At 63.4% G+C, this 342916-nt stretch carries 349 protein-coding genes, 1 tRNA gene, 3 pseudogenes and 1 riboswitch (1 of these 354 running past the window's edge); of the genes and pseudogenes, 185 read left to right on the plus strand and 168 right to left on the minus strand.

Annotation, left to right across the window (positions count from 1 at the left end):
- A protein-coding gene (locus tag D9R08_RS02780; RefSeq protein WP_121896457.1) for an alpha/beta fold hydrolase crosses the window boundary here: on the plus strand, positions 1-575 show its 3' portion. Its footprint begins 190 nt before the window's first position; only the last 575 of its 765 coding nucleotides appear in the window; its start codon lies beyond the left edge, outside the window; the stop codon is at positions 573-575.
- Here the strand turns inward: D9R08_RS02780 and D9R08_RS02785 are convergent.
- Entirely contained in the window at positions 572-751 is a 180-nt protein-coding gene (locus tag D9R08_RS02785; RefSeq protein ID WP_233557180.1) for a hypothetical protein, read from the minus strand. The genes D9R08_RS02780 and D9R08_RS02785 overlap by 4 nt on opposite strands.
- Positions 752-905: 154 nt before the next feature.
- On the opposite strand from D9R08_RS02785, the gene D9R08_RS02790 reads away from it, so the two are divergent.
- A complete protein-coding gene (locus D9R08_RS02790) occupies positions 906-1181 on the plus strand; it encodes a hypothetical protein (RefSeq protein ID WP_121896459.1) in 276 nt (91 codons plus the stop codon).
- A gap of 67 nt (positions 1182-1248) precedes the next feature.
- Here D9R08_RS02790 and D9R08_RS02795 read toward each other — a convergent pair whose 3' ends face one another.
- Positions 1249-1497, minus strand: a complete 249-nt coding sequence (locus tag D9R08_RS02795; RefSeq protein WP_121896460.1) for a DUF2189 domain-containing protein — start codon at positions 1495-1497, stop codon at positions 1249-1251.
- Positions 1498-1646: 149 nt separating this feature from the next.
- On the opposite strand from D9R08_RS02795, the gene D9R08_RS02800 reads away from it, so the two are divergent.
- Positions 1647-1784, plus strand: coding sequence for an entericidin A/B family lipoprotein (locus D9R08_RS02800; RefSeq protein WP_121896461.1), 138 nt, complete (start codon positions 1647-1649; stop codon positions 1782-1784).
- Between the two features lie 929 nt (positions 1785-2713).
- On the opposite strand, the gene D9R08_RS02810 is transcribed toward D9R08_RS02800, so the two are convergent.
- Entirely contained in the window at positions 2714-3061 is a 348-nt protein-coding gene (locus D9R08_RS02810; protein ID WP_121896463.1) for a hypothetical protein, read from the minus strand.
- Between the two features lie 249 nt (positions 3062-3310).
- On the opposite strand from D9R08_RS02810, the gene D9R08_RS02815 reads away from it, so the two are divergent.
- On the plus strand, positions 3311-4162 hold the full coding sequence (locus D9R08_RS02815) for an FRG domain-containing protein (RefSeq protein ID WP_121896464.1): 852 nt from the start codon (positions 3311-3313) through the stop codon (positions 4160-4162).
- 371 nt (positions 4163-4533) lie between these two features.
- On the opposite strand, the gene lepA is transcribed toward D9R08_RS02815, so the two are convergent.
- A complete protein-coding gene (gene lepA / locus D9R08_RS02820) occupies positions 4534-6333 on the minus strand; it encodes a translation elongation factor 4 (protein ID WP_121896465.1) in 1800 nt (599 codons plus the stop codon).
- Positions 6334-6687: 354 nt separating this feature from the next.
- Between lepA and D9R08_RS02825 the strand changes: the two genes are divergently transcribed.
- On the plus strand, positions 6688-6936 hold the full coding sequence (locus D9R08_RS02825; protein ID WP_121896466.1) for a ParB N-terminal domain-containing protein: 249 nt from the start codon (positions 6688-6690) through the stop codon (positions 6934-6936).
- Here the strand turns inward: D9R08_RS02825 and D9R08_RS02830 are convergent.
- On the minus strand, positions 6933-7388 hold the full coding sequence (locus tag D9R08_RS02830) for an Lrp/AsnC family transcriptional regulator (protein WP_121896467.1): 456 nt from the start codon (positions 7386-7388) through the stop codon (positions 6933-6935). The genes D9R08_RS02825 and D9R08_RS02830 overlap by 4 nt on opposite strands.
- Positions 7389-7516: 128 nt before the next feature.
- Here D9R08_RS02830 and D9R08_RS02835 point away from each other — a divergent pair, with 128 nt between their 5' ends.
- The gene (locus D9R08_RS02835) at positions 7517-8566 is read left to right on the plus strand and encodes a Glu/Leu/Phe/Val family dehydrogenase (protein WP_121896468.1); all 1050 of its coding nucleotides are present in this window, start codon (positions 7517-7519) and stop codon (positions 8564-8566) included.
- A gap of 108 nt (positions 8567-8674) precedes the next feature.
- Positions 8675-8986, plus strand: a complete 312-nt coding sequence (locus D9R08_RS02840; RefSeq protein ID WP_121896813.1) for a hypothetical protein — start codon at positions 8675-8677, stop codon at positions 8984-8986.
- On the opposite strand, the gene D9R08_RS02845 is transcribed toward D9R08_RS02840, so the two are convergent.
- Positions 8944-9411, minus strand: coding sequence for a low molecular weight protein-tyrosine-phosphatase (locus tag D9R08_RS02845; RefSeq protein WP_121896469.1), 468 nt, complete (start codon positions 9409-9411; stop codon positions 8944-8946). The two genes, D9R08_RS02840 and D9R08_RS02845, sit on opposite strands and share 43 nt — an antisense overlap.
- 43 nt (positions 9412-9454) lie before the next feature.
- On the opposite strand from D9R08_RS02845, the gene D9R08_RS02850 reads away from it, so the two are divergent.
- Positions 9455-10156, plus strand: a complete 702-nt coding sequence (locus D9R08_RS02850; protein ID WP_121896814.1) for an NAD-dependent deacylase — start codon at positions 9455-9457, stop codon at positions 10154-10156.
- A 117-nt stretch (positions 10157-10273) separates the two neighbouring features.
- Here the strand turns inward: D9R08_RS02850 and D9R08_RS02855 are convergent, their stop codons facing one another.
- The 3 genes from D9R08_RS02855 to rpmB form a co-directional block, all read right to left on the minus strand.
- Positions 10274-10738 (minus strand): copper chaperone PCu(A)C, encoded by a 465-nt coding sequence (locus D9R08_RS02855; protein ID WP_121896470.1) that lies wholly within the window; start codon positions 10736-10738, stop codon positions 10274-10276.
- A gap of 49 nt (positions 10739-10787) precedes the next feature.
- A complete protein-coding gene (locus tag D9R08_RS02860; RefSeq protein ID WP_121896471.1) occupies positions 10788-11138 on the minus strand; it encodes a hypothetical protein in 351 nt (116 codons plus the stop codon).
- A gap of 104 nt (positions 11139-11242) precedes the next feature.
- Positions 11243-11530, minus strand: a complete 288-nt coding sequence (rpmB, locus tag D9R08_RS02865; RefSeq protein ID WP_121896472.1) for a 50S ribosomal protein L28 — start codon at positions 11528-11530, stop codon at positions 11243-11245.
- Between the two features lie 259 nt (positions 11531-11789).
- Here rpmB and D9R08_RS02870 point away from each other — a divergent pair, with 259 nt between their 5' ends.
- Positions 11790-12455 (plus strand): DUF2161 domain-containing phosphodiesterase, encoded by a 666-nt coding sequence (locus D9R08_RS02870; protein WP_121896473.1) that lies wholly within the window; start codon positions 11790-11792, stop codon positions 12453-12455.
- Positions 12456-12478: 23 nt separating this feature from the next.
- Here the strand turns inward: D9R08_RS02870 and D9R08_RS02875 are convergent, their stop codons facing one another.
- The gene (locus tag D9R08_RS02875) at positions 12479-13153 is read right to left on the minus strand and encodes an SDR family oxidoreductase (protein ID WP_121896474.1); all 675 of its coding nucleotides are present in this window, start codon (positions 13151-13153) and stop codon (positions 12479-12481) included.
- 56 nt (positions 13154-13209) lie between these two features.
- Between D9R08_RS02875 and D9R08_RS02880 the strand changes: the two are divergent.
- Positions 13210-13626 (plus strand): annotated as a pseudogene (locus tag D9R08_RS02880) (secondary thiamine-phosphate synthase enzyme YjbQ).
- On the opposite strand, the gene D9R08_RS02885 reads toward D9R08_RS02880, so the two are convergent.
- A complete protein-coding gene (locus tag D9R08_RS02885; protein WP_121896475.1) occupies positions 13623-13826 on the minus strand; it encodes a dodecin family protein in 204 nt (67 codons plus the stop codon). The pseudogene D9R08_RS02880 and the gene D9R08_RS02885 overlap by 4 nt on opposite strands.
- A gap of 141 nt (positions 13827-13967) precedes the next feature.
- On the minus strand, positions 13968-14702 hold the full coding sequence (locus D9R08_RS02890) for a class I SAM-dependent methyltransferase (protein WP_158598916.1): 735 nt from the start codon (positions 14700-14702) through the stop codon (positions 13968-13970).
- A gap of 450 nt (positions 14703-15152) precedes the next feature.
- Between D9R08_RS02890 and nrdR the strand changes: the two genes are divergently transcribed.
- Positions 15153-15620 (plus strand): transcriptional regulator NrdR, encoded by a 468-nt coding sequence (gene nrdR / locus D9R08_RS02895; protein ID WP_121896477.1) that lies wholly within the window; start codon positions 15153-15155, stop codon positions 15618-15620.
- 3 nt (positions 15621-15623) lie between these two features.
- Positions 15624-16727 (plus strand): bifunctional diaminohydroxyphosphoribosylaminopyrimidine deaminase/5-amino-6-(5-phosphoribosylamino)uracil reductase RibD, encoded by a 1104-nt coding sequence (gene ribD / locus D9R08_RS02900; protein WP_233557182.1) that lies wholly within the window; start codon positions 15624-15626, stop codon positions 16725-16727.
- A gap of 60 nt (positions 16728-16787) precedes the next feature.
- Here ribD and D9R08_RS02905 read toward each other — a convergent pair whose 3' ends face one another.
- The 3 genes from D9R08_RS02905 to D9R08_RS02915 all read right to left on the minus strand — a co-directional run bounded on the left by D9R08_RS02905 (position 16788) and on the right by D9R08_RS02915 (position 21350).
- The gene (locus tag D9R08_RS02905) at positions 16788-18854 is read right to left on the minus strand and encodes a capsular polysaccharide biosynthesis protein (protein WP_407690586.1); all 2067 of its coding nucleotides are present in this window, start codon (positions 18852-18854) and stop codon (positions 16788-16790) included.
- A 4-nt stretch (positions 18855-18858) separates the two neighbouring features.
- The gene (locus D9R08_RS02910) at positions 18859-19989 is read right to left on the minus strand and encodes a polysaccharide biosynthesis/export family protein (RefSeq protein ID WP_233557187.1); all 1131 of its coding nucleotides are present in this window, start codon (positions 19987-19989) and stop codon (positions 18859-18861) included.
- A gap of 86 nt (positions 19990-20075) precedes the next feature.
- Positions 20076-21350 (minus strand): capsule biosynthesis protein, encoded by a 1275-nt coding sequence (locus D9R08_RS02915; protein ID WP_233557189.1) that lies wholly within the window; start codon positions 21348-21350, stop codon positions 20076-20078.
- Positions 21351-21519: 169 nt separating this feature from the next.
- Here D9R08_RS02915 and D9R08_RS02920 point away from each other — a divergent pair, with 169 nt between their 5' ends.
- The 5 genes from D9R08_RS02920 to nusB all read left to right on the plus strand — a co-directional run bounded on the left by D9R08_RS02920 (position 21520) and on the right by nusB (position 25229).
- Positions 21520-22110 carry a riboflavin synthase gene (locus D9R08_RS02920; protein ID WP_121896480.1) on the plus strand — a complete coding sequence of 197 codons (591 nt, stop codon included), beginning with the start codon at positions 21520-21522 and terminating at the stop codon, positions 22108-22110.
- Positions 22111-22330: 220 nt separating this feature from the next.
- Positions 22331-22903, plus strand: a complete 573-nt coding sequence (locus tag D9R08_RS02925) for a hypothetical protein (protein ID WP_121896481.1) — start codon at positions 22331-22333, stop codon at positions 22901-22903.
- 158 nt (positions 22904-23061) lie between these two features.
- Positions 23062-24198 carry a 3,4-dihydroxy-2-butanone-4-phosphate synthase gene (gene ribB / locus D9R08_RS02930; RefSeq protein WP_121896482.1) on the plus strand — a complete coding sequence of 379 codons (1137 nt, stop codon included), beginning with the start codon at positions 23062-23064 and terminating at the stop codon, positions 24196-24198.
- Complete coding sequence (locus D9R08_RS02935) at positions 24199-24747, plus strand: 6,7-dimethyl-8-ribityllumazine synthase (RefSeq protein ID WP_121896483.1); 549 nt, start codon at positions 24199-24201, stop codon at positions 24745-24747.
- Positions 24744-25229 carry a transcription antitermination factor NusB gene (gene nusB / locus D9R08_RS02940; RefSeq protein ID WP_121896484.1) on the plus strand — a complete coding sequence of 162 codons (486 nt, stop codon included), beginning with the start codon at positions 24744-24746 and terminating at the stop codon, positions 25227-25229. Before D9R08_RS02935 ends, nusB begins: the two co-directional genes overlap by 4 nt.
- A 132-nt stretch (positions 25230-25361) precedes the next feature.
- Here the strand turns inward: nusB and D9R08_RS02945 are convergent, their stop codons facing one another.
- Positions 25362-26180: a COG3904 family protein gene (locus tag D9R08_RS02945; protein ID WP_121896485.1), complete on the minus strand. Its 819-nt coding sequence runs from the start codon at positions 26178-26180 to the stop codon at positions 25362-25364.
- Positions 26177-27505: a hypothetical protein gene (locus D9R08_RS02950; RefSeq protein ID WP_121896486.1), complete on the minus strand. Its 1329-nt coding sequence runs from the start codon at positions 27503-27505 to the stop codon at positions 26177-26179. Before D9R08_RS02950 ends, D9R08_RS02945 begins: the two co-directional genes overlap by 4 nt.
- A 211-nt stretch (positions 27506-27716) precedes the next feature.
- Between D9R08_RS02950 and D9R08_RS02955 the strand changes: the two genes are divergently transcribed.
- Positions 27717-28637, plus strand: coding sequence for a calcium/sodium antiporter (locus tag D9R08_RS02955; RefSeq protein WP_121896817.1), 921 nt, complete (start codon positions 27717-27719; stop codon positions 28635-28637).
- Positions 28638-28774: 137 nt separating this feature from the next.
- The gene (locus tag D9R08_RS02960) at positions 28775-29101 is read left to right on the plus strand and encodes a hypothetical protein (RefSeq protein ID WP_121896487.1); all 327 of its coding nucleotides are present in this window, start codon (positions 28775-28777) and stop codon (positions 29099-29101) included.
- A 60-nt stretch (positions 29102-29161) separates the two neighbouring features.
- On the opposite strand, the gene D9R08_RS02965 is transcribed toward D9R08_RS02960, so the two are convergent.
- On the minus strand, positions 29162-29593 hold the full coding sequence (locus D9R08_RS02965) for a DUF1489 family protein (RefSeq protein ID WP_121896488.1): 432 nt from the start codon (positions 29591-29593) through the stop codon (positions 29162-29164).
- A gap of 106 nt (positions 29594-29699) precedes the next feature.
- Between D9R08_RS02965 and D9R08_RS02970 the strand changes: the two genes are divergently transcribed.
- The 4 genes from D9R08_RS02970 (at position 29700) to rpsD (ending at position 34924) form a co-directional block, all read left to right on the plus strand.
- The gene (locus tag D9R08_RS02970; protein WP_121896818.1) at positions 29700-31979 is read left to right on the plus strand and encodes an adenosylcobalamin-dependent ribonucleoside-diphosphate reductase; all 2280 of its coding nucleotides are present in this window, start codon (positions 29700-29702) and stop codon (positions 31977-31979) included.
- Between the two features lie 69 nt (positions 31980-32048).
- The gene (locus D9R08_RS02975) at positions 32049-32981 is read left to right on the plus strand and encodes a lipid A-modifier LpxR family protein (RefSeq protein WP_121896489.1); all 933 of its coding nucleotides are present in this window, start codon (positions 32049-32051) and stop codon (positions 32979-32981) included.
- Positions 32982-33080: 99 nt separating this feature from the next.
- Complete coding sequence (locus D9R08_RS02980) at positions 33081-34142, plus strand: Hint domain-containing protein (RefSeq protein WP_121896490.1); 1062 nt, start codon at positions 33081-33083, stop codon at positions 34140-34142.
- A gap of 161 nt (positions 34143-34303) precedes the next feature.
- Positions 34304-34924, plus strand: a complete 621-nt coding sequence (gene rpsD, locus D9R08_RS02985) for a 30S ribosomal protein S4 (RefSeq protein WP_121896491.1) — start codon at positions 34304-34306, stop codon at positions 34922-34924.
- Between the two features lie 115 nt (positions 34925-35039).
- Here rpsD and D9R08_RS02990 read toward each other — a convergent pair whose 3' ends face one another.
- Genes D9R08_RS02990 through D9R08_RS03000 form a run of 3 tightly spaced genes read right to left on the minus strand, consistent with a single transcriptional unit; the run spans position 35040 to position 37458 of the window.
- Entirely contained in the window at positions 35040-36083 is a 1044-nt protein-coding gene (locus D9R08_RS02990; protein WP_121896492.1) for a succinylglutamate desuccinylase/aspartoacylase family protein, read from the minus strand.
- Entirely contained in the window at positions 36080-36985 is a 906-nt protein-coding gene (gene rimK / locus D9R08_RS02995) for a 30S ribosomal protein S6--L-glutamate ligase (RefSeq protein WP_121896493.1), read from the minus strand. Before rimK ends, D9R08_RS02990 begins: the two co-directional genes overlap by 4 nt.
- 2 nt (positions 36986-36987) lie before the next feature.
- Positions 36988-37458, minus strand: a complete 471-nt coding sequence (locus D9R08_RS03000) for an ATP-dependent zinc protease family protein (RefSeq protein WP_121896494.1) — start codon at positions 37456-37458, stop codon at positions 36988-36990.
- Positions 37459-37658: 200 nt separating this feature from the next.
- Between D9R08_RS03000 and D9R08_RS03005 the strand changes: the two genes are divergently transcribed.
- Positions 37659-39074 (plus strand): homospermidine synthase, encoded by a 1416-nt coding sequence (locus D9R08_RS03005; RefSeq protein WP_121896495.1) that lies wholly within the window; start codon positions 37659-37661, stop codon positions 39072-39074.
- Positions 39075-39164: 90 nt separating this feature from the next.
- Here the strand turns inward: D9R08_RS03005 and D9R08_RS03010 are convergent, their stop codons facing one another.
- A complete protein-coding gene (locus D9R08_RS03010) occupies positions 39165-39800 on the minus strand; it encodes a class I SAM-dependent methyltransferase (RefSeq protein ID WP_233557191.1) in 636 nt (211 codons plus the stop codon).
- A gap of 349 nt (positions 39801-40149) precedes the next feature.
- On the opposite strand from D9R08_RS03010, the gene D9R08_RS03015 reads away from it, so the two are divergent.
- The 3 genes from D9R08_RS03015 (at position 40150) to D9R08_RS03025 (ending at position 42702) form a co-directional block, all read left to right on the plus strand.
- Positions 40150-41397, plus strand: coding sequence for an MFS transporter (locus tag D9R08_RS03015; protein ID WP_121896820.1), 1248 nt, complete (start codon positions 40150-40152; stop codon positions 41395-41397).
- 10 nt (positions 41398-41407) lie between these two features.
- Positions 41408-42268, plus strand: coding sequence for a 50S ribosomal protein L11 methyltransferase (locus tag D9R08_RS03020; protein WP_121896496.1), 861 nt, complete (start codon positions 41408-41410; stop codon positions 42266-42268).
- Between the two features lie 74 nt (positions 42269-42342).
- Positions 42343-42702, plus strand: a complete 360-nt coding sequence (locus tag D9R08_RS03025; RefSeq protein ID WP_121896497.1) for a hypothetical protein — start codon at positions 42343-42345, stop codon at positions 42700-42702.
- A gap of 84 nt (positions 42703-42786) precedes the next feature.
- On the opposite strand, the gene D9R08_RS03030 is transcribed toward D9R08_RS03025, so the two are convergent.
- Positions 42787-42990, minus strand: coding sequence for a DUF1127 domain-containing protein (locus D9R08_RS03030; protein WP_121896498.1), 204 nt, complete (start codon positions 42988-42990; stop codon positions 42787-42789).
- 336 nt (positions 42991-43326) lie between these two features.
- Here D9R08_RS03030 and ruvC point away from each other — a divergent pair, with 336 nt between their 5' ends.
- From ruvC to tolB, 9 genes are all read left to right on the plus strand, one after another.
- The gene (ruvC, locus tag D9R08_RS03035) at positions 43327-43833 is read left to right on the plus strand and encodes a crossover junction endodeoxyribonuclease RuvC (RefSeq protein WP_121896499.1); all 507 of its coding nucleotides are present in this window, start codon (positions 43327-43329) and stop codon (positions 43831-43833) included.
- Positions 43830-44498 (plus strand): Holliday junction branch migration protein RuvA, encoded by a 669-nt coding sequence (gene ruvA / locus D9R08_RS03040; RefSeq protein ID WP_121896500.1) that lies wholly within the window; start codon positions 43830-43832, stop codon positions 44496-44498. The genes ruvC and ruvA overlap by 4 nt, the downstream gene beginning before the upstream one ends.
- Before the next feature lie 60 nt (positions 44499-44558).
- Positions 44559-45593 carry a Holliday junction branch migration DNA helicase RuvB gene (gene ruvB, locus D9R08_RS03045; RefSeq protein WP_121896821.1) on the plus strand — a complete coding sequence of 345 codons (1035 nt, stop codon included), beginning with the start codon at positions 44559-44561 and terminating at the stop codon, positions 45591-45593.
- A 45-nt stretch (positions 45594-45638) separates the two neighbouring features.
- A complete protein-coding gene (locus tag D9R08_RS03050) occupies positions 45639-46289 on the plus strand; it encodes a hypothetical protein (RefSeq protein ID WP_121896501.1) in 651 nt (216 codons plus the stop codon).
- Positions 46286-46699 (plus strand): tol-pal system-associated acyl-CoA thioesterase, encoded by a 414-nt coding sequence (gene ybgC / locus D9R08_RS03055; protein WP_121896502.1) that lies wholly within the window; start codon positions 46286-46288, stop codon positions 46697-46699. Before D9R08_RS03050 ends, ybgC begins: the two co-directional genes overlap by 4 nt.
- A gap of 108 nt (positions 46700-46807) precedes the next feature.
- A complete protein-coding gene (tolQ, locus tag D9R08_RS03060; RefSeq protein WP_121896503.1) occupies positions 46808-47500 on the plus strand; it encodes a protein TolQ in 693 nt (230 codons plus the stop codon).
- Between the two features lie 3 nt (positions 47501-47503).
- Positions 47504-47977 (plus strand): ExbD/TolR family protein, encoded by a 474-nt coding sequence (locus D9R08_RS03065; protein ID WP_121896504.1) that lies wholly within the window; start codon positions 47504-47506, stop codon positions 47975-47977.
- 7 nt (positions 47978-47984) lie between these two features.
- Positions 47985-49112, plus strand: coding sequence for an energy transducer TonB (locus D9R08_RS03070; RefSeq protein WP_121896822.1), 1128 nt, complete (start codon positions 47985-47987; stop codon positions 49110-49112).
- Complete coding sequence (gene tolB, locus D9R08_RS03075) at positions 49109-50440, plus strand: Tol-Pal system beta propeller repeat protein TolB (protein ID WP_121896505.1); 1332 nt, start codon at positions 49109-49111, stop codon at positions 50438-50440. The genes D9R08_RS03070 and tolB overlap by 4 nt, the downstream gene beginning before the upstream one ends.
- Before the next feature lie 82 nt (positions 50441-50522).
- Here the strand turns inward: tolB and D9R08_RS03080 are convergent, their stop codons facing one another.
- A complete protein-coding gene (locus D9R08_RS03080) occupies positions 50523-51806 on the minus strand; it encodes an acetylornithine deacetylase/succinyl-diaminopimelate desuccinylase family protein (protein ID WP_121896506.1) in 1284 nt (427 codons plus the stop codon).
- 103 nt (positions 51807-51909) lie between these two features.
- On the opposite strand from D9R08_RS03080, the gene D9R08_RS03085 reads away from it, so the two are divergent.
- Together D9R08_RS03085 and D9R08_RS03090 are read left to right on the plus strand one after the other, a co-directional pair.
- On the plus strand, positions 51910-52170 hold the full coding sequence (locus D9R08_RS03085; protein WP_121896507.1) for a hypothetical protein: 261 nt from the start codon (positions 51910-51912) through the stop codon (positions 52168-52170).
- Positions 52171-52187: 17 nt separating this feature from the next.
- A complete protein-coding gene (locus tag D9R08_RS03090) occupies positions 52188-52793 on the plus strand; it encodes a DUF1523 family protein (protein WP_121896508.1) in 606 nt (201 codons plus the stop codon).
- A 167-nt stretch (positions 52794-52960) separates the two neighbouring features.
- Here the strand turns inward: D9R08_RS03090 and D9R08_RS03095 are convergent, their stop codons facing one another.
- The 4 genes from D9R08_RS03095 to D9R08_RS03110 form a co-directional block, all read right to left on the minus strand.
- Positions 52961-55315 (minus strand): aldehyde dehydrogenase family protein, encoded by a 2355-nt coding sequence (locus tag D9R08_RS03095; RefSeq protein WP_121896509.1) that lies wholly within the window; start codon positions 55313-55315, stop codon positions 52961-52963.
- Position 55316: 1 nt separating this feature from the next.
- Positions 55317-55598 carry a hypothetical protein gene (locus D9R08_RS03100; protein ID WP_121896510.1) on the minus strand — a complete coding sequence of 94 codons (282 nt, stop codon included), beginning with the start codon at positions 55596-55598 and terminating at the stop codon, positions 55317-55319.
- A 6-nt stretch (positions 55599-55604) separates the two neighbouring features.
- Complete coding sequence (gene deoC / locus D9R08_RS03105; protein WP_121896511.1) at positions 55605-56528, minus strand: deoxyribose-phosphate aldolase; 924 nt, start codon at positions 56526-56528, stop codon at positions 55605-55607.
- A 173-nt stretch (positions 56529-56701) separates the two neighbouring features.
- Positions 56702-57148, minus strand: coding sequence for a DMT family transporter (locus D9R08_RS03110; protein WP_199709217.1), 447 nt, complete (start codon positions 57146-57148; stop codon positions 56702-56704).
- Positions 57149-57274: 126 nt separating this feature from the next.
- Here D9R08_RS03110 and rpe point away from each other — a divergent pair, with 126 nt between their 5' ends.
- Complete coding sequence (gene rpe, locus D9R08_RS03115) at positions 57275-57958, plus strand: ribulose-phosphate 3-epimerase (protein ID WP_121896512.1); 684 nt, start codon at positions 57275-57277, stop codon at positions 57956-57958.
- A 187-nt stretch (positions 57959-58145) separates the two neighbouring features.
- On the opposite strand, the gene D9R08_RS03120 is transcribed toward rpe, so the two are convergent.
- On the minus strand, positions 58146-58481 hold the full coding sequence (locus D9R08_RS03120) for a DMT family transporter (RefSeq protein ID WP_121896513.1): 336 nt from the start codon (positions 58479-58481) through the stop codon (positions 58146-58148).
- A 111-nt stretch (positions 58482-58592) separates the two neighbouring features.
- Here D9R08_RS03120 and D9R08_RS03125 point away from each other — a divergent pair, with 111 nt between their 5' ends.
- Positions 58593-59372, plus strand: a complete 780-nt coding sequence (locus D9R08_RS03125) for a LytTR family DNA-binding domain-containing protein (protein ID WP_121896514.1) — start codon at positions 58593-58595, stop codon at positions 59370-59372.
- Between the two features lie 10 nt (positions 59373-59382).
- Here the strand turns inward: D9R08_RS03125 and ccrA are convergent, their stop codons facing one another.
- Complete coding sequence (gene ccrA / locus D9R08_RS03130; RefSeq protein WP_121896824.1) at positions 59383-60678, minus strand: crotonyl-CoA carboxylase/reductase; 1296 nt, start codon at positions 60676-60678, stop codon at positions 59383-59385.
- 209 nt (positions 60679-60887) lie between these two features.
- On the minus strand, positions 60888-62276 hold the full coding sequence (locus D9R08_RS03135) for a 1-acyl-sn-glycerol-3-phosphate acyltransferase (protein WP_121896515.1): 1389 nt from the start codon (positions 62274-62276) through the stop codon (positions 60888-60890).
- A 142-nt stretch (positions 62277-62418) separates the two neighbouring features.
- On the opposite strand from D9R08_RS03135, the gene D9R08_RS03140 reads away from it, so the two are divergent.
- From D9R08_RS03140 to deoD, 3 genes are all read left to right on the plus strand, one after another.
- A complete protein-coding gene (locus tag D9R08_RS03140; protein ID WP_233557192.1) occupies positions 62419-64383 on the plus strand; it encodes a protein meaA in 1965 nt (654 codons plus the stop codon).
- Between the two features lie 122 nt (positions 64384-64505).
- A complete protein-coding gene (locus D9R08_RS03145; RefSeq protein ID WP_121896517.1) occupies positions 64506-64817 on the plus strand; it encodes an H-NS histone family protein in 312 nt (103 codons plus the stop codon).
- Between the two features lie 9 nt (positions 64818-64826).
- Positions 64827-65531: a purine-nucleoside phosphorylase gene (deoD, locus tag D9R08_RS03150; RefSeq protein ID WP_121896518.1), complete on the plus strand. Its 705-nt coding sequence runs from the start codon at positions 64827-64829 to the stop codon at positions 65529-65531.
- 33 nt (positions 65532-65564) lie between these two features.
- On the opposite strand, the gene D9R08_RS03155 is transcribed toward deoD, so the two are convergent.
- The 3 genes from D9R08_RS03155 to D9R08_RS03165 all read right to left on the minus strand — a co-directional run bounded on the left by D9R08_RS03155 (position 65565) and on the right by D9R08_RS03165 (position 69806).
- Positions 65565-66737: a type III PLP-dependent enzyme gene (locus D9R08_RS03155; RefSeq protein ID WP_121896519.1), complete on the minus strand. Its 1173-nt coding sequence runs from the start codon at positions 66735-66737 to the stop codon at positions 65565-65567.
- Positions 66738-66960: 223 nt separating this feature from the next.
- Positions 66961-67797: an urea carboxylase-associated family protein gene (locus D9R08_RS03160; RefSeq protein ID WP_121896520.1), complete on the minus strand. Its 837-nt coding sequence runs from the start codon at positions 67795-67797 to the stop codon at positions 66961-66963.
- A gap of 374 nt (positions 67798-68171) precedes the next feature.
- Entirely contained in the window at positions 68172-69806 is a 1635-nt protein-coding gene (locus tag D9R08_RS03165; protein WP_121896521.1) for an FAD-binding dehydrogenase, read from the minus strand.
- Between the two features lie 178 nt (positions 69807-69984).
- Here D9R08_RS03165 and D9R08_RS19500 point away from each other — a divergent pair, with 178 nt between their 5' ends.
- Positions 69985-70119 (plus strand): hypothetical protein, encoded by a 135-nt coding sequence (locus tag D9R08_RS19500; RefSeq protein ID WP_267898145.1) that lies wholly within the window; start codon positions 69985-69987, stop codon positions 70117-70119.
- A 287-nt stretch (positions 70120-70406) separates the two neighbouring features.
- Here the strand turns inward: D9R08_RS19500 and D9R08_RS03170 are convergent, their stop codons facing one another.
- From D9R08_RS03170 to sdhC, 7 genes are all read right to left on the minus strand, one after another.
- Positions 70407-71186, minus strand: coding sequence for a succinate dehydrogenase iron-sulfur subunit (locus tag D9R08_RS03170; protein WP_121896522.1), 780 nt, complete (start codon positions 71184-71186; stop codon positions 70407-70409).
- 83 nt (positions 71187-71269) lie between these two features.
- The gene (locus tag D9R08_RS03175) at positions 71270-72067 is read right to left on the minus strand and encodes a sulfotransferase domain-containing protein (RefSeq protein ID WP_121896523.1); all 798 of its coding nucleotides are present in this window, start codon (positions 72065-72067) and stop codon (positions 71270-71272) included.
- 12 nt (positions 72068-72079) lie between these two features.
- Positions 72080-72355: a hypothetical protein gene (locus D9R08_RS03180; protein ID WP_121896524.1), complete on the minus strand. Its 276-nt coding sequence runs from the start codon at positions 72353-72355 to the stop codon at positions 72080-72082.
- Positions 72352-72750, minus strand: coding sequence for a succinate dehydrogenase (locus tag D9R08_RS03185; protein WP_233557193.1), 399 nt, complete (start codon positions 72748-72750; stop codon positions 72352-72354). Before D9R08_RS03185 ends, D9R08_RS03180 begins: the two co-directional genes overlap by 4 nt.
- 38 nt (positions 72751-72788) lie before the next feature.
- A complete protein-coding gene (gene sdhA / locus D9R08_RS03190; protein WP_121896525.1) occupies positions 72789-74597 on the minus strand; it encodes a succinate dehydrogenase flavoprotein subunit in 1809 nt (602 codons plus the stop codon).
- A gap of 22 nt (positions 74598-74619) precedes the next feature.
- The gene (sdhD, locus tag D9R08_RS03195) at positions 74620-74991 is read right to left on the minus strand and encodes a succinate dehydrogenase, hydrophobic membrane anchor protein (protein WP_121896526.1); all 372 of its coding nucleotides are present in this window, start codon (positions 74989-74991) and stop codon (positions 74620-74622) included.
- A gap of 12 nt (positions 74992-75003) precedes the next feature.
- A complete protein-coding gene (sdhC, locus tag D9R08_RS03200) occupies positions 75004-75387 on the minus strand; it encodes a succinate dehydrogenase, cytochrome b556 subunit (RefSeq protein ID WP_121896527.1) in 384 nt (127 codons plus the stop codon).
- Positions 75388-75663: 276 nt separating this feature from the next.
- On the opposite strand from sdhC, the gene D9R08_RS03205 reads away from it, so the two are divergent.
- Positions 75664-76233: a hypothetical protein gene (locus D9R08_RS03205; RefSeq protein WP_147450606.1), complete on the plus strand. Its 570-nt coding sequence runs from the start codon at positions 75664-75666 to the stop codon at positions 76231-76233.
- Positions 76234-76245: 12 nt separating this feature from the next.
- Here D9R08_RS03205 and D9R08_RS03210 read toward each other — a convergent pair whose 3' ends face one another.
- Genes D9R08_RS03210 through D9R08_RS03225 form a run of 4 tightly spaced genes read right to left on the minus strand, consistent with a single transcriptional unit; the run spans position 76246 to position 78910 of the window.
- Positions 76246-77277, minus strand: a complete 1032-nt coding sequence (locus tag D9R08_RS03210) for a MaoC family dehydratase (protein WP_121896529.1) — start codon at positions 77275-77277, stop codon at positions 76246-76248.
- Positions 77278-77481, minus strand: coding sequence for a DUF1737 domain-containing protein (locus D9R08_RS03215; RefSeq protein WP_121896530.1), 204 nt, complete (start codon positions 77479-77481; stop codon positions 77278-77280). It abuts the gene before it with no gap.
- On the minus strand, positions 77481-78035 hold the full coding sequence (locus D9R08_RS03220; protein ID WP_121896531.1) for an NnrU family protein: 555 nt from the start codon (positions 78033-78035) through the stop codon (positions 77481-77483). Before D9R08_RS03220 ends, D9R08_RS03215 begins: the two co-directional genes overlap by 1 nt.
- Complete coding sequence (locus tag D9R08_RS03225) at positions 78035-78910, minus strand: HpcH/HpaI aldolase/citrate lyase family protein (RefSeq protein WP_121896826.1); 876 nt, start codon at positions 78908-78910, stop codon at positions 78035-78037. Before D9R08_RS03225 ends, D9R08_RS03220 begins: the two co-directional genes overlap by 1 nt.
- 17 nt (positions 78911-78927) lie before the next feature.
- Here D9R08_RS03225 and D9R08_RS18855 point away from each other — a divergent pair, with 17 nt between their 5' ends.
- From D9R08_RS18855 to lpdA, 13 genes are all read left to right on the plus strand, one after another.
- Complete coding sequence (locus D9R08_RS18855; RefSeq protein WP_147450607.1) at positions 78928-79116, plus strand: hypothetical protein; 189 nt, start codon at positions 78928-78930, stop codon at positions 79114-79116.
- A 94-nt stretch (positions 79117-79210) separates the two neighbouring features.
- On the plus strand, positions 79211-79525 hold the full coding sequence (locus D9R08_RS03230) for a hypothetical protein (RefSeq protein WP_325048855.1): 315 nt from the start codon (positions 79211-79213) through the stop codon (positions 79523-79525).
- A gap of 294 nt (positions 79526-79819) precedes the next feature.
- Entirely contained in the window at positions 79820-80782 is a 963-nt protein-coding gene (gene mdh / locus D9R08_RS03235; RefSeq protein WP_121896532.1) for a malate dehydrogenase, read from the plus strand.
- A gap of 135 nt (positions 80783-80917) precedes the next feature.
- On the plus strand, positions 80918-81985 hold the full coding sequence (locus tag D9R08_RS03240; protein ID WP_121896533.1) for a glycosyltransferase family 2 protein: 1068 nt from the start codon (positions 80918-80920) through the stop codon (positions 81983-81985).
- 143 nt (positions 81986-82128) lie between these two features.
- A complete protein-coding gene (gene sucC, locus D9R08_RS03245) occupies positions 82129-83322 on the plus strand; it encodes an ADP-forming succinate--CoA ligase subunit beta (RefSeq protein ID WP_121896534.1) in 1194 nt (397 codons plus the stop codon).
- A 12-nt stretch (positions 83323-83334) separates the two neighbouring features.
- Entirely contained in the window at positions 83335-83610 is a 276-nt protein-coding gene (locus D9R08_RS19045) for a hypothetical protein (protein ID WP_121896535.1), read from the plus strand.
- Positions 83607-84098, plus strand: coding sequence for a hypothetical protein (locus tag D9R08_RS03255; protein ID WP_121896536.1), 492 nt, complete (start codon positions 83607-83609; stop codon positions 84096-84098). Before D9R08_RS19045 ends, D9R08_RS03255 begins: the two co-directional genes overlap by 4 nt.
- An 18-nt stretch (positions 84099-84116) precedes the next feature.
- Positions 84117-84998, plus strand: coding sequence for a succinate--CoA ligase subunit alpha (sucD, locus tag D9R08_RS03260; protein WP_121896537.1), 882 nt, complete (start codon positions 84117-84119; stop codon positions 84996-84998).
- Positions 84998-85411 (plus strand): hypothetical protein, encoded by a 414-nt coding sequence (locus D9R08_RS03265; RefSeq protein ID WP_121896538.1) that lies wholly within the window; start codon positions 84998-85000, stop codon positions 85409-85411. Before sucD ends, D9R08_RS03265 begins: the two co-directional genes overlap by 1 nt.
- Before the next feature lie 24 nt (positions 85412-85435).
- A complete protein-coding gene (locus D9R08_RS03270; RefSeq protein ID WP_121896539.1) occupies positions 85436-88399 on the plus strand; it encodes a 2-oxoglutarate dehydrogenase E1 component in 2964 nt (987 codons plus the stop codon).
- Positions 88400-88402: 3 nt separating this feature from the next.
- Complete coding sequence (gene odhB / locus D9R08_RS03275) at positions 88403-89962, plus strand: 2-oxoglutarate dehydrogenase complex dihydrolipoyllysine-residue succinyltransferase (RefSeq protein ID WP_121896540.1); 1560 nt, start codon at positions 88403-88405, stop codon at positions 89960-89962.
- 249 nt (positions 89963-90211) lie between these two features.
- Entirely contained in the window at positions 90212-90634 is a 423-nt protein-coding gene (locus tag D9R08_RS03280) for an MAPEG family protein (RefSeq protein WP_121896541.1), read from the plus strand.
- 84 nt (positions 90635-90718) lie between these two features.
- A complete protein-coding gene (lpdA, locus tag D9R08_RS03285) occupies positions 90719-92107 on the plus strand; it encodes a dihydrolipoyl dehydrogenase (RefSeq protein WP_121896542.1) in 1389 nt (462 codons plus the stop codon).
- Positions 92108-92251: 144 nt separating this feature from the next.
- Here the strand turns inward: lpdA and D9R08_RS03290 are convergent, their stop codons facing one another.
- From D9R08_RS03290 to D9R08_RS03300, 3 genes are all read right to left on the minus strand, one after another.
- A complete protein-coding gene (locus D9R08_RS03290) occupies positions 92252-93325 on the minus strand; it encodes a sterol desaturase family protein (protein WP_158598917.1) in 1074 nt (357 codons plus the stop codon).
- Positions 93326-93810: 485 nt separating this feature from the next.
- Positions 93811-94524 (minus strand): helix-turn-helix transcriptional regulator, encoded by a 714-nt coding sequence (locus D9R08_RS03295; protein ID WP_121896544.1) that lies wholly within the window; start codon positions 94522-94524, stop codon positions 93811-93813.
- Positions 94525-94572: 48 nt separating this feature from the next.
- Positions 94573-94947, minus strand: coding sequence for a VOC family protein (locus D9R08_RS03300; protein ID WP_121896545.1), 375 nt, complete (start codon positions 94945-94947; stop codon positions 94573-94575).
- Positions 94948-95162: 215 nt separating this feature from the next.
- On the opposite strand from D9R08_RS03300, the gene D9R08_RS03305 reads away from it, so the two are divergent.
- The gene (locus D9R08_RS03305) at positions 95163-96005 is read left to right on the plus strand and encodes a cobalamin B12-binding domain-containing protein (RefSeq protein ID WP_147450608.1); all 843 of its coding nucleotides are present in this window, start codon (positions 95163-95165) and stop codon (positions 96003-96005) included.
- 12 nt (positions 96006-96017) lie between these two features.
- On the opposite strand, the gene D9R08_RS03310 is transcribed toward D9R08_RS03305, so the two are convergent.
- Positions 96018-96608 carry a DUF1285 domain-containing protein gene (locus D9R08_RS03310; protein WP_121896828.1) on the minus strand — a complete coding sequence of 197 codons (591 nt, stop codon included), beginning with the start codon at positions 96606-96608 and terminating at the stop codon, positions 96018-96020.
- A 73-nt stretch (positions 96609-96681) separates the two neighbouring features.
- On the opposite strand from D9R08_RS03310, the gene D9R08_RS03315 reads away from it, so the two are divergent.
- The 5 genes from D9R08_RS03315 (at position 96682) to D9R08_RS03335 (ending at position 104397) form a co-directional block, all read left to right on the plus strand.
- Complete coding sequence (locus tag D9R08_RS03315) at positions 96682-97689, plus strand: AAA family ATPase (protein WP_121896547.1); 1008 nt, start codon at positions 96682-96684, stop codon at positions 97687-97689.
- Positions 97686-98576, plus strand: coding sequence for a DUF58 domain-containing protein (locus tag D9R08_RS03320; RefSeq protein WP_121896548.1), 891 nt, complete (start codon positions 97686-97688; stop codon positions 98574-98576). Before D9R08_RS03315 ends, D9R08_RS03320 begins: the two co-directional genes overlap by 4 nt.
- A 90-nt stretch (positions 98577-98666) precedes the next feature.
- A complete protein-coding gene (locus D9R08_RS03325; protein WP_121896549.1) occupies positions 98667-101426 on the plus strand; it encodes a DUF4159 domain-containing protein in 2760 nt (919 codons plus the stop codon).
- A gap of 3 nt (positions 101427-101429) precedes the next feature.
- Positions 101430-103496, plus strand: coding sequence for a hypothetical protein (locus D9R08_RS03330; protein WP_121896550.1), 2067 nt, complete (start codon positions 101430-101432; stop codon positions 103494-103496).
- An 82-nt stretch (positions 103497-103578) separates the two neighbouring features.
- Positions 103579-104397, plus strand: a complete 819-nt coding sequence (locus D9R08_RS03335; protein WP_121896551.1) for a nucleotidyltransferase domain-containing protein — start codon at positions 103579-103581, stop codon at positions 104395-104397.
- Positions 104398-104479: 82 nt separating this feature from the next.
- On the opposite strand, the gene D9R08_RS03340 is transcribed toward D9R08_RS03335, so the two are convergent.
- Both D9R08_RS03340 and D9R08_RS03345 read right to left on the minus strand, forming a co-directional pair.
- Complete coding sequence (locus D9R08_RS03340) at positions 104480-104821, minus strand: hypothetical protein (protein ID WP_121896552.1); 342 nt, start codon at positions 104819-104821, stop codon at positions 104480-104482.
- Positions 104818-105558, minus strand: a complete 741-nt coding sequence (locus D9R08_RS03345) for a DUF599 domain-containing protein (protein ID WP_233557195.1) — start codon at positions 105556-105558, stop codon at positions 104818-104820. The genes D9R08_RS03340 and D9R08_RS03345 overlap by 4 nt, the downstream gene beginning before the upstream one ends.
- 53 nt (positions 105559-105611) lie before the next feature.
- Here D9R08_RS03345 and D9R08_RS03350 point away from each other — a divergent pair, with 53 nt between their 5' ends.
- The 6 genes from D9R08_RS03350 to D9R08_RS03375 all read left to right on the plus strand — a co-directional run bounded on the left by D9R08_RS03350 (position 105612) and on the right by D9R08_RS03375 (position 111684).
- A complete protein-coding gene (locus tag D9R08_RS03350) occupies positions 105612-107051 on the plus strand; it encodes an FAD-linked oxidase C-terminal domain-containing protein (RefSeq protein WP_121896554.1) in 1440 nt (479 codons plus the stop codon).
- 100 nt (positions 107052-107151) lie between these two features.
- The gene (locus D9R08_RS03355) at positions 107152-108312 is read left to right on the plus strand and encodes an FAD-binding protein (protein ID WP_121896829.1); all 1161 of its coding nucleotides are present in this window, start codon (positions 107152-107154) and stop codon (positions 108310-108312) included.
- A gap of 1 nt (position 108313) precedes the next feature.
- Positions 108314-108661, plus strand: a complete 348-nt coding sequence (locus D9R08_RS03360) for a hypothetical protein (RefSeq protein ID WP_121896555.1) — start codon at positions 108314-108316, stop codon at positions 108659-108661.
- 10 nt (positions 108662-108671) lie between these two features.
- Positions 108672-110075, plus strand: coding sequence for a glycolate oxidase subunit GlcF (gene glcF / locus D9R08_RS03365; RefSeq protein ID WP_121896556.1), 1404 nt, complete (start codon positions 108672-108674; stop codon positions 110073-110075).
- A 161-nt stretch (positions 110076-110236) separates the two neighbouring features.
- Positions 110237-111085, plus strand: coding sequence for a trypsin-like serine peptidase (locus tag D9R08_RS03370; protein WP_121896557.1), 849 nt, complete (start codon positions 110237-110239; stop codon positions 111083-111085).
- Between the two features lie 137 nt (positions 111086-111222).
- A complete protein-coding gene (locus D9R08_RS03375) occupies positions 111223-111684 on the plus strand; it encodes an Hsp20 family protein (RefSeq protein ID WP_121896558.1) in 462 nt (153 codons plus the stop codon).
- A gap of 53 nt (positions 111685-111737) precedes the next feature.
- Here D9R08_RS03375 and D9R08_RS03380 read toward each other — a convergent pair whose 3' ends face one another.
- Both D9R08_RS03380 and D9R08_RS03385 read right to left on the minus strand, forming a co-directional pair.
- Positions 111738-112919 carry an MFS transporter gene (locus D9R08_RS03380; RefSeq protein ID WP_121896559.1) on the minus strand — a complete coding sequence of 394 codons (1182 nt, stop codon included), beginning with the start codon at positions 112917-112919 and terminating at the stop codon, positions 111738-111740.
- A 22-nt stretch (positions 112920-112941) separates the two neighbouring features.
- Positions 112942-113814, minus strand: coding sequence for a hypothetical protein (locus D9R08_RS03385; protein ID WP_121896560.1), 873 nt, complete (start codon positions 113812-113814; stop codon positions 112942-112944).
- Between the two features lie 125 nt (positions 113815-113939).
- On the opposite strand from D9R08_RS03385, the gene miaB reads away from it, so the two are divergent.
- The 17 genes and pseudogenes from miaB (at position 113940) to D9R08_RS03460 (ending at position 131046) form a co-directional block, all read left to right on the plus strand.
- On the plus strand, positions 113940-115262 hold the full coding sequence (gene miaB, locus D9R08_RS03390; protein WP_121896561.1) for a tRNA (N6-isopentenyl adenosine(37)-C2)-methylthiotransferase MiaB: 1323 nt from the start codon (positions 113940-113942) through the stop codon (positions 115260-115262).
- A gap of 336 nt (positions 115263-115598) precedes the next feature.
- Entirely contained in the window at positions 115599-116081 is a 483-nt protein-coding gene (locus D9R08_RS03395) for an OmpA family protein (RefSeq protein ID WP_233557198.1), read from the plus strand.
- A gap of 5 nt (positions 116082-116086) precedes the next feature.
- A complete protein-coding gene (locus D9R08_RS03400; protein ID WP_121896563.1) occupies positions 116087-116449 on the plus strand; it encodes a hypothetical protein in 363 nt (120 codons plus the stop codon).
- Between the two features lie 175 nt (positions 116450-116624).
- Positions 116625-117641, plus strand: a complete 1017-nt coding sequence (locus D9R08_RS03405) for a PhoH family protein (RefSeq protein WP_407690587.1) — start codon at positions 116625-116627, stop codon at positions 117639-117641.
- 104 nt (positions 117642-117745) lie between these two features.
- On the plus strand, positions 117746-118240 hold the full coding sequence (gene ybeY, locus D9R08_RS03410; protein WP_121896564.1) for an rRNA maturation RNase YbeY: 495 nt from the start codon (positions 117746-117748) through the stop codon (positions 118238-118240).
- Positions 118241-118284: 44 nt separating this feature from the next.
- A complete protein-coding gene (locus tag D9R08_RS03415; RefSeq protein WP_121896565.1) occupies positions 118285-119175 on the plus strand; it encodes a hemolysin family protein in 891 nt (296 codons plus the stop codon).
- Positions 119176-119195: 20 nt separating this feature from the next.
- Positions 119196-120707 carry an apolipoprotein N-acyltransferase gene (gene lnt, locus D9R08_RS03420; RefSeq protein WP_233557202.1) on the plus strand — a complete coding sequence of 504 codons (1512 nt, stop codon included), beginning with the start codon at positions 119196-119198 and terminating at the stop codon, positions 120705-120707.
- Between the two features lie 34 nt (positions 120708-120741).
- Positions 120742-120792: riboswitch (SAM-SAH riboswitch) on the plus strand.
- A gap of 6 nt (positions 120793-120798) precedes the next feature.
- Positions 120799-121980 (plus strand): methionine adenosyltransferase, encoded by a 1182-nt coding sequence (gene metK / locus D9R08_RS03425; protein ID WP_121896566.1) that lies wholly within the window; start codon positions 120799-120801, stop codon positions 121978-121980.
- Positions 121981-121996: 16 nt separating this feature from the next.
- Positions 121997-122410 (plus strand): annotated as a pseudogene (locus D9R08_RS19340) (N-acetyltransferase family protein); the annotation flags it as partial.
- Between the two features lie 48 nt (positions 122411-122458).
- Entirely contained in the window at positions 122459-123175 is a 717-nt protein-coding gene (gene trmB, locus D9R08_RS19345; RefSeq protein ID WP_233557247.1) for a tRNA (guanine(46)-N(7))-methyltransferase TrmB, read from the plus strand.
- Between the two features lie 152 nt (positions 123176-123327).
- A complete protein-coding gene (aroA, locus tag D9R08_RS03435; RefSeq protein WP_121896568.1) occupies positions 123328-124680 on the plus strand; it encodes a 3-phosphoshikimate 1-carboxyvinyltransferase in 1353 nt (450 codons plus the stop codon).
- Complete coding sequence (locus D9R08_RS03440) at positions 124677-125081, plus strand: GFA family protein (protein WP_121896569.1); 405 nt, start codon at positions 124677-124679, stop codon at positions 125079-125081. The genes aroA and D9R08_RS03440 overlap by 4 nt, the downstream gene beginning before the upstream one ends.
- Positions 125078-125683, plus strand: a complete 606-nt coding sequence (locus D9R08_RS03445; protein ID WP_121896570.1) for a (d)CMP kinase — start codon at positions 125078-125080, stop codon at positions 125681-125683. Before D9R08_RS03440 ends, D9R08_RS03445 begins: the two co-directional genes overlap by 4 nt.
- Positions 125684-125762: 79 nt before the next feature.
- Positions 125763-125906 (plus strand): hypothetical protein, encoded by a 144-nt coding sequence (locus D9R08_RS19050; protein WP_158598918.1) that lies wholly within the window; start codon positions 125763-125765, stop codon positions 125904-125906.
- A 165-nt stretch (positions 125907-126071) separates the two neighbouring features.
- Complete coding sequence (locus D9R08_RS03450) at positions 126072-126593, plus strand: type III secretion system chaperone (RefSeq protein ID WP_121896571.1); 522 nt, start codon at positions 126072-126074, stop codon at positions 126591-126593.
- Positions 126594-126818: 225 nt separating this feature from the next.
- Positions 126819-128504, plus strand: coding sequence for a 30S ribosomal protein S1 (rpsA, locus tag D9R08_RS03455; RefSeq protein ID WP_121896572.1), 1686 nt, complete (start codon positions 126819-126821; stop codon positions 128502-128504).
- Between the two features lie 520 nt (positions 128505-129024).
- Positions 129025-131046, plus strand: a complete 2022-nt coding sequence (locus D9R08_RS03460) for a PhoX family protein (protein WP_121896573.1) — start codon at positions 129025-129027, stop codon at positions 131044-131046.
- Between the two features lie 66 nt (positions 131047-131112).
- On the opposite strand, the gene D9R08_RS03465 is transcribed toward D9R08_RS03460, so the two are convergent.
- The 16 genes from D9R08_RS03465 to D9R08_RS03535 form a co-directional block, all read right to left on the minus strand.
- Positions 131113-131922 (minus strand): division plane positioning ATPase MipZ, encoded by an 810-nt coding sequence (locus D9R08_RS03465; RefSeq protein WP_121896574.1) that lies wholly within the window; start codon positions 131920-131922, stop codon positions 131113-131115.
- 251 nt (positions 131923-132173) lie between these two features.
- Complete coding sequence (gene rpmE / locus D9R08_RS03470) at positions 132174-132395, minus strand: 50S ribosomal protein L31 (protein WP_121896575.1); 222 nt, start codon at positions 132393-132395, stop codon at positions 132174-132176.
- Between the two features lie 11 nt (positions 132396-132406).
- Positions 132407-132790 carry a 50S ribosomal protein L19 gene (gene rplS / locus D9R08_RS03475; protein WP_121896576.1) on the minus strand — a complete coding sequence of 128 codons (384 nt, stop codon included), beginning with the start codon at positions 132788-132790 and terminating at the stop codon, positions 132407-132409.
- A 49-nt stretch (positions 132791-132839) separates the two neighbouring features.
- On the minus strand, positions 132840-133670 hold the full coding sequence (gene trmD, locus D9R08_RS03480; RefSeq protein WP_121896577.1) for a tRNA (guanosine(37)-N1)-methyltransferase TrmD: 831 nt from the start codon (positions 133668-133670) through the stop codon (positions 132840-132842).
- A complete protein-coding gene (locus tag D9R08_RS03485) occupies positions 133663-134178 on the minus strand; it encodes a Rossmann-fold NAD(P)-binding domain-containing protein (RefSeq protein WP_121896578.1) in 516 nt (171 codons plus the stop codon). The genes trmD and D9R08_RS03485 overlap by 8 nt, the downstream gene beginning before the upstream one ends.
- Positions 134175-134699, minus strand: a complete 525-nt coding sequence (gene rimM, locus D9R08_RS03490) for a ribosome maturation factor RimM (RefSeq protein WP_121896579.1) — start codon at positions 134697-134699, stop codon at positions 134175-134177. The genes D9R08_RS03485 and rimM overlap by 4 nt, the downstream gene beginning before the upstream one ends.
- A gap of 3 nt (positions 134700-134702) precedes the next feature.
- Complete coding sequence (locus D9R08_RS19195) at positions 134703-134843, minus strand: hypothetical protein (RefSeq protein WP_199709218.1); 141 nt, start codon at positions 134841-134843, stop codon at positions 134703-134705.
- Between the two features lie 66 nt (positions 134844-134909).
- Positions 134910-135350: a 30S ribosomal protein S16 gene (rpsP, locus tag D9R08_RS03495; RefSeq protein ID WP_121896580.1), complete on the minus strand. Its 441-nt coding sequence runs from the start codon at positions 135348-135350 to the stop codon at positions 134910-134912.
- 40 nt (positions 135351-135390) lie between these two features.
- On the minus strand, positions 135391-135687 hold the full coding sequence (locus D9R08_RS03500) for a chorismate mutase (protein ID WP_121896581.1): 297 nt from the start codon (positions 135685-135687) through the stop codon (positions 135391-135393).
- Entirely contained in the window at positions 135684-136196 is a 513-nt protein-coding gene (locus tag D9R08_RS03505) for a GNAT family N-acetyltransferase (RefSeq protein WP_121896582.1), read from the minus strand. The genes D9R08_RS03500 and D9R08_RS03505 overlap by 4 nt, the downstream gene beginning before the upstream one ends.
- Positions 136193-136708, minus strand: a complete 516-nt coding sequence (locus D9R08_RS03510) for a GNAT family N-acetyltransferase (protein ID WP_121896583.1) — start codon at positions 136706-136708, stop codon at positions 136193-136195. Before D9R08_RS03510 ends, D9R08_RS03505 begins: the two co-directional genes overlap by 4 nt.
- Positions 136705-137247, minus strand: coding sequence for a GNAT family N-acetyltransferase (locus D9R08_RS03515; RefSeq protein WP_121896584.1), 543 nt, complete (start codon positions 137245-137247; stop codon positions 136705-136707). The genes D9R08_RS03510 and D9R08_RS03515 overlap by 4 nt, the downstream gene beginning before the upstream one ends.
- Positions 137244-137789, minus strand: a complete 546-nt coding sequence (locus D9R08_RS03520) for a GNAT family N-acetyltransferase (RefSeq protein ID WP_233557204.1) — start codon at positions 137787-137789, stop codon at positions 137244-137246. The genes D9R08_RS03515 and D9R08_RS03520 overlap by 4 nt, the downstream gene beginning before the upstream one ends.
- On the minus strand, positions 137786-139291 hold the full coding sequence (ffh, locus tag D9R08_RS03525; protein ID WP_121896585.1) for a signal recognition particle protein: 1506 nt from the start codon (positions 139289-139291) through the stop codon (positions 137786-137788). The genes D9R08_RS03520 and ffh overlap by 4 nt, the downstream gene beginning before the upstream one ends.
- A 225-nt stretch (positions 139292-139516) precedes the next feature.
- The gene (locus D9R08_RS03530) at positions 139517-140038 is read right to left on the minus strand and encodes a hypothetical protein (RefSeq protein ID WP_121896586.1); all 522 of its coding nucleotides are present in this window, start codon (positions 140036-140038) and stop codon (positions 139517-139519) included.
- 97 nt (positions 140039-140135) lie between these two features.
- Positions 140136-140726, minus strand: coding sequence for an FMN-dependent NADH-azoreductase (locus tag D9R08_RS03535; protein ID WP_121896833.1), 591 nt, complete (start codon positions 140724-140726; stop codon positions 140136-140138).
- Between the two features lie 111 nt (positions 140727-140837).
- Here D9R08_RS03535 and D9R08_RS03540 point away from each other — a divergent pair, with 111 nt between their 5' ends.
- The 3 genes from D9R08_RS03540 (at position 140838) to D9R08_RS03550 (ending at position 143184) form a co-directional block, all read left to right on the plus strand.
- Positions 140838-141722, plus strand: coding sequence for a LysR family transcriptional regulator (locus tag D9R08_RS03540; RefSeq protein WP_121896587.1), 885 nt, complete (start codon positions 140838-140840; stop codon positions 141720-141722).
- A 6-nt stretch (positions 141723-141728) separates the two neighbouring features.
- Positions 141729-142628: a DMT family transporter gene (locus D9R08_RS03545; RefSeq protein ID WP_121896588.1), complete on the plus strand. Its 900-nt coding sequence runs from the start codon at positions 141729-141731 to the stop codon at positions 142626-142628.
- A 61-nt stretch (positions 142629-142689) separates the two neighbouring features.
- Positions 142690-143184, plus strand: coding sequence for a ClbS/DfsB family four-helix bundle protein (locus D9R08_RS03550; RefSeq protein ID WP_121896589.1), 495 nt, complete (start codon positions 142690-142692; stop codon positions 143182-143184).
- A 4-nt stretch (positions 143185-143188) separates the two neighbouring features.
- On the opposite strand, the gene D9R08_RS03555 is transcribed toward D9R08_RS03550, so the two are convergent.
- Both D9R08_RS03555 and D9R08_RS03565 read right to left on the minus strand, forming a co-directional pair.
- Positions 143189-143827, minus strand: coding sequence for a hypothetical protein (locus D9R08_RS03555; RefSeq protein WP_121896590.1), 639 nt, complete (start codon positions 143825-143827; stop codon positions 143189-143191).
- 392 nt (positions 143828-144219) lie between these two features.
- Positions 144220-144552 carry an ArsR/SmtB family transcription factor gene (locus tag D9R08_RS03565; RefSeq protein WP_121896592.1) on the minus strand — a complete coding sequence of 111 codons (333 nt, stop codon included), beginning with the start codon at positions 144550-144552 and terminating at the stop codon, positions 144220-144222.
- Positions 144553-144759: 207 nt separating this feature from the next.
- Here D9R08_RS03565 and D9R08_RS03570 point away from each other — a divergent pair, with 207 nt between their 5' ends.
- The 5 genes from D9R08_RS03570 to D9R08_RS03590 all read left to right on the plus strand — a co-directional run bounded on the left by D9R08_RS03570 (position 144760) and on the right by D9R08_RS03590 (position 147426).
- The gene (locus tag D9R08_RS03570; protein WP_121896593.1) at positions 144760-145077 is read left to right on the plus strand and encodes an AtpZ/AtpI family protein; all 318 of its coding nucleotides are present in this window, start codon (positions 144760-144762) and stop codon (positions 145075-145077) included.
- Between the two features lie 117 nt (positions 145078-145194).
- Entirely contained in the window at positions 145195-145941 is a 747-nt protein-coding gene (locus tag D9R08_RS03575) for a F0F1 ATP synthase subunit A (RefSeq protein WP_121896834.1), read from the plus strand.
- 54 nt (positions 145942-145995) lie between these two features.
- Positions 145996-146232 (plus strand): F0F1 ATP synthase subunit C, encoded by a 237-nt coding sequence (locus tag D9R08_RS03580; RefSeq protein WP_018302205.1) that lies wholly within the window; start codon positions 145996-145998, stop codon positions 146230-146232.
- 79 nt (positions 146233-146311) lie between these two features.
- The gene (locus D9R08_RS03585) at positions 146312-146857 is read left to right on the plus strand and encodes a F0F1 ATP synthase subunit B' (RefSeq protein ID WP_121896594.1); all 546 of its coding nucleotides are present in this window, start codon (positions 146312-146314) and stop codon (positions 146855-146857) included.
- On the plus strand, positions 146857-147426 hold the full coding sequence (locus tag D9R08_RS03590) for a F0F1 ATP synthase subunit B (protein WP_121896835.1): 570 nt from the start codon (positions 146857-146859) through the stop codon (positions 147424-147426). The genes D9R08_RS03585 and D9R08_RS03590 overlap by 1 nt, the downstream gene beginning before the upstream one ends.
- 119 nt (positions 147427-147545) lie before the next feature.
- On the opposite strand, the gene D9R08_RS03595 is transcribed toward D9R08_RS03590, so the two are convergent.
- The 7 genes from D9R08_RS03595 to D9R08_RS03625 are packed head-to-tail and all read right to left on the minus strand — an operon-like array spanning position 147546 to position 153159.
- Positions 147546-148535 carry a P1 family peptidase gene (locus D9R08_RS03595; protein WP_121896595.1) on the minus strand — a complete coding sequence of 330 codons (990 nt, stop codon included), beginning with the start codon at positions 148533-148535 and terminating at the stop codon, positions 147546-147548.
- 1 nt (position 148536) lies between these two features.
- Complete coding sequence (locus D9R08_RS03600) at positions 148537-148890, minus strand: hypothetical protein (protein WP_121896596.1); 354 nt, start codon at positions 148888-148890, stop codon at positions 148537-148539.
- Positions 148887-149243 carry a cupin domain-containing protein gene (locus tag D9R08_RS03605; protein WP_121896597.1) on the minus strand — a complete coding sequence of 119 codons (357 nt, stop codon included), beginning with the start codon at positions 149241-149243 and terminating at the stop codon, positions 148887-148889. The genes D9R08_RS03600 and D9R08_RS03605 overlap by 4 nt, the downstream gene beginning before the upstream one ends.
- Entirely contained in the window at positions 149240-149797 is a 558-nt protein-coding gene (locus D9R08_RS03610; RefSeq protein ID WP_121896598.1) for a hypothetical protein, read from the minus strand. The genes D9R08_RS03605 and D9R08_RS03610 overlap by 4 nt, the downstream gene beginning before the upstream one ends.
- A gap of 19 nt (positions 149798-149816) precedes the next feature.
- Positions 149817-151400, minus strand: coding sequence for an ABC transporter ATP-binding protein (locus D9R08_RS03615; protein ID WP_121896599.1), 1584 nt, complete (start codon positions 151398-151400; stop codon positions 149817-149819).
- Positions 151397-152221 carry an ABC transporter permease gene (locus tag D9R08_RS03620; protein WP_199709219.1) on the minus strand — a complete coding sequence of 275 codons (825 nt, stop codon included), beginning with the start codon at positions 152219-152221 and terminating at the stop codon, positions 151397-151399. Before D9R08_RS03620 ends, D9R08_RS03615 begins: the two co-directional genes overlap by 4 nt.
- A complete protein-coding gene (locus D9R08_RS03625) occupies positions 152218-153159 on the minus strand; it encodes an ABC transporter permease (RefSeq protein WP_121896600.1) in 942 nt (313 codons plus the stop codon). Before D9R08_RS03625 ends, D9R08_RS03620 begins: the two co-directional genes overlap by 4 nt.
- A gap of 94 nt (positions 153160-153253) precedes the next feature.
- Between D9R08_RS03625 and D9R08_RS03630 the strand changes: the two genes are divergently transcribed.
- The 5 genes from D9R08_RS03630 to D9R08_RS03650 all read left to right on the plus strand — a co-directional run bounded on the left by D9R08_RS03630 (position 153254) and on the right by D9R08_RS03650 (position 158495).
- Complete coding sequence (locus D9R08_RS03630) at positions 153254-153559, plus strand: hypothetical protein (RefSeq protein WP_121896601.1); 306 nt, start codon at positions 153254-153256, stop codon at positions 153557-153559.
- Between the two features lie 116 nt (positions 153560-153675).
- Positions 153676-154878, plus strand: coding sequence for an aminopeptidase P family protein (locus tag D9R08_RS03635; RefSeq protein ID WP_121896602.1), 1203 nt, complete (start codon positions 153676-153678; stop codon positions 154876-154878).
- Positions 154879-154985: 107 nt separating this feature from the next.
- The gene (locus D9R08_RS03640) at positions 154986-157136 is read left to right on the plus strand and encodes an esterase-like activity of phytase family protein (protein ID WP_121896603.1); all 2151 of its coding nucleotides are present in this window, start codon (positions 154986-154988) and stop codon (positions 157134-157136) included.
- Positions 157137-157244: 108 nt separating this feature from the next.
- Complete coding sequence (locus D9R08_RS03645) at positions 157245-157895, plus strand: hypothetical protein (RefSeq protein ID WP_121896604.1); 651 nt, start codon at positions 157245-157247, stop codon at positions 157893-157895.
- 120 nt (positions 157896-158015) lie between these two features.
- A complete protein-coding gene (locus D9R08_RS03650) occupies positions 158016-158495 on the plus strand; it encodes a pyridoxamine 5'-phosphate oxidase family protein (RefSeq protein ID WP_121896605.1) in 480 nt (159 codons plus the stop codon).
- Positions 158496-158614: 119 nt separating this feature from the next.
- Here the strand turns inward: D9R08_RS03650 and D9R08_RS03655 are convergent, their stop codons facing one another.
- Positions 158615-160087, minus strand: coding sequence for an ABC transporter substrate-binding protein (locus D9R08_RS03655; protein ID WP_121896606.1), 1473 nt, complete (start codon positions 160085-160087; stop codon positions 158615-158617).
- A gap of 195 nt (positions 160088-160282) precedes the next feature.
- On the opposite strand from D9R08_RS03655, the gene D9R08_RS03660 reads away from it, so the two are divergent.
- From D9R08_RS03660 to folD, 8 genes are all read left to right on the plus strand, one after another.
- Positions 160283-160480, plus strand: a complete 198-nt coding sequence (locus D9R08_RS03660) for a hypothetical protein (RefSeq protein ID WP_121896607.1) — start codon at positions 160283-160285, stop codon at positions 160478-160480.
- 312 nt (positions 160481-160792) lie between these two features.
- Entirely contained in the window at positions 160793-161293 is a 501-nt protein-coding gene (gene pal / locus D9R08_RS03665; RefSeq protein ID WP_121896608.1) for a peptidoglycan-associated lipoprotein Pal, read from the plus strand.
- Positions 161294-162148 (plus strand): tol-pal system protein YbgF, encoded by an 855-nt coding sequence (gene ybgF, locus D9R08_RS03670; RefSeq protein WP_325048857.1) that lies wholly within the window; start codon positions 161294-161296, stop codon positions 162146-162148.
- Positions 162145-163407 carry a tRNA lysidine(34) synthetase TilS gene (gene tilS, locus D9R08_RS03675; RefSeq protein WP_158598919.1) on the plus strand — a complete coding sequence of 421 codons (1263 nt, stop codon included), beginning with the start codon at positions 162145-162147 and terminating at the stop codon, positions 163405-163407. The genes ybgF and tilS overlap by 4 nt, the downstream gene beginning before the upstream one ends.
- 90 nt (positions 163408-163497) lie before the next feature.
- Positions 163498-165408: an ATP-dependent zinc metalloprotease FtsH gene (ftsH, locus tag D9R08_RS03680; protein ID WP_121896611.1), complete on the plus strand. Its 1911-nt coding sequence runs from the start codon at positions 163498-163500 to the stop codon at positions 165406-165408.
- A gap of 205 nt (positions 165409-165613) precedes the next feature.
- Positions 165614-166222 (plus strand): MOSC domain-containing protein, encoded by a 609-nt coding sequence (locus D9R08_RS03685; protein ID WP_121896837.1) that lies wholly within the window; start codon positions 165614-165616, stop codon positions 166220-166222.
- A gap of 284 nt (positions 166223-166506) precedes the next feature.
- Positions 166507-168183, plus strand: a complete 1677-nt coding sequence (locus tag D9R08_RS03690) for a formate--tetrahydrofolate ligase (protein WP_121896612.1) — start codon at positions 166507-166509, stop codon at positions 168181-168183.
- A gap of 75 nt (positions 168184-168258) precedes the next feature.
- A complete protein-coding gene (gene folD, locus D9R08_RS03695; RefSeq protein WP_121896613.1) occupies positions 168259-169158 on the plus strand; it encodes a bifunctional methylenetetrahydrofolate dehydrogenase/methenyltetrahydrofolate cyclohydrolase FolD in 900 nt (299 codons plus the stop codon).
- 57 nt (positions 169159-169215) lie between these two features.
- Here folD and D9R08_RS03700 read toward each other — a convergent pair whose 3' ends face one another.
- Positions 169216-169578 carry a PaaI family thioesterase gene (locus tag D9R08_RS03700; protein ID WP_233557205.1) on the minus strand — a complete coding sequence of 121 codons (363 nt, stop codon included), beginning with the start codon at positions 169576-169578 and terminating at the stop codon, positions 169216-169218.
- 155 nt (positions 169579-169733) lie between these two features.
- On the opposite strand from D9R08_RS03700, the gene D9R08_RS03705 reads away from it, so the two are divergent.
- Positions 169734-170537 (plus strand): LytTR family transcriptional regulator DNA-binding domain-containing protein, encoded by an 804-nt coding sequence (locus tag D9R08_RS03705; protein ID WP_121896615.1) that lies wholly within the window; start codon positions 169734-169736, stop codon positions 170535-170537.
- On the opposite strand, the gene pdeM is transcribed toward D9R08_RS03705, so the two are convergent.
- The 16 genes from pdeM to D9R08_RS03785 form a co-directional block, all read right to left on the minus strand.
- The gene (pdeM, locus tag D9R08_RS03710; protein WP_121896838.1) at positions 170534-171196 is read right to left on the minus strand and encodes a ligase-associated DNA damage response endonuclease PdeM; all 663 of its coding nucleotides are present in this window, start codon (positions 171194-171196) and stop codon (positions 170534-170536) included. The genes D9R08_RS03705 and pdeM overlap by 4 nt on opposite strands.
- A gap of 148 nt (positions 171197-171344) precedes the next feature.
- Positions 171345-173762 (minus strand): ligase-associated DNA damage response DEXH box helicase, encoded by a 2418-nt coding sequence (locus tag D9R08_RS03715; RefSeq protein WP_121896616.1) that lies wholly within the window; start codon positions 173760-173762, stop codon positions 171345-171347.
- Between the two features lie 75 nt (positions 173763-173837).
- Positions 173838-175160: an ATPase gene (locus tag D9R08_RS03720; protein WP_121896617.1), complete on the minus strand. Its 1323-nt coding sequence runs from the start codon at positions 175158-175160 to the stop codon at positions 173838-173840.
- Positions 175161-175247: 87 nt separating this feature from the next.
- The gene (locus tag D9R08_RS03725; RefSeq protein ID WP_121896618.1) at positions 175248-175745 is read right to left on the minus strand and encodes an A24 family peptidase; all 498 of its coding nucleotides are present in this window, start codon (positions 175743-175745) and stop codon (positions 175248-175250) included.
- A complete protein-coding gene (locus D9R08_RS03730) occupies positions 175745-176602 on the minus strand; it encodes a tetratricopeptide repeat protein (RefSeq protein ID WP_121896619.1) in 858 nt (285 codons plus the stop codon). The genes D9R08_RS03725 and D9R08_RS03730 overlap by 1 nt, the downstream gene beginning before the upstream one ends.
- Positions 176603-176632: 30 nt before the next feature.
- Positions 176633-177205, minus strand: coding sequence for a tetratricopeptide repeat protein (locus D9R08_RS03735; protein WP_121896620.1), 573 nt, complete (start codon positions 177203-177205; stop codon positions 176633-176635).
- 15 nt (positions 177206-177220) lie between these two features.
- Positions 177221-178210 carry a type II secretion system F family protein gene (locus D9R08_RS03740; protein WP_121896621.1) on the minus strand — a complete coding sequence of 330 codons (990 nt, stop codon included), beginning with the start codon at positions 178208-178210 and terminating at the stop codon, positions 177221-177223.
- A gap of 14 nt (positions 178211-178224) precedes the next feature.
- On the minus strand, positions 178225-179193 hold the full coding sequence (locus D9R08_RS03745; RefSeq protein WP_121896622.1) for a type II secretion system F family protein: 969 nt from the start codon (positions 179191-179193) through the stop codon (positions 178225-178227).
- 5 nt (positions 179194-179198) lie between these two features.
- Positions 179199-180662 carry a CpaF family protein gene (locus tag D9R08_RS03750; protein WP_121896623.1) on the minus strand — a complete coding sequence of 488 codons (1464 nt, stop codon included), beginning with the start codon at positions 180660-180662 and terminating at the stop codon, positions 179199-179201.
- 12 nt (positions 180663-180674) lie between these two features.
- Positions 180675-181928, minus strand: a complete 1254-nt coding sequence (locus tag D9R08_RS03755; RefSeq protein WP_121896624.1) for an AAA family ATPase — start codon at positions 181926-181928, stop codon at positions 180675-180677.
- A 228-nt stretch (positions 181929-182156) separates the two neighbouring features.
- Positions 182157-182777 carry an OmpA family protein gene (locus D9R08_RS03760; protein WP_121896625.1) on the minus strand — a complete coding sequence of 207 codons (621 nt, stop codon included), beginning with the start codon at positions 182775-182777 and terminating at the stop codon, positions 182157-182159.
- A 4-nt stretch (positions 182778-182781) separates the two neighbouring features.
- Entirely contained in the window at positions 182782-184164 is a 1383-nt protein-coding gene (locus D9R08_RS03765; RefSeq protein ID WP_121896626.1) for a type II and III secretion system protein family protein, read from the minus strand.
- Positions 184165-184370: 206 nt separating this feature from the next.
- Complete coding sequence (gene cpaB, locus D9R08_RS03770; protein ID WP_121896627.1) at positions 184371-185192, minus strand: Flp pilus assembly protein CpaB; 822 nt, start codon at positions 185190-185192, stop codon at positions 184371-184373.
- 220 nt (positions 185193-185412) lie between these two features.
- Positions 185413-185646: a Flp family type IVb pilin gene (locus D9R08_RS03775; protein WP_121896839.1), complete on the minus strand. Its 234-nt coding sequence runs from the start codon at positions 185644-185646 to the stop codon at positions 185413-185415.
- A gap of 262 nt (positions 185647-185908) precedes the next feature.
- A complete protein-coding gene (locus tag D9R08_RS03780; RefSeq protein WP_121896628.1) occupies positions 185909-186109 on the minus strand; it encodes a Flp family type IVb pilin in 201 nt (66 codons plus the stop codon).
- 249 nt (positions 186110-186358) lie between these two features.
- The gene (locus tag D9R08_RS03785) at positions 186359-186589 is read right to left on the minus strand and encodes a hypothetical protein (protein ID WP_121896629.1); all 231 of its coding nucleotides are present in this window, start codon (positions 186587-186589) and stop codon (positions 186359-186361) included.
- Positions 186590-186900: 311 nt separating this feature from the next.
- On the opposite strand from D9R08_RS03785, the gene D9R08_RS03790 reads away from it, so the two are divergent.
- A complete protein-coding gene (locus D9R08_RS03790) occupies positions 186901-187725 on the plus strand; it encodes a lytic transglycosylase domain-containing protein (protein ID WP_121896630.1) in 825 nt (274 codons plus the stop codon).
- Positions 187726-187728: 3 nt separating this feature from the next.
- On the opposite strand, the gene D9R08_RS03795 is transcribed toward D9R08_RS03790, so the two are convergent.
- The 4 genes from D9R08_RS03795 to D9R08_RS03810 all read right to left on the minus strand — a co-directional run bounded on the left by D9R08_RS03795 (position 187729) and on the right by D9R08_RS03810 (position 190530).
- Positions 187729-188010 (minus strand): GNAT family N-acetyltransferase, encoded by a 282-nt coding sequence (locus tag D9R08_RS03795; protein WP_121896631.1) that lies wholly within the window; start codon positions 188008-188010, stop codon positions 187729-187731.
- On the minus strand, positions 188003-188626 hold the full coding sequence (locus D9R08_RS03800; protein WP_121896632.1) for a 3-oxoacid CoA-transferase subunit B: 624 nt from the start codon (positions 188624-188626) through the stop codon (positions 188003-188005). Before D9R08_RS03800 ends, D9R08_RS03795 begins: the two co-directional genes overlap by 8 nt.
- Positions 188626-189330 carry a CoA transferase subunit A gene (locus D9R08_RS03805; RefSeq protein ID WP_121896633.1) on the minus strand — a complete coding sequence of 235 codons (705 nt, stop codon included), beginning with the start codon at positions 189328-189330 and terminating at the stop codon, positions 188626-188628. The genes D9R08_RS03800 and D9R08_RS03805 overlap by 1 nt, the downstream gene beginning before the upstream one ends.
- 93 nt (positions 189331-189423) lie before the next feature.
- Positions 189424-190530 carry a class II histone deacetylase gene (locus D9R08_RS03810; RefSeq protein WP_121896634.1) on the minus strand — a complete coding sequence of 369 codons (1107 nt, stop codon included), beginning with the start codon at positions 190528-190530 and terminating at the stop codon, positions 189424-189426.
- A gap of 140 nt (positions 190531-190670) precedes the next feature.
- Here D9R08_RS03810 and D9R08_RS03815 point away from each other — a divergent pair, with 140 nt between their 5' ends.
- Positions 190671-191018 carry a TraR/DksA family transcriptional regulator gene (locus tag D9R08_RS03815; protein WP_121896635.1) on the plus strand — a complete coding sequence of 116 codons (348 nt, stop codon included), beginning with the start codon at positions 190671-190673 and terminating at the stop codon, positions 191016-191018.
- Here the strand turns inward: D9R08_RS03815 and D9R08_RS03820 are convergent.
- The gene (locus D9R08_RS03820) at positions 191015-191257 is read right to left on the minus strand and encodes a hypothetical protein (RefSeq protein ID WP_121896636.1); all 243 of its coding nucleotides are present in this window, start codon (positions 191255-191257) and stop codon (positions 191015-191017) included. The two genes, D9R08_RS03815 and D9R08_RS03820, sit on opposite strands and share 4 nt — an antisense overlap.
- Before the next feature lie 134 nt (positions 191258-191391).
- Here D9R08_RS03820 and D9R08_RS03825 point away from each other — a divergent pair, with 134 nt between their 5' ends.
- Together D9R08_RS03825 and D9R08_RS03830 are read left to right on the plus strand one after the other, a co-directional pair.
- Positions 191392-192117 (plus strand): M48 family metallopeptidase, encoded by a 726-nt coding sequence (locus tag D9R08_RS03825; protein WP_121896637.1) that lies wholly within the window; start codon positions 191392-191394, stop codon positions 192115-192117.
- 93 nt (positions 192118-192210) lie between these two features.
- Positions 192211-192465: a DUF6455 family protein gene (locus tag D9R08_RS03830; RefSeq protein WP_147450609.1), complete on the plus strand. Its 255-nt coding sequence runs from the start codon at positions 192211-192213 to the stop codon at positions 192463-192465.
- Between the two features lie 40 nt (positions 192466-192505).
- Here the strand turns inward: D9R08_RS03830 and rimO are convergent, their stop codons facing one another.
- Positions 192506-193888: a 30S ribosomal protein S12 methylthiotransferase RimO gene (gene rimO / locus D9R08_RS03835; RefSeq protein WP_121896639.1), complete on the minus strand. Its 1383-nt coding sequence runs from the start codon at positions 193886-193888 to the stop codon at positions 192506-192508.
- 191 nt (positions 193889-194079) lie between these two features.
- Between rimO and D9R08_RS03840 the strand changes: the two genes are divergently transcribed.
- The 3 genes from D9R08_RS03840 to D9R08_RS03850 all read left to right on the plus strand — a co-directional run bounded on the left by D9R08_RS03840 (position 194080) and on the right by D9R08_RS03850 (position 197972).
- Complete coding sequence (locus D9R08_RS03840; protein WP_121896640.1) at positions 194080-196119, plus strand: AsmA family protein; 2040 nt, start codon at positions 194080-194082, stop codon at positions 196117-196119.
- A gap of 70 nt (positions 196120-196189) precedes the next feature.
- Positions 196190-196672 carry a transglycosylase SLT domain-containing protein gene (locus D9R08_RS03845; protein ID WP_121896641.1) on the plus strand — a complete coding sequence of 161 codons (483 nt, stop codon included), beginning with the start codon at positions 196190-196192 and terminating at the stop codon, positions 196670-196672.
- A gap of 94 nt (positions 196673-196766) precedes the next feature.
- Positions 196767-197972 (plus strand): MFS transporter, encoded by a 1206-nt coding sequence (locus D9R08_RS03850; protein ID WP_121896642.1) that lies wholly within the window; start codon positions 196767-196769, stop codon positions 197970-197972.
- 28 nt (positions 197973-198000) lie between these two features.
- Here D9R08_RS03850 and D9R08_RS03855 read toward each other — a convergent pair whose 3' ends face one another.
- Positions 198001-198588 carry a GcrA family cell cycle regulator gene (locus tag D9R08_RS03855; RefSeq protein WP_121896643.1) on the minus strand — a complete coding sequence of 196 codons (588 nt, stop codon included), beginning with the start codon at positions 198586-198588 and terminating at the stop codon, positions 198001-198003.
- A gap of 140 nt (positions 198589-198728) precedes the next feature.
- Here D9R08_RS03855 and D9R08_RS03860 point away from each other — a divergent pair, with 140 nt between their 5' ends.
- The gene (locus D9R08_RS03860; protein WP_407690588.1) at positions 198729-199550 is read left to right on the plus strand and encodes an ABC transporter permease; all 822 of its coding nucleotides are present in this window, start codon (positions 198729-198731) and stop codon (positions 199548-199550) included.
- A 240-nt stretch (positions 199551-199790) separates the two neighbouring features.
- On the opposite strand, the gene D9R08_RS03865 is transcribed toward D9R08_RS03860, so the two are convergent.
- From D9R08_RS03865 to metF, 6 genes are all read right to left on the minus strand, one after another.
- Positions 199791-200741 (minus strand): DMT family transporter, encoded by a 951-nt coding sequence (locus D9R08_RS03865; RefSeq protein WP_121896644.1) that lies wholly within the window; start codon positions 200739-200741, stop codon positions 199791-199793.
- Positions 200742-200855: 114 nt separating this feature from the next.
- Positions 200856-201782, minus strand: coding sequence for an ornithine carbamoyltransferase (gene argF / locus D9R08_RS03870; RefSeq protein ID WP_121896645.1), 927 nt, complete (start codon positions 201780-201782; stop codon positions 200856-200858).
- Position 201783: 1 nt separating this feature from the next.
- Positions 201784-202362, minus strand: a complete 579-nt coding sequence (locus tag D9R08_RS03875; protein WP_158598920.1) for a GNAT family N-acetyltransferase — start codon at positions 202360-202362, stop codon at positions 201784-201786.
- The gene (locus tag D9R08_RS03880; protein ID WP_121896841.1) at positions 202346-203542 is read right to left on the minus strand and encodes an aspartate aminotransferase family protein; all 1197 of its coding nucleotides are present in this window, start codon (positions 203540-203542) and stop codon (positions 202346-202348) included. Before D9R08_RS03880 ends, D9R08_RS03875 begins: the two co-directional genes overlap by 17 nt.
- A gap of 76 nt (positions 203543-203618) precedes the next feature.
- Complete coding sequence (locus tag D9R08_RS03885; RefSeq protein ID WP_121896647.1) at positions 203619-204116, minus strand: PaaI family thioesterase; 498 nt, start codon at positions 204114-204116, stop codon at positions 203619-203621.
- A 148-nt stretch (positions 204117-204264) separates the two neighbouring features.
- Entirely contained in the window at positions 204265-205134 is an 870-nt protein-coding gene (metF, locus tag D9R08_RS03890) for a methylenetetrahydrofolate reductase [NAD(P)H] (RefSeq protein WP_121896648.1), read from the minus strand.
- 93 nt (positions 205135-205227) lie between these two features.
- Here metF and D9R08_RS03895 point away from each other — a divergent pair, with 93 nt between their 5' ends.
- The 3 genes from D9R08_RS03895 (at position 205228) to D9R08_RS03905 (ending at position 207769) form a co-directional block, all read left to right on the plus strand.
- On the plus strand, positions 205228-206148 hold the full coding sequence (locus D9R08_RS03895; RefSeq protein ID WP_121896649.1) for a LysR family transcriptional regulator: 921 nt from the start codon (positions 205228-205230) through the stop codon (positions 206146-206148).
- A gap of 104 nt (positions 206149-206252) precedes the next feature.
- Positions 206253-206888 (plus strand): alternative oxidase, encoded by a 636-nt coding sequence (locus D9R08_RS03900; RefSeq protein WP_121896842.1) that lies wholly within the window; start codon positions 206253-206255, stop codon positions 206886-206888.
- Between the two features lie 80 nt (positions 206889-206968).
- Positions 206969-207769 (plus strand): inositol monophosphatase family protein, encoded by an 801-nt coding sequence (locus D9R08_RS03905; RefSeq protein WP_121896650.1) that lies wholly within the window; start codon positions 206969-206971, stop codon positions 207767-207769.
- Between the two features lie 2 nt (positions 207770-207771).
- On the opposite strand, the gene D9R08_RS03910 is transcribed toward D9R08_RS03905, so the two are convergent.
- From D9R08_RS03910 to fsa, 4 genes are read right to left on the minus strand one after another with little or no spacing between them, the layout of a single operon-like run.
- A complete protein-coding gene (locus tag D9R08_RS03910; protein ID WP_121896651.1) occupies positions 207772-208470 on the minus strand; it encodes a CDP-alcohol phosphatidyltransferase family protein in 699 nt (232 codons plus the stop codon).
- Between the two features lie 38 nt (positions 208471-208508).
- A complete protein-coding gene (locus D9R08_RS03915) occupies positions 208509-209432 on the minus strand; it encodes a tyrosine recombinase XerC (protein WP_121896652.1) in 924 nt (307 codons plus the stop codon).
- 10 nt (positions 209433-209442) lie between these two features.
- On the minus strand, positions 209443-210156 hold the full coding sequence (locus tag D9R08_RS03920) for a DUF484 family protein (protein WP_121896653.1): 714 nt from the start codon (positions 210154-210156) through the stop codon (positions 209443-209445).
- 53 nt (positions 210157-210209) lie between these two features.
- Positions 210210-210863, minus strand: coding sequence for a fructose-6-phosphate aldolase (fsa, locus tag D9R08_RS03925; protein WP_121896654.1), 654 nt, complete (start codon positions 210861-210863; stop codon positions 210210-210212).
- 75 nt (positions 210864-210938) lie between these two features.
- Here fsa and D9R08_RS03930 point away from each other — a divergent pair, with 75 nt between their 5' ends.
- From D9R08_RS03930 to D9R08_RS03945, 4 genes are all read left to right on the plus strand, one after another.
- Positions 210939-213131: a primosomal protein N' gene (locus tag D9R08_RS03930; RefSeq protein WP_121896655.1), complete on the plus strand. Its 2193-nt coding sequence runs from the start codon at positions 210939-210941 to the stop codon at positions 213129-213131.
- 71 nt (positions 213132-213202) lie between these two features.
- Positions 213203-214288, plus strand: coding sequence for a histidinol-phosphate transaminase (hisC, locus tag D9R08_RS03935; RefSeq protein ID WP_121896656.1), 1086 nt, complete (start codon positions 213203-213205; stop codon positions 214286-214288).
- On the plus strand, positions 214285-215220 hold the full coding sequence (locus D9R08_RS03940; protein ID WP_121896657.1) for a prephenate/arogenate dehydrogenase family protein: 936 nt from the start codon (positions 214285-214287) through the stop codon (positions 215218-215220). Before hisC ends, D9R08_RS03940 begins: the two co-directional genes overlap by 4 nt.
- The gene (locus D9R08_RS03945; RefSeq protein WP_121896658.1) at positions 215217-216239 is read left to right on the plus strand and encodes an extensin-like domain-containing protein; all 1023 of its coding nucleotides are present in this window, start codon (positions 215217-215219) and stop codon (positions 216237-216239) included. Before D9R08_RS03940 ends, D9R08_RS03945 begins: the two co-directional genes overlap by 4 nt.
- 50 nt (positions 216240-216289) lie before the next feature.
- Here the strand turns inward: D9R08_RS03945 and D9R08_RS03950 are convergent, their stop codons facing one another.
- Complete coding sequence (locus D9R08_RS03950; RefSeq protein WP_121896659.1) at positions 216290-217291, minus strand: DUF2125 domain-containing protein; 1002 nt, start codon at positions 217289-217291, stop codon at positions 216290-216292.
- A 72-nt stretch (positions 217292-217363) separates the two neighbouring features.
- Here D9R08_RS03950 and D9R08_RS03955 point away from each other — a divergent pair, with 72 nt between their 5' ends.
- The 3 genes from D9R08_RS03955 (at position 217364) to D9R08_RS03965 (ending at position 221139) form a co-directional block, all read left to right on the plus strand.
- Entirely contained in the window at positions 217364-217906 is a 543-nt protein-coding gene (locus D9R08_RS03955) for a gamma-glutamylcyclotransferase (RefSeq protein WP_121896660.1), read from the plus strand.
- 74 nt (positions 217907-217980) lie between these two features.
- Positions 217981-219195 (plus strand): biopolymer transporter ExbB, encoded by a 1215-nt coding sequence (locus tag D9R08_RS03960; protein WP_121896661.1) that lies wholly within the window; start codon positions 217981-217983, stop codon positions 219193-219195.
- Between the two features lie 6 nt (positions 219196-219201).
- Positions 219202-221139 carry a peptidoglycan -binding protein gene (locus D9R08_RS03965; protein WP_121896662.1) on the plus strand — a complete coding sequence of 646 codons (1938 nt, stop codon included), beginning with the start codon at positions 219202-219204 and terminating at the stop codon, positions 221137-221139.
- On the opposite strand, the gene D9R08_RS03970 is transcribed toward D9R08_RS03965, so the two are convergent.
- The 3 genes from D9R08_RS03970 to gloB all read right to left on the minus strand — a co-directional run bounded on the left by D9R08_RS03970 (position 221136) and on the right by gloB (position 225430).
- The gene (locus tag D9R08_RS03970; RefSeq protein ID WP_233557211.1) at positions 221136-222113 is read right to left on the minus strand and encodes a M23 family metallopeptidase; all 978 of its coding nucleotides are present in this window, start codon (positions 222111-222113) and stop codon (positions 221136-221138) included. The genes D9R08_RS03965 and D9R08_RS03970 overlap by 4 nt on opposite strands.
- Positions 222110-224449 carry an ATP-dependent Clp protease ATP-binding subunit ClpA gene (gene clpA, locus D9R08_RS03975; protein ID WP_121896663.1) on the minus strand — a complete coding sequence of 780 codons (2340 nt, stop codon included), beginning with the start codon at positions 224447-224449 and terminating at the stop codon, positions 222110-222112. The genes D9R08_RS03970 and clpA overlap by 4 nt, the downstream gene beginning before the upstream one ends.
- A gap of 207 nt (positions 224450-224656) precedes the next feature.
- Positions 224657-225430, minus strand: coding sequence for a hydroxyacylglutathione hydrolase (gloB, locus tag D9R08_RS03980; protein WP_121896664.1), 774 nt, complete (start codon positions 225428-225430; stop codon positions 224657-224659).
- A 63-nt stretch (positions 225431-225493) separates the two neighbouring features.
- Between gloB and D9R08_RS03985 the strand changes: the two genes are divergently transcribed.
- From D9R08_RS03985 to D9R08_RS04015, 7 genes are all read left to right on the plus strand, one after another.
- The gene (locus D9R08_RS03985) at positions 225494-226252 is read left to right on the plus strand and encodes a class I SAM-dependent methyltransferase (protein WP_121896665.1); all 759 of its coding nucleotides are present in this window, start codon (positions 225494-225496) and stop codon (positions 226250-226252) included.
- Positions 226253-226519: 267 nt separating this feature from the next.
- The gene (locus tag D9R08_RS03990; RefSeq protein ID WP_121896844.1) at positions 226520-227080 is read left to right on the plus strand and encodes a F0F1 ATP synthase subunit delta; all 561 of its coding nucleotides are present in this window, start codon (positions 226520-226522) and stop codon (positions 227078-227080) included.
- 1 nt (position 227081) lies between these two features.
- Complete coding sequence (atpA, locus tag D9R08_RS03995) at positions 227082-228620, plus strand: F0F1 ATP synthase subunit alpha (RefSeq protein ID WP_121896666.1); 1539 nt, start codon at positions 227082-227084, stop codon at positions 228618-228620.
- Between the two features lie 12 nt (positions 228621-228632).
- Positions 228633-229508: a F0F1 ATP synthase subunit gamma gene (locus D9R08_RS04000; RefSeq protein ID WP_121896667.1), complete on the plus strand. Its 876-nt coding sequence runs from the start codon at positions 228633-228635 to the stop codon at positions 229506-229508.
- Positions 229509-229530: 22 nt separating this feature from the next.
- A complete protein-coding gene (gene atpD, locus D9R08_RS04005; protein WP_121896668.1) occupies positions 229531-230955 on the plus strand; it encodes a F0F1 ATP synthase subunit beta in 1425 nt (474 codons plus the stop codon).
- Positions 230956-230967: 12 nt separating this feature from the next.
- A complete protein-coding gene (locus D9R08_RS04010) occupies positions 230968-231369 on the plus strand; it encodes a F0F1 ATP synthase subunit epsilon (protein ID WP_121896669.1) in 402 nt (133 codons plus the stop codon).
- A gap of 146 nt (positions 231370-231515) precedes the next feature.
- Complete coding sequence (locus D9R08_RS04015; protein WP_121896845.1) at positions 231516-231866, plus strand: H-type lectin domain-containing protein; 351 nt, start codon at positions 231516-231518, stop codon at positions 231864-231866.
- 67 nt (positions 231867-231933) lie between these two features.
- On the opposite strand, the gene D9R08_RS04020 is transcribed toward D9R08_RS04015, so the two are convergent.
- Positions 231934-232962 carry a ribose-phosphate pyrophosphokinase gene (locus D9R08_RS04020; protein WP_121896670.1) on the minus strand — a complete coding sequence of 343 codons (1029 nt, stop codon included), beginning with the start codon at positions 232960-232962 and terminating at the stop codon, positions 231934-231936.
- A gap of 102 nt (positions 232963-233064) precedes the next feature.
- On the opposite strand from D9R08_RS04020, the gene D9R08_RS04025 reads away from it, so the two are divergent.
- Entirely contained in the window at positions 233065-233664 is a 600-nt protein-coding gene (locus D9R08_RS04025) for a 2-hydroxychromene-2-carboxylate isomerase (protein WP_121896671.1), read from the plus strand.
- A complete protein-coding gene (locus D9R08_RS04030) occupies positions 233661-234425 on the plus strand; it encodes an alpha/beta fold hydrolase (RefSeq protein WP_158598921.1) in 765 nt (254 codons plus the stop codon). The genes D9R08_RS04025 and D9R08_RS04030 overlap by 4 nt, the downstream gene beginning before the upstream one ends.
- A 35-nt stretch (positions 234426-234460) precedes the next feature.
- Here D9R08_RS04030 and D9R08_RS04035 read toward each other — a convergent pair whose 3' ends face one another.
- The 6 genes from D9R08_RS04035 to D9R08_RS04060 all read right to left on the minus strand — a co-directional run bounded on the left by D9R08_RS04035 (position 234461) and on the right by D9R08_RS04060 (position 238946).
- The gene (locus D9R08_RS04035) at positions 234461-235504 is read right to left on the minus strand and encodes a threonine aldolase family protein (RefSeq protein WP_121896673.1); all 1044 of its coding nucleotides are present in this window, start codon (positions 235502-235504) and stop codon (positions 234461-234463) included.
- Positions 235501-235947, minus strand: coding sequence for a YcgN family cysteine cluster protein (locus tag D9R08_RS04040; RefSeq protein WP_121896674.1), 447 nt, complete (start codon positions 235945-235947; stop codon positions 235501-235503). Before D9R08_RS04040 ends, D9R08_RS04035 begins: the two co-directional genes overlap by 4 nt.
- Positions 235944-236870 (minus strand): bifunctional riboflavin kinase/FAD synthetase, encoded by a 927-nt coding sequence (locus tag D9R08_RS04045; RefSeq protein ID WP_121896675.1) that lies wholly within the window; start codon positions 236868-236870, stop codon positions 235944-235946. Before D9R08_RS04045 ends, D9R08_RS04040 begins: the two co-directional genes overlap by 4 nt.
- Before the next feature lie 100 nt (positions 236871-236970).
- Positions 236971-237414 (minus strand): MaoC family dehydratase, encoded by a 444-nt coding sequence (locus D9R08_RS04050; protein ID WP_121896846.1) that lies wholly within the window; start codon positions 237412-237414, stop codon positions 236971-236973.
- Between the two features lie 118 nt (positions 237415-237532).
- The gene (locus tag D9R08_RS04055) at positions 237533-238405 is read right to left on the minus strand and encodes a TIGR01459 family HAD-type hydrolase (protein ID WP_121896676.1); all 873 of its coding nucleotides are present in this window, start codon (positions 238403-238405) and stop codon (positions 237533-237535) included.
- 88 nt (positions 238406-238493) lie between these two features.
- Positions 238494-238946, minus strand: a complete 453-nt coding sequence (locus D9R08_RS04060; protein WP_121896677.1) for a hypothetical protein — start codon at positions 238944-238946, stop codon at positions 238494-238496.
- Positions 238947-239024: 78 nt separating this feature from the next.
- On the opposite strand from D9R08_RS04060, the gene D9R08_RS04065 reads away from it, so the two are divergent.
- Positions 239025-239459: a MarR family winged helix-turn-helix transcriptional regulator gene (locus D9R08_RS04065; protein ID WP_121896847.1), complete on the plus strand. Its 435-nt coding sequence runs from the start codon at positions 239025-239027 to the stop codon at positions 239457-239459.
- A gap of 35 nt (positions 239460-239494) precedes the next feature.
- On the opposite strand, the gene D9R08_RS04070 is transcribed toward D9R08_RS04065, so the two are convergent.
- A complete protein-coding gene (locus D9R08_RS04070; protein WP_121896678.1) occupies positions 239495-241453 on the minus strand; it encodes a bifunctional 2',3'-cyclic-nucleotide 2'-phosphodiesterase/3'-nucleotidase in 1959 nt (652 codons plus the stop codon).
- 428 nt (positions 241454-241881) lie between these two features.
- Entirely contained in the window at positions 241882-242805 is a 924-nt protein-coding gene (locus tag D9R08_RS04075; protein ID WP_121896679.1) for a manganese-dependent inorganic pyrophosphatase, read from the minus strand.
- A gap of 369 nt (positions 242806-243174) precedes the next feature.
- On the opposite strand from D9R08_RS04075, the gene groES reads away from it, so the two are divergent.
- Entirely contained in the window at positions 243175-243462 is a 288-nt protein-coding gene (gene groES / locus D9R08_RS04080) for a co-chaperone GroES (RefSeq protein ID WP_121896680.1), read from the plus strand.
- 39 nt (positions 243463-243501) lie between these two features.
- Positions 243502-245145, plus strand: a complete 1644-nt coding sequence (groL, locus tag D9R08_RS04085; protein ID WP_121896681.1) for a chaperonin GroEL — start codon at positions 243502-243504, stop codon at positions 245143-245145.
- A 121-nt stretch (positions 245146-245266) separates the two neighbouring features.
- On the opposite strand, the gene D9R08_RS04090 is transcribed toward groL, so the two are convergent.
- Positions 245267-245587, minus strand: a complete 321-nt coding sequence (locus D9R08_RS04090) for a hypothetical protein (protein WP_121896682.1) — start codon at positions 245585-245587, stop codon at positions 245267-245269.
- A gap of 63 nt (positions 245588-245650) precedes the next feature.
- On the opposite strand from D9R08_RS04090, the gene D9R08_RS04095 reads away from it, so the two are divergent.
- The 3 genes from D9R08_RS04095 to D9R08_RS04105 are packed head-to-tail and all read left to right on the plus strand — an operon-like array spanning position 245651 to position 248586.
- Complete coding sequence (locus D9R08_RS04095) at positions 245651-246526, plus strand: NAD(P)-dependent oxidoreductase (protein WP_121896683.1); 876 nt, start codon at positions 245651-245653, stop codon at positions 246524-246526.
- Positions 246527-246568: 42 nt separating this feature from the next.
- On the plus strand, positions 246569-247714 hold the full coding sequence (locus D9R08_RS04100) for an alpha-D-ribose 1-methylphosphonate 5-triphosphate diphosphatase (protein WP_121896848.1): 1146 nt from the start codon (positions 246569-246571) through the stop codon (positions 247712-247714).
- A complete protein-coding gene (locus D9R08_RS04105; protein ID WP_233557215.1) occupies positions 247711-248586 on the plus strand; it encodes a DMT family transporter in 876 nt (291 codons plus the stop codon). Before D9R08_RS04100 ends, D9R08_RS04105 begins: the two co-directional genes overlap by 4 nt.
- On the opposite strand, the gene D9R08_RS04110 is transcribed toward D9R08_RS04105, so the two are convergent.
- On the minus strand, positions 248556-248999 hold the full coding sequence (locus D9R08_RS04110; RefSeq protein WP_121896684.1) for an NUDIX domain-containing protein: 444 nt from the start codon (positions 248997-248999) through the stop codon (positions 248556-248558). The genes D9R08_RS04105 and D9R08_RS04110 overlap by 31 nt on opposite strands.
- 90 nt (positions 249000-249089) lie before the next feature.
- Here D9R08_RS04110 and D9R08_RS04115 point away from each other — a divergent pair, with 90 nt between their 5' ends.
- Positions 249090-249818: an alpha/beta fold hydrolase gene (locus D9R08_RS04115; protein WP_121896685.1), complete on the plus strand. Its 729-nt coding sequence runs from the start codon at positions 249090-249092 to the stop codon at positions 249816-249818.
- Between the two features lie 24 nt (positions 249819-249842).
- Here D9R08_RS04115 and D9R08_RS04120 read toward each other — a convergent pair whose 3' ends face one another.
- The 3 genes from D9R08_RS04120 to D9R08_RS04130 form a co-directional block, all read right to left on the minus strand.
- Positions 249843-250913 carry a 5-(carboxyamino)imidazole ribonucleotide synthase gene (locus D9R08_RS04120; RefSeq protein ID WP_121896686.1) on the minus strand — a complete coding sequence of 357 codons (1071 nt, stop codon included), beginning with the start codon at positions 250911-250913 and terminating at the stop codon, positions 249843-249845.
- Positions 250906-251394, minus strand: coding sequence for a 5-(carboxyamino)imidazole ribonucleotide mutase (purE, locus tag D9R08_RS04125; protein ID WP_121896687.1), 489 nt, complete (start codon positions 251392-251394; stop codon positions 250906-250908). Before purE ends, D9R08_RS04120 begins: the two co-directional genes overlap by 8 nt.
- A 158-nt stretch (positions 251395-251552) precedes the next feature.
- A complete protein-coding gene (locus D9R08_RS04130) occupies positions 251553-251771 on the minus strand; it encodes a YdcH family protein (protein WP_121896850.1) in 219 nt (72 codons plus the stop codon).
- Between the two features lie 176 nt (positions 251772-251947).
- On the opposite strand from D9R08_RS04130, the gene D9R08_RS04135 reads away from it, so the two are divergent.
- On the plus strand, positions 251948-252376 hold the full coding sequence (locus D9R08_RS04135) for an Hsp20 family protein (protein WP_121896688.1): 429 nt from the start codon (positions 251948-251950) through the stop codon (positions 252374-252376).
- The gene (locus D9R08_RS04140; protein ID WP_121896689.1) at positions 252369-252596 is read left to right on the plus strand and encodes a DUF1150 family protein; all 228 of its coding nucleotides are present in this window, start codon (positions 252369-252371) and stop codon (positions 252594-252596) included. Before D9R08_RS04135 ends, D9R08_RS04140 begins: the two co-directional genes overlap by 8 nt.
- Before the next feature lie 303 nt (positions 252597-252899).
- Here the strand turns inward: D9R08_RS04140 and D9R08_RS04145 are convergent, their stop codons facing one another.
- Entirely contained in the window at positions 252900-253409 is a 510-nt protein-coding gene (locus D9R08_RS04145) for a LysE family transporter (protein ID WP_121896690.1), read from the minus strand.
- Between the two features lie 346 nt (positions 253410-253755).
- A pseudogene (locus D9R08_RS04150) lies at positions 253756-253947 on the minus strand (DDE-type integrase/transposase/recombinase); the annotation flags it as partial.
- 124 nt (positions 253948-254071) lie between these two features.
- Here D9R08_RS04150 and D9R08_RS04155 point away from each other — a divergent pair.
- The 3 genes from D9R08_RS04155 (at position 254072) to D9R08_RS04160 (ending at position 258634) form a co-directional block, all read left to right on the plus strand.
- Positions 254072-254473 carry a hypothetical protein gene (locus D9R08_RS04155; protein ID WP_121896692.1) on the plus strand — a complete coding sequence of 134 codons (402 nt, stop codon included), beginning with the start codon at positions 254072-254074 and terminating at the stop codon, positions 254471-254473.
- A 1162-nt stretch (positions 254474-255635) separates the two neighbouring features.
- Entirely contained in the window at positions 255636-256334 is a 699-nt protein-coding gene (locus D9R08_RS18860) for a hypothetical protein (RefSeq protein ID WP_233557216.1), read from the plus strand.
- On the plus strand, positions 256331-258634 hold the full coding sequence (locus D9R08_RS04160) for a UvrD-helicase domain-containing protein (RefSeq protein ID WP_121896693.1): 2304 nt from the start codon (positions 256331-256333) through the stop codon (positions 258632-258634). The genes D9R08_RS18860 and D9R08_RS04160 overlap by 4 nt, the downstream gene beginning before the upstream one ends.
- Before the next feature lie 143 nt (positions 258635-258777).
- Here the strand turns inward: D9R08_RS04160 and D9R08_RS04165 are convergent, their stop codons facing one another.
- The 6 genes from D9R08_RS04165 to ychF all read right to left on the minus strand — a co-directional run bounded on the left by D9R08_RS04165 (position 258778) and on the right by ychF (position 265675).
- Positions 258778-260862, minus strand: a complete 2085-nt coding sequence (locus tag D9R08_RS04165) for a DUF3363 domain-containing protein (protein ID WP_121896694.1) — start codon at positions 260860-260862, stop codon at positions 258778-258780.
- Between the two features lie 739 nt (positions 260863-261601).
- Positions 261602-262870 (minus strand): DUF6538 domain-containing protein, encoded by a 1269-nt coding sequence (locus tag D9R08_RS04170; RefSeq protein ID WP_121896695.1) that lies wholly within the window; start codon positions 262868-262870, stop codon positions 261602-261604.
- A gap of 142 nt (positions 262871-263012) precedes the next feature.
- A tRNA-Ser gene (locus D9R08_RS04175) sits at positions 263013-263102 on the minus strand.
- 278 nt (positions 263103-263380) lie between these two features.
- Positions 263381-263851: a hypothetical protein gene (locus tag D9R08_RS04180; RefSeq protein ID WP_121896696.1), complete on the minus strand. Its 471-nt coding sequence runs from the start codon at positions 263849-263851 to the stop codon at positions 263381-263383.
- Between the two features lie 99 nt (positions 263852-263950).
- Entirely contained in the window at positions 263951-264376 is a 426-nt protein-coding gene (locus D9R08_RS04185) for a hypothetical protein (protein ID WP_121896697.1), read from the minus strand.
- Between the two features lie 201 nt (positions 264377-264577).
- On the minus strand, positions 264578-265675 hold the full coding sequence (ychF, locus tag D9R08_RS04190) for a redox-regulated ATPase YchF (protein WP_121896851.1): 1098 nt from the start codon (positions 265673-265675) through the stop codon (positions 264578-264580).
- 203 nt (positions 265676-265878) lie between these two features.
- Here ychF and D9R08_RS04195 point away from each other — a divergent pair, with 203 nt between their 5' ends.
- The 3 genes from D9R08_RS04195 (at position 265879) to D9R08_RS04205 (ending at position 269460) form a co-directional block, all read left to right on the plus strand.
- Positions 265879-267237: an MATE family efflux transporter gene (locus D9R08_RS04195; RefSeq protein WP_121896698.1), complete on the plus strand. Its 1359-nt coding sequence runs from the start codon at positions 265879-265881 to the stop codon at positions 267235-267237.
- Positions 267238-267325: 88 nt separating this feature from the next.
- Entirely contained in the window at positions 267326-268117 is a 792-nt protein-coding gene (gene trpA, locus D9R08_RS04200; protein WP_121896699.1) for a tryptophan synthase subunit alpha, read from the plus strand.
- Positions 268118-268296: 179 nt separating this feature from the next.
- The gene (locus D9R08_RS04205; RefSeq protein ID WP_121896700.1) at positions 268297-269460 is read left to right on the plus strand and encodes an alpha-hydroxy acid oxidase; all 1164 of its coding nucleotides are present in this window, start codon (positions 268297-268299) and stop codon (positions 269458-269460) included.
- Here D9R08_RS04205 and D9R08_RS04210 read toward each other — a convergent pair.
- Complete coding sequence (locus D9R08_RS04210; RefSeq protein ID WP_121896701.1) at positions 269442-270596, minus strand: MFS transporter; 1155 nt, start codon at positions 270594-270596, stop codon at positions 269442-269444. The genes D9R08_RS04205 and D9R08_RS04210 overlap by 19 nt on opposite strands.
- Before the next feature lie 145 nt (positions 270597-270741).
- Between D9R08_RS04210 and D9R08_RS04215 the strand changes: the two genes are divergently transcribed.
- The 3 genes from D9R08_RS04215 (at position 270742) to cuyB (ending at position 273452) form a co-directional block, all read left to right on the plus strand.
- Positions 270742-271404: a 50S ribosomal protein L25/general stress protein Ctc gene (locus tag D9R08_RS04215; RefSeq protein ID WP_121896702.1), complete on the plus strand. Its 663-nt coding sequence runs from the start codon at positions 270742-270744 to the stop codon at positions 271402-271404.
- Positions 271405-271652: 248 nt separating this feature from the next.
- Positions 271653-272675: a D-cysteate sulfo-lyase gene (cuyA, locus tag D9R08_RS04220; protein WP_121896703.1), complete on the plus strand. Its 1023-nt coding sequence runs from the start codon at positions 271653-271655 to the stop codon at positions 272673-272675.
- 6 nt (positions 272676-272681) lie between these two features.
- On the plus strand, positions 272682-273452 hold the full coding sequence (gene cuyB, locus D9R08_RS04225) for a cysteate racemase (RefSeq protein ID WP_199709222.1): 771 nt from the start codon (positions 272682-272684) through the stop codon (positions 273450-273452).
- Positions 273453-273541: 89 nt separating this feature from the next.
- On the opposite strand, the gene D9R08_RS04230 is transcribed toward cuyB, so the two are convergent.
- From D9R08_RS04230 to D9R08_RS04240, 3 genes are all read right to left on the minus strand, one after another.
- Positions 273542-274651: a saccharopine dehydrogenase family protein gene (locus D9R08_RS04230; protein WP_121896705.1), complete on the minus strand. Its 1110-nt coding sequence runs from the start codon at positions 274649-274651 to the stop codon at positions 273542-273544.
- 115 nt (positions 274652-274766) lie between these two features.
- A complete protein-coding gene (locus tag D9R08_RS04235) occupies positions 274767-275246 on the minus strand; it encodes an Lrp/AsnC family transcriptional regulator (RefSeq protein WP_121896706.1) in 480 nt (159 codons plus the stop codon).
- 150 nt (positions 275247-275396) lie between these two features.
- The gene (locus tag D9R08_RS04240; RefSeq protein WP_121896707.1) at positions 275397-276542 is read right to left on the minus strand and encodes an alpha-D-ribose 1-methylphosphonate 5-triphosphate diphosphatase; all 1146 of its coding nucleotides are present in this window, start codon (positions 276540-276542) and stop codon (positions 275397-275399) included.
- A gap of 38 nt (positions 276543-276580) precedes the next feature.
- Between D9R08_RS04240 and D9R08_RS04245 the strand changes: the two genes are divergently transcribed.
- Positions 276581-277267, plus strand: coding sequence for a DUF1045 domain-containing protein (locus D9R08_RS04245; RefSeq protein ID WP_121896708.1), 687 nt, complete (start codon positions 276581-276583; stop codon positions 277265-277267).
- Here D9R08_RS04245 and phnN read toward each other — a convergent pair.
- Genes phnN through D9R08_RS04270 form a run of 5 tightly spaced genes read right to left on the minus strand, consistent with a single transcriptional unit; the run spans position 277249 to position 280412 of the window.
- Positions 277249-277794, minus strand: coding sequence for a phosphonate metabolism protein/1,5-bisphosphokinase (PRPP-forming) PhnN (gene phnN, locus D9R08_RS04250; RefSeq protein ID WP_121896709.1), 546 nt, complete (start codon positions 277792-277794; stop codon positions 277249-277251). The genes D9R08_RS04245 and phnN overlap by 19 nt on opposite strands.
- Positions 277791-278474, minus strand: a complete 684-nt coding sequence (gene phnL, locus D9R08_RS04255; RefSeq protein WP_121896710.1) for a phosphonate C-P lyase system protein PhnL — start codon at positions 278472-278474, stop codon at positions 277791-277793. Before phnL ends, phnN begins: the two co-directional genes overlap by 4 nt.
- An 11-nt stretch (positions 278475-278485) precedes the next feature.
- A complete protein-coding gene (gene phnK, locus D9R08_RS04260) occupies positions 278486-279256 on the minus strand; it encodes a phosphonate C-P lyase system protein PhnK (protein ID WP_121896711.1) in 771 nt (256 codons plus the stop codon).
- Positions 279253-279585, minus strand: coding sequence for a hypothetical protein (locus D9R08_RS04265; protein ID WP_121896712.1), 333 nt, complete (start codon positions 279583-279585; stop codon positions 279253-279255). Before D9R08_RS04265 ends, phnK begins: the two co-directional genes overlap by 4 nt.
- Positions 279582-280412, minus strand: a complete 831-nt coding sequence (locus D9R08_RS04270; protein WP_121896713.1) for an alpha-D-ribose 1-methylphosphonate 5-phosphate C-P-lyase PhnJ — start codon at positions 280410-280412, stop codon at positions 279582-279584. Before D9R08_RS04270 ends, D9R08_RS04265 begins: the two co-directional genes overlap by 4 nt.
- Positions 280413-280443: 31 nt before the next feature.
- Between D9R08_RS04270 and D9R08_RS19055 the strand changes: the two genes are divergently transcribed.
- Positions 280444-280593, plus strand: coding sequence for a hypothetical protein (locus D9R08_RS19055; RefSeq protein WP_158598922.1), 150 nt, complete (start codon positions 280444-280446; stop codon positions 280591-280593).
- 393 nt (positions 280594-280986) lie between these two features.
- On the opposite strand, the gene D9R08_RS04280 is transcribed toward D9R08_RS19055, so the two are convergent.
- From D9R08_RS04280 to phnG, 3 genes are read right to left on the minus strand one after another with little or no spacing between them, the layout of a single operon-like run.
- Positions 280987-282075 (minus strand): carbon-phosphorus lyase complex subunit PhnI, encoded by a 1089-nt coding sequence (locus D9R08_RS04280; RefSeq protein WP_121896715.1) that lies wholly within the window; start codon positions 282073-282075, stop codon positions 280987-280989.
- Positions 282075-282659 carry a phosphonate C-P lyase system protein PhnH gene (gene phnH, locus D9R08_RS04285; RefSeq protein WP_121896852.1) on the minus strand — a complete coding sequence of 195 codons (585 nt, stop codon included), beginning with the start codon at positions 282657-282659 and terminating at the stop codon, positions 282075-282077. Before phnH ends, D9R08_RS04280 begins: the two co-directional genes overlap by 1 nt.
- On the minus strand, positions 282659-283111 hold the full coding sequence (phnG, locus tag D9R08_RS04290) for a phosphonate C-P lyase system protein PhnG (RefSeq protein WP_199709225.1): 453 nt from the start codon (positions 283109-283111) through the stop codon (positions 282659-282661). The genes phnH and phnG overlap by 1 nt, the downstream gene beginning before the upstream one ends.
- A gap of 108 nt (positions 283112-283219) precedes the next feature.
- On the opposite strand from phnG, the gene phnF reads away from it, so the two are divergent.
- The 6 genes from phnF to mnmH all read left to right on the plus strand — a co-directional run bounded on the left by phnF (position 283220) and on the right by mnmH (position 288708).
- Positions 283220-283936 carry a phosphonate metabolism transcriptional regulator PhnF gene (gene phnF, locus D9R08_RS04295; RefSeq protein WP_121896716.1) on the plus strand — a complete coding sequence of 239 codons (717 nt, stop codon included), beginning with the start codon at positions 283220-283222 and terminating at the stop codon, positions 283934-283936.
- Between the two features lie 72 nt (positions 283937-284008).
- The gene (locus D9R08_RS04300) at positions 284009-284770 is read left to right on the plus strand and encodes a 5-oxoprolinase subunit B family protein (RefSeq protein ID WP_121896717.1); all 762 of its coding nucleotides are present in this window, start codon (positions 284009-284011) and stop codon (positions 284768-284770) included.
- The gene (locus D9R08_RS04305; RefSeq protein ID WP_121896718.1) at positions 284767-285783 is read left to right on the plus strand and encodes a 5-oxoprolinase subunit C family protein; all 1017 of its coding nucleotides are present in this window, start codon (positions 284767-284769) and stop codon (positions 285781-285783) included. Before D9R08_RS04300 ends, D9R08_RS04305 begins: the two co-directional genes overlap by 4 nt.
- Positions 285780-286553, plus strand: coding sequence for a LamB/YcsF family protein (locus tag D9R08_RS04310; protein ID WP_121896719.1), 774 nt, complete (start codon positions 285780-285782; stop codon positions 286551-286553). The genes D9R08_RS04305 and D9R08_RS04310 overlap by 4 nt, the downstream gene beginning before the upstream one ends.
- A 78-nt stretch (positions 286554-286631) precedes the next feature.
- Positions 286632-287516, plus strand: a complete 885-nt coding sequence (locus D9R08_RS04315; protein ID WP_121896720.1) for an NAD(P)-dependent oxidoreductase — start codon at positions 286632-286634, stop codon at positions 287514-287516.
- A 166-nt stretch (positions 287517-287682) separates the two neighbouring features.
- On the plus strand, positions 287683-288708 hold the full coding sequence (gene mnmH, locus D9R08_RS04320) for a tRNA 2-selenouridine(34) synthase MnmH (RefSeq protein WP_121896854.1): 1026 nt from the start codon (positions 287683-287685) through the stop codon (positions 288706-288708).
- Here mnmH and selD read toward each other — a convergent pair.
- Both selD and truA read right to left on the minus strand, forming a co-directional pair.
- Positions 288705-290882: a selenide, water dikinase SelD gene (gene selD, locus D9R08_RS04325; RefSeq protein WP_121896721.1), complete on the minus strand. Its 2178-nt coding sequence runs from the start codon at positions 290880-290882 to the stop codon at positions 288705-288707. The genes mnmH and selD overlap by 4 nt on opposite strands.
- Entirely contained in the window at positions 290879-291658 is a 780-nt protein-coding gene (gene truA / locus D9R08_RS04330; RefSeq protein ID WP_121896722.1) for a tRNA pseudouridine(38-40) synthase TruA, read from the minus strand. The genes selD and truA overlap by 4 nt, the downstream gene beginning before the upstream one ends.
- Before the next feature lie 102 nt (positions 291659-291760).
- Between truA and D9R08_RS04335 the strand changes: the two genes are divergently transcribed.
- From D9R08_RS04335 to D9R08_RS04355, 5 genes are all read left to right on the plus strand, one after another.
- Positions 291761-293173, plus strand: a complete 1413-nt coding sequence (locus D9R08_RS04335; protein WP_121896723.1) for a YcjX family GTP-binding protein — start codon at positions 291761-291763, stop codon at positions 293171-293173.
- Between the two features lie 90 nt (positions 293174-293263).
- Complete coding sequence (locus tag D9R08_RS04340; RefSeq protein ID WP_121896724.1) at positions 293264-294265, plus strand: YcjF family protein; 1002 nt, start codon at positions 293264-293266, stop codon at positions 294263-294265.
- 7 nt (positions 294266-294272) lie between these two features.
- The gene (locus tag D9R08_RS04345; RefSeq protein WP_121896725.1) at positions 294273-295895 is read left to right on the plus strand and encodes an FAD-dependent oxidoreductase; all 1623 of its coding nucleotides are present in this window, start codon (positions 294273-294275) and stop codon (positions 295893-295895) included.
- 5 nt (positions 295896-295900) lie between these two features.
- Positions 295901-296686, plus strand: a complete 786-nt coding sequence (locus D9R08_RS04350) for a GNAT family N-acetyltransferase (protein WP_121896726.1) — start codon at positions 295901-295903, stop codon at positions 296684-296686.
- Positions 296687-296725: 39 nt separating this feature from the next.
- Positions 296726-297643: a DMT family transporter gene (locus D9R08_RS04355; RefSeq protein ID WP_121896727.1), complete on the plus strand. Its 918-nt coding sequence runs from the start codon at positions 296726-296728 to the stop codon at positions 297641-297643.
- Here the strand turns inward: D9R08_RS04355 and D9R08_RS04360 are convergent.
- Positions 297640-298719, minus strand: coding sequence for a Hint domain-containing protein (locus tag D9R08_RS04360; protein ID WP_158598923.1), 1080 nt, complete (start codon positions 298717-298719; stop codon positions 297640-297642). The two genes, D9R08_RS04355 and D9R08_RS04360, sit on opposite strands and share 4 nt — an antisense overlap.
- A 579-nt stretch (positions 298720-299298) precedes the next feature.
- Between D9R08_RS04360 and ileS the strand changes: the two genes are divergently transcribed.
- The 3 genes from ileS (at position 299299) to D9R08_RS04380 (ending at position 304163) form a co-directional block, all read left to right on the plus strand.
- A complete protein-coding gene (gene ileS, locus D9R08_RS04365; RefSeq protein WP_121896729.1) occupies positions 299299-302259 on the plus strand; it encodes an isoleucine--tRNA ligase in 2961 nt (986 codons plus the stop codon).
- A gap of 573 nt (positions 302260-302832) precedes the next feature.
- Positions 302833-303705 carry a glutathione-dependent disulfide-bond oxidoreductase gene (yghU, locus tag D9R08_RS04375; protein ID WP_121896731.1) on the plus strand — a complete coding sequence of 291 codons (873 nt, stop codon included), beginning with the start codon at positions 302833-302835 and terminating at the stop codon, positions 303703-303705.
- 5 nt (positions 303706-303710) lie between these two features.
- Complete coding sequence (locus tag D9R08_RS04380; RefSeq protein WP_121896732.1) at positions 303711-304163, plus strand: methylated-DNA--[protein]-cysteine S-methyltransferase; 453 nt, start codon at positions 303711-303713, stop codon at positions 304161-304163.
- A gap of 49 nt (positions 304164-304212) precedes the next feature.
- On the opposite strand, the gene ygfZ is transcribed toward D9R08_RS04380, so the two are convergent.
- Positions 304213-304977: a CAF17-like 4Fe-4S cluster assembly/insertion protein YgfZ gene (gene ygfZ, locus D9R08_RS04385; RefSeq protein WP_121896733.1), complete on the minus strand. Its 765-nt coding sequence runs from the start codon at positions 304975-304977 to the stop codon at positions 304213-304215.
- A gap of 127 nt (positions 304978-305104) precedes the next feature.
- Here ygfZ and D9R08_RS04390 point away from each other — a divergent pair, with 127 nt between their 5' ends.
- Positions 305105-306298, plus strand: coding sequence for a pyridoxal-phosphate-dependent aminotransferase family protein (locus D9R08_RS04390; RefSeq protein ID WP_121896734.1), 1194 nt, complete (start codon positions 305105-305107; stop codon positions 306296-306298).
- On the opposite strand, the gene D9R08_RS04395 is transcribed toward D9R08_RS04390, so the two are convergent.
- From D9R08_RS04395 to D9R08_RS04405, 3 genes are all read right to left on the minus strand, one after another.
- Positions 306295-307401 (minus strand): pyridoxal phosphate-dependent aminotransferase, encoded by a 1107-nt coding sequence (locus D9R08_RS04395; RefSeq protein ID WP_121896735.1) that lies wholly within the window; start codon positions 307399-307401, stop codon positions 306295-306297. The genes D9R08_RS04390 and D9R08_RS04395 overlap by 4 nt on opposite strands.
- A gap of 206 nt (positions 307402-307607) precedes the next feature.
- Positions 307608-307961: an SH3 domain-containing protein gene (locus D9R08_RS04400; RefSeq protein WP_121896736.1), complete on the minus strand. Its 354-nt coding sequence runs from the start codon at positions 307959-307961 to the stop codon at positions 307608-307610.
- Between the two features lie 98 nt (positions 307962-308059).
- Positions 308060-311062: a valine--tRNA ligase gene (locus D9R08_RS04405; protein ID WP_121896737.1), complete on the minus strand. Its 3003-nt coding sequence runs from the start codon at positions 311060-311062 to the stop codon at positions 308060-308062.
- A 153-nt stretch (positions 311063-311215) separates the two neighbouring features.
- On the opposite strand from D9R08_RS04405, the gene D9R08_RS04410 reads away from it, so the two are divergent.
- Positions 311216-313516, plus strand: a complete 2301-nt coding sequence (locus tag D9R08_RS04410; RefSeq protein WP_121896738.1) for a xanthine dehydrogenase family protein molybdopterin-binding subunit — start codon at positions 311216-311218, stop codon at positions 313514-313516.
- Positions 313503-314570 carry a DUF2235 domain-containing protein gene (locus D9R08_RS04415; protein WP_233557221.1) on the plus strand — a complete coding sequence of 356 codons (1068 nt, stop codon included), beginning with the start codon at positions 313503-313505 and terminating at the stop codon, positions 314568-314570. Before D9R08_RS04410 ends, D9R08_RS04415 begins: the two co-directional genes overlap by 14 nt.
- Before the next feature lie 77 nt (positions 314571-314647).
- Here the strand turns inward: D9R08_RS04415 and hrpB are convergent, their stop codons facing one another.
- The gene (gene hrpB / locus D9R08_RS04420; protein ID WP_121896740.1) at positions 314648-317059 is read right to left on the minus strand and encodes an ATP-dependent helicase HrpB; all 2412 of its coding nucleotides are present in this window, start codon (positions 317057-317059) and stop codon (positions 314648-314650) included.
- Between the two features lie 202 nt (positions 317060-317261).
- On the opposite strand from hrpB, the gene meaB reads away from it, so the two are divergent.
- Together meaB and radC are read left to right on the plus strand one after the other, a co-directional pair.
- Positions 317262-318254, plus strand: coding sequence for a methylmalonyl Co-A mutase-associated GTPase MeaB (gene meaB, locus D9R08_RS04425; RefSeq protein ID WP_233557223.1), 993 nt, complete (start codon positions 317262-317264; stop codon positions 318252-318254).
- 137 nt (positions 318255-318391) lie between these two features.
- Complete coding sequence (gene radC / locus D9R08_RS04430) at positions 318392-319276, plus strand: RadC family protein (RefSeq protein WP_233557225.1); 885 nt, start codon at positions 318392-318394, stop codon at positions 319274-319276.
- Positions 319277-319291: 15 nt separating this feature from the next.
- Here radC and D9R08_RS04435 read toward each other — a convergent pair whose 3' ends face one another.
- The 4 genes from D9R08_RS04435 to dnaG form a co-directional block, all read right to left on the minus strand.
- Positions 319292-319576, minus strand: coding sequence for an HlyU family transcriptional regulator (locus D9R08_RS04435; RefSeq protein ID WP_121896741.1), 285 nt, complete (start codon positions 319574-319576; stop codon positions 319292-319294).
- A 4-nt stretch (positions 319577-319580) separates the two neighbouring features.
- Positions 319581-319946 carry a YigZ family protein gene (locus tag D9R08_RS04440; RefSeq protein ID WP_121896742.1) on the minus strand — a complete coding sequence of 122 codons (366 nt, stop codon included), beginning with the start codon at positions 319944-319946 and terminating at the stop codon, positions 319581-319583.
- 659 nt (positions 319947-320605) lie between these two features.
- Positions 320606-322597: an RNA polymerase sigma factor RpoD gene (gene rpoD, locus D9R08_RS04445; protein ID WP_121896743.1), complete on the minus strand. Its 1992-nt coding sequence runs from the start codon at positions 322595-322597 to the stop codon at positions 320606-320608.
- An 85-nt stretch (positions 322598-322682) separates the two neighbouring features.
- On the minus strand, positions 322683-324605 hold the full coding sequence (gene dnaG / locus D9R08_RS04450) for a DNA primase (protein WP_121896744.1): 1923 nt from the start codon (positions 324603-324605) through the stop codon (positions 322683-322685).
- Between the two features lie 175 nt (positions 324606-324780).
- On the opposite strand from dnaG, the gene D9R08_RS04455 reads away from it, so the two are divergent.
- Together D9R08_RS04455 and D9R08_RS04460 are read left to right on the plus strand one after the other, a co-directional pair.
- Entirely contained in the window at positions 324781-324978 is a 198-nt protein-coding gene (locus tag D9R08_RS04455) for a pilus assembly protein (RefSeq protein ID WP_121896745.1), read from the plus strand.
- A 548-nt stretch (positions 324979-325526) separates the two neighbouring features.
- Positions 325527-325955, plus strand: coding sequence for an MmcB family DNA repair protein (locus D9R08_RS04460; protein ID WP_233557227.1), 429 nt, complete (start codon positions 325527-325529; stop codon positions 325953-325955).
- A 294-nt stretch (positions 325956-326249) separates the two neighbouring features.
- Here the strand turns inward: D9R08_RS04460 and D9R08_RS04465 are convergent, their stop codons facing one another.
- Complete coding sequence (locus tag D9R08_RS04465; protein WP_121896857.1) at positions 326250-326438, minus strand: DUF6324 family protein; 189 nt, start codon at positions 326436-326438, stop codon at positions 326250-326252.
- A gap of 104 nt (positions 326439-326542) precedes the next feature.
- On the opposite strand from D9R08_RS04465, the gene D9R08_RS19575 reads away from it, so the two are divergent.
- The gene (locus tag D9R08_RS19575; RefSeq protein WP_121896747.1) at positions 326543-327463 is read left to right on the plus strand and encodes a helix-turn-helix domain-containing GNAT family N-acetyltransferase; all 921 of its coding nucleotides are present in this window, start codon (positions 326543-326545) and stop codon (positions 327461-327463) included.
- 73 nt (positions 327464-327536) lie between these two features.
- On the opposite strand, the gene D9R08_RS19060 is transcribed toward D9R08_RS19575, so the two are convergent.
- Positions 327537-327713 (minus strand): hypothetical protein, encoded by a 177-nt coding sequence (locus D9R08_RS19060; RefSeq protein ID WP_158598924.1) that lies wholly within the window; start codon positions 327711-327713, stop codon positions 327537-327539.
- 511 nt (positions 327714-328224) lie between these two features.
- Here D9R08_RS19060 and D9R08_RS18865 point away from each other — a divergent pair.
- The 4 genes from D9R08_RS18865 to D9R08_RS18870 are packed head-to-tail and all read left to right on the plus strand — an operon-like array spanning position 328225 to position 330151.
- Entirely contained in the window at positions 328225-328446 is a 222-nt protein-coding gene (locus D9R08_RS18865) for a hypothetical protein (RefSeq protein WP_147450612.1), read from the plus strand.
- Between the two features lie 17 nt (positions 328447-328463).
- Entirely contained in the window at positions 328464-328814 is a 351-nt protein-coding gene (locus D9R08_RS04475) for a hypothetical protein (RefSeq protein WP_121896748.1), read from the plus strand.
- 1 nt (position 328815) lies between these two features.
- Complete coding sequence (locus D9R08_RS04480; protein ID WP_121896749.1) at positions 328816-329697, plus strand: CsgG/HfaB family protein; 882 nt, start codon at positions 328816-328818, stop codon at positions 329695-329697.
- Between the two features lie 19 nt (positions 329698-329716).
- The gene (locus D9R08_RS18870) at positions 329717-330151 is read left to right on the plus strand and encodes a hypothetical protein (RefSeq protein ID WP_147450613.1); all 435 of its coding nucleotides are present in this window, start codon (positions 329717-329719) and stop codon (positions 330149-330151) included.
- 31 nt (positions 330152-330182) lie between these two features.
- Here the strand turns inward: D9R08_RS18870 and D9R08_RS04485 are convergent, their stop codons facing one another.
- Positions 330183-331346 carry a hypothetical protein gene (locus D9R08_RS04485; protein ID WP_121896750.1) on the minus strand — a complete coding sequence of 388 codons (1164 nt, stop codon included), beginning with the start codon at positions 331344-331346 and terminating at the stop codon, positions 330183-330185.
- Positions 331347-331433: 87 nt separating this feature from the next.
- Complete coding sequence (locus D9R08_RS04490; RefSeq protein WP_121896751.1) at positions 331434-333164, minus strand: hypothetical protein; 1731 nt, start codon at positions 333162-333164, stop codon at positions 331434-331436.
- Between the two features lie 686 nt (positions 333165-333850).
- Between D9R08_RS04490 and D9R08_RS04495 the strand changes: the two genes are divergently transcribed.
- Complete coding sequence (locus D9R08_RS04495; protein WP_158598925.1) at positions 333851-334474, plus strand: LuxR C-terminal-related transcriptional regulator; 624 nt, start codon at positions 333851-333853, stop codon at positions 334472-334474.
- A 211-nt stretch (positions 334475-334685) separates the two neighbouring features.
- Here the strand turns inward: D9R08_RS04495 and D9R08_RS04500 are convergent, their stop codons facing one another.
- Positions 334686-335489, minus strand: coding sequence for an aminoglycoside phosphotransferase family protein (locus D9R08_RS04500; protein WP_158598926.1), 804 nt, complete (start codon positions 335487-335489; stop codon positions 334686-334688).
- A gap of 443 nt (positions 335490-335932) precedes the next feature.
- On the opposite strand from D9R08_RS04500, the gene D9R08_RS04505 reads away from it, so the two are divergent.
- Positions 335933-338068 carry a glycosyltransferase gene (locus D9R08_RS04505; protein WP_121896754.1) on the plus strand — a complete coding sequence of 712 codons (2136 nt, stop codon included), beginning with the start codon at positions 335933-335935 and terminating at the stop codon, positions 338066-338068.
- Entirely contained in the window at positions 338065-342702 is a 4638-nt protein-coding gene (locus tag D9R08_RS19065; RefSeq protein ID WP_158598927.1) for an alginate lyase family protein, read from the plus strand. Before D9R08_RS04505 ends, D9R08_RS19065 begins: the two co-directional genes overlap by 4 nt.
- Positions 342703-342916: the final 214 nt, after the last annotated feature.

The raw sequence follows: 342916 nt of genomic DNA on the forward strand, positions 1-342916 counted from the left end.
TGGCACGAGATCTGGCCGAGGTCGTCGCAGCCCATGGGGGGGTGGCCGATGTGATCGGGCATTCGATGGGTGGCAAGGCGTCCATGGCACTTGCGCTTGCGCATCCCGGACAGGTGCGGCGGCTGGTCGTGGCCGATATCGCGCCGGCGGCCTATGGGCATACGCAGGTGCAGTTCATCCACGCCATGCGCAGGCTGGACCTGTCGGCGCTCGACACGCGTCGGGACGCGGACGAGGCGCTGAAGGCGGAGGTGCCGGAAGACGGCATCCGGGCTTTTTTGCTGCAGTCCCTTGATATCAAGGCAAGACGCTGGCGGCTAAATCTCGATGTGCTGGAGGCGTTCATGCCGGAAATTATCGGCTGGCCCGCGCCCGGGGGCGCGTTCAAGGGGCCAACCCTGTTTCTCTCAGGTGGCGCGTCGGACTATGTGACGCCGGATCACCGTCCGGCGATCCGCGCACAGTTCCCCAACGCCCGGTTCGCGAAGATCCCGGGCGCCGGGCATTGGCTCCATGCCGACAAGCCACGCGAATTCGAGGCAGCGCTCGATGTGTTTCTGAACGCGCCGGATTAGAGGGTTCTGATCTTCTTGGCCGCCATCCAAGCGGCGGGCAGCGCGATCAATCCGCCCGCTGCTGCGGCCGCGACGATTGGTTGCCAGCCATCCATACCCGCGGCCAGGACCGCCGTGATCCCGACCCCGGCCAGCACCGTGGCGGCCAGTGTAAACATCAGCAAAAACAAGCGCATGATTGTCGTCCATCTTCCAAGGCGCGGTTCCCTGCGTTTCGAAGTATCGGCGCGGACAACTGTTGTCTTTGACTTAGATCAGTCGGCGCGCCTGCCGCCCGTGGTAAACTGTAACAGTTTCATGACGCCGTTGGTGAGGGGGGGGGCCAAGCCAATGATAACACTTGACGATATCGAAGACATGACCTGCCTGACGCGGGCGGAAATCGCCGCCGTCGCAGAGCATGAAGGCCTGCCCGAGCTGAATGCCTCGGCGCTGGCGGAGCGGATGATGAATCTCCATCACGGACCGCAAAAGGTGCAGAAGATGATTTGCGACGACATTCGCGCGGCGCTTCACCGCGACGATCTAGACCATGCGCGGGAGCTGTTCGTGGTGCTGAAGCATTTCATCTCCGAGCACCCGGAAGCGGAGCGCGGGGCCGGCTAGGATCTGTCACCGGTCCGTGTCTTGCCCTCTGCGCGCTCCGTGCTCTGCCCGCCTGCGATTGCGGCGGTCAGATTTCCTTTGCGCCGGGCTTGGGCAAGGGGCCTTTTTGCGAGGTCTTCGCTGACCAGTTCGGATCTTCGCGCTTGATCCGGCGAGAAATCAGATAGGCGACGGGCCAGCTGAGCAGGATGCCGATGGCCGCCGATCCGAGCAGGGGCGGCCAACCATACCAGCCGAAAGCCATGGCGGTGACGGCCAGAGCGCCGGTCAGAACGGCGCCGGTCATCAGGGTCAGGATGATGCTGAGACGATCCATGAGAATTCTCCTTTCAGCAGATCAACGCCGCCAGATCGGTTCAGTTCCTGAACGCGGGGCGGTTCAGTTCCTGAACGCGGGGATGGAACCCGTGTGCGTGCAGGCGCGTTTGAGGGGCACGATCTCATTCTCGGAAGAAGGATATCACCATGACTCGTATCGCCCTCGCTTTCGCCGCCCTCCTCGGCCTTGCCGCCTGTGAAACGGTCGACGGATTTGGCCAGGATGTCCAAGCCGCCGGTCAGGGGATTTCCGAGGTGGCAGAGGACGTGCAGGAGGATATCTAGGCTTTCAGCACCCTGACCAACGTCTTGCTTAACCGGGTCAATGTCTTGCGGCCACCTACGGCATCTTGCGGAATTCCGCGTCACCGCAGCGAGATCTTGTTGATTTCTCCGAATCGGCGGTGTAGTGGGTTATCCACAGGTGCATAGACGCGGTATACACTGACGACGGGGCTCGACTGTTCATGGCAGGCGGGCCTCGTTTTTTGTGAGCTGTCATATGTCTGGAACAGGAAAAGACGCCAGGTGCTCAGACGCGGTCTTCGCATTGGGCCGAAACCCACCCTGACGTCTTCCTGTTCCGGTCCGCCCCCGAAGGGAGTTTCCGGCCCAGTTCGCGCGGGATCTTGCGATCCGTTGCGTTGCTCGGGGTCTTGCGACCCGTCGCTGCCACGCCCTTGCCCGAAGGCTTGGCCGTGACGATCACGCGATACCTCCGAAGAGCTGCCTCGTGACCCGCGTAGACCCTTGTTATGCCGCCCCGACCGACCTGCTCCGAAAAGCCTGCCTGCCCGGCTTGCACCCCAAAACCCTTCGCGATCCGATCCAAAGCCCGAAGGCTCGGCCCGTTCCGCTCCGGCTCCGATGGGGCCTTTCGCGTCCCGGTCCGGTTCAAGGAACCTTCCCGGTAACGAAATCTTCACAATACCGTCGCGATTCCTTCAAGCACGGAGCAGTGCAGCATGAAAATTTCTTGTGGATGAAAAGGTGGAGAACCCTGTGTGTGAGGGGTGCATCCGCTCGCCAGCGGGTTGAGCGGTAACGCTTTTCTTCGACTGTGGAGAGAGACTCGCGGAACGGTGCGGTTTCTGCACCTGCAAAGGGATTTCCGGGTTTTTTTGGGGAATCGGGGCGCACAAGATGTAGATTCTCCGGATGTGTGACACCCGTACATACCGCAGTGCATACCGCATTACATACGTGGGTATGGCTCAGTTGGAATGGACCATGGCGATCACGGTGGCGCGTTCGACCCAATCGGCGGCCGGGGCGGCGGAGATCTCGGCCAGGTCGCGGAGGACAGCGGGCTGGCTGGCCGGGGGGATTTGGGCGGTCTGGTAGAGGGCGGCGAGGGCGGGGCCGGGGGTGGAGAGGGCCTCGGTGATTATGGCGGGCTGGTTGGCGGCGAGGAGGTCGGACACGCGGGACCGGCGGGCGTTGTAGGAGGCGTTCTCGGCGGCGGTGGCGAGGCCGGTCACGGGTAGGAGGAGCGGGTTGCCGAGATGGCCCGCGTCGCAGGCGGGGAGGAGGAGGAGCGGGAGGGCGAGGAGGGGGCGCATGGGGGGAGTGGGGGTGTGGTGGTGACGGGGAAAGGGGAAAGGTTGGGGAGAGTAGGCACTGGCACTGCGGAGGGCAGCGACCGGACCGCGGGGTGAGTACATACACTTGTGATCTCCACATTGTCGATCTTTCAAACGTGGAAGGCCGAGCATTGCACGCGATTGCTGGAACTCTTTGCTCGAAGGCGGCTTGAGAGTGTGAATCAAGCATCGTAGGCTCCGAAGTGTTAGGAGTGGAATTCGGGAACTATGCCAAAAGGAATTACTAGCCTCACGGGTTTTGTGCGGAAAATCTCATCAATCACTGAGGCAAAGCCGAACAGCACATTGCTTTTCCGTGGGCACTCAAAGAAGAGCTACAAATTCTTACCATCGGTTCTGCGCTCGGAGAATTGGCGAAAAAGCGAGCACCTTATGCTTCGCCAACTTTTGGCAGATGCGCCCCAAGACTTCGCTGAAGATCGCACCGCTTTTGATGTTCTTGTGCGAGCACAGCATTACGGACTTCCGACACGCCTTCTTGACGTTTCAACAAACCCGTTGGTTGGTCTTTACTTTGCGTGCTGCTCTCACGCCAAAGAACGAGGACAAGTCTTAATCGTCGAGCCACCAATTCATAGGCAAAAATACTTCGATAGCGATACGGTCTCACTGCTTGCAAACTTGGCATATTTGCGTCGTGGCCAAAAGGAGGACATGCTGACTTTCGCGCGCGACAACGTGCACTCGGATACAAAGCCTGAAAGGATTGCTGAATTCTCCGACTGCCCACAGCTCGACCCACTTCTGCAGCAGGTTCGTCAGGAGAAGCCATACTTCTTGGCGAGGGTCGATCCCTTCGATATGGCCTACGTCGTGTCGGTTGTGCCGAGAAAATCGCATGCTCGAATAGCGGCACAATCGGGAGGATTTCTGGTTTTTGGAATCACTGAACATGATGTTGGTGCGCATTTGAGTGAATTGAAAATCGACAAAGTAGACATTGCTGCTGATGCGAAAGCCGATATCCTAGACCAGCTAAACAAGGTTGGGATCTCACGGCGAACACTCTTTCCTGAAATTGAAAACGCAGCGAACCAAATTAGCCAAAGATACTCATAGTGATTGCGCAAATTCTGCTGGTAATCGCCAAGGCGGGTTAACAGCGGGCAGCGCCCGCCCCGCCATCGACGGGCCTGTCCGGGGCCCGGCGATTTGGTTGCCGTGTGCGCTCCGCTCGTTCTGGGCGATGACTTGGCTGGGATAAAGGGCTTTAGAATGGGCGTTGGGTCGCCGTGCCCAGGCCCGTCGATGGCGGGGCTAACTGGCGGGCGTTGGAGTGTCGGGCTTAAGCCCGGTCTACGGGGCGGCGGGACAAGTCCCGCCCTACGGGTGGGGCGGTTGGTGCGCCCGGATTTTGTCTGTGTGGGGCCGCAGACTTTTGCGGTGCAAAAGTCGCTTTCCCCCACCGTTGAGGCGAGGCAAGCCCCGCCTCACCCATCCATCTTGAGCGCTGAAATAAAGGCGCTTTGGGGAATTTCGACTTTCCCAAACTGCCGCATCTTCTTTTTACCCGCCTTCTGCTTGTCCAAAAGCTTCCGCTTCCGCGTCGCATCCCCGCCATAGCATTTCGCCGTTACGTCCTTGCGCAAAGCCGACAGGGTCTCGCGGGCGATCACCCTCCCGCCAATCGCCGCCTGGATCGGGATCTTGAACATGTGGCGGGGGATCAGTTCCTTCAGCTTCTCGCACATCGCGCGCCCGCGCATCTCCGCCCGGTCCCGGTGGACCATCATCGACAGCGCGTCCACAGGCTCCTCGTTCACCAGCACCTGCATTTTCACCAGATAATCCTCGCGGTAGCCGATCATCTGATAGTCGAAACTGGCATAGCCCTTGGTGACGGATTTCAGCCGGTCGTAGAAGTCGAACACCACCTCGTTGAGCGGCAGGTCATAGACCACCATCGCGCGGGACCCGGCATAGGTCAGGTCCAGCTGGATGCCGCGCCGGTCCTGGCAGAGTTTGAGCACATCGCCGAGATAATCGTCGGGCACGAGGATGGTGGCCTTGATCCGCGGCTCCTCGATATGATCCACATGGGTCATGTCGGGCATGTCCGCGGGGTTGTGCAGCTCGGTCATCGTGCCGTCGCGCAGATAGACATGGTAGATGACCGAGGGCGCGGTGGTAATCAGCTCGATATCGTATTCGCGTTCCAGCCGGTCGCGGATGACCTCCAGATGCAGGAGCCCGAGGAAGCCGCAGCGGAAACCGAAGCCAAGGGCCGCGGAGGTTTCCATTTCGAAGGAAAAGGAGGCGTCGTTCAGTGCCAGCTTCTCGATCGCGTCGCGCAGATCCTCGAACTGTGCGCTGTCGACGGGGAAGAGGCCGCAGAAGACCACCGGCTGCGAAGGTTTGAAGCCCGGCAGCGGCTCGGTCGCGCCCTTGCGTTCATGGGTGATGGTGTCGCCCACGCGCGTGTCGCGGACCTGTTTGATCGAGGCGGTGAGAAAGCCCATTTCGCCGGGCCCAAGCTCGGGGATGTCTTTCATCTTCGGGGTGAAGACGCCGAGCCGGTCGATCGGGTAGAGCCCGCCGGTGCGCATCATCCTGATCCTGTCGCCCTTGCGGATCACGCCGTCGATGACGCGGATCAGGACGACGACGCCGAGATACGCGTCATAGTAGCTGTCCACCAGCATGGCCTTGAGCGGCGCGTCGCGGTCGCCCTTGGGTGCGGGCAGGCGGGTGACGATGGCTTCCAGCACTTCGGGGATGCCCACCCCGGTCTTGGCCGAGATCAGGACGGCATCGGACGCGTCGATGCCGATCACATCCTCGATCTGCTCGCGGACCCGCTCGGGCTCGGCGGCGGGCAGGTCGACCTTGTTGAGGACCGGTACGATTTCATGGTCTGCATCGATGGCCTGATAGACATTGGCCAGCGTCTGCGCCTCGACACCCTGTGAGGCGTCCACCACCAGAAGCGAACCTTCTACGGCGCGCATCGAACGGCTGACCTCATAGGCGAAATCCACGTGTCCGGGCGTGTCGATGAGGTTGAGGATATAGGTGTGGCCGTCTTTGGCGGGGTATTCGATGCGGACGGTGTTGGCCTTGATGGTGATGCCGCGCTCCCGCTCGATATCCATGGCGTCGAGCATTTGCTCCTTCATGTCCCGTTCGGCCACGGTGCCGGTCAGCTGGATCAGCCGGTCGGCAAGGGTGGATTTGCCGTGGTCGATATGGGCCACGATGGAGAAGTTGCGGATGCGGGAGAGGTCGGTCATGTCGGCCTGCGTGATAAGGGTCAGCCGGTGAGATAGCCCAAGGTCGTGGGTGAGGGAAGGGGTGGCGCGTTTCTCGATGCGTAGGCATGGCTGGCTGGCCGGGGGGGAAACTGGAAAACCTCCCGGCGCGCGGTCTGATTGCCAAGTGGCCGCGCTTTGCACGTGGCCGGATTGCACCGGAAGACGCAGCGCGGGAGGCTGTGAGACAGGCCCCTTATCCGGCGCACGTCCGGCACGACGCGGCGCGTTGAAATTCAGGATGCAGGCCCTGAAGGAGGCCGCGGGAAATTCAATGTAGGCCGGCGGCAGGTGTGCTAGGCTGGGTTCAAACCCCCGCAGCCAAGGATGCCGCCCATGCTGAGGACCCATACCTTGCCGATCGATGAGGTCTACGTGCCTGTCAAACGCGCCAAGACGCTGGAGGCGGGCAAGGTCGAGGCGCTGGCCAATGACATTCTGGAAAACGGGCAGACCACGCCCATCCGTGTGCGGCAGGGCAAGGGGCGATATGTGCTGATCGAAGGGTATCATCGCCTGGAAGCGCTGCGCGCCCTGGGAGAAGAGACCGTGACCGGGTTCGTCGTGCAGGCGCGGCAGCACTAATCCCGCGGCATGACCTCCCGCTGCACCATGGTGCGGAGCGAAAAGCTGGACCGGGTTGCGCGGATGCCGGGGACGTGCATCAGGTGTTTTTCCAGGAACCGGTCGAAGGCCGCGAGATCCGGCGCCACGACTTTCAGAAGAATGTCGCGGGTGCCTGTCATCAGATGGCATTCCACCACCTCGTCAAACCGGGTCACCGCGCGTTCGAAGGCCGCCACGGTGTCATGGCTCTGGCGCTCCAGCTCCACGAAAATGAACACGGTGAGCGGATAGCCCAGTTTCGTCTGGTCGACGTGGGCTGCATAGCCGGTGATGATGCCGTCACTCTCCAGTCTGGCGACGCGACGGGCACAGGGCGTGGGCGACAGGCCGACCCGGTCAGCCAGTTCGACGATCGGAATCCGTCCATCGCGCTGCAGCGTGGTGATAATCCGGCGGTCGATTTTGTCCATGAGTGGAAAACTCTATCAGATCGGCATTTCTTAGATTTTATCCCCATTTTTTCCTGCCGCAAGGCCAATCTTTGCCGTCTTTCGCTCCGCGCTCCAGGCTAGCCTTTTCAGGTCAGAGGAGGCCCAGAATGATCGTCACACCCATTTCCCGTCCCACCCATGAAGAGGTTCTCCGTGTCGAAGACGGGAGTTGCGGACTGATTGGATTCATCGCCGTTCACTCCACGCAGCTTGGCCCGGCAGCGGGCGGATTGCGGATGCGGCCCTATGACAGCGAGGAGGCGGCGCTGGAGGATGCGCTGAGGCTTTCGCGCGGGATGACATTCAAGAATGCGGCGGCCGATCTGCCCCTGGGCGGTGGCAAGGCGGCGATCATCGGCGATCCCAAAACCAAGACCAGGGCGCAACTTCTGGCATTCGCCCGCGCGATAGACGGTCTGGCGGGCCGTTACTGGACGGCGGAGGATATGGGGATGAGCCCGGCCGATATGGCGACGATGGCCACGGTTACGCCGTTCGTGGCCGGGTTGCCGGACGGGGCGTTTGCAAGCGGCGATCCCTCCCCCATCACGGCGCGGGGCATCTTTCAGGCGATCCGGACGACGGCGAGATTTCGCTTCGGCTCTCCGATTCTGGCGGGACGACATGTGGCGGTGCAGGGGCTGGGCCATGTGGGCTGGCATCTGTGCAAGCTGCTGCGGGCCGGCGGTGCGCGGTTGAGCGTGGCCGATATCGACCCCGAGCGCGCGGCTTGGGCCGGGCAGAGCTTTGGCGCCACAGTTGTCGGCGCGGATCGGATCCTGGAGGTGGAGGCCGATATTCTGGCTCCATGCGCAATCGGCGGCGTACTGAACGCCGACACGATCGCGGCTTTGCAGGTTCGGGCCGTGGCCGGCGGGGCCAACAATCAGCTGGCGCGCGCGGAGGACGGCGCGGCGCTGCATGCGCGCGGCATCCTCTATGCGCCGGATTACGTGGCCAATGCGGGCGGGATCATCAATGTCGCAACCGAGATTCTGCGGATTCGGGACCGGCAGGGGTTTGTCAGCGACAAACTGGCCGCCCTTGACGAAACGCTGGAGGCCATCTTCAAGCGCGCCGCGGAGCGGGGTGTGGGACCAGATCGTGTGGCCGATGAAACGGTCGCCGCCAAGATGCAGCGCCTCAGGGCCGCCTGATCCCTGCGTGACGGGAAACATTGAAAACCCTGGCGTTTTCGGGCATTCTTCGGCGTGATCAGGAAGGCGTCAGATCTTCCGTAAACGTGCATGAATGAGGCCAGTGACATGAAGAAATCCGTTTTGCTTCTGGCGGCGCTGATGATGGCCAGCGCGCCCATTTCCACGCCGGCATCCGCGAATGCGATCGAGCGGGCCTGCAACCAGTCGGACCGCCGGGCCGCCAACCGGCAGCTTTGCGGCTGTATCGGGGTCGTGGCCGATATGACGCTCAGCAGGACCGATCAGCGCCAGGCGGCGCGGTTCTTCAGCGACCCGCAGCGGGCGCAGGATGTGCGGATGTCGGACCGCGCCAGCGACGAGGCGTTCTGGGATCGTTACCGCTCTTTCGGGGAAACCGCCGAAGCGATGTGTGGCTGAGCCGCCCAGGCTTTCGCGCCCGTTTCGATCAGATCCATCGTTGTGTCGAAATCCCTTGTGAAATAGGGGTCGGGCACGTCTTCGGGCGTCCCGTCCGCATGGGCGAGAAACAGTGCAAGTTCTGCCCGTGATCCCCCGGGCCGGATCGCGCGCAGATCGGCAAGGTTCTGGCGATCCATCGCCAGGACAAGATCGAAATCCTCGAAATCGCATGGGCCGACCTGCCGCGCGCGTTGACCGGACAGGTCATAGCCACGTGCCAACGCGGTCGTTTGCATGGGCCCGTAGGGCGCGCGGCCGATATGCCAGTCACCGGTGCCCGCACTGTCGATCCCTGCGCCGGGCAGCAGGACTTCCAGCACCGCCTGACCGGCGGGCGAGCGGCAGATATTGCCCAGGCAGACACATAAGATACGGGTGGTCATGACAGGCTCCTTTCGGGCAGTCTTGCCATGAAAGGGGATGTCGATGGAACGAATTGTCATTCTGACGGGCGCGGGCGTCTCCGCCGAAAGCGGTCTGGGCACGTTCCGCGACACCGACGGGCTTTGGACCAGGTACGATCTGGAAGAGGTGGCAACCCCGGAAGGTTTTGCGCGCAACCCGGGCCTTGTGCATGAGTTCTACAACGCCCGGCGCGCCAATACGCTGGCGGCCACACCCAATGCGGCCCATCAGGCGCTGGCCCGGCTGGAGCGTGACTGGCCGGGGGAGGTGGTTCTGGTCACGCAGAATGTGGATGATCTGCATGAGCGCGCGGGGTCGGTCGCCCTGATCCATATGCATGGGGTTCTGACGGGAGCGCTATGCGCCGCCTGCGGCCACCGTTGGCCTGCGCCCCGGGCGATGGACATGACCGATCTCTGCCCGTCCTGCGACCGGGCCGCAACGCGCCCCGATATCGTATGGTTCGGCGAGATGCCGTATCAGATGGACAGGATTTATGACGCGGTGGCGCGCGCCGATCTGTTCGTGTCCATCGGCACCTCGGGCGAAGTGTATCCCGCCGCCGGGCTGGTGGAGGAGGCGCGGATGGCGGGGGCAGAAACGGTGGAGATCAATCTGGAGCCGACCCGCCGGCCGGGCCTTTTCGACGAGGTGATCGCGGGCCATGCGTCGCGTGCCGTTCCGTCATGGGTCGAGCGGATCATCGCCGGCAAGGGCGGCTGAGAGGATGCGGGTGGCGCGCCCGTCCGCGAAACTACGGAGAGACGCGCCACCGGGGGGTGATCGCCCCGACGCCGGTGCCCGGGCAGGGCGCTCGGTCGGAAGGACCAGCGCCGGACGCTAGCCGCCCATGCTGCCGTGATCCTGACGTTCCAGATCGACGGGGATCCTCACGGTCACCGGGTCCGCATGTTCGAAGCGGATCGTCACCTCGATCTCGTCGCCATGAACGAAGGGCGCTGTCAGCCCCATGAACATGATGTGATCGCCGCCGCGGGCCAGCATATGGGTTTCGCCGGCAGCGACGGGGAAGCCATCCTCGACCTCGACCATGCGCATGACCCCATTGCCGTCCTGCAGATGGGTGTGAAGTTCGACCCGGGCCGCCGCATCCGAACTGACCGAAACCATCCGGTCGTCGATATCGCCGTTATTAGTGATGGCCATGAAGGCCGCGCCGGTCTGGGCGACGGGGCTGGCAGATCGGGCATAGGCATCTTCGATGATCATTTCGGCCTTGGCCGCGCCGGGCAGGATGAAACCAAGTGTGATGGCGACGGCAAGCGCCGCTGCTTTGATGGACATGGAATGCCCCTCCGTTTGTGAGAGAATACTGAGACGTGAAGTGCTGGTGTCAGGCGCGGGCCGCGGGCGGGCCGCGGGCCTGAGGCCGCTGCACCTGCTCGGCATCGGCGGAGAGGTCGTGAAGCGGTGCGCGGACCGTCAAGACAGCCGGTGCGGGGGGTGTCTGGGGCGGTGTGCCGCCAAGCGCCAACGTACCGACAACGCAATCGGGGCAGATATGCTCCTCAATCACCGGGGCGCCATCGGGGCCGATGGCGACCGTGACCTGCATGCCACCCAGGCACAGAATCATTGTGCCGTTCACCGCCATGTCGCCGCGCGCCAAAGCCATACTGACGCTGGTGAGCGACAGGATCAGTGCGAGACACACGGCAGATATGGGGCGGAAGACCCGGGTCATGTCTCTGGTCTATGCCGCCGGGCGCCGGAATGGGAAGCGACAAAATGACATCGGCCCCGCATCGGCGGGATGCGGGGCCGTCTGTGTCATGCGCAAGATCGCGATCAGGCGGTGGCCTGAGCCTTTGCGATGTCTTTCTTGATTTTCAGCGCCTTGGGCGACAGCTCGTCATCCTTGGCCTTGGCAAGGAACGCGTCAAGGCCTCCGCGGTGATCCACGGTGCGCAGGGCCGCGTTCGAAATCCGCAGCTTGAACCGACGATCCAGCGTATCGGAGCCGAGCGTGACTTCGTTCAGGTTCGGCAGGAAGCGGCGCTTGGTTTTGTTGTTGGCATGGCTGACATTGTTGCCGGTCATCGGACCTTTGCCGGTCAATTCGCAGACGCGAGACATGTGGGCACCCTCGGGTTTCAGAAACGGAAGGGGGCGCGTGATCCATATCAGCGCCCCGGAAATCTTGGGCGGGGATACGGCGCGGCTTGGGTCGTGTCAAGCCGAGAATCGGAGGAACGGAGCCCTGAAAGGCCAGGCGTGCCCGGCTCGCGGAAGCGCCTGGATCCGCGCGCTATCGATCCGCCGAACCGGGCGGCGGCTGTGGACCGGCACGTTTTGGCGATTCACCCAGGCCGCGAAACGCGTTAGGTTTGCCCCGATGGTGAAGGAAACCGATCTCTACCCGCCGGTGAAGGCGTTTCTCGAAGCACAAGGCTACGACGTCAAGGCCGAGATCGCAGGGGCCGATGTGGTCGCCCGGCGGGCCGATGAAGACCCCGTGATCGTTGAATTGAAAGCGCGGTTTTCGCTTGCGCTGTTTCATCAGGGCGTGGCCCGGCTTGCGGTCAGCGACGTGGTGTATCTGGCGGTGCCACGCGGCACGGGCCGGGCGTTTCACAAGGCGCTGGCGGAAAATGTGAAGCTGGCAAGGCGTCTGGGGCTTGGTCTGATGACCGTGCGCCTGACAGACGGGCTGGTGGAGGTTCATTGCGATCCGGGCCCGTATGCGCCGCGCATCTCCAAACCGCGCAAGGCGCGGTTGTTGCGCGAATTCGCCCGCCGGTCCGGCGATCCGAACCGGGGCGGGACCAATGGCAGGATCATCACGGCCTACCGGCAGGATGCGCTGCGCTGTGCGGGGCATCTGGCCGCACACGGCCCGTGCAGAGGGGCAGCGGTCAAGGCAGCTACGGGCGTGGACCGCGCCACGACCATCATGCGGGACGATCACTACGGCTGGTTCGAGCGGGTCGAGAAGGGCGTCTATACGCTGACCGGTGCGGGAAGGACGGCGCTGATCTCCTTCGAGACCGGGGCGCCATAACCGGGTGCGCGCGCCGGAGCCTGTCAGTTGGTCGGGAACAGGAACACCTCGCGCACGGTGTTGCGCGGGTTCGCGTTGAGGGCCAGCATGACGGCGTCGGCCACATCCTCCGGCATGAGCTTGTCTGGTTGCGGGCTGTCGAAAAAAGGTGTGTCGACCATTCCGGGTGCGATCACCGTGCAGCGTCCGCCCCATTCGCGCATCTCTTCGGCGAGATTGCCCGCATAGCCATGCACGAACCATTTCGACGCGCCGTAGATCGAGCCCTTGATGTGCTGCCGCCCGGCGACGGAGCCGGTCAGAACCATCTGCCCCCGTGTTTCCTTCAGATAGGGCATTGCGGCCTTTGCGGTGTAGAGCAGGCCAAGGATGTTGAGTTGCACCAGAGCCTCCCATTCCCTGGGGTCGCCGTTTTCCGTGCCCGGCGTGTTCAGGCCCATCCCCGCATTGGCGAAGGCGGCATCGACGGCGCCGAACGCCTCCTGCAAGGCCAGAAGGCCCTGCTCCTGCACGGCCAGTTGCGTGACATCGCCGGGCAGGGCCAGCGCCGCGCCGCCCAGCTCTTCGGCCAGCGCGGTGATCTTGTCGGCGGAGCGCGCCATGAGCCCCACGTTCCAGCCCGCGTCGACGGCCGCCCGGGCGGTGGCGGCGCCGATGCCGGAAGAGGCACCGGTGATGAACAGGGTTTTGCGGGTCATGGGGCGTGGTCTCCTATCAGCTTGCAACAGGTGTCGTCCTGATTTCAGATAGGCGCATGGAGACAGTATTTACAGTGCAGACCCGCGGCCTGGGCCTTTACGAGATCACACCGCAGGTCGCCCGCTGGCTGTCCGGGCAGGGTCGGGGCGTGGTCACACTGATGATCCGCCATACCTCGGCCAGCCTGCTGATACAGGAAAATGCCGATCCGGATGTGCAGACCGATCTGCTGGCCTATTTCGACCGGCTTGTCCCGGCCGCCGACGATCCGGCGATGTCCTATCTGACCCATGTCTAGGAAGGCTCCGACGATATGCCGGCCCATATCAAGGCGGCGATGATGCCGGTTTCGCTATCGATTCCGGTGAGCGACGGGCGGATGATGCTAGGCACGTGGCAGGGGATCTATGTGGTCGAGCACCGCCGCCGGGCCCATTCACGGCAGGTGGCGGCGGTGCTGATCGAGGGTTAGTCGTCCAGCACGAAAGTGACCATCAGATTGACCTGATAATAGTCGATCTTCCCGTCGCTGACCGCCACGCGCTGCTCCTTGACCCAGGCGCTGGTTACATTGCGCAGCGTGGAATTGGCGCGGGCCACGCCGTCCCGCACGGCGGCCTCGAAGCTGTCGGGCGATGTTGCGGAAATCTCCGTCACACGGGCGATACTCATGATCTGTCTCCTGTTGGGTGCTAAAGGGACAGTCTAGCAGGTTGCACCGCGCAGTTCAGGGATTTCGCCGCAAGCGCCTCTGCCCAGCGGGGCACATGACCGCCCCGGCCCGGCCCGCCAGCGAGTCGGCAGCGGCAGAAATCAGCCGATCAGAACTTTATGGCCGTGAAAATCCTGCTCGATATGGTGCCGGCCATGGGTCGCGCGCTGCTTGAAGGCTTCGGCCTCTGCATCCTTGCCGTCCCGGATCATCTCCTCGATGGCGGCGCGATATTCTTCCTCCACCGACCGGTGAACAAGGAACAGCTTGTTCGCGACGAAGGCCACCGGAACGACGGCGCGCGGGCGCGACAGGAATGCATTGATCGCCTGATTGACGCCGAGCGTCAGCGGATTGAGGAAGTCGTCGGCAGAGATGACGCCCTTGTGCGACACGACCTGTTCGGCCAGTTCCATGTCGCGGTAGACGTTTTCGAAATCATGGGCGCCGTCGACGCTGATGAACCGGGGCCGCCCGATCGCATGTGTCAATTCGGTCGCCGATACCGTGTTCGACTGCCGGCGCCATAACTTGAAACGATCGGTGACAGCCTTGCCGAAAACGCCGGTGAGCTCGGTGACGACGCGTTTTTCATTCGCATACTGGAACGTGTCGATCCCGAGAACGGTATCTCCGGTCCGCATCGCGCTGTCGACCATGAGCGAGAAATACTTGCCGCACATGACGCCGATTTCCATCAGGTTTCCGGTGTATCCCTGCGCTTCCTGCCAATGCAGGATATCCACCGTGCGGCGGGAGGTGACCATTTTCAGCCAGCCATGGATGGCGTCGGCCTTCTGGCAGATATCGTAGCGGTCGGTGCTGGGTTGCGGCATATGGCTCTCTTCTTGACGATGCGACGGTTTGGGCCGGCTGCGAAAGCGGGGGCGAATATCGGCTGACATAATGCGATCCGGTGATGATGAGCCCAATTCGGCCTGGGGTTCAACAGTTTGAAATCGTCGCTCCGCCCGGGATCTTCGGCATCGCGCGATATTCGGTTCAGAAGGGTCGATAGCACATGTGATTGCCCGATAGGGTTAATGGCCGCGCGGTACTCCGGACGGCGCAAGAAACGCCCCGCCAATCGTACCCTGCCGGCCCGTGGCGCGGGTGAGAGCCGGGATTCCTGTGGCTGCGACCCCAAAATGCTGTGGCAGAATTTCAATACTACCCAACCATTATGCATCGCCCTATAGTGCCTGTGGATAACCGGGCTTAAGACCCAATCAGCCAGGATACGCGCCCCCGGCCCGGGCGCCCAGGGACAAGAAGAGGGGACGTGGATGCGCTGCCCGTTTTGCGGAAATGTGGACACTCAGGTAAAAGACAGCCGACCGGCGGAGGATCATGTGGCCATCCGCAGACGGCGGTTCTGCCCCGCCTGCGGCGGCCGGTTTACCACCTATGAAAGGGTACAGTTGCGCGACCTGGTGGTGATCAAGACCAATGGCAAACGCGAGGATTTCGACCGCGACAAGCTGGAGCGCTCGATCCGCATCTCGATGCAGAAACGCCCTGTGGAGCCTGACCGGATCGACCAGATGATCAGCGGGATCGTGCGCCGGCTGGAAAGCATGGGCGAGACGGATATACCGTCGAAAACCATCGGGGAGATCGTGATGGAAAGCCTGGCCCGGATCGACACGGTCGCATATGTGCGCTTCGCCAGCGTCTACAAGAACTTCAAGGACGCGGATGATTTCGAGGAGTTCGTGGCCGAATTGCGCCCGCCAAACCCGACCGAAAGCTGACCCGTGACAGGCTCGGATGCCCGCTGGATGCGCCTTGCGCTCAGCCTTGGCGCGCGCGGTCAGGGCCGGACCTGGCCCAACCCGGCTGTGGGCTGCGTGATCGTGAAGGGCGAACGGGTGCTTGGCCGGGGCTGGACAGCGCCGGGCGGGCGCCCTCATGCCGAACCCCGGGCGCTTGATCAGGCAGGCGCAGGGGCACGGGGCGCGACGGCCTATGTCAGCCTTGAGCCATGTGCCCATCATGGCCAGACCCCGCCCTGCGTCGAGGCGTTGATCTCGGCTTCGGTCGCGCGGGTGGTTGTCGCCATGGAGGATCCGGACCCTCGTACCAGAGGACAGGGAGTTGCGCGGCTGCGCGACGCGGGGATCGCGGTTACCGAAGGTGTTCTGCGGGACGAAGCGGCGCGGGCACATTCGGGATTTGTCAGCCGCATCACGCGGGGTCGCCCGGCCCTGACGCTGAAGCTTGCCGGCTCCTTCGACGGGCGGATCGCGACGGCCAGCGGCGAAAGCCGCTGGATCACCGGCGACCTGGCGCGCCGCGCGGTCCACGGGATGCGCGCGCGCCATGATGCGGTGATGGTCGGCGCAGGCACGGTCCGGACCGATGATCCGAACCTGACCGTGCGGGGGCTGGGCGTCGCGCATCAACCGGTTCGTGTCGTGATTTCCCGCAGGCTCGATCTTCCGTCCGACAGCGTCCTGGCCCAAAACGCCCACGAGGTGCCGCTTTGGCTATGTCACGGGGAGGATGCCGCAGGCGGGGTGCAGGCGGCCTGGCGTGACAGGGGCGCGCGGCTGATCCCATGCGCCACCGCCCCATGGGGGCAACTGGACCTCTCCGATGTGATGGAGGCACTGGGGCGCGAAGGGCTGACGCGGGTTTTCTGCGAGGGTGGCGGGGCGTTGGCGGCGTCCTTGCTGACGGCGGATCTGGTGGACGATCTGGTGGGGTTCACCGCCGGGATCGCGCTTGGCGCCGAAGGCCAGCCCGCAATCGGCGCGATGGGGGTTGCGGCGCTTGGCGAGGCGCCGCGGTTCATCTTGCGTGACACCCGTGCCATCGGCCCGGACATCCTGCATCGCTGGACCCGCGGCCCCGTCTAGTCCCGGTATCTTCGCCCCGGTCTCTGCATTTTCTATTGCCGGTTGCGTGCGCAGGTCGCGTCAGTGTCCGTCCCGCCAGATCCAGGCCTGACCCGCGAACCAGCCCTGCAGCTTTGCCAATGCCCGCAAACCCGGTTTCCCCGCCAGACCCTCACCCGTGGCCAGACGCTCCACCGCGATCTCCACGGGGCAGGGCAGGCCCGTCACCGGATCCAGATAGCGCGGATAGGAGATCAGAGTGGCATGGGCGAGCGCGGCGAGCGAGGGCCGCGCCTGCCGCCGGGCGGGCACCGGCCCCAGATCGTTGCTCAGGCCCCATCCTGCATAGAAGGGCGTGCCCAATACGGTGACCGGCACCTGCCTCAACAGCGCCTCGAATCCCAGAAGCGAGGTCATGGTCACCACCCGATCGGCCCGCGCGAGAAGAGCGGCGGGATCCGTGCGATGGGCCACGACATCGGCCAGCCGGGCGAGCGCCTCGGCGGGCACCGCGCCGCTACGCAGGCCGGCCTCCACATCCGGGTGGGGTTTGTAGACCAGCATCGCGTGGGGATGCAGGCGGCGGGCGGTTTCCAACAGGTCAAGATTGCTGCGCACCTCGCCCGCGCCAAGCCGGATCGAGGCATCATCCTCCACCTGGCCCGGTACCAGCACCATCCTGCGTGTGTCCGGTTCGGGCAGATCGGGCACCTCGCCCAGATTGTATTTGCTCAGACCGAGCGCCGTCAGCCGGGCCACCAGCGCCTCGGCCCGGGCCAGACGTTTGGCAGGCCAGCCCGAGACCTCCGTGATCAGCCGTTCAAGGCGGCTTTCGCGGGTCGGATCGTAGTAGATGCCCAGATCGTCCCGGACCAGCGAGAGCGGCGGCACCAGATCGGCGCCAAGCCCGCGGGAGCGCAGAAACCCGTCTTCAACGTGGGAGAGCGGCAGCCCCGCCGAGAGACAGGCCTCGCGCAGGGCCGGGTCTTCGCGACCCGCCCAGACCATCACGGACCTGCCAATGGCCACCGCGGCCGCTGGCGTCGCCGCAAAGCGCAACCGGGTGCCCGATCTGCCGTAGAACGCCTGCAGATGAGTGCGTTTCCAGGCGCGCATGCCGATGGCGACATGCCCGGCCCTGTCGCCTCTCCACGCACGGGCCTGTGCCTCCAGCGCACCCAGAACATCCTCCAGCGGGCACAGCCGGTCGCGATAGGGGTCGTACCAGCGCGGGTAGAGGATCAGCGCGGCAGCGGCCAGTTGCGCGCGGGTCAGCGCGCGCTGGCGGCGCCCGACCGGCTGGCGGTCGTCGCTGAGGCCCCAGCCCGCGTAGAAGGGTTGCCCGAACACCACCGGCCTGTGTCCGGCCAGGATCGCCTCGAACCCCAGTTGGCTGGACACCGTATAGACCGCGCGGGCGTGCGCCATGAGCCGCCAGGGGGAGACGGGCGCGTCGAAGAGCGTCGCCGTCTCGGGGAGGTCCGTCGCGCTGAAATGTCCGGCGCGATGACCGCCAGATGTTTCGGGATGGGTCTTGATGAGGAGAGGCGCGCCGGGGTGATCCTCCGCCGCCCAGTAGAGCATCTCGCGGAACGTGTCGGCATCGCCCCCGCCAAGCCTGATTGAGGCATCCCCGCGCGTCTGGTCGATGACCAGCACATAGCCGGGATCGGGCGGTTCGATGCCGGGATCGACGGCGGAATACTTTGTCAGATGCGCATCGGCCATACGGGCTATGGCATCGCGGGCCCGGTCCAGCAAGGCGGTGTCATCCAGCGGGTGACTGGCCAGCAGATGTTCGAGATCGGAGGGTTGGGTGCTGTCGAAATAGGCGCCGCGCCGGTCGATTGTCAGTCCAAGGGGCGGCTCGCCCGCACGGCCCGGATGAAGCGAGCGCAGAAACGCATCCTCCACGCGCACCAGATGCGCGCCGGTGGCGGCGGCGGCCTTTTCGCCTCGCGGAGCATAGGGCGAATGGCCCCAGACCAGCACGTCATCGTCCGGCCCGGGTTTGCCGATCTTCAGGTCATATCCCGAAAGGGACAGAATGCGCCGCACGCGCGCATTGGTCAGAAAGCCGGCGTTGAAATGAAATCCCCGCCGGTTGGGTGACCCGGCGGGGATGTCGCGACGCCCGTCACCCGGCACCGGCCTACTCGGCCAGGCCGGCGATCGAATTGGCGGTGCCAAGCGTCCCGGTTAGTGCACTCAGGGCCTTGTTCCACTGCGTGAACGGCGCCTCGGTCACGTAAACGGTGTCGCCGTCGCGGATCACGAAATCCCGTGCTTCGAACATGCCGGTCGGCGCCGTCAGATCCAACACATAGATCATCCTCTGTGCGCCGATCAGGTCGCTGCGGCCGAGCACACTTTCGGCGATTTCCTCGGGTTCGTTGCGCAGGACGAAAACGCCCGTCGGGTCGGCGAGGTTGGATTGCAACCCGCCGACGGTTGCAATCGCCTCGATGGCGGAGATCGTCTGGCTGTCGAAGGGCACGCGCGCCTGTGTGCCGGTCGCTCCGAGCGAGGTGAAGCTGCGGCTGTCTTCCTCCACCAGGATCCGGTCGCCGCCGCGCAGCGGTATGTCGAACTGAGGGTTGGCGTAGAGATCCTCGAACCAGATTGTGCCGGAATGTGCGCCGCGCACCACCGTGATCTGGGCGATGTCGGGTTCCACGTTGACGCCACCTGCGGCGGCCAGCATGCCCGACAGGGTGCGAGTCGCCCGCTCCACCGGATAAATGCCCTGTCCGCCGACTGCGCCCGCAATCGATACGGTGGCGCCATCGCCCGCTTCGCGGCGCACGAGAACCTGGGGATCGGGAGTCTGCTCGTCCAGATTGCGGGTGATGATCTCGCGAAGCTGCTCGGGTGTGTTGCCCGCGGCACGGATGCGGCCCGCATAAGGGATAAAGATGAAACCCGCCCCATCCACCGTCACCTCGTTGATGAGGGCGGAGTTGGTGCCCTGACCGGCCAGCAGCCCGTCTTCGACGTTTTCATAGATCGTAAGCCCCAGCACATCGCCCGGGCGGATCACTTCGGTGGAGGTGGGGCCGGCATTCTGGAACGCCTGACTGAAGCCGAGCGCGGGCACAATGGACGTGGCGGCGATCACCCTCTGGTTCACCTCGACCACGAAGGCATCGCCCTCGCGCTGGACCGAACCTGCAAACAATTCATTGCGGTTGGGGCCCGAGCGAGGCAACGCGCAGGATGCGACGATAGATACAACAACCGAAAGCGCGACCATGCGCGCCCCTCGGGAAGCCAGTAATTTCACGGAAGTGGCTCCTTATTGCCTGAAACTGCCTCAGTTTATTTTTTTTCGACTTTAGCTTATCTGCGCAAACCGCGCTAGCCTTTCGGTTATTTGATCACCTGAAGGTGTTGCCGATGGGCCGGTCGACCGGCATCAAGCGCATCATACGGGTCTTCCGGGGACAACATCATGTCGACCACCTGGCGCAAAAGCTGCCGCCGGCCGCTGCCGGAATAGAAACTGCCGGTGATCTGCGATGTTTCAAGAAGATAATGCCTGTAATCGCGATAGGCCCGGCTGTCGGGGCGGGTCGGATTGGTGAAAAACGCCTCCATCGACTGGGTCGAGACGAATTCCGGCTTGAGATAGACGGCAGTGCCGAACGCCTTGAGCGGTAATCCGCGCCAAAGCGCCTGCTGCGCGGCGGTGGAGTTCACCGTCACCGCGCTGCGCGCGTCGTTCAGAAGCCGCGCGAGCTTGCCGCCGCGTACGAAGTGAACCCGGTCGCCGACACCGTGTTTGCGGGCCAGCCGGCGGATATCCCTGCGGATCGGAACGCGTCCGTCCTCCAGCGGGTGGGACTTGAAGACCAGATGGTGATGGGTCGGCGCGCCTTGCGCGAAACCTTCGATCAGAAGTGCCAGAAAATCGGACATGGTGTCGAACGGGCCATGATCGCGAAAGCTGGCGTCATGTTCCAGTTGCAGCAACGCCAGATGATACGGGAACCCGCCCAGGCGTATGCGCCATGTGGCCTGCACCCGGTCGAGCCAGAGAAACGGCATGAAGGCCAGACGCCGCAGGTAGAGCCATAGCTCCCGCGAAACCGGGATATTGCGATGCGGCCGGAAGTTCCGGTAGCGCCTGTTCAGGAACATGACGAACCAGTGATAAAGCGCGCCATAGAACATGTGCTGGCGCATATCGCCCCATTTGGAGGGGGTGTCCGGAAGATCCAGATCCAGATCTTTCAGCGCGCGGCGCATCTGCGCGACGGAGGTGTTCATCAGCCTCGAATGCCCGTTGGCGCCGCCGCGCTCATAGGTCACCCAATAGGGGCGGAGATACCCCTCCTCGAAGACATGCACGGTAATGTTCTGCGATTTCGCAATGGCCACGGCGTCGGCATGGACCGGCCGGGTATCGCCGTAGAGAACCAGATCGCTCACGTCTTTTTCGGCGATTAGCTGGCGCAGCCGATCAGGCCAGTCGGCTATGGTGCCGGTATAGGGAATGTAGCTTTCGCGATGGTGCCAGAACGCGCTGTCACCCTGATTGAACCCCACGCGCCAGACATCGGCACCCGCGGCTCGCAAACTCTTGCCAAGTCCGTGAAAGAATGGCCCGTGCGGACCCTGAAGGAACAGGAATACTTTCTGCAACCGTGTAATCCCCGAAAGGGCTCGCCGTGATGAACCTACTGCTTTGATACAAGTTTTCATAGGGGCTTGGCGGTTTTACGGTTGGTTTTGGCCCTCAATAAGGCGAGGGCGTGACTTGCCCCCTTGCCGGACGACGGCTAGGTGAGAAGGGCAAACGGAGAGAGCGTTCATGTTTACAGGTATCATCACCGATATCGGCACCGTCCAGACGCTGGAGCATCGCGGCGACCTGCGCGCGCGGATCGGTACCGGATATGATACGGGCGGCATCGATATCGGCGCATCGATCTGCTGTGACGGCGTCTGCCTGACGGCGGTGGCCCTGGGGCCCGGCTGGTTCGACGTGGACATCTCCGCCGAGACGGTATCCCGGACCAGTATCGGCGGCTGGACCGAGGGCCGCAGGATCAATCTTGAACGCGCCCTGAAGGTGGGCGACGAACTGGGCGGGCATATCGTCAGCGGCCATGTCGATGGCGTGGCCGAACTGGTGAAGATGGAGGATGAGGGCGACAGCACGCGCCTGAGCTTTCGCGTGCCCGATTCGCTGGCCCGGTTCATCGCGCCCAAGGGGTCGATCGCGCTGAACGGCACCTCGCTCACCGTGAACGAGGTGGACGGGGCCACCTTCGGTGTCAACGTCATCCCGCATACCAAGGAGGTGACGACCTGGGGCGATGTGGCTGTCGGCGACGCGATCAACCTGGAGATCGATACGCTGGCCCGCTATGTCGCGCGACTGCAGGAGTGGGGCGGATGAGGCCGGTTGTGACCCGGTCAATCAATGGCGCGATCGGTCAGCGAAGCGCGGATATCCCAGGCACTGGTGGTGGCGCTTGCCGGGCCGAGCACCGTCGTGACCCCGAGGATGCCCATGGCCGGCGAAGATTGGATGCGCCGCGCGGGCTCTATGCGGACGAAAGGGCGGCGGTTCTTGCCGCGCAAAACGCGGTTGCATGGATGACGACGGAGCGCGAAGTATGAGCGGGATCGGGCATAACGGCGGACCCAGTATGGAACCGGGTTTCGGCTTTCGCAAGCACGCCTGGGGCAAGGCGCGCCACGAGCTTCTGCCAAAGCTCCCGCTGCAGATCGTGCGGATCCGGGTCGCCCGCGCGAAACGTCTGGGTCTGGATTACACGACCTATGCGACGATCCGCGCGACATCCGGGCGCGATATCGTGGGGTTCCTCTTTTCCGGCAACGCGCTGGAGCTGCGCCCGCAACGGATCGCGGTGCCCGATGCCATTCGCAACCGGCTGGCCGCGCTTGAGGGTGGCGCGGGGCGGATCGCGGCCATCTACGGGCCGGCCCATCCGCAGGCGGTTCTGGAGAGCAACCGTGGCCTGATCGATTTTGCCGATGTGGCACCGGGCTTCACCGAAAGCTGGTCGGCGATGCGGGACCGTCTCACAACCACTTTGCGCGATGTCAGGCTGCCCGCCGATGGCGTCGTTCTGGTGGCCGCGACCAGCGTGGAGCGGGACTGGTGCGGTGCCGCGCAGATGGCCGGCGTTCTGTCTGCTGACCGGTTCTTCCGGCCCGAGGGCTGAAAGCGCGTCGCTGATCTCCGGCACGTCTGAGTGAGCAGGGCCACCACGCCCCGAGCACGGGTGACGTCGTGTCCGGCCAGTGTTTTGGCGGATCGGGCACTGGTCAGGTGGCGGTTGGTGCGATATCTGGGCCCCAAGCCCGCCCCGGAGGAACGTGCATGTCTGATCCGATCCCATTCGAAAAACCCGGCCCGGTCGAGCAGGACTGGTCCGATGCCGTCTCTACCATCGAGGAGATCATAGAGGATGCTCGCAACGGGCGGATGTTCATTCTGGTCGATCACGAGGATCGCGAGAACGAGGGCGATCTGGTGATCCCGGCGCAGATGGCCACGCCCGAGGCGATCAACTTCATGGCGACCCACGGGCGCGGTCTGATCTGCCTGTCGCTGCCGGGAGAGAGGATCGACGCGTTGGGCCTGCCGCTGATGTCGTCTTACAACTCTTCGCGGCACGAGACCGCGTTCACCATTTCGATCGAGGCGCGCGAGGGGGTCAGCACCGGGATCTCCGCCCATGACCGCGCGCGGACCGTGGCCGTGGCCATCGACGCGGGCAAGGGCGCGGCGGATATCGCAACCCCCGGCCATGTCTTCCCGCTTCGGGCGCGCGATGGTGGTGTGCTGGTCCGTGCGGGTCATACGGAGGCCGCCGTGGATATCTCCCGGCTGGCCGGGCTCAATCCGTCGGGCGTGATCTGCGAGATCATGAACGAGGACGGTTCCATGGCGCGGCTGCCCGATCTGGTGGCCTTCGCACAGCGCCACAACCTGAAGATCGGCACGATCTCCGATCTGATCGCCTATCGGCGGCGTCACGACAATCTTGTCAAGGTGCGCAACGAACAGAAGATCACCTCCGAATTCGGCGGTGAATGGACTCTGCGGATCTATACCGACGAGACCCAGGGCGCCGAACATATCGTCCTGATCAAGGGCGATATCTCGACCGATGCGCCGGTTCTGGTGCGGATGCATGCAATGGATCCGCTTCTGGATGTGGTGGGTACCGGCGGTGCGGGCCGGGCCGGCGAGTTCGGCGACGCGATGAAGCTGATCGCGGCGGAAGGGCGCGGTGTTCTGGTGCTGCTGCGCGATCTGAACATGAAGCTGAGTGCGGAAAGCGAAGTCTCGCCGCAGACACTTCGCCAATATGGTCTCGGGGCGCAGATCCTGTCCTCGCTCGGGCTGTCGGACATGATCCTGCTAACCAACTCGCCGAAACCCAAGGTGGTGGGGCTGGAGGCCTACGGGCTGAACATCACCGACACCCGCAAGATCTCGGAGATCGGATAGATGGCCGGAACCACCCATCACGAATTGCCGCTGCCGGAGTTTGACGAGCCGGTGAAACTGCTGATCGTCATCGCGCCGTACTACAAGGACATTGCGGATGATCAGCTGGCCGGTGCGACGGCCATGCTGGAGCAGGCCGGCGCCGGCTACGAGGTGATCGAGGTGCCCGGCGCGCTGGAGATCCCGGTGGCCATCGGGATTGCGCATCGGCAGTCCAATTTCGACGGCTACGTGGCGCTTGGCTGTGTCATCCGGGGCGAGACGACCCATTACGAGACAGTGTGCGAGGAATCCAATCGCGGGATCACGATGCTGGGGATGGGCGGAGCCTGTATCGGTAATTGCATCCTGACGGTGGAAAACCATGATCAGGCCGCGCGCCGGGCCGATCCTTCAGGAATGAACAAGGGCGGCGGGGCCGCGGCGGCGGCCCTGCACCTCATCGCGTTGACGCGCCGCTTCGGGAAGCCTAAAGGCGGCATCGGATTCAAGCCGCGCGGTGATAGCATTCAGGTCGCGGGCAAAAGCGAAGGACCGGCCACCGCATGACCTCCCCCCGCCCCCATGGGCCAAGCCGAGACCAGAAACGCCAGATGAAATCGGCGGCCCGGCTTTATGCCGTGCAGGCGCTGTTTCAGATGGAGCATTCGGGCCAGAGCGTGGACGTGGTCCGCCGGGAGTTCGAGAGCTTCCGCTTCGGTGAGACGATCGACGGTGAGGAGATGGCCGAGGGCGACGTGGATCTGTTCCGCAAGCTGCTGGACGACGCGGTGGACCGGCAGGCCAAGATCGACCAGATGACCGACCGGGCGCTTGTCGCGACATGGCCGATCGACCGGATCGACCCGACGCTGAGAGCGCTGTTTCGCGCAGCCGGCGCCGAACTGGTGGAGGCGGACACACCGCCAAAGGTGGTGATCACCGAGTTCGTCGACGTGGCGCGCGCGTTTTTCCCAGAGGGACGCGAACCCAAATTCGTGAATGCGGTGCTTGATCACATGGCGCGCGAGGCCCGGCCGGAGGCGTTCTGAAGCCGGCGCGGGACCCTCCGACCTACCCGCTTACTGCAGGCGAAGGATGTGTTCGGAGGGGGGCGAGGGGCAGAGCGCTTCCGCAATCATCGAGGATCGGCGCCAGGGTGGGCGTGGCGGGGCGAGTGCCGGTCAGCCATCCGCGCCGTCCGCGGCGGGGTCAAAAACCATCCGGTAACCCAGCAAATCCTCGGGCAGCAGGATATAGATCTCGTCGGGCGGGGTGGCCATGGCGTGCAGCATCATGCGTACATCTACATCCATCGCATCCAGATGGGCCATCACCTCGGCCTGTCCGCGCTGGATATCCTCCACCGCCAGAAATGCGGGGAGCGCCGTGTTTTCGCCGAAGTAATGCTGATGGACACCGACCATCGCGGCGTCGTCCACCGTCCGGGAGACCCCGCCTGCAAGGATATAGGGGCAGGCCGACAGGCAGATATCGCCGGCCTCCATCACGGTCGCGATCCCCGCGCCGCGGACGCCCCGCCCGATGGCCAGCGCGTCGGCGACGCTCCCGCCTGTGGAATGCAGGCGGATAATCGACGGGGTGCCATCGGGACCGGACAGGACCTCTTCGAACCGCGCCGCATCGCCGGGTGCAATCGCGCCGGTCAGGAGCAGCACACCATCGCCCCCGGCGGTGAATTGCAGCCGCGAGGGCATCCGCCCCGGATCCGGCAGACGGGTCTGGCGCGCCGGGTCCTGAACCGCTGGGCGGGCGGGCAGATCGCCCGGGCGGAAACGGCGGGTCTGGTCGCCGGGCGCCACGGGTGTATCAAGCGTGGGCTGGCGCGCGGGGGAGATCAGATCGGGCAGGGCCGCCACCAGATCCCGACCGGCCAGCACCACGGCCATCGCGATCTGCAGCGCCAGGATTGCCAGGATCGCGCGGCGCGTCGTCCAGTCCCTGCCGGGGCGCGGATACGGCCGGTCCGCCCGGTCGCTCATCGCGTCGGCCCGGGTTTCAGCGGCTGAACATTGGGTGGCTCGGCCTCTTCCGATGGGGCGGGTGTCTGTGCTCTGGCCGGGGTCGTGCTGGCTGGCTGCGGATGCATGGCCTCTTCCACATCGCGGATCGCGTGCAGGGCCGCGCGCAATTCTGCCAGCGTCAGCGTGTCTTCCGCCGGAACATCGCCGCGCCCGGAACGGATCGCCCCATGGGTGACCATCAGGATCAGGACCAGAACCATCGGCAGCAGATCGATCGCGATAGCCCCGGCCCAGGACGGAACGAAATTGCCGGCATAAAGGATTACCGCATCTGCGGTCGAAATCGGCCGGTAGGTCGTCTCTGCCGGGGCCGGGCGTGCAAGCACCTGCTCGGCGGCCTGTTCCAGCGAGGCCGCGCGCAGTTGCAGAACTTCAAGCACGGACGTGATCGTGCTGGCCTGCGCGGCCTGCCCGTCGGTGGTCCGGCCGTCCAGCTCGGGCAGCACGACTGATGCGGAAAGATCTTCCGCCGCCCGGTCCACGAGGGGAGCCACCGAAAGCTGGCGCATCGTGGTGATGATACCGGCCAGCCGCACGGCCTCTTCGGAAAATGCGACCGATCGGGCCTCCACCGCGCCAGGTGCGACGGTGAGGCTGCGCATGTCGCTCAGGATTGCGTTGCCCTCGTCGAACGCGCCTTCGATCAGCGGGCCCTGTTCGGCGATCTGAAGCTCCAGCGCGGCAAGCTCCGCCGATTTCTGGCGCAGCACGCGAAAAACGGCGCCCCGGCCTGCAAGACCGGACAGATCGCCCGCGGCCTCCTGTTCGCTCAGATCCTCGAAACTCTGGCGGACGCGCGCCACGTCGCGTTCCAGCGCCTGCGCGCTGATTGCGATGTCATGGGCCTCTTCCAGCGCGCCCTGATACTCCTGAACGGTCTGGGCAAGATGCTGCTCCACCGCCGCCGCCCCGGCCAGTGCGGCGGCGTTCAGCCAGGAAGACATGGCGATGATCGCCAGTGACCCGAGCGCCATCGCGCCCATCAGCTTGATCTTGGAGCCTGCCGTGCGCATCGCGGGCAGAAGCCGCAGCAGATAGGACCAGAAGACGAAAATCCCGACCGAAACCGCGATGGAATAGGCCGTGGCGGCAAAGAAACTGAGCGCGCCGGTGTCGTCCAGAAGCGAGGAGACACCGAGATAGGTGTAGATGCCCGAGGCCGTGGCCAGCACCGCCAGCGCCGCCCCCGAAAAACTGTCCAGCCATGTCAGATGACCCTCAAGCTCCCGCGCGTGGCGCAGGCCGTGGCTCTTGGTGCTGCGGTCGTGGTTCGTCTCGCTCATCGGGCTCTCCTGTCCAGGCCTTCGGATATAGGCCGATCCGGCGCGAATCCCAAACACGTCGGGGCCGCTCACGGCCGCGCCGATCCAGCAACCATATCCCAGATTTCTTTTCCCGCACCCCTTGTGGCCGTCCCCGGGCGATCAAATCTCTGCATCGCCGCAGGGCCGGAATGGCGATTGGCGCAGCCGGGCGGTGGAGTATCCCATTTTCATGACCGTGATTATGTGCCTGATTGGCCTGCTTCTGCTGTTGGCCGGTGGTGAAATCCTTGTGCGGGGCGGCGTCGGCCTCGCCCAACGGATGCGAGTAACGCCTGCTGTCGTGGGGGTGGTGGTGCTGGGCTTCGGCACGTCGATGCCCGAGATGGTGACCTCGCTGCAAGCCGCAGGGCAGGGCGCGGCCGGGATCGCGATCGGCAATGTCATCGGCTCCAACATCGCCAATATTCTGCTGATCCTCGCTCTGGCTGTGCTGATCGCACCGGTAACGCCCGCGGGAGCGGTGCCCCGGCTTGATCTTTGGGCCCTGGGGCTGGCGACGGGTCTGGGCGCGGGCCTTGTGCTGTTGGGGGAGGTTTCGCGTCTGGCGGGGTTTGCGCTTCTGGTGCTGTTGGCGGCGTATCTCTGGCGCGCGGTGGGCGATGCGCGGCGGGCCCCTGGCGAGCAGCCCGAGCTTACCCTTTTGCCGCCGCCTCTCTGGCGCGCGGCCGGTCTTGCCCTGGGCGGGATCGCGCTGACGATCTGGGGTGCGCATCTGCTGGTGACGGCCGCGGTCGATCTGGCGCGCGGTCTTGGCGTGTCCGAGGTGGTGATCGGTCTGACGCTGGTGGCGGTCGGCACATCGCTGCCCGAACTGGCGGCTACCGTGATGGCCGCGATCCGAGGGCAGGGGCGCATGGCGCTTGGCAATATCGTCGGCAGCAACGTGTTCAACATCCTTGGCATTCTGGGAGTGACGGCGATGGTGTTTCCCATCGATGTACCCGCCGATATCGCCGCGATGGATCTGGCGCTGTTCCTCGGGGCCGGCCTGTGCCTGCTTTTGCTTCTGGTCCGGCCGCGCATCGGGCGCGGAGCCGGGGCTGCGATGCTGGCGGCCTATCTGGGCTATATCGGCTGGCTGGCCACCTGATCGGCAGGGGCCGCGAATGGGCGAGGCGCCGGGGCGTTCGCGAACCTGCGCCTGTCTGCCGCGTTTTTGCCGGCCTGTTCTTGCAACCTGACCCCGGGCTGCTACGTTAGAAGGTGAATGAAGAAGGATCCGTGCCAATGCCTGACCATATCAAATTCATTCTGCGCCACGCCTTTTACGGCTTTCTGATCGCCTGCACCTTCACCGGCATGGTGCTCTATTTCAACATCGCGAATATCTGGCATCTGGTGACCCACACCACCGAGGGGCCGATCGCACTGGCGGTGTTCGTGATCCTCTGCACGATCACCTTCGGCTCGGTTCAGATCGGCATGCAGATCATGACGATGGGCGAGGAGGATGACGATGCCGATGGCGGCAAACGCGATGACCTTCCCGTGCTGGACGATATGACCGCCCTGAATCAGGTACCGATCCCGATTCATGCGGATGACCGCCGCTAAGGGGTAACCGATCGGGCGGATCGCTGTACGTCTCTGTCTGACAACCGCACCGCCGCGGCGTCAGCGCACCCCTATTTCCGCAAGCGCCGATTGCAGGGCGGGTGGTAGGCTTTCCTCGTTCTGTCGACCCTTGCTCAGGTCGCGCGGTGCGTCCGCATCCGGCAGGTAGCGCCACCCCTGAAAGGCGCGTTTCGGGGTGGCCTCCACGCGCACCAGCGTGGGGTCCAGCACGATGCCACAGCGTCTTATGCCATCGCCGCGATCGACCTCGTCCAGCCGCAGGATCAGCTGGCGGGCCAGAACCACGCCCTTGATAACCCAATAGATCGAGCCGCCGTCAAGCAGCTCCGCCGCCCGTTTGGGCCACATTCGTGTGACATGACGCGGCAAGCCGTCGGGGCCCTGCGCGCGGGGGCTCGCCTGCCACCGGGCCAGACCCTCCACATGGTCCGTCCCGACAGAAAGCTTGATGAGATTGAGATTTGCAGCCATACCTATATATCTAGCCGTCCACCGCCAAAGGCCACAAGGTTTGGTGGACTTATCCACAGATCACTGTTAATTTCGTCACCCCGCCGCGTTAAGGGAGATGCTGCCGATGTCCCGTTTCTCCGCCCCGATCGCCGAGCAGATCTGGGACATGAAGTATCGCCTGAAAGAGGCGGATGGCACGCCGATCGACCAGACGGTCGAAGACACCTGGCGCCGGATCGCCCGGTCCCTGGCCAGTGTGGAGACCGAGCCGGAGCTTTGGGAAGACCGTTTCTATGCCGCGCTTGAGGATTTCAGATACCTGCCTGCGGGTCGCATCATTGCGGGCGCGGGAACCGGCCGCTCGGTGACACTTTTCAACTGTTTCGTGATGGGCACGATCCCCGACAGCATGGGCGGTATCTTCGACAACCTGAAGGAGGCCGCGCTGACGATGCAGCAGGGCGGCGGGATCGGCTATGATTTCTCCACGATCCGGCCCAAGGGCGCGGATGTGAAAGGTGTGGCGGCCGATGCGTCGGGACCGCTGAGCTTCATGGATGTCTGGGACGCGATGTGCCGCACGATCATGTCGGCGGGCTCGCGGCGCGGCGCGATGATGGCCACAATGCGCTGCGACCATCCGGATATCCAAGATTTCATCACCGCCAAATCCGACCCTGCACGGCTCAGGATGTTCAACGTCTCGGTCCTTGTGACGGATCCGTTCATGGATGCGGTGAAGGACGACAGATCCTGGGATCTGGTTTTTGACGGCAAGGTCTACCACACGGTGCAGGCGCGCGATCTGTGGAACAAGATCATGCAGTCGACCTATGACTATGCCGAGCCGGGTGTGATCTTCATCGACCGGATCAATGCCGCCAACAATCTGAACTATGTCGAGGATATCGCGGCGACCAATCCCTGCGGGGAACAACCCCTGCCACCCTATGGCGCGTGTCTGCTTGGCTCGATCAATCTTGCTCGCCTTGTCAGCGACCCGTTCGAGAGCGCCGCCCGTCTGGACGAGACCGCGCTCGACGATCTTGTTCGCGTGGCGATCCGGATGATGGACAATGTGGTCGATGCCTCCCGGTTCCCGCTGGAGGCGCAGGCGCGTGAAGCGCAGGCAAAACGCAGGATCGGTCTGGGCGTTACCGGGCTTGCCGATGCGCTTCTGATGCTGGGGCTCCGCTACGGCTCCGATGCCGCCGCGGCGCAGACAGAGGAGTGGATGCATCAGATCGCGCGCGCGGCCTATCTCGCCTCGGTCGATCTGGCGAAGGAAAAAGGCGCGTTTCCGCTGTTCGATGCCAAGGGCTTTCTCGCCTCCGGCAATATGGAAGGCATGGATGAGGATATCCGCGAGGCCATCGCCGAGCATGGCATCCGCAACGCGTTGCTCACTTCCATCGCGCCCACCGGAACCATTTCGCTCTATGCGGGCAATGTCTCCTCGGGTATCGAGCCCGTCTTTGCCTATAGCTACACGCGCAAGGTGCTCCAGCGGGACGGAAGCCGGACCGAGGAAGAGGTCGAGGATTACGCCGTTCAGCTTTGGCGGGAGAAATTCGGCGATATCGATCTGCCGGATCATTTCGTGAATGCGCAAACCCTGCCGCCTGCCGATCATGTGAAAATGCAGGCCGCCGCACAGCGCTGGATCGACAGCAGCATCTCGAAAACAATCAATTGTCCCGAGGATATCAGCTTCGAGGACTTCAAGGATGTCTACATGCAGGCCTGGGACACGGGCTGCAAGGGCTGCACAACCTATCGGCCCAATGACGTGACGGGCTCCGTTCTCAGCGTGTCGGAGGCGCAGGAAAAGACGGCCGGATCGAAGGTCGGCGAAATCGCACAGGAAGGCGAGGTGGTCTATATCTCCGAGCCGCTCGACCGGCCGCAATCGCTGGAGGGGCAGACCTACAAGCTGCGCTGGCCCGAAAGCAGCCATGCGATCTACATCACCATCAACGATATCGTGCAGAACGGCCACCGCCGGCCCTTCGAAGTGTTCATCAATTCCAAGAACATGGAGCATTTCGCCTGGACCGTGGCACTGACCCGGATGATTTCGGCGGTGTTCCGGCGCGGCGGCGATATCTCCTTCGTGGTGGAGGAACTGAAGGCCGTGTTCGACCCGCGCGGCGGTGCCTGGATGAACGGAAAATACGTACCTTCTATCCTTGCGGCCATCGGTGGCGTGATCGAACGCCATCTTATTTCCATCGGCTTCATCGACGGCGAGGGGATGGGCCTGAAGGCCGATCCGCAGGCCAGGGTGATCGAAATGGGCGGGCGTCCGAGGGGACCTGTCTGCTCCTCCTGCGGCAGTCACGAGATGCGAATGATCGAAGGATGCCTGACATGCGCTGATTGCGGTTATTCCAAATGTGGCTAGTCGTAATGCACAACTCGTGCTAATTTCGGCGAAATTTTGCTTAGGCCGCACAAAACGACGGCGCAGGATATGGGGCAGTTTGATATGGAAAAGGGCATTCGCCTTGCGGCTTTCACGACTTTTGCGATTCTCAGCGGTATGACGCCGGCCCTGGCACAGGGGCGCGAAACGCTTGGTATCGGACGGGTGTTCACCAATGACTGGATCGGCGACGGCAGCGATCGCTGGCGCACCGGCTCCTACTCCTTTTCCATTATCCGCGGCGAGGAATGGCAAGGCCAACTGAGCCCGCGTGTTGGCGATGTGGTCGAGTACCGCTTCCGCGGAGAGATCGTGGCCCCGGGCAATCTGGCCAACCCGAACCCGGCAGACCGGCTTTATGCAGGCATACTCAGCGCCGGGGCGCATCTGCACTTCGACTGGTCCGGCTTCGATGTGAGCGCGGGCGCCGATCTGGTGATGATCGGTGAGCAGACGGGGCTCGATAGCCTGCAATCCAACATCCATGATGTGTTCAGCCTGTCAGAATTGAATGTCGGGAATTTTCAGGTCGATGACGGGTTTTTCCTGCACGGCACATTGGAGGTCGCGCGTGATATCTACTTTGCGGGCGGTGCGATCCGCCCGTTCGTGGAGCTTCAGGCCGGGGTCGAGAACATGGCCCGCACAGGAGTCGATGTGACGCTTGGCAGCTTCGGTGAGGGCGGATTGCGGGTTCGCGATGTGGTTTCCGGGCAACGCGTCGCGGGTGTCAACGGCTTGGACCCAAGCGGTTTTTCCTTCCTCTTCGGGGGCGATGTCGCCTATGTCGACAGCTCGGAATTGCTGCCGTCGGATCGCGGCTACGAGGTGGAGGATGTTCGCTATCGCCTGCGTTTGGGCGCGAATTACGATACCGGAGCCTCAAACATCTTCTACGGGCTGACCTACCTGTCCGAGGAGTTTGTGGGCCAGCCCGAGGGTCAGGTTGTCGGCTCGCTGACGCTCGGCTGGGCCTTTTAGCACAGACGACGCTTCCCCAACTGATTCGATTCTGTTAACCTTTGTTCAGAACAGGCTGAAAAGGCCGGATAAAAACAAGACACGCAAGAGGCGGGACAGATGGGCACGGGCTTTCGGGGCACGTTCATGATTTCATGGGCGCAGACTCTGGTCGAGGGGTTTCCGGCAGAACAGGCGCAAGAACTGGCGGAGGGGATGACCTGGCGCTGGCGCGGTCGTGCCCTGCCGCTTGAGGGCGATGGCGCAGCACTGCTTCTGGGGGCAAGCCGGGATCATGCGGAGTTGCGCGCGCGGGCCGCGCGGGTCGTCCGCAAGATGTTGCATCATCCCGCGCCCACACCCAGGGAAGACGCGGCGGAAGACGCCGATCCGCTTTTTCGCGGAGCCTTCATCCTGTCCGACGGCGCCCGGTTCTACACGGTCGTTCCGGTGGTGCCAGCAGACGGCCGCCTGCCGATCCTGCTGTTTCCCGAAAACATGCCGCCCGCCAATCGCGAAATGACGATCGTGCAGGCCAGCCAGCGTATCGTGCCGCCGGTGGGGGAGAGCCTGCCATCGGTGATCTGCTTCACGCCGGGCACGCGGATCCGCACCGAAAATGGCGATACATCCATCGAGGATCTTGGCCCCGGCGACAGGGTGCTGACCCGTGACGACGGTCCGCAGGAGGTGCTTTGGTCCGGCCATCGGCGCATGTCCGGCGCACGGCTTTTCGCGATGCCGGAGCAGCGGCCGATCCGCATACGCGTAGGCGCACTTGGCGTGGATCGTCCCGATGACGATCTGATCGTCTCCCCCGAACATAGGGTGCTGGTCAAGGGTCGCGCTGCGCAGGACCTGTGGGGCGAGCCCGAGGTTCTGGTGCGCGCCGCCGATCTTGTGGGCGACCGGTTCATCACGGTCGATCATTCGCTGCGTGAAACCCATTACGTGCATCTGATGCTGGACCGGCATCAGGTGATCTGGGCCAACGGGCTGGAGGTCGAGACCTTCCATCCGGGCTTCATGGGATTGGATCATCTGGAACCCCGGCAGCGGGATCTGCTGATCGAGATGCGCCCCGACCTGTTGCGGGATCCCCACAATTACGGCCCCTCTGCCCGGCGTATGGTCAGCCGCGCGGAGGCCGCGATCCTGATGCATGCGACGCAGGGGCATTGACACCGCTCCGACATTGAGTAAAAGCACCCATCCCCGGCGGTCACCTGCCGGGATTTTCATTGGTGTTGGTGGCCCCCGCAAGGGGAGACCTGTCAGGCTTCTGCCAGAGGACAACGCCCTTCATAGCCGCCATCGGGCGGCGCATCGGAAGGAGACCAGCCGTGACCAAACGCACGTCTGCCAAGTACAAAATCGACCGCCGGATGGGCGAAAACATCTGGGGTCGTCCGAAATCCCCGGTCAACCGCCGCGAATACGGCCCCGGCCAGCACGGTCAGCGCCGCAAGGGCAAGCTGTCCGACTTCGGCATCCAGCTTCGCGCCAAGCAGAAGCTGAAGGGCTATTACGGCGATCTGACCGAAAAGCAGTTCCGCCGCATCTATGCCGAGGCCGAGCGGGTCAAGGGTGATACCGGCGAAAACCTGATCGGCCTGCTGGAGCGCCGTCTGGACGCCGTGGTCTACCGCGCGAAATTCGTGCCGACCGTCTTTGCCGCGCGTCAGTTCGTGAACCACGGCCATGTGTTGGTAAACGGCGAGCGCGTCAACATCCCCTCCTACCGCGTGAAAGAGGGTGATGTGATCGAGGTGCGCGAGAAATCCAAGCAGATGGCCGCGATTCTGGAGGCCACTCAATTGGCGGAGCGCGATGTGCCCGACTATATCGACGTCGACCACAACAAGCTGACCGCCAGCTTCGTGCGGACCCCGACCCTCGGAGATGTGCCCTATCCGGTGCATATGGAGCCGAATCTGGTCGTGGAATACTACGCCAAGAACTGAGCGTTTCGACGCTGCACGATCAGGGGCCGCGCCATGCCATGCGCGGCCCTTTTCCTTTGCTCGCGAGGGTGCGCGCGCCGCCCGGTCAGGCGCCTTCGGTGCGACGGGCCTGTGATCAGATGATCTCGTCTTCGTCGAACAGCGGATCTTCTTCCAGTTGGCTGGCCAGATCGTCGATCGCGGCTTCGGCGACATCGACGGATTTCACCGTCGCGATATGGAACAGGGCATCGCCCTCATGCACGATGGGCATGACGGCCCGCCCGACGATGATCCCGCTGTATTCCGCCGCCACCTCCGTTTCGACTTCGCCGAACGGGTCCGCGATGGCGGCGATTATCTCGCCTTCCATGATCACATCGCCTTCGCTTTTGAACATGCGCAGCAGGCCGCCGACGGGCGCGCGCATCCAGTGGCTGTCCGAACACAGAACCGACCGCGCACTGGCCTTTGCAATGCCTTTCGGCGGCAGCATCTCAAGGCCCTTCAGAACCCTCAGGATGCCGGCGACACCGGCGCGGACGGACATTTCATCGAACCGCATCCCCTCGCCGGCCTCGTAAAGCAGCATGTCGACGCCAAGCTTCTGCGCCTCGGCCCGCAAGCTGCCAGGGCGCAGGCTGCTGGTCAGGATCACCGGCGCGCCGAACACCTGCGCCAGATGCAACGCATTGCGATTTCGGGCGGATACACGGATCTGCGGGAGGTTGGTGCGATGGATCGCCGCCGAATGCAGATCGATCCCGAGCGAACAGCGCGAGACGATTTCCTTCAGAAAGATATGGGCCAGCCGTGACGCAAGCGACCCGTGGGGCGATCCCGGGAAACAGCGGTTGAGATCCCGCCGGTCAGGCAGATAACGCGAATGGTTGAGAAAGCCGAAGGTGTTCACGATCGGCACAACGATCAGGGTGCCGCGCAAGGATTTGAGGGTTCGGGCCCGCAGCAGCCGGCGCACGATTTCGACACCGATCACCTCGTCCCCGTGAATGCCCGCGCTGACAAAGACGGTGGGACCTTCACGGCGACCGTGGATGACATGGGCCGAGATGGCCACGGGCGTGTGATCGGACAGCGTACTGACCGGAAGCTGTACCGTCTTTCGGCTTCCGGCGTCGATGATCTCGCCGGCGATCCCGAAGCTTGCGCGTCTGATCATCCCTTGCCTTTGGTCTTCGTGGCGCCGGGTTTCGCATTCTTCTCGATGTATTCGATGATCTTGCCGGCCACGTCCAGCCCGGTCGCCTTCTCCACGCCTTCCAGCCCGGGGGAGGAGTTCACCTCCATCACCACCGGTCCGTGATTGGCGCGCAACATGTCGACGCCGCAGACATTGAGACCCATCGCGCGGGCCGCGCGGACAGCGGTCGAGCGTTCCTCCGGCGACAATTTGATAAGCTCCGCCGAGCCGCCCCGGTGCAGGTTCGAGCGGAAGTCCCCCGCCGCGCCCGTGCGTTTCATCGCGGCGATCACCCTGCCGCCCACCACGATGGCGCGGATATCGGTGCCGCCTGCTTCCTTGATGAATTCCTGTAGCAGAATGTTCACACCGGCACCGCGAAACGCCTCCACCACCGATTTGGCCGATCGTTTGGTGTCGGCCAGAACCACGCCGATGCCCTGGGTACCTTCAAGCAGCTTGATCACCACGGGCGCGCCGCCCGCGAGCTCCAGCACCTCTTCGGTTTGCTTTGGATCATGGGCGAAGGTGGTCACCGGGAGGCCGATCCCGTCCCGCGCCAGAAGCTGCATGGATCGCAGCTTGTCCCGGGAGCGCCCGATGGCGACACTTTCGTTCAGCGGATAGACGCCCTGCATCTCGAACTGGCGCAGGACGGCCATTCCGTAAAAGGTGACTGATGCGCCGATCCGCGGAATTACGGCGTCATACCCCACAAGCTTCTCGCCGTTGTAGTAAACCTCGGGCCTCCGCGACGCGATGTTCATGTAGCACCGAAGGGTGTTGATGATGTCGAGCGAATGGCCCCTTGCTTCCGCTGCTTCCGCCAGACGCCGATGAGAGTAAAGCGTGGGGTTTCTGGCAAGCATGGCGATTTTCATAGCTATTTTCCTTTGAAACGGGGTTTCGAGCTGACGAGGTAGGATCGACCGGGATGAACCGCGATATTGTGCCCGCGAAGCGCGCGCCGCCCGAGAATAAGCGGAAATCGCATGGAGCCGCGATCGGTCAAGGAAATGTCTATATGCCACTTCCGCCGCGCAATCACCATCGGGGTGTGGATCACGATCCGGGTCTCGGGCACGCCGCTGGTATTCGTGATGTCCCGGATCGCATGGATCGGGCACTCGACCTGGGCGGGGGTCAGCCCATTGACCTCCGGCGGCTGAAACCTGACCCAATCGCGGCCATCCCTGCGAAACGTCTCGATATCGGATGCATGGAGCGCTGTTGTCTTGGCCCCGGTATCGACCTTGACGGCGAAGTTTCTCAACCCAAGCTCCGGCAGGCTTATGCATTCATGCCAGCCGATCACCATCAGGGCACGCGATGATTTTGAGGGCGTCTGGGTCATTCAGATCAGATCCGTCGAAGAGTGCAGATGGAGGACCCTATCGTGATCCCCGGGCGGGATACCAGTTGTCTCGGACTCTCGGCGCGGCTTTTCCGCACCGGGTGCGCGGATGACACCGGGTGTTGTCCCTGCCGGTTTGCAACGAAAGGCCTCTGCGCGTATGAGCACCGCAAATCAAGTCAGCCCGGAGCCCGCGCCCCATGTCCCATCCCGTTTATGCCCGCATCGATGGCCCGATCCTGATGATCGGTTTCGGTTCCATAGGTAAAGGCACGCTGCCGCTGATCCAGCGCCATTTCGACTATGACGCCGACAAGCTGACGGTGATCGAGCCGTCCGCCGAAGCCGCGCTGTTTCTCAAACAGCACCGGATCGCGCATCGGCAGGTGGCGTTGACCTGCGATAACTACCGCGAAATCCTGGGTGAGATGCTGGAGCCGGGCAGGGGCTTCGTCGTCAACCTTTCCGTCGACACCTCGTCGCTGGATCTGATGAAGTTCTGTCGCGAACTTCGGGTGCCCTATATCGATACCGTGGTCGAACCCTGGGCGGGGTTCTACTTTGAGACGAGCGACAATGCGCAGCGGACGAATTACGCGCTGAGGCAGGCGGTGCGCGACGAAAAGGCAGCCAATCCAGGCGGCTCGACCGCGGTAAGCTGCTGTGGTGCCAATCCCGGCATGGTCAGCTGGTTCGTGAAAGAGGCGCTTCTGACCCTTGCCCGGGACACCGGCCAGGACGCCACCGTGCCTTCGAACAGTGCCGGATGGGCGCGGCTGATGCAGGGGCTTGGCGTTCAGGGCATTCATATCGCCGAGAGGGATACGCAGGCCCGTCTCAAGCCACGGCCCCGTGACGTTTTCGTCAACACCTGGTCGGTCGAAGGGTTCATTGCCGAGGGGTTCCAGCCCGCTGAACTGGGCTGGGGCACACATGAACCCTGGTTCCCTGAAAACGGGTATCGGCATGAAACCGGCTGCCAGGCGGGCATCTGGCTGGACCGTCCGGGCGCGATTACGCGCGTTCATACATGGTGCCCTACGCCGGGTCCGCAATTCGGCTTCCTCGTCACCCATAACGAGGCGATTTCCATCGCCGACTATTACACGGTCGGCGCGGGGGCATCGCCCGAGTTTCGCCCGACCTGCCATTACGCCTATCACCCCTGCGACGACGCGGTCCTTTCCCTGCATGAGATGTTCGGTGCCGGCCGTCAGCAGAGCAAACATGAAATCCTTGATGTGGACGAGATCGTTGGCGGTATCGACGAGCTGGGCGTGCTGCTTTACGGCCACGCCAGGAACGCGCTCTGGTTCGGCTCTCGGCTGTCGAATGCGGAAACCCGCGATCTTGCGCCGTTTCAGAACGCAACCGGGCTGCAGGTTACCTCCGCCGTTCTGGCGGGCATGGTCTGGGCGTTGGAGAACCCCGATGCGGGGATCGTGGAGACCGACGAGATGGATCACGCCCGCTGCCTTGAGGTGCAGCGCCCGTATCTGGGCCCGGTGGAGGCTCATTACACGGACTGGACCCCGCTTCAGGATCGTTGGGAACATTTCCCCGAGGATATCGATCCGACCATGCCCTGGGCGTTTCGCAACGTATTGGCGACCTGACAGGGGCCACGCGGGGATCGTGCCTGGGTATCGGCCCTGCCCGGGCTACCGCACCGATCCGCCAGCGGGTGCGAAACGCGCGAGACGGCGTCAGACGGCGTAGGCGAGGTATCCCCTGCTGGTGCGCGACGGTGGGCCCGAGGGAAAGTCGTAGATACCGTCCAGCGCCCATCCGGCCCGTTCCAGCATCCGGGCGACTTCCGACGGCTCGAAGGTCCGATGTCGCCATTGCAGCCAGATGATCGCGTTGCACCAATGGGGTTTGGAGGCGACCAGCCAGAGCCGGGCGCTCGTTTGGACAAGCCCGCGCATATTCGCCAGCGCCGCGCCCGGATCGGGGCAATGCTCGATCACATGGGCCGCAAGCAGATGGTCGAACGGAGCGTGCGGCTGGTAGCCTTCCAGTACACCCTGCGCCCGGTCCGCCCGAAGGCCGCGCCGCGCAAGTGCAGCTTCCGCCCGGGTCAGCATCGGGGCGGACGGATCCAGCAAGGTGATATCGACCCCGCTCCCGTGGATCGCCGCCCAGGCCTCGGCAAAGGCCCCGCTGCCGCAGCCGATATCCAGAATGCGCGCCTCCGATCCGGGCCGCGGCAATTGTGAGGACAGAAACCCGAGATAGGCGTCGTAATAGCCGAGGCTTCGCATCTTGTCCCGCCAGACGCCGGCAAGCCGGTCGTAGCGGTCGGTCAGATGGCTGTTATCGCGGGTCCCGGCCTGGCTCATGGCTCAATCTGGCATATCCGGCCCCCCGGGAGAAGTGTCTCGGCGGAAACCCGATGCTGATAGGGCGCTGCCGCCGGGCGGTCAGGAAGCTCCGATCTTCGCTGCGCTCGACCGGGCGGCGGCTTGGGCATCGTCATCGGTATTGTCGCGGCGCTTGCCGATCAGGGGGCGGCTGTGAAGGGGGGAGCGCCGGTGAAGCAACTGAAACAAAACATACTATCCTTCCCGCGATGACGGAAACGGCCACGATCCGTCGGCCCAAATGATGGCGTTCGAAACGGATACCCAGGCGACGGCGCAGGGTCTTTGGCTCTCGCCAAACCGGCCCAACAGGCGTAAAGCCAAGCCCATGGCGCTTGGCGATACCTTCAACACCCTGACGCTTGAACAGGCGAAATCGCTGCCCCGTTGGCGGCGCCCGCAGGCCTTGCTGTTTCTCATGGCCTTCGCGATGCCGATCGCCTTTGCCACATGGTCCGCCCTGCTCAACAATTTCGTGGTCGAAATGGCCGGGTTCGACGGCGCTGACATCGGCTGGCTGCACACGGTGCGCGAGATTCCGGGGTTTCTGGCCATCGGCGTGATCGCGTTGATCATCTTCATACGTGAACAGGTTCTGGGGCTGATTTCGCTTATGCTGCTTGGCGTGGCCACCGCGATGACGGCGCAGTTCCCGTCGCTTGGCGGGCTTCTCTTTGTCACGCTGCTCAGCTCCATCGGGTTTCACTATTATGAAACTGTCAACCAGTCGCTCCAGTTGCAGTGGATCGACAAGAAGAAAGCTCCGCAGACCCTTGGCTGGCTGCTCTCCATGGGCTCGGCCGCGACGCTGGTGGCTTATGTGCTGATCGTGCTCACCTGGCGGGCCTATGATCTCAGCTATGATCTGGTCTACTGGCTGGCCGGTGGCACCACGGCGGCGATCGCGGTTTTTGCGTTCCTTGCCTATCCGCAGTTCGAAAGCCCCAACCCGCAGACCAAGAAGATGGTCCTTCGGAAACGCTACTGGCTCTACTATGCGCTGCAGTTCATGTCCGGCGCGCGGCGGCAGATCTTTGTCGTGTTCGCGGGCTTTATGATGGTGGAGCGTTACGGTTACGAGGTTCACCAGATCACCGCGTTGTTCATGGTGACGCTGCTGACCAACATGATCGTCGCTCCGCTTCTGGGACGGGCGGTATCGTTCTTTGGCGAACGGGCTGCGCTGGTCTTCGAATATGCCGGACTGACGATGGTTTTTATTCTCTATGCCGGGCTCTACCACTTTGACTGGGGCCCCTGGATGGCGGCCAGCCTCTATGTGATCAACCACATCTTCTTTTCGCTCGCGCTCGCCATCAAAACCTATTTCCAGAAAATCGCCGAGCCCGGGGATATCGCGCCGACCGCGGCCGTGGCCTTCACGATCAACCATATCGCGGCGGTGTTCCTGCCCGCGGCACTGGGGTATCTCTGGCTAACCTCCCCGATGGGTGTGTTCGTGCTCGCGGCCTGCATGGCGGTGGTGTCCCTTTTGCTCAGCCTGCTGATCCCCCGCCACCCCGAGGCTGGACAGGAAACGGTTTTTGCCCGCCCCCTGCCGACCGCGGCAGAATAGGACTGCGCCGATGCCCACTTTTACCGCGTTGACCACCTTGCCGGGCAAGGCTGCCGCCGATGCACTGGGCGCGGCGTTGGAGACGCTTGAGCCGATCGGCGTTGGTGTTTTCGAGATGGAGGATGGATCGGGGCTCTGGGAAGTCGGCGCCTATTTCGAGACGCGGCCCGATGCGGTGGCGCTGGCGCTTCTGGCCGCCGCGCATGGGGCACGCGATTTCGCTGTGTCCGAACTGCCCGAAACCGATTGGGTGGCCGAGGTGCGGCGTGAATTGCACCCGGTCGTCGCGGGGCGGTTTTTTGTCTATGGCAGCCATGACGCGGCCAAGCTGCCCGACGATGCCGTGGGCCTTCTGATCGAGGCGGCTATGGCGTTCGGCACGGGCCATCACGGCACCACGCAGGGCTGCCTTGAGGCGTTGGATGCCCTGATCGATGAGGGTTTCGTGGCGAACAACACCGCCGATATTGGCTGCGGCACAGCCGTTCTGGCGCTGGCGGCTGCCAAGACATGGGCGTCACCGGTTTTGGCCAGCGACATCGATGAGGTTGCTGTTGATGTGGCGCGCGCCAACGCCGCGGCTAATGGCCTTGCCGATCGCGTCATCTGTGTGGAGGCGGCGGGGTTCGACCATCCCGATCTGGCCGCAAAATCTCCTTTTGACCTCATTTTCGCCAATATCCTGAAGGGTCCGCTGATCGACCTTGCCCCGGACATGGCCCGGCATTCGGCCCGCGGCGGGCGCCTGATCCTGTCCGGCCTCCTTGTGGATCAGGCCGATGAGGTGATCGCGGCGTATGAAGACGCCGGATTCGCGCTGATCCGCCGTGTCGAGCTTGGTGACTGGGCGACCTTGACGCTAGGTCACTGAAAAATGTGGCGATATGTCACAAATTCTGCTAATTTGAGCGAGGGTGGGGGCAACACGGTTCACGGGTTGCCGATATGGATCATCAAATTCGCCTTTTTAACAATCGGGTTAGCCGGATTGAACAGGCTTATGCGACGCGAATCCCGAATGCATATGCGATTACCTCCGATGGGCTTGTGGTGCCGCGCTCCCGCCGTCGGCTGCGCTTTCGCTTCCCGCTTCGGGCGCTGATTTACGGTTTCGCCTGCGCCGTTCTCCTGAAGGGGTTCCTGATCTATCACCTGGGGCAGGAAAGCTACAGCGCCCGCATCGACACGCTGCTTGCCGGCTCCACCTATGATCAGTTCGCAGCTCGGGTGTTGATGCCCGATCCGGCTTCCCTCTGGCTGGCGGAAAAATATGCCTTGGCGGTGAACTTCATCCGTCAGCCCTGAGATCACCGACAGCGGGTGACACGGATGGAAAAGGCCGCGCCGATCCCTCGGGCGCGGCCTTTGCCGTTGTCTGTGACTGGCCGTTTAGCGGCGGAACGTGCCTGCTGCGATGTCGTCGATGTCACCGCGGACAAGGCCCAGATCGTCCAGTTCGCGATCGCTGAGCCGGGAGAGGCTGGTACGGGTCACACGGGCGTCGTTCCATGCGGTGATCTTTGCCACAAGACCGGCAATAAAGGTGATAGCGCTGAAACCAGCGCCAAGGGGGCGGTTTGCAATGAATGCCATCTGAGTCGTCCTTTCCGATCTCGTAAGATGTTCTCTACGAGCGTCCTGCTCTGAACCGCACCTAGGCTCCCTCCAACGGCCTCGCAAGCATCTTTTTTTGCATGGGTCGCATGCAATCACAGCATGGCTGGATTCCAGGTTAAAGCCCTACAAATTATGGCAAAATTGCGATTTCACGGAGTCGTTTTTGATGCCTGCGGTGGCGCTTTTCGACCACCCGTTTACCCCGGCTTCGAAAACCGACATCGCGGGGATGGTTTTCGACCTCGCGCTGGCCAATGTTCGCGTTTCGTGCTAGTGATGCGCAAAAGACGCAGAAACAGGCGGTAACGGGCGGTGATACGGGTAATCGGAATTGATCCGGGGCTTCGATGTCTTGGATGGGGCGTGATCGGGGTCGATGGCGCGCGACTCAGTCACATCGCAAACGGGCAATGCGTCAGTTCCGGTGACGATCTGGCGGTCCGGCTCCTTTCCCTGCACCAGCAGCTCACCGCGGTTCTCACGGCGCATCGGCCCACTCATGCGGCGGTGGAGCAGACTTTCGTGAACCGCGACGGGGCGGGAACCCTCAAACTGGGTCAGGCCCGTGGCATCGCGATGCTGGTGCCCGCGCAGTTCGGACTGCCGGTTGCCGAATACGCCCCGAATGCCGTGAAGAAGGCGGTCGTCGGCGTGGGCCACGCCGACAAGCGTCAGATCGGGCATATGGTGCGGATGCAATTGCCCGGCGCCGTGCCCGCCGGCGAGGATGCGGCCGATGCTCTGGCCATCGCCATCTGCCACGCTTTTCACGCGCAGACCGCCGGTCGTCTGGCCCGCGCGATCAAGGCCGCGTCATGATCGGGAAGCTGACAGGCCGGGTCGACCACCGTGCGGGCGATCACGTGCTGCTGGATGTGAATGGGGTGGGGTATACCGTTCATTGCTCCGAGCGGACGTTGGCCGCGCTTCCGCCGGCCGGCCAGATGGCGGTACTTTATACCGAATTGCTGGTGCGGGAGGACCTGCTGCAACTGTTCGGCTTTCTCACGCTTTACGAGCGCGAATGGCACCGTCTGCTGATTTCGGTTCAGGGGATCGGCGCCAAGGCCTCGATGGCCATCCTCGGCACGCTTGGGGCCGAAGGCATTGCCCGGGCCATTGCAATTGGGGACTGGGCCGCCGTCAAGGCCGCCCCGGGTGTCGGGCCCAAGATCGCGCAGCGCGTGGTCAACGAACTGAAGGACAAGGCACCTGCCGTCATGGCGCTTGGCGGGACCGTTCATCAAGCGCTTGGCGATGCGCCCGTGGAGGTGATCGACACGACCACACCCGCAGATGCGCCGCGCGCGCCCGTCCACAGCACCGCGTCCGCGCAGGCGGAGGCCCTGTCGGCATTGCAGAACCTGGGCTACGCGCCATCCGAAGCCGCCAGTGCCGTGGCGACCGCTGCGGGCGACGCGGGCGAGACCGATACACCCGCCCTGATCCGCGCGGCCCTGCGGCTTCTGGCCCCGAGGGAATGAGCGGCGATGGGCAAGGCCGCCTCTGGCGGAATATCCGCGCCTCAGCCATAACCGATGCAGATGTCTGAACCCGATCCGACCCTCCGCCCCGACCGCCAACCCGGCGAGGACAGCCCCGACCGGGCGCTGCGCCCAAAGATATTGGCCGAATTCATCGGGCAGCAGGAGGCGCGCGCCAACCTTGCAGTCTTCATCGAAAGCGCGAAGCGCCGGGGGGACGCGATGGACCATGTCCTCTTTCACGGGCCGCCCGGGCTGGGCAAAACCACGCTGGCACAGATCATGGCGCGCGAACTGGGTGTGAATTTCCGCATGACATCCGGCCCGGTTCTGGCGCGCGCCGGGGATCTGGCCGCGATCCTGACAAATCTGGAACCGCGTGACGTGCTGTTCATCGACGAGATCCACCGGCTGAACCCTGCGGTGGAGGAGGTGTTGTATCCCGCGCTTGAGGATTTCGAGCTGGATCTGGTGATCGGCGAGGGCCCTGCCGCACGGACCGTGCGGATCGAGTTGCAGCCCTTCACGCTGGTGGGGGCGACCACGCGGCTTGGCCTGTTGACGACACCGCTGCGCGACCGGTTCGGCATTCCCACCCGGCTGCAATTCTACACCGTGGCTGAGTTGCACGAGATCGTCACCCGGGGCGCGCGCATGCTGGCGATTTCCACCGAAGCTGACGGGGCGCTTGAAATCGCCCGCCGGGCGCGGGGCACACCCCGGATCGCGGGGCGGCTTCTGCGGCGGGTCGTCGATTTTGCGTTGGTCGAAGGGGATGGCACGCTGACGCGGAGCATCGCCGACAGCGCGCTGACCCGGCTGGGGGTCGATCATCTCGGTCTGGACGGGGCCGACCGGCGGTACTTGCGGTTGATGGCGGAGAATTACGCAGGCGGACCCGTGGGGGTCGAAACGCTGTCTGCCGCCCTGTCGGAAAGCCGCGACGCGATCGAGGAGGTGATCGAGCCGTTCCTGCTGCAACAGGGGCTGATTGCCCGGACCCCGCGCGGGCGCATGCTGGCGCATAAAGGCTGGGCGCATCTGGGGCTTGAGGCCCCGAGACGCCCGGATCAGACCGATTTGTTCGAGGGATAGTTCGGATGCATTCGGCGTCGATATCGCGAAAGCAGGGAGACGGACATGTCCGGGGATCCTAGCGCGCCGACCGCCGAAGCGGTCAGGGCGCTTTTCACCCGATCCGACGGGCAATATCTTTTCGCGCGGTGGGGCCGACCTATTGCGCCCGTGGTTTTCGGTGTGGATGACGCGACGGTGGCGGTGTTCAAGGGCGCGATTGAGGCGATCGTGACGCTGGCAAATCATCGGATGGCCGAAACTGACCCGGAGCTGGGCGCCAACCTCATGGTGTTCTTTCTCCGTGAGTGGAGTGAACTGACGGCGACCCCCAATCTGGACCGTCTGATCCCCGATCTGGCCCCGCTGGTCGCGCGGCTTGAGGAGGCCGATGCGAACCAGTACCGCAGTTTTCGCTTCGATGAGGGCGGGGCGATCAAGGCCGCCTTCGTTTTCATCCGGATGGACGACGCGATGCGGGAGGCCGCGGCCGAAACCATTGCCTTGTCGCAGATGGTGCAGACCATCGTTTTGTGGTCGGATACGGCCTTCGTCGGAACGTCGCCTCTTGCGATCCTCCGCCGGGGCGGCCCGGCATTGCTCAAACCCGAGATCGCCGGGGTGATCCGCGCGAGCTATGACCCGGTGATGCCACAGATGTCTACCGATCCCACTCACGCCCTGCGCCTTGCCGCGCGTATCGGAGCCGCCCAATGATCCATCGCTGGCCTATCCGGGTCTATTACGAAGACACCGATCTTGCGGGTTTGGTCTATTACGCCAATTATCTGAAATTCATCGAACGGGCCCGGTCCGAAATGGTGCGCGAGGCGGGGATCGACCAGGCGGAGATGAAGCGTGCGCGCGGCATCGTTTTCGCCGTGCGCCGGGTCGAGGCGGATTACCTTGCCGCCGCGCATTACGACGATGAACTGGTGGTCGAAACCACGCTCGACAGTCTGAGCGGCGCCCGGTTCGACATGCCGCAGACCGTGCGTCGCGGCGATCAACCGATCTTTCAGGCCAAGGTCAGTGTGGTCTGCATCGGACCTGCGGGACGGGCGACGCGTCTCCCGGCGGATATTCGCCAAAAGCTTGAAACAATTTCGATGCTCACGCGGGGGTGACGCACAATCATTGGTGTTCCCCCTTACAAGTTGTTAATGTGAGACCTTAATGAGGCGCAATCGACAACCGCGCCCGAACCGGGCTGGGGCAAGCAGGAAGACCAGGCAATGGAAACCGAGACGCTAAGCATGGCGCAGGAGGCGGATTTTACCCTTCTGGCGCTTTTCTTTCGTGCAACCTTGACCGTCCAACTCGTGATGGTGGCCCTGATGGTGGCCTCTGTCTGGGTGTGGGCGATTACCTTTTCCAAATATGCGCTCTACCGCAAGGCGCGCAGCAACGCCGCGGCCTTTGACGCGGCATTCTGGTCGGGGGAGCCGCTGGACGAGCTTTACGACCAGGTTGCCGACCAGCCGCGCAGCGCGTCTGAACGGGTCTTCGTGGCCGGGATGACGGAATGGCGCCGCTCCCTTCGGGACGATGGTGCGCTGATCCCGGGTGTTCAGCAGCGGGTGGATCGCTCGATGGATGTGGCCATCGCTCGGGAAAATGAACGGCTGACCTCGGGGCTGAACTTTCTGGCCACAACCGGGGCGACGGCACCTTTCGTGGGCCTGTTCGGTACGGTCTGGGGCATCATGCGGTCTTTTCAGGAGATCGCCATTTCGGGCAATACCTCGCTCGCCGTGGTCGCACCGGGCATCGCGGAGGCGCTGCTGGCAACGGGGCTTGGCCTTCTGGCGGCCATCCCGGCGGTCATTTTCTACAACAAGCTTTCGTCCGATGCGGACCGGCTGATCGGCGGCTACGAAGGTTTTGCCGATGAGTTCTCCACGCTTCTTTCACGGCAGTTGGATTGAGCCATGGGCGCGCATGTCGCAACGAAGGGATCGGGCGGGCGCAGGCGGGGCCGCCGGGGTGGCAGTTCGAAGCCGATGTCCGAAATCAACGTCACGCCCTTCGTCGACGTGATGCTGTGCCTGCTGATCATCTTCATGGTCGCGGCCCCCTTGATGACCGTTGGCGTTCCTGTCGAACTGCCCGAAACAGCAGCAGAGGCTCTGCCTGGCGATGAGGAAGAACCGCTGTCGATCACGCTGGCTGCCGATGGGCGTGTGTTGATTCAGACAACCGAGGTGCCACTTGCGGATCTGATTCCGCGCCTGCAGGCGATTGCCGCGGAACGTGACGGCAATCAGGTCTTTCTACGTGCCGACGGGTCGATCCCCTATGAACAGGTGATGCAGGTCATGGGTGCGCTCAATGCCGGAGGTTTCCGCGAGATCGGGCTTGTCACCGATGCCGGTGGCCCCGCACTCGACGGGTCGGGGGGGTGATGTGGCGATGCGCCGGTCCCTCTACGCCTCCGCTGGCATGCATGTCGGCCTTATCGTCTGGGTGGCGATCGGCGGTATCGTGCGGGAAAGCGACCCGGTGGAGTTTCAGGTGACCGGCGTCAGCATCATCAGCACCTCGGAATTCGATGCGATGACACGCCCGCAAACCGCGCCCGCGGCCCCCGTGACTGATACGCCCGCCGCGCCTGAGGTGACGAGCCCGACGCCCGCCCCCCGCCCGCCGGAGGCCGAGGCGCCGGCGCCCGAGGTGGCTCAGCCCGCCGAAACCGCGGCTCCCGAGGCCGAGGCCACCCCGGATGTCGCCGATCTGCAGACGCCCCAGGCGGAAGTGACCGACGACATCGCCGCCCTGCCGAGCCCGCCGCAGGGGGACCCTACCGCCGCGCCCTCCGCCACGCCGACGCCGCAGGAGGCGCCGCGCGTGGCGCCCACGCCCGCGCCCGTGCCGGAGCCGGAGGTCGAAACAGCGCCCGACGTCGTGGAACAGCCGACAACGCCAGAGCCGTCCGAGGCCCCGGTGGAGGAGGTCACGCCAAGCGCGCCCGAGGAGGCGACGACAGAGATCGTGACCGAGGCGGAAGAGCCTTCGGCGGGCAGCATCGCGCCGCAGGCCTCCGTCCGCCCCACGGCGCGGCCCGATCGCCCGGCCCCGGTCGAAACCGCCGCCCCCGCGCCCGCCGAGACGACCCCTCCTGCGTCCGAAGAAGACCCGCTTGCCGCCGCTATCGCCGATGCGGTGGCCGAGGCGGCCAGCGCACCCGCCCCGGCGGGGCCTGCGCAACCCGCCGGCCCGCCGCTGACCGCCGGTCAGCGCGACGGCTTCCGGATCGCGGTGCAGCAATGCTGGAATGTCGGTTCGCTGTCGTCAGACGCGTTGCAGACCACGGTGGTGGTTGGCGTCGACATGGCACGTGATGGTCGCCCGGAGACAGGCTCGATCCGTCTGATCGAGGCGACGGGCGGCACGAACTCGGGCGCCAATCAGGCGTTCGAAGCCGCGCGCCGGGCGATCATCCGCTGCGGGGCGAACGGATTTGATCTGCCGGAGGAAAGCTATGACCACTGGCGGAGCGTAGAAATGGTATTTAATCCTGAAGGAATGAGGTTGCGATGATCCGCTTTCTGATCACCTGTCTGGCCGTAGGTCTGGCACTCGCCACATCCGCCATGGCGCAGAGCAGCCCCGGCCCGCTGCGCATCGAAATCACCGAAGGTGTGATCGAACCGCTGCCCTTCGCGGCCCCGGTGTTCATCGCCGAAAACGCCGCTGCCGCCGACGTGGCACAGGATATCACCCGTGTGATCTCCGCCGATCTGCGGGGCACCGGGCTGTTCCGGGAGATCCCGTCCAGCGCGTATATCTCCACCATCACCAGCTTCGACAGCCCGGTTCAGTATGCGGACTGGAAGGCGATCAATGCGCAGGCGCTGATCACCGGATCGGTCGAACAGACCGCCAATGGGCAACTTGTTGTGCGGTTCCGGCTGTTCGACGTGTTCGCCGACCAGCAACTGGGCGAGGGGCTGCAATTCGTGGGGTCCCCGGACAGCTGGCGGCGGATGGCCCATAACGTTGCCGATCAGGTCTATGAACGGATCACCGGCGAGGGTGGGTATTTCGACACCCGCGTTGCCTTCATTTCCGAAACTGGCCCCAAGAACGCCCGTCTGAAGCGGCTCGCGATCATGGATTACGATGGCGCGAATGTGCAGTATTTGACCGACAGCCGGAACATCGTCTTGGCCCCGCGCTTTTCGCCCAATGGCGACCGGGTGATCTTCACCAGCTACGAAAGCGGCTTTCCGCGCGTCTACCTGCTTGATGTGGCCACGGTGCAGCGCCGCCAGCTGGAAGGGCTGCCGGATACCATGTCTTTTGCCCCGCGCTTTTCGCCGGATGGCAACAGGATCGTCTATTCCGAAGAATCGGGTGGCAACACCGACATCTATCTCTACGATCTCAACTCCGGCCAGCGGACGCGGCTGACCGAGGCGCCGTCGATCGAGACCGCGCCCAGCTTTTCCCCCGATGGCAGCCAGATCGTGTTCGAAAGCGACCGCTCGGGCCGCCAGCAGATCTATGTGATGCCCGCCAGCGGTGGCGAGGCGCGCCGGATCAGCCAGGGCCAGGTCGGGCGCTATGGTACGCCAGTCTGGTCCCCGCGCGGGGATCTGATCGCGTTCACCTTCCAGAACGCGGGCCGGTTTCATATCGGTGTGATGCGCACCGACGGCTCCGAGGAACGGTTGCTGACCGCCTCTTTCCTCGACGAGGGCCCGACCTGGGCCCCGAATGGCCGGGTGATCATGTTCACTCGCGAAACGGCCGGCGCGGATGGGGCGCCCGCGCTTTACTCCGTGGATATCTCGGGGCGCAACCTCCAGAGAGTGGCGACGCCGGGCATGGCCTCCGATCCGGCATGGTCACCTCTTTTGCCCTAGCCGGCATGACCTTCCGCGGCATCTTGCCCAACTTGCTCTGCGGCAGTGACGAGGGGGCATGCATTCCTGTTGAGTGGGCACCCTAACCGTTGCCCAGCAGTTCCAACAGCGTCAGCGCCATGACCTTGGCGCTGTCTGCCATATCGTCGACGCCGACCCATTCATCGGGTTGGTGAGCCAGATCGAGAATACCGGGCCCATATGCGATACAGTTCTTCAGCCGACCGATCCGGTCGATATGTTTCTGGTCATACGTCCCGGGGGAAACCACGAACTCCGCCTGTTTCGACAGCACCTTTTCGATGGCGGCCTGCACGGTTCTGACCACCGGCGCATCTTCGTCCGTCATCGTCGGCTGAACCTCGAACAGGTCACGGATCTCGTAGCTGAATTTCGGGCGTTCCGTCTTTATCTTCTCCAGCATTGCGGTGATTTCGGCTCTCACCTCCGAGATATCCTCTTCTATGAGGAAGCGGCGATCTATGGTGATCCGGCACCGATCCGGCACGCAGGGAGAAGGGAAGCCGGTATAGCCGTCTTCCTGCACCGGTTCGCCGCCATGGATCGCATTGATGTTGAGCGTGGACTGTCGGGCCCCGTCCGGCACTACCGGCATCGCCGTGCGCTTGCTGGCCAGAAGCGGGAACAGATGCCGCTCCATCTCCTCCAGAACCGCGCCCATGTGGCGAACCGCGCAGTCACCCAGAAACGGCATCGAGCCATGGGCAATCCGGCCATGGGTTTCGATCTCCGCCCACCAGACGCCCCGATGGCCGAGACAGATCCGATCCTTGTTGAGCGGCTCGGGTATAATCACATGCTGCACCCGTGAGGGGTCGAAATATCCCTGTTCGGCCAGATAGGCGACACCGCCGAAGCCGCCCGATTCCTCATCCGCCGTCGCGCTGATCTCGATGGCTCCGCGATAGTCCGGACAGGCTGAGATGAAAGCCTCCGCAGCGACGATCGAGGTGGCGAGCCCGCCTTTCATGTCGCACGCGCCGCGGCCGTAGATCCGGCCATTCTTCATCTGGCCGCCAAAGGGTTCCATCGTCCAGCCATGGCCGATCTCGACCACATCATGGTGAGAGTTGAAATGAACGCAGTCACCGGGTGTTCGTCCCTCATGGCGGGCGACGAGATTCCAGCGGGGATGGGTTTCACTATCCGCCGGCGCGCCGACGGCGCGGATCAGTTCGACGGCAAAGCCGGAACGGCTCAACCGCGCGGAGAGATAGTCGCAAATCTCCCGGTAGTTGCGACCGGGCGGGTTCAGCGTGGGAATGCGGATCAGATCCTGGGTCAGCGCGATCAGATCGTCACGGCGGGCGGCGATTTCGTCGAAAAGGCGGGTGCTGTCGGTCATTTTTGCAACTTGCGCTCATGAGACTTGCGCCGCAAGCCCTGCCAAAGCCCTTTCGGGCCCCCATATAAGGGGTTATGAAAACGCGCGAGACCGGGAGTGCCGCATGCTGAATATCGGCCGGATGGCGATCATCCTTATTGTTGTGCTGACATTGGTGTATGTCTGCGTGTTCCTCTACTGGCGTTCGGGTGTGCGGGAACGGCTTGAGGAAGACTGGGTAATGGAAGGCCGGCCGGGAGATCGGGATACATGGGTCGACGAGCGCGTGGCCCCCAAGGCGCGACGGATCAGCAGGTGGCTGATCCTCTTCGTCTACGTGCTGCCGATCACCGCGCTGAGCGTGTTTGTGTACGTTACCAATTGAACAAGGGGCACTGAGCCATGCGCTGGCCGCGAATAATCTTTCTGCTGATTTTGGCGCTGATCATCGGCGGCTTCATGCATTACACGCTACCGGGCCGTGACATCGCGCGGATCACCGACACGGAGATCATCCGGCAGGATTTTTCGGGCTGGAACAGGATTTTCTACGCCCAACCGGACAGCGGCAACGCCGATAGCGGCAATCGCGACCTGAGGCTGATCAATACGATCCGGGAAGACGGGTCGGTCATGGTCTATCGCAACGAGGATACCGGATTTGGCTGGCCGCCATATTTCAAGCTGGACAGTGCCGACCTGCAGGCCGAGGCCAGCAATCTGAGTTCGACGGCGGCCGCCCCGCAATGGGTCGCCATCACCCATTACGGCTGGCGGTCGAGATTTCTGTCCACCTATCCGAATGCCGTCGCGCTGCGACCGGTGGACGGCCCCGATGTCAGCCTGTTCCCGTGGCTCAATGTCATCATCCTGGCGCTGCTGGCGCTGATCCTGTTCTTCATCTGGCGCATGTGGGAACGATTCGAGGACCGGGTGATCGAACCGACGGTGGATCGAACCGCCGTGCGCTGGGCAAAGCTGCGAGACTGGATGGCCGGGCGCCGATGACGCGGGCGGCAGCACGACAGCAAACCGTTCCTTGCCGCCTCTGGCGCTTGTCAGCCGGGTCTGCCCGGAATGGACGGCGGGGGCAGGATTTCCATCGGTCGCTGCGTCACGGATAGCCCGGCCGGAGGTGCCCTTCCCCGGTAGGGCTTTTCCGTCGCTCCGGTATCTTACTCGCCGTAGGGCACCCAGATCGTCTTGATCTCTGTGGCGGCCTGCAGAAAGCGCCTGCCTTCGCCCGATTTGCCCATCCAGTCGATCCCATGCCCGTCATGTACCCAGCTTCTTTTGAGATTGGAGGCGGAGGCTCTTTCGACGGCCTCCGCACTGACATGGGGTGTGAAGGCCCAGATCGCGTCCACATCCATGTGACTGGCAAGCGGTTCGGCGAGATCGGCGGGATCGCCGGTTACGATATTGACCACACCGCCGGGTAGATCCGACGTGTCGAGCACCTGGTAGAGATCGGTGGCGGCAAGCGGCGCCGCATAGCTTGGCACCAGGACGATCCGATTGCCCATGGCGATGGCGGGCGCGATAACGGAAAGCGCTCCCAGAAGCGGCGCATCGTCGGGAGCCAGAGCGCCGATCACACCGACCGGTTCGGTCATCGCAAGCGCGATACCCCGGATCGGGACGGATTTCGCAGTGCCGTCGAACTTGTCGGCCCACGCAGCGTAGGTAAAGAGGCGGTCGATGGCCACATCCACCTCTGCCTCGGCGGTTTTGGCATTAACGCCGGTCAGATCGCGGATGCGGGCCGCGAACTCTGCTGACCGTGCGGACAGGTTCTCGCCGATATAATAGAGGATCTGCGCGCGAAGATGGCCCGTGGTTCGGGCCCATGCCGCCGCGCCGCGGGCGGCCTCCACCGCGTTGCGGATATCCTTGCGATTGCCCAGCCCCATATGACCAAGAAGCCTGCCCTTGGCGGACCAGACCGGTTGCGAGTATCCGCCATCGGGCCGGGCCTGTTTGCCGCCGACATACATCTTGGCGGTGCGGTCGAGACCGGGGGCATCGGGCCTGTCGGGAGCCGGAACGGGATCGGCCGGCTTCAACGGCTTCGTTTTCAGGGCGGGTTCGAGATAGGCCAGCAGCCCCTCCCATCCGCCTTCGCGGCCAAAGCCGCTTTCGCGCACACCGCCGAAAGGCGCCGCCGCGTCGAAGAGGTTGGTGGCATTCACCCAGACCACTCCGGCGGCCAGTTTCGGCGCCACGTCAAGCGCGAGGTTCAGGTTTTCGGTCCAGACCGTGGCGGCCAGCCCGTAACGGGTGTTGTTGGCAATCTCCACGGCTTCCGAAGGCGTGCGGAAGGTGGTGGAGACTAGCACGGGGCCAAAGATTTCCTCCTGCATCAGCGGGGCGGCGGGCGACAGGCCGGTGATCAGCGTCGGCGGGTAGAAACATCCCTGTTCAGGCACCGGTGTGGCCGCGCGGTAGGTCTCGCCCTCGGTGTTGCGGTCGACCAGCCGGGTGATCGTGGCGTGCTGGACCGGGTCCACGACCGCGCCCACATCGATGGATTTGTCCAGCGGATCGCCAAGGCGCAGCTTATCCATTCTTGCCTTGAGCCGTGCATGAAAATCCGCGGCAATGCCTTCTTGCACAAGAAGTCGGGACCCTGCGCAGCAGACCTGGCCTTGGTTGAACCAGATGGCATCCACCAGCCCCTCGATGGCGCTGTCGATATCGGCATCGTCGAAAACAATGTAGGGGGATTTCCCGCCCAGTTCGAGCGTCAGGGATTTTCCGGACCCCGCCGTGGCCTGCCTGATCCGGCGGCCAACCTCGGTGGATCCGGTGAAGGCGACCTTGTTCACATCCGGGTGCGTGGTCAGCGCCTCGCCGGTTCGCCCGTCGCCGGTCACGATGTTGACCACGCCTTTGGGCAGGCCGGCCTCCCGGCAGATATCGGCAAACAGCAACGCGGTGAGAGAGGTGTATTCAGCCGGTTTGAGAACGACCGTATTGCCGGCGGCCAGCGCCGGCGCGATCTTCCAAGAAAGCATCAGCAGCGGGAAGTTCCATGGGATGACCTGCCCGCAGACCCCAAGCGGGGCGTGGCCGGGCATTTCGTCGTCCAGCAGCTGGGCAAGACCCGCGTGGTAGTAGAAATGCCGCTGGGCCAGCGGCACGTCGATGTCGCGTGCCTCGCGGATCGGCTTACCGTTGTCGAGGGACTCGAGCACGGCGAAAAGGCGCGCATGTTTTTGCAGAAGGCGCGCCAGTGCATAGAGGTGGCGGGCGCGCTGGTGGCCGCTGAGTTTCGACCACCCGGGAAAGGCACGCCGTGCGGCGGTAACGGCTTTGTCCACCTGCTCGGCGGAGCTTTGGGTGATCCGGGCCAGTTCGGCGCCCGTGGCCGGGTTTCTGGTTGCGAATGTCTCGCCCGGTTTCGCGAAGGCGCCATCGATGAACGCCCCGAAGGCAGGGCCCTTTGCAGCAATCCAGGCCAAAGCCTCGGCGCTGCTTTCAGGAGCAGGGCCATAGTCCATCGTCTCGAAGATTTCGCGGGTGGTCATGTCAGGGCCCCATGAAGAGGAAGATAAAAAGGACGGCGATCAGGATGACGATTGCGGCTGTTTTTCGGATGCGCGCGCGCTGCGCAAGGACGGCATGGGCGCGGATGTCATCGGCATACTCCTCCGGCGGGCGCCCGAAGGTGTAGGTCTCGTTGAAGCGTTTCAGTTGCGCATCGGTCAGGGACGCGGCGGAGGTTTTTTCCTTGCGATACTCCGAAAACCCCATCCAGATCACGTAGAGTGTCAGCAGGATCAGGATGACCGTGTTGAAGCTGAACATCATGGCGGGTCAGGCCATCGGATGCCGGTAGGACGCGGAATAGGCGCCGGTTGCGTGGTGTTCCAGCTGCCGTTCGATATCGCCCAGAAGGCTGCTTGCGCCGAAGCGGAAGAGGTCGGGCTGAAGCCAGCGGTTGCCCAGTTCCTCTTTCATCAGCGCCATGTAGACAAGCGCGTCCTTGGCCTTGGAAATCCCGCCCGCCGGTTTGTAGCCCACCTTGATGCCGGTCGCGGCCTCATAGGCGCGGATCGCGCGGACCATGGTGAGAGAGACGGGCAGGGTTGCGTTGACGCTTTCCTTGCCGGTGGAGGTCTTGATGAAATCGGCCCCTGCCATCATGCAGACGAGCGAGGCGCGGGCGACATTGCGCAGCGTGCCAAGCTCTCCGGTGGCAAGGATCGCCTTGACATGCGCTTCGCCGCAGGCGGCGCGGAACTCCTTCATCTCGTCATAGAGCGCCTGCCAGTTGCCGGTCAGGACATGGCGGCGGGAGATGACAATGTCGATCTCGGCCGCACCTGCCTTCACGCTTTCCGTGATCTCGGCCACCCGCAGATGGAAGGGCGACAGACCGGCGGGGAAGCCCGTGGATACGGCGGCGACCGGAATGCCCGAGCCCCGCAGCGCTTCGACGGCGGTTTCGACCATGTCGTGATAGACGCAGACGGCCCCGGTGGTGATCGGCGGCAGACCAAGTGTGTCGAGCAGATCGGCCCGGACCGGTTGGCGGGCCTTGGCGCAAAGGCGCCTGACCCGGCCTGGCGTGTCGTCTCCGGCAAGTGTGGTAAGATCGATCAGGGTGATGGCCCGGGCCAGCCACGCGGCCTGATATGTCTTCTTGACCGTCCGGCGGCCCGGCAGGCTGGCCGCCCGGCGTTCAATGGCGGAGGTGTTGGCCTGCACCCGCGCGACCCAATCCAGATCAAGCGGCATGCCGGCGTTGCGCGGCTCATGGACCTGCGGCAGTTGTGGGTCGGTCAAGGTGCTGGCGGTTTGGGTCGGAGCGTGTGTCACGAGAGTAAACTGAGCCAATGTGGACGGTTCGCTCAGCGTCTCATGTCGGCGCGGCAAAGACAAGCTTGACCATTTGGTCAAAAACTTGCGTGTCACAGCCGGGAAAGGATCAGCCCGACCGCCACGAAGGCGACGGCGAGGATGCGGGTCCAGCTGATTTCGCGCACTTGAAGGCCAAAGGCGCCGACGGTATCCAGAATGAGCGCTGCGGTCAGTTGCCCGAAGATCAGGGCCGCCACCATGGTGACGACGCCAAGCGTCGACACGCTCCAGACCGCGGCCCAGACATAGATCGCGCCAAGGGCCCCGCCTGTCCAGGCCCACCAGGGCGTATTGGCCATCGCGTCAAGCCCAGGCATCGTGCCCCGCGCCACAACGATGGAGCCAAGCACCAGAAACCCCACAAGAAACGAGATCGCCGCGGCAGCCACCGGATCGCCCACATGTCCGGCAAGCCGGCTGTTGATCGGGGCCTGAACGGCAATTGCGACGCCGCCCAATGCGATGGCGGCAAGGGCCATCCAAGGTGCCAGATTCATCATGGGTCCCCGCGTGTTGTGCGGTGTCACCGTGGCCGCTGCGCAGCGTTTGGGCAAGGGGCGCGTGACAGCCCCGCCGCGCCACGTTAACAGGAAGGCGCTGCCAGAGATAAGGACTCGCCGCCCATGCCCTTCGACCGTTCGATCAAAATCGCACCGTCCATCCTGTCCGCGGATTTCGCCAATCTGGGTGCAGAGATCCGCGCGGTGGAGGCCGAAGGTGCGGATTGGATCCACGTGGACCCGATGGATGGGCATTTCGTTCCGAATCTGACCATCGGGCCGAATGTCGTAGCCGCGATCCGGCCCCATGTGACGACATTCATGGATGTGCATCTGATGATTGCTCCGGCTGATCCCTATATCGAGGCCTTCGCGAAGGCGGGTTCGGATATGATCACCGTGCATGCGGAGGCCGGGCCGCATCTGCACCGCACACTGCAGAGTATTCGCGGCCACGGGGCAAAGGCCGGCGTGGCGCTGAACATGACCACGCCGCTGAGCCATATCGCCCATATCCTCGATGCCATCGACCTGATCCTGGTGATGACGATCAACCCCGGGTTCGGAGGGCAGAAGTTCACCCGTTCGATGGTGGAAAAGGTCGCCGAGGCGCGTGCCATGGTGGGCGACAGACCGATCCATATCGAAGTGGATGGCGGGATCGATCCCGCCACCGCGCCCCTTGTCGCCGGTGCGGGGGCGGATGTGCTGGTGGCGGGATCTGCCGTGTTCAAGGGCGGTTCGGTCGAGCGGCCGCAGGTCTATGGCGAGAACATCCGCGCGATCCGCGCCGCGGCGGAAGATTGAGGACGGTTGGCAAGCGGGATTTTGACCGGGAAGCCAGGCTCATAAAACCATCCAGACCACTGTTTTGAAGATACTGTTCCTAGATTTTTCGAGGCTGAATATGCCTCCACCCCGGCGCGACGTCTCACCGCTTCAACAATCAGACGCCGGGCAGCCCATTCGAGGGAGGGAGCCGATTTGAGGCAGGTCAGTGCAGGGTCATATCTGACAGAGCATTGATGACCACGATGCCCGCGCCGATAAGGGCCAGACCGACGATGGCCGGCCCATCGAGCTTTTGGCCGAAGACCAGAACGCCAGCCCCGGCCACGAAGATGATACCAAGCCCCGAGGCAAGCGCGTAGGTGATCCCGAGCGGCATGTATTTCAGTGCCAAGGTCAAGAAATAGAAAGAACCGCCCAGACCAGCGATCACGATCAAAGACGGCCAAAGCCGCGTGAACTGCGCACTGGCATTGAGGGCAGAATACCCGATGGCCTCTGCCAGAACGGATGCGATCAAATAGAAATAATGAGTGGGCATGGTTAGCTCCGTTGACGGGAAGGACAGGGCGCGCCCCGGAACTGTTGTGGGCGGCACGGCGTCGGGCTACACCCCTGGTGCCCGGTGAAAAACAGGATTGGCGCGAACGTCATGGGAAATGTCGTCAACGACACCATTCTGACGGAGACGCTGGCCGAAGCGCGGAGTCTTGCAAATTCGGGTGGGCTTTGGGCCGGCTTGTTGGGCACGGGTCTGCTTCTGGGGCTGACCGGACCATTCGGGACATTCGATGATCTTTCGTTACCCCTTCGGGTGGCCTATTGGGTGACGCTTTCCGTCCCGATCTACTGGGTGGGATTTTTTACAACCTTTGTCATCGCCTGTTGGTGTGAAGCATGGAACATCGGTCCGCGAAGTTCTGTTTTCATCGGAAGTCTGGTTGCCAGCTTGCCGATAACGCTGATGATCGCACTTGCGCATGGTTTTACGTTTGGTGCCCAGCCGCTGCCCGAGATGTTGCGCCTTTTGCCTTACGTCTCGGTGATCTCGGTGAGCGTATCCTTTCTGACCGAGGCGCTGGCTATGCCTGGCAATGTGCAGCCCGCGAAGCAGGCTCTGGCCAAGGAGCCGGCGTGGTTGGAGCAACTGCCTGCCGAATTGGGCCGAGAGTTGATCCTTCTTCAGGCTCAGGATCACTATCTGCGGGCCGAAACGCCGAAGGGAGAGGCATTGATACGCGCGCGCCTGCAGGAGGCGACCGAGGCGCTTGGATCCTACGGTGTACGGCTGCACCGATCATGGTGGGCGGCACGCCATGCCATAACCGGGCTGGCGTATCGGAACGGCGTGCCGGTAGTCATTTTGCGCGATGGCCGGGTGCTGCCGGTTGGGCGCACCTATCGCCGCGCCGTCCGCACGGCGCTGCGATAGGTGTCCGACATCAGCTCGGGGTGGGGCCGGCCTCCAGCACGTCCTCCAGCGTCCGAAGACCCGTGCGCGGCGCCTGAACAAGCACCGACATATTGCCGGGTTTGTGCTCATTCCGCAGCATCTTGGTGTGTGCGTCGGGCAGTTCGGCCCAAGGGAAGACTTCGGACATGCAGGGGTCAAGCCGGCGCTCGACCATCAGATTGTTGGCCGATGCGGCCTGTTTCAGATGGGCGAAATGACTGCCCTGGAGGCGCTTTTGATGCATCCACATGTACCGCACATCGAAGGTGCAGTTGAAGCCGGTGGTGCCCGCGCAGATCACCACCATGCCGCCCTTCTTGCAGACCAGCGTGGAGACCGGGAAGGTCGCCTCGCCGGGATGCTCGAACACCATGTCCACGTTCACACCCTTGCCGGTGATGTCCCAGATCGCCTTGCCGAACTTGCGCGCCTCGCTGAACCACTCCTTGTATTCCGGGGTTCCGACGGTGGGCAGTTGGCCCCAGCAATTGAAATCCTTGCGGTTGATGACACCCTTCGCGCCAAGCCCGAGAACGTAATCGCGCTTGTCCTCGTCAGAGATGACGGCGATCGCATTGGCGCCTGCCGTCGTGGCAAGCTGGATCGCATAGACGCCCAGCCCGCCGGAAGCGCCCCAGACCAGGACGTTCTGTCCCGGCTTCAACTCGTGCGGGTGATGGCCGAAAAGCATGCGGTACGCGGTGGCCAGCGTCAGCGTGTAGCAGGCGCTTTCTTCCCAGGTCAGATGCTTGGGCCGCGGCATGAGCTGCTGCGCCTGAACGCGGGTGAATTGCGAGAACGCGCCATCGGGGGTCTCATAGCCCCAGATCCGCTGCGTGGGGGAGAACATCGGGTCGCCGCCGTTGCACTCCTCGTCATTGCCATCGTCCTGGTTGCAATGCACCACGACCTCATCGCCGATCTTCCAGTTCTTCACCTTGTCGCCCACGGCCCAGACGATGCCTGCGGCGTCGGAACCCGCGATATGATAGGGTTGATCATGGCCATCGAAAGGGCTGATCGGCTGGCCAAGCGCGGCCCAGACCCCGTTGTAGTTGACCCCTGCGGCCATCACGAGAACGAGCACCTCGTTCGAATCGATCTGGTGGGTATCCACCACTTCCAGCTCAAACGCCGTATCCGGGTTTCCGTGACGCTCCCGGCGGATCGCCCAGGCATGCATTTTGGCGGGAACATGGCCCATGGGGGGCATTTCGCCCATCTCGTAGAGGTCCGTCACCGGCGCCTCGTAGGGGGCGGCGGGGGATTGGGTGTCCAGGGCCATCGTGCTCTCCGTCATGCTCAGTCCTTTGCGGGCAATGCCGCGCTGCGGAATCAATTGCTGCTCATGCGAGATTTATTTGGCGATGCGCAAGAAAGCAACACGAAAGTATGATATTTCGTAATTTTATGTCGCATGTGTTGAGGCCGCCGGGGCGTGACGTTCCTGAAATTCCGGGCCAATCTGCGCCGGAAAGCCAGTACCGCCGACGCTCACCCCGCGGCATCCTCAAGGGTGGGCTCATCCAGCAAATGCGCCACCGATGCCGCATAATACGCGACCAGTGCGGCACCTTCCGGATTCAGCACAAAGCCCTCCGGACCATCGCTCAGCATACCGCGTTCGATCAGCGCACGCAGCCCGACCTCGACCGTGTAGTCCAGATCGTTTCTCGGGATATGCACCGCCGTGCCTCGGCTTTTGGCCTCTCTGACCTGGCGCGCGACCAGATCGCGAAGCTCGGCGCGGTTTCTGGCACCGTCCCGCAGGCCATGGGCAACCAGAGGCACCGGAACGACGGGCATGACCTGCCCGATCCGCGCCATCAGTTCGACGCCCAGAGCGGCGGGGCGGTCCTCGTGATCCAGCGCCATGAAATCGGTCAGGCTCAGGGGCGAACCAAAGCTGACGGCGGCGTAACCATAGCGATGGAACCGCCCCGTGATGCGGTGCCATGTCTGTCGCCAGACGTAACGCCAGATCGGTTTCAGACTGAACCGGAAGCGGCGGGTGCCGTTGGCATGCGCCTCGATCAGGGTGCGATCCTCCATGACCCGGTCGTAGTTCAGCGCCACGGGGACAAAAACCACGTCGCGGGAACTGCCGGGGACAAACCCGTCGAGGATGTAGGAGATCAGACCGAGCTTGGGTTTGCCCATAGCCCCGGTCTGGGACAGTCCCCCCTCCGGGAAAACGGCCTGGGTCACGCCCGCCTCTGTTGCCATTTGCACGTAGCGTGCCAGCACCTTTCGGTAGAGCGGATTGTTATGCCGCCGCCGGATGAAATAGCCCCCCATCGCGCGCACGAGTTGCCGAAGCGGCCAGACCCGGGCCCATTCGCCCACGGCATAGGCCAATGCGGATCGTTCCGCCGCCAGCCATGTGACCAGCACGTAATCCATGTTCGAGCGGTGATTCATGACGAAAATCACCGTGGCCTCGGGGTCGATTGCCTCCAGCGCGGCATCATTGCCCTGAGCCAGGCGGACACGGTAGAGTGACTGGCTGAGAAACTTGGCGGCACGGATCGCAAAGCCGAAATAAGCGAAAGCCGAAAAGCCCGGAACGATCTCGCGCGCATAACGTTCGGCGGTTTGGGCGGCGACATCCTCGCGGATGCCGTTTGTCTTGGCATGCTCGACAATCGCACGAGCGACTTCCGGGTCGTAGATCAGCCGCAGGACGGTATCGTTGCGGCGGGCGAGCTTGAAAGGCTGGATCGGCCGGGTGAGCCTTGTGTTCAACTGCTCCACCGCGCGCTCAAGGCGGCGGCGCAGGAACCAGCGCACCGATGGTACAAGCACATTGTTCAAGGCCGCGACCGCTGCGAAGGCCAGGATCAGGATCAGGGCCCAGACGGGCAGTTCTACGGTCGCCATCATTGCCGGGAAGCCTGACAGGAAAGCCGCCTGCGCACAATCATTCCGAATGCCGCGACGCAGCGAATTGACATCGACATAAAGTTATCAATATATGCCTTTGAGCGGAAGAAAATTACCGCATCTGATTCAGGAGGCCTGCCCCGTGACCGCCCAGAAAGACCGCCCCTGGCTTATCCGGACCTATGCCGGCCATTCTACCGCCCAAGCCTCGAACGCGCTTTACCGGGGAAATCTGGCCAAGGGGCAGACCGGTCTTTCGGTTGCCTTCGACCTGCCAACCCAGACGGGGTATGACAGCGACCATGAATTGGCCCGGGGCGAGGTCGGCAAGGTCGGTGTTCCAGTGGCGCATCTGGGTGACATGCGCACGCTCTTCGACCAGATCCCGCTGGAGCAGATGAACACGTCGATGACGATCAATGCGACCGCGCCCTGGCTTCTGGCGCTCTATATCGCCGTGGCAGAGGAGCAGGGCGCGGATATCTCCCTGTTGCAGGGCACTGTGCAGAACGATCTGATCAAGGAATATCTTTCCCGCGGAACCTATATCTGCCCGCCGAAGCCGAGCCTGAAGATGATCGCGGATGTGGCCGAGTATTGCTACACGCATGTCCCGAAATGGAACCCGATGAATGTGTGTTCCTATCATTTGCAGGAAGCCGGTGCCACGCCGGAGCAGGAATTGGCCTTTGCGTTGGCCACGGCGACGGCCGTACTTGACGCATTGAAGCCGCGGGTGCCGGCGGAGGATTTTCCCGCCCTTGTCGGGCGGATATCGTTTTTCGTGAATGCCGGTATCCGCTTTGTGACCGAGATGTGCAAAATGCGCGCCTTCGTGGATCTCTGGGATGAAATCTGCGCCGAGCGCTATGGCGTCGAAGACCCGAAGTATCGCCGGTTCCGCTATGGTGTGCAGGTCAACTCCCTTGGCCTGACGGAGCAGCAGCCGGAAAACAATGTCTACCGCATCCTGATCGAAATGCTGGCCGTCACGCTCAGCAAGAATGCCCGCGCCCGCGCCGTGCAGTTGCCCGCCTGGAACGAGGCATTGGGGCTGCCGCGTCCATGGGATCAGCAATGGTCGATGCGGATGCAGCAGATTATGGCGTTCGAAACCGATCTTCTGGAATATGGCGATCTGTTTGACGGCAATCCGGTGGTCGCGGCCAAGGTCGATGCGCTGAAAGACGGAGCGCGGGCGGAATTGGCCAATCTGGAATCGATGGGCGGGACGATCGCGGCAATCGATTACATGAAGGGCCGGCTTGTGGAATCCAATGCAGACCGCGTCAACGGGATCGAAAAAGGCGACACGGTTGTCGTCGGTGTGAACAGGTTTACCATGACGGAGCCATCGCCCCTGATGGATGCCGATGGCGGCATCATGGTGGTGGACGAGGCGGTGGAGGCCGAGCAGATTGCGCGGCTGAACGAATGGCGGAGCCTGCGCGATGCAGATGCCGTTGCATCGAGCCTCGAAGCCCTACGGCTCGCCGCAGAGAAAGGCGAGAACATCATGCCGCCATCGATTGCGGCAGCGAAGGCCGGGGTGACCACGGGCGAATGGGCGGGTGTCATGCGCGCGGTTCATGGCGAATACCGCGGGCCCACGGGCGTTTCGCGCAATCCCTCCAACAAGACGGACGGACTTGACGAGATACGGCAGGCAGTGGACGCCGCCAGCGACCGGCTTGGCCGGCGATTGAAGTTTCTGGTCGGAAAGCCCGGATTGGACGGGCATTCCAACGGGGCTGAGCAGATCGCGTTCCGCGCGCGGGATTGCGGAATGGATATCGCCTATGAGGGCATTCGCCTGACGCCGGAAGAAATCGTTTCAGCTGCAAAAACCGGAGAGGTCCATGTTATTGGCCTGTCGATTCTGTCCGGTAGCCACGTTCCTCTGATCCAGGAGGTCATGACAAGATTGCGGGCCGAAAACTTGGATCACATTCCGGTGGCCGTCGGGGGCATCATTCCGGAGGAAGACGCGGAGAAATTGAGGAGCTTCGGTGTGGCGAAAGTCTACACGCCAAAGGATTTCGAGCTTAATCGAATCATGATGGATATTGTTCACTTGGTCGACCCGAAGCCGGTCGCCGCCGAATAAACCCTAAAAACATGGTCTCATAGGTCGAAAACTGCCTAAAAGGACATGTCCATAAATAGTTCCTATTGCATGCATGGGTGTACAGGCTTAGCACCAATGCACCAAAAATAGGGACACCCGAAATGACGAAGAAATTGAGTAGCATGACGCGGCAGGAACTGCTGGACCTGCAAAAGGAAGTTGACGCTGCGCTGAAAGACTACGCGAAACGCAAAAAGAAGGAAGCTCTGGCTGCTGCGCAAAAGGCGGCACTTGAACACGGGTTTTCGCTGGACGAGGTTCTTGGCGGCAAATCCACCTCCGGCCCGAAATCGCCTCCCAAATATGCCAATCCGAAAGACCCGAGCCAGACATGGACCGGCCGTGGCCGCCAGCCCGGTTGGATCAAGGAGGCGCTTGCGTCCGGAAAATCTCTCGACGATATGGCGATCTGAGCCCAGAAGATGACCGTTCACATTGGGGCTAAGCCCGGAGAGATCGCCGAAACGGTTTTGATGCCGGGCGACCCGCTCCGGGCGAAATGGGCCGCCGAAAGGTTTCTGGAAAACCCCGTCTGCGTCAACGAAGTGCGCGGTATGCTGGGGTTTACCGGAACCTGGAAAGGCAATCGCGTTACGATTCATGGGTCAGGTATGGGGATGCCCAGCCTCTCGATCTATGCCAATGAGTTGATCCGCGACTTTGGTGCGCAAACCCTGATCCGCATCGGATCGGCGGGCGCGATGCAGGAAAGCGTGAAGATCCGGGATGTGGTGTTGGCAATGACGTCGTCCACGATGTCCACGCCATCGCGCGGGATATTCAGAGACCTGAGTTTTGCGCCATGTGCGGATTACGGTTTGTTGCAGGCAGCGTACAAGGCGGCACAATCCAAGGGCAGCGCGATCCATGTGGGCGGCATCTACTCGTCGGACGTGTTTTACGACGAACGTCCGGACCTGACCGAGCAGATGACCCGTCACGGTATTCTTGCGGTCGAAATGGAAGCGGCAGAGCTTTATACCCTCGCGGCACGATATGGCCGCCGGGCGCTGGCGGTTCTGACCATTTCCGATCATCTGATCACCGGCGAAGCACTGCCATCCGAAGACCGGCAATCCAGTTTTGCCGATATGGTGGAGATTGCGCTGGAAGCGGCCTTCACCTGAGCAAAGGGCCCCGGTTTCGGGGCCCTTGCCATCTCAGATCACGATCACGTCCAGAGGCGGAAAGCCGTTGAAGCCCACCGAGCTGTAGCTCGACGTATAGGCACCGCAATTGCGGATGACGATCCTGTCGCCGCTTTTGAGGCCGACAGGCAGGGCGACCGGGCGTTTCTCATAAAGCACGTCGGCGCTGTCGCAGGACGGGCCCGCAAGGATGCAGGGGCCAGTGTCTTCATGGTCGCGATCAGTGGTGAACTGATACCGGATCGCCTCGTCAATGGTTTCGGCCAGACCGGAAAACTTGCCGATATCGAGGAACACCCAACGGCAGAGGTCATCATCGGACTTCCGTGAAACCAGCAGCACCTCGGCGGCGATCACACCGGCCTCGGCCACCAGCCCGCGGCCGGGCTCGGCCATCACGCGGGGTGTGTCGCCGAAACGCGCGCGAACCATCTCCATCACCTTTGCGGCATAATCGGTCGGGTGGGCGATCTCATCGCCGTAGAAGGCGGGAAAGCCGCCGCCGATATTGACAAGGCTCAGGTCATGGCCCGCATCCAGCGCTTCGGCCCAGATGGCAGCTACCTGATCGAGCGTATCGGCCCACATCTCGGGCTTGCGGGTCTGGGAGCCGACATGGAAAGAGACGCCCACGGGCGCGAGGCCCAGATCGCGGGCCATGTTCATCAGACGCACGGCCTTGTCGCGGCTGGTGCCGAACTTGCGGGTCAACGGCCAGTCGGCGCCGGAGGCGTCCACGATCAGGCGGATGTAGACCTGCGCTCCGGGCGCATTTTCCGCAATCTTTTCAAGTTCTTCTTCTGCATCAGCGGCGAAGATGTCGATCCCGGCCTGATGCGCGAAGGCGATATCCGACGCGCGTTTGACCGTGTTGCCGAACGAGATATGCGCCGGGTCCGCACCAAGGGAGAGGCAGAGCTCGATTTCGCCCCGCGATGCAGCGTCGAAATGCGACCCGAGCGCCACCAGACGTTCGATGATCTGGCGTGCCGGGTTGGCCTTTACGGCATAATGGATGTCGGCGGAGGAGAGACCTGCGGCCAGCGCGTGATACTGAGCCTCGACCCGGTCGATATCGAGCACGAGGGTCGGTTTGTCGAAGCGGTTGGCGGCGACGAAGGCATCGAGGCGGGAGGAGGGTACGACGGCAGAAGCCGCCGAAAAATCGGCGTGGGTTACGTGCATTGGTCATCTCCATAAGACCCGGCCATTCCGGTGTCCCGGCGCAGACCGCTCACTTCAAAGGGAGACGTTACCGTCGCTACGTAACCGCGTGGGTGTTGAGCCCACCTCGACAGAGGCGCGTGCGTTGGCGTCTATGGGCGCCAAGTAGGACCGGGACGGATTCGATTCAAGGGAAATCTCGGGGTGGTTTTCGCAATCCGGGCCCGTGGTTTTTGAGACACAGTCAGCACCCATGGGTCTTGTCATATCCGTTGACCGGGGGAGACGTGTAACCGGGCGTCGCCGCGCTGTCGAACACCTCGACGAGCAGCGGGAAACAGGGTGCCGTATCGCTCGAATGGGTCGCGCCGCAATCGCCGCCGGGGCATGCGGAAAGGGCGCCGACAAGATCGACTTCTGCCATAAAATCAATGTGATCACCCGGCCGTACAGGGCTCGCTTTCATGAAGTACTGACCGGTGTCGCGGGTGAAGCCGGTGCACATGAAAACGTTCAGGACATCGTGGATATGCGGCTCGGCTTCGGCGAGAGGGAGACCGGTTTCCTCGGCCAGCGCACGGGTAAGATTGGAGTGGCAGCAATGGTGATAATGACCGCCCGACAGCAGGTTGTGGGTATATGGGTCGCACCGGGTTCCGATCACGTCGTGAACGCCGCCGCCATAGGCATCAAGCCCGTACCAGCCAAGAGTATCCTCGACGATGGTCGCCATCGGGCGAAGATAGGGCAGACTGGACCAGAGCCGATCCCCGGTCGTTACATGGGTGCCGTGAAGCGCACGGGTCTTGCCTGAGAAAAAGCGTTCGGTCAGATCGTCGGCATTCCAGAGATTGAGGTCGCCCACCTGAGGGCCCTCGATGCTGGTGATGCGGAAGGTCTGGCCTGCCTTGACATGGAAGCTGCGCGCATCGCGGGGAGGAACGGTCACCTCGTGCCGCTTCTGCAGCTTTTCGGTTGCCGCGCGCATCAGGGCTGCGTCCGGTTGTGGGAGCGTATCGGTTGGATAACAGATCACAGGAACGATGGCGCGGCGTTGGGCGGCGTCTGCGGGCTCGGACATGGGTAGCTCCGGGGTGAATGAGTTTATGCGCACGTGATGCAGAGGGTTTTACAGCTTCTGGGTCCAGTTCCGCAAACCGCCGCCGGCAGGCTTGCACCCCCAAGCGGAAATCGGCAAAACCGGCGCTTTCCTGGCTCACGAGGGTTCCTGCGAGAGGCCGGGCAATTTCGTCCCGCATCGCTACGTCCCGCAGGTCGGAGTCCGGACGGGGCGTTGCAAGGCCACGTACCCATTGCCAGATAATCCATGATTTCGGCCAGCAGTGAACCGCCCTTCGAACGAGCGCGTGATACTTCCAACCGGCGGCTCATTCCCGGAGGGCGGAGACCGATGACTTCGGGCAACTCTCTCTGCGCCATGCCTCATGACGCGGGTCAGACATACTCCCCGACAACCTTGCCGGAATAGATACACCCGCCCAGAAAAGTGCCTTCAAGCGCGTTATAGCCGTGGTAGCCGCCACCGCCGAAGCCCGCCACCTCGCCGGCCGCGAAGAGCCCGGAAAAGGGCGTTCCATCGGGGCGGAGAACCTGACCGCTGAGATCCGTATGCAGCCCGCCGAGCGATTTCCGCGTGAGAATGTTCAGACGGACGGCGATGAGGGGGCCGTTTTTCGGGTCGAGGATCGCGTGCGGTTTGGCGGTGCGGATCAGTTTGTCACCCAGATAGGCGCGGGCACCGCGAATGGCCGTGATCTGGGCATCCTTGGAGACCGCGTTGCCCAGTTGCGCATCTCGTGCGGCGATCTGGTCGTGGATATGGGCGAGCTTGAGCGGGACTTGCGGAGTGATCCTGTTCATCCCCTCGACCAGCGTCGCCAGATCGGGGGCGACGACAAAATCCTCACCATTCGCCTTGAATGCCTCAACCGCACGGGTCGCTCCCCTGCCAAGGCGTTCCTTCAGAACCGCCGACCATCTGCCGGAGGTCAGATCCGGGTTCTGCTCCGAGCCGGAAAGGGCGAATTCCTTTTCGATGATTTTCTGGGTCAGGATAAACCATGAATGCTCATGGCCGGTGGCCAGAATGCGTTTGAGCGTGGCTAGCGTATCGAAGCCGGGGAAGCAGGGCGCCATCATCCGGTCGCCGTTTGCATCGAACCACATCGAGGACGGGCCGGGCAGGATGCGGATGCCGTGATTGGGCCAGATCGGATTCCAGTTGGCAAGGCCCTCGCAGTAATGCCACATCCGATCCCTGTTGATGACCTGTGCGCCTGCCGCCTCGACCGTCTGCTGCATCTGTCCGTCCACATAGTCGGGAACGCCGGAAACCATTCTGATGGGCGGTGGCCCAAGACGCTCGCGCGGCCAGTAATCGCGGACGAGATCGTGATTGGCACCGATGCCGCCTGTCGTCACGATGACGGTATCGGCGGCATAGTGGAAGGGCACGGCGGCCCGGCGGGTGGTGGGCGCTCCGCGGGGCGCCGGATCGTCCACAAGAATGTCGCCCTCGACGCCTTTCAACAGGCCCCCTTCGAGCGTGAGGCCGGTGACCCGGTGGCGGAAATGCAGCTCGATTTTAGGGTGGGTTCGGACGCGTTCGGCATAGGGTTTCACCACACCGGTGCCGGTGCCCCATGTGACGTGAAACCGAGGGATGGAGTTGCCGTGACCGGGGGCGAGCGATCCGCCGCGTTCGGCCCACCCCACCACCGGAAACCAGCGCATGCCCAGATCATGCAGGTAATCGCGCATGGGGCCGGCCGCGAAATCCAGATAGGCATCGGCCCATCTGCGGGGGTTTTCATCCTCGGGCCGGTCGAAGCCCGCCGCCCCGAACCAGTCGGCCGCCGCCAGATCGCGGCTGTCGCTGAGGCCCATTCGCCGCTGTTCGGGAGTGTTCACCATGAACAGCCCCCCAAGAGACCACCATGCCTGCCCGCCAAGCGATTGCGGGCCTTCCTGATCCAGAATGGCGACCTTGCGGCCGCGTTCGGCCGCGTGAAAGGCGGCCACAAGGCCCGATAAACCCGCACCGATGACGATTGTATCGACCTTGATCATTGTTCCGTCTCCTCCTCCTTGGGAGTGTAAACCGGGTCATCTCCACTTGTCCCGCGCCGACGTTGCGTCGTGTTGCGCGGGCCGCATGGCAGCGTTGTGCAGATACCCGGTGCTCAAATCGCGATCCGCACGTATCTTTGATGCAAGGGAGGACAGAGCTGACCCAGAAGAGGTTGATATGTCCAAACGTGAGACTGAGCAGAAGAGCGACGAGGCCCTGAAATGTCTGGAAGACGCCTGGGCCTATTATACAGAGCCGCCATATCCTGCGGATAAGACCCCGGAATACTACGAATATGTGAAGGCGGCCTGACGAAAGGCGCGCTTGCCCGAGGGGCCTGATAAGGAGGATCGCCTTCATGCAGGAGGCGGTCCCTTTCCCCTTTGTCATCCGCCGTCGCCTGACCGGGGCGGATCCGGCATCTTTGCCCGTGCAGGTAGCCGCGGAGATGGTTGCCCCGGTCCTCACGGTGTTCGGCGCTGTGCGGGAGGTCCACACAGACCGCTGCGGGCCAACGCCCAAAGAAAGCGTCAGTTGCGCCGGGCCCCGGAGAATGACTGCCGCACATGACGGCGGCTCTGCGAGGTGTCGGCCCGGGATCAGTGCGCCCGTTCGACCATCATCTGCTTGATCGAGGCAATCGCCTTGGCCGGGTTCAGACCTTTCGGGCAGGTCTTGGTGCAGTTCATGATCGTGTGGCAGCGGTAGAGTTTGAACGGATCTTCCAGATCGTCCAACCGCTCGCCCGTGGCCTCATCGCGGCTGTCGATGATCCAGCGATAGGCATGCAGCAGCGCGGCGGGCCCCAGATAACGGTCGCCGTTCCACCAATAGGAGGGGCAGGAGGTGGAGCACGACGCGCACATCACGCATTCATAAAGCCCGTCAAGCTTCTTGCGGTCCTCGATCGACTGGCGCCACTCATGTTCCGGGCGCTGGGTCTTGGTCTCCAGCCAGGGCATCACTGCGGCGTGTTGGGCGTAGAAATGGGTGAGATCGGGGATCAGGTCCTTGACCACGGGCATGTGGGGCAGGGGGTAGATCTTCACGTCGCCCTTGATCTCGTCCATGCCGTAGATGCAGGCCAGGGTGTTGATCCCGTCGATGTTCATCGCGCATGAGCCGCAAATGCCCTCGCGGCAGGAGCGGCGGAAGGTCAGCGTGGGGTCGATCTCGTTCTTGATCTTGATCAGCGCGTCCAGAACCATGGGCCCGCAGCTGTCCATATCGACGAAATAGGTGTCGACACGCGGGTTCTCGCCATCATCGGGGTTCCAGCGATAGATGCTGAACTTCCGCACATTCGTGGCGCCCTCGGGCCTGGGCCAGGTTTTGCCCGTGCGGATGCGGGAGTTCTTGGGGAGCGTCAGTTCAACCATGGTTGTCTCCGGTTCCTTGTAAGAAGGATAATATGTCCTGCCAGGCGCGGTTGCCAGCGGTGGTAGCTGAAAGGGTGATGAGGTCAGGCATGATGCATCTCCGCCAGCCAGCGGGTCGGATGGGGTTCATAGCCAAGGCGGACCAGCGCCGCGCCATGGCGTTCTGCATATATCTCGGCCACACGCCGGGGCAGGGCCTGCCGCCATTGGTCAGGGCGCCCTGACATGATATGCGCATCGACCCGTTTGGCGCGTGGCGTGGCCCCAGCAAGCCCGCCGAACAGGCTGTGTTTCCAGAAGATCCGTCTGCCCAGGGCCGTTTCTTCCTCCGAAAACCCGAGAAAGCTGAGGGCTTCGACGAACCGTTGACAGCTGGTGTCACGGATCAGCTCTTCGTAGCGCATTTCGACCGCGTTGGAGCGCGTGTAATCCCATGCCAGCATCTGATCGAGCGTTTCGCGGTGCTTGTGCTCCATTTCGAACAGCAGCCGCTCCTCGTCATCCGGTAGGTCCTGCAGGTGTTCCTGATAACTGCGATTGTTCAGTTCCGGTCGTGCGCGATGCAGAAATTTTTCATCCCGGGTGACAGAGCGAAGATGGTACCGCATCCCCGAGACAAGCACATCGCGGGGGTCGCGGATCAGATGCAGGATCCGTGCATCGGGCCTGTCCATGACCGGCTTGGGCAGTTTCGAGGACCAGTTGTACAGTATGGCGCGGCCCGCGTCGCAATGCTTGCCCTCGTGCCAGTTGGTGAAGCCATAGATGAAGGCCAGCTTCAACCGTCGGGCGATGATCCGAAACACGCGGCGCATCCAGATCGTACCGGTCTTGTGATGGGTGCCGATGCAGATGAAGCGGGGCTCGATAAGCTCTGTCATGCCGGGCCGTGCTCAGAGGATCAGGGGCCGGGTCGGACCGGCGCCTGTAAGCTGACGGAAGCAACGGTCATAGACCAGTTGCGGGTCGCGCCCGGCCAGATAGTCGGACGTGATCCCGATCTCGAGCCGGGCGGTCGGCCCGCCCGATCCCACGCCGACGCCAATGCTGCCCGTGGGCCCCGCCGCGGCACGGGCGCGTTCGCTGCAGGTCTGATAGGCGCGTTCGGGCGACATCGGCCCGCAGGCCGCCAACAGAGCGAGGAGGGCGAGCACAAGGTGCGGTCTCATGCGAACGCCTCCAGGGAGACGAGCGCGTTGCGGCTGATACAAAGGACCGTATCGGGACGCTGCAGAATGCCGGAGACGGTGCGGCTGGTCTGCTCGGTCACGCCGGTGACGGCGGCCCCGGCCACGATGAGGATTTCCTGCGCCGAGGCGTTGTCGATCACGCAATCGGTCACCGGTGTGGCATCTATGCCGGGAAACCGCTCCGCGACGACGTCATTCACGACGCCCCGGGCCTGATCGCGGGCGATGATGTCGGCAGTGCCCTGCGCGATGTTGCAGGCGGCAAGCGTGGTGAGCGTCATCGCGAACCCCACATGGCGGAGAGCCGTGGACAGGCGCACCGGGGCGGCATCCGCTCCGGATGCCGGCGGCGCCTGCTCATCTCTGTCTCCCATGTGCCTGGTCCGGAGTGGCATCAGTTCTGTGTCTCTCCTCAATACACGCGCGCCTTGGGCGCGATTTTCTTCATGTCTATCCCGCCTTCGTTATGGCCGAGAAGCGGATTGAGATGGACCGGGCGATAATCAAGGGTCGTCTTGTTGCCATCGACCACGGCAAGGCTGTGCTTGCGCCAGTTCTCGTCATCCCGGTCGGGATAATCCTCGTGCGCGTGGGCGCCACGGCTTTCCTTTCGCGCCTCGGCGGCAACGATCGTGGCCAGCGCGTTGGGCATCAGGTTGGTCAGCTCCAGCGTTTCCATCAGGTCGGAGTTCCAGATCAGGCTCCGGTCGGTGACATGCAGATCGTCGATCTTGGCCGCGATGGCCTCCATCTTGTTCACACCCTCGGCCAGCGTCTTGTCGGTGCGGAACACTGCGGCATCGGACTGCATGGCCTGCTGCATCTCCAGCCTCAGTTCGGCGGTGGGCGTACCCCCGTCGGCATGGCGGATATCGTCGAAACGGGCGATTGCCTTGTCGAGCGAAGCCTGGTTCAGCGCCGGGTTCGATGCGTCCGGGTCCACCACCTCGCCCGCCTTGATCGCGGCCGCACGGCCGAAGACCACGAGGTCGATCAGGCTGTTGGAGCCAAGCCGGTTCGCCCCATGCACCGAGGCGCAGCCCGCTTCGCCCACGGCCATCAGGCCCGGCACGATCGCATCGGGGTTTTTCTTGGTCGGGTTCAACACCTCGCCCCAGTAATTGGTCGGGATGCCGCCCATGTTGTAATGCACCGTCGGCAGAACCGGGATCGGCTCTTTCGTCAGATCCACACCCGCGAAGATACGGGCGCTTTCGGAGATACCCGGCAGGCGCAGATCCAGTGTCTCCGGCGGCAGGTGGTTAAGGTGCAGGTGGATATGATCCTTGTTCTCGCCCACGCCGCGCCCCTCGCGGATCTCCATGGTCATGCAGCGGCTGACCACGTCGCGGCTGGCAAGGTCCTTGTAGGTCGGCGCGTAGCGTTCCATGAACCGCTCGCCCTCGGAATTGGTGAGGTATCCGCCCTCGCCGCGCGCGCCTTCGGTGATCAGGCAGCCTGCGCCGTAGATGCCGGTCGGGTGGAACTGCACGAACTCCATGTCCTGAAGCGGCAGACCCTGCCGCGCCACCATGCCGCCGCCGTCGCCGGTGCAGGTATGGGCCGATGTGGCCGAGAAATAGGCCCGCCCATAGCCGCCGGTGGCCAGCACCGTGGTCTTGGCGTTGAAGACATGCATCGTGCCGTCTTCCAGCTTCCAGGCGACGACACCCTGGCACTGGCCATCTTCGGACATGATCAGGTCGGTCGCGAAATACTCGATATAGAATTCCGCGTTGTGCTTGAGGCTCTGACCGTAAAGCGTGTGCAGGATGGCGTGACCGGTCCGGTCGGCGGCGGCGCAGGTGCGTTGCACCGGCGGGCCCTCGCCGAACTCCGTCGTGTGGCCACCGAAGGGACGCTGATAGATCTTGCCCTCTTCCGTGCGGGAAAACGGCACACCGTAATGCTCCAGCTCGTAGACCGCCTTGGGCGCCTCGCGGGCGAGGTATTCCATCGCGTCGGTGTCGCCCAGCCAGTCGGACCCTTTCACCGTGTCATACATGTGCCACTGCCAATGGTCCGGGCCCATATTGCCAAGCGATGCCGCGATGCCGCCCTGCGCCGCAACAGTGTGAGAGCGGGTCGGGAACACTTTGGAAATGCAGGCTGTCTTCAGGCCCTGCTCTGCCATGCCGAGGGTGGCCCTGAGGCCGGAGCCGCCAGCGCCCACGACGACAACGTCGTAGGTGTGATGGGTGATGTCGTAGGAAGCCGTCATGTCTGAAATTGCTCCTGTCTGCTCAGAGCGCGATTTTTGCGATGGCGAAAAGGCCCGTTGCGGCAAGGCCATAGCTGATGAGGGTCATGGCGATGATGGCCAACCTGCCTGCCGGACCATGCAGATAATCCTCGATCAGCGTGGTGACGCCCAGTCGGAAATGATGAAAGCCCACGATCAGCATCAAGGCGGTGACGATGGCGGTGAACGGGCGCGAGAGCCCCGCAATGACCTCCGCATGAGGTTCGCCAAGCAACGGGCCGACCGAGAACAGGAAGATCGGCGTCAGGATCAGAAGGGCGATCGAGGTGACCGTCATCGAATAGAAATGCTGGGTGCCGCTTCTGGCGGAGCCGAGCCCCTCGACGCGCTTGCGGTCGGTCAGAAATGCCATGTCCGTTGCCCCCTAGATTGCGATGATGGTGAGAAAGGTGAACGCGACCGACCCGATGATCATGCCCCAGCCCATCTTGTCGGCAGTGTCCACCTCAAGACCGTAGCCTTGATCCCAGATCAGGTGGCGAAGACCGCCAAGCGCATGATACCAGAGCGCCCAGACCGATCCGAGCATCACCAGATCGCCCAGGATTGAGGTGATCAGACCGTCGACTGTGGTGAAGTAGCTTTCGCCGGTCGCCGCGGCCAGAAGCCACCACACGATGAGCAGCGCCCCCACCAGCAAAGCGTTGCCGCTGATCCGCACCAGAATCGAGGTGATCGAATTGAGTTGCGGCCGATAAATCGTCAGGTGCGGGGACAGAGGCCTGTTGCCCCGGTTCACGTCTGCCATGGCGGACACCCTTTCAGGTTGAGCTTGGACTGTTTTCGTCACGACAATGCATAGCGGGTTTTTTGCCGCTGTCACGTGGCGCGACGTTGAAAATGCGCCCAATTCTGGGTCCTAACGCCGCAGCGCCCCTTGTTGTGATCACAGTATTGCGGACTGTGATCACAAAAAATATCTCCCAAAAGTGTCCAACGCCGCTCTCGTTTTTGCCTCAGAACTGCCTTATTGGGTCCCTAGCCACGTCGATGATTTAGTGTGACAGGTTGTGAGGAATAGATGGTGCGACATAAACTGGCTTTTACAGTCGACAGGGACCGGGCCCAGTTGCTGGCCTGGATGGTGGAATGCCCGGATCCGAATCTATGGCACGAGATCGTCGTCGGCCTGGATCTGACCACCGGGCTCGGACTGGACTCGGCGCTTTGGATCGTTCAGCAGCCCGAATGTGACATGGCCACCGCCGCCGCCGCCTTGGTCCGGCTTGAGGCCTGGGAATACATCATCGTGCCGACCGAAAAGAAGCGTTATGCCGACGCGCGTATCTTCGAGATTGCGAGGGCTGTCTGCACACGGTCGCAGGCGGAAGGATATCAGCGCAATCGTATCGGCTGGGATTACAGCCGCCTGCACCATTCCCCCAAGGTCATCTTGCACCATATCTATGCCTTCTGCGAACAGAAGGGGCTGGCGCATGACCAGACCTACCTGCCTATTCCGGTCAGCTTGCTTTCGGGCGATTTCGACAAGTCGCTCCCGCTGCAGGAGTATATCGCCGATGAATCGGGCCTGACCCATGTGTCGGCGCTTGACCCGGTGACGCAGAAGGGGATGGGGTACACGCTCCACTGAGCGTCCCGGTTCCTATTCCGGGACCAGGGCCCAGTAATCCAGATCCAGCAGGATGTCTGGCGGATACCTGCCATCCTCTCCTTTCAAGGTGCCTGCGGCGCCACCCTTCGTCGCGACCAGTCGCAGGCGAAGCGCGCCGACGCCGGGCGCTGCGGTTTCGGCCTTGTCCAGAACTTCGGACCATGCCCGGACCGTATCGCCCGCGAAGGCCGGGTTTGCATGGGCTCCCGCGTTGATGCCGGCGATGATCTGGGCGTTGGCAAGGCCGTTGAAGCTGAGCGCGCGGGCAAGGCTGATGATATGGCCGCCATAGATCAGGCGCTTGCCATCTTCCCGCGCAGTCGCATCGAAATGCACCTTGGCCGTGTTCTGCCAGAGCCGCGTGGCCATCATGTGTTCGGCCTCGCTGAGCGTGACGCCGTCCACATGATCAATCACTTCGCCTACCTGATAGTCCGACCAGCGATGCGGCTCTCCTGCGAGATCGAAATCATAATGGGAGAAATCCAGCCCTTCGGGGATGAACAACGTGTCAGGCGGGACAACCGGGCTTGGTTCCGGCACATGGGTTTCGGGCGCCGGCGCGTCGGCGTCGCGTTTGCGCACCATCACCCAACGGATATAGTCCAGAACGACCGTTCCGTGCTGGTTCACGCCCTCGGTCCGAACGTAGACGACGCCGGATTTGCCGTTTGAGTTCTGTTTCAGGCCGATGATCTCCGATCTGCCGCGCAGCGTATCGCCAGGCCAGACCGGCACGTGAAACCGCCCCTCCGCATATCCCAGATTCGCAATCGCGTTCAGGGAGATGTCGGGCACGCTTTTGCCAAAGACCGTGTGAAACGTGATCAGATCGTCCAGCGGGCTGGCATGAAGACCCGAGGCGCGGGCAAACTCGTCGGATGAATGAAGCGCATGCCGCGCGGGATAAAGGGCGTGATAAAGCGCCCTTTCGGCTCCTTGAAGCGTGCGCGGCGTGGCATGATCTATGACTTGGCCAAGTCTGTAATCCTCGAAGAAATTGCCGGAACCGGTTTTGGGCATTCAGAGATCTCCGAGTTTCAGAGCGGAGGTGTAGGTGCCGTCGACCTCCTTGGTTACGGCCTGCCCGCAGCGCATGACGCCGCGGGCTGCATCGAAGGCATATGTCGGCGGGCCATGCAGAACCCAGCCTTTGCTCAAGGCTTCGCTCACCTTGTGGCAGAAGGCCGATGTGTCGTCTTCGGTGAGGAAGCGATAGATCTGCATCAGGCCGGGAACGGATAGTAGCCAAGCCAGGTGTGGATGAATGCCACCACGACAAAGGCCGCCAGCCCCGCGACAAAGGCGAGGCCGTCGTTTTTGAGCGATGCGTTGGCCGGGCGTTCCCATGTGGGTTCGGCCTTGTTGATCATGATCACGGTGCCCACGGCCCAACCCAGCAGACCGCCGAACAACAGGATCGAGGCGAGATCGCCGTTCACCAGCAAATGCGAGATGGCCCAGGTCTTGGTCGCCGTCAGTTGCTTGTGGCGAATGCGGGCCGAGATCGTCCCCTGGATGACGCTCAGTGCGAAGAGCCAGAATGCGATGACCATCAACAGGTTCGCCACATGGATCAGGAAGAACGGGGGGAACCAGACATTCACATACGCGGCGCTGCGGTACCCGATCACCATCAGGACGATACCGGCAAGGATGCCAAGCGCGACCAGACCTTTGCCGGGATCGCCCATGGCCGCGCGCCGGGCTGGCATCAGCCGTTTGAACCAGTGTGATCCCATGAACAGCGCGAGGCCGAGGATGAGGAGGATGTAACCCATTATGCTTGCTCCAACTTGCTGATGGCCGCCGCCTTGGCCAAGGTGGCCCTAGCGCTCTCCACATGCAAGTTCTCCACGATACGGCCATCCAAGACGGCCACGCCCTGCCCCGCGGCCGTGGCCGCATCGAAGGCTTCGATCTGGCGGCTCGCGAGGTCGATTTCCTTGGCCGACGGGGCGAAAGCCGCATTCGCGGTGGCCACCTGCGCGGGGTGGATCAGGGTTTTGCCGTCGAATCCCATATCGCGGCCTTGCCTGCATTCGCGGCCCAGCCCGTCTTCGTCCTTGAAGGCGTTGTAGACCCCGTCAACGCATACAAGGCCATGGGCGCGGGCGGCCAGCAGGCAAAGCTGAAGCGCGGTCAGAAGCGGTTCGCGGTCAGCGTGCTGCCGGGTGCCCAGATCCTTGGCCAGATCGTTGGTGCCCATCACGAAGCCCGCCATGCGCGGCGCGGCGGCGATCTGGGCGGCGTTCATGATGCCGAGCGGCGTTTCCATCATCGCCCAGATCGTGGTCTGCGCCGTTTCCGCCCGGGCGTCGAGTCGGGTGGCGAGAGCCTCGATATCGGCGGCGGAATTGACTTTGGGAAGCAGGATCGCCTGCGGTGAGATCGTGGCGATCGTGTCGAGATCCTGCGCGCCCCAATCGGTATCGAATCCGTTGATCCGAACGATCTGCGCCCGCGGATCATATCCTCCCGCGGCCAGCGTCTCGGCCAGCAAGGCCCGAGCGGTGGCTTTCTCGTCGATGGCGACCGCGTCTTCAAGGTCGAAGATGATGGCATCGACCGGCAGGGAACGGGCCTTGTCCATCGCGCGCGGCTTGGAGCCGGGGATGTAAAGAACCGAGCGGTAGGGGCGCGCGCGATGATCCATGGGAAGCCTTTCGATCCGTGTCGGACTGGCAAGAATCATGCCTGCAGCGCGAACGCAAGTTCGGTTATGCCGCAGAGTGGCGAAATTATGTTGCGCCGGAAGCCGGTTCAATTCCGGCTCATCTGCCGCTTTTCCCGGGAGTTAACGGAATTTTTGTCATCTTTTCCGATACAGGATCTCTGGAGCCCGACCCTTCGGGCGAATGACCAGACAGCAAAAGGGGGGAGCCAGGCGGTCGCGCGCTCAACCTCTTGCGGACTGCTTTTCTCCGGGCCCCCTCCGCAGAAGAAAGGCAGGACCATGACCGGAATGAACAGGATTATGGGGGCCGTGCTGACGCTCGCCTCTCTGACGTTTCCCGCCGGTGCGCAATCGAATGGACAGCTGATCTGCGGTCAGCGCGATGCGATCATCGGGACATTGAGCAGCCGGTACGGCGAAACCGCGCGGTCCATCGGCATGGGTCCGGGCAACCGTATCGTCGAGGTCTATGCCTCTGACGAGACGGGGACATGGACAATCACGGTGACAAGCGCGGACGGGATGACCTGCCTGATGGCCTCCGGCGCGTCCTATGAGACATTGGTGCAGCCCGCGCCCGGGGAACCGCTCTGAACAGAGGTGTGCCCCGCGGCGTTTTCCGAGACTGCCCGCAGTCAGAATCGCGTGTGGAAAGCGGGCCGGGGAACAGGAATTCGTCGGTCCCGGCGGCCAGTTTGGCGGAATCCGCACGGCGCTTTTCGTGCCGGAAATCCATGCGGCGCGACCGATTTTTCTCATGTTTCAAGCATCTTGGCTGTGCTGCGCTGCCGAATGGGGCTTTCCGCCGCGCGCGCGCAGGCTTGCGCCGAACGGGGCGGGCGGATAGGCCCGTCGCCAATATCAACGAGGTACCTGGAGATCACTCTCATGGCCAGACCCAAGATTGCGCTTATCGGCGCGGGACAGATCGGGGGCACCCTTGCCCATCTTGCAGCGCTGAAAGAACTGGGGGATGTCATCCTGTTCGACATCGCCGAGGGCATTCCACAGGGAAAGGCGCTGGATATCGCCGAATCCGGCCCGTCGGAAAAGTTCGACGCCAAGCTGAAAGGCACGAATGACTACGCGGATATCGCGGGCGCGGATGTGTGCATCGTCACCGCCGGCGTGCCGCGCAAACCGGGGATGAGCCGGGACGACCTTCTGGGGATCAACCTGAAAGTCATGAAATCCGTTGGCGAGGGTATCCGTGATCACGCGCCGAATGCATTCGTGATCTGCATCACCAACCCGCTCGATGCGATGGTCTGGGCCCTGCGCGAGTTTTCGGGCCTGCCGCATGAAAAGGTCTGCGGGATGGCCGGGGTGCTGGACAGCGCACGGTTCCGCCATTTCCTGGCCGAAGAGTTCGAGGTCTCGATGAAGGATGTGACCGCTTTCGTTCTGGGCGGGCATGGTGACACGATGGTGCCGCTGACGCGCTATTCCACCGTGGCGGGTATTCCCTTGCCCGACTTGGTGGCGATGGGTTGGACCACGCAGGAGAAGCTGGAGGCGATTGTGCAGCGCACGCGCGATGGCGGCGCCGAGATTGTGGGCCTGCTGAAGACCGGCAGCGCTTTCTATGCGCCCGCGACATCGGCCATCGAAATGGCGGAAGCCTATTTGAAGGATCAGAAGCGGGTTCTGCCCTGTGCCGCCTATTGCGATGGCCAGTTCGGACTGAAGGGCATGTATGTGGGCGTGCCGACCGTGATCGGCGCGGGGGGTATCGAACGGATCGTCGATGTGAAGCTTTCCAAGGATGAGCAGGCCATGTTCGATAACTCCGTGGCTGCCGTGAAAGGCCTTGTCGACGCCTGCAAGGGGATCGACGACAGCCTGGCGTGAACGGCCGCGCGTGTGCAAGTTGGAATGGCGGCCCGCCCGGCCGCCATTTTCTTTTTCCTGATGGCGACAGGTCCTCGGCAGACAGATAGACGGTAGACAGGTGCGCGGGATACGGAATTTGGATTTGGGCGGATAATGGGCGATGTGAATTGGGGTGTCGTGATGACGGTCCGGGAGCCGCCGGTGCTGGTTCAGGCCAATGTCGCCTGGCATCTGGCGAGCGGCGCATCGGAAGTTCACGTCTATCTGGACGACCCGCACGATCCGACCTTCTACCTGCTGAAACCGATGCCGGGCTGCCGCGTTGTCAGATGCACTCTGGATCACTGGAGAAAACAGGCCAAGCGGCGCGCAAGACCCGCGTCGCAGGTGCGGCGGCAGTCGCTGAATGCAAACCATGCACTGTCGCGGACCGGATGCGATTGGCTTATCCATCTGGATGCGGACGAGTTCCTGCTTCAGGATCGCCCGGTTTCCGGAGAGATGGCCGCCCTGAACGGAACCGCCATGGCGCTGCAACTGCCGGTTTGGGAACGCATTTATCTTCCCGGATCTGCCCCGGAAACCCTTTTCGAAGGCGGCTTCATGCCCGCGTTGACGGCCCCAGGTGACGCCGGGGGCGAAAATCGCGCCGTCGCGCAGCGGGTGTTCGGCGCGGATCGCGGCTATCGGCGGCTTGGGCTGTTGGGCCACGCCGCCGGCAAGGTTGCGGTGCCCGTGGGCCAGGGGTTTTCCCTGTCGATCCATACCGCGTTTCTTGACCGCGACGGAGAACGCGACCGGGCGCGGCTGCATCGCTCCACAACTGCCCGGATCCTGCATTTCGACGGTCTGACGCCACTCCACTGGATTTTGAAGCTCTTGCGGTATGCAGGCTATGACCCCGAAATTCTCGACCGGATCGTGACCCGCCATCGGCGGAGCCAGATTGCGGACGCGGCGGCCTGCGCTGGACATGCGCCGGCGCTGAGGGCGTTTCACGACAGGCTGAGATATCTCACGCCGCGCCAGGTGGGCGATCTTCAGGCGCTCGGCCTTCTCGATTGCCGCGCGTTTGATCCGGCAACCGGGCGCAGCGACCTTGCCCTTGATCTGACGGTCGGGGCTTTTGACGCTGTTTTACAGGAGCGGGAGCGCACGCTCCTTGAAAGTTCGGGCCTTTCGCAATCGCTTTCCGAGTTCGGATCCGGGCCCCGCGCCTGATTTTGTGATCACACTTTTTCTGGCTGTGATCACAAATGTCGCTTTTTAGGCAAAAATCCCCATACTGCGTCAGATTGACGTTTTATTGTGAGCAATTCTTGTGCTTAGTCCCAAGCAGATAACACCAATCATGGGACAGTTTCGTGAATATTCATGAATACCAGGCGAAGGCGTTGCTTCGCGATTATGGCGCGCCGGTCAGCGATGGCCGGGTGGTGATGAGGGCTGAAGAGGCAAAAACCGCCGCGGGCGCGCTGGACGGCCCGCTTTGGGTCGTGAAGGCGCAGATCCACGCAGGCGGGCGTGGCAAGGGCAGCTTCAAGGAAGCGGATGCCGGTGAAAAAGGCGGTGTGCGCCTTGCCAAATCGGTCGAAGAGGCCGCGGACGAGGCAAAGCGGATGCTGGGCCGCACTCTGGTGACCCATCAGACGGGCCCCGCGGGAAAGCAGGTCAACCGGATCTATATCGAGGATGGCTCGGGCATCCAGACGGAGATGTATCTGGCCCTTCTGGTGGATCGCCAGACCAGCCGTATCTCGTTCGTCTGCTCCACCGAGGGTGGTATGGATATCGAGGAGGTCGCGGCGGCGACGCCCGAGAAGATCCTGTCTTTCAGCGTCGACCCGGCGACGGGGTATCAGGGGTTTCATGGCCGCCGGGTTGCCTTTGCCCTCGGTCTCGAAGGCCAGCAGGTCAAGCAATGCGTCCGCCTGATGGGGCTTCTTTACCAGGCCTTCACCGAGAAGGACATGGAAATGCTGGAGATCAACCCGCTGATCGTGACCGATAGCGGCGATCTGAAAGTGCTGGATGCCAAGGTCGGCTTCGACGGCAATGCCGTTTACCGCCACGCCGATATCGCGGCGCTGCGCGATGAGACGGAAGAGGATCCAAAGGAACTCGCCGCCTCGAAATACGATCTGAACTACATCGCGCTTGACGGGGAAATCGGCTGCATGGTCAACGGCGCCGGCCTTGCCATGGCGACGATGGACATCATCAAGCTCTACGGCTCGGAGCCCGCCAACTTCCTCGACGTGGGCGGCGGCGCCACCAAGGAGAAGGTGACCGAGGCCTTCAAGATCATCACCTCCGACCCGCAGGTCAAAGGCATTCTGGTCAACATCTTCGGTGGCATCATGCGCTGCGACATCATTGCCGAAGGCGTGATCGCCGCCGTGCAGGAGGTGGGTCTCGAAGTGCCGCTTGTGGTGCGCCTGGAAGGCACGAATGTTGAAAAGGGTAAGGAGATCATCCGCAATTCCGGCCTGAACGTGATCGCGGCGGATGACCTGAAGGACGGAGCCGAAAAGATCGTGGCGGCGGTGAAGGGCTAGGGCGACGGGGCAATGAAATCCCTTTCCTTGTGGCAGATCATTCATGGCTTGGGCATCGTGCTTCTCATCGGGGTCGGTGCAGGCAGGGCCGTTGCGACGCAGACGCACCCGGCTGCCGATCCTGCCCGGCCCGCTGTCACCGCAACCGGTGTCATGGAGTTCAGCCACGGCCGCGATCTTCCTGCCATGCGTTACGTGAACACAGGCCCACGCCCCGGCGGGCCTGCGGCGTTCGTTTATCTGGAACGCCTGCCGCCTGCAGGTGGACTTCAAGGCGGGGATCAATGACGAAAGGCTGGCCAAGCATGATCGGTTTCGATCACCGTACGTATCTGGCGACGGGGTTGCGCCGGCTCTTTATCGTCGCCTTGTGCGGGGGGCTCGCGGCCTGCGTGTCCACGGCCCCGGCCACCCCCACGGCCCCGACGATGCAGGGGCTCGTCTCAACGCCGGATGCGGAGCCCGGAAACGCGCTGGCCACGCCCGGCATGGCCGCGTCCCTGATGCAGACCGTGTGTTCATCTGCAGATCGGAACAGCACGGCCGCGGCCAACGGGTTTGTCCGCAACAGCCGAACGGGCACGCTTTTCCATCAGCGCTACAACCTGTCGATCCGGGCCGATGGCCCGTGTTCGCTGGTGTTTGTCAGCCGCTCCTCCCAGGCAGAGATCGCGGCGGCGCTGTCTTCGGTGCCGGCCGTGTTGGGCGGCGCGCGTCAAAGCCCGTTTGATCGAAATGAAACCTATTACTCAGCCCTTTATGGCTCAGCGACTTAATCGAGAAGGAACAGGCATATGGCCGTACTCGTAGATGAAAATACCAAGGTGATCTGTCAGGGTTTCACCGGAAGCCAGGGCACGTTCCATTCCGAACAAGCCATTGCCTACGGCACGAAGATGGTGGGCGGCGTGACGCCGGGCAAAGGTGGCATGACGCATCTCGATCTGCCGGTTTTCAACTCGGTTCACGAAGCGAAATCGGTGACCGGGGCGAATGCGAGCGTCATCTATGTGCCACCACCCTTCGCCGCGGATTCGATACTCGAGGCAATCGACGCGGAAATGGAACTGATCTGCTGCATCACCGAGGGCATTCCGGTGCTCGACATGATGAAGGTCAAGCGCGCACTGGAGGGGTCCAAGTCGATCCTGATCGGGCCGAACTGCCCGGGCGTGATCACGCCGGATGCCTGCAAGATCGGCATCATGCCGGGCCATATCCACAAACGCGGGTCCTGCGGTGTGGTCTCCCGTTCGGGCACGCTGACCTATGAGGCCGTGAAACAGACCTCCGATGTGGGTCTGGGACAGTCGACCTGTGTCGGCATCGGCGGTGATCCCATTAAGGGAACCGAACATATTGATGTGCTTGAATGGTTTCTGGCCGATGACGAGACGGAGAGCATCATCATGATTGGCGAGATCGGCGGCAGCGCAGAGGAAGAAGCGGCACAGTTCCTGGCCGATGAAAAGAAGAAGGGCCGCTGGAAGCCCACGGCGGGCTTCATTGCCGGCCGCACCGCTCCTCCGGGCCGCCGCATGGGCCATGCGGGCGCGATTGTCGCCGGTGGCAAAGGCGGCGCGGAAGACAAGATCGAAGCGATGCAAAGCGCAGGCATCGTGGTGGCCGAAAGCCCCGCGGGTCTGGGCGAGGCCGTGCTGAAGGCGATTGGGTGATGCTCGCCGGGCAACGCATAGACGGCGCACCGCAGACGCTCAAGCGTCGGGGGCGTCATAAGACCGGTCATTGGTCCGCGGCGGCCCTGGCTTTGGCTGTCGTCCTCGCCGTGTCAAGCCTTGCAACTCCCGCCAAGGCCTTCATCGGCCAGATCGCCGAGGTTCAGCAGGACATCTATTACTTGCGCACAAATTCGGATCGAGGCGTGTTCATCAATCAACCCGCTGGCGTATTCGATATCGATAACCTGCGGGGCGGCTACAGAATTCGTTTCAACTCTCAACGAATAGCCATCGGCGGTATTCAAGCCCTTGCGGCAGAGATATGCGGCCATTTGGGTCGCCAGAGCTCGGCTCTTCAGATCAGCGGCGCCGGGCCTCGAAACCAACGTGCTGACTTTGCCTGCCAATAGACCTTGCCCCGGGAGGACCATGTAATGACCGACCAATCCCCGAACGACCAGTTCCATGCGTCGAGCTTCATGCAAGGCCACAATGCCGAGTATCTCGAACAGCTTTACGCCCGATATGCCAATGACCCGAACGCGGTCGATGCGGCCTGGCAGGAGTTCTTCCGGGCGCTTGGCGATGCGGAGATGGAGGTGAAAGCCGAAGCCTCCGGCCCGTCCTGGGCGCGGAGCGACTGGCCGCCCGAACCCGCCGATGAAATGACCCATGCGCTGACCGGGGAGTGGCCGGCGGCGGCCGAGGAGATGAAAGGTGCTGGCGACAAGATCAGGGGCAAGGCGCGGGAAAAGGGCGTTTCGCTGAGCGACGATCAGGTGCAGCGCGCGGTGCTCGACTCGATCCGGGCGCTGATGCTGATACGCGCCTACCGTATCCGGGGCCATCTGGTTGCCGATCTCGACCCGCTCGGCATGCGCGACCAGACCCCGCACCCGGAACTGGACCCGAAATCCTACGGCTTCACCGAGTCCGATATGGATCGGCCCATCTTCATCGACAACGTGCTCGGCCTGCAAATGGCCTCGATGCGCCAGATCGTCGAGATCGTGAAGCGGACTTATTGCGGCACCTTCGCGCTGCAATACATGCATATCTCGAACCCGACCGAAGCCGCATGGCTGAAAGAACGGATCGAAGGCTTCGGCAAGGAGGTGGCCTTCACCCGCGAAGGGCGCCGGGCGATCCTGAACAAGATGGTCGAGGCCGAGGGCTTCGAGAAGTTCCTCCATGTCAAATACATGGGCACCAAGCGGTTCGGTCTGGATGGCGGCGAAAGCCTGATCCCCGCGATGGAGCAGATCATCAAGCGCGGCGGCGCCCTGGGTGTGAAAGACATTATCGTCGGCATGCCCCACCGGGGGCGGCTGAGTGTGCTGGCCAATGTCATGGCCAAGCCCTACCGGGCGATTTTCAACGAGTTTCAGGGCGGCTCCTTCAAGCCGGAAGACGTCGATGGCTCGGGCGACGTGAAGTACCATCTGGGCGCGTCGAGCGACCGGGAATTCGACGGGAACTCCGTCCACCTGTCCCTGACGGCCAACCCGTCTCATCTGGAAGCGGTGAACCCGGTCGTTCTGGGCAAGGCCCGCGCGAAACAGGACCAGAACAACGATCCGGAACGCACCAGCGTGCTGCCGATCCTGCTCCATGGTGACGCGGCCTTTGCGGGGCAGGGTGTGGTGGCCGAATGCTTCGGCCTGTCCGGCCTGCGCGGGCATCGCACCGGCGGCACGATGCATATCGTGGTGAACAACCAGATCGGCTTCACGACCGCGCCGCATTTCAGCCGGTCCAGCCCGTACCCCACCGATATCGCGCTGATGGTGGAGGCCCCGATTTTCCACGTGAATGGCGACGATCCGGAAGCCGTGGTGCATGCCGCCAAGGTGGCCACCGAGTTCAGACAGATGTTCCACAAGGACGTCGTGATCGACATCTTCTGCTATCGGCGGTTCGGCCATAACGAGGGTGATGAACCCATGTTCACCAACCCGATCATGTACAAGAAGATCAAGAAGCAGAAGACTACACTTCAGCTCTATACCGAACGTCTCGTGAAGGACGGTCTGATCCCCGAAGGCGAAATCGAGGATATGAAGGCCGCGTTCCAGGCCCATCTGAACGAAGAATTCGAGGCCGGCAAGGATTACAAACCCAACAAGGCCGATTGGCTCGATGGCCGCTGGTCCCATCTGGATCGCGAGGGGGAGGAGTACCAGCGCGGCGAGACGGCGATCAACCCTGAAACCTTTGAACAGGTGGGTGCCGCCCTCGCGCGTGCACCCAATGGGTTCAAGCTGCACAAGACGGTGAGCCGTCTGCTCGAAAGCAAGAAGCAGATGTTCGACAGCGGAACCGGGTTCGACTGGGCGACGGCGGAGGCGCTGGCCTTCGGCTCGCTGCTGACCGAGGGCTATCCGGTGCGTCTGGCCGGTCAGGATTCGACGCGCGGCACGTTCAGCCAGCGCCATTCCGGGCTGATCGATCAGGAAACCGAAGAACGCTACTACCCTCTCAACCACGTCCGTGAAGGGCAGGCGCGGTATGAAGTGATCGACTCGATGTTGTCGGAATACGCGGTCCTGGGTTTCGAGTACGGCTATTCTCTGGCGGAACCCAATGCGCTGGTGATGTGGGAGGCGCAGTTCGGCGATTTCGCCAATGGCGCGCAGATCATGTTCGACCAGTTCATCTCGTCGGGCGAACGCAAATGGCTGCGGATGTCGGGGCTGGTGATGCTGCTGCCGCATGGGTTCGAAGGGCAGGGGCCGGAGCATTCCTCGGCCCGGCTGGAGCGTTTCCTGCAAATGTGTGCGGAAGACAACTGGATCGTCGCCAACTGCACCACGCCTGCGAACTACTTTCACATCCTGCGCCGGCAGATCCATCGCAGTTTCCGCAAGCCGCTGGTCCTGATGACGCCGAAATCCCTGCTCCGCCACAAGCTGGCGGTCAGCGAGACCGAGGATTTCACCACCGGATCCAGCTTTCACCGGGTGCTGTGGGATGATGCGCAGAAAGGCCATTCCGAGACCGAGTTGCAACCCGATGACAAGATCAAACGGGTCGTGCTCTGTTCGGGCAAGGTGTATTACGATCTGCTGGAAGAGCGCGATGCGCGCGGCATCGACGATATCTATCTGCTGCGGCTGGAGCAGTTCTACCCGTTCCCGGCCCTTGCGCTGATGAAGGAGCTTGAACGCTTCAAGGGGGCCGAGATGTACTGGTGCCAGGAAGAACCCAAGAACCAGGGTGGATGGAGTTTCGTCGAACCGAACATTGAATGGATCCTGACGCGCCTGAAAGCCAAGCACAAACGGCCGGTCTATGTCGGGCGGCAGGCCTCCGCGTCGCCGGCGACAGGATTGGCGAGCCAACACAAAGCACAACAAGCCGCGCTCGTGAATGATGCGCTGACGATCGAAGGGAAATAAGCGATGTCCGTTGAAGTGCGCGTACCCACCCTGGGCGAAAGCGTGACAGAAGCCACCGTGGCGACCTGGTTCAAGAAGCCGGGGGAAGCCGTTGCGGTCGATGAAATGCTTTGTGAACTGGAAACCGACAAGGTCACGGTCGAAGTGCCGTCGCCTGCCGCCGGAACCCTGGCCGAGATCGTTGCGGCGGAAGGCGAGACGGTGGGGGTCGATGCCCTGCTCGCAACGCTCAGCGAAGGCGATGCCGGATCGGAGGCGCCCGCCAAGGACAAGGCCGCGCCCGCGGCCACGGCTGACGCCAAGGAGAGTGGCGGCAAAGGCGAAAGCGTGGATGTCATGGTGCCGACGCTTGGTGAAAGCGTGACCGAGGCGACCGTGTCGACCTGGTTCAAAGCGGTTGGCGATAGTGTCACCCAGGATGAGATGCTGTGCGAACTGGAGACTGACAAGGTGTCCGTGGAGGTGCCCGCGCCTGCATCGGGAACCCTCACCGAGATTCTGGCCGCCGAAGGTCAGACGGTCGAGGCCGGCGGCAAGCTGGCGGTGATGAGTGCCGGCGCGGGTGCCGGAGCCGCCGCGGGCAGTGCCAGGCCACCGGCGGAAGGCGGCGCAGAGACCGCTGCACCCAAGGCGCCGGACGCGGCGGATGCAGGCAAGGGCAGCGGCGATGTGGAAGATGCGCCTTCGGCCAAGAAGATGATGGCCGAAAAGGGCTTGAGCCCCGATCAGGTCAAGGGATCCGGCCGGGATGGACGGATCATGAAGGAGGACGTGCAGAAAGCGGTTGCGGCCGCCACGTCGGCGTCTGCTCCCACCGCATCCGCACCGGCGGCTCCCCGCGCCCCGGTGCCCGCCGATGATGCCGCGCGCGAGGAACGGGTGAAGATGACCCGTCTGCGTCAGACCATCGCCAAGCGCCTGAAGGACAGCCAGAACACGGCCGCCATGCTGACCACCTATAACGAGGTGGACATGACCGAGGTCATGGCCCTGCGCAACCAGTACAAGGACCAGTTCGAGAAGAAGCACGGCGTTCGTCTGGGCTTCATGTCCTTCTTCACCAAGGCATGCTGCCATGCCCTGAAAGAAGTCCCCGAAGTGAATGCGGAGATCGACGGAACGGATATCGTCTACAAGAACTTCGTGCACATGGGCGTGGCGGCGGGCACCCCCACGGGTCTCGTGGTGCCCGTCATCCGGGACGCGGATTCGATGTCCTTCGCCGAGATCGAGAAGGCGATCGCCGAGAAGGGCCGCCGAGCGCGGGACGGCAAGCTCAGCATGGCGGAAATGCAGGGCGGCACCTTCACGCTCTCCAATGGCGGTGTCTATGGCTCGCTGATGTCCTCGCCCATTCTGAACCCGCCGCAGTCCGGTATCCTCGGCATGCACAAGATCCAGGATCGGCCGATGGCCATCAACGGTGAGGTTGTGATCCGCCCGATGATGTATCTGGCACTCAGCTATGATCACAGGATTGTGGACGGCAAAGGGGCCGTGACCTTCCTTGTGCGGGTGAAAGAAGCGCTGGAGGATCCGCGTCGATTGTTGATGGATTTGTGATGGATCGGGCCGCGTGACCTGCCCCGCGGGCGTTTGAGATTTCGGGCGGTCCAGCTTTCGGAAGACGGTCAGGATACCGACCTGGCGTTTGAGGAAGCGGACCGGCCAGGCACAGCTTGCGGCCATGACCGTTCGGCAGCCCGAAGATGCCGGCACTCATCAACGGCAAATGTATCGCGAGAAGGAGGATTGAAATGTTCGAAAAAGCCACGGCCATGACTCCGCTCGTTTCGCGGGTGTACCGGTAGGATGACCCCCGAACTCACCGCCCTCGCTCTGGCGCTCCTTCTGCAAGCCGTTCAGTTCTGCCTGATGGCGATCCCCGCCAATCGGGAGCTTGGACCCGCCAAGACCGCGTCGCCACGGGACCGCGACCGGCTGGGCGGGTCTCTGGAGGACCAGCTCTCGACTCGCACCGCGCGTCTCTACCGGGCGCTGAACAATCATTTCGAGGGGTTGATCCTCTTTACTATCGCGGTGGTGGTGGTGGAACTGTCGGACTCCAGTTCAGCCCTCACGGCCGCCTGCGCCTGGACCTATCTGGGCGCCCGCATCCTCTATGTCCCGGCTTATGCCTTCGGCTGGTCGCCCTGGCGGAGTGCGATCTGGTTCCTGGGCTTCGCCGCCACAATCACCATGACCCTCGCCGCCCTTCTGGGAGCCGGGTCATGACCGTAAACAGACATCGCGTGGATATACCGGATATATACGGGATATATACCGGTTCTATCCTGCCCGAAACGACTAGGAGACCCCATGTCCAGCTATGACGTCATCATCATCGGCTCCGGCCCCGGCGGCTATGTCTGCGCCATCCGCTGCGCGCAGCTGGGGCTCAAAACCGCCTGTGTCGAAGGGCGGGAGACACTTGGGGGCACCTGCCTGAACATCGGCTGTATCCCGTCCAAGGCGCTGCTCCATGCGTCTCATCAACTGCATGAGGCGGAGCATAACTTCGCCAAAATGGGCTTGAAGGGAAAATCGCCATCGGTCGACTGGAAGCAGATGCAGGCCTACAAGGATGACGTGATCGCCCAGAACACCCGGGGCGTTGAATTTCTGTTCAAGAAGAACAAGATAGACTGGCTGAAAGGCTGGGGATCCATCCCGGAGGCGGGCAAGGTGAAGGTCGGTGACGAGATACACGAAGCCAAGCATATCGTCATCGCCACCGGGTCCGAGCCTTCCGCGCTGCCCGGGATAGAGATCGACGAGAAGGTGGTTGTGACCTCAGAAGGCGCGCTGAGCCTGACGAAGATTCCCAGGAAGATGGTGGTGATCGGCGCCGGCGTGATCGGACTGGAACTGGGGTCGGTCTATGCACGCCTCGGGGCCGAGGTGCAGGTGATAGAGTTCCTCGACCATATCACCCCGGGAATGGATGCGGAGATCTCCAAACAGTTCCAGCGACTGCTGAAGAAGCAAGGTCTTGAGTTCACCCTCGGCGCGGCTGTTCAGAAGGTCGACGCAACCAAGACCAAGGCCAAGGTCACCTACAAGCTCCGCAAGGATGACAGCGAAGCCACGATGGATGCCGATGTGGTGCTGGTCGCGACGGGGCGCAAACCCTATACCGATGGGCTGGGTCTTGCCGATCTTGGCGTCGAGATGACGGATCGCGGCCAGATCAAGACCGACGATCACTGGGCGACCAATGTGAAGGGCATTTATGCGATCGGCGATGCGATTGCCGGCCCGATGCTGGCCCACAAGGCCGAGGATGAAGGGATGGCGGTGGCCGAGGTTGTCGCGGGCCGACACGGCCATGTGAATTACGGCGTCATTCCGGGCGTGATCTACACCCATCCGGAAGTCGCAAATGTCGGTGAGACGGAAGAGACCCTGAAAGAAGCGGGCCGGCCGTACAAGATCGGCAAGTTCGCGTTCATGGGCAATGGCCGCGCCAAGGCGAATTTCGCGGCTGAAGGGTTCGTGAAAATTCTCGCCGACAAGGAGACGGACCGGATACTTGGCGCCCACATCATCGGCCCTATGGCCGGCGATCTGATCCATGAGATATGCGTCGCGATGGAGTTCGGTGCATCGGCGCAGGATCTGGCGATGACCTGTCACGCCCACCCGACCTATTCCGAGGCGGTGCGCGAGGCGGCGCTCGCCTGCGGAGATGGGCCGATCCACGCATAACATCCGGTCTTGGGCCCGCCCGGGCATGTGATCGCCGGGCGAGAGGCAGGGATGCCGTCAATTTCGGGTGGCCCTGGCCGTTGCGGTCTTCAGGCCGCGCCGGTCATCGGCCGCCGCGCGACCCAGGCGACGGCCTGTTGCGCATTACTCGGCCGGGATGCCGGGTCTCTCTGCCTTGGCGTCAGCGCTCTCTTCATGCGTCATCTCGCCTTTGCCGGGTTTGCGGAACAGGCGGTAGGCATCGCGGAACGGCACCCAATACAGCCGCAGACAGGAGTTCAGATCGCTGGAGTCCTCGACGATTCCGAACTTCACGTTCCGGTTGTCTTCGGGCATGTGGTAGGTACGGAAGATCACATCCCAGATCGGGAACATGAAGGCGAAATTCTTGTCCAGATGTTCCGGATGGCAGCTGTGATGCACATGGTGATGAGCGGGCGACGGGAAGATCATCGACCAGCGACCGGGCCACCGGAGCCAGATATGGGAATGGCGCAGATTATAGGCCGTGAAGTTGAAGAGAAACATCAGCAGCGGCACGCCGAGAAGGGACGGAATATTGGGCGCATACCCCAGAAGCCGAACCGACAGACCCTGAACAAGCCCGTAGCCGAGCCCGATAATCAGCCCATAGCCGAGATTGTCGATGGGATGCTCCCGGAAGTTCGAGATCGGGTGCATGACCTCAGCGCTGTGATGAACTTTGTGGAATTGCCACAACAGCGGAACCTTGTGCTGGACATAATGAATAGCCCAGGCGATGAAATCGATCACCATCATCACGACGATCATGTAGATGACGGAGAAGACCAGCCCGGCTGCGGGTGCGCTGCTGGCGGATGCGACAATATCCGAGAAGGCCACCCCGTTCGAACCGAGGCGGAACCCGGCGGCCAGAGCCCATGTGCCGACACCCAGAAGCAGGAAATAGGATGCCACCCGGTGGAACATCATGTAGCGCAGGTCGAGCCAGGCTGAGGGATGGCTCCAGACCCGCTTTGGAAACAGGAACTGCAGGAAATTGCCCTTCGCAGCATCCGTATCCTGATCGGTGTTGTCCGCACCACGGCTTTTGATCGCCCGATAGACAAACCAGGCGAAGACGATAGATGAGACGATATAGAGGGCATATATGCGGTTGTTCGGATCAAGCGGGTACATCAGGACGTTGACCATCTGATCCAGGATCGCCGCGATGATTTCTTGAATTTTCTGCATCATGCCCTCGAATATCTGCGATTTTCCGCTTTTCGATAGTTCTTTTAATCGAGAATTATTTAGCCAATAGGGCCAAAATATGACTTTTGATGGCCTACGGGCGCAGAGGATTTTCCGGGCAATCCGGGTTTCGTCAGCGTTTCAAATGAGATGCTCCGACCCGACCACGACCCAGACACAGGCGCCGGCTTCGGGAGATGGATAACCATATGGAGCCGCTCGCCATCCGGGCGGCGTTTCCGGGAAAGCCATCATGGATTACCGCGGCAGGCAAAAAACGGCCCCGCCGAAGCGGGGCCGTGGCTGAAAAGCGGTTCTGCTTGAAAGGTCTTGTTGCTCAAAACCGAACGGGACGGCCCGCTATCACGCAGGACGCAGGCCGAACGCGCCCCGTTCATCCGTTGGTCGCGTGAGGCTTGCGGTCGGTTCAAAGATACTTGCGGGATGTTGATGTTGAAGCCGGTCGGGGTGCGGCGGCTGCGGGATCACCGGGCTCCCGTCTGATCCGGGTCGCAGCCGCGCTGCGCCAGTTGCTGGGCGTAGAAGTCCTGCAGGCTTTGGCCGGGTTCGGGCAGAAAGGCCCCGGCGCTCTCGGCGGATCCGATCCGGTCCAGCCGGAACATCCGGAAATCCCGGCGCAGTTCGCACCAGCCGACAAGGGTCCATACCGGGCCCCAGTACCACAGGCCGACGGGCCGGACGGTGCGTGTCGTCTGCTGCCCTGCCTCGTCCGTATAGGCAATCGTGATACGTTCGCGGCTGGTGACTGCGGCCTCGAGCTGATCGATGGTCCGGCGCAGCGCTTCGGTCATGTTCGCGCGCGGCATGGCGTGGATCGCGACGGCTTCGGCCCGTCTGCGTGCCGGCTCGGGCAGAACGCTGGTGATTTTGTCGAGCGCCTGTTCGGCACCCTTGACCATAGCCGTACCGCCCCAGGCCTGGATCATGCGCGCGCCGGCGGTCAGCGCCACAATCTCTTCGGTGGTGAACATCAGCGGCGGCAGGTCATATCCCGCCCGCATCAGGTAACCCAGTCCCGCCTCGCCGTCGATCGGCAGACCGGATCCAACCAAATGGCCGATATCGCGATAAATCGTGCGCTCGGAGACTTCCAGCGCCTCGGCCAGATGGCGGGCGGTCAACAGCTTGCCGGAGCGCAAAAGCTGGACGATCTGAAACAGGCGGTCGGTACGGCGCATGTGAAACAGGCTAGCGCGGCCCCCGGTGCGGGGACCAGCGCGTTTCCGTCAGCCGGCGAACTGAAAGAAGCCGATCGAGTTTCCATCCGGATCGCGGGCATAGAAAAACGTGCCCGCCGGGATCTCGATATCCGGGCTTTCTGCCTTCCCGCCCGCCGCTTCGACGCGCTTTCGGGTCGCGTCCAGGCTGTCAGAAGCCACCAGATGCACGGTCGATCCTGTCTCGGACGGTGTGCCGGGATAAAGATGGCCCGAGATGCCGGTGGCGGGGTCCTCGCAGGGAAAGACGGCCATCGGATTGGGACCGTTTGTGTCAATCTTCAGGCTGGTATCGAGCACGGCATTGTAGAATGCGACGGAGCGGTCGAGGTCGCTGACAGGGATCTCGAACCAGCAGATTGTGTTTTGCGGATGCACGGGCATTTTTTGACTCCATATAGTCGGCATATTCCGGCATGATGGCACAGGGCTCCTGACAGCGTGGTGTCAGGAGCGGCTTGCGCATCCGAAAGTTTTTTCGAGCAGAGATGTGTGTCAACCTTGCCTGACAAGTGGTCCGCGCTACGTGTCAGCATAATGAGAGCCAGAACGGCAATCCGGCCAAGCGTGATCAAGACAGACCAGCTCGGGACGCTGATGTGACGACTGATCCGAACGCCCCCAATTCTGGGCCCAATCCGGCCCTACTGGCGCGCCAGCACACCAAATTGGCACGGGTCGCCCGCCGTTTGCCTCAGCCTACGGTGGAGCTTCTGGCGCGAGAGATCATCACCCGTCTGGGAAATCGCAACGGCCCCCTGCCGCAGGCCGATCCCGGCGCATCCTCCGGCGCGAACCCGGAAATGATCGAACGTCTGGCCGAGGCCCTGATCGGTGACGACGATGCCGAGGCCACAAGAATGGTCTTCGATCTTTTCGATCGGGACATTCCACTGGAGGCGGTCTACCTTGATCATCTGGCGCCGGCTGCGCGGCTGCTTGGCGAATGGTGGTCCGAGGACCGGACGCCGTTCACTGACGTTACCATCGGAACCGGGCGCATCTATGCCATCATGCGCACCTTCCGGACCCATACCGCCCAACACCCCGAGGACCGGGCCCGCGCGGCCATTTTCGCGCCCGTGCCCGGCGAGGCGCACACGCTCGGCGTGACCATGGCGGCCGATCTTTTCCGCGAACGGGGCTGGAACGTCCAGCTTCTGCTGGGTCACAATCACGATGTTCTGGTCGAAAGGCTTGCAGAGGATCGCAGCCCGGTCATCGGCCTGTCCTGCAGCGGCGCCAAGACAATGGAGCCGCTGGCCCGGTTGATCGTCGCATTGCGGATCGCGCGCCCGACGGCCCATATTCTGGTAGGCGGCGCGGCGATGTACGGGTTTGCCTCACGCGTGCGCCTGACGGATCCCGACAGCACGATCACCGACATGCAGTCGGCAAAGCTGCTGCTGGAAAAGCTGGAAGCCAGATTTCCGGCCCGGTAGGGCAGACCCTTCCTAAAGCTCCAGTTCGGCCACCGGAATGATCCGGAAGAAGCTGCCTCCCGACCAGACGCCGAACCAGTCGGTTCCGTCCTCCCGGTGGGCTTCGCCCAGATCGACGAGACGGTAGAAGCTCTTGCGGTCGATCAGCGCCTCCATGCCGGCGCGAACCATAATGTAGGGCGACGGCTCCCCGGTGTCGTCGCGGACGACGCGGATCGGGTTTTCGGGCCCCGCGATCACGGTGTCGCCGACATGGGTGGAGAAGGTGACAACCTGCGCCGCGCCCGTGCCGGCCACTTCGAAATCGACGGCGACGAAGGGTGCGTCTTCGACGCGGATGCCGACCTTTTCCACCGGTGTGACAAGGAAATACTTGCCGTCTTCCAGCTTCAGGATCGAGGAAAAGAGTCGCACAAGCGGGGCGCGCCCGATCGGGGTGCCGTTGTAGAACCACGTGCCGTCGCGGCGGATTTCCATATCCAGATCGCCGCAAAAGGGCGGATCCCACAGATGTACCGGCGGGAGTTTGCCGTCTTTTTGGGCAGCTTTGGCGGAGGCCAACAGGCTTTCCGCATCGGGGGTCACAATGTTTTGTCCAGACATGCCTTTTGCCATTTGTGGTCGGGGCAATTGTTCGATTTACTTAGCCTACATATTCACCTTGCGGAGTATTGCCATGTCTGATCCCGAAAACCTTGTGGCCGAGATCGAACGCCTGGGGGCTCAACTGGCGGAGGCAAAGACCAGCATCGCCACAAAGATCATCGGGCAACAGGCGGTCGTGGATCTGTCGCTGGCGGCCATGCTGTCGGGCGGACATGCGCTTTTGATGGGGTTGCCGGGCCTGGGCAAGACGCTTCTGGTCGACACGTTGTCGACGGTCATGGGGCTCTCCGCGAACCGCATACAGTTTACGCCGGATCTGATGCCTGCCGATATTCTGGGCTCGGAGGTTCTGGAAACCGCCGCCGACGGGGCGCGGTCCTTCCGGTTCATCGAAGGACCGGTTTTCTGCCAGCTTCTGATGGCCGACGAGATCAACCGCGCCAGCCCCCGGACCCAATCGGCCCTGTTACAGGCGATGCAGGAGATGGAGGTGACCATCGCCGGTGTCCACCACACCTTGCCGCGCCCGTTTCACGTGCTGGCGACGCAGAACCCGATCGAACAGGAGGGGACCTATCCGCTCCCCGAAGCGCAGCTTGACCGGTTTCTGGTGAAGATCGACGTGGATTATCCTGATCGCGAGACCGAACGTGGCATCCTTCTGGCAACCACGGGTACTGCGGAGGCGCGAGCTACCCAGGTCTTTACCGCCGAGGCGCTGATGGCCGCGCAGCAGGTCGTGCGCCAGATGCCGGTGGGCGAGGCGGTGGTGGAACTGATCCTAGATCTGGTCCGCGCCTGCCGTCCGGAGGATGCCGGTGCGCCGCAGATCGTGCGGGACACCGTGGCCTGGGGCCCCGGGCCGCGCGCGGCGCAGGCGCTGATGCTGACGGTCCGCGCCCGCGCGCTGCTTGATGGCCGCCTCGCGCCATCGGCGGAGGATGTGGCGGCGCTGGCCAAACCGGTTCTGGGCCATCGCATGGCGCTCAGCTTTGCGGCGCGCGCCGAAGGGGCCGAGCTCGATCAGGTGATCGGCGAGGTCACCGCGCGGGTGACACACGTCGAGGCCGCGGCTTGAGCGATACCGCGCTCCATACACCGGCCACGCTTCGCTCCCGCTCGGAATCCGTCGCCAAGAGCCTGCCGCCGCTTCTGGCGGATGCGCAGCATCTGGCCGCGACGATCCTGCTGGGGGAGCATGGGCGCAAACGCGCGGGTGCGGGCGATGAATTCTGGCAATACCGCCCGGCCGAAGCCGGCGACGCCTATCGCAGCATAGACTGGCGGCGGTCCGCCCGCGCCGACAGCCATTTCGTGCGTCAGACCGAGTGGCAGGCCGCGCAATCGGTGATGATCGGCGTGGATGACGCCGCCTCGATGACGTTTACCGGGCACAGCTTCCGTCCGTCGAAACTGCGCCGGGCGCAAACCCTGGCGATGGCGCTTGGCATTCTGGCAATCCGGGGTGGCGAGCGGGTGGGCCTGACCCATCTGGCGGACCCGCCGAGGGGAGGCGAAGCGCAACTGATCCGCATGGCCGCGGCCCTGATGGACAGCCACGAACCCGGGGATTACGGCGCGCCCAAGCCGCGGATCCTGCCGGTGGGAAGCCGTGCCGTGTTCTTCTCGGATTTTCTGGGCGATCCGGGGACGATCGAAACCGTCCTCGGCCAGGCCGCCGACCGGGACGTGAAGGGCGCGCTGGTGCAGATCCTCGACCCGCATGAGGAGTTGTTTCCCTTCGACGGGCGGACGGTCTTCGAAAGCATGTCGGGGGCGATACGATTTGAAACCCTGAAAGCCAAGGGGCTGAAGGAGGCCTATCTGGAGCGGCTTGCCATGCGCAAGGCGCGGCTGAAGGACATCACCAGACGCACCGGCTGGCGGTATCTGTGCCATCATACGGATCAGCCCGCCGAGCCCGCGCTTCTGTGGCTCTATCAGATGCTGGACCGGACCTCATGAGGACAGGGGCGATCAGACCGCTCGTGCCCGGGGCGTGGGCCACTGCGCCCGGACCTCGTATTCCGCCTGCCGTGACGACCGGGGGCGCCGATGATATCTGACCTGGCCTTCGATACACCGCTTCTGCTGGTCGCACTCATCGCGCTGCCGATCCTCTGGTGGCTGCTGCGCGCGGTTCCGCCCGCCCCGATCCGGCGGCGCTTCCCCGGTGTGGCGCTGCTTCTTGGCCTCAAGGACGATGACAGCCAGTCCGACAAGACACCCTGGTGGCTGCTGCTCCTGCGGATGATTGCGGTGGCGGCGGCGATCATCGGTTTCGCGGGCCCGGTACTCAACCCCACCGCCGAGCGGAGTGGCGAGGGGCCCTTGCTGATCGTGATGGATGCCTCCTGGGCCAGTGCCGGGGACTGGCAGGCGCGGCTGGACCGGGTCGCGCTGCTTCTGGACGAGGCGGGGCGGGCCGGGCGGCCGGTGGCGCTTATGCAACTGGGCAGCCAGGACACTGGTCCGCTGCCGCTTCAGGCCGCCAATGCATGGGCTGCGCGGGTGCCGAACCTCGCCCCGCGCCCCTATGCGCCCGACATGGACGCGGCACGCGCCTGGGCCGAAAGCCTCGAAGGCCCGCTGGAGGTGTTCTGGTTCTCCGACGGTATCGAGCGGCCCGGCCGGGACGATCTGATCGACGCCTTTCAGAATCTGGGCGGGCTGAGCGTGTTTCAGGGCGCGCGGGACGTAACGGCAGTGGCCCCGCCCCGGTTCGAGGATGGTGTGATCCACGTGCCGGCCCTGCGCATCGGCACCACGGCACCCCGCGAGGTCACGATTGTTGCCCATGGGCTGGACCCTGCCGGGATCCCGCGCGAACTGGCGCGGGAGGTTCTGCAATTCGGTCCCGGCGAGATGACGGCCGAACTGGCGCTGAGCCTTCCGCCCGAGTTGCGCAACCGCATCAGCCGGTTCGAGATATCCGGTGAACGCAGCGCCGGTGCGGTATCCCTGACCGATGACAGCCTGCAACGCCGCGAGGTGGCGCTGATCTCTGGCACGCCCGAACGGGAGGGGCAGATCCTCCTGACACCGCTGCATTTCCTGCGTGAGGCATTGGAACCCACCGCGGATGTCCTCGACGGGGCGCTGGGCGATCTGCTGATGGCGAGCCCGGATGTGATCATCATGGCGGATGTGGCGCAGCTGAGTCCCGAGGAACAGGCGGGCGTTATCGAATGGGTTCAGGACGGTGGCCTCTTGGTGCGCTTCGCCGGTCCGCGTCTTGCAGCGTCGGATGTGGCGCGCGCCCAGATGGACCCGCTTCTGCCGGTCCGGCTTCGCGAAGGGGGGCGGTCGGTCGGCGGCGCGATGAGCTGGGGGGAGCCCAAGGCCCTGCGCCCCTTTGCCGAGACCTCGCCGTTTTTCGGCCTGCCGATCCCCGATGATGTGACCGTGACCAGCCAGGTTCTGGCCCAGCCCGACCCGATGCTGGCCGAGCGCACTATTGCCGCGCTGGCCGACGGCACGCCGCTGGTGACCCGCGCCGCGCTTGGTCAGGGTAGCGTGGTGCTGTTCCATGTCACGGCCAATGCGGAATGGTCCAGCCTGCCGCTGTCCGGCCTGTTCGTGCAGATGCTGGAACGCCTCGCGGTTTCCACCCGGCCGGTCAATCCGGCGGCGCAGGATCTCGACGGGGTCACTTGGGTTCCCGAACAGGTGCTGGACGGGTTCGGCACGCTGCGCGATGCCGGGGCGCGGCCGGGTGTTGCGGGTGCGGATCTGGCCGAGGCGCCGCTGTCGGCCGATATCCTGCCTGGCCTTTACGCAGGGGCCGAGCGGCGCGTGGCACGCAACGTGATCGGACCCGAGACCGTATTGGCGGCGGCAAGCTGGCCCGCCGATGTGCCGGTCGAGGGGATGACGGTTCTGGCGCCCACGGATCTGATGGCTGCGTTCCTGACGGCGGCGCTCGCGCTCCTGCTGCTGGACGCGATCGCGGCGCTCTGGTTGTCGGGTCGTCTTGCGGGGCTGACCCGCCGCGCCGCGGGAATCCTTCTGGCGCTCGCCCTGACCCCCATGGCCGAGGCGCAGGGCACCACGGACGAGGATCTGCTGGCCCTTCTGGCGACGACAGAAATCACGCTCGCCTATGTGGAAACCGGCAACGCGCGCATGGACGATGTCAGTCGCGCGGGCCTTCAGGGCCTGTCCAACACCTTGTGGCAGCGCACCTCCGTCGAGCCCGCACCGCCCATCGGTGTCGATCTGGAAACCGACGAACTGGCGTTTTTCCCTATGCTCTACTGGCCAATCTCGCCCGAGCAGCCGCTGCCGTCGGCCGAGGCCTATGCGCGGCTCAACACCTATCTTCGTTCGGGCGGGATGATCGTTTTCGACACGCGGGATGCCGATATCGGCGGCTTCGGCACCGCCACGCCTGCCGGCCGCCGCCTGCGCCAACTGGCCGGGCCGCTGGATATTCCGCCGCTGGAGCCGATCCCGTCGGACCATGTGCTGACCCGCACCTTCTATCTGTTGCAGGATTTCCCCGGACGCCACCTGTCCCGCGATGTCTGGGTGGAGGCGTCGCCGCCGGATGCCGAACAGGTCGAGGGCATGCCGTTCCGAAACCTGAATGACGGTGTGACCCCGGTTGTCATCGGCGGAAATGACTGGGCCGCGGCCTGGGCGGTCGATGCAAGCGGGCGGCCGCTGTTTCCGGTGGGCCGCGGGTTTACCGGCGAGCGCCAGCGCGAGATCGCCCATCGCTTCGGGGTCAATCTGGTGATGCATGTGTTGAGCGGGAACTACAAATCCGACCAGGTGCATGTGCCGGCGCTGCTTGATCGATTGGGGCAATAGGGCATGTCCAGCGATATCCTCTTCGATCCGCTTTTGCCCTGGCCCGTGATCTGGGGCCTGGCCGGCGCCGCCTTGCTGATCACCGCATTGGCGATCTGGCGCGGGTTGTCAGGCTGGCCCTTCCGCGCGCTGGCCTCTGCCGTGCTGCTGCTGGCGCTTGCCAATCCCGCGCTTCAGACCGAGGAACGCGAGCCGCTGAGCGATATCGTGCTTCTGGTCATAGATGACAGCGCCAGCCAGGGGCTGTCTGACCGCCAGGGGCAGGTGGCCGAGGCTGTCACGGCGCTGGAGGCGGAGGTATCCGGGCTTGGCATGGAGTTGCGCCGGATCCAGGTGGGCGATGGCTCGGACAACGCGGGCACATTGTTGATGGAGGCGCTTGGCCGTCTGCTGGCCGACGAGCCGCGCGCGCGGGTCGCCGGTGCCATATTGCTGACCGACGGTCAGTTGCATGACGCGGGGCTGGTTCCCGACATGCCCGCGCCGCTTCACGCCCTGCTGACCGGACGGGAGACCGACTGGGATCGCCGCCTGCTGGTCCAGAACGCCCCGGCCTTCGCGATCCTCGACGAGGAGGTAACCCTGACGATCCGTATCGAGGATCAGGGCGCGGTTCCCGCCGGCGTTGCGGGCCGGGCCGAGCTGCTGATCGCCATTGACGGGGAGGAGGCGCGCCGGTTCCAGGTGCCTGTGGGCGAAGACATAACCCTGCCGCTGACCCTGCCCCATGCCGGCATGAACGTGATCCAGTTCATCGTGCCGGAGGCCGCCGGCGAACTGACCGACAGGAACAACGCGGCGGTTGTTCAGATCAACGGCGTACGCGACCGGTTGCGGGTGCTTCTTGTCTCGGGGCAGCCGCATCCGGGCCAGCGGACCTGGCGTAACCTGCTGAAATCGGACCCTGCGGTCGATCTGGTGCATTTCACCATTCTCAGGCCGCCTGACAAGCAGGACGGCGTGCCTGTGACCGAGCTCAGCCTGATCGCGTTCCCCACGCGGGAGCTGTTCATGGAGGCGATCGACGAGTTCGACCTGATCATCTTCGACCGCTATCAGCGACGCGGCATCCTGCCGATGCTCTATCTGGACAACGTGCGGCGCTATGTCGAAGAGGGCGGTGCATTGCTGATGGCGGCGGGCCCAGATTTTGCCAGCGCGGATTCGCTGTATCGGACGCCGCTGGCCACGATCCTGCCGGGGCAGCCGACCGCGCGCGTGGTGGAGACGCCGTTCCTGCCGCAGATCTCGGATCTGGGGGCGCGCCATCCGGTCACGACCGGGCTGGAACAGACCCATGCTGGGCTGGAAGACAGCGACGCCCCATGGGGACGATGGTTCCGCCAGATCGAGGTGATCGAACGGGCCGGTCAAACCGTCATGACCGGAGCCGACGATGCGCCGCTTCTGCTGCTGAACCGGGTGGGCGAGGGGCGTGTCGCGCTGCTGGCCTCGGATCATGCGTGGTTGTGGGATCGTGGCTACGAGGGCGGGGGCCCGCAATTGGAGATGCTGCGCCGTCTGGCCCACTGGATGATGGGGGAGCCCGATCTGGAGGAGGAGGCGCTGAGGGCCGAGGCCAGTGGCCAGACCGTGCGGATCACGCGTCAGACGCTGGCCGAAGAGGTCGGCCGCGTCACGGTGACCGGCCCGGACGGCGCCGAGATGGAGATCACTCTGGAAGAGACCGCGCCGGGTCAGTTCACGGCCGAATATACCGGAACCGATCAGGGCCTCTACCGCCTGCGGGAGGGAGAGATGGAAACGGTGATCGCCCTGGGCCCCGCCGCGCCGCGCGAGTTCGAGGAGACCATCGCCAGTGCGGCCCGTCTGACACCCGCCATCGATCCGACGCGGGGCGGCATCCTGCGCCTGGAAGACGGGATCCCCGACTTGCGGCGTGTGGCCGAGGGGCGCAATGCCGCCGGTCGTGGCTGGATCGGCCTGACCCCGCGGGCGGCCTACCTGACCACCGATGTGACCGTCATGCCGTTGATCGCGACCTGGCTGTTTTTGCTGATGGCATCGGCCCTGATGCTTGGCGCCTGGCTCCGTGAAGGACGGCGATAGGCCGGATCGGGGGCGGGGTTCAACCGCTATCCTTGGCCCGGTAATCTGCGCTGGAACGCGCAGCAGGAGAGTGGTGGATCGAATGGATCAACAGCAGGCGATAGACACGCTCACCTCCGCCCTGAAAGAGAAACCGGCGATCCGAGCTCTGTTTCTCAGTGGCAGCCACGGCACCGGATTTGCGGATCGTTTCAGCGATGTCGACTTGGTTCTCATCGCACCGGAGGGGGCGACCGACGAGATTGTGGCGCTCTGGCGTGAGGCCGTCGAGCAAACCGGGGAAATCGTGCTCTGGTGGGACCGTAACGTCCGGCCGCTTCTGGTCAACGCGATCACCGCCGACTGGCTGCGGATCGATCTTGTCATCCTGAAGCCGGATCAGATGGGCGGGCAGAGACAGGACGGCCTGAAAGTGCTCTTCGACCATGACGGGCTATACCCGACGCTGCCCGAGGTCACACCGCGCCCGGTGCCCGATCCGAAGCATATGCGGTATCAGATAGAAGAGTTCATCCGTATTCTCGGGCTTCTGCCCCTTGCGGTAGGTCGGCAGGAGTATCTCAACGGAGTCCTGGGTGTCTTTCACCTGCGCAACAAACTGGTCGATCTGATGATCGCGGAAACCGGCATACGCCACAGGGGCGGTCTGCTGCATCTGAACAGGTTGATCACCGAGGAGCAGAAACAGGCGCTGGCCGCTTTGCCGGCCCCTGAGGCCACGCAGGACAGGATGGTTGCCGCCCACCTCGCCTATGCGGCCGCCTATCTGCCCCGGGCCCGCAGGCTCGCCAGGATCTGGGGCGTGGACTGGCCCGAACGCTTCGAAGAGGTCACATGGGCACGGCTGGCTGAAACGCTCAAGATCGACCGGCCCTATGGCGGCCCCAACGACACTGATTGACAGCCGTCCAGCGAGCGTTTCAGTTCCAGGCGGTCGGTCGCTCCGGCCGGTCTGAGGGCGTCATACCCGCCGCGCAAAGGGATCACTCAACCGAAAGAGCAAACCGGTCTTCGCCCCATCCAGTGACGTTGCAGCGGGCGCGGATGAAGACCTGCGTCACGCCTTCGGGGATCGCCACATCGCCAAGGCTGCGCGTGAAAGGCTGCTCCTCCACATGCGGGTGCAGAAGAACCCGTGTTCCCAGAACCGTTCCGTCTTCAAGTTCCACCTGCCAGCCATCTGCATAATGATCCCAGCCCGTATCGGGATGCGCCAACGTGACCGAAACCCGGCCGTCGGAATAGGTCGCGACGACGATCTCCGGCGGTTCCGCCAGAGCCGCGAGCGGAAGCAGGATGCAGATCGCGGCCAAAGCATGCCTCATAGCTGTTCTCCATCGCTCAGCATGACCTCGCGGGAGGCGGAGGCGAAATCCCGGTTCCAGATCACGTAGGAGATCACCAGCACCGCCGCGATCAAAGGCACCGGCCCAAGCAGCCACGCGAGAGAACCAAGCGCGAAATAGATCGCCCGCATGCCACGATTGAAATTGAATGCGGCGCGTATGTTGATCTCGGCGGCCTTCCCGGCGCGGGGCAGGGCGCGCGGGTCGGTCGGGTCGTTCGGCACGGCGGCCATCAGGACGGCGCAGTAGCCGAACAGTCGGTTCGACCAAACAAACCGCAGCACCGCCTGTGTCAGCAAGACCACGGTCAGCAGCAGCTTGATCTGCCAGATCAGGGCGGTTTCCTCCTCCAGCGTCAGGTCGCGGGCCACGACGATCAACTGGTCGGAATTGCCGATCAGCGTCAGCAGCCCGCCGGTGGCCAGCATGGCGCCCGAGGCGAAGAACGCCGTGCCCTGGCGCAGGTTGGTAAGGATGGTCGCATCGAAGACCCGCCCGTCGCGATTGATCAACTCCTCCATCCAGGCGCGCCGGTAATGCGCCATCAACACGGTCACCGAGGGGCGCGCGACGTTTTCCGCCTCGATCCAGGCGCCCAGGCCGCCCCAGGCAAGGAGGATTGCGGCAAGGGCCAGCGCGTCGAGCCAGCTGAGGGTTGTGAGCACCATCATGAAGTTCATGGCTGCGACAGTAGCGGGCAAGGAATCTCTTGCCATCTGCAAAAATTGGTTATATTTATTTACCAATATTGGATGGGAGGAGCGATATCATGGAGATGCCAACCCCGGATCCGGCGATTCTGGCCAAAAAATCGGCTGTGGTGGCTCGACTGACGTCGGTTCTGCCGAAGGACGCGGTGATTCACGAGGAAGCCGGCACCCGCGCTTATGAATGCGACGCGCTCACCGCCTATAAATGCCCCCCGATGGTGGTGGTCCTGCCATCCACGACCCAGGAGGTCGTGGCGGTTCTGAAAATCTGCAACGAAATGGGTGTGCCGGTGGTGCCGCGCGGCTCTGGCACGTCGCTTGCCGGGGGGGCTTTGCCAACCGCCGACAGCGTGATCCTTGGTGTGGCGCGCCTGAACGACGTTCTGGAAACCGATTATCAGAACCGGATCATCCGGGTTCAGTCCGGGCGCACCAACCTGTCGGTCACGGGCGCGGTGGAGGAAGACGGGTTTTTCTACGCACCCGATCCGTCAAGTCAGCTGGCCTGCGCGATCGCGGGCAATATCGCGATGAATTCCGGCGGTGCCCATTGCCTGAAGTACGGTGTGACGACCAACAACCTGCTGGGTGTGACGCTGGTCACCATGGATGGTCAGGTGATGGAGATCGGCGGCGCGCATCTGGATGCTGCGGGCTATGATCTTCTGGGCCTTGTCTGCGGGTCGGAGGGGCAGTTGGGCGTGGTGACCGAAGCGACGCTGCGGATCCTGCCCAAGCCCGAGGGCGCGCGGCCGGTTCTGATCGGTTTCGACGATAACGAGACCGCGGGCGCCTGTGTTGCGGATATCATCAAGGCGGGCGTTCTGCCGGTGGCGATCGAGTTCATGGACAGGCTCTGCATCGAGACGACGGAGAAATTCGCGAATGCCGGGTATCCGGATTGCAACGCGCTGCTGATTGTCGAGGTCGAAGGCTCCGAAGCCGAGATCGACGAACAGCTTGGCGTGATCCTTCAGATCGCCCGCAAATACGACCCGGTGGAGCTGCGCGAGTCCAAATCCGCAGAGGAAAGCGCGAAGATCTGGCTTGGCCGGAAATCGGCTTTCGGAGCGGTCGGGCAGATCAACGATTACATGTGTCTGGACGGCACGATCCCGGTTTCCAGCCTGCCTTACGTGCTGCGCCGCATCGGCGAGATGAGCAAGGAATTCGGGCTGGAGGTCGGCAACGTTTTCCATGCGGGCGATGGCAACATGCACCCGCTGATCCTGTTCGACGCGAACAAGCCCGGCGATCTGGAAATCTGCGAGGCGTTCGGTGCGGAGATATTGAAGCTCTGCGTCGAGGTTGGCGGTTGCCTGACCGGCGAACATGGCGTGGGTATCGAAAAGCGCGATCTGATGACCGCGCAGTTCACCCCGGAGGATCTGGAACTGCAAATGCAGGTGAAGGATGTCTTCGATCCGGCATGGCTGTTGAACCCGGCCAAGGTGTTTCCGCTGGAGGCCTCGGCCAGCCGCCGGACCCTCGCCGCCTGAAGGGTGCTCGTCGTCGGGACAGGGGCCTGTGCAGGCGCGCCCCGCCCATATCCGAAACCCCGTGAAGAACCTGGGCGCAGAGAAGGAGCAGGCCGCCGTGCTGACCCCTGAAACCGAGATTGAGCTTGCCGAGATGCTGTCGGCCGCATCGGCCCCGTTGCGGGTGCAGGGCGGCGGTACCCGGCCGATCGGGCGCCCCGTGGTGGGCGAAGTCCTGTCCATGGCCGACATGCGCGGGATCGAACTTTATGAACCCGGCGCGCTGACCATCGTCGTGAAGGCCGGCACACCGCTTGCGGATGTGGAGGCGGCGCTGGCGGCGGAGAACCAGAGGCTGCCCTTCGAACCCATGGACCACCGGTCCCTGATGGGAACCGAAGGGGTGCCCACCATCGGCGGCGTTGTTGCGGCCAATGTATCGGGCCCACGCCGGATACAGGCGGGCGCATGCCGCGACAGCCTGATCGGTGTACGGTTCGTCGACGGGCGCGGGCGTATCATGAAGAACGGCGGGCGGGTGATGAAGAATGTCACCGGCTATGATCTGGTGAAGCTGATGGCCGGCAGCTACGGCACGCTGGGCGTCCTGTCGGAGTTGAGTTTCAAGGTTCTGCCCGGTGTCGCGGCGACGGCCTGCTTGCGTCTCAGGGGCCTCGATGACGAAACCGCGGTCGCGGCCATGGCTGCGGCGCTCGGCTCTCCCTTCGAGGTTTCCGGCGCGGCGCACACGCCCAATGGTCCGGACGGCGATCCGGTGACCATGCTTCGCGTGGAAGGGTTCGAGGCCTCGGTCGCCTATCGGGCCGGTCGGCTTCAGGCCCTGCTGGACCCTTTCGGACAGGCCGAGATCGAAACCCGTCTTGCGGCCGATCAAGGCGCGTTCGGCGCCGGCGCCGGTGCCATTTGGCGATGGGTACGGGACGTGGACGGGTTCAAGGGCAAGGATGGGGATGTCTGGCGCATCTCCGTGAAGCCGACCGATGCGCCGGGGCTGGTGGCGAAGCTGGACGCACGCGATGTGCTCTATGACTGGGGCGGCGGGCTGGTCTGGGCGCTTGTGCCGGGTGGCACCGATCTGCGGGCGAAGCTGGTGGATTTCGCCGGCCATGCGACATTGATCCGGGCCAGCAAGGACACCCGCGCACGTCTGCCGGTCTTTCACCCCGAAGCCGCGCCGATCGCCGCATTGTCGGCGGGGCTGAGGAAACAGTTCGACCCGAAGGGTATCCTGAACCCGGGCCTGATGGGCGGGGAGGTGTGAGATGATGGGCCTTGATGCCGCCCCGATTGCGATCCTGTCCGCCGCCGTGTTCTGCGGGCTTGTCTTCATCCGCGACCGCCCATTCGGGGCGTTGATTGCCCAGATCGGCTCGGCCGTTGCCGCAGCCTTGGTCTTCGCGTCGCTGATCGTGGATGCGCCGATGCTTGGGCGCGATCCCGCATGGGTCAGCGCGCTTGGCGTCGCGCTTCTGGCGGCGACGGTGGCGGGCATGGGGTATCACCTCTATCTCGGCCGCTTCACATCCGTCTGGGCCGCGCGCGGCGTTTTCGCTGCGCTCTTCCTGGTCTCTGCGGCGGTCCTGGGGCTCGTCATTCTCTCATTTATCTGAAAGGGCGGTCATGCAAACCACCTTCACGCCTGAGCAGTTGAAGGATCCTGCGACCAAACGGTCGAACGAGATCCTGCGATCCTGCGTCCATTGCGGTTTTTGCACGGCCACCTGCCCGACCTATCAGGTGCTGGGCGATGAGTTGGACAGCCCGCGTGGACGGATATATCTTATAAAAGATATGCTGGAAAACGACCGCCCGGCTGATGAAAAGACGGTCAAACATATCGACCGCTGCCTGTCTTGCCTGGCTTGTATGACCACATGCCCGTCGGGTGTGCATTACATGCATCTGGTGGATCACGCGCGCGAATATATCGAACAGACATACAAACGCCCCTTCAGCGACAGGGCGCTGCGCTGGATTCTCGCGCGCATCCTCCCCTACCCGACCAGGTTTCGTCTGGCGCTGCTCGGGGCCAAGATCGGGCGGCCTTTCAAATGGCTGATGCCGGATGCGCGGCTGAAGGCGATGCTGGAAATGGCGCCCAAATCCATCCCCCCGGTCAGCCGCAATGACGATCCGCAAGTGTTTTCCGCAACGGGCGCCCGCAAGATGCGTGTCGCGCTCATGACCGGATGCGCGCAGCGCGCACTGAACACGGATATCAACGACGCGACCATCCGGCTTCTGCGCAGACTGGGTGCCGAGGTGGTGATCGCCGAGGGCGCGGGCTGTTGCGGCGCGCTGACGCATCACATGGGCAAGACCCGCGAAAGCCACGCCACAGCGGCGAGGAACATCCGTGCGTGGTGGGCCGAGATGCAGGGCGCGGGGCTGGACGCCATCGTCATCAACACCAGCGGCTGCGGGACCACCGTGAAGGATTACGGCCACATGTTCCGCAACGAGCCTCTCGCGGAAGAGGCCGCCGCCGTCGCGGGCCTTGCCAGGGACATCTCGGAAGTGCTGATCGACCTTCTGCCAGGTGACGCGCCACAATGGCGCGCCGTCAACCCCGCGCGGGACGCCATCGCGGGGACCGATGCGGCGCATATGCCCGAAACTGCCCCCGCCCCGATCGGACAGGGCCTGAAAGTCGCCTATCACGCCGCGTGCAGCCTGCAGCATGGCCAGCAGATCAAGACCTATCCCAAGGATCTTCTGAAGCGGGCCGGGTTCGAGGTTGTCGAACCGACGGACAGTCATCTGTGCTGCGGCAGCGCCGGCACCTATAATCTGATGCAGCCCGAGATCTCGAAACAACTGAAAGACCGCAAGGTGCGGACATTGGAGGCGAAGGCCCCGGATATCATCGCGGCGGGCAATATCGGCTGCATGATGCAGATCGGCGGCGGAACGGATATTCCGGTTGTCCATACGGTCGAACTGCTGGACTGGGCGACAGGGGGCCCCCAGCCACCCGTGTTGACGGCGGAACGGGCAACGCCCGCCGTGCCGATGCTGCGCTGACCGCCACCGGAGCCCGCGGATAGCCGCGCTTCCGGTTTTTTCCCAGCCCTGCTTGCGCGATTTTGCCTGCGGGCCGGGCCGGGTCCAATCCTGGCGCCCGGCCTCATTTTCGCCGTACTGGATCGGTAGTGAAAAGCGGAACTTCGTGCGGAGACCCGGTGATGAAGGCCATTTTCCCTGTCGTTGCAATCGCTCTGGCGCTTGCGGTCCCGGCAATGGCGCAGACCCTGCAATGGCCCAACGTGGAACCCGATACGCCCCTGCGGCCTCTGGACTCGGCGTATGATCTGCGCGGATGGGAGGCGGTAGGGCGTCTGGATACCGGTTCCGGGTTTTGCACCGCCACGCTGATCGCGCCCGATCTCGTCCTGACCGCGGCCCATTGCCTGTTTGACGGACCCGAAGACAGCGCGACCCGCCGGCCCGACGCGGCCCTGTCCTTCAACGCGGGGCTCAGAAATGGCTACGCCGTTGCACAGCGGGGCATTCGCAGAAGTATCCTGCATCCCGATTACACCTATGGCAGCCCCGATGATCTGCACCGGATCCGCACCGACATCGCCCTTCTTCAACTTGATCACACCATTCCTGAACAGACCGTGCGACCGATCGCGACACGCGGCAGTGTGGGCCCCGGCGATATCGTGCAGGTCGTCTCTTATGGCGCCGAGCGGGAGGAGTATGCCTCCCTTGAGGACGATTGCGAGGTTCTGGCCGAGGATCCCGGTGTTCTGGTCCTGTCCTGTTCGGTGGTTCAGGGCTCTTCCGGCTCGCCGGTCATGGTGGATCGGGACGGGCAGATGAATGTCGTGTCGGTGGTGTCAGCTCTCGCCGATTGGGGGGATGAGCCGGTGGCGCTTTCGGCTGAGTTGCAGGGCGAACTTGTGGTACTTCTGGATCTGCTGGACCGTTCGAATGCGCAATTCGTCCGCTCCTTGCCGCAGGTCCGCACCCTGTCGGGCAGCAATGACGGGCGCGAAAGCTCGGGCGCGCGGTTTCTCCGCCCCTGACCCTCTTGAAACGCCGAAAACCGTATCACACATATAGGACGCCGCGGTGCCCGGATGGGGTCGCGGCATGACCTTGGCGGGTTCGCATATGGACCGCCTGACCAAAGATAGTTGTCGCTCAAACGGAGGATAACGTGATGCGCACTTATGATCTGTCGCCCCTGTACCGGGCAACCGTCGGCTTTGACCGCATGGCCGATTTGCTGGACCGCGTGATGACCCAGGACGTGGGCACCAGCACCTACCCCCCCTATAACATCGAAAAGACGGATGAAGACGCCTATCGCATTTCGATTGCGGTTGCGGGTTTCACCGATGACGATCTCGGCGTGGAACAGCGCGAGACAGAGCTTGTCGTCACAGCGCGCAAGGCGAAGGAGGAGACGGCACGCACCTACCTTCACCGCGGGATCGCCACGCGGGCGTTCGAGAAACGCTTCCAGCTGGCCGATCATGTCCGCGTGACCGGCGCGTCCCATGAAAACGGGCTCTTGCATATCGATCTGGTCCGCGAAGTGCCAGAGGCGCTGAAACCGCGCCAGATCGAGATCAACGGCACTGCGCCCAAGGCGATCGATGCGGAGCCGGTGACGGCCTGATCTTTCGCGCTTTGCGATGACACGGAGCGCAGTCCCCATGGGACTGCGCTTTTTCATGTGCGGTGAAGTGTCTGCAGCAAGGCCGCGCCCGCGACGGGTGCCGCCATGCAAAGCAGCAGGACCGGAGCGTAGCCCGCCAGATCGAACAGCACCGCGCCAAGAAACGGAGCCAGCGCGAACAGAAACAGCGACGGCAGGGAGACCGCGCCCGACACCGCCCCGAAATCCCGCTGACCAAGGATATCGCGGGTCACCACCGGCCGCATGATGCCGACCACGCCGTAGCCCGCGCCTTGCAAGACCCCAAAGGCCAGAACCAGTGCTGCGACCCAACCCGCCGCGGCCATCATCAGCGCGCCAAAGGCCAGCGTAGCCATGGCGATCTGCGCGATCCGCAGCGCGGACATCCGGTTGCCAGCGGCCATCATCGCCATCCGCCCCGCAACCTGCGCAGGGCCGATTGCCGCAGCCGCGAGGATCGCCATATCGTCGCTGACGCCCTGCGCTGCCATGATCGGCAACAGATGGCTGAGCACGATACCGCTGGTCAGTGCCGCCAGAGCGAAGCCGCCGGCAACCGCCCAATAGCCGGGCAAGCGCAGCACGAATGGCCGCGGGGCTGACTGCGCCGTGTCCGGCGACTGCGACTGCGGCAGCGCCCGCGCCTCCGCCTCCAGGTTGCGCGCCGCCAAACGCGCCAGCGGGGCAGCCAGGAGGATGACCAGCGCCGCCATCACGCAGATGGCGGTGCGCCAGCCGCCGATCCCGGCCAACCAGTGGGTCAGCGGATAGGCCAGTGTACTCGCGAACCCGCCCACCAGCGTGATCGCGGTGATTGCCTGCCGCGCATCGGCGCCTCGCGCCCGGGTAACGATGGCAAAACAGGCCTCGTAAAGCGTCAGGCCCATGGTCGCTCCGATAGCCGCCCAGATCAGGTAGAAGGCGGAAAGGGTGTCCACGAATGACAGAGTGGCGAGCAGGCCGGCCCCGATGACCGCGCCCAGGGGCATGCTGAACGGTGCCACGCCGCGATCTATCAAACGTCCGAAAAGCGGGGCGCCAAGCGCGTAGACGGCAATCGAAATCGTGAACGCGCCCATGATCTCCGCGGTTGACCAGCCAAATTCGGCCTGCCAGTGCAGGACAAGCGCAGGGAAGCTGTAGAACAAGCCGGCCCAGACCGTCACCTGCATGCCCATCAGCGCCAGAATGGCCGGGTCGCGGATCAGACGCATTGTCCGGCCCGCGCGGATCGTCTCAGAACCATTGCCCCGGTTCCATCAGCCCAAGCTGCGCCAACTGTTGCGATGACCATTGAAACCGTACTGACTTGTGCCAGCGGAAATCGGGGATGTCGTTGCGCGAGCCGGGATTGGTGCGCAGCGCCTTGGCCACGCGGAACGAACAGATGGCCGCAGACATGGAGTGATGCCACGGGCAGGCATAGGTGTTCATTTCCTCATCGTTCAGCGTGTGGTTTTCACGCAGCCGCAAGCCCGGGCTCGCCCGGAAAAGTCCGACCCGGTCTATTTTGCGTTTCAGTTCAGGTACATGCTCCTCGAACCGCCAGCGCAGCCCGCCATAGAAGTTCAGCTGCCTTTCCAGCACCTCATCGTCGTCATTCCGTCTGGTCGCGGCGTAATATCCGGACCCGTCCACATGGGCCGTGTCGAGCGAGACGGCATCGGGGTAGAGCGACAGATTATCGGCATAGAGATCGATCACATAGGTCAGGATCGAGCTGCGTCTCTCCTCCATAACGAAGGAGACCGCCTCCCCCACTGTTCGGTCTTCGCAGAATGGATAGAACAGGTATTCCCCGTTGAAACAGTAATGCAGCCATTCGCCGGGTATCTTGTCGATCAGCGAGTTCACGGCGTTCACCACAGTCCCCGGCTGCCGGGTGCGGTGGCGGATGATATCCACCTGACTGGCGATCTCGGGTTCGTGTTCGGGCAGGTCGAGGCCCTCGGGTGCCATCATAAACACACGGGCAAAGCCAAGTTGCAGGACATGCATGACCGTGGACACGACCTCGGTTGCATCTTCCGCGATGATCATCGCGAAAGGCCCCTTGCCGAATGCGGACGCAGGCGCCGCACGGAACGCGTCAAGGCTTGGATAAATCATGGGTCACTACCTTGCGTCGCTTTCCGGCCAATCTGACGCGCAAGCGTAAAGATTGCAATTACGCGCCGTTGAAGGCCGCGTCCCCATGAGATACATGGGCGGTCGACCTGACCGGAGCGCATTTCATGTCCGAGCCTAAAAAGCTTTATGTCAAGACCTATGGCTGTCAGATGAATGTCTACGACAGCGAGCGCATGGTCGAGGCACTGGGGTCGAAGGGATATGTTCAGACGGACACTCCCGACGACGCCGATATGATCCTGCTGAATACCTGCCATATCCGCGAAAAGGCGGCGGAAAAGGTGTATTCCGAGCTTGGGCGGTTCCGGCCGTTGCGGGACGCCAACCCCGATCTCAAGATCGGGGTCGCCGGCTGCGTGGCGCAGGCCGAGGGCGAAGAGATCATCCGGCGGCAGCCGATGGTCGACCTGGTTGTGGGTCCGCAGACCTATCATCGCTTGCCGGAGATGGTGGACACACTGGCCGAGGGCGGCCGGGCGCTGGATACCGATTTCCCCGAAGAGGACAAGTTCGCGCATTTGCCGAAGACGCGGAAGGCGCCGAGAGGGCCGACCGCCTTTCTGACCGTGCAGGAAGGGTGCGACAAGTTCTGTGCGTTCTGCGTGGTGCCCTATACGCGCGGCGCGGAAGTGTCCCGGCCCGTCGAGCGCCTGTTGCACGAAGCGCAGGATCTCGTCGAACGCGGGGTGCGCGAGATCACCCTTCTGGGCCAGAATGTGAATGCCTATCACGGCGCCGGGCCGGACGGCACGGAATGGGGCCTGGCCCGGCTGATCCGGCGGATGGCAGAGATCGACGGGCTGGAACGGATCCGCTTCACCACGTCCCACCCCAACGACATGGAAGACGATCTGATTGCGGCCCACGGGGATTGCGCCAAGCTGATGCCCTATCTGCATCTTCCGGTGCAATCGGGCAGCGACCGGATCCTGAAGGCGATGAACCGCAAACATACGGCCGAGCACTATATCCGTCTGATTGCCCGGATCCGCGAAGCAAGGCCCGATCTGTTGCTTTCGGGCGATTTCATCGTCGGGTTCCCTGGCGAAACGGAGGCGGATTTCCAGGCGACGCTCGATCTGGTCACAACAGTGGGCTACGGTCAGGCCTACTCTTTCAAGTATTCCGCGCGCCCCGGTACGCCTGCGGCCGAGAGACCGGGCGTGGATCAGACGGAGGCCGATGACCGGCTGCAACGGCTTCAGGCGCTCCTGTCAGAGCAGCAGCGCGCCGAACAGGACGGGATGGTCGGGCGCGAGGTGCGGGTGCTGTTCGAAAAACCGGGCCGGATGCCGGGCCAGATGGTCGGCAAGTCGGATTATCTGCACGCGGTCCATGTGGATGGCCCGGAAACCTTGCGCGGTCAGATCGCTCCGGTGAGAATCACCGCAAGCGCGTCGAACTCGCTGGCCGGGATGCTGATCTGATATCCTGGCACCGACTGCCCGGCGCGGGATCGCGAAGGGCGGGCTTTCCGACGGATATCAAACAGCTTTTCAAACAATCCCCCATATCTAGGGGCAGTGTTTCCACACTCAAGACTATATTTGGTAAAAACGGCTTCACAAGCCTACGAAACTTGCTATCCTGCTGCGAATAAATGGTGTTTTGCGCTGTGCCGTGCCGACCCAGCGCATAGATATTGAGAACTGGGGGAATGTGCCGTGGTTTCACTCTTTTGGTCGAACTTGGGGCCTGGACTGAGGACAGCGTTTTGCGGGGCGGCGCTCGGCGCGTTTGCCCTGTTGCCTTCGGGCGGTGCTGTGCAGGCGCAGCAGGCCATAACCGGCACCGTGGAGCCGGCGATCTGGATCGACCCCGATGGCTGCCACCACTGGGTCGCCGATGGCGGTGTGGAGGGCTATATGGAGGGCCGGGTCAACCCGCAGAACGGGCGGCCCGTCTGCATGGAATTCAACACCTGCGCCGTGGCCAATTCGGATGTGTTGTTTCACACCGACAGCGCCCGGCTGACAAGTTCGGGCCGGGCCCGGCTGGAGGATTTCTTCCGCAATGGCGGGGCTTTCGCTTACGCGATCTACGGTCATACCGACAGCCGCGCTTCGGATGAATACAATATCCGGCTTTCTCAGCGTCGTGCCTCTTCGGTTGCGGGCGTGGCGCGGTCGGTGGGCGCGCGCGTGGCGCGCGAAATCGGATTTGGCGAACGCCAGCCGCTCGTGCCCAATACCTCTGCGGCGAATATGCAGCAGAACCGCCGCGTCGAAATCGTATGTTACAGGTGACCAGTATGATCAGCCTTCACACCCTCAAGACCCCGGCGATCATGATTGCCTGTTCATTGGCGCTGGCGGGATGCACGGAATCCTTCGAAAGCGTGATGGTGCCGCGCGGGGACGGCCCGCCACTGCGCGCTATCGGCGATGACCTGGGCCGCGATTCCGGATCGTTGACGCAACTCGAGGCCGGGATCTATGTGGACCCGGACGGGTGTCATATCTGGATGATCGACGACGGGCTGGAAGGTTACTGGTCGCGCCGTCGCGATCCGCGCAGCGGCCTGCCTGTGTGCACCCCGATTGCCCCGCCGAACGCGATTGTCGGAGATATCGGTGCCGATAGCGGCATTCGGGATCGCATTCCCCGCCGATAACCGCCTTGTGCCAGACGCATGTTTTTCCTGACGGGCGATTCCAAGGCGGGATCGCCCGTTTTTGCGACGATTACCCCAAGACCCGCCTTTTTCCGTCGCCGTAGCCACAAGATGTTGCTTTGCGTGTCCAAGGTTGCCAAACTGATCGCAAGCCTTCGTGATTTGGGAGTTCTCTTTGGATCTGTCCACGCTGACTGCGAACCCGTCTGACCCTCCTCTGGAACTGCTGCTGGAATTTCCCGACAACCGTTTGCTCATCGAGCTGTGTGGAGAGTTCGACCGCAACCTGGCACAGATCGAGCATTTGATGAGCGTCCAGATCCTGCGCCGCGGCAACATGCTCGCGGTGCTCGGGGAGGCCCGGGCCGAAGCGGGCGAGGTGCTGCAAAAGCTGTATGAGCGTGCGGAAGCGGGCAGAAGTCTGGACCCGGGCGATATCGACGCGGTGGTCCGGCTCGGCAATTCGGCCGAAGGCACCGGGGCCCGGGACGGCGACCAGATCGAGTTGTTCAGGGGCGATGCGGGCGATCATATCGAAATCCGCACCCGGAAGAAAACGATCGAACCGCGGACACAGGCACAGCAGGCCTATGTTCGCGCGCTTTATGCCAATGAATTGGCTTTCGGCATCGGCCCGGCCGGGACGGGCAAAACCTATCTGGCGGTGGCCGTGGCCGTGAACCAGATGATCAACGGCCATGTCGACAAGATCATCCTCAGCCGCCCGGCGGTCGAGGCGGGAGAGCGGTTGGGCTTTCTGCCCGGAGACATGAAGGACAAGGTCGATCCTTACATGCAGCCGCTCTACGATGCGCTGAACGATTTCCTGCCCGGCAAGCAACTGGCCAAACTGATCGAGGAAAAGCAGATCGAGATCGCGCCGCTTGCCTTCATGCGGGGCCGGACCCTGTCCAACGCCTATGTCGTGCTGGATGAGGCGCAGAACGCCACCGCGATGCAGATGAAGATGTTTCTGACCCGTCTGGGGCAGGGCAGCCGGATGGTCATCACCGGCGACCCTTCCCAGGTGGATCTGCCCCGTGGCGTCACAAGCGGGCTGTCCGAGGCGGAACGGATCCTGGGCCATATCGATGGGATCAGCTTCAATTACTTCACCGCCAAGGACGTCGTGCGCCATCCGATGGTAGCCAGGATCATCGAGGCCTACGACGCGGATGACCCTGCAAAATAGCGAAGTGGGTTTCGAACCGGGCGCGCGCCGCGCCGCCGCGTGGCGCAAGCGCGGTGGCATCCGCCGCCGCCTGACAGGTTGGCGGGCTTGTGAAGGGCGCTCCAATGGAGATTGACTGTCTCATTGAAGATCCGGCTTGGGAGACGCTGGATCTGGAAGCCTTGGCGCGCCGGGTCTGCGCCGCGACCCTTGATGAACTGGGGTTGCAGGCCGAAAGCTTCGGGATCAGCCTTCTGGCCTGCAACGACAGCCGCATTGCCGAGCTGAATGCCGAGTTCCGGGGCAAGCCTGCGCCCACGAATGTGCTGAGCTGGCCATCCGAACCGCATCAGCCCGATCCGGGCCGGATGCCGGACCTGCCCGTTCCCGTTCCGGGTGCTCCGCCTCATGAACTGGGCGACATCGCGATCGCCTATGGCGTCTGTCTGGCCGAAGCGGAGGCGCAGAAGAAGAGTTTCGCCGATCACGTGGCCCATCTTCTGGTCCATGGAACGCTGCATCTGTTGGGTTTTGACCACATAAACGATGCAGATGCGACTTTGATGGAGGATCTGGAGACGCGCATCCTTGCAAGATTGGGTATCCCTGACCCATATTGAGACAACGGGTTGCGCGTGACCCGGTGTATTTTTGGAAAGGAGCCATGAGCTCAAGCCCTGACCCGTCGTCTAGCGCAGCGCAGAGCGCGCCACAGACGGATGAGTTGCCTGTACGGAAACCCGGCTTTTTCGCCCGGTTCTTTGGCACTGCCCCCAACCCGGAACCGGAGAGTATGAACGGTGTGCCCGCATTGCCCGCAGTGGACGGCGCCCCGGGGCTCGTGCCCGGCACCGGCATGTCCAACCTGCGCCGGTTGCGGGTGGAGGATGTCTCCATCCCGAGGGTCGAGATCATCTCGGTCTCATGTGATATCGAGCTCGACGATCTGGTTGCCGTGTTCCGCCAGAGCGGTCTGACGCGGTTGCCCGTCTATGACGGCACGCTCGATACGCCCATCGGCATGGTTCACCTGAAGGATGTCGCATTGCGATACGGCTTCAACGGCGGCGGCGGCGGGTTCTCGCTTCGCACGATGCTGCGGCCTTTGCTCTACGCGCCGCCATCCATGCCCATCGGTGTGTTGCTGCAGAAGATGCAGACGGATCGGACCCATATGGCGCTGGTGATCGACGAGTATGGCGGGGTCGACGGGCTGGTAACCATCGAGGACCTGATCGAGCAGGTGATCGGCGAGATCGAGGATGAACACGATGTGGAGGAAGACCGGCCCTGGCTGAAGGAAGATGCCGGCTCCTATCTTGCGCTTGCACGCGCTCCGCTCGATGAGTTCGAGGCGGAGATCGGGATGAAGCTGGTCGAAGAGGCCGATGAGGATGAAATCGACACGCTGGGCGGCGTGGTGTTCGTCCTGACGGGCCGGGTGCCCGCAAGGGGCGAGGTGATCCCTCATCCGTCGGGTGCGGAATTCGAAGTTGTGGACGCCGACCCCCGGCGGATCAAGCGATTGCGCGTGCGACTTCCGAAAGGCTCCTGAATTTGACCACGGCCAACTCCGTGTCCGAGTGGCTGGCGGCCCGCTCCGTCCGCCAGGGTCTGGCTCTGGCCATGACCGCCGGGGCGGTCGGCGGACTGGGGCAGGCGCCTTTCGATCTTTCGCTGCTGGCGGTCATCGGTCTTGCCGGTCTGGTGGTGCTGGTGCTTCGCGCCGATACGGCGCGGCGCGGTTTCTGGCTCGGTTTGAGCGGCGGGGCGGGGTACTTCGCCGTTTCCCTGCATTGGATCGTCGAGCCTTTTCTTGTGGACCCGCTCCGCCACGGCTGGATGGCACCTTTCGCCTTGCTGTTTCTGGCCGTCGGGCTGGCGCTTTTTTGGGCTCTGCCATCGGCGCTGGCGGTGCGGCTGGCGACCGCACCGGGCCAACGAGCCTTGCTTTTGACGGCGCTTCTGACCGCGGCCGAATATGCGCGGGGAACGGTGCTGACCGGGTTTCCATGGGCTCAACCTGGCCATATCTGGATCGATACGAGCCTGTTGCCGCTGGCCGCATTTGTGGGCCCCTACGGCATGACGTTTTACACCGTCGCGGCGGCGGCCCTGATCGCGGTGGGGGTGCTGCGGGCGAGCTGGTGGGTTTTGATCGTGCCGGGCATTCATGCGGGGCTGGTCGGTCTTGCACTGACGGTTTCGCCCGCGCCCGATGCCGCGCCCGATGCTCCGGTCCTGCGTCTGGTGCAGCCGAATGCCGCGCAACATCTGAAATGGCAGCCGGACATGATCCCGGTTTTCTTCGCCCGCGCCGTGGACCTGACCGCCGAGCCGACGCAGCTTGATGGCCGTCCGCCGGCCGTTGTCATATGGCCGGAAACGTCGCTGGCCGCACTTCTCAACCAGTCCGAAGACTGGCGCGCCGTTATCTCGCAGGCGGCGGGCCCGGTTCCGGTGATCCTCGGCGCGCAGCGACTGGAGGGAGTCACGGGGCGCAATTCCCTGGCGCTGCTGGATGAAACCGGTGAGATCGCCGCGATCTACGACAAACACCATCTGGTGCCCTTCGGCGAGTACATGCCCTTCGGCGATCTGCTGTCGCGCCTCGGCGTCGACGGGCTGGCCGCCGCCCTGCAGACCGGCTACCGCCCCGGGCCAGGGCCGGAGGCGTTGGACCTCGGGGGCCTTGGACAGGCCTTCGCGATGATCTGTTACGAGGCGATTTTTCCGGGTTATATCCGCCGGATAGATCGCCCTGACTGGATGGTGCATATCACCAATGACGCCTGGTTCGGACAGTTTTCCGGCCCCTATCAGCATCTTGCGCTGGCCCGGTTGCGCGCGGCGGAGCAGGGGCTGCCGCTGGTCCGCGCGGCCAATACCGGCATCTCTGCGGTGATAGATGCCCGCGGCCGGGTGCTGGACAGCCTGCCCCTGGGCGTGGCGGGGGCGCTGGATGTCGCTTTGCCGCCTGCATTGCCGCCGACGCTCTATGCCCGTACCGGCGACTGGCCCGTGTTTCTGGTTATCCTGGTCGCGCTTTTCGCCGTTGCTGCAAGACGCCGCGTCAACAGGCATTGAACCCCGCCGCACTTGGGCGTAAGGCATGCCGATCAAGTCCCCACAACGGCTTCCTGGCGTGGGGAAAGACATATTCAATGGAGCATTCCCCATGTCGCGACAGAACTTCTCCTTCACCTCTGAATCCGTCTCGGAGGGCCATCCGGACAAGGTGTGTGACCGCATTTCGGACGCGGTTCTGGACGCGCTGATCACCGAGGAGCCTGAAGCGCGGGTCGCCTGCGAGACCTTCGCCACCACCAACCGGGTGGTGATCGGCGGAGAGGTGGGATTGAGCGATCAGGACAAGCTTCACGATTACATGGAGCGGATCGAGGACATCGCGCGCGAGTGCATTCGCGATATCGGTTATGAGCAGGAGAAGTTTCACCACGAGACGGTCGAGGTGACGAACCTGCTGCACGAGCAATCGGCCCATATCGCCCAAGGCGTCGATGCGTCCGGCAACAAGGACGAAGGCGCCGGCGATCAGGGGATCATGTTCGGCCATGCGGTGGCTGAGACGCCCGAGCTGATGCCCGCCCCGATCCACTATGCCCATTGCATCCTGCGCCGTCTGGCCGAGGCTCGGAAATCCGGCGCCGAGCCCGCGCTTGGCCCCGATGCCAAGAGCCAGCTGACCGTGCGCTATGAAGATGGCATGCCGGTGGAGGTGACCTCCGTGGTGCTGTCGACCCAGCATCTGGATGAAACCCTCACCAGCGAAGATGTGCGCGCGATCGTGGAGCCCTATATCCGCGCAGAACTGCCCGACGGCTGGCTGAACGGGAACACCGAATGGTGGGTGAACCCCACGGGCAAATTCGTGATCGGTGGCCCCGATGGCGATGCCGGTCTGACGGGGCGCAAGATCATCGTCGACACCTATGGCGGTGCGGCCCCCCATGGCGGCGGCGCGTTTTCCGGCAAGGACCCGACCAAGGTGGACCGTTCGGCGGCTTACGCGGCCCGCTATCTGGCCAAGAACGTGGTCGCGGCCGGCTTGGCCCATCGCTGCACGATACAGCTCAGCTATGCGATCGGGGTGGCCAAACCGCTGTCGATCTATGCCGACACCCACGGCTCCGGCAAGGTTCATGAAAGCCAGATCGAGGCTGCCGTGGCGCAGATCATGGATTTGACGCCGCGCGGTATCCGGACACATTTGCAACTCAACAGGCCGATCTATCAGCGGACGGCGGCCTATGGCCATTTCGGCCGCGCGCCGGATGCCGATGGCGGGTTCAGCTGGGAACGGACCGATCTGGTCGAGGCGCTGAAAGCGGCCGTTTGAGATAAGGGTCACTCGGATGACGGAGGTGTTGCGCGCAGGTCTTGCCGAAGACGCCCCCGCCCTTGCCGAATTGCATCGCCGGGCGATCGCAGCCGTCCCCGACGATATTCTGGCGCCGGAGCAGCGCGAAAGCTGGGCGGCCGGGATCGCCCCCGACAGCTATCTGCGGGCCTGTGCGGCGGGCGAGGCGTTTGCTCTGGCCGAGATTGACGGGGCCATTGCGGGATTTTGCAGCTACCGCACCGGTTCGCCCGATGCCGAGATTGTGGGCCTTTATGTGGACCCGGCCTTTCAGAACCGTGGCATCGCCCGGCGGCTGACCGAACTGGTCGAGGCGCGGCTTTTCGACGGCGGTGCGACACGGATCGAGTTGAAGGCGGGCCCCGCCGGGCAGGCGGCATGTCGCGCACTTGGCTATCGGGTGATCGGGCGCAGCACCCATGTCAGCCGGGGCGGACTGGCCCTGCCCGTCGCGGTGATGGAGAAGGCGGTGACCGACGCGGCCCGCCGCCCGGCGCGAAACTTCTATGGCCGCCGCAAGGGCCAGCATCTGAAAAGCAGCCAGGCGCGGTATCTGAAGGAGGATCTGGCGGCGCTATCGCCCGGTCCGGTGGATTGGGAGACGAACCCCGAACGCCGGCCGCTCGATCTGGAGGCGCTGTTCGGCGGGCGGGAGGTCTGGCTCGAAGTGGGTTTTGGCGGTGGCGAACACATGGTGCATCAGGCGGCGGCGAACCCGGATGTGGGCATCATCGGCTGCGAACCCTACATCAACGGCGTCGCGATGCTGTTGGGGAAGATCCGCGCCGCGGGTGTGGAAAATCTGAAGGTCCATCCCGGCGATGTGCGCGACCTCTTCGACGTGCTTGAAGACGATGCCGTGTCGAAGGCATTCCTGCTCTATCCCGACCCATGGCCCAAGACCCGCCATCACCGCCGGCGGTTCGTGACGGCGGAGCATCTCGCCCCGCTGGCGCGGGTTCTGAAACGGGGGGCCGAGTTCCGGGTGGCGACGGATATTCCCGATTACGTGCGTCAGACCCTGATGGAAGTGCCCAAGGCCGGGTTTGATTGGCTGGCCGAGGGGCCGCGGGACTGGCGCACCCCGTGGGAGGATTGGATTGCGACCCGGTACGAGCAGAAGGCGTTGCGCGCGGGCCGGGTGCCGCATTACCTGAGTTTCCGGAAAAACTAGAGGCCGCCGCCCTGACCATTGGCCAGAGTTATCCGGGCGCGCGCGCCCTGCCGCGCCGTGTCCGGGTGGCGTTCCTGAACGCACAGAAGGGGTGTGGACCGCACCGATGGGGCGGTTTATCACCGCGGGCGACTGAAGATGAGGTGACCTTGATGTCTGGCCATGGCGATCCGGTTCCGATGACCTCCCGCAGAGCGGAGGCGTTGCGCGGCGTTGCGGAGGTGCCGGGCGACAAGTCGATCTCCCACCGTGCGCTCATTCTGGGGGCGATGGCCGTCGGCGAGACGCGGATCACCGGATTGCTGGAAGGTCAGGACGTGCTGGACACGGCCCGCGCGATGCGGGCCTTCGGTGCCGGGGTTGAGCAGCATGGGCCGGGGGAATGGTCCGTCTTCGGGGTAGGCGTCGGCGGTTTTGCGGAGCCCGAGCAGGTGATCGATTGCGGCAACTCCGGCACCGGTGTGCGGCTGATCATGGGGGCGATGGCGACCTCACCGATTGCGGCCACCTTCACGGGCGACGCCAGCCTGAATGGGCGGCCGATGGCGCGGGTCACGGACCCGCTGGCGCTGTTCGGTACGCAGGTCATGGGGCGTTCCGGCGGCCGCCTGCCGATGACGCTGACAGGCGCGGCGGAGCCGGTTCCGGTTCGCTACACTGTGCCGGTGCCCTCGGCGCAGGTGAAATCAGCGGTGCTTCTGGCCGGGTTGAATGCGCCTGGCCAGACCGTGGTGATCGAGGCGGAGGCGACGCGGGACCATACCGAGCGCATGCTGGCCGGGTTCGGTGCGGACATCGCGACCGAGATGACAGAGGCGGGCAGGGTGATCACTCTTACTGGGCAGCCCGAACTGCGCCCGCAGGCGATCGACGTGCCGCGCGATCCGTCCAGCGCCGCCTTCCCGGTCTGTGCGGCGCTGATCTGCGAAGGCTCCGACGTCCTGGTGCCGGGCATCGGACTGAACCCGACCCGGGCGGGACTTTACGAGACCTTGCGCGACATGGGGGCCGATCTGACCTATGAGAACATGCGCGAGGAGGGCGGGGAGCCGGTGGCCGATCTCAGGGCGCGCTACTCCCCGGATATGAAAGGCATCGAGGTGCCGCCGGAGCGTGCGGCCAGCATGATCGATGAATACCCGATCCTGTCCGTCGTGGCGGCCTTCGCCGAGGGGCGGACGATGATGCGCGGTGTCCGGGAGCTGCGCGTGAAGGAGAGCGACCGGATCGCGGCGATGGCCACCGGACTGCGCGCCAACGGCGTGACGGTGGAGGATGGGCCGGATTGGTGGGCCGTGAGCGGCATGGGGCCGGGCGGGGTGCCTGGCGGCGGGATGACCGCGAGCCATCTGGATCACCGGATTGCCATGTCCTTTCTCTCTCTCGGGATGGCGGCGAAAAAGGCGGTGCGGGTCGATGATGCGGGCCCGATCGCGACCAGCTTTCCGATCTTCGGGACGCTGATGGCGGGGCTTGGCGCGCGCATCGAACGGAGCAACCGATGAGTACCGGATCCTGTCTTTGCGGCGCGGTCCGCTACGTCGTCTCCTCGCCGCTGCGCCCGGTGATCGCCTGCCATTGCGGGCAATGCCGCAAGTCGAGCGGGCATCATGTGGCCGCGACCTCCGCGCCGCGCGAGCATGTGGAGATAGAGGGGCGCGTGACCTGGTACGCCTCCTCTGACACGGCGCGGCGGGGGTTTTGCGGCATCTGCGGATCAAACCTGTTCTGGGACGGGCCGGGCAGCCATCTGTCGATTTTCGCAGGCACGCTGGACGGAGATCCGGGCATCCGGCTGGCGGGACATATCTTCTGCGCCGAGAAGGGCGCCTATTACGAGATCACAGACGGGCTGCCGCAGGCGCCGCAGGACGATCCGTCACTGACGACACAGGTGATACCATGAGTTTCACCGTTGCGATCGACGGCCCGGCGGCCGCGGGCAAGGGCACGATCAGCCGCGCCGTCGCACAGCATTTCGGCTTTGCACATCTCGATACCGGATTGCTGTACCGCGCGGTGGGACGGCGGATGCTGCATGGTGAGGACCCGGTCGGGGCCGCGGGACGCTTGCGCGCCGCGGATCTGGAGGGCGACGACCTGCGCGGCCCGGATGTAGCACGGGCCGCCAGCAAGGTGGCTGTGATCCCCGAAGTGCGTGCGGCGCTTGTGGATTTTCAGCGCGCCTTTGCCACCCGTGCAGGCGGCGCAGTTCTGGACGGGCGGGATGTCGGCACGGTGATCTGCCCGGACGCGCGGGTGAAGCTGTTTGTCACCGCCAGCGCGGAGGTGCGGGCGGAGCGGCGTCTGGCGGAGCTGGTCGGCAGGGGGCTGGACACGGATTTCGAGACGGTGCTCGCCGATGTGCGCGAACGCGATGCGCGTGACAGCGAGCGGGTGGAAGCTCCGTTGGTGGCCGCCTCCGATGCAGTGGTTCTGGATACCTCGGATCTGAGTATCGAGGCGGCGGTCGCCCGGGCGATCGCCACCGTCGAAGAGGCGCGATAAGCGCGGAGGCGCGGCTGATCGTCTCCAGGGGGGGGTTACACGGACGAGTTGCGCGCCCACGAGTATCCTCGTCGATGGCGTGGAGACGGCAAAGATCAGGACCAGTTCCAGCGTCGAGCCTCCGGTCGCCGCGGATCTGAACTGGATGCAGGCGGCAATCGACTGGACCCGGTCGAGCCTGTTTCCGCTCAGCTTGGAGCCGGGCGAGGTGGCGGTGATCTAGGTTTCCAAAACCTATGGTCGATGACGGGCGGCCCGGGCCATCGGGTCGGGCGCCGGAAATTACCTCAGCCTCAGGCGGCTCTGGCCGGTCACCAAAGCGTGGTTTGGGCGTGTGGGCCGGAGGGTCTAGTCTGGGCGCGACCTCGTTCCGGAAGGAGTATGTCCGATGCCGATCCACGCCTTTTTCCTTGCTGCTGTCCTGGCCGCGACGCCGCTTGCCGCGCAGCAGGCCGACCCACCGATGACACCCGAGAGGGTGGCCGCGATTCTGCTGGCGCTGGATCCGGATGCGGCGGCCTCGGGTCAGGGAGTGGAGCTGACCATCGAGGATATTCCGGTTCTGGTGGTTATGGATCAGGCCGCCAACCGGATGCGCGCCATGGTGCCCGTGGCCTCGGCCGACGCGCTGAGCGAAGCCGAACTGACCCGCGTGATGCAGGCCAATTTCGATACCGCACTCGATGCGCGCTATGCCATCGGGCAGGGGCGTCTCTGGGCCGTCTATGTGCACCCTCTGGCCGAGCTGCACGGCGCGCAGCTGATCGAGGGGATTGCTCAGACGGTCAATCTGGCGCGGAGCTATGGCACGCTTTACACCAGCGGCTCGCGGATCTTCGGACGCGGCGACAGCCCCGGGATCTACCGCGATCTGCTGGAGGATCTGATGCAGCGCGGTCAACCGCTCTAGATGCCGGGAAACGCCATCCGCCAATTGTGCCGAAGCCCTTGCCAGCAAGGGCCCGCCGGGGTATAGCAGCCGCGTCAAGTCGGCGGGCAACGCCGCGGATCGAGCAGGGTCGGGTCTCCCCCGGCCCTGATCGTTTTCCGGCAATGCGTGTCAAAGACCAACCCCAAAGACCGGCGGAGACAACCGCGCGGCCAGATAAAACCCTGATAAGGAACGTTAAAACGCATGTGCGCTAAAGCAACTATGGAGGAATTCGAAGCCCTCCTGAACGAAAGCTACGAAATTGACACGCCCGAAGAGGGCAGCGTTGTCAAAGGCAAGGTCATCGCCGTCGAGGCGGGCCAGGCCATCATCGATGTCGGCTACAAGATGGAAGGTCGCGTCGATCTGAAGGAATTCGCAAATCCCGGCGAGGCGCCCGAGATCAGCGTGGGCGACGAGGTGGAGGTTTACCTTCGCAATGTCGAAAACGCCCGGGGCGAGGCCGTGCTGTCCCATGAAATGGCCCGCCGCGAGGCCGCGTGGGACCGCCTGGAAAAAGCCTATGCCGATGAAAACCGCGTCGACGGCGCGATCTTCGGCCGGGTCAAGGGTGGGTTCACCGTGGATCTGGGCGGCGCGGTTGCGTTCCTGCCCGGCTCTCAGGTCGATGTCCGCCCGGTGCGCGACGCGGGTCCGCTGATGGGCCTCAAGCAGCCGTTCCAGATCCTCAAGATGGACCGTCGCCGGGGCAACATCGTCGTCTCCCGCCGTGCGATCCTTGAAGAGAGCCGTGCCGAGCAGCGCGCCGAGGTCATCGGCAAGCTGGCCGAGGGCGACGTGGTCGACGGCGTGGTCAAGAACATCACCGAATACGGGGCCTTCGTGGACCTTGGCGGTGTGGACGGCCTTCTTCATGTCACCGACATGGCGTGGCGCCGCGTGAACGATCCCAAAGAGGTTCTGTCCATCGGCGAAACCGTCAAGGTGCAGGTCATCAAGGTCAACAAGGAAACCCATCGTATCAGCCTCGGCATGAAGCAGCTGCAGGACGATCCGTGGGATTCGGTCGAGAGCAAGTATCCGCTCGACAGCACCCATACCGGTCGCGTGACCAACATCACCGATTACGGTGCCTTCGTGGAACTGGAGCCTGGTGTCGAAGGTCTGGTTCACGTCTCCGAGATGTCCTGGACCAAGAAGAACGTGCATCCCGGCAAGATCGTGTCGACCTCTCAGGAAGTCGAAGTGATGGTGCTGGAAATCGACACCGCGAAACGCCGCGTGTCACTTGGCCTGAAGCAGACCATGCGGAACCCCTGGGAAGTGTTCGAAGAGCAGTACCCCGTGGGCACGCAGGTCGAGGGCGAGGTTAAGAACATCACGGAATTCGGTCTGTTCGTGGGTCTCGACAACGACATCGACGGTATGGTGCACCTGTCGGATCTGACATGGGAAGGTCGTGGCGAGGATGTGATCGGCAACTACCGCAAGGGGGACGTGGTTCAGGCCGTGGTCTCCGAGGTGGATACCGACAAGGAGCGCATCAGCCTTTCGATCAAGGCCGTGGAGGGCGACCCGTTTGCCGAGGTTGTCGATGGGGTCAAGCGCGGGTCCGTCGTGACGGTGACCGTGACCGCGATTGAGGATGGCGGGATCGAGGTGGAGTACGAAGGCATGAAATCCTTCATCCGCCGCAGCGACCTCAGCCGTGACCGGGCCGAGCAGCGCCCCGAACGGTTCCAGATCGGTGACAAGGTCGATGCCCGTGTGACCAACGTGGATGCCAAGACCCGCCGTCTGGGCCTGTCGATCAAGGCGCGCGAGATCGCCGAGGAAAAAGAAGCCGTCGAGCAGTTTGGCTCGTCCGACAGCGGCGCATCGCTTGGAGACATTCTGGGCGCGGCGCTGAAGAAGGGCGACGACAACTGAGCGATCTGAGCTCCGAAAAATCCGAAAGGCCCCGTCGTATGGACGGGGCCTTTTTTTATGGCAACAGCACGTCAGGCCCGAGCGATCCCGCGATGGTGAACCACGGTCCGTCACCCTGTCTGCCTGCGGTCGAGCGATCCCGTTGCGCGCGTTTCTCCGGGCGCGCCGAACGGCAGCAATAGGGCGCGGCTCTCCCCGCGATAGGATGTTTCTTCACCACTCTCCATGCCTGGCTTTTCCGCTGTCCGCCACCGGCGGCACCTCTCCGCCGGGCAGGCGGAAAACCGCTATATTTCCAAGGGTCTCTTCCCGCTTCATTTGCCCCGGCCCGCCGCGTTGAGGCAGACTTCGCCTTGTCGGGGATGTATCTGCCCTGCCGTTTCCTCCCATCGGAGACCGGAACCGGACACCTTGTTACGACCCCGTTACAATCCTGCGGTCTAACAACCGCGCGCGGTCCGGGATGCTCCGGGACCGCTCCCCATGCAGCATTGCGTTCAGCGCCACAGGGAGGCCCTTCATGAAACGTGACGACATCATCAGCAGTGATGACTACGGCAACAAGGCCGAAGCCTTTGAAGCCTTCGACGATATCCCGACAAATCCCAATCTCGGAAACACCATCGGCGATGTGATCAACCGCCGCTATGGCCGCCGCGACGTGATGCGCGGCGCATTGGCGGTCTCCGCCACCACCGCGCTCTTCGGTACCTCGGCCATCGTGGCCCCGGGCCGCGCAGCCGCTGCAACCGCCGCCGACAGCCGGTATGTCTTTGAAGAGCTGCCATGGGGCAATGACGTGAACCATCACATCGCCGATGGCTACAACGCCGATATCCTGATCCGGTGGGGCGATCCGATTTTCCCCGACATGGCCGAATTCGATCCGCAGAGGCAGTCGGCGGAAGATCAGGCGCGCCGCTTTGGCTACAACAACGACTATGTGGGCTTTGTGGAGCTTGAGCCCGGCCGCGGTATCCTGTGCGTGAACCATGAATACACCAATGAAGAGGTGATGTTCCCGGGTCTCGGCCGGCAGGATCGCGACGGGTTCCAGGGTATGACCGAGGAGCTGGTGAACATCGAAATGGCCGCCCATGGCGGGTCGGTCTTCGAGATCGTGAAAGGCGATGACGGCAAATGGTCCGTCGTGCTCGACAGCGAATACAACCGCCGCATCACCGCCGACACGCCGATGACCATTGACGGGCCCGCCGCCGGGCATGCGCGCATGATGACGGGCGCGGACCCGACCGGCCTGGCCGTGAACGGCACCATCAACAACTGCGCTGGCGGGATCACCCCGTGGGGCACCTATCTGATGGCCGAGGAGAACTTCCACGGCTATTTCTGGACCGACACTGTCGATGGCGACGGCGACCCGGATCTCTCCGCGCAGGCCGAGGCCGAGAGCATGGGCCGCTATGGCGTGCCGGGCCGCTGGTATGCCTGGGGCAGGTATCACGACCGGTTCAACATCGATGTCGAGCCCAACGAGTCCAACCGGTTTGGCTGGATCGTGGAGGTCGACCCGATGGACCCGACCTCCACCCCCGTCAAGCACACCGCGCTTGGCCGGTTCCGTCACGAAGGCGCCGAGTCCACCATCGCGCCGTCGGGTCAGGTGGTGATCTATACCGGCGACGACAACCGCTTCGACTATGTCTACAAGTTCGTGTCCGCGGGCACCGTGTCCGGCGACAAGGCGCAGGATATGCAGCTTCTGTCCGAAGGCACGCTCTATGTGGCGCGCTACAATGACGATGGCAGCTATGAGTGGATGCCGCTTGTCCATGGCGAAGGCCCGCTGACTGCGGAAAACGGCTTCGATAGCCAGGCAGACGTGATGATCGACACCCGTCTGGCGGCGGACCTTCTGGGCGCGACGCCGATGGACCGGCCGGAAGATATCGAGCCGCGGGGCGATGGTGCCGTCTTTGTCATGCTGACCAACAACTCGCGCCGCACACCGGAGCAGGTGGATGCCGTCAACCCTCGCCCGGAAAGCAATTTCGGCCATATCCTGCAGATGAACGAAGCGGGCGGCGATCACGCGGCCACCACCGGCACCTGGGACATTCTGGTGCAATGCGGTGACCCGAACATCGCCGAGGTCGGCGCGGTGTGGAACCCCGAGACCTCCGAAAGCGGGTGGTTCGGCTCCCCCGACAACTGCGCGCTGGACGATATCGGCCGTCTGTGGATCTCGACCGACCAGGGGTCGGGTTGGGGCCGCACAGGCAAATCCGACGGTCTCTATGCTTTGGAGACCGAAGGCGAGCTGCGCGGTCACTCGAAGCTCTTCTTCCGCTGCCCCGTGGGCGGGGAGCTTTGCGGGCCGTATTTCGCAGACAATTCCGAAACGCTCTTCCTCGCGGTTCAGCATCCGGGCACGGACGGAACAAACGATTTCGTCGGGTTCGAGCGGGATTCGACCTTCGAAGATCCGGCCACCCGCTGGCCCGATTTCGCCGAAGGCATGCCGCCACGCCCGTCGGTCGTGGTGGTGACCAAACAGGGTGGCGGCCAGATCGGCGTCTGACCCCCATATCCTGAACCGGAAACGGCCCCGCCGCGCGTGGGGCCGTTTTCATGTGCTGCGAGAGGTTCAGAAGCCGATTTCGACGCCGGGCAGGTTCAAACACGCCATCAGATCCCGAACCTCCTGCCGCGCGGCGAGATTGGAGATGTTTAGCCGCTCGACCCCCAGTTCGCGCAGATCCAGAAGGGTCATGCCGGTGGGGAACAATTCACGGAAAATCACGCGCTCCGAAAATCCCGTACCGACGCGAAAGCCGATACGGCTTGCCAGCCGGTCGAGCGCGCCGCCAACCTTGCGTTTGTTGTGCATCTGCTGCGCGCCGAGCCTGTTGCGCACCACGATCCAGTCGATCGGGTTCAACCCGGCCTTGGCGCGAAGCTGGCGGGCATGCCAGACCATTTCGGAATAGACGGAGGGACCGCGAATTTCGTAGGTCTCCGGATCGACCCGGGCCAGCAGATCGAAATCGACGAAACTGTCATTCATCGGCGTGACCAATGTGTCCGCCAGGCTGTGGGCGACCTGGCTCAAACGGGTGTGGGAGCCGGGGCAATCGATCACGATGAAATCGCAGCGTCCCTCAAGATCGGCGACTGCGGCAGACAGGCGGCGATCATAGATGTTTTCGCCTTCGCCAAGCTGCTCCGGGCTGATCTGCGGAAGTTCCATCAGAAGCGGGCAGGCGACGTCCAGATCCCGCGCGGCGATGGTGTTCTGTCGGTTCTCGATATAGCGATGAAAACTGCGCTGGCGCAGGTCCAGATCCAGCGCACCCACCGTATGCCCCATCCGCGCCAGTGCGGTCGCGATATGCATGGCAGTCGTGGACTTGCCCGAACCGCCCTTTTCGTTCCCCAAAACAATGATATGCGCCACGGTGAGCCCCTCGCGTTACCCGTGAAATGCACCCTCATTTGGTGGGGCGCCTGTGAGGCGCGAATATAGGGAAGGGTTGGACGGGTGTTAAGCGGAAAGCCGCGGATGGCGCATATATGATGGTTTGCGGGCCACTTTCGGGCGCCGGCTCGGCATCGATGAGCCAGGATGGGGCTTTTGCGGGCGCGCGGACGTAAAAACGCCACCCCGGTCCGGGATGGCGTTTCTGAACTTCGAAGAGAATCTGGAGATCAGAACCCGAGGCCTTCGTATTTCTTCTTGAACTTCGATACGCGCCCGCCGGTATCCATCAGACGGGAACTGCCGCCGGTCCAGGCCGGATGCACCGAAGGGTCGATGTCGAGCGAGAGCGTGTCGCCTTCCGCGCCCCAGGTGGATTTCATTTGCACGATATCGCCATTCGTCATCTTGACGTCGATGACGTGATAGTCGGGATGGATGTCTTTTTTCATCTCGCCGCTCCTTACGCTTCAGCGCCAGATTTGGGCTTGTAGTGGGAATCCTCGGCGATCCGGGCCGATTTGCCCCGGCGCGAGCGCAGATAGTAGAGCTTCGCACGACGGACCCGTCCGCGGCGCACCACGGTGATCGACTCGATATTGGTCGAATGCAGCGGAAAGACCCGCTCCACGCCTTCGCCGAAGCTGATCTTGCGGACAGTGAAGGAGCCGGAGATGCCGTCGCCGTTCTTGCGGGCAATGCAGACGCCTTCGTAATTCTGAACGCGAGAGCGGGTGCCCTCGGTCACCTTGTAGCCGACGCGAACGGTGTCGCCGGCCTTGAAATCGGGGATATCCGCCCCGAGGGCGGCAACTTGCTCCGCCTCGATCTGTGCGATCAGATTCATCGCAACTCTCCATATATGATCACGGTTTGCCCGCGAATGTGATGTCCCCTCAGAGCTCTTGGTCTCCGTCCGGGTCCCTATCCTGCGCCGCAAGATAAGCCCGCCAGAGGTCAGGGCGACGTTCCTTAGTCAGCCTTTCGGCCATGGCCTTCCGCCAGCGGGCGATTTTCGCGTGATGGCCTGAAAGGAGAATCTCAGGTATCTCGCGGCCTTCCCAGACGGCCGGTTTCGTATAATGCGGGTGTTCCAGCAGACCTTCGGAGAAGGACTCCTCCTCCGTCGATGCCTGATTCCCAAGCACGCGGGGTATAAGCCGGACCGTGGCATCAATCAAGGCTTGTGCCGCGATCTCTCCGCCGGTGAGGACAAAGTCGCCGATGGAGATCTCCTCCAACCGGAAATGCTCGATCACCCGCTGGTCCACGCCTTCGAACCGCCCGCAAAGCAGCGTGATGCCCTCGGTCTTCGAGAACCGCTGCGCCTCCTTCTGGGTGAAGGGTTTGCCGCGCGGAGAAAGATACACACGCGGCCAGCGCTCCGGATCGTCCGGCGCGCCGCGCGCGGCCATGCCGAGCGCGCGGCCAAGCACGTCCGGGCGCATCACCAGACCCGCGCCGCCACCTGCTGGCGTGTCGTCCACATTGCGGTGCTTGCCCGTGCCGAAAGTGCGCAGATCCAGCGTCTCCAGCGCCCAGAGCCCGTCCTGCAAGGCCTTGCCCGTCAGCGATGCCCCGAGGACGCCGGGAAACGTCTCGGGGAAAAGGGTGATCACCCTGGCGGTCCATGCGCCCTTCAGGCGCGGCGTGGGCGTCAGCAGATCTCGGGGCGTTGCGCTGGCCGAAATCGAGAGCCGGCCATGGGATCTGGGCGCATCAGCCACTTGCGCCTCCGATGGTCAGGGCCTCGAAAACGGGCTCGCGGATGGCCGCGACGACACCGGCGCTGATCTCCGCATTGCTGAGCCAGCGCTGGCCATCTCCCGGTTCGGGATGCCAGCCGAGGATCACCACCTGCCGGGTGACATCCGGGCGGGGGTCCGGGTCGCGTGCCGCGCGGGTCCGGGGATCGGCCGACTGGGAGCCATGAACGCGGATCGACCGCCCGCCCGGTTTGAGGCAATTCTCGATGGGTCGGGCCAGAAATGCCGCTGCGTCATGAAGCCAGCTTACCGCAAGGTCGAAATCTTTGGGCAGATCCGCAAGCCGTCCTGTCGCATCCGGCGCCGACCAGTCGATAGGCACCGCCGTCGCGCCAAGCTCCTTGGCAAGCGCCTCGGGCCTGCGGGCAAGCAGGGTCAGGCGGTTGCAATGGACAGCGATCCAACGGCTTGCATCCGCCAGCATGCCGGTTCCGCCGACCACCAGAACCTTGTCGAATGTCGGGGTCATGCGCTGCTCTCCGGATCGTCGAAAAGCCCGTCCGGCGGGTCGATGATGATCCGCCCGGATGTCAGGTCGACCGTTGGCACGATGTCCCGGGTGAAGGGGACGAGAACGCCGCCTTTCTGGCCCTCGGGGCGCAGTTCCAGAAGGTCGCCCGCCCCGTGATTGTGAACCGCATGGACCTTGCCATGATCCGTGCCCCCGGTGTCGAGAACGGTCAGCCCGATCAGGTCGGCATGGTAGAATTCGTCGTCCGGCAGGCCGGGCAGTGCCTCCCGTGGCGCATAAAGCCGTGTGCCGCGCAACCCATCCGCCTGTTCCTTGTTCGTCACACCGGAAAGCCGCACCGCGAAGCCGGTTTTGACCGGGCGGGTTATCTTGAGAGTAAAGCTGCGGCTGCCATCCTCGGTGGAAAGCGGGCCGTAATCTCCGATCGCGGCGGGATCGGCGCAGAAGGACTTGACCCGCGCCTCGCCCTTGACCCCGAAGGATCCCGTGATGGCGCCGACGCAGATCCGATCTTTCATCGCTTAACCTTCCGCGCAGAAACCGGCCCGCATCCATGCGCCGCCGGAGCGTTCGCACAGACCCTGCTGGTGGCTCCGCTCGAACAGGACACCGGCCAGAAAGGCCAGCAGGAGCAGAGCGACGAGACGGATCAGGCGAAACATATACAGGTGTCCCGGTGATTAGGGGCGGCGGCCCGGCCGGCAAGAGCCGGGCCGCGCGCAACCTGATTACTCGGCCTTTTCTTCCTCGGCAGGCGTGTCCTCGGCCGCGGTCTCTTCCACGACCGCCTCTTCAGCGGGGGCCTCCTCTTCCGCCGGCGCTTCCGCGGCGGCGGCGGCTTTCGCGGCCTTCTCCTCGGCGCGTTCGATGGCCTTCTTGCCGGGTTCGGCCTTCTTCATGTTCGCGCGCTCTTTCTTCTCGATCACGCCGGCGGCTTCCAGAAAGCGGGAAACGCGGTCGGTGGGCTGCGCACCCTCGTTCAGCCAGTGCTGCACGCGCTCCATATCCATCTTCACACGTTCTTCGCTGTCCTTCGGCAACAGCGGGTTATAGGTGCCCAGTTTCTCGATATAGCGCCCATCGCGGGGCATGCGGCTGTCAGCGGCCACGATGCGATAGAAGGGACGTTTTTTCGAGCCGCCGCGGGCGAGCCGGATCTTCATAGCCATGGGGTGATCTCCTTTGATGGCGTGGACAGGCAGATGCCTGTTATTCTTGGTGTTTCTTGTGATGCTGAATGACTTCAGCGATGATGAAGTTCAGAAACTTCTTGGCGAATTCCGGGTCCAGATCGGCCCGGCGCGCCAGGTCTTCAAGCCGTTCGATCTGCGCGGCTTCGCGCGCGGGATCGGACGGGGGAAGGTCGTGATCGGCTTTGAGACGGCCCACCGCCTGCGTGCGCTTGAACCGCTCGCCAAGCGTGTAGACGAGGATCGCATCAAGCCGGTCGATGCTCTCGCGGTGCTCTTTGAGAAGCGCGGCGGCGCGGGTGGTCGCGTCAGTCATACGGCGATCTCCGAGGGGGCAGGGTGGCGATAGACCAAGGTGCCGGGTTTGGGCTTGGCGGCCGCCTCGTCCAGCGTACAGCCAAGCCGTTTGGCCAGCACGATGGAGCGTGTGTTTCCTGGGTCGATATAGCTGACTGCGGTGGGCCAGCCGAGTGTGTCATAGCAGTGGATGCGGGCCGCTTCAGCCGCCTCGAATGCATAGCCTTCGCCTTCCGCCCCATCAAACATCAGCCACCCGATCTCGGTTTCTGGCCAGCCGTCAGGAAAATAGGGTCCGACAAGGCCGATGATTGCATCCTCACCGCGTAGTGTGACGGCCCACAATCCGTACCCCCGAACCTCCCAATGGCCGAGCATCGATGCAAAATGCCGCCATGCAGCCGGGCGTGGAACATGACCGCCTGCCATATTCGAACGTTCGGACATATAGAATGCCGTCGTGGCGTTTGCATCTTGAGCCGCAGGCCGACGAAGCGTCAGCCGCTTTGTGACAAGGGTCTGTGTCATGCCAAGGCCTCGCGCGACGGGTGGCGCCAGACGTCCATTTCCCCCAAAACCTCTTGGGTGAACTGGCCATCCGGTTTGCAGCCCAGGCGCTTCGCCAGCGCCAGTGATCGGGTATTCTTGCTATCCACGCAACTGATCACCGTCGACCAGCCAAGCGTTTCATATGCATATGCGCGCACGGCCAGTGCCGCTTCATAGGCGATGCCGCGCCCTTCACCCGCTGCGAAAAGCGACCATGCGATCTCCGGTTCGGGCCAGTCGAAAGGATGGTGGAGCCCGGTCACGCCGAGTGGCTGGTCGGTCTCTTTGTCGGCGATCATCCAGCGGCCATAACCCCTGAACTGCCATTGGCCGGCCAGGGCGCAGAGCTGTTGCCAGGCCTGCGCAGGCGAGTTCGGTCCGCCAACGAAGGCCGCCCGATCCGAGCCACGGAAATCGGCATAGGCTTCGAAATCCGACAGTTGCGGTGCGCGCAGGATAAGGTGCTCTGTGGTCACAGTGGGTATGATCATGTCCGCGCCTCCGGTGTGGGATGGCGATAGACATGAACCGGCTCGTCCGGCTTTGGTCCAGCTGCTGCGGGGTCGAGAACACAGCCAAGTCGTTTGGCCAGCGCGATGGAGCGCGTGTTTTCTGGGTCGATATAGCTGACAGCGGTGGACCAGCCGAGGTCGTTCCAAGCGTGCCGCCGCAACTCAAGCATCGCCTCGTAAGCGTAGCCCTTGCCTTCCGCTTCCGGGGTCCAGACTGTCCAGCTCAGTTCCTTTTCGGGCCAGCCTTCCGGGTACCATGGACCGGCAGAGCCGATCGGCAGGCCGCTGGACTTGTCTTCGAGCACGAATATGCCAAACCCGCGTAGATGCCAGTGGCCCGAGAGGATTGCGAGGATGCGCCAGGCATGGCCAATGTCCTTATCCGCACCGCCGCCGATATATTTCGCCCGGTCCGACATCACGAATGGCGCAAGCACAGGAAAGTCCGACGCCTGCGGGGCGCGCAAGATCAACCTTTCGGTTTCCAGCACCGGGGTGTGGGCAAGAACTGGGGTCATGCGATTGCTACCTTCCGCCGAGTGGCGGTTTTCCCCCAATGCCGGTAGACGACTGTTTCGTCCGCCGTTTCTCCGCGCGGCAGAGCGGCGCGCGGATCAGCCGTGGCGCCGAGGCGACGGGCCACCGAGATGGAGCGGTGATTTGCCAGATCGATGTAACTGACAAGGGAGGTGACGCGGTTCCGCGCCCAGTCCCGCGCCGTCTCCGCCGCCTCGGTGGCGTAGCCATGCCCCTCATGCCCATCATGGAGAATCCACCCGATCTCGGGCTCGGGGAAATGGTCCGGCTGTCCGATGCCGGTAAGGACGATATGCGGGCCGCCCTTGAGGTCGATCGCCCAGATCCCATGGCCGCGAAAAAGCCAGTCGACCGCCTCGCTTGCAAAACTGTTCCACGCCTCGCGCCGCGTGAGGGTTCCCATGAACCTGCTGCGCGGCGACGCGAACGTGGCGGCATAGGCCTCGAAATCACCAAGCCGCAGTGCGCGCAGCGTCAGCCGCGCGGTCTCAAGCGTCGGGATATGGACGGTCACGCCGCTCACTTCTTCTTCCCGAACCCGCCGAGCCCCGGTGGCAGCGGCGCTCCGCCAAGCCCGGGCAGGCCGCCGGGTTGGCCCATCTGTCGGGCTGCGGCTTCCAGCGCCTTGGGGTCCATGCTGCCGGGATCCATGTCCTTCAGGGCCTGGGGCGCGCCACGGCCCATCAGCGCACCCAGACCGCCCTTCATCAGGCCCTTCTTGCCCATCTTGCCAAGCTTCTTCATCGCATCCGACATTTGCCGATGCATCTTCAGAAGTTTGTTCAGGTCGCTCACCTCCTGGCCCGAGCCTGCCGCGATGCGCTTCTTGCGCGAGGCCTGCAGCAGGCCCGGATTGGCGCGTTCGCGCTTGGTCATGGAGTTGATCAGCGCGATCTGGCGGCGGATCACCGTGTCGTCGAAGCCCGCCTCGTCCAGTTGCTTCGACATCTTGGCCATGCCGGGCATCATCGACATCATGCCTTCCATGCCGCCCATCTTGAGCATCTGCTCCATCTGGGATTTCAGGTCGTTCATGTTGAACTGACCCTTCTGGAAACGCTTCATCATACGTTCGGCCTGTTCGGCCTCAAGCGTTTCCTGCGCCTTTTCCACCAGCGCGACGATGTCGCCCATGCCCAGAATGCGGCCCGCGATCCGCTCCGGCTCGAAGGTCTCGATGGCGTCCATCTTTTCGCCCAGACCCACGAAGCGGATCGGCTTGCCGGTGATCGCGCGCATGCTGAGCGCCGCACCGCCGCGCCCGTCGCCATCCATCCGGGTCAGGACAACGCCGGTCACCCCTATCTTGTCGTCGAACTCCTGCGCCACGTTCACCGCGTCCTGACCGGTCAGGCCATCGACGACCAGCAGCGTTTCGCGGGGCTTGGCCACGTCGCGGACGGCGGCGGCCTGGGCGATCAGTTCGGCGTCGATATGAAGCCGCCCGGCGGTGTCGAGCATGTAGACGTCGTAGCCGCCAAGGCTGGCCTGTGTCTTGGCGCGTTTGGCGATCGCGACCGGATCCTCGCCCTTGACGATCGGAAGCGTGTCGACGCCGATCTGGGCGCCCAGAATGGCAAGCTGTTCCATCGCGGCGGGCCGGTTGGTGTCGAGCGATGCCATCAGTACGCGCTTGCCCTCGCGGTCTTTCAGGCGTTTGGCGAGCTTGGCGGTAGTGGTGGTCTTGCCCGAGCCCTGCAGGCCGACCATCAGGATCGGCGCGGGCGGATTGTCGATCTTGAGCGCGCCGGGGTCGCCTTCGCCCCGCAGCGTACCGATCAGCTCGTCATGAACGATCTTGACGACCTGCTGGCCCGGCGTGACTGACTTGGTCACCGCGGCGCCGGTCGCCTTTTTCTCCACCGCCTTGATGAACTCGCGCGCGACGGGCAGGGACACATCCGCCTCCAGCAGCGCCACGCGGACCTCGCGCATCGCGGTCCGCACGTCATCCTCACTGAGCGCGCCCTGCTTGGTCAGGCGGTCAAAGACGCCGGAGAGGCGTTCGGACAGATTTTCAAACATGGGCCACGGCCCCCTTTGCTAACTCTGCTTTGCCCCTGTCAGGTAAGGGACATGGCCGAATGCACCAAGGCCCGGCGTCATTTCCATTGGGGGGACAAAACCAAACGGGTTTTGCCCCCGTGGGCGAAACCTCGCTGACGGGGGGCGATCCTGCATGTGTCACAGGACCGGATGCTGATGCTTCCGGTATTTGAGGGCCCGTTTAGGCCGGAGAGACGGGCGGAGTCAAGCGCCCGAACAGGTCGCGGTGAGTGTCGTCACATCCCCGGCCAGCATATCGCCGCTGTCGGAGTGCAGCTGAAAGCTGCGCCGAAGCGTCAGGCTGTCCCATTCCGCCTGTGTCACGGGCGGGATCGGCTCGGGCCGGGTGCCCGGTGCGCCATAAAGTGTAAGCGCCATCGGCCCCTCGAAGGTTGCGCCGGCAAAGGAAAACCCGGTGACGTGATGGGCGTAGACGCCGACCAGATCGAACATGAAATCCCGGCTGGTGGTGATCAGGGTCCAGACCGGGCCGGTGATGTCGCCCTCAAGCACCATGGTGCCGGTGGCGAAATGCGCGGTGGCACCTCCCTCCTGCCGGAAACTGCCTTCGGTGGTGAAGTCCGCCCGGCCGGAAAGCTCGGAGCCGGGGCGGATGTCGCCGACGCCCTGCGTTATCGAGATGATGAAGTCCAGCCTGCAGGTCTGCGCCTGGGCCTGGATCGGCATCACCAGAATCATGATCGCGCAGAGGATCCGTCTTGACATGAGCGGCAGCCTAGCACGGCAATTTTGTTTGGCAAAAGACGCGATTGCGCAATCCGGCCCGGCCCGCACCCGCCGGGCCAGAGCCGGCCGCCGCCGCTCAGGCCGCGATGGCCAGACCGGCCACCTGGTCATGGGCGGATTTCAATGTGCCTTCCGCATCGATCATCAATTGGTCGGCTGTGACGAAATCGACCTCATGAATGCCGATGAAGCCCAGAACATGGCGGAGGTATCCGGCTGCGAAGTCGATCTCGGAGCCGACGCGCGTGCCGCCCGACGCGATGGCGACGATGGCGCGCTTGCCCGAGAGCAGGCCGACAGGGCCGCTTTCGGTGTAGGTGAAGGTAACGCCGGCGCGGGCGACAAGGTCGACCCAGGCCTTGAGCGCGGCGGGCACACCGAAATTGTAGATCGGCGTGCCGATGACAATAGTGCCCGCGGCCTCGATCTCGGCGATCAGCGTATCCGACAGCTCAAGCGTCGCGCGCTGTGCCTCCGTCCGGTCCGGGGCGGGGGTGAAATTCGCGCCGATCCAGGCTTCGTCGATCAGGGGCAGGCCATCGGCAAGATCGCGGTGGACAACGGATGCGTCCCCCCCGAGGCGGGCGATGATCCGGTCGGACAGATCGCGGGAGACGGAGCCCGTGCGGCGCGCGGAGGCATCGATGCGGAGAACGGAGTTGGTCATGGGATGGATCCTTTTGAACACCTGTTGCGGTCGGTGTTTCTGAAAATGCCCCTTGCGAGAATGAACACAATATGCCCAAATATGCGTAACTATGTGTGGGAGCGCACAGATATGTCATTTGATCACTGGGATGAGATCCGCACAGCCTATCAGGTCGCACGGATGGGCACGGTCAGCGGCGCGGCGGAGGTTCTGGGTGTGCATCATGCCACCGTGATCCGCCATATCGATGCGCTGGAGGGGCGGCTGGGCGCCAAGCTGTTCCAGCGCCATGCCCGCGGCTATACCGCGACCGAAGCGGGGCAGGATTTGCTGAGCGTGGCCAGTGGGGCGGATGACCAGTTCACCCAGCTTGCGGGCCGGATCAAGGGGCGCGGCAACGAGGTGACGGGCGAGTTGATCGTGACGTCGCTGGAATCCCTGTCCCCGCTCTTCATCCCGGCAATTGCCAGATTTCAGGATCAGCATTCGGAACTGCGCGTCCGGCTGGTGACCGACAACCGCCTGTTTCGCCTGGAATACGGCGAGGCGCATGTGGCGATCCGGGCCGGTGCCCTGCCCGAACAGCCCGATAATATCGTGCAGCCGTTCTTCACCCAGACCATCCGCCTTGTCGCGCACAAGGACTACGTGGCGAGATACGGGGCGCTCGACGATACAAATCTGGATCGGCACCGTTTCATCGGCTCCTCGGTGGAGACGCCGCGCGCACCCTTTCTGCGCTGGCTGACCCAGATGGTGCCGGAAACCAGCATCTACTTCCGCACGACCGAGATGCGCGCGGTCAAGGATGCGATCATGGCCGGGATCGGCATCGGGTTTCTCCCCGCATGGGACCGCGACGGGACTGAGGATCTGGTCGATATGCTGCCGAGCCTTGAGGAATGGTCCGCCAAGCTGTGGCTGGTCACCCATATGGACCTGCACCGGACAGCCAAGGTGCAAACCTTTCTGCGGTTCCTGAAGGAAGAGGTGAAAACCTGGCCGGTGGATTGAAACGGCATGGCTGAGGCCCTGTCACCTGCCCGGCAGGGGCATCTTGCGATGCTGGCCTTCTCGGCGTTGATTGCCGGATCGTTTTCGCTTGGCGGGCAGATCGCCAACGAGATCTCGCCCGCCGCGCTGAACGCCGTGCGCTTCGCCATCGCCGCGGCGGTGATCGCCGGCGTGATCGCGGCACGGGGCGGCGGGTTTCGCGCGGTTGCGGTCGCGCCGTGGCGGTATCTCATCCTCGGCGGGCTTTTCGCGGTCTATTTCGTCACCATGTTCGAAGGGCTGAAGACGGCCCCGCCTGTTTCCGCCGCGGCGGTTTTCACGCTGACGCCGGTCATGGCGGCGGGTTTTGGCTGGCTGATGCTGCGGCAGGCGACCACGCCGCGCATGGGGGTGGCGCTTGCTGTCGGGGCGGCCGGTGCGCTCTGGGTAATTTTCCGCGCCGATCTGTCGGCGCTTCTGGCCTTCGAGATCGGGCGCGGAGAGTGGATCTTCTTCTGGGGCTGCATCTGCCACGCGGCCTATACCCCCGCCGTGCGGCTTCTGAACCGGGGGGAGCCGGTCTTGAGCTTCACTTTCGGCACGCTTCTGGCCTGTGCGCTGGTTCTGCTGGTCTGGGGCTGGCGGGATCTCGCGGAAACCGATTGGGCCGGTCTGCGCCCGTTGGTCTGGATCACGCTGGTCTATGTCGCCGTCATCGCCAGCTCGACCACGGTGTTTCTGGTGCAGTTCGCAACCCTGAGGCTGCCCGCGTCGAAAGTGATGGCCTATACCTATCTGACGCCATCCTGGGTGATCCTGTGGGAAATGGCGCTGGGACAGCCCGTGCCCGGCGTGTTGATCCTTGCCGGTGTGGGGCTGACCGTTCTGGCGCTGGCGATGCTGCTGAAGGATGAAGGCGCGGGTTGACCTGGGTCAAGCACGTGCCTTCGCGCGGTGCAAAAATGGCTGCATCTGAAAGGAATGTCTCATGCCCGCCGCCACCAATCGCGAAGACCTGATCGCCGCCACCCGGAAGGACTACGCCAGGCTGGAGGCCCTGATCGCCGATATTCCCGCCGATCTGGCGGAGCGGAAATTCGAAGACGATACCTCGATCAAGGATGTCGTCACCCACCGGGCGCATTGGAGCGGGCTGTTCTTCAAATGGCTGGATCAGGCCGCGGCGGGCGGGCCGGTGCATATCCCCGACGAGGGCGTGAAATGGAACCAGCTCAAGCCCTACAACGCGGAGTTGCGGCGGCGCTATGCCGATATGCCCTGGGACGAGGCTAGGGCGTGGCTGGCCCGCGCGCATGAGCGGCTTCTGGATTTCATGCTGGCCGGGACCGATGCGTCGCTTTACGGGCAGACCATGCCGGGGGCCGCAGGATGGACCATCGGGCGCTATGCGGAGGCGTCGGGCCCCAGCCATTACCGCTCGGCCGCGAAGTTCATCCGGTCCTGCCTGAAACAGGCGGGCTGAGCGCTCAATCCGTCGGCAGATCTTCCACCCGGTCGCGCATCTCCTCGGGAAAGGCGGAAAGCGGCACGCGGGCCAGATCGTAGGTGATCGTGCCCAGAGGCGCGGGCAGGGCTACCATCTGCTGCATGGAGTTGCCCGAACATGTGTAGGTGATCACGGGGTTGAAGCTTTGCGGGCCGGGCGGAGGCGCAAGTGGCATGGTCGCACTGCCATCGGATGTGGTGACCGTCATCTCGCCCGTAAGTCCGCCGGCGCCGCCCGGCAGGTGACAGATATCCAGCATGCCGCCCATCGCGGTGAGGTAACCGGCCGAGGTGATCGTCTGCGCGTTCATCTCCACCCGCGTGACATTGCCGTCATCGTCTTCGAACACGGCATTGCCATTCGCGCCCATCGGGAAGGTCTCGAAGAACCCGTCCTCGTAGATGATCATCGCCACGGGCCGCCCGAAATCGTTGAAATTGGCGCGCACGTTCTCCGGCATGGCGCGCATCGCACGCTCCATCGCTTCGGGGATTGTGCTGGACCCGATCCAGGCGCCGACGACGCAGCTTTCGATCGGGCCGACCGGGCTGTCGCAGGTCTGCGCCCCGGCGGGCGCGGCAAGCACGACCGCGAGGGCAAGGGGCAGGGCATGGCGCATGGGACAGGCTCCTTCGTGATATGCGGACAATCATGCATATGTCGGCGGCCCTGTCATCGGGGTTCAATCGCGCGGGGCCGCGGCGGGCGTCGGCGAAGGGGAATCAAACTCCCCGCGACAGGCCCCGTTTCGGGAAGGCCTGCAGACCCCGCGTGGCCTGATCGGGGCGGATATGGAACCGAAACTCCTTTGGGAGCGTTACCCCGATACAGAACAAAAAACTCGGAGATTTCTCATGCGTGGTATATTGACCCTTATCGGCCTCGTCGTGGTCGTCGTCGCCATCATCAATTTCATCTGAGGTCCTCATGAGAAATATCTTTTACATCATCGGCCTCGTCGTGGTCGTGGTCGTCATCCTACGGCTTGCGGGCATCCTGTGATCCGAAAGGCTACCCGTCACGATCGAGACCGGTTTCGGCCAGATAGGCTTCGAACGCCTCAAGGTTGACCGGATCGAACTGCCCGAAACCCTGCATCCAGACGGAGGCATCCTTCATCGCATCGGGATCCAGTTTGCACCATTTCACCCGCCCGCGTTTCTCCTGCGTGATGAGCCCGGCGCGGGTGAGTATGCCGAGATGCTTGGAAATTGCGGCCAGAGACATCTCGAAGGGCTCGGCCACATCCGTGACCGCCATGTCGTCTTCCAGCAGCATGGACAGGATCTGCCGCCGGGTCGGGTCGGCAAGGGCGGCAAATGTGGTGTCCAGACGGTCGGGCATGGGGATGGTTAAAAGCGTAGCGCATCGCGATCGTCAACCATCTGGTTGAATATGCCCCAATCCCGGGCGCGCGACGGCGACAGTGTCGCACCTGATTTTTCTCTTTTATTCTCAAAGCATTGTCTGGTTTTTTCCGACTCGTTTCGCGCGTTGACTCTGCGCGCCGCTCTGCTAGCTTCCGCCCGAACCTCGAAGGGGTGTCCCGCGATGCCTGATCAACCCGATCCCGACCGCCTCAAGGCATTGGAGGAGCGGCTGGCCAGAGCCAAGAGCGCGCAGGACGATAAACCCCATACGGAGGAGCATTATTCTCAGGCGCAGCATGCCTGGCGAATGGTGATCGAACTGGTGGCCGGTCTCGGGATCGGGTTCGGTATCGGATATGGGCTGGATACCCTTCTGGGCACCCGGCCCTGGCTGATGGTGATATTCACGCTTCTCGGCTTCATCGCTGGGGTGAAGACGATGATCCGCTCGGCGCAGGAAATGCAGCGCCAGGCAGAAGCGAAAGACGAAGGGGAATAAGACGTGGCAACGGACAGCAACACCTCTGGCGACACCCAAACCGCGCAATCCGGCTCCGGTCGCGTCATTGCCTTCGGTCTCATCAGCGTTGCGGTCGTGCTGTTCATCCTTGGCCTGATGGACGATTACGAAAGCGGTCTGTCGATCCACCCGATGGACCAGTTCATCATCGAGCCGTTCTTCGGTGATGGCCCGATCCACTGGTACACGGTGACGAACTCCACGGTCTGGATGGGCCTTGCAGTTCTGGCGATAACAGCACTGATGGTGCTGGGCACCCGCGGGCGCGCGGTCATTCCCAGCCGGGTTCAGTCGGTGGCCGAACTGGCTTACGGTTTTGTCCGGAAGATGGTGGAAGACGTGGCCGGCAAGGATGCGCTGCCCTATTTCCCGTATATCTTCACTCTGTTCCTGTTCATCCTGTTCGCGAATTTCCTTGGGCTGATCCCCGGCAGCTTCACCTCCACCAGCCATATCGCGGTGACCGCGGTGATGGCCGGGGCAGTGTTCCTGACCGTCACGATCCTTGGCTTCATCAAGAACGGAGCGGGCTTTCTGAGCCTCTTCTGGGTGTCGTCCGCGCCCCTCGTGCTGCGGCCCATCCTCGCGGTCATCGAGCTGATTTCCTACTTCGTCCGCCCGGTCAGCCATTCCATTCGTCTGGCCGGCAATGTCATGGCGGGCCATGCCGTTCTGAAGGTGTTCGCGGGCTTCGCCGGCGCACTGGGCGTGGGTGCCGTCGCGCCGATCATCGGCGTCATCGCAATTTACGGTCTCGAGGTGCTGGTGAGCGCCATCCAGGCCTATGTCTTCACCATCCTGACCTGCGTCTATCTGAAAGACGCGCTTCATCCGCATCACTAGAGCGGCGGTCAGGGTTCGAAATCTTAGCCAATTCCAACGTAAGGAGAGACGATCATGGAAGGCGATATCGCAAATATGGGCCAATTCATCGGTGCAGGTCTGGCAGCCATCGGCTCCGGTGCCGCCGCCATCGGTGTGGGCCATGTGGCCGGCAACTTCCTGGCGGGCGCGCTGCGCAATCCGTCCGCGGCCGCCGGTCAGACCGCGACGCTCTTCATCGGTATCGCATTTGCAGAAGCGCTCGGGATCTTCGCGTTCCTCGTCGCTCTGCTGCTGATGTTCGCCGTCTGAGCCACCCGAACCATCCTTACGTCCGGGTCATCCGCCCTGCGCGGGTGGCCCGGTGTAATCCCGGTTCCAGGAGGACAAGATGGCCGATGAAGCCCTTGTAGCTGCAGAAGAAGCCGCCGGTGCGGCGGGCATGCCGCAGCTCGAATTTTCCACGTTCCCGAACCAGATTTTCTGGCTCGTGGTGACGTTGATCGTGATCTACCTGATCCTGTCGCGCATCGCGCTGCCGCGCATCGGGGCGGTTCTGGCCGAACGCCAGGGCACGATCACGAATGACATTGCCGCCGCCGAAGACCTGAAACGTCAGGCTAGCGATGCGGAGGAGGCCTATAACAAGGCGCTTGCCGATGCCCGCGCCGAGGCGCAGGAAATCATTGCCGAAACCCGCGCCGAGATTCAGGCCGAACTGGCCGAGGCCACGGCGCACGCGGATGCCGAGATTGCCGCCAAGGTCGCCGAAAGCGAAGCGCGCATCGGCGAGATCCGGGCCGGTGCGATGCAAAGCGTCGAAGAGGTGGCGCGGGACACCGCGACCGCACTTGTGGCGGCGCTGTCCGAGGGCAAGGCGGATGCGGCCGCGGTGAAGGATGCCGTTGCAGAACGGATGCAGGGAGGAAGCCAATGATGCGCTATGTGATCGCGGTCTCCGTCCTGACGACACCCGCCTTTGCCGCGGGCGAGGACGGCTACAGCAGCTACGACTTCACGTCGCTGTTCAACACCGATTTCGTGGTGCTGATCGGCTTCCTGCTGTTCCTGGCTATCCTGTTCTATTTCAACGTCCCCTCCATGCTGGGCGGGATGCTGGACAACCGCGCACGCCAGATCAGGGCCGATCTGGACGAGGCACGCGCGCTGCGCGAGGAGGCGCAGACGATCCTCGCCAGCTACGAGCGCAAGCAGCGTGAGGTCGCGGCGCAATCCGAACGGATCGTGGCCTCCGCCCGGGAGGATGCCGCGGCGGCGGCGGAGCAGGCCAAGGCAGATCTCAAGGCCTCGATCGCGCGGCGGTTGCAGGCGGCGGAGGACCAGATCGCCAGCGCCGAGCAATCGGCGGTCCGTGACGTGCGCAATCGCGCGGTAGACGTGGCCGTGGCCGCGGCGGCGCAGGTGATCGCGGCGCAGACCACGGCGGCAGAGGCCAACAAGCTGATCGACAACGCCATCACCGAGGTCGAAGCCCGGCTTCACTGAACCGGCCCGGTACCCGACCCTGCAAAAACCCCCGGCAGACCGCCGGGGGTTTTCGTTTTGGGCTGGATGGTGGGCGGGAGGTCTCCGGTGGGAGGTCCTCCTAGAACAGGGAACCGCTGTCAGATCGAAGAAAACCGCGCGGCCCATGTGGGTTGCAAGTCGCCAGTGGCGGAGGTCGCATGATAGACGCCGCGCGCGATGGCGCGCGCAAGACAGACCGCGGCGGCATTGCCAAGGCGGAGCAGATCCGCTTCCGGGGCGTCAAGCGGGGTCGTGCCGGTGGCCGCCGCGAAGACCAGATCGCCATCCATGGGCGTATGGCTGGGATAGATCGCACGCGCCATTCCGTCATGGGCGGCAGTGGCGAGGCGACTGGCCTGGGACTGGGTCAGCCCCGCGTCGGTTGCGACAATCGCGATGGTCGTGGCCTGGCCGCCGCCCTTGACAGGCGCGGGCGCGGCGGGATCGAAACCGGGCGCCGGGCCCAATCCGCCGAACTCGCTCCCGAACTCGAACGGCGCGGCCCAGAAATGCGGGCCGTCGCCCACCGTGACCCGGCCGAGCGCATTGACGGCGACCAGCGCCCCCACCGTGTAGCGCCCGACCTGCAGGGAGGCCGAGCCGAGCCCGCCCTTGAGATCCGCGATCAACGCGCCGGTGCCGGCCCCGGCCGTGCCGAGGGCGAAATCCTCCACCGCGTGGGCCAGCGCGGCGGCCCCAAGCGCCTTGTAGGGGTTTTGCGCCCAGTCCTTCTTTCCGCCGTTGATCAGATCGAACAGGATCGCGGCGGGCACGATGGGCACAGTGACATCGCCGACGGCGAAACCGCGCCCCTCCTTCCGAAGCGCATCCGCCACGCCCGAGGCCGCATCCAGCCCGAAGGCGGAGCCGCCGGACAGAACCAGCGCATCGACCTGCTGCACGGTCTTGTCAGGGGCCAGAAGGTCTGTTTCGCGGGTGCCGGGTGCGCCGCCCATGACATGCACGGCGGCGGTAAAGGGCCTGTCGGCCACCAGCACGGTGCAGCCGGTCTTGATCTCCGCATCGGCGGCGTTGCCGACGCGCAGGCCCTTGATATCGGTGATCAGGTTTCCGGGTCCGGGCTGCATCTCAGGTCTCTCCGCCTGCGGGGATCATGCGCGTGATGGTGCCCCGGAACGTGCCTATGAGCGAAAGCAGGTCCGTAGCCCCGAAGGGGCAGTCCAGGCCCGGATAGGCGGCCGGCAGGATCAACAGAAGGGTGTTTCGCCCGGTTGCCGCCGCACGGATGACCTGCGCGGTATCAGCCCCGAAATAGGGGGTCAGGCGCGCGATGGGCGCGGTGGCGGGGATCACCTCCACATGGTCCAGATCAATCGCGGGCGCCACATCCAGAAGATGGGCGAAGGCCAGCGGCTGGCTTGCGAAATCGCCTGCAAAGGCGGTGATGTCTGCGGGCAGGACATGGCGGGCGAAGCCGGTCATAGGCGCTCCTTCCGAACGGCGGTCTCCGGGTCGCCCGTATTCGGTGTGCCGGCCGGTTCGATCACCAGCAGATGCGCTTCGCTCCGGGCGACCGGGCGATGTTCCACACCACGGGGCACCACGAACAGCTCCCCCTCTCCAAGGGTCACGGTGTGCCCCGGCATCTCGATGTCGATCTCGCCCTTGAGCACCAGAAACAGATCATCGGTCTCCGGGTGGCTGTGCCAGACGAACGGGCCCTCGACCTTCACCACCATGATGTCGTTGCCATTGTAGCCGGCCACGATGCGCGGCGCCCAGTGTTCGGTGAACTTGGACAGCTTGTCCGCAAGATTGACCTTCTGCGATGTCATGTAGCCTGCGCCTTTCCTTCAAGCCTTGCCGTGTCAAGCCGGGCGGCGCGATGGATCGGCCAGAACGCAAGAAGCGCGCCGAGCGCTCCGCCCAGATAGCTTGCCTCATGCATCAGTCCCGCGCGCAGGAAATCCTGCCGCTCCACCCCGTCGGGCGTCTGCAGCGGGTCGAGCCAGCCGGTCGCGGGCAGGGTCAAGCCGGCCAGCAGCCCCAGCATGGCGGCGAAGGCCGCAAGAAACACGACCATTCCGATCGCGCCGATCCCGGCGGCCAGATACGTGCCCGCCCGGGGGATGCGGAAAAGACCGTAAAGAAGTGCCGGTGACCCCACGGCCAGCCCCATCCACCAGCTTGCGCGAAGGCCCACGATGGCCGCGCCAAGACGGTTCCGGGTCGTATCCGGAATGCCCATTTGATCGAATTTCAGGCTGTGGAAGTAATCCGGCCCTACGGTGAAGCTGAGTTGATTGTGAACCGCGCCGAACAGGCCCGCGGCCAGCACCGACAGCGCCAGAAGCACGAAGAAAACCGGGAATTTGCCAAATCGGGTCAACACTGGTCCTCCTGTCGGCTCACATAGCCGCGTTTGTGGTCGCCCGCCCCATGATATCAAGCCTCGGCGCGGCGGCCAGCAGGGTTCGGGTGTAGCTGTGGGCCGGGGCGGTGAAAACCGTCTCGGTCTCTCCTTCCTCCACGATCCGGCCGGCCTGCATCACCAGAACCCGGTCGGTGATCGCGCGGATCACCGTCAGATCGTGGCTGATGAACAGATAGCTGAGATGCAGCCGGCTTTGCAGATCGGCCAGCAGATCGAGGATCTGCGCGCGCACCCGGACATCCAGCGCCGATACCGCCTCGTCCAGAACCAGGATGCGGGGCCGTGTGATCAGCGCGCGGGCAATGGCGATGCGCTGGCGCTGCCCGCCAGAGAATTCATGGGGGTACTTGGCCATGTCCGCAGGCTGAAGACCGACCGATTGCAGCGCCTCGGCCACCCGGTCGCGGCGATCGGGCGGCGGCGCCGCCATCAGATGGAACGGCTCGGCCACCAGCTTTTCGACCTGCCAGCGCGGATTGAAACTGCCATAGGGGTCCTGAAAAACGACCTGAATGCCGGCGCGCAGGTCATTGCGCATGCTGGGCGTGACGGGCTCCCCGAAAAGGCGGATCGCGCCGCCCTGTATCGGGTCAAGGCCAAGGATCGCGCGGGTCAGCGTGGATTTTCCGCAGCCGCTTTCGCCCACAAGGCCCAGACTTTCGCCCTTGTGAAGCTGGAAGCTGACGCCATCCACCGCACGCACGGGATCGCCGCGGGTCAGCCCCCTGCGGGGTCCGGGGTACAGCCGCGAGACGTTTTCCACATCCAGCAGCGGCGCGCGCCCGGCCATTCGCGTCCGGTCCGGCTGATGGGAGGAGGCGGCGAAAAGTGCGCGCGTGTAGGGATGGTTTTGCTGACCGAGAACCTGTGCCGTGGGCCCTTGCTCGACAATCTCCCCATTTTGCATGACGGCCACATGATCGGCCATGTCCGAGACCACCGCCAGATCGTGGGTGATGAGCAACAGGGACATGCCTTCCTCCGCCACCAGATCCTTCAAGAGATCGAGGATCTGCGCCTGGGTGGTCACGTCCAGCGCCGTAGTGGGCTCGTCCGCGATCAACAGCCGCGGATGCAGCGCGATGGCTGCCGCAATGCATACCCGCTGGCGTTGCCCGCCGGAAAGCTCGTGAGGGAAGCGATCCATCCCGATATGGGAAAGACCGACACGGTCCAGCCGGTCGCGCGCGATCCGCCGCGCCTCCGGCCGCGTGGCGGCATCGTGGATCAACAGCGTCTCGGCGACCTGGTCGCCGATGGTTTGCACCGGATTGAGCGCGGTCATCGGTTCCTGAAAGATCATCCCGATCTCGTTGCCGCGCAGGGCGCACATATCGGCCTCGGATTTCGTCAGCAGGTCGATCTCGTCCAGAATGGCCCGCCCGGTGACCTCGGCGCCGTGCGGCAGCAGCTGCATGAGCGCCAGCGCGGTCATGGATTTGCCCGACCCGCTTTCGCCGACAAGCCCGAAAATCTGGCCTTTGCCGATGGCAAGCGACACATCGCGCAGGATCGGCAGGCCGTGGATCGAAAGGGACAGCGCGTCGATGCGGATCATGTCCCCTGCCTCCGCAGTCTCGGGTCCAGCACGTCGCGCAGACCGTCGCCCATCAGGTTGAGCCCCAGCACCATCAGCACGATGGCAAGCCCCGGTAGCACTGCCAGCATCGGGTGGGTGTAGATCATCGTCTGCGCCTCGGCCAGCATCCGGCCCCAGCTTGGCGTGGGTGGCTGCGCGCCCAGTCCGACATAGCTGAGCGCGGCCTCGGCCAAAATACCGAGCGAAAACTGGATCGTGGCCTGCACGATCAGCAGGTTGGCGATGTTGGGCAGGATATGCTCGGCGCTGATCCGCACCTTGCCCTTGCCGGCGGTGCGGGCGGACAGGACATAATCCAGCGTCCACAGGCTGAGCGCGCCACCACGGGCGACGCGGGCAAAGACCGGGATGTTGAAGATACCGATGGCGAGAATGGCGTTGAGCGCGGAAGGGCCGAAAACCGCGGTTATCAGGATCGCGATGACCAGCGAGGGGAAGGCGAAGATCAGGTCGTTGCCGCGCATGATGATCTCGTCGAGAAGCGAGCCCCGCGTCGCGGCGGCGGCAAGGCCCAGGGGCACGCCAAGCGTTATGCCGATGCCCACGGCCACCAGCGCCACCGCGATGGATGTGCGCGCCCCGACCATCAGCATCGACAGAAGATCGCGCCCGAACTGATCGGTGCCAAGCGGGAACTCACCGCCCGCCGGTTGCAGCCGGTTCGCGATGACGAGGTTTTCCACGTCATGCGGCGTCCAGACGAAACTGAGCAGGGCCGCGGCCAGAAACCCCGTCGAGAGCGCCGCGCCAAGCAGCAGGGAGACGGGCAGGCGGATCATTTCCGGCGCAGCCTCGGGTCGGCGGCGGCATAGGCGATATCCACCAGAAAGGTCACCAGAATGACCGCAAAGACCAGCAGCATGGTCACGCTCTCCACTACGACCAGATCCCGCTGTGTGATCCCCTGAAAGATCAGCCTGCCGAGGCCGGGCAGGAAGAAGACGTTTTCGATGATGATCGCCCCGGCCAGCAGAAAGGAGAATTGCAGCCCGATGATGGTAAGCACCGGGATCAGCGCATTGCGCAGCGCATGGCGGATGACGGCCTGCCGCCGGCTCAGACCCTTGGCGCGCGCGGTGCGGATGTAATCCTGCCCGAGTGTGTCCAGAAGAGCCGAGCGCATGACCCGCGCCAGAATCGAGGCCTGCGGCAGCGCCAGCGCGATGGCCGGCAGCGTCAGCGCCTTGATCGCGGCCATCGGATCGGCCCAGCCGGGAAAGCCACCCGCCGAAAACCATTGCAGGTTGACCGCAAAGACCAGCACCAGCAGCATCGCGAACCAGAAATTCGGCACCGCGATGCCAAGCTGGGTGCCGCCCATGATGCCGTAATCGGTGGCCGTCCCGCGCCGCGACGCCGCGATCAGCCCGACCGGAAAGGCGATGGCCGTCGACAGCGCCAGCGCATAGCCCGCAAGCGGCAAGGAGACCCAGAGCCGGTCGAGGATCAGGTCGGCCACCGGCACGCGATAGGTGTAGGAGGTGCCGAAATCGCCGGTCAGCATGCCCGATACCCAGGCCCAGTACCGTTCGGGCAGGGTGCCGCCAAGCCCCAGTTCCTCGCGCAGGGCCGCCACATTCGCCTCGGTCGCGTTCAGGCCCAGCATGAACGCGGCCGGATCTCCGGGGATCACCTCGATCACGAGAAAGATCACCAGACTGGCGGCAACCAGACTGAGGCATAGCGAAATCAGACGGTTGAGAAGATACCGCAGCATATCCCGGAGGTTAGACGGCGGGCGGGGACGGGACCAGAGCAGAGTTGACAGCCCGGGCGGTTCTGCGGCGGAGTGGGCGCAAAGGAGCGGGACAATGACGGGATTGCCTGTATGGGCGCGGTTTGCGCTGATCAACGTGGCGTTGCCATGGTGTATCGCGCTTTTTCTGGCGTGGCTGGATCCCGAGCCCGCGGTCTCCGTCATCTCGGTCTATATCGCGGCGATGCTGATCCTGATCCTGAATGTCGGGCAGATCCGCGCCTCGCCGGAGTGGCGCTGGGTGTTTGGCGTGGTGATGCTGGCCAATCTCGCCTGCACGATGCTGTTCGGCAATGTCGCACTGGCCACCGCGTTCGGGTCGATCCTTCTGGCGCTGCAGGTGCTTTTGGGTCTTGCCTGACCGGGCAGGATTGCGGCAGGCTTGCGCGATGGGACGATGGCGTCGTCCGGTCCGCGCGTTCGGCGGGCCAAGGTTTCGCCCTGAACGCCGGGGCCTTCTGAACAGGAGGGTCCGCCATGGAGCGCCCGGAATTCTACAGCTTTCACAACGGTGAAAAAGCCGCGCTGCCATTTTCGCAGACGGAGTACGATACCCGCCTGATGGGCCTGCGCACGATCATGGATGCCCACGGGGTCGAGGTGGCGGTGCTGACCTCGATGCACAACATTGCCTACTACTCGGGCTTTCTTTATTGCGCCTTCGGGCGGCCCTACGGCCTTGTGGTAACCGCGGATCAGGCGGTGGTGATCGCCGCCGGAATTGACGGCGGCCAGCCGTGGCGGCGCTGCGCCTGCGATGCGCTGACCTATACCGACTGGCAGCGCGGCAATTTCTGGCGCGCGGTGCTGTCCGTAACCGGAACCGCCCGGGTCGCCGGGTATGAGGGCGATCACATGACCCTTGCCGCGCGGCAGGCGTTTTCCGATACGCTGGCGCCCCGCGATACGGTTGATCTCGCGCCGATGACGATGCGCCAACGGATGGTGAAATCGGCAGCCGAACGCGATCTGATCCGCGCCGGCGCCGCGGTGGCGGATATCGGCGGGTGGGCCATGAAGACCGCCATCCGGGAAGGGGTCCGCGAAATCGAGGTGGCGATGGCCGGACGGAACGCGATGGAGCTGGAAATCGCCCATCGGTTCCCCGATGCCGAATACCGCGACACATGGGTCTGGTTCCAATCCGGCCTCAACACCGACGGGGCGCATAACCCGGTGACGGGGCGCAGGTTGCAGCGTGGCGACATCCTGAACCTTAACGCCTTTCCAATGATCTCGGGCTACTATACCGCGCTGGAACGCACGCTGTTCCTGGGTGAGGTGGATGACGCCTCCCGCGCGATATGGGAGGCGAATGTGAAGGCCCATGAGCTTGGCATGTCCCTGATGCGGCCGGGCATCCGCTGTTCTGAGATCACCCGGGAGATCAATGACTTCCTCTCGGCGCGCGGCCTGCTTCAATACCGGAGTTTTGGTTACGGCCACTCCTTCGGCATGTTGTCCCACTACTATGGCCGGGAAGCGGGGCTTGAGCTGCGGGAGGATATCGACACGGGCCTGGAGCCAGGCATGGTGATCTCCATGGAGCCGATGCTGACCATCCCCGAGGGGCAGCCGGGCGCGGGTGGGTATCGTGAGCACGATATCCTGATCATCACGGACGAGGGTGCCGAGAACATCACCGGGTTTCCCTACGGTCCGGCGCATAACGTGGTCTGACGGGCCGCCTGTGCCCGGCATTTCATGAAACCGATACATTTCCGTTACGTCAGGGTCATGCGACCGCGCGAGGAGGATCCGTCACAGCAACTTGGGGAGCCTTCTGCATGACCACGCGTTTTCTGACCCTGACATCGGCGCTTGCGCTTATGGCGGGTCCCGCATTGGCAGACATGAATTTCAACCGTATCGCCTCGTTCGCGATTTCCGAAAACAGCCCTGAGGCCGCGGAAACCTCCGCCGAGATCATTGCGGCAACCGGCGACGGGATGACGCTGGTCTATACCGACAGCCCGCTGGAAGCGCTGGGGTTCATCGACATCACCGACCCCGCCGCGCCGATGCCTGCCGGGATCATCGAACTGGATGGCGAGCCAACCTCCGTCGCGGTGGTGGGCAATTATGCGCTGGCCGGTGTGAACACCTCTGAAAGCTATACCGAGCCGTCGGGCTATCTCGTCGAGATTGACGTCACCGACCGGCGCGAGCTTGGCCGCTGCGACCTGCCGGGGCAGCCCGACTCCGTGGCGATTGCGCCGGATGCGTCCTTCCTTGCCGTAGCGATCGAAAACGAGCGGGACGAGGATCTGGGCGACGGCCGCGTGGGCCAGATGCCGGCCGGATCGGTCGTCATGGTGGATCTCACGCCCGACGGGCTGATCGCCTGCGACACGCTCCGCGTGGCCGATATCACAGGCCTGGCGGAGGTCGCCCCCGAGGATCCGGAGCCGGAGTATGTCTCGATCAACGGCGAGGGCGAGGTGGTCGTCACGCTTCAGGAAAACAACCACATGGTTGTGCTGGACCGTAACGGCGCGGTGCTGAGCCATTTCTCCGCCGGGGCCGTCGATCTGGACGGGATCGACGTGGAAGAGGAAGGCGCTTTCGTCTATGACGGGCGTCAGCCGGGGCGGGTCCGCGAACCCGATGCGGTCGCATGGATCGACGACACCCATTTCGCCACCGCCAACGAGGGCGACATGGATGGCGGATCCCGCGGGTGGACGATCTTCAGCCAGACCGGCGACGTGGTCTACGAAAGCGGCACCTCATTCGAGGAGGCGATCATCCAGATCGGCCACTACCCCGAGCGCCGCTCGGGCAACAAGGGCGTCGAGCCCGAGAGCGTGACCTTTGCCGCATTCGGCGGCACGTCGATGGTTTTCGTGGGCGCCGAACGCGCCTCGATCGTGGGCGTCTACGATGTAAGCGACCCCGCCAGTCCGGTGCTGACGCAGCTTCTGCCCTCGGGCATCGGGCCGGAGGGGTATGTCACCATTCCCGAACGCAACCTGCTTGTGTCCGCGAACGAGGTGGATGGTCTCGAAGACGGGGCCGCGCGCGCCCATGTGATGCTGTTCGAATATCAGGATGCCCCGGCCAGCTATCCGCATCTGAGTTCGGCCAACATGGCGGAGCTGACCGGATGGGGCGCGATTTCCGGGCAGGTCGCGGGCGACGATGGCCTGATCTACGCGGTCAATGACAGCTTTTATGCGATGCAGCCGTCGATCTTCGTGATCGACCCCTCGGAACGTCCGGCGCAGATCGTCGATGCGATCCGGGTGACCCGGGCCGGCCAGCCGGCGCAGTTGCTGGATATGGAAGGCATCGCGCTGGACGGTGAAGGCGGCTTCTGGATCGCATCGGAAGGGCGGACCGACCGGCTTGTGCCCCATGCGCTCTACCATGTCGGGGCCGATGGTGAGATCGCGGATTACGTGCCACTGCCCTCCGAATTGCAGGCGGTGGAACGCCGGTTCGGGTTCGAAGGCATCACCCGGGTCGGCGACATCCTGTGGATGGCGGTGCAGCGGCCCTGGGCCGATGACCCGGAAAATCACACCAAGCTGGTTTCCTACAATCTGGAAACCGAGGAATGGGGTGCGGTTCTCTATCCGTTGACCGAGCCCGCGACCGGTTGGGTCGGTCTCAGCGAGATCGTGGCCCATGGAGAGCATGTCTATGTCATCGAGCGTGACAACCAGATCGGTGCGGCGGCGGTGACCAAGCGGATCACGCGTATTCCGCTGGCCCAGATGCAGCCCGCGGCGCTCGGCGGCGATCTGCCGGTGGTGACGCCGGAGCCGGTGGTCGATCTCATTCCGTATCTGACCTCCACGGGCGGTTTCGTGCTCGACAAGGTCGAGGGGCTGGCGATCATGGCGGACGGAACCATGTGGGTGTCCACTGACAATGATGGGGTCGATGACCATTCCGGTGAAACGATGTTCTTTGCCATCGACGGCGATATGTAGCCATTTCCGATGACGGCCGACCCCTCGCTGCGTTCCGTGGCGGGGGGTCTTTTGTTGCACTGGTGGAAAAGCTACACCTGTTCATGAACAGGGCAGATAGGAAACACCATGCTGATCAGACTGAAAGATTTGAAATCGCTCGATGCGGTCGCGTCGGATGAGAGCCGTCACAACGTCACCGATCTGTTCGTGGGCAAGGACCACAGGGTCACCCATGTGGTCGTTGATATCGGCAGTTGGTTCGAGCGGCAGAAATGCGCGATGCGGATCACGGTTTTCGAGCAACCGGATGTGGCCGAGGGCGTCTGGCCGGTGAAGGTTGCCGCCGCCGATGTGGAGGCCGGCGAGGTCGTGGCGGCCCGTGCGCCCGAAGATGCCGAGGTCGAGCCCGGGATGCTGAGCCAGGCCGAATGCGAACTGGCCGATGCCCGCAGCAGCGCCGATCTGCACCGGGTGGGCAGATTGCTGGATGCCGACGTGATGGGCAGCGACAAGCTGGCCGGCAGCCTGATGGATGTGATCGTCGACACCGACGGCTGGCATATCGCCATGCTGGTGATCCATGCGGGTCCGACGGATATGGAACATCAGCGGGTGATCCCGGTGGGCATGGTCGCCGATATCGACTGGTCGACACCCCGGATCACGCTGAGCTGCCCGGAAAGCACCGTCGACAGCAGCCCGGAACTGCATGAGATGGGCGACCGGATCGAAGGCAAATGGTACAACAAGGTTCTGGGGTATTACGGGCTGGGTTGAGCCGCCCCGGAAACTGCAGCGGCTCCCCCGGTTTTCCGTTCGGCGCAATCGCCGGGCGGGGAACAAATCCGCCCTGTTCTGGTTGAGAGGTGACACACCCCTCAGGACAGGACACAAGCAATGAGCGATCTGAAGCACGAATTCTGGAACCGTATGGAAGATGTCCGGGCCGGGATGTTGGGGGTCAGGGGGCAGGGCCGGCTGGTCGCCATGTCGCCGCAGGTCGACGACGACATGCCCGGGCACATCTGGTTCATCACCGCCAAGGGCACTGATCTCGCCAAATCCGTCGAAGCCGGTGAGCAGCCCGCGCAATTCGTCGTGGCGGACGCGAAAACGGGTCTCTACGCGGATGTGGAGGGCCGGTTGAGCCGCTCCACCGACCGTGAGGCGCTGGATGAGGTCTGGAGCTTCGTCGCCGATGCCTGGTTTGAGGGCGGGCAGCACGATCCGGATGTCTGTCTGCTGCAATTCACGCCGGATAGCGCCGAAATCTCGGTGACACCCACCAGCGGCGTGAAGTTCCTCTACGAGATCGCCAAAGCGAACCTGACCGATCAGAAACCCGATGCCGGGGAACAGGGTTCGGTCACTTTCTAGACGGTGTGGCCCGGCCGCGCTCCGCGCCGGCCCGGCCCCGGGGCGCCGATGTGGCAGGCGTCAAACACGCCCCGGGCTGTGCCGCCCGGGGCGTGTTTTCCGATTGTGTCGCGCGGGGCCTATTGCCTCCAGCGGACGCCGCTCAGATCATTGGCCTGTGTCGGGGAGTTTTCCCACAGACCTTCGATATTGGCGTTTGCCACGCCGGTTTTCGCAAGCTGGAACAGATAGCCATTGACGTAATCGTCGGCGATCATCTCCTGAGCCGAGCGCAGCAGCTCGGAGCGTTCCGCCGGATCGGCGGTCAGTGTCAGCGTGTTCATGAGATCCTGAAACCCCGGGTTGTCATACTGGAAGTAGTAATCAGGCCGGGCATAGATCCCGATATCCATGGGTTCGGTATGGCTGACGATGGTCAGATCGAAATCCTTGCCCCGGAACACCTGTTCCAGCCATTGCGCCCATTCCAGATTGCTGATCTCGGTCTCGATTCCCACCTCGCGAAGCTGGGCCGCGATGATCTCGCCGCCCCGGCGCGCATAGGATGGGGGCGGCAGCGCCAGACGAAGCGTCAGATCGGAGACACCGGCCTCCGCCAGCAGCGCGCGGGCGGTCTCGGGGTCGAAGGCGGATTGCCCGGTCAGATCGACGTAATCCGGGTGATGCGGTGCGAAATGGGTGCCGATGGGCGTACCATAGCCGAACATCGCACCGTCGATGATGTCCTGCCGGTTGATCGCGTGGGATATCGCCTGACGCACGCGGACATCGTCCAGCGGCGCGGACTGGTTGTTCATCGCCAGAATGGTTTCTCCCTCGGTCGACCCGACGATGACGGAGAACCGGGGATCGGCTTCGAACTGGCCAAGCGTTTCGGGCGCGGGAAAGACCGGGAAGGCATCCACATCCCCGGCCATCAGCGCGGCAAAGGCGGCGTTCGGGTCGGAAATGAAGCGGAAGGTCGCGGCCTCTAGCGCCGGAGCCTCGCCCCAGTAATCGGGGTTGCGGGTCAGCTCCACCCGGTCGCCCTGAACCCAGTCGGCAAAGACGAAGGGGCCGGTGCCGACCGGATCGGTGGCATTCGTCCCGGCACTTTCTGGGGCGACGATCACCGCATCGCCCCAGGCCAGGTTGAAGAGCAGCGCCCCGTTCTGCGCGCTCAGGCGCAGCACCACGGTGGTGTCGTCAACCGCCTCGACGCTCTCGATCCCCGCGAACAGCGCGGCCTGCGCATTCGTGGTGTCCTCGGCCCGCGCGCGATCGAGGGAGAAGACGACATCCTCGGCGGTGAAGCTGCTGCCGTCATGGAACATCACCCCGTCACGCAGCGAAAACGTATAGGTCAGCCCGTCCTCGGAAATCTCCCATGTCTCGGCCAGTCCCGGCACCACCGACCCATCGGAGGCAAAGCGCGTCAGCCCCTCGAAGACATTGGCATAAACCACCTCGTCGATGGCGGCGGCGGCGCCGCCCGTCGGGTCCAGGTTGGGCGGTTCCAGCTGCATCCCGATGGTGATGTCGGTCTGCTGCGCCAACGCCCCGCTTGCCGTAAGGGCAAGGATTGCGCCGGTCATCTTGAAACGGTGGAACATGCGTCTCTCCCTTGAGATGTTTCGCGGCGATGGTATTGGGCAATGGGTTTGGCTTGCAAGCGCGGATCGCGCCGCCCGATGCTGCGCTGCGGCGTGGCGTCGCAAAGCTGTTACTTTGGAGTCGCCCGAATCGAAGGTGTGCATTACCCTTTCCGGTGGGGAAACGGCCTTACATGACAACAACGGAGTTGCGCGATGCATGTGCCAAGCACTGAGGACATTCTCAAACTGTCCAGTGATCATGTTGCCGAATTCATCAACGATCACACCAGTTCCAAGACCTTGAGTGTGATCATGCGGCAGTTGAACGAGCAATTGATGTCCGCCGATGAGGCGGTTCGCAATGCCGCTCAGGCTGCGCTTCAGCGGTTGGGCTTTCCCGAATACGCCTAGCTTTCTGGCCGATATCCGCCAAAGCCGGGGCAAAACAGCCATGGCGAAATCATCCGTCTTTCGGACGGTGCTGCCGGTCTGTCGCAGCGGCGCAATTTCGCGCCGCGCCCGTCCAAGTGCGCCATCTCCCTGACCGAACCTGTCCCTGCGTCCCCCGCGGGCGCCTCAGGCCGTCCTGCCCAGATCCGGCGAGCGCCCCGTCAGCAAGGAAATCTTTGCTGATTCCCGATCTGGCCCCCTTGTGATTTGCATGAAGCCGCACCCATGTTACGCTGCGCGGCAAAACACACCCTGAACCGAGGAATGAGCACCATGAATATCCTGATGAAATCCGCCCTTCTGGTTGCGGTCCTTGGCCTCTCGGCCTGTGCCCAGGGCGGGCTTGGCGGTAACACCGCCGGCGCATTGAACGGCGCGGGGCAGGGGGCGTTCGATCCGACATCGCCGGCCTATTTCAACCAGACCGTGGGCGACCGCGTCCTGTTCGCCGTCGATCAATCCACTCTTGCGCCCGACGCCCGGGCAACTCTGGACGGGCAGGCCCAGTGGCTGCTGACAAACACCGAATACACCGTTCTGATCGAAGGCCACGCGGATGAGCAGGGTACCCGCGAATACAACCTTGCCCTCGGCGCCCGCCGGGCCAGCGCGGTGGAGGAATACCTGATCAGCCGCGGCGTTGCGGCCAACCGGCTCCGGACGATCAGCTACGGCAAGGAACGTCCGATCGAAATCTGCTCCGATGAAAGCTGTTATCGTCAGAACCGCCGCGCGGTCAGCGTGATCGCGGCCGGCGGCGGCGCCGGGGTCTGAATGAGTATGCTGCGCCCGTTCGCCCTGTGTGTCGCCCTCGCGGCAACCCTGAGCCTGCCCATGGCCGCCATGGCGCAGGACAGGGATCAGACCCTCGCCGATATCCGGCAGGAGCTTTCCGTTCTCTATGTGGAGCTGCAACGGCTGCGGGGGGAGTTGAACACCACCGGGGCGCCTCTCGGCAGCGGCGCGTCAGGCGATACGCTGCAGCGCGTCGATGGGATCGAGGCGGAGTTGCGCCGCCTGACCAGCCTGACCGAAGAGATGCAGCTCAGGATCGACCGGGTCGTCAGCGATGGCACCAACCGGGTGGGCGATCTGGAGTTCCGTCTGTGCGAGCTTGAGACCGATTGCGACATCGCCGATCTGGGCGATACCCCCAGCCTTGGCGGGGAACCGCTGACCGGGGCAGGCCCGGTCGCGGCCCCTCTCCCGGCACCCGGCGGCGGCACGGGCGGCGGCGCGGCGCTTGCGGTGGGCGAGCAATCGGATTTCGACCGTGCGCAGGCGGCTTATGACGCCGGCAACTATGCCGAAGCGGCACAGCTTTTCGCCGCCTTCACCCAAACCTATCCCGGCGGTCCCCTGAGCGCGGAGGCGCATTTCCTCCGGGGCGAGGCGGAAGCGGCCCAGAGCAACTGGAGCGAGGCCGCTCGGGCCTATCTCGATAGTTTTTCCGGTGCGCCCGATGCCCCCCGCGCGCCCGAAAGCCTTACGAAACTGGGCACCAGCCTCGGCCAGCTCGGCCAGACGGAAGAGGCCTGCCTGACCCTGGCGGAGGTCGAACTTCGCTATCCGACCTCTCAATCGGTGTTCGACGCGCGCTCCGCCATGGCCGGCCTTGGCTGCACTTGAGCATCGAAACCCGGTTCGCCGCCACGCTTGAGCGGCTTCTGGCGGGTCGGCCCGGCCGGTGCATCGGGGTTGCGGTTTCCGGCGGCAGCGACTCGCTGGCGCTCCTGACCCTTGCCGCCGACTGGGCAAGGGCGCAGCCCACCCCCCCGGAGGTGCAGGCGATCACCGTCGATCACGGCCTGCGGGCCGAAAGCGCGGAAGAGGCCGCCTGGGTCGCCGCCCGGGCGCAAGATCTCGGCGCGGCCCATGTCACGCTGTCGTGGCGGGGCTGGGACGGGCAGGGGAACCTTCAGGCCCGCGCCCGCGCCGCCCGCTATCGCCTCATGGCCGATTGGGCGCGCGCCGAAAGGCCGGAGATCTCCGCGATTCTGTTGGGGCATACCCGGGACGATCTGGCCGAAACCTTCCTGATGCGCCTGGCCCGCGGCTCCGGCGTCGATGGTCTGTCCGCCATGGCAGAGACCACGCGGGATCAGGGCATCCCCTTCCTGCGCCCGCTCCTGGCCGAGCGCCGCAAGGCCCTGCGCGACATGCTCAAGGCCCGCGGCCTCGGCTGGCGCGACGATCCCGGCAATGACGACCCGCGATTTGACCGGGTGCGGATGCGTCAGGCGCTCGACCTGCTTGGCCCGCTCGGCCTGACCACCGACCGGTTGGCCGAGACCGCCCGGCAGCTTGCCCGCGCCCGCACGGCGCTGGAGGCCCGCTGCGCGGAAACCGCAGCGCGGATCGCGACCGAACCCCTGCCCGGCGTGATCGCACTGGCGCGCCCGGATTTTGCCGCGACCGAACGCGAAACCCAGCTTCGTCTCATGGCGCACGGACTGTCGCGCCTGTCCTCGGCACCCTATCGTCCGCGCCTGAAAACGCTGGAAACCGCGCTTGACGACGCGCTGGCGGGGCGGGGCGCCACGCTGCATGGCGGGCAGGTCGTGGCCACCGCATCCCATATATTCGTGGTTCGCGAACATGCCGCGGTCGCGGGGCTGGAAACGCCCGCCGACGGTACGGCGCTCTGGGACAATCGCTGGCAGGCGCGGGGCGCGCGGCTTCAGGGCTGCACGATCCGCGCGCTGGGACCCGACGGAGCCAGCAAGATCGACCGTCCGGCCACGCTGCCCCATGCGGCGCTTACCTCCTATCCCGGGATCTGGAGCGGCGAGAGCCTCGTGGCGGCGCCCGAGCTTTGGCACGCACCGCTCTGTCAGGCCAGCTATGCACCGCAGGCGCGCTTTCATCGCACCATATTATCGCATTGAAGTTGGCCCGAGCATGTCTATCTTACGGGGACGTGCCGGGCGCAGTCTGTCCGCCCCCCTGTTTGGCGCGCTGATGTAAGGAGAATTCTGTTGGGCAACGCGAGAAATATCGCTTTCTGGGTCATCCTGTTTCTGTTGATCCTCGCGCTCTTCAATCTGTTCAGCGGCGGCCAGTCCAATGTGAACCAGCGTGGCGTAGCGTATTCCGACTTCATTCAGGAGGTCGAGAACGGGGCCGTCACCTCGGTCACGATCGACGGCGAAAACGTCCAGTTCACCACCGGCGATGGCACTTATTCCACCGTGCGGCCCGATGGCACCGATCTGACCGAAACGCTTCTGGCCAATGACGTCCGGATCGAGGCGCGGCCGCAGGAGCAGTCGGGGTTCCTCAGCGTCCTTTCGCTCTGGTTGCCGGTTCTGGTCCTGATCGGTATCTGGATCTTCTTCATGAACCGGATGCAGGGCGGAGGGCGCGGTGGCGCGATGGGCTTCGGCAAATCGAAGGCCAAGCTGCTGACCGAGAAATCCGGTCGCGTAACCTTCGATGACGTGGCTGGCATCGACGAGGCGAAGGAAGAGCTTGAGGAGATCGTCGAGTTCCTCCGCAACCCGCAGAAGTTCTCCCGCCTCGGCGGCAAGATCCCCAAGGGTGCGCTTCTGGTGGGCCCCCCGGGCACCGGTAAGACGCTTCTGGCCCGCGCCATCGCGGGGGAGGCGGGCGTGCCCTTCTTCACCATCTCTGGCTCCGACTTCGTGGAGATGTTCGTGGGTGTCGGCGCCTCCCGTGTGCGCGACATGTTCGAACAGGCCAAGAAAAACGCGCCCTGCATCGTCTTCATCGACGAGATCGACGCGGTCGGCCGCTCCCGTGGCGTGGGCTATGGCGGCGGCAATGACGAACGCGAACAGACGCTGAACCAGCTTCTGGTCGAGATGGACGGGTTCGAGGCGAATGAGGGTATCATCATCGTGGCCGCCACCAACCGCCCCGACGTGCTCGACCCAGCGCTGCTGCGCCCCGGCCGCTTCGACCGCCAGGTGCAGGTGCCCAACCCCGATATCAAGGGCCGCGAGAAGATCCTCGGCGTCCACGCCCGCAAGGTGCCGCTGGGCCCGGACGTCGATCTGCGCATCATCGCTCGCGGCACGCCCGGTTTCTCGGGTGCGGATCTGGCCAACCTCGTCAACGAATCCGCGCTGATGGCCGCGCGTTTCGGGCGCCGCTTCGTGACGATGGAGGATTTCGAAAGCGCCAAGGACAAGGTCATGATGGGCGCGGAACGCCGATCGATGGTCATGTCCGAGGATGAAAAGAAGCTGACCGCCTATCATGAGGCCGGCCATGCCATCGTCGGACTGAACGTGCCCGATCACGACCCGATCCACAAGGCCACGATCATTCCGCGCGGCCGCGCATTGGGTTTGGTTCTGTCGCTCCCCGAGCGGGATCAGCTTTCCGTCAGCTACCGCAAATACACCTCCAAGATCGCCATGGCGATGGGCGGGCGCGTGGCCGAGGAACTGGTCTTCGGCAAGGACAACGTGACCTCAGGCGCGGCTTCGGACATCCAGCAGGTTTCCAAGATCGCCCGCGCGATGGTGACGCAATTCGGCTATGCCGAGGAACTCGGCTATATCGATTATGCCAATGAACAGCAGTCCTATCTGGGCGCTTATGGCGGCGGCTCAAGCCACTCCGCCGCGACCCAGAAGATCATCGACGACAAGGTCAAGGCGCTGGTGGATGAAGGCTATGAGACCGCCAAGCGTATCCTCACCGAAAAGCGCGACGATCTGGAACGGCTGGCGCAAGGCCTGTTGGAATACGAAACGCTGACCGGGTCGGAAATCACCAGGGTCATCGCCGGTGAGCCGCTCAACCGGGGCGAGGATGACGACGACCACGAGACCGGCGGCACCGCGTCGATCACGGCGATCCCGAAGACCAAGCCGAAACCCAAGCCATCGGGCGATATGGAGCCCGAGCCCACGGCCTGATCCAGACGTTGCCATGCTCTTCGAAACGAAAAAGACCCCGGCATCCGCGCCGGGGTCTTTCTTTGCGCTCTGGCATCTGCTGCGCGCCGATATCCGGCCTTCGCCGCCGCGCGGGCCGCACCGAACCCGCCTTGTCCCATATCCGGTCTTCTGCATATCCTGCCTGCCGGTCCCGCCTGCCATCCAAACCGTCAAGGAGCTGCCCATGCCGGCCCTCGTCCCCACCGATTTCGTCGGCCGGATCGTCTGGCTCGGCCATAACGCCGACCGGGATGCCGCACTTGAGACACGGTCGCTGACTCATATGGACCTGAGTTTTGCAGGTTATGAGGGTGAGAGCCATGCAGGCCTCACCCGGCGGTCGGACAGCCGGGTGGTGGCGCAGTATCCGCGCGGCACCGAGATCAGGAATACGCGCCAGCTGTCCATTCTGTCGGCGGAGGATCTGGCCGCCATCGCGGCGGATATGGGGCTGGACCGGCTTGAGCCGTCATGGCTCGGCGCCTCGGTCCTTGTGGAGGGGATCCCGGATTTCACCCATATCCCGCCATCCTCCCGCCTGCAGGGCGAACGCGGCACGACATTGACGGTGGATATGGAAAACCGCCCCTGCTCTCTCCCCGCGAAGGTGATCGAGGCAGCCCGGCCGGGTTTTGGAAAGGCGTTCAAACGGGCCGCAGCACATCGGCGCGGCATCACGGCCTGGGTGGAGCGGGAGGGGCGGCTCGATCTGGGCGAAGCGTTGCGCCTGCATGTGCCGGACCAGCCGGTCTGGCCGCATCTGGAGGCCGCGCGCGGCGCCCACACCTCCTAGGCCAGAAGTGCCACGGTCAGGCCAAGCATCATGCCGGCTGCGAAACCGGCCTGCAACAGGATCATCGGAGCTGACATCGTATTTCTCCTTCATTCGATACTGTTAGAACGGCTGAGCCGCGAAAAGGTTCAAAGAAATCTCCGACGGCTCCGCGTGTGGGCGCGCCGCCGCCCGCATTCTGACGGCGCGAGGGGCGAAAATGTCGGAAATGCCCCTATGCACCCGAAACTGAGGCGCTATAGGCGAGGGGAGACCACCCTCTATCGCCGCAGGAACCCCATATCATGGCCTTCAAAACCGACATCGAGATTGCCCGCGAAGCCACCAAGCGCCCGATCCAGGAGATCGGCGGCAAACTGGGCATCCCGTCCGAGGATCTGCTCCCCTACGGCCATGACAAGGCCAAGCTGAGCCAGAGCTTCATCGATGGTGTGCAGGGCCGCCGGAACGGCAAACTCATCCTCGTGACGGCGATCAATCCGACGCCGGCAGGCGAGGGCAAGACCACCACCACCGTCGGGCTTGGCGACGGTCTGAACCGGATCGGCAAGAACGCGGCCATCTGCATCCGCGAGGCCTCGCTCGGGCCCTGTTTCGGAATGAAGGGCGGTGCCGCGGGCGGCGGATATGCCCAGGTCGTGCCGATGGAGGAGATGAACCTCCATTTCACGGGCGATTTTCACGCGATCACATCGGCCCACAACCTGCTGTCGGCGATGATCGACAATCATATCTACTGGGGCAATGCGCTGGAGATCGACCAGCGGCGCGTGGTCTGGCGCCGCGTGCTCGACATGAACGACCGCGCGCTGCGCGACATGGTCACCTCCCTCGGCGGGGTGGCCAACGGGTTCCCGCGCCAGACCGGGTTCGACATCACTGTCGCCTCTGAGGTCATGGCGATCCTGTGCCTCGCCACCGGTCTCGACGACCTTCAGAAGCGGCTCGGTGACATCATCGTCGCCTATACGCGGGACCGCAAACCGATCTACGCCCGCGACATCAAGGCCGATGGCGCCATGACCGTCCTTCTCAAGGACGCGATGCAGCCCAATCTGGTCCAGACGCTGGAAAACAACCCCGCCTTCGTTCATGGCGGCCCGTTCGCCAATATCGCCCATGGCTGCAATTCGGTCATCGCCACCACCACCGCGCTGAAGCTGGCCGATTATGTCGTGACGGAGGCCGGTTTCGGCGCCGATCTGGGCGCCGAGAAATTCATGAACATCAAGTGCCGCAAGGCGGGCATTGCGCCCGACGCCGTGGTGATCGTGGCCACCGTGCGGGCGATGAAGATGAATGGCGGTGTCGCCAAGGCCGATCTGGGCGCGGAAAATGTGGCCGCGGTGGAGGCGGGCTGCGCCAATCTGGGCCGCCATATCGGCAACGTCAAATCCTTCGGGGTGCCGGTCGTCGTCGCGATCAACCATTTCGCGGGCGACACGGAGGCCGAGGTGCAGGCGGTGCAGAGCTATGTCGCCACGCAGGGCTCCGAGGCCGTCCTGTGCAAGCACTGGGCCGAGGGCTCCGCCGGAACCGAGGCGCTGGCCCGCAAGGTCGTGGACATCATCGACGAGGGCGGCGCCGATTTCGCGCCGATCTATCCCGACGACATGCCGCTGTTCGAGAAGATCGAGACCATCGCGACCGCCATCTATCACGCGGATGGCGTGGTGGCGGACGCTAGGATCCGCGACCAGCTGACGGCCTGGGAAGAGGCGGGCTATGGCCACCTGCCGGTCTGCATGGCCAAGACGCAGTATTCCTTCACCACCGATCCCGGCGCACGGGGCGCGCCCACGGGCTTCACGATCCCGGTGCGGGAGGTGCGGCTGTCGGCGGGGGCCGGCTTCATCGTGGCGATCTGCGGCGAGATCATGACCATGCCAGGCCTGCCCCGCGTGCCCTCCGCCGAGGCGATCATGCTGAACGAGGCGGGCGATATCGAGGGCCTGTTCTGAGGTCGGGCGCAGTGGCAAATTGATCTACCATTGATATACCTGACCCCGACGACGCAGCAGCAAAGGACACGCCCCATGACGGCCAAAATCATCGACGGAAAAGCCTTCGCCGCGCAGATTCGGGAAAAGGTCGCGGCCCATGTGGCGCGGCTGAAATCCGACCATGACATGGTGCCCGGTCTTGCCGTGGTCCTTGTGGGCGAGGACCCGGCCAGTCAGGTTTATGTGCGCAACAAGGGCAAGCAAACCGTTGAGGCCGGCATGGCCGGTTTCGAACATAAACTGGATGCGGCAACCTCCGAGGAAGATATCCTCCGTCTTGTCGACCGGTTGAACGCCGATCCGAAAGTACATGGCATTCTGGTGCAGTTACCGCTGCCTGATCATGTGGATAGCTCCAAGGTTATCAACAGGATAAACCCCGCCAAGGACGTCGACGGCTTTCATATCTCCAATGTGGGGCTGTTGGGCACGGGACAGAAATCCATGGTGCCCTGCACGCCGCTCGGTTGCCTGATGATGCTGCGCGATCACCACGGATCGCTGTCGGGGCTGAACGCGGTGGTTCTGGGCCGCTCCAACATCGTCGGCAAGCCTATGGCCCAGCTTTTGCTGGCCGATAATTGCACCGTGACCATCGCCCATTCACGGACGAAGGATCTCGCCCGCATATGTCGGGGCGCGGATATTCTGGTGGTTGCGGTCGGGCGCCCGGAAATGGTTCAGGGCGATTGGGTCAAACCCGGCGCGACGGTGATAGATGTGGGGATGAACCGCATCCAACACCCTGATAACCCTGATAAAACCAAGCTCGTCGGGGATGTGGACTTTGCCGCTGCGGCGCAGGTTGCGGGTGCCATCACGCCGGTGCCCGGCGGCGTTGGCCCGATGACCATCGCGTGTCTTCTGGCCAACACGGTCACCGCCTGCTGCCGCGCACATGGCCTGCCGGAGCCGCAGGGGCTGACCGCCTGATCAGGGGGTTGCCGGGGGCCGCGCCGAAGCGACGCCGGCGGCCCCGGCGAAACACGCTCAGACCGGGATCATCGTGCCCTGCAACAGGGCCACGTCCCGGCGGCTGCCATCGGCGCGCTCGACCTCCACGGTGCAGCGTGTGATCACCAGCCGGCGCCCCGGTTTCACAACCTCCCCATGGGCCCAGAGGCGCACCCCGTCGGCGGGCGCGATCAGATTGATCTTCATCTCGACGGTCATCACCTCGCTGCCTTCGGGCATCTGGCTCAATGCCGCATAGCCCGAGGCGCTGTCGCCAAGCGCGAAGGTCAGCCCGGCATGGGCAAACCCGTGCTGCTGCGACGTCGCCGGGACGACGGGCACCGAGAGCGTGACCCGGCCCGCCGTGACGGAGTCGATCCGCGCATCGAGGCTGCGCATAAACCCTTGCTTATGAAAGCTTTTCGCAATTCGGTCTCGCATAAATTATCACGCCTTTGTGTATATCCGATCTACACTTATCGAAATCATGGTTTATCATAACTTTCTCGCGTTGGGATAGGAGCCGCGCCACACGCATACTGAACCGGGGGAAGATGCAAACCGACAATTGCGATCTCCGTCATCTGGCCATTCGGGTTGTCCGCTCGCCGGTCACATCCGGGTGGCTTGCGGCAAGCCTTCTGGCGACGATGGTCGGGCCGTTCGGCACCTATGTTTCCATGTCGGTGACAGAGCGGGCGGTATATTGGGGCGGCCTGATCGGAGCGTCGATCCTGCTTGCGCGCCTGGCCAAGGCATGGGTGGCCAAAAGGCTCACCGGAAGCCGATTTGCCGTGGACATGGCCAGCAGTGCGATCATGGGGCTGTTTCTCGGACCGGCGGTCTGGGCCTATAACCGATATGTCTACGAGATCCCGGCCGACGATCTGCCAGGTATCGGCTGGCACATGTCGGTGGTCCTTGTGGTGTGTATGGTCGTTGTCCTGATCCGGCTTTATCTGCAGGACGATGAAGAGGAGGAAGGGGAAGCCGTGCCGCGCCCCGTTCCGGAGCAGGAAGCCGGGGCGGCAAAGCCCGAGGAGGAAGTGCCGTTTCTGCGCCGCCTGCCCCGGGAACTGGGCAACGAGCTTATGCATATCAAGGCAGACGGCCATTATCTGGAGGTTTTTACCCGTGACGGAAAGGACCGTATCCTGATGCGGTTTTCCGACGCGCTGGCCGAGCTGGACGGCTATGACGGTGTTCGCATCCACCGATCCCACTGGGTGGCGCGGCACGCCGTATCGCGGGTGGAACAGCGCGGCAGGCGGGTCTTCGCGGTGCTGCCCTGCGGCCGCCGCCTGCCGGTCAGCCAGGCCTATCAGCAAGACTTGCCCGGTGGTGACACCCGGTTCTAGCGGGGCATCGGAACGCGGACAGGCGGATCGCTCAGCAGGATCGCGGTGGCCCCGGGGCTCATCAACCCGGCCAGCGCTGCATCATGGCTGTGCAGCCCGCCGGTATAGGTGCCATAGGCGGGCATTATCACCCGCGTCTCGTCAGTCAGAAAACAGGGTCGTGTGACATTCCGTGCCCTGGTCAGTACCTTGGCCTTAGGATGGTAATGGCCTGAAATCTCGTGCTTTTCACCCGGCTCCGCGATATGGCGAAAGCTGAGCGGGCCGGCCCGGAAACTGCTGAGATGGGTGCCGCCCAGACCGACCGGGCCTGCATCGTGATTTCCTTCGATCCAGATCCAGCGGCGCCCGGCCATCAGCGTTGCAAGCCACGCGGTCATCTCGTCGCTCAGCGCATCTGCGGCGGCAAGGTCATCGAAACTGTCGCCCAGGCAAATCACCGTCTGCGGGGCCTTCGCTGTCAGATCGTCCTCAAGCCTGATCAGCGTGTCCCGCACCTCGTAGGGCGGCAGCATGGGGCCGCCGCGGCGGGCCATTCGTTCAGACTTGCCAAGATGCAGATCCGACACGCAGAGCACGCTCTCGGCCTCCCACCAAAGCGCGCCCGAGCGGAGCGCCTCAAGCTGTAATCCGGCAAAGGTGAAGCTGTATCCGTTCATGCTTCGTTCGATGGCATGGCGCAGCGGGTCTTGCAAGACATTGCGACCGGGATTGTCGCCGCATCCGGTGCCCGCGGGTGCATCCGGGGGGATGCGCCGGAGACGGAAAGGGTCGCTTTGGGCTCGAAACCGGCTGTGTTTTCGTCATCTATCCAGCCGCAGGCAGTCCCGCTTCGGCCATCAGGCGGGCGGCCTCTTCCTCCACCAGGCGCTGCTCTGCGCGACCTTTGACGGCGACCCGGCCCACCTCCAGAAACAGCGGCGCCGCCAATGGCGTCAGCCTCGGCAGTTGCACGTGGTCTATCCTGTCGCCGATCCGCGTCAGCAGGGCATCGATGCGGCCGTAATCGACCATGCCGCGCATCGCCTCCGCCCTCGTGATCTCAAGCATCACATGGGTGGGATCGTATTTGCGAAGCGTATCATAAAGGATGTCTGTCGAAAATGTCGCCTGCCGCCCGGTCTTGCGCTTGCCTGCAGGCATGTTCCGGTCAATCAGCCCGGCGATGATGGCCGCCCCTTTGAAGGTGCGTTTCATCACCGCGTTTCCGGACAACCAGGTTTCCATCGTCTCGGTCAGATTTTCCCTCGAAAAGAGCGGTTTGGCATCTTTCAGCGGATCAAGCCCCCAGATCAGCGTCGCATAATCGGTTGAGACGAAGCCAAGTGGATTCAGCCCTTCCTCCTCCATGCGTTGGGTGAGCAGAAGCCCAAGGGTCTGCTGCGCGTTCTTGCCGGCAAATCCGTAAACGCAGACATGTTCGCGGCCGTCATGGGGAAAGCTCTCCACCAGAAGGCGGTCGCGCTCCGGCAGGCGGGACACCTCGCGTTGCAGCGCCAGCCATTCGGCCGTGTGGGCCGGGAGGTTGGGCCACTTCTCCTGCCGGAACATGGCAAGAATTCTGTCGGACAGCTGGGTCGACGTGGCAAATTTGCTGCCCATGAAAGTCGCGACCTTCGGTTTGTCGGACGGGCTGCGCGTGACCTCGATGGTCATCTCACGCAATCCTTCATAGCGCACGATCTGGCCACCGATCAGAAATGTGTCTCCCTTCACCAGCGTGGCCGCAAACTCTTCCTCCACCTCGCCGAGGGGCATGCCGCCACGGGCATGTTTCAGGCGCACCTTCAGCTTGTCGGAGGCCAGGATCGTGCCGATGTTCATACGGATCTGGCGCGCGGCGCGCGGGTCGCGCAACTGCCAGTGCCCGTCGGGTCTCAGGATCAGTTTTTGCCAGCGATCATAGGACTTCAGCGCGTATCCTCCGGTGGCGCAGAAATCCAGGCACCGATCGAACCTGTCGCGGGAGAGCGTGGCATAGGCCCCCGCCGAGATGACCTCGGCATACAGATCATCGGCGCCGAAGGGCCCAGCGGCGGCACGGATCAGGATATGCTGGCACAGCACATCCAGCGGGCCGTCCCCCATCGGCTCGCCGTCCAGATCATGATCGCGCGCGGCCTCCAATGCGGCAACGCATTCGACAACCTCGAACCGGTTCGCCGGCACCAGAAGTGCCTTGGACGGCGCGTTGTAGCGATGGTTGGCCCGGCCGATCCGCTGAACCAGCCGCTTGACGTTTTTCGGCGCGCCCACCTGAATGACGAGATCCACATCGCCCCAGTCAATGCCCAGATCAAGCGAGCCGGTGCAGACAATCGCGCGCAGCTCGCCCGCGACCATCGCCGCCTCCACCTTCTCGCGTTGTTCGCGGGAGAGGGCGCCGTGATGGATGCCGATGGGCAGCCGGTCTTCATTGGCGAGCCAGAGATGATGGAAGAAAATCTCCGCCTGCGCGCGGGTATTGTGGAAGATCAGACTGGTCTTGTGTGCCTTCACCTGTTCCAGAACCGCTGGGATCGCATAGCGGCCTCCGCCGCCGGACCAGGGCGGGCGGTCGCTGGTTTCCAGCATCGAGATATCCGGGTCGGGCCCGGGATCGGCCTCCAGGATCTGGCAGGGGTCGGGATGGCGGGCGAGAATGCGGGCGATGGCCGGCGGGTCCTCGACCGTGGCGGAAAGACCGACCCGGCGCAATCCGGGCGCAAGCGTTGACAGGCGCGACAGCGCCAGCATCAACTGGTCGCCGCGTTTGCTTTCGGAAAGGGCGTGAATCTCGTCGACGATCACCCGTTGCAGACCTTTGAACATATGGCCCGCATCCTCGTAGGAGGTGAGCAGCGCCAGGCTCTCCGGCGTGGTCAGCAGGATATGCGGGGGATCGGCGCGCTGGCGTTTTCTTTGCGTCTGGGTGGTATCGCCAGTCCGATCCTCGATACGGATCGGCAGGCCGATCTCCTCCACCGGGGTCCGCAGATTGCGTTTGATGTCGGCAGCCAGAGCCTTCAGGGGCGAGATATAGAGCGTGTGTAGGCCCTGGTGCCGGCCATCGGCAAGCTCCGCCAGCGTGGGTAAGAAGCCCGCCATGGTCTTGCCGCCCCCGGTGGGCGCGATCAGCAACTGACAGGGTTCCGCTGAAAGCTCCCACATCCGCTGCTGGTGCGGATGTATCGACCAGCCACGGGCACGGAACCAGTTGTCTATTTCCGGGGGCAATGCCGTCATGCGGCAGAGATAATGCCTGCGCGGGCCCGGGTCAGCCCCTTTTCGTGCCGATGCGTTGCGCGGATGAGCCCCGTGTCAGTGTACGATGGCTTCTTCTTTCACATACATGTTTTCCCACGCGCGATCGATCAGATCGGGCCGCATCTGATAGGGAATACCTTCGAATTCGCAGATCGCGATCAACTGGTCGATCAGGAAATTCGCATGGTAGTTGGCGTAGAGGTTGTTGATTTTCGGATAACGGACCTTGAGCATGTGGACGAGGGTTTCCTCATTCAGCGGCACCTTTTTCTTGCGCGCGACCATGGCAAAGACTTTCAGGAATTCCTCCTGCGTGGGCCCGTCGATCTTGACCTTGAAGAAGATCCGGCGAAGCGCCGCCTGGTCGAAGAGTTCATTCGGGTGGAAGTTGGTGGAGAAGATCACCAGCGTATCGAAGGGCACCTCGAATTTCTCACCGGATTGCAGCGCCAGAATATCGTATCCGGCTTCCATCGGAACAATCCAGCGGTTGATCAGCGCCTGTGGCGGCTCTTCCTGGCGGCCAAGGTCGTCGACGATGAACACGCCGCCGGAGGATTTGAGTTGCAGGCTGGCCTGATAGGTGCGGCTGACCGCGTTGTAGTTCAGGTCGAGCATGCTGAGCATCAGTTCGCCCCCGGTCATCACGGTGGGCCGCTTGCACAACAGATAGCGTGTATCGAACCGGGCCGAAGCCTTGCGCAGGCTGCTGCCGCCGGTCACTTCGGGTTCGCTGACCGGCGTGTGCACGATAGGATCGAACAGGGTAATGACCTGACCCGCATAGCTCAGCGCGCGTGGAATGTAGATGGTATCGCCCATCGCCGCGCGGATGCCTTCGGCGATGGAGGATTTGCCGTTGCCCGGCGGGCCGTAAAGCAGGACGGAACGCCCGGATCCCACTGCCGGCCCAAGCTGATCGATCAGGCCCTTTGGCAGGATCAGATGCCCCATGGAGGTTTCCAGCATCTCGCGTGTCAGGTGAATGTCACGGATGGACTGCCGCTTCGTCTGGATCTTGTAGGCCTCGAGCGGAACCGGCATCGCGCCGTAGTACTCCGACTGGCTGAGCGCATCCAGTGCGCGGGCCTTGCCGTTATCGGTGAGCTGGAAGCCCATTTCCGAGCCGGAGGTGGCATGCAGTGTTCCGGTTGCCTGCAGCAGGCTCATGTCGCGGGCCATGTCGATCAGGGCCTGGGTCAGGGTCAGCGGCAGGCAGATCGCCTCGGAGATCTCGGTCGCGGTTTCGACGTTCTTGCGGAAAATGGTTTTCAGCAGGATGTCCCGCATCATCACCATCGGCAGGCCGGTATCGCCCAGCTTGCGCAAGGCGGGCGGGGCAATACTGTCTGTCGCATTGGGAGTTTGAACGTTCATTGCAGGCCCTCTGACTGGTGCGATTCTGCCGGATGAATGCGGCACAAACTAGGCGGGTCGCCTTGAAAAACGGTCAATTCGAGCGGCTCAGGCCCAGAGCCCGAGACCGAGGATCAGATAGATCGACAGGGCGCCGGCCAGCGCCACGCCCATGGGAAAGAGCTTGCCCCGTTCCCACGATACCCAGTCCGGAGTGGCGCGGCGGACCGCCGGAACCCGGGCGGCCCCGCGATGTGTCACCCAGGAGGCGATCAGCACGACCGAGAAGAGCAGCAGGAAGAACAGAGCGTCCCCCGGCACGATGAACGGGGCCATGGCGGCGGCGAATTTGGCATCGCCCGCGCCGACCATTCCGATCGACGCAATGACGAAGCCGATGACCAATACCGCCAGAAGCTGCGCCAGACGCCAAAGATAGGCCTCAAAGGGCAACACGATCAGCCCGATCGCCAGAAATCCGCCCGCCAGCGCCAGAACGGCGATGTTGGGGATCCGCATCTCCCGCAGGTCGGACCAGGCCACCCAAAGACAGATAGGCAGCACGAATGGCAGGAACCAGGCGGCTTCGGCAAATGTCAGTTCCATCAGCCGCGAACCTCGGTATCGAGGGCGCGCAACGCCCGGACCGCGGCATCGAAATGCTGTGGATGGGCGTCGATCGCCTCGGCCAGCAGGCCGCGGCCCACATCGACCTCCCCCTGACGGATCGCGGCCAGCGCGGCGGTGTGCAGCAATTGCGCCCGCTCGATCTGGGTCATCTGGACCAGCGGAAGCCCGTACTGACCGCGCGCCGCGCGGGCCAGAACGAGGTTGTTCTTGGCGGTGAACAGGCTCGGATCGTAGGTGATGGCCTCGGTGAACAGCCGTTCGGCGGCTTCGCTGTCGCCGCGTGTCAGCTTCGAAAAGCCCCAGTTGTTCAGAACGCCCGCCGGCCGCGTCGTCAGGCCAACGGCCGTTTCATAGAAGCTGTCGGCGTTTTCCCATTCCTGATTGCTGTCGGCGATCATCGCTTCCAGACGGTAGCGCTCGAAAGTCTCGAAGGTGGGGGGCACCTGATCGAGCTGCGCTTCGGCTTCTTCCCAATCGCCGTTGCGGATCAGCGCGTCGGCGAAATCCACGCGGTCCTGATCCGTGGCCTCGCCGGTGTCTATAACGGCGCGCCAGACAACCGCCGCCTCGGTGGCGCGCCCGGCGCGGATCAGGCTTTGGCCCAGCCCCCGTCGCAGGTCGACGCGTTCGGGCTCCGCGGCGGAGGCGCGCCGGAAATAGGCGACCGCCTCTTCGGGGTCAGCCACGGTCAGCATGATATCGTTGAGATTTGTCTCGTCGATGACATTCATGGAATCCATCGCGCGATCGACATCCGCACGGTCGGAGTTTCCGCATGCGGCAAGTCCGACGGACAAGCCGACAACCAGAGTGATCCGGGTGGTCAGGCGCATTAGCGACCTCTTACTGCTCGATCGCTATGTTCACGGAGTCTCGTAGAGGACATAAAGGCCTCCGCCGCGACGCTCCAGGTCATAGCGGTTTTCATTATCTTCGGGAATATACCCGGTATTCTCCATTCTTGCGATAGCCAGCCGCAAGTTTTCACGAATGGAGTCCGTTTGGCCACTATCCAGCGCGAAGGCGTGCTGAAAGACCTGCCGCGCCTCGCCGTATTCGCCCTGTTCCATCAGAACGACCCCGAGATTGTTCCAGGCCGGAGGGAAATCGGGGTCTTCCTCGATCGCCGCGCGCAGCAGGGTTTCGGCCTGTCCAAGCCGCCCGAGTTGCAGGTTGGCCGAGCCCATGGCCGACAGATGCGCGGGCGTTGTGCCATCGCTGGCGGCCGAGCGGGTATAGGCCCGCAGCGCCAGCTCGTATTCGCCGGCATCCATCAGCCGGTGGCCGACGATCAGTCCGTCGACTGCATTTCGCAAAACAGGCGTACCTGAGGGGGCAGGCAGGCCCTGCCGCTCGTCACCCAAAGGTCCGGCCGCCTGATTGCCGCAGGCGGCCAGCGCGATAAGCGTGGTGATGATGATGAGCCCCCGCATCATAATCGTTCTCCTTGGTTAGAACCCGCTGCCAGCCCCTCCGAGGTTCTGTGCAATCCCGTAAACCGACGGGCCGATCAGAATGATCAACAATGGCGGGACACAGAACATCATCGTGCCGAGTGTCAGTTTCGTGGGCAGCTTATTGGCTTTTTCCTCGGCGCGCAGCACACGCTTGTCGCGCATCTCGCTGGCATAGACCCGAAGCGCGTCGGCAACAGAGGTGCCGAATGTCGCCGACTGGATCAACACCGTGACAAAGCTGTTCACGTCCTGAATATCGACGCGTTCGCCCATGTCACGTAAAACCTTGGTCTTGTCCTTGCCGGCCTTCATTTCATAGGCGACCATCTCGAACTCCTCGCACAGGGCGGGGTAGGCGGCGCGCATTTCCTTGGCGACGCGAATGATCGCCTGATCCAGCGACTGGCCGGCTTCAACGCAGACCAGCATCAGGTCCAGCGCGTCGGGGAAACCCTGCGTGATTTCCTCGGCCCGTTTCTGGACCCGCTTGGTCACCCAGTACTTCGGGAGGAAGTACCCGATACCGCCCGGCACGATCACCGACAGGATCGACGCCTGCGCGCTGAGACCGGGGGCGATCAGGACATAGATCGACCCAATCGCGAGCAGGCCAAGGCCAAGTGCGAACTGCGCGAAATGAAAGGTCTGGACCGCCCCTTTCGAGCGATATCCTGCACGGATCAGCGTCAGGCGGACCTGGCTGAGTTCGTCCACGTTCTGCGGTTCGAGGAATTGCGCAAACCGGTCAAGTCTCTGGTCCTTGCCGCCGACGCGCAACGCGCGGCCGGTGGTTTTTTCCTTTTCGGTTTTCGTCTGGTTCCGCAGCTTGTCCAGCGGGTCCTGCTTTCGAAACAGAAACGCGGGCAATGCGACGATGACCAGCAGGAACCCGAGGCCGCCGACCAGGATCAGGGGACCCAGATCGCCGAACATGCCGGTCATGACCTCATTGATGCTGGCCAGAAGGTTTTGGATGAAGTCCATGTGCTTACCCGTCCTCAGACCTTGATGTTGACCATGATACGCATGAAAACCATGTTGACGAACAACATGACGCCCACCACCGCGGCGGCGGGAATGAAGACGGGGCTTTCCATCACTTCACTGTAGTAATCGGGCTGCATGACGTTGATGCCGATCAGGCACAGGATCGGAAAGAAGGACAGGAAGCTGCCGGACCATTTCGCCTCGGCGGTGATGGCTCTCACCCGGCGGAAAAGCTTGAAACGCGCCCGGATCACATTGGCCAGCCCCTCAAGGATTTCGGCCAGATTGCCGCCCGAGGTTTGCTGGATGCCCACAGCCACCGCCATGAACCTCAGATCCTGCAAATCAAGGCGATCGGCCATGCTCTGAATGCTTTCGGCGATGTCGCGCCCATAGGCGGCTTCGTCGGCAATGACACCCAGCTCCGAGCCGAGCGGGTCGGCGACCTCCTTGGCGACCGTGTTGATGGCCGACACGAACGGGTGGCCCACGCGCAGCGCGCGCACCATCAACTCCACCGCGTCGGGCAGTTGCTCCTCGATCATGCCGATACGCTTCTTGGCCTTGGAATTGACCCAGTAAAACACGCCGCCCACGCCCATCGCGACCGAGATTAGCAGCCGGATCGGCAGGGAGGCCCCGGTCAGAAGCGTGAGCACGAGAAAGGCCGTCACCGTCAGTACGCCCATGACGATGATCAATTGCTGCGGCGTGAAGGCGATATTGGCCTTCTGGGCCTTGTCCGCGATCAGCGAATAAAGCGGGATGGTCCGCGATTTCATGTGCTGGTCCATCTCCTTGCGGAGCTTTGCCAGAACATCCTCGCGGGAGGATCCCTTCTCAAGCATGGTCAGGCGCCGGTTGACCCGCGCATTCATCGACACGGACTTGCCGAAGACCATCAGGTAAATGCCGTTTACGAGCATCACGATGCCGACAAAAATGCCAATGTAAATAAGAGGTTCGATGCTGAGTTGCATATCCGTTACTCCGCCGCCACGGGGTCGTAAATCGACATTGGCAGGTCATACCCCCATTGCTTGAAGCGCTCGGAGTAATGCGAACGCACGCCGCAGGCGGTGAACCGCCCGATGATCTTTCCGTCGGGTTTCAGGCCAAGGCGCTGATAGCGGAAGACTTCCTGCATCGAGATCACCTCCCCCTCCATGCCCGTCACCTCGGTGATCGAGACCATCCGGCGGGAGCCGTCCTGAAGGCGCGAGGCCTGCACGATGAGATTGACCGCCGAGGAGATCTGCGCGCGAACCGCCTTGATCGGCATCTCGATGCCCGACATGGCGATCATGTTTTCCAGACGCGAGCAGGCATCGCGGGCGGAGTTGGCGTGGATCGTGGTCATCGAGCCGTCATGGCCGGTGTTCATCGCCTGCAGCATGTCGATCACCTCGTCGCCGCGGGTTTCCCCGACAATGATCCGGTCCGGCCGCATCCGCAGCGCGTTCCTCAGGCAATCCCGCTGCGTGACCGCGCCCTTGCCCTCGACATTGGGGGGGCGGCTTTCCATCCGGCCCACATGGACCTGCTGCAGCTGCAGTTCCGCGGTATCCTCGATTGTGAGGATCCGTTCGGAATTGTCGATGAAGCTTGAAAGCGCGTTGAGCGTGGTTGTCTTGCCCGAGCCGGTCCCGCCGGAGACGATCACGTTCAGCCGGGTGGCAACGGCGGCTTGCAGATAGGCGGCCATCTCCTCGGAGAAGGCGCCGAACTTCACCAGGTCGTCGATCCCGAGCTTTTCCTTCTTGAACTTACGGATGGAAACCAGCGAGCCGTCGACGGCCACGGGTGGGACCATCGCATTGAAACGCGAGCCATCCTTGAGGCGTGCGTCCACATGCGGGTTGGATTCGTCGACCCGGCGGCCAACGGCCGACACGATCTTGTCGATGATCCTGAGAAGGTGGCGCTCGTCCTTGAAGCGCACATCGGTCAGGGTCAGGCGGCCATCGCGTTCTACGAACACCCGGTTCGGGCCATTGACCAGAATATCGTTGACCGTGTCGTCCTTCAGAAGCGGTTCCAGCGGGCCAAGACCGGTCACCTCGTCGAAAAGTTCCGTTTGCAGCGTCTGACGGTCTTCGCGGTTCAGAACCACGCCCATCTCGCTCAGCTCTTCGGTGGTGATCGCCATGATCTCCGCCTTCAGCTCGGTATCCTTGGCGCTTTCCAGTGCGGACAGGTTCAGGTTTTCGAGCAGCCGGTGGTGCATCTCGGTCTTGATCTCGTCGAGACGGAGCCGGCGTTTCTTCTCCTTGTCGAGATTTGCAACTTCCGCCGCCGGCCGGGCGGCCGCGCCATCCGACATCTGCTTGCGGTGGACCTTGGGCGCCTCGGTCGCGGCTGCACCGGTCTCGGGCGCATCGGGTTCGGGCACGACGGAAACGGGCGGTACGGCGTTTGTGGCCGAGGGTTTCTTGTACTTCGAGAACATGGCGATCTTTCCCTAGCCGGTGGCGGCTTCTGACAGCATCGCATTGAAGAGTCCGCTGCCCAGTTTCACGATATCTTTGCGCAACGGGTTTTTCTTTGCCATTTCGGCCAGAGGTACGCCGTGGTCGGCACATTGCGTGATCTGCTTGGCACCATCGGACAATTGCGTCGAAATCTTCACGCCAAGGCTGTCCGCCAGACGTTTGACGCGGGATTTCCCGTTCAGATCCAGGCTTTTCGGGGCGCGGTTCAGAACGAAATTCACCTTTTCAAGCGGCAGATCCTCTGACCGCAGCGCCTTGATGAAGCGCATCGCGTTCTGGGCCGAGCGCATGTCCAGTTCCAGCATGGCGAAGAACACATCCGTCCGGTGAAGGATCGTTTCGGTCCACTGCACGATCGTGGTCGGCATGTCGATGATGACGATGTCGAAGCATTCGGTGGCGAGGTTCAGAATCGCCTCCACATCCTCTGGGCCGATCATGTCGAGCGGAATGATCTCCGCCGGCGCAGTGAAGACCGACATTTTGCCGTGGTAATCCACCAGCGCCTGCTTAAACGCGTCCACATCCATGCTCTGGCTGTCCGACAGCACTTCGAGGATCACCTCGCGGCGTGGCAGATCAAGGAATGTGGAGGCCGAGCCGAACTGAAGATCCAGGTCGATCAGGCAGACCGACGGAGATTTCTTCTTGTCGATATTGGCCAGTTCCCACGCAAGATTGACTGCCAGCGTGGTGGCCCCGGTGCCGCCGGCAAGGCTTTGCACCGCGAAGATCGCCGAGCGGCCCTCCAGACGCGGGGACGGGTCGATGGTCGCTCCGCTTTGCGGCGGGGCGGGCAGCCTTACCACGGGTTCGGGTTCGCGGATCCTCTTTATCGCGTCGTGCAACGCACGTTCGGGCAGGGGGTACGGCACGAAATCATCCGCCCCCAGCTTCAGAAGCTGGTGCAGACCCTGCGTGCTGAGATCGTCGGCGATCAGGATGACCTTGATGTCTTTTTCCTTCGCGCCGCGAATGATCTCGCCGATCAGGCCGATATCGCCCTCGTCGCTCTGATCCACGGCGATGGCCACGAACTCCAGCTCGCCGGATTCGGTCTGGTCAAGAAAGGCGCGGGCTTCCTCAAGGTGCAGATCGCCCCAGGATTCACCCAGTTCGGCTTCCATGTCATCGATCAGCAGATCGAATTTCTGAACATCCCGGGATATCGTGGAAGCCACGATCGGCGCGGGGTCTGATTTCAGCGCAAGTCCGCCACTCATTCCTCAATTCCCATATTGCCTGACTTCGCCAGGTTCTGTAGCCACCCGGGCCCTGCATGTTTTTGCCGGGTCAGATGGGCCAGGGTCATTTCCGCGCTGCTCGGATGCGGAATCGCCCCATGCCTTGGAACTGTTTTGGCTGCTAAAATGGGCAACAATACGACCAAATTGCCCAAACTATTGGGAAATCGCCACGCCGGTTAGGCGTGGCGATCAACAGGTGCGAGGCTACTCTTCCGCCGCTCCTGCGCTGCCGCTGGCATAGGCCCTATAGACGATTGCCGCATATCGGCCATCAAGAACCATCGGGTTGTCCTGCACGAACCCGCTGACCTCTGTCACGGTCCGGCGATTGCGGCGTTCCCGGCCCTGGGTTGCAACGATCGGTTGTGTTTCCCCTAGGGAAACAAGGGCATGGAGCCGGCTGCGGCTGATCCCCTGGCTGACCAGATAATTCACCGCGGCCCGCGCTCTGCGCAACCCGAGCTGGTGGTTGTAAGCCTGGCTGCCGACCAGATCGGTGTGGCCGTACACGCTGAACTGAACCTCGGGGAACTGCCGGATCCAGGTCGCCTGTCGGCGGAGCGTGGTACGCGCGGCATCGTCAAGTTGCGCCGAATTGAACGCAAATGTGATGGTTGTGGGCACTTCGGCGGCGAATCGCTCCGCGAGGCTTTCGACGTAGCTGCGCTGACCGGACATCACGAGCACGTTGTTCATGGTCGGGTTGCCGAAGCCTCCCTCGTCCATGCGTCCGCCAGCCTGCCGGTCGAGGGTGGATGCGCAGCCGGCCAGCGCCAGGGCGGCAAGGGCGAAGACAGCGTATTTTGCGGGTGTCAGGATAGCCATCTGCTTACTCCATCACATAGCCGTAGGAGCCACCGAAATCCTGCTGCGCCACATCGGCCGCGGCAGATCCCGCACGGTTCGCGCCGGCGACCCTGCCGTTCAGGAACAGTTCCCTCTCGGTCGGGATCGCAACCCTGTCCGTCGGCAGCGCCAGAGCCTCACCGCGGGTCGGAGACACCAGATGCGCGGTCACGATGACGACCAGTTCGCTTTGCTCACGCTGATAGTTGGTGCTGCGGAAAAGCGCGCCCAGAACCGGGATGTCGCCAAGCCACGGCACCTGACCGATGGAGTCGCGGAAATCGTCCTGCAGAAGGCCCGCGATGGCAAAGCTTTCACCATCCCGCATCTCGACGGTCGTACTGGCGGACCGGGTGCTGAGCGACGGGATCTGGTTGCCTGCAATCGCCGTGGTTTGCCCGATGGAGGAGATTTCCGTTGCAAGCACCAGATTGATCACGCCATCACCCACGACTGTCGGTGTGAAGTTCAGGTCGATCCCGAAGGGCTTGAACTCGATACCGATACCATCGTCGCTTTGCGTGGGGATCGGAAATTCACCACCTGCAAAGAAGCTTGCTTCCTGCCCCGACAAGGCCGAAAGGTTCGGCTCGGCCAGGGTGCGCACCATGCCGTTGGTCTCCAACGCCTCAAGGAGGATGCCGAATTGGGCGCTGCCAGATCCGAAAGTGATCCCGAGTACCCCGTTCGCACCATCGAGAGTTGGGTTGATTACTGCAGCCGGGAAGTTCGCTGCTGCGCTGCCCGATCCGAACCGCACATCGCCTCTGTTGGCGCCGAAGCTGGTGGAGAGGTTTTGACGGACACTCCGCGACATCTCGGCAAAACGCACCTGTAACATCACCTGTTGCGTGCCGCCGACCATCATCAGGTTGGAGACACGTCCGGGCGCGTAGCGCTCGGCCAGTTCCAGGGCCCGTTCGACAGCACGGCCGGAACTGACGATACCGGACAGCACGATGCCGTCATTTGCGGTGCGTACCTCGACGGGTTCACCATGCAGGATGTCGCGCAAACGCTCCCGCAGCTCTGCCACATCCGGGACGACCTGAACCTCGACATTCGCGATCAGGCCGCCATCGACGCCCAGAAGCGTCATCGTGGTCCGGCCCGGGGCGCGGCCCAGAACATAGATCGTGCGCTCCGACAATGTCACCATATCCGCGATTGCGGGGTTCGCGACCGAAATCTCTGCGAAAATGGCTTCGCTTTCCACCACGACGGCCCGGTTCATCGGAACCCTCAGCGAGGTGGAGGTGCTGCCTTCGAGAACGCGCAGCGTCTGTGCCTGAATGCCGACAGGCAATACTACCAACGCAAGGGCGCAGCCGATCAGGCCTGCCCGGATAAGGGTCATAAAGCTCATTGTGATCCTGCCTCTCTGATCACGTTATGGGCCGATTTTTCGTGCCCGATTGGGCGCACCATGCCTCAATTCCGCTTTCCGCGCAAGAATCAGGGAGTTGCGGGTCGTTTCTTATGTGTTCAGGAAACCACGCGACCCAAGGTGTCGCGGCAAACGCAATGCGGCCCCCAAGATGCTGGGGGCCGCGATCGTCTGTTTCGGAAAGCTCAGTTGGTGCAGGGTACAGGTATCACGACCACTTCGCCGCCCCGGCGGTTGCGGACCGTGCAGATCCGCGGGCCGGCTTCCTGCTCCACGGCAACGATACCCAGAAGCTGGTCCTGGTTGATCTCGACCGTCTCGCTGATCGTATCGTCGCCCACACCGACCAGCGCGAGCGTCAGGCGTCCGGTCGATTGCGCATGCGCCAGCGCCGCGATCTCTTCGGGCGGGGCTTCGACGGTGATCGTGCGGGCGATAGTCGGGTTGTTGCGATCCTCATCCGCGATCTGATCGATTGCGATGATCTGCACATTGGACCGGATCAGCCGTGTGACGTTCTCCCCACGCGACGTGCCGGTCCAGTAGACATCAACCCGGTCGCCCGGACGCAGGAAGCCGGACACGCCCGAGGCCACATCGACCGACAGGGCGAAGGCGCGCATCCCGGCGCCAAGCCGAGAAGCCACGCCGGCATCCTCGCCGGGGGCGGTCACCTTGGAAATCAGCACCGGCTCGTCGCGCTCCATGACACGCAGAACGGTGCGCAACTCATCCGTGCCGGCGGGAAAAAGATCCTCCTGGCTGGTGAATGCGCCAAAAGGCACATGGCTTGCAGGCCATTGCACCGCTGTGACATCCTCGGGCCGCAGCACCTGGCCATAGCGCAGCTGCGTATTCACCACGAAGACCTCGGTGGTCTGGATGATGGCATTGCTCTGATTGGCCAGTGCGCGTTGATACTGCGCAAACCGATCCTGCGCGACATAAACCGCAAATCCTGCCAAGGCGACGCCGACGATGAGGACAAGCCCGAAAATCACTCGCATGTCGTAGGTCCTTTTTTATCAGTGCGCGGCACAGGCCCGAAGACATGTGCCGCGCGGTTTTCCGCTGATGATCATGGTTCGTAAATTGGGCAGAAACATGGTCCCGCGGCGGAGACATTGGGTCTGGCCGCCGAGATTTGCTTCCCCTCGGCGGCCATCCGCAATTTCACCTGGCATTCGAACGGTCCGGTACCTGTCGCCACGGTCCGGGCACGGCTTGTCACGGGGTGGTCGTTGTTTCCGTGAAGGTGACGTTGTTGGCGAACGGATCGGTCAGCGGGTCCGTATCGGTCAGTGCCTGGCCGATATCGGTGGACAACTCTTCCATTCCGCCTGACACGACCGAGATCACGGCGAGGCCAAGGCCGACCAAAGCGGCGGTCAGAACGACCCAGTCGACGGTGACAGCACCGGACTCGTCGGCGAAAAAGGTCTTTGCATCGGTAAGTTTCATGATTTGCTCCTGCATGGATGCTTGATTGGATCAGCCCGCGTCTTGCAGGCAGGCGCATTCTGCAGCCGGCACCTCGATGGGTGCGGTCTGTCTCGAATTCGGCCAAGGCAGGAATGTGGCGGAGCGGCGGCTTGGCGTGGCCAATTCGCAAGTCTTTGAATCAAACTATGAGCTTTGCGGGGGCGTGAGGGCGCTCAAACAGCAACGGGCGCCGACCCTGAAGGGTGACGCCCGCATACCTGTCTGTCCTGTCTTGAACGTGTTACTCGTTGAAACCGGTGCGGATATGGTCGGTCATCAATTGCGTACGGATATCCTCCGACAGATCTTCCAAACCAGCACCCACCACATTCGTGACGGCCAGGCCAAGTCCCACCAAAGCGGCAGTTAAAACCACCCAATCGACACTTACGACGCCGCTCTCATCCTTAACAAAGGACGCGGCAAAATCGAGACTCGGCATTCGGGATTCTCCCCAACGATAGTTAAGCGGGTCCGTAGACCCCAGAGCAGACAGGGGCAGAGTCGTGGCGAAATGCGGCGGGAATGTGTCAAAGTTGCGCGGTTCTGATGCATTTTTGACAAATTTGAGAACCAATCTCGGCAAATTGTTACCTGAGCCGACACAACGAAAAAGCCGCGCCCGGTCGGGCGCGGCTATTGTTTCTTTTTTCGAACAAGACCGCCGCTCAGGCGAACCTGCCGCCGGGGATTAGTCCGTGACAGGATCGTCGGAGTCATCTGCCGGCAAGGTGAAGTCATATGTGGTTGCGCCGGCCGTGCCCAGAGCGGTATCGATGCTGTTTGCCACGTCGCCAACGCCACCGGACACAACGGCCATGACGGCCAGGCCGAGGCCCACGATGGCTGCGGTCAGCACGACCCAGTCAACGGTCACGGCACCGGATTCGGATGCGATAAAGGTTTTCATCAGTTTGGTCATAGTCTCTGTCTCCAGTTTTAACTTCGATTTCGAGTTTCCGTCAGTCTACCTGGTTGGCTCCTGCCCCTTAGGATGGTGATGTTTTCCCCCGAAAAGGCGGCGCAAATTGGGCGCTATCTGGCTTTTTATGAGAATTGTTCGCGGTTCTTTTAGGTTTCACTTACCCAAAAATCGGAAATCGCCGGATCCTGAGCCTATTGTTTCCGAACGGGGCGGAATCCGGCGACAATCCGTGCCCGGTGCAGGAGGGATTCCTTTCGGCGGCGCTTTCAGGCATGGTGACAAAAAAGAGCAGCAGGTGTTCCGGACCCATGCGGATGATCGTTTTAGTGGTGGTGTGCATGCTGGCTGCGCCGGGGGCGATGCCGGTGTGGGCGCAATCTGCCGATCCGCCCCCTTTTCCTGAATTCACCTTTCGCAGGGTCACACCGCCCGCTCCGGGCCATACCGGGCCCAGGATTACCATTCAGATCGAACCGCAGGCCACACCCGCCGCGGCCCCCGCGCCGACGCCGCCTGACGGGGCGGCCCTTGCCGTGCCGAATGGTGTGGAGTGGTTCTGGGCCGAGGTGCCTGCCGATATGTCCGCCGGGGCGGGGCGGTTTCAGGCCGCGCTGGAGCATCTTTCGCTGTCGCCCGAAACCGCGGGGCTCGGCATCCCAAGATTGGAACAGCTGCGCGCATTGTCCGGCACCCATGGCGCCGATATCCTGCGGGCTACGGTGGGCACGCCGGTTTCTCCGGCGCTGGTTCTGGCAGTGATGTCGGTCGAATCCTCCGGCGCGACCGACGCGGTCAGTCATGCGGGCGCCCAGGGCCTGATGCAGCTTATCCCCGCCACGGCCGACCGGTTCGGGGTGGAGGATGCGTTCGACAGCACCCAGAATATCGTCGGCGGCGTCGCCTATCTCGCCTGGCTGATGGAGGAGTTCGACCGCGACCCGGTGCTGGTGCTGGCCGCCTATAACGCCGGCGAAGGAGCGGTCAGGGGCGCGGGCGGCGTGCCCGATTATGCCGAGACCCGGCGCTATGTTCCCAAGGTGCTGGCGACATGGGCGGTGACGCGGATGCTCTGTCTGACCCCACCCGATCTGATCTCGGATGGCTGCGTGTTCGAAACGATGACCGGCGGCTAGCGCCTATTGGAACACATCTGCCCAGTCCGGGTGGCGGCGGAATTGCGATTTCACGAACGGGCAGAGCGGAACGATCCTGACGCCCTCCGCCCGTGCATCCGCCACCAGCCGCTCGACCAGCGCCGCGCCGGCCCCCGTCCCGCGCAACGCATCGGGCACACCGGTGTGATCGGCGATGATCAGCGTGGGCGAGGCGATGGAATAGGTCAGCTCCGCCTCGGCCCCGTCTTGTTGCAGGACATACCTGCCCTTGGAGCCCGCGATCTCCCGCGCGATCTCAGACAATGGTCGCTTCGGTCGCGGCGCGGAGCTCGTCCTCGGTCACGCCTTCGGCGGTCTCGACGATCTTCAGTCCGCCCTCGACCACGTCCAGCACACCGAGATTGGTGATGATGCGGTCCACCACCCCCTTGCCCGTCAGCGGCAGGGTGCATTCGCGCAGAACCTTGCTGTCGCCATGCTTGTTGGTGTGGTCCATCACCACCACCACACGGCCCACGCCCGCCACGAGGTCCATCGCACCGCCCATGCCCTTGACCAGTTTGCCCGGGATCATCCAGTTGGCCAGATCGCCGTTTTCGGCCACTTCCATCGCGCCGAGGATCGCCGCGGCGATCTTGCCGCCGCGGATCATGCCGAAACTGGTGGCTGAATCAAAATAGCTTGTGCGGCGCAGTTCGGTAATCGTCTGCTTGCCCGCATTGATCAGGTCCGGGTCTTCCTCCCCCTCGAAGGGGAATGGGCCCATGCCCAGCATCCCGTTTTCCGATTGCAGCGTGATATCCTTGTCGCCGACGTAATTGGCCACAAGCGTCGGGATGCCGATCCCGAGATTCACATACATGCCGTCTTCCAGCTCTTCCGCCGCGCGTGCGGCCATCTGATTGCGATCCCAGGGCATCAGGCTTCCTCCCGCTTGCGCACCGTGCGCTGTTCGATCCGTTTCTCATGTTCGCCCTGGATCAGGCGATGCACATAGATCCCCGGCAGGTGAATCTTGTCGGGGTCGAGGCTGCCAAGCGGGACGATCTCCTCCACCTCCGCCACACAGACCTTGCCGCACATGGCCGCAGGCGGGTTGAAGTTGCGCGCGGTCTTGCGGAAGACCAGATTGCCCGTCTCATCCGCTTTCCACGCCTTGACGATGGAGAGATCCGCGAAAATGCCCTCTTCAAGGATGTAATCCTCGCCCCGGAAGGATTTTACCTCCTTGCCCTCGGCGATCACGGTGCCCACGCCCGTTTTGGTATAGAAGCCGGGGATGCCACACCCGCCCGCGCGCATGCGCTCGGCGAGCGTGCCCTGCGGGTTGAATTCCAGTTCCAGTTCACCGCTCAGATACTGGCGCATGAATTCGGCGTTTTCACCCACGTAGGAGCTCATCATCTTCCGGATCTGCCGCGTATCAAGCAGCTTGCCCAGGCCAAAGCCGTCAACGCCCGCGTTGTTGGAGGCCACCGTCAGGTCTTTCACGCCGCTTTCCACGATTCCGTCGATCAGAAGCTCGGGTATGCCGCAAAGGCCAAAGCCGCCCGCCGCGATCAGCATCCCGTCAAACAAGAGCCCGTCCAGCGCTTCGCTTGCCGAGCCGTATACCTTTTTCATGAGCAGCCGCTCCCCATCCTGGCAATTCTGCCGCAAACTGGCCCGTGCCGTTGGGGAAGTCAACGCAGACCGCGCCGCGCTGCGGCAAGCGGTCTAGAGGTTCAGCGCGTCTTCCATCTCGGCGATCAGTGTGGCGCAATAGGCGTCAAATCTCGGGCCCGGCTGCTGGCCCTCGATCCTTGCGGCCAACGGGTCGGGCGCGGTGATGGCGCTGCCCGACAGGGCCTCCAGTACCGCATGGCCGCAAAACGGCACATGGGCCGCGGAATAGCCGCCTTCATGCACAAGCGTCAGCCGCCCGTCGCAAAGCTCCTCCGCGGCCTCCCGGGTTATTTCGGTCATCTGCCGGAAGGTATGGGAGCCTGCAAGCATCCGGCTGAGCGGGTCCACGCCGGAGGCATCGAACCCGCAGGCCACCACGATCGCATCCGGCTGGAAGCCGTGAAGCTGCGGCACCACCAGCCGCTCCATCGCCTCGATATAGGCCCGGTGCCCGCCGCCGGGCGGCAGCGGAATGTTCAGGTTGAACCCCTCACCGGCGGCGGAGCCGCGATCCTCGAAATCGCCGCTGTCGAGCGGGTAGTTGCGCTCCTGATGGATCGAGATCGTCAGAACGTCGTCCCGATCATAGAAAATGGCTTCCGTCCCGTTGCCGTGATGCACATCCCAGTCGACGATCGCGACGCGGTCCACCATGCCGGCTGCAAAGGCGGCCTCGACCGCGATGCCGATATTGGCCAAAAGGCAGAAGCCGTTGGGGAAATCCGGCAGGCAATGGTGCCCGGGCGGGCGGGAGAGGGCATAGGCATTGTCCACCTCTCCCCTGAGCGTGGCGAAGAGCGCGGCCTTGGCCAGCCCGGCGGAAAGCCGGGCGATCTCGTAGCCGTCCGGGCCGAAGGGCGTGCGCAGACCCAGTTCCCCGCCGCCGGTCTCCGACGTTTTCCGGAAGCTTTCGAGGTAACGGGCGGGATGAACTCTGAGCAGGTCTTCCTCCGGGATCGGAGGCGCGCTGGCTACATCCAGTTCCGCCAGCAATCCGGTCACATCCAGCAGGTTTTTCAACCGCCGCTTGGTTTCCGGATCTTCGGGCAGCCCGCCGGTTGCCATCGGCTGCACCAGCCCGCCCACCGGCGACATGAAGGCGTAGTTACCCCCGGTATGCCAGAAACAGCGCTCGTCCCAGAAAAAACCCGTCGCCATAAGATACGCCCCCCTTCGTTCCGGTGGAGTATGGCAGCGGCCCGCGACCGGGCGCAATGGGCGTTGCCGCGGCGGGAAGGCGCCTGTTCCCGACCCATGGGCACCTTGCGGCCCGGCCAGCGATCTGATGCGATGGCGCCATGAGCGATCCAACCGACGCCAGTCTTGCCGCCCGCTACCAACCGCGCCTTCTGGCCGAGCGGGCAGAGATCCTTGCGGCCTCCGACAAAACGGGCGACAGCCGCAAGCCGGTGGAACTGGATCAGCAATCGGTCGGTCGGCTCAGCCGGATGGATGCCTTGCAGGGTCAGGCCATGGCCAAAGGCCTGGAGGCGCGGCGGCATGGCCGCTTGCGCGCGATCGAGGCGGCTCTGGCCCGGATCGGGGCGGGCGATTTCGGCTGGTGCGAGGACTGCGGCGAGTTCATCGGTGCAGGCAGGCTGGACTTCGACCCCTGCGTGCCCCGTTGCATCGGCTGCGCGTCCTAGTCCGCCGCCTCGCGCCGCAGCCGGTAGACACCTTCGGGCAGGTCGAGTGCGGCGGCCAGATCATGGATCTGTGCCATCGACAGGGTGATTTTCTGCATCTGGTCGGTGCGCGGATCGAACTGCTCCAGTGTCACGCATTCCGAAAATGCGGAAATCGTGAGGTCTTCCTGCAGCGGCGCCTCGCCCTCGTCCACAAGGGTGACCACGGTGGCGTCGAATTCGTGCTCGATGGTAAACATGACGGACAACCTATGGCTGTTTCCATGCCTTTGCAACGGCGGCACGGGCGTGCCCGGATCGGCAAAAATGATGTGATCCGGACTGGACGCGGAGCCGCCCCGTGTTACTCCTTACCCAAACGGAGAGTGTGTGAATGCGGACCTGCCTGCTGATCCTTGTTCTGGCCACCTTGGCCGCCTGCAACATAGCACCCGCGCCGACAGCGCCCCGCGCGCCCTCGGCCCCGGCGGCGACCGAGAATACGCCGCGCCTCTCGCCGGCAGTCGCAGTGGCGAATTTCGAAGAGGTCGTGGCCCGGGTGGAACCCGTGGCCGAACGGGTCTGCCGGGAGCAGACCAGACGGCAGAATTGCGATTACGTGATTGCGGTGGAACGGGATCCCCGCGCCGGTGTGAACGCGTTCCAGACCGTGGATCGGCAGGGCCGCCCCCTGATCATCTTCTCTCTCGGGCTGATTGCGGAGGCGCGCAATATCGACGAACTGGCCTTTGTCATGGGGCACGAGGCCGCGCATCACATCGAGGGGCATATCCCGCAACAACGCGCGTCCGCGCGCGAGGGCGCGATCGTCTTCGGCATTCTGGCGCAGATGGGCGGCGCCAATCAGGCCGGCATTCAGCAGGCCGTGGAAATCGGCGCCGCCGTGGGTGCGCGCCGGTTTTCGCAGGAACACGAGCTGGAGGCCGACGCCATGGGCACGATCATCGCGCTTCGGGCCGGGTTCGATCCGGTGCGGGGCTCGGCTTTCTTCGAGCGTCTGCCGGATCCGGGGGAGCAATTCCTTGGCTCTCACCCGCCCAATGCCGCGCGACAGGCGATCGTGCGGGAAACCGTCGCCCGGTATGGTGGGCGCAGTTGATCTGCATCAAGGTGCATCCACCCGCATAGCCTAATTTCGGATGCAAGGAGCGTGCCGGGCGACCGGGCGCAGGATGCTTGCGAGGAATGGGATATGCCCGGAACCAAGACATTGAAAGAGCATGACGCACTGATGACGCGGATGGCCCGGCTCGTGGGCACCGATCTCGAAGAGGCGGAACTGCGGGGCGATCTGTCGCCCGAGATGCGCCACGACATGCTGTCACGCTGCGTCGGGTGCAGCGCACCGCAAGATTGCGCGCATTTCCTCGACACCACCAACATCGCCGAGAGCACACCGGACTATTGCCGCAACGGCATGGTTCTGATGGCGCTGCGCGATATCTGATCCCGCCGAATACCGACCGATCTGAAGAACCGGGCCGGTTTCAGACCGGCCGTCCCCAAAGGTCGTATTCGCTGGCCTCATCCACCTCGATGGTCACGATCTGGCCGGGCTCCAGCGTCTCGAACCCGGCATCGATGAACAGATTGCCATCGATTTCCGGCGCGTCCGCCCTGGTTCGGCAGGTCGCGCCCTCGTCATCCACCGCATCGACGATGACATCCATCCGCTGGCCGATCTTGGCTTCGAGCTTGGCGGCGGAGATCGCCTGCGCCTTTTCCATGAACCGGGCGAAGCGCTCGTCCTTGACCTCTTCGGCGACGTGATCCGGCAATGCGTTGGAGCGCGCGCCTTCGACATTTTCGTATCTGAAACACCCGACCCGGTCGAGCTGCGCCTCGTCCAGCCAGTCCAGCAGCGTCTGAAACTCCGCCTCCGTTTCGCCGGGATAGCCGACGATGAAGGTACTGCGCAGCGTTATCCCGGGGCATGTGGCGCGCCACGCGGCAATCTCGTCAAGCGTGCGCGCGGCGGCGGCAGGCCGGGCCATGCGGCGCAGCACATCCGGGTGGGCATGCTGAAACGGAATGTCGAGATAGGGCAAAAGCCCGCTTGCCGGATCCGCCATGATCGGGATCAGGTCGCGCACATGGGGATAGGGATAGACGTAATGCAACCGGACCCAGGCCCCGAGCGCGCCCAGATCGCGGGCCAGATCGGTGATATGGGCCCGGTGCCCGCGCTCTTCGCGATGGCGGATATCGACCCCGTAGGCGGATGTGTCCTGAGAGATCACCAGAAGTTCCCGCACACCGGCCTCGACCAGCTTTTCCGCCTCGCGGATCACCGCATGGGCTGGGCGGGAGGCCAGCTTGCCGCGCATGTCCGGGATGATGCAGAACTTGCACTTGTGGTTACAGCCCTCGGAGATCTTCAGATAGCTGTAATGCCGGGGGGTCAGGGACACGCCCGTCGCGGGCAGCAGATCGACGAAAGGATCGGGCGCGGGCGGCACCGCGGTATGCACCGCGTCCAGCACCTGTTCGTATTGGTGCGGGCCGGTGACCGCCAGAACCTTGGGATGCGCGCCGGTGATGTAGTCGGGTTCTGCCCCCAGACACCCCGTCACGATCACCCGCCCGTTTTCGCGAAGGGCCTCGCCGATGGCGTCGAGGCTTTCGGCCTTGGCACTGTCGAGAAATCCGCAGGTGTTCACTATCACTGCTTCCGCGCCCGCGTAATCCGGAGAGATCGCATACCCCTCCGCGCGCAGGCGGGTCAGAATCCGTTCGCTGTCGACCAGCGCCTTGGGGCAGCCAAGGGACACCATCCCGATGGTGGGCTGGCCGGGCCGGGCCGCGTCTGCCGCGCGCGGAACGCGGGCATGGGCGAGATCGGGGCGAAGATCGGGCGGGTTCTGAGTCATGGAACTGGCAGATAACCCCTGCCGCGATCCGGGGAAAGGGCGTGTTTGCAAAACCGCGCACGCGCGCGCCCCGAACGGCACGGGCAGCGGGGTTCGGCCCCGCCGCGGTTTTCCCGGCCAGCCGGGACGCGGGGGGCTGTTTCACGCCCTGTTTGCGCGCTAATGTCGGGCCAACAGGGCGGAGCCTTTTCATGCGGTGGATTATCAGGACAATACTGGCCATTCTTGTCCTTGGCCTGCTTGCCATGGGCGCGCTTCTGTCGATCCCGGCAGAACGGATCGCGGATGTGGCCGCCGACCGGCTGCAACGCGCGACCGAACGGCCCGTGCGGATCACCGGCGGCATCCGCCCGACGCTGGTGCCCTATCTCGGCGTCCGGGTCGAAGGGCTGGAGATCGGCAACCCGGATTGGGTGTCAGACGGGCCGATGTTGCAGGCGGAGGCGCTGAATGTCGGCGTGAACTGGCAGGCGCTGATCGCGGGCCGTATCCAGCTGGATCAGGCGTCGCTTGATGCGCCCCGGCTTGTGCTCGTGCGGGCCGCCGACGGGCGTGAAAGCTGGAGCTTCGGCGGCGCGGATGCCTCCCCGGCGCCCGCGTCCAACGGCTCGGAAGCCGCGCCCGCGGCCCAAAGCAGCGGCGGAGTTCTGGCAACGCTTGGCTTTGACGCGGCGGTACTGCGTGACGCCACGGTCCTCTATCGCGATCTCGGGGCCGGCACGACCACCGTGGTCGAGGCGCTGGATCTGACCCTGCGGCTGCCCGAAGCCGGAGGTGCGGCACGTGCCGAGGCCAGCGCGATCGTGAACGGCAGCGCCCTGACCGTCGACGCCTCCACCGACGGGATCGGCGATCTGCTGGCCAGAGAGGTGCAACCTGTCAGGCTGGCCCTTGAATGGGATGGTGGCACGCTGTCTTTCGATGGGCGTGCCGGTCTTGACCCCGCCGCCGACGGGCGGTTCCAGCTTGAAGCCCGGGACCTGGGCCCGCTGATGGCTGCGCTCGGTCAGGTGGCACCGACGCTTCCGGAAGGCCTTGGTCGCGACCGGATCGACGTGGCCGGAGACGTCACCCTCGCTTCCGAAGGGTCGGTGCATCTGCGCGCCGGCGATATCCGGCTGGACGATCACCGGTTCACTGCCGATCTGGACCTGTTGCCCGGTGCCGAGCGTCCGATGCTCCGGGGCGTGATCCGGGGCGGCGATGTTGATCTCAGCGCCATGACCGCGGCCGGAAATGCACCGGGCGGAGGCCGCAGTGGAGCCACTGGCGGGGCAGACTCCGGATGGCCGCGCGACCGGATCGACGTGAGCGGTCTTTTTGCGGCTGATATGGATCTCGCGGTGACGCTGGATGCGCTGGATCTCGGGCTGGCGAGCCTTGACGGGCTCGACCTGCGCGCGCGCCTTGACCGGGGCCGTCTGGTTCTGGATCTGCGCCGGATCGGCGCCTATGGCGGGGCGCTTTCGGGATCGGTAGTGGTGAACGGGCGCGGCGGGCTTTCCACCCGCGCCGATCTGGCCTTCCGCGGCGTGGCGCTTGGCCCTCTGTTGGCGCAACTGGCCGATTACGATCGGCTGGAGGGCCGGGGGGATATCGCGCTGAACGTTCTGGCCGTGGGCAATGACATGGACGCGCTGATGCGCAGCCTCGATGGCGGCGGGTCGGTCACCCTCGGGCAGGGGGCGATCCTGGGTTTCGACCTTGCGGGGATGATCCGGAATTTCGACCCGTCCTACCGGGGCGAAGGGCAACGGACGGTCTATGACAGTCTGACCGGCAGCTTCACCATCGCCGGTGGGGTGCTCCGCAACGAGGATCTGGTGCTGGCTGCGCCCTGGGGCCGGGTGACCGGCGCCGGGCGCACGGATATCGGGGCGCAGACGGTGGAGTACCGGGTCATCCCGGGCGTGTTGCAGGGCGCGGACGGGACCGGCGGGTTCGCCGTGCCGATCCTGATCACCGGCCCATGGTCGGATCTGAGCTTCCGCCCCGATCTGGCCTTCATCGCCGAGCAGGAACTGGCGGAGGAACGTGCGCGGCTCGAAGCGGCGGCGCGTGAGCGGCTGGCGGCCGAGCGCGAAGAACTGGAACGCCGATTGCGCGATCAGGCCGGCGATGCGCTTGGGGTCGAGATCGAGGAGGGACAGAGCCGCGAAGAGATCGAAGACGCGCTGGAACAGCGTCTGCGCGAGCAGGCGGAGGAGCAATTGCGCCGATTGCTCGAGTGATCGGCAAGCTGTTGCCGGGCCGTCATATTGGCTCTGGCCAGACGGGGCCCGGGCGGGCTAAAGGCGGCGCATGACACGCCTTATCTCCACACTCGTCCTTCTGGGCCTGCTTGCAGCCTGCGGCCGGGGTGCGGGCCCCAGCTCAAGCCCGCAGCCTTTGCTCTATCCCAACGAAACGCCGGAAATCCGCGCTTTGGTCAACGAATATGCCGCGCGCTACGATGTGCCCGCGGCCCTGGTGCATCGGGTGATCCAGCGCGAAAGCGACTATCGCCCGACCGCCAGAAACGGCCCCTATTACGGCATGATGCAGATCCTGCCGCAAACCGCGCGGACCATGGGCCATGACGGTCCACCGTCCGAACTGCTGGATGCGGAAACCAACCTGCGTTACGCGGTGCGTTATCTGCGCGGAGCATGGCTTTTGTCCGACGGGGATTTCGACAGGGCGGTGGGCTGGTATGCGCGCGGCTATTACTATGAGGCCCGCAACCGCTGCATGCTGGTGGAAACCGGGTTGCTGGATCGCGAGATCAGACGGGATTGCCGATAGCTTCGGGCCGGGCCGAAAGACCCTGATGCAAGGCGCGCGCGGCCCGGTGCGCGGCGCTATGGCACTCCGCCCCGGGCGGGCATAGTCTGCGCGCATGTTCACCCTGCCGGCAGCCCTTTCCAACCGCGATTTCCGAACCCTGATGATGGGCCAATTGCCCGCTGATTTCGCGGATTGGCTTGATTTCGTGGCCATAGGAGCGCTGCTTGCCTTTGTCTGGAGCGTCGATCCGTTCGTGTTCGCGCTTCTCGCGGTCAGTATGGGCCTGCCCTATCTGGTGGTCGGCCTCGGGGCGGGCGCCGTGGTGGATCGGGTGAATGTCAAATCCGTCCTGATCCTCAGCAATATCGGGCGCGGGCTGGTCACTGCGGCCCTGTTTTTCGCGCCGGACTGGGGCACCCTGCTGCTTCTGGTCGCGGCCAGAAGCTCGGTCGACACGTTCTTCACCCCGGCCAAGCAGGCGGCGATCCAGACCCTGACCCGCCCGGAGGAACGGATGGGCGCAAACGGGATGAGCCATGCGATCAATCAGGCCTCCAAGATCGTGGCGCCGGCGCTGGGCGGCGCCCTTTTGATCTGGGTCGAACCGCAGGTCATCTTTCTGCTCAATGCCGGCGTTTCATTCATCGCGGCGGCTCTGCTGCTGCGCCTGTCATCCCTCGAACCGGCGCCTGATGACGGCGCCGACGAAACGAACGTGATCGGTGCGATCCGGGGTGGGCTGGCGGAGGTCGCTGGAAGCTCCCTTCTCAGATCGGCGATCTGGCTGATGGCGGCGGGATACTTCGCGATGTTCTTCTATGACACGCTGATCGCGCCCCTGACCCGGGATCTGGGCTATTCACAGACGCATCTGGGTCTCGCGCTGGCGGCGGTGGGGGCCGGCGGCGTGGTCGGGGCGGTCATGCTGGGCGCGATGAAAGACCTGCCCCGGCCCTTCTTGCTGATCGCCGCGGGCTCGGCCATCGCGGCCTGCGCCGTTGCGGTGCTCGGAGGGCTTGATCTGCTTGACAGCCGGTGGCCGGTGGGCGCCTTCGTTGCGCTTTTCGCCATTCTGGGCGTGGCATCCGCCCTGTCGGTCGTGCCGTTCCGAACCGTGCTTCAGAACACCGTCGCCCCCGGCCGCATGGGCCGGGTGACTGCATTGAGCGAGGCGCTCAACACGATGGCCCTCCTCACCGCGCCGTTTATCGGAGCCGCCATCGCATCGCTGACGGCGGTCGGGATGGCGTTCATATGCGGTGGCGTCATCCTTATGGCGATTGCGGTCAAGGCGCTGTGTATGCGCAATCACCGCTGATCGCTATCAGATGGTCGGAAAAGAGGGTCTAGCGCCGACGATCCCGGCGGCTGGACATCGGCTGGAACGCCACGCCCACATGCGCTTCACAATAGGGTTTGCCCTGCTGCACCGGAAGGCCGCAAAAATAGAAATCGTCCGTGGCGGGGTCGCCGATGGGCCATTTGCAGGTCCGCTCGGTCAGTTCCATCAGGCTGATGCGCTTGGCATGCTTTTCGACCTCGTTCACCTTGGCCAGCGCCTCGGGGCTGATCTCGTTGGCCGAGGGTTGCGGGGGCAGAGGCTGCCCCGCTGGCACGATCGGCTTGCGCAACGGCGTCACGTTCGATGGGCGCGGTGCCGCCTCCGTCGCGGTCTCGGCACGGGCGGGTTCGGTCTTGGGGGCAGGTTTCGGGGCCGATGGCGAGGCCTTAGATGTGGCTTTCGCCGGTTCCTTCGCGGGCGCGGGCTTGCCCGTCGCACCGGTGGTGGCCCGGTTCGACAGGCCCAACCGATGGACCTTGCCGATCACTGCATTACGTGTGACACCGCCCAGTTCCTTGGCGATCTGGGAGGCCGACTGGCCTTCGCCCCACATCTTCTTCAGTTTCTCGACACGCTCGTCGGTCCAGGACATCTGCGTCCTCCTGCTCGTTTATGCACATGGCTCGGTGCGCCACGGCCCTTGCATATGGGCCCGGGACCAGCGAATTGGAACCCCTACTCTATCTTGTCTATGGAGATGGATACAAGGCGGCGAGAAGCGAAAGGGCAGGAATGATGGACGGACAGGCGACAGCGGCGCAAACCGGAATGGGCGTGCGCCGTTTCGGGCGGGTCAACTGGCTGGGGTTGTACACCCTGGCCAAGCGCGAAGTGATGCGATTTGTAGTGGTCTGGACGCAGACGCTTCTGGCGCCGCTCGTGACCGCGGGCCTGTTCATCCTGATCTTCTCGCTGGCCATCGGCGGGCAGCGCGGCGAGGTGATGGGTGTCAGTTTCCTGCATTTCATCGCGCCCGGCATCCTGATGATGACGGTCATCCAGAACGCTTTTGCGAACACCTCCTCCTCGATCGTCATCGGCAAGGTGCAGGGCAACATCGTCGATACGCTGATGCCGCCGCTCAGCCCGCTGGAGCTGGTTCTGGGCTATATCATCGGCGGCGTGCTGCGCGGCGTTCTGGTGGCCCTGGCCGTGACGCTGGTGATGTTCCCGGTCATCGGCCTCTCTGTCGCGCATCCGGTCTGGGCGCTGGTCTTCGTCGTGCTGGGCAGCGCGTTTCTGGGAGCCTTGGGGATCGTCGCGGCAATCATCGCCCAGAAGTTCGACCAGATCGCCGCGATCACCAACTTTATCGTCGTGCCACTCAGTTTCCTGTCGGGGACGTTTTATTCGATCGAGGCGCTGCCTGGCTGGCTGAACACGATCACGCACTGGAACCCCGTCTTCTATCTGATCGACGGGGTGCGCTATGGAGTTCTCGGCGTTTCCGACAGTTCGCCCTGGCTTGGGCTGTGCGTGGCCTCGGGCGCGATCCTGGCCGTGATGGCGCTGGCCTGGTGGTGGTTCAAGACAGGCTACCGGCTGAAATCGTGAGGGTCTCTGTTGCAGGGATCCGATGGGCTGATGATGACCGGCGGAGCATCTGCAACGGTGGCCTCCCGGCTGGTGCAGCGCGGCGCGATTGGCTGGAATAGCGGCACGCAGGCTTGGGCCGGGTGGCTGATGGCGGCTCCGGCACCCTCCGGCTCGCACTGGTGGCGCTTGACATCGCGGTGCGGCGGGCCCTGTTCGTGAGGGTGAAGTCTTGGGTCCCAGACCTGATGGACGAAGCCGCTACGGCGGTGGCTTAGGCCCCCTCCGGTCTGCTCCGGGCCGCTGTTTGAACCGTGCCTCACGCCAGGCCAGAAGTGCGGCGCCGGAGATGATGATCGCCGCGCCGCCCAGGCTGACGGCATCCGGGAGTACATCGAAGATGATCAGGTCGTAAAGCCCGGCGAAGACAAGGGTCAGATAGGAAAAGGGCGTGACGAAACTCGCCTCCGCACGGCGCATGGCGTGGATGAAGCAGGCCTGCGCGCAGGCCATGGCAAGGCCAAGGGCAGCCAGCGCGCCCCACTGCGCGGGGGTCGGGGCGGCCCAGACGAACAGCACCGCGACCGACGCGATGAGCAGCCCGAGCGCGTTGTTCACGAACAGGATCTGAAGCGGCCCTTCCCGGTTCGACAGCCGCTTGATGAAAATCAGCTCAAGCCCCATCAATGCCGCCGCCGCAAGCGCCAGAAGAGCGGCGGGCTGAAAGCTCTCCGGCGTGGGGCGCATCAGCACGATCATCCCTGCAAGCGCGATACCCGCCGCCAGCCAGCGCCACGGCCCGACCCGCTCCCCCAGAAGCGGGATGGCGAGCAGCATGCCGAAGACCGGGTTCAGAAAGCTGATCGCGGTGGCATCGGCCAGCGGTATGAAGGCGACGGCGGCAAACATCAGGCTGATCCCGCCCCAGCCACAGAGCGTCCGCCCGACATGGGTTTTCAGATCGGGCCGGATCAGGCGCGGCCGCAGCGCCAGAACCGTGGCCGCGATCGCCAGAAACGCGAACAGGAAACGGCCATGGCTGATCTGTAGCGGATGCAGCGGAGGGCCAAGCGCATCGGTCCCAAGCGCCTTGGCCAGAAGCGTGGTGGCGGCGATGAAAAGCGTCGCCACCAGCATGAAGGCAACGGCGCGGGGACGGTCCTCGACCGTCTGCGGGGTCGCCGGGACCGGAGGGGTGGGCGGGACGGCCATGCGCAATCGATGACCATTCGCCACGGTGGTGTCAACGAGTGCCAGAGCACTTTTGCCCTGACCGGCCGGCAGGGGCCCGACACCGGGCCCCCATGGCGCCCCGTCAGGGCCGGGCTAGACGCCCAGGCACCAGCGCAGGATCGCCTTTTGCGCATGCAGGCGGTTCTCCGCCTCGTCGAAGATGACCGAATTCGGGCCGTCCATGACCGCACTAGTCGCCTCGTCCTCCCGATGGGCGGGCAGGCAATGCATGAACAATGCGTCCGGCTTGGCATGGGACATCAGCTCTTCGTTGACCTGATAGCCCCGCAACTGGTTGTGACGGCGTTCCTTGGTGGATTGGCTGTCATGCATCGACACCCACGTGTCGGTCACCACAAGATCGGCACGGGCGACCGCGCGCACGGGGTCGCGGACGATCTCGACCTTCGCTCCGCGCGCGCGGGCCTCCTCGATGAAGCCGCGTTCGGGGTCCAGCGTTTCGGGGCCGGTGAAGGTCAGGTCGAAACCGAACTGGCCCGCGGCATGAAGAAAGCTGGCGCAGACATTGTTGCCATCTCCGGTCCAGACCACCTTCTTGCCGGCAATGGGCCCGCGATGTTCCTCGAAGGTCATCACGTCGGCCATGATCTGGCAGGGATGGGTGCGGTTCGTCAGCCCGTTGATGACCGGCACCGTGGCGTGTTCGGCCATCTCCAGCAGCACGTCCTCCTCGAAGGTCCGGATCATGATCAGATCCACATAACGGCTCAGCACCCGCGCGGTGTCGGCGATGGTCTCGCCATGGCCCAGTTGCAGATCCGTGCCGGACAGGACCATGGTTTCGCCCCCCATCTGACGGACGCCGACATCGAAGCTGACCCGGGTCCGGGTCGAGGGTTTTTCGAAGATCAGCGCCACCATGTGGCCCGCCAGTGGCAGCTCGTCATCGGGCATGCCCTTGGGGCGCCCCGCGCGGGCGGTCTTCATGGCGCGCGCATCGTTGATCATATGCCGCAGATCGGAGGGATCGGTTTTGTGAATGTCGAGAAAATGTTTCATATCAGCTACTTGTCTTTTTGTCGGGCGCAGGAATGCCGTCGCCAGGCGATGGCGGGGCAGGTTCGGGCGGTTCGGTCGTCTGTCGTCGGAAGACCATGACAAGCACCACGTCGCCATCCTCGCACGCGCGTTCCTCCAATGCGCTGAACCCGGCGGCCCGATAGGTTGCGACGGCCCGGGCATTGGACGGGTCGGGGTCGATCACGACGGTCGATGTACCGGCCTCGATGATCTCCAGCGCGCGCTGTCGCAGATAGGCCTGCGCGTGCCCCTTGGCCAGAAAGGCGGGGTCGCCGAGAAACGTGTCCATCGCGCGCGCATCGGCCGGAAGGTCCGCGAAATGCGGGGCAGGCCAGTGGTGCGCGGGGTAATCCTGCACGAAAGCGAAGGGGTGCCCGTCCAGTTCCACGATCCGCATATCCGTCGGGCCCGCGTCCAGATCTTCCTCCATCAGGGCGATCTCGGCGGCCGCCGTGCCCCACCAGCCGCCGATATGCGGCTGGCTGAGCCAGCTTTCGATCAGCGGATAATGGGCGCGCGTCAGCCGGGGAAAGCTGTAGCGGCTAGTCTGCGGGATCATCATCTTGCGTCTCCAGCGCGGTCGCGGCGCGGTCAAGCCGATCGATCCCGTCGGCGATCTCCTCCTCGGTCACCGTCAGCGCGGGAAGCAGGCGAACCACGTTGTCACCCGCCGGCACGGTCAGCATCTCCTGATCATGGGCCGCGCGTATCACGTCCAGATTGGGTTTCCTGCAGACCAGACCAAGCATGAAGCCCGTGCCGCGCACCGTTTCGAACACCTCAGGGTGGGCCGCCACGAGGCCTTCCGCCTTCTGGCGAAGCAGACCGGCGCGGCGGTTCACATCTTCCAGAAACCCCTCCTCGGTGATCACATCCATGACAGTGCTGGCAACGGCGCAGCCAAGCGGGTTCCCCCCATAGGTGGAGCCATGGGTGCCCGGCGTCATGCCGACCGCCGCGGCTTCGGTGGCCAGAAGCGCGCCGATCGGAAAGCCGCCGCCGATACCCTTGGCGATCATCATGATATCGGGGGTGATGCCTGCCCATTCATGCGCGAAGAGCTTGCCGGTCCGGCCCATGCCGCACTGGATCTCGTCCAGGATCAGAAGCAGCCCGTGTTCATCGCAGAGATCGCGCAGACCTTTCAGGCACTGGTCGGGAACCGGGCGGATGCCGCTTTCGCCCTGAACGGGTTCGATCATGATCGCGCCGACATCCGGGCGCGCGGCGGCCTCCCTCAGGGCATCGTGATCGCCGAAGGGCAGGTGCACGAACCCGGGCAGAAGCGGACCGAACCCCTTGGTCAGCTTCTCCGCCCCCGCCGCGGAAATCATCCCCATGGAGCGACCATGGAACGCGCCCTCGAATGCCAGGATTGTGGTTCGCTCGGGCTGGCCTTTCTCGTACCAGTATTTGCGGGCCATCTTGACCGCCAGTTCGCCCGCCTCCGTGCCGGAATTGCAGAAGAACATGGTGTCGGCAAATGTGTGCTCCACCAGTTTCGCAGCCAGTTCCTCCTGCTGCGGTACTGTGTAGAGGTTGGAGGTATGCCACAGGTTTTCCGCCTGCGATCTCAGTGTATTGACCAGTTTCGGGTGGCTGTGGCCAAGGGCCATGACGGCGACGCCGCTGGCGAAATCCAGAAACCGTCGACCGTCGGCTTCCACCAACCATGCGCCTTCGCCCTTGACGAAGGAGAGCGGCGCGCGGGAATAGCTGGGAAGAACCGGCGATATCATGACCATCTCCAGGATGAGAGTTTTCAGGAAGAACGGGGCTTGCCCGAAACCTGACCTCAAGTCAATTCAAGCGCAGTTATGCGCCATCGCGGATTTTCATGATCATGCAGGTAGTCGACCCGGTTGCGTAAAGTGTGCCGTCCTCCACTCCGCGGATCGTGCCTTCCGCCACGCCGGTGGACCGGCCCGAATGGCTGGTGATGCCTTCGGCCAGAATCTCTGTGCCTACGGACAGCGGGCGGATGATATTTATCTTGTATTCCAATGTCGTATAGACGGAGCCCTTTGGCACCTTCGTCATCACCGCGCAGGCCATGCAGCTGTCTAGCAATGTGCCGTACCAGCCGCCGTGAACCGTTCCCATCGGGTTCATATGGGCGAATTCGGGCGCGCCGCGAAAGACGACCCGGCCGTCTTCTACAGTGTCGAGACGATAGTTGAGAGTTTCGGAAATGGGCGGATGAGGCAGGGCTCCGTCCCGCATCGCCTCCATGAAGGCCCGCCCGGAGAGCGACAGAAGCCGCGCCTGATCCGGCAAGGCGTCGAGCGAATGTGCGAAGACCGGTTCGACCATGTGGTGCGTGTCCCGAAAAAGGCTGTTGTGATCAGCCAATCCCGAGCCGGAACGCGGTGCAAGCTGCCCGCGCGATTTACGCAGCGTCAGGAAGGCAACAGGTTACGAGAAAACCGGGTTTCGCGATTTTTCGTAACCTGTTCGCCGCTCAGGCGACCTCGGCCAGGGACAGTTTGGGGGTCACCCCCAAGGCCGCGCAGACGTCCCGGGTCAGATCCGGCGCGTTCAGCGTGTAGAAATGCAGATCGCCCGCACCGCCCTCGATCAGGTCGGTGCACAGCTCCGAACAAAGCGCTGTGGACAGAAGGTCTTCGCGCCCATCGCGGATGGCGGCGGCATAGGCCTCGTCCAGCCATGCGGGGATGACGGCGCCGCAGGCGCTGGCAAAGCGGCGGACGCGGGTCCAGTTGTTGATCGGAAGGATGCCGGGAATGATCGGCGCCTCGATTCCGGCGGCGACACAGGCATCGCGAAACCGGAAGAAGGTGTCCGCCTCGAAGAAGAACTGGGTGATGGCGGAGGTCGCGCCCGCATCGATCTTGCGCTTCAGAAAATCGACACATGCCGCCATGTCGGGGGCATCGGGATGCGGGTCGGGATAGGCGCCCACGCGCAGGGTGAATTTTCCGGTCCTTGCCAGTGCCTCGATCAGTTCGACCGAACTTGCAAAACCGTCCGGATGCGGCGTGAACGCGCCGGCGCCCTTTGGCGGATCGCCCCGCAAGGCCACGATCTGGGTCACACCCGCCTCGGCGTAACTGTCCGCAATAGCGAGCGTTTCCTCGCGGGTCGCGTCGACGCAGGTCAGATGTGCGGCGACCTTCACCCCGAAATTGCTGTGGATCGTCTTTACCGCCTCATGGGTCAGCGTCCGTGTCGTGCCGCCCGCGCCATAGGTGACCGAGACAAACTCGGGCGCCAGCGGTGCCAGCGTGCCAAGCGTGTCCCACAGACGAAACGACGCCTCAAGGGATTGAGGCGGAAAGAACTCGAAGGAGACGGACGGTGCGGCGGTCATGGCGATTCTGATCCTTGAAAAGTCGCCTTTGGATGTCGCATAGAGGAGTTATCGAGACAAACTCATAAAACTCATCATCTATATGAGGCGTATATGCATCTGGAGTTTCGCCATCTGCGGACCATCCGCGCCATCCATGAGGAGGGCGGGCTGGCCAAGGCGGCGGACACGCTGCACATCACGCAAAGCGCGCTCAGCCATCAGATAAAGGGTCTGGAGGCGCAGGCGGGGGTGGAGCTGTTCGTGCGCCGCTCGAAGCCGATGCGCCTCTCGCCTGCGGGGATGAAGCTGCTGCGGCTGGCCGAGGAGATCCTGCCCCGGATCGCCGCGCTGGAGGAGGAGTTCAGCGGCCTGCGATCGGGCAAATCGGGCCGTTTGCATATCGCGATCGAATGCCATGCCTGTTTCGACTGGCTGTTGCCAGTGCTGGAGGGGTTCCGCACCGCATGGCCCGATGTGGATGTGGATATCCGGCCCGGTTTGCAGTTCGAGGCGCTGCCCGCACTGATGCGGGAGGAGGTGGATCTGGTGATCTCCTCCGATCCCGAAGACCTGCCCGGCATCGATTTCACCCCGCTCTTCGATTACGAGCCGGTTTTCGTCGCCTCCTCCCAGCATCCGCTGGCCGCCAAGAACTTCATCGAGGCGGAGGATTTTCGCGATGAGTTGCTGATCACCTACCCGGTGGAGCGGGCCCGGCTGGATGTGTTCAGCCAGTTGCTGATCCCCGCCGGGGTGGAGCCGAAGGGTATCCGGCAGGTGGAACTGTCGGCGGTGATCCTGTTGCTGGTGGCGTCGAATCGCGGGGTCTCGGTCCTGCCGGACTGGGTGGTGCGGGAACTGCGGAACAATGCCAGTTACGTCACCCGCCCGCTGACCAGCACCGGCCTGACCCGGCGGCTTTACGGGGCAACCCGCGCCGACGACACCACCAAGCCCTTCATGTCCCACGTGCTGAAACTCGCCCGGACCGAGCCGCTGAAACTGCAGCGGAAAACCGCGGCGGCAGAGTGACGCAATCCCCTTGAAAAAAAGGCCAATTGCAACGCGGATCATGGTGTCGCAGATGCTTGCCCTGCGCTGTCTCCGGCGCATCTATGAGCCAGGAGGCGCAACAGATGACCCAGATCGTTCAAGCACATGGCCCGGAGTTGAATGTTCACCGACCGCCGGCCGATATTCATGACAGGATCGCGCTGAAAACCGTAAGGTTCATGCGCATTTTTGCCGACAGGTTCTTTGCCAACCGCTACGGCCACCGGGCCGTGGTGCTGGAAACGGTTGCGGCCGTGCCCGGAATGGTGGGCGGTCTGCTGCAGCATCTCAAGGCGCTGCGCCATATCCGCGACGATCAGGGCTGGATCCGCGAGTTGCTGGAAGAGGCCGATAACGAGCGGATGCATCTGATGACCTTCATCAAGATCGCCGAGCCAAGCCGGTTCGAACGTCTGCTGATCATGCTGGGGCAGGCGGTGTTCTTCAATTTCTACTTCTTCCTGTATCTCTTTGCGCCGCGCACGGCCCATCGCGTGGTGGCCTATCTCGAAGAGGAGGCGGTGATCAGCTACACACAGTATCTGGCGCAACTGGACGCCGGCGCGGTGGAAAACGTGCCCGCGCCGGAACTGGCCATCGACTACTGGAAGCTGCCTGCCGATGCGCGGCTGCGCGAGGTGGTCGTCGCCGTGCGCGCGGACGAGGCCGGGCACCGGGACGCAAATCACCGCTTTGCGGATGAATTGGCCGCCCGCTAGAGCGCGCGCCCGTTTGTACCCTTGGCAGCCCGCGCACACAGGTCTATACGCGCGGGCTGAACCACGAAAAGGGGCCGGTCATGCAGGGCAGCGCAAATCTCAACATCATGATCAAGGCGGCGCGTCTGGCCGGGCGCTCGCTGGCCAAGGATTTCCGCGAGGTGGAGAACCTGCAGGTCAGTGCCAAGGGCCCGGGCGATTTCGTGTCCAAGGCCGATATGGCCGCGGAGAAGATCCTGCGCGAAACCCTGATGGAGGCGCGCCCCAATTACGGGTTTCTGGGCGAGGAAAGCGACGAGGTTCAGGGCACCGACCCGACGCGCCGCTGGATCGTCGACCCGCTGGACGGAACCACGAATTTCCTGCACGGGATGCCCCATTGGGCGGTCTCCATCGCACTGGAACACAAGGGCGAAATCGTCGCCGGCGTCGTGTTCGACCCCGCAAAGGACGAGATGTTCTTTGCCGAAAAGGGGCAGGGCGCCTGGTTGAACGACAATCAGCGGCTGCGCGTATCGGGCCGCGCGAAGATGATCGAAAGCGTCTTTGCCACGGGCGTGCCTTTCGGTGGCGGCAAATATTTGCCTGCAACGCTGCAGGACCTTGGCCGCCTGATGCCCGCATGTGCCGGCGTCCGGCGGTGGGGTGCAGCCTCTCTCGATCTTGCCTATGTCGCCGCGGGCCGGTACGAGGGCTACTGGGAACGCGGCGTGAATATCTGGGATATCGCGGCTGGCGTCATCATCGTGCGGGAGGCCGGCGGCATGGTTGCCCCGCTGCGCGACGGACAGGACATGCTAAAAGACGGACAGCTGATCGCGTCCAACGGCGCGATGTTCGATGCGTTCGCCAAGGTGATCCGGGAGCGCCCCGGGGCCTGAGATCAGGTGTTGTGGCGTCCGTTCAGCGCCTGCTGAGCGATGCCCGCCACAAGCAGATAGACCGAACTGAATGCCACAACCAGCGTCAGAACCGGGTTCGGCGCGAAATTGGTCCATGCGGCCCAGCCAATGGCCAGTGTCCAGATCAGCGCAACCGGCAGCGTCACCAGACGCCAGCGTTTGGTGCGCACGGGGTGGACGAATTTCAGCGGGACGAACATCGCCACGCTTAGAATGATGACCAGCGTCAGCGTCACCCACACCCCGGGCGTCATCACCAGAAGCGCCAGCACCAGCATGTTCCAGCAGCCCGGAAAGCCGCTGAAACTGTCATCGGGCAGTTTCATGCGCGTATCCGAGAAATAGAGCGCGCTTGCGAACGGGATCAGCAAAACCGCCAGCCAGCCGGTCCAGCCGGGCAGAAGACCGGAGGCGTAAAGCGCATAGGCCGGGATGACGACGTAGGTCAGGAAATCTATGATCAGGTCCAGAAGCACCCCGTCGATTTCGGGGGCGTGTTTCTTGACCTCGAAATGCCGGGCCAGCGGGCCGTCTATCCCGTCGACCAGAAGCGCCACGGCCAGCCATAGGGCCATGATGTCCCATTGCTGCTGCATCGCCTCCAGCAGCGCCAGCATGGCCAGAGCGGCTCCGATGGCGGTGAAGCCGTGGACAAGAAAGGCGGAAAGTCTCGCGGTCATCGGAGTCCAATGCCCGGTTGTCGGCCCATGCGCAAGGCTCAGGCTTTCGGATGGGCGTTGCGGTAGACCTCCAGCAGGCGCGCGGTGTCCACTGCGGTATAGGCCTGCGTGGTGGAGAGCGACGCATGGCCAAGCAATTCCTGGATCGCCCGGAGATCGCCGCCCGCATCGAGCAGATGGGTGGCAAAACTGTGCCGCATCGCATGCGGGGTTGCCGTGGCCGGCAGACCAAGCTGCAGCCGGGCCTGTTCCACCGTCTTCTGGATCTGCCGCGGGTTCAGCGCGCCGCCACGCATGCCGCGGAAAAGCGGCCCCGTCGGGTCAAGCCGGTGCGGGCAGAGCCGGGCATAGCGCGCCACGGCCTCCCGCGCGGCGGGGATCACGGGCACCTCGCGCTCCTTGCCGCCCTTGCCGCGGATGCGCAACGTGTCCGACAGGGGCAGTGCCGCCGCCGTCAGGCCAAGCGCCTCCGAGATCCGCAGACCGCAGCCGTAGAGGAGGGTCATGACCGCCAGATCCCGGGCGCTGACCCAGTCGCGCCCGTCCTGCATCTCGACCCTATCCAGAAGGTCGCGGGCCGCGGTTTCCGCCAGCGGCCGGGGCAGGGGACGCTGAAACTTCGGAGCCCGCGCGGCCAGCACCGCGGTGGGTTCGAACCCGTCGCGTTCGGCCCACCACCGGAAGAAGCTTTTCACCGCCGAAAGCCGCCGCGCCAGAGATCGCGCGCCAAGGCCGCGACGCCGCTCTTCGGCCATCCATGCCCGCATGTCCCGGATGCCGAGCGACCGGAGCGGGGCAAGGCCAAGGCGCTCCCCGTGATAGGAGGACTGAAATGCCAGAAACCCGGTGACGTCGCGACCATAGGCGTCGACCGTGGTCGCCGCCGCACCATCCAGCGCCGTCACGTGGGCCAGCCAGCTTTGCAGCAGGTCGCGGGCGGCAGGGCTGAGCGAGAGGGTCATGGTGCCGCCCTCAGGCCAGATACTTCCGCATCAGCCGTTCGAAGACCCCGTTGAAGAAGGTCAGCAGGTCGGTGCCCTGGCTCGGGCGGAACTGATGCGGGTCCTCGGCGCCCATGACAAGCAGTCCCGGCAGGCGGCCCGCGCCGAGATCGAGGCACAGCAGGGCTTCGGATTTGATCCAGTCGGCGGCATGGCCGTAGATCACGCCGGAACTGTCGCCCACCTGACGCAGCGTGACCGAGCGATGCGGCACATCGCGGCCCCCGGTCAGATAGCGCTCGACGAAGCCGGGGGCGACGACGGTCAGCACGTCTTCGAGCTTCTGCACCTTGGGCGCGCTTGTTTCGGTGGCTTCGGCGCTTTCCAGAACCAGCCGGATGCGATCGACCCGCAAAATCCCGGCAACATCCGTACCGAGCGCCCTCAGAAAACCCTCGAAACCCGGTTGGTCCAGCAGGGCAAGGATCGCGCGGTGCACCTGATTGGTGCCCGAAAGGTTCTCATAGGCCGCGGCGATGACGGACCGGTGGGTATCTTCGAGACGGTCCAGCCGGTTTTCCAGCCGTTCCATCGCAATTCCGCGCATGTCGACGATGTTGCCGCCCATCTGCCGGTCATTCGCGGCAATCAAGGCGCGCATCAGATCGCGGTCTTCCAGAATAAGCTCCGGGTCGCTCAGAACCCGTTCGCGCCAATCACCCAACATGTCTGCTCGTTCGCCCATGGTCTTGTCCGTGCCTCTTGGTTTTATTGATTGGCGGGGACCTTACACGATGTTCACAGAATTTTCTGCCCCGTTTTTTCCCAATCCTTCAGGAAGGCCTCAAGGCCCTTGTCCGTCAGCACGTGGCTGGCCATGGATTTGATCACCCCGGGCGGTGCGGTGGCCACATCGGCGCCGATCAGGGCGGCGTCCTTCATATGGTTGACCGACCGGATCGAGGCGGCAAGGATCTCCGTCTCGTATCCGTAGTTGTCATAGATCGTGCGGATATCCGCGATCAGGTCCATCCCGTCGAGGTTCAGATCGTCCAGCCGCCCGATGAACGGGCTGATGAACGTAGCCCCTGCCTTGGCCGCCAGCAACGCCTGATTGGCGGAGAAGCAGAGAGTGACGTTGACCATTCTGCCCTCTCCCGAGAGCACCTTGCAGGCCTTGAGGCCGGCCCATGTGAGCGGAACCTTGACGGTGATGTTCTCGGCGATTTCGGCCAGTTTGCGGCCCTCGGCGATCATCTCGTCCGCCTCCAGCGCAACAACCTCGGCAGAGACCGGGCCATCGACCAGATCGCAGATTTCCTTGGTCACTTCCAGAATGTCGCGGCCCGATTTCAGGATCAGCGAGGGGTTCGTGGTGACCCCATCGACCATGCCGAGATCGTTCAGTTCGGCGATTGCATCGATATCGGCGGTGTCGACAAAGAATTTCATGCGGACGGTTCCTTTCGGGTGGCAGCCGTGGTCATTTGACGATCTCTTATCGCAAGGGCCGCCAGGCGGAAAGACATGACCCGGGACTATTTCGCAGAAGGAGAGCTGGTGGGTGTTCTGACCACCGAGCCGCTGGGTCGGGCGCTTGACTACAAGGCGCCCGAAGGTGGTTGCTGGCTGGGTGCGTTTGTGGAGGTGCCGTTGGGGCCGCGCAAGGTGCTTGGAGTGGTCTGGGGGCCGGGCCGCGGCGACTGGGACAGTGCCAAGGTCCGGGCCGTGGGGCGGGTGCTGGATGTGGCCCCGATGCGCGAAGAGCTGCGCGCGTTCCTGGAAAAGGCGGGCGCCTACACGCTCACGCCGCTGCCCGCGATGCTGCGTCTGGCCACCCGCGCGCCAGGGTTGAGCGATCCGCCCTCGATGCGGAAGGTCTACCGGCTGGGCGCGGGCGCGCCCGACCGGCTGACCGATGCGCGGCGGCGCGTTATGGCCACGCTGGAGGAATATGGCGGGCTGGCCTTCACGCTGAAGGAACTGTCGGAAATGGCCGGTGTGACCTCGTCGGTCGTCAAGGGGCTCGCGGCCCATGGCGCGGTGGAGGAGGCCGACACCCCCCGCGACGCGCCCTATCTGCCGCTTGATCCTGACCGCCCGGGCAAGGAACTGACCGCCGATCAGGCCGTGGCCGCACGTGTCCTGCGGGATGCGGTGCGGTCCGGCAGCTACGGCACGACGCTGCTCAAGGGCGTCACCGGGTCGGGCAAGACCGAGGTATATCTGGAAGCGGTCGCCGACTGCCTGAAGGCGGGGCGGCAGGCGCTGGTTCTGCTGCCCGAGATCGCGCTGACATCCGAGTTTCTGACCCGGGTCGAGCAGCGTTTCGGCGCAAAGCCCGCCGAGTGGCATTCCGGCGTGACCATGACCGAACGTCGCCGTTGCTGGCGGATGCTGGGGCAGGGGGCGGCGCAACTGGTGGTCGGCGCCCGCTCGGCGCTGTTTCTGCCATTCCGCGACCTTGGCCTGATCGTCGTCGATGAGGAACACGACACCTCCTACAAGCAGGAGGACGGGGTTCTCTACAACGCGCGCGACATGGCGGTTCTGCGCGCCTCGATCAATTCGGCTCAGGTCGTGCTGGCCTCCGCCACGCCGTCGCTCGAAAGCTGGGCCAATGCGGAGGCCGGGAAATACGCCCGGCTGAACCTTGGCGCCCGGTTCGGCCAGGCGGTGCTGCCCCGGATGCAGGCGATCGATATGCGGCTGGAGGATCTGCCGGGCAATGCCTGGATCTCCCCGACCTTGCAGGGAGAGGTGAAACAGCGGCTGGACCGGGGCGAGCAGTCGCTTTTGTTCCTGAACAGGCGCGGCTATGCGCCGGTCACGATCTGCCGGGCATGCGGGCATCAGGTGGGTTGCGACAATTGCGATGCGCGGATGGTCGAACACCGGTTCCAGAAACGGCTGATGTGTCATCAGTGCGGGGAGACCAGACCGATGCCACAGAGCTGCCCCGCCTGCAAGGCGGAGGGGAAACTGGCGCCGGTCGGGCCGGGCGTGGAGCGGCTTGCGGAGGAGGCGGCAAAGCTCTTTCCGGAGGCCAGGATCGCTGTTCTGTCCTCCGACCTGTTCGGGTCGGCCCGCGCGCTGAAAGCCCAGATCGAAGAGATCGCGCAGGGCGGGACCGACATCATCATCGGCACGCAACTGGTCGCCAAGGGACATAATTTTCCGCGACTCACGCTGGTGGGCGTTATCGACGCGGATCTGGGACTTCAGGGGTCGGATCTGCGCGCTGCCGAACGGACCTTCCAGCTCATGCGGCAGGTGTCGGGCCGTGCCGGGCGCGCGGACAAGCCCGGCGTCTCGCTGATGCAAACCTTCCAGCCCGAGCATCCGGTGATCCGGGCCATCCTGTCGGGTGACGAGGAAGGGTTCTGGCAGGCCGAGGCCGCCGAGCGCCAGCAGGCCGGCATGCCGCCCTATGGCCGGATGGCGGGGATCATCGTGTCGGGGCCGGATGCGGCGGCGGCCTTCGATCTCGGGACGTATCTGGCGCGCAGCGATGCGCCGCTTCGCGCGCTTGGCGCCACCGTCTACGGGCCCGCGCCGGCCCCCATCGCGCGGATCAGGGGGCGGCACCGGGTCCGGCTGCTGGTCAAGGCGCCGAAGGGCGTGGCTCTGCAACCGGCGCTCTCGGAATGGGTCGGGGGGGTGAAGCTGAAGGGCGGATTGCGGCTGGCGGTGGATATCGACCCGCAAAGCTTCTATTGAAAACCGGTTCCCTTGGCCCGCGCCCACGGCTATGAACCCGAAACCTGTCCATTTTCGGTTGAATGCTGCCAATGTCCGCTCCGATCCGCCCGCAACCCGGCATCCTCGACATCGCGCTTTACAAGGGTGGTGCCAGCACCCTAGCCGGCATCGACGAGCCGCTGAAGCTCAGCTCGAACGAAAACCCGTTCGGCCCGTCCCCCAAGGCGGTGGCGGCGATGCAGGATGCGCTGGCCCAGATGCACCGCTACCCGTCCACCGATCATGCCGCGCTCAGGCAGGCTATTGCCGAGGTTCACGGCCTCGAGGCTGACCGGATCATCATCGGCGTGGGTTCCGACGAGGTTCTGACCCTTCTTTCGCTGGCCTTCGCGGGCCCGGGCGATGAGGTGCTCTATCCCGAACACGGGTTTTCGATGTACCGGATCTTCGCCTTGTCGGCCGGGGCCACGCCCGTGGTCGCGCCGGAAAAGGACCGGACGGTGGATGTGGAGGCGCTTCTGGCCGCGGTAACGCCGGCCACCCGGCTGATCTATCTGGCCAACCCGGCGAACCCCAGCCCGACCTTTCTGGACACCGACGCGCTGACCCGGCTGGCCGATGGCGTTCCGGCCCAGTGCCTGCTGGTTCTCGATGGCGCCTATGCGGAGTTTGCCGACGGCTATGATGGCGGTGCGACACTGGTGGAGGCGCGCGAAAACGTGGTGATGACGCGCACATTCTCCAAGATCTACGGGCTTGGCGGCCTGCGCGTGGGCTGGGGTTATGCCTCGCAGCATGTGATCGACGTGCTGAACCGTATCCGCGGACCGTTCAACATGTCTAAGGTCGCGCTGGCCGGAGCCGAGGCCGCGGTGCGCGACCGGGAATTCGTAGAGACCTGCCGCCGGATGAATGCGGAAGGCCGGGCGCGGTTGCAAGGTGGGCTGGCTCAACTTGGTATCCCGGCCGATGAAAGCCACGCCAATTTCGTGCTGGCCCGGTTCTCCGATGAGGCCGAAGCGCTGGCGGCCGATGCCCATCTGAAATCGGAGGGGATTCTGGTGCGTCTGGTCAAGGGTTACGGCTATCCCGAGGCGTTGCGGATCACAGTGGGCACGCCCGATGACGTGACCCGCGTGCTGGATGCGATGGCCAGGTTCAAGGGGGCCTTATGAGCGTGATCTACGCCCGTGTCGCCCTGATAGGCCTTGGCCTGATTGCGGGATCCATGGCGCATGCGATGCGCCGGGCCGGGCTTGCCGGTGAGATCGTGGGTACCGCGCGCTCCGCCGAAACACGGAAGATCGCGGGCGAAATCGGCCTGTGTGACCGCGTTGTCGACACCACCGCCGAAGCTGTCCGCGACGCAGATCTGGTGGTGCTGGCTGTGCCCGTTGGCATCATGGGTGCGGTCGCGGCCGAGATTGCACCGCATCTGGCACCGGGCGCCACGCTGACCGATGTCGGGTCGGTCAAGCAGGACGTGATCGCGCAGGTCGGCCCGCATCTGACCGATGGCATCCATTTCATCCCCGGCCATCCTCTGGCGGGAACGGAGCATTCCGGCCCCCGGTCCGGCTTCGCGGAGTTGTTCGACAACCGCTATGTGCTGCTGACCCCGCCCGAGGGTACGGATCCGTCCGCCACGGCGAAGCTGCGTGCGCTATGGGAGGGCTGTGGCGCAAATGTGGAGGAGATGGACCCCGATCACCACGATCTGGTGCTTGCCGTCACCTCGCACACTCCGCATCTCATCGCCTATACGATGGTGGGTGTCGCCGACGATCTGCGCCGCGTCACCGATAGCGAAGTGATCAAGTATTCCGCAGCGGGCTTCCGCGATTTCACCCGGATTGCCGCCAGCGATCCGACCATGTGGCGCGACGTGTTCCTGTCCAACAAGGAGGCGACACTGGAGATCCTTGGCCGCTTCACTGAGGAACTGTTCGCCCTGCAGCGGGCGATCCGCACCGGCGACGGCGATCATCTGCATGCGTATTTCACCCGCACCCGCGCCATCCGCCGTGGAAACATCGAAGCCGGGCAGGATACCGATGCCCCCGACTTCGGACGCATCGGACAGCGCAAGGACGGGCCGGCGGAATGAAGCCCGTTGCGGTGTTTCTTCTGACCCTTTCCCTTTGCGCGCCGGCGCTGGCCCAGGCGCCCGACCGGTCCCCGCTTCCATCCCCGCGGCCCGCAACCACAGACCGCGCCGCCATCCCGCCTGGGGCCGCCGATGCGCCCCGCACCGCCCAGGTGGTGATCCGCGCAGGGGCTCATGCGCCCCGTCAGTCGCTGCGCCCGACGCAGCGGCCCGGCGGCGGCCCTGCGCCCGCGCGGACGGCGGCGGCGCAGATGGCCGCGCGCAGTGCCGCAGCCGACGCCCCCGCCGCCACGGGCGAAACCGTGCAGGTGATCGAGCGCAGCGGGCTTTTCGGCCTTGGTCGCAGAACAGTGGAGGTGCGCACCATCGCCGGGGCCACACGGCTGGCGGTGGTGCGGTCGCTCAGGCCGCAGATCCGCCCGGATGGTCTTGAACGACAGGTCCGCGCCGCAGCCGCCAGAACCACGCCGAGCCGGGTCGCGCAGCCGGGGCGGCGCGGCTCGCTCTGCGGCAGGCCCGGTATCGTGGGAGAGACGCTTTCGCCTATCACCGGGCGAATTCAGGGTTGCGGCATCGCTGAGCCGGTGCGTGTGCGCGAGATTGACGGTGTGACGCTGAACCAGCCTGCGACCATCAATTGCGATGCGGCGCGCGCCTTGCAGGAGTGGCTCAACGAGGGTGCGATTCCGGCCGTCGGACGAACGGGCGGTGGCATCGCCTCGCTGCGTGTTGTCGCCTCCTACTCCTGCCGCACCCGCAACAGCCGCCCCGGCGCAAGGCTCAGCGAACATTCCACGGGCAATGCGATCGACATCGCGGCCATCGGGCTGGTCAACGGGCAGGAACTCTCCGTGCTGACGGATTGGCGCCGCGGCAGTACCGGGCGATTGATGCAACGCCTTCATCGCGCGGCCTGCGGCCCGTTCGGCACCGTGCTCGGCCCGAATTCGGACCGTTTCCACCAGGACCACTTCCATTTTGATGTGGCGGGCTATCGCTCGGGGCCCTATTGCCGCTAGGGCGCGGGCCGCGCGTTTCCTACTGAGGATACCGCCGCGCCTCGCGGCGTCTAGCGCAACACAAGCTGCGGCGCGGTTCCGATCGGGATCGGCCCGAAAAACACCCGCTGGTTGCGGAAACTGAGCGGGGCGTCGATATCGCTCTCGCGCCCCGACAAGCCGGCGACCAGCGCCAGAACCCGCTCGATCCCGCCGCGTGTTTCCGCCGGGATCGCGCCTGCATTCACCCCCATCTCGACCATCTCGCGCCAGTTCTGGGCGCGCACGGAAATCTCCCCGGTCGGGTAACCCTCGGCATCCACATCCATCGACCCCGCAAGACGCAGTGACAGATCCCCCCAATTCGCGCTCAGATCGGCAAGATCGATGCGGGTGATGCCCGGCCGCGACTGCTCCAGCGCCGACAGGTCCCAGGGCCGGTCAAACCCCATCACCGCATCGAAGCGCATCTGCTCCATCGCGTCGGGCAGGATGCCCGCGGGGTTCAGGACTGCCTGCAAGGGTGCGGGGGGTGTCAGACTGTTCGCTTCGAACAGGATCTCATAACTGGACTCGGCTCCGTCCTCGCGCATCATCTGGAACGTCGCGTCGGCCAGCGCCATCTGCCAGCCCTCGGTGCTGGACATGACCATCTCCGCCAGCGTGACCCGGGACTGATCGAGAGCCAGATCGCCGCCGGGGCGGACCTGCACCACCGCTTCCATGGCGCCGCTGGTGATATCCAGACGTTCGAAAGGAGAGGCGAGCGTCTGCTCCGCGGGCCAGACCGCCTCGATCCGGTGGGGTTTGTAGCTGGGCTGGGTGATCTCGAAACGGGGCGCGATCCAGGCCCATCCGGTTTCCGGGTCGGCCAGTTCCACCTCCGTCAGGGTTGTCCGGAAGGCCATGGGATAGCCCGCCGTCTCCAGGCTCCGGTAATTCACCAGCCAGCCTTCGTTCGCCCGTGCCTCCAGCCAGGCACCCATCACCCGTTCAGTGCCATAGGCACCGGCAAACCAGATGCCCGACCAGGCCAGCCCGATGATCCCGAGGATCCAAAGCCAGACTTTCATGGCCCGATCTCTCCCCTTCAAATCCGCTCCTGTCCTGCATATAGGCAAGGGGTCAGGAAAGGACCATCTCCGATGTCTGATGAGCTTTGGGTTTTCGGCTATGGCTCGCTGCTCTGGCGGCCCGGGTTCGACGTGGCCGAACGCCGACTTGCGCGGCTCGATGGCTGGCACCGCAGTTTCTGCATGTCCTCGGTCCATTATCGCGGTACCGAGACCGATCCCGGCCTTGTGCTGGCGCTAGACGTTGCGGATGGTGCCTCTTGCGATGGCGTGGCGCTCAGGGTCGTGCCCGGTCAGGAAGACGCCGTACTGGCCTATCTGCGGGAACGCGAGCTGATCTCGGCGGCCTATCTGGAGGCACGCCTGCCCGTCACCTTCCATTGCGAGGGCGGGGTCGAGGCGCTGACCTATGTGATCAACCGCGATCACCGGCAATATGCAGGCGCGCTCGATCTGGAACAGCAGGCCCGGATCATCGCCCGCGCCCATGGAAATCAGGGCGCCAACGCGGAATACCTCTACAATACCGCCGCCCATCTAAGAGAGCTTGATCTGGCCGATGCCGACATGGACTGGCTGGTCGCGCGGGTCCGGGAGCTGATCGACACCGCCTAGGTGCATGGGTGTTGGCACGCCGCCCCAAGCCTAGTAGGCTGCACGCACCCATTCAGGATGGCCAAAGACCAGCCATGACGAGCAGACCAGACGGCGCCCCGGCGCCTCGTTTCACCCGACCGCTTCGGCAGATCGTATTGATGTTGATCATCTGCGGTCTCGTCGGCTTTGGCGGCATGCTGGTTTATCCGCGCGTGGAGCCGGTGTTTCTGGCCAACCCCTATCTGAACGGCACCATTGCCATCGTTTTCGTGGTCGGGGTTCTGGCCTGTTTCTGGCAGGTTCTGCAGCTGTTTTCCTCGGTCGCCTGGATCGAGGGTGTCGCAACTGACCGGGACGATCACGACATGGACCGCGCCCCGCGTCTGCTGGCGCCCCTGTCCGGCGTCTTTCGCGGTCGTGGCGCGCGGATGCAGCTCACGTCCTCCTCTTCCCGCTCGATCCTCGATTCCGTCGGCGCGCGGATGGAGGAAAGCCGTGATATCACGCGCTACATCGCCAACCTTCTGATTTTTCTGGGTCTTCTGGGCACGTTCTTCGGGCTGGCGACCACCGTTCCGGCGGTGGTGGAAACGATCCGCAGCCTGCAACCGACCGAAGGCGAACAGGGAATTGCCGTCTTTGGCCGCCTGATGGACGGGCTGGAGGACCAGTTGGGCGGTATGGGCACCGCCTTCGCCTCCTCCCTTCTGGGGCTTGCAGGCTCGCTGGTGGTGGGCCTGCTTGAGCTGTTCGCGGGCCATGGCCAGAACCGGTTCTACCGGGAGATGGAGGAATGGCTGTCCACCATCACGCGGGTCGGGTTTTCCTCTGCAGACGGGGATGGCGGAGGCGTGGATCGGGGCGCCATCGCGACCGTGCTGGACCATATGGTGGATCAGATCGACACGCTTCAGAGCCTGTTTGCACAATCCGAAAGCCGCCGGGCGGAAACCGAGGCGCGGATGATCGACATGTCGAATTCCGTCGCCGCGCTGACCGACCGGCTTGGTCCCGGCCCTGTGGAGGCGACCGAGCGGCTGGCCGCCGCGCAGGATCGGCTCTCCGAAGTTCTGGCCGCGACACAAGGCGAAAGCGGGATCGACGCGGAAAGCCGGATGCGCCTGCGCTCCATCGACGTGCAGCTGCTGAAGATCTTCGAAGAAATGGGCGCCGGCCGGCAGGAGGAGATCAGCGTCCTGCGCAGCGATCTTCAGGAGCTGACCGAGGCCTTGCGCGCGCTTACCCGTGCCGCCTCGGACCCGGCGCCGCCACGTCGCCCGCGCCCGGCCCGCAGCGGCGGGGAGTGACCGGCGATGGCCTTTCAGCGACGGGCTGGGACACGTCTCACTGCCTCGATCTGGCCCGGTTTCGTGGATGCGATCACCGCCCTGCTGATGGTGATGATCTTTCTGCTGACGATCTTCATGGTTGTGCAATACGTGCTGCGCGAAGAGATCAGCACCCAGGATGACGAACTGAACGCGCTGAATGCGCAACTCAATGAACTGGCTGACGCGCTTGGACTGGCCCAGGGCAGCAATGCGCGGCTGGAGGCGCGCGTGGCAACCCTTGGCAGCAGCCTGTCGGAGGCCGAGGCGGAGGTGGCAACGCAGGCTGCCCTGATCGCCACGCTCGGCGCCGAACGCGCGGCGCAGGCCGCCCGTATCGCCAGTTTCGAGGAGCAGGTGGCCTCTCTGATCGCGGCCAATACGGATTTGACCGCCGACCGGGATGCGGCCCGCGCCGAGATCACCGAGCGGATCAGCGAGGCCGAGGCGCTGGAACTGGCGCTGGCAACGGCGCGCTCCGAGGTCGACGAGGCGGCCGAGGCCGCGCGCCGCGCCGCGGCGGAGCGCGCGGCGCTGGAGGCATTGATGGCCGACTTGCAGGCCGAGGTCGCCCAGACCGAGGTGACGCTTGCCCAGACCCTTGCCGCCTTGCAGGAGGCGGAGGCCCAAACCACCGGGCTGAGCGCCCGGATCGGCGATCTTGAAGCGGATTTGAGCGAGCAGGAGGCCGCACGTCTGGCGGAGCTGGCGGCCGCCGAAGCCCTGCGTCAGCGTCTGGAGGATACCGAAGCGGCCTTGAGCGCCGAGGAGGCCGCCCGGCTGACCGAGGCCGCGGCGGCGGAGGCGTTGCGGTCCCGTCTGGAAAACGCCGATGCCGAACTGACCGCGATGGCGCTGGCGCTGGAAGAACAACGCCGTCAGGCCGAGGAAACCCTGACGCTGCTGGCCGCGGCCAATCAGGCGGAGGACGACCTTGCCGCCCGGCTGGCCGCGGCGCTTGCCGAAGGCGCGAGCGAGGCCGAGACAGCCGCCGCCCTTGAGGTCGCTTTGGCCGAGGCGGAGGCCCGCGCAGCGGCGTTGCAGGGGGACGCGGCGGGGCAGGCGGAACGACTTTCGGCGCTGGAACTTGCGCTGGCGGAGGCGCTTGCGGCGCAGCGCCTTGCCGAGGCGGATCTGGAGAGCAGCCTGACACAAGCGGAAACGCGCGCGGCGCTTCTGGCACAGGCCAATCTGGAATTGCAGGCTGCCGAAGCGCTGTCGGCGGATAGCCAGCGGCAGGTGGCCGCGCTGAACGAACAGGTCGCGGCACTGCGCGCCCAACTGGGCGGGTTGCAGAACCTCTTGGATGCATCCGCCGCGCGCGACGCGGAGGCCGAGGTTCAGATCGAAACCCTCGGCGCGCAATTGAACGCGGCGCTGGCGCAACTGGCGACGGAGCAAAGCGCACGCGCAGATCTGGAGGCTGCCGAGGCGGCACGTCTGGCCGAAGAAGCCGAGGAGCTGGAACGCTACCGGTCGGAGTTTTTCGGCCGCTTGCGGGATCTTCTGGAAGGTCGGGAAGGGGTGCGCATCGAGGGGGACCGCTTCGTCTTCTCTTCCGAGGTTCTCTTTGCCCCGGCTTCGGCCGAGCTGGCCGCCGAGGGGCGCGCGCAGATCGCCAATGTGGCCGGTCTGCTGACCGAGATCGCCGACGAGATCCCCGAGAGTATCGACTGGATCATCCGGGTGGACGGCCATACGGACAACACGCCGCTGTCGGGCTTCGGCGAGTTTGCGAACAACTGGGAACTCAGCCAGGCGCGCGCGCTGTCGGTTGTGCTCTACATGTCCGAGGAGTTGGGCATTCCGCCGCGCCGTCTGGCCGCCACCGGGTTCGGCGAATACAGGCCCATCAATGCCGAGGACACCGATGAGGCCCGGGCTCAGAACCGGCGGATCGAGATGAAGCTGACCGAACGCTAGCGAAGCGTCACGTCCGCTTCGATCCGGTCGATGTCGCGCGCTCCGCGGGTGAGCGTAATCTGCCCGAAATACCGCCCCGCTGGCCAGCCGCCCGCCGGGGCCCGTCTGCCGGCTGCGCGGAAGAGTTGCGCCTGCGTCCGCTCCAGCGTTACGGATTGCTCGTGAAACGGGCGCCCGTCCGGCGAGGTGATGGTCAGCGTCAGCACGTCGCCCGCCCGCCCGCCATAGACATTCGCCCAAAGAACGAGCGCCCCGGACCTGGCCGCCGGAAGGGTGACCGCATCGGCGCGGCCCGCCTTGATCTCATCGAATTCGGGAAGCGCCGCAGAAAACCCGGCAGACAGAAACCCGCCCATTGAAGGCGTGATGGGCTCGGCCCAGAGCTGTGCCTCCCGCGTGCCGCAAAGGGTGATGTCGGAGGGGGAGAAAGGGTCCACGACCTGCCCGTCCCGGCGGAGTGTCAGGTGCAGATGCGGAAACTCCGTATTGCCAGACAGCCCGATCAACCCGAGCGGCGTGCCCGCCGCAACCCTGTCTCCGGTGGTCACGGAGACACTGCCCAAGAGAAGATGGCAATACTGGGTTTCCCAGCCGTCCGCATGGGTGATCGCCACGCCGTTTCCGCATTCTTGGCCGTCCACCATGGCGGCGCGGCCCAGGTCCGCCACCCCGTCGCGCGTACCGCGCACAATGCCGGGCGCCGCCGCGGTGACAGTCACGCCCGCGGCCATGACCTCCAGATCGGGAAGGCGGATATCGGTTCCCTGATGGGTATCGTAGCTGAGCGGCCCGCAGGTGAAATCCCGTGCGCCCGGCCCGGGATCCCGGTCGACGAATTGCTGCAGGAAACAGGTCTCGCCCAGAGTGCAATCTACGGGGAAGTGCAGCGCAGGCGGCTCCGCGCGGGCCGCGGATGTGAAAACGGCGGCCCCGAGCAGGACCGCCGAAACACCGATCATATGCCGCCGGATCATTCCGCCGTCAGCAAGGGCGGCTTTTTCTTCGACGACAGGCGCGGGCTGCCGGGCTCTTCGATCCGCAGGTCGATCTTGCCGTCTTTCAGGCCGACCTTGACGTTGCCGCCCTTGGCCAGCTTGCCGAACAAGAGCTCTTCGGCCAGCGGCTTCTTGATGTGCTCCTGGATCACGCGCCCAAGCGGGCGGGCGCCCATCTTGTCGTCATACCCCTTTTCGGCCAGCCACTCTGCGGCAGCTTTCGTCAACTCGATGGTGACGTTCCGGTCCAGCAACTGCGCTTCGAGTTGCAGAACGAATTTCTCCACCACCTGCAGGATGACCTCCTTCGGCAATGGCGCGAAGGAGATGACCGCGTCCAGACGGTTGCGGAACTCCGGCGTGAATGTCCGCTCGATGGCGGCCGTATCCTCGCCCTCGCGCCGATCGCGGCCGAAGCCGATCGCGGCTTTGGCCTGTTCCGTCGCGCCCGCATTCGAAGTCATGATCAGAACCACATTGCGGAAATCGACCGAGCGGCCGTTATGGTCGGTCAGGGTGCCGTGGTCCATCACCTGCAGCAGGATGTTGAAGACATCCGGATGCGCCTTTTCGATCTCGTCGAGCAGCAGTACGCAATGCGGATGCTGGTCCACGCCATCGGTGAGAAGACCACCCTGATCGAAGCCCACATATCCAGGTGGCGCGCCGATCAGGCGGGAGACCGCGTGCTTCTCCATGTATTCCGACATGTCGAAGCGCAGCAGTTCCACGCCGAGCGTATCGGCCAGTTGCTTGGCCACCTCGGTCTTGCCGACGCCGGTGGGGCCCGCGAAGAGGTAGTTGCCGATCGGCTTTTCCGGTTCCCGCAGCCCGGCGCGGGCCAGTTTGATGGCCGAGGCCAGCGACTCGATCGCATTGTCCTGCCCGAAGACCACGCGCTTCAGCGTCACCTCCAGATCCTTCAGCACTTCTGCATCGTCCTTGGAGACGTTTTTTGGCGGAATACGGGCGATCTTGGCTACGACCGCCTCGATCTCCTTGGCGCCGATGGTCTTGCGGCGTTTCGATTCGACCACCAGATGCTGCGCGGCACCAGCTTCGTCGATCACGTCGATTGCCTTGTCCGGCAGCTTCCGGTCGTTGATGTAGCGCGCGGACAATTCCACCGCTGTCTTGATCGCGTCATTGGTGTATTTGATGTCGTGATGATCCTCGAAGTAGGGCTTGAGGCCCCGCAGAATCTTGACCGCATCCTCCACCGAAGGTTCGTTCACGTCGATTTTCTGGAACCGGCGGCTCAGCGCGCGGTCCTTCTCGAAATGCTGGCGGAACTCCTTGTAAGTGGTCGAGCCCATGCAGCGCAGCTTGCCGCCCTGAAGGGCAGGTTTCAGAAGATTCGAGGCGTCCATCGCCCCGCCGGAAGTGGCTCCGGCCCCGATGACGGTGTGGATCTCGTCGATGAAGAGCACCGCGTCGGGGTGATCTTCCAGTTCGGTCACGACCGCCTTCAGCCGCTCCTCGAAATCGCCGCGATACCGCGTGCCGGCAAGCAGCGCACCCATATCGAGCGAATAGATCGTGGCACCGGACAGCACTTCGGGCGTCTCACCGGAGACGATTTTCCGTGCCAGACCCTCGGCAATCGCGGTTTTGCCGACGCCCGGATCGCCCACCAGAAGGGGGTTGTTCTTGCGTCTGCGGCACAGCACCTGGATGCAGCGCTCGACCTCGTGGTCGCGGCCGATCAGCGGATCGACCTCGCCCTTCTGGGCCTTGGCGTTCAGATCGACACAGTATTTCGCAAGTGCCGATTCCTTCTGATCGCCGTCTCCGCCGCCGTCCTGACCAGTCTGATTGGTCTCTTCTTCCATGTCCGAGGCCCCGGTCACCGGGCGCGCCTCGCCGTAAGACGGATCTTTTGCCACGCCGTGGGCGATGAAATTCACCGCGTCATAACGGGTCATATCCTGCTCCTGCAGGAAATAGGCGGCATTAGATTCCCGTTCGGCAAATATGGCGACCAGAACATTGGCGCCGGTCACTTCGGTCCGGCCCGACGACTGGACATGGATCGCAGCCCGCTGGATCACCCGCTGAAACGCGGCGGTCGGCACCGCTTCGGAACCCTCCACATCCGTTTCGAGTGTCGAAAGATCCTCGTCGATGAAGGTCACGAGGGTTTCGCGCAGCGCCTCGATATCGACGCTGCAGGCTTTCATGACTTTGGTGGCATCGGGTTCATCCAGCAATGCCAGCAAAAGATGTTCGAGGGTCGCCAATTCGTGGCGGCGCGCATTGGCCTGTGCCAGCGCTGCGTGAATGGCCTGCTCAAGGGTGTTCGAAAACGACGGCACGTGAGGTGCTCCTTTTCATGTGCAGCGGATCCATGGACTGGCCCGCCGACTATGGCCTCATAGTGTTAAGCTTCGGTTTTTACCGACGGGTTTCAAGGCATTTCTGTTCAAATAGTACGTTACAGGATCGTAACTTCAGCGAGAGCGCCCTTTTTTACTTGCCGCGAGCCGCGCGTGCCCGGAAATCGGGCAGTCACTGGCTGGGGCCTAGAACCGGTCCTTGCGGGCCCGGATCTCTGCGAAAACCTCGACATCGGGCTGGCCCGACATCCCGATCCCCGATTTCAGGTCGTCCAGATGCGCACGCAGGAAGGGGTTTGTCGCCAGTTCGTCGGCCAGTTTGCTCGGAACGGTGGGCGTGTCTTCCGCCCGCGCCGCCCTGATCTTCTCGATCCGAGAGATAAGCGCGGCGTTCTGCGGTTCAATACTCAGCGCGAACTTCGCGTTCGACATGGTGTATTCATGTCCCGAGCAAACCAGCGTTTCGGGCGGCAGGGCCGCAAGCTTCTGCAGGCTGTCCCACATCTGTTCCGCACTGCCTTCGAACAGCCGTCCGCACCCGAGCGCCATCAGGCTGTCGGCAGTGAATACCGCCCCTGCATCGGGAAAATGAAAGGCGATATGGCCGATTGTATGCCCCGGCACTTCGATCACACGGCCCGACAGCCCGCCGATCCGGACGGTGTCGCCTTCGGCCAGCTCGTGATCGAGCCGGGGAAGGCGCTCCCGATCAGCGCCCGCACCCCAGACCCGTGCCTGGCCGGCCCCGCGCAAGGCCGCGACGGCCTGGATATGATCGTCGTGGTGATGTGTGATCAGGATGTCGCTCAGCGTCCAGCCGCGGGCGTCCAGTTCCGCCTGGATCGGACCGGCCTCGGGGGCGTCCACCAGCGCCGTCCGCCCGCTCTCTGGATCGTGGAGCAGGAATGCGTAATTGTCGCCGAGGCAGGGAATGGTCACAATCTGGGCTCTGTCGGTCATGGTAATCTCCGGCGCTGCAGCTAAGGTGCCGGTGCAGCGTCGCGCACGGCCAAGGGGTTTGCAATGCATCTTGATGTTCTGGACCTGCGCCAGTTCTATTATCGGACACGGCTGGGGCGGATTGCCCAGAAAGCGGTGCGCGATCAGGTTCTGGCGCTGTGGCCCGAGGCGAAGGGACAGACCGTGATCGGTTTCGGCTTCGCCGTGCCGCTGCTGCGCCCCTATCTGGCAGATGCCCGCCGGGTGATCGGCCTGATGCCCGCGGAGCAGGGTGTGATGCCGTGGCCCGCAGGGCTGGAAAACGTCTCGGTCCTGTGCCGCGAAGGCAGATGGCCGGTCCAGACCGGGTTTGCCGACCGCATCGTCTGCCTGCATGGGCTGGAGACATCGGAACATCCCTCCGCCGTGCTGGAGGAATGCGCGCGGGTGCTGGGGCCGGGGGGGCGTGCGCTCTTCATCGTGCCGAACCGCTCCGGCATGTGGGCGCGGCGCGACGTGACCCCCTTCGGCTTCGGCCGCCCCTACAGCCTCAGCCAGCTTGAAGCGCAGCTGAAACGCCATGACTTCGTGCCCGAACGCCACGCCGCAGCCCTTTTCGCACCCCCAAGTCAGCGCCGGGCCTGGCTGAAATCGGCGGAGATGGTCGAGAAGATGGGCCGCAGGCTCTCGTCCTATTACGCGGGCGGGGTGATTTTGGTCGAAGCCTCGAAACAGGTCTATGCGCCCACCCGCCCCGGCCTGGCCGAACGGGTGCGCCGGCCCCTGCGCGTGCTTGACGGTGTGCCGACGCCCGCGGGTCTGACGGGGCGCCACGCGCCTTAGCACCTGCAGAATCGCAGATTTCTCCATAGAAATCGCCTATCGTGTTAAGCTTCAAAGCGTCGCAGTTTTACGCTGCGTGAGCAAAGCCTTGAAAACAAAGGAAATGGCCGTAATTTGCCCGATAACTGTGGCGGTTGCAGCAAGCCAACCCCTCTGCTAGATCAACGGCGATTTTGGGGAAAAGGCGGGCGCTCCACCCGCTTGAACACGCGAACTGCCCGGGCGCGACCCTCGCGCGGCCTGGGCCAAAATACTGAAAGGGTGGACGTGTCCGAACCTGCTTCGATCTCAATGGGCATTGCTGCGCGCTACGCGACCGCGATGTTTGAACTGGCCACCGAAGCAAAAGCGCTGGATGCGTTGCAAGCCGATGTGGCCGCGCTTGAGGGCGCGCTTGCCGAAAGCGACGATCTCACCGATCTGATCACCTCCCCCATCTACAGCCGCGACGAGACCGAGGCGGCCATCGGCGCCGTGGCCAAGGCGATGGGCCTGAATGACATGACCGGAAACACGCTGCGCCTGATGGCGTCGAAGCGGCGGCTGTTCGTGCTGCCTGCCTTGCTGCGCGCCCTGCGTGAAAAGATCGCCGAGCACAAAGGCGAAGTGACCGCCGATGTCGTGTCGGCCAAACCGCTGACCAAGACCCAGTCCGAAAAGCTGTCCAAGGCGCTGAAAGCGTCGGTCGGCAAGGATGTGAACCTGAATGCGACCGTCGATGAAAGCCTCATTGGCGGTCTTGTCGTCAAAGTTGGCTCGAAGATGATCGACAGTTCGATCCGTTCGAAGCTCAACGCCCTGAAAAACACCATGAAAGAGGTCGGATAATATGGCGATCCAAGCAGCAGAGATTTCTGCGATCCTGAAAGAACAGATCAAGAGTTTCGGTCAGGACGCCGAAGTTGCCGAGGTGGGCCGTGTCCTGTCCGTGGGCGACGGAATTGCGCGTGTGTACGGGCTCGACAATGTTCAAGCCGGCGAGATGGTCGAGTTTCCCGGCGGCATCCAGGGTATGGCCCTGAACCTCGAATCCGACAATGTGGGTGTCGTGATCTTCGGTTCCGACCGGGACATCAAGGAAGGCGACACGGTCAAGCGGACCAACTCCATTGTGGACGTGCCCGCAGGCCCGGAATTGCTGGGGCGTGTGGTGGACGGTCTCGGCAACCCGCTGGACGGCAAGGGCCCGATCAAGGCAACCGAGCGCCGGGTGGCGGATGTGAAGGCGCCGGGCATCATCCCGCGCAAATCCGTGCACGAGCCCATGGCCACGGGTCTGAAAGCCATCGACGCAATGATCCCGATCGGCCGTGGCCAGCGGGAGCTTATCATCGGCGACCGCCAGACTGGCAAGACCGCCGTGGCGCTCGACACGATGCTTAACCAGAAATCCTATAACGACGCCGCGGGCGACGACGAGAGCAAGAAGCTCTATTGCGTATACGTGGCCGTGGGCCAGAAACGCTCGACCGTCGCGCAGCTTGTCAAAAAGCTGGAAGAAAGCGGCGCGATCGAGTATTCCATCGTGGTCGCGGCGACCGCGTCCGATCCCGCGCCGATGCAGTTTCTGGCGCCCTACGCCGCCACCGCCATGGCCGAATACTTCCGCGACAACGGCAAGCACGCGCTGATCGTCTATGACGATCTGTCGAAACAGGCTGTCTCCTACCGTCAGATGTCGCTTCTGCTGCGCCGTCCGCCGGGACGTGAAGCCTATCCGGGCGACGTGTTCTACCTGCACTCGCGCCTGCTGGAGCGGTCGGCGAAGCTGAACGAGGATCACGGCGCAGGCTCATTGACCGCGCTTCCGATCATCGAAACGCAGGGCGGCGACGTGTCGGCCTTCATTCCGACCAACGTGATCTCGATCACCGATGGCCAGATCTTCCTTGAAACCGAGTTGTTCTTCCAGGGTATCCGACCCGCCGTGAACACCGGTCTGTCGGTTAGCCGCGTGGGCTCCTCCGCCCAGACCAACGCCATGAAATCCGTTGCCGGCCCGGTGAAGCTGGAACTGGCGCAGTATCGTGAAATGGCCGCGTTCGCGCAGTTTGGCTCCGACCTCGACGCCTCGACGCAGCGTCTTCTGAACCGTGGCGCCCGCCTGACCGAGCTGATGAAACAGCCGCAGTATTCGCCGCTGACCAACGCGGAAATCGTAGTTGTCATCTTCGCGGGCACCGAAGGCTATCTCGACAAGATCGCCGTGAAGGATGTGGGCCGGTTCGAGCAGGGGCTTCTGAAGCATATGCGCGGCAAACACAGCGATGTGCTGGACTGGCTGACCAATGAAGATCCGAAAATCAAGGGTGACGCGTCGGACCGCCTCAAGGCCGTTCTGGATGAATTTGCCGCTGATTTCTCGTAAGGGGACCGGTCCATGCCAAGTCTCAAGGACTTAAAAAACCGGATCGAGTCGGTCAAATCGACCCGCAAGATCACCAAGGCGATGCAGATGGTCGCCGCCGCAAAACTGCGCCGGGCGCAGGAAGCGGCGGAGATGGCGCGCCCCTATGCCGAGAAGATGGAAGACGTGATGAGCGGGCTTGCCGCGTCGGTCGGCAATGCCGAAGGCGCGCCGAGGCTTCTGGCGGGAACCGGGCAGAACCAGACCCATATGGTGGTTGTGATGACCTCCGAGCGTGGGCTCTGCGGCGGGTTCAACTCCTCGATTGTCCGGCTGGCGCGTACCCGCATCATCGAGTTGCTGGGCCAGGGCAAGACGGTGAAGATCCTCACCGTTGGGAAGAAGGGCCGGGATCAGCTCAAGCGCGACTATGCTGATCACATGGTCGGCCATGTCGACCTGACCGAGGTGAAGCGCGTGGGCTATGCGGATGCGGCCAAGATCGCGGCCGATATTCTGGGCCGTTTCGATGGCGGTGAGTTCGATGTGGCCACGATTTACTACGGCCGTTTTGAATCCGTCATCAGCCAGGTTCCGACCGAACGGCAGGTGATCCCGGCAGTGTTCGACGCGTCCGAAGCCGGCGACGACAGCACACTCTACGACTACGAACCTTCCGAACAGGCGGTTCTGGAGGATCTGCTGCCGCGGGGTGTGGCCACGCAGATTTTCACCGCGCTGCTGGAAAATGCCGCCTCGGAGCAGGGCGCGCGGATGTCCGCGATGGATAACGCGACCCGCAACGCGGGCGAGATGATCGACAAGCTGACCATCCAGTTCAACCGGTCGCGTCAGGCGGTCATCACCAATGAACTGATCGAGATTATTTCGGGCGCCGAGGCGCTCTAACGACAACGCTGGAGACAACCACATGGCAAACGCAAAAGGCAAAGTGACCCAGGTCATCGGCGCCGTCGTGGACGTGCATTTCGACGATCACCTGCCGGAGATCCTGAACGCGCTTGAAACAGACAACAACGGCAAGAAGCTCGTCCTCGAAGTGGCGCAGCACCTTGGTGAAAACACCGTTCGCGCGATCGCGATGGATGCCACCGAGGGCCTTGTCCGCGGGCAGGAAGTGACTGACACCGACGGCCCGATCAGCGTGCCGGTCGGCGACGCCACACTGGGCCGGATCATGAACGTGGTCGGCGACCCGGTCGACGAAAAAGGCCCGATCGGCGCCGAGGAAACCCGCTCGATCCATGCCGAAGCACCGGAATTCATTGAACAATCTACCGCTTCCGAGATCCTTGTGACCGGTATCAAGGTGATCGACCTGCTGGCGCCCTACGCGAAGGGTGGCAAGATCGGCCTGTTCGGCGGGGCCGGGGTTGGCAAGACCGTTCTGATCCAGGAACTGATCAACAACATTGCCAAGGTGCACTCGGGCTATTCGGTCTTCGCCGGTGTGGGCGAGCGGACCCGCGAGGGCAACGATCTCTACTATGAATTCATCGAATCCGGGGTCATCAACGCCGATGATCTGACCAAATCCAAGGTGGCGCTGGTCTATGGCCAGATGAATGAGCCGCCGGGTGCGCGGATGCGGGTCGCGCTGTCGGGCCTGACGATGGCGGAATCCTTCCGCGACAGCTCGGGCACCGACGTTCTGTTCTTCGTCGACAACATCTTCCGCTTCACGCAGGCGGGTTCCGAGGTGTCGGCGCTTCTGGGCCGGATCCCTTCGGCCGTGGGGTATCAGCCGACGCTGGCCACTGACATGGGCCAGATGCAGGAGCGGATCACCTCGACCAAGAAGGGCTCGATCACATCGGTGCAGGCGATCTATGTGCCTGCAGACGACCTGACAGACCCCGCGCCGGCCACATCCTTTGCTCACCTTGACGCGACCACCGTTCTGTCGCGGGCAATCTCGGAGCTCGGCATCTATCCGGCTGTGGACCCGCTCGATTCCACCTCGCGCCTAATGGATCCCGCTGTTGTGGGCGAAGAGCATTACAATGTGGCCTTCGAAGTGCAGGGCATCCTTCAACGTTACAAGTCGCTGCAGGACATCATTGCGATCCTCGGGATGGATGAACTCTCCGAAGAGGACAAGCTGACCGTGGCGCGCGCGCGGAAGATCCAGCGCTTCCTGAGCCAACCTTTCGATGTGGCGCAGGTGTTCACCGGCTCCCCCGGGGTTCAGGTGCCGCTGGAGGACACCATTGCGTCTTTCAAGGCTGTCGTTTCCGGTGAATATGATCACCTGCCGGAAGCCGCGTTCTACATGGTCGGCGGTATCGAAGACGTGGTCGCCAAGGCCGAAAAAATGGCCGCAGACGCCGCGTAAGGAGGGGCCGATATGGCCGATATGATGCAGTTCGATCTTGTTTCGCCCGAACGCCGTCTGGCTTCGGTGCAGGCAAGCTCCGTGCAGATCCCCGGTGCTGATGGCGATATGACTGCCATGCCGGATCACGCGCCGACGATCACGACACTGCGGCCTGGTGTGCTGACGGTTGAAAGCGCCGAGGGAAGGCTCCAGTTCGCCGTTACGGGCGGGTTCGCGGATGTGTCCGGTCCGGCCACCACGATCCTTGCCGAGCAGGCGATGCCGCTTTCCGAAGTCACCGACGAGATCATGGCGGAACTGGTTGCCGAGGCCGAGGCCAAACGCGATGCAGCCAGCGATACCAGCGCCGATGCCGCCGCCAAGCTGGTGGCCGACATGACGGCGTTGCGCGATCAGGTCAGCGCCAGTTGAGCCACGCTTGAGCGAACACCCTGGCCTCGTCCGGTCCGCCCGGGCGGGGCCACTACACCCGGGGCTGCACTATTTTTCCTTTTTTTGATCATTATGTCATCGGTATGGTCGTCTAGGCTGTCGGCAGCGTGCAGGAAAGACAGGCGATGAAACGGCTCAGAACTCATCTGATCGGGGTCGATCAAGGCTCCCCACTGCTGTTCTCTGATTTCGAGAATGGTGGCCAGATGTGGACGGGCGAGGGGCCGCGGGAGGCGCGCTTCGCCGCGAAGTTCTCCGAAGCGTTCAGAGCCCTTCCGGTGGTCCATCTTGCGTTCAGCATGTGGGATACCGACGGGAAGACCAACCAGCGCGCCGATCTGAAGGCCGAGAACATCACGCTAGAAGGGTTCGAGATCGTTTTTCGGACCTGGGGTGACAGCCGTATCGCCCGCGTCCGCGCCGACTGGATGGCCATTGGCGAGATCGTCGGCGAGGATGAGTGGACGCTCTATTAGGCTGTAAGGCTTAGAAACTGAGGGGGTTCCTCGGTCTCCTTGCGTCCGTGTCCCGAAAAGGCGCCGTCTAGCGCCCGTACATTCCGTTCGGATACAACCCCTCATAGATCGGGATCAGAGTGTCCGTATCGAAAAGGGATGAAACGCTGGTGCCGTTCCAGATGTTCAGAATCGCCTGTGCGAACATCGGGGCTGTCGGGCAGATGCGGATGTTCTTGCAGGCCGCCACTTCCGGTGTCGCTTCGATCGTATCGGTGATGACCAGAGATTTCAGGACGGAGTTGGTGATCCTGTCCACGGCCGGGCCGCTCAGAACGCCATGGGTGGTATAGGCGTGAACTTCGGTAGCGCCTGCACCCAACAGAACATCGGCGGCCTTGCAGAGTGTGCCAGCGGTGTCACAGATATCATCAACGATCACACATTTCTTCTCCGTGACGTCGCCGATAACGGTCATTTCGGCCACTTCGCCGGCTTTCTCGCGGCGCTTGTCCACGATCGCCAGAGGAGCGCCGATCCGTTGTGCCAGTTCGCGGGCGCGCGCCACGCCGCCCACATCGGGGGATACGACCATCACATCGGACATGTCGCCGCCAAACTGGTGCAGAATATCCAGCGCGAAGATCGGGCTGGCATAGAGATTGTCCACCGGAATGTCGAAGAAGCCCTGGATCTGCGCGGCATGCAGATCCATCGTCAGAACCCGCTCGATGCCGCCTTCGGCAATCAGGTTCGAAACCAGTTTCGCGCTGATCGGGGTGCGTGCCTTGGTCCGCCGGTCCTGCCGGGCGTAACCGAAATAGGGGATGACCGCCGTGATCCGGGACGCCGAGGAACGGCGCAGCGCATCGGCCATGATCAAGAGTTCCATCAGGTTGTCATTCGCGGGCTTGGAAGTCGGCTGGATGATGAACATGTCCTCGCCGCGGACATTCTCGTAGACCTCGACGAAGATCTCCTGATCGTTGAACCGCTCGACCCGGGCGTCGACCAGCCCCACCTGCATTCCCCGGTGCATCGACATCCGCCTTGCAATGGCGTCTGCCAGCTTGCGATTGGCATTGCCGGAAATGAGTTTGGGGTCGGTGGCTGGCATTGGCAGATGTCCCTTGTTTCGGGCAGTTTTCCCGCCCTTTGATGCGTTGACACCCCCTAGCATCCGGCTACCCTCCGCGCAAAGCCAAAACCGGAGGCAGCAATGGCCCATATTGACTTCTATTTCGCGACAATTTCGCCTTTCACTTATCTGTCCTCCGGCACGGTGGAGGAGATCGCCGCCAGGCACGGCGCCACGCTTACCTACAAGCCGCTGGATATCATGGCCCTTTTCGCCCGAACAGGCGGGCTTCCGCCAAAGGATCGCCACCCCTCCCGGCAAGCCTATCGCCTTCAGGACATGGTGCGGAGGGCGAACCGTCTGGGCCGCCCGCTGAACCCGAAGCCGGCGTTCTGGCCCACCAATCCCGCACCGTCTTCCTACGCGCTCATAGCTGCCCAAAAAGCCGGCGGCGGCGATCTGGGTAAGCTTCTGGCTGAACTTACCGAGGCGGTCTGGGCAGGGGAAAAGAACATCGCCGAGGATGATGTGATCCGCGCGGCCCTGTCGGCGGCGGGGTTCGATCCGGCGCTGGCCGATAGCGGTATGTTGCAGGGCGCCGAGGAATATGCCCGCAATCTGGAGGATGCCGTGGCCAACAACGTCTTCGGCGCGCCGTTCTTTGTGGTCGACGGAACCGCGCATTTCTGGGGCCAGGATCGTTTGGACGATCTGGACCGCTACCTATCGGGCAATCTGTGAGTATACGGGTCTGGGGGCAGGGGGCGGAGCACGCCGTTTTGCTGCATTGCTCGCTGGCCCATGCCGGGGCCTGGGATGGCTTGGCGCGGGCGCTGTCCGATCGCCTGACCCTGACCGCTCCCGATCTGGTCGGGCATGGCAAAGCGCCCGACTACGACCCGGCGCAGGATTTTCACAGCCAGACCAAAGCCGACGCGCTGGCGCATTTTCCCGATGCGCCGTGCCATCTCGTCGGTCACAGCTTTGGCGCGACGGTGGCCCTGCGGATCGCCATTGAACACCCCGCGCGGGTCCGGACCCTGACCCTGATCGAACCGGTCCTGTTTGCCGCCGTCGGAGACAGTGCCGCGCGCCGGGCCAATGACGAGACGCTGGCGGGGTTGGACCCGGCCTTTGCGGCGGACGATCTGGAGGCGGCGGCCCGGGTGTTCATGGCGGCCTGGGGCGGTGGGGCGGCGTTCGACGCCCTGCCGGAGGCGCAGCGGCGGTACATCGTGCCAAGAATGCCATTGATCGCGGCGGGGCATAAGGTGTTGCACCAGGATGCCGCGAACCTGTTGCCGCGGCTGGCGCAGGTCGCCTGCCCGGTGCTGCTGATCGAAGGCGGCGCCTCGGCCCCGGTGATCGGTGAGATTCAGGCGCGTCTGGAACGGGACCTGCCGGATGCGCGGCGGGTGATCGTCGACGGGGCCGGGCATATGGTGCCGATCACCCACGCGGCGGACACCGCGCAAGCGATGCGCGGCTTTGTCGGCGGGTGATCCCCGGGCCCAATCCCTTCCAGGAAAGTTGGCCCTCAGCCTGCCCAAAGCGCCAGGGCTTTGTCGATCTGCGCAGGGTCGAACGACCAGTCGCAGACCAGGCGGCAGCGCAACAGCGCCTCCGGCGCGCCGCTGTCGATGTCGCCTGTCACGCCATAGCGCGCCCCGGCTTTGAACGCTCGCTGATGCGCGGCGCGCGGCAGGCTGGCGAAGACGATGTTGGCGGCCACCTCGTGATGGATCACCGCACCCGGCATGTTGCGCAGGCCCGCCGCCAGTTCGGCGCCCCGCGCATTGGCGGCCTCAGCCATCTCAAGCCACAAACCGTCCGCCACATAGGCCCCCATCTGCGCCGAGAGATACCGGGTTTTCGACCACAGATGCCCGGCGCGTTTGCGGCGCAGGGTCAGCTCACGGGCCTTGGCCGGGTCGAAACACACCACCGCCTCAACCCCAAGGCAGCCGTTTTTCGTGCCGCCAAAACTCACCGCATCGACGCCCAGTTTCCAGCTCATCTCGGCCGGGGTGCAGCCAAGCGCGGCGCAGGCATTGGCGAAGCGCGCCCCGTCCAGATGCACCGGCAGCCCGTGGCGCTTGGCCACCGCGATGACATCGGCCATCTGGTCCAGCGAATAGGCCGTGCCCGCCTCGGTGATGTTGGTGAGCGTCACCGGCCCGGGCTGCGCCCCATGCACGCCGCGCCCCAGGCAGGTCTGGATCGCGTCTTCCAGCGCGTCCGGGTCGATCCGCGCCTCATCGCCTTCGACCAGCACCAGCTTGGCGCCGGAATAGAACTCCGGCGCGCCGCATTCATCCTCTTCGACATGGGCGATGCGGTGGCAGAACACGGCATCCCATGGCTTGGCCAAAACCGCGAGGGCCAGCGCATTGGCCGCCGTGCCGGTTGGCACAAACTGCACATCCGCCTCGGGCGCCTCGAACAGATCGCGCACGCCTTTCACCGCCGCCTCGGTCACGTCGTCATTGCCATAGGGCAGCTTGTAGTCCTCATTGGCGGCCATCACGGCCTGCATCACGCGCGGATGCGCCGGGCCGGTATTGTCTGAGGCAAAGATCATGTGCCCGGCTCCTCGATGATGTAGTCTTCCCAGTCTTCTTCTGGCACCTCGAACTCCGGCACCGTGATGCCGCGTATTGAAATGCCCGCCTCATGCACCGTTTCGGGATCGCCAGAGATGAGGTGGTGCCACCAGTAAAGCGGTTTGCCTTCATGGAGCAGCCGGTAGGCGCAGGTTTCCGGCATGAAATAGGCCACATCCCCCATCGACTGCGGCGTCAGGCGGATACAGTCCGGGACCAGCGTCTTGCGGATCTCGTACTGGCCGCAGCGGCAGCTTTGATCGTCCAGCAACCGGCAGGCGACCCGGGTCAGGGCGACCTCGCCCGTGTCTTCGTCTTCCAGCTTGTTCAGGCAGCATTTACCGCAGCCATCGCACAGGGCCTCCCATTCCTCGGGGGTCATCTTGTGCATCGGCACACGGTCCCAGAACCGCTGTCTCACAGGGCAGCCAGAATGCCGCGCGCACGGGCGCTGTCGGCATCCATCTGGGTGATCAGGGTGTCGATTCCGTCGAAGTTTTCCTCCGGGCGCAGAAAGTCGATGAGGCCCACGGACAGATCCGCTCCGTAAATATCCCCTTTGAAATCAAAGAGATGGCTTTCAAGATTGGGTGTCTCTCCGCCAAACATGGGGCGCACGCCAAGCGAGGCGACCCCGTGATATGTGCCCCGATGCGCGCCATCCAGTACGTCGATCAGAACCGCATAAACGCCCAGTTTCGGCACATGCAGGCCCGCGAGGGACATGTTCGCCGTCGGATATCCCAGTTCACGGCCGCGTTTTTCCCCGTGGAGCACGGGGCCCTCGATCCGGTGCCAGTGACCCAGCATCGCGGCTGCATCGCGCGGGCGCCCATCGGTGAGCGCGTTGCGGATATTCGTCGAGGAGACGGCGCCAAGCTCTCCTTTCATGATCTCCGCGATCGTCACGCCAAACCCGTAGCGCGCGCCGAACTCCTGCAATGCCCGGGCATCTCCGGCGCGTCCCTTGCCGAAACAGAAATCTGCGCCAACCACCACATGGGACAGGCCCAACCCCTCCGCCAGAACCTCGCGCGCGAAGGTTTCCGCCTCAAGGGTCGCAAGTGCGCGGTTGAAGGACAGCTCGTAGAGCAGATCCACCCCCAGCTTCTGCAACCGGTTCTCGCGGGCCTCCGCGTTCATCAGCCGAAAGGGCGGGGCTTCGGGGGCGAAGAATTCCCGCGGGTGCGGCTCGAAGGTCAGAACGCCGAGCGGGGCGTCGTGGCCCCGTGCCAGATCGATCACATATTGATGGCCCAGATGCACACCATCGAAATTGCCGATCGCGACGGAGGCGCCCCGGTCATCGGCTGAGACATACTGATAATCGCGCACCGTCCGCATAGGGGGGGATTAGCCCTGCGGCGCGGGAAGGGCAAGATGGGGTCTGAGCAGATGACAGGTTACAAAAACGGGCAGATCCGGAATTTTTCGTAACCTGTTTTCAGTCGAATTTCCGGGACGGGGCCAGAACGACCGCCTCCCCCTTCAGCACAACCCGGCCATCCACAGCGCAATGCGTGTCCATCGTGACCCGGCGCTTGGCGAAATCGATCTGCGTCACCTCGACCTCGGCGCGAACCATGTCGCCCGGGCGAACTGGCGCCATGAATTTCAGGCTTTGTCCTAGATACACGGTGCCATGGCCCGGCAGCTGCTCGCCGATGACCGCGGAAATGAGACCGGCGGTCAGCATGCCATGCGCAATGCGCCCTTCGAAAATCGTGTCCCGCGCATAGTCGTCGTCTAGATGCACCGGGTTGTGATCGGTGGAAACCTCGGCAAACAGTTCGATATCCCGGTCCGTCACCATTTTCGTCAGGTTGCGGGTCATCCCGATCTCGATATCTTCGATGCAGATCGTGCCGCGGGGCATATTGTCGAGCATGTCATCCTGTCCATCGGTCATTGTGATGGCGACATACCGCAGATCGATCCATGCTGCAACGCAGAAGTAACAATATGACCCTTATTGGGTAATATTTTGTAACTTTGTTGCGTTTCCGTTATCTCAGGAAGCCGATCGAATAGCTCGGACCGATTTGCACCTCCGCCAGGAATTGCGCCAGCTTGTCGGGGTCCGGCTGCGTGTCGGTGCCGGTTTCTGCCCGGGCCAGCCCGCCGGTGATGAAAAGCGTGTCGATGTTTTCGCCCATCCCGCCCTGGATGTCGGTGCTGATGCCGTCGCCCACGGCGAGGATACGCTCATCGCCCGCAAGCTTGCCGATCTGTTGCAGGCGCCGCCGCGCCAGATCGTAGATCGGGGGATGCGGTTTGCCGAAGTAAAGGCTTTCGCCCCCCATCTCGGAATAGAGCTTCGCCAGAGCGCCGGCGCACCATTCGCGCGTGTCGCCTCTGTCCACGACGATATCGGGATTGGCGCAGAGCAGCTTCAGCCCCTTCGTCTTGGCATAGAGAAAATCGGAGCGGTAGACGGCCGGGTCGGCCATCGGGTCGAACGGACCGGTGCAGACGATCCCTTCGGCCTCGCGAAGCGGCACTTGCGTGATCTCGACAGCGTCCTCGACCAGTTCCATCGGGGCAAAAAACGTCTGATCCCGGTCTTCGCCGATAAAATAGACCTTCCGGCCGACCACGCCGCGCAGCATCGCCGCGCGGGCGCTGTCCCCGGAGGTTGCGATCACATCCCAGGCGTCGCGGGGAACGCCGAGCTTTTCGATCTGCGCTTCCACGCCCGCCCGCGGTCTGGGCGCATTGGTCAGCAGCACCACGGTGCCGCCCTGGGCGCGATAGGCCTGCAAGGCCGCGACCGCGTCGGGGAAGGCCCGCAGCCCGTCATGGACGCAGCCCCAGAGATCGCAAAACAGCGCATCGTAACGGGCGGAGATTTCGGCGAAACTGGAAATGATACGGGTCATGCGGGCTTTCGATTGGTTGGACGCGGGCAAATCGTCCGCGCCCTTCCATACGCCCGTGAACGCCGGTGCAAAAGGGTCAATTCAGGGGCTAACGCACTGCCCGGCGGCGCCGGAACCGTCCGGTCAGCCGGAAGCCGTCGCGCATGCTGAGCCCCAGAAGCGTGAGATTAACCGCACCGGCCAGCAGTTCCACGCCCTGAATGACGTAGAAGCCCGTGTCGAAAAGCCCCGCATTGGCGCGGGAGGCCAGAAACAGCGCCGCCGGCACCAGAACCAGCAGCCCGTTGGCCGCAATGAAGGGCATGCGCCGTTTCTTGGCATCGATCACGCGCCCGCCACGCCCCTTGGTCCGGATGAAGCCGGTGGCCCCGACCGTCGCCAGCGCCGGGATCAGGATCACAAACAACCAGGGGATCGTGGTCTTTACCGCGACGATGGCGCTTTGCGGCCCGAAAAGTTCGACAGCCAGTGTCGAGACCCAGAAACCGAGGATGATCAGAAACGCCGTGATCCCGGCGAGAGGATGCAGGATTTTGGTCATGGGAGGTCTCCATCAGTCATTTACATAGCAAGCTATGTAATATTGCATAGCGTGCTATGCAAGTGCATGTATGCCGACATGAGGTTCAGAAAAACCCAGTCGGCCGGATACCTCACCAACCATCTGGCGCGGCTTTTCGCACGCGGTCTGACGGCACGGATCGGACCGCTTGGCCTGAGCCCGGGCAACTTCCCCGCGCTGCTGGAGTTGTGGGAGACCGACGGGCTGACCCAGAAGGACCTGATCGCGCGTCTGGATATCGAACAGGCGACCATGGCCAACACGCTCAACCGGATGGAACGCGACGGATTGATCATCCGCCGGAAGGATCAGGCGGATGCGCGGGTACAACGGATCTGGCTGACCGAAAAGGCGCGGGCGCTGCATGGCCCCGCGACCGAAGCGGCAAGTGCCGTGAATGCCGAGATCCTGACCGGATTGTCCGATGAGGAACGCGCGGCGCTTGTGACGCTGACGCGCAAGGCCATCGCCGCCCTTCGGGCGCAGGGGTAGGCCGGGCGGCCAAACACCCGCCCGGCCCGTGGCGCTCAGAGCGAGATGCGATAGCGAGCGAACCCGTCCGGCCCCTCTCCGGCGGGTTCGATCGTCACGCCCGGCACGGTGTCCGCATAGGCGCTGGCCGCGGGGCCGGTGTCGAACAGAACCGTCGTTCCAGGCATCGGTGCGAAGGACCAGTTGGCATCTGCGGCCGGGTTGATCGTGCCCTGCTCGACGATGTAGCGCACGATCACGTCCCGATTGGTGTCGGGCCCTTCGAAGATCGTCGTTTCCGGCGAGGCCCCGGGGAAGTTGCCGCCGCCGCCAGCCCGGTAATTGTTGGTGGCGACGATGAATTCCTGTTCGGGCTCAACGGGCCGGCCGTCATGGGTCAGATTGACGATCCGTTGGGCGCCTTCGTTCACCACATTGCCGTCCCGGTCGTAGCGGGAGGGCTGGGACAGGTCGATCTGATACTCCACGCCGTCGATGACATCGAAATTGTACGACGGGAAATCCGGGTTCAGCAGCACCTGATCCGCCGTGCCCGGCTCAATCTGGTTGAACATGCCGGCGGAGCGCTCAAGCCAGTCCCGCACCTGCGCGCCGGTTATCCGCACCGCGCGGACGGTGTTGGGATAGAGATACAGATCGGCCACGTTTCGGATGGCGATATCGCCTGTTGGCACATCGGTAAAGTATTCCGGGCCGCCGCGCCCGCCGGCCTTGAACGGAGCTGCCGCGGACAGGATCGGCACACCTGCATGCTCGGTTCCCGCCATCATCTGCTCGATATACCAGGTCTGCGCGTTGGAAACGATCTGGACCGATGGATCATCTGCTACAAGCGCGAAATACGAGTGCAGCGGTGCGGTGGTTTCGCCGACGGCCCGGCGGACATATTCAAGCGTGGCGTCATGTTCTGCCTGAGCGGCGGCCAGAACCGAGGGCACGCTCTCCACCAGGGCCGTTATCGAGCGGTCTTCCTCGCGCCGGGAGATCGGGCGGGCTTCTGACATATGGCTAACGATACGCCAGCTGTTGCCGTCCCGCTCCAGCATCAGATCGACCAGCCCCATGTGGCTGCCCCAGAACCCGCCCATCGTGGCCGGTTTGCCCATGATCGTGCCGGCACCCGCATCGACGCCGGGCGTGTCGGCATAATCGGGGCCGGGGAAGACCCGATGGTGATGGCCGGTCAGGATCGCGTCGATCCCGTCGATGGCGGCCAGCGGAACTGAGGCGTTTTCCATGCCGTCCGTATGATCCGCCGCGCCGATGCCGGAATGCGATAGGGCGATGATCAGTTCGGCCCCGTCTTCCTTCATCTGCGGAATATAGGCCCGGGCGGTTTCCACGATGTCGCGCGCCATCACATTGCCTTCCAGATGGCGGCGGTCCCAGGTCATGATCTGCGGCGGGACAAAGCCGATCAGGCCGATCCGGATCGGGTGGGTTTCTCCCGCGCCATCGGTGATCTGGCGATCAAGGATCACGTAGGGTGGGACCAGCGTGGTTTCCGCGGTCGGGCTTGCACCCATTTCGGTTGCCACATTGGCGCAGATCATCGGAAAGCCCGCGCCGGCCAGCGAGTTCATCAGAAAGCTCAGCCCGTAATTGAACTCGTGGTTGCCAAGCGTCGAGCCGTCGAAGCCGAGCGCGTTCATCGCGGCGATAACCGGGTGCATATCGCCCTCGGCCATGCCACGCTCATATGCGATGTAGTCGCCCATAGGATTGCCCTGCAGGAAGTCGCCATTGTCGAGCAGGATGGAATTTGTGGACTCGTCGCGGACCGACTGGATCAGCGCTGCGGTGCGGGCCAGGCCGACCGTGTCGACGGGCCGGTCGCCATAGTAATCGTAAGGAAAGACATGCACATGCAGATCGGTCGTCTCCATGATCCGCAGATGCGCCTGACCCGCCTGCGCATGAGCGGAAAACGGGTGCAGCGCGATGAAACTGGCGGTGGTGCCCAGAAAAGTGCGGCGGTTGAGATAGATGGGCATGGCAGTGTCCTCCAATGGTGTGTGGCGTTCTTGTAGTGGTGCTTCGTGACCGCCCTTCTACACCGCCTCCCGGCTTGGGGTGTGGTCATGGGTTAATGCGATCGGGGTCATCCCGAGGGATGACGGCCGGCCCGGTCTGGAGCGGTGCATCGAGGGAGCGTTTTGGACGGGGATGAGATCGGGCGTCGTCAGGATCGGGCCGTTACCCGGGGATGCCGTTCGCTGCTCCGAACCGGGGCGATCGGTGTCGGCGCGGACATACGGGGACACTGCACAGACAGGCAGAACCGGTATCAGCGGATTCGGAAAGCGGGTCATGCGGTGTGTGGTCATAATGCCTTGGTCCCGCATGGACCGTTGCAGACAAGCTCTCACACGACAAGAGGGCACCGTCGGCAGCCCCTCGCTCAGCCGGTTTTGGCCGATGGTTAGAGTTTGAGGTTCGGGATGATCTGTTTCTTACGGCTGACAACGCCCGGCAGAACGACCGTGTCGGCATCACCGCAGGCGGTGGCAAAGCTCGCCTCGGCCAATTGCTTGGTCAGCGCGTTTGGGATCAGCATGGTGCTTTCCTCGTTCAGGATGTCGACGACGAAAAGCAGCACCTGATCGACGCCATCCTCCTCGGCAACCAGCGGCATGGTCTCCATCAGATCGGCTTTGCGCGACAGCACCGTTTCGGGTGAGGTGGTTTCCAGAACGCTCACGCGGAAGGATTTGCCGCCGACCTCGTATTCCTTGCTGTCCATCCGCAGTAACTCGGCATCCGAGAAGGCGGAGACATCGGATTTCGCGGCGAACATCTCTGCGGCGTAGGCGGGAATGTCGACGCCCAGATCCTCGGCCAGGGCGTGGGCGATGGCGCTGTCTTCCTGCGTGGTGGTCGGGCTGCGGAACTCAAGCGTATCGCTGAGAATGCAGGACAGCATCGCGCCCTTGATCGCCTTCGGCGCCTGAGCCATGTCGTCACCGATCATTTTCCACATGATCGTGGCGGTGCAGGCGACCGGTTCGATGCGGATATCGATGGGCCCCTTGGTTTCCAGCCCGCCGACCAGTTTGTGATGATCGATAATCGCGGTGATATCCGTGTCATTGATGCCTTCCGGCAGCTCGGCAGGGTTGTTGGTGTCGACGATGACGACCGGGGTGCCCGCCTCGACCGTCTCGACGATCTCGGGTTTCTCCAGATCCCAACGGTTCAGCATGAAGGCGGCTTCGGTATTGGGTTCCCCCAGGAGACGCGCTTCGGCGGGCGTCCCTTTCACGCTGGAAAGATACCAGGCCCAGATGATCGGAGAGCCGGTGGAATCGGTGTCGGGGGACTTGTGGCCGAAAACGAGGATGGTCATGGGTGCGGGTCTCGACTGATAGGTCAGGGAAAATCGCCGCCCTTGTAGCGGTGGCGATTTGCGTTGTCACGCAATGAAGGCGGGGCAGGGTGTCACGGGAGGCCATGCCCTTGTACCGATGCATCGCCCGGGCGGCCACCGATATCGGGGTTTCGGAGCCCCGGCCGGGCAGGTGACACAAGCGTCGCCCCGGCTCGCTCCGATGCAGGATATCCAGGGCTGCCGGACCCGCCCGAGCTTGCCCCCAAAATCTCTGGCCAATCCGTGTTGACAGTGCCCGGGTCTTTGCCTATCTCCAGTTCGTTATCACTCGCCATGAGTGAGTGCTAACGCCATGGGAGAAACAACGAACCGAAGGAGTGTTCGCAGATGGCATTCACACCGCTGCATGACCGTGTGTTGGTCGAACGCGTCGAAAGCGACGAAAAAACCGCAGGCGGGCTGATCATCCCCGACAGCGCCAAAGAGAAACCTGCCGAGGGCAAGGTCGTCGCCGTTGGCGCGGGCGCCAAGGACGAAGATGGCGACCGGATCGCCATGGACGTCAAGGAAGGCGACAAGATTCTGTTCGGCAAATGGTCGGGCACCGAAGTCACTGTCGACGGCAAGGAGCTGTTGATCATGAAGGAAAGCGACATCCTCGGCATCATCGCCTGAGATCGCCCTTCCAATTCCAATCAGAGATAGGAGCACATCATGGCTGCTAAAGACGTCAAGTTTGATACCGACGCCCGCAACCGCATGCTCAAGGGCGTGAACACGCTGGCAGATGCGGTAAAAGTCACCCTCGGCCCCAAAGGCCGCAACGTGGTGATCGAAAAGTCCTTCGGGGCGCCCCGCATCACCAAGGACGGCGTCACCGTCGCCAAGGAAATCGAACTTGAGGACAAGTTCGAGAACATGGGCGCGCAGATGGTGAAAGAAGTCGCCAGCCGCACCAATGACGAAGCCGGCGACGGCACCACCACCGCGACCGTGCTGGCCCAGGCCATCATCCGTGAAGGCATGAAATCGGTTGCCGCCGGCATGAACCCGATGGATCTGAAGCGCGGCATCGATCTGGCCGTGGCGAAGGTCATCGAGCAGATCAAGAACTCGGCCCGCGAAGTCGCCGATAGCGACGAGGTTGCGCAGGTCGGCACCATTTCCGCCAATGGCGAGGCCGAAATCGGCCGCCAGATCGCCGACGCGATGCAAAAGGTCGGCAATGACGGCGTGATCACCGTCGAAGAGAACAAGGGCCTCGAGACCGAGACCGAGGTCGTCGAAGGCATGCAGTTCGACCGCGGCTACCTCTCTCCCTACTTCGTCACCAACCCCGACAAGATGATCGCCGAGCTGGAAGACTGCATGGTCCTCCTGCACGAGAAGAAGCTCTCGTCGCTGCAGCCGATGGTTCCGCTGCTGGAAACCGTTATCCAGTCTGGCAAGCCGCTTCTGATCATCGCCGAAGACGTCGAAGGCGAAGCGCTGGCCACTCTCGTGGTTAACAAGCTGCGCGGCGGCCTGAAAATCGCGGCCGTCAAGGCACCGGGCTTCGGCGATCGCCGCAAGGCCATGCTGCAGGATATCGCCATCCTGACCGGCGGTCAGGTGATCTCCGAAGACCTTGGCATGAAGCTGGAAAACGTGACCATGGATATGCTGGGCTCGGCCAAGCGTATCTCGATCACCAAGGACGAGACCACCATTGTCGATGGTCACGGCGAGAAGGCCGAGATCGAGGCGCGGGTATCGCAGATCCGTCAGCAGATCGAGGAAACCACCTCGGACTACGACCGCGAGAAGCTGCAGGAACGTGTGGCCAAACTGGCAGGCGGCGTTGCCGTCATCCGCGTGGGCGGCATGACCGAAGTGGAAGTGAAAGAGCGCAAGGATCGCGTCGATGACGCCCTGAACGCAACCCGTGCGGCCGTTCAGGAAGGCATCGTTGTGGGCGGCGGCGTGGCGCTGGTTCAGGGCGCCAAGTCGCTTGCCGGGCTGGAAGGCGTCAATGCCGACCAGAACGCAGGTATCCAGATCGTCCGCAAGGCGCTGGAAGCCCCGCTGCGCCAGATCGCCGAAAACTCCGGCGTGGACGGCTCGGTCGTGGCAGGCAAGATCCGCGAAAGCGACGACGCGACCTTCGGCTTCAACGCGCAGACCGAAGAATATGGCGACATGTTCAAATTCGGTGTGATCGACCCGGCCAAGGTGGTGCGGACCGCGCTGGAAGATGCGGCCTCGGTCGCGTCGCTGCTGATCACCACGGAAGCCATGGTTGCCGACAAGCCCGCCAAAGAGGGTGCGGGCGCCGGCGGTGGCATGCCTGACATGGGCGGCATGGGCGGCATGATGTAAGATACGAATTTCCCAAGGGAAATTCGACCGCACCCAACAGGGGCTTTTCGAACCGGAAAGCTGCCGAATGGGGAAGACATCGCCGAAAATCGAAGGGGCGCCCGGTCGGGTGCCCCTTTTTTCATGACTTGCGGCGCTCCCCGACGAAATCCATCGCGTCACTCATCAGGCTTTCCCAGTGATCCCTGTCCGCAGCCGGGATTACGACCCATTCGCGCATCACGCGTTTGCCCACCTCTAGGGGGGTGGCCCGCATCTCGTCCACCAAGCCCGCCGCCATCGGTTCGGGCAGCTTCAGCACCAGCCCGGCTTCCGACAGATAGGCGAAGCTTTTGCCATCAATGCGCAGGGCTTCGGACGCGAGCATCTTTCCCTTCGAAACGCGTGGCCTGGCTAGAAAGGCCGTCGCCAAGCGCTCGTAGAGCTCTTCGGGATCGGTCATTTTGTCTTCCTTCCGGGAAAGGCGGTTTCGTGAAAACCGGTTCCATGGCAGGAACGCTGGGAAATGGGAGATCATAACATGGACAAGATCGGTGTCATAGGATTGGGCCGGATGGGCAGCGCGATGGCCGAAGCCTTGTCTGGGGCAGGGCGAGCCGTCACCGGATGGACGCGGAGCGGCATCACGCCCGACCGCGCGGCCGGTTTGGGCATCGCCCTTGCCGAAGACCTGAACGCGCTGGCAGCATCGTCCGACATTCTGGTGCTCAGCCTTTTTGACGATGCCGCCGTGGATGCGGTGATCGGGCAACTGCTGCTGGCCGATCTGAACGGCAAGCTGATCGTCGATACCAGCACGGTCAGCCCGATCGTTCTGCAGTCGCGCGCGGAGGAGATCGCGGCGGCCGGGGGGCGGGCTCTGGATGCGCCGATTTCGGGCGGGCCCGAGATGGTCCGCGCGCGAACGGCCGGCTTTTTCATGGGCGGGGCCGATGAGGATGCAGCCCGGTTCCGTCCCGTAGCCGAGGTGATCGCCGCGCGGGTGTTCCATGTCGGACCGCTTGGCGCAGGCATGGCGATGAAGACCATCAACAACGCGATGCTGCAGGGATACTTCGCCAGCCTTGCAGAAATGACGAAGCTGGCCAAACGGGCCGGGCTGACACTTGAAAGGACGATGGACATTCTGGCGGGCGGTCCCGCGGCCTGCGATATGTTCAAGGCCCGGCTCCCGAAGATCCTGGGTCAGGATTCGGAGGTCGGCTTCTCGATTGCAGGTGTTCGGAAGGACGCGGACGTGTTCCTGAGGGTTGCGCGCGACATGGGCGTGGCGACCCCCGTATTGGAGGTTGCGCGCGATGTGGTGGATCGTGGCATCGACGCCGGGCTTGCCGATGCCGATGTGGCCGCCCTGATCACACGCGCGTATCAGGACGGCTAGGCGGGGTTTTCATTCGGCGTGAAATGGCGCACCACGCGGTTCATGACGCTGACGCCTCTTCGCCTTGTGAATGCCACCGTGCTGCGGCCCGGTGGTCTCGACACCGATCCGATCAGTCTCTGCGGCGGACGGATCGCGACCGATGGCGGGCGCGAGGTGGATCTGTCAGGATATCTGATCCTGCCCGGTATCGTCGATATCCATGGCGATGCGTTCGAGCGGCATCTGGCTCCGCGCCGCGGGGCGGTCACCGATCCGCGCGCGGGCTTGCCTGCGTTGGAGGCGGAACTTTCCGCCAACGGGATCACCACCGCATGGCTGGCTCAGTTCTGGAGCTGGGAGGGCGGCATGCGCAGCCCCGACTTTGCCGCCAGCCTCTGCGCGGCGCTCGAACGCTATCAGGCCATTCTGGACATACGGGTGCAGTTGCGGCTGGAACTCGGCTGTCATGATGCGTTCGAAGCGGCAAGCGACCTGATTGCGCGCTACGGGATCGGCTATGTGGTTCTGAACGATCATCTGCCGCACGAGGCCTTGGCCGCCGGCAAGCGCCCGCCCCGGCTGGAAGGGCAGGCGCTCAAATCCCGCCGGTCTCCCGCCGATCATCTGGCGCTGATGCAGCGTCTGCATGCGGAGATGCCTGTGGCCCGCACCCGGCTCGCCGCTTTGGCCGCGGATCTGAAAGACCGCGATGTGATCCTTGGCAGCCATGATGATCATGATGCGGAAACCCGCGCCTGGTATCGCGGCCTTGGTGTCGATATCTCCGAATTCCCGACCAGCGAGGCCGCCGCTGTGGCGGCACAGGCGGCGGGCGACCCCGTGGTCATGGGTGCCCCGAACGCCCTGCGCGGCGGGAGCCACGCCCGAGGTGTCTCGGCGGCGGCGCTGATCGGGATGGGCGCGGTGAGCGCGCTGGCCTCGGATTATCATTACCCGGCGCTGGCCCAATCGGCCTTCCGGTTGGCGGAAACGGGCCTGCCTCTGGCGGAAGCCTGGGCACTGATCTCTATCAACCCGGCGCGGATGATGGGGTTGAACGACCGCGGCGATCTGGCCGCCGGTCAGCGGGCCGATCTTGTGATCGTCGAAACCGCGACCATGCGCATTGCGGGCACCATCGCGAACGGGCAGATCGCCCACCTGGCCGGTCCGTTGGCCCACCGACTGATCGGCGGTGATGCATGAGCCCGGTTCTGCGTCTGGGCGTTCTGACGACGCTCGTCATGATCGCTTTCGCGGCCAATTCGATCTTGAATCGTCTGGCGGTCGGAGGCGCGTACATCGGTGCGCTGGAATTTTCCCTGATCCGCGTTGTGGCGGGGGCGGCCATGTTGTGCGCGCTGGTTCTGTTCCGGGGCGGGCGCCTGCCGCTGCTGGCGCGCGGCCGGATCGCCGGCGCGCTCTGGCTCAGTCTCTATCTCCTCGGCTTTTCGGTTGCCTACACCAGTCTGGATGCGGGTCTTGGCGCGCTGATCCTGTTCGGTGTCGTCCAGATCACGATGTTTGCGGGCGGCGTGATCGGCGGAGACAAGCCGCCGCTGCGGCGTTGGATCGGCGCTGGTCTGGCGCTTGTCGGGCTGACATGGCTGATCTGGCCGGCAGGCACAGTCATGGTGCCCGGTATCGCCGCTGCGGCGATGGCCGCGGCCGGGCTGGGCTGGGGCCTCTATTCCCTGGCCGGACGCAAGGCGCGGGAGCCGCTACCCGACACGGCCGCGAACTTCCTTCTGGCGGTGCCGATCTGCTGGCTGCCGGTGCTGCTGTGGCCCGCCGAGCCTGATGCCGTGAGCACGACGGCGACCGGTACTTCGCTGGCGATTGTGGCGGGCGCGATCACATCGGGGCTTGGCTACGCGCTCTGGTACGGCGTTCTGCCACGGCTTGGCGCGTCGGTCGGCGGGCTGGTGCAACTGACCGTGCCGGTGATCGCCATCGTCGGGGGCATGCTGCTTCTGGGTGAAGAGATCACCTTGCGGCTCGTGGCGGCAAGCGCACTGGTTCTGGGCGGGATCGCCTATGGGCTGTTTCAGCGCAGGATCGGCTCCAGCGGATCGTAGAGCAGACTTTCCCCCCAGACGGCATCGGCGAGGCTGTCGGGTTTCACGCGCAGACCCGCAAGCTCGTCCCGGGTGACCAGACGGCGCTTGTTCACAACGCCTTCGGGGTCGATCCAGCCATCGGAGAGCTGGCCTGCTTCATAGATGACGTGAAAATAGATATCGACCTGATGAAAATCGCCCGCGGGATCGTGGAATTCATTGACCAGACAGGGCGCGCCGACGCCAACCGTCAGCCCGGTTTCCTCATGAAACTCGCGGACCAGATTTGCCGGAAGCGACGTGCCGGGCTCCACCCCGCCACCCGGCGCGCACCACAGATCCGACCCGTCACGCCACGCATTCACCAGCAAAAGCCGGTTATCCAGAAGAAGAAGGCCGCGAACGGCAAGGCGGGGGCGGCGCGTTGACATCGCGGCGATCGTGCCCCGTGACGCAACGGCGATGCAAGAGGCGCAATTTCCATACTCGCAGTGGCGTCCGTTCATGCCTAGATTGTGCGCATGCGTGTTTTGGTTGCCCTTCTTGTTCTGTTCTTTCTGTCCGCGGTCCCGGCGCGGGCGGAATGCGTGGTGCTGCTGCATGGGCTGGCGCGCGGGGCCGCGTCCCTTGCGGTGATGGAGGAGGCGCTGGAAGCCGCGGGATATCAGGTGGTCAACCAGAGCTACCCGTCGACCCGCGCCTCGATCTCGGAACTCGCACCTGTCACGATCCTGCCGGCCATGGCGCGGTGCGGGGCCGAAAAGGTGCATTTCGTGACCCATTCCATGGGCGGCATTCTGGTGCGCTACTGGCTGTCGCGGCACCGGCCCGTCCGGTTGGGGCGGGTGGTGATGCTGGCGCCGCCCAATAGCGGATCGGAACTGGTGGACGTGTTGGGCGCGCTGGAGCCTTTCGAATGGCTGAACGGCCCGTCCGGGATGCAACTGGGAACCGGCGAGGACGCCCTGCCAAACCGGTTGCCATCGGTGGATTTCGAGCTTGGGGTGATCGCGGGCGACCGGACCCTCAATCCGGTTTACTCCGCCCTGATCGAAGGGGCGGATGACGGAAAGGTCGCCGTGGCCAGTACCCGCGTGGCCGGCATGAATGACCATATCGTACTGCCGGTGACCCATACATTCATGATGAACAACCCCCTTGTGATTGCCGAGGTGATCACATTTCTCGAAACCGGCGCCTTCGATCACGACATGGACATCTTCGACGCGATCGAAGGGTTCGTGGAGTAGCCGCGGAGAGGGGTGTCGGCGGGCTCAGGCCGGGCCTGTCACGCGGTTGACATGGCCCATTTTGCGGCCCGGGCGGGTTTCGGCCTTGCCGTAGAGATGGATCTGGGTGCCGGGCTGCGCCGCAAGTCGGAGGCCCTCGTCGATCTGGTCGCCGATGAGGTTTTCCATCACGACGTTGGCGTGTCGCGCACCGTCGCCAAGTGGCCAGCCGGTGATGGCGCGGATATGCTGCTCGAACTGATCGACGGCGCATCCGGCCTGGGTCCAATGGCCGGAATTGTGCACGCGCGGGGCGATCTCGTTCACCACGAGACCCTGGGGCGTCACAAAAAGCTCCACTCCCAGAACACCGGTATATTCAAGCGCATTCAGGATGCGCGAGGCGATCAGAATCGCATCGGTCTTGAGGCTGGACGGAATCGCCGCCGGAACCGTCGTGGTGGCGAGGATGCCGTCCTGATGCACATTCTCGCCCGGATCATAGGCGGCGATGCTGCCATCGAGCCCGCGCGCGGCGATGACAGAAATTTCGCGGCTGAAGGCGACGAAGCCTTCGACAATCGCGGGCGCGCCGTTGAGGATGGCCACCGCCTCTTCGGCCTGATCGGGAGTAGCGATGCGTGCCTGACCCTTGCCGTCATAGCCGAAGCGCCGGGTCTTCAGAATGGCGGGCGTGCCGGTGACGGCAAGTGCGTCGGGCAGATCGGCGGCGGTCCCGACGGGCGCGAAAGGCGCAGTGCGGAGACCCAGATCGGTCAGAAATGTCTTTTCCGCCAGCCGGTCCTGGCTGACCTCCAGCGCGCGCCGGTCGGGGTACAATGCTGCATCGCGGGCAAGGTGATCGAGCGCGGAGGCAGGAATATTCTCGAATTCGAAGGTGACGACATCGCAGGAGGCCGCAAAAGCGCGGAGCGCGTCGGTATTGTCATAGGCCGCCATGGTCCGGGCGGCGGCCACATCCGCGGCGGGGGCCGCGCCAGGTTCATAGATATGGGCCTTGTATCCCAGACGTGCTGCGGCCATGGCCAGCATCCGGCCCAGTTGGCCGCCACCCAGAATGCCGACGGTGCTGCCCTGCGGGAGCGGTTCAGTCATCTTGCGGTGTCTCGGGAATGGAGGCCGAAAGAGATGCGCGCCAGTCGTCGAGACGCGCGGCAAGTCTCGGGTCCGACAGCGCGAGGATTTCGGCGGCCAACAGCCCGGCATTGGCTGCGCCACCGGCACCGATCGCCATGGTGGCAACGGGATAGCCGCGCGGCATCTGCAGGATCGAATAAAGACTGTCGACGCCCGAGAGCGCCTTGGTCTGCACCGGCACGCCGATCACCGGGAGCCGGGTCTTGGATGCCATCATGCCCGGCAGATGGGCCGCGCCGCCCGCACCCGCAATGATCACCTTCAGTCCCCTGTCCACGGCGGTCGCCCCATACTCCCAAAGCCGCTCGGGCGTGCGATGGGCGGAGACGATGCGGACCTCATGGGCCACGCCGAGCGTGTCGAGAATATCGGCGGCCTCTCGCATGGTGGGCCAGTCCGACTGGCTGCCCATGATGATGCCAATTTGGATGTCATCCATGATCGTAAAGGCCCCTTCGGCGGATCTGAGAGCGCGATGCCGCCCGTGGTGCAGGCCCGGTGCATCGGTTTCCTCGTCTGAGTTCGGTGCGATGCTCTATCTTTTTGATTTTACGTGCAAGATGGTCTGCCCTCGGTTTCACCTTTTTGGCCCGCGCCTCAGGCAATGATGTCGGGGGTGAGTTCATCCTCGATCCGGGCGATCCGGTCTTTGAGCGCCAGCTTCTGCTTTTTCAGCCGCTTCAGCGTCAGCTGGTCGGGCATGGCGCGTTCCGACAGGGCCGCAATCGCGTCATCCAGATCGCGGTGTTGACGGCGCAGCACTTCAAGCTTCACGCGCAACACCTCTTCATGGGTCATCTCGGTGGGGGCGTTCATGAACCGGCCTTGATGGGATTCGTCTCGGTAGCGCTTCAAGATAGCGACAAATCTGCGTGACGCAAAGCGTTGCCGCCCTTGCAGCGGTGGCCAGAGCGCCCCATATTCTTCAATGACAGGGCTGCCGAATGCGGGGCCCGGATACGCAGATCGCTTGAGCTTTGAGGATGTGCCCGATGACGAAACTGACCCTTGGATCGCACCCTTTCCTTCTGGGTTTCGATCAGCTGGAACGCTTGGTGGAACGTACCGCGAAATCCGGCAATGACGGATATCCGCCTTACAATATCGAACAGAAGGGCGAAAATGCCTATCGGATCACCCTCGCCGTAGCCGGGTTTGCGGAAGAGGATCTGTCCATCACGGTCGAGGACCGTCAGCTGATGGTGCGCGGGCGCCAGGCCGAGGAAGACCACGAGAGGATGTTCCTGCATCGCGGCATCGCGGCGCGTCAGTTCCAGCGGTCTTTCGTTCTGGCAGAGGGAGTCGAGGTTGCCGGGGCGGCGATGGAACATGGTCTGCTGCACGTGGATCTGGCCCGCGTGGTGCCTGACAAGGTGGTGCAGAATATCGAGATCAAAACCGGAGGTAAGAGCAATGTTTGAACAGAATGATGCCGCCCGGACCGTGGGTCAGCCTATCGTCTACATCCGGCAGGTCGCCGTGGCCGACCTGCCGAGGGAGCTGCGCAAACAGGCAGCGGGGCTGGACAAGCTCTATGCGATCGGCAGCGAGACCGGAGAGCAGCTTGCCCTTGTGAGAGACCGCAAGATGGCCTTCATCGTCGCGCGCCAGAACGACATGACGCCGGTCAGCGTGCACTGACATCGGCGGCACCAATGTGTGTGGGAAGGGACGCTCTTAACAACTGTATCTGTTAGGCGGCCGGGGCGCCCATTTCTGACGGCTTTTGCATAGTGTGTTTGCGATGGTGACGAGCTTTCTGACAATGGCGGTCATGATCACTTTGTGCGGCTTACCAGCCTTGCGGAGGCGATCTGCGAAGGACTTCAGGCTTGGGTTGTGATGTGCCGCCTGACAGATACAGTTGTTGGGGTTCTATCCAGGCATTGCCAGACATTCACCCCGGTACTTTCCGCAATCTAGCAAAGAGAGACTGTAAAGCGTTCAGCAGAAAACCTGCTGCCGCCGACCCGAAGACGGCAGCGAAAACGCTCTCGAAGGCTCGCCGAAAACGGCAGTACCCTCGGCAACAGGCGGATGCGAGAACATCACCGCCAACCCGACGAAGATGAGAATGCTCTGGAGTACCACCGCCCCGGTAGTCAGGAGTACAGTCCCGGTCGTCGCACCGACCTGTAGACCGAATGCGTAGAGCGCTCCGAAGAACAGGATCGCTTTTGGGTTTGTCAGGTGGATCAGGAGGCCACGCATGTAGCTCCCTGTGGTTCTTGGGTTTGGTTGAGTGCCATTGACTGCGCGGGTGCGAAAGGCCGCCCTAGCGGGTTTGAACGCCAGCCAACCCAGATAGGCAGCGGCCGCAAACCTCAATCCGACTATTGCCCATTCACTGGCTAGAATGATGGCGCTCATCCCGCCCGCTGCGACCGCAGACCAGATGCAGGATCCCGTCGCGACGCCGAGAACCAGTGCAACGCCTGCCTGCCGGCCGGCCATGCAGCATTGCCTCGCGGGAGATGGCCAGAGTGACCGGACCAGGGCTCGCCTGTGCAACGAGGGCAGCGGCAAGGACGGGAGCGAGCAGGAGAAGGATCTCGGTTAACCTTCTCAGAAACCACCTTGTTGTCGACGTCACTCCGCAAGATGCAGTGACTGCATTGTTGGGGGCAAACGAATATGAGGTCGAGATACAAGGGCAGACTTGCGACGCCTATTATCTAGGGTGGTGCAGTGGCTTCAGGCTCGACCCGGACTCGCTCTACGTGTGTTATGCAGAAAATGGTAATATATCTTCAGCCGGGCACATCCAGCATTGAGCTATGCGCCTTCACCGGACGCTTACGCGCAACCGATCCGTCCATGCGAAGGACGTTAACTGCGATCCCTGATCGGTGTTCATGATCTCGGGACTGCCGAACTTGTGGGCTGCTTCGTTCAACGCCTCGACACAGAAGTCGGCTTCCAGCGTGTTCGAGATGCGCCAGACCAGCACCTTGCGGGTAAACCAGTCGATGATCGCGACCAGATAGAGGAAAGTAAGCCTGCTTTATGGTAGCTTGGCACGCGGTAGCGACTTCTAGTGCGCGCGGCCGCACAGAAATTGAACTACTCGGGGCAGATCAATGAAGGAACATCGCTCACTTGTCGCAAGCATAGTCATGGCCACGACAGGCTTTTCTGTTGCTCATGCAAACGCTGAGCTGGTGGCACACTGTGGCGCGTCGGAGGGGCGTGGCTACTTTTTCTTTGATGAGCTCTTCAATCCAAATGGTCCAGCCTGGGAGACTGATGGCATTAGCGGCGGACGCATCATTCTCGTTCGCGAGGGTGACAACTGGGATATTCTTTTCGGTGATGCCGTCGGCAGCTTTGGTTATCGGCAGGATGGCGCAACCGTCGTCCTCTTGAGCAACACCGGCGACTACATCACTGTTGGAGCGTTCACCGAAAATTATGTCGAGACCTACACTTTCAATCTCAGAGACAACGAGGTGGTTTGGACATGCCACAAGACAGGCCCCATACCCAAGGTGGCTATCTACCGCGCGGATTGCGGCTAGAAGGTCCAACGTCACCTCTCAATGCAAAGTCAGACTATCGAACGTTGTCTTTTCAAAGATATAACCCGCCTTTGGGTGACCGAAAACCAAAGGAGGCGCCATGCCCGGACCTGACCCCGACCGCCTCTTGATCGAGGAACATAACCCTCGCTTCGCTCGCGTCTGCTTTCAGGCCTATGACTGGACCGGGAACAACGGGAATCGCCGCAAGCGGGCCATGGCCATCCTGCGCCGCCTTCGCTGGGGAACGTGGCGGTGTCGGGGCTGCGGCGATGAACTGCCCGACTATGTGAGGGCCGACGCGCTCTATTGCGGGAACAAGTGTCGAAAGAAGGCGGCGCGGGAACGGCGGGCAGCGCGCTCTGCGGGGTGCTGCGACGCCTGACCGCACGGGCTTAGGTTCCCGCGAATTACGGGGCAGTCCGCGCCACGCTGGGGGATATTGTGGGGGATAAGATTTGGGGTAATTCGGAATTCCTATTGAAAATCATTTACTTAAAATGATGGTATGGCGGAGACGAAGTCCGAAAGTTATTGTTTATCAGTTACTTAAGTGATTGATTTTGCTGGGCGCGGGATTTCTGAGTGTTGCGGATTGTGCAGCAAAGTGTGTAGCAAAGATGGCGTGTGTGTCGTTTTGAAGGGCGAAGCTTAGCTTGCGTCACCTTCCGGTCTATACCCATTGGCTTGCAACCGTGCGGCGAAGCAGGTCCATTTCAACCACTGCTAACCTAGGCTAGTGTCCCGAAGTCGCTGATCCTCAAAGGGCGTTTCCAGGTTCATAACGGACGGGTAGTGGCCCTCCGCAGATCGCAATCTGAACAGCAACCTCAAAGGCAAACCGCGAACACAACCAGGCGAGTAGCCAACTCAGTGTTGCAGCAGGTCCCAACAATGTGGATGATCTGCGGAAATCAAAACGAAGCGCAACAGCCACTCTTGGCGCGAGGTTTGCTTGCATAACGGGTCATAGAGATTGTCCACAATTCACCGTCCAAACCTTCGCAGGCCAACATACGGTTCCATTACGCAAGGTACTGTTTTCTCGTGCGCCCACGCCGCAAGATACGAGGGATGTGAGGTTTTCGGACTGGCTATAACCGCACGATGTGACGTCGCGCAGCAGAAATACCCTGTATTAAACTACTTGCCAGTAGTTAGTTTGGCGGACTGGTTGCGACGAGATGGCTTGGACATACTTGCCGAAACAGAGGGAAATGAACAAGACGGCCAACTCAGAAAGATGCTCCGCCAAGCTAATGTCTCCGAAACCCTACCGTTATCTGTACCGTTAGAGCGGATCGCAGAATTAAATTTTCCTTTAGACCAAGGAAGCAAAGCTGAGAAGGCAGCAGCAACTCGATTTCACTCTCTGGTTCAAGAAATATCTGAGTTCGACACCCTTCGAGACAAGGGAACTGATGCACAATATAATTGGTTCTGCCAAAACCGGAAACCAAAAGTTGTTGAAATTGTTAAACGCTTGAGCAGGCACGCTGTACTAGGACACTATCTTTTTGAAACACTTTCTTACGAAGGTGAGTTCTCCCAGGGATACGTTTGTCTACTTCGTGAAGTTAACACCCTCCCGAGAACAATCGCGGAGCGATTGGGCGCTGGGCTTGATCGGGCAAGCTACGACAGTCTGTGTGGTGGTGATCGCCACAGCACCATGTCACTACAGATAGGAAACGACGATCTTGCGATGCCGATAGCCGAGATTGCCTCACCCACTATGGAGCATGTTCTACAAGTATTCTCTAACCTGTTTGGGAGGATCGGCATAGCTGATCCAGACGAAGAAGTCATTGGCGGAATTGTCGATGCTTGTGTAGTGGAAAGCTCAGGAGAGCAAGGATGAAGTACATTTGCATAGATGATGGCGCCGTAGCCGAGCTTGTCTCTGGCAGACAATTTCAGTCAATTGATTTTGAAGAAGGTGCTGATCTGATCAAATCACTTTCTGGCATCGGTGCCTTCATGGTCAAGAGTGGTCGAATTACGCATTTTCAGGACTCGGATGGAGTATTCGTTTGCACGGCTGGCGCATGGAAGAAGAAGAAATATTTGCTCATTGACTGTGAGCAATCCCAAATTTTCTCTCAATTGCCGAAGAGCGACTCTCTCGTTTCATTTCAGAAGCTGCTACGATTCTGCACCAAGCTATGGACGAATGGCGTTTATAATCATTCTGAGAAGGTGATCAGCGGAACTTCAAAAGCCGTACTCTTTCCCTTCAATTATTCCGCTAACTCTGGATTTCGCATTGCTATTGAGCGAGAGCCAGCAAAGGAACGTTTAGCCAAAAGGGATATGCATGGCCACTTCTTGCTGGTCTACAAATCTGGAACGTCCGGAGCGGACTCGGCGAAAGAGATCGCAAACGATGGAAATCTAAAAAAGGCGTTTGATAGACTCCCTGACATCTACCGGGAGATTCAGAAGACTGTCTCTGACACCAGTGTGATAGGCGACGGTAACCAGTTGGCGACAACAGACTTGGGTGGATCACCTCCGACATCTCGACCAGCACATTTACCATTTGAGCACTGGGGCCCCCTGCTCACGAACCAACAAAGGAAGTTCATACAGGCTCCTGTTGAAACAGCACATAGGCTGCAGGGACCTGCCGGTACGGGAAAGACACTATCCCTAATTTTGCGCACCATTCATATACTTCGGACAGCGGAAAAAAAGAAGCGGACTTGTCATGCTCTTCTTGTAACCCACAGCGAGGCCACTCGAGAGGCAATTCAGAACACGCTCTCGGTGGTCGACCACGCTCACTTCCAAGATAGAGACAGAAGAACAGAGGCCGTTGCGCTTTCAGTCGAGACCTTAGCATCACTTTGCGCGAACTTCCTAAGTCAGTCGATTAGTGAAACCGAGTTCATTGATCGAGATGCGCAAGACTCGAAGGTCTTACAGGAGCTATATATTGAGCAAGCCATTTCTTCGTCGCGCAAGAGTGATTTTTCCTCGTTCAAGAAACACCTCAGTGGGGAACTTCGAGGTCTATTTGAGGGTACTTCGGACACTGACTTGGCCCCGCTATTTCAGCATGAAATTAGCGTTCTAATCAAAGGCCGAGCCGGGGAGTCGTTCGACATTTACAAGAATTGCCCATCTCTATCTTTTGGATTACCAGTTCGAAATGAAGCTGATAAAGGTTTCATTTTCACGGTTTTTCAGAAGTACCAAGGCCAATTGGCAGCCAATAGCCAGTTCGATACGGACGATGTCGTTATCTCTGCTGTTGGGCAGCTGGATACTCCGATTTGGCGGCGACGGCGAGACCGGGAAGGATATGACTTCATAGCAATCGACGAAACGCATTTGTTCAATATCAATGAGCTACAAGTCTTTCACCATTTTTCGAGAGACGCTGAGCATTTGCCGATATCGTTCACGGTGGATCAGGCGCAGGCGGTTGGAGATCGGGGTTGGGATGATGCAAGTGCATTTTCGGAAGCCCTAGTTGGCGATGAGACAGTGAAAGCCAACGAAACCACCTTTACTGCAGTGTTTAGGAGTTCGCCCGACATTCGTGATTTTTGTCACTCTGTACTTGCATCTGGTGCAACACTTTTCTCGAGTTTTCCTAATACGCTTTCGGGTTCTCAGAGTACTTTTACTAGAGATGATGAAAGGCGGTCACAGGTGATCACCTATGACGAGTACCCGGATGATGAAACAATGTTTGAGGCGGCATTTGTACATGCTGAAGACTTGTTGAAGAAGACTGAATCAACTCGTCCAGAGGTGCTGATAACTAGCTTGTCAGAAGATGTGATCAAAGGTCTACGCTCGATTTCAGAAGCCAAAAACAAGCCTGTGACCATTCTGGATAGGCGAGGCGACTATGTTCGAGTCGAACAAGCGGAGAAGGCTGGGCACATTGTATTGGGGCATGCTGACTTTGTGGGTGGGCTTGAGTTCAATGTGGTCGTGATCGTCGGCGTAGACAAAGGACGCGTTCCATTTGAAGGGGAAGCCGAAGATTCAAACTCACGGAGTTTCTTGTCATATGTCGCACACAACCGGCTGTATGTCGCTGCTTCGCGAGCGAAATACGCCTTAAGTCTTCTTGGAGTAAAATCGCGAGGACCAAGCAAACTGCTTGATGTTGCTCGCTCCCAGCAGTTGATCAAAGCGTCCTGACTTGGTTTCTGGGAGTAACGCCCAAATTGGCCTTGGGGCCGTCGCTCCAAGCGCTTGGTTTCTCAGTACGTCTCAAAAGCAGGATTGGGGTTTGCTACCTGTATCCGGCACCGTCAAGGAGGTCCCGGCACGTCGCAGGCTGATCACAACCCCAAGCCCCGCTTCCTGCCAAGCATCCAGTCCACACCTCCGCCCGGCAGCCCTACGCCGCCGATCTGTTGCCCCATCCTTCGTTCCAGAGCGTCGTTCCAGGGGACGAGGCTGAAGCCCATGCCGTTGTCGATCATGGCGAAGCGTCCGCTGGGGAGTTGGGTGCTGCCGACCAGTTCTCCGCCGAAGCGGCTGCCGGGTTTGACTTGGGTCCAGTCGCGGCCGCGTTCCGCTGCCATGGCGCGGCCGACCCGGTCGATCTCGCGGGCTTCCAGCCTCTGGACGAGGTCGCGCGGTGCGCGGACGCGGCCTTCATCGAGGTCTCGCACGTCGTTGCGTTGGACGAGGACCTGCTTGCGGCGCTCGATGGCTCGCTTCATCTCCAAGCCGAAGCCTGCCTCTCGCAGATCGGGGCTGCCTTGTCGCATCAACTCCTTGTCGAGCCAGGTCGCGCCGTCATGGGTGACCTGTTTGTCCAGCCCGATTGGTGACAGCATCTCCACCTTCGCGCCGGCGCCGTGCCATTTCCGGTCATATGCAAGTCCGCGCTCGGGGAGGTCCTGCGGGACCTTCCAGTGATCCTCGCTCCAGCGTTCGACGATCCCGGCGCGGCGCAGGGCCTCGAGGCGGCGCACATGGGCGGCGACGAAGCGCTCAGGGTCGGGCGTGACCTTCTCGGCCCGGGCGATCTCGATGTGCCGGGACGGGTGATAGGTACCGCCACTGCCCGTTGCGGCGAGGATGTTTCGGTCGGCGGCACGGGTGTCCGTCGGTGGCGGCGCGGCGGCCACAATCACGCCGCGGCCGATGCCGTCGCAGCGATCCGCGCGAAGCTCGATCTGGTGCACACGCCCGTCCGTGCCGTCGATCACCAGCTGTACCCGGTCGCCATTGCCGTCGCCGGCGAGGTCACGCGCCAGCACCCGGCCGGTGATCCGGTCTCGCAGCTTGTCCCGGTGAACCGCCAGTTGGGATATGCCGCGCGCCTCGTTGAGGTCGTTCCCGTCCAGCGCCCTGTGCATTGACTTGATGATGTCCTCGCGCTCGCCCAGTGCACGCAAGGCACCTTCGGCACGGTCGGAGATGTGCCATTCGCCGGGCCGCACTTCCGTCGCCAGCCCCATCTTCTCGAGCCGCCGGGCGCGGGCGATCAGGAGCGCGCGGTTGCGCTTCATCGTCTCCAGCGTGTCGTGATCCGGGCGCAGATCGGCGAACTCGTTGGCGGCCTCCTGCTCGGCAATCAGCATGCGGTCGAGCCGCGTGAAGCGGTCCGTCTCGATCTCCCGGCGCAGCTGATCGGTCACCTCCAACTCGGTCTGGCGACCCAGTTCCAGCGTCACGATCTCGCTTGCTCGTTCGCGGATGCCATGCGCGATGTAGTCGCCCGCGATGTTCAGGATCTTCCCCTGGTCGGTCACGCCGCGGACCAAAATGTGCGTGTGCGGATGCCCGGTATTGTAGTGATCGACGGCGATCCACTCGAGCCGCGTCTGCAAATCGGCCTCCATCTGGACCATCAGGTCGCGGGTGGTCTGGCGCAGGTCGGAGAGATCGACGCCGACCTCGGCGGAGACGATGAAGCGGAACTGGTGCCGGTCCTCGCGGCCACGGTCGAGAAAATCTCGACCGTCGACGGCGTCCTCAGTCGCGGAATAGACCTTGCCGCGTTCGCCGTCACGCGTGACGCCGTCGCGTTCGAGGTAGCGCACATGCGCGTCCACCGCTTTGGCGCTGACGAAGGACCGCCCGCGTGCCGCGCCGCGCTGCGGGTTCAGCTTCACGATCCGCGCCTTCACCGTCACCCGCCGGGCGCGCGTCCGGCTGCCATCCGGGCCGCGCGACCACGGGTTCCGGCCCTTCAACTCAGCCGCCACTTTGGCACCCCGGCCGCGCGCGTTGAACCGTCCGCTCGCACCCCTCTTTCCGGCCAGCCGGTTCGGATCGCCACCCGCGCGGCGCACGGCCTGGTGTACCTCGGCGAGGAAGCCCTGCGGCTTGCGGCGCACGCGCGGCGGCCTCGGCTGATGGTCCCGGGGTTTGCCGGGACGAATTCGGAACTCGGTCTCGTCGCGGGTCATGGCCTGACGATTGGAGGTGCGTGGGGACGGATCAAGGGCCGTCCGAGGGTCATCGCAGCGTGGCGTGCAAAGACAGGCCCTGGCGTAGGTTGCTCCCCGGTTGCGGCGCCGCGTGGCAGGAAAGAGCATTGAATTCATTGAAGAAAGTGTCGAAGCCTGCCGCACGAAATTCGCACGCCGACCCCGACAGAGTCCAAAAAACAATGTGCAGACAACAGCTTAGGGCCAAAGGCCCGGTCAGCGAGGAACTCGCTTTATCTTGCCATCCCTTCTGTTGTCCTTCGCGGCCCTCCCAGGTGAGCATTTCACGCTCTCCCAAAGGCCCAAACATGCAGACCCGGGCGAAGCTCGTCGACGCATGAGTCGTGATCCGGAAGTGACCGCCCAATTCAGGGCATAGACGACCTATTTCGGTCCAAGGCCGCGCGATCATCCCATCCGATTTACACGCTCTGACAGGCCGCTTTGCGCGGCGCGTTCGCTTGCTCTGCACAAGACGCACGCACCGCCTCATGCTGCTCGACATGGCACCGTCACGCCTATCAACAACGCGCACTGAACCGGCTCAGCCGGTCGATGCCGCGCGGCTCGAGGCGGCCCTTCTGAAGGTCGCCGTGCTGGTCGCGGGGGACCCGGCATTCGCACCGATCTTCGAGCGTCTCGAGGCAGAACTGGCCGCGGCCGTGAAGAAAGAGACGCGGCTTTCGGAGGCGCAGCGACGGGCGCGGGAGCTGCTGGCTCAGAAGGCGATTCGGGCGACGAGTTCGGCAACCTGTTCCAGCGACGCGCCCTTGCCATACCGTTCCCGGTCAAGCCGGTGACCGAAGAGGTCGCGGCGAATACGGTCGTCGATCCCGGCGGCGAGCATCCGGTCCTCGAAGGCATGGCGCAGGGAATACATCGAGTGGCGCGGCGTCTCGAGCAGGCCGTTGGCGCGGAGGAACTTGTTCACGACCGCGCTGAGGGTGGCGCGGTTGCGGTAGCGGGGGAAACCATCAGGGAATTGCTTGAAGGCCTTGAGGGAGACCCCGGTCAGCGGAATCACGCGGCGAGCGTAGTGGCTCTTCAATTGCCGTCCTTTGGGTTCGATCGAGATGTGGGGCACATCACCATCAAGCCGGATCGTGTCCGCCGTGAGCGCTGCGCCCTCGGACGGTCGGTAGCCCGTGTTGATCATGCCAAGCAGCAGCGCGCGGGCCTGACCGTTCAACCCGTCCAGCGCACCGGGGGCGAGGAGCCGGGTCCTGATCCAACCCTCGCTGAATGGCGGGCGCGTCAGCTTTTCGCCCTCCTTGAAGGACAACTCGCCGAGCGGCAGGGACAGGCCCAGCCGCTTCATCGTGTTCACGGTCTTCAACACGTCGCCCAGGTGGATCAGGTCCTTGTTGGCCGAGTTCGCGGTGACCTCACCCGCCTCGATCCGGTCAAGCCAGTGCTGGCGGAAATCCAGCATGTCGTCGCGGGTGATGTTGGCGATCTCCTTGTTTCCGACGACAGCCACGAAGTTCTTCACCGCCTTCTTACGCGGCGCTTCCCAGCGGCGGAGCTGGTCCTCGCTCTTGCCGAGGGTCTTCTCCTTGGCGAGGCCCCAGTACAGTTCCAGCGCCTTGGAGACCGTGATGCGGGGTTCCGCGACGGTGCCGAGAAGGGCGGCGGCTTCCAACGCGTCGGGCTGGTTTGCAGGCGCAGGGATCGCCTCGACGCGCTCGACCACATCTTCGACCGGCAGCTTGGCCACGGCCCCTGCATCCAGATACCGAAAACCCCGAGCCCGCGCGAGGTCGCGGGCGGCTTCATAGCGGGCGTCCGCATCGACGCTGTTCCCGGCCAGGCGCGCCTCCCACGCCTCGATCATCTGGCTCCACGCGCGATCCGCCTTGCTCCGCGCGACGGTCTCCGAGTCGGTGTGCAGGCTGATCCAGACGGTTTCGCGCGGCTCGATCCCCCGATACCGGCGCGGGACGCGGCGGCGGAGGTGATAAAGACGGCCTCGTTTCGCGATGCTCATGGCGGAGAATTCCCCGATTTGTGCAGCAAATTGTGTAGCAAAATGTGCAGCAATTCAAGCGGATCAAACGCCGCCATCAGCGCGATAACGCCGAATTTCGCTCTACTATCATACGGTTACGAGATAGCGATTATGAGGAAAATGGCGGAGACGAAGGGATTCGAACCCTCGAGACGGTTTCCCGCCTACTCCCTTAGCAGGGGAGCGCCTTCGACCACTCGGCCACGTCTCCGCCGACCCGTTTAGCGGAGACCGTGTGGAACACACAAGCCGAAAACACCCCTTCTCATGGTATTTACCGGGGAATGTCCGGGCCTGAAGCGTAATGTCCGGGCCAGTGGGGCCCCGGAGCGCCCGGATGCTGTTGATCCACGTCCTTTGCCCTGCCTCGACCTGAGATCGCCGATGCGTCCGGACGCCCGCCGGTGTGGGGCGCAATGCGGAGCCCTGGTGCCAGCTATCCGACGGGCCGCGCGGTCGGCCGGTCTCCTGCCGCGCGGCCCCGGGTGTTCAGACGGTTTCCAGTTCCTTGCCGCGGGCCATGGCGGCGGCCTGCACATCGGCGGGCAGTGGCACGCGCCAACTGGTTTCGGGATCCCGGCCCACGCTTTCATCGACGAAGGCGTTGTCGAAGGTGATGTTCACATTCTGCCAGACATTCTTGTACTCCTCGGGCAGGAACTTCTTGACGACAAACAGGGTGGGCCGCCGGTCGCCGAAGGCGGAGCGCTGGATCAGGAGGCCTTCGGGCGCAACGATCCCCCGGCTGGCCAGAGCCTCGTCATTCAGGAGAACATCGAAAACGAAACGCGGGCGTTCAACGGGGGAAAGTGCACTCATCTCTGTCATGAGCGCCTTGAATTCGGGCGTGGTGACGAAGTCGATGATCTCGTCATAGGTGGCGCGCATCACGTGGGCGAGCTCGTCACGGTCATAGGCAAGGCCATCATAGCCCGTATAGGGCAGGGTCTGAGGTGTCATGGGGTATCTCCCGTGCAAATTTGTGCAAAATCTGGTTGGGCGGCACCCGCCAGAATGCCGGGCGCCGCTGTTGAAATCCGAAAGGGTGGAAAGAACCGCTTAGGTCGAAAACCCGCCGCAGCCGCAGACCGTGGCCGCACCGCCGCCGGCGCAGGCGCCCCAGCCAAGTGGATCGGTATCGGGAATCCGGTCCAGCTTCGGGGTCACTTCGAAGCGGAGGCCATTGACCTTGTCCTCGAACACCCTGCTGGTGAGACGGAAATCCTCGGGAATATCGGCGCCCGCCTTGCGCAACCCCTCGATCGTCAGCATTTCGCCGACCTTCTCCATGCCTGCGCCATCAGCGGCCTCGTCGCGGGCCACGCGCATACGCTCGATGAACTCCGGCGCCGTGATGGTCTCGATCACATTGCTGGTGATCTTGACCAGACGCTCCCGGTCAAGCTGCGCCTTGATCTCGGCGCGTTCCGCGTCGACCTTGGCCATGCGATCTTCCAGTTTCGATTGAATTTTGGCGTTTGCCATTTTGAAGTCTCCTTTGCTGAAAATGGCAACTCAAGGCTGTGATGCAAAAAAAAGGCGAAATACGCCAAGCGCCACGTAACAAAATTGCCCAAGTTGCGACCTGAGGCTCAGAAAATTATCGATTCGATAGGTTAATACCGCAGATTATGTCCGCAATCGGCGAAAACACGCCGAGATCCCAACGCCCTTGCAGGCGGAGAGTCAGGTGTTGAACAAGAAGTGCAGCACATCGCCGTCCTTGACAACATAGCTCTTGCCTTCGGCGCGCATCTTGCCAGCGTCCTTGGCCGGCTGTTCGCCGCCAAGGGCCACGAAATCCTCATACGCGATCGTTTCGGCGCGGATGAAACCCTTCTCGAAATCGCCATGGATCACTCCGGCGGCCTTGGGCGCCGATGTGCCGGCGGTGATCGTCCAGGCGCGGGCTTCTTTCGGGCCGACGGTGAAATAGGTTTCCAGATCCAGCAGTTCGTAGCCCGCTCGGATAAGCCGGTCGAGACCTGCTTCCTCCAACCCCATTTCATCGAGGAACAACTGCGCTTCCTCGGCGTCCAACTGGCTGATCTCTTCCTCGATCCGGGCCGAAATGACCACATGCGCCGCACCCTGTTCGGCGGCCATCTCAGCCACTTCGGCGGAGCGCGCATTGCCGTTTGCCGCGGCCTCCTCCTCCACGTTGCAGACATAGAGGATCGGCTTGGTGGTGAGAAGTTGCAGCCCGGCCCAGGTTTTCGCGTCCTCGGGGTCGACCGCGACCAGACGGGCGGGCTTGCCGTCTTCCAGCATCGCCAGCGCTGCTTTCAGCAACCGCTCCTGCTGGACCGCCTCCTTGTCGCCACCGCGCACTTTCCGCACGATGTTCTGAAGCCGTTTCTCGATCGATTCCATGTCCGCCAGCATCAGCTCGGTCTCGATGGTCTCGGCATCCGCGATCGGGTCGATCCGGCCCTCCACATGGGTCACATCGCCATCCTCGAAGCAGCGCAGCACATGGGCGATGGCGTCGACCTCGCGGATATTGGCCAGGAACTGGTTGCCGAGACCCTCGCCCTTCGATGCGCCCTTCACCAGCCCCGCAATATCCACGAAGGTGATCCGGGTCGGAATGATCTGCTTCGACTTGGCGATCTCCGCCAGCTTTTCAAGCCGGTCATCGGGCACGGCGACATCGCCCACATTCGGCTCGATCGTGCAGAACGGGAAATTCGCCGCCTGCGCCGCGGCGGTGCGTGTCAGCGCGTTGAACAAGGTGGATTTGCCCACATTCGGCAGACCGACGATCCCCATCTTGAAACCCATCTCGCGCCCCTTTTCGGCAAAGCTGCAATCGCGGCGCATCTAGGTCGCGCCCGGGGCGGGCGTCAAGCCGCGTGGTGCGCCTTGACTTGGATTGCGCCCTCCGTAATCTCGCCGGGCAGGCCCGCAGGGCCGCCCTCGCGTGGCTGAGGAGACATCTTTCGCGCCGAACCGGGGGCCCGCCGGACGCGCAGCCAGTCTGGCCCATGTCGGTTGTCGCAAACGGAAAGCCCGGCTCTCCGCCGTCGGGCGGCCGCACCCGCGCAGAGGTGATGCCGCTGCTTCGGCTGTCGATGCCGTTGATCATCGCCTTTGCCGCGGCCACGCTGATCGGTGTGATCGATACCGTCATGATCGCCCCTCTGGGCACAGTGCCGCTGGCAGCGGCCGGGATCACCACCGCCTTTCTGATCATCCTGATCTCGGCGCTCTGGGGCCTTGTCACGGTTGTGGGCGTCAGGATTGCGCAGGCCCATGGCGCCGGCGACGCGGGCGAGGTGGCCAGCAATCTTCGCAACGGGCTGGCGCTTTGTGCAATCGGCGGGGCAGGGGCGGGGCTGCTGATGGTTTTGGCTTTCCCGTTTCTCGATCTTCTCGATCAGCCGCCGGAGGTACTGGCGATCCTCCTGCCTTACTGGCTCAGCATGGCGCTCTGGCTGGTTCCGGTTCTGACGTTCTTCGCCTTCAAGGCCCTGTTCGATACGGTCGGGCGGCCCTGGACCGGGGTCGCAATCTCATATCTCGGTGTGGTGGTGAACCTGCCGCTGAACTACGGGCTGATCCATGTCGCGGGCCTCGGGTTGGTCGGGGCGGGCATCGCCAGCGTGTTGTCGAGCAGCGCGACGCTTCTGGTGGCCTGGCTGTTCTGGCGCCGCTCCCCCGATCTGTTGGCCTATCGCGTGGCCGTCCCGATCCGGTGGCCCCGGATCAGATCGCTTTACCGCGAGGGGCTTCCGATATGCATCGGGTATGCGGGCGAGGGTGCGGCCTATGCGTTTCTGGGCATCATGCTTGGGTGGTTCGGTGCGGTCGAACTGGCGGCAAATCAGGTGGTGAACGCGATCGGGGGCGTCTTCTACGTGATCCCGCTTGGTATGGCGAGCGCGGTCTCGATCCGGATCGGCATGGCGATCGGCGGGAAGGAACGCGCACGGCTTCGCCCCATTCTGGCCGCCGCACTCTGGATCGTGACGCTCTGGATGTTGGCGATCACCGCGCTTTACATCTTCGGCGGCCGGGCAATGTCGGAAGCGCTGACCGACGATGGCGCCGTGGTGGATGTCGCCGTGGGTCTGTTCATTGTCGCCGCATTGGTTCAGGTGGCCGACGGGGTGCAGTCAAGCACTCTGGGTGCGCTTCGCGGCATGTCCGACAACCGCGTGCCCACGGCGATCACGCTGGTAAGCTACTGGCCGCTGGCCCTGCCGGCCGCCTATCTCATCGGGTTCCCGCTCGGCTATGGAGCCATCGGCGTCTGGGCGGGCTACGGCGCCGGCATCGGCCTGGCCGCGATCCTGCTTTCGGTCCGGTTCTGGCGAAAAACCCGATCCGCGCCCGGCAGATGAGCGTTGCGGCCGCGCCGCCCGCCCAAGCCCCATTGATTTCCTCCGGCCTTTGTCCCAAACCGTTCCGGATCAATTCCAAGGGACGCCCATGACACGTATCGACGACACATTCGCCCGCCTCAAGGCCGAGGGAAAGAAGGCCTTCGTGGCCTATGTCATGGCCGGTGATCCGGATTACGAGACGTCGCTGGAGGTCATCAAAGGCCTGCCCGGCGCCGGGGTGGACATCATCGAACTCGGCCTGCCGTTCACCGATCCGATGGCAGACGGGCCGACCATCCAGCTTGCGGGTCAGCGGGCACTTGAAGCGGGCCAGACCCTTGAAAAGACGCTGCAAATGGCGCGCGAACTTCGCAAGACCGACGACAAGACCCCAATCGTGATGATGGGCTATTACAATCCGATCTACAGCCGCGGTGTCGGGCGTTTTCTGACCGATGCGCGCGAAGCCGGCATCGATGGTCTTATCGTCGTGGATCTTCCGCCTGAGGAGGATAAGGAATTGTGCATCCCCGCGCAGGAAGCCGGGCTGAACTTCATCCGCCTCGCCACTCCCACCACCGATGACGCGCGCCTGCCGAAGGTGCTGCAGAACACATCCGGTTTTGTCTATTACGTTTCGATCACCGGGATCACCGGCGCGGCGGAGGCGCAGGCCGGAGATGTCGGCCCCGAGGTGGAGCGGATCAAGGCGCAAACCGATCTGCCCGTGATCGTGGGCTTCGGGATCAAGACACCAGAGGCGTCGGAGGCGATTGCGGGGGTCGCGGATGGGGCTGTCGTTGGCTCCGCCATCGTGGGCGAGATCGCCGCGGGCAAGCCGGTGGCCGAGATCCTTGCCTTCGTCAAATCGCTGGCCGATGGCGCACACCGGGCCTGAAAGGGGTTCACGGTAAAGGCAATCAACCTCGGGCCGCCGCGTTTTGGGCCCTTTCCTGCCGTCTGGGGCAGCCCTGACTTCCCACAGGTCAGACACCTTGCGTGTCCGATCTGCCGCATTGCGCGAAACCTGGCCTATTGGTAAATCAATGTGACCAATACGTGCCGGAAGGGAAGCCGATGCCCGTCATCACCGAGATCGAAGATCTGCGCCGCATGCATAAGCGCCGCACGCCGAAAATGTTCTACGACTATGCGGAATCGGGCAGTTGGACGGAGCAGACCTTCCGCGAGAATTCCTCCGATTTCGACATGATCCGGCTGCGCCAGCGGATCGCCGTGGATATGGCGGGAAGATCCACCAAGAGCCAGATGATCGGCGAGGATGTGGCGATGCCGGTGGCGCTGGCCCCAGTGGGGCTGACCGGCATGCAATGCGCCGATGGCGAGATCAAGGCGGCCCGCGCGGCGGAGAAGTTCGGGGTGCCATTCGCGCTGAGCACGATGTCGATCTGCTCCATCGAGGACGTTGCGGATCACACGACCAGGCCGTTCTGGTTTCAGGTCTATACGCTGAAGGATGACGAGTTCATGCAGCGGCTGTTCGATCGTGCGCGGGCCGCGAACTGTTCGGCAATCGTGATCACGGTGGATTTGCAGATCATGGGCCAACGCCACAAGGATCTGAAGAACGGTCTGTCCGCCCCGCCGAAGTTTACCATCGCCAGCATGGCGAACCTGGCCACGAAAATTCCTTGGGGGCTGGAGATGCTGCGGACCAAGCGGCGCTTCTTCGGCAATATCGTGGGCCATGCGAAAGGTGTGAGCGACCCGTCTTCACTCGCATCCTGGACGGCGGAAGCCTTCGATCCGTCCCTCGACTGGGAGCGGATCAAGCAGTTTCGCAAAATGTGGGGCGGCAAGGTGATCCTGAAGGGAATTCTGGATGCGGAGGACGCCAGGAAAGCGGTGGAGGTCGGCGCGGATGCGATTGTGGTGTCCAACCATGGCGGGCGCCAGCTTGACGGCGCGCTCAGCTCCATCCGCATCCTGCCCGAGGTGATGGATGCGGTGGGCGACAAGGTGGAGGTGCATCTCGACAGCGGCATTCGCTCCGGTCAGGACGTGCTGAAGGCGTTGGCGCTCGGTGCCAAGGGGACCTATATCGGGCGCGCATTCGTCAACGGTCTGGGCGCGATGGGCGAGGCGGGGGTAACCAAGGCGCTGGAAATCATCCACAAGGAGCTGGACGTGACCATGGCGCTTTGCGGTGAGCGGGACGTCACCAATCTGGGCAAGCACAACCTTCTGGTCCCGAAGGAGTTTTACGGCGACTGGGCATAGCTTGCCGACCGCGCGCGCAGCATCAGCGCGAGAACAGGCGCGATCAGCGCCAACGCGCCGACGACCGCAAAGGCCACGCGGAGCCCATACGCGTCCGAGACCTGGCCCATAACCAGCGGGGCCAGCAGGAAGGCCGCGAAGCCCATGACGTTGACCCTCGCCACGGCGGACGTCCGGTGTGCCGGTGGTACGAGCCGACCGACCAGTGCGAGAGCCATCGGGCCCACGACGGAAACGCCAAGCCCCATGATGCCGAAGCCGATATATGCCAGGAACGGCCCGCCCGCGATGGCCGCCAGAAACGCACCGGCACAGGCCATGGCAGCGCCGAGCGTGATGATCGAGACATCCGAAAACCGCCCGGTGATCGCCTGACCGGAAAACCGGCCAAGCGCCATGGTCAGCCCGAGGATCGCCGGGCCGAAGGCACCTTCGGCGGCGCGGCCACCCAATGTGCGTTCGATATGGAGCGCGGACCAGCTTTCCACGACCGCCTCCACGAAAAAGGCCAGAAGCACGATCCCACCGCAGATCAGAACGATCGCCCAGGGCAGGCGCACCGCCCGGCGTTCTTCATCCGAGACGGGCGTCACCTCGCTGCGCATGCCAAGGCTGAGGCAGGCGACGAGCAGCGCCAGCGCGGAGAAGATCTCCGCCGACGATAGCCCGGCCTCGCGGGCAAATCCCGTGGCGACGGCGCTCACCGCGTAGGCCACGGAAAACATGCCGTGATTGGCGTTCATCAATGAGCGGTTGTGCCGCGCCTCCAGTTCCGAGACACGCGCGTTGGAGACGATATCCAGAAGCCCCGAGCCCAGCCCGAGGCCGATCATCGCCGCCAGAAACACCCAAGGTCCGGTGGCCAGCCCCGGCACCAGATAGGCCAGTGCCACGGCCAATGCCGCGATGGGCAGCGACAGCGCGCCAAGCCGCCGGTCGAACAGCGGGACGAGCCACAAGGTCGCCAGAAGCCCAAGCGGGCTGCCGAGAAGCAACAGGCCGAACACGGCATCATCGGCCCCGATCTGTGCCTTCAGCACTGGCACCTGTGCCGCGAAACTGCCCCACAACACCCCCATCGCCACGAAACCGAGCGCGGCGCGGCGGGATAGTCGGAGGGCGGAGAGAACGGCCATCACGCACGATTGCCACGGGGCCCGGGGCCGCACAAGCCGACAAGCCCAGAATCGTCTTTTCAAACCCGCATCTCTGCCCTATACGCACGGCTTCACGCGGCCCGACACCCTTGGAGGCAGCCGCATAACCTATGGAGAAATAGCAATGGCTGGTGAGATTCCTGATCTCGTCGCCGAGGCACGGACGGGGACAGGCAAGGGGGCCGCCCGTCAAGCACGCCGCGAAGGCAAGGTGCCCGGTATCGTTTATGGTGGTGGCGTTGACCCGCTGCCGATCAATATCCCCTTCAACGAGTTGCTGAAGCGCCTGAGAAGCGGCCGCTTCCTTTCGACCCTGTTCAACATGAAGGTCGAGGGGCAGGACGATGTGCGCGTGATCTGCCGGAATGTGCAGCGCGACGTGGTGAAGGACCTGCCGACCCATGTGGATTTCATGCGTCTGCGGCGCACCAGCCGGATCAACCTGTTCATTCCGGTCGAGTTCATCAACGAGGAAGACGCGCCGGGCCTGAAACGCGGTGGCGTTCTGACCGTCGTGCGCCCCGAGGTGGAGCTGATGGTGACGGCCTCGGACATCCCCGAAAAACTGGTGGTGGATCTTACGGGCCTGAATATCGGCGACACGGTGACGATCAGCGCGATCACCCTGCCTGAGGGCACCCGCACGATCATCGACCGCGATTTCGTGATTGCCAACCTCACGGCGCCGTCCAGTCTTGTCTCGCAAGAGGCCGAAGAGGATGCGGCCGCAGCCGAGGACGCCGCCGAAGCAGCCGCGGCAGAGGCCACGGAGACCGAGGAGGGCTGAGCCGCCCCCAACCGGTCAGGTATCAGAAGCGCCGCGCGAGAAATTGCGCGGCGTTTTTCGTTTCTGCCGGCACCCCGGCCGGATGTGGAGGGGTAGCCACCCGCCGGGCGCTGGGTGTCCTGCCCTTGCCTCCCGTCCTTCTCCCGGCGGGCCGGCGATGGTCGCGCGTTTCCGACCATTCGCGTTTGCATCGCGCAATGCCGAATGCGACACTCCGCACCACGCACATCCCGAGAAAGACATTCGCCATGCATTTTGCTCGCTTCCCCCGCGTTTCGCTCGCGCATCTGCCGACCCCGCTCGAACGTCTGGACAGGCTGTCGAAGGAGCTTGGAGGCCCGGAAATCTGGATCAAGCGCGATGATTGCACAGGCCTGTCGAGCGGCGGAAACAAGACCCGCAAGCTGGAATTCCTGATGGCCGAGGCCATGGCGATGGGCGCCGATATGGTCATGACCCAAGGTGCGACGCAATCGAACCACGCGCGCCAGACGGCCGCTGCGGCCGCGAAGCTGGGCATGGCCTGCCATATCCTTCTAGAAGATCGCACCGGCTATCAGGACCACAACTACAACGAAAATGGAAATGTTCTGCTGGACCATCTGCACGGCGCCACGACCGAAAAGTTCCCGGGCGGCCATGACATGCCCGGTGAGATGCAACGCGCGGCCGAGGCCGCAATGGCGGAGGGCCGGAAGGTCTACACGATCCCGGGCGGCGGCTCGAACGCGACCGGTGCGCTTGGCTATGCCAACTGTGCGATGGAACTGCTGAGCCAGGTGAATGAAAGGCGGCTGGTGGTGGATCATCTGGTCCACGCAACGGGTTCGTCGGGCACTCAGGCTGGTCTGATCGTCGGATTGAAGGCGTTGAACGCGGGCATTCCGCTTCTGGGCTTTGGCACGCGCGCGCCGCAGGAACGTCAGGAACAGATGGTCTACGATCTCGCCGTGAAAACCGCCGAGAAGCTGGGCTGCGCCGGTGTGGTCGCGCGCACCGATGTACGGGCCGACACCAGCTATGTGGGCGCCGGCTACGGCCTGCCGCGGGCCGATACGATCGAGGCGATCCGGCTTTTCGCGGAACTGGAGGGGATCTTGCTTGATCCGGTCTATTCCGGCAAGGGCGCCGCGGGTCTCATTGATTATTGCCGGACGGGGAAATTCGCCAAGGGTGAGCGTGTCGTGTTTCTGCACACCGGCGGCTCCGTCGGGTTGTTCGGCTACGACAGCGTGCTGATCGATGCGGGAAAACAGATGGCGGCCGAATAACCGATGATGCGCCGGGTGGGCATATTGGGTGGTATGGGTCCTCAGGCGACCGTTCTTCTGATGCAGAAAGTGCTGGCCGCCGTGCCCGCGCGCGATGATGCCGATCACGTGCCGCTGATCGTCGACCAGAATCCGCAGGTGCCGTCGCGCATCAGGCGGCTGATCGAGGGCACAGGCGAAGACCCCGCACCCGTGCTGGCGGAGATGGGGCAGCGGCTGGAAGCGGCGGGCGCGGAGGCGCTTGCGATGCCCTGCAACACGGCGCACCATTATGCCGAGGCCATTCGCAGGGCCACGTCGGTGCCGTTTCTCGACATGGTGGCGCTGTCCGCGGGCCATGCCGCGACGCTTTCAGGCCGTGGCGCCAGGGTCGGTATTCTTGCCTCGCCTGCGTTGCGCAAGGTGGCGCTGTTCGACCCGGCTTTCGCGCTGGAAGATCTGACGCCGGTCTATCCAGAGGATGATGACGCGATGCTTGAGGCTATCCGCGGGATCAAGGCGGAGGGGGCCAACGTGGCCTCCCGCGCGGTGCTGGCCGCCGCTTCCGCCGAGTTGCTTGCAGAGGGGGCGGTGGTGCAGATCATCGCCTGCACCGAGTTTTCGCTTATCCCCGATGCGGTGGCCCCCGGCGCGACGGTGTTCGACAGTCTCGACAGGCTCGTCGTGGAGCTGGTGGCCTTTGCCACGTCGCCAGCCCATCGCGAGGGGACGACGAGTGAACTATCCCATTCCGGACTCGGATTGGCCGCAGTATCGGATCGGTCAGGGCCCGTCTGACGCGCCGACTGCGCTCAGCCAGAGACTGCGGAAATGACCGTGCTAAAGACCAGCCACTCAAAGGAACGGCGCTTCGCCGCTGCCATGCCTCAGGCTGCGCGATCCAGCGGCGTGACCGCCCCTGCGCCGTAAAGCGCCCCGAACTCGGTTGCCAGAAAGTCGTCCAGCTGCACCTGTTCCTGGCCGATGAAACCCTTGGCGGGCAGCTTGCCCTGCCGCATCAGGTCGACCACGGCCGTGACCCCGGCGGCGGTGGTTACCTGAATGGCGCTCCAGGTTTTGCCGGCAATCTGGCGCGCGGTGGACTTGTTGACATAAGAGCGTTCGGTGAAGACACCATTCTTCATCCCGGTCGCTGTGCAGAACACTAGCACCACGTCCTGTTTCGTTCGCGGTAGCGCGGTTTCGAAAACTTCTTTCAGAAGATCCCTGCGGCGGGCGAGCCCGAGATCATCCAGCAAAAGCTTGATGATATCGCGATGGCCGGGATAGCGGATTGTGCGATAGGACACACGCCGCGCCTTGCCGGACAGGCTTTCGGAAAGCGTGCCCAGCCCGCCGGACGTATTGAAGCACTCGTAGTCCACGCCGTCATGGCTGATGATTTCCAGGTCTTCCAGGGGCGCAACCTTCACCGGCCGCCCGTCGATCAGGGCATCGCAGGGATTGAGATACTCGTTGATCAATCCGTCTGTCGACCATGTCAGATTGTATTTCAGCGCATTGGTCGGATAAAGCGGCAGCGCGCCCACCCGGAGCGACAGGGTGTCCAGTTCATCGAACTGGTCGGCCAGATCCGCGCCGGCGATGCCGACGAAACCGGGGGCCAGCCCGCATTGGGGCATGAAGGCGGTTTCTGCATCCCGGGCCAGCGCGCGCACCGCATCCGTGGCGGCCACATCTTCGGTCAGGTCGAAGTAATGCGCGCCCGCGGCTTTCGCAGCCGTGGCAATCGCCGGGGTCAGGAAAAAGGGCGCGGCGCTGATCACGGCATCGCAACCGCCGAACGCCTCCGTCAGCGCCCGGGCATCCTCAACATCGATCTGCTTGACCTCAACCCCGGTCGTCTCGATCTGCGCCAGACCGTTGGCATCCCGGTCGATCACGCGCACATCGTAATGCACCGAGGTTTTCAGAAGTGCGGCGATCATCTGCCCGATCTTGCCTGCACCGACGATACAGATTTTCCAACGCGCCATGAGGGCCCTCCGCCTGTTTTTTCCCAGTTCAACGGTTATCCTGTCGGATGCGAAGGCGAAAATCTGGCGATAACACCTGCTACTTCGACAATTTGCCGGTCAAGGCTGCAATTTGTCAGGGGTGCGCCGTTGGGGAGTGCATCATCCGGGCGGCGGTCTCGCTGTGGCGCCTGTCGAATTTCCGCCCGAAAACGACGAAGGTCTTGGTGCGGATCACACCGGGGATTTCGGCGATTTCATCCACCAGAATGTCCAGATCCTCGATCCTCGGTGCCTCCGCAGTGAGAAACAGGTCGAACTCTCCGTTGATCGACAGGCAAAGCTTGATCTCTGGCAGATTGTTCAGCCTTTGCAGGATCTTGCGGGTATCCTGCTGGCGGATTTCCAGCAGCATCAGGATCTGGACGACCTCGTCGCCCTGAGGCTGGCCCAGCACAACCGAATAACCGGCGATGGTTCCGTCCCGTTCCATCCGGGCAATCCGTTCATGCACGGTGGAGCGTGCCACGCCCAGTCGCCCGGCGATTTGGGAGGTCGACGCGCGGGCGTTATGTTGCAGTTCGGCCAAGATCCGGCGATCCAGGGCGTCGCGCATGAGGCCTCTCCTGCGGCTGGACATCCGCTGTAGGATTCGGGGATATCCGGTGAAACGTCAAGCCTGGCCATGACTATCCGTTGAATTGCCGGAGTTCCGGCATTCTGTGGCCGATCTGCATGGCACAGCGGAAGAGACGGGCTGCCGCCCTCAGGCGACGCGGATACCGTTCGACCAGACGCCGTGCAGCACCGGCACCTCGCCCACCCGCGCGAAGCGGACGAGATCGGCACGCATGCCGGGCGCGATCACGCCCCGGTCCACCAGCCCAGCGGCCTTTGCCGGAGCCGATGTGACGGTGGCCATCGCGCGGGCCAGATCATCCCAGATCGCGCCCAGTTTCACCGCGGCGTAAAGCAGGGCGGCGGGCACATAATCCGACGACAGAATATCCAGAAGCCCGGTCTCGGCCAGCGTTTCGGCGGCGACATTGCCGGAGTGAGAGCCGCCGCGGATCAGGTTCGGCGCGCCCATCATCACGGCGATCCCGTGCTGATGGCAGGCCTTGGCGGCCTCCAACGTGGTCGGGAACTCCGCAAGCTGAATGCCGTGGCCCGCCGAGACGCGGACATGTTCGGCGGTCGTGTCGTCATGGCTGGCCAGTACCGCGCCAAAGCGTTGTGCGGCCTCCACCGCGGCGATCTCATGGTCCGGGCCGACGCGTGCACCAAGGGCCACACGCGCCTCCACATGGGTATCGAAATCCTCCTGACTCAGCCCGTGTTTGCCGCGCATGTAGGTTTCATACTGGCTGAGATCGGCAAACTGCCTCTGGCCGGGCGTATGATCCATCAGGCTGAGGATGCCGACCCTGTCGTCGGGGCCGAACCCGGCCAGTTCCTCCAGAAGCGTTTCCGAGCAGATTTCGGCTCTGAGATGCAGATGATGGCTGATCTTCAAGGCGCCTTCCGCCCGCATGGCAAGGATTTCATCGGCCATGGTGCGGGCGTAGCGTTGCCAGCCCGTGGCACCTTTGCCCTCGATCGAGCCCACGCGGATCGCGTCGAAGACGGTGGTGATCCCGGTCGAGGCAAGCTCTGCGTCATGGGCGACGATCGCGGCGTTATGGGGCCAGTTCACGCGTGGTCGGGGGCGCAGATGGCGCTCCAGATTATCCGTATGCAACTCGATCAGGCCGGGGGCCAGAATGTCGCCCCCGCAATCCGTCGCCCCTTTGGGCACGGCGGTGCCGGTGTCGATATCGACGATCTCGCCCTTTTCGATATACAGGCTGCCGGTGAGAGTTTCGCTCGGCAGAACCAGTGTCGCATTGGCAAGGGTCAGGTTGTCTGGCATGGCCGGGGCCTCCGGTATTCGGCGCAGGGGCCAAGGTTATGAGCGAATTCACCCGATACGCGATTTACGTGCTGCCGCAAGGCGCTTTTTATCAGGCCGGGGCGGCCTGGCTGGGGTGGGACGCGGAGGCCGGGGTGGCGCGCGCGCATCCCGTGCTGGGCGGCTTGCCCGCCACGCCGGAAGAGATCACGGCGACACCCCGCAAATACGGCTTCCATGGCACGATCAAGCCGCCCTTCCGTCTGGCGGAGGGGACGAGCCGGGCCGAACTGGAAATCGCGACGGAGGCCCTGCTGACCAGCCTTTCGCCGGTGCAGCTTCCCGGTCTTGTCATCCGGCGTCTTGGCGGGTTCGTGGCCGTGGTGCCCGAGGGGCCGTCGACACCGCTGGCAAATCTGGCGGCGGCCGTAGTCCGGGGTCTCGACAGGTTCCGCGCCCCGCCGGGCGAGGCGGAGCTGGCCCGGCGGCGCAAATCGGGCCTCAGCCCGCGGCAGGATGCATTGCTGGAGGCCTGGGGTTATCCCTATGTGATGGAGGAGTTCCGGTTCCACCTGACATTGAGCGGGCATTTTCCCGAGGCGGAGGCCGAAGCGCTGGCAAGCCGCCTGACGGTCCATTTCGCGCCGGTGCTGCCGCGCCCTTTCGGGGTGGATACGCTGGCCCTGATGGGCGAGGCGAAGGATGGCCGGTTTCATCTGATCCACCGCTACACCCTTGCCGGGTAAAGCGCTGCCAGCGCGGCGGAGACGCTCGCCCCCAGCGCGCCGCTATTATCGATCTGTGTGACCCGCACGCCTTGCGGCATGGGCGGCGCGGTGCGGGCGAGCCTTGCGGCGATGTCCTCCGGCGTCTCGCGCCCGCGGGCCGACAGCCGATCTGCCAGAACCTCCGGATCGGCGCTGATGACCAGCACATGAACCCGTGCGAACGCGGCTGCCGCATCTTCCAGCTTGCCGCGCGACAGATTGGCCAGTACGTCGCGACCGGCATCGAGATCGTCGCGGATCTCGGCCGGGATCCCGTAGCTCAGGCCATGGGCCTGCCAATGCAGCACGAAGGCACCCGCCTTTGCGCGGCGGACAAAGGCCTCCGCGCTGACGGCTTCATAGTCTTCGCCGCCGGCTTCCGGTGCACGGGTGATCGCCCGGCGTACCCGGCGCAGGTCGGGCCGCGCGCGGCACAGCGCGTCCATCAAGCTGTCCTTGCCCACGCCGGAGGGGCCGACCACCGCGATGAACCGCCCCTGCGTCATGCGGCCCGTGCCGGGGTGAAGGCGCTGACATCGATTTCGCGGTCGGCCAGCCGCGCGCGCGCCGGGGCGTCGTGGAAGATGCCGACAATCGCGGTACCCTGCGCCTTGGCCTCTTCGACGAGGCTCAGAACCACCTCCCGGTTTTGCGGGTCGAGGCTGGCGGTCGGCTCGTCCAGCAACAGCGCGGGGTAGGCGTGGGCGAAGCCGCGGGCGATGTTCACCCGTTGTTGTTCGCCACCCGAAAACGTGGTGGGCGACAGGGCCCAAAGCCGTTCGGGGATGTTCAGCCGCGCCAACAGGCCGCGGGCCCGGTCCAGCGCCGCGCTTTCCTCCATGCCGATGGCCAGACAGGGCTCGGCCACCACCTCCAGCGTCGGCACGCGCGGAACCACGCGCAGGAACTGGCTGACATAGCCAAGGGTGTCGCGGCGCAGCGCCAATATCTCGCGCGGCTCCGCCGCCGTCAGGTCGACCCCGCCGATCATAACCTGACCCGCCTGCGCCAGATAATTCCCGTAGAGAATGCGCATGACCGTGGATTTCCCCGCCCCCGACGCCCCGGTCAGCGCGACGCATTCGCCTTGCGCTACCGTGAACCTTGCGCCTTCCAGAACCGGGATCACCGCGCCGCCCTGATTGTGCAGCGTGAATGATTTTCCAAGCCCCTGAACCTCGATCATTCCCTGTCCCCTCATACCTGCAGAACCGAGCTGACAAGCAGCTGCGTATACCCGTGTTGCGGATCATCCAGCACCTGGTCGGTCAGCCCGGTTTCCACCACATAGCCATCCTTCATCACCATCAGCCGGTCGGCCAGCAGACGCACCACCGCCAGATCATGGGTGACCACGATTGCCGACAGGCCCATGCGCCGGACCAGTCCGCGCAACAGATCCAGAAGGCGCGCTTGCACCGAAACATCCAGCCCGCCGGTGGGCTCATCCATGAAGACCAGCCGCGGCCCGGTGACCAGGTTTCGGGCGATCTGAAGCCGTTGCTGCATGCCGCCGGAAAAGGCCGCAGGGCGGTCGTCGATCCGGTTCGTGCTGATCTCGACCCGGTCCAGCCAATCCTCGGCGGCTTCCCGGATCTCTCCGTAATGGCGCGCGCCCACGGCCATCAGCCGTTCGCCCACGTTGCCGCCCGCGCTGATCCGCATTCTGAGCCCGTCGCGCGGGTTCTGATGCACAAAGGCCCAGTCGGTGCGCCCCAGCATCCGCCGTTCCGGCTCCGACATCCGCAGTGTGTCGCGCGGCCCGTCGGCCCGTGTGTCGAAGAGTACCGCGCCCCGGTCCGGTTCCAGATGCCCGGCCAGACAGTTCAGCAAGGTCGATTTGCCCGATCCGCTTTCCCCCACGATCCCCATGACCTCGCCAGGGTAAAGCGTGAAGGACACATCGGCGCAACCGGTGCGGGAGCCGTAGGTCTTGGTCAGGCTGCGAACATCCAGAAGCGGTGTCATATCGCTCTCCAATCGGTCGGCGTCGAGTTCAGGTTGCGGTCGAATGTGAACCGGCACCCGCCGCTGCCATGGGGCTGGCCTTGGGTACGGTTGATTTCGACATCAAGAAGATGATGGCACAGCAGCGCACCCACGCCCCCATAAGCCACGATCGGGACATCGCCGTCGACGGGCGCGTCGGACAAAGCCCGGTCCACCGCACCGACGATGCACCTTTGTGCGGCGCGCGCCGTTTCCCACTCCTCGGCGCTCAGCCCCCGGCCCGGCACCGCGACAGCCGGATCGAAGTCCACTTCGGCATGGGTCGGGAAGATCACTTGCCCGCTCATGCGGCATCCTCCCGACGACCGGCGCAGAAATCCGTGTCGGAGCAAACGAACATCCGTCTGCCGGTATCATCGACGATCACCTCGTCGAGATAGCTGTCCTCGGCCCCGCAAAGCGCGCAGGGATGATCGGCCTTCGACGGGTCGAACGGGTGGTCGTCGAAATCGAGACTTACGACCCTGGTATAGGGTGGCACCGCATAGATCCGCTGTTCCCGTCCGGCGCCGAACAGTTGCAGGGCTGCGCTTTCCAGCTTGGGGTTGTCGAATTTCGGGATAGGCGACGGGTCCATCACATAGCGCTCCTCCACCTTCACCGGGTAGGCGTAGGCGGTTGCGATCTCGCCATGCCGGGCGATGTCCTCGTAAAGTTTCACATGCATCAGCCCGTATTCCTCAAGCGCGTGCATCTTCCGCGTCTCGGTCTCCTTCGGTTCCAGAAACCTGAGCGGTTCCGGGATCGGCACCTGATAGACAAGGATCTGCTCCTCGCTCAGCACGGTCTCCGGGATCCGGTGCCGGGTCTGGATGACGGTGGCCTCACTCGTCTTCTCGGTCACCGCCACGCCGGCGGTTTTTTCAAAGAACTTGCGGATCGAGACGGCGTTGGTGGTGTCGTCTGCGCCCTGATCGATCACCTTGAAACGGTCATCCGGGGTCAGGCAGGCGGCCGAGACCTGCACACCGCCCGTGCCCCAGCCATAGGGCATCGGCATCTCCCGCGAGGCGAAGGGCACCTGATAGCCGGGAATCGCGACACCTTTCAGAAGCGCGCGGCGGATCATGCGTTTTGTCTGTTCATCGAGATATGCGAAGTTATAGTCTGTCATGCTGAACGGCCGTGATCTGAGGGAGAGTGAGATGGAATGGATCTCTGAGCATCTTTACGGGATTGTCTTTGCCGGCGTGATGAGCGTGGTGAGCATCTGGCTCATCATGGTGTTTGGCCCGCTTTTCGCGGTCATCTTCCGCGCCGATCGCGAAAGCCGGAGTTTGCGGCATCGACGCTGAGGCGCTGAACACGGTCATTCCGCGGCCTCCCGAAGGACGGTGGCCATACTTTTTTGCTACCGCCGCATCTGCCAAGGGCTCGATGAGATTGTAGACCTGCCTGCCGTCTGCAATGGCGAGATGGATGATCTGCTTGGTCTGTCCGTGGAGATATGCCAACTTGCAGTCAGACACGGCACCCTCCGGGAGGATTTTTAGTGGAATGGGTCATCTGGGGTTTCGGCGGCCTGTTGGCGCTGGTGCTGGCGATCATCGCCGTGGGGGCTTGGCGGAGTCTGGTTCGCGACAGGCATGAACCCAACCTGGGCCCGCAACGGATGAGTGACGCGCGGCGCGCGGCGCGCAGGTCCACTCCGCGCGGTGTACCTAAGTCGCGGTAGCGGACGACAGGGGTCATTCCGCGGCCTCCTGCGCGCGGGTGGCCATGGCCTCCGCCCTCAATCGGCGGATCAGTTCCAGTTCCGACTGGAAGTCGACGTAATGGGGCAACTTGATATGCTCAAGAAAGCCTGTGGCCTGCACATTGTCGGAATGGCTGAGCACGAACTCCTCGTCCTGCGCGGGCGCCCCCACATTGTCTTCACCCAGCTCCTGCCAGCGCATGGCGCGATCGACCAGTGCCATGGAAATCGCCTTGCGTTCCGTATGACCAAAGACCAGCCCGTAGCCTCGGGTGAATTGCGGCGGCTCGGTTTTCGAGCCGGTGAACTGGTTCACCGTTTCGCATTCTGTGACCGTGATATCCCCCAGTTCGATGGCGAAACCCAGTTCGGGGATTTCCATCTCCACGGGTAGCTGGCCCACGCGCAATTCGCCGACGAAGGGGTGATTGCGGCCATAGCCGCGCTGCGTGGAATAGGCCATCGACAGCACGAACCCTTCATCGCCGCGGGTCAGCGCCTGAAGCTTCAGCGCGCGATCGGCGGGAAAATCAAGCGGCTCCCGGGTCAGGTCACGAGGCGTTTCGGTGCCTGCGGGTTCCGTCTGGATCAGGTCTTCGCGGGCCAGAAACTCGGTTATATGGGGCGTCTTGCCAGTTTGCGGGGTAGTCTGCGGTGCATCGGGCGCGTCTCCCTCGGCGGCCAGCGCGAAATCGATCAGCCGGTGGGTGTAATCGAAGGTCGGGCCCAGTATCTGGCCGCCCGGGGCATCCTTGAATGTGGCGCTGATCCGCCGGTCGCAGGTCATCGCGCCCGTATCGATCGGCTCGGACGCGCCAAAGCGCGGCAGGGTGGTGCGATAGGCGCGGATCAGGAAAACCGCCTCGATCATGTCGCCACGGGCCTGTTTGATCGCCAGCGCCGCCAGATCGGGGTCGTAAAGCGAACCCTCTGCCATCACACGGTTCACCGCCAGGCTCAGTTGCTCGCGGATCTGCGCCACCGACATCTCGGCGACGGCCCTGTCGCCGCGCCGCTCTTCGGCCAGCCAGGCATGGGCATTGTCGATGGCGCGTTCACCGCCTTTTACTGCCACATACATCAGATCGCCTCCGTCACTTGGGTGGACCGGGGCAGGGCGGCCAGCTGCGCGCCTGCGGTGAAGATGCAGTCGAAGCCAAGCGGGAACCGCGCCCGGTTCGCCCGGAACGCGGCGATCTCCGGCAGGTTCAGACGTGCCCGGTCCCTGATCCCCGGACCGCTCAGTACGGCGCCATCGGCGTAGAGACCGTCGCACTCCACGATCAGCGTCGCCGAGCGGTCGGGATATTCCGGGGTGCCGATTGCGTAGGCCGACAGCGGGGCCAGCGCGTCCCATGTACCAAGGGCAAACACCGCGGCTTCGGCCCTGACAAACGGCGCGCCGGTGTGGAATGTTATCCAGGCGCGCGCGGCGTCCGTGTCATGGCCGGGTGCAAGATAGACCCCGGTCTCCGGATCGCAGAGCGTCAGGATCACGGCACCGGCCGCCGCAGAGATCGGGGTGGGCGGTGCGGCTCTGCTGACGGTTTCGATCCGCCCGGGGCGGGCCATGGCCTGCAAGACTGCGCGAAACGCGAAGGCCGCGTCGAAGGCGGGCGCCTCGAACCCGCCGGTCATCGCATCGCTTTGGGTGGGTGCCGACATCATCCCTCTCCCCGTACCATCGTGAAGAACTCCACCTTCGTCGCGGCGGCGCGTGCGGCGCGCGCGGTCCGCCTGGCCGCCGCCTCTTCGCGCAGCGGGCGCAGGATCGCGGCCTCCAGCGCTTCGGCCTCGCCTGCTTCGGCCAGCGCGTCGATCAACGCCGCCGTGCACGCTGCCTGCTTGTCGCGGCCCTGCACATATCCATGGCCGACGGCGCCGTCCCTCAGCCGGACGGAACAGCGTGTCACGCTCATTTCACCCAGATTGAAGGGCGCCCCGACCGCGCCGGCCCGGCCCCGCACCATCACGGTCCCGATCTCTGGCGGGCGCAGCATGTCATGCTCGGGCGTCCTGCCGAAGGCCTGCCAAAGGGCGGCGAGCCGGGCCGCCGGGGCCTGCGCCAGGGTCGACAGGCGGGCCTTGCGGTCTGTGTTTGCGTCTATCTCAGACATCTTGCGGAGTTGTCCATATTTATATACAACTAGACAAATTGTTACGCCCAGCCCGCGAGTCGCGCAAGCCCGGGCTCCGTGAAACTTTGATGACAAACGGATACCGACATGGGCCGCACCGCGCTTTGGACATCGATACGGGACACCCTGACAGGGGAGATCGGCGCGGGCCGCTATGCGCCCGGCGACAAGCTGCCGACCGAAGCGGAACTGGCCGCCCGGTTCGGCGTGAACCGCCACACGGTGCGCCGGGCCCTTGCGGCATTGGCCGAGATCGGCACGGTGCATGCACGGCGCGGCGCGGGCGTTTTCGTGACGCACCAGCCCACCTACTACCCGATCGGCAAGCGCGTGCGGTTCCACCAGAACCTGATTGCCGCCGGTCGGGAGCCGCGCCGCCGGTCGTTGCACCGTGCGACCCGCGCCGCCGACGCGCGGGAGGCCGAGGCGCTGGGCCTGAAACCCGGCGATCCGGTGCACGTCTCCGAAGGTGTGTCTTTTGCCGACGATCAGCCCATTGCAGTGTCACGCGCCGTGTTCCCGGCCGAACGGTTCCCGGATCTGCTCATTCATCTGGCCCGTACCGGCTCCGTCACCGCGGCGTTCCGGGCCGAGGGGCTGATGGATTACACCCGCAGCTGGACCCAGCTAACGGCGCTTGCCGCCTCGCCCACGCAGGCCGGGCATCTGCATCTGCAGACGGGCGCGCCGATCCTGCGCACGGTCGGGCTGAGCGTCGATCCGGAAGGCCGCCCGGTGGAATACGGCCGCACCTGGTTTGCCGGCGACCGGGTCACCCTGACCCTGGCCGAGGGCGACGGCTGACGCCCCATTGGCACCTTTGCGCGCCCGCGTTATCACGGGGGGCGTCGCGCCACTTCAGGACTTGCTTGCACCATGACATCCGCCCCCGTTTCCGCATCCGGCTCATGGCCGGTCATCCGATCCCTCGGTTTGACCGGGCTGCTGGTCAGCTTCGCGGATGCGTTCAGTGAACCTGCCAATCGGGCGGCGCTTGCGTTTCGCGCGGCCCTGGAACGGGATCCATGGCCGGGGGTGGAGGAAACCGCCCCCTCGCTGGTGTCGGTCTTTCTGCGCATCGACCCGCTGGCCGCCGATCACGCGGATCTGGCGGCCCGGCTGAGCGATCTGGTGTCCCGGCAGGACTGGTACGAGGCACCCCTGCCTGAGGGGCGGCGCCTGTTCCGCGTGCCGACCGTCTACGGCACCGATCTGGCCCCGGAACTGTCCGAGGCGGCGACGGCTGCGGGCCTGTCCGAAGCCGAGGCGATCAGGGAGCTTTCCGCCGCCCGGCTGCGGGTCATGGCGCTTGGCTTCGCGCCGGGCCAGCCCTATCTGGGCGAGCTACCCGAAAACTGGAACCTGCCACGGCGGACGGAGCTGAACCCGATGGTGCCCGCCGGCGCGATGATCCAGGCCATCCGGCAATGCGTGCTCTTCTCCCGGCCGTCGCCCACGGGCTGGCGGCATATCGGGCAGACCGCGTTCGAGAATTTCCGCCCCGACAGCGACCCGGCCTTCCCCCTGAACCCCGGTGACGAGGTGCAGTTCGTCGCCACCGACCGCGCCCATGTGGAGCGTATGATGGGCGATGCCGACGTGCTGGATGGCGGCGCCGAGGTCGAGGTGATCTCATGACCGCACTGATCGTCCACCGCGCGGGGCCCGGTGTCACCGTGCAGGATCTTGGCCGCCCCGGTCATCTGGCGCAGGGCCTTTCGCGGGGCGGGGCGATGGACCGGCTGGCGCTTTACGAAGGCGCTGCGCTCCTGGCTCAGGCGCCCGACCTTGCCGCCCTGGAAATGGTTGGCATAGGCGGGGAGTTCGAGGCCGATGCGCCCCTTCGCATCGCCCTGACCGGCGCGCCGATGAAGGCCACGCTCGATGGCGCGCCTCTGATCTGGAATGCCAGCCACCACATGCCCGCGGGCAGCAGGCTTTCCATTGGCGGCGTGATCGAAGGCGCGGTCGGCTATCTGCATGTGGGCGGCGGGTTCGACACCGATGTCAGACTGGGCGCGCGCGCGGCGCAACTGAACGCGGGGCTGGGCGGCCCGGTCGAAGAGGGCACGCATCTGCCGGTCGGCACGGACAGGCAGGGCGCAACCGGCATGGTGCTGGATGTGGCCGATCGCTTTTCGGGCGGCCGGTTGCGGATCCTGCCATCGGTCCAGACCGGCTTTTTCGACGAACACACCCGCGCCCGGCTGGAGGCGACCGCGTTTCAGCGCGATCCGCGCTCGAACCGCATGGCGCTGCGCCTTGCGATGGATGTCGAGGGGTTCGCGCTGGAAGGCGGGCTGACCGTGGTCTCCGAGGTCATCGTGCCGGGGGACATCCAGATCACCGGCGACGGGGTGCCGGTGATCCTGATGGCGGAATGCCAGACCATGGGCGGCTATCCGCGGATCGCGACGGTTCTGCCGGCCGATCTGCCACGCGCGGCGCAGACGCCGCCCGGGGCTCCGCTCAACCTTGTTTTCATAACGCCTGACGAAGGTCTGGCGGCGGAACGCGCGGATCAGGCGGCGCGGGATGCGCTTCGCTCAAGGGTAAGGCCGCTTGTGCGAGACCCGCGCGACATCCCTGATCTGTTGAGCTATCACTTGGCCGACGGGGCCATTTCCGGCCATGAGGAGGAGCATCAATGAGCCTGACTGTCGATCTGAACGCGGATATGGGCGAGAGCTTTGGTCCCTGGGTCATGGGTCGCGATGCGGATCTGCTGCGGATCATCACCTCGGCCAATATCGCCTGCGGTGCCCATGCGGGCGACCCCGACGTGATGGCGGAAACCATGGCGCTGGCAGTGGAAAACGGTGTCGGGATCGGCGCGCATCCGGGCTTTCCCGACCTGCAGGGTTTCGGACGCCGGCGGATGCATCTGCCCCACAAGACATTGGCCAATTTCGTCCGGTTTCAACTTGGTGCGGCGCAGGCCATGGCGCGCGCCGCCAGCGGCAGGGTCCGGCATCTGAAACTGCACGGGGCGCTCGGCAACATGACCTCCGAGGATGCCGAACTGGCGCGGGTCTGCTACGACGCGGCGCTTTCGGTGGACCCTGACCTGATCATCATGGTGCTGACCGCCACCGCGCAGGAGGAGGCGACGCGCGCGCTTGGCTGCGCCTGGGCGGGCGAGATTTTCGCGGACCGCGCCTATAACGACGATGCGACGCTTGTCGACCGCTCCCGTCCCGGCGCGGTGATCCATGATGCGGGCGTGGCCGGGCCACGCGTCGCCGCGATGGTCAAGGCCGGCGCGATCATCACCGGAAGCGGCAAGGAGATCCCGGCCGCGATCGACACGATCTGTCTGCATGGCGACACGCCCGAAGCGGTGGATATCGCGCGCTCGGTCCGCGCGGCGCTGGAGGCCGAAGGCGTGGCGCTGGCACAATTCGAAGGCCGGACGGCATGAACCGGCCCCCGCCGTCTGGTCGGCGGGATCGCGCGCTGCTAGGTCTGCGCGCAAGGCATCGTCAAGCGGAGGGATGAAATGGCAAAACTGGCGTTTTTGGGTCTGGGGGTCATGGGCTATCCAATGGCCGGGCATCTGCGGAACGCAGGCCATGAGGTAACCGTCTACAACCGGACAACCGCCAAGGCCGAAGCCTGGGCGGCGGAGCATGGCGGGGATTTCGCGGAGACCCCGCGCGAGGCGGTGTCGGAGGCGGAGTTCGTGATGTCCTGCGTCGGCAATGACGAGGATCTGCGCGCCGTCGTGCTGGGTGCGGCGGGGGCGCTTGCCGGCATGGCGCCCGGATCGGTTTTCGTGGATCACACGACGGTATCGGCAACGGTCACCCGGGAACTGGCGGCGCAGGCCGCGGAACAGGGGGTGGGCTGGGTCGACGCGCCCGTCTCCGGCGGGCAGGCCGGGGCCGAAAACGGGCAACTGGCGATCATGTGCGGCGGCGAGGAGACGCATTTCGCGGCGGCCGAACCGGTGATCGATGCCTATGCCAAGGCGATTGTGCATTTCGGCGATATCGGCGCAGGCCAGTTGACCAAGATGATCAATCAGGTCTGCATAGCCGGTGCGATCCAGAGTATTTCAGAGGGTCTGTTCTTTGCCATGCAAGCCGGGCTGGACGCCAAGAAAGTGGCGGATCTGGTGTCCCAGGGTGCAGGTGGCTCGTGGCAATTGGCCAACCGGGCCGGGACGATGGTGGACAATGAGTTCGACCACGGCTTCGCCGTCGACTGGATGCGCAAGGATCTGGGGATCGCGCTGGCCCAGGGCAAGGAGATGGGCGTCAGCCTGCCGGTCACGGCGCTGGTGGACCAGTTCTATGCCGAGGTGCAGCAGCTTGGCGGCGGGAGGTGGGACACCTCCAGCCTGATCCAGCGGTTCCGCAAGATGCACGGGCAGGACATCTGACGACACCGCGCCGCCGCGTCCCGCGCGCCCGACCGGCGGGGGCGAGTTTGCCGCGTATGGCCGCGTTGACGGGTGCCGGTGCCCGCCATGGCACTGTTTTTGAAGCAAAGAGGACGTTGGGAAAGGCGGATCCGACTTGGGCGATACCGGGATATTTGCCGAAACAATGGAGTGGGCCGCCGGTTTCGACGCGATCATCGACGTGCGCAGCCCGGCGGAGTTTGCTGAGGATCATATGCCCGGCGCAGTGAACATGCCCGTCCTCAGCGACGCGGAGCGGGCGCGCGTCGGTACGATCTACGCGCAGCAGAGCCCCTTTGCCGCCCGCAAGATCGGGGCGGCGCTGGTGGCGCGGAACGCCGCCGCGCATATCGAAAGCTCCCTGATGGGGCAGGGCGGGGATTGGCAGCCGCTGGTCTATTGCTGGCGCGGCGGCCAGCGTTCGGGTTCCTTCGCCACGATCCTGCGGCAGATTGGATGGCGGGTGGAGGTTTTGGACGGCGGATATCGCAGCTATCGGCGGCGGGTGGTGGAGATGCTCTACGACCGGCCCCTGGCGCAGCAGCTGATCCGGCTGGATGGCAATACCGGAAGTGCCAAGACCGATCTTCTGGCCAGGCTGGCCGCGCGCGGGGTGCAGGTCGTGGATCTGGAAGGCCTCGCGGCGCATCGCGGCTCCATCCTGGGCGAGATGGAGGGGCCGCAACCTTCGCAGAAGGCGTTCGAGTCGGCGCTGGCCATGGCGCTCTCCCGGGTCGATCCCGCGCGGCCGCTGCTGCTGGAGGCGGAGTCGAGCCGGATCGGAAAGCTGCGCCTGCCGCCCTCGCTCTGGGCTGCGATGCGGGCCGCGCCGCGTCTGGTCGTCGCCGTTCCGGCGCAGGCGCGCGCGGCCTATCTGGCCGATGTCTACGGAGCTTATGCCGCCGATCTTCCGCGCCTGATCGCCCGGCTGGATCATCTGCGCCCGCTGGCAGGAAATGAGGTGGTGGATGGCTGGATCGCGCTGGCCCATGAAGGGCGGTTGCAGGAGCTTTCCGCGGGATTGATCGAGCGGCATTACGATCCGGCCTATGCCCGTGCGCGCAGATCGGACGCCACGGAACGGCTGGCGGAGTTTCGCAGTGACAGCCTGACGGTGGAGGCGCGCGAGGCCCTGGCGGACCGGCTCGCCCGGTGGATCACGCGCGCCTAGATCAGGGTGATCCGTGGCGCGCCCTTCCCGAACCGGCCGATGATGGCCGCCGCATGGCCAGCCGCGCGCAGATCCGCCACCACCGTGGCCGCATCGGTCTGCGGCAGCGCGGCCAGAAACCCGCCCGAGGTCTGCGGGTCGAACAGCAGCGCCTTCTGCGCGCCGTCGCCGCCGCTGATCCGCCCGGCAAGGGCAGCCTCGTTCTCTGCGTGCAGGCTGGCCCGCTGGTGGGCATCCAGAAGCGCCCGGGCACCCGGCAGCACGGGCAGGTCGGCCAGCGCGATCTCCGCGCCGAGGGCCGAGGCGTCGCATATGCCGATCAGGTGCCCGGCCAGACCGAAGCCGGTGACATCCGTCATCGCATGGGCAAGCGCGCCGATACGGGCGGCGACGTCGCCTTGCGGGCGGCTCATCTGCGCCCAGGCGGTGGCCACATCCGCGCCTTTCGCGGCCTGCGCCATTTCAGCGGCCAGGATCACACCGGTGCCAAGCGGGCGGGTCAGAACCAGCGCGTCGCCATCCTGAGCGCTGGCGAGCGTTACGGGCGGGCCGTCGGGCAGACCGGTCAGGGTGAAGCCGATCGACAGTTCGGCACCCTGGGAGGAATGCCCCCCGACGATCTCCACCCCCTCGGCTGCGAAGATCGCACCGGCTTCGGCCATGATTTCGGCCAGCCAGGCCGCCTGCATCCGCGGCGCCAGCATCGGCAGGGTAACGCTGGCCAGGGCCGCCTGCGGTCGGGCGCCCATGGCCCAGACATCACCCATGGCGTGGACCGCGGCGACCCGGGCCAGCAGCCCGGGGTCGGGGCTGAACGCGCGCAGATGATCGGTGGTCAGCACAAGCGTCCGCCCGCCGACTTTCAGCACCGCCGCGTCATCGCCCGGGCGGCTCAGCACATCGTCGCGCAGGCCTGTCGGGAGCGCGCCCAAGGCTGTTTGCAGCGCAGTCCGGCCCAGCTTCGCACCGCAGGCTCCGCACGGGGCGGGGCCGCGCATCTGCTCGGCCACGCCTTCCGCGGCACCCAGGGGCACAGGTGGCGACGGCATCGGGCGCAGGTTGGTGAAGCGGGCCATGAAGGCGCGGTCGATCCGGTCCTTCCAGCGCCACATCAGCGCGCCGGACAGCATGATGCCCCGTTTCTCGGCCAAGGCGGATTTGCGGCCAAGTGAGATCAGCTTGAGATAGTCGCCTTGCGGGGCGAAGGCCCGCCGGGACCCACCGGTCAGATCGGCCCGCAGATTATGGGCCAGAACCGGCGCGGCGCGCACGGCGAAAACGCCGGCCTTGGGGCGCGGAGCATGGGAAAGATGGGCGCAGTCGCCGACCGCGTAGATGGCCGGGTCGGTGAGCGAGCGAAGCGTCGCGTCGACCGCCAGATACCCCGCCTCGGTCTCAAGGCCCAGATCGGCCAGCCAGTCATGGGGCCGGGCGCCCGCCGCGCCGATGGTCATGTCGCTGCGAAGCCTGCGACTGTCGGACAGGCGAAGCGTGTCGTCGCCAAGTTCGGTGACCCCGACGCCTTCGATCAGCGTAATGCCCGCGGTTTTCAGCGTCTCCATCAGCCGCGCGCGGCTTTTTCCGGGTAGCCCGGCAAGCGCTTCGGCCCTCTCGACGATCGTGACGGTGGGCGCGCATCCCAGACCGGTCAGCCGATGCTGCGCGGCCATGGCCAGTTCCACGCCGGCCACGCCGCCGCCGATCACGGCGATGTCCGGGCGGGCCGGCGGATCGTCGCAGAACCGGGCCCATGCATCGGCGAAAAGGTCCAGCGGTTTCGCCGGCACGCCGAAGCTGGCGAAGCCGGGCAGGCCGGGCATGGCCGAGGTCACGCCCACATCGATCGACAGTATGTCGTAGGAGATGGGGGCGATCCGGCCCTCCACGCGGACGGTTCTGGCGTCCCGGTCGAGCCCGGTGGCGGTGCCCAGGATCAGCCTTGCACCGGCGAAGCGGGCCAGCCGTACCAGATCGATTTGCAACTCATCTCGGTCGTAATGCCCCGCCACATGGCCGGGCAGCATGCCGGAATAGGGCGCGGTCGGGCCCGGATTGATCAGCGTCAGGCGCGCGCCGGGCACCGGATCCATCCCCCAATTGCGCAGAACCAGCGCATGAGTATGGCCGCCGCCGATCAGGACCAGCTCCCTTGAGAACGGCGCGGCGGGGGTCATGTGGCAGGTTCCGCGAACGGATCCGACGCATAGCCGACCCCCGTCAGAGAAAGCCCGAACGGGGGCGCGACCGGCCCGCAGGCGGCGCGGTCCGCGGCCTCCAGCGCGGCCTTCATGTCGGCGGGGCTCCAGCCGCCCGCGCCCACGCGTTCCAGCGAGCCGACAAGGGAGCGGACCTGCGAATGCAGAAAGGACCGGGCCCTGAACCGGAACTGAAACTCGACCCCGTGATCAAGCGGCACCTCCGTGATCTCGATCGCGTCGAGCGTCTTGACCGGGCTCTTGGCCTGACAGATCGTGGCCCGGAACGTCGTGAAATCATGACGCCCGATCAGGTGCCGGGCGGCCTCCCGCATCGGGTCCGCTCGCAGTTTGCCCCGCACATGCCACGCCTGGCCTGCCTCAAGCGTCAACGGCGCCCGGCGGTTGACCACCCGGTAGAGATAGCGCCGCTCCTCGGCCGAAAACCGCGCATGCCAGTCGTCATCGACCCGGGCGCAGGCAACAACGGCGACCGGCAGGGGCTTGAGATGAAAATTCACCGCCTCCGACAGGCGAAAGGGCGTCCAGTCGCGCGCCATGTCGCAATGGGCCACCTGACCCGTCGCGTGAACGCCTGCATCGGTACGCCCGGCGGCGGCAATCGTGGGCACATCCGGCTCCAGCCTGGCCAGCGCCGCCTCGACCGCACCCTGCACGGTGGCGCAGTCAGCCTGACGCTGCCACCCGGCAAAGGGAGCGCCATCATACTCAAGTTTCAGGGCATAGCGGGGCATGGGGTTCGCCTATGACAAAGCGGAGAGGCGCAATCAACCCTGTAAACCGCACCCTCCGATGACTATTCTTTGATCCTGAGGCAGGCAAAGGACGATTGCGCAGTGGTCATCGGGACAATAGCGGACACTCTGGGCCGGGGGATCGACAGCGTGACCGGCGCCGTGTCCGAGACCTTTTTCGAACCGGTGGTCCGGTTGGGCGTGACCGGGCTCAGCCGGGCGGGCAAGACCGTTTTTATCACCTCGCTTGTCGCCAACCTTCTGGATCGCGGGCGGATGCCGGGGCTTGAAGCGGCGCAGTCGGGTCGGATTCAGGCCGCGTTCCTGCAGCCACAGCCCGATGATACGGTGCCCCGGTTCGACTTTGAAACCCATCTTGCGGCCCTGACCGGCCCCAATCCGCATTGGCCCGACAGCACCCGGCATGTGTCGGAACTGCGCCTGTCGCTGAGGGTGCAGCCGAGCGGTCTGCTTTCGGGCCTGTCCGGGCCGCGCACGGTCCATCTGGATATCGTGGACTATCCTGGTGAATGGCTGCTGGACCTGTCGCTTCTGGATCAGCGCTATGAGGACTGGGCCGCGCAGGCGCTCGATCAGGCCCGCGGCCGCCCCGGCGGGGCCGAATATCTGTCGCATCTGGCTGATCTGGACCCGTCCGCCAGGCTGGACGAGCCGCAGGCGCAGGCGCTCGCGCGCGCCTATACCGCCTATCTGGCCGCGGCACGGGCGGCGGGTTTCTCCGATTGCACACCGGGCCGGTTTCTTCTGCCCGGAGAACTGGAGGGCAGTCCCGCGCTCACATTCGCGCCCCTGCCGCAGTCGGCCAGCCCGCGCGGTTCGCTGGCGCGCGAATTCGCGCGGCGCTACGAGGCCTACAAGGCGCAGGTGGTCAAACCCTTCTTTCGCGACCATTTTGCACGGATCGACCGGCAGATCGTGCTGATTGACGCGCTTGGCGCGATCCATTCGGGTCCGCCCGCGGTGGAGGATCTGCGCCGCACGATGGCCGGGATCCTCCGCGCCTTTCGCCCTGGCCGGAACAGCTTTCTGAGCACGCTTGTGGGGCGGCGCACGGACAAGATCCTGTTTGCCGCGACCAAGGCGGACCATCTGCATCATTCCCAGCACCCGAAACTCACCGCGATCATGGAGGCGCTGGTGCGCGACGCCCGCAATCGCGCAGATTTCGCCGGGGCCGCGACCCGGGCCATGGCCATCGCCGCCCTGCGTGCCACGGTGGAAGAGACCCGCAGCCATGATGGCGGACGCCTCGATCTGGTGCGCGGCACCTTGCTGGACGGGGGCAAACAGGCGGCGTTCCATCCCGGCGACCTGCCGGAGGATCCGAATGCGCTTCTGGTGCCCGCGCGTCAGGGGCAGGCGGCGTGGCTGGACGGTGATTTCGACGTGATGCGCTTTGCGCCCGCAACGCTGACATTGAAACCGGGGGAGGGGCCACCCCATATCCGGCTGGACAGCGCGGCGGAGTTTTTGCTCGGAGACAGGCTCAGATGAGCGGCGATGGCCTGCGCGGGACGGGGCTTTGCCCCCGGGCCGGCCCCTCCCCTTGGCATATTCTTGAACCAGAGAAGCAGGACAGGTTGAATGGTTGATCGCAAGGGCCCCGTTCTGATCGAGCTGGAGGACGCACCCGAGATCGGGCCGGGCGCGGCGCCGCCGGTGCCCGATGCCGGCGTGCCGTTCGCCAGCGGGCAGGCCATGCAGACCATGGCGACCCTGGCCGCGCGCCGCCCGTCACGCCTGGGGCGGTTCTTCTGGGCGGCGGCACTGACCCTTCTTGGCTTCGTGCTGTCCATCGCGGCGTGGAATTTCGTCACCGGGCTTTTGGCGGCGAACCCGATCCTCGGCTGGACCGCGACGGTTCTGGTGGGGCTCGTGTTGCTGGCGCTGGTGCTGATCGCGTTGAAGGAGGCGGCGGCGTTTTCGCGCCTTGGCCGGCTGGATGACCTCAGGCGTGAGGCCGACGCGGCGCTGTCAGCGGGGGATCTGGGCGCCGCGCGCAGGGTTTCCGACCGGCTGACGACGCTTTACCGCGACCGGCCGGAGTTGCGGCTTGGCCGCGAAACGCTGGCGCGGCGGCGGGACGATGTCTTCGATGCCGGGAACCTGTTTGCCCTGACCGAAGCGGAACTGCTCGCCCCGCTGGATGCCGCCGCGCGCCGGGAGGTGGAGGCCGCCGCCCGGCAGGTGGCGACGGTAACAGCACTTGTTCCCATCGCGCTGGCCGACGTGATTGCGGCGCTGACCGCGAATTTGCGCATGATCCGCCGCATCGCCGAGATCTATGGCGGCCGGTCCGGCACACTTGGCGCCTGGCGACTGACCCGGGCGGTGCTGACCCATCTGGTGGCCACGGGCGCCGTGGCCGTAGGCGACGACCTGATCGGGTCGGTCGCGGGCGGTTCGGTCCTGTCGAAAGTGTCGCGCCGGTTCGGCGAGGGGGTGGTCAACGGGGCGTTGACCGCGCGGGTCGGCGTGGCCGCGATGGAGGTCTGCCGCCCGCTGCCCTTCGGTGACAACCGCCGCCCGAGCGTTACATCGCTGGTCAGGCGTGCCCTGACCGGGCTTTTTGGCCAGAAGGATTGAGACCGGAATGGAATCGCTTGCCGCCGATGTGACCACCATGATTCGCACGCCGCTTCATGACACCCATGTCCGCGCCATGGCGCGGATCGGCACCGAGCGGTATCTGAAAGCAGGGGAGTGGCTGGCCCATGCCGGCGATCCGATCACCGAGTTTTGCTATCTGATCGACGGCGAGATCGAAGCGATCGACCCGCGCACCAACGCGCGATACGGCAATGCCTCTCTCGGGCCGACGCAATTCTTCGGCGATATCTCGTTTCTGTCGGGCGGCACCGCGATGATGTCGGCCCGCGCGGTGAAGGATACGACGCTTCTGTGCGTAGCGCGGGATGCGATGCTCGACCTGATGCGGCGGATCCCGGAAATGTCGGACATCATCATCACGGTTTACGCCGCGCGCCGCCGGGGGCAACTGGAGAGCGGGCGCGCCAGCCTGACCCTGATCGGCGCGGAGGCAGACAGGAACATCCGCCGGATCGCCAGCTTCGCCGGCCGCAACCGCATTCCGGTCCGCTCGCTCACGCTGGACGAGCATGAGGCCGAGGCGCTGGCCCATCAATGCAATATCGGGGCTCCGCGCCCAGCGGTGATTTTCGGAAAGACCGATGTGATCGCCGATCCGACGCCGCGCAAGGTTGCGGCCCTGCTCGGCCTCGATCTGACATTCGACGTTGACGAGGTTCACGACGTTCTGATCGTGGGCGGCGGACCGGCGGGCGTGGCGGCGGCCGTTTATGCCGGGTCCGAGGGGATGAACGCACTGGTGGTGGAGGATATGGCGATTGGCGGGCAGGCGGGTACGTCAAGCCGGATCGAGAATTACATGGGCTTTCCCACCGGCATTTCCGGCGCGGACCTGTGTTGGCGGGGCGAGGTGCAGGCGATGAAATTCGGCGCGCGCTTTGCGGTGCCGCGGCGGGCGGCGGAGCTCTCTGTGCGTGACGATGGCACGTTCTGCATCACCCTCGATGACGGAGCCGAAACCTGCGCCCGCGCGCTGGTGGTGGCGACGGGTGTGCAATATCGCCGCCTGCCGATCGAGGGGCTGGAACGGTTCGAGAGCGCCGGCGTCTACTACGCGGCAACCGATGTGGAGGCGCGCTATTGCCGCGATACCGAGGTGGTCGTGATCGGCGGCGGAAACTCGGCCGGTCAGGCCGCGATGTTTCTCAGCCGCAGCGCGCGACACGTCCATGTGCTGGTGCGTGGCGCGTCGCTGGCCGCTTCGATGTCCGACTACCTGCTCAGCCGTCTCAATGCCGACCCCAAGATAACCATCCATTACCGGACTGAGATGACGGCCCTGCACGGTGGGGATGAGCTGGAGGGTGTCGACATCCGGGACAAATCCACAGGCCAGGACTGGCGGATCAACAGCACTGCGGTGTTCATCATGGTCGGGGCCGCGCCCAATACAGGATGGTTGTCCGGCCATGTGGACCTGGACGACCGCGGTTTCGTGAAAACCGGGCCGGCGGTCGGGGCCTCCTCGGCCTATGCCACATCCTGCCCTGGGATTTTCGCTGTGGGAGATGTGCGTGACGGCTCGGTCAAACGGGTTGCAAGTGCCGTGGGCGAGGGTTCCGTCGTGATCTCCTCGGTCTGGGATTTTCTCGAAAACGGGGACTGAACGCGATGCTGAGATCCCTGGGGCTCAGAAGCGATCTGGTGGTCCAGCGCGGCGTCAGCCTGATCGAGAGCCATCCCGACAGGCTTGTCCTCCGCACCCCGTCGGAGCCTGATTTCTGGTTCGGAAACATGCTGATCTTTCGTCATGGCGAAGTGGATCCCGACGCGCAGATCGCCCGGTTTCACGCCGATTTCCCCGATGCTGGCCACGTGACGCTGGCCTGGGACGTGCCGGGTATGGCGCCGGGTGCGGGGCATGCGGAACTGGCCCGCCGGGGGTTTGCAATAGAGACGGCCGATGTGCTGACATTGACCGGCCCGCCCTGGCGTCATGGCACCCCCGACGGGATCATGATCCGCCCGGTCGCCACGGATGCGGAATGGGATCAGGTGATAGCCTTGCAGATCGAGACAGGCGTCGAGGAAGGGTATGATCCCGGCCCGCATCGGCCTTTTGTCGTAGCCCGTTTCGGCAATCTTCGCCGCCTGGCCGGGTCCGGCGGGGCGGTCTGGCTGGGGGCGTTCGAGGGTGACCTGTTGGTGGGCGATCTGGGCGTGTTTCTGGGCGATGGGGTCGCGCGCTATCAGAACGTGGAGACCCGGGCCCGTTATCGCCGCCGCGGGATTTGCGCAGCCCTCGTGACCGCGGGCGCCGATTGGGCCGCCGCAGAGGAGCCAGCCACGATCCCGGTGATCGTGGCGGATCAGGACGGCGCGCCGGGCCGGATCTATCGCCGCTGCGGCTTTGCGCTGGCCGAAACACTGATCTCCGCCGTCAAGGGCAGCTATTGACGGCTGACATCTCGGGCGAAGTATGTCACGCCTTGCCCCATGACCGCCGACCGCCCCCTTCTCGGCATCCTGCTGATGCTTGGCTTTTGCATCGTGATCCCGGTTGCCGATGCGCTCGCCAAGATACTTGGCGATACCATCCCGCTCCTGCAGTTGATCCTTGTGCGGTTCGGGGCACAGGCGGGGCTGCTTCTGCCGTTTGCGCTCCTCGCAGGCGCCGCGCTCTTCCCCACGGCGCGGATTGTGCGGCTGACATTCCTGCGCACGATCCTCCAGGTTCTGGGGCTTGGTCTGATGTTTACCGCGTTGCGCTATCTGCCGCTTGCCGATGCGGTCGCCATCGCGTTCGTGATGCCGTTCATTCTGCTGATCCTCGGGAAGTACTTCCTGGGGGAGGAGGTGGGCCCGAGGCGACTGATCGCCTGCGCGGTGGGTTTTGCGGGCACCCTGATGGTGGTCCAGCCGAGCTTTGCCGAGGTCGGCGCGCCCGCGCTTCTGCCTCTCGGCGTGGCGCTGGTGTTTGCACTCTTCATGCTGGTCACCCGGAAAATCGCCAAGGAGGTGGATCCGGTGGCACTGCAGGCGGCCTCCGGACTGATGGCGCTGCCGCTTTTGCTGCCGCTCTTTCTGTTTGCGCCCGGTCCGGGCAGCAACCCGCCGATGATCGGTTGGATCGCCCCGCAGAGTACCGAGCTTTGGCTGCTGGCCGCGGTCGGCGTCTTCGGTGTTGTCGGCCACCTTCTTATGACATGGAGCCTGCGCTTCGCGCCATCGGCCACGCTGGCACCGATGCAGTATCTGGAAATCCCCATGGCGACGCTTGTCGGCTGGCTGGTCTTCCGCGATCTTCCCGACGGGCTGGCGGCCTTCGGCATCGCGTTGACCATCGCCTCGGGGCTTTATGTGGTTCTGCGGGAGCGGGCCGTGTCGCGGGCCGCGGCACCGCCTGCGGCCTAGACCGCTTCGAGCTGCTCCGCCACGTGAGCCAGTGGCGTGACGCCCTGATGCCGGTAGACCGCACGATACGCATCCGCCTCATACCGGCGCAGCACCGGCGCGGCCGTCGAGCCGTAGGCGGCGGGCCGCCGGATCAGATCGGGATAAAGGCTCAAAAGTTCGGCCATCGGCTCGTAGTCCAGCGCAGCCAGCGCCATGTCGGCGGGAAAGAAGCTTTCGCTGAGACAGCCATTGGCATCGACGATCCGATGCCTGTCGAACATCAGATGCGTGTACGTGATCGTCCCGCCCGTCCGGCGGGCGACCCCGGGCAGGCCAACCAGATGTTTGGCCGCGACCAGCGCCCGGTCATGGCCGAAAAGCAGATCCAGCGCGCAATCCTCGAAATAGATGCGGTGTTCTGGCGAGACCAAAAGCTCATCGGAATTGCCAATTGCGCCCGCTGCGATGACCACCGGCGCAAACCGGCCTTCGGCCTCGACCGTCGCGCGGCCGACCCAGCTGACAGGGCAGGCCGGATCATCCAGCGTCCAGATCTTCTGCCCGATCTCCAGCTCTTCCACCGGAACCGGGCCGTTCGGGCCGCGCAGCACCGTCCGCGGGCCGAAACAGGTTATGAAATCGGAATAGTTGGACGACCCGTTATTGCTGCCTCCGGTCTTGACATAGCGGGTGCCGTCGACCAGCGCCGCATTGCTGGCAAATCCCCAGACATCTGATGTATTTCCACCCTGCGAGAAGACATAGACCGTAATCTGCGGTCCGGTCTCATTGCCGAATTCGTCCAGTGCGCGCAGAAAAATCTGCGATTCAGATTCAACGCTGGCGCCGTCGCTTACAATCCCCGCGCCATCGGTAATGGTGTGTCTGCCAGGCAGGTCGTCATCGAAGATGGTCGTATTGCTGCTGAGATCATTCAGCGCGATGTTCACCCCGAACCCGGCGGCATAATCGAAGATCGTGCCATCCGGAGTGCTGGAATTGTTGATGATGCTGCTGCCCGAGGTCAGCGATGGCGATCCGGCGGCGACAGTAAGTCCAGCGCTGTCGAAAGCGACAAAATTTCTGATAGCCATTCGTTTTCCTGACTCAGTACGCTCATTACCTACGCGGAAATATTGACTAAAATTCATGCTACGGAGTGATGAAACCGGGACATTATCGTGACGCGATGCCAGAATTTGGCCAGAATCCGCCCATGAAAGTGCCCCCAATCCGGGCAATTCCGGCAGATTGTCGCCGGGAATGGAGTTAGTTAAAAAAGTATGAAGCGCAGGACGCCGATTTCGCGATCTTTTTGCGAATCAGTCTGCACAAAGCGGTCTCGTCGATGCCGGCGCCGCGGACGGCTCACTCGGAGTGCGGGTTCCAGTATTACCTTTCCGCCGTTGGCGTGGGAGAAGGCGGCCATAGATCGGTGCTGCAGCTTGGGGCGCGTCGGCCCAGGCCTTCAACTGGCGCTCCGCAGGTGCTTTCGGCATCTTTACCCCGCAGCTCGGCGCGCCTATAACCCGGGCCATGACGTATGTGATCGCGCGCATCATCATTCGAATTACAACCCCGGCTCTCTAGCAACTGAGACGCCGGGACAAGGTGTTTGAGCCCTCGCACCGCCCTGAAATCCCTGAAGAATTCCGCACCAAAGGACGCCTGACATGTGCGCCGAGACGCCTGATTACAAGTCTACCCTCAATCTGCCGCGAACCGAATTTCCGATGCGCGCGGGACTGCCCAAGCGCGAGCCCGAGTGGCTGGAAAGATGGGAAAAAATCGGAGTTTACGACAAGCTGCGCGAGAAAGCGGAAAACCGCACGCCCTTCACGCTCCATGACGGCCCGCCCTATGCCAACGGGAACCTGCATATCGGCCACGCGCTGAACAAGATCCTGAAGGACATGGTCGTGCGCAGCCAGCAGATGATGGGCAAGGATGCCCGTTACATCCCCGGCTGGGACTGCCACGGCCTGCCCATCGAATGGAAGATCGAAGAGAAGTACCGCCAGAAGGGGCGCGATAAGGATGCGGTGCCGGTGGTCGAGTTCCGTCAGGAATGTCGCGATTTCGCAACGGGTTGGGTCGACATCCAGCGCGAGGAGTTCAAGCGTCTCGGCGTCACCGGCAAGTGGGAGAACCCCTATCTGACGATGGATTTTCACGCCGAACGAGTGATCGCGGAGGAGTTCCAGAAGTTTCTGATGAACGGGACTTTGTATCAGGGCTCGAAGCCCGTGATGTGGAGCCCGGTCGAGAAGACCGCGCTCGCCGAGGCGGAGGTGGAGTATCACGACCACCAGAGCCATACAATCTGGGTTACCTTTCGGGTACTTGCTGACAAGCGCACCGATCCGTTGGTCATGGGGCCAGGTTTGACCCCGGGGCGGCTGGAGCCGCTTGGCGATCTGGACGGCGCGCATGTGGTGATCTGGACCACGACGCCCTGGACTATGCCGCAGAACCGGGCGATCTGTTTTGGGCCGGAAATATCCTATGGTTTGTACGAGGTTACGGGCCGCCCTGAGGAATGCTGGGCCAAAATCGGCCGCAGGTATCTGATGGCGGATACATTGGCGGAAAGCATCTTCACTCAGGCGCGGTTGGACGACACCATGTATCGCCGTTTGCGCGACGTGACGGCCGACGAACTGGGCACGCTGGCTTGTGCCCATCCTCTGCGCGGCGTCGAGGGTGCGAATGGCGAGTGGGATTTCGACGTTCCCGTTCTTCCCGGCGATCATGTCACCGATGACGCTGGAACCGGGTTCGTTCATACCGCGCCCAGCCACGGCGACGACGACTACCAGATCGGGCTGAAATACGGGCTGCCGATGACCTATAACGTGCTGGAAGACGGTTCCTTCCGGTCCAACCTGCCGTTTTTCGGAGGCACGCAGATCCTCAAACCGAACGGCAAGGAGGGCAATGCCAACACCGCCGTGATCGGCAAACTGGTCGAGGTCGGCGCGCTTCTGGCCCGAGGCCGCCTCAAGCACTCCTACCCCCACAGCTGGCGCTCGAAGGCGCCGCTCATCTACCGCAACACGCCGCAATGGTTCGTCGCCATCGACAAACCGGTGGGCGACGGGCAGGACACCTATGGCAAGACCATCCGCGAGCGCGCGCTGCGCTCCATCGACGAACTGGTCACCTGGACCCCGCAGACCGGCCGCAACCGCCTGCATTCGATGATCGCGGCGCGGCCCGACTGGGTTCTGTCCCGCCAGCGGGCCTGGGGCGTGCCGCTGACCTGCTTCGTCAGGAAGGGGGCCAAGCCCGATGACCCCGATTTCCTTCTCCGCGATCCGGCGGTGAACGCCCGTATCCTCGCGGCCTTCGAGGAAGAGGGTGCCGATGCGTGGTACAAGGATGGTGCCAAGGCGCGGTTCCTCGGCAATGACCACGACCCGGATGCCTATGAGCAGGTGTTCGACATCCTTGATGTGTGGTTCGACAGCGGCTCCACCCACGCCTTCGTCCTGCGGGATCGGCCCGACGGCTCCGAAGACGGCATCGCCGATCTCTATCTGGAAGGCACCGACCAGCATCGCGGGTGGTTCCATTCCTCTATGCTGCAGGCCTGCGGTACGATGGGCCGCGCGCCCTATCGGGGCGTTCTGACCCACGGTTTCACGCTGGACGAAAAGGGCATGAAGATGTCCAAAAGCCTGGGTAACACCATCGTGCCCGAGACGGTCGTCAAGCAATACGGCGCCGATATCCTGCGGCTCTGGGTGGCGCAGGTGGACTTCACCAACGACCAGCGGATCGGGCCCGAAATCCTGAAAGGTACCGCCGACAGCTACCGGCGGCTGCGCAACACGATGCGGTTCCTGCTGGGCAGTCTGGCCGATTTCAGCGAGGCGGACCGGGTTGCGCCCGCAGAGATGCCCGAACTGGAGCGGTGGGTTCTGCACCGTCTGGCCGAGCTCGACCGGCTGGTTCGCGAGGGCTATGCCAGATACGATTTCCAGGGCGTGTTTCAGGCGGTCTTCACCTTCGCCACGACCGATCTTTCGGCCTTCTATTTCGATATTCGCAAGGACGCGTTGTATTGCGATGGCGACACGCCGCGGCGCCGCGCCGCGCGCACCGTGCTCGATATCCTGTTCCATCGGCTGACCACATGGCTTGCGCCGGTTCTGGTCTTCACGATGGAGGAGGTCTGGCTGGAGCGTTTCCCGGGGGAGGAGAGCTCGATCCATCTCACGGATATCCCCGAAACGCCGGCCGCGTGGCGCGACGATGCGCTTGCCGCGAAATGGGCGAAAATCCGCACCGCGCGGCGCGTGGTGACGGCGGCGCTGGAAATCCAGCGTCAGGACAAGGTGATCGGGGCCAGCCTCGAAGCGGCCCCGGTGGTCCATGCCCGCGATGCCGACATGCTGGAGGCGCTCAAATCCGTGTCCTTCGACGATATCGCCATCACGTCGGGTCTGACGCTGACCGGCGATCCGATCCCGGCGGAGGCGTTCCGCCTGCCGGAAGTGGAGGGCGTCGGCGTGGTTTTCGAGACGGCCGAGGGCGAGAAATGCCAGCGTTGCTGGAAGATCCTGCCCGATGTGGGCCGGCATAAGCATCCGGGGGTCTGCGGACGCTGCGACAAGGCACTGTCGGACTGAAAGCAGGGGCGCGACCGGTTCGCGCCCTTTTTCCCCGTGCATAGGATGGCGCGGGGTTGCGACGTTGAGCCCGATGCAATTCGCAGGAGTTCAGATCCCCTTCTCAGCCGCTGCAATCACTGAAATCGCCCATGCCGGTACGGCTGCCTGCAACTCCGGCGATCCCGACGGGGTCGCATCGTTTCTGCGGAGGATGGCGAGATCATCCTCAAACGCGGCGAGCCGCGGACGAGCCGCGCACGCGTGGCCGGGAGGGCTGCCGGATTCCATGCCGATGTTCCGGATCTGGCGCTGACCTGCGATTTCGTGCGGCCAGTGGGCGATCACGTGATCTTCGTATGGCGGCCCACAGGCCATGACTCCTCACCCAGAACCCGCTGAAGATCAGCGGATGGGAGCAATGGGACCTCGATGAAGATGGCAAGGTGATCGCATCCAAGGGCTGGCTCAACGCCGAAGATTACGCCCGCCAGGTGTCAGACGAATGACTTGCAAATTCGCACATTCGCTTGTGCCTTGGGTTTCCCGGTCGCGCGGCCTAGTTTGCCATGAATTGCAGACAGGAGGCCCCGTATGACCCGTTCCGACGACTACACACCCCCCAAGGTCTGGACCTGGGACAAATCCTCCGGCGGGAAATTCGCCAGCACCAACCGTCCCATCGCGGGTCCGACCCATGACAAGGAGCTACCGGTCGGCAAGCACCCTCTGCAACTCTATTCTCTGGCCACGCCCAATGGGGTGAAGGTCACAGTTCTTCTGGAGGAGTTGCTGGCGGCGGGCCATGCAGAGGCCGAATACGATGCATGGGTGATCAATATCTCCGAGGGGGAGCAGTTCGGCAGCGGCTTTCTCGACGTGAACCCCAACTCGAAAATCCCCGCGCTGATGGACCGGTCCACCACACCGCCCACCCGTGTTTTCGAGTCCGGCGCGATCCTGCTCTATCTGGCCGAGAAGCACGGCGCGTTCCTGACGGATCCGAAGGATCGGCCCGAGATGCTGTCCTGGCTGTTCTGGCAAATGGGGTCGGCCCCCTATCTGGGCGGCGGTTTCGGCCATTTCTATGCCTATGCGCCTGAGAAATGGGAGTATCCGATCGACCGTTTCGCGATGGAAACCAAACGCCAGCTCGATGTTCTCAACCGGCATCTGGCCGACAGCGACTGGATGGCCGGCGACACCTACACGATTGCCGATATCGCGATCTGGGCTTGGTACGGGCAACTGGTTCTGGGCCGTCTCTACGATGCGGCGGAGTTTCTTGATGTGGCAAGCTACACCCATGTGATGGAATGGGCCGGTCGCATCGATGCCCGCCCGGCCGTCCAGCGGGGCCGCATGGTCAACCGCACTTTCGGCGAGCCAGCCATGCAGTTGCACGAGCGTCACGACGCGGGCGATTTCGAGACCCGGACCCAGGACAAGCTTGACGCTGCGGAATAAGGCGCATGCAGGCGAGCGTGGAAACCCCCGTCGGCTGGCTGACCCTGACCGAAGAGGAGGGCGCGATCACCTCCGTCCGCTGGCGGCAGGGCGAAGGCGCGGCGTCGACACCGATCCTGAGACAGGCGGTGGCGGAGCTGGAGGCCTATTTCGCGGGCGATCTGACGGTGTTCACCGTGCCACTTGCGCCGCGCGGGTCCAGGTTTCAGCGCGCGGTCTGCGATGCGATTTCCGCCATTCCCTACGGCTATACCCGCACCTATGGAGAGATCGCCGCCGATCTGGGCCAGTCTGCCCAATCCGTGGGGCAGGCTTGTGGCGGCAACCCGATCCCCATCCTGATCCCCTGCCACAGGGTCATGGGCGCCAAGGGTCTGACCGGCTTTTCAGGCGCCGGAGGGGTGGAGACCAAAGTGGCGCTTCTGCGTCATGAGGGGGCGGCCTCGCTTCTCATCTGATCGGCGCGCGCTGGCGGTGCCGCCGCCCTCGCCACGGGATTGACCCGGATCAGCCCTTGGCGCCGGGCCAGGACAGCCGCGCCTCGCCTGCCGTCATCGGACCCTTGGCGCGGTCGAAGCGCAGATAGGCCAGGGCGCGGCCATCGGCCTGGGTGTAGACCGTGCCCGCCGCGCGGCCATCCTCGGCCAGAACCTCCGTTCCAACCGGCGCCGTGCCCTCGATCTCGACCTGCACCAGACCTTTGCGCAGCTCGGTCTTGTGCTTCATCCGCGCCGTCACCTCCTGCCCAACGTAACAACCCTTGCGATGGTCGACGCCGGACAGGCGGTCAAACCCCATCTCCAGAATGAAGCTGCCATCGGGCACCAGTTCCACGCCCGTTTCGGGGATAACGCGGCTCACGCGGAGCGCATCCCAATCCACCTCGGGCGCGCCGCCCTCTATCCCGTAGCCGCGCCAGCCAAGTGCTGCGTCGCGGGGGTCGGGCCATGCCCCTGCGGGGGCCTCGCCCAGACCGCGCACCACCGGCAGACCGCTGTCCTCTATCGTCACATCGGCGCGAAGCTTGTACATCATCAGCCGCTGCGCAAGCGCCTGAGCCGCCTCGGCCTTCACGTCAAGCAGGATGTGATCGCCCCGGTTGAGAAGGAAGAAATCGGCAAGATACTTGCCTTGCGGGCTCAGGAGCGCGGCATAGGCCAGCCCCTCCCCCTCGGGCTTGAGATCCTGGGTCACCAGCCCGTGGAGGAAATGCTCCCGCTCGGCCCCGCCGATCTTCAGGACCATACGGTCCGTCGCGATTTCACCTGTCATATCACCGCTCCTGATATCTCAAATCACAGCTAATCATGACCCTGCCGCTACCAAGACCTGCCCGCGCAATTGACCGGACGCAATCCCCGATTTACGTCTGGCCCCACTGTAAAGGAAAGACGCGAAGATGAGCCTTGCCAACGGTCGCCACTACCTTGCCATCCCGGGCCCCTCGGTCATGCCGGACCGCGTGCTGCAGGCCATGCATCGCCCCGCGCCGAACATCTACACCGGGGAACTGGTGGATATGGTGTCCGATATTGTGCCCGATCTCAAATCCGTGGCCCGGACCCGGCATGATGTGGCGATGTATATCGCCAATGGCCATGGCGCGTGGGAAGCGGCGCTGACCAATACCCTGTCGCGCGGCGAACGGATCCTGATCCTTGGAACCGGCCGGTTCTGTCTTGGCTGGGGCGAAATGGCGAGCGCGCTTGGCGTGGAGGCGCAGGTGATCGATTTCGGTCTTGCATCGGATATCGATATGGGGCGCGTGGCCGAGGCGCTGACCGCCGACCGGGATCATCGCATCAAGGCGGTTCTGGCCGTCCATGTGGACACCGCAACCTCCGTCAGGAACGACATTCAGGCTCTCAGAGAAACCCTGAACGCCGCCGACCATCCGGCAATGCTGTTTTCCGACAACATCGCCTGCCTGGCCTGTGATGAGTTCCATATGGATGACTGGGGCGTTGATCTTATGGTCACCGGCAGCCAGAAGGGCCTGATGACACCGCCCGGAATGGCCTTTGTCTATTTCAATCCCAAGGCCGATGCGGCCCGGGACACCGCCGATCTGGTCACTCCCTATTGGGATTGGCGTCCGCGGTCCAAGCCGGAGCTTTTCTACCGGTATTTTTGCGGCACCGCGCCGACTCATCATCTTTACGGCCTGCGAGTGGCGCTGGATATGATCCTGAAGGAGGAGGGGCTGGAACAGGTCTGGGCCCGCCATGCCACGCTGGCCCGTGCGATCTGGGCCGCGTTCGAGGCATGGGGCCAGGGCGGGCAGATGCGCCTCAATATCGCCGAAGCCGGCAAACGCAGCAACGCCGTCACCACGGTCAACATGGGCGGCGGAAACGCGACGCGGCTGCGCGAATGGATGATCCATGAGGCGGGCGTGACCCTGGGCATTCCGCTCGGCATGGACGCCGCACCGGATGATTTCTTCCGGATCGGTCATATGGGTCATGTGAACGCGCAGATGGTTCTGGGTGTTCTGGGCAGCCTCCAGGCGGGCATGGCCGCGCTGCAGATCCCGCATGATCCGGGCGGGCTGGAAGCCGCCACCGCCGTCATCGCCGGAACGGGAGCCTAGCCCGCGGCCTCGGTCAGCGCGTCGGGCAGAGCAGCTTCGAAAAGCGTCAGATCGGCGTCGATTCCGCATGAGACGCGGATGCAGCGATCCTGCGGCGGCGTGAAGGGCATGCGTACGAAAATTCCCCGTTTGCTCAGCGCGGCGACAACGGCGCGGGCGAAATCCCCGTCCCGTCCGCAGTCTATGGTGACGAAATTCGTGGCCGATGGCAGCGGTGTCAGCCCGGTTTCGCGGGCGATCCGGCCAATCCGCTCGCGGGAGGCGGCGATGCGCTCAAGCGTGGCGTTCAGATGGTCCTGATCGTTCAGCGCGGCAAGGGCCGCGGCCTGCGCCAGCCGCCCCAAGCCGAAATGGTTGCGGATCTTGTTGAAGCTCGCGATGAGGTCGGCATGGGCCATCGCATAGCCGACCCGCAGGCCCGCCAGACCGTAGGCCTTGGAGAAGGTCCGAAATCGGATCACGCGGCGGTCCGCCATGTCCAGCGCCGGGGCCGTGCCGGGCGGCGCCATATCGACATAGGCCTCGTCCAGCGCCAGAAGGCAGCCTTCGGGAACCGCCTCGACCATCGCCTGCACGGAGGCCGCCCCGTGCCAGCTTCCCATCGGATTGTCGGGATTGGCGAGGTAGATCAGTTTCGCGCGCGCCTCTTCCGCGCGGGTGATCAGCGCTTCGGGGTGTTCATGGTCGCCCTGATAAGGCACCTGATGCAACGCGCCGCCGAAGCCCGCCACATGATAGTTGAAGGTCGGATAGGCGCCGGCGGAGGTCACTACCGCGTCGCCAGGCTCCACCAGCATCCGGGCGAGATACCCCAAAAGCCCGTCAATCCCTTCGCCAACAACGATATTTTCCGGCCGCACGCCATGATGGTCAGCCAGTGCCCGGCGGAGATCGAACACTTCTGGATCGCCATACATCCAGGCTTCGGCGCCCGCATTGGCAATCGCCTTTAGCACATTCGGCGATGGGCCGAAGACGCTTTCATTGGCCCCCAGTCGTGCGACGAAGGCCGCGCCATTGGCGCGTTCCTGAGTTTCGGGGCCGACAAACGGCACGGAGGCGGGAAGGCTGTCCATCAGCCTTGTGTAGCGGGGTCCGGTCATGGGCTGCAGGAAAAGCCGAAAGCGGGGCGTGGCGCAAGAGGTGTTCCGGGCCATTCGCTGTCACGGCCGCGCCCGGCAGCCGTCGGCCTTCATGCAGGATGTCTACCCATTCCGGGTTCGATGAAGCCTTGCCCTCGACGGCCCGGCCGAGTGCCGGAGGTGGACAGGTTGCAGAAAAATGCGCGCATCGCAGTCGCCGTCACCCTTCAGTTGCCATCTTCCGTCAGGTACCGGGCATTGACCCAACCGATCTGGCGGCCGTTCCAGCCGACCAGACACCACCGCGACTGGCCGGCGCCCCACGCGGATTGCTGCGCCTCGCTCAGCGCGAAGAACTGCTCCCGCGTTATGGTGGGGACACAGACCACCTGAACCAGCGCGCGGGCTTCATGGGGCAGTGTCTCCAGCACCTGATAGCCGATACCGGGGCCGGCGCGCGCGTTCAGAACATCGTTTGCGGAGACACCGCTGACCCGCCACCCGTCGGGCCCGTCGGCCTCCGCAACCACGGGGGAGGCGAGGGTCGATATAGCGGCCAGAGCCAGAAAAAAGCGTGTCAACGGGGAAATCCTCGGCTGGTCCTTGTGATCAACGATGCCGGGGCCCAAGCGGAGGGCGCAATGGCGGACATCCACGGTCCCGTCTCGCGCCGCGCCACTCAGCCGATCTCCTCAAGCCGGGCCAGCGCGTCCCTGATTTTGCCCTCTTCCTCTTCGCGCGCGGCAAGATTGTTGCGGGTTTCCTCGACCACCTCCGCCGGGGCGCTTTCGGCGAATTTCGGGTTGCCGAGGCGTCCGCGCAACCCGCCCAACTCCTTGGCCAGCTTGCCAAGGAGCTTTTCCAGCCGGGCCTTTTCTTCTTCCACGTCGATGATATCGGCAATCGGCAGGCCGAAGACACCGCCCTCCACCGCGACGGTCACCGCCCCCTTGGGCAGGGCGTCGACAACGGTCAGGCTGTCGACCCGGGCAATCCGCTGGATGATCGCGGCGTTCCGATCCCATGCGGCCTGCCCCCCGGCATCCAGTTCCGCCTGCAGCAGTGGGACTTTCATCCCGGCGGGCACATGCATCTGCGCCCGGACCGAACGGATTTCGTCGATCAATCCGATGACCCATGTGATTTCGGCGTCGGCCTCCGCATCGACCAGCTCTTCGCCATAAGCGGGCCAGTCGGCATGGATCAGCATCTTGTCGCGCGTGGCGATCTGGCCCCAAAGCTCTTCGGTGATGAACGGCATGACCGGATGCAGAAGGATCAGGCACTGGTCGATGACCCAGGCCATGGTGGCGCGGGTTTCGGCAATCACGGTGTCATCGCCACTGGCGAACAGCGGCTTGGCGAATTCCAGATACCAGTCGCAGACCTTGCCCCATGTGGTGGCGTAAAGCCCGCCCGCCGCATCGTTGAAGCGATAGGCCGCCAGCGCCTCGTCATGGGCGACGCGGGCGCGCGCGATCTCTCCCACGATCCATTTGTTGACCGTCTGCGTCACCGCGCCGGGGTCGAAACCGGCGACCGGTTTGCAGTCGTTCATTTCTGCGAACCGTGCGGCGTTCCAGAGCTTGGTGCCGAAATTGCGGTAGCCAGCCACGCGCTCATCCGAAAGCTTCACATCGCGCCCCATGGCGGCCATGGAGGCCATGGTGAACCGCAGCGCATCGGCTCCGTATTTGTCGATCAGGTCCAGCGGATCGAGGACGTTGCCGATTGATTTCGACATTTTCCGTCCCTTCTCGTCCCGGACGAGCGCGTGGACATAGACATCCCGGAACGGGACTTCGCCCACCACCGCAAGCTGCATCATCATCATCCGGGCGACCCAGAAGAAGATGATGTCGAAACCCGAGATAAGGACGGAGGTCGGAAAATAGCGCTCCAGTTCAGGGGTTTGCTCCGGCCAGCCAAGCGTGCCGATGGGCCAGAGACCCGACGAGAACCAGGTGTCCAGCACGTCAGGGTCGCGCCAGACCGGGTAGAGGAGCCTGGTGGGATCCTGATCCACCGTATAGGTCGCAAGGCTTTCCGCCAGCATCTGTGCGGCGGCGGAGCGATCCGGGGCCTCCACAACCCGTGCATGGTTCAGCGGTGCCGGAAGGGCGGCAATCACATCGCCGAACTGGCCCGTGACGCCATCGAAATCCATGGCGGCGTGGTGCCGTTCAGTGCCTTTGAGCAGCGTCTGCGCGTCTAGCAGGCGAAACATCTCGACCTGATCAAGCGCATTGTCGCCTTCGTCATCTACGAAACCACCGGCGCCAAGATCGAAGCCATACCAGACCGGGATCTGATGCCCCCACCACAATTGCCGCGAGATGGTCCAGGGCTGGATGTTTTCCAGCCAGTTGAAATAGACCTTCCGGTGCTGCTCGGGCATGATATTCGTGCGCCCGTCCCGGACCGCCTCCAGCGCCGGTTCGACGATTTTCGCAGTGTCCACGAACCACTGGTCGGTCAGGAACGGCTCCACCGAAACCTTGGAGCGGTCGCCATGGGGAACCATGTGCCGGTCCGCATCGATCCCGTCTAGCCAGCCGTTGTCTTCGGCCCAGGTGACAATAGCATCCCGCGCCTCGTAGCGGTCGGCCCCGTCCAGCCGTTCAATGGCCGCGGCGATCATGTCCTCTGGGCAGCCCTCGGCGAAATCCCCATTGCCGCGCAGCGCCATCGAGGCCCTTGTGTCCATCACGTTGATCACGCGCAGGCCGGTGCGTTGGCCCACATCCCAGTCGTTGAAATCATGGGCTGGGGTGATCTTCACCGCGCCGGTGCCCTTTTCGGGGTCCGCGTAGCTGTCGGCCACGATGGGCACACGCCGCCCGGTGATCGGCAGGATCACGTGTTTGCCGACCAGATGCGCGTAGCGCCGGTCGTCGGGATGAACCGCGACGCCGGTATCGCCAAGCATGGTCTCGGGGCGCGTGGTGGCGACGGTCAGATAATCGCGTGTTTCGGTGTCCGTGACATTGCCGTCCTCGTCGAACTCGATCGGGTGCTCGTAAGTTTCGCCATCCTCCAGCGGATAGCGGAGCCGCCACATATACCCGTCCTTCTCGATCTGTTCGACTTCCAGATCGGAAATCGCCGTCTCGAAATGCGGATCCCAGTTCACCAGCCGCTTGCCGCGATAGATGTAGCCCTTGTTGTACATCTCCACGAAAACGCGGATCACCGCGTCGTGGAAATTGCCCTCCTGGCCCTCGGGGGCATTGGGCGCGCCCGACATGGTGAAGGCGTTGCGCGACCAGTCGCAGGACGCGCCCAGACGCTTGAGCTGAGTGATGATGGTGTCACCGCTTTCGGTCTTCCATTCCCAGACCTTTTTCAGGAAGTCCTCACGACCCATATCGCGGCGGCTTGCGTTGCCCTCAGTCGCCAGTTTGCGCTCGACCACCATTTGCGTGGCGATGCCTGCATGGTCCTGCCCCGGTTGCCAGAGCGTGTCGAAGCCGCGCATCCGGTGCCAGCGGGTCAGGATATCCTGCAATGTGTTGTTGAAGGCGTGGCCCACATGCAGCGAGCCGGTCACGTTCGGCGGCGGGATCATGATGCAGAAGGTTTCATCCCGCGACGCATTGGCGCCTGCCTTGAAACAGCCCTTCCGTTCCCAGTCCTCGTAGATCCGCGCCTCGGCCCGGCTCGCGTCGAAGGTCTTTTCCATCGCCCTTTACCCTTGGGGTTTTTGTCCGTCGGAGGACCATCTAACGAACGGCGCGGGAAAGGCCAAGCCTCGATGGAGACGCAGGCCCTCTGGACACTGGCGCACGGGTCGCTAATCTCAAGGCCGAAGCAGAATGCTGCGAGGACACACCCCATGACGAAATTCGGAACCAGCCAGCCGGTCACCCGGTTGGAGGACACCCGCCTGCTGACCGGCCACGGGCGGTATATCGACGATGTGGCCCCGAAGGATGCGCTGTTCGGCCATGTGCTGCGCAGCCCCGTCGCGCATGGAGAGATCACGGCCCTCGATCTGACCGGGGCGCGGGACGCTCCGGGCGTGCATCTGGTGCTGAGCGCCGCCGATCTGTCGGAGGCCGGCCTGGCAAACGCGATGAAGTTCTCGACGGTGAAAAACCGGGATGGCTCGGATGGCGCGGCCCCGGTGCGGCCCATTCTGGCCGAGGGTCGGGTGCGGTTCGTCGGCGAGCCCGTCGCCTTCATCGTGGCCGACAGCGTGGCCGCGGCGAAAGATGCCGCCGAACTGATCGTGTTCGATTTCGAGGAGCTGGAGCCGCATATGGAGCTTCGCCCCGGCGGCCCCGAGCTGCATCCCGAAGCGCCCGACAACATGGCCTATGACTGGGCGCTTGGCGACGAGGATGCGACGGAGGCGGCGCTGGCGGCATCGGCGCATCGCGTCCGGTTCGAGATCGAGGACAACCGGATCATCGTGAACTCGCTCGAGCCGCGCGGCTGTTATGCGGAGACGGATGGCGACAGGCTGCATCTGGCGGTGAACGGGCAGGGTGTCTGGGGCACCAAGGCGGCGCTGGCCAAATGGTTCGGGCTAGAGGCCGGTAACGTGCGCGTGACCACGCCGGATGTGGGCGGCGGGTTTGGCATGAAGGGCATGGATTACCCCGAAAGCTTCATGGTCGCCCATGCCGCGCGCGTACTGGGGCGCCCGGTGCGCTGGATGTCCGAACGGACCGAGGCGATGCTGAGCGACAATGCCGGCCGGGATCTGGTTTGCGTGGCCGAGCTTGGCTTCGATGCCGATTACAGGATGACGGCCTACCGGATGACCTCGCTGTCGAACCTGGGCGCCTATAACTCCCAGTTCGCGCAGCCGATCCAGAGCCAGCTGTTTTCCCGCGTACTGACCGGGGTTTACGATGTTCAGGACGTGTTTATGAACAATCGGGGCGTTTACACCAACACGACCCAGGTGGATGCCTATCGCGGCGCCGGCCGTCCGGAGGCGATCTACACGCTGGAGCGCGCGATGGATTATGCCGCCCGCGAGCTAGGGGTCGATCCGCTGGAACTGCGCCGCAAAAGCTTCATTCAGCCGGATCAGTTCCCCTACAAGACCGCCGTGGGCGAGCTTTACGACGTGGGGGAGTTCGACCGCCTGCTGAAGCGGGCCGAGCGGGAAGCGGATGTGGCCGGGTTTGCCGCGCGCAAATCCGCCGCGGAACGCGCCGGCAGGCTGCGCGGCCTCGGGATCTGCTATTACATCGAAAGCATTCTGGGCGATCCGAGCGAGACCGCCAGGATCGAGCTGACACAGTCGGGCGCGCGGGTCTATGTGGGCACCCAATCCAACGGGCAGGGCCACGAAACCGTCTATGCCCAGTTCGTGCATGACCAGACCGGCCTGCCGATCGAGGCGATCGAGATCGTGCAGGGCGACAGCGACCTCATCGCCCATGGCGGCGGCACCGGCGGCAGCCGGTCGGTCACCACGCAGGGCACCGCGCTGCGCGTGACGGGGCGGGCGCTGATCGCGGGGCTGGTGCCCTTCGTCGAGGCCATGCTGGACGCAAATGACGTGTCCTTCGATGCGGCGGAGGGGGTGTTCCGCACGCCGGGTTCGAACACGGTCGTCACCCTTCTGGAAGCGGCGGAAGCGGCGCGAGCCGATGGCCAGGCGGCGCTTTGCGTGGCGGAGGAGACCGGCAAGCTCCCCGGCCGTTCCTATCCGAACGGATGCCATATCGCCGAGGTGGAGATCGACCGCGACACCGGCGTGACAGAGGTCGTGCGCTACACGGTCGTCGACGATTTCGGAAACCTGATGAACCCGATGCTGGCCGAAGGGCAGGTCCATGGCGGCGTGGCGCAGGGGATCGGTCAGGCGATCACCGAACATGTGGTCTATGACGAAACCGGCCAGCTGCTGACCGCGACCTTCATGGATTACGGGATGCCGCGCGCCGATAACATGCCCTTCGTGGCATTTCATGCGGAGCCTGTGCCCTCCACCGCCAACGAGCTTGGCATGAAAGGCTGCGGGGAGGCGGGAACCGTCGGGGCGCTGGCCGCCGTTGCCAACGCGGTTCAGGATGCGCTCTGGCCCCTCGGCATCCGGCGCGTGGACATGCCGTTCACACCGGCGCGTGTCTGGGCGATGCTGCAAGAAGGGGAAAGGGGCATTGCTGCGGAATAGCCGCCTCTGGACCCGATGGAAGGGCTTTCGAAACGCGCCGCCGCCGATCCGGCTGGCCCATGTGCCCGCGCCCCGCTGCCATGTGGTGCTGCTCGATGGCACGATGTCGAGCCTCAGGCGCGGATGGGAGACCAATATCGGGCTGACCTACCGGCTGCTTTCCGAACTGGGCCCGTCCTCGAATGTGACGCTCTATTACGAACCGGGGATCCAGTGGCGCGGCTATCGTCGCGCGGTGGAGGTACTGGCGGGCGTCGGCATCGATCGGCAGATCAAGCGCGCTTATCTCTTTCTGGCCCGCAACTATCGCCCCGGTGACCGGATCGTTCTGATGGGGTTTTCCCGCGGGGCCTATGCCGTGCGGTCGCTTGCCGGACTGATCGACAGGATGGGCCTGTTGCGCGCCGCACAGGTGGAGGAGGAGACGCTCGCCCGGGTCTATGAGCATTACCGGTCCGACCCGGACGGGCCCCGCGCTGCGGCGCTCCGGGCGGCGCTGTGCCACCCGCAGGTTCCGATCGCGTTTCTGGGGGTCTACGATACGGTGCGCGCGCTTGGGTTGAGATGGCCGCTGGTCTGGCGATTCATGCGACAGGCTCACCCGTACCATTCCGATGCGCTCGGTCCCTCGACCCTGCAGGCGCGCCACGCGCTGGCGATGGATGAAACCCGTGATGTCTATGCGCCGGTTCTGTGGACTGTTCCCGAGGCGCGCGCAGGGCAGGTTCAACAGATGTGGTTCCGGGGCGCCCATGGCGATATCGGCGGGCAACTGGGCGGCTGGCGGGCCGCGCGGCCGCTGGCAAACATCCCGCTGGTCTGGATGCTGGGGGAGGCCGAGGCCGCAGGCCTGCCACTGCCGGAACATTGGCGGATGCGGTACATCACCGATGTGTCGGCGCCGTCGGTCGGGACGACATCGGGGTGGGGCAAGATGTTCCTGTCCCGGCACCGCCGGGTGATCGGGCACGATCCGTCCGAGCGGATACACCCGACCGCACGCGCCGCGGCGGTGGCGGCGGGCCGGGTGCTGCCCCCGGTGGGCGTAACCTGACAGTATCCGTGGGCATGTCGCTTGGCCTGCACCGCGGCATCGCATATGCGAAGGTGCGTGAGAAAGACCGGGGCGGGTCACTTTCTCCGGCTGGCGCGCAATGTGGGGTCGGCATGGCGGGGATCTTCGGGCCATGGATGCTTGGGGTAACGGGCGCGCATCTCCTTTCGAACCTCCGCGTAGGAGCCGTCCCAGAAACCCGGCAGATCCGTCGTGATCTGGATCGGACGGTTCGCGGGCGACAGAAGGGTTAGCTTGAGCGGAAGCCGGTCGGGACCGATCCGGGGATGTTCGGTGGTGCCGAACACCTCCTGCAGGCGCAGCGCGATCTCCGGCGTCCCTGTGCTGTAATCGATCGGCGCGGCCCGGCCGAGCGGCGTTTTCCAGGCCATCGGTGCAAGCTCCTCAAGCCGTTGCCGACGCTCCCATCCAAGATCGGCCTTCAGCGCCTCGGCCACATTGAAACGGCTGAGATCCCCGGCGGATTTCAGGCCCGACAGATAGGGCGCGGCCCATCGGTCCAGACTGTCCAGAAGCGCCGCCTCAGACATGTCGGCCAGCCCCGCAAACCCGATGCGCGCCCGCAGGAGCGTTGCCTCCTTGCTCCAGTTCAGCGCGCCCAGACCCAGGTCGCGGATGCCCGCGACAAGCGCCTTGGCCACCGCCTCCGCCGGGGCGTCGGGCCAGATCCGGTCATCCAGGATCAGAGCGCCGAGGCGCTCCTGCCTGCGGGCCATGACCCGGCGATCGCGGCGTGACCAGTCACAGGTTTCACGCCAGGCAATCCGGTCCGCGTGGAGCCTGCGAAGGGCGCTTTCGGCGATCGGGATTGCCTGCCGAATGCGGGCCTCCCTCGGGTCGCCGTCCAGATCGGTCACAACCAGAAGCCGCTGACCCGCGAGAGGATCGCCATCGGGCAACATCGCGCCCTTGCCGCCCGACAGCAGGTAGCGCGGCGCATCGCCCGTGCGGCGGAGTGCGATACGGTCCGGATAGGCCAGCGACGCCTGCTCCGCCGGGTCCAGGGCCGGACCGGATTCGAAGCGCGACAGGCGTTTGGCTTCGGTTCTGATCCGTGCCAGCGCCGCCCGGTCGGCATTGGGGCGCGCATCGCTCTGCAATGCGCGGAGGCGAAGCGCGAGATCGCTGCCCTCTCCGCGCAGCGGATCGCGTTCCGACAGAAGGGCCGCGAGCATGGCGGCGCCGTTTCCGCCGAGGGTAAGCATATGGCCAAGACGCGGGTGAAGCGGGAGCTTGGCCAGCGCCCTGCCATGTGTGGTGATGCGGTGATCCGCATCAAGCGCGCCAAGTGCGGTCAGAAGCGCCCGCGCCTCGGCCAGCGCCCCGTCGGGCGGCGGGGTCAGAAAGGCGAGGTTTTCGGCGTTGCCCCATTCGGCGAGATCGAGCGCGAGACCGGTCAGATCGGCGGCCTCGATCTCGGCGGGCGGGAAGGCGGGCAAGGCGCCTTCCGCACCTCTGGTCCAGTTGCGATAGCAGTGACCGGGTGCGGTGCGCCCCGCGCGGCCCCGGCGCTGATCGGCCTCGGCACGGGAAACCATCTCCGTCACCAGACGCGACATGCCCGACGCGGCATCGAAGCGCGCCCGGCGCGCCCGCCCGCCATCCACCACCACGGTGATATCGGCCAGCGTGAGCGAGGTTTCCGCGATGGCCGTGGCCAGAACCAGCTTGCGCCCGTGGCTTGCCGGGCGGATCGCGGCGCGCTGGTCGGTCAGGTTCATCGCGCCGTAAAGTGTATGCAGCGTGACATCGGCAGGCAGATGGGGGGTGACAAGCCCCGCGACGCGGCGGATCTCGCCCTCGCCGGGAAGAAAGGCCAGAAGACCGCCCCGGGTTTCGCCAAGGGCGCGGCGGATCAGATCGGCCATGGTCGTCTCGAACCGCTCCCTCCGTGCGGGTGGCCTGTCGCGCCAGATCGTTTCGACCGGATAGGCCTGCCCGGCAGAGGAAATCAGCGGTGCATTGTCGAGAAGCTGCGCGACGGGTGCGGCGTCGAGCGTCGCGGACATGACCAGGATCAGCAGATCTTCGCGGAGCGCCTGACGCACCTCCCAGGCAAGTGCTAGGCCCAGATCTGCATTGAGCGAGCGTTCGTGGAACTCGTCGAAGATGACGGTGCCGATGTCGGGCAGATCGGGCGCGTCTTGCAGCATCCGGGTGAGGATCCCCTCGGTGACGACCTCGATCCTCGTAGCGCGGCTGACCGCGTTCTCGCCGCGTATCCGGTAGCCGATGGTCTGGCCGACCGGCTCGCCAAGGGTCTGAGCCATGCGTTCGGCGGCGGCCCGCGCGGCAAGCCGGCGCGGCTCCAGCATCAGGATCCGTCCCTTCGACACACCGGCTCGAAGCAGGGCGAGCGGCACGCCGGTGGTTTTGCCTGCGCCCGGCGGCGCTTGCAATACCGCGCGCCCCTCTGTCTCCAGAGCGTCAATAAGCTCTGGCAGGATGTCCTCGATCGGGAGCTGCATGGTCTAGGTCTGTCTGCTTGTCCGCACCCGACCATAAAGGAAGGTCGGATCGGTCGACGTCAACACCCCGTCTGCCGCCCGGGGGGGAGGCTCGCGGCCCACGGCGCGCGCCTGTGCCACGCCCGCACTGGACAGACCCCGACCGGAGCGGGCAAGAAGCAGGACGCATAGTCGAAACCAGGATCGGGAAGATAGATCTCCGATGACGCAAGCAGACCCCCTGAACGCTGATCTGGCCGCCCGTGTGCTGGCCGGGGAGCGTCGTGCACTTGCCCGCGCGGTGACGCTGGTTGAAAGCACGCGGGCCGATCATCGCGCCGAGGCGGCGGCGCTGCTGGAAACGCTGAGAGGCCATGGGCGGCAGGCTCTGCGGATCGGCCTTTCCGGCACGCCGGGGGTGGGCAAATCCACCTTTATCGAGGCCTTCGGGATGATGCTCGTGGCCCGCGGCCTGTCGGTCGCGGTGCTGGCGGTGGATCCAAGCTCAACCCGCTCGGGCGGCTCGATCCTGGGGGACAAGACGCGGATGGAACGGCTCAGCCGGGAGCCGTCCGCCTTCATCCGGCCCTCGCCCTCCCTGTCCCATCTGGGCGGTGTGTCGCGCCGCACGCGGGAGGCGGTGGCGCTGTGCGAGGCGGCGGGGTTCGACGTGGTGCTGATCGAAACAGTGGGCGTGGGCCAATCCGAGACGATGGTGGCTGAGATGTGCGACATCTTCGTTCTGTTGCTGGCCCCGGCCGGCGGCGATGAGTTGCAGGGCGTCAAGCGCGGGATCATGGAGATCGCCGACCTGATTCTGGTCAACAAGGCCGATGGGGAGTTGAAATCGGCCGCCACGCGCACCTGCGCGGATTACGCCGGTGCGCTGAGACTGATGCGCAAGCGGGCGCAGGACCCGGAGGGCTTCCCCAAGGCGCTGACTGTTTCGGCGCTTCAGGACGATGGGTTGGACCGCGCATGGGAGGAAATGCAGGCGCTGGCGGATTGGCGAAAGGCGAAAGGTCACTGGCAGGACCGCCGGGCCGAGCAGGCGGCGCACTGGTTCGAGGAGGAGGTGCGCGGCGGGCTTCTGGCGCGGCTTCGGACCGACCGGGAGGTGAAGCGCAGAATGGCCGAAACGGGCGCGCGCGTGGCCGACGGAGAGATCAGCGCCGACGCGGCGGCCCGGGAAATGCTGACTTGGCTCAAGGGATAGTCCCTCAGGGTCGCCATGACATGCATCGGGCTTAATCCTGCGTTAACTAAATTTGGGAATTCTGCCCCCGGGTCGAGCAACGGCCCGGTGCTGGCCGCGTGGCCGGCTGCTGAGACGCGGTGACGGTAGGGGATCAGATGGCAAATCAGGAAACGGGCCGGTCGCTATCCGGCATGCGCGGCGGATTTTCCGAAGAGGCGTTGCGCGGCCTCAGCGATCTGGAAGCGCGCATTCCGCCCGCGGATGCGATGACCAGTGCGGCCTTCACCCGCCCGTTCCGGAAGACCGAGCGGTTGTCGCAGAACGCCGCGGCGGGGGGCGGGCTACTGATCGACAAGAAGGGCGGCGTGCGGCCGCATTACTGGGGCCATCGCGAACGGCTCAGAACCCGGTTTCTGTCCGGTGGCCACAAGGCCATGCCCGACTACGAACTGCTGGAGCTCCTGCTGTTCAATGCGATCCCCAAGATCGACGTGAAGCCGCTGGCCAAGCGGCTTCTGGAAAGCTTCGGCGATCTCAACGGCGTGGTTGCGGCCAGTGAACACAGGCTGCTTCAGGTCGCGGGCGCGACGCCGAAAGTGTATCTGCAACTGCGCATCGTCGAGGCATTTGCCCACCGGATGGCGCAGGCCCGTGTCCTGCATCGGGAGGTCGTCTCGTCCTGGGATGCTCTGGTCAGCTATTGCCGGACCACAATGGCGCATCGCGAAACGGAGCAGTTCCGCGTGCTGTTTCTGGATCGCAAGAACGTGCTGATCGCCGATGAGGAACAGGCCAGGGGAACGGTCGATCACGTGCCCGTCTACCCGCGCGAGGTTGCGAAACGGGCGCTGGAACTGTCGGCCTCGGCGATCATTCTGGTCCATAATCACCCGTCCGGCGACCCGACGCCAAGCCCGCAGGATATCGACATGACACAACGCATCGCGGATGCCTGCGGCGCGATCGACGTGTCGATCCATGATCATGTGATCATCGGCAAGGATGCGGAAGTGTCGTTCCGGACGCAGGGGTTGTTCTAGGCTATCCCGCGGGGTCTAGGGGCCGAAGATCGCGTCACCCTGTTCCTTGATCATCTGCCTGGCCTTGGCGATGGAGATGGCCGTCGCTTCGTCCAGAGAGGCGACCAGATCGGCCCGGATCATCTGGTGCGTCTTCACCTCGCCATCGATCTCCTTCTCGATCCGCGCCGCGATGCGGTGACCGCCCGCCTCTTTCACCGGCGCGGGGAAGATCCGGAACCCATCATGCTCGATCGGGTCGGGCTGCGGAGCCGCCGCACCGGTTTTGTTGCCGCCGAAGAGCTTGGAGAAGATCGACATGAGGTTAATCCTGTTGGTCCATCCGGTCGAGGTAATGTGTAACGCAATCCTGCACCCGGCGGAACCTGTCGCCGCCCAGATGGGTGCCACCGAACCAGCGGGTGACGATGATGACATGGTTGTGCAGCTTCGCCCGTTCGAGCATCCGCACGATCACCATGCCTGCGCCGGCCTCTCCGTCATCGTTCTTGACGGGACCATCGGGGGTGAGCAGCGCCCAGGTGTTGTGGGTGGCACGCGCGAATTTCTTCTGGCGTTTGAGGGCTTTGAGAAGGGCAAGCGCCTCGGCCTTGCAGTGCGCAGGTCCGCCGGAAACGGCATATTTGGAGCCGCGGTCGGTGAGGATGGCGTCGAAGGTGGTGAGGGTCATGGCAGCCGAGGTAGCCCAAAATCGGCCCGAACAACAGCGCCAAGCCGGGCAAGCGCCTGCCCGTGGGGTGGCGCCGCAAGGGTTGAGCGGGGCACTTTATGGTGGCCAAGTCATTGCGCGGATTGATCGGTGCGCCCGGCTTTCCAAGCGCCAGCCCGCCGAGACGGGCAGGCGCTCGCCCGGCGGGCAATGGCCTTGATCTGGAGAAGGCGCCGATGGATGATCATGGGGACCCGCCACTCCGTATTTGATTGAACGATACGATGCTTACAGTAACGCGAGACTCTGGAGCTAATGTCAAAATTCTGAAGAAGCTCGAACGCGAAGGGCTAAGTCAGGTTCACGACGTTTTTCTTGAGAACGGCCGAGAGAACCGAAAAGTGCCGCGGAAAGTCGCACCGATTGCTGTGTGGGGTCATTTTTGATGGGACGAAGCTGCTTGGGCACCTGACGAAAACCACTATGAACGAGTTCGAGCGATCATAGGACTAGCGAACGCCGCGGATGCCATTCACTTGGAGGCACACCTGCGGAACGGTCACGACGTCTTTGTCACAGAAGACAACGACTTCCTGTCGAAGCGGGCAAAACTAGAGTCGGAGTTTTCATGCAAGATCAGAACGCCGCGGGAACTTAAATCCGAGCTTCATAAGTAACCGTCACTGATCCAGGAAACTCCGCAGCTTCCGGCTCCGGCTCGGGTGCTTCAGCTTCCTGAGCGCTTTCGCCTCGATCTGACGGATCCGCTCGCGGGTCACGCTGAACTGCTGGCCGACCTCTTCCAGCGTGTGGTCGGTGTTCATGCCGATGCCGAAGCGCATGCGCAGTACCCGCTCCTCACGCGGCGTCAAAGACGCTAGCACCCGCGTTGTCGTCTCTTTCAGGTTCTCCTGAATGGCGCTGTCGAGCGGCAGGACGGCGTTCTTGTCCTCGATGAAATCGCCAAGCTGGCTGTCTTCCTCGTCGCCGATCGGCGTTTCGAGGGAGATCGGCTCCTTGGCGATCTTCATCACCTTGCGGACCTTTTCCAGCGGCATCTGCAGCTTTTCGGCCAGTTCTTCCGGCGTCGGTTCGCGGCCGATTTCGTGGAGCATCTGGCGGCCCGTGCGGACCAGCTTGTTGATCGTCTCGATCATGTGCACCGGGATGCGGATCGTGCGCGCCTGATCGGCGATGGACCGCGTGATCGCCTGTCGGATCCACCAGGTCGCATAGGTGGAGAACTTGTAGCCGCGCCGATACTCAAACTTGTCGACGGCCTTCATCAGGCCGATATTGCCCTCCTGGATCAGGTCCAGGAACTGCAGGCCCCGATTGGTGTATTTCTTGGCAATCGAGATCACCAGACGCAGGTTCGCCTCGACCATTTCCTTCTTGGCCTGACGCGCCTCTTTCTCGCCCTTCTGGACCTGGTTCACGATCCGGCGGAACTCATTGATATCAAGGCCCACATAGGTGCCGACCTGCGCCATGTCGGCCCGCAGCTCCTCAACCTTGTCCCGGCTCCGTTCCATCAGCGCCTGCCAGCCACGTCCGGAATTCTCGGCCATGCGGTCCACCCATGTCGGGTCCAGCTCGTATCCGCGATACGCCTCGATGAACTCACGGCGGTTGATCCGGGCCTGATCGGCCAGTTTCACCATGCCGCTGTCGATCGACATGATCCGGCGGTTGATCCCGTAAAGCTGGTCGATCAGCGCCTCGATCCGGTTGTTGTGCAGATGCAGCTCGTTCACCAGTTCCACGATCTCGGAACGCAGCTTCTGATAGGCCTTCTCTTCCTTGGAGGAGAAGCTGCTGTCCTCGTTCAGCGTGGCCGAGATCCGCAGATCCTGCATCTCGCTCAGCTTGACGTAGTCGCGCGCGATCAGATCGAGGGTTTCCAGAACGCGCGGCTTCAGCGCGGCCTCCATCGCGGCGAGGCTCATATTGGCCTGATCGTCCTCGTCCTCGTCGTCTTCGCTGGCGATAGGGTTGCCATCGGCGTCCAGCTCGGGCTGGGCATCGCCCTCCTTCTTGGCGGGGGCGGCGTTGTCGTTGGACACGGGCGACGCAACGACCGGCTCATCGTCATCGCCTTCCAGCGTGCGACCGAAAGTGGCGTCCAGGTCGATGACATCGCGCAGCAGGATGTCCTCGTCCAGCAGTTCGTCGCGCCAGATCGTGATCGCCTGGAAGGTCAGCGGGCTTTCGCACAGGCCGGCAATCATCGTGTTGCGCCCGGCCTCGATACGCTTGGCGATCGCGATCTCGCCTTCACGGCTCAGCAGCTCGACACTGCCCATCTCGCGCAGATACATGCGCACCGGGTCATCGGTGCGGTCGAGCTTCTCGGTTTCGGTTGCGGAAACGGCCACCTCGCGGGAGGACGAGGTTTCAACAAGATCGGTGCCTTGCTTGGTGTCGTCGCCGTCTTCGGCTTCGTCATCCTCGATGATGTTGATGCCCATCTCCGAGAGCATCGACATCACGTCCTCGATCTGCTCGGAACTCACCTGTTCCGGCGGCAGGACCGTGTTGAGCTGATCATAGGTGATATAGCCTCGCGTCCGGGCCTCGGCGATCATCTTCTTGACGGCGGCCTGGCTCATATCCAGGCTGATATCGGCCTCTTCGCCGTCCTGTTTGCGATCGTCGGTGTCTTTGGCCATGCGCGATATCCTTTTCCTACGGGGTGATTCGCACCCGCACCGTTAGTTCATGTCATAGCGCGAATCACTGATTCGCACACCCACGTCACCTTTTTTTCTTCTCCCAGGCGCGGCCATCTATCAAGCTGCGCAGATGTGCCGACAGCGCGGCCCGGTCCTCGCCCTGATCCGCGGTCTCCGGCGGGGTGGGGTGATCCGCGCGGTGCCGGGTCCGGACGGCGTGGTTCAGCCGCCAGGACAGGTGCGCGTCTTCTTCGGTCGTCTCCAGATCTTCCAGCGCCTCGGTCAGTTCATGGTCGATCCCGCGCCGCGCGGCGAGTTTGGCGAATTCCTCAAGCAAACACCGCGCGGCCTGGCCTGCGTCGCCATCGGCGCGCAGGAAGGGTGCGATGCGCACATGGCCGAGCGAGAGCAGGTTTTCAAGGGTTTGCCGCAGATTTGCCGTGTCCAGTTCGGCGGAAAGATGGTCTGCGTCCCGGATTTCGGTCTGCAGAAGATGCCGGGCCAGGCGGGCTTGGTCGGCGTCGTGCGGCACGAGCCGGTCGAGATCGGCCTCGAACTGGTCGATGAGGGCGGGAAACTGGCAAAGCGTGGCAAGGATCAGCGCCGACCGGAGATCGGCATCGCCCAGAGATCCCGCGGCCAGCGCGGAGGCGCGGGTGGCTGCCACCGGGGCGATGTCCGCCTTCGGCCTGAAGCCGCCGCGGGTCTGGCTGCGCCGCTGACCCTTGAACAGCTGCCAGCGAAGCTCATTGATCGCCTCGCTATAATGCCGCTTCAGGGAGGGATCCTGAATCCGGCCGATCGCCGTGCGAAGTGTCTTGTCGAGAGCGGCCCGGCGTTCGGGGCTATCGAAGATCTTGCCCTCGGTTTCCCTTTGCCAGAGCAGATTGACCATCGGCTGCGCCGCCGCGATCAGCCCGCGCATGGCGTCCGGACCTTTGGCACGCAGCAGATCGTCAGGGTCCATGCCGTCCGGCATCAGGGCAAAGCGAAGCGATTTGCCGGCTTCCAGCATCGGCAGCGCAAGGTCGACGAGACGCATGGCGGCGCGCAGGCCGGCGGTGTCGCCATCCAGCGCGATGACCGGCTCATCGGCCATCCGCCACAAAAGCCGCAGCTGGTCTTCGGTGATCGCGGTGCCAAGGGGTGCGACCGTCGCTTCGAACCCGGCACGTGCCAGCGCGATCACGTCCATATAGCCCTCGGCCACGATGAGCGGCTGGCCCTTGCCCGCCGCTTCCCGGGCCGGTCCGTGATTGTAGAGCGCCCGGCCCTTGTCAAAAAGATCGGTCTCGCGGCTGTTGAGATACTTCGCCTGCGCCTCGGCGGCCATCGCCCGGCCGCCAAAGCCGATGCAGCGCCCGCGCGCATCGCGAATGGGGAAGATGATCCGGTCCCGGAACGCATCATAGGGCGCCCGCCCGTCTTCCGGCTGACGCGCGATATCGGCCGCGATCACCTGATCCGCGGCAAACCCCTTTTCGATCAACGCCTGAAAGGCCGCATTCTGGCCCGCGGGGGCATAGCCAATTTCGAACCTGTCAAGCGCCGCCTGATCCAGACCGCGGCCGGACAGGTAATCGCGCGCCGCGCCGCCGCCGGCCGTTTTCAGCTGCAGGCGGAACCAGCCCACGGCCGCTTCGGTCACCTTCGCCAGTTCGCCCAGATGATCGGCTTTTTCCTGGGCCCTCGGGTCGCGTTCCGGCATCGGCATGCCCGCGTCCTGCGCCAGCATCCGGACGGCCTCCATGAACGATACGTTCTCCGTCTCCTGCACGAATTTGAAGGCATCGCCACCCGCATTGCAGCCAAAGCAATGATAGAACCCCTTGCGGTCATCCACATGGAAGCTGGCGGTCTTCTCCTGATGGAACGGGCAGGGCGCCCACATGTCCCCCTTGGCCTGGTTCGATTTGCGGGTATCCCACGTCACCTTGCGCCCGACGACCTGCGTCAGGGAAATGCGGGTGCGCAATTCGTCAAGGAAACCGGGAGGCAGACTCATGTTCCGGAGTATTGGGGCGGCCAGGGGCGAAGTCCAGCGGGGTGCGCGTCCCGAGCAAAATGCAAAACCACCTCAGAAAGGCCACAGATTTGGCCTAATCCAGATCTAGCAAGATGGTTAACGGGGTGCGCAAACAAGGAATGAGGACATTATCGTGTCTTTTGTCAAAGCCTTCATGGAGTCCGAAAGCGGCGCCGTTACGGTCGACTGGGTCGTGCTGACCGCCGCCCTTGTCGGGCTTGGAATCGCTGTTGTCGCAGTGGTTGTGGCAGGGGTTCAGGAACCCACGAACAGTCTCAACACCCAGCTTGGCACGGACATCACCGATATGCATGACTGGACAAGTACGCCGCAAAACGATCCCAACGGCTGATCCGGGCGGGCTATTTGCGCGGCGGGGCGCCTCTCCGCTCGGGCGTGTTCGAGAAGGCTTTGCGATTGCGTTCGGTCCACCCCACATCTCGACATTTCAGTAAAACGGGTTCGGGTCGACGCCACGGGTATGATCCGACCGCGCGCGTTGCGTGCATCGGTCTGATCCAGCGGCGCGGCGGCGCCGAGCGGAGATTCCGCTGATTTCGGATTGATGCGGCGGGACCACGCAAACCGTCGGGGTTTTCATTCCCGAGGACCTGTTAGTACAGGTGGGCGCCAGGTAACCGGACCAGGGTCCGGACAGAGCCAGCTCCCTCGGAGATGTGTAAGGCCACCGGAATCGTGCCCCATGTGACAAGAAAGGCAGTACCCGCCTGTTGTGGCAGATAGGCGGTCCACCCTCCATGAGCAAGGGCGCAATTTGCTTGGGTGGATCTGAAACGTCGGATCGCGCCCACCTTCGGTTTCGTACCCGTTCCGACCGCGCTTGATTTTTGTTCACCTATTGTTCATGCTTCCGGCATGCCGGATGATCTCTCCCCTTCAATGCCTCGCCCCGGTCAGTTGCTGGCCCGCGGCGTGTGCCGTCATCTGCGAACCCATGGCTTTGCCGTGCTTGAGGAATTCTCGCCCGAGCGAGGCAAACGGGTGGATGTCATGGCCTTGGGGCCAAAGGGTGAAATATGGGTGGTGGAGTGCAAATCCTCCCGCGCGGATTTCAACTCCGACGCGAAATGGGAGGGGTATCTCGATTGGGCCGACAGGTATTTCTGGGCCGTCGACGAAGCATTCCCGACGGATCTTCTTCCGGACGGGACGGGATTGATCATCGCCGATGCCTATGACGCGGAGATCCTGCGGTTCGGGCCGGAGAGCAGGCTGGCAGGGGCAAGACGCCGGGCGCTGACCCAGCGGTTCGCCCGTCATGCGGCCCTGCGTTTGCAGGGCCTTCGCGATCCGGAGGCGATTATCTGAGATCGGCCTGGGCGACGGATCCCGCCGTGCGAGCACCATGGCCGACCCAAGGTCCGCGTGATGGCGTGCGCCACTGCACAAGCGTTTCGCACATGGGATTCCGCAGGATGCCCGCGTCAGTCTGTCTGACCCGATTGGCGGATGACATCGCGGGCGGGGGGCGCGGGTGTGGCGGTGAGGGTGAACGCCGCAAAGTCAGCGCATGATCCATTGCGGGGCGCGGGAGGGAACCGGCACCTTGACCCGGATCGGCCTATAACAATGGTATATCAATTCCGCCGGTGGCACCTGCGCCTATTTTGCCATTTTCCGGGCCGCCTCGGCGGCGGCGCGCAGCTCGTCGGCGATTTCCAGCGCCTCGTCCGGATCGAAGTCGAGCGGCAGGTCCACGCCATCGCCTTCGATATATATACGGACCATGCCAAGCGTGGTGGGGCCGATCTGCAGGTTTGCGGCCAGGTCGCTTTCTTTGTTGATGCTCATCGGGCAGGTCTCCGCGCCTTGGGTGCGGCGATGCAGGTAGCCCCTTGCGATTTGCGAGACAAGGGGCAATTACTTGCCTAAGGCAAGAATTGAGGGGTGATTGCATGGATGCGATAGACCGGATCAGGGCCTTCAACCGGGCTCATACGCGGCGTCTGGGCCTGCTGCGCCAGGGATATCTGGAGGCGGGCCTGAGCCTTGCCGAGGCCCGGGTGATCTTCGAACTGGCCGATGGCTTCGGCTGGACGGCCGGGGCGCTGGCACAGCATCTGGGCCTGAACGAGGGTTATCTCAGCCGGATGCTCGGCCGGTTGCAGAAATCGGGGCTCGTGGAAAAGACCCGGCATCCCCGCGACCGGCGGGCGCAGATTCTCGGGCTGACGCGGGAGGGGCTGATCCGCGCCGCGGAGTTGACGGCCCTTTCGCGGGCGCAGATCGCGGAGTGGATCGAGGGCCGGGCCGAGCCGGATATCGCGGCGCTGGTGGCGCGGATGGAGGCGGTCGATGCCGCCCTGTCGGAGCCGAAGACCGCCGCGCCGCAGATCGAGCTGCGCGATCTGGCGATCGGCGATGCGGGCTGGCTGATCGAACAGCACGGCACGCTTTATGCCCGCGAGGCCGGGTTCGACGCCGAGTTCGAGGCCCTGGTGGCCGAGATCCTTGCCGATTTCATCCGCACCCGGGACCGGTCCTGTGAGCGGGGATGGATCGCATGGTCGAACGGGAAACGCATCGGGTCGATCTTCTGCGTGAAGGGCCCGGAGCCGCGGCTGGCCAAGCTGCGCCTGTTCCTGCTTCTGCCGGAGGCACGAGGCAGGGGGCTGGGCCAGCATCTGCTTGATACATGCATGAGCTACGCACGTGCGCGCGGATACGACCGGCTGGTTCTGTGGACCCATGAAAGCCATCGCGCGGCCTGCGCGCTTTACAAAAAGAACGGTTTTGCCCTTGAAAGCGCGGTGCCGGTCCACGCTTTCGGCGTGGATCTGGTGGAACAGCACTGGTCGATCGGGCTGACCCCGTGACCGGCAGGGGGCAAGCGTGTCGGGGCGCGCGGGGAAATGCGCCCGGCGCTGAGGGACGCTATTCGAAAACAGCCTAGTTGCTGTAGCAGCGCGACCGGTGGCCGAACCCGGCGGGAGAACAGATATAGCTGCCATTGCCGATCACCCGCACACGCACAGGGCGGACCTGGCGCGGCTGCGCGCCGGAAAGCAGATTGAGCCCGCTGACTTCGGGATACCAGATGCCAGATGTGGCAAAGCTGCGCCTCATGCAGACGAGACTATATCCAGTCGCTGACATGTTGCGGTCATGGTCGGTTGGGTATTGCGTCGCAGCGATACCATCCGCCCGGCCGTAGTAACGGGCAGCACAATTCGGGGAACCGCAAGATCTTTGGTGACGGGAGGAAGAGAGCGAGCCGGGCGCGCAAAGCTGTTCCGGAGGGAAGTAACGCCCTGCGTGAAGGCCGTTAAGTTCAAAAAAAATGACAATCTGACCTGTCGAAGTCGCCTTGAACGCTTTTGAGGTCTTCGCGATGCCGGACCCATATGAACCGCATACACGCGTAACCGAACAGGTCTGACCGCAGGCAGATCATCAGAAGGGGTCAGATCGGGTATGACATCTAGATGGCCCTGATCATGGCTTGACCCAGCCAGAAATCTGTCAGGTCAATGCCTCCTGTCCCAGTAACGGGATCTGCCGGTTGTGTGTGACAGTGGCACCCAGTGGCATGATCGATTTCGCGCATTTTGGATACTGTCTGAACAGGGACATCTTAATGGCTGCGACACCCCTGGAAATCCGATGCGGTCATACCGTCCACAACCAGAAAAAACTGCTTTCACACGACAGTTTGCTGATTATTGCAGGATGGCAACGGCTCATATCTGCTGTTAACTTTTTGCTTGCACCTCTCTTTCTGCAAGCAGATCATGCCCGTAAGAAAAAAAGGGGTAAGGACGTAAACCATACCCTTAAGAAAAAGGGTAAGGAAATATGAGGGCAGTCACAATAGCTATGGCGGTCGTTGTTTCAACGGCCGCATCCAGCCACGCGAATGGTTTTGGAGAAGCACAAGGTTTTCAATTTCGAAGTTCGGCTGAGCGTCAAACGCTCATCCTGCAAGAGCAGGTGCGCCTTCAGTTCAGAGGCAGCGGCTCAGCCCTCGGTGGTCAGGGCGTGGGCCAGACAGGTAACCAAACCACCATCACAATCAATGGGAACGGAAACAACACGATCGACCTGATGCAAGACAACTCAGGTGACCAGTCGATCGTTGAAGTGGATGGCAATGACAACCAAACAAATGGGGCTTCGCCCAGTGCTGTGATATCCGGCGCCGCAGCTACTTTGATGGCAACCCCTTAAGATGAAATCAATTTTTGGTATATTAGCACTTGGTCTCGTGACTGGGTGCGGGACGCTACCTGAAGAGCTGAGTGAGCCCCGAGCGCAATATTTCGGACCGCTCCCGGTCGCGAACCTGACTCCAGCCGATGCTGCATTGCAGTGCTTATCGCAAACACCGGAGGTGCGGCGCAGCAACGTTGTTTTTGCCGTTCATGTTATCTCGGATGTCACCCAGAGGGTCAGCGTAGATGAGGTTGGGCCCTACATCCCGCGCGATGCCGCGTCGATGCTGGTGACGGCATTGGAACGTGCAGGCGTAGATCAGGTCAATAGAATCAACACTGCTGTCTCAGAGTTCGAGATAGCGCTGTCCAGGGAGCAGATCCTTGGCGATGGGGGGCTTACCCAGATCGAAGGTGAGACGATTCCTTACCGGCCGATCCGCCGTGGTGCGTTTCGTGGTTCCCGCTATGTAATCGACGGCTCGATAACTCAGCTTGATTTCAACACTTACTCCGAAGGAGCAGAGATCGGGTTTTTCGGGCTCGGTGCGGGGCGCCGGGCCTTCGCGTTGACAGTCGGTGCCGATCTCAGGGTGACAGATACTGTCTCGACTGAAATCGTCATGAGTGAGAGCTACGCCAAGCAGGCTGTCGGCCGTGAAGTCTACGGTTCGATTTTTCGGTTTTTTGACGACGAACTTTTTGACTTGAATCTCGGACGCGAAAACATCGAAGGGCTGCACGCCGGAATACGCTGGCTGATGGCGGAGGCTGCTTACGATATCGTCAGCGAGATCGTTAACCATGGTGGCAGTTGTGATGCGCTCCTGCCCCGCAATTTCGGTTCCGGGACAGAGGCCGCAGACGAGTTGCGGGCGACATTGGCCCGTGTCGAGTAGTTGCGGCGGCATAGCAGCGTTGGCCGCAGCGCTGATTTTTTCGGTTGCGCAGCCAATTCATGCTCAGCAGTCGACCGGAGAGGCAAATCCCTCGCCCGTCTTCGACCCCACGCCTTTTCTAACGGCGATGGTCGAATATCGTCTGTTGGCTTTTTCCTGTGAAGAGGTGCTGCCAGGTTCCCCAATCCAGGGTTCAGAACAGATCGCGGAATACTTCCGAAATCTGGGACAGGAAACGCCCTCGGGCAGCGATGCGCAGACAGACCGTTTGGTTTACACCCTCGTCCGCGCTCAAGCGGCTTCCATCTGTTCTGAACGTTTGCGCAGAGCGGCGTTGCGATATGGGGAGCAGGCGGTGATCTATGAGAATTCAAAGCCGGAAGCCTGGCCATCTGCACCGTTGATCAATGCGGGCCCCTGGTGTTCAGACGAGACGTGTTCGAGCCTGCGATAACATCGGATCGAAGAGTGAGAGCTCTGAACGCTCAGCGTTCTACGGCAGCGGCATTCCCGACCTGAACTTGCCGGCCGTTGCCGCTTTCGCTTGACTGGGGGATGGTATTGCCTTGCGACGCGGTCACAGGGAGTATCGAGGCCGTGCCGCCACCCTCCCCATTTCTGATGTAGAGAACATTCGCGTAGTTCTCAGCAACATGGTTGTATTCAGATATCTGGGCCGTCAATGAGGCCAGGGAAGCATCGGTTACGTCGTTTTCGACGGACTGTACGCCTTCGGAGAACTGTACCAGACCGGATACTTCGATTGCGGATACGAAGTTCGCGATGTTGATACCCGATTGAGTGACGTTTTGTGGTAAGGCGGCCATTTCCTCCACCAGGATGTTGTTCAATATGATTTGCTCGCCATTGAACACCCGAACCACATCATGAACCTCGTCTGAGATGAGAATGTTACCGAGGTTTGTCCCTTCCTGGACGATTACACCACGCGTACCCGCAGTCGCCGGCCCCACGCCATTTGCGATGTTCACGAACTGATCGGGAATGTCGAAGGCCTGGTCGAAGGGCAGTGCATTGCCGGGTTGGCCGCTCAGACGGACAAAATTGTCTATGGATTGAATGGAGTCGAACGGAAAGACCTGAGAACCGGCGCCGATCGAGATTTCTGCCACCACGATGTTTGCGGTGTTCCGACCCGTCTGCATCAAGGAGCCGTTGGCGAAACCCAGGCTGGCCAGGTTTTCGACCGCCTGGGTGCCGCCGGGACCAAACTGCTGAGCCATACTGTCCACGCGCTCGGCGATGATCACGTTGGTGAGGTTTTCACCAGTCTGTTGCAGAGATCCGCTCAGAACACTGAACTCTCCACCTGTCAGAGTGTTTCCGGCCAATTGCTGGCCGGCGCCGATTTGCTCGGCGCTTTCGACCACGGTGGTCTGAGAGATCAGGATGTTGGCCGCGTTCGTGATAAGCTGGGTGTTATTTTGGGTAATTGATGCGCCGATCCCCGGTCTCGACAAGAGGCTGTCTGTCTGTCCGGGCAGGTTTGCGAGATCAAGCGTATTGAGGCCTATCTGGCTTGCGTCGAAATGCTGATCGACAACCACGCCGGTTCGCTCTTCAGCATGTGCGGCAGCGGCAGCGACGAGGGCTGATACGGCGAAAACTAAGCCAGCATGACGGGACATTGCAATAATTGCTCATCTTCTTGGAAAATTCAGAAACCGAAGCCGGAGCGGCGGGGACACCGCCGCTCCGGCAAAAGCTGTATTGGATCAGTTGCCGCTGCCCGCCGAGGGCATACCGATCGAGTTGGCCACGTTGGTTGCGGCTTGCGTCACACCCGAGACGGATGCGGTCGTCGCCGCAATATTGGTTGCCAACTGGAAACCGGAGCCGAACTGAGAAATGTCCGTTGCGCCCTGGATATCCGGCAACTCGTCTGCGCTGATGACGTTCACAGCGTTAACTGCGCTCTGATCGAGATCCAGAATGTCACCGCTTCCCGTCATGAAGAAGCTCGCAAGGTTCGGAACCGCTACGTTTCCGGCGACTTGCTGGAAGTAAGCATTCTGAACCGTCACACCCTGCAGTTCGTTGAGCGAGATCATGTTGGCGGCGTTGGTCGCGGACTGTGCGACATCGACCAGACCTTCACCATCTTCGCTTCCAAAGGACACGAAGTTGCCAGCCAACTGACCCGAGAGGCCAGACATGTCAACAACCTGGCTGACCACCACATCGGTGCCGTCCTGCTTGATATCGTCGCCCGAGAGCGAGTTGACGACGTTGGTCGCAGTCTGGGTCAGGTCATAGATACCTGCATCACCCAGCCCGAAAGCAACGACGTTGGTCGCAGTCTGGTAAGACTGAGCCCACCGCTGATCGACAGAACCTTCGATATCATCGAACTGGGCGATGTTTGCCGCATTCGTTGCGGTTTGTGTGACATCATCGATCGAGTCACCCATGTCGATCAGGTTGCCCGCGCGCTGCACCAGATCCCGGCTGCGCTGAACAAGCGTCTCGATGTCACCATCTCCAAGATCGGCTGTCTCAGGCACCGAGACAGAGTTGGTAACGTTGGTGGCTGTCTGGTCCAGATTCTCGACGACATCGCCGAAATTGGGGTTGCCGGGATAGATATCCGGGCCAAGAACCATGTTGTAGGCAATCTGCTCGGATGACACAGACACCTGCTTCAGAGATTGGGCATCTTCCAGGAAATTGATCAGGTTCGCCGCATTGACGGCATCCTGAAGATTGGGATTGCGCGCTCTTGTCGCCCGCAGATCGTCTTGGCTTACGATCGTGTTTGTCGCGCGCTGTGAGCTGTGCGCCATTCTCTGAGTGACATCATCAAGATTTGCGCCGGACACAGAGTTGGCAACGTTCAGTGCCGACTGAACAACATCCGTGAGATCATCAAAATAGTCGTCGCCGATGGCAGAGTTCGTAGCAGTTTGATCGCTGTAACGCATCACCTGCCTGACGTTTTCGGTCAGGTCGGTGGCAGGCGCATTGACCAAGTTTGCCGCGTTCAGGGCCGATTGGTCGATGCCGACGGAGTCGCCGTCGAAGAACACGGAGTTGTCGGCAGCCTGACCGGAATAGATCGTACGCTGCGTGATGGTTTCTACTGTGGCACCAGCCTCCATGCTAAGGCTGTTCAGCACGTTGGTGGCTGTTTGGGTCACGTCCTCGAACCCGTCAAACGGACCTGCAGGGTCGTAGAAACCATCGGTCGAGTTGACGTAGTTGGTCGCCATTTGATCGACACCGACTGCAGCTTGGTAGATGTCGTCGAGCGAGTCTGCCCCTCGTGCAATGATGTTACCGGCATTGGTCGCTGCCTGGGTGATATCGTCACCACCGTCGCCGGCGTAGATCGCATTCAGTGCAACTTGCACACCATGCAGGATCTGATCGATGTCAGTGTCATCTGCGAGCGCGGGCGAAGCCGCCAGCGCGAGCGAGACCGCGGTTGTCGTTAGATACTTTTTCATTGTGTCTACTCTCTCAGCCTGAACAAGGCTTTGGTGAACCAGTGGGCAAAAAGCCCGCTCAAAGCGCAGCCTCAAGAAGCCTGCACGCCTGGGTTGCCTGGGTTCACTTGGTCGGTTTCCTTGAAACTTGACCCTGTCGTTACACTTGCAAAAAGTCAGAAAGCACAAGAATTTTCAGTTTCAATAGTTCAGGAAATATCACCCAAGAGACATGGCTTCCCAGCACAGGGTGGATGACACCATCAAGTGATTTGACCGAACAGTCAGGAAATTCCTGTCAGTCGAATCCTTACAAGCTTTTTGTACAGGTTGACATGTTTGAGGTGTTGATAACTCGCGGCGCGAATCAGTCTTTAGCCCAGTAATTACTGCCAGTCTCGTTAGAAGCTCGCGACGGCTCTCGGCGAAGGCTTTGATAAGAGACGACAAAAAACAGTATGTTTCCAACTCAAGGGCAGGGAAGATATTCCCATTAACCTTAACGAATCGTTAATTTGTGGTATTAAGAAGGCAGAAGTTGGGCAAAATACACGAAGAACACCAACGTGTGCGCTGATCGGCGGTTTTTGACCGAAAGGCCCAGTTTGTAGTACGATTTCCGTCGGTTGCCCGTAGGTTCGCCGATCCTGTTTTTCAGATTTTTCTTCGGGAAGGATTACATGGACGGCCATATACTATTGGACTCAATGGAAAATTCCAGGGCGTCCGATCGAAGAGTTCTTGTGGTGGAGAGCGAACCGGCACTGGCGTGCGAGATCACAACGCATCTTAGCCGCATAGGCGGAGTTGGCGAGGTCTGTTCAGTCGAGAGACTGAACCAAGCGCGCGAGAGCATTGGTGACGGTGACTTTGACCTGGTGATTTTCGACCCGATCATTCTTGATGATCCGGTTGTGGATGGTGAATGGGTTTTGGACTCTCCCAAACTGTCCTGCGTGTTCTTCTCTTCCCTGGATACGGCCAGATTGGCGTTGGCAAGAACCCGCATCGGTGTCGCCGGGGTCGTCCAGCGTGCAGAAGGGGTGCCCGCACTTTGCCAATATGTCGAGGATGTTTTCCACGGCCGCACGGCAGGCAAGGTGCCCATGGACAGCAAAAAGCGGACTCGCAGGGTGATATTAAGCCGCCAGGAACGGCGGGCTGTGTATAGCCTCGGCCAAGGCTATACGCTGAAGGAGACCGCGGGGCGCATGAAGATCAACCCCAAGACCGTTGAAACCTACAAGAGCCGTGCGCTCACAAAACTCGGAATTTCGTCTCGGGCAGAGTTGATCGGCTTGGTCGCATTCGGGCGGTTTCCCGATCCTTGAATGCCCTGTGCGGCGATGGTGTAAGGGGCCAGATTACATTTGCAATGGCCGGTAAGAGGCTTTTCTCTTGAGTGGGGAGCCAGGAAGATGGCGCCGAGGTCGCACTCCCAGTTTGGTTTCGAAGGTTCGAACGGAACCGGCAAGACGTCACAATCTCTCGCGCCGACGAGCCCACTCGATGCAGGTGCAAAGCATCTCTGATTGGCTGGAGCTATGAGACAGCGCCATATGCTGCAACAATTGCCTCAAGCCGCGCCGCGGTGCGATTAAGCTCCCGCTGTTCAAATGGCAGTCTGTTGACCTCCTTTACAAGCGAGTGGGCTGCCATCACGACACCCCATGCGATAAGCCGCTCCTGGCTTAGGGCCGTTCGCGCGTTGATCTGGTTCGCTATTCTGATCGCACGCTCCGGGTTGTTGACAATCTCAACCTCGTGGCTGGGATTGCAAAATGCCTGCCCATACTCGGCTTCGGCCTCCCCATAAAGTGTCATTGGATCGATTGCACACCATTCACGTTTCCCTTCGACAATGTTGGTGTGATGAAGATCGCCATGAAGAAGCCCCCTTTCAGCACGGCTATCACGGTCAAGTGACATGCGCGCCACGTCAATGGCTTTTTGAAAAGTAGCTGTATTCAACGCGGGATGCGCGTTCCGGTCTGTTTTTAGGAGGGTGTCGAAGCGCAGCTCGAGATTTCTTGCCGGTTTGAACCCGAACCGTTTTTTGCGGATTGCTTCTGCAATGTCGATGATGATCTCGGTCGCGGTTTCGTCATCGCCGCGCGAAACAACACTCTGCAACATGTTTCCTTCGAGGCGCTCAAGCAGCAGGGCGCCAGGACATTCGCGTAACAGCCGCACACATGCTGCCCCGTTCATCAACGAAAGGAATTTCGGAGCTTCTGCCTCGGATCCCAGCGACAAAAGACGATAGACCTTTAATATCGCGGGCACTTCGTCTTCCAGCGTGACCTCAAAGATTTGTGCCTGACTTCTGGCAGGTCGGGTTCCCACCAACGTGAGACCCCATTTTTCCAGAAAAGGCCCCGGATCTAGGTTTTTTGAAGAGCCAGGCACGTTATATACTTTCTCGCTCTGGTCGCAGGTAAGATGAGCGTCTCACATTGCCACAAATGCCGCTCCGACCTCAACAAGCCGAGGGTACTTTTTGAAGGCCTAAAGACCTTAGAGCCGAAATCAGTCTGTCATTACAGCTATTGATCAGTCCTGGCTTGGCCTTGGGTTATGCATGCCAATCTGTTCGGACGGGCAAGCCGTTTCGCGCAGACCTGCCACAGGCGTCACCAGGGAGTTTCGAGGAGTGAAGAAAGTGGGAAATATGTCATTCAGACCAACAGAAACAGTCTAGAAAGATCAGGTCAGAGAAGGTCAAAGCCTTGCCATATAAGAAAGAATCCGGATAGTCTTTGTCTGGGGACAGGGATTGCTTGGGGATCATGGGTTCGAAACGTCAAACTGATACCTACGATATCCTTATGCTTGCCGACTGCACGCGCAGAGGTGATGCCGGGCTGCGCGTTGCGCAGGAAATTCGGACTTATGCCGGCATGGGCTGTCATGTTGGCGTGATCCAATTGCAGGTCCAACCAACCCACTCAGTCGTTTCCCCCGACATACAGATCTGCGTCAGAGAAGGTCTGGTTGACGTCCTTCCGGCCAAACCATCCGCACGTGCGAAACTGGCCATCGTCCATTCACCGGCCACCCTTGCGGCGCCAATTCAAGACCTGCGGAGTGTCTGCGCCGATCAGGTTGTGTTCGTGCACGAAAGGAAGCCGGTTCTTTCCCAGATGGGCCTGTGGCTGGGCTTACAGATTGGCCCGGTTGCCTGGGCGCCCACCAACCGATGGGTGCGGGCGGCATTGGCTGAGCTGAACACACCTGTTCCCCTGTTGGAAGAGGACTGGCGACCGGTCGGACAGGAGCTATTTTCCATACCGAAGCGTTGCGATGTCGCCAGACCGACGGTCTGCGGCAGGGTCAGTGACCCAGGGCCCATCCAATGGCCGAACTCAAAAGAAGAGATCCAGGCCATTTACCCGATCGGGGCGGGCCGTGATTTCCGCGTTATCGGGACGCCTCCAAAACAACTCTGGAAGAAACTTTCCGGGACCTCAGGTTTGACCGTGTTCGACCCCAGAGAAATCACGGTCGAACGCTTTTTGGAGATGTTGGATGTCTTCATGTACTTTCCGGGCGTTTCGGTTCCCGCTATGCCCGAGACCGCAATCGCAACGGCTATGGCCTCTGGCAAGCTTGTCGTTCTGCCAAAACATCTCGAATCTCATTTCGGACCAGGGGCCATCTATGCCGACGCCTGCGACGCGCCTTCTCGAATTGCAGATCTTGAAGCTGACAAGACTGCTTTCGATACTGCCCGCGAGCTTGCAGTTTTCCATAGCAAGATCCAGTTCCCCGAGGCCTCACGACGCGAAACGATCCTGGATCTTCTCAAGGAAACGAAGCCACGCAAACGGCGCCGGATCTCGAAAACGGGGCCTGAACGGGTGTTGTTCGTCCCGTCAAATGGTATTGGCCTGGGCCACGTTGCGCGGCTGCTTGCCATCGCGCGGCGCCTTGACGATCGGGCCGAACCCATTTTCGCGACGCTGGCGCAGGCCGCGCCCATCATCGAATCTTTTGGTTATCTGGCCGAGTACCTACCTTCGCAAGGTGATACCAAAACAATCCAAGCTCACTGGGACGCCTGGTTTTGCGCTGAGTTGGGCGAATTGCTCGACCGATACGAGCCAAGATCTGTCGTTTTCGACGGCAACAACCCGACACCAGGCCTTGTGAATGCCGTGCTCTCGCGGGGGCGGTGCGGCTTGGTGTGGGTGCGTCGGGGTATGATCGGGCCTACTCCATCTCCCTATCTGGAGAATGCTCGGTTCATGGACCTGATTATCGAGCCTGGCGAGGTCGCTGGTGAGTGGGACCACGGCCCGACTGCGGCGCGCCAGCACGAAGCGTTGGTCGTGGATCCGATAACGCTGCTTGACTCAAAGGAAATTCTGCCGCGAAAGGCCGCGATCGAAGCGCTTGGTCTGTCGTCTGACGCTCCATCGGTACTCGTTCAGCTCGGTGCGGGCGCCAACCGTGATCTGCCGAGCCTGGCGGAAGAGATTATCGAGCAATTACAGCGGTTTCCGAACCTTCAGATTGTCCTTGCCGAGTGGGAAAACAGCCCGGTGGGTTTTCAAGATCTGCCAGCGACACGGGTCATACGCGGCTTCCCGCTCAGCAGATTTTTCAAGGCGTTCGATTTTTCGATTTCTGCGGCTGGCTACAACGTGTTCCATGAAGTGATGGCGGCAGGTCTGCCAACGATCTTCGTTGCAAACCGTCACCCGGCAATGGATCAGCAAGGCATACGCGCAGAGTATGCGCAGGACGAGGGGGCATCTTTCGACCTGCCGGAAGACCAACTGTTTCACCTGCCCGCACTTTGCGAGGCATTGCTGAACGAGAAGACCCGTTCCTTCATGCGCAAACAGTGCAAACGGCTCTCCAGAGGTAACGGCGCAGAAGCTGCAGCCGAGGCAATAATGGACATGATTGGCAGAAGATGAGCAAAGCCAGTAAAGTCAATTCCCCCATGACTGGTCGGCCTAAGGTGCGGATTTCGGTTCACGACGGAGTTCAGCAGGTCATGTGGGAGACAGCTCGAACCCCTCAGGTCCAACCCGGATATGGCCTCGATCTGACGGACGAACAGCTCTCAGCTTGGCCAGTAGAGGCCAAACCACAGATTGGGTTGAGACCTGGACCTGGGCTGCAAGCAAAACAGGGGGACCGAAGAGCCAGCGTTTTCGCCGTTGCGGTCTTCGGGCTAGGTGAAGAGAGACTTCGCTCTGCTCTGAAACATGTCAAACGGCAGCAGCGAAACAAGGAAGAGCTTGTGCCGCTACTCCTGACGGATTCGACGCAGCACACGATGCTTCGCCGATCCGGCATGCTTTTCGAGTATTTCCCTGAACAGGTCTATTTTGCCGATGCCGAGTCCCCGCTCTTCAATATGCGCTTTCATACTGTATGGAAAAAATGGAAGCCCGCCTACCTGATCGATCTGGGAAAACCGGGGTTTCTTCGTTCCCGGCTTGAAGATTATGAGAGTTATTTCCGGTCCGGCATGGACCCGAAACATATATTCGATCCAAGAAGTGATCCAATCATACCGGCCGCCCCTGCAGTCACGGACAGAGCCGCCCTTAAGGCGGAGTTCATTACCAAGCGATTGGATCATGAAGCGGATACCTTTGTATTGTATCGAATATTGGGGAACGATCTGCCACCCCGGCACGAGGAAGGGCAGACACTCAAAAACCTGCACTTTATTCTCGAGAACGAGCCAAACCTCAAGCACTGCGAAAAGCGTTGGGTGGTGAACCGGATCGTCGACGCCGACCAGGAACAGGCCGTGATCGCGCTTTTGGAAAAGCATAAACAGCCATTCATTCATATTCCGTTCGACCTTGATGAATATCGAAACGTGGAATGGGATTTAGAGAGTTTCCCGCAACCGACCTTCTTTCTCGACGGTCGGTATTCGGACATGTACGACTATGATCAGCTGCGTGCGGAAACCCACTCCAGGCGGCACAAGAATAGATATGTCATGAATAACAACGGAGCGCGGAACGCGGCGTTGCGGGACGGACGTGACCGGGCCAAATGGATCCTTCCTTGGGATGGAAATTGCTTTCTGACCAGGTCTGCATGGTCTGATTTGGTACGTGGAGTGACCAAAGAGCCATATCTGAAGTACTTCGTCGTGTCGATGTCGCGTACCCGCGATAATGCGGATCTCCTGAAGCGAGGCTATAAGCCGGATGCCGAAGACGAACCCCAGCTGCTTTTCAGGAAAGATGCAAGTGAAGAGTTCGATGAGAACTTTCATTATGGCAGACGCCCCAAGGCAGAGTTGTTTTGGCGGCTGGGTATTCCAGGTGCATGGGATGCCTGGCGCGACGACATCTGGGACTTGCCGCGACCGCAGCGCGCGCGGGAAGCTGGAGATTTTGGGAGGGCCGGTTGGGTCGCGCGGCTAAATTCCGGGCGCAACGAACTCGAGCAGTCTTCGGAACAGGTCACCGTCTTGCGAGGAAATGCGCGGTCAAATGCCATTATCAGTTTGATCGACGATTTGGACCGTCGGGCCTTTGCCGCAAAGTTCGATCCAACTTCTTTGAAGGTATATGATGAAGCGCTGTTGTTGTCTTTGAAGCAAGCTCCATCAGATACTGCGAAGGGGCAGCTGTTTTCCCGATTGCTTCAAGAAGCTGAACTGGCGCTACAGCGCGGGCCATATTCGGTGGTGGATAAAACGATGGTGGCGCCGAGTGGCGATAAACACGATTATTTTCATCCAGAACCTTATTGGTGGCCAAACCCGAATACGATAAGCGGATACCCGGGTATACGCCGGGACGGAGAGCGAGCGCCTGGAACTCGACTTTATGAGCCGGAAAGCAAGCGATACGATCGGACAAGCGTTCAGCGCCTTTTTGACGACACCACTATCCTGGCGCTGGCCGGAAGTAGCAGTGGTCATCTTGAGTACTCCCGCCATGCAGCACGGCTGATCCGCCATTGGTTCCTGGATAGTCGAACACGGATGAATCCGCATCTGGAGTATGCACAGGTGCAGTCGAGCAAAGGCGAAACCAAAGGAAGCCCGCGAGGATTAATAGAGATGAAGGATCTCTATTTTTTCCTTGATGCAGTGCGCCTTATCGAACGCTCCGGTGTGTTTACAGATAAAGATTCAATTGGGCTTGGCAAGTGGATGCGCGAATACCTTTCATGGTTGCAGGAGAGCGACCAAGGAAAAGACGAGTGCAGAGCCAAAAACAATCATGGAACTTATTATGATCTTCAGGTTGCTGCAATTGCAGCGTACCTGGGTGATATTGAGACCCTTGTTACGACTTTCCGCAGGAGCCGTGAGCGCATTTCCGGTCAGTTTGGCGAAAAAGGCAGCCAGAGATACGAGCTAAAGCGAACGCAAACAGAACACTATTGTGCATTCAATCTTCAGGGCTGGATGAATCTGGCGAATTTGGCAGATCGTTGCGGTGACAACCTTTGGCAATATAGAGGGAAGGATGGCCGCAGTCTTGCAGCCGCTATCCATTGGATGTTGTTGCAATATTGCAAGGAAAAATGGCCCTATGAGCAGATTGCAGTCTTTGACAGGGATCGCTACCTGCCACTTATTCAATGCGCTCGCGCACAATACGCTGCGGCTGGGACGGGCAAAAACGGCTTGGGCCATCTCAGAAAGCCAATATTTTTTCCACATGATGGAATCATGCCGTTTTGGATGCTGTCATCCAGCTTGCGAGCATCGGGTGCCACGGCGGACGAAACTCTGGTAAAAGTGATTGGCAGAGCGGAGAGGCGCGCCCGCGGTGACTCTTCCGTGAGAAAATCGAAGATTTTACCTTTGAAATCATTGGAGAAAAAACTTTGGGGGCCTTATCCAGTTCAGGCGTCAAATGACCTGCAGAACGTGTTGCATTCTTCCATTTACTCGGATGCAGACCGGTCCTTTGCAGCATGGACATTGGCGCGCTGGCTCAGCTATCGTGGCGAATTTTCTGTGGCGCTGTCCAGGATTCGGGATGCGCGTACCTTTGAAGGCTCTGAAAACCGGCGCTATATCCTGGCTGAAGCCAACTGTTTGATTGAGCTTGGTAGGAGAGAAGAGGCCCGCGCTATGGTTGCAGGCCAGTTGGAGCACTACCCGGACGATCCGAACCTATTCTTCCAAATGGCCAATACCTACTTGGCGCCATCTGAGGAGGAGAACCGGGAAGCTGAATCGGCAAGATTGTCGTGGATCAACAAGGTCTATCAAACAAATGGTCTTGCGGAGATCCAGAAAAAACAGATCAACGAACCGTTGAATTTTTTCAATATTGTCGGCGGTGATGCCCCTATGGCACCAATGTCTGAGGGCCCCTATGAAAAAATCTCCGTCATTATGCCTGTCTATAACGGAGCTGATACGATCAGTAGGGCAATCGAAAGCATGCAGGCGCAGACTTGGAAGAATCTTGAAATCATTGTGGTTGATGACGCAAGTACGGATGCAACCTGCGATATCGTTGCGGCAATCGCAGATGCCGATCCACGGGTCGAGCTAGTCAAACAGAAGAGAAATGGTGGCGCCTATGTCGCCCGCAATGCTGGAATGGAGATCGCTCGCGGGACATTCGTGACGGTTCACGATTCCGATGACTGGTCCCACCCCCAAAAAATAGAAATGCAGGTCAGGGAGCTTCAAAACAGCAGAGAAGCCATTGGGGTCGTATCGCGCTGGATGCGTGTGCGACCTGACCTGTTTGCACTGGGTTTTTGGCGGCCAAGCGAACACTTGATGAGCAACAATTTGTCGTCGCTCCTGTTCCGGAGAGATCTACTCTCTGACATCGGACCGTGGGACACTGTTCGCGTCGGGGCGGACAACGAGTTCCTGTGGAGGTTTCGCACAAAATACGGCGACGATTCTTTGACATATACCAGCGGACACTTGCCCTTGGCATTCAGCTTGGTGCGGGCCGACTCTTTAACACGGCAGAATTCTACACATTTGACCACATTGTATCACGGGGTGAGAGAAGACTATCAAAGATCTTACAGGCGTTGGCAAAAAAACGCCGCGCTTGACGACCTGTGTCTGGAACCCAACAGGCCGCGTGGGCGGGCCTTTCCCGCGCCAAAGTCAATTCTTTCATCTCAATACAAGCCAACCAGATTCAAATTGGCCTTCATCGCGGATTTTTCGGAATCGGGGAAAAACATTGATGCGATTGCAGATATTGTTTCACACGCAGCATCCAAAAAACGTGCCGTAGGTATCTTCCACTGGCCAGACTATGAGACTGCTTATGATGGTAACCTCCATCCGGCCATCTGTGAGTTGCTCGACACCTACAAGATCGAACAGATCAGTGCCTTTCAACAAGTCAAGGCCGAAACAGTGGTGCTTTGTGACGCTATGTTGGCACGATACGCGATCGAAGGTCTGCCAGATTTCGGCACCCAGCAGCTTGCTGTTTTATGTCCCTATGCAGGGTCGCAGGAGATCATATCCGACCCTAGGCGCCGCAGAATGCCGACGAAGTCTGAGCTGGAGCAGTTGTTCTCCGCCTCCTGTCGCTGGGTGGATTTTCAACCGGGCTTCCAACCAGACATCTAACCGGCGTTTCAAACGGGTTTTCAGCTCGACGTCTCAGCCGGACAACGGGTTTGGGCTGAGAGCTTGTTTTTGATGCAAGCTTTCGTTTCGTGTGACCTGCTCCCCTGAAAAGTCCTCGCTTTGAGGTTAGCCTGTTCTCCAACTGAGGAGACAGACGATGAAGAGAAGCCGTTTCAGCGAAGCGCAGATCATTCATTGCCCGGCAGGCGATTTG

This window comes from Rhodophyticola porphyridii, from assembly GCF_003688285.1.
Taxonomy (GTDB): domain Bacteria; phylum Pseudomonadota; class Alphaproteobacteria; order Rhodobacterales; family Rhodobacteraceae; genus Rhodophyticola; species Rhodophyticola porphyridii.

Bases quoted from the DNA above. Each gene is read 5' to 3' on its own strand.
- glcF (WP_121896556.1), top strand. From the start codon at position 108,672: ATGCAAACCACCTTCACGCCTGAGCAGTTGAAGGATCCTGCGACCAAA.
- metF (WP_121896648.1), bottom strand. From the start codon at position 205,134: ATGACCGCCGCACCGTCCGTCTCCTTCGAGTTCTTTCCGCCTCAATCC.
- dnaG (WP_121896744.1), bottom strand. From the start codon at position 324,605: ATGAGTCTGCCTCCCGGTTTCCTTGACGAATTGCGCACCCGCATTTCC.
- D9R08_RS03100 (WP_121896510.1), bottom strand. From the start codon at position 55,598: ATGATGTTCAGCTTCAACACGGTCATCCTGATCCTGCTGACACTCTAC.
- D9R08_RS03545 (WP_121896588.1), top strand. From the start codon at position 141,729: ATGGCTGAGGCCCTGTCACCTGCCCGGCAGGGGCATCTTGCGATGCTG.
- D9R08_RS03565 (WP_121896592.1), bottom strand. From the start codon at position 144,552: ATGCCCGACCGTCTGGACACCACATTTGCCGCCCTTGCCGACCCGACC.
- D9R08_RS03815 (WP_121896635.1), top strand. From the start codon at position 190,671: ATGAGCGATCCAACCGACGCCAGTCTTGCCGCCCGCTACCAACCGCGC.
- D9R08_RS04105 (WP_233557215.1), top strand. From the start codon at position 247,711: ATGAGCCCGGTTCTGCGTCTGGGCGTTCTGACGACGCTCGTCATGATC.
- aroA (WP_121896568.1), top strand. From the start codon at position 123,328: ATGTCTGGCCATGGCGATCCGGTTCCGATGACCTCCCGCAGAGCGGAG.
- D9R08_RS03765 (WP_121896626.1), bottom strand. From the start codon at position 184,164: ATGAGCTTTATGACCCTTATCCGGGCAGGCCTGATCGGCTGCGCCCTT.
- D9R08_RS02920 (WP_121896480.1), top strand. From the start codon at position 21,520: ATGTTTACAGGTATCATCACCGATATCGGCACCGTCCAGACGCTGGAG.
- D9R08_RS04235 (WP_121896706.1), bottom strand. From the start codon at position 275,246: ATGCGCGACGCCCTGGATCGCCGGATCTTGGCCGAACTGCAACATAAC.
- deoC (WP_121896511.1), bottom strand. From the start codon at position 56,528: ATGCCGCTTGATCTGGATTGGGTCGCGCGGGTGCAGGCCAACACCTCC.
- D9R08_RS04165 (WP_121896694.1), bottom strand. From the start codon at position 260,862: ATGACCCGCGACGAGACCGAGTTCCGAATTCGTCCCGGCAAACCCCGG.
- D9R08_RS03540 (WP_121896587.1), top strand. From the start codon at position 140,838: ATGTCATTTGATCACTGGGATGAGATCCGCACAGCCTATCAGGTCGCA.
- D9R08_RS02975 (WP_121896489.1), top strand. From the start codon at position 32,049: ATGGGGCAGTTTGATATGGAAAAGGGCATTCGCCTTGCGGCTTTCACG.
- lepA (WP_121896465.1), bottom strand. From the start codon at position 6,333: ATGACCGACCTCTCCCGCATCCGCAACTTCTCCATCGTGGCCCATATC.
- deoD (WP_121896518.1), top strand. From the start codon at position 64,827: ATGACCGTTCACATTGGGGCTAAGCCCGGAGAGATCGCCGAAACGGTT.
- groL (WP_121896681.1), top strand. From the start codon at position 243,502: ATGGCTGCTAAAGACGTCAAGTTTGATACCGACGCCCGCAACCGCATG.
- D9R08_RS03350 (WP_121896554.1), top strand. From the start codon at position 105,612: ATGGAGATGCCAACCCCGGATCCGGCGATTCTGGCCAAAAAATCGGCT.
- D9R08_RS02785 (WP_233557180.1), bottom strand. From the start codon at position 751: ATGCGCTTGTTTTTGCTGATGTTTACACTGGCCGCCACGGTGCTGGCC.
- atpA (WP_121896666.1), top strand. From the start codon at position 227,082: ATGGCGATCCAAGCAGCAGAGATTTCTGCGATCCTGAAAGAACAGATC.
- D9R08_RS03290 (WP_158598917.1), bottom strand. From the start codon at position 93,325: ATGCAGAAAATTCAAGAAATCATCGCGGCGATCCTGGATCAGATGGTC.
- D9R08_RS03730 (WP_121896619.1), bottom strand. From the start codon at position 176,602: ATGCGCCTGACCACCCGGATCACTCTGGTTGTCGGCTTGTCCGTCGGA.
- D9R08_RS03165 (WP_121896521.1), bottom strand. From the start codon at position 69,806: ATGATCAAGGTCGATACAATCGTCATCGGTGCGGGTTTATCGGGCCTT.
- D9R08_RS03700 (WP_233557205.1), bottom strand. From the start codon at position 169,578: ATGCGCAGCCTCGATGCGCGGATCGACTCCGTCACGGCGGGCCGGGTC.
- ybgC (WP_121896502.1), top strand. From the start codon at position 46,286: ATGATCCATCGCTGGCCTATCCGGGTCTATTACGAAGACACCGATCTT.
- D9R08_RS04170 (WP_121896695.1), bottom strand. From the start codon at position 262,870: ATGAGCATCGCGAAACGAGGCCGTCTTTATCACCTCCGCCGCCGCGTC.
- D9R08_RS03515 (WP_121896584.1), bottom strand. From the start codon at position 137,247: ATGACCCCAGTTCTTGCCCACACCCCGGTGCTGGAAACCGAAAGGTTG.
- D9R08_RS03945 (WP_121896658.1), top strand. From the start codon at position 215,217: ATGAAGCCCGTTGCGGTGTTTCTTCTGACCCTTTCCCTTTGCGCGCCG.
- D9R08_RS03685 (WP_121896837.1), top strand. From the start codon at position 165,614: ATGCCGGCCCTCGTCCCCACCGATTTCGTCGGCCGGATCGTCTGGCTC.
- D9R08_RS04110 (WP_121896684.1), bottom strand. From the start codon at position 248,999: ATGTCAACGCGCCGCCCCCGCCTTGCCGTTCGCGGCCTTCTTCTTCTG.
- D9R08_RS04495 (WP_158598925.1), top strand. From the start codon at position 333,851: ATGGAAAATTCCAGGGCGTCCGATCGAAGAGTTCTTGTGGTGGAGAGC.
- D9R08_RS03575 (WP_121896834.1), top strand. From the start codon at position 145,195: ATGGACGATTACGAAAGCGGTCTGTCGATCCACCCGATGGACCAGTTC.
- cuyB (WP_199709222.1), top strand. From the start codon at position 272,682: ATGCGCCGGGTGGGCATATTGGGTGGTATGGGTCCTCAGGCGACCGTT.
- D9R08_RS03745 (WP_121896622.1), bottom strand. From the start codon at position 179,193: ATGCAACTCAGCATCGAACCTCTTATTTACATTGGCATTTTTGTCGGC.
- D9R08_RS03595 (WP_121896595.1), bottom strand. From the start codon at position 148,535: ATGCAGCCCGGACCCGGAAACCTGATCACCGATATCAAGGGCCTGCGC.
- D9R08_RS04485 (WP_121896750.1), bottom strand. From the start codon at position 331,346: ATGTCCCGTCATGCTGGCTTAGTTTTCGCCGTATCAGCCCTCGTCGCT.
- D9R08_RS03330 (WP_121896550.1), top strand. From the start codon at position 101,430: ATGTCCAGCGATATCCTCTTCGATCCGCTTTTGCCCTGGCCCGTGATC.
- D9R08_RS04340 (WP_121896724.1), top strand. From the start codon at position 293,264: ATGGTTGATCGCAAGGGCCCCGTTCTGATCGAGCTGGAGGACGCACCC.
- D9R08_RS03445 (WP_121896570.1), top strand. From the start codon at position 125,078: ATGAGTTTCACCGTTGCGATCGACGGCCCGGCGGCCGCGGGCAAGGGC.
- D9R08_RS02860 (WP_121896471.1), bottom strand. From the start codon at position 11,138: ATGACCCGGGTCTTCCGCCCCATATCTGCCGTGTGTCTCGCACTGATC.
- D9R08_RS03810 (WP_121896634.1), bottom strand. From the start codon at position 190,530: ATGGCGACGGGTTTTTTCTGGGACGAGCGCTGTTTCTGGCATACCGGG.
- D9R08_RS04230 (WP_121896705.1), bottom strand. From the start codon at position 274,651: ATGGCGCGTTGGAAAATCTGTATCGTCGGTGCAGGCAAGATCGGGCAG.
- hrpB (WP_121896740.1), bottom strand. From the start codon at position 317,059: ATGCAGCTCCCGATCGAGGACATCCTGCCAGAGCTTATTGACGCTCTG.
- D9R08_RS03615 (WP_121896599.1), bottom strand. From the start codon at position 151,400: ATGATCCGCATCGACGCGCTGTCCCTTTCGATCCACGGCCTGCCGATC.
- D9R08_RS03335 (WP_121896551.1), top strand. From the start codon at position 103,579: ATGGATCAACAGCAGGCGATAGACACGCTCACCTCCGCCCTGAAAGAG.
- D9R08_RS03585 (WP_121896594.1), top strand. From the start codon at position 146,312: ATGGCCGATGAAGCCCTTGTAGCTGCAGAAGAAGCCGCCGGTGCGGCG.
- D9R08_RS03650 (WP_121896605.1), top strand. From the start codon at position 158,016: ATGAGCGATCTGAAGCACGAATTCTGGAACCGTATGGAAGATGTCCGG.
- D9R08_RS02855 (WP_121896470.1), bottom strand. From the start codon at position 10,738: ATGTCCATCAAAGCAGCGGCGCTTGCCGTCGCCATCACACTTGGTTTC.
- yghU (WP_121896731.1), top strand. From the start codon at position 302,833: ATGACCCGTTCCGACGACTACACACCCCCCAAGGTCTGGACCTGGGAC.
- mdh (WP_121896532.1), top strand. From the start codon at position 79,820: ATGGCCAGACCCAAGATTGCGCTTATCGGCGCGGGACAGATCGGGGGC.
- D9R08_RS04000 (WP_121896667.1), top strand. From the start codon at position 228,633: ATGCCAAGTCTCAAGGACTTAAAAAACCGGATCGAGTCGGTCAAATCG.
- D9R08_RS04465 (WP_121896857.1), bottom strand. From the start codon at position 326,438: ATGAGCATCAACAAAGAAAGCGACCTGGCCGCAAACCTGCAGATCGGC.
- D9R08_RS02795 (WP_121896460.1), bottom strand. From the start codon at position 1,497: ATGGATCGTCTCAGCATCATCCTGACCCTGATGACCGGCGCCGTTCTG.
- D9R08_RS02815 (WP_121896464.1), top strand. From the start codon at position 3,311: ATGCCAAAAGGAATTACTAGCCTCACGGGTTTTGTGCGGAAAATCTCA.
- D9R08_RS03010 (WP_233557191.1), bottom strand. From the start codon at position 39,800: ATGAGCCAGGCCGGGACCCGCGATAACAGCCATCTGACCGACCGCTAC.
- D9R08_RS19060 (WP_158598924.1), bottom strand. From the start codon at position 327,713: ATGAGGCGCAGCTTTGCCACATCTGGCATCTGGTATCCCGAAGTCAGC.
- D9R08_RS03955 (WP_121896660.1), top strand. From the start codon at position 217,364: ATGTCTGATGAGCTTTGGGTTTTCGGCTATGGCTCGCTGCTCTGGCGG.
- rplS (WP_121896576.1), bottom strand. From the start codon at position 132,790: ATGAATCTGATCGCACAGATCGAGGCGGAGCAAGTTGCCGCCCTCGGG.
- mnmH (WP_121896854.1), top strand. From the start codon at position 287,683: ATGGAGTGGGCCGCCGGTTTCGACGCGATCATCGACGTGCGCAGCCCG.
- D9R08_RS03775 (WP_121896839.1), bottom strand. From the start codon at position 185,646: ATGAAACTTACCGATGCAAAGACCTTTTTCGCCGACGAGTCCGGTGCT.
- D9R08_RS19575 (WP_121896747.1), top strand. From the start codon at position 326,543: ATGGATGCGATAGACCGGATCAGGGCCTTCAACCGGGCTCATACGCGG.
- D9R08_RS04025 (WP_121896671.1), top strand. From the start codon at position 233,065: ATGGCCCATATTGACTTCTATTTCGCGACAATTTCGCCTTTCACTTAT.
- ffh (WP_121896585.1), bottom strand. From the start codon at position 139,291: ATGTTTGAAAATCTGTCCGAACGCCTCTCCGGCGTCTTTGACCGCCTG.
- D9R08_RS03640 (WP_121896603.1), top strand. From the start codon at position 154,986: ATGACCACGCGTTTTCTGACCCTGACATCGGCGCTTGCGCTTATGGCG.
- D9R08_RS03850 (WP_121896642.1), top strand. From the start codon at position 196,767: ATGTTCACCCTGCCGGCAGCCCTTTCCAACCGCGATTTCCGAACCCTG.
- D9R08_RS03805 (WP_121896633.1), bottom strand. From the start codon at position 189,330: ATGAAAAAGGTATACGGCTCGGCAAGCGAAGCGCTGGACGGGCTCTTG.
- D9R08_RS04475 (WP_121896748.1), top strand. From the start codon at position 328,464: ATGGCGGTCGTTGTTTCAACGGCCGCATCCAGCCACGCGAATGGTTTT.
- D9R08_RS03185 (WP_233557193.1), bottom strand. From the start codon at position 72,750: ATGGGAGACAGAGATGAGCAGGCGCCGCCGGCATCCGGAGCGGATGCC.
- D9R08_RS03440 (WP_121896569.1), top strand. From the start codon at position 124,677: ATGAGTACCGGATCCTGTCTTTGCGGCGCGGTCCGCTACGTCGTCTCC.
- D9R08_RS02875 (WP_121896474.1), bottom strand. From the start codon at position 13,153: ATGACCCGCAAAACCCTGTTCATCACCGGTGCCTCTTCCGGCATCGGC.
- D9R08_RS03110 (WP_199709217.1), bottom strand. From the start codon at position 57,148: ATGAATCTGGCACCTTGGATGGCCCTTGCCGCCATCGCATTGGGCGGC.
- D9R08_RS04140 (WP_121896689.1), top strand. From the start codon at position 252,369: ATGTTTGAACAGAATGATGCCGCCCGGACCGTGGGTCAGCCTATCGTC.
- truA (WP_121896722.1), bottom strand. From the start codon at position 291,658: ATGCCCCGCTATGCCCTGAAACTTGAGTATGATGGCGCTCCCTTTGCC.
- trmB (WP_233557247.1), top strand. From the start codon at position 122,459: ATGGAGAAGGCGGTGACCGACGCGGCCCGCCGCCCGGCGCGAAACTTC.
- D9R08_RS03345 (WP_233557195.1), bottom strand. From the start codon at position 105,558: ATGGCAAGAGATTCCTTGCCCGCTACTGTCGCAGCCATGAACTTCATG.
- D9R08_RS04305 (WP_121896718.1), top strand. From the start codon at position 284,767: ATGACCGCACTGATCGTCCACCGCGCGGGGCCCGGTGTCACCGTGCAG.
- D9R08_RS19055 (WP_158598922.1), top strand. From the start codon at position 280,444: ATGGAATGGATCTCTGAGCATCTTTACGGGATTGTCTTTGCCGGCGTG.
- D9R08_RS02950 (WP_121896486.1), bottom strand. From the start codon at position 27,505: ATGAGCGAGACGAACCACGACCGCAGCACCAAGAGCCACGGCCTGCGC.
- D9R08_RS03005 (WP_121896495.1), top strand. From the start codon at position 37,659: ATGTCCCATCCCGTTTATGCCCGCATCGATGGCCCGATCCTGATGATC.
- D9R08_RS03120 (WP_121896513.1), bottom strand. From the start codon at position 58,481: ATGCCCACTCATTATTTCTATTTGATCGCATCCGTTCTGGCAGAGGCC.
- rimM (WP_121896579.1), bottom strand. From the start codon at position 134,699: ATGAAAGATCGGATCTGCGTCGGCGCCATCACGGGATCCTTCGGGGTC.
- D9R08_RS03860 (WP_407690588.1), top strand. From the start codon at position 198,729: ATGATGGACGGACAGGCGACAGCGGCGCAAACCGGAATGGGCGTGCGC.
- sucD (WP_121896537.1), top strand. From the start codon at position 84,117: ATGGCCGTACTCGTAGATGAAAATACCAAGGTGATCTGTCAGGGTTTC.
- D9R08_RS02845 (WP_121896469.1), bottom strand. From the start codon at position 9,411: ATGACCACCCGTATCTTATGTGTCTGCCTGGGCAATATCTGCCGCTCG.
- D9R08_RS02850 (WP_121896814.1), top strand. From the start codon at position 9,455: ATGGAACGAATTGTCATTCTGACGGGCGCGGGCGTCTCCGCCGAAAGC.
- D9R08_RS03125 (WP_121896514.1), top strand. From the start codon at position 58,593: ATGGGAAATGTCGTCAACGACACCATTCTGACGGAGACGCTGGCCGAA.
- D9R08_RS03905 (WP_121896650.1), top strand. From the start codon at position 206,969: ATGCAGGGCAGCGCAAATCTCAACATCATGATCAAGGCGGCGCGTCTG.
- D9R08_RS03620 (WP_199709219.1), bottom strand. From the start codon at position 152,221: ATGATCCGCCTGCCCGTCTCCCTGCTGCTTGGCGCGGCGCTCTCGACG.
- D9R08_RS03875 (WP_158598920.1), bottom strand. From the start codon at position 202,362: ATGATCCCGCAGACTAGCCGCTACAGCTTTCCCCGGCTGACGCGCGCC.
- D9R08_RS03920 (WP_121896653.1), bottom strand. From the start codon at position 210,156: ATGGGCGAACGAGCAGACATGTTGGGTGATTGGCGCGAACGGGTTCTG.
- D9R08_RS04155 (WP_121896692.1), top strand. From the start codon at position 254,072: ATGGCCACGACAGGCTTTTCTGTTGCTCATGCAAACGCTGAGCTGGTG.
- D9R08_RS03300 (WP_121896545.1), bottom strand. From the start codon at position 94,947: ATGCCCGTGCATCCGCAAAACACAATCTGCTGGTTCGAGATCCCTGTC.
- D9R08_RS03635 (WP_121896602.1), top strand. From the start codon at position 153,676: ATGGAGCGCCCGGAATTCTACAGCTTTCACAACGGTGAAAAAGCCGCG.
- nusB (WP_121896484.1), top strand. From the start codon at position 24,744: ATGACCTCCCCCCGCCCCCATGGGCCAAGCCGAGACCAGAAACGCCAG.
- ychF (WP_121896851.1), bottom strand. From the start codon at position 265,675: ATGGGTTTCAAGATGGGGATCGTCGGTCTGCCGAATGTGGGCAAATCC.
- D9R08_RS04035 (WP_121896673.1), bottom strand. From the start codon at position 235,504: ATGATCTTTGCCTCAGACAATACCGGCCCGGCGCATCCGCGCGTGATG.
- D9R08_RS03800 (WP_121896632.1), bottom strand. From the start codon at position 188,626: ATGCCCTGGGATCGCAATCAGATGGCCGCACGCGCGGCGGAAGAGCTG.
- folD (WP_121896613.1), top strand. From the start codon at position 168,259: ATGACGGCCAAAATCATCGACGGAAAAGCCTTCGCCGCGCAGATTCGG.
- argF (WP_121896645.1), bottom strand. From the start codon at position 201,782: ATGAAACATTTTCTCGACATTCACAAAACCGATCCCTCCGATCTGCGG.
- D9R08_RS02870 (WP_121896473.1), top strand. From the start codon at position 11,790: ATGGTGAAGGAAACCGATCTCTACCCGCCGGTGAAGGCGTTTCTCGAA.
- D9R08_RS03000 (WP_121896494.1), bottom strand. From the start codon at position 37,458: ATGACCCAGACGCCCTCAAAATCATCGCGTGCCCTGATGGTGATCGGC.
- D9R08_RS04315 (WP_121896720.1), top strand. From the start codon at position 286,632: ATGGCAAAACTGGCGTTTTTGGGTCTGGGGGTCATGGGCTATCCAATG.
- D9R08_RS19065 (WP_158598927.1), top strand. From the start codon at position 338,065: ATGAGCAAAGCCAGTAAAGTCAATTCCCCCATGACTGGTCGGCCTAAG.
- D9R08_RS02835 (WP_121896468.1), top strand. From the start codon at position 7,517: ATGATCGTCACACCCATTTCCCGTCCCACCCATGAAGAGGTTCTCCGT.
- D9R08_RS19195 (WP_199709218.1), bottom strand. From the start codon at position 134,843: ATGTTTCGCCTGATCCGTCTCGTCGCTCTGCTCCTGCTGGCCTTTCTG.
- D9R08_RS04405 (WP_121896737.1), bottom strand. From the start codon at position 311,062: ATGGAAAAGACCTTCGACGCGAGCCGGGCCGAGGCGCGGATCTACGAG.
- D9R08_RS03530 (WP_121896586.1), bottom strand. From the start codon at position 140,038: ATGTCAAGACGGATCCTCTGCGCGATCATGATTCTGGTGATGCCGATC.
- D9R08_RS03780 (WP_121896628.1), bottom strand. From the start codon at position 186,109: ATGCCGAGTCTCGATTTTGCCGCGTCCTTTGTTAAGGATGAGAGCGGC.
- D9R08_RS04065 (WP_121896847.1), top strand. From the start codon at position 239,025: ATGAGGTTCAGAAAAACCCAGTCGGCCGGATACCTCACCAACCATCTG.
- rimO (WP_121896639.1), bottom strand. From the start codon at position 193,888: ATGACTCAGAACCCGCCCGATCTTCGCCCCGATCTCGCCCATGCCCGC.
- D9R08_RS04460 (WP_233557227.1), top strand. From the start codon at position 325,527: ATGCCTCGCCCCGGTCAGTTGCTGGCCCGCGGCGTGTGCCGTCATCTG.
- D9R08_RS03820 (WP_121896636.1), bottom strand. From the start codon at position 191,257: ATGTTTACCATCGAGCACGAATTCGACGCCACCGTGGTCACCCTTGTG.
- D9R08_RS04115 (WP_121896685.1), top strand. From the start codon at position 249,090: ATGCGTGTTTTGGTTGCCCTTCTTGTTCTGTTCTTTCTGTCCGCGGTC.
- D9R08_RS04160 (WP_121896693.1), top strand. From the start codon at position 256,331: ATGAAGTACATTTGCATAGATGATGGCGCCGTAGCCGAGCTTGTCTCT.
- fsa (WP_121896654.1), bottom strand. From the start codon at position 210,863: ATGAAATTCTTTGTCGACACCGCCGATATCGATGCAATCGCCGAACTG.
- D9R08_RS03015 (WP_121896820.1), top strand. From the start codon at position 40,150: ATGGCGCTTGGCGATACCTTCAACACCCTGACGCTTGAACAGGCGAAA.
- D9R08_RS03225 (WP_121896826.1), bottom strand. From the start codon at position 78,910: ATGGATCATCGCGCGCGCCCCTACCGCTCGGTTCTTTACATCCCCGGC.
- odhB (WP_121896540.1), top strand. From the start codon at position 88,403: ATGTCCGTTGAAGTGCGCGTACCCACCCTGGGCGAAAGCGTGACAGAA.
- D9R08_RS03415 (WP_121896565.1), top strand. From the start codon at position 118,285: ATGAGCTCAAGCCCTGACCCGTCGTCTAGCGCAGCGCAGAGCGCGCCA.
- D9R08_RS03900 (WP_121896842.1), top strand. From the start codon at position 206,253: ATGACCCAGATCGTTCAAGCACATGGCCCGGAGTTGAATGTTCACCGA.
- D9R08_RS04355 (WP_121896727.1), top strand. From the start codon at position 296,726: ATGACCGCCGACCGCCCCCTTCTCGGCATCCTGCTGATGCTTGGCTTT.
- D9R08_RS03950 (WP_121896659.1), bottom strand. From the start codon at position 217,291: ATGAAAGTCTGGCTTTGGATCCTCGGGATCATCGGGCTGGCCTGGTCG.
- D9R08_RS02825 (WP_121896466.1), top strand. From the start codon at position 6,688: ATGCTGAGGACCCATACCTTGCCGATCGATGAGGTCTACGTGCCTGTC.
- D9R08_RS03310 (WP_121896828.1), bottom strand. From the start codon at position 96,608: ATGTCTGGACAAAACATTGTGACCCCCGATGCGGAAAGCCTGTTGGCC.
- D9R08_RS03510 (WP_121896583.1), bottom strand. From the start codon at position 136,708: ATGATCATACCCACTGTGACCACAGAGCACCTTATCCTGCGCGCACCG.
- D9R08_RS02830 (WP_121896467.1), bottom strand. From the start codon at position 7,388: ATGGACAAAATCGACCGCCGGATTATCACCACGCTGCAGCGCGATGGA.
- ybgF (WP_325048857.1), top strand. From the start codon at position 161,294: ATGAGTATGCTGCGCCCGTTCGCCCTGTGTGTCGCCCTCGCGGCAACC.
- D9R08_RS03340 (WP_121896552.1), bottom strand. From the start codon at position 104,821: ATGAGGCATGCTTTGGCCGCGATCTGCATCCTGCTTCCGCTCGCGGCT.
- D9R08_RS03280 (WP_121896541.1), top strand. From the start codon at position 90,212: ATGACCCCCGAACTCACCGCCCTCGCTCTGGCGCTCCTTCTGCAAGCC.
- phnH (WP_121896852.1), bottom strand. From the start codon at position 282,659: ATGTCGGCACCCACCCAAAGCGATGCGATGACCGGCGGGTTCGAGGCG.
- ybeY (WP_121896564.1), top strand. From the start codon at position 117,746: ATGGAGATTGACTGTCTCATTGAAGATCCGGCTTGGGAGACGCTGGAT.
- metK (WP_121896566.1), top strand. From the start codon at position 120,799: ATGTCGCGACAGAACTTCTCCTTCACCTCTGAATCCGTCTCGGAGGGC.
- D9R08_RS03655 (WP_121896606.1), bottom strand. From the start codon at position 160,087: ATGTTCCACCGTTTCAAGATGACCGGCGCAATCCTTGCCCTTACGGCA.
- D9R08_RS03370 (WP_121896557.1), top strand. From the start codon at position 110,237: ATGAAGGCCATTTTCCCTGTCGTTGCAATCGCTCTGGCGCTTGCGGTC.
- D9R08_RS04020 (WP_121896670.1), bottom strand. From the start codon at position 232,962: ATGCCAGCCACCGACCCCAAACTCATTTCCGGCAATGCCAATCGCAAG.
- D9R08_RS03715 (WP_121896616.1), bottom strand. From the start codon at position 173,762: ATGACGGCATTGCCCCCGGAAATAGACAACTGGTTCCGTGCCCGTGGC.
- lpdA (WP_121896542.1), top strand. From the start codon at position 90,719: ATGTCCAGCTATGACGTCATCATCATCGGCTCCGGCCCCGGCGGCTAT.
- D9R08_RS03750 (WP_121896623.1), bottom strand. From the start codon at position 180,662: ATGTTCTCGAAGTACAAGAAACCCTCGGCCACAAACGCCGTACCGCCC.
- D9R08_RS04435 (WP_121896741.1), bottom strand. From the start codon at position 319,576: ATGTCGATCTTCTCCAAGCTCTTCGGCGGCAACAAAACCGGTGCGGCG.
- rpsP (WP_121896580.1), bottom strand. From the start codon at position 135,350: ATGGCTATGAAGATCCGGCTCGCCCGCGGCGGCTCGAAAAAACGTCCC.
- D9R08_RS02945 (WP_121896485.1), bottom strand. From the start codon at position 26,180: ATGAGCGACCGGGCGGACCGGCCGTATCCGCGCCCCGGCAGGGACTGG.
- D9R08_RS03485 (WP_121896578.1), bottom strand. From the start codon at position 134,178: ATGACCCCGACATTCGACAAGGTTCTGGTGGTCGGCGGAACCGGCATG.
- rpe (WP_121896512.1), top strand. From the start codon at position 57,275: ATGCCCTTCGACCGTTCGATCAAAATCGCACCGTCCATCCTGTCCGCG.
- D9R08_RS04015 (WP_121896845.1), top strand. From the start codon at position 231,516: ATGAAACGGCTCAGAACTCATCTGATCGGGGTCGATCAAGGCTCCCCA.
- rpmE (WP_121896575.1), bottom strand. From the start codon at position 132,395: ATGAAAAAAGACATCCATCCCGACTATCACGTCATCGACGTCAAGATG.
- rimK (WP_121896493.1), bottom strand. From the start codon at position 36,985: ATGAAAATCGCCATGCTTGCCAGAAACCCCACGCTTTACTCTCATCGG.
- D9R08_RS04120 (WP_121896686.1), bottom strand. From the start codon at position 250,913: ATGACTGAACCGCTCCCGCAGGGCAGCACCGTCGGCATTCTGGGTGGC.
- D9R08_RS04130 (WP_121896850.1), bottom strand. From the start codon at position 251,771: ATGAACGCCCCCACCGAGATGACCCATGAAGAGGTGTTGCGCGTGAAG.
- phnL (WP_121896710.1), bottom strand. From the start codon at position 278,474: ATGATCGAGGTTCAGGGGCTTGGAAAATCATTCACGCTGCACAATCAG.
- D9R08_RS04145 (WP_121896690.1), bottom strand. From the start codon at position 253,409: ATGGCCGGCCGGCAGGCAGGCGTTGCACTGGTTCTCGGCGTCGCGACG.
- purE (WP_121896687.1), bottom strand. From the start codon at position 251,394: ATGGATGACATCCAAATTGGCATCATCATGGGCAGCCAGTCGGACTGG.
- pal (WP_121896608.1), top strand. From the start codon at position 160,793: ATGAATATCCTGATGAAATCCGCCCTTCTGGTTGCGGTCCTTGGCCTC.
- D9R08_RS03590 (WP_121896835.1), top strand. From the start codon at position 146,857: ATGCGCTATGTGATCGCGGTCTCCGTCCTGACGACACCCGCCTTTGCC.
- D9R08_RS04195 (WP_121896698.1), top strand. From the start codon at position 265,879: ATGTCGGTTGTCGCAAACGGAAAGCCCGGCTCTCCGCCGTCGGGCGGC.
- D9R08_RS03270 (WP_121896539.1), top strand. From the start codon at position 85,436: ATGACCGACCAATCCCCGAACGACCAGTTCCATGCGTCGAGCTTCATG.
- D9R08_RS03050 (WP_121896501.1), top strand. From the start codon at position 45,639: ATGTCCGGGGATCCTAGCGCGCCGACCGCCGAAGCGGTCAGGGCGCTT.
- D9R08_RS03220 (WP_121896531.1), bottom strand. From the start codon at position 78,035: ATGGGTTACATCCTCCTCATCCTCGGCCTCGCGCTGTTCATGGGATCA.
- D9R08_RS03865 (WP_121896644.1), bottom strand. From the start codon at position 200,741: ATGGCCGTCCCGCCCACCCCTCCGGTCCCGGCGACCCCGCAGACGGTC.
- phnN (WP_121896709.1), bottom strand. From the start codon at position 277,794: ATGACGCAGGGGCGGTTCATCGCGGTGGTCGGCCCCTCCGGCGTGGGC.
- D9R08_RS03085 (WP_121896507.1), top strand. From the start codon at position 51,910: ATGCTGAATATCGGCCGGATGGCGATCATCCTTATTGTTGTGCTGACA.
- D9R08_RS04280 (WP_121896715.1), bottom strand. From the start codon at position 282,075: ATGTATGTGGCAGTAAAAGGCGGTGAACGCGCCATCGACAATGCCCAT.
- radC (WP_233557225.1), top strand. From the start codon at position 318,392: ATGGCAAATCAGGAAACGGGCCGGTCGCTATCCGGCATGCGCGGCGGA.
- D9R08_RS04180 (WP_121896696.1), bottom strand. From the start codon at position 263,851: ATGACACCTCAGACCCTGCCCTATACGGGCTATGATGGCCTTGCCTAT.
- D9R08_RS03725 (WP_121896618.1), bottom strand. From the start codon at position 175,745: ATGGAACTGACATTTGCCGAAGCCGCCTGGTTCCTGCCATTCGTGCTG.
- D9R08_RS03315 (WP_121896547.1), top strand. From the start codon at position 96,682: ATGTCTGATCCCGAAAACCTTGTGGCCGAGATCGAACGCCTGGGGGCT.
- phnK (WP_121896711.1), bottom strand. From the start codon at position 279,256: ATGACACCGCTTCTGGATGTTCGCAGCCTGACCAAGACCTACGGCTCC.
- D9R08_RS03160 (WP_121896520.1), bottom strand. From the start codon at position 67,797: ATGTCCGAGCCCGCAGACGCCGCCCAACGCCGCGCCATCGTTCCTGTG.
- D9R08_RS03880 (WP_121896841.1), bottom strand. From the start codon at position 203,542: ATGATATCGCCGGTTCTTCCCAGCTATTCCCGCGCGCCGCTCTCCTTC.
- D9R08_RS03180 (WP_121896524.1), bottom strand. From the start codon at position 72,355: ATGAGACCGCACCTTGTGCTCGCCCTCCTCGCTCTGTTGGCGGCCTGC.
- D9R08_RS02980 (WP_121896490.1), top strand. From the start codon at position 33,081: ATGGGCACGGGCTTTCGGGGCACGTTCATGATTTCATGGGCGCAGACT.
- D9R08_RS04265 (WP_121896712.1), bottom strand. From the start codon at position 279,585: ATGAGCGGGCAAGTGATCTTCCCGACCCATGCCGAAGTGGACTTCGAT.
- D9R08_RS03555 (WP_121896590.1), bottom strand. From the start codon at position 143,827: ATGCGCCATGCCCTGCCCCTTGCCCTCGCGGTCGTGCTTGCCGCGCCC.
- D9R08_RS03025 (WP_121896497.1), top strand. From the start codon at position 42,343: ATGGATCATCAAATTCGCCTTTTTAACAATCGGGTTAGCCGGATTGAA.
- D9R08_RS03790 (WP_121896630.1), top strand. From the start codon at position 186,901: ATGCGGATGATCGTTTTAGTGGTGGTGTGCATGCTGGCTGCGCCGGGG.
- D9R08_RS02790 (WP_121896459.1), top strand. From the start codon at position 906: ATGATAACACTTGACGATATCGAAGACATGACCTGCCTGACGCGGGCG.
- D9R08_RS03910 (WP_121896651.1), bottom strand. From the start codon at position 208,470: ATGACCGCGAGACTTTCCGCCTTTCTTGTCCACGGCTTCACCGCCATC.
- ileS (WP_121896729.1), top strand. From the start codon at position 299,299: ATGTGCGCCGAGACGCCTGATTACAAGTCTACCCTCAATCTGCCGCGA.
- D9R08_RS03580 (WP_018302205.1), top strand. From the start codon at position 145,996: ATGGAAGGCGATATCGCAAATATGGGCCAATTCATCGGTGCAGGTCTG.
- D9R08_RS04440 (WP_121896742.1), bottom strand. From the start codon at position 319,946: ATGACCCTCACCACCTTCGACGCCATCCTCACCGACCGCGGCTCCAAA.
- D9R08_RS03845 (WP_121896641.1), top strand. From the start codon at position 196,190: ATGACACGCCTTATCTCCACACTCGTCCTTCTGGGCCTGCTTGCAGCC.
- miaB (WP_121896561.1), top strand. From the start codon at position 113,940: ATGTCCGAGCCTAAAAAGCTTTATGTCAAGACCTATGGCTGTCAGATG.
- tolB (WP_121896505.1), top strand. From the start codon at position 49,109: ATGATCCGCTTTCTGATCACCTGTCTGGCCGTAGGTCTGGCACTCGCC.
- D9R08_RS03210 (WP_121896529.1), bottom strand. From the start codon at position 77,277: ATGCCCAAAACCGGTTCCGGCAATTTCTTCGAGGATTACAGACTTGGC.
- D9R08_RS04135 (WP_121896688.1), top strand. From the start codon at position 251,948: ATGACGAAACTGACCCTTGGATCGCACCCTTTCCTTCTGGGTTTCGAT.
- D9R08_RS03450 (WP_121896571.1), top strand. From the start codon at position 126,072: ATGCCGATCCACGCCTTTTTCCTTGCTGCTGTCCTGGCCGCGACGCCG.
- gloB (WP_121896664.1), bottom strand. From the start codon at position 225,430: ATGACCGACAGAGCCCAGATTGTGACCATTCCCTGCCTCGGCGACAAT.
- D9R08_RS03760 (WP_121896625.1), bottom strand. From the start codon at position 182,777: ATGGCTATCCTGACACCCGCAAAATACGCTGTCTTCGCCCTTGCCGCC.
- D9R08_RS03895 (WP_121896649.1), top strand. From the start codon at position 205,228: ATGCATCTGGAGTTTCGCCATCTGCGGACCATCCGCGCCATCCATGAG.
- D9R08_RS03940 (WP_121896657.1), top strand. From the start codon at position 214,285: ATGAGCGTGATCTACGCCCGTGTCGCCCTGATAGGCCTTGGCCTGATT.
- D9R08_RS04050 (WP_121896846.1), bottom strand. From the start codon at position 237,414: ATGCTCGACAATATGCCCCGCGGCACGATCTGCATCGAAGATATCGAG.
- D9R08_RS03385 (WP_121896560.1), bottom strand. From the start codon at position 113,814: ATGATTTATCCAAGCCTTGACGCGTTCCGTGCGGCGCCTGCGTCCGCA.
- cpaB (WP_121896627.1), bottom strand. From the start codon at position 185,192: ATGCGAGTGATTTTCGGGCTTGTCCTCATCGTCGGCGTCGCCTTGGCA.
- D9R08_RS19045 (WP_121896535.1), top strand. From the start codon at position 83,335: ATGAAATCCCTTTCCTTGTGGCAGATCATTCATGGCTTGGGCATCGTG.
- D9R08_RS02810 (WP_121896463.1), bottom strand. From the start codon at position 3,061: ATGCGCCCCCTCCTCGCCCTCCCGCTCCTCCTCCTCCCCGCCTGCGAC.
- sdhD (WP_121896526.1), bottom strand. From the start codon at position 74,991: ATGGCATTTCTGACCGACCGCAAGCGCGTCGAGGGGCTCGGCTCCGCC.
- D9R08_RS03825 (WP_121896637.1), top strand. From the start codon at position 191,392: ATGCGGACCTGCCTGCTGATCCTTGTTCTGGCCACCTTGGCCGCCTGC.
- D9R08_RS03625 (WP_121896600.1), bottom strand. From the start codon at position 153,159: ATGCTGCGGTATCTTCTCAACCGTCTGATTTCGCTATGCCTCAGTCTG.
- ruvA (WP_121896500.1), top strand. From the start codon at position 43,830: ATGATCGGGAAGCTGACAGGCCGGGTCGACCACCGTGCGGGCGATCAC.
- sdhA (WP_121896525.1), bottom strand. From the start codon at position 74,597: ATGACGGCTTCCTACGACATCACCCATCACACCTACGACGTTGTCGTC.
- D9R08_RS04075 (WP_121896679.1), bottom strand. From the start codon at position 242,805: ATGACCATCCTCGTTTTCGGCCACAAGTCCCCCGACACCGATTCCACC.
- D9R08_RS04480 (WP_121896749.1), top strand. From the start codon at position 328,816: ATGAAATCAATTTTTGGTATATTAGCACTTGGTCTCGTGACTGGGTGC.
- D9R08_RS03535 (WP_121896833.1), bottom strand. From the start codon at position 140,726: ATGACCAACTCCGTTCTCCGCATCGATGCCTCCGCGCGCCGCACGGGC.
- D9R08_RS04205 (WP_121896700.1), top strand. From the start codon at position 268,297: ATGCCCGTCATCACCGAGATCGAAGATCTGCGCCGCATGCATAAGCGC.
- D9R08_RS03295 (WP_121896544.1), bottom strand. From the start codon at position 94,524: ATGCGCCGTACCGACCGCCTGTTTCAGATCGTCCAGCTTTTGCGCTCC.
- D9R08_RS02965 (WP_121896488.1), bottom strand. From the start codon at position 29,593: ATGGCTGCAAATCTCAATCTCATCAAGCTTTCTGTCGGGACGGACCAT.
- D9R08_RS03550 (WP_121896589.1), top strand. From the start codon at position 142,690: ATGCCCGCCGCCACCAATCGCGAAGACCTGATCGCCGCCACCCGGAAG.
- ribB (WP_121896482.1), top strand. From the start codon at position 23,062: ATGTCTGATCCGATCCCATTCGAAAAACCCGGCCCGGTCGAGCAGGAC.
- D9R08_RS04045 (WP_121896675.1), bottom strand. From the start codon at position 236,870: ATGCGGACGGTGCGCGATTATCAGTATGTCTCAGCCGATGACCGGGGC.
- D9R08_RS04350 (WP_121896726.1), top strand. From the start codon at position 295,901: ATGCTGAGATCCCTGGGGCTCAGAAGCGATCTGGTGGTCCAGCGCGGC.
- D9R08_RS04215 (WP_121896702.1), top strand. From the start codon at position 270,742: ATGGCTGGTGAGATTCCTGATCTCGTCGCCGAGGCACGGACGGGGACA.
- D9R08_RS03380 (WP_121896559.1), bottom strand. From the start codon at position 112,919: ATGCGTCTGATCCGCGACCCGGCCATTCTGGCGCTGATGGGCATGCAG.
- D9R08_RS02925 (WP_121896481.1), top strand. From the start codon at position 22,331: ATGAGCGGGATCGGGCATAACGGCGGACCCAGTATGGAACCGGGTTTC.
- hisC (WP_121896656.1), top strand. From the start codon at position 213,203: ATGTCCGCTCCGATCCGCCCGCAACCCGGCATCCTCGACATCGCGCTT.
- tolQ (WP_121896503.1), top strand. From the start codon at position 46,808: ATGGAAACCGAGACGCTAAGCATGGCGCAGGAGGCGGATTTTACCCTT.
- D9R08_RS02885 (WP_121896475.1), bottom strand. From the start codon at position 13,826: ATGAGTATCGCCCGTGTGACGGAGATTTCCGCAACATCGCCCGACAGC.
- D9R08_RS03570 (WP_121896593.1), top strand. From the start codon at position 144,760: ATGCCTGATCAACCCGATCCCGACCGCCTCAAGGCATTGGAGGAGCGG.
- D9R08_RS04410 (WP_121896738.1), top strand. From the start codon at position 311,216: ATGACGAAATTCGGAACCAGCCAGCCGGTCACCCGGTTGGAGGACACC.
- trpA (WP_121896699.1), top strand. From the start codon at position 267,326: ATGACACGTATCGACGACACATTCGCCCGCCTCAAGGCCGAGGGAAAG.
- atpD (WP_121896668.1), top strand. From the start codon at position 229,531: ATGGCAAACGCAAAAGGCAAAGTGACCCAGGTCATCGGCGCCGTCGTG.
- D9R08_RS03630 (WP_121896601.1), top strand. From the start codon at position 153,254: ATGACGGGATTGCCTGTATGGGCGCGGTTTGCGCTGATCAACGTGGCG.
- D9R08_RS02960 (WP_121896487.1), top strand. From the start codon at position 28,775: ATGCCTGACCATATCAAATTCATTCTGCGCCACGCCTTTTACGGCTTT.
- D9R08_RS02890 (WP_158598916.1), bottom strand. From the start codon at position 14,702: ATGCCGCAACCCAGCACCGACCGCTACGATATCTGCCAGAAGGCCGAC.
- D9R08_RS03705 (WP_121896615.1), top strand. From the start codon at position 169,734: ATGCAAACCGACAATTGCGATCTCCGTCATCTGGCCATTCGGGTTGTC.
- D9R08_RS03325 (WP_121896549.1), top strand. From the start codon at position 98,667: ATGATATCTGACCTGGCCTTCGATACACCGCTTCTGCTGGTCGCACTC.
- groES (WP_121896680.1), top strand. From the start codon at position 243,175: ATGGCATTCACACCGCTGCATGACCGTGTGTTGGTCGAACGCGTCGAA.
- D9R08_RS03230 (WP_325048855.1), top strand. From the start codon at position 79,211: ATGACCGGAATGAACAGGATTATGGGGGCCGTGCTGACGCTCGCCTCT.
- D9R08_RS03735 (WP_121896620.1), bottom strand. From the start codon at position 177,205: ATGATGCGGGGGCTCATCATCATCACCACGCTTATCGCGCTGGCCGCC.
- D9R08_RS04060 (WP_121896677.1), bottom strand. From the start codon at position 238,946: ATGACCAAAATCCTGCATCCTCTCGCCGGGATCACGGCGTTTCTGATC.
- D9R08_RS03840 (WP_121896640.1), top strand. From the start codon at position 194,080: ATGCGGTGGATTATCAGGACAATACTGGCCATTCTTGTCCTTGGCCTG.
- D9R08_RS19500 (WP_267898145.1), top strand. From the start codon at position 69,985: ATGTCCAAACGTGAGACTGAGCAGAAGAGCGACGAGGCCCTGAAATGT.
- D9R08_RS03175 (WP_121896523.1), bottom strand. From the start codon at position 72,067: ATGACAGAGCTTATCGAGCCCCGCTTCATCTGCATCGGCACCCATCAC.
- D9R08_RS03375 (WP_121896558.1), top strand. From the start codon at position 111,223: ATGCGCACTTATGATCTGTCGCCCCTGTACCGGGCAACCGTCGGCTTT.
- D9R08_RS03135 (WP_121896515.1), bottom strand. From the start codon at position 62,276: ATGATGGCGACCGTAGAACTGCCCGTCTGGGCCCTGATCCTGATCCTG.
- D9R08_RS04310 (WP_121896719.1), top strand. From the start codon at position 285,780: ATGAGCCTGACTGTCGATCTGAACGCGGATATGGGCGAGAGCTTTGGT.
- D9R08_RS04300 (WP_121896717.1), top strand. From the start codon at position 284,009: ATGACATCCGCCCCCGTTTCCGCATCCGGCTCATGGCCGGTCATCCGA.
- D9R08_RS03970 (WP_233557211.1), bottom strand. From the start codon at position 222,113: ATGATCCGGCGGCATATGATCGGTGTTTCGGCGGTCCTGCTCGGGGCC.
- D9R08_RS03255 (WP_121896536.1), top strand. From the start codon at position 83,607: ATGACGAAAGGCTGGCCAAGCATGATCGGTTTCGATCACCGTACGTAT.
- D9R08_RS04010 (WP_121896669.1), top strand. From the start codon at position 230,968: ATGGCCGATATGATGCAGTTCGATCTTGTTTCGCCCGAACGCCGTCTG.
- D9R08_RS03360 (WP_121896555.1), top strand. From the start codon at position 108,314: ATGATGGGCCTTGATGCCGCCCCGATTGCGATCCTGTCCGCCGCCGTG.
- D9R08_RS03600 (WP_121896596.1), bottom strand. From the start codon at position 148,890: ATGACCGGCTTCGCCCGCCATGTCCTGCCCGCAGACATCACCGCCTTT.
- D9R08_RS03855 (WP_121896643.1), bottom strand. From the start codon at position 198,588: ATGTCCTGGACCGACGAGCGTGTCGAGAAACTGAAGAAGATGTGGGGC.
- D9R08_RS04240 (WP_121896707.1), bottom strand. From the start codon at position 276,542: ATGCCAGACAACCTGACCCTTGCCAATGCGACACTGGTTCTGCCGAGC.
- phnG (WP_199709225.1), bottom strand. From the start codon at position 283,111: ATGTCTGAGATAGACGCAAACACAGACCGCAAGGCCCGCCTGTCGACC.
- D9R08_RS03960 (WP_121896661.1), top strand. From the start codon at position 217,981: ATGACGAGCAGACCAGACGGCGCCCCGGCGCCTCGTTTCACCCGACCG.
- D9R08_RS02935 (WP_121896483.1), top strand. From the start codon at position 24,199: ATGGCCGGAACCACCCATCACGAATTGCCGCTGCCGGAGTTTGACGAG.
- D9R08_RS03090 (WP_121896508.1), top strand. From the start codon at position 52,188: ATGCGCTGGCCGCGAATAATCTTTCTGCTGATTTTGGCGCTGATCATC.
- D9R08_RS03080 (WP_121896506.1), bottom strand. From the start codon at position 51,806: ATGACCGACAGCACCCGCCTTTTCGACGAAATCGCCGCCCGCCGTGAC.
- D9R08_RS03145 (WP_121896517.1), top strand. From the start codon at position 64,506: ATGACGAAGAAATTGAGTAGCATGACGCGGCAGGAACTGCTGGACCTG.
- D9R08_RS03505 (WP_121896582.1), bottom strand. From the start codon at position 136,196: ATGACACAGACCCTTGTCACAAAGCGGCTGACGCTTCGTCGGCCTGCG.
- D9R08_RS04100 (WP_121896848.1), top strand. From the start codon at position 246,569: ATGACGCTGACGCCTCTTCGCCTTGTGAATGCCACCGTGCTGCGGCCC.
- D9R08_RS03985 (WP_121896665.1), top strand. From the start codon at position 225,494: ATGCATCTTGATGTTCTGGACCTGCGCCAGTTCTATTATCGGACACGG.
- D9R08_RS03885 (WP_121896647.1), bottom strand. From the start codon at position 204,116: ATGGTCGAACCGGTCTTCGCACATTCGCTCGACGCCTTGCCGGATCAG.
- ygfZ (WP_121896733.1), bottom strand. From the start codon at position 304,977: ATGACAGGTGAAATCGCGACGGACCGTATGGTCCTGAAGATCGGCGGG.
- D9R08_RS03030 (WP_121896498.1), bottom strand. From the start codon at position 42,990: ATGGCATTCATTGCAAACCGCCCCCTTGGCGCTGGTTTCAGCGCTATC.
- D9R08_RS04055 (WP_121896676.1), bottom strand. From the start codon at position 238,405: ATGACCCGTATCATTTCCAGTTTCGCCGAAATCTCCGCCCGTTACGAT.
- D9R08_RS03720 (WP_121896617.1), bottom strand. From the start codon at position 175,160: ATGAACGTTCAAACTCCCAATGCGACAGACAGTATTGCCCCGCCCGCC.
- D9R08_RS03830 (WP_147450609.1), top strand. From the start codon at position 192,211: ATGCCCGGAACCAAGACATTGAAAGAGCATGACGCACTGATGACGCGG.
- D9R08_RS04395 (WP_121896735.1), bottom strand. From the start codon at position 307,401: ATGACCGGACCCCGCTACACAAGGCTGATGGACAGCCTTCCCGCCTCC.
- phnF (WP_121896716.1), top strand. From the start codon at position 283,220: ATGGGCCGCACCGCGCTTTGGACATCGATACGGGACACCCTGACAGGG.
- ruvB (WP_121896821.1), top strand. From the start codon at position 44,559: ATGTCTGAACCCGATCCGACCCTCCGCCCCGACCGCCAACCCGGCGAG.
- D9R08_RS04360 (WP_158598923.1), bottom strand. From the start codon at position 298,719: ATGGCTATCAGAAATTTTGTCGCTTTCGACAGCGCTGGACTTACTGTC.
- D9R08_RS03690 (WP_121896612.1), top strand. From the start codon at position 166,507: ATGGCCTTCAAAACCGACATCGAGATTGCCCGCGAAGCCACCAAGCGC.
- D9R08_RS04345 (WP_121896725.1), top strand. From the start codon at position 294,273: ATGGAATCGCTTGCCGCCGATGTGACCACCATGATTCGCACGCCGCTT.
- D9R08_RS03070 (WP_121896822.1), top strand. From the start codon at position 47,985: ATGCGCCGGTCCCTCTACGCCTCCGCTGGCATGCATGTCGGCCTTATC.
- D9R08_RS04070 (WP_121896678.1), bottom strand. From the start codon at position 241,453: ATGCCCATCTATCTCAACCGCCGCACTTTTCTGGGCACCACCGCCAGT.
- D9R08_RS04490 (WP_121896751.1), bottom strand. From the start codon at position 333,164: ATGAAAAAGTATCTAACGACAACCGCGGTCTCGCTCGCGCTGGCGGCT.
- D9R08_RS04095 (WP_121896683.1), top strand. From the start codon at position 245,651: ATGGGAGATCATAACATGGACAAGATCGGTGTCATAGGATTGGGCCGG.
- D9R08_RS04245 (WP_121896708.1), top strand. From the start codon at position 276,581: ATGAGCGAATTCACCCGATACGCGATTTACGTGCTGCCGCAAGGCGCT.
- D9R08_RS03400 (WP_121896563.1), top strand. From the start codon at position 116,087: ATGATCAGCCTTCACACCCTCAAGACCCCGGCGATCATGATTGCCTGT.
- D9R08_RS04090 (WP_121896682.1), bottom strand. From the start codon at position 245,587: ATGACCGATCCCGAAGAGCTCTACGAGCGCTTGGCGACGGCCTTTCTA.
- D9R08_RS03500 (WP_121896581.1), bottom strand. From the start codon at position 135,687: ATGACTGACGCGACCACCCGCGCCGCCGCGCTTCTCAAAGAGCACCGC.
- D9R08_RS04380 (WP_121896732.1), top strand. From the start codon at position 303,711: ATGCAGGCGAGCGTGGAAACCCCCGTCGGCTGGCTGACCCTGACCGAA.
- D9R08_RS03605 (WP_121896597.1), bottom strand. From the start codon at position 149,243: ATGACATCGCAGAAGGTCAATCTTGCGGACAAGCTGTCCAAGTTCACC.
- D9R08_RS04505 (WP_121896754.1), top strand. From the start codon at position 335,933: ATGGGTTCGAAACGTCAAACTGATACCTACGATATCCTTATGCTTGCC.
- meaB (WP_233557223.1), top strand. From the start codon at position 317,262: ATGACGCAAGCAGACCCCCTGAACGCTGATCTGGCCGCCCGTGTGCTG.
- D9R08_RS02970 (WP_121896818.1), top strand. From the start codon at position 29,700: ATGTCCCGTTTCTCCGCCCCGATCGCCGAGCAGATCTGGGACATGAAG.
- D9R08_RS03915 (WP_121896652.1), bottom strand. From the start codon at position 209,432: ATGACCCTCTCGCTCAGCCCTGCCGCCCGCGACCTGCTGCAAAGCTGG.
- D9R08_RS04210 (WP_121896701.1), bottom strand. From the start codon at position 270,596: ATGGCCGTTCTCTCCGCCCTCCGACTATCCCGCCGCGCCGCGCTCGGT.
- rpmB (WP_121896472.1), bottom strand. From the start codon at position 11,530: ATGTCTCGCGTCTGCGAATTGACCGGCAAAGGTCCGATGACCGGCAAC.
- D9R08_RS02955 (WP_121896817.1), top strand. From the start codon at position 27,717: ATGACCGTGATTATGTGCCTGATTGGCCTGCTTCTGCTGTTGGCCGGT.
- D9R08_RS04185 (WP_121896697.1), bottom strand. From the start codon at position 264,376: ATGGCAAACGCCAAAATTCAATCGAAACTGGAAGATCGCATGGCCAAG.
- D9R08_RS03460 (WP_121896573.1), top strand. From the start codon at position 129,025: ATGAAACGTGACGACATCATCAGCAGTGATGACTACGGCAACAAGGCC.
- D9R08_RS04270 (WP_121896713.1), bottom strand. From the start codon at position 280,412: ATGACAGACTATAACTTCGCATATCTCGATGAACAGACAAAACGCATG.
- D9R08_RS03095 (WP_121896509.1), bottom strand. From the start codon at position 55,315: ATGACCACCCGCGAAATCTTCGAGACGATGGACTATGGCCCTGCTCCT.
- rpoD (WP_121896743.1), bottom strand. From the start codon at position 322,597: ATGGCCAAAGACACCGACGATCGCAAACAGGACGGCGAAGAGGCCGAT.
- D9R08_RS04390 (WP_121896734.1), top strand. From the start codon at position 305,105: ATGAGCCTTGCCAACGGTCGCCACTACCTTGCCATCCCGGGCCCCTCG.
- rpsA (WP_121896572.1), top strand. From the start codon at position 126,819: ATGTGCGCTAAAGCAACTATGGAGGAATTCGAAGCCCTCCTGAACGAA.
- D9R08_RS03660 (WP_121896607.1), top strand. From the start codon at position 160,283: ATGCATGTGCCAAGCACTGAGGACATTCTCAAACTGTCCAGTGATCAT.
- D9R08_RS04455 (WP_121896745.1), top strand. From the start codon at position 324,781: ATGGAGTCCGAAAGCGGCGCCGTTACGGTCGACTGGGTCGTGCTGACC.
- D9R08_RS03965 (WP_121896662.1), top strand. From the start codon at position 219,202: ATGGCCTTTCAGCGACGGGCTGGGACACGTCTCACTGCCTCGATCTGG.
- selD (WP_121896721.1), bottom strand. From the start codon at position 290,882: ATGACCCCCGCCGCGCCGTTCTCAAGGGAGCTGGTCCTGATCGGCGGC.
- D9R08_RS03215 (WP_121896530.1), bottom strand. From the start codon at position 77,481: ATGCAGATCTATCGCTTCCTCACCGAAGACGACACATCGGCCTTCTGC.
- nrdR (WP_121896477.1), top strand. From the start codon at position 15,153: ATGCGCTGCCCGTTTTGCGGAAATGTGGACACTCAGGTAAAAGACAGC.
- D9R08_RS03170 (WP_121896522.1), bottom strand. From the start codon at position 71,186: ATGGTTGAACTGACGCTCCCCAAGAACTCCCGCATCCGCACGGGCAAA.
- D9R08_RS03265 (WP_121896538.1), top strand. From the start codon at position 84,998: ATGCTCGCCGGGCAACGCATAGACGGCGCACCGCAGACGCTCAAGCGT.
- D9R08_RS03740 (WP_121896621.1), bottom strand. From the start codon at position 178,210: ATGGACTTCATCCAAAACCTTCTGGCCAGCATCAATGAGGTCATGACC.
- D9R08_RS03065 (WP_121896504.1), top strand. From the start codon at position 47,504: ATGGGCGCGCATGTCGCAACGAAGGGATCGGGCGGGCGCAGGCGGGGC.
- D9R08_RS03155 (WP_121896519.1), bottom strand. From the start codon at position 66,737: ATGCACGTAACCCACGCCGATTTTTCGGCGGCTTCTGCCGTCGTACCC.
- D9R08_RS02840 (WP_121896813.1), top strand. From the start codon at position 8,675: ATGAAGAAATCCGTTTTGCTTCTGGCGGCGCTGATGATGGCCAGCGCG.
- pdeM (WP_121896838.1), bottom strand. From the start codon at position 171,196: ATGAACGGATACAGCTTCACCTTTGCCGGATTACAGCTTGAGGCGCTC.
- D9R08_RS03755 (WP_121896624.1), bottom strand. From the start codon at position 181,928: ATGAGTGGCGGACTTGCGCTGAAATCAGACCCCGCGCCGATCGTGGCT.
- D9R08_RS03785 (WP_121896629.1), bottom strand. From the start codon at position 186,589: ATGACCAAACTGATGAAAACCTTTATCGCATCCGAATCCGGTGCCGTG.
- D9R08_RS03240 (WP_121896533.1), top strand. From the start codon at position 80,918: ATGGGCGATGTGAATTGGGGTGTCGTGATGACGGTCCGGGAGCCGCCG.
- D9R08_RS18865 (WP_147450612.1), top strand. From the start codon at position 328,225: ATGGCTGCGACACCCCTGGAAATCCGATGCGGTCATACCGTCCACAAC.
- D9R08_RS03020 (WP_121896496.1), top strand. From the start codon at position 41,408: ATGCCCACTTTTACCGCGTTGACCACCTTGCCGGGCAAGGCTGCCGCC.
- D9R08_RS02800 (WP_121896461.1), top strand. From the start codon at position 1,647: ATGACTCGTATCGCCCTCGCTTTCGCCGCCCTCCTCGGCCTTGCCGCC.
- sdhC (WP_121896527.1), bottom strand. From the start codon at position 75,387: ATGGCAGACGTGAACCGGGGCAACAGGCCTCTGTCCCCGCACCTGACG.
- D9R08_RS03645 (WP_121896604.1), top strand. From the start codon at position 157,245: ATGCTGATCAGACTGAAAGATTTGAAATCGCTCGATGCGGTCGCGTCG.
- ccrA (WP_121896824.1), bottom strand. From the start codon at position 60,678: ATGGCCCTGGACACCCAATCCCCCGCCGCCCCCTACGAGGCGCCGGTG.
- D9R08_RS02990 (WP_121896492.1), bottom strand. From the start codon at position 36,083: ATGATCAGACGCGCAAGCTTCGGGATCGCCGGCGAGATCATCGACGCC.
- cuyA (WP_121896703.1), top strand. From the start codon at position 271,653: ATGCATTTTGCTCGCTTCCCCCGCGTTTCGCTCGCGCATCTGCCGACC.
- D9R08_RS03930 (WP_121896655.1), top strand. From the start codon at position 210,939: ATGACCCGGGACTATTTCGCAGAAGGAGAGCTGGTGGGTGTTCTGACC.